Source organism: Phyllobacterium sp. A18/5-2, from assembly GCF_025452215.1.
In the GTDB taxonomy this organism is placed as follows: Bacteria; Pseudomonadota; Alphaproteobacteria; order Rhizobiales; family Rhizobiaceae; genus Phyllobacterium; species Phyllobacterium sophorae.
In genome coordinates, this window is sequence record NZ_CP104967.1 from 689584 (window position 1) to 1145891 (window position 456308).

Genomic DNA, 456308 nt, shown 5'->3' on the forward strand with positions numbered 1-456308 from the left:
AACGAGTTTGGCATTGGTCTTGCCCACATCGATGACGGCTATGCGGCGAACGTTGTTCATGGCATGTGAAACAGGCACACGAGGTCACGCTGGACCGGCGAATTGTCCGCATTGGTGACCATTATATCGGCCATATGCGCCCACCATTTCTTCATCACCGGATGGTCGGGGAGGCTCTGCATCGTGTGGTCAACCGGGCGGGTCAACACGCCGAAGAGCGTGTTGGTGGTGCGGTCAAGATGGATCGAATAGTCGCTCACTCCCGCCGCGTGCAAAAGCTCGACGAGCTCGGGCCAGATCGCATCATGGCGCTTCAGATATTCCGGTTCCATGCCGGGATTGAGTGTCATGGTGAACGCCTGTTTTTCTGTCGTGCTCATGCGGATTTCCTGTGTCCGAACTGCCGTATGATGATTGGCAGCGTGATGGTGGTGATCAAGAGCAGGCCGATGAAAATTGACATGACGATACCCGGCACGTTGAGTAGGCCAAGCCCGAAGGTTACAAGCCCCATGACGAATGCTGCGATGACGACGCCGCCAATCGTGCCAGAACCGCCAAGGATGGATATGCCGCCCAGAACGACCATGGTGACGATCTCAAGTTCCCAACCCTGCGCGATCGATGGGCGCGTTGAGCCAAGACGCGAGGTTAGGCATACGGCGGCGATGCCCGCCATCAGGCCAGTCAACAGGAACAAAGTAAATTTGATACGCTCAACATGAATGCCGGAGAATCGTGCGGCGAACTCATTGTTCCCGATGGCATAAACCCGGCGGCCGAAATTCGTCGCATGCAGCAAAACCGCGAAGAGGACGGCAAGGGCCGCAAACAGCACGAACTCGAAGGAAAAGACCCACAACACATAACCCTGACCAAAATAGGCAAAGGAAGCTGGATAGCCGCCATAGGCCTTGTCACCCAGAACGATATAGGCGATGCCGCGGAACAAGCTCATCGTACCAATGGTAACAACGATGGATGGCAGGCGCAGGCCGGCGACAAGGATACCATTGATCATGCCGCACCCCGCACCAACGCCGATTCCGATGACAACGAGGCCCGGCGTGCCGACACCCGCCTGTGCTGCGGCGCCCATGGCGGTTGAGGCGAGTGCAATGATCGCGGCAACCGAAAGATCGATCTCTCCGGCGATGATCAGCAGCGCCATGGCGAAAGCAACCATGGCTTTTTCGGTAAAGTTGAACGTGGCGTCGGAAAGATTCCAGGCGTTGAGGAAGTAGGGCGAGGCCAATGCGTTGGCGATGAAGATAACCGCGGCCACTGCTACGAGCAGGGCTTCCCAGCTGGCGAACAGCCGGGTGACCGATGTGCCGAGTCGATCCGGAATATGGCGTTTTTCAGGAACTGCGCTCATGGCATCACCTCGATCTGTTCGGATGCACCCCGATCACGCAGGATGATCCGGCCCCGGCGCCGTTCCTGGCGCGCGTTGAAAATGACAGCAGCAATGATCACTGAGCCGGAGATTGCCATTTGTGAGAACGGCGAAATATTGATGACGGGAAGCGCGTTCTTGATGACACCGAGGAACAGTGAGCCGAGCACTGCGCCAGCGACGGAACCGATGCCTCCCAGCGTTGATATGCCACCAATGACACAGGCGGCGACGGTATCCAGTTCAAAGCCCGCCGCGATATCGACATAGGCAACCGCATAGCGCGACACCCAAAGATAACCGCACAACCCAGCCAGCGTTCCGGATATGACGAAGGCATAAAAGCGGGTGCGTCCAACATCAATACCGGCATAAACAGCGGCCGTCGGATTGCCCCCAGAGGCATAGATGGCGCGGCCAAGGAAGGTGCGCGACATGACCACATACATGATGGCGACGATGATGATGGCTGTCCAGCCGAGGAGGGGCAGACCGGAAAAGAGCTGGCGTGGTGTCTGGAGGAACGGCGCCGTCATTTGATGCGCATTCACCCAGGCACCACCGGAAAGCACAAACGCCATGCCGCGGTAGATCGTGAGCGTTCCAAGTGTGACGACGATGGAAGGAATGTTGAGCTTCCATACGAACAGGCCATTGATCGCCCCAAGAACAGCGCCAGTCCCCAGCGCAATGAGGATGATCAGTGCAAGAGGCATTGCCGGATAGGCAGCATTCAGCATGCCGATTGCCATGCCTGTAAAGGCGACATTGGCCGCGACCGAAAGGTCGATGGATTTGGTCAGGATCACCGTCATCTGGCCAAGCGCAAGAATGATCAGGATCGATGTGTCATTGAAAATGTTGGCAAGGTTGCCGGGCCTGGCAAAGCCGGGCGAACGCGCCGAAAAAGACGGCAAGCAGCATGGCGATAATGACCACCAGCAGCATTTCGCGGAATTTGAACAATTGCTTGATCATTTCTGGTCCTCAGGCATTGCCTGTTGCGGCGCGGACTAACGTCTCTGCGCTCAGGTGATCGCGCTCATAGACACCGGCGGACAGGCCCTCGCGCATGACAAGAACCCGGTCAGACATGCCGAGGATTTCCGGCAGTTCCGAGGAGACCATGATGATGCTGAGACCTTCGCCGGCAAGCTCGCTGATGAAAGCATGGACCGCAGCTTTCGAGCCGATGTCGATGCCCTTGGTCGGTTCATCGAGAATGAGAATTTTCGGGTGCGTGGCCAGCCATTTGCCGATGACCACTTTCTGTTGATTGCCGCCGGACAGATTTCCCACCGGAATCGAGAGGGCGGCGGCACGCAGATCAAAACGCTCGGCATATTTGCGCGCCAGGGCGAATTCCTCGGCTGCGCGCAGGAAACCGGAGCGGGAAGTGCGGGTCAATGACGGCAGCGAGATGTTCTGGTAGATTGGCAATTGCAACACTGCGCCATGGCGGCCGCGTTCTTCCGGCACGTAGACGATACCGGCTTTGATCGCATCGGCAGGCGAGTGGAACGCGAGCTCCTTGCCGTCTAGTTTGAGCGAGCCGCTAGAGGGTCTTGTGACGCCGAACAGCGACTGGCAAATCTCCGAGCGGCCCGCACCGACCAGACCATAAATCCCGAAAATTTCGCCCTTTTTCAAGGCAAAGGAAATATCGCGGAACTCGGTCGGGTGGCTGTAATTGTCGACCGAAAGCACGGTCTCGCCGAGCGGTATCTCGACTTTGGGAAAAGCGTGTTCGATCGACCGGCCAACCATGAGCTTGACGATCTCGTCCTGACCAACACCGGCAAGTACGCCACTGCCGACGGCCTTGCCGTCACGGAAGACGGCATAATGGTCGGCGATCTCGTAGACTTCATCGAACTTGTGACTGATGAACAGTACAGCCTTGCCCTGCGCTTTGAGCCGCTTGACGATCTGGAACAGGTCATCGACTTCCTTGCGCGAAAGCGCAGCGGTCGGCTCATCCATGATGACAATGCGCGCATCAACAGACAGCGCCCGGGCAATGGCCACGAGGTGGCGCTGGGCGATGGAAAGATCCTTCAGCCGCGTGCGCGGATCGATATTGCTTTCCAGCGAATGCAGCAGTGCAAGTGCCCGTGCGTTCACGGCCTTCCAGTTGACAAAACCAAGCCGGGTTTTCGGCGCATGGCCGAGAAAGATATTTTCGGCGACCGACAACTCGTCGAAAAGCACGGTCTCCTGGTGGATTGCGGTTACGCCGAAATCGATCGCGTCCTGCGCATTGGCAAAGGCCACCGGCTTGCCGTCAACGTGGATTTCTCCTTCGTCCGACTGGTAGATCCCGGTGAGAATTTTGACGAGCGTCGACTTCCCCGCACCGTTTTCGCCAATGAGCGCCGTAACCATGCCGGGAAACAGGGCGATATTGACATCATTGAGCGCTTTGACGCCGGGAAACGATTTGGAGATGCCGCGCATCTCAAGCAGCGGCGTTTCGGACAATGGCTCGGAAAGGGCAATCTTGTTCATCGATCATACCGAAAGAGAAAAAAGTGCCCGGCAGAAAACCTGCCGGGCCTGACGGGGTTGTGCAGGATCAGAAGATCTTGGAAAACTCGTCGATGTTCTTGGCGTCGTAGACGAAAGGATCGGCCATGGCAGCCTCGCCATTGTCGCCAATCTTGATCTTGCCCATACGTCCGGCGGCAATTTCGCTGCCCGCAGCACCATCCGTTTCCCCCTTGACCAGGCGATAGGCAATCTGCGTTGCCGAATAGCCAAGGTCGATCGGATTCCAGATGGCAAATTCCTTCGTTGCACCCGACTTGATAGCGCCAGCCATTTCCGAGGGAAGACCAAGTCCGGTCACATAGACGTCGCCGATCTTCTTGGCATCGGCCACAGCCTGTGATGCGGCAAGCACGCCAACGGTTGTCGGAGCGACAATGACCTTGACATTCGGCTGTGAGGTCAAAAGGCCCTGCGCTTCGCGATAGCTTTTGTCAGACAGGTCATCTCCGTAGACGGTGGTCACCAGATTGAGGCCAGGAAAATTCGGCAGCTGCTTCTTCATCTCCTCGATCCAGGTGTTCTGGTTGGTCGAGGTCGTCGTCGCCGAAAGAATGGCAAAGTCACCCTTGCCATCCTTCAAATGATTGGCGGCCAACTGCAGGCACATCTTGCCGATCAGCTCGTTTGACGAGGGATTGAGATGCATGATGCGGCCATCCTTGGCGACAGCGGAATCCCAGGAAATAACCTTGATGCCGCGGGCTGCAGCTTTTTTCAGCGCGGGCACAACCGCGTCGGGATCATTGGCGGAAATCGCGATGGCGTTGACGTTTTGCGCAATCAGCGCGTTGATGACCTCGATCTGTCCTTCGGCCGTCGTCGATGTCGGGCCAGTATAGATGACCTCCACATCGCCAAGTTCCTTGGCGGCTTCCTGTGCCCCCTTATTGGCCGCTTCGAAAAAGCCGTTGCCAAGGGATTTGACGACCAGGCCGATCTTGACGGTTTCGGCCTGAGCGTGCGATGCCAACATGGCAAGGGCGAGCGCCGATCCCAGTGCGAGTTTCTTTAAAAGTTTCATTGTCTGTCCTCCCAGAGATTAAACGAATGGTTCGTCAACACCGTTCCGGCCTCAAGCGACCGATACGGAATTTCTTGATTGATTGACCTGTGCGATGATGAGTTGAACGCCGGCGTCCTCGACCATTTTGCGGTCCGCATCTGAAATGCCGTCATCGGTGATAATGGTCGCAACGCGCTGCAACGGGCAGAGGATCAAGCTCGACCGGCGGGCGAACTTGGTCGAGTCAACCAGCAGCACCAACTCTTCGGCCTGGTTGATCAGTTTCTGCTCGCCCTGAATGATCAGCGCATCGGATTCCATGACGCCGAATGGTCCAACCCCTTGCGAGCCCATGAACATGCGTTTGCCATAGAAATTGCGCGTCACGTCATTGTCGAACGGCGACAAAATAATGCTTTGCTCGCGGTAAATCGCACCACCGGGCACCGTGACCGAGCTTTTGGAATTCTTGACAAGATGCTCGGCAATGGCAAAGGAATTGGTCATCACCTGCAGGCGCCGTGCGGATAGAAAGTGTACCATCTGAAAGGTGGTCGTGCCGCCATTGATAATGATCGCATCACCCTCTTCGCATAAGGCGACTGCCTCGCGGGCGATGGCGCGCTTCTTGTCGGCGTTTTCGGATTCGGAAACATGAAAGTGACGGCCAGCAAGCGGGGTCAACTGCGGCGGATGAACCGCTTCAGCACCGCCGCGCACACGGCGCAGCTTTCCCTTGACGTGGAGCGAGGCAATGTCACGACGGATGGTTGCCTCCGACGCTTCCGTCAGTTCGGCTATGTCCTGAATGGTGATGACCGGCTTTTCCTGAACAGCGCTCAGAATGATGCGGTGACGCTCACGCTCGTGCATTGCACTTCCTCCTCTTGTGACAATCTATTGCGCAAATCCATGATCAGTGTCAATCAACTTCAATCAAAAAGTTTCATATTGCACTGCACAATGGAAGTTTATGATCGAAATTGATCGTTTGTGATTGACATGAAAACGTAAACTGCTCCATAGCTAACGCAAATGACGGCGGCTTGGCGACACGTGCCTTGCCGGCAATTGACCTATCGGGAGGCAAATATGGCAGACAAGGTCCAACTTCTGGATAATCGTTGGGACGATCAAAAAGCGGCAGGCCTGGATGAGCCGGGCAAGCTGCTTTATCGTTCCAATCTGCTGGGCGCCGATAAGCGCATCACCAATTATGGCGGCGGCAATACCTCTGCAAAAGTAAGTCAGAGCGATCCGCTGACCGGTCAGCCGGTCGAGGTGCTGTGGGTCAAGGGATCGGGCGGCGATGTCGGCACGATCAAGCTGGATGGTTTTGCCACGCTCTATATGGAAAAGCTTCAATCGCTAAAGTCCATTTACAAGGGTGTCGACGACGAGGACCGCATGGTCGGCTTTCTGCCGCACTGCACCTTCAATCTTAACAGCCGCGCCGCCTCCATTGATACACCATTACATGGTTTCGTCCCGTTCAAACACGTCGACCACATGCATCCCGACGCTATCATCGCCATCGCTGCGTCGAAGAATTCCCGCGAACTGACCAGGGAAATATTTGGCGAGGACATTGGCTGGCTGCCGTGGCGCCGTCCCGGTTTCCAGCTTGGGTTGGATCTCGGCGCTTACGTGGCTGCCCATCCAAACGCCAAGGGCGTCGTCCTCGAAAGCCACGGTCTTTTTCACCTGGGCCAACGAGGCCAAGGCATGTTACGAACTGACGCTGGAAATCATCAATAAGGCGATTGTCTGGTTCGACCAAAAGTTAGCGGGTAAATCGGCTTTCGGTGGGCAGGCCACCCAGTCGCTTGAACCTTCGGAACGCCGTGCGATTGCTGCAAGGCTGATGCCGGAAATTCGCGGCAAGATCGGTTTATCGGAGCGCAAGCTTGGGCATTTCGACGATCAGCCTGCTGTGCTTGAGTTCGTCAACTCGAACGAGTTGCACCCGCTGGCAGCACTCGGCACCAGTTGCCCGGATCATTTCCTGCGCACGAAAATCCGGCCATTGGTACTCGACTTCAATCCCGCACAGCCCGATGCCGAGGCTGTCGTCGCTTCGCTTGAGGGCGCGCTGGAGGCCTACCGCGCCGACTATGCCCGCTATTATAACGACTGCAAACATGCCAACTCGCCTGCCATGCGCGACCCCAATCCGGTGATTTTCCTGATCCCCGGCGTTGGCATGTTGTCGTTCGCCAAGGACAAGGCAACGGCGCGCATCGCCGCCGAGTTCTACGTCAACGCCATCAACGTCATGCGCGGCGCTTCGTCAGTTTCCCAATATCAGGGGCTCCTGGAACAAGAGGCTTTCGATATCGAATATTGGCTGCTTGAAGAAGCCAAATTACAGCGCATGCCCAAGCCAAAATCATTGGCTGGGCGCGTTGCCTTCGTGACGGGCGGTGCCGGCGGCATCGGTCGTGCCACAGCCGAGCGGCTGCTGGGCGAGGGCGCCTGTGTCGTACTCGCCGATATTGATGCTGAAGCACTAAAGGTGGCACACGAGGATTTTGCCAAGCGCTATACGGCCGATACCGTGCGCAGCATCCCGTTGAACGTGACAAACGAGGCTGGCGTCATCGCCAGCTTTACCGAGGCCGCGGTCGAATTTGGCGGTGTCGACATTCTCGTTTCCAATGCGGGTATCGCCTCCTCCGCACCGATTGAGACCACAGAACTTTCGATGTGGACGCGCAATATCGACATTCTGGCAACCGGCTATTTCCTCGTTTCGCGCGAAGCTTTCCGCCTGTTCCGGCGGCAGAAGATCGGCGGCAATGTGGTGTTTGTCGCCTCCAAGAATGGCCTTGCAGCATCGCCCAATGCCAGCGCCTATTGCGCCGCCAAGGCGGCGGAAATCCACCTTGCCCGCTGCCTTGCGTTGGAAGGCGCGGAAGGTGGTATAAGGGTCAATACGGTCAATCCCGACGCCGTCCTGCGTGGCTCGAAGATCTGGAACGGCGAATGGCGTGAACAGCGCGCCGCCTCCTCCAATTTGCAGGTCGATGAGCTCGAGGAACACTATCGCAAGCGCTCGCTTTTGAAGCTCAATGTGTTACCCGAAGACATTGCCGAAGCGGTATACTTCCTCGCCTCGGATGCTTCTGCAAAATCAACCGGTAACATTATCAATGTCGATGCGGGTAACGCGCAGAGCTTTACGCGGTAATATGGGTCTCGGGAGGACATTATGGCTGAACTGCACATTTCCGGCGAGCTGATTGCGTCGCAGAACGACACACTGCTTGGCGCGCACAAAAGCGATTACGAGGCGCTTGGGGCCCAGCTTGCGCGGCGCAACATCGATATCGATGCCATCACGGAGAAAGTCGCCGGCTTTTTCGTCGCCTTACCCTCGTGGGGTGTCGGCACGGGCGGAACCCGCTTTGCGCGTTTCCCCGGCCTGGGTGAACCGCGTGGCATCTTCGACAAGCTCGACGATTGCGCGGTGATCCAGCAGCTGACGCGCACGACGCCAACTGTCTCGCTGCACATTCCCTGGGACAAGGCTGACCCAAAGCGTCTGAAAACCCATGCGCAAGCCCTCGGCCTTGGCTTTGATGCGATGAATTCGAATACATTTTCCGACGCGCCGGATCAGGCACATTCCTACAAATTTGGCTCGCTCAGTCATGTGGACGCGGCAACGCGGGCGCAGGCCATCGAGCACAATCTTGAGTGTATTGAAATCGGCCGGACGATCGGTTCAAAAGCCCTGACCGTGTGGATCGGCGACGGCTCGAATTTTCCGGGGCAGAGCAATTTCGCCAAATCCTTCGAGCGCTACCTTGCTTCCATGGCCGAAATCTACAAGGCATTGCCGGACGATTGGCGCATATTCTCCGAGCACAAGATGTACGAGCCGGCATTCTATTCGACGGTCGTGCAGGACTGGGGGACCAATTACCTGATTGCGCAGACACTGGGGCCAAAGGCCTTGTGTCTCGTCGATCTTGGCCACCATGCCCCCAATACCAATATCGAAATGATCGTTTCGCGGCTGATACAGTTCAAGAAACTGGGCGGCTTTCACTTCAACGATTCCAAATATGGCGATGACGATCTGGACGCGGGCTCGATCAATCCCTACCGGCTGTTCCTGGTGTTCAACGAACTGGTCGATGCGCAAGATCGCGGCGTGGAAGATTTTAATCCCGCCCACATGATCGATCAGTCGCACAACGTCACCGATCCGATTGAAAGCCTGATCTCCAGTGCCAATGAAATTCGCCGTGCCTATGCCCAGGCCCTGCTTGTCGAGCGCAGCGCACTGAGCGCCTATCAGGACGAAAACGATGCGCTGATGGCTTCAGATGCGTTGAAACGGGCTTACCGCACCGATGTCGAACCCATCCTGGCCGAAGCCCGCCGCCGTTCAGGCGGTGCGATCGATCCCATCGCCACCTATCGCAACAGTGGCTACCGCCGGTTGATCGGCAAGGAGCGTCCGCTCGCCATGGCCGGAGGTGGCGGCATCATTTAAGACATTCAACATTCTTAGGATCCTGGGCAGCGCTTAACCGTGCTGCCCTTTTTCTTTGTGCATTGACAGCAGCGCCAGCATTTGATCTATTCTACTATAAAGCATTATAATCCATAATAGTGGAATAACAAAGGGAACCGTCCGTCATGAAATCACTGAAGCTCGCACTCCTTCTTGGTTCAGCGCTGATTGCTGTTAGCCCCGCTGCTTTCGCCCAGTCAAAAGGCGGCGTCATCAATGTCGCCACGATCGGCGAGCCGCCCACGCTCGACGCGATGGCTTCGACCGCCGATCTTGTCGGCATCGTCTCGCAGCACATTTTCGAGACACTCTATACATTTGACAAGAGCTGGAACGTTACGCCGCTGCTTGCCGCCAGCCTTCCGGATGTATCGGCTGATGGCAGAGTCTACACCATAAAGCTGCGTACCGGCGTCAAGTTCCATGATGGCACGGATATGGATGCGGCAGACGTCGTCGCCTCGCTCAAGCGCTGGACCGAGATTGCCTCGCGCGGCAAGCAGACGGCTCCAATGGTCAGCTCAATCGAGGCCGCCGATCCCGCAACGGTCAAAATCACCCTCACCGCACCTTACGCACCACTGGTGTCGCTGCTGGCATTCAACAATGCCGCTGCGATCATCCTCCCAAGCGAAAAACAGCAAAACCCCATGACCGATCCCATCGGGACCGGGCCCTATATGCTGAAGGAGCGCAAGGCCGACCAGTATATCCAGCTCACGCGCTTCGCCGATTACAAATCTCCCGAAGGCGCCGAAAATGGTTATGGCGGTGCGCGCCATCAATATCTGGACGAAATCCGCTTCGTTCCGGTGCCGGACCCCAATACCCGTGTCGAAGGCGCCCTTTCCGGCCAGTTCGATTATGTCGACAGCCTGCCGGTCGAGGCCTTTGATCGGCTGAAGGATCAAAAGGCGACCGAAGCCGTTCTGCTCAAGCCATTCGGCTGGCCGGTCTTCGTCATGAACACCAGTCAGGGTATCACCAAGAGCCAGGATCTGCGCCTGGCTGTCCGCGATGCCTTAAGCATGGAAGACATGTTGGCGGCGGCCTTCGGCAGCACGGATTTCTATTCGCTCAATCCGTCCATGTATCCCGACGGCTACAGCTGGAAGACAGATGCAGGTACACAAGGCGCCTATAATGTGGCGGACCCTGAAAAGGCCGCAGAGGAGCTGAAGAAAGCCGGCTATAATGGCGAGCCGCTGCGCATCCTGACCAGCCGCCAGTATGAGTTCCATTATAAGATGGCGCAGGTTGCAGCCGAATATTTGAAGGCTGCGGGCTTTACCGTCGACATGCAGGTCGTCGACTGGGCAACGCTGACGCAGCGCCGTGCCGACCCGAAGCTGTGGGACATTTATATCAGCCACAGCCCGTTCCTGCCAGAACCCGCCTTGATCGGTGCCATGTCGACCAGCGCTCCGGGCAATTGGGATACGCCGGCGCGCAAGGTGGCTGTCGATGCCTTCAATGCGGAAGTTGACCCGCAAAAGCGTGTGGCTTTGTGGGCCGAAGTTCAGAAGGTGATCTATGCCGAAGTGCCGATCATCAAGATCGGCGATTTCAATGCGCTGTCGGCCAAGTCACCCAAAGTCGAAGGCTTCACGCCGGCACCGTGGCCCTACTTTTGGAACGTGTCGCTCAAGCAGTGACGCAATTGCAATTGGCGCGGATGAGGCCCGTCCGTCCGCGCCCATGCCTGACTGAATTGCAAACAGGATCAATCCGCCCAGATGCTCCGTTACATACTTCAACGCTTTATCGGCATGATCATCGTGATGTTCCTGGTGGTGACGATTGTTTTCATCATCGTTCGCGTCACGCCCGGTGATCCGGCTGCCGTCATGCTTGGACCGGAAGCGACCGCTACAGACATCGCCGCCTTGCGTCAGCAGCTTGGGCTCGATCAGTCGATCCCGGTGCAATATGTGTATTTCATCGGCAACCTTGTGCAAGGTGATCTTGGACAGTCGATCTTCCTCGACCAGCCTGTACTGCAGGCACTGGCGCAGCGCGCCGAGCCGACCTTTTTTCTCACCATATTTTCGCTGCTGATCGCCAGCGTCATTGCCATTCCGATCGGCATCTACGCCGCCTATCGCCGCGGATCGTTCTTCGATCAGGCGGCGACCGCGCTGGCAATGCTCGCCGCAAGCATTCCAAGTTTCTGGCTCGGTCTCATTTTGATGCAGATATTTGCTGTGCGGTTCGGCCTTTTCCCCGTATCGGGCTATGGCGGCCCCGGCACATCGCTGACGGAGCGGCTCGGTTACCTGGTTCTCCCCGCATTCGCGCTTGGCATTGTCTCTTCCGCCCTCATCATGCGTTTCACCCGGGCTTCGATGCTCGATGTGCTAGGCGATGACTATATCCGCACGGCCCGTGCCAAGGGTGTGGATGAGCGGCGCGTGGTGCTGAAACACGCTTTCAAGAATGCCCTGATCCCCATCCTCACCGTCGTTGGCCTGACTGCCGCAGTGTTGATTTCCGGTGCGGTGGTCACTGAGACCGTCTTTGGTCTGCCCGGGGTCGGCAGCCTCGTTGTGTCCGCGGTGCTGCGCCGCGATTATCCCGTCATCCAGGGCGCGCTCCTCATCATCGCGGCGCTCTATGTTCTCATCAATTTCGCCATCGACATGCTCTACCTCGTCGTTGATCCAAGGGTGCGCTACTGATGACTGAAATCATAACAAACGTACCCATGAGCGAGCGCTCCAAATTCTTTCGCGTCCTCATCCGGCGCAAAACTGTGCTCTTCGGATTGATCGTGCTGGCCATCTTCGTGGTTCTTGCCGTGTTTGCGCCGTTGATCACGCCCTACGCGCCAAACAAATTGTCCATCGTCAACAGACTAAAGCCGCCCGACATGCGATGGTTTTTCGGCACCGATGAATTTGGCCGCGACGTGTTCTCGCGCACGATCTTCTCGGCCCGCCTGTCGCTGATGGTCGGCTTTGCGGTCGTCGTGCTGGCATCGCTGATTGGTGTCACGCTCGGCATTCTTGCCGGCTTCTTCCAAAAGCTCGATGCGCCGATTACCCGGCTGATCGATGCGATGATGGCTTTTCCCGACATTCTGCTGGCCATTGCACTTGTCGCTGCGCTCGGGCCATCGCTGACCACAGTCATCGTCGCGCTCAGCATCGTCTACGCGCCGCGGCTCGCCCGTATCGTGCGCGCTTCGACGCTGGTCATCCGCGAGCTGCCCTATGTGGAGGCGGCAACATCGCTCGGCATCTCGACGCGCCATATCATGACGCGGCACATCCTGCGCAACCTGCTCTCGCCCATTCTCGTCCAGGGAACCTTCCTCTTTGCCAATGCGATGCTGGCGGAAGCGGGGTTGTCCTTTCTTGGGCTCGGTGTCAGCCCCGAAGTGCCGACCTGGGGCACGATGATCGCTTCAGGGCGACAATATATCGGCAAGGCCGACTGGATGACGCTGTTTCCCGGCATCGCCATCGTGCTTGCCGTTCTTTCCCTGCAGATGGTCGGCGACGGGTTCCGCGACCTTCTCGACCCCCGCCTCAGAAAGGATCTCTGATCATGCCTGCCTCTTTTGCAACCGATGGTCGTTTGTTGCTGACCAACGTCAAACCGGTTGCCTTCGGACCTGACACACCATCTTCGACGATCGACATTCTGATCGATGCCGACGGAAAGATCGCCGAATTCGGCCGGTCGCTGAACGTTCAGGCCGACATTCGCCGTGTCGATGCCAACGGCGCGTGGATTTCACCGGGCTGGGTTGATCTGCATACCCATATCTGGCACGGCGGCACCGACATTTCCGTTCGTCCGCAAGTGTGCGGCGCGCAGCGGGGTGTAACGACCATCGTCGATGCGGGTTCAGCCGGCGAAGCCAACTTTCACGGATTTCGCGAATACATCATCGAGCCGGCGCGCGAGCGCATCAAGGCGTTTTTGAACCTCGGCTCGATAGGGCTGGTCGCCTGCAACCGCGTAAGCGAACTCAGCGACATCCGCTCGATCGATATTGACCGTACGGTGGCCTGCGTCAACGAAAACCGCGATCATATTGTCGGTCTGAAAGTGCGCGCCAGCCACGTCATAACCGGGTCATGGGGCGTGACACCGGTCAAAGTGGGCAAAAAGCTCGCCAAGATTCTCAAAATCCCGATGATGGTGCACGTCGGCGAGCCGCCGGCTCTCTATGACGAAGTCCTGGAGATTCTCGGGCCCGGCGATATCATCACCCATTGCTTCAATGGCAAGGTGGGCAGCAGCATTATCGAGGACGACGACCTGTTCGAACTGGCGGCGCGCTGTGCAGGCGAGGGTATCCGCCTCGACATCGGCCACGGCGGTGCCTCGTTCTCCTTCCGCGTGGCGGAAGTCGCGATTAAGCGTGGTCTCCTGCCCTTCTCAATCTCGACCGACATCCACCTGCGCAGTTTGAATTTTGCCGTATGGGATCTTGGCACCACCATGTCGAAACTCCTGAGTGTCGGCATGCCGTTCGACAAGGTGGTGGAAGCAGTGACGATCTCACCGGCATCCGCCATCAATCTGCCGACGGACAATCTGCTTTCCGCCGGGGCACGCGCAGATTTCACCATCTTCGAGCTGGCCGCTTCCGATCTTACGGTTATCGATTCGATGGGCTACGAAGCACGGCTCGACAAACTGTTCGAGCCACGCTGGGCGGTGCTGGGCAACGAGCTCATCACTGCCAGCCGCTATCAGCCGGCAGAGCCTGAAACATCCGGCGCCATCGCGCCCTATTCATACCGCTAAGGAATAAGCCTTGAGCCATATATCAAGTCCGGCAATCGATGCTGACATTTCTCCCTACGACCGCCTGAAGGCGCTTGGCGTCACGCTGCCGCCAGCGCCGAGCCCGATTGCCAACTTTGTTACCCATATCCAGGAAGGCAATATGCTCTACCTCTCGGGGCAGGGGCCGCGCGAAGCAGACGGCTTCATGCATACCGGTAAGGTCGGTGGCAATGTGACTGTCGAAGAAGCCTACAAGCACGCGCGTCTGACCGGCATCAACCTGCTTGCGGTCATGCAGTCGGCCCTGGGGGATTTGGGCCGCGTCAAGCGCGTTGTAAAACTTCTCGGCATGGTCAATGCCGTGCCCGATTTTGCCGATCATCCCTCGGTCATCAATGGCTGTTCGGATCTTCTCATCGACGTGTTCGGCGAAGCCGGGAACCATGCGCGTTCGGCGGTTGGCTTCGGCTCACTGCCGGGAAATATCACCGTGGAGATCGAGGCGATCATCGCCTTGAAAGACTAAGGGCTTAAGAGTGGCTGCGCCAACCCATCACCGTTTCAATCCGTTCCGCCGAAGCCTTGACCTCGGTCGTATAACGCTCGGGATGATCGGTGATCTTTTGTTCGGGAAGAACGATGGATATGGTCGCAATGCATGTTCCCTTGTCGTCGCAAATGGGCGAGGCAACGCAGGCAACGGCATAGTCGGATTCGCCCGCCTGGATGGAAATGCGGGCCTGCAAGGCCTGCCTGGCCGATTCCGACAGCACGGCCGGATCGATCACCGCCCGTCCGGTCGGCGAGGATTTGGCGCAATGTTCGAACAGGTCCAGCCGCTCTTGTTCCGGCAGATGGCCAACCAGCAGTCGCCCGGACGCGGTCCAGTTGAGTGGCACCCGGGTGCCGACACGAGACGTTACCTGGAAATGTCCCGGACCATCAGCCATGGCCAGCACCATCATATGGTCGCCGTCGCGGCCACAAACCTGAACCGTCTCGCCCGAAACGCGGCTGAGATTGTGCATTTCGTGATTGGCGACGTTGAGGAAATCCAGCGAACGCGCATAGGCAAGGCCGTAATGGTAAAGCCGCGCACCCAGCCAGACCGAGCTGTCACTGTTTCGCGAAAGCAGGTTCTTTTCGACCAGATCGTCGATAATCACATAGACGGTGGAAAGCGGCGCACCGATCGCCTTTGCGATGGCATAGACACCGGCCGGGCTTCCTGTCTCGTACAAATGGTCGAGAACCTGCAGCGCGCGGTCAATGCCGCTGACACGCGATCGCTTGACCTTCGCGTCGGCCTTTTCGGTTTTGTCAAAACCGCCGGTGGCGTCCATGTCTGATGTCTTTGCGTCCACGTTCAGGCTCCTGGCAGGATCATTCAGTCTTGCGACTCTTTATTACATTATAACGGCATATATGCCAAGCAAATGGAATATTTTGCTCGGCAGCATCACTTCAAGGAGAATAGCATGACCGACTCTCACACGCCGCCCGATTTGCGCCAGTCCCTCGGCCTTCGACCCGTCATCAATGTGTCGGGGACCATGACATCGCTCGGCGCGTCGATCGTCGTGCCGGAAGCTGTCGCAGCCATGAGTGCCATACTCCCGCAATTCGTGGAAATCAATGATCTGCACAAAATGGCAAGCCCCGTGATCGCACGCCTGACCGGCGGCGAGGCAGGCTTTGTCACGGCGTCCTGTTCGGCGGGCATAAGCCTCGCCGTTGCCGCAACGATGACCGGAAACGATCTCGCTGCCATCGAGCGTCTGCCCGACACGACAGGGTTAAAGGACGAGGTCATTATTCAGACAGGGCATGTTGTCAGCTATGGCGCACCGGTCGATCAGGGCATCCGCCTTTCTGGCGCCAGGGCCGTGCTCATCGGCCAGGCGACGTCATGCTATCCCTATCACCTCGAAGGCGCTATCAATGAGCGCACGGCAGCAGCGGTCTTCGTCGTTTCGCATCACACCGTTCAGTATGGGCTCATCGCCCTGAAGAAATTTGCCGAGGTCTGCCATGCGCGCGGCGTGCCGGTCATCGTCGATGCCGCGTCGGAATATGATCTGAAGATCTTCCTCGCACAGGGCGCCGATATCGCCCTCTATTCCTCGCACAAATTTCTCGGCGGACCGACCGGCGGCATTGTTGCCGGGCGCAAGGCGCTGGTGCGCAGTGCCTTCCTGCAAAACATGGGGATCGGCCGCGGCATGAAGCTTGGCAAGGAAAGCATCCTTGGCACCATTGCCGCACTGGAAGCCTGGGAAAAGCGTGACCATGCCGGCATTCGTGAGAAGGAAACCGGCTACCTCAATTTGTGGAAGCAGACACTGACTGGCAAACCAGGTGTCACCGCCGAGATCGAGCCGGATCCGACCCACAATCCACTTGATCGTTTGCGCGTGAGCGTCAATGCGCAAGAGTCGCATATAACGGCCTGGGATCTCGCCGATGCGCTGGCGCGCGGTGCCCATCCTGTCATCGTGCGCGATCACGAAGCCGAACACGGGTACTTCTATATGGACCCATGCAACCTGCATCCGGGCGAAGAGAAAATTGTGGCAAGGCGCCTCGATGAGGAACTTGGCAAGGCCAGGGCCTCGAACGAAATCATCTCGACGCCATTTGAAGAACGCTATGCGCGTCGTATCGCCGGCCTGATGCGCTGGCCCGATTGAGCGGAACGGTAAAAGGATAGCCCATGGAAAAGCCCATCGCCCCGGTTTTGTCGGTTTCCAACCTGACCACGTCCTTCCTCGCGGACGGTCAGTGGCGGCCGGTCGTGCGCAATGTATCTTTTGATGTTGCGCCCGGTGAAACGGTGGCAATCGTTGGCGAGTCCGGTTCGGGCAAGAGCGTTACGTCACTTTCGATCATGCGGCTTTTGCAGCAGGACAAGAGCCGCATCGAAGGCAAGATCATGCTGGGAGGGGAAGGATATTCTGGCATTGCCGGAAAACCAGATGCGTGCCGTGCGTGGCAATGATGTGGCCATGATCTTTCAGGAACCGATGACCAGCCTCAACCCGCTGTTCACGGTCGGCCAGCAGATCAGCGAGGCGCTGCTTTGCCATCACCCTATCTCGCGGGCAGAGGCGAAGGCCGAGACCGTTCGCCTTTTGGAAAAAGTCCGCATACCGGCAGCCAAATCGCGATTTGACGAATATCCGCACCGGTTTTCCGGAGGCATGCGCCAGCGCGTGATGATTGCCATGGCGCTTGCCAGCAAACCCAAACTGCTTATCGCTGATGAGCCGACAACCGCTCTGGATGTGACCATCCAGGGTCAGATCCTCGATCTCATCAAATTGTTGCAGGATGAGGAGGGGGCTTCGGTTCTGTTCATTACCCACGATATGGGCGTGGTGGCGGAAATTGCCGACCGGACCGTGGTCATGTATGGCGGCGAGGCCGTCGAAACAGGCAAGACCGAAGACATTTTCGCCCGGCCACAGCATCCCTATACCCGGTCGCTGTTGTCGGCCGTTCCTATCCTTGGCTCGATGAAGGGACATAGTCGGCCCTTGCGGTTTCCCGTCGTGGATCGCGCCACAGGGAGCTCCGATACCCCCGTCGAAGCTGCCGATACGGTCCAACGGGAAGCCGAACCGCTTCTCGACGTGCGCAATTTGACGACACGGTTCAATATCCATTCCGGGATGTTCGGCCAACTTGAGGGGCGGGTGCACGCGGTCGAGAACCTGTCCTTCACCCTACAGTCCGGCGAAACGCTGTCACTGGTCGGTGAATCGGGCTGCGGCAAGTCGACGACCGGACGCTCGATCATGCGCCTTGTCCAGGCTCAAGGCGGCGAAGTCCTGCTCAACGGCCAGGATGTGCTGACCATGGATCAAAAGCAGCTGCGTGACATGCGCCGGACCATGCAAATGATCTTCCAGGATCCGTTTGCCAGCCTCAACCCGCGCATGACTGTGGGTGCTGCAATTGCCGAACCGTATCTGGAACATAAGCTTGGAACCCGCGTGCAGGCACGCGAGCGGGTGGCGGATCTTCTTGAACGCGTCGGCCTCAGCACGGACATGGCAGCGCGCTACCCGCACGAATTCTCCGGCGGCCAGCGCCAGCGCGTCTGCATTGCCCGCGCGCTTGCTCTTGATCCCAAGATCATCGTCGCCGACGAGATCCGTCTCGGCGCTCGATGTGTCGATCAAGGCGCAGGTCATCAATCTTCTGCTTGATCTGCAGGCCAGTCTGAACCTGGCCTATCTTTTCATTTCGCACGATATCGCAGTGGTCGAACGCGTCAGTCATCGCATCGCCGTCATGTATCTGGGCGAAATCGTCGAAATCGGACCGCGCGCCGCGATTTTTGAAAATCCGCAACACCCCTATACCAAAAAGCTGATCTCGGCAGTGCCTGTCCCCGATCCGGCGCGGCGCGGTATGAAACGACCGGTCTCAAATGAGGTCAAGAGCCCGGTGCGTACACCGGACTTTGTCGTTCCCGTGCGCCAATATGCGGAAATCTCGACAGGACACCTGGTCCAGCTGCAGTGATCTTCGTTATCGAATGCAGCTGCTGACACACGGGGTCGATGGTGCGCGCTGAAAAATTTCTCTATCATTCGCCTTGGCGCCGTGGCATTCCTGCGCCATCGGAAACGCACGACAGAGCGGCACCATGACCAAGCAATTCATCGACCATTTGTCCCGCGAACTGGCGGGACTGAAGGAGACCGGACTATACAAGTCCGAACGTGTCATCACCTCGAAACAGGCCGGGCAGATCGAGATTTCGACAGGCGCAAAGGTGCTGAATTTCTGCGCCAACAACTATCTCGGCCTGGCCAACAATGAAGAGCTGGCGGCAGCCGGCAAGGCCGCGCTCGACCGTTACGGTTACGGCATGGCCTCGGTGCGTTTCATCTGTGGCACACAGGAAGAGCATAAGCAGCTTGAAGCGCGTATCTCCAGTTTTCTTGGACTTGAAGATACGATCCTGTACTCCAGCTGTTTCGACGCCAATGGCGGCCTGTTCGAAACGCTCCTTGGTGATGAAGATGCCATCATCTCGGATGCGCTCAACCATGCATCGATCATCGATGGTGTGCGCCTTTCCAAGGCCAAGCGCTTCCGCTATGCCAACAACGACATGGCCGCTTTGGAAGAAGAACTGAAGAAGGCCGAAGGCAGCCGCTTCAAGATGATCGCTACAGACGGCGTGTTTTCAATGGATGGCATTATCGCCAATCTTCAAGGCGTGTGCGATCTTGCGGAGAAATATGATGCGATGGTCATGGTCGATGACAGCCATGCCGTCGGTTTCGTGGGCAGCCATGGCCGCGGCTCCGCCGAACATTGCGGTGTCGAAGGGCGCATCGATATCATCACCGGTACCCTTGGCAAGGCCCTGGGCGGCGCATCGGGCGGCTATACATCCGCCAAGGGCCAAGTGATCGACTGGCTGCGCCAGCGCTCGCGACCCTACCTGTTTTCCAATACGCTGGCCCCGGTCATTGCCGCAGCTTCATTGAAGGTTTTTGACCTGATCGACCAGGGCGCGGACCTGCGGGCGCGTCTCAATGCCAATGCTGGGCATTTCCGCCGCGACATGACAAAGCTTGGTTTCACCCTGGCTGGCGCCGACCACCCGATCATACCGGTGATGCTCGGCGAAGCGACGTTGGCCCAGGAAATGGCATCGCGCATGCTGGAGAAGGGCGTGTACGTCATCGGCTTCGCATTTCCGGTGGTACCGAAGGGCCAGGCCCGCATTCGCACACAGATGTCTGCCGCCCACACCACGCAAGATGTCGCCCGGGCGATTGATGTCTTTGCGGAAGTAGGGCGTGATCTCGGTATCATCAAATAGGATAGATCCATGTCGAACATGATGAAGGCACTGGTCAAGGCCAAGGCGCAACCGGGGATCTGGATGGAACGGGTTCCGGTTCCCGAACCTGGCCCCAACGACGTTCTGATCCGCGTCAAGAAATCCGCCATCTGCGGAACCGATGTGCATATCTACAATTGGGACCAGTGGGCAAAGGCGACGATCCCGGTGCCGATGGTGGTGGGCCATGAATTCTGCGGCGAGATCGCCGAGATCGGTTCGGCCGTAGCCAAATACAAGGTCGGCCAGCGCGTTTCGGGCGAGGGCCATATCGTGTGCGGAACCTGCCGCAATTGCCGGGCGGGCAGGGGGCATCTGTGCCGCAACACGCTGGGCGTCGGCGTGCACCGGCCCGGGTCCTTCGGCGAATATGTCTGCATCCCGGAAGCCAATGTCGTGCCTATCCCCGATGATATCGAAGATGAAATTGCCGCGATCTTCGATCCGTTCGGCAATGCCGTGCACACGGCGCTAAGCTTCGATCTGGTTGGCGAGGATGTGCTGGTCACCGGCGCTGGCCCCATCGGTATCATGGGGGCGCTGGTCGCAAAGCGCTCCGGCGCCCGTAAGGTCGTGATTACGGATATCAATCCGGCACGTCTTTCACTCGCCCGCAAGCTCGGAATTGACCATGTCGTCGATGCATCGTCGCAAAACCTCGCCGATGTCATGCGGGAAATTGGCATGACCGAAGGTTTTGATGTCGGTCTGGAAATGTCGGGCGCGGCTCCGGCCTTCCGCGACATGATCGACAAGATGAACAATGGCGGTAAGATCGCCATCCTCGGTATTGCACCGACCGGCTTCGAAATCGATTGGAACAAGGTCATTTTCAAGATGCTTAACCTGAAAGGCATCTATGGCCGCGAGATGTTCGAGACCTGGTACAAGATGATTGCCTTTGTCCAGGGCGGACTTGATCTGTCGCCGATCATCACGCACCGTTTGCCGATTGATGATTTCCAGGCGGGATTTGACGCAATGCGCTCCGGCAGCTCCGGCAAGGTGGTCCTGAGCTGGGACTAGGAAACTTCGATCTTGAAGCCTTAATCCTTGTATCGCCACAATTAAACGCCCACCTGCGTTGATGACATCGGCACACCGGCGAAACTCAGGTAGGTATATGGCAGCAAAGTCGCTAAGGCGCGCGCTATTCATCGTTAATCCCAATGCGCGCAACGGCAGAAAGTCCGTCGCTACAGTCCGTCAGCTCCTTGAAGCTGGCGGCCTGACGCTTGTCGATGCAGCACCTGCGCAAGGCGAAAGCTTATCCGACGTCATCCGCCGCATGAGCAAAGCCTGCGATCTCGTGATTGTTGGCGGCGGCGACGGGACGCTGAATTCGGCAGCGGCCGGTCTCGTCGAGACAGGGCTGCCGCTGGGGGTCCTTCCGCTGGGCACGGCCAATGATTTCGCACGGACGATCGGCATTCCGCCGGACGCGCACGAAGCCGCCAAGTTAATACTTTCCGCCACGCCCCGGCCGATCGATCTGGGCGAGGTCAATGGTCACCTGTTTTTCAATGTGGCCAGCATCGGGTTCAGCGCGGAACTTGCAAGCGAACTGAGCGAAAAAGCCAAGAAGCGATGGGGCAAGCTCGGCTATGCCATTGTTGCTGCGCGGCTCTTGGCCCGTTCACGTCTGTTCACCGCATACGTCGAACATGACGGGTCAGTGGAAGAAATCCGGACGATGCAGGTATCGGTTGGCAATGGCCGGCACTATGGTGGAGGAATGACGGTCGAAGAAACCGCTACCGCCGATGATGGGCGCCTGGATTTCTACAGTCTTGAGGTTGATCACTGGTGGCGATTGCTGACCCTGTTGCCAAGCCTGCGCAAGGGCACGCAGGGCAAATGGGATGATGTGCGAGCCTTCCAGACCACCGAAGTCATAATCAAGACGAGCAAGCCGCGTGCGGTAAATACGGATGGAGATCTGACAACGTGGACACCGGCCTATTTCCGCATCCGGGAAAAGGCGATCCATGTCTTTGCTCCTTTTGACCAGCAACAAGGATTACTTACTCCGATTGAAACGGAGGTGTCGAACGATCGCTGATTGCAGCCGATCCTCACCATGCTGCAGTCAGATTGTTTGACTTGAGGACAATTGGTGCGACACTCAGTGGTCTCTGCGAACCTAAAGGAGGCAAACATGACGATGAACTTGTTCTGCCGATTGCTGAGCGGCGCTATGCTGACAATACTGATCATCTCGGGAGCCGCAGCGCATCACGGCTGGTCCTGGGCCGAGGCAGATCAGTTGGAGCTTAAAGGGGTAGTTCGGGATATTTATATGGGACCACCACATCCAACGCTGGATGTTGAGACAGCCAATGACGGTCTGTGGCGTATCGAACTTGCAAACCCGCGTCAAACCGAAAGGTCGGGCTTTGTCCAAGGTGTTGCAAAGGTTGGCGATGAGATCACCGCCCTTGGAAATCGCTCCAGTGATCCAAAGGAAAAGCGCATGAAGGCGGTAAGGATTACTGTAGGTGGGAAAACCTTTGATCTTTACCCTGAGCGCATTAAGACGAATTGATTGACGCGCTGGTGGAGCTTCTGCAGGCGTTCTCTGAATGGCCAGGCGCAGTCGTATTGCGGCGGGTTCAGCTTGCCTACCTGCTTGTCAACGCGGCGCATATAGTCTCGATCGCACTTGTGGTCGGCGCGATCGTGACGCTGGATCTTCGAATACTCGGAGCGTTCAAAGGGTATCCGATCAGTGTCCTTGGCCCGCCGCTATCGCGTATCGCGGCGACCGGTGTTGTGTTTGCTATTGTGACAGGATTGATGCTCTTCTCGGTGCGGCCGATTGCCTACGCCCAAAATACCGCGTTCCTCGCCAAGATCGGGCTCGTCGGTTTAGGCATCGTCAATGCCGTTCTTCTCCATCGCAGTCGCCATTGGCCGATTGCATTGTCGGGCGGTAAAATACACCGAGGAGTAAGGATATCGGCGCTGATGTCGATAACGGTCTGGATCAGTGCCATCGTCGCCGGTCGCTGGATTGGGTTTCTTTAATTGGGTTGTGATGTATCAGCAGCCATGCGCTGATCGTCAGGGGCACGTTGTTCCATCGGTAATCGATGAGGGAATTTTGTCAGAGGTGTTTCCCGGACAACAGCTTATGGGACCACGGCACTGACGCGTAACGGAAATCGGATTCCAAACGTTAGCTATTCTTGTGCGGACAGGTTTTGCGCCATGGCGATAAGCATGAACGCTGTTGTGATCTATGATGGTCAAGGACAACTGACTTCATATTAAATATTCCGCAATGTGCCTTGATGGAACCGCCTGATGGCATGAGACGTTGTCGTCGTACCGACCGGCTTGGCCCGATAATTGTGGCGAGAAGGATTTTAGTCCATCAATTGGGAGAACAAACTTGGCGTCGCAGGATGAATCGGGAAATAGCGCTGCCGATTGGTGGACGGTGCATTGCGGTTTGTCCCCGATCTTGGCCACGGCCATTCACAACGGCCACGCGGTCCGTCCAGCCATCGCGACGTTGATGGCAATCTCAGAAGCCGAGCGATTGCGCGAAGAAGATCCGTTCACCGCTTTCGCCGCTTGCGACGTTCCCAATCGTATCATCTTCCATCGCTCGCGCTTCGAGGTCGACCTTAACCGAGCGCGAGATGGGGCAATCTACCTTTCACCCGAGCAGGCCTGGGGGATCGACATATGGAATGCGAAACCCGACCCGAAGTCGATAAGGGATACGCTCAGCGTCTATGATGCCTATTACTCGATGCTGAGGCATGTCTTGCGTCAGCTCGAGAAACACCATGGGCGTTTCGTCGTACTCGACATTCATAGTTATAATCACCGCCGCGGCGGCCCGGACGCAGCACCATCTGATCCGAAAACCGCGCCCGATATCAATATTGGTACCTACTCCATGGATCGAGATCGATGGGCGCATGTTCTCGACCCCTTCATGGAAAAACTGCGCGGGTTCACGTTTCGCGGGCACCGCATGGACGTGCGCGAGAATGTGGCGTTTGAAGGTAAAGGCGAGCAGACGCGATTCATTCATGAAACTTTCCCCAGGACCGGCTGCGCCATGGCCATCGAATTTAAAAAATTCTTCATGGATGAATGGACAGGCTTACCGGACAAGTCAGCGCTGGTGGCGATGCGTGCTATGGTCCGGTCAACCCTACCCGTCCTGGAGGAAAGCCTGGGGCGATGAAATGAGCAAGGCGCAAACCAAAAAGAGTTCGGCGACGGCCGTCGACATAACAGCGGTCGAGGAGGCACTTGCATCAATCAATGCCGGAAAGTCAGTGCGATGCGACCTCGACAATGGGGGGCGGATTCATATCGATCGTGCTCTCCCTTTTCTTTGCGTCTATGTGAGCGATGGGCGCGACGGTGACGCAGCGCTGGATATCACGTCGGCCAATGCGTCCTATCTGATTGCCCCTGATCTGGATTTCGCCGTGGCGGCTGTCCAGGCAATTGCCGGCGCTATGACGAAGCGCTTTACCGCCTTCGTGGTGCTTGACGTCGGCGAACTCGCGCAGGATAGGCTTCTCAGCGATGACGCACCCTATCTCCTGCCTTTCGAAATCACCCTTTCCGGCACCGATCAACCGGAAACCCATGCTGCGTTAGACGGTTTTGCCTCAGCAGTTGGGAGCATCGAGGCGAAATTCCGTTCTCCCCGTCTCGATAGACGTCGTGCAGCAGACGATCCGCACGCCCGTCTTGCTGCGCGCTTGGACGGGTTTGCCTGCGTGACCGTACGTTTCGCACCAATCTACCGCGTGCCTGGGTCCGAGAACACCTATCCCGACCTGCGCGAAAGGGTGGTGGCCAACATTTTCGATGCCGGGTTGCAGGCGATCGCCGCATTCCTGAAGGCGGCCGGCATTTTCAACCTGCCAACGCATCGCGCGCTCGGGCGGCGAGCCTTCGTCGACGCCGTCGAACGTGCCGATCGCTGTATCGACGAAATTGCCGCGACATTCGACTTTTTGCTGGCGGTCACGCCCATCAACGCCGATGCGGCCTGGCAAGATTTTAAGGCGAACGGATTTCAGCGCCCGCCCAAATTCCTCTACCGGCCGCTAACCGTCCAGGTAAATGTCGAGAAGAAAAAGCTCTTCTCTATTGCCTTCGACCGCTTTGAAGATCCCGTTCTTTTCAATCTCTACCGCGAAAAGCAACAGGAACTCGATTTGCAATTGTCGATGCTTTTCGCCCGGGAAACCCCTCGCTTTATGGAGTTCAGCCGCGCCCTTTACGGGCGCGTCGAACCTAGCCTGCTTAATGCGGCAAAAGACATCCTGGCCAAAACGGTGGGTCCAGGGGGCGAAATTGCAGGCGGCGGTCGGGCCGGAAGCGTCGATTGCTACGTCATCGAGCAGGCGGCGCGTACGATGATCGAAATGTATCGCAGGCAATATTCCGGTTTTGAGGCGACGGTCGAGCTGCGCGACGACCTGCCAGCGGGTCTGCTGGTTTCGGGGGGCCGCCTTTTGATTTCTCGCAGCACAATCATGACGCGGCGCAGACTGACCGCTCTCCTCAGTCATGAGATCGGTGTTCACCTATTGACCTATTTCAATGGGTCGGCGCAAGGGCTGCGGTTGTTCCGGACGGGCCTTGCGGGGTATGAGGGCGTGCAAGAAGGGCTTGCAGTCTTGGCTGAATATCTCGTTGGCGGCATGACCACTGAACGCCTGCGCCTCATTGCAGCCCGCGTTGTCGCATGCGCGGCGATGCTGGAAGGCGCATCGTTCCAAGAGATATTCCATGCCTTGGTTCGCGACTATGGCTTCAGCGAAATCAGCGCCTTCAATGTGACGCTTAGATTATATCGCGGAGGAGGTCTGGCCAAGGACGCGATCTATCTGCGGGGCCTCCAGGAGGTGCTCAAGCATCTGGCCAACGGCGGCGCACTCGATCCGTTCTGGATGGGGAAAATCGCTGCGTCGCATTTCGGTGTCATGCAGGAATTGAATTCCCGCGGTCTGCTGAAAGCACCGGAAATAAGGCCCGTTTTTCTTTTGCATCCGCAGGCTCAGAAGCGACTGGAGAAGGCTCGTTCTGGCCTCCTGCCCGTCGACATGATCGCAAGTTCGTAACCTAGTGTAGGATCACTCCATGCGCATAGCATTCTTTGTCAACTCCATCGAAGGCGAAACGCCGCGTTACACGACCACTCTGCTGGCGCTCGCCGCGCTCAGCCGTGGACATGAGATCTATTATCTAACGCCTGGCGATTTCGTGCTGCGTGCCGATAATAGTCTCATGGTGCGCGCTACCGTACTGCCCGGTACCACCTATAAAAAATTGGAAACCTTTCATAAAGACTTGCAGAGCGACAAGACCAAGATCGAAACGATCGACGTGCGCGAAATCGACGTGATCTTCCTGCGCAATGACCCAGCCCAGGACGCCGCCGAGCGGCCATGGGCTACACATGTCGGCGCGATGTTTGGTCGACTCGCATCCGAACGTGGTGTGCTGGTCGTTAACGATCCCACTGGGCTCGCGCTCGCTCAAAACAAACTTTATTTTCAGGACTTTCCTGAATCCGTGCGACCGATCACGTTGATTTCTAAAAGTATCGAAGAAATCCGCGCTTTCATCGAAAAACAGCCGATGGGCGCCATCGTCAAACCTTTGCAAGGGTCCGGTGGCAAGAACGTTTTTAAAATCGATTCGCCAAAGGATGCCAACCTCAACCAGATATTCGAAGCGGTCAGCGGCGAAGGCTACCTCATCGCTCAAGGCTATCTGCCTGAGGCCAAGGCGGGTGATATTCGCCTCTTCGTGATGAACGGAAAGCCGCTGAAACGAGACGGAAAATATGCCGCCTTTCGCCGGGTGCCGGCGAAAGGTGAAGTGCGCTCCAATATCCATGTCGCAGGCACCGCCGAGATCGTGGAGATTAACGATAAGATTTTAGCAGTCGCCGAAATGGTGCGACCAAAACTGGTACAGGACGGGATGTTCCTTGTTGGCCTTGATATCGTCGCAGATAAGATCCTTGAGATCAACGTCTTCACCCCGGGCGGGCTTTCGAGTATGTCGGAGATGTACCAAACCGATTTTGCCGAGAGCGTGATCTTGGCGCTCGAAAACAAGCTGATAATCCGTGAGGCGTATCCGGCCTCGGTGTCCAATCGACAATTGGCGGCGCTGTAATTAATTATCGGCGTCGGCACGCGCCATTTGTGACTTGACTGGGATCATCCGCCTGGGCAAGTGACGCCGATTTCAACCGGGATCGTCAATGCTCTTCGCCACTGCGGCCGAATGCAACAACACCGAAAGCAATGCCAATGCCACGGTCACGATCGCCCGTTCCACGACGAAGGACTTGCCTGCATTGTGCCGTACCGCAGATATTCTTGTCGTCGCGGTGGGCGAGCCGGAAATGACGAAGGCAACACTCGAGCGGTCGGGAAAGGCTCGGCTCGTCGGGGATGTCGCATTTAAAGAATGCCTGGAGGTAGCAGATGTCATAACGCCCGCGCCTCGCTTATGGCCAACACGGCTACCGCAGCTTCGTGCTCATGAGGATCCTCACTCTGCCCAGTGTCTCGCGCCAGACAGTTCTGTGACTGCCCATGTACCTCGTTCTGGGTTTTCCAGCTTCCGTTCGACTCGTTTCGACGCGATCTGGCGTGGCGCCACGATCTAAAAAGGTTGGCTGAACAGTTCATTCTGTGCAGTGGCTCGTGGTTGTTTCTCCGGTCTATGTCAGACTTTGCGGCGCCAACCCGCCCCTGGTCCAAAACCTCTTTCAGCCGGTTCAGATCATGGACGAATTTGATTTGCTCCGCATTCGCTGTGTGCCGATCACGCATTCTGAGAATATATGACGGATGAATAGTGACAAGCACAGGCGGCAGGTTTTGCGGACGAAAGATTGTGCCACGATCCTTTGTAATGCGAACCGCTTTGCCGACTAAATAACCTGCGGCCGTGGCTCCAAGTGCGACGATGATTTTCGGCTCGATCAGTTTGAGTTCGCTGCGCAACCACCAGGCACACTGTCGTATTTCGCCAGCATTGGGCTTCGAATGCAGCCGCCGTTTGCCGCGCTGCGTGAATTTGAAGTGTTTGACTGTGTTGGTGATGTAGCAGCGCTCCCGGTCAATGCCGGCCCTTGACAGGGATTCATTCAAAACAGCACCCGCAGGCCCGACAAAGGGCCTACCCGCCAAGTCCTCCTTGTCACCCGGTTGCTCACCGATCAGAATGATCTCTGCCTGCATCGGCCCCTCGCCAAAGACAGTCTGTGTAGCATGTTTGTAGAGATCACAGCGCTTGCAATGTTCGGCCTGCGCTTTGAGTTCGCGCAACGAGCCGACATTGGCCGTTTCGCCTTCCCGAAGATCAAACGTATCCATGACGACACATTGCGGCTGGTGGGATAGCCGCCTCGATCATTCTGTTTTTGTCCTGCCGCTCTAACGCGGCAGCAATGCGCAGGTTCCCGAGCTGGGTGCGCAAGCTCTCGGATTTGAGGGTGGACGCGTCGGCCGCATTGCATGCGCCGTCCAGCCAGGGGTGTGCAGGTCGTTCCGTTCTCTGAATACTCGGAACTGGGATGGCACCACATTACTTGCACGAGGAATATGGTGGCTGTCATGTCGCTCTTTGATGAACAATTTTTGTGCAGGCATAATAAATGGGCAGAAATTTCTCGCAGCAGCACAAATTTCGCGCTTGGGTCGGGAAACTTCGGTATTCCATGTGAGTGGCCAGCGCAAATGTTTATCGTTTTCAACCAATTCCCTGATCTACCGGAAAGTGGCATGGGGTTTGCTTGTATAGGTTGTTCCGTCAATGACGACAGGAACCCGTAGGGGCGCCGCAGGGGCCTCAAAGACATCGACGTCGCTCGGGCGAGTACATTTCACCGGTCCATCCGGGGGATGCACCCATCCAGCGGCGTTTTTTTATGACGCGAACCGGCTCAATAAGGCCGAAGCATTTAAAGGGAACAACGATGAAACAGAAACTGTCAACTGGCATACAAAGACGAATACTGCTGAAAGCAGGCGGAATGCTTGCTCTGCTTGCCGCTGCCAAATCTGCCTTTCCTGCTGGCGCCTATGCAGCAGCTGCAGGTCCCGAGACCACGAAGGCAACCCTCGGCTTCATTGCACTGACCGATTCCGCGCCATTGATCGTCGCCAAGGAGAAGGGCCTGTTTGCCAAATATGGCATGCCGGATGTCGAAGTCGTCAAGCAGGCCTCGTGGGGCACAACACGCGACAACTTGGTGCTGGGTTCAATTGGCAATGGTATCGACGGCGCACATATTCTCACCCCGATGCCCTACCTCATCAGCGCCGGTAAGGTGACCCAGAACAACCAGCCTCTGCCCATGGTCATCCTCGCGCGCCTCAATCTCGACGCCCAGGCGATTTCCATCGGGTCGGCCTATGCCGATTTGAAGGTTGGAGCCAATTCCGGGGTCTTGAAAGAGGCGTTTGCCAAGAAGAAGGCAGAAGGTAGCCCTGCCAAAGCTGCGATGACATTTCCTGGCGGCACCCACGATATGTGGATCCGCTATTGGCTCGCCGCCGGTGGCATAGACCCCGACAAGGACCTCGAAACCATCGTCGTTCCACCACCACAGATGGTTGCCAACATGAAAGTCGGCACGATGGATTGCTTCTGTGTAGGTGAGCCGTGGAACGCACAGCTCGTCAATCAGGGCATCGGCTATACGGCAGTCAATACGGCGGAAATCTGGGCCAAGCATCCGGAAAAATCGTTTGCCATGCGCGCCGATTGGGTTGAGAAAAATCCCAACGCCACCAAGGCGCTGCTGATGGCAGTCATGGAGGCCCAGCAATGGGCTGACGACTTGGCGAACAAGGACGAACTGGCAGCAATTGTTGGCAAACGCGCCTGGTTCAATGTCCCTGCCACCGATATCGTCGGACGGCTGAAAGGCGATTACGACTATGGCTCGGGACGTGTCGAAACGGCCAGCCCGCATTTAATGAAATTCTGGCGTGATCATGCCTCCTATCCGTTTCAAAGCCATGAAAAGTGGTTTCTGACCGAGAATATCCGTTGGGGCAAATTTGCGCCGGACACGGACATCAAGGCATTGGTCGGCAAGGTCAACCGCGAGGATCTGTGGCGCGAGGCAGCAAAGGAACTCGGCGTTGCCGCTTCCGACATCCCCGCCTCGACTTCGAGAGGTTCGGAAACTTTCTTCGATGGCAAGATTTTCGATCCGGACAATCCCCAGACCTATCTTGCCAGCCTCGACATCAAACGTTTTGCTTGAAGGAAACCGGTATGGCCGTCAGCCCCATTCCTGTGAACAAGAAGCCATATGCGGTCAAGATCATGACCCTTGCGGTTTCCCCAAAAACTGTTGCTCGGCGGTCGCTTGCCCAGTGGCTCTCTTCTTTGGCAGGACATATTCTGCCACCGCTCATTACCTTGGCATTCTTGATGGTGTTTTGGGAAATCATCTGTTCGTCACCAACCGCAAGCGTTCCACCACCCTCGCGTGTTGTCTCCGAAACCTGGGAACTGATTATTCATCCGTTCTATGTGGGGCAGGGCGTTGACCAGGGTCTGTTCTGGCATATCTTGGCCAGCCTCAAGCGTGTGGCTTTTGGTTATTGCCTTGCTGCGATCGCCGGGATTGCCCTTGGTACGCTGGTTGGGCAGAGCGATTGGGCCATGCGGGGTCTCGATCCGATCTTTCAGGTTTTGCGCACCGTGCCGCCGCTTGCCTGGCTGCCACTTTCACTCGCCGCGTTCAAAGACGGCAATCCCTCTGCAATCTTCGTGATCTTCATTACAGCCATATGGCCGATCATCATCAATACCGCCGTCGGCATCCGCAATATTCCGCAGGACTACCAGAACGTCGCCAAAGTACTTCGCCTTAACCAGTTCGAATATTTCACCAAGATCATGATCCCGGCAGCAGCCCCTTATATTTTCACGGGCCTGCGCATCGGCATCGGCCTGTCGTGGCTCGCCATCGTTGCTGCTGAAATGCTGATTGGCGGTGTCGGCATCGGGTTTTTCATCTGGGATGCCTGGAACTCCTCACGCATCAGCGACATCATTCTGGCTCTCATCTATGTCGGCATTGTCGGTTATCTGCTTGATCGCGCCATCGCCTTCCTCGCCAAAACGGTAACCCGCAACACGGCAAGCGCCTAAGGAGGAGACAAACATGTCAAAGCCCTATCTCTCGCTTGAACAGATCGACATGGTGTTCAGCCGCGGCGGCACCACCACACCGGTCCTGAACCAGGTTTCCCTGACAGTCGAAAAGGGTGATTTCATTTCGATAATCGGCCATTCTGGTTGTGGAAAATCGACGCTGCTCAACATTGTGGCAGGCCTGACCACGGCCACACGCGGCGTGGTGTTTCTGGAAGGCGCAGTTGTCGATGCACCGGGACCAGACCGGGCAGTCGTATTTCAGAACCATTCCCTGCTACCCTGGCTGACAGTCTACGAAAACGTCAAGCTGGCTGTCGACAAGGTATTTTCGGCGACAAAAAGCCGGGCAGAGCGTCACGAATGGACCATGCGCAATCTCGAATTGGTACAGATGGTCCACGCCAAGGACAAGCACCCAGCGGAAGTCTCCGGCGGCATGAAGCAGCGCGTCGGCATTGCGCGGGCACTGGCGATGGAGCCAAAAGTTCTGTTGCTCGATGAACCGTTCGGGGCACTTGACGCGCTGACGCGGGCGCATCTTCAGGATCAGGTCATGCAGATTCACGCTGAACTCGCCAATACGGTGTTGATGATCACCCATGATGTGGATGAGGCCGTGCTCCTTTCTGATCGCATCGTCATGATGACCAACGGGCCCTCGGCCAGGATCGGAGAGATTTTGCATGTTCCGCTCCTTCGTCCGCGCCGGCGCATCGAGCTGGCATCTGATGCGACCTACATCCGCTGCCGATCGGCGGTGCTGAAGTTCCTCTATGAGCGTCACCGGCTCGTGGAGGCCGCGTAGGCCAGAAGGAACCGATGCAAGTTCTGTCTAAGGGGCCCTTCTTTGATGCCGGCGGGGCCCTGCCGGCGGAACAATCGCCTCGGCGCAGCGGCGGCACCGAAATAGTCTGGGTTCCACAGGCAAAAGTGGCAGACGTATGCACCCCATTCGGCAGCGTTTCTGTGATGGGATCATTGCGGCGAAAAATGCGCGGGTCCCTTCATCGATCAAGGGACGTATCAACCGTTGCCACTGCCACTGCTCAAGCCGCCCCACTCGCGCACGCGTCTCATGGCTGGAATTGGTCGCTGGCGTAGCGCCAGTTGACAAGATTGTCGAAAACAGCGCTCACATGTTCGGTGCGACGGTTTTCGTAGTCGAGGTAATAGGCGTGTTCCCATACATCAATTCCGACAATAGCAACCTTGCCCACGGCGATGGGCGTGCCTGCATCCGGCAATCCAAGAACGGCCAGTTTTCCATTGTCGTTCACGAGCCACACCCAACCGGTGCCGAACACCGTGTCCGCTGTCTCAACGACCTTCTGCTTCAGGCCATCCATTCCACCAAATTCACGCCCGACGGCTTCCTTGAAACTGCCGGTTGGCGCCTCCGGCCCGCCCCTGAATTGCGCCCAGTAGAAATCGTGATTCCAGGCCTGTGCTGCCTGATTGAAAATGGCTTGGTCGTTCTTCGCGGTCGACGCTGAAACAACTTCGTCGAGCGATAGATCGGCATAGGCGGTATTCTGGACCAGCTGGTTCAGTTTCTTGAAATAGCCCGCATGGTGCTTGCCATAGTGCAGTCCTACCGTTCTTGCGGAAATCGTCGGCGAAAGTGCATTTTCATCGTAGGGAAGTTGCTTCTGGGCGAAAACTGTGGCAGCGGATGTTGAGATTGCCGGAGAAAGAATGGTGCCGGCAAGCGCTACACCGGATGCTGCGATCAATTGACGGCGATTGACGATCATCTTTCAACTCCTCGACGATAGATAACTGACTTGTTATTCGAAGGGGGCTCGGCCGACTGAACCAATGTGGCTCGCAGTGGAGCGTGGCAGGTCTTTGTCAGCCGCCCTTTTACGAAAGCACATAAGTTGTGTATTTGCCGATCCCTCTGATTTGCATAACTTCCTGTTGAGCATCCGCGAAACGCGCTCCGAGCGCTTCGAACGTGCTTTGCGATACCTTTATTCGTCCTGGAATACCGTAGGATTCCATCCGGCTCGCAACGTTAACCGTATGGCCCCACACATCATAGACAAATCGCTTTCGACCGATCAGGCCCGCAATCACCGGCCCGGTGTTTATCCCGATGCGCAGGCTAAGGGGAGGCTCGGGACCGATGTCTTTGGCCATTTCCGCCAACAACGCCTTGCTAAAGGCAACTGCCGCCAAAGCATGATCAGGGCGAGGGTCGGGCAATCCCGCTGCCGCCATATACGCATCTCCAATGGTCTTGATCTTTTCAACACCATATTGATCGGCAAGTTCGTCAAAACGCGAAAACAGATCCCCCAGCCTTTGTACCACCGCAGCTGCCGGCGTGCGCGCCGCAAACCCGGTAAAATTGACGATATCAGCGAACACGATCGTGGCCATGTCAATTCGGTCAGCGATGACTTCCTCGCCATTCGCCAGCCGGTTTACAACCTGCCTTGGAAGAATGGCATGAAGCAGTGCATCGGCCCTGTCTTTTTCGAACTCGATTTGGGCGAGATATCGCTTTTCCCGGTCGCGCCAACGGCTGCGCTCAAGACAGGCGGTAATACGCGCTCGCAACAGGATCGGATCGATCGGTTTTTGTAGATAGTCTTCAGCCCCTGCTTCGATGCAGCGGATAACTGCCTCATCATCTTTCAGGCCCGAAATCATGATGACGCGAATTTCTCGCAAATGCGCGTCCGACTTGAGCCGGCCAAGAAGCTCAATGCCATTCATGTCGGGCATCAGGACATCAGCCAATGCAAGATCGAATTCTTGCGTTCTTAAAATTCTGAGCGCCTCCTTGCCCGAGCTTGCCACAACAACGGCGTGGCCTTCACGACCAAGGCGCCTTGCCAGGAGATCGCGGTTTGATGCGGAGTCGTCAACGACAAGGATGCGTGCTGTCTCTTCAATCAGCCCCGACGGCCGAGCGGCTATCGTTCGGGCAAGGTTGGCAGCGATCGTTGCATCGAGGCCATTTTCAGACTTTTCACCAAGATCGAAAGGCGAAATATCAGTCCCTGCATCCATCTGCTGAAGGAGATTTCGGCTTTCGTGAATGATCCTCGAGATATCCCCAGTGGTGCGCGGTGATAAGGTGTCTGCAAAGTCCTCAATGATCATCTCGGAGTAGCCAAGAATCGCATTCATTGGGGTTCGCAGGTCGTGCCGCAACAGGGCATGGCCGGTAAAGCCGTTGGCGCCAGGCACTTCCTCGTCGAGGAACCGCCTGATCAATGCATTCAAATCGCGGGCCGCGCACAGCACCCTTTCCAGGTCTGGCAGCGCGTCGGTGGGTCCAGCCTCGCGCACCTCCTCAATGACCAGTTCCTGATAGCTCAGGATTGCCTGTGCTGGATCGACGATTTTCTGCACGATTCTGGCGACATACGCGCGATGCCCGATGTCAAGAGATTGGGCCACCAGCTCATCCTCCGGTCAAACGGGCAATTTTGTCGAGAAGTGCCGGCAATTCGATCGGCTTGGTATCGTAGTCGTCACAACCGGCTTCCATCGCCTTTTTCGCGATCACCAGCCATGGCATGGGCAGTAAGGGCGATAACCGGAATGCCGGCGGTAGCGGGATTGTCCTTGATCCGCCTTGTCGCTTCCCAGCCATCGATCACCGGCAGGCTCATGTCCATCAACACCAGATCGGGCATTGCAGTCACCGCCGCTTCCACCCCGGCAAGGCCGTTGGTTGCGATGATCACCTCGTATCCCCGCCGTTCCAGCCGGCGGGAGAGCATGTCCCGGTTCATCTCATTGTCTTCGACAAGAAGAATCTTGGTCATCCTATTCGGGCTCCTCACGCATCTTCGCTCACCGGCACATGCCGCTTTAAGGCTGCGATCAGATCGGCGCGGCCTCTGGTACCTTTTTTCACAACTTCGCTCGCACGCAGCTTCAGCCAATCCAGTTCGTCGCGGGTCAGATCCTTGGATGTGACGACAACGACCGGAATATCGGCCAGGTCCTGCCTTTCCTGTATGGCGCGAAGCAATGCAAAGCCGTCCATATTCGGCATCATCAAATCCAGCACCATAACGGTAGGACGTCCCGCATCAAGCTCTGCGAGGCCCCGCTGACCGTCCGCGGCCTCACGAACGCGCCAGCCTTCGCGAACAAGCACTCTGCGAAAGAGTTCACGTGTCGCCGGATCGTCGTCGACGATGAGCACGTCGTGCCGCCCGGGGCCGGCCACGGCGTTTAACGTCTCAATGAGTTGGCGCGGATCGATCGGCTTAATCAAATGGTCTGCAGCGCCGAAGGCCAGGCCCATCTCGCGGTCCCCCACAACGGTTGCGAGGATGACGGGGATATCGCTGAGCCCCTTGTCGGACTTGATTTCGCGTAACACCGACCAGCCGTCCTGACCTGGCATGATCACGTCCAGGATAATGGCATCGGGACGCAATTTGCGCATTTTTGCCATGCCTTCTTCACCGCCTGCCGCTTCGATAACCTTATAGCCGGCGCCGCGGATCGTGTCCGACATGAATTTGCGCGCCCGGGCCTCGTCGTCGATTACCAGAACCGTTCCACGGGTTCGCTCTGCCTCGGGCCTATCAGGTCGTGGTGAAATGTCCTGTGCAACGTTGGTTTTGCAGCTTGCAGGAATCCTGAAGCGAAAGGTCGAACCCTTGCCGAACTCGCTCTCCACATCAATGGTTCCGCCCATCATCTTGATGAAATGTCGGGTAATGGCGAGACCAAGCCCGGTTCCGCCGTAATTTCGCGTGGTTGAAGAATCGACCTGAACGAACGCCTGGAAGAGCTTTGCCTGCTGCTCGTGCGTCATGCCGATCCCGTTGTCGCTGACAGAAAACTCCAGCCAGTCACCTCCGCTCTCAAGCGAGCGGTTGACCGAAAGGCGGATTTCATCGTTTTCGGTAAATTTGGCAGCGTTGGAGAGAAGGTTAAAAAGGTTCTGTCGCAGCTTGGTCTTGTCGGTCTCAATTTCGTCCGGCTCGACAGAGGCGGTTACTGTCAGCCTGTTGCCCTTCTTCGCGATCAGCGGCGCAACGGTGCTTTCAACGTCCACGAGCAGCTGTTTCACACTGACAGGCTCGATATAAAGCTCCATCTTGCCCGCCTCGATCTTCGAAAGATCCAGAACATCATTGATCAATGCCAACAGGTGACGCCCCGACCCCATGATCTTGCCGAGGTCGGCGACAAAACCGGGTCTGTCCAGATCATTGGCATCTTCAATGAGCATCTCGCTATAGCCAATAATCGCATTCAAGGGCGTGCGTAACTCATGGCTCATTGAAGCGAGGAAGCGACTCTTTTCTTGACTGGCAACTTCCGCGCCGCGCCGCGCCTCCTCCAGTTCCGTATGGCGATGCTTTAAATCGGTAATGTCGGTGTAAACCGCAACAGTGCCGCCTTCGGGGGTCTTGCGCTTGGCGATACGAAGCCACATGCCGTTGGCGAATTGCCGTTCGATCGTGCCGTGTGGTTCCTGGTGACGCCGTAGAGCCTCACTCACCCAATTTTCTATGCCCATGCTGCCGATTTCAGCGGTGCCGCGTTCCGCCTGGGCGCGAATGATATCCTCGAAGGTTGTTCCTGGTATCATGAGATCTGCAATCTCAGGGAATATTTCCAGATACCGCTGATTGACCAGGACAAGCCGATCCTGCGCATCAAAGAACGCAAAGCCGTCTGGGATCGTCTCGATTGCGGTCATGACGGTGTTTCTCTGGCGTTCGGCCGCCATTTCGAGCATTCGCCGCTCCGCTTGGCCGTCGCGCAACAGGCGCAAGGTCGTCGAAAGCCTGCCAAATTCATCTTGACCCTCCGGCGGCAGATCGACGTCCTCTTGTCCCTGTGTCAGTTGGAGCATGGCTTTGTCGACGCGCCCGAGTGGGATCAATATCGATCGAAGCACCAGCCAGGTCATAATCGCGCCGGCTATCGTAATAAGACCCACCGCGATCACGGAGCGAATATACGTATTGCGCGCTGACACAGCAGCCATGTCACGCGCATGATCCGCTTCGGCCTCAAGACGTTTTTCAAGGGTCGTGAGTACGCCGTCGACCTCGTCGCTAAAACTCCTGGCAGCGGCTAGCTGGGTGTTTCCGATGACACGGTTGTCCGCCGTATAGGCATCAACCGCCTGCATCATCTTGTCGTAGTAGGACTTGTAACCTTTCTCGATCGTATTGGCAGCATCCGGTGCAAAAACCTTCAGCTGTGCCAGATCTTCCTCCAATGCCGTGCGCGCTGCCTCAGCCCGTCTTTCGGACAGTGTAAGCAGGCTGACAGAAAGATCGGTAAGCCAATAGCGCACCTCACCAAAATGCCGGTGCGCCTTTGCGGCTTCGCTGAACATGTGAAAGCGGGCATTTGCTTCCTCCACGCGCCGCTGGTTTTCAAGCAAATCGTGCGCCATAAAGGCGACGCTCACCAATAAAGCGCCAAGCAACGCAGCGGAAAGACAAACAAGGCGGAGGGGGATCTTTCGGGCGGCCAAACGACCGATCTGTGTCCAGATGGCGTCGACGAAGGCGCTCATTTGAACAGTGTGATGCTGATCGCACCCCCCAGTTCGCCCTCGCTTCCCCCCTCTTTTGGATAGCCGGAAATGTCAATCTCACCTTTGGGCTGGCCATGACAGGTCAGGCAGGATGCGGAATAATATTCGGGAATGAGCATGCGGAACGACTTGCGGCCGTCCGTTTCGACCTCCTCGACGAAAGACTGGCCCTTTGGCCAATCGGCAGACAGGAATTTGCCTTCAATGACCTGCTGTTCCCATTTGTCGGGAAGCGCCTTGCGGTTTCGCACCAGATCCGTTGGAGCCGTGACTTTCATCTTTGCATGATCGCCGATTTTTTCCTCAAAGCGCTCGTTGACCAGGCGGGCAAAGGTGGCCGGGATAAACCCTTTAAACCCGACCCCCTTGGCATCGATCATTTTCTGATTCTCATCGACAACCTCTCGCAATGCCGCGAGCTGAGCGTCGAACAGCTGCTTATCCTGTTGGCTGAATTGATCGTCCGGTACCGGTTTTCCTTTTGAGAAAATTTCAAGCGCTTCGTCCGCGACGCGTTGGCCGGTAAGGTTCTTCTTTCCTATCGATGCGTCGTTGATGAGGGATTGATGACTTGAAATGACACTGCGACCAGCACGCAAAAAAGCGGCAAGTCGTTCCCCAGTCGCAACGTCGCCATTGTCATCTGCCGCAACAAGGCCCGCAAGAACGCACAAAGCAAATCCTGCCAACAAGGCTCCGCATCTCAGACCGCGATGCATCAATAGTCCTCGTAGTGTTGCGATTTTCAAGCCATTGTATCAGACGAACCCACAATGCAAAATGTACTATATTGGGCTAAGTTTACCATCATTGGCTTGGGTTCGAAGCGTCGGACTGACCACATTCTGCGCAGCGCATTGAGTTGCACAAATCGAACCGCGTCTCCGTTTCACAATGGCCGCTGCCTGGTGCACCTGGCGACAAAACGCATGGCCGGACGTACCGCCGCCTCACAGAGTGTTTCACCGTCGGCAGCATCGTTCTTACGCACCAATGACTTCACTTAAGTATGGCGCTCAATCGAAGCCCATGGCCGAGATCAACGTCTCCATCCTTTAAACATCGCTACCTTGGGGGCGTCACCCTCAAGCAGAACCTGATGAACTCCAGTGTGCAAGGTCGCCACAACGCTCATTTGATGCTAGGATAAAATCGCTAAGAAAGTCGACGAGGTTCCGAGTGCCATCGCTGCAAAGACATCGGAATTGAGGGGGGAAGGACCCGAGTCGCTGGGGGACAACAATCCCGACACCAAGTGCCTTTCCGGCCACCCGCTCGTCGAAGAACGAGGGAGGCGATTTCCGTGACCGAAATTCAGTTCAAAGGGCTCAAGGGCGCAAGTACCGCCCTATCACATGAAATTTTGACGACGTTGCAATTACAGCTTCGCGGCAGTCTATGTCTGGCCGACGAAGCCGGATATGACGAAGCGCGGACGGTCTGGAACGCGATGATCGACCGGCGGCCAGCCGCTGTGGTGCGCTGCCACGGTGCCAGTGACGTGATGCGCGCCGTGCGCCTGGCCCGCGACAATGGACTGCTCCTGGCGGTGCGCGGCGGTGGCCACAACATCTCCGGAAACGCAGTTTGCGAGGGTGGGCTCTTGATCGACCTGTCGCCGATGCGCTCGGTTCGTGTCGATCCGAAGACGCGTAGCGCGCGGGTAGAACCCGGCGTAACGCTCGGCGAGTTTGACAAGGAGGCGCAAGCGTTCGCTCTTGCCACGCCGCTCGGCATCAATTCAACCACAGGGGTCGCCGGGCTCACGCTTGGCGGCGGCTTCGGGTGGCTCAGCCGCAAGTTCGGATTCACGGTTGACAATCTCACCTCGGCTGATGTCGTGACCGCCGACGGCACGCTCCTTCAGGCAAACGCAACGGACAACCCCGATCTTTTCTGGGGTATCCGCGGTGGTGGCGGCAATTTCGGCGTGGTGACGTCGTTCGAGTTCAAATTGCACCCGATCGGTCGCGAAGTGGTATCGGGGTTGATCGTCCACCCGTTTGCGCGCGCCCGCGAGCTCCTCGCCGGCTATCGCCAGGTCGCGGCCAACGCGCCTGATGAGCTGACCATCTGGGTGGTGCTGCGCAAGGCGCCCCCTTGCCGTTCCTGCCGGCCGAGACGCACGGCAAGGAAATTGTGGTGTTCGCGGTGTGCTATACCGGCGAACCGGCGAAGGCGCAGGAGGCACTGGCGCCGCTTCGCGCACTTGGCGAGCCGATCGCCGACGTCATCGGCCCACAGCCCTACGCGGCCTGGCAGACCGCGTTCGATCCACTGCTGACGCCGGGGGCGTATAACTACTGGAAATCACACAATTTCACTGCGCTCAGCGACGGACTGGTCGACACGCTGGTCGATTCTATTGGCACGCTGCCAACAGCGGAGTGCGAGGTGTTCATCGCGCAACTCGGCGGTGCCAGTGGCCGCATAGCCGCCGACGCAACCGCCTTTCCGCATCGCGATGCCAATTTCGTGATGAATGTGCACACAAGGTGGCGCGAACGCGAAGACCAGGAGGCCTCGATCAAATGGGCGCGTGGGCTTTTTGCGGCGACCGCGGTGCACGCGACCGGCGGTGTCTACGTCAATTTCATGCCAGAAGATGAGACGGATCGAGTGGCGGGGGCTTATGGCAGTAACTATGCACGGCTGACGGCGCTCAAGGCCAAATATGACCCGGAAAACCTGTTCCGGCTGAACCAGAACATTCAGCCGACGACGTAGCGCGCCAGGACAGCGGGAAGGCGTTCAAGTAACAACGAGAGCCCGCGCGGAGGTAACTTGGACATTGGGCAATGGCTGCGCGGCCTCGGCCTGCAGTCCTACGAGCAGGCGTTTCGCGACAACGGGGTCGACCTTGACGTCTTGCCCCTCTTGACGACAGACGACCTAAAGGAGATCGGCGTTTCAGCGGTCGGCCACCGGCGGAAGATACTTGATGCGGTCGGAGAACTGATGACGGCGCGCCCGCAGGCGGCAGGTCACAAGGCTCCCGATCGAGCCGAGCGGCGACAGCTCACGGTCATGTTCTGTGACCTTGTCGGCTCGACGGCGTTATCGGCCAGCCTCGACCCGGAAGATATGCAAGAACTGCTGCAGGTCTATCATACACGCGTCGGCGATCTTGCCAGCAAACATGGCGGCTTTGTTGCCAAATATATGGGCGATGGTGCCCTTATCTACTTCGGGTACCCCCATGCGCATGAGGACGACGCTGAACGGGCGGTGCGGGCGGGGCTCGCCCTCGTCGATGGCGTTTCCGAATTGACGGCGCACGGCGATCACCTCAAGGCCCGCGTTGGCATTGCCACCGGGCTTGTGGTGGTCGGCGAGCTGCTTGGGGTTGGCGAGGCGCAAGAGCGCGCGATAGCAGGCGAGACGCCAAACCTTGCGGCCCGGCTGCAGGAACTGGCCGAGGCCGGTGCGGTGGTCATCGCCAGCAATACACGGCGCCTTGTCGGCGACCTCTTCGAGCTTTCCCCATTGGCGCCGTCCGCGCTTAAAGGTTTCGCCGAACCAGTGCAGGCCTGGCGCGTGATCGGCGAGGGAAAGGCCGAAAGCCGATTTGAAGCGCTCCACGGCACGCGGGTCACTCCCATTGTCGGTCGTGAGGAGGAACTCACCCTCGTCTTGTCGCGCTGGCACCAGATAAAGGCGGGGCGCGGGCACGTTGTGCTCATCTCAGGGGAACCCGGCATTGGCAAGTCGAGGTTGGTGCTGGCCCTGCGCGAACGGCTGCAGGAAGAGTCAAAGGCATCGCTCAGCTACGCCTGCTCTCCGCACCACACCAACAGCGCGCTCTTCCCCTTCGTCACGCAGCTGGAGCGGGCGGCAGGATTTGCCTCAGGTGACGACTGGGACGAGCGCCTCGACAAGCTGGAAGCCTTGCTGCACGACACATCGGCGAGGCCCGACAACGCGGTGGCGCTCTTTGCCGACCTGCTCGGCGTCCCGATTGGCCCGCGCTACCAGCTGGCCTCGATGTCATCGCTGCAAAAGAAGGGGCTCCTCTTCCGGGCCTTTCTTGCGCAGCTTGAAGCGCTCGCTATGCGCGGCCCGGTGCTGGTGGTGCTCGAGGACGTGCACTGGCTCGATCCGACGTCACGTGAACTCTTCGATCAGATGGTCGAGCAGCTTCAACATCTGCCGGTACTGCTCATCGCAACGTTTCGACCTGAGCTGTCGCCGCCTTGGATCGGCTTTGCGCATGTCACGCTGATCACGTTGAACCGCCTGGCGCAGGCCCAGATCCGGTCCCTGGTCGAGCGGGTGACGGGCGGCAAGGCGCTGCCCCCGCAAGTCCTGGAGCAAATCCTGGCGCGAACGGAGGGCGTACCCCTCTTTACCGAGGAACTGACCAAGGCTGTGCTCGAGATCCGGATTGCTCGGTCAAGACGGCGACCGTTACGTGCTCGATGCGCCACTCCCGCCGCTGGCAATACCTGCGACCCTGCATGACTCGCTCATGGCCCGCCTCGATCGGCTCTCCCCGGTAAAGGAGGTCGCACAGATCGGCGCATGCATCGGCCGCGAATTCGACCACGCGCTGCTTGCGGCCGTCGTTCCGTTGCCCGACAGCGATCTTGCGGCGGCGCTGGAACGACTGGTCGCCGCGGAGCTTGTCTTTCGTCGTGGCACGCCGCCGGCAGCCACGTACATGTTCAAGCATGCATTGGTGCGTGATGCGGCCTATCAGAGCCTGCTGCGGAAGCGTCGTCAGCAGTTGCATGCGAAGATCGCCACAGCCCTTGAGACAGACTTTCCCCAAACGCTCGAAGCGCAGCCTGAACTGGTTGCCTCGCATTTCGACGAGGCCGGGCACTTCGACAAAGCGGCTGGATATTGGCTACAGGCCGGCCTGTTGGCCGCCGGCCGCTCGGCCAATGTAGAAGCAATTGCGCATCTTCAATCGGGGCTCGCCAGCCTCGCAGCGTGTTCCCCCGGCGAAGCTCGTTCGCGGTTGGAGTTGTCCCTGCTGCTGGCGCTTGGCGCTCCGCTCCTGTTCACCAAGGGATACGCGTCCCGCGAGGCGGAAGCGGTTTACAAACGCGCCCGGGAGCTGTGCCGGGAGCTCGGCAACGATGCGGATCTTTTCACAGCGATAAGAGGACTTGGATATGTTTATCATGTGCGTGCCAACCTTCGTGAAGCGAGCGCCGCTCACTGACGAAACGGTCGAGCTCGCGCATCGGATTGGCGCCCCGGCGTTTCTCGCCGAGGCCTACCATTTTGCCGGGGCACTGACGTTCCATCTCGGCAAATTCCAGGCTGCCCGCGATTGGCATCAGCAAAGCCTGGAGGCCGGCGCCAATCACCGCCATTTCCATTCAGAGGTCTACGGTATCAATATGGGCGCATTCTCCCGCGTCTATATCGCCCACTGCGATTGGCATCTTGGTCAACCCGACCGCGCTCTGCAGACCGCCGAGGACGGGCTTGCGCTCGCGCGGGAAAGCGCGCGCCCCTTTAGTATTGCGCTCGCGCTCGATTACCTCGCGATGCTGCATCAGTTTCGACGTGATCCCGAGGCAGCACTCACTATCGCTGAGGAAGCCCGGAGCCTTTGCCGGGAATATCGGTTCGATTATTACGGAGCATGGAGCGCGCTGGTGCGGGCCTGGGCCATTGCAGAACAAGGCCCGCTCCAGCAGGGGCTCGCAGCCTATGATGCAGCGCTGAAGGAATTCGCAGAAACTGGCGCCGGGCTGCGGATGCCCCACTACCTTTGCCTGCTCGCCGCCATCCAGCGCAAGGCAGGACGACGTGCCGCCGGGCTCAAAATCGTCGCTGAAGCGACTGAGATCGCTGAGACAACGTTGGAGACCTGGTGCAATGCCGAACTCGAACGCGAGCGCGGCGAACTGCTGCTGCTCGACCCTTCCAACGACGCCAGCAAGGCGGCCGAAGCCGCCTTCAAGCGAGCAATCGATATTGCCGCCGATCAGGGCGCGAAAATGCTTCAACTGCGGGCCAGCGCTGCGCTGGCCCAGCTCTGGGCCGAGCACAATCGCATGAAGGAGGCTCTTGATATTCTCGCGCCGATCCATGACTGGTTCAGGCAGGGGTTTGATACGCCCGACCTTTTGCGGGCCCGTAGTCTTCTTGCCAAACTACGATAGTCGCGTTCTGAACACCCGCCCCGCATTCAGCTGGAACTTGCGCGCATTGGCTGCAAATGTGATTGGCTGAGGACGAGACCGGTATCCGGTTGTTGCTTGGTTACCAATCCTGCTGACGATCAGTCGCCGATTAATGGCATCAGGCGCGGCGACTGTAACCACCCTGAAAGGCAAACCACGTCACGGTACAATCGGGTAGAACACGCCGGTAATTCGACAGTGCTCTCGCATTCCGATCAGGCGTTCTGCATCTCTGGCTATCTGAAGGTTTATCGGCGACCATGCGCTGCCGATTATATGCGGATGGATATTGTCAGATCCAGGAGGGAGGCATTCGCGGTTGGCTCCTTGGCACGCAGGCCAGACTCGCGATCAAAGCCGGCAACGGCAGCCGCGCCTTGCTGCATGCGATCCTTCCCGCTTTGCCTGCCCGACGGATCAGTTTCCGCTCATTTCGGCGATCTTGTCGAGACCGGCTTTATAAATGCTGCTGATCACGCCCTTGGCCTCGTCATCGGATTTGCCCTTGGCATCAAAGCTGCTTTTCCAGTCCACCCGGGTCCCATCTCCTTGTGCCGAGACGCTGATGGTGGCGCGATAATTCGCAACGGGAAGCGGAGAGTCGATGATGGCATAGGTGTAGCTGGTATCCGTTTGCTCGACGAGTTTCTCCTTGATTGTGCCGCCGTCTGTGGTCGTGAGTGTGCGATAGGTTGCACCGCCTTCGTCACTCTGCACGCACTTCGATACAGCAGGATGCCAGGTCCCAATGGCGCAGAAGTCGCCGATCTTCTTCCAGACCGCATCCGGATTGCCCGCGACGGTTGCAGAACTGGCCACCTCCAGCGCTGCGGCCGATCCGACCAGAAGACCCATTGCAGCAACAGCGGACGCCAGGGTCTTTAGAATTCTTGTTGTCATCTGCGCGTTCCTCCCAACAAATGACCCATCCTATTTATTTTCTCATGAATCTCAGCTTCCGGATAGGGACTTATGCCCGAAGGCCAGTGCGCCGAGCCCACTGGACGCGCGTGATGGCAATCGCGCACCACCCAAGCGGCGATGACATTCCGTCGCCGGAGGCGGAGAATTGCACGTCCATGAAGGCGTGACGAGACGGTTCCGGCGGGGCCTATCGAGCAAGATGCTGACGACGGTTGTGCGAGGAGCGCGCTATTTTCCCTGCACTTCGTAAATATAGATGGTCGATTGATCGTCTTCAGGTGCGAAATAGGCCATGAGACCGTTATCCGTCGTTTCAATCCAGAACGGGTTTTGCGTCATTGCAAGCCCGGACTGCGTCCAGAGCTGAACCGGGATTTGGTAGACAGGCAGACCCGAAGCGAGATTGACGATCTCGAGACCGCCAAGGGCGAATTTCGGGCCATCCTTTTTGATCTGGTAGTTGGTCAGGCCACCGCAGAGCATTTCGCTGTGGCCAAGATATTTGCAATCCTGATAATCGATGTAGTGGGATGGATTGAGCTTGGCCAATTGGCCAGGGTCAACACCGGCGTTGGTCACTTGCCCATTGTCGCCAAGTGTAAATGCGTAGAAGCGCCGCGATCCCCAACTGACTGCATTCAACGTCCTTTTCTCGCGGTCATGGATGACGCCGCCAAGATGATCGTGGTAGCGAAAAACTTCCCGCGGCCTCATTGTCTGAGGATCGACTTTATAGATGATGGATGCGCTGTTCGGCCTGTATTCGGCAACCGGCACGAAAATCGCATCGCCGTCGAAGTCAATACCGCCCGGATGATAGATCGAGCCTTCGCCGAGGATGACGTCCTCAACGAGATTGCCCTTTGAATCGACCTTGAAAAGATGCCCCACGCCTTTCCCCGTATCACGATCGTAACCGTCCTGCGGCTTGTCGTATTTCTTGGTGGGCGTGGTGATCTCCACCGACGTGATGTAGAAAAAATCGCCAATCTTCACCATTCCCTGCGGATGAAACGTTGGAAACGATAATGGGATTTGCCCGACCCGTTTCCAGACCGTTCCCCTGTCCAAGGTCTTGATCGTTTCACTGATCGTGCGACCGGTATCAGCGGTTTGCGCGAGGGCGGGGGAGATAACAACCATCATCAAGGTCGTCATGATGGTTGGCAATTTGCTGAGGCTTTCGAACATCCGGGGCTCCGTAACTGTCAAATTTTTTCACAAGGTGTACAACCGGCCCGTGACAGAAACGTGAATTTGAACCTCGCAAGCGGCTTCGGTTATGCCTGCGTAAAAGCTGACACAGACCGGTTACAGTGATGAAAGGTCCCCCGACGGTCGCATTGACCTTTCGTGCGCGGGGCATTGATGGGCCATTCTCTCTGGCGGTTCCTGAAAAGATAAACTCGGCCAGTCAGCGAGCGTCCCGCTCATCAATGCCATGAATGGCAGTTACTGCTGATTCAGTCGAAGCGCTGCGGCTCGGCGATGGCCCTCCATGCCCTCCGTTCGACTTTGCCGTACCGACGGGGGAGCGACTGCGGCAACACCGCGCTCGTCGAGCCATTGGTGGGTGCACACCTTGACGTAGGATCCCACCCACAGACCTCCGGTGTAGCGTCCTGCAGCCATGGTCGGAAGCGTGTGGTTCGTCCCGCAACACTTGTCGGAGTACACGACGCTTGCAAGTTTCCCGATGAACAGAGAGCCATAATTGCGCAATTTTCCTGCAGTGGAATGGGAATCGCGCGTGTGAACCTCAAGGTGTTCCGCCGCGATATGGTCCGAATACGCGATCATCGCGGTTTCATCAGCACAAACCGTGATTTCACCATAGTCACGCCACGCGACGCCGGCGACATCGGCTGTGGGCAACGTTTCAAGTTGCCGCTCGACCTCCTCCAGTGTTTCCTCGGCCAGTTTTTGGTCGGTGGTGATGAGGCCGACACGGGTCCTGACATCGTGCTCGGCTTGCGCCAGAAGATCGGTGGCGATCATCTTCGCGTCGCCGGTTTCGTCGGCAACGATGTAAATTTCGCTTGGGCCGGCCAATTGGTCGATGCCCACCTGGCCGAACACCTGCCGCTTGGCTTCATTGACGTAGGCGTTGCCCGGCCCGACGATCTTGTCGACGGCGGGAATGGTTTTGGTGCCGAACGCCATCGCGGCAATGGCCTGCGCGCCGCCCACCTTGAAAATCCTGTCAGCACCGGACAAATGGCAACCGGCAATCATGGCCGGATGGGCATTGGGTGGCAGGCAGGCGATCACCTGATCGCAGCCGGCGACCTTTGCAGGCACGATGGTCATAACGGGGGCAGACAGGATCGGATATCGGCCCCCGGGCACGTAGGCTCCAACAAACTCGACCGGAATGATCCGGTGTCCCAGGTGCAATCCGGGTAGGGCATCGAATTCGAGGGGAAGTATGGTTCGAAGCTGCGCCTCGGCGAACGCCTTGACCCGCTCAATGGCAAACTCCGTGTCTTTGCGGGTCTGCGGATCGAGGTTGGCAACCGCTTCCAGGCGGTCATCGAGGCTCACTTCGAAAGCGTCAATATCCACGCTGTCGTACGTGCGGGAGTATTGCCGTAGGGCAGCGTCCCCTTGTGTGCGCACATTTGCAATGATGTGCTTGACGGTGGCCTCGATTGCGGCCGTATCCGATCCCGAAGAACGGTTCGGCGTCTTGAGATGTTTGATTTTGTCGTCGAGTGGGTTGAAGCGGTTTGGCATTTTGAATCTCTAATTGCTTGCGGCGCGAGGTCTGTCGTCACAATCGTGCACCTGCGGGTTGACTGCAATTGCTCCCGGGGCAGCTGTTCAGTATATTCACCAACGATGAGAGGTCTAACCTGCACCTTTGGGCAGCCTGATCTCGACACGGCACTCCACGGGGAAGGACGTCATGCCAAAGATCGGCATCAAATTGCGGGAAATGCGGCGCAGGCGCGATTTGGGCCTGCGTGAACTGGCGGCACGGTCCGGCATCTCCCATTCCACCATTTCCTTGATAGAACGCGACAAGATGAGTCCGTCGATCGACACGTTGAGTGCGGTCCTTGATGCTCTTGGAACGACGCTGCCGGGGTTCTTCAGCGATCTTCAGTCGAGCCTGCCATACACGCCGTTTTATGGATCAGACGAATTGGTGGAGATCGGCAAGGTCGAAACGATATCCTACCGTGTCATTGGCCTCAATCACCCCAACAGGCAACTTCTCATGCTGCACGAAACCTATGCGGTTGGTGCTGATACGGGGGAGGCGTTCGCCCATGCTGCGCAGGAGGCGGGAATGGTCATTGGCGGCGCAGTGGAAGTGACGGTCGGGGGACAGAAAAAAATCCTCAAAAAGGGCGATGGGTATTATTTCGACAGCCGGCTTCCCCATCGCTTTCGCAATGTCAGCGAGGAGAAAAGCGAGATCTTGAGCGCAATAACCCCACCGACATATTGACGAGAGGGGTTGCAATCGGTGAATTTAATCACCGCTTTGCTTAATCGGGCTTTCAATCAAGTGAAACTGTGATTTGTTAGCCTTTGTCATAGAAAAACAAGGGGAATGACGATGAAAATTCTGAACGCAGCGTTGATGGCATGCGCGCTGGCCACCATTGGAACAATGACCGCTGAAGCCCGTGATCTGACGGTCGTGTCCTGGGGAGGCAACTACCAGGACGCGCAGCGCAAAATCTACTTCGAACCCTTTGCAAAGCAGAGCGGAAAGCCGGTGCTGGATGAGAGTTGGGACGGCGGCTACGGCGTCCTCCAGGCCAAGGTGAAAGCGGGCATTCCAAACTGGGACGCGGTCCAGGTCGAGGCGGAGGAACTTGCGCTTGGCTGCGCGGATGGCATTTACGAAAAGGTTGACTGGGACAAGCTCGGCGGCAAGTCCGCGTTCTTGCCCGCTGCCGTCAGCGATTGCGGTGTCGGCGCGATCGTTTGGTCAACCGGAATTTCCTACGACGGCGACAAGCTCCAGCAAGCGCCGGCCTCTTGGGCCGACTTTTGGGACACGACGAAGATTCCCGGCAAGCGTGGCCTGCGTAAAGGAGCCAAATACGCGCTTGAATTCGCCTTGATGGCGGACGGCGTGGCTGCCGATGAAGTTTATTCGGTTCTTGCCACGCCGGAAGGCGTCGACAGGGCCTTCAAAAAACTCGATGAGCTGAAGCCGAACATTGTCTGGTGGGAGGCCGGAGCCCAGCCGCTGCAATTGCTCTCTTCAGGAGAAGTGGTCATGACGACTGCCTATAACGGACGCATCAGCGGTTTGAACAGGTCCGAAGGCAAGCACTTCGGCTTTGTGTTTCCCGGCAGCATCTATGCGATCGACAGTTGGGTGATCCTGAAGGACAGTCCGAACAAGGACGCGGCGATGGATTTCCTCGCTTATGCCAGCAAAGCGGACAACCAGTCCAAATTGCCTGAATATATCGCTTACGGACTGACCAACACCGAGGCGGGCAAGTTCGTGCCTGCGAAATTCCAGGCCGAGCTTCCGACCTCGCCGGAAAACCTCAAGGGAGCGATTGCCCTGGATGTCGATTTCTGGACCGACAATTCCGAGGCTCTGACGCAGCGTTTCAATGCCTGGCTCGCGCAGTGACGTTGGTCTGCACGGGCGCTGAGACATCAGCGCCCTTGCATTCGCCGTCGTGACGGACAGGTTCGTGGCTTGTCGGACCCATCACCGTTGCGCATTGTTTCATGAGAGCCGAGGTGATCGACATTGAGCAATCCATTCATTCGCTTGGAGAAGGTCAGCAAATCCTTCGGTCTCCTTACCGTTGTTGAGGGATTGAATCTCGAGATCGGCAAGGGGGAGTTCATCAGCCTGCTCGGCCCGTCCGGCTCGGGCAAGACCACGATACTCATGATGCTTGCAGGATTCGAGAATCCGACAAGCGGCGCAATCTGGGCAGGCGGCAAACGCATTGACAGTTTGCCGCCGCACAGACGCAACATGGGTGTCGTCTTCCAGAATTATGCCCTCTTTCCGCACATGACGGTGTCGGAGAACGTTGCCTTCCCCTTGAAAATGCGCGGCCTCCCGCGTGCGCTCATAAAGGAGCGTGTCGAAAAGGCGCTCGATATGGTGCAGCTTGGTTCCCTCGCCGAGCGGCGTCCCTCGCAGCTCTCGGGTGGTCAACAGCAACGGGTTGCCTTGGCGCGTGCCCTGATCTTCGAGCCAGAAGTGGTCCTGATGGATGAACCGCTCGGCGCGCTGGATAAGCAGCTGCGCGAACAGATGCAATTGGACATCCGCGATCTGCATCGACGGCTCGAGCTGACAATCGTCTTTGTGACCCACGACCAGTCGGAGGCGCTGACGATGTCGGATCGCATCGCGATCTTCAATCGCGGAAAAATTGAACAGATCGGCAAACCCTCCGACATCTACGACCATCCAAACACGCAATTCGTGGCGGAGTTTATCGGCGAGACAAATCTGGTACGAGGCTGCGTACAAACGATCGAAGGCGGTACCGCCCGTGTCCAATTGCCCGGCGGGCAGGTGGTTTTCGTTGAAACAGCAACGGACCTTCGTCCAAACGGCAGTATTTGCCTGTCGATAAGGCCCGAGCGAATAAAGGTGGGACGACGGGAGACTGCGGGCAACAACCTTACCGCGGCCATCTCCGATGTCGTCTATCACGGGGATCATTTGCGCCTGCTTGCCCGGAGCGACGGCCAGGGGCTTGTCGTCAAAACCGACCGCAGCCAGCCGACGCTTTCGATTGGCGAGGAAGTGCAACTTTCCTTCCTGCCGTCCGATTGCTGGGTGGTGCGCCCATGAATGCGCCAAGACTGAGCAAACAGGTGATTTCCCTGGTGCTCGTCGCGCCGCTGTTGCTGTTTCTTGTTGTCTTTTTCGCCTTTCCCCTCGTCACGATGATGAAGTCCGCGGTATCCGATCCGGTGGCGGCACGCGCGCTTCCTGCCACCGCCCGTGCGGTTGCAGGATGGGATCGCGCCAGCCCTCCAACCGAAGACATGAAGGCTGCCTTTGTTACCGACATACGCCAGATTAATGACGACCAATTGTTCGGGGATCTTGTACGGCGATTGAACAGCGCAAAATCCGGCTTTCGCACGTTGATGACGAAAACACGTGCGGCCGCTTCAAGCGCCGCTGGAACCATTGATCTCATCGCTCTGGACAAGCGATGGGCCGATCCCTCCTATTGGCAGGCCGTTAGCGTCGCAGCGTCTTCAAGCATTACAGACCGCAACCTTCTGGCAGCAGTTGACCTGCAACGGGACGCGTCCGGTGCAATAACCTCTCTTGCGGCCGATGCTTCGGCGAACAAGACCATCATGCTTCGCACGTTTGTGATGGCTTTGACGGTGACAGTGGCGTGCGTCCTCATCGGACTTCCCTTTGCCATGATCGCTGCTTCGCTCGACGGCTGGAAGCGGCAGTTGTTGCTGGGTGCAGTGCTATTGCCGCTGTGGACGTCGCTCCTGGTGCGGACCGCCGCCTGGTTCATCCTGTTGCAGGACAGGGGCCTGATCAATTCGGCCCTGATGCAATTGGGCTTAACGTCCGGCCCCGTGCCGCTGATCTTCAACCGGGCCGGCGTCATCATTGCCATGACTCACGTCCTGCTTCCCTTCATGGTGCTTCCCATCTTCAGTGTGCTGATCGGCATCCCCAAGAATCTGATGCCGGCCGCGGCCTCCTTGGGAGCCCATCCCGTCCGGGCATTCTGGACTGTCTTGCTGCCTCTCTCACTGCGCGGCGTCGTGTCCGGTTCGCTTTTGGTATTCATGAGCGCCCTCGGGTACTACATAACGCCCGCGCTGATCGGTGGTGCCAAGGACCAGATGATCAGTTCGGTGATTGCCTACTACGCGACGGGGGCCGCCAACTGGGGCATGGCCGGGGCGCTTGGACTGGTTCTCCTTTCGGCCACGTTGATCCTCTACGCGGTCTATCTCCGCCTCTCGTCAGAACGGGAGGCGCGTGCGTGAACGTGTTGCGTTTTTCCAAACTCGTCTTCGGTTCTGCGACCGTGTTCTTTCTCATTGCACCGCTGATTGCGATCCTGCCGCTCGCCTTCACCGACAGCGTCTTTCTCAATTACCCCATTCCGGGTTATTCGACCCGCTGGTTCGAAGAACTGTTCACCGCTGGCGTGTGGCAGCGCTCGATCATCAACAGCCTCATCATCGGTTGCGGTACCACCGTGCTCGCCACGGTTCTGGGGACCGTTGGTGCCCTCGGACTTCGCGACAGGCAGCTTTCGCTGGCGCTCGCGACCATCAAGACGATTTTTCTGCTGCCAATGGTGGTGCCGGCGGTGGTGCTCGGCGTCGGCATGCAGCTCATGTTTGCGCGCTACGGTCTGACCAACACCTATCTTGGGGTGATCATCGCCCACACCGTGGTGGCCGTGCCCTTTGTCGTCGTCAACGTCCTGGCCGTCTTGCAAGGGATCGATCGCCGACTGGAGCAGGCCGCAGCCAGCCTCGGCGCAGCACCCGTTACGGTGCTCAAACAAGTCACCTTGCCGCTGGCGCTCCCCGGCATCGTCTCGGGAGCTGTTTTCGCCTTTGCAACGTCGTTGGACGAAGTCGTGCTCACACTGTTTGTGGCCGGCCCAAACCAGCGCACGCTCGCACGGCAAATGTTCTCGACGATTCGGGAAAACATCAGCCCTGCAATCGCGGCCGCAGCCTTCGTTTTCATTGTCGGCACGGTCTTGATTGCGGTCGTTCTGAATTTTTCGCGAGGCACCAAACAGGCGAATTGATAGCCATCATTGAACCTTTCGCGCCCAGGCGGTGAAGTCCTGGCCGCTTTTATCGAAACGCCGTATATCTGAGCCGTTCCAGTTTTCAGGCGTCAAGCCCGACGTACTCGGAAAACGCATCGAGTTGCGGCTGACGAGGTTCTTGACATTTGACTGACCTGCGGGTGGATAGGTTGTCGTGAGCACTACAAAACTCCTGCTGAGCTTGCCGCTGATGGTGGCTTTTGCCTACGTGTTGCTTGTCGGCCTGGTGTATCTTTCACAGCGCAGCCTCCTTTATCCCGGCGCCAGCCCGACCCCTGCTCCACTGCACGCAAGCTGGGGTGAAAACGTTTCCATCAGGACGCCCGACGGAGAGACGCTTCATGCACTCTACGCTCAGGGCGAAGCTGGCAGGCCTTCAGTGCTGTTCTTTCTCGGCAATGCTGACCGGGTCAGCAACTACGGCTTCCTCGCAAAGGCGCTGGCCGCGCGCGGCATTGGCCTGCTGGCGATTTCCTATCGCGGCTATCCGGGATCGACCGGCTCGCCGAGCGAAATCGGGCTACTGACTGACGGCATTGCTGCGTTCGACTGGCTTTCGGTTCGCTCCCAAGGCGAGATCGTCGTGCTCGGCCAGTCGCTGGGCAGCGGCGTCGCCGTCAACACGGCCGGACAAAGGCCGGCTGTCGCCGTCATCCTTGTGTCGGCCTATCTGTCGGTTCTGTCGCTCGCCCAGACGCATTACCCGTTCTTTCCGGTTGCGCTGCTGATCAAGGACCCTTTTCACTCAGATCTCAAAATTGCGAAGGTGAGGCAACCGAAACTGTTCATCCACGGCCGGCGTGACGACATCATCCCGCTGTCCTCGGGCGAGGCATTATATCAGACCGCTTCGCAGCCAAAGCAGATGCTGATCTACGACGATTCTGGTCACAATGATATTTGGGACGAGCGCATGGTTGCCGATGTCATCGCCTTTGTGGAGGCGCTAAAAACCGGTACATATTGAGTTCGCTAGCGCAAATCCACGGCAGCGGGGTCTTCAGATGCCTTGGATTGCGGCAGAACCGGCCTGCCTGGTGCTGTATCGGTAGCGGCATCATCAAACATTGCACCCTCCTTGACAGGCCAGGCGAACAATTGGTCACGCTATTGAACGCTTATGTGACAGCGTCTGTGCATTCGTGATCGGTTCTTGCCGAAGCGATGGCATTCCTCGTTTTCACATTGCCCACGCTGTTATATGACAATTTGATGACGATTATGTAACGACCATCGTCGCCAACAGCGGGAGACAGCTATTGGCCGAGAGAGTACGGCAGATCAAACTGGAAACGGAGGGCATTGAGCGACCGGAAAAAAACTCCGCCTTGTTGCGCGCGCTCACGCGATCATTGCGTGTTGCCGACTATCTTATCGCAACATGCGTGCTGTCAACGATCCTGGTCTTTCTGATTGAAATCATCGCGCGCGCTTCTCTTGTGGACACAATGGCGTTCTTTGAACAGACAAATCGCCCGGCATGGACGACTGTCGGCATCTATGCGTGCATCGTCATTGCTCTTGATGCGGTTTTGGGACGCTCGCACCACGGGCTGCTGTGGATCGCGCCCCTTGCCTTGCTGTTTGCATGGATCGGGCGGCAGAAAGTGCTCTATCTTGGCGACCCGATTTATCCGTCTGATTTTCTCTATTCGCGCCAGCTCGTTGACCTGTTTCCCCTTCTTGCGCGCGAGCGGCCTTGGACGGCAGTTGGTATTGTCATGGCGGCTGTCATCGCCCCGCTTCTACTTGTCTTCCTCTGGCGCAGCTTACGCTGCCGCGCACTGCCTTTGAACGTCAAGGCAAGGCTCTGGCGACTTGGGATCACCATGCCCTTGCTGGCGGTTTTTGTTTCTGCGATGGATCATTCCATGTTTTCCTGGACGCGGGACCGTCTGCGGGTCCTGCCCATCATGTGGGACCAAAAAGAAAACTATGCATATAACGGCTTTACGATGGCCTTCGCGCTCAACGTTCCAATGGCCAATGTCACAGCACCAGAAGGTTATTCGCAGCAGGCAATCGAGGCGATTGGAGCGCCGTCGCCTGCGCATTTTACCGCCTCGGATCAGCCCGACATCATCATGGTCATGAGCGAATCGTTCTGGGATCCAACCCGGTTGCCCAAAGTGAATTTCAATCGCGACCCCATTCCTGCTGTGCGCGCCAATCAGACTGGTGCAATCTTTTCGCCTGAATTTGGCGGAATGACCGCCAATGTGGAATTCGAGGCGCTTACGGGCTTCTCCAATGCGTTCCTGCCCTATGGCAGCATCCCATACCAGCAATATGTGCGACAGCCATTGCCCTCGCTGGCGACATTCTTGAAAAGCGCTGGCTATGTGACCAAGGCAATCCATCCTTTTCGCCAATGGTTCTGGAATCGGCGCAACGTTTATGCGGCCTTGGGTTTCGACACCTTCATGTCTGAGGAAGATCTGCCAAAGCTTGCCGAACGCGGCCCGCTTGTGTCCGATCAGGCCCTGACTGAAGAGATCATCAGGCAAGCAGACGAGATGCAACAGCCGTTTTTCGTCTTCGCCGTCACGTTGCAAGGCCATGGTCCATACGAACCGAACCGGTACAAGGATCCGTCGATCGATGTGTCGACACCGGCCGGCGAAGCCGCACGCGCGACAATTGGCACCTTCGCCGAAGGTGTATCGGATGCCGATAGCAGCCTCAGGTATTTGATGAATTGGGCCAATAGACGCAGCCGTCCCACGATCCTCGTTTTCTTTGGCGATCATCTGCCTCCGCTCGGAGAGGCTTACGTCGCAACTGGCTATATGAGAATGCGGGTCGCCGATCGGCGGGCGCCACTTTCAGACATGCTCAAACAGCATGAGACGCCTCTGGTCATCTGGTCGAACCGCACCGGGACAGATTTTGGTGTCGGCACGGTCAGCCCCGTATTCCTTCCCTTGCATGTGCTCGAACTTGCCGGCATTGTTCACCCCTATTACACGGGTTTTCTCGGTTCGGTCCGCGACCATTACAAAGTCATCGACCGGCACATTCTGTGGTCTTCCAACGGCGAGGCCAAGGAAAATTGGGCGGCAAACCCGCATATAAATCCCTGGATTGGAAATTTTCGCCTGCTGCAATACGACATGATGTTCGGCGCACAGCACGGTATGAATAGGTTCTTCCCCGAAATGAATGCACAGCCCCCAGCGATGTGAGACGAGGCACGTCGGCTCCTCTTGATGCCGCCATGGAATCGCAACGAAAAAGAGGAGATGCCACGACCAACAATTCCGGAGGGCAGAACCGAACGTCCATGGCACATACCGCGCGATCATTTGGCATTTTCAAACGGGTATCCTCACCTGTCGGTTTTGAACAATCGTCGAATTGGCGTGTCTATTGAGGGGCCGGTTAGGCGGCCCTGGCCTGTTCATCTCGACGAGGACGATTGGTTTGGGCGGTGAAGAGCCGACTTTGAGCGACCCTTAGTGGTATCGTGAGGCTCGTAGACTGGATCGCATGCAGGCCATTTTTTGATGCGCCGCCCAGTCCCAGCAGCATAAAAGCGACTTATTCAGCAGCCTGTGTCAGCCCCAATGCGACATCGGTCGTATAGTTCTCCCGCATGAAGTCGATGAAATTGTCGCGGAACTGCCGCGTATGGGCATGAGCCAACTCATCTGCGCGCTCAACGTCCTTCGCCTTGATGGCTTCAAACATCAACTGGTGCTCATCGGTCAATAGGTACCCATCGTGGGTTCGTTCAAGATACTCAAAATGCAGATGCAGCATCCTTTGGCCCTGATTGAGCAGGCGCTCGTAGAAGCTTGCAAAATAGGGATTTCTGCCCGCCGCGGCGATGGCCATGTGAAACTGCTTGTTGGCCTCGGACATGACAAGGTGATTGGCGGATTTCACCGCTGCCTCGAACTCCTTCAGGCGGCGGGCGATGATTTTAAGATCAGCATCGGTGCGCAGTTCTGCCGCCAACCGCGTATTCATGCGTTGGGCTATATCGAGTGCTTCAACATATTTCGGGAAGATGGCGACCTCTATTGGCGCAACGATCGTGCTTCTATTGGCAAGTGTCACAACCAGGTCGTCTCCCGATAGTCGTATCAAAGCCTCGCGCACAGGCGATCGTGACAGGTCAAATCTTTCTGCCAGCGTGGTCTCATCCAACAGTTGGCCCGGTTGCAGCACGAGAGACAGTATTTCATTGCGTAGCGTTTCATAAACGCTCCTCCAGCTCGCACCCTTCGTGCGCTTCACTTCATGCTCTTTGACCACCAGCGGTTCTCCAAATCTACGGAACCCAGTCATACGCTTTGGGCCCTATGTTGTCGACACATGATTTTTTTTGCTTGACATTGTCGACACAAAGACGACATTAGACCAGTCGACACTGGGTCGACATAGATCAGAAAGATCGGCCAAAGCCGACAGGTGGAACCGCGCGCTTGGCGCTAAACAAAGGGATTTTCGATGTTCTCGAGATTGTTTTCTTCCGCATTGCGGGCTGCACCCGTATTGGCTGTCATTGCAGGCCTTTCGACCTCGGCTGCCCAGGGACAGGCACAAGAAGGTTATTGGCAAGGCGTGCAAAAAGCAGGTGTATTGCGTTGCGGGGCAGCCGTCGCTCCTCCTTACGTCATGCGCGATCCGGCGACTGGCGAATATACCGGCTTCTTTGCTGATCTTTGTCGCGGTTTCGCCGAGGCGCTCAAGGTAAAGCCGGAATTCGTGGATACGACTTGGGACAATATTGTTGCGGGACTTCAAGCAGGTAAGTGGGACGTTTCGCTCGCGCTGAACCGGACACCGGCACGCGCCATGGCGGTGAACTTCTCCATTCCGGCAATGGAGTACCAGATTTCCCTGGCCTACAACAAGGAAAACCCCAAGATTCCAGCGGGTGCAACCTCCGTGGCGGATATCGACAAAGAGGGGGTTACGCTTGCCGTCATGTCGGGTACGGCTCAAGACAAGGCGATATCGGCGGCCGTTAAGACCGCACAAATCCTGCGGTTACCAGGCAATGACGAGACCCGCCTTGCGGTAACGTCAAGGCGTGCGGACATCCTCGTCGACGCCTCCGATACCAACCAGCTGTTCACGCAGTCCAATCCGCAATGGGCCGTCGCCCTCAATCCGACGCCGGCGCTTGCCAAGCAGGGCGTTGCCTTCGGGTTGCCTCACCAGCTTTCGTTTTCCGACGTCGAGGTTGTGAACATTTTCCTCGAAGAGAAGGTTGCTACCGGTGAAGTGGACAACATGATCAAGAAGGCCGTCGACGAAGTCCTTAAGGGTTCGAAGTAAGGTCGCTTGGCGGGCTGCTGCAGATTGTTGCCGCCCGCATTTGTTTACCGACGTTGCAAGGAACCTTGCCATGACGCTTCCGATGATGACACCGCTGGTAAAAGTCGACAGTCTGCACAAAAGCTACGGACCGCTCATTCCAGTGCTGAAAGGTCTCGATATTGAAATGAAACCCGGGGAGCGGCTGGTCGTGATCGGTCCCAGTGGCGGCGGCAAAAGTACATTGCTGCGCGTCATGATGGGGCTTGAAAAAATCGACAGTGGCTCGATCACCTTTGGCGGAAAACCCTATATTTCGTCTGACGGCTACAATCGCAAGACGCTGATCGACAACAATGTGCGCCGATCCATCGGCATGGTTTTCCAGCACTACACGCTTTTTCCGCATCTCAACGTGGTGCATAACCTGATCCTCGCGCCCTGCAAAGTGCGGGGCGACAAGAAGGCCGATGCCATTGCGCGGGCACAAGCCCTTCTCAAAAGGTTTGGTCTGGATGCGAAGGCCAATGCCTATCCTGCTCAGCTTTCTGGCGGGCAAAAGCAACGCGTTGCAATCGCCAGAGCATTGATGCTGGATCCCAAACTTATGCTTTTCGACGAAGTGACGTCCGCGCTCGATCCAGAACTCGTCGGCGAAGTTGAACAGGTCATTCTTCAGCTCGCCAAACAGGACATGCCGATGATGATCGTGACCCACGATATGTGGTTTGCAAAAAATATCGCTTCACGGGTGATCTTTTGTGCGGGCGGCGTTGTTGTCGAGGATGGTCCGCCCGAGCAGGTTCTGGGCTCCCCCAAGGAAGAGCGAACGAAGGACTTCATCGACCGCGTGTTCCACATACGCCAGTGAGGTGGTCGGCATGAACTACTCTTTCGACTTTGCGTCCGTTACCAGCAATCTTGGCCCGCTTTTCAAGGGCCTCGTTGTTACACTCCAGCTGACGGCAGCAGCAAATCTGATGGGGCTGACACTTGGGTTTGTCTTGGCGCTGTTGATCATGAGCCGACGGTCAGTGATACGGCTTCCGGCAATGCTGTTTGTGGAGTTCTTCCGCTGCACACCGGCGATTGTTCAAATTGTCTGGTTCTTCTACTGCGTGCCGATGCTCTTCAACGTGTTCCTCGACTCAATGACCATGGGCATTCTCGCACTCGGGTTCAACCTGACAGCCTTCAACGCCGAAGCCTACCGGGCGGCCATCCAGAACGTTCCCCGCGAGCAGCTGGATGCGGGCATCGCTCTTGGCCTCAATCCGTTCCAGCGGGTCCTTTACATCATCTTGCCGACCGCCTTTCGGGCATCAATCCCGGTTCTGCTTACCAACGGCATTGTCATCTTTCAGCAAAGCGCGCTCGTTGCAATCGTTGCCCTCCAGGATCTGATGTATCAGGGCAAGACCCTCGCAACCGAAACCTACCGGCCGATTGAGACATTCACGATCATCGCGCTGATCTATTTCGCGGTTTCATTTCCTGTCACACAAATTGTCGGCTACCTCGAACGCCGCCGCCAGCTTTTGACGAGCTGAAGGAGAACAGCAATGGAACTCGACTTCAGCATTCTTTTTCGCTTCAAGGACGCACTCCTGCTCGGTCTTTGGATGACGGTCAAATTGACGCTCATGTGCATCTTGCTTGGGTGCACCCTGGGGTTTTTGGTCGGCCTTGCCCGAACGTCAAAGAGCATATTCTTAAGGGGTATCTCCGGGGTTTATGTAGAATTTTTTAGGGGCACTCCCGTTCTCATCCAGCTGTTCTGGATCTTCTTTTGCCTCCCGCTTTTGCTGGGGTTTGAACTGTCAAATCTCGCGTCCGGCATTATAGCGCTGACACTTTACATGGGTGCAATTACCAGTGAGACGTTTCGGGCATCGTTGAAATCCGTCGGACCCGAGCAGCTCGACGCGTGTGTTGCACTGGGCCTTCCGCGCTGGACGCAGGTGACCAGTGTTGTGCTGCCTCAGGCGATCTTAAGGGCCGTGCCGACCCTGCTTTCCAACTGCGTAAGCCTCTTCAAGGAAAGCGCGCTGGTTTCTGCTGTCGGCATGGCCGACCTGATGTTCGTTGGGCAAAACATCTCAAACAACACGGCGCGGCCGGTCGAAGTGCTGACAGTCGTCGCCTTGATGTATTTCGCCATAGCTTTTCCTCTTACGCGCGCGGTCACGCTCATCGAGCGACGCATCCTCACCAAACTCGCGGTCTGACACGACCTATCCGATAACCAAGGAGATACCCCATGAAACTCACAGGCGTTATGCCGGCCCTCGTCACGCCGTTTGATAGCAACGGAAAGATCGATTTCAACGCATTTGAGACGTTGCTTACCAAATTGCGGGACGACGGCGTCAAAGGCTGGGTTCCGTGCGGTTCGACCGGCGAATACAACGCCATGACCTCGGATGAGCGTGTTTCCGTCCTGAAGTTCGTTGCACAGTTTGCCAATAGCGATGAGCTGCTCATCGCCGGTACAAATGCTGGATCGACGTGGGAGGTCGTCGAGCACACCAAGCGGGCGCGGGACGTCGGTTACGATACGGTTCTGCTTTCAGCGCCTTTTTACGCCACGCCCGCGCCAAATGAACTCATTGCGCATTATCAGTCTGTTCTGGACGCAGTGGATGTTGATATCATCCTTTACAACTATCCCCCCAAAGTCGGCGTTGAAGTGGGCCTCGACGTACTTGACGCGTTTGTGGAAAATTCACGCGTGATCGGCATCAAGGAATCGAGCGGCAACCTGTTGCGCGCGATCGATATCCGTTCTCGCTACGGTGACCGTTACCAGGTCACAAACGGCTCTGACGACCAGACACTCGACTTCTACCTTTGGGGCGCGACGTCGTGGATATGCGGTCCGGCGAACTGCATGGCCAAGGCCTGCGTTGATCTTGTCAATACGATCGAGGCAGGCGACTGGCTGGCGGCGCGTGACAAGATGCAGGTCATCTACGGTGCCATGTCGAGCCTGGAAAGTGGAAAGTTTGTGCAGAAGATCAAGTATGGCTGTGAGCTTGCTGGCACACCCGTCGGCCTCGGACGTCAGCCGCTGCTCGATTTAACTGACGATGAAAAAACAGCCTTCAGACAAGCAATGGAGCCGGTTCTCGGTTAACCAGATCATGTCGGGCATGGGGCGTTTGAACAAGGTTACAGTGGTGGGCGCGGGGATTATCGGCGTCGCCATTGCATTTGAACTACAGCGGCGAGGCAAACAGGTCGTCCTCGTCGATTGCAATGAGCCGGGGCGCGGAGCGTCTTTCGGCAACATGGCAAGTATTGCCGTAACCGAGTTCATGCCCGCATCGCGGCCTTCCGTGTGGGCGCAAATGCCGAAATGGTTGCTCGATCCGCAAGGGCCCGTGCGGGTCAGGCCATCTTATCTGCCAAAACTTACGCCCTGGTTTCTGCGCTTCCTTGAAGCCAGTCGCCCTTCGCGCGTCAAGGAACTTGAGGCAGCAGGGGCTGTGCTTTGCGGTCGTGTTTATGAAGATTTGCTGGCATTGCTCGATGCGGCTGGCCTTTCAGGTGAGCTGAGCCAGGAAGGCTGCCTCAGTCTCTACGCTGACGAGCAAGAGTTCAACGCGGACCGCGAACACATCGAGGTGCTGGAGCGCTTCGGATTTGCTCATGAGGTGGTGGGGGGTAATGCAATTCGAGAGCTTGAACCAGCGATCACGACAGGGATCCGTCGGGCGGTTCTGCTCCCGCAGAACCGTTCGGTGCGGGACCCGTTTCGTCTCGTCACGGCATTGTTCGATCGATACTGCGCGCTTGGTGGCCAGTTCGAGAGCGGGGAGATCGTTGGATTCTGAAAGGATTGACGGAGCCTTGTCGGCGCTGACGTTCAAAGACGGACGAAACTTTCCTGTCGCGCAGGCAGTATTGTGTGCAGGCGCTTATACCGGGCGGCTTTCGAAACAGTTAGGAGAGCAGATACCGCTCGAAACAGAGCGGGGCTATCATACCCAGATCATGGCCCCTGGGATTTCCATGCGCCACTCGATCATTTGGCCGGCCCGCGCTTTTATGGTGACGCCGACGGCAGGTGGAATAAGGGTCGGTGGCACGGTTGAGATGGCTGGACTGGATGCACTGCCTGATTACAGGCGTGCCCAGGTGCTGGTTCGTCACGCCAAGGAAGCCCTTCCCGATCTCCAGGTAAAAGAGACCAGTGAATGGATGGGGCACCGCCCGGCGCTGCCGGACACCGTTCCGATCATAAGCCCATCGGCAAAGACGCGCGGCGTCTTCTATGCCACCGGGCACGGTCATCTTGGCTTGACTTATGCTGCCACAACCTCGCGGCTGATTGCAGACATGGTAACCGGATGTACCCCACCGATCGATCTTAGGCCTTACCGGGTCAATCGGTTTTAACGCCAAAGGCAATGATTGTTTCATTGCCGGTCGTAGCCCCACCGCTCAATATGGAGACAGGAAAAATGCAAAGTGAGCTGTATATCGATGGCCAATGGGTAAAGCCTATACAAGGCGGCAGCTTCAAGGTCATCAATCCCGCGACCGAGGAGGTCATTCACCACGCCCCAGCCGGAACAGCCGAAGACGTAGACATCGCCGTCAAGGCAGCTCGCAGGGCCTTCGATATCGATGGTTGGCCCCAGAAAACCGGCAGCCAGCGTGCCGTCTATCTTCGTGCTATTGCTGAAGGCATTCGAACGCGCCAACAGGAACTTGCACGTCTCGAGGTGCTCGACAACGGCAAGCCGTTTCCGGAAGCTGACTGGGACGTTGCGGACGCAGCTGGTTGTTTCGACTTCTATGCGGGCCTTGCAGAGCAGCTCGACAACAATCCGCAAGAGCCGATCGCCCTGTCCGATTCCCGGTTCACCTCCAAAGCGGTCAAGGAACCGATCGGCGTCGCCGGTGCAATCATACCTTGGAATTATCCACTGCTGATGGCAGCCTGGAAGGTGGCCCCGGCACTGGCTGCAGGCTGCACCATCGTCCTCAAGCCAGCGGAACTTACCTCACTGACAGCGCTCGAACTCGGTGCGATCGCCAATGGTGCAAAGTTGCCGCCGGGCGTACTCAATATCGTTACCGGCTCCGGGTCTGTTGCCGGTCAGGCGATCATCGATCATAAGGGCGTCGACAAGCTCGCATTCACCGGGTCGGGGCCGGTCGGTTCCAAGATCATGGAGGCCGCTTCCCGAGACATAAAGCGCATCAGCCTTGAGCTTGGCGGCAAGTCCCCTTTCGTGGTCTTCGAAGATGCAGACATCGAGCAGGCGGTTGAATGGATCATGTTCGGTATTTTCTGGAACCAGGGTCAGGTCTGCTCTGCGACGTCGAGGGTTCTGGTCCAGGAGGGGATTTACGATCGCCTTCTTCATCGCTTGATCGAAGAGACGAAACGCATCACCATTGGCAACGGTCTTGACGAGGGAATCCTTCTTGGCCCGCTGGTCTCCAAGCGCCAGTATGAGCAGGTCATAGCTGCGATCGAAGCGGCGAAAGCGAAAGGTGCGAGCGTTGCCTGCGGAGGGCGACGACCTGAGCGTTTCAACAAGGGCTACTATCTCGAGCCGACCATATTGACCGGCGCACCCCTCGACAGCGGCGCCTGGCGCGAGGAGATCTTTGGCCCGGTTGTCTGCGTCAGACCCTTCTGCGACGAGAACGAGGCTATCGAGCTTGCCAATGATTCTCGCTTCGGTCTTGCTGCTGCGGTTATGTCGAGGGACGAGGCCAGAGCCGAACGCGTCGCTAAAGCTTTCCGCGCCGGGATTGTTTGGATTAACTGCTCGCAGCCCACCTTCACCGAGGCACCGTGGGGCGGTTACAAGCAATCGGGCATTGGTCGCGAGCTCGGACGGTGGGGCCTTGATAACTATCTTGAGACCAAACAGATCACCCGGTTCACAAGCGACGAGCCGTGGGGTTGGTACATCAAATAAGTGGAGGATTGGATGAACTGGAACAGGTCGATCAAACTCCTGCAGGTCCATTGCCAAGGCGAGATCGGCAAGGTGATCGTGGATGGTGCTCCGCAGATCCCAGGCGCTACGATCCTGGAAAAGATGAACCATATCAACGAAGTCGATGATCGTCTTCGGCGCTTTGTCACATTCGAACCACGTGCCAACGTTGCGATGTCGGTCAATCTTTTGCTTGCGCCCACAAGGCCGGACGCTGATGCGGGGTTTATCGTTCTGCAAGCTGACAGGGCGCATCCCATGTCCGGCAGCAATTGCATCTGCGTTGTCACTGCGCTTGTGGAAAGCGGCCGCGTGGCGATCAACGAGCCTGAAACGCTGGTTCGTCTGGATACCCCCGCGGGGTTGATCGTTGCACGAGCGCGTTGCTCGAATGGCAGGTGCCTGTCTGTAAGTCTCGATAACGTGCCATGCTTCGTCGAAGGGCTCGACCAAACCATCGAGACGCCGCGCTGGGGTACGATAAAGGCCGATATTGCTTTTGGCGGCGTCTATTATGCGATTGTCGATGTCGAGCCGTTCCACCTCGATATCGTACCACACAATGCACGCGGACTGGCCGAGGCGGGAATGGAGTTGAAAGCCCTTCTGGCACAACAGGTCTCGGTGCAGCATCCCGAGATCAGCACGATCAATGAAATTGCCTACGTGATGTTCCGTGGGCGCGAAGCGGATGGCGCCGTGCGCACATGCACGACACTAAAGCCTGGCCGGGTCGATCGATCCCCTTGCGGTACGGGCAGCTCGGCAAATCTCGCGGTGCTCCATGCCCGCGGCGAAGTCGCGGTCGGGGACAGCCGCATATCCCGATCGATTATCGGCGGAGAGTTTGTGGCTGAAGTGATCGGTCAAACCACGGTTGGCGGTCGCCCGGCAGTTCTGCCACGCATTACTGGACAAGCCTGGATCTATGGTTCCGAAGAGCTGCGTGTCGATGACAGCGATCCCTTCCCATCAGGTTTCGCCCTTTCCGATACTTGGGGTCCTCAGGTTGACGAGCGCAAGTGAGAGAGAATGGCGATGAAGGAACTTGTGGGGCAAACGATACTTGTAACCGGTGCATCCGGCGAAATAGGCGCGGCCATCGTTGAGCGCTTGGCCATCGAAGGCGCGAAAGTGGTTATCCAGTATGGGCGCGACAAAGGCGGTGCTTGCGCCCTTCACGAGCGGATCAATGCAAAAGGTTGGATACTCCAGGCGGACCTGAGCGATCCGTCCGAACCCACAAATTTATGGGAGCGCGCAACTGCGGTGGCAGGGCGCATTCATGGTCTCGTCAACAATGCCGGGATACGCACGGAAATTTCCATAGATGCCGATCTGGATCAATGGCAGGCCGCATGGAGGCGCGAGTTTCAGGTGGATTTCTTTGCGGCAGTCGACCTGTGCCGCGCCGCAATCCGGCATTACAAGAACAATGGTGGCGGGCGGATCGTCAATATGGCGAGCCGGGCTGGGCAGAGGGGCTACGCCGCCGGCGCAATGCCCTACGCAGCCGCCAAAGCGGCACTCATCAACTTGACAAAATCCATAGCCCGCAGCTTTGGGCCCGACGGTGTCGTCGCCACGGCAATCGCGCCAGGTTGGGTTCGAACTGAGATGGCCGAGGAATTCGTCGCTCGATTTGGTCAGGCAGCAGCCGTGGCTGATATTCCAATCGGGGCCATGGCCAACCCGTCGGAGATTGCCGAACTCGTGGCCTTCGTCCTTCGACCGTCGCAGCGTTCATTGAACGGCGCAACCCTTGATGCAAACGGCGGAAGCTACATCCGCTAGCAGCCTCAGCGAACAGTTCAAAGGAGATATCAATGAAACGTTTTTTCGGGAGAGTGGCGATCGTAACGGGTGGAGGCGGCGGCATCGGGTCAGCAATTTGTCAGCGCCTTGCAGAAGAAGGAGCCGATGTAGTCGTCACCGACATGAATGCGCTCGCGGCCCAGGAAGTTGCACATAAGATCGTCACCAATGATGGTGCGGCCTATATGATTGAAGCGGATCTATCCGACAGCCGATCATGCGCCGACCTTATATCGACCGTAATCAGTCGAAGCGGCCGCGTGGACATCCTGGCCAACAATGCCGGCATCAATCGTCGTGGTAACTTGCTCGCGCTCAGTGAGGATGATTGGCATGCTAGTTTTGCCGTCAATCTGAATTCGATGTTTTACCTGTGCAGGGCGGTCATTCCGCACATGATCGCGGCGGGAGGAGGAGCAATTGTCAATACTGCTTCGCAATGGGGTCTTTACCCGGCTCCCAATCATATCGCCTATAATGTGACCAAAGCGGCAGTCGCATCCTTCACCCAGAACCTCGCGCGCGATTACGCCTCGCATAAAATACGCGTCAACGCGGTCTGTCCCGGCGAGATTCATACGCCCATGCTCGAAGCTGGAGTCATAGGCGCCGGTAAGACGATTGCTGATCTCGCCGGGCTTGTACCGTTCGGACGCCTCGGCAAGCCGGAAGAAGTGGCGGCTCTGGTAGCATTTCTCGCCTCGGATGAAGCGCGGTTCATGTGCGGTTCGCTTGTGGAAATTACCGGCGCTCAAGCCGTCGCTTGAGGTTCCGGCCGCTACAGGGTCATTGAATACTTTTCAAAAATTGATGAGAATCCGCCCTAATCGGCGGTTTCAAACCAAGGTTTCTCGGCAGGTAGCAGTGTCGAACAAGGACCGAGACAGCATGTCGTTTGAAGGGCTTCTTATAATGAGGTCACATGCACTGCTGATTGATCATCATTTGAATGCAAGCGGGTGATGATCACTTGAAAGGATCTGTCACGGACATGACCGGAGAACTCCAACGCGGTCGCGCACACTACGAGCGCCAGGAATGGACGGGCGCATTCCGAGCGCTGTCGCGCGCCGATCGGGCCGCCCCGTTGGCGGCTGGAGATCTTGAGTGGCTGGCGATGTCGGCGTACCTGATCGGCCGGGACGATGACTATCTGCGAATACTCGAACGCGCCCATCAGGCCCACCTGGACTCTGGCGAACGCCGCTGCGCCGTCCGCTGTGCATTCTGGCTGGGGTTCCGCCTGTTCCTTCGCGGCGAGGTGGGCCGCGCGACCGGCTGGTTCGCCCGTGCGCAACGGTTGCTGGAGGGTGAGAGCCGGGAATGTGCCGAGCAGGGCTACCTGCTCACCCCCTCGTGGAACAGCAGATCGCCGCCGGGGAGTGGGAGGCCGCCTACGCATGTGCGGCGCGAGCTGCGGATATCGGCGAGCGCTGCGGCGACGCGGACCTGATTGCCTGCGCCCGTCACCAGCAGGGCCGGATACGGGTTGAGCAGGGGCGGGTCGAGGAAGGGCTGGCGCTACTGGACGAGGTCATGGTCGCGGTCGGCGCTGGGGAGCTGTCGTTACTCGTCACGGGTCTGATGTACTGCAGTGTCATCCAGGCCTGCCAGGCGGTGTACGCGCTCGGCCGCGCCCGCGAGTGGACCGCTGCACTGACGCGTTGGTGCGAGCCCGAAATGGCCGCCTTCACCGGTGTGTGCCGGGTCCATCGCGCCGAGATCCTGCAGTTGCACGGCGATTGGCAGGGCGCGTCGACGCCGCAGCCGCCGCGATCGGCCGGGCCCTGGGCGCAACGACCGACCGCCTCGCTCGCGCAAGGCTGCTTCCTGCTTGCGTCGAGATCATGCTGGCGGCCGGCGATGTGCAGGGAGCGGACGGTCCCTGCAGCGAATTGGAATCGACGGCGCAAAGCTTCAACACGGACGCGCTCGGCGCCATGGCGGCGCAGGCGCGTGGGGCGGTGCAGCTCGCCCACGGCGCGGTCGAGGCGGCGCTGTGCTCGCTGCGCCGCGCGTTCGATCTCTGGCAGAAAGCCGAGGCTCCGTACTACGCGGCGCGGGCGCGCGAACTTACCGGGCTGGGGTGCCAAAGCCTCGGCGACCAAGAGGGCGCGGCGCTGGAGCTGGAGGCTGCTGGCGCCGTATATCGAAAGCTCGGCGCCATGCCCGACCTTGCCCGGCTCGCATCCGCGCAGGGTGCCGCGCCGGGCCTGCGCCACGGGTTGACCAAGCGCGAGCTCCAGGTCCTGCGATTGGTTGCCGCCGGGGACACCAATAAGGCCATCGCCGTCGAGCTCTTCGTGAGCGAGCGGACGATCGAGCGGCACCTCAGCAACATCTTCACCAAGCTTGATCTGTCGACGCGGGCAGCCGCCACCGCCTGGGCCTACGAGCACGGCCTGATCTGACGCTTAAAACCGCGTATGGGTGGAATCACCCATGCCGGCGCTCCCTCGAAATTGGGTGGTTCCTCCGAAGCGCTCGCGTGGCTGCCGGCGTAGTGTCAGCACGCATCAAATGATCAACCCTGCAAAGGAATAAGCCCATGTCAGAACAAAACAAGGCACAAGTTCGCCGCGTGATCGAGGAGATCTACAATCGGGGTGATCTTGGCGTCGTCGATGAGGTTGCGGCCAGCAACCTCGTCATCCATGCCTCGTCCCAGGAGATCCGCGGACGCGAGGGGGCAAAGCAATATGTCAGGGTGTTACGGGCGGGTTTCCCGGACCTTCACCTGACCGTCGAGGATCAGATCGCCGAGGGCGACATGGTGGTGACGCGCTGGATTGCCCGCGGCACGCATACGGGCGAATTCCAGGGCATCGCGCCCACGGGCAGAAAAGTACGGGTAGCAGGTACCGACATCGACCGCATCATCGAGGGCAAGACGGTGGAGTGCTGGGTCCATATGGACCAGCTCGGCCTGATGCAGCAGCTTGGCGCAGTCGCGGCGGCCTGAACGCCCTCTGGCTGTCCAGTAAGAAAGAACGCTGCGATGACCAAGGCATTCGACGCAATTGTCGTGGGCGCGCGCTGTGCGGGTTCGCCGACGGCGATGTTACTGGCTCGGGCAGGACATCGGGTCCTGGTGGTCGTCCACGCAACCTTCCCGAGCGACACGCTGTCCACCCACATCTTGCACCCCCTTGGGGCCGCCACCCTGTCAAAATGGGGCCTCCTCGATCGCCTGGCCGCCACAGCCTGCCCGCCGATCCACACCTATGCCTTCGACTTTGGTTCGTTCACGATTGCCGGCGCGCCAGGCACAAATGAAGGACCGGTCGCATACTGCCCACGGCGCACAATACTCGACAAGCTGCTCGTCGACGCCGCAGCTCAATCCGGCGCGGAGATCCGCGAAGGTTTCGCGGTCAAGGAAGTCTTGCTTCAGGACGGACATGTGGTCGGCATAAGGGGCAGCTCGAAGGATGGTGAGTTCATCGAGCGCGCTCGCGTTGTCGTCGGCGCCGATGGCAGACGCTCGTCTGTGGCCCGAGCAGTTCAGCCCGCACATTATGACGAGAAACCTCCCTTGCTCGCCGCCTACTACACCTACTGGAGCGGGCTGCCCATGGACGGCAGATTCGAAAACTATATCCGCGATAAACGCGGATCTGTCGTTGCTCCTACCCATGAAGGGCTGACCATGGTCCTTGTTGGATGGCCATACGCGGAATTCGCGCAATGCAAGAAAGACATTGAAGGAAACTACCTGAAGACGATCGAACTGGCGCCGGTTTTCGCCGAGCGCCTGCGCGGCGCAAAGCGCGAGGCGCGGTTTGCCGGCGTCGCGGTGCCGAACTATTTCCGCAAGCCTTACGGGCCTGGCTGGGCGCTCGTAGGTGATGCGGGTTACAACAGGGACTTTATCACCGGACAAGGCATTATGGACGCCTTACATGACGCCGAACTGTGCGCTGCCGCCCTAGACAGGGCCTTTTGCGGAACGCAACCGTTCGCTGCTGCCATGCGTGAGTACCAGCGCACGCGCGACGCGCGGGTAAAGGCAATGTACGAATATACCTGTCAGCTCGCCACCCTGGAACCGCCGCCGCCAGCAATGCAGCAGCTTTTTGGCGCGGGTCACCAAAACCAGGTGGCCATGGACGCGTTTGCGCGGATGAACGCCGGGACAATATCACCTGCAGAGTTCTTTGCGCCGCAGAACGTCAATGCGATTATGGCCGCCGCCTAGGACAAGAGTCCGTTGTCACCCGGCGTCCCGATTGCAAGAATGGCTCTTGTTGATCAATGCTCGCGAGCGATCATCCATGGTGTTCTGCGGTTCAGCGACATTCACGTCGAGCCAGATCGACATCCCTATGGCAACGCGTTGGCCATAGCGACACCTTCATGGAAATCCATGGCCGGACGACCTGCGTTTCACGCCTAGTAGGCCAGCTTCGGGAAGAAGTCGCCGCGCCCTTCCGGACTCATATCCAAGAGGCCCCAGACCGGGTCGACCAGGTCTCCGGCGCGGAGGTTCTGGTCGGGCTCCTCAGGCACGTAGAGCAACTCGCTCCCCCAAAAATGGCGAACGGTGCCGTCAGCGTCTTTACGGAACACATTGTACATCGGCTCATCCCAGTTCTTGCCGGGCTCGTAGCCGCGCTCGACACGCATCGCCGGCCCGAACCTCGACGTATCACCGAAATAATGGTGCGAGTAATTATTGCCCGCAGTCGACAACAGCTTCAGGTTGCGCCAGCCGCGTTTGCGCGCCAGCGCCTGCAGTCGCGCGATTGGCGATTTGGCGACGACATAGGTCGGGAAGCGCTGGTCAGCGTGAAAGACGCTGCCGTCCCAGCCGTCGATCGTGTGGGTGCAGCCGGTGCAGGGCTCGTCGCGCTCCGGCCCGTACATGAAGCTAGAAAGCAAGATGCTCGGATGATCGCCGAACAGCTCGGACAGCCGCACCGGTTCGGGGCGTTCATTAGCGCCGATGCGTTCGAACACGTAGTCCTCAGGCACCTCGCCGCCGGGCGGAAGCGAGCGGCGTTGGGCAGCGACAGCCTCAAGCTGACGGCGAAGCGCGATCTCGGCATCGAGCAACGCATTGCGCGCGCTCCGGTACTCGGCGCTTTCGTTCGGGAAAGAAAGATGTTCCATGGCCGACCCTTCGCCAACATTTAATAGGATGCGGTTTTGCATATCGAACGTTTGGGCCAACGCCCGATCGCGGGGACAAGTGCCAGACAAGCATATCGATTGCGCACAGCGAAACGATCCCGGCGCGATAAGGTTACCGCTTGAACGAGCGATGGGCGGTTCCGCAACGCGGTGTCGAGCGTCTGGAGCTTGTTTGTCACGTCGTTCTTTAGGAAGATAACGATCCGTTGAAGCCTGGCCTGGCGATCGTGGCGAAGCGATCCTTCTCCCCCCGTTTGTCACGGGGGGAGGGCCCGGAGCCAATTGGGACCCAGCGGATCAAACGCGCACGGCAGTCCTTACCGGAACAACGGCGTTGAACGCCACTGCAACGGCGATATTTGCCGCGAGCGCAATCAACCCGATATAGACGGTAAACGGTTCTCCCCCGAGGCTGATCAGGTGTAGCGGCTTCCAGCCGGCATCCCAGACCAGAAAAGTGCCACCGAAAAAGCCGATGAACCAACCGGCGAGAAGGGCCGGCGCACGGAACCAGGTGGTGTAGAGGCCAAAGACCACAGCCGGAAGGGTCTGTAGAATCCAAATCCCTCCGAGCAATTGCAGGTCGAGCGCGAACTGTGTCGGCAGGAAGATGATGACGAGCAGGGCGCCGACCTTCACCACCAGCGACGTGACCTTCGCAACCTTGGCTTCACCGGCGTTGCTTACATCGGGATTGACGTAGGCTTTCCAGAAATTGCGCGTGAAAAGATTGGCGGCGCCGATACTCATCACAGCGGCCGGAACCAGAGCGCCGATGGCAATCGCCGCGAAAGCGAAGCCCGAGAACCAGCCCGAAAATAGCGCTTTAAACAGGGCCGGTACGACATCGTTCGCGTTGTCGAGCTTCAAATTCGCGGCATGCCCCATATAGCCGAGCAGCGCCAGCAGACCGAGGAGCAGTGTGTAGGCCGGCAGCAGGATCGCATTCTTGCGTATCGTTTTGCCGCTGTTTGAGGCGAAAATTCCCGTTAGCGTATGCGGGTACATGAAAGCTGCAAGCGCCGATCCGAGCGCGAGCGTTGCATAGGCGACATACTGGCTGCTGTTCAGAAGCAGGCTGCCGGATCCTTTTGCCTGAAACGCGGCATCGGCGGAGGCGAAGACATTGGCGTAACCTCCGAGTTTGGAGGGAATGAGTGCGACGGCGGCGATGACCACGATATAGATCATGATGTCCTTGACGAAGGCGATCAATGCCGGAGCACGCAGGCCCGCTGAGTAGGTGTAGAGCGCCAGAACGATGAAGGCGATTGCAAGCGGCAGTTCGCCGTGTAACCCCAGTGCCTTCAGCACCGCGGTCATGCCGACGAGCTGAAGGGCGATATATGGCATTGTCGCAAGGACGCCGGTTGCCGCAACGGCGAGTTCGAGACCGCGCGATCCGTACTGGCCGTGGACGACGTCGCCAGCCGTCACATAGCCGAAATCCTTGGCGCGCTGCCAAAGAAGCGGCATGACCATGAAGACGAAGGGATACACGACGATGGTGTAGGGCAGCGCGAAGAAGCCATAGGCCCCGACCGTGTAAACGAGCGCGGGGACGGCGATGACGGTATAGGCGGTGTAGAAGTCACCTCCAACCAGGAACCAGGTGATCCAGGTACCGAAGTTGCGCCCGCCAAGCCCCCATTCATCGATGTGGGCAAGGGTCTGTGGCTTGCGCCAGCGGGCAGCTACAAAGCCCAGGACCGTGACGAGCATGAAGAAAAAGATGAAGACGGCGAGCGCCGTGCTGTTGATGTCAGTCGTCATAGCGCGCGCTCCGATAGGCAATAAAGGTCAGCATCGCAGTGATCGGTACCCAAAGAAGCTGATACCAGTAAAAGAAGGGAAAGCCGAACATGGCCGGCTCGCGGACATTGTAGAGGGGAGGCCAGAGAAGGCCGATATAAGGAATGACGAGCAGCCAGCAAGCTGCCTTGCGCAATTTATCCATGTCGAATTACCTTTCAGGGGCCCGTATGCGAGCCCGTGTTCCAGTTGTCGGCGTGGAAGTTAGAGCACTGTCGCCGGGCTCGGGGGCATGCGCCGGGCGCAACCCGCAATTGCCGCCAGCCGCGAACCATCAGCGGCTATTCCCGCATGTGACCACAGTGAATTCCTCCCAACGGCTTGGCCTGATTGGGGCCAGCCGTGAGGAATTCCTATGTGACCGGTTTGGTCGCTACAAGATGGCCGCGGTTCGGAAATAAACGGACCTACCCAGAAGTGGGTAGGTCAGATCCGCCGCTTTTTGCGGCGATACCATGATCGAGAGCATAGCGCACAAGTCCGGCCGTGGTCGTGATGCCGAGCTTCTTCTTCAGGTTCTTGCGATGCGTTTCCGCGGTGGCGGGTGTGATCCCGAGCGCTTCGGCGATGATCCGGTTGCTTTGACCAGCAACGATCAGGCTCAAAATGTCCCGCTCACGCGGCGTCAGCGGATTTGACTGGTCCTGCGTCCCGCGCTCCATCAGCACATCGAAGACGCCCGACGAGAAGTAATTCCCGCCGGCGGCCACCGTCTCAATGGCGGTGACGATCTCGTCGGTCGACACATCCTTGAGGATATAGCCGGACGCGCCATGCATGACCGAGGACGATATGTATTCGCGGCTGTCATGCATGGAGAGCATGACAACGCGCGCCTCTGGAACTTCCTTCTTGAAAAGTTCGATCGCATCGATGCCGCTTAGCTTCGGCATATTGATATCGATTAGCACGACCTGGGGCCGGGTCTGTCGGCCGATAGCCAAGCCGGCATCGGCGAGCCCGGCCGTACCGACGACATCGATGTGGTCGAACGTCTCCAGCACAGCCTTCAGGCCATCCAGAACCAGCGGATGATTGTCAATCAGCAATACCCTGATGACGCCGCGTTCGCTCATGCGGCAACGGCCCGCTGGCGATCCGGCATATTAGCCGACGCTGGCAGCATCGCAGTCAGCGTCGTGCCGGTTGATAGACTGTTGATCAGAAGCAGACCGCGGAAATGCGCCATCCGCTCCTGCATATTGCGAAGTCCAAGTCCGGTTTTGTCTGCAGCACCATTCTTGCTGCCCTCGAGATCCGCTGCCGTTGTCGCAAATCATCAGCCGCGCGCGGGCGCCCTCGCTCCAGAGCCTGACGGCAAGGCGACTGGCGCCGGAATGCCGCTCTACATTGTTGAATGCTTCCTGGGCAACGCGGTAAAGGGCCGTGCTGGCTTCGGGCTTTAACATATCGGTGAAGCCGGAAGCCTCGATTTGCGTCTCGATCCCCGTTCGCTCCGAAAAACTGTAGCACAGGGCTTCGAGTGCCGCTGTCAGGCCAAGGTCGTCCAGCACCCGAGGTCGAAGATCGTGTGACAGCCGCCGGATTTCCTTGATCGCCGCATTCAGCGCCTCGACGCCCCGATCAATGCTAAGGGCCGCGTCATCGATATGGGTCCTGACCTTGCGGCTGGCGAGATCCATGGCATAGCGCACGCCCACAAGGTTCTGCGAAATGCCGTCGTGCAGTTCTCGGGCCAGGCGCGCGCGCTCCTCTTCCTGGGTATCGATGACCCGCTGGGTCAATGCCTTGAGCCTGCTGTCGGCCATGCGCCGTTCGTGGAAGGTCAGGGCCATGCAGGTTGTGAAAACGACGAGCACCGAGGGAACCGCGATGAGCGCGACGATCACGAAGGTTCTTTTTATATTGGCGCCCATGCTGGCGTTCGCGGCGGCAGTCTGCGTCAAGACATCGTCAAGATAGACGCCGGTCCCCACCACCCACTTCCACTTGTCCAGGCTGACGACGAAGGACAATTTGTCGGCCATCTGGCCGGTCGACGGTTTTTGCCATTTATATTGGTGCAAACCGCCCCCTGCCTTCGCCGTTGCGATCAATTCAGCGATCACCTTGTCGCCATCAGAATCGGTCAGGCCGAGCCAATTGCGCCCGGGACGAAAGTTTTGGCGCGGATGAACGATGTTGTTGCCGTCGTAGTCGTAGACGAAGAAATACCCGTCCTTGCCATAGTCGAGTGAGGTCAAGATTGCCGCCACTTTGTCCTTTGCGGCTTGATCATCGGGCCCGGCATTGCGGTAAGCTGCGTCGATAGCGGACAAAGCGAGATGGGTTAGGTTAAGGATTTCCCCTTCTTTGGCGTTCAGCATGTTCTGCTCGGATGTTGCGATGTTGGTTCTCGCAAGATTTGCAGATTGCCAGGTGATAAAGGTGGTAATGGCCAAAATCGCAATGACGAGCGGGAGGATCGCAAGCGCGATGATCTGGTATCGTAGCGTCAAATGAAAGCCCCTCCCATGGTCTGTTCTAGCCCTTTTCCACCTGTGTCCCTGTCCTATTCTCAACAGAGACCTGAGGCTCACTTTCAGCGTATATGCCGCTAGCGTGGCACGTCGAGACCCGGGCACAGATCCCTCGTTCGGCTGTCAGGACCGCCTCCAGTCGGCGCGCCAAGTGTTGCTCAATATTCCATCGGAACAATTTTGCAAAGGGCGATCACTTGTCAGCACAAAAACGGATTTGTCGTGGTAGATTCAAGGGCTCTGTTGAAAATCCATCCCAGGTGTACTCATTCTTCAACGGCCTTCCAGGTTTTGTCCGGATTGAAAACGTTGATATCCTTCACCAGCTTGGAGGTTCCTGGACCCAGATCTTTTTCATAAACCGCGCCATGATGACTGACAACGAAGGTCATGACGCCGGTCTCGCCGTATATCGCTGGCCAAGCAATCAGCCCGTGTCCTGCAATCATGTTGTCATTGATGACGAAGCTGTATTTGCCGCCGGCAATGTTGCCGCCCTGGGACTTGAGGATGCGGTAGCGATAGCCAAAATAGCCATGGTCTGAGGCCGCGGCACCTTCAATCTTGGCAGGATCGGCAAAATTGGCGGCCGGACTTTCCTCGCCACCTTCAGATTTCCAATAGAGGCCGTCCTGCTTGCCTTCGTCACTGATAACCTTCTGTGCAAATTCGAGCACGCCGTCATCATCATGATCTTCCTGGGCATAGGCGCTCTGGGCGAGGACTTCGTCGCGGCAAGTTTGGATCGCCTGAAGCTCATTCTCTCCTATACGGCGCGCGAGGATTTCCTCTAGACCTGCAACAGTGTCGAACCGCCAGCCGTCATCATGCTTGACGAGTGGAAACGGGAACGGCCAAACGCGACTACCCAAGATCACTTCCTTGGCACCGTCATCGCGATCCTTCAGTTCAGTACGTTCCCTGGATGCCTGCTGCAGTTCGGAGAGTCGCTCGGCCAGGTCTTCAGACTTTTTGGCCTGTTCGGCATTCAGTCCGAGCAATTTCGCCAGAGCATCGACGTCCTTGGTCTCCAGCCCTTTCTTCAGCGCGTCCACCGCCTCGGTAGGATCCTTGAACGGTTGAGGCTCGGACCCAACAAAACGTTGGAGAGACGGTTCCGCTGCCAATGACGCCGTCATTGGCAAAAGTGCAAGGACAGTTGCTATCCCGATCACTTTGAGAATTGTGCTATACATTTTGAAATCCCCTTCAAAACGAAAGTCCATTGGCCCTGTTCACGTCAACGCCGTCCGCCTCTGCCGCCGCCACCGCCCTGCCGCCTTCCTCCTCCACCGTGTGACATCCGCGGACCGCCCCCGCCGTGCCCGATTCGTGGGCCGCCGCCGACGTTGCGGCTGATATTACCCCGTTGGGATGCGATGCGCGTGTCACGGCCAGGACCGTAATTGCCAAGCGCGCTCGGCTGCCGCGGACGGTTGTCAATGCGGCCTGCCGCCTTCTTGCTGGGACGATCAATATTTTTGAGCTGGCCACCCGTCTTGCCTGGGCGGTTGAGATTGGCAGCCTGGCCCTTGTTAAGGTTCGGACGGTTGGCTGCTGCCTTTTGTCCGATATTGCGGTTTGCAGCTTGCCCCTGGGCTTTGCTGGCGATCTGGCCTCCAGCTTTTTGTTTGAGGCCTTGCTGCACGTCGCGCCGGATATCGCCGCTCTGGATTTTCGATCCGGCGCCAGCAAGCCCCCCGGACACCCTGCCGGACTGCCGATTGTTTTTCAGATCAAGGCGGTTTGCGTTGTTCTGGCGAAGGTTATTGGCGATGGAATCACGATCGAATTTGAACTGGTCCCTGTCGAAGTTAAGATTTTTAAGATTGTCCCTGTCAAAATTGAAGTCGCCGCGGTTGATGTTGTTGATGTTGATGTTGATGTCGTCGCCGCCCCAGGAATGCCAGTTATCCCAGTCCACTGCTGCGCCCCAAACTGCTCCGGTCACGAAACCGGTCCAATAGGGTGCATAAGGGTAGTAATAGGAAGGATATGGATCGCCGTAGACGATCGGTTCGGTAGCTATGTAAGTTGGGCTGGTCAAGATCACCGGGTCATATGTCGGAACATAGGTCACTTCCTTTTGCGCCGGGCGGATAATGACATTGTCGTTCTTTGTTTCGACGATCACTTTGCTGTCCGACTTGATTGTCCCGTCGGCCACCGCCTTGTCGCGCAGCTGCTGGATGGCGACGAGAACGTCCTTCTGCTGGTCGACAACCGCTTCACCAAGTTGTTGCGTCCATGCAAGATCATCATTCATCATCGTCAGCACAGTCGGATAATTGAGTAGCGAAATTATGCTTCCATCCCAGGCCGGATCGGGCTTCAAGTCCGGTTTATTTTTGGCTTGATCTATAAACCGTGCAGCTTGCACGATCTGCAGCGGGTTGACGGTCGCAGATAACACCAGCGCGACCAGATCGTCAGGATAAAGCGCGATGCGGGCAACAAGCGTTTCCAATTCGTCTGCGGTCAGCAAGGTTGGTGCGTCAGCTGTGGCCGCAGTTGCCGGCGCGGGTTGGCTTTGAGCTGAGGCGCCGTGCAGCCATGGTTGTGAAAGCAGCATCAGTGCTGCCGATATAATGAGAGCGATCGTATTCCTGTGAAACGACATCACGGTTCTCCCCAGTATTCTCACGGCTAGTTACGAGCTTGCGTTCGTGCCTTGCGCGTACCCGCGCAGTGTTGAGATGACCCAAAAGCAGTTATCAAGGCTAAGCAGTTATTTGAGTTTTACTTCGTGCTGAAACGATTATTTGTGTAAAATAGTATGTTCGGCATGATGGACGCTGTCAATTCTAATAGGGTCGTGGCTAGATCAACAGTATGACAAGCACCATTGCCCAAATAGGCAGAAACGTGTTCCACACTGCGTGGGTGACCGTATAGCCGAGTCCGGGGGGATCTGGCTCTTCGCCAGATCGTTGCCAGGCGATTTGTTGTGCGCGCGCCTGACAAGCTGGCAAACACCGCCATTCACTTTGGAGAGCACTCACATAATGTGTCACAGTCGCGGCGCCACTGTTGCCCGGCAATCCAAGCTAGCCCCCCATTGTCGGGCGCTTTGGGCAGGGCGCCTGGCCGCCGGCGGCATCCCCACGGTGACGCTGGTATTCGCAATTTAAAGAGAAAGACCCATTGTGAGGCTCGGCCTTCCCCGTGCAGGGCACATTGTACAGGGGGAAGCCGAGCCTCTGCTGATCCGGAGGGGAGATCAGCACCTGTTCGTCGCCATTCAATGCAGGTATCGCGGCGGGTCACATCCGAGGCGCACCCTTAATAATTGAATGATTGCCGCCGAACCGCTGTTGGTTTTCAGCAAGCTTTGTTCGCGCCTTACAGCCATGCTGGCGAGTGTCACGGCAGCATCATGGACTACGCCAGGCATAATAAGGGCGTTTTGCTCATTTTGTCACCTATAGATGACGCAAGTTCTCCTTGTGTCATTTATAAGTGACATAAAACGATCGCTTGGCTGTCAACGACTATCCATTTAAAAGTAACTTTATGTAAACGGCGGCGGTCAACACAAGCATTCAGGCCAAAGTCATCGGCGTCGATCAAAACGGGATCGAGACCCAGCCCCAGATGGTGGTGAAGATCGGGGCCATGGCGACAGCGACAGTTTCCCCAGATGCTCCGATCTCGCGCGCCACAAAGCGTCGGGCCTGGCGTTTGTCGTTGATGGGCGAGGCGTTTCATGATCGCATCCATCGCACCCACATTTTCCGTTCCATCCATGTGGGCAAGATACACATGGTAGAAACAATTGCTCTGATGTAAGCTAGACCATGGAACTGATGAGGAAAATCATCGGGAAATGGTTCGGATACAGTCATGCTGCAGTTTCCGTTTCCATAGCATTGGTCGGCATCCTGTTGTCTGCCCTGCCGAACAATGCACAGGAACCTAAGGCCATCAAAAGCGCGCTTGTATTACAGCTCGAGGGGATCGTTGGTCCGGCCCTGTCTGATTATATATTGCGCGGCTTGCGAACGGCGGCTGAGCGCAATGCATCTCTTGTTATTGTGCAAATGGACACCCCGGGCGGTCTCGATACGTCGATGCGCGATATCATTCGCGGCATTCTCGCCTCGCCGGTGCCCGTGGCCACGTATGTCAGTCCGAGCGGCGCGCGTGCAGCAAGCGCCGGCACCTATATTCTCTACGCCAGCCACATAGCGGCGATGGCACCGGGGACAAATCTTGGCGCCGCGACACCCATCCAGATCAGCGATTTGCCTTTTCCAGGTGGTGACGAGGCAAAGAAGGACAACGAAGAGGACACCAAGGCAAAGAAACAAGGCGACAACGCCACTGCTCCGCCGACGCCGCACACGCCGATGGAGGCGAAGGCGATCAACGACGCTACGGCCTATATCCGCTCGCTCGCCGAATTGCGCGGACGCAATGTGGACTGGGCTGAAAAAGCCGTGCGCGAGGCGGCAAGCCTTTCCGCCAGCGCAGCGCTGAAGGAAAATGTGATCGATATCCTGGCTACAAGTGTTGATAACCTTCTCGTGCAGATCAATGGCCGCAGCGTCAAAGCGGGAGGAAACAATATCACGCTTGATACTGGCGCTATCACGCTTGAGCAGATCCAGCAGGACTGGCGCACGCAACTGCTGATGGTGATCACAAACCCGAATGTGGCGCTAGTCCTGATGATGATCGGCATCTATGGCCTTATCTTCGAGTTCATGGCGCCGGGGTCGTATTTTCCAGCAACCATCGGCGCGATCTGCCTGCTGATCGGGTTGTACGCACTGGCTGTGCTTCCCGTCAATTTTGCCGGCCTCGGACTTATCGTTCTTGGCCTTGCCTTGATGGCGTCGGAAGCCTTCATAACATCCTTCGGCGTTCTGGGCATTGGCGGTGTTATAGCTTTCATATCGGGCGCCACGATATTGATTGACACCGACATTCCGGCCTTGCGCATTTCCTGGCCGGTAACCGGCGCGGTTGCCCTTGCCAGTCTGGCGCTTTCTTTGATCGTGATGCGCCTGATCCTTTCTTCGCACAAGCGTCCGGTCGTGACGGGCAGCGAGGAGATGGTGAGGGCCCATGGCGAGGTCTTGGACTGGTGTGGAGGCCGCGGGCACGTCCTTGCCCATGGCGAACGATGGGCAGCAATATCTGAGACACCGCTGACAAAGGGACAGCAGGTCCGTATAGCCGATATCAATGGTGTTATCCTCAAGGTTGAACTCGATCAGCCTGGGAGCGGCTAGAAGCCGCTTTCGACCCGGTCCCGCGCCTTGGCATTTCCGGCCGGCGAACGCCCAATTGTCAGGCGGCTGGTTCGGTGGAGCACATCAGCCCCACGCGTTTGTGCATGGAATGTCTCTCTTGGCGCGTGACAGAACAGGGCCAATACGGACTGAAAGGGCTCTAAATGGAGGATGTTTCAATGCTTATCACCATTATTGTCCCGATCATCATCCTACTGATGCTCTCGGCCGCCGCCATCAAAATATTGCGAGAATATCAGCGCGGCGTCGTGTTCACACTCGGCCGTTTTACCGGCGTTAAGGGGCCGGGGTTGATCATCCTCATCCCCTTCGTCCAGCAAATGATGCGTGTGGATCTGCGAACTGTGGTGCACGATGTGCCGAGCCAGGACGTGATCTCGAGGGACAATGTCTCGGTACGTGTCAACGCGGTACTCTATTTTCGTGTCATCGACCCCGAGCGGGCGATGATCCAGGTCGAGGACTTCTTGATGGCAACGAGCCAACTCGCCCAGACGACGTTACGCTCCGTCCTTGGCAAACACGATCTCGACGAGATGCTGGCCGAGCGCGACAGGCTTAACATTGATATTCAGGAAATTCTTGACGCACAGACTGACGCCTGGGGCATCAAGGTCGCGAATGTCGAGATAAAGCATGTCGATCTCAACGAAACCATGATACGCGCCATCGCCCGTCAAGCCGAGGCCGAACGCGAACGACGAGCCAAGGTCATCAATGCCGAGGGCGAGCAGCAGGCTGCGCAGAAGCTGCTGGAGGCTGCTCATATTCTGGGGCAACGGCCAGAAGCTATGCAGCTGCGTTACCTCAGTACGCTGAATGTTATTGCCAATGAGAAAACCTCGACGATCGTATTTCCCTTTCCGATGGAAATTGGCGATTTCTTCAAGGCAGCAGCGGCAACCCAAGCGAAATAACAGTGCAATTAAAGCGTATTTGCGCATGCCCTGTCGATCCGCCACGATTTATAGATTTACGATGACCTTTTGTTGCAGGCTGCATGGATTTTTAAGATGGCTGCAACGCATCCTCGCACGTCGAGGAGAACAGACCCAAGTTCTGCCTGGCCAGCCAGATCGTGCTGCAATCCACAGCTGGTGGATCAGGATCTCGACCCCTCCTTTCGAAGGCATGCAACGACAATCAAAGGAACGGAAAGCAACACCACCACCAGGGCGTTGCTTGTAGGGATTTGGCGCCGATTGCCACCGTGTTGATGTGCGTCAATGCAAAGAGGTGTATCATTGAAAGCTCACCCGTACTTTCCAAACGATGGAGGTTTCCATGAAAGTCTCTGAAGCAATGCATAAGGGGGTGAATTGGGTCTCGCCTGATGCCACGCTGGCACACGTTGCGAAAATAATGAAAAACGATGACGTCGGCGCCGTACCGGTCGGAGAGAATGACCGCCTCATTGGCATGGTCACGGATCGTGACACCGCGCTCCGGGCACTTGCCAATGGCAGGAATCCGGCTTCATTGACGGCGCGAGATGTCATGACCAAAGGGATAATCTACTGCCGGACTGAAGAGATTATTGAAGATGCTATTCGGTTGATGGAATCAAGGAAGATCAGGCGCTTGCCGGTTATCGACGATAAGAAACGCATGGTCGGCATGCTGTCTGTAGGCGACATCTCGCACCACAACGGACGCGAATTTATGGGAGAATTAATGATGGCTGTCACCGCGTCTCATCCATAAGTTGGCGCTTGTCCGCCCCTCAGCGATTGCGGGCGGCGCATCGGTCAAGTCCGCATAACGACGGGAAAACACCCAAAGGGCGAGGTTGGTTCGATTACACGGGAGAGTCCGGGATCAACAGCTGATCATTCGAATGCCCCTGAACTCTCTCGCCTGATCTGGCCTTCCATCGCAAAGGGCCCAGCCTGAAGTCGGGCGCGAAACAGGAATGACAAGTGGTTGTGACAGATCAACGCTGTTCTGGATTTCCGCCCCGCATTATCGGCAGAAGCCCAGCCTGTCGCCAGGCGTAGTCTACATCATGGTAACCGGTGAAGTCTTGAAATTGGGCGAGCGACACGGGCTAGGAGACGTGAGCCATGCGACACAAGATCCTTCTCATTGCCTTGCTCTTTGCGGCGCCGGCGTTTGCGCATGACGCTCCCTTTGGCTGGGCCTACGGTGCCGAGTGTTGCAGCATGAGGGACTGCTGGCAGGAGAAAGATGGCGCCATCGAAGAAACGCGCAACGGCTACCGTGTTGTCCTCACCGGTGAATTGATCGCCTACGGTGACAAGCGCATCAAGCGATCAAAGGATCAATTCTTTCATCGCTGCACAGCTGCCGCTGTTCCCACGGCAAGACAATCGATTTGCCTATACGTTCCACCGAAATCATTGTGAGTGCCATCAACGCTGTTGGTCTCTCAATTTCCTTGCTTACGATCAAAAATCCCAAATTTAAGGCACGTTCTCAACAGCGAACGCATTAAAATTGGATCTCGGCCATTCACATCAGACTGCAACGCGAGCGCGATTTGTTGCGAGCAGCGGGTCGTGCCGAAATTGTCATAGCCCTTACTGCCTCGTGTCTATCGGCGGCGCGTCAATTCCCGCAGGCAAGCGGCAAAATTGATTCAGAGACGGGGCGGCGCTGCGCGATCCTGCATCGCGCCATTTCGATCAGTTTGCTGCGAAGCAGTAGAAAAGACCATCCCCACCGGTGCCCTTGAAAGCCTCCTGCGTGCAGCCGCCGCGCGTGGGATGTGAGGAATTCCAGGATTTGGCCTCGGCAGAGTCATTGAGGCCCGTGCGGTCACTGTGGCCGACAATCGCCGCCCCCTCCGCGCCTCCCATTGTCCAGTTGCCGCATGTTTCGGGTGCTGCGGTGCCGTCGGCCTTTGACCCGGTCAGAATGTCGTGGCGGTTCGGTGTGTCACCGCGGCCGTTGATGACTTCGCCTTTTTCGTTGAGGGCCGTCTGCTTGGTGAGGTTGTTTTTGTCGCCGTGGAGCGAGGCGACATCGTCGGCGATCTTTTCGCCCTTGGCGTTGTACCAAGGTCCCTGGCCGATGCGGTCTTTGGCGTTCTCTGCGTCAGTGGAAAGGTAGGCCTTCCACGTCTTGCCCGTCGAGCCGCTGGCCGCGGCGAGCGTGCTGCAATAGGCGTCTGCGCCCGCAAGGCCGCCAAGTTCTCCGCCCTTTCCAGGATTTGCGCTGGTGACGAAGAAGCTCATGGTGGTGTCCTGGGCGTTGGCCACCACGACCCAACAGGCCAAAGCGGCTGCGACAAGTGCAGGCCAGCGTTTCATAGCGTCTCTCCCTCGTGCAGATCTAACCACCAGATGAGCGTATGGCGGACAAGGATCGGAGTAAAATCGAAATCTTGTGATGAGATTCTCAGCCAGGGTTTCGGCTACCAACCGTGATCGCGCTCATACTGTCGCAATGCCAATTTGTCCTTTCCGTCCGCCGTCACCGCAGGGGACCATGCAACTGGGGCGCAAAGTTACCTGGCGCGGGCGGACGCAGGCGTATTCGTGAATGCGAGCCTGTTGATGGTGCGAACCTTTGTGGCTGCGCGAGCCACCCAAACGCTCCGAGTTTCATCTGATAGGGCTCTGTTCGCCTGACTGGCAATGCAACAGATCGGACATCTGGGGCTGCCATCGGTCCGCAACCTGCTGTGCTGTGTAGTGTCGGTTTTCTGATGGCGGAGAGACGGCGTCTGATCGAGGCACTTGCTCCGGGCTGCGCGAGCGCTAACGCCTCGTTCGATGAGGCGCAGCGACCAATTCGCCTAAAACGGTCACCGAGTCGCAGCAGAACTGCATCGTGCGGGTGATTGCACCTTTTGGGCATCACGAACGTTGCAGCGTCACCGTTACGGGCGGGCCACTGCGAATGGTCTGGTAGACGACGCAGTAGCGCTCGGTAAGCTTGAGGAGCTGATCAAGCTTGTCTTGTGGTGCGTCCGTTTCCACAGCGAAGAATAAGCGGATCTGCGCGAAGCCGACAGGCGCATCCTTGGCGACACCGAGGGTGCCTCGGAAATCGAGGTCACCCTCGGCCGATACGGCAGCGGACTTAACCGGGATCTCCAGTGCCGTCGCCACCGCCTTCAAGGTAACGCCAGCGCAGGCGACAAGCGCGTCGAGCAGCATGTCACCGGAACAAAGTTCGATGCCGGTTCCCCCCGTCGCTGGATGCAGGCCTGCGATGGCGAGAAGGCGTCCAGTCTCCACTTTGCAAGCGATGGCTTGATCGTCGAGCGTTCCGCGCGCCTTCAGCGTGATATAAGCATCCGCCGGGTTGGCCTTGTAACGCTCCTTGAGCGGCGCTTGAATGGCACGCAATTCGGCAGCATCCATGGTGGTTCGCCTCCATTGTCTGGCGCTATTTTTACGACTGAAGAAGCGCCGCGCCTGGATCGAAAGCGAGGCAACTTGTTCCTCTCAAGGGTTGCTCGGTGTCAGCCAATTATCAAGTGAAATCCTTTTCGCTCCAAGGCAATCTTGTGCGCCATTGCCCCCCATGTGAGATGAAGCGCCTAGCCGCCAAGTACAGTGAGTTGAGCGATAACTGCACGGGCAGCAAGTCAAGGGCGGCAAATCGCGTCGCGCGTTTAATGACGAGGGAAGCGGCAAAAGAATATCCGCCAAAGCCGCCGGGACGTCGAAAACGTCTGCGGAATCCAATGGACCGGGGCGGCCCGGCAAATGCAATTTGAACTCCAGCGGCCTTCGCTTCGTATAATTTAGCACCAACACGCCGGGATCCTGGCCGCTCCTACCGAACAACGAATGCCTTCGCGACCGAGTGCTCCCCTCAAAAATTGCGGTATTGGTTAGCGAAGAACACCAGACGATGGATCATCGTCTAAATTTGGCAAGAGATGGCGCTATGTCGGTGCGGTCGGCCGCTAACGACTGCGCTAAGTCAGGAACCAGCGCCACTGGACGGCTCATCGCTATTAGGGGTCACCGCCAAATAAGGTCTCAGCGGTCGATGACGAGATCACTCAACGGTTTGGAACAACACGGCAGGAAGAAACCTGCCTCAATTTCGCGCTGGCGAATTCCTCCGTTGGGCTTCATATCGACGAAGCCGCTGGTAAGCTTCGACTTGCAAGTACCGCAGAGCCCGTTTGAACAGGACGAAGGAATTCTAACGCCCGATTTTTTCGCGACGGAAAGCACGGTCTGCTGCGTCGAAACCTGGATCGACTTGCCCTGTTTTGAGAACGCGACCTCGAAAACCTTGTCTTCTACAGTGTCCGGCAAAGTGGCCGGGACGTCCTCGACCACCGCGTCGAAACTCTCTTCAATGTACCGTTCTGGTGGCACGCCGAGTTCGGCGGTAATTTTTCGTGCAGCTGCCATGAATGGCGCTGGACCGCAGCACATAACGGTGCGCGCCGCGATGTCCGGGACGGTCAGCTGGAAAAGCTCTTTGGAGATGCGACCACTAAGTCCTGGCCACGACTGTTCTCCAGCCAGATCCTCCGGCAAAAGGTATAGTCGCAACCCCTTCAGACGATTGGCAATGATAGTAAGCTCGGATCGAAAAACGAAATCGGCCGGCGTACGTGCGGCGTGTAGGAAAACAACATCTACCGGCGTTGTTGCATCCGCGAGTTCTCGCACCATCGACATGACCGGCGTTATACCAGAGCCGCCGCTAAGGAATAGGAACTTTCTGTCTTTGCCGGCCGGACGGATAAACTGACCGAGTGGGCCGTTTGTCCGGACAATGGTCCCCGGGATCAGGTTGTCATGAAGCCAGTTTGAGATCCTTCCGCCCGCTACGCGCTTGACCGTGATGGAGAACGCGTTTGTCCGCAAGGGTGAGGAGGAGACGCTGTAGCATCGCGTCTCTGTTTCACCTTCCAAGTCGGTTTCGAAAGCAAAGTACTGGCCGGCCGAAAAACGAACATGCTTTCCTTCGCACGCGGCCAAAGTAAATGTTTTTACATCGTGCGTTTCCGCGTGCACATCAACGCATACAAGCTCATTGTCCACCTGCGGATCCCAGTATTCAACTGTTCGGGCGTCGTGCGCCGGGTGGGTGATATTAATACCCATGGGCGCGCATCCTTTCGACATACCAGGTGGCGAAGTTGTCGAGCTGACCCTCTGTGAAAGGTGAGTACGGGCCGGGCTCGTAGGCGGGATCTTCCACGCCCAGGTGGGACCGGCCAACGAGTTCGCCATCCTGGTCGGTTGTCGCGATCCACACGCTCGTCAGCTTGGCCAACTCATAGTCGACCCCTTCAATGGCGTCTTTGTGCACAAGCCATTTTGTACGAACCAGGGTGCGATTTGCCGACAGAGGGATAACCATGGACGTTACCGCATGGTCTCCCATGAAGTGGTTCCAGCTATTGTGACCCCACAGATGCGTGTCCCCAAGATCTTTCCGGTTCATTTTGCCGAGCAGCTTTGTTGAGGCTGTCGTAGTGTCCGCAGTCTGTGACTCGCCCTTACCCGAAATGATCAAGCGCTGGGTGCGGAAGTTCGTCGCATGACCAGCAAGCTGCTCGACGGGCGCCGAAGGATATCCGTCCGCTTCCCAAGCCTTGATCTCGTTGTTCGTAAAGCCGTTGATGTTCCTCTGCCTCAGCGCGATCCTCCTGGCTGAGCGTGTCAGGATCATATCCAAAATCTTGCTCAACGAAGGATACGCAAAGTTCAGGATGGTTTGCAGCGCAATGATAGCATTCACGATTGTTTTCGATCGTGAGCTTCCAATTGCCCTTTTCAATGACATCCGTTTGATAGGCGACCTTGGCATTGCGAATATCGTACGGAGCAAGGCGCTCTTCCATCACCGCCTCAAGATTGGCGATATCCTGCGGTGGCGTGTCCGAAAGACAGACATAAATGAGCCCGCCAATCGACTTGAAATTGACGGCCTTTAGGGTGCGGCACGATTTGTCAAAGTTCGTGCCCATGTGAGGCGCATAGACGAGTTCTCCCGACAACTCATACGTCCATTGGTGATAGGGACAAACGAGCTTGGAGATCACCGTTGGCCCAGCATCGAGCAAACGCGATCCGCGGTGACGACAGACGTTGTGCACCACTTGGATGTTGCCCTCATCGTCACGCAGCACAATAAGACTTGTTAATCCAATGTCGACGACTGTTGCGTCACCCGGTTCAGGGACATCACACTCAAGTCCGATATAGATCCAGTGATTGCGGTAGAAGACGTCGAGATCTGCCTCAAAGACGTCCTCGCGCGTATAGAGGCCTGCCGGGAGGGTGTAGCCCTCGGCACGCGCGTCGAGGAGTGCGGAGATGGAAGACGAAAACGTGTTCAGCATGACATCCTCTTATGATTGTATATTGCCAGAATGAGGCGAAAAGCTTTAGTTTTCAACGGCACAAATAGTTTTGGAATGCATAATAAAATATTATGTGTGAGGACGAGGCGACATGCATTTACGAAAGAGATTGCCCTCGCTGACGGCACTGGTGGCGCTTGAGGCGTCTATCCGCCATCGAAGCTTTACAGCTGCAGCAAGGGAACTCGGTGTCACTCAGGCAGCCGTGAGCCGTCAGATCGCTTCGCTCGAAGAGAATATCGGCAGACCCCTGTTTGATCGCCGGCATCGCTCGATAGAGCCAACGCCAGCTTGTCTCATTCTTGGCAGTACACTGGCGGAAAGCTTCGCGAATATTGCCGACAGCGTGGAAGCAGTTCGGGCCAGCTCGACGGACGTTGTTACCATCGGGGCAACGATCGCCTTCTCGTCCTTCTGGCTTTTGCCAAAAATAGCGGAACTGCGCGAGCTTAATCCGAGCATCCAAATTCGTGTGGTTTCTCAGGACGCCAAGCTCGACCTTGAAAGCGGCGGCATGGACATTGGCGTGCGATACGGCATCCCGCCATTCAATGACGGGACGGTCATCGCGTCATGTGGCGACAGGATCTTTCCAGTGTGCTCCCCCGAATACGCAAGCACCCACGATCTCATGACCTTTCCTGACGGCGAGTACGAGCTCATTGAGACGGACGTCCCCAACAGAAGCTGGTACAGGTGGGCCGATTGGTTTGCGCGCGTGGGAAGGAAGGCAGGTGCTGCGCGATCCACGCTTCGACTTAGTCATTATACAGAAACAATCTCCGCAGCTCGATCCGGCCAGGGAGTCGCATTGGGGTGGGATACCCTGATTGCGACATTCCTTTCAGACGGAAGCCTGGTCAAAGTTGGCGACATCGAACTGGAAGCAGAAGGCCGACACAATATTCTGGTCCCTCTCAATGCCAAACGCTCGGCGAACTCAGATTTGACGGCCGCCTGGCTGACGCAGGCCTTGCAGCGGTAGCCGCCGGGCTCGACGTGTCCCCTAAACATATTGGACGTGCGGTACGCACCGATTGCCGGAGCCACGGATCAACGCTTGACGGATGTGTTAATACCGTCATACAATACGACAGACTTTGTGCAGCCGTACTGCGGTACCACGTATTGATCAGGGAAGGGATGCCATGAGTGAATTGAAATCCACTCAAATAGGCTTTGCGCAGACCCGGGAAATTGGATCGCAGACAATTCTTGTTCGTCGTATTAATGTATGACAGTATGTCGGAATAAGGCAATCGAAAAGATGCGGTAGGGCATCTTTGGGAGATGGGACCACGATGACGAGCCACAAACGCAATGCCCCCTTGGACCTGCAAGACCATCTGGCGCGGCCCTATATGGTGCGGTCACGCGAGATCTGGGAAAACCTGCAATTGCCGCCACTTTCGCCGCAGCCGCCATGGCACGGCTATTTGCTCGGCGACTGGAGCGAAGTGTGGAGTAATTTCGCCGACAAGGCCGTTGCCGGTGACTGGCGTTCAAATGGCGAAAACACCTTTGCACGCCGCAAGGGCGGTATGAAGCCGGAAACCCCGGCGCGAGATATTGAAAAGAAAGCATAATCAGGCGACTATCGCCCGATTCTGGATATGGAGGCATCCTGGAAATCCGGTACCCCGCCCATGTCAACAACGCAGGCGGAAGCATTGCGAGGAGCAAAATGAACGATCCAGTGACTGAACCATTCGGTCCGCTTACACATGAATCTGCGCCGCTGAGAAACAAGATCATGAAGTCGCTGCGGCGGGCAATTGAGACCGGTGTGCTGGAGCCAGGAACCCGGCTGGTGGAAAAGGACCTGTGCCAACAGCTCAATGTCAGCCGCACCTCGCTGCGCGAAGCATTGCGCCAACTGCAGTCGGAAGGCATTCTTACCGATTTCAACAATCGCGGCCTGGCGGTGGTCACCGTCACAACCGAGGACGCAGAGAATATCTATCGTATCCGCGGTGTGCTGGAGCCGCTGATTGTTGAGCAGTTTATCGAGAATGCGTCCGAAGCGGAGGTTCAGGCGCTCAAAGACCATTTTGCCCAATTGCGGGAAGCCTATCTGCATGGAAATGCCGAAGAAATCGTCGCCAACAAACGCGATTTCTACGACCGCATTTGCACCGGCGCCCGCAATCCCATCGCGTTCGGCGTTCTCAGCAAGCTGACTGTGCTGACGTCGCCGTTGCGCCGCCGGTCAGTGGTCCGCACGCAACGGCGAAGTCAAAGCATTGCCGAGATCGAGAAGATTGTCAGCGCCATCGACAAACGTGACAAGGCCGCTGCCAAAGCGGCTGCCGAGGAGCATGTCGCTCATTCCGCCCGCTCGGCACTTCATGCTGACGAACCGGCCAACTAGCCATGCGTCGCATCATTATCGCGATAACGGGGGCCTCCGGGATCATCTATGGCGTGCGCGCATTGCAACTTCTACGTGACGTTGCCGATGTCGAGACCCACGCGATAATTTCGCCAGCAGCGCTGCGCACTGCAACTGACGAAATCGATATGAGCGCCGAGGAGATCCGCAGCCTCGGCGACAAACTTTATAATTACCGGGACATTGGTGCTGCCATTTCTTCCGGTTCCTTCCGCACGGCCGGCATGCTGATTGCGCCTTGTTCGGTAAAAACGCTCAGCGGGATCGCCAACTCATACAATGACGAGCTGATCGTCCGCGCCGCGGACGTCTGCCTTAAGGAACGCCGCCGTGTGGTGTTGCTGTTTCGGGAAACGCCGCTGCACGCCGGTCATATCGCCTTGATGGATCAGGCCACGCGAAACGGCGCGATCGTCATGCCGCCAGTTCCAACTTTTACAGCAAACCGCAAACGATCGATGACATGGTCAACCAAACAGTTGGCCGCGCGCTCGATCTGTTCGACATCGATCTGCCGGTTGTCAAACGCTGGAAGGAAGATGAACCGGGTCAACCAGCCTCATAGGCCGGCCAATGCCTGCTCAATGACGGCAATGTCACGACGCGCGGCTTCGTCCAGATCTAAGCCATGATAGTGTCGCACGACGAGTGCCAGGTTCTGGCCGTTACCATGGTTGCCGTCATCTGAAATCATCGCCAGCAAGAGCCCTTCGGTTTCCAGCACGGCAAAGTTCAATCCGCTCGGCCGACGGTTCTGCGGCCTTAACAGCGTCACGCAGGACCTCGGATTGTTTGTCAGGCGCCGGTCTGGGTCCGCTTTTCAGCCGCTTGCGAACGGTGCGCTTCATCGCGCCATTCACTCACGAGCTCAATGATATGCTGTGTCTTTGCTGGTGAAAGAGCAATCGATCCTTGGATGAGCCAGGCGGCGAAAAGCAGAACCGGCACATCCACACCGTTCCGTTCCTGCAAATCAAGACATGCATCGGCGACGCCCGGAGCCTTGTAGAGGCGCAGCGCAAAATCCCACAACCCAATGTTTACATCCTGCATGCTGGCCTCGTGATATTCGCGGAGCCGATAAGGCTTCTTCCCGCTCTACCAGCTTCAGGCCGACGAGGAAAGCCGAGGTCCAAAGCCTTTGGCCGGAAATACGCTGCGTTTGCCTATCGTTGGTAACAGGCTGGATTTGAACGAGGTTGGCGCTTGTCACAATCGGGATATCCCGTTTCTACCTCCCGTTCTATCGAGAGCGCATCCTTGTGTCTTCTTGCGATGGTTTTGCTCACTTCACGCAGGCCAAACGCCGCCCTTGTTCACCGATCAGCGATTAGCGCGTCGGTGAATGACGGCAAAGGAAAGGTAGTGCAGCACGGCCTGAAGGCAGGTTCACCCGTTCCATCCCGGTCGTCTCGACCACAACGACAGCGGTTGGGCTAAGCGGGCCGGTGCTCGGCCATCTCAGCAAAGTAACGACACGAGACGCCTGGAACCAACGCCAATCACGCCGGTGACGCTGGCAAAGCAATGATTAGAGGGCGATGGGCGTGCTGGCCATCATCTGTGCAGGTTGCTGGAACTATGGCATAACAGAATAATGGCGATACATGTCTTGGCAGTTGACAGTGGCGCGGTCAGGACGGAACAGGCGGCGGGCAGTTCGGTTGCAGTCGGCTATTCCGTGGCGGTGCTCTGCTGGCTGCTGTCGGCCGGCGTCTATATCGCCGCAAAATGGGTCTCTTCCGAGATGCCGCCGTGGGCACTCTGCTTCTGGCGCGTGCTGATCGCCTGGGCAATCCTGCTGCCGCTCGTGCGCGGCCATTTCGGTTCTATTGCCGCGCTGGTGCGGGCACGGCCCCTCGAACTGTTCCTCGTCGGCGGCATCGGGCTCGCGATCTGTCAGGGCATGGTGTTCATCGGGCTTGAATATGCCGACGCCACCACGGCCGGCATCATCGTGGCCCTGATCCCGATCATCACCATGATCCTCGCCCGTTTCATCCTGGGCGAGCCGATGGGAACCTGGCAGGTGATTGGATCGGTCATTGCCTTCCTCGGGATCGTCGTCATCCTTATCAAGGGCAGCCCGACGGCGTTGATGCGTCTCGACGTGAATTCCGGTGAACTGTGGGTCGTCGCCGGCGCCGTCTGCTTCGGTCTCTATGCTGTTTTGCTCCGCCGCGCGAAATTCGAGCTGGAGCGTCTTCCGCTCCTGGTAGTGCTGCTCGGCGCTGCAGCGCTGACTGCACTGCCCTTCTATCTCTGGGAGCTTGCTTTAGACGAACGCTCGGCGCTCGATGGCAGCGGGCTCATCGCGCTGGCCTATGTAGCGATCCCCGGCGGAGCGCTGATGTACTATCTTTTCAATTGGAGCGTCGAAGCGCTCGGTGCAGCGCGGGCGGGCATGCTCCTCTATCTCCAGACAATCTTTGTCGCCATACTCGCCTATTTTTTCCTTGGCGAGCACCTGCAATCCTATCATTTCAAAGGCGCGGCGCTCATCGTTGTTGGCCTGCTTTTTGTCACCCTGCTTAAGCCGCACACCACGTCTGTGGCGACAAAACCATAGGCTCAGAGCGACAGCCCTAATTAGCATCTCGAAACGAATGCTTGGCCTCGCCGGGTCATCGCGTAAACAGCCCCCGATGTTCTCGATGGATGGTTCGAAAGAGAGCCTGGTCTCCATGTTGCGCATCACGGGTGTCCTTGATCATGTTGCTCAAGCCATGCAGTAGAATACCGAATTTGCGCATGTTCTCGCCATCACAGATGCTGAATTATAGCGCAACAATAGCGCACTTCCCTTCCTGGACATCATGACCGCAAACGCCAGCGGGAACGCCTGGTGGTGGCGTTATCAAGCCAAAGCTGTAAACTATTTGCCATGGCATACAGTGATTCCCGTAACCATTCCCAAGGCGATCCTGAGACGAACAGCAACGCATTGGCAGCCATGTGTCAGAACCGCTTGATCGAACTTATTCAGGAGCATGGACAAGTCACGATTGCCGAACTCGTGGCGCTGTTCGATGTATCGCGCGATACAATCCGCCGGGATTTGGACTTGCTCGAGCAGCGTGGCCTTCTTGTCCGCACACACGGTGGCGTTGTTCATAACGCCAAGCTTGTCTGCGTGGGTACAACGTTCGGCCTGCGAATGGACGAACATGTAAGGAAAGGCTATCCAGGCTCGTTGCTAGGAATCACCGAGCCGCGGGATAATCGAGGACCATGTCGCCAATCCCGCGCGTTTTGGAATGCGCTTCGCAATTCTGCGGAGGACAGAAGGGTCGTCGAATCTCATATCGGTCGATATAGCATCACGCTGAGGCAAACCGATCGGCCGAGTATAAACAGTTATCTTTCGCAAGGACCGCATCCACCTGCATCAAGTCTTGTGGATGACGGGTGCGTTCGCCGGCGTCGCTCTGGCGACCGGCCTGATGATGGTAAGGGGAGATTGGGACATTGACGATTTCTCTCAGGCAATGGTGTTGACGAGGCCGCCTTCGCCACGCAGGGCTGCGCCATTGGCGGCCGATGAACGCGGACTGGCGAGGTAGGCCACGAGGATGGCGATTTCTTCAAATTCCACCATGCGCGGATCGCGCGAGCGACGAGTTCATGAAGCACGCGGTCATGTATCGGCACACCGGACATGAACACGGGCAGTGATTGCCGAGTTGACGGCAAGGTGTCCATCGAAAGATCTCGCTTTGTTGCCAGTGCTTGTTATTCTCGCGAGCTTACAACCGCATTGGAGGTCTTCATGTTCATCAAAACGATCGAACCCGACGAGGCAACGGGCGAAATCGCATCGCTTTACGATGCCGAGAAAAAATCAATGGGCCGTGTGATGCAGGCGACGCAATGTTGGTCCGCGCGCCCCGATGTCATCGTTCCAATTGAGAACCTGCTGCATCAGATACGAGACGGCTTTTCACTCGGGGGGCTGAACTTTAGACTGATTACCTTCGTTGCGGCCCAGCATGTCCCTTCAAGCTACTGCTCTCACGTATACTTCCGCAGCCTTTCTGGGATGCTCGGCAGGGAGCAGGCGCTAGCGGTTCGAAGGGACTACCGAAAGGCCGGGCTTAGCGATCAGCAGGTCGAGATGCTTGCCTATGCGGAACAGATCAGCCGCGACGCATCGCAGATAACAGAAGCTGATATTCAGCGGCTGCGGGACGTAGGCTTCACCGACGTCAACATAGCCGACATTGCTTTGGCCGCTTCGTTCCGCAGCTTCATGAGCCGCTATTTCGATGCGGTGGGTGCCACGGTCGAACCGGAGTTTCTCGATCGCGACCCCACGGTGAGAGCAGAAATGGCAGTCGGTCGAAAGTAGCACGCAAACGGGTCAACGCTCGAGATTTGAAGCTGGGGCTGCTTCTGGCCCGAAACCGCCTCTTTGTCCTTCCGCGCTCAACGCTAAACGTAATCTCCACGGTGCAACTTCGTCGCGCTGTAGACAAACGCGCAGCCGCGGTGGTCCCTGCATCGCTCGCAATGTCAGCGGCGCCCTTTTTACGCGGTGGGTCACTCTTCGCAGAGTTTCGTGAGGGCTGTCGCCGAAAGCTTGTCGAGTGCCAGATCCGGCAACAGGTCGTTGTCGGCGACAAGATTGCGGCCCACCGCCGCCGAAAGCAGGCTGGCGCCGGCCTCGTGCAGCAGCGCAGGCCGGCCGACAATGCGGCCAAGAAGGCTGGTCGGTACGAGTCCGAAGGGCACGTCCTCGTAGATATATCTGCTGTCAGCGGTCGCGGGGCCGAAGCCGCCGCGGCCCTCGCGGTGCATCTGCTGATTCATTTCCGAAACAGTGCCCATCGGCACGTGGAAAGAGAGCGAAAAATGTTCCTGCACGGTACGGACGGAAAGTCCGAAGCCCTCGGCTATCCGGAGCCGTTCAAGGTCAAGCGCCTCAATCAAGTTGCCCACGGCGGGGGTGACGTGTTCGCCCTGTTCCCATGTTTCACCCTTCTCCATTCGGGTCAAGTTGAGAAGCGCGATACCAAGATGGTTCTGCGGGTTGAGGTTCGATAGTGCGATGGCGAGAATCCCATCGCGTTCGACGAAACGGTCGCCGAAGAGTTCGGTGCAAATGGCCGTGCCCTCGGCCCCCGTGGATTTTGGCAGGGTCGCGACGTCGATCTTTTGACGGATTGTATTGACCGAAACGCTAACGCCATCCAATTGCTGGCGGCCGGTCAAAAGGGTCGTGCCCCAGACAATGATGGGCAGGCGTACGCCGCGCTCTGCCAGCCGCTTCGACAAATAGAGCGCACCGAAGGAGCTGTGGGAACTAATGATCACGGGCTGGCCGGATTTGAGGTGGGGCAGAGCGGAATCAAAGACCAGGCGATGACCGTTAGCGGGCAGGGCAATGATGATCACATCGGTCCCGGAGACTGCTTCGGCGCAATTGTGGGCGACTTGAACCCGGTCGGAAAACTCGACCGCGCCCGTTGCGGTAAGCAAAGCGCCCGCGGCGAGCTTTCGGACACGTGCGCCGGACGGCGACCACAGAACCGGCTTGTGACCGGCTTTGGCAAGGAATGCCGCCATACCGAAGGCGATTGCGCCCGCACCGAGAATACCAATCCGCATCGATCTGCTTTCCTTTCCTCGCCTCGTTTGCCTTGCGCTATACAATTCCCAGCATTTTATACCCAAGTATCGGCCGCCATACCGGCACAATTTTTCCCACTGACGCACCCCCGCCTGAATACTTTTCTACGAGAACGACAAAGAAAACTTATGTTTTGTCACTAGCGCACAGAATGCGTTTTATGCACTATATGGCTGTCATAATGCAAGGAATGCATGGTACCGTATGGAAGTTCGCGACCTGGAAACGTTTCTGGCAGTCATGTCGACCGGTAGTATAACCGGCGCCGCCCGTCTGCTTGATCGTTCCCAGTCCCAGGTCACGCGTCTTATACAGGATCTGGAAACCTCGCTCGGCTTTCCGCTGTTCGAGCGGAATGGCCCCAGGATCGCCCCAACCGACCAAGGTATCGCATTTCATGACGATGCCGAGCGTTTCGTCACCGGGATTGGCCATTTGCGGGATCGGGCGAAAGCGATTGCCGCGAGGGAGCCTGTACCGATCGAGCTTGCTGCAACGCCGGCATTCGCCAGCGGTATCATTCCGCTCGCGCTCGCGGAATTGCCGGAAGACCGTCTGCCGCACGTAATCCATCTTCGCAGCATGCCGGCGGGGGCGGCCGTGCAGTCGGTCCTTGCCCGAACTGCGGATTTCTGCGTGACATCGCTGCCTGCCGATCAACCGGGTCTTGAGGTGCAGGGCTTCTTTGAGGGGCGGTGCGTAGCCGCAGTCGCTCCGCACGATCCACTCGCCGCTCAAGCGGTCATTTCAATCGCCGATATCGCCGATCGTACGCTGGTGACCATGGCCAATCCGTTTCGTCTGCGCCATCGCGTCGACCTGGCACTGGAAGCCGCAAAAGTGCGGCCCAAGCGCGTGATAGCAACCAATGCGGCCATGAATGCCGTGCGGATAGCGTCGACCGGTCTGGGTGTAGCGATCATCGAGCCGGCGACGGCCTTTGGCCTGCAATCGGCGCCGGTCGCGATCCGCCCGCTGGATGTCAATATTCCCTTCCTCTGGGCGATCTTTTCTGCCGCCGCCCGTCCACTATCGGCCTGCGCGCATGAGCTGATCGAGCGCATCGTGCGCATTGCCTGCGAGCGGATGCCGGATTTCGTCAGTCACGATCCGCGTCAAATGGCGCGCATCGCAGACAGGATCGCCGGGAAAACTGCTCGCAGCGCTGGGCAGCCGGATATTTCCGCGGGCGGCCGCGTGACGAAAGCGCCCGAGAACGAAATATGAGCCTGCCAAAATAAAAGAGGAGAATGACATGAAAGACATTACCGTAAATCGTCGCTCGACGTTAAAGCTGCTGGCCGCCGGTACAAGCGTCCTTGTTGCTGCGCCTGCAATCATCCGTCCTGCTCTGGCCCAAAGCAAGGTTGTTAATATCACCACCTACGACAAGTTCGTGCCGCAGTCATTTATTGACCAGTTTCAGAAGGACAGCGGTATCGAGATCCGCGTCCGGCTGACCGACGATCAGGGCAAGCAGTACAATCTGCTCACAGCCGAAGGCGCGGCGCCCACTACCGACATCGTGACCGTAACCGGTCACCGCCTGTCGCAGTTCATGGGGTCTAACCTGCTCGCGCCGCTCGACACCGCCCGACTGAAAAACTGGGGCAAGCTCGCGCCCGCATACAAGGGAGCCCCGCAGCTTACGATCGACGGCAAAACCTATGGCCTGCCGCTGCTCGCCGGCTTCGAGGGACTTGCCCGCAACACGGAATATACCAAGGCCTCCGACAGTTGGGAGATCATGTTTGATGACGAATACAAGAACCTGACCTCCTACATTGTCTCTGACTTCCTCTCCATCGTCATGCGATATCAGGGCAGTGATGGCGACTACGTGACCTACGAAAATAAGGCGGACGTTGCCCAGGTTGCCACCGACAAAGCCCGCGATTTTATGATCAGGCATAAAGACAAGGTGCGCAAATACTACGACGCGGCGTCCGAAGTGCAGCAGATGTTCGTCAATGAGGATATTTACCTCGCACAGACGTGGTCGGGCCCCGCTGCCAAGCTTATCATGGATGGCCATCCCATCGAGATCTCGGTTCCGAAGGAAGGCACTTACGGATTTCTCTACTCGTTCAACGTCGTCAACAACGCCCCGAATGCCGATGCTGCCTATGCCTTCCTCGACGCCATCCTCTCCTCGCCGGAGATCGGCGCGGCGATGACGCGTCAGTCCGGCTTCGCGTCGGCATTCGATGGTGTCGACAAGGTACTCGACGACAAGGAGCGCGCCGCCATGGCGCTGCCGCCGGAACAGGTCGAGCGCGTCCAGTTCTTCAGCTCGGTTAACCGCGCCATGAAAAACGAGATGATCGACAAGGCCACTGCCGAAATCAAGACGGCCTGAAGACCCGGACGCAAAGCGGCCGGCTGTTCGGCCGGTCGCTCACCAAGAATGATTGACTGGGAACTACCACAATGGTGGACACAACGACGCAATCCCGAGCCGTCGCCTCGCTGGCGTCGCCCCGCTATGCCGGATGGATCGGCAGGGCAGTGGGCTCGGGCCTCTACCGCAATACGATTGGACGCCTGGCGGACAGCCGCTGGATCAGGCTCGCCGCGCTTGCAGGTGTGCCGCTTATTTGGCTGGCCATGCTGCATATCGGGCCAATCGTCCAGATGACCAACATCAGTTTCATCGCCAATTATCCGCCGCAGCCGGGAAAAAGCAGCGACTATACCCTTGCCAATTATGCGCTGTTCTTTTCCGACAGGCTTTATTTCGTGCCATTCATCCGCAGCCTGATCTTCGCCGGCGTAGTCACCCTCTCGACGCTGGTGATTGTCTATCCGGTCGCCTACTATGTCGCCAAGGTAGTCCGGCCGAAGAACCGCATGCGCGCCCTGCTACTGTTGCTCATCCCGTTCTGGGCTGGGGAACTCATCCGCACCTTCTCGATCATCATGCTGCTCGCCAATCGTGGCGCTGTGAACGTGCTGCTTCGGGAGTTGGGCTTTATCGAGCGACCGATACCCATGCTTTACACTTCCTTCTCCCTGAGTTTCGGCGTTGTTTATCTCCTGGCGCTCTACATGCTGCTGCCGCTCTATTCGGCCATCGAGAAGATTCCGACGCCGCTGATCCATGCCGCGGCCGATCTCGGCGCCGGCCCTTTTCAACGCTTCCGTCGGGTCATCCTGCCGCTTTCCAAGGACGGCATCGTTTCGGGTTGCAGCCTTGTCTATCTGACCGCCGTCGGTGTCTTTGCTGCACCCTTGCTGCTCGGTGGCCCGAATGCAGTCATCTTTCCGGAAGTTATCGCCATGCTGTTCCATGGCTCGAACGACAAGTGGCCTGAGGGGGCCGCCTTCTCAATGATCATGCTCGTCGTGTCGCTCACCACCGTTGGCCTGTTCATGCGCGTCGTCGGCGGTCGTTCCATTCGGCTGATGTGAGGAAGGTCCGATGAGAACCTATTTTAATGACTTGCCCAGAACAGCGCTCGGCGCATCCTACTGGCTCTTTTCAATCTATCTCGTGCTCCCCCTGGCGCTCATGATGGCGATGAGCTTCAAGGAAGCCAATTTCATCGCCTTCCCGATCGGCAACTGGACGCTCGACTGGTATGGCAAGGTGCTGCATGACAAGCAGTTCCTGGCAGCGTCGCTCTATTCCATCGGCATTGCCCTTGCGACCACCATCTGCGCCACGATCATCGGGGTCTGGATCGCACTCCTCGTCTCGGCGGAAAACATCTGGGGCAAGGCCGCTATCTTCGCACTCGCTTGCCTGCCCGCTGTCGTGCCGGGGCTGATCAATGCAATTTCAATGCGCATCTTCATCCGCACGGTGGACATTCCGACAGGCACTTTCGCAATCATCTTGTCGCATACGGTCCATGCGGTGCCCTTCGTGGTAATCATGGTACTGACACGTCTTCGCTCCATGCCTGCGAATTTGGTGGATGCGGCCCGCGATCTCGGCGCCGATCCGTTTGTTGCCTTCCTGCGCGTTACAATCCCCTATCTGATGCCGGCTCTCCTGGGCGGAATGATTTTCTGCGTACTGACCAGTATCGACGACTTCGTGCGCACTTTCTTCCTCGGCGGCTACCAACCCACGCTGCCCATGTTGATCTTTGCAAAGGTGCAGGGCGGCATGTCGCCGGAAATCAACGCCATGGCGACGATCGTGCTCGTCGTTACTACCGTCGTCGGCCTCTACGCCGAATATTTCACCCGTCGTTCCAGGAGCTGACGCGAATGCAGCCTGTTGTCCACTTCAAGAATGTCAACAAGTTCTACGGGGAGCTACCCGCCGTGGAAAATCTCGATCTCGCCATTGAGCCCGGCCAGTTCGTGACTTTGCTTGGACCCTCCGGCTGCGGAAAGTCGACAACATTGCGCATGCTCGGTGGATCTCGAGGATCTCACTTCCGGGGAAATCTACCTCGATGGCAAGCCGATCTCGCATCTGCCGCCGCACAAGCGCAACGTCAACATCGTCTTTCAGGACTATGCCCTTTTTCCGCACCTGACGGTCGGACGCAACATCGCCTTCGGGCTGGAGTTGAAGGGCATGGAGTCGGGCGCGATCCACGAGCGGGTCACCGAGCTGCTCTCGCTTGTGGCGCTTCAGGACTATGCGGAGCGGATGCCCGCGCAACTTTCGGGCGGCCAGCGCCAGCGTGTGGCTCTGATGAGGGCACTGGCACTCGATCCGAACGTTCTGTTGCTGGACGAGCCGCTCTCGGCGCTCGACGCAAAGCTGCGCCAGCAGATGCAGATTGAGCTCAAATCCATTCAGCAGAAGACCGGAAAGACCTTCATCTTTGTTACCCACGACCAAGAAGAGGCACTGACAATGTCCGACGTCATCGTGGTTATGAACAAGGGCAGGATCGAGCAGATCGGTAAGCCCTCCGACCTCTATGCCCGACCGCATAGCCGCTTCGTAGCCGATTTCATCGGCCAGAGTAATTTGCTCGACGGCACAATCGTTTCCGTCGTAGGCACAGTGGCAACCTTTGACTGGCGGGGGAATGTCGTGCACGCCGACCTGAATGGTGCGACGCCGACGCCGGGCGCGCAGGCCACCCTGGCTCTCCGGCCAGAGACACTCTACTGTCTGACGGCAAAACCCGATGGCCGGCTGGCACTTAAGGGACGCATTGTCCATCGCGTCTTCAAGGGCGCCCATACCTCGCTCACCGTAACCCTCGAAAATGGAACGAGCCTCGTCGCCCAACTCGACCCGGTCGCGCTTTCGCATATTGGGGGCGACGAGGTCTGGGTGGGCTGGCGTGAACGGGACGCAGTACTGCTGACGAGCTGAACTGGAGACGGATCATGATCAATAACCAACAGCAGCGTCGGCTTGCTGACTTGAATGCACGGGTGAAGCAAGATCTCAGCTACCTGAACTACCCGCCGGCCAACTGGTCAATGCCCGTAACGACAGCGGAAGGGCAGCCTGTCAGCGATGTCGTTATTATCGGCAGCGGCATGTGCGGTCTTGTGGCCTGGCAAGCGCTGACGCGCGCTGGCATCACCAAACTGCGCATCGTCGACCGCGCGCCGAAAGGTTTCGAGGGGCCATGGGTCAACTACGCGCGTATGGAAACGCTGCGCTCGCCGAAAAACCTGCTCGGCCCGGCGCTTGGCATTGCCTCACTGAGCTTTCGCGCCTGGTTCACGGCGCTCTACGGCGAGGCCGAATGGGAGGAACTGTTTCGCATACCGCGTCTGATGTGGATGGAATATCTGAAATGGTATCGCGAAATCCTGGCGATACCCGTCGAAAACCAGACCCACGTAACCCGGATCCTGCCGCGCGCGGACGGTCTGCTGGAGCTCGAAATCGGAAACGGCGCGGAACCGCCGATTTTCACCCGCAAGCTCGTGCTGGCTACCGGCCGCGACGGGCTCGGCAAGCCCACTATCCCGGATTTCGTCGATGGTATGAGGCGGCTGAAATCCTGGGCGCATTCGGCTGACGACATCGATTTCGAACGGCTGAAGGGCAAGCGCGTCGTCGTCATCGGCGTCGGTGCTTCGGCGGTTGACAATGCGGCGGAAGCCTTGGAGCAGGGCGCGGGCGAGGTCCGTCTTCTCGCCCGACGCAAGGAGATGCCGACGGTCAACAAGCTGATGGGTATCGGCTCCTATGGCGTAACAGCCGGCTTCGCACAAATTTCGCCGGAATGGCGTTGGCGGCTGATGGATTATGCCGCCAAGCAGCAGACGCCTGCTCCGCACAATTCGACGCTCCGCGTCAGCCGTCATCCGAACGCCTATTTCCATTTCGACTGCGGCATCCGTTCAATGCAGGAGGAGGGCGGCGAGGTAGTCATCACCACAGTCAACGACCGCATTTTCCGCACCGATTTCGTCATCCTCGGCACCGGCTTTTGCATTGATCCCACGAGTCGGGACGAACTTGCCCCCTATCAGGACAAGATTGCCTGCTGGGGAGACCGCTACACGCCGCCGCCGGGCGAACGAAACCCCGAACTCGGGCGATTCCCGTGGCTTAATGACGACTTTTGCTTCACCGAAAAGGTCGGCGGCACGGCACCTTGGTTAAAGGACATCCATTGCTTCAACTACGCCGCATCGGTGAGCGTCGGCAAGGTCAGCGGCGACATCCCAGCGATCAGCGAGGGCGCGCTGTGGCTGGCGCGGGGCGCCGCCGCCTCACTCTTCATCCGCGACATCGACTACCATTGGAAGGCGTTGCTCGCCTATGAGAAACCGGAACTCGATGGAACCGAATGGACGGATGCCGACGAACCGGAGTTTGTGCAGAAGACGGCCTGAGCTTCGACAGAACACTTTTTCAGTAGATTGAGGATAAACATGAGCGCTCCTTCCAACTTCGACGTGATCGACACTGTTCTCGGCTTCGACCGCTTCGCGGACCTCAAGGCCCTGCGGGAGCAACGAACGAAGCTGAAGCACCTGACGCAGACGAGCTATCAGGCCGCACTTTGCCCTGCCGAGCCGCGCAACTTCTCCTACCCGCTGAGAGCCGCATTGGCCGCGCGCATGGTTGCACTGTGGAAGTCACAGGAGCTTGTCGCCCACTACCACGCACTTCTAGACAGCGCAGAGGGCGGATCGGAATTCCGCGCGATCGCCGATCCGGCATCAGGGGTCGCGGGGATTAATTCGCGCCTTGCCGCAATTCTCGCCCATGTCGACTTGGTGACGCTTTCTCCGAAGGATGCGACCCGCACCAACATCGACAATCTTGCGGCTGCTGGCCTCGACGATCGGGATATCGTTGCGCTCGCCGGCTTAATCGCCTTCGTCAACTATCAGGTGCTGGTCGTGGCCGGCCTCAAGATGCTGAGGGACAACTGACATGTCGCACGCCGTACACGAATTCACCGTCGAGGCGCTCGATTGGAAGCCCTATGTGAAGCCAGTCGACATGGACGCGGCAACGCCAGAGCAGCTGATGGCGCTGAACACTACGCCGTCCAACAGGAAAATTTCAGACTACGTGCTGGTACTTGCCAACGAGCCGGAAACGCTGAACGAACGCACGCCGCTCTTCAACGACATCATGTATAGCGAAGGCGGTCTTTCGCGCGGCGGTCGCGAGATCGGAGCACTTGCAGCCTCTTTCGTAAACCGCTGCATATATTGCGCGTCGGTGCACGCGGCCCGCTACATCCAACTCGAAAAGCGACCGGACGTTGTGGCAGAGGTCTTCAAGAACGGCCTCGACGCGGACCTGCCGGAGTTCGAACAGGCACTATTCAATTTTGGCGTCGATCTGACGGCGCATCCCGACAAGGTCGGCACCTATCAATTCTACCATCTGCGCGAGATCGGCATGGACAATCTCCAGATCCTCGATCTCATCCATGCGGTGGCAATCTTCGGCTGGGCTAACCGGCTAATGCACACGCTTGGCGAGCCGCATCGACAGGAGTGAATCGAAGCGAAGTGCACTCGGTGGTCGCGAGCGGGATGAGCTTGAGAGGTGCTGTCATGTCTGGATGACTCCCATTTGGCAAGGTCGGCTCGAAATCTGTCAGGTCGTATCGGCCCATCGCGCAGCTCCTGCTTTCTGGCTTGAGTCACAACGCGACCTTTATGACAGAGTGTTCAGTGGCGCGGCCAATATCGCGGATTTTGAGTCAACTGGCGTTCGTCTTCTTAATCCATGGAATAACAGCCCATGACGACAGCCACATTAACACTTTTCCAACTTTCTGGTTTTTACCGTGGAAGCGAAGATCGAAGAGATTTATGAAACTCTCATTCCGCCGGAACGTATCGACCAGGAGCAGCAAGGGCGCGTATTGAAGCAATTTTTCGGTTTTGTGGTCCTGCTTTTTGTTACATGCATCGGTGTGGTGATGGTTTCCGATCATTTAACCACTTACATTTTTCGGTACCGATTGACCGTTGACGTGGACACTCCCGATGGGATCAAGTCTGGATCATCGGTGGTGGAAGCGACGTACTTCCGAGAGATGTTGATGTTCAGCTCGGGCGGCGGGAGACACAAACGCAATGCACGCAAAGTACCGATGACGGTGCTGGCCGTGATCTGACTAACGACAGACTGGTCCTCGCATCAAAAATAGTTGGTAGGAAGTATTGACAGGAATGGTAGGGGAAGGCTCGTTTCGAACGATCCCCCCAAGGGCGCATGTTCGAAACCGCGATCCGCAGGAAATCATAAGCATCGGAAAATTCCGGGCCTGATCGATTGTCAGGCGGTCGTGGAAAGTTGGACTACCGGCGCTAATGGCCCGTAGCGGTCTTTCGCTACTCCATTTAGAAGCAAATTCCCACACGGCGCGTCGTCATCGGAACCGAATTTTTCCGTTTGTTGCCCGTGCTCAGTCGTGCCATATCGGGTCTATACGAATGGCTCGGATGGCGCGCCGATCCTTGCTTTCAAGTGTTCAATCGGTGATCTTTCGTACCGTGCGGAGACTTCAACCATGCAGGACAGACCAAGATCACTTAGCTTGACCCCGGCCCACGTCGCACGGGTCCAACGCGCGATCGTCGATAGCGGCATAGAACCTGGTGTGGAGCTTCACAACGATGCGGACTATGACGCTTGGGTGAAGCGGATCATCAAGACCCATCCCGCTCCGGGTTCACCAACTCTTCTCTTCGCGTATGGTTCATTGATATGGAAACCCGAGATCGAACATGTCGGCGAACAAATGGGCGTTGCTCGAGGTTGGCATCGTTCTTTTTGCTTTCGAATGACCCGCTTCCGGGGGACGCCCGAACAGCCTGGCCTTATGATGGCTCTCGACCGCGGAGGGCAGTGCCGGGGTATCCTGTACGAGCTACCGAAGAATGACCTGGAAGGACAGTTCGGGAAACTGTTTCGGCGCGAGTTCAAGTACAAACCTGTTAACAGCACGCCGCGCTGGATCACGGTCGAGACGACCTCTGGCTCAACCCCAGCCTTGGGCTTTGTCATGAACCGCGCTTCACCGCTCTACGCAGGAAATCTCTCTCTCGAAGTTGTTGCGGATGTGTTGGCTCAAGCATGTGGTCACATGGGTTCTGGGGCAGAATATCTACTCAACACTGTGACGCACCTCGAGGCAAAAGGCATTCGGGACCGCAATCTGTGGCGGCTTCAAGCGCTCGTAGCGCAGCAGATCGATCGCGAGAGCAGGATAGCTAGCCGATTAGATCGTGAAATCGCGAACGAAGGCTTATGATGGTCTGAGTGGCCACTGGAGCGGACGCCGCTAGGTTGCTCAGGTACTAAGCAGGGTGACCGAACTTTGCAGCATAATTCCTACACTGCTACCCTGAACCGCCACTGCAATACGAGATTGATCAATGAGATTTCCACAAAGCTTGTCACAAACGGGAGTGTTTGCAGCGCTAGGCGCGGCAGCACTATTTGGTGCTGGAACTCCGCTAGCAAAACTACTGCTTACATCTGTTAGTCCGTGGATGCTTGCCGCCCTTTTATATTTAGGTTCGGGCGTCGGCCTTACGATCTATCGTTTTGTCAATCAATCGCCCGCCGCCGCGCTCTCTCGCGCCGAATTGCCATGGTTTGTCGGCGCTGTGATATCCGGGGGAGTGATTGGCCCGGTTCTTCTGATGTTTGGGTTAACCGGCATGCCTGCTTCGGGCGCTTCGCTAATGTTGAATGCCGAAGGCGTATTTACCGCACTTCTCGCGTGGTTCGTTTTCAAAGAAAATTTTGACCGTCGGATCGCTTTCGGGATGGTAGCAATTGTTGCGGGAGCAATGATCCTCAGTTGGCCCGGCGAAGCGAAGTTCGCCGGATTGTGGCCTGCTTTGGCGGTCCTCGGTGCGTGCCTAGCTTGGGGCATTGATAACAATCTTACGCGTAAAGTCTCGTTGTCAGATGCTACGTGGATCGCATCCGTTAAAGGGCTTGTGGCAGGTTGCGTTAATCTCGCACTCGCAATGCTTGTTGATGCAGTATTCCCCCCGGTATTGAACACGGCCGGAGCAATGGTAGTTGGGTTTTTCGCCTATGGCGTAAGTCTTGCGCTGTTCGTGATCGGACTGAGGCACCTTGGGACTGCTCGCACGGGCGCGTATTTTTCGATTGCCCCGTTCATCGGTGCAATTCTTGCTGTTGCCATGGGGGAGCCGGTGACCTTGCCCCTGCTATGCGCAGGCGTTTTGATGGCGGTCGGGATATGGCTGCATCTTACCGAGCAGCACGACCATTCGCACACGCACATGCCGATTGAGCATGACCATGAACACGTCCACGACGTACACCATCAGCACAGCCATTATTTCCCTGTGATGCCGGGTGTGAAGCATCGCCATAAACACAAACATGAGCCAATTACTCATTCGCACGCCCACTTTCCCGACGCACATCACCAGCATGATCATTGAACGCACAAGGAAAAGCGCACAAGCTGACCGGCTTGTGCGCTTTGATCGGTAGCGAAGGCTCGTTTCGAACGTTCCCCCCCCAAGAAATCGCGATCCGCAAAAAATCATAAGCATCGGAAAATTCCAAGCCTAATCAAGTCGATAGTCGTTCATGTGCTGCTTATGGCAGATTGATCAACTCAATCGATCCGATCCAGACTTTCGGCAAAGACACCCAAACTGGTGCCACGACCAATGACAACGACGCGTTTTCCGGGTGTGAGGCTTTGCCTGAAATCGTTTGGGACACCGCAAACTCTGTCGAAAAGGAACGGTAGTCCTTGGAATATAAGTGGGAAGTGGCACTGTCTGGTTCCGTAGCGATCGGCGTGTACCACGGTAAATGTGTGCCCGACCTGATGACCTGCGATCATTGCAAGCATCATAGGATAGGCAATGACTACAACGTGCTTTCCCAGGACATACCCCATAAACGGAGCGGCCAAGACGCTGCAAACCTTCTTTAGTTCGCCGTAAGGCACCGCATGTATGCCTTTTAGAACAAGCCAGAGCAGGAATGCCCCAGAAACAAGCCCGGCGGCAACACCAGCAAGGTTTGTCTTAGACGTCCATTCGATCGATGGCAGGAAGTCAAAACCGAACATTTTAATGAGTACAGGCAATAAGCCAAACACCCACAAGACGCCCATTATGACTATGACCGGTTTGCGGAACGGCCGAGCAATTATTTCTTCTTTTGGAGCACTCATCAAACGATACACCGCACTTTCAATCGCGATCCCCATCGAAAGCTCTGTGACACACTACGGGTGGCCGTTTCAAGAAGACTATTTGTGCAACGAAGGCGGGGCGCTCTCGAATGATGGAGTTAGTAGAGCGCAGGAAGCGCACCGGCCCAACGGCCAGTGCGCTTGATCGGTAGCGAAGGCCCGTTTCGAACGTTCCCCCCCCAAGCGCGCATGTTCGAAATCGTGATCAGCAAGAAATCATAAGCGTTGGAAAATTTATTGCATGACCGCAGACAAATCATTCTTCAGAAGAAGCACAAGTTTCAAGGAAACGTCGAATACGTCTGCCGATAACAGCCTCGATGAACTTGATCATTAAATCCAATCTTTCTTGGCCCCCATACGCTAAGGATGTGAAATCGTCGGCTCGGAACATAAGTTCTCGCGCGGGCCGGGAGGGGCTGTCGGGTTCTTCAGTTCGCAAGCGGCGGACAACAATGCGGGAAAGTTCTCGATGGGCCCCAACGCGTCGATGACGAATGCTGTGATGCCTTTTCCTTCACGTTCAGCCTGGCGGGCATGTGTCTCCCCGGAGCTATCCCAAACCGTCCACACGGCAGCCAGGTGCTGATTGATTGATATGGCTGCAGTGCAGAACGTTGTGTCTGAGGAGCTTTTAGCATCACAGACCACCGATGCTTCCCCGACCTTTAGGCGCATTTGATGAAGTTGATCCGAGACGCGTTCGCCGCCGACAGTCCAATGGTTTTTGAACACTTCCAATTTCCTGTCGTCGACGAGAAAGAAACGATTATTCTGGATCGGCAAGGCTTGCTGAAGCGGAGCCCATGGATCATCACAAACGGACTTCGACCATTGGCGGCTCAAGAGGGCACAAATTCCTTCCCTCGACGAGGTCGACCCCCGTCGATCCGAATGTACTCATCGTAATTTCCAGTTGATCAACTGACGGTGCAGTTTCCTGACTGCTTGCCGCTTTGCGAAATGCTTCCAAGCGTTCTTTCGCCGCTTGATGATCTTTCCGCTTATTGAATGAAAAGGATGGCTTATCAGTTATCAGACCCGTCAAAGCGACAAATGGCACGATCAGCGGCACATCTCCGACGACCACATGAGCATCGGACGCGAGGAATTCGATTGAGTGATGCTTTGGCGATGGCGAGCACGCTGCAAGAACGGCACCGAGCATGAGGCAAACAGGTAAAATCAGTGGGACCGCGCAACGAGATATCATTGCGTTGAAATACAGCATTCCGATTGCGAGAGCGTTATTACAAAGCTGCTAATTTTAGCGGCTTTGGGTGTGCGTTCGCCTGATCGCCAGTCCGTTTGGCGAAAGGTGCAACGTTCGCAATTGGCGCACCGGCCCAATACGGGCTTGTGCGCTTGATCGGTAGCGAAGGCTCGTTTCGAACGTTCCCCCCAACGAGGAATATGCGAATTCGCGATCAGCAGGAAATCATAAGCATCGGAAAATTCCGGGCCTAATCGATTGCCAGACGGAAAACGGGAGCGGCCCGCTGACGGCCCAAAACGGCCTTCCAATCTGTGCAATTGTACCCTTTCCATTTACCTGTCAGAAGTCGATGGGCGCTACGATCCAGTGACTTGGAGAGATTGGCAGGTCTTTACACTGCGCATGGGTGTCCAAATCAACAAGAGCAGCAGGCCTGTATGATGGATAAGTTTCGGACTTGGGCTGCGATTATCGGCATGACCTTGATCGGCCCGATAATCTTGGGCTTCTTTGTCGTGTGTCTGATCCGAGGAGAATTTCCCGGCAGACTTTCCGCATTGAACGCCGCTGATCATCCGATCCTCTTTTATCCGATCATCCTCGCGCTTCTCTACGGTGCCTTGAAGTGCGCCCAGATCAGCGTGATGTTTGCGATTGGGTACCTTCGCGGACGATCGAGACACTAGTTCTTATATGACCGCAACTCGCGCAAATCGGTCCCCATCACGCTAATCGATTGCGGCAAGCGAAAGGAACTCAGCTAGAAGCGCACCGGCCCATAAGTGGGCCAGTGCGCTTGATCGGTAGCGAAGGTGCGTTTCGAACATTCCCCCCCAATGCGAAATCGTGCCGAAATCGGCGTCTTCAGCATCGGAAAATTCGGGGCCTAATCGATTGCCAGGCGGTCGCGAAAAGCACGAGCACCTGCCCCTGATGGCCCGATGCGGACCCTCGCTATGCGGAGATTAAGCTCCAGACAGCCACGCCATTCGACCGTTCGGACTGATGCGGAGACGGAAGTGGCCAAGCCGGCTGTTGGCCCAATGCAAGTATTTAAGGGTATCCACAGCCAATAGAAATTCTCAAGATTTCACCGTGTGTTAAGTGAGTGTACTTACGATGCACACATGATGCTTCGCGCCCTCGTCAGCTTCGCCTTCATAACGTATGCCGTACCAGCAGTCGCTGTCGACCGAGCTGAGCTTCAGAGCATTCAAGAAACACCCCGGCACTTCGTCTGCAGGCTTGATCAAACTTTCCGGGGCAATGTCCACACCCCCGGAAGTGGGTTTGCCGTTAGTGTCGGTATCATTGAGCAATCGAAGCGAGCAGGGCGACCTGTGCCCACAATCGATCTTCAAATTACTCCTGAGAATAAAGGCGGAACTGGCTCGGCTTCCGGCAGCTTTTTGCCGGGAAGGACACTACCTAAGCCGATAACTCTGGAGCTTCAGCATGTTTTTATCGTTGTCTCTTATGACGGACGCCAGACAGTTCAGTTTGTCGCAAGGGGAGCGCGCGTGGCGGTTCCGTTAACAATCGTCCAGACTTTCGAACGACAATGGTGGCTATCCATATCGTCTGGCGAATATCCCACTACACGTACCCACGACTATCTTTGCGAAGACGTTCCGCCCGAGAAGAACTGATTTAGGTGCTCCCTTTTAGTGTATATGTAAGGCGTCATGTCCACACATGGCGCAAACCGGACGCTATCACGCTAATCATGCAACAAGCGCAACTCGGCGCGCTAGAAGCGCACCGGCCCGGATTGGGCCAGTGCGTTTGATCGGTAGCGAAGGAGGGATTCAGAATCCCCCGGCACGAGGCGTTGTGAAGACGCAAGGTGGGACATGCTGACCACCCCTGTTGTCACGCACAGCAGGCTCTCTGGAATTTAGAATGTCGTCAAGTACTGCTCACCATCGATGCTGTGATTGTAGAAATTTCAGGCGACATGACCTGCCACCGAACCTTCGTCCGGCAACGATTAGACCGTATGTTCTCGGGGTGAAGGTGGCCCGCCCCCGCAGTAAGCTGAATTCGGGGGTTGCTCTGGATAGGCCGAAGCCGAGCCCCACGCTTAGCGAGGGCGAACCATGAAAGAGAATAGCGTAATTTTCATCGGCTTGGATACGTCGAAGCTGAAGATTTCAGTTGCGGTTGCGGACGGGGTGCGCAACGGCGAGGTGCGGTTTTTCGGCGACATCTCTTCGGAGCCGGCGTCGGTGGCGTCGATGGTCGACAAGCTTTCCCGACGCGGGGCCAAGCTTCACTTTTGCTACGAGGCCGGCCCGACCGGTTACGGTCTTTACCGGCAGATTGTTGAATTGGGGCACGATTGTGTGGTCGTGGCGCCGTCCCTGGTGCCCAAGCGTGCGGGCGACCGGGTGAAGACAAACCGCCGGGATGCCGTAAGTCTGGCGCGCCTGCACCGGGCGGGCGAACTGACCTCTGTCTGGGTTCCGGACGAAGGCCATGAGGCGATCCGCGACCTGGTGCGGGCTCGCGAGGCTGCCAACGATGCGCTGAAGCAGGCACGCCAACAACTCCAATCTTTTCTCCTGCGCCACGGCCGGATCTATACTGGCCGCACGCCTTGGACGCGCGCCCATACAAGATGGCTGGCATGCCAGGCCTTCGATCATCCCGCCCACCAAATTCTGTTGGCAGAATATTGCCAGGCCATCGAGGATGCCGGCGTGCGTCTGGATCGGCTGACCAAGCTGGTGGTGGAGACCGCAGCATCCTGGTCGATGGCACCGGTTGTGGCAGCCTATCAAGCGATGCGCGGCGTCGCGTTCATGACTGCGGTCACCTTTGTGGTCGAGATCGGCGATGTCAGGCGTTTCGATAATCCCCGTCAGTTGATGGCCTATCTTGGTCTTGTGCCGTCGGAACGCTCAACGGGCGAAAGGGTCAAGCGCGCTGGGATCACCAAGGCCGGCAACACAAGGGCTCGAAGGGTACTCGTTGAAGCGGCCTGGACATATCGCTTCCCGGCTCGCGTGAGCCCGAAGATCCAGGCGCGGCTGGATGACCTGCCAAGAACGGTTCGCGAGATTGCCTGGAAAGCCCAGGTGCGGCTTTGCGCGCGCTATCGAAAACTGATGGCGGCAGGCAAGCCGAAGGTCGTCGCTGTCACCGCCATTGCCCGAGAAATGGCAGCATTCCTATGGGCGATTGGACAGGAGGTCGCTCCCACAGCTAAAGGCTAAATGCCGATGGTCAGCTTGAAGAGAGACGCTTAACCCAAAATTTAAAATCATCTGCTGTTGGACAAAGATGGAGGCAGGGCTCCGGTGGGGAACCCTCGCAGGCTCTATGTGGCGGATAAATTCCAAGTCCGAGATTAGACAGAGGCAGCCCCAGACGAACACACGGAAATGCGGTACCCAACCCGCGCATAAGAGTATGCCAGCCGTCGTCTAAACGCCCTGCCTCCTCCTTTGTTCAACAGCTTCGCGCATGTGCTTTCGTCGTCAAAGCCGGAAAGGAAAGAGTCGTGACTAAAGAGCTTGCAAACGAACATAAGAGAGCCTCGCCGGTTTTGAACCGCCCCCCATACTCTGGACCAGCGGAAGCTAGAGTTTTCCGGCTTCATTCAGGGAGGCGGGCTGGTTGCACTTCCCGAATTCATTAGGGAGATCGGCACCTTGTTCCCGATTGGATGCAGGTCGCACGAACAGAACAGCTGGTACAGTACGTCACAGCCACGAACGGGCTTATCTCAACCGATTTTGGTATGTTTGCCAAAGATTGGGATGCTCGGCTTATTGTTGGGATTCTCAGCCGATCACTGGGGCGGCGCAGTGGCGCTATAGTATGTTGGTAACGCTTCAGTGGCTTCTGCACCCCAGAAATGACTGGGCTGACGCTGCGGGCAATCCTTAGGCGAGAAGTGCGAGCTATCAAGCTGGTGATCCTCGCAATCTATCGTCGACCTGAGCATCAAATGCGGGGGCGACGGAACCCGGCCTGTTTTGAATTACAGAATTTGAAGAGGGAGCTATGGCATGAGGGCTTTTAACATCGCAGTTGCCATCACTGTCGTGACGATGTCAATTTCCGGTTGCGCAACGAACGAACAGGACCGGCGGGCCGGAACAGGCGCTTTGATAGGTGGCGGAGTGGGTGCTGTGGCTGGGCAGGCGATCGGCCGCAGCACGCGAGCTACCGTAGGCGGCGCGGCCGCCGGCGCGCTGTTGGGGGCCGTTGTCGGAACCGCGTCGACGCCAAGCCAGGACAGAAATCACTGCCGCTATCGGCGCAGTGATGGCACGATCTACATCGCGCCATGTTGACCGTCGACCCAATGCAAGCACAAAACTTGGCAAAAGGAGGAACTATGTATGACCTGATTGCAATCGTATATCCCACCGAAGAAAAGGCGGAGGAGGTGCGCCAGCGCCTTTTTGAACTGTAGAAAGAATACTTGGTGACTCTCGGCGATGTCGTCATCGCCACAAAAACGGATACGGGCAAGATCAAGCTCAACCAGATGGTCAACACGACCGCGGCAGGCGCAGCTTCTGGGGCTTGCTAATCGGCATTCTCTTTCTCAATCCGCTGATCGGGGCGGCAGTGGGTGCCGCTTCGGGTGCGTCGGGCCGGGCATTGACCGATGTCGGAATCACGGATGCCTTCATGAAAGATCTCACCGCCAACATTGAGCCCGGCAAGACTGCTCAGCTGTTCTTGTATTTTCTCCGGGCCCCCGCAGGGCGAGGAAATCGAGACCGCCTTTGCAGATGCAGCCAAGTCGGGTCGCAAGGCCGTACTCCTCCAGGTGCAGTCCAAGGACCAATCAAGGTTCGTCGCGTTGCCAATCGATCAGGGTTGATCCAACGGCAATCGGACCTGAGGCGGCATATCGATGTTGTCGCCTCGGGCCTCCTCTCGAGAGTTGGATCGAAAACTCGGCTTCTACGAAGCAAAGCACTCGGGACGAGATTTAACTGACTCCCACGCTTTGACACCGTCGGCAGAATCCCGTTCATCCGCTGCCAAGGCTCTCCAATCAGTCCGGCAAAGGACGAATGGCCGCCGCCTTGAGCTGATATACCCCTCCTTGGCACCGTTCTTAATAGACATGTGCATTGCTATTTCGCACGCATGGTCAAATTGCGAAATCCATATCTCGATTGGCATCGAGCTTTTCATGCCCCCTGGTTGAAGGGCAGGGGGCGAAAGCGCTTGCCGAAGGCCTCTATTTCCAGAAGGCCGAGCATGACGAAGACGAAGACCAGCAACCCAAATCCCGCGAAGCTATGAGCTGGCAGGCTAGCGCGTGGGTAAGCCGACGCCTTCATGAGGAAGTCATTGATGCCGACGTCCGTCAACACCCTTCCAGATTGTATGTGCACGCAATTGCATATTGAATCTCTAGAAGTTGCGCTGCAGTCGCAGTCTGCCCTCTATGGGATCGCCACGGTCATCGTCATAGCTGGTATAGGTGATCTCCGGAGTAATATCGAAACCGGGAATGGCCTTGTATCTCACATTTAATGAGGCGGAGATATTGCCGTATTCCTCATAAGCGACCTGGCCATTCAATGTGGCCTTGTCCGACACCTTTGCCGACAGACCGGCCCAAAGTGCATAGTCGCCCTCCCAATTGGCATAGTAGCTGTTCACGCCAATCGCGCTGTCCCAATCGGATTGATAGCCACCCATCAGAAATCCGGAAATTTTTTCGGTGAATTCGACGTCAACGCGAACCTTGCCGGCCCAGGTCTCGTCCAACGCGTCATACCCGGCCACCGCGGAAATCGAACCCCACCCCTGTTCCAGCTTCAGGCCGCCAACAATATCGGGTATGTAGTCATCGATAACGTAATTCTTCTCGAGCTCTTCATCGGAATAGCCGAAGTCGCCGTCGCTGCCCTGCTCCAGACCGATCATTCCGGAAAAGCCATTGCCACCGTTGAATGTGTAGTTGACCTGGTTGGTGGGGGCATCAGAATACGGACCATACCCAATGACATCGTCATTGATCAAATCGCCGGCAAAGTTTGTCCACGAGGAGAATTGGGAATCCGTAGCACCTATGCGAAAACCCCCGAGTTCAATGTATGCATGGGGGAGGTACGAGACCGTGTCACCATTGGTATACTGGATTTGCGTTTCGATGTAGGAACGGAGCGTCCCCAACTCTGTGTCAGAGCGTGCATCAAAGCGAAGCGTTGCGCGTGAGCGTTTGGACCAAGTATCGCGTTCGGCACCCGTATAGGAATTGTCGCCGGCTCTGATATCGTAGCGTACATACCCCATGATCTTCAGGCATGTTTCGGTTCCGGGGATGTAAAAGAACCCTGCGCCATAGGCGTCACAGACGCGAACATATTCGACTGGTTCTGGTTCGGCGACAACAATGGCATCAGCTGCGGCTGCGGCAGAGGCCGAAATGATGGCCGCACACGAGCCAAAAAGTACACTTCCGAGATTCATTTTCCCTCTCTCCAATCGTCCCACGCGTGCGCCATCTAGACACGACAACCTTGCGTGAGCAAGCTACACACGAGAATTGAATTCATGGAAGCCCTGTGACGAGCGCGATCGGATCAACCCTCAGTCTCTGATGGAATTATTTGTACGAAAATGTATTCGGAGCGTCGAATGCTACGTCAATATGCAAATTCGATGGGTTGGGACACATGGGGGATACATGAGGAATGTCGTTTCGCTTGTGCCATATCCAATGGGCAATCGGAAGGAATCTCGTTATGCAGTTTGCCATCAAATGCCTGATCGGCATCGCACTGCTGGTATCGCCTTGTGCCTATGACAGTGACATCGCGATCACGCATACGGCCCATATAAGAGTCGATAATTCACGCGCCAGCCTTCATCAAATAGCAGGAGCGTGGTTCGATTCCTGATCCATAAAACTGCGCTGTCATAAGGATTGTATACCTTTAGGCTACAATAGAAACTGAGGGAAAATGGGCTCTTATCGAGTAGGGTGAGATGTGCGGCATACTCACGCGTGTCATCGGTCAAGACGGCCGCAGGCGCGCCAGAATCCATGGTCTTACGTTCTAACCCGCCAATCTTATGAACTGCAATGTGCCACCAGCCAGCATTCGCCATAGGGGCCCAAGACGTCTCGCACAAAAATGCCAGGGCCCCGCTGGCTCGTAGTTAACAAGCCGCCGGCCGAGTCCGATCAGCGCTCGAAAAGCAAGGTGTCGCGCCGCGGTGGTGGGCGAGACAAAGGTTCGCGCTTGAGCCGCGGAAAGACGCGCGGTGATCGCTTCGGGCATCGAAATCAGCCTGACCTTGGAGCCGATGGCGCCAAAAGTGGAAATTCGCGGACTCAATCAGGAAAGCGGCCACAACAAGCGACGCGCTGATGACTGAGGTCCTTATCCAGGGTGCATTTCCGAACCAAAGCGCATGGCGCAACGGAGTCAATGGAACCTCCAGCGTCCTTCTCTGTTCACTTGTAAGGTGGAATTTTCGGGCAATTGCTGAAAATTTTCACTAACAGAAGGAGGAAACACAATGATCAGGAACCTTATCACGCTCACCGCCTGTGTGGTTCTGATGTCCGGCCCCGCGCTGAGCCAAACGACGGCGCCCGCACCGGCGGAAACTCCTGCACCGCTCACGGTAACCAACAAAGAATTGTTCAAGCCTGCGCCAGGCGCGGCGCCGGCCACACCCGAGGCCAGCGCCATGACAAAAGCCTCGGAGGGCCAGATTCTGGCTGCCGGTTTTCTCGGCAAATCCGTGTACAACGGAGACAGTGATACTGCCGAATCCATAGGCAGGCTCAATGATCTCGTCATCGGGCCCGACGGGATGGTTCAGGCCGCGGTGATCGGGGTCGGGGGCTTCCTTGGCGTCGGTCAAAAGGATGTCGCTGTTGCGGCCAGCCAGCTCAAGCTTTCCGTCCGCAGCGATGGCAATAGCTGGCTCGTCTTAAACACCACCAAGGATCAGCTGAGCGCCGCGCCTGCCTTTGACAGATCGGCGAATTTCACCGACGGTGTGGCCGATCCAATGAAAGCAAGCAAAGCGGAGGCAGAAAAGACAGCCCCGGCAGCGCCGGAAACCCCGGCGAAATAATGCCGCGGACAGAGGAGCCGCTTTCGCAGCGGCTTCTTTGCAAGCCTCAGTTTGAGATTCATGCGAAACGCAAGTTAAAATCGGCGATCCGAGGCGATCGTGCAGGCGGCGGCTGAAGCGCTTCAGGGCGCCGGCGTCATCGTGGAGCCTGTGCGCATTCCGGCGCTCGAGCGGGACAATGCCCTCGATATCTTCAATGCCTTGCACATGATGGAAATGAAGCCGGCGTTCGCAGAGACGACATGGGGTCATGAAAACGAAATGTACAAGATTTCCAAGGGTATGCTTGCGACGCCCGATACGTCCATGGACGACTTTATCCATGCGGAGCAGGCCGCAGAGCGGCTGAGGGACGGCCTTGCCGAATATTTCCAGCGCTACGATGCCTTGCTCTGCCCCGTGCTGCCTATCCCGCACACGCGCATGGGCTGTCGGAAATCGTCAACGGCAGATCAGTACCCGCCGTGCAGATCCAAGGCGCCACCGTGCCGCTCAACGTGACGGGCCTTCCAGACTGTCGATCAGGTTCGGCACCGGCCGGACGGACTGCCGATCGGAGTGCAATTGGTGTCAAGTGGTTGGCGACGGTCCTGCATCTCGCTGCGCTGCTGGAAACGGTAAGCCTTGTTCGCGACCTCCATCCGGACATCTAAGGGCGTAGCCCGCGAGACCGCTGCACCCAACGTGGCCCGATGGCTTTGGGGCTGGCCTAACCGCTTTCTGGATCGAGTGAATTCAGTTGGCAGCATCGTGTTTGTTGTTGGACCCTATCATGGCGGGGATTTCTCGACCGGGATGGACAATATTGAAGAACTCTCCCGCCTGCCGGAGGGTTATGACGGTGGTGTGCTTACCAATCGCGAAAGTGAAACGGCGTGCTGCACGGTCCGCTTTGGGCGGCGCAAAGTTCGTACTTGCTCCTAATATCGCGACACCCTCAAGTTTGCCTCCCGGTCTTTGCGCGACCGACGTGACGAAACGGAGTGCCCCTAAAACCTCCCAGAATTTATACTATTAGTATGGTTGCTTATAATTATGCGTCAATGTGGAGAAGGAGACATGCTTGCCTTCTCTGTGTTGCGATTGGAACTGGCGACCGCCGTGCGCATTACGGTGGCAGCAGTTCGAATTCGAGAAAAGCCATGGCCAGCGACAAGCTCTCAACTTACAAGCAGAAACGCGACTTCAAAAAAACAAAAGAGCCCAGCGGCGCTGGGGAAATCAAGCCATCCAATCGCCGCCGTTTCGTCATTCAGAAACATGATGCCACTCGTCTTCACTACGACCTGCGGCTTGAGCTCGGCGGTGTCTTTAAATCCTGGGCCGTGACGAAAGGTCCTTCTCTCGATCCCCGCGACAAGCGGCTGGCCGTGGAGGTGGAAGATCACCCGCTTGATTACGGGGATTTCGAAGGCACCATCCCGAAAGGCCAGTATGGCGGTGGCACTGTGATGCTGTGGGATCGCGGATATTGGAAGCCGGAAGGAAAGAAAACTCCTACTGAAGCTCTCGCCAAAGGCGATTTCAAGTTCACGTTGGAAGGCGAGCGGTTGCATGGCAGCTTCGTCCTGGTGCGTATGCGAAATGACCGCGACGGCAGCAAACGCACGAACTGGCTGTTAATCAAGCATACTGACGACTTCTCGGTCGAGGAGAATGGCGCAGCTATCCTGGAGGCGAACGACACGTCCGTCGCATCCCGCCGAACGATGGACGCTATTGCATCCGGCAAAGGAAAAAAGCCGAAACCGTTCATGGTCCAAGGCGGCACGGTTGAAGCAGACGCCATATGGGACAGCAACCATGGCCCCGCCGCCGAGGAGCGCCAAGCGGGAACGAGGACCAGGGAGAAATCGGTGCCGGCCAAGCGAACAGAGTCCACCATGCCGGATTTCATCCCACCGCAGCTTTGCGCGACTTTGGCGCGCCCGCCATCGGCCAACGGCTGGATCCACGAGATCAAGTTCGACGGCTATCGCATTCAGATGAGGGTCGAGAATGGCGATGTCACTCTAAAGACCCGTAAGGGGCTGGACTGGACCGCCAAATACCCGGCCATCGCAAAGACAGCGTCCACTTTGCCCAATGCCATCATCGATGGTGAAATCTGCGCTCTTGACGAAAACGGCGCCCCCGATTTTGCTGCGCTTCAGGCGGCGCTCTCCGAAGGCAAGACCGCGGACCTCGTTTATTTCGCCTTCGACGTGCTCTTCGCAGGGGCTGAAGATTTGCGCGAACTCCCGCTCACAGAACGCAAGGAACGGTTGTCCGCCCTCCTGTCGGATGCCGGCGAAGATCCGCGTTTGCGTTTCGTCGAGCATTTCGAGACGGGTGGCGATGCAGTCCTGAGGTCCGCGTGTCGTCTTTCATTGGAGGGTATTGTTTCCAAGCAAGGCAATGCGCGGTATCAATCCGGACGCACCGAGACCTGGGCCAAGTCGAAATGCCGCGCTGGCCATGAAGTGGTGATCGGCGCCTATGCCAAAACCAACGGCACATTCCGCTCCCTTTTGGTCGGCGTCAATCGCGGCAATCACTTCGTCTGTGTCGGCCGCGTCGGCACGGGATATGGCGCCAAGACCGTCGAGAAACTTCTGCCAAAGCTGCAGGAGATGGAAACATCCAAATCGCCGTTCACGGGGGTTGGCGCACCGAAGAAAAGTCCAGATATCGTCTGGCTCAAGCCAGAACTCGTCGCCGAGATTGAGTTCGCCGGCTGGACGGCCGATGGCCAGCTGCGTCAGGCGGCATTCAAGGGCTTGCGAGAAGATAAGCCAGCTGCCGAGGTGCGGGCCGAGAAGCCGGCGTCACCTTCCAAAACCGTTGTGCCCGATCCCGAAACATCGACCCCAGCACAAAAACGGTTTCGCAAGGGCGGGAAGGCGGAGGTTATGGGCGTGATGATCTCCAGTCCCGATAAGCCGCTGTGGCCTGATGCCGGTGATGGAGAGCCGGTGACGAAGGTTGATCTTGCGCGCTACTATGAGGCGGTCGGACCCTGGCTGATTGACCATATTAAGGGACGGCCTTGTTCGATCATTCGGACACCGGACGGCATTGGCGGCGAGCAATTCTTCCAACGCCATGCCATGCCAGGGACATCGAACCTGTTGGAGCTCGTCACGGTCTCCGGCGACAAGAAGCCATATCTGCAGATCGACCGCGTTGAAGGATTGGCTGCCATCGCCCAGATCGGCGGTGTCGAACTGCATCCATGGAATTGCGAGCCCAATCTGCCGGAAGTGCCAGGCCGCCTGGTGTTCGACCTCGATCCCGGTACGGATGTCGAGTTTACCGCAGTCGTCGAAGCCGCCGGTGAGATCCGGGGCCGGTTGGAAGACCTCGGGCTTGTCAGCTTCTGCAAGACGACGGGGGGCAAGGGACTGCATGTTGTCACGCCTCTTGCCGTCCCGAAGGGCAGGAAACTCAGCTGGGACATAGCCAAGGGCTTCGCCCATGATGTCTGTCAGGAGATGGCCCGTGACAATCCGGATCTCTATTTGATCAAGATGGCCAAGAATCTGCGAAAGGGCCGTATCTTCCTCGACTACTTGCGCAATAACACAATGGCGACGGCGGTAGCTCCTTTGTCTCCAAGGGCCCGACCGGGTGCGACGGTATCGATGCCTTTGAATTGGACCCAAGTCAAAGCCGGCATTGATCCGAAACGCTTTACGATCCGCAGCGTGCCCGGTCTTCTGAACAAAACCACGGCGTGGCAGGATTACTGTGACGGCCAGCGCTCGCTGGAGCAGGCGATCAAAAGGCATGGTAAAACAAGGAAAGCGGGTTAACGCTCCCGATGTCGCATTGCACTAATCGTAAGAAGGCGGTCGTTCACGCTTGATTGCTGCCTTTAGTTTGAGAATGACGTCGCTTGGGCTCTCGAATAACTGCAGTGGGCGAGCCGCTAAGGCCAGTGCCGCACCGAATAGCCGGCAACGTCCTGCAGTAGGGGCGCAGGTAGGTAAACAGCCAGAATTGCCCCATAAACAGCAGCAGGATCGCCGTCATACTCAGTAAGATTTGCCGGCGCCCCAGTAGCCGAAACACGTTCCCTGGCCGAGACGGCGCTGCGGGGGAAGCGACGGCATGCTCGTCCACTGCCAGACCAGGGCGAGATGGGGGCACGACAAAGAAGAAGGCGCCACGCCAGCCGATATGGTCGCCCAGCAGGCTGCCCAGCGGCGCCGAAACCGTAGCCGCTATCGCATTGCCGGCGTTCAGCATGGCTAGGCCACGCGGCACGGCCCTTTCCGGCAGCAATCGCATAATGACAGCGGTGGACCAGAATCCACCAATCGCGATGCCTAGCAAAGCCCGGCCGGCCATCAGCACCGGATAGGTGGGCGCGAACGCCACGATGATACCGGACAGGATGAGGAGGGCCGAAAGGGCCAAAATCACCACCTTGCGGTCGATCCCCCGCGTCGGGCCTGCGATAAGGAGGCTGGTGATACGGCGAACAGGCCCGATATCGAGATCGCCTGGCCGGCCTGGCCATCCGTCAGATGGAGATCGCCGGCGATCGGTGTCAGCAGGCTAACCGGCATGAATTCCGACACGATGAGCACCACAACGCACAGCGTCATCGAAAACACAGCGCCCCAGGCGGAGATCAGGGTGGAGGAGAGCTTACTGTCGGGCGTCGTCATGCGGACCTCATCTGAGAATATGGCTTTTGTCATGCGCGGTAGATAGCATCCCCTTACCTCGAGGATTAGATGCGGTAATTCGCTTGCATTTATCGATGCGAGGCATAAATCTGCTGGCGAGAACAGGAGGCGTCATCATGGATAGGAGAGATCTGAACGACCTCTTGTGGTTCCTGGCAGTTGCTGAAGAGTGCAGTTTCACCAAGGCCGCGGCCAAGCTCGGCATTGCGCAGTCGACGCTCAGTCACACCGTCAAAGGATTGGAAACGCGGCTTGGGCTGAGGTTGCTTACTCGCACAACGCGGAACGTCGGGCTCACGGAAGCCGGTGAACGCCTGCGGCACAGCTTGGCCCCACGGATGGCGGATATTGAGGCAGACATCGCGGCCCTGATGTCCTTTTCGTGACAAGCCCTCCGGCACCATAAAGATCACGCTGTCCGATCATGCTCTCGAAAGCGTGGTGTGGCCGAAATTGCAGCCGATCCTTCGTGACTATCCCGATATTAAGGTGGAGTTGAGCCGGGACAATGGCATGCGCAATATTGTGGAAGAGGGTTTCGACGCCGGAATACGGCTGGGGGAGAGCCTCGAGAAGGATATGATTGCCGTGAGGGTGGGGCCGGATTGGCGGCTTGTGGCGGTCGGCTCACCAAGTTATTTTGAGGAACATCCTGCACCCGAACATCCGCAGGAGCTGGTCCGGCACAACTGCATCAAAATCCGCCAGGCTACAGCCGGGGGACTCTATGCCTGGGAATTTGAAAAGGATGGGCAGGAATTACGGGTCCGGGTCGACGGGCAGCTGACCTTCAACACCTCCTATCCGATGGTGAATGCTTCTCTCAAGGGCTATGGCATTGCGTACGTCCCGGAAGACCTTGTGATGGAGCACGTAACCGCGGGCCGTTTGATCCCCATTCTTGAAGATTGGTCTCCGCCATTTCCCGGCTATTACATCTATTATCCAAGTCGACATCAGAACTCGCTCGCGTTCAAAGTCGTGGTGGATACGCTGCGGTTCAGGAAAAGCGATGTTTTCTGATCCAGGACCTACCTGAGGGTTGGTAGCTATAACTGAAAAGGAAGTTTACCGCTATCCATTTGAAATCGCGTTTGTACTTTGTCGAAGCTCTGGTTCGCTTCCGCTCAGGAGCATTGCGCGTATAGATCGCATTCAGCCCTGAACGAGCGGTTTATCAGCATCGAAAGCTTTGGCTGCTTTGCGCCCTCATTTCAGTCCTAGAGAACGCTTTGGCTCTTTCTGGAAAGCCGCCATGTGAGGTGCTTGGGAAGGCGAGCTACCTTGCAGCATTCGCACCGGTGCGCCCGACCGCCTGACCGCCATCAACGGAGGCGCGCCTGGATAGCGGGGACGCTAGTAAGCCATCTGCGCGCGTAGGCGGGGCCGGATCCAGTCGAGGAAGCACCGCACCTTCAGCGGCAGGGGATCGGCTGGTCCATGGATAACGTTCACCGGCAGCGGTTCTGGTGCGAACTCCGTCAGCAATTCCTGCAGCGCGCCGGAGCGCAACTGATCGGAGATCTGGTAAGACAGCACGCGGATAATGCCGATACCGGCCAGTGCAGCCTGAATGGCAGCCTCCGTCGTGTTGACCGCGAGTTTGGAGCGGGGCTCGACGGCAAAGGCCGCACCGTCCCGGCGGTAGCGCCATTCCGGCGCGGTCGCGAAGCCCTGGAAACTTATGCCGTTGTGCTGGGCGAGGTCATCCGGCTGACGCGGCACTCCTCGGCGGGCGAGATAGTCGGGGCTCGCGCAGATCACCCGGCGGACGGCGCCTAGCCGCGTTGCGATAAGCGCGCTGTCCGCCAAGTGCCCGATCCGTAGGGCCACATCGACGTGCTCATCCGCCAGACTTAGCTGCCGATCGACCAGGGTCAGGCGCAGGTTGATATCGGGATGCTCCTTCAGGAATTCCAGCGCAATTGGCAGCAGATGGCGCTCGCCGAAGGCGATCGGTGCGGTCACGTGCAGCCCGCCACGCAGCGCGCCATAATCGCCGCTGGCCTGCCGCTCCGCCGCGTCCAGTTCATCAAGAATACGACGTGACGCGGCGACGAAGGCGCGCCCCTCCTCCGTCAAGGCGAGGCCGCGGCGGGTGCGCAGGACCAAGCGCACACCAAGGTGCTTTTCAAGATCGGCGACCTTGCGGCTGACCGTGGCGAGCGGTGCATGCAGTCGCCGCGCCCCGGCCGAGAGGCTGCCGGCGTCGATCACCGCTAGCAGCACCGACATCGCTTCAAATCGATCCATCAGATCCTTCCGGAAATTGAGAGGAAAGTTCCCGAAATGGCAGGATACCCTATTGGTTGTGGATATCATAGCTTTCATGTCGTCCAGGGGACGCCGGCGGGCTCCCCGCATTTCCCATGATCCGGAGGAAGTCATGCCTCAACTGTCACGTCGCGCCTTTGTCAGCGCCCTTCCTCTAGCCCTCAGCGGAGGAAGCCTCCTCGGTGGAGGCCTGATCGGTGGCGCTTCCGCGCCCGCCCTTGCCGCGACGCAGGATACCGCTAAGACGCCGGTCAGCGTTACTCCGCTAGCGCAGATCCGCATTGGCCGCTTCACGGTGACGGCCCTGACGGACGGGTATGCCGACATGCCCTACGACTATTTTCCGGGACGCGCCGCGGCCGAGGTCGAACAGGCGGCAATCGCGCAGTTCACCGCCCGGCCGAGCGGCGTGCGATTCCTCTTCAACCAGTATCTCGTCGAGGATGGCGAGCGCCGCATCCTGATCGATACCGGTCCAGCGGGCTCGATCGGGCAGACCGGCGCACTGCCGCAGGCGCTGGGCGCGCTCGGCCTGCAGCGCGACCAGATCGACGCGGTGATCGTGACGCATATGCATCAAGACCACATGGGCGGTCTGATCGTCGGGGGCAAGAACCACTACCCCAAGGCGGAACTCTACATCGATCGTCGAGACGTCACCTATTGGACCGACCCGGCCAAGCGCAGCGGCGCGCCCGATTATCTGCAGACCAGCTTCCATATGGCGGGGGAGGTCGTGCGCCTCTACCCGAAACTCCAGGCGATTGACGGCGAGCGTGAGATTGTGCGGGGGGTCTCCATTGTCGACCTTACCGGGCATACACCCGGCCATATCGGCGTGCGGGTCGAAGATAGCGGGCAGAGCCTCATCATGGTTTCGGATATGATCTTTCCGGTCGTGCATCCCGGGGCGACCGATGTGTTCTTCCTGTTCGAGCAGGATCCTGCAGCGGCCAAAGCGATGCGCGACCGCTTTTTTCCTCGCGCCGCTTCGGAAGGCGCGCTCATCGCCGCCACGCACATGCCCTTCCCAGGGCTCGGCCGTGTCGTCGCCGACCGTGGGCAGATGCGCTGGCAGATGGCGGACTGGGCCTTGCAGAACTGAGGTCCGCTCCGGCGGTCGCGAGGGAAGAAACGGCATGAGCACCAGATATCTCAGTATCGCCACGACGGCCTCCGTCGCGGCCGCACAGGAGCACTATGGCAGCGCGGCGTAGTGGGCGCGGGTAGGCGGGCGGCCACGCCGACGATACTGCGCAGAGCCAGCGCCTCGGTCCGTCAGAAACGGCCTTCATTGCGCCAACTTGAGTGTCGCAGGTCCATTTGATCCTGTAGGATAACCAGAACGGCAGGCAAATGCGAAAGGCATGCATTTTTAATTGATGAGCATCGGCAAACGAAACAGCGAAACGCATGTGACCATCCTCATGTTATGCGGGTGCACTTTCCTGTTCACCGCACACACGGCATTCGCCGAAACCTTGGTGGATCCTAACGTAGAATCGGTTGTTGAAGGCGGACGCTGGCGCGAGGACCGTGTCGGCGAAGGCACCTATCGGGTTATCGTTTTGAAGCAGGGATTTGAACACATTTCCTCGCGCGTGGTGGCGGAGTGGAAATCCGAGGCAGACGAAAATGGCGACGCTCGGATCATCCATTCTGCGGATTTGGTTAAGGGTGGGTTCTACAGCATAGGCGTGCCAAAGGTCGGCTTTTCCAAGGAAGGGGCGCGCATCCAGTTGGAAGGCACAGCGACGTATGCGCCAAACGCAACAGTAGTCTGTCGTTTTGATCTGTCACCGGGCGGCAAAGTCACTGTAATCAGGGCGTGCGGCGATTAGCGGATGCGTTCTTTTTGGGCGCGCCCCAGCTTGGAGGTCCAAAAGATGCGCACTGCCGAGCCCCTTGGAAAGTGTGCGGGTGTTCTTAGGGGAAGTTGGTAGTATGCAATCGGACTTGGCTCGATTGCAGCCGAAGCCAGGGTTGTGCATGTTCGCTGAGGCTCACCCTGCTTTCCATGGCGCTTGCGCTGGTCGGTATGGGATTGGCCGGAGCCGTGCTGGTATTTTGCATTGCCCAGGTCGTTGCTGCCGTTGCTCTCGCGATCTATGAGCCGATTTCACGCGCGCTAATGAGTGACGTCTGCCCCGAGCCGCTGCGCCTCAAGTATTTCTCCTGGCGTTATACGGCGGCGAATGTCGGCTGGGCTGTCGGACCGTTGATGGGTATTGCTGCTGGCGCGGCGTTCACCATTCTTTTCGTCATTGCAGGTATTGTCTACGCGGTCTTCGCCCTGGCCTTGAACATGTTGCACGTGCCCGTTCACCAAAGTGAGGATGTTCTAAAGCACCCGCTTCGGCGCCTTTGCTTGCGAGCCTGAGGGCGGCGATCCGCGATCCACGGTTGGCCTTCTTTGTCGGTGGCGGCACATTGCTGATCGCGGTTTGTGGCCAATGGTCAGCGACGCTTGCCCCGTACCTTACGGGAAATGTCGCCGGGGGCATGGAAATCTACGCTTATCTCGTTTCGATCAACGGTGCTGTCGTGCTGATCGGAAACCCGTTCGCCCGCAGGTTCATCGAACGCGCAGGCGCGCTTAACGGCCTTTGTCATCGGCTGCATGCTTGTTTGCCTTCGGTGAAATCGGCTTTCTCAGTGCCGCCGGCTTTTGGGGGCTTGCCGTTTCGATGTTTGTTTTCACGATCGGAGAGATTCTCGTCGTACCTTGCGAATACATGCTGGTCGACGGTATCTCGAACGATCGGAACAGAGGCAGCTATTTTGGCGCTCACTCGTTCTCAACCATCGGCAATTTCATTGGGCCGACTCTAGGCGGTGCGATGCTTGGCGCTTTTGGCAGGGTCGCCGGAAGCTGCAACCGGACATATTTGCGCGCCCATCTTGTTGCATGAATCGTGAAATGCGCGGCGAAGGTCTGCGCTCGTTCACGGAAATCGGCGTCCTACGAACTTTTGACCGGAGGGTTGCAGAAGTGTCTGCCCTATCTCTGTTCGCGCTCCCTCTGGCCGTTGCGCAAAGCGATTGCGGTAGATCAGCGGGCTTAACCCCATAATGTCGACCAAACTGAAGCCGCAGGTTTTCGGCGCTTCCAAGTCCGGTCACGCTTGCGATGTCATCGGGTGCGGTAGAACTAGTCTCCAGCAGGATGCGGGCTTGCTCCAGCCGTTCCCCCAGGATCCATTTGAGCGGCGGCAAGCCGGTCAGCGAGCGAAAGCGGCGCTGAAAGGTGCGTTCGCTCATGCCGGTATGGCGCGCGAGAGAACTGACTGTATGCGGGTGATGAAGGTTGGCCAGAATGTGGTCCAGGATCGACGACAGCCGATCTGCCTCCCGCCTGAGCGGCACGGGGCGCTCGATCAACTGGGATTGCCCTCCCTGGCGATGGCTGTACATTACGAGGCGCCGCGCGACGGTGTTGGCGACTTCCGCCCCGAAAACCGAGCGGACGACATGCAGGCACAGATCGATGCCAGCTGAGCTGCCGGCCGAGGTCAGAACATCGCCATCGTCAACATAGAGGCAGTTCGCGTCGATCTCCACGGCCGGATAACGCCGGGCCAGATCCTCGGCAAAACGCCAATGTGTCGTAGCGCCGCGGCCATTGAGCAGGCCGGCGGCTGCGAGCACGAAGGCGCCGCCACAGATGGAAATGATCCGGGCGCCATTGCGATGAGCGCGAACCAATGCGTCGCATATCCGATCGGGTACAGGCGCATCGGGGCCGCGCCAGCCGGGACGATGATCGTTCCGGCTTGGTGTAGATCGACCTCGGTGCCCGTTGTTGCGACATTCAGACCACCGCAGGCATGAAGAACCTGATCCTCCAACGAGACCGACTTGAACTGATACCAGTCGGGTCCCGCTTCGGGTCGAGCCAAGCCGAAGACCTCCGCCGTGATCCCGAACTCGAAAGTACAGAGGCCGTCATAAACGAGGCTGACGACACGTCGGTTTGCGGGAAGGCATGGGTTCTCGATTTTTGGCATGAATGCCGTCCTATCTGGCAATCCTGCCGCTGGCAACTCGCGCTGTCGGCATGCGACACGGTCATTCGCCAACAAACTACGGAAAAATACGATGAGCCGCGATACCGACCTGTTACACGCCATACAAACCTATTTCGATGCCCTGTACGCCTGCGATCTCTCGCTTTTTGACCAGATATTCATCCAGCCTGCAGCCTGTTCGACGCTGACGAAGGCGCAATCACGGTGGACCCGATCGCGGACTATCGCCAAGTGATCGCCAAGCGCGAGATCTCCTAAAAGCCGCGGGCAGGAACGCGAAGACGAAATCATTTTGATTGATTGGCTCTCACCGGGCGCTGCCACCGTGAAGGTCAGGTTGCGGATTCATGCAAACGTCTTCGTCGATCATCTTTGCTTCGTGAGAGGCATTGATGGCTGGCGGATCGTCGCCAAGGTCTGGCACCTCGAAAGTGTGCGGGCATTGTCCCCCGCTTTATAGGACGGGGTCTTGCCGTGAACCGGGGCCTAGAAAATTATCCGCCGGATTGTGTGCGGCTGAAATTGCTCGGCGCTACATTTTAAGCGGTGCTTCTCAGCCTTAATGGGCGGGATCTCGCTGCCGGCGAGTTGCCTGCCCGAGGGTGCCAGCTTGCGACACCAACTGGGCGGTACCTTCTTTGAGCCGACCGTAATTGCCGACGCGAACAGTCAGATGAAGTTCATGAAGGAGGAGATCTTCGGTCCCATCGCTCCGATATTTCGGTTCGAAACGGAGGACGAGGCGATTTCGCTCGCCAACGACACCGAGTTTGGGCTGGCCTGCTATTTTTACACTTCCGATTTGGGAAGAGCCTTCCGAGTTTCCGAGGGACTGCGTTACGGTATGGTTGGCGTGAACGAACGCCTGATCACGACTGTCGAGGCACCCTTCGGCGGGGTTAAGGAGTCTGGTCTTGGTCGTGAAGGAGGGCACCAGGGTTTGGAGGAGTACTTCGAAACAAAATACACTTGTGTTGGAGGTCTCAACCAGTAAGGGTTTGATATTTCGCCCTCTAAGCCCGCTTCACAAGCGGGCTCGCGCAAAGAGCTGCGTTGGTCTACGTGGTATCCTTCTCCTGAGCCACTGAAGCGACGTTTGCGCCAGGGGTGCCGCAGGCATTTTCGGATGCACCCCAATTCGTCCCCACGCCGCTTAGGGTGCGCATGCGGGCTGAGCTTGGACTGTTTACTCACGGCATGGTACCCGGTCTCACTTTTACCAGGTGATCAAGGGCGATTTGTGCAGCCACGTTTCCCCCGTGAGTTGATCGAGGATGAATGTCGCTACATCTTCGCGAGAGATGCTTCCGCCATGGAACCCACTCAGGTCCGTCAGTGTCCGGATCGTGTTGTGCGCAGGCTTATTGTTGAGGATTGATGGACGGACGATGGTCCAGTCGAGATCGCTGTCCTTGATGATGGCTTCCTGGCGGTTCTTGTCGGCGTAAACCTTGCGCAGGAGCAGCGGAAAGATCAACTTGTCAAACAGAAAGCCGCCGTGTCCTTCGCTGTCACCGGCGCCGATACCGGTGATGGTGACAAGGCGCGACACCTGCTCAGCCTTCATGGCACTGATCAAGGCTCTCGTTGCCGTCGAAAGAAGCGTGACTTCACGAAATGGGCTTACAGGGGTACCGAGCGCGCTGATCACGGCGTCGCGACCCTTGATGGCGTGGCGAAGCGCCATCTCGTCTCTAGCATCCCCGACAACAATCTTTGCACCTTTTAGATCGCCGGCTTTTTCCGGCGAACGCACCAGGACAGTGACATCATAGCGGCGGCTGACAGCCTGGCTAACGATGTGGCGGCCGGTTGGACCGGTGGCGCCAAGGACCAGGATCTTCGGCGCAGCGGCGAGAAGTGTTTTAGTAAGGGAGGTGGTCATGGTTTGGTCCTCTTGAAGGCAAGCTCCCCTCAGGAGGCCGCCTGCTGTTTGTTGCGATCGGCAATCAAGGCCGGCCCTCTGACGCAGCTCGCGGGTCCGCTTCAGTGTCGACAGGAGGTCGGACTTGTACCCATTATCGCTGTCGAACTGCGTCTGTTCGGCTTGCTCCTCGGGTCCGTTCGGCTCCTTGCCGCGGAGGCCGATGTAGCAGTAGAACCGAAGCTGCAATGTGCCAGCTTCATCCTCGAACAGCTCGTTGACGACGACGCCTTCACGCGGACCGGTGGCCTGGAAGAAGGTCACCTTGCTTTGCGGCTCAAGGGTTATGATCTCCTGATGGCAGAGCCGACGATGATGGCTTCGCGCACGAAGTGGGTCGCGCTTTCCTCGACGACATCGCAGCGGGTGCAGAGACCAACCGGGAGAAACAGGCGCGCATCGCGCGCCTTCAGCTCCAGGCCCTTCCAGGCCTGCTCCCGAGTGAGCCTGGCTTCGCCCTCCTGGTTCACCGGAACGGTAGCGGTTGAATAGATCATGGTGATGGTCCTGTGTTATGAATTCCCCGGGGATTCCTCTGCCGTCAGGCAGAGGCAGCAGTTTCCGACGCGAAGTTGCGATAGGTGCGCATCGGCCGGCCAAGAAGCGCGGTCAGGCGCTCCACGTCGCCGCCTTCGGGCAGCATGCCGTCGGTCAGGAACCGCTCGCCCATCATGCGCATGTCGTAGGCCATCCAGGGCGGCATGAACTGCTTGAGGTTCTGCTCGAAGGCCTGTGTATCGCCGCCGCCATAGATGATCTGGCGAGCGAGAATGTCCGTCCAGATGGCGGCGATATCCGCTCCGGTAAGGGTGTCGGGACCGACCAAGTTGATGCGAGTGATGGGAAGCGGCTGTGCGGCCTGTTCGCGACGCAGCAGCTCAAGGGCTGCGATCTCCGAGATATCGCGCACATCGATCATGGCGAGCCCCTTGTCGCCGACGGGCATCGGGTAGACGCCGTAGCCAGTGATGGCATCCTTGATCATCAGATCGTTCTGGATGAAATAGGCCGGGCGCAGGATGGTCGCGTTGAACCCCATCTGCTCGATCATCCGCTCGACGCCGAATTTGCCGGCGAAGTGCGGCACGTTCACGTAGACGTCCGGGTGAATGACCGACAGGTAGACGATGCGTTCGATGCCAGCCGAACGGGCAACGTTGAGCGCGATCAAAGCCTGGGTGAACTCGTCGGGCACGACGGCATTCAGCAGGAACAGTGTGGACACACCGTCGAAGGCAGTGCGCAGGGAGTCGACGTCCAGAAAGTCACCTTTCACCACGGCAACACCGGCCGGGAAATTGGCCTTGGAGGGATCGCGGACGAGAGCGCGGACATCAGCGCCGCGGCTGACGAGGTGTTGGATGACTTGGCCGCCGATATTGCCGGTGGCGCCTGTAACGAGAATGGTCATGGGAGTGTCTCCGGGTTTGTTTGCTTGACACCCCGAATATGGATGGATCATTATCGATCCAATAGGCTATCAATTTAGACAGACCGTCTCGCGGCTGGAACACTCATGGATCTCCTCGCTCTTGCCGATTTCAATCTCGTCGCTCGTCACGGGGGCTTCGGCAAAGCCGCAAGGGCCGCGGGCCGTTCCAAGGCAACCCTGTCCCGGCGCGTGACAGAGCTGGAGGCTGCCCTTGAGCTTCGATTGTTCGAGCGTGGTGCGCGCAACCTGAAGCTCACCGAGGAAGGACGCGCTCTTCATGAGCGGACAGCCGCACTGCTGACCGAGCTTGACGAGACAGCGGCGACCATTGCCTCGGGCGCGGAGAAGCCGCGTGGCCGATTGCGGATCAGTGCGCCGCTTCTTTTATCACAGACCGCCATGGGCAAGATCGCGGCAGGCTTCGCGCTGAAATATCCGGAGGTACGGCTGGAGATCACGACGGAGGACCGAGCCGTAGACATGATCGAGGAAGGCTATGATCTGGTCATCCGGGTCAATCCCGATCCTGATGAAACTCTTGTCGGTCGAGCTTTTCTCCATGACCGCCTGGTCGTCGTGGCAAGTCCCGATCTCCTCCGCCCTGCTGCAGACATTCCCGCGCCGGGCGTCGTGCGCGGGGCGAGTAACCGGCAGACGTGGAACGTCACGGCATCAGGGGGACCTGCAACGATCAGGATCGAGCCGGTCCTAGCCCTGTCGTCGCTCATCATGGTTCGGGATGCCGTGCGAGCCGGCGTTGGCGTTGCACGTTTGCCCATCTCCTTGGTGAGCCACGATCTGGCGGACGGCACTCTGCTGCATTGGGGCGATATCGAGGGATCCGAGATCGCTTTATGGGCACTTTACCCATCACGACGGCTGCTAAGCGCGCGCGTGCGCGCATTCCTGGATTTTCTGAAACAGGTCTTTCCCAACGGGACGCCCGATGAACTGGCCGGTTATATCGGCAGGTAAGGGCTCACCGCCCGAAGTTCGCCGTCCTTAAGGCAGTTAAACCAGTGCGGCTACCGTAAAACGGACTATCTGCTGTCGGCCCCGAAGCAGCCGTCTTAACTGCCAAACGTGACGGATCGAGACCTGGCCAAGAATGGCAATGCAGGTAATTTCTTGCTTCAGACATGAGACGCTCGCGAAAGTGAATCGGCAACGAGCCGGACGCGGTGGCTGATGGCCGCCATGGTCGACGTCACGAGCTGGTCGGGAAAACCATTGGGCAGCGCCGCGATAGCGGCCCCTGCCTGCTGTTCGGCCTTCGCGGCGATGTCTTCAAAGATCGCTTTCATCGCCGGGGTGCCGACACCGGAAAGGTCCGCCGACTGCATGAAGTGACGGGGTACGATGTCATGGATAGCATAGTGGCGGTTTCTGCCAACCGACATCGCAAGTTTGAATTTCTTGCGGGAGATCTGGCCTTCATCGAGGCTCGGCTGTGCGGTCAGCACATCGTAGAGAGGTGTCATTCGGAAGCGTCCGCCGGGGCCAACGAAAATACTGAAGTTTTTAGCGTGACCGTCGGTCGCGCCGAGCAGCCAGAACAGGATGCTGGCGCGCATGAATGTCGCGATATCGGCATCGGGTGTGTCGCTGCCTTTCAGCAGGTTGATGATTTCCCGCATTCCAGGGCCGCCGTCGGACTGATATTTTCTGGTGGGCGGGATCGACAGCGCCTGGCAAGTGTCCTCTTGCGGCAGACGGAGCAATCTTCCGTCCTTCGTCCAAAGGCGGTCGAAACGTTCTACGATTAGTGTACGGCGTTCCCCGAAATCCGCTATCTCGACGTTGGCGGTGGGGACGCCCATTGCTTCCAGTAGCTTCAGACAGAAATACTCATTCTCCACGCTGTTGGAGAGGTCGATGCCATTGGGAAGTTCGCCGATCTGCGGTTTGAGAATATGGGTGGTGGCGGTGGTGCCTGTGGGTTTGAACCACTGGCCGTCCTTGCGCAGCAGGGCGGTTTTTTCCTGTGCCCCTGCAATCGAGATCTCGAAAATCTTCGTCTTCGCCCATACCGAGCGGCGCGGCGGCGAGATTCTTGATGATGTATGCGACCTCGTCGTCGCTGACCGGCTTGCCGTCGGTATCGCCGACAGTGCCGGGATCAGTGCCGTCGGTCAGGAATTGCAGGGCGCCCACGCAGTCCTGGCCCAGAGCGGTTAGCAGGCTGAAGGCGTCAGTTCCTTCCGCGCCGACGCGCTCGGCGATGCGGTTGCGGATTGCGTCGTTATCAGGCAGCAGGTTGTCGAACACGTTGATGACTGGGGTGCCGATATAACGGTCCTCGCGCAGGGGGAGTGATAGTGACACCGGGAATGTGCCGCGCCAATCTAGCCATCCGTGTCCGTACTGGAAGTCGATTGCACCTGTGGCCTCGCGACGCAGCACGCCGACATGACGGCTGTTCAGGAAAACGTTGAGGGGTACGTGCGCCCGCCTTCTTGCCATCAGAACAAGTCCTCGATGTCGGCGGCGCTGCCCTGGCTGCGTGGTCGAATGACCAGTTCCAGATTGAGGGCTGAAAGGGCTTCCATCAGGGTGCGCAACTGGACGGCCGGCTCCCCGGCTTCAAGGCGTGAAACCGTGCCCTGCCGCATATGGATTTGTTCGCCGAGTGCACCTTGGCTCAAGTCCGCCTGTTTGCGGGCGCGGCGCAGGATGGCGCCGAGTTGTTTTTCTGTGCGGGCGATCTGTTCGTTCATGGTGGCCTCCTATCACGAATATACGCAGTAACGTATAACGTGTCAATATACGCGAGTGCGATTAAAACACGGATATACGCGCAAGCGTTTAAAAATCTATTATACGGTAACCCGCATAAGGACGCAGATACACTCAGCCAGACGCACGCTAATCGTCGCCTGCCTCCAGGTGTTTGAACCTAGGCTTTGATGAGTGAGTCTTCTCGTGGGGATGGAGGGACGCATTATGGGCTGTCTGCGAACCCGGGAGCGCCACGACAGAGGCGATCCTCTGAGCCCAATGGCAGAAAACTGATCTCCTGCGCCCGAAACCAGACAGTCTGGTTGCGGCCCCAAACCGGTCATTCATCTAAGTTTATGGCTGCTTCGAACGCTATTGAAACAAATAGATTGGTATCAACAGGGTCGCTGGTTCGTATCTGTTCAAACCGCTCATTGGAAATCATTCATCACGATATGCTCTAAGGAGTGGTTTTACTACGAACCAATCGGATTCGGGGAATATCCGCTATTGTAGGCATTTTCACAAACGAACGTTTGCTAAACGGCCGCGCTCACTTGTTGTCACACGCCCCTTTCGTGCGCCAGTCCCGTCAACCCGACAGCTTCAGCGTTTCGTCTCAATCCATGATTCTGTCGCCACTCTGTTCCCCTTTCCCACTATCGCATTTTATCTTCTGATCATCGCGACCTGCGAAATGCCGCAATGCGCACCTGGACACCACTCTTCATTTATAAGCCAGATCGATAACCGTTTGCGAAGTAGGCTATCTAATCATCCGCCCACTCGAGCTTTAAATTGATCTGTGGTGTGCTGCCCACGAGGCTTAGCGCCTCCTATGCCACCTGATAAATAGAACTGGAGCTGGACATGCAAAGCCCCTTTCACCTTGAAATTTCCCGGCGCGATCTGCTTATCTCGTCCGCAGCAAGCGTTGCGGTCATCGGAGCCGCATCAAATGCTTCTATGGCTCAGTCTGCAGGAAATGAAATGACCTTAACCTCCAAAGTATCATTGACCGTCAATGGGGAGGGCCGCAGTCTCGAAGTCGACAACCGCACCACGCTGCTCGACGCTCTGCGCGAGCACCTGCATCTGACTGGCACGAAAAAGGGGTGCGATCACGGCCAGTGCGGCGCGTGCACTGTGATGGTCGACGGCAGACGCATCAATTCGTGCCTGACACTCGCCGTGATGCATGAGGACGACGAGATCACCACGATCGAGGGCCTCGGCCAACCCGGAAATCTACATCCCATGCAGGCTGCCTTCGTTAAACACGATGGTTTCCAATGTGGCTATTGCACGCCTGGACAAATCTGCTCCGCGGTTGCGGTGCTCGAAGAAATCAAGTCGAACATCCCAAGTCACGTCACCGCTGACCTGACGGCGCGGGCTCAGGCTAACCCCGAGGAATTAAGAGAACGAATGAGCGGCAACATCTGCCGCTGTGGAGCCTATTCAAACATAATCGATGCCATTGCGGAAGTTTCAGGGAGAAAAGCATGAGAGCCTTCACCTACGAGCGGGCAGCTTCGATTGAGGCGGCCACAAAGGCGGCGGCGGCCAATCCCGATGCAAAGTTCATCGCGGGCGGCACAAATATTCTCGATCTGATGAAGCTCGAAATCGAAACGCCAGCCCACCTAATCGATGTCAATGGTCTCGGCCTGGATAAGATCGAAAGCACCCCAGAGGGGGCGTGCGCATCGGCGCCCTGGTGCGTAACACCGAGCTTGCTGCAGACGAGCGGATCCGCCGCGACTATGGCCTCCTGTCGCGCGCGCTCGTGGCGGGGGCTTCGGGCCAGCTGCGCAACAAAGCGACAACCGCAGGCAACCTCCTGCAACGCACCCGCTGTCCGTACTTCTACGACACCAATCAGCCGTGCAACAAGCGCCAGCCAGGCAGCGGTTGTTCCGCAATCGGCGGGATCTCACGACAGCACGCCGTCGTCGGCACGAGCGAGTCCTGTATTGCAACCCATGCGAGCGACATGGCCATCGCCATGCGGGCGCTCGACGCGGTGGTTGAGACAGTGAAGGCTGACGGCGCCCGGCGCTCTATCCCGATCGCCGACTTTCACCGCTTGCCAGGCGACACGCCTGAGCTCGATACCATCCTTGACAGGGGCGAGTTCATCATGGCCGTCGTGCTGCCGCCGCCGATCGGCGGCAAGCATATCTATCGGAAGGTCCGCGACCGCGCGTCCTACGCCTTCGCGCTCGTATCCGTAGGAGCGGTGATCCAGCCGGACGGGAGCGGCCGGGTCGCCGTCGGCGGCGTCGCGCATAAGCCGTGGCGCGTCGAAGCGGCGGACGCCGAACTGCCCAAGGGCGCCAGAGCAGCGTTCAGCGTGCTTCTGTCGGACGCGCGTCCCTCCGATCAGAATCGATTCAAGATCGCTCTCGTCGAGCGCACACTTAGCGCCGTCATCGCTGAAGCCAAGGGGTGAGCCAATGCAGTTCGATACACCAGCCACCACCAATCCAATTGATCGCCTCAAGGTCGTCGGCCAACCAGTCCCCCGCATCGATGGTGCGCTTAAGGTGACGGGCAGGGCAATGTACGCATATGAATGGCATGATCCCAGCATACCGTGTGCCTACGGATATCCGGTCGGCGCTGCCATCGCGAAGGGCCGCATCAAGTCAATGGACGTATCCGGCGCTAAAAGGGCCGCAGGCGTGATCGCCGTCGTGACTGCGCCGGAAGTCGGCGATCGGAAGAAAGGGAAGTTCAACACCGCGAAACTGTTCGGCGGTGAGGAAGTGCAGCACTATCATCAGGCCATCGCAGTTGTCGTGGCCGAGACTTTCGAACAGGCCCGCGCCGCCGCCGGACTTGTAAAGGTTGACTACATTGAGGAGCGAGGCGCGTTCGATCTGGCGCAGGCGATGGAAACTGCGGTGAAGCCGGAGTCCGGCGATCCGGATTCCGCCGTCGGGGACTTCGAGGTCGCCTTCAAGTCAGCGGCAGTCACGCTTGAGCAAACCTACACCACGCCCGATCAGTCGCACGCTATGATGGAACCACATGCCTCCATCGCCGCCTGGAACGGAGACGAGCTGACGGTCTGGACATCGAGCCAGATGATCGACTGGTGGCGGACCGACCTTGCCACGACCCTCGCCATTGATAAAGAGAAGATCCACTTGATGTCGCCCTTCATCGGCGGCGGTTTCGGCAGCAAGCTGTTCCTGCGTTCCGATGCCGTGCTGGCTGCATTTGCAGCTCGTGCCGCCGGACGCCCGGTCAAAGTGGCGCTGCCTCGCCCGTTCCTGATGAACAACACGACGCACCGACCGGCGACCGTTCAGCGCCTTCGTATCGGCGCCGAGCGGGACGGCAAGATCACCGCGATCGCGCACGAGAGCTGGTCGGGTGACCTGCCCGGCGGACAGCCGGAGACTGCCGTCATGCAGACGCGGCTGCTCTACGCCGGGGCAAACCGCATGACCGCAATGCGGCTGGCGACGCTCGATCTTCCCGAAGGCAATGCCATGCGCGCTCCGGGCGAGGCGCCCGGCCTGATGGCGCTTGAAATTGCCATGGACGAGGTGGCGGAGAAGCTCGGCATCGATCCGGTCGAATTCCGGATCATCAACGACACCCAGGTCGATCCAGAAAAGCCGGAGCGGCCGTTCTCTCACCGCGACTTTGTCGGATGTCTCAAGCTCGGCGCGGAACGCTTCCAATGGAGTGGTCGCGGCAGACCGGGCTCGCGGCGCGAGGGCAACTGGCTGATCGGCACCGGCGCCGCCTCAGCCTTCAGAAATAACCTGCTCCTTCCCTCGGGGGCACGCGTCCGCCTCGATCGAGAGGGTGTGGTCAGCGTCGAGACCGACATGACCGACATCGGAACTGGGAGCTACACCATCATCGCGCAGACCGCGGCGGAAATGCTCGGCGTGACCATCGACAAGGTAAGCGTCCAACTTGGCGACTCACGTTTCCCCGTGTCTTCAGGTTCTGGAGGGCAGTTCGGCGCAAACTGTTCCACCGCGGGTGTCTATGCGGCCTGTGTTAAGTTGCGCGAGGCGGTTGCGCAGAAGCTTGGCTTCAATTCGGAGGACATCGTGTTCGAGAACGGACAAGTCCGTTCCGGCAACAGATCGGTGCCGCTATCCGAGGCGGCCGGTCCCGAAGGGCTCGCCGGCGAAGACAAGATCGAGTGGGGAAAGCTGGCGGAGACCCATCAGCAGTCCACCTTCGGCGCGCATTTCGTCGAGGTCGGCGTGGATGTCGCCACAGGCGAGACCCGGATCCGCCGCATGCTGGCAGTCTGTGCCGCAGGACGCATCCTTAATCCGATCACAGCCCGCAGCCAAGTGATCGGCGCAATGACCATGGGTGCCGGCGGGGCCTTGTCCGAAGAGCTTGCCGTCGACACCCGCCGCGGCTTCTTCGTCAACCACGATCTCGCCGGCTACGAGGTGCCGGTGCATGCCGACATCCCGCACCAGGAGGTAATCTTCATGGACGAGACCGATGCGATGTCGTCGCCCATGAAGGCCAAGGGAATCGGCGAACTTGGCCTGTGCGGCGTTTCCGCCGCCATCGCCAACGCCATCTATAACGCGACGGGTGTCAGGGTCCGGCACTACCCGATCACGCTTGACAAGGTTATTGGCGAACTTCCTGACCTCGCTTGAGGCCCCGACCATTGTCGCCTTCATCGGTCTGTTTGCAGTCAGCTGCCCGACAACGTCCGCTAAGACGGAAGTCGGGGCAGAGGCTCTCCACACGCGATCGGCGCGCGTTTGTCACCGGGACCAAACGGGCAGGGCAGAACGAGATAGACACCGAGATCACGACCATGCCGACCGTGGTCTCCAATGTGAAGTTCATGAACTTCTATCCTTCGAAGATATCGAGACAATCTGCCTTCGGCGGCTGCTTCTTCATCGCAGGCGACCAGGCGCATTCCAAGAAATACAGCGAGGACGCCGCCGAGGAGAAGGAATTGCATCGGGCGAAGGGTGCGGGGCCACGTCGAACTTCACCCCCGGTGACCCTCGGGCCATTCGACAAGCTGAAGTCATTCTTCGATCAGAATCTCACCGCGTAAGCCGACAGCTACTGTACAGGTGGAGACGCGTATAGTCTCCCGAACCGGGGCTCCGATTCGGGTCTTATTCGTTCGAAGTCTCCTTGAGCATTGCTGATCAGCGCGCGCTGTCGATGATCGAGCCGCCATCCGGGGTGAGGCTGTACCCCGTCAAGAACTGTGCATCTTTGGTCGCGAGGAACAGGATGACCGGCGCGATGTCTTCATCCGGAATTCCGAAGCGGCCGAGCGCGTTAATCGGCGGGGGCACGTCAGCCTCTTCGCCCCATGTCTCCGCCAGCGGCAGAAGATTGTTCACGGTGATCTTGTCGGCGCCCCATTCGCGTGCTGCGGTGCGGGTCAGGGCGCGAACTGCCTCCTTAGCCATGTTATAGGGGCCATAGCCCACCATGCCGATGACACCGGCCATTGAGCCGAAGTTGATGACGCGGCCCTCTCCGCTCGTCTTGAGGTAGGGATAGCAGGCCTGCATTGTTCGCAGATAGGCGATCGGGCCCATCTCGAAATTGCGCTGCAATTGCTCGGCCGACAGATCGATGATGGAGGAGAACGGCGCTGATGGATCGAACGCGTTGTTCACGAGGATGTCGATCCGGCCATAGGCAGCGACCACCTTATCCACCGCCGCCCTGATCTGATTGGCATCGCTGATGTCACAAGACAGGCCAAGGGCGGTCCCACCCGCGGCTTCGATGTCCGCGACAACGGCGTCCACATTTGCAGGTGTCAGCGAGAGCGCAGCGACCTTCGCGCCTTCGGCGGCAAATAACTTTGCTGTGGCACGGCCTATGCCGCGACCGGCGCCAGTAACGATGGCAACCTTTCCGTTGAGTCGACCCATATTCATATCCATTCGATAAGGGGTTGGTGTTTTTTGCCCTACCAGAGCATTGACGCCTGCAGATAGGACGAAGCATTTTCGCGAGCCGCGTTTTGCGTGACGAAAGAGGCGACGAGCAATGCGAGCCCTGCTGCAGCCGGCACTGCTCCTTTGGGCTTGCGGACACCGAGGTGCGCCAAACTGGACAACAGTAGGTGATAGAAGATGCCGGCATAGGCGAGATCACTGAGCGCAACGTTGAAGCGCGATAAGATGGCCGCCACGCCCAAAACCTTCACGGCGATCATGACGGGCACCAGGTAGGCCGGATAGCCGAGCTCCGAGAGGATCTGACGAACCCAGGCGCCCTTAGTCACGTACATGATAGCGGAAGTCAGATACAGCAGACTGAGAAGTGCCGTGCTGATCCAATAGGTATAAATAGCAGTCATGTGATCTTCCTATCGCCGCCTAGCGGCAACATCTCTTTCGCTAACTTTCGGGTTTGCCAGGCGCACATCTTTTTACCTGCGTACCTGCAACATAGATTGAAAATGTCGTCTAAGATTGATAAGTGCAAGTAGGATGAATTACTTGCTGTTAGTATGGAAAACCAGACTATGGTCGACGAAGCGATCAACATGCACGAGGAGATGCGGCGCGCGTTCGCGCTGCTCTCTGGCAAGTGGAAGCTGGAGATCATGTGGTTGCTCAATCAGCGGGTCTACCGCTTCGGGGAGCTGCGAAAGGCGATCCCCGGCATCACCCAGCACATGCTGACGGCACAACTGCGCGAGCTCGAAGCAGATGGGCTGGTTTCGCGCACCGTGTTCGCGGAGGTGCCGCCTCGCGTCGAGTATGAGATCACGCCAAAGGCGCGTGGGCTTGGTCCCACGATGGAAGCGCTCACCGCCTGGTGGAACGAGTATGGGAAGAGCGTTCCGGCGAAGCCAAGCACGCGTGGTCGTAAAGCGCGAGGCGCTTAGATTTCTTGGCTTCCTAGATATTTGCGCGCCTGAACGGGGCCATTCGCCTCTTCGATTGCCGACGCCAGTTCCATCCCTCGCTGCTGCGATAGCGCCGAAGTTTTAGCGCCGATCAGTATTGAACATCACAGGCGAGAGCCGGAGCTCCCGATCAGCGCGGACCTAATTCCAAGAGCGCACCGCAGGCAACTGCGCCGACCTGCCCATAGCGCTGTTGATCTACACGGCCGCGGCGACGGCGGCTATGACACTGCCGATGCGGGTGCGGTCCGGCGTGAGGGTTTGGGCCAATCTCCATATGGCCTGTGCCACGACTGCCCGCGACATGTTTCAGTCCGTAAATGATGCCTTGCCCGACGAGGCCAGCAGAGTTTACCGAATATAGGCGAACGCCAGCACACAATAGCAGATGGAAGCGTGAACGCCGTCCATGCAACGCCGCCGAGCTAACTCCTGCCCCTAAAATTTCCGAGAACAAATCCATCTGGCTAGGACGCGTGACTGCTGGGCGCCTCCAAGTCCTCCTCTCGTCTGCAAGACGGGCAGGCATCAGTGTCGTTGGCATCGATTTTGTTCGCAGCCTTGTCGCTCGCCGCATTTGCATGTCGCGCGTCGACGCAGATCGCCGGAACCCGCGCAGCGTTCAGCCATGATTTGCAATCAAGCCGAGTAGAAATTGCGGTCTCTTTCAACGACAGATCAAGGCCGATATATTCCATGGTTGTTCGCAGTGAGATTTGGCCGGTGATGGCGGACAAGTTTTGATTTAACTGAAATTGTACGCGAACTGGCGAAAGCAATGTTTCCAAGAAAAAAGGCACAATGCAAACCGAACTTTTTGGCAATTCAGCTCCCCAGCTTCCGGATGGCTTTACCTACCTTGCTGATGCCTTGCCACAACCACTTCAAAAGTCGCTGCTGATGGATATCTCCGCACTTCCATTCAAAAACTTCGCGTTTCATGGCTTCGAGGGCAAGCGCCGTGTGGTGTCATTCGGATGGAAATATGATTTCGATACGGAGCGGGTTAGGGAGATTGGCGATCTTCCACGTATGCTCCTTCCTGCACGTGACATCGCAGCACGGGTTGCAGGACTCGCTCCCACGGAATTGAAGCAAGCACTCGTGACTGAATACAGCCCCGGCGCACCCATCGGCTGGCACCGAGACAAGATGGTATTCGGCGTCGTTGTCGGGGTCTCGCTTTTGTCGCCTTGCACTCTCCGGCTTCGCCGGAAGGTCGGTGGCAAGTGGGAACGAGCTTCGGTTGTTGTAGACCTGGATCTATATACGTGCTTTCTGGCCAAGCGCGGGCCGAGTGGGAGCACTCCATACCACCAGTCGCGAAATTGCGTTATTCGATTACCTTTCGCCAAGTACGCTAGCAATTCAGGCTGCAATCTGGTGGCCTACTTCAGTTGTCCGGCGATCCCGGGCCAGTTGTATTCGCCACGGCCCGGAAATCAAACCATCGGTCGCGTGTGGGCGGCGATGTGTCCGCCCGCCCCATGGTTGCAGTGGCGTTTAGCTACGATGGATTGAGAAGCTTTCCAACAGTTCGTCCGACGACAAGCACAGAACACCTTCGCCGACAGCGCCGACAGCTTTCAAATCAACGATGTGCGTGCTGGGCATTTCGCTTGCGCGTTGCCGCGGCCTTTTTTGCTGAGGCGGAGCGTTCGGCAGCGCTACGCTTGGCAGACATTGCGCCGCCTATTCGCCCACCTTTTTCGGACGATCCGTGCGTCTCCTTTTTTCCGCGTCCAGAACCGGATTTGTTGCCCCCGCCACTTTCCTTATTGACTGTCGCCCAAGCTCGACGTTCGGCCTCCTTTTCAGAGACCCCGCGCTCCTCGTAGCTCTCTGCAATGTGATCGGCCTTGCGCTCCTGTTTGTCTGTATATTTGGATTTATCGCCGCGCGGCATTTTAGCTCTCCTTGCTAGTCGAGTGTACCGTTGAAAATCATCTTCTGCGCCGGATCGACAACCACTTGGACCTCGACAGCGTCCGCACGCAGTTGCAGTGTTTGCAACGGCACCGACATAGGTCAGAAGGCAACCTGCAATTTATTGCGTTTTGCGTTTCGGCAAAAAACTGCCCCCTAAACGCACCATACGGCGTAACAATGCGGCGTCGTCTCTTTGGGACCTTTCAAGGCGCTTCATAAGCACCTCCAGTTTGTGGATTTCCCACATTTCATCTTCAATTAGTGAATTGTTGAACGCAATCTCATCCCCGGCTCCCGCCCCTAAGGCGGTTCGTAATTCAAACAGTCTTCTTTGTGATTTCTTGATATTACGAAAGTGCAAATCAATCAGCGTCTTATAAGATGTGATAGTCTCCTCACGACTAGGCACGTTCTATCCCTCCGTTCCTCCGCCTGGAACCATAGCACAAAACGGCCTACATGGGCACGAAGAAGCACCCCCGCGCTTGTCGTCCTGGCAGGTGCTTGTCGACGGGCCAACTTGCAGGAGGAGCAGAAAGTCTTGACCCATGCCGGCTCGGGCGGCGTGGGGACGATCGCAATCCAGCTTGCCAAGCACAGTAGTCCTGCAGAAACGGCAATGCCGCCAGGTTGTCATTTGCGAGTGCAGATAGATGCGCGGCCCGGCGCGATCACAAGCGGTCAGTAGGACTCCTCATTCATTGGTGATCGAACAATAGAGAACGAATTTGTATTAGTTGGCCACCGTGGCTTGAAGCAATGAACCCCGGTCACGACAGCGTACAAGTCGTTTACTTTACGCTAATTGACCGGAATCCAAATCAAAATACCGCGGTCGAAGCGCCTTTCCAACCCGAAGAACAGAGACTTGGCCCACCTTAAGCGGACCAAGTCCCCTAAAGCTTCGCCGCCTTCTTTTCGGCCAAGCTTCTGATACCGAATATTAGCTGGGATTCATCGTTGGTGGTAGCCAAAAGTGCTGAGCCCGACCCGCCGAACACTCAATACAGCGGCAGATCGGGCCTTTTCGCTGATCTTAGGCACCAGCCCGTTAACGGTACGCCCTCTTGCGTAAACAAGGAATTAACCATGAACTTGAGCGCAGTCGTTCTCCCGCGGTGTTTGCGCTCAAGGTCGAATATGAGGCCTTGATTTCGCCGCTTCGTGGCCAATCGGCCAGCATCGAGCTTTTTCTTTGAACAAGGTTGGCTCCGGCATAGTGGGACATTACACCCGCTCACGACATGGATAAGCCGAGGGAACACAGTAGCTGCATAAGCGTTGCCCATTTTTCAGCGGGTGTTAACAATGTATCTCGTCCAGATTCTGCTTCCCCGTGCCGACAACAATGGTCGGCTTTTCGAACGTGCAGCGTACGATCGCGTAAAGGAAGATTTGGCCAGCAGCTTTGAAGGAGTCACCGCCTATCTGCGAGCACCGGCAGAAGGGCTTTGGAGAGAGGGTGCCGAGGCGAGCCACGACGAGATTGTGATATTTGAGGTGATGACGGAAGAAATTGATTTGACGGACTGGTGCAGGCGACGTGTTGCACTCGAACGCCGTTTTCACCAGGACAAGGTTATAATCCGCTATATGCCAATCAGCGTCATATAGCCGAACAGATGCCGTCCACCTCCATCAGCAATATGAACTATGACCCAGAGACGAAGACCCATTCCGTCTGGCTGGTGGCGAAGTTCCTCGGACGCCAAATTCCGAAGCGTGTTTGCAAAGGGCCGCTGCCTCAGTGACTATATTCGTGATCGCTTTCGATCTCGCTTGGCGAAGGATGAGTATGATGTCCGGAAAGGCCTTCTCTTACGCGATAACAAGCCTTCCTAACAGGAGTAAGCCGAAGCGCATTACAGGTGAGGCTTCACGATTTGATAGGGTTGGCTGGCTCCTCGTCACGCCTCAGTTGGGATGGGCTTCAACTCTCCATAACCGACCGCCGAAAGGTCCTGACCGGCTTTACACCAATTGATAGACCTCCGCATGGTCTGCACTTCGCGAATGCCTTTGAAGGCTGGATGTCTCAAATTTCCGTCATGCGTCCAGGCACTGAAATTGACTTCGGCGATGAGCGTGGGGCGAACGAACACCAGCCCCTTGCCCTTGATCGGCACCGGCGGTTTATCGACCCGCATGGTATCAAGCTGTCTGCGCAAATCTCGCGCCAGCTTTGCCGAAAAACCTGTACCAACGTTGCCCACATAGACCAGCTGGTCATCTTTTTTCGCCGCCAGCAGCAGGCTGGCGATTGAGCCTTGGACCTTTTGCGATGGCTCATAGCCTATGACCGCGAAACTCTCGCTGCTACTGCATTTGATCTTGAGCCAATCGCCTCGCCGCCCGGAGCGGTAGGGACTGTTTATATCCTTCGCGATGATGCCTTCTAGACCGTGCGCACACGCGTTGCGCAACAGCGATTCCCCATCGGCGTCGATTGTCTCGGAAAGCCGGATCGCGTTGCTTGACCTATCGTTGAGCAGCGTTGTCAGCATATGCCGCCGCGACGACAATTCCAGGCCAGTCAGATTATGACCGGATAGAGATCGAGCGCGTACACGTTTCCGCCGACGAGTTTCGCGAGGGGAGCGGTGAAATAGCCGTCGCCACAGCATAGATCGAGGACGCTGATCTTGGGGGTCACGCCAAGGTTTTGCACCACGTCAAGTGGGTCGGGCCACAACATCGTCCACCAGTCGCGGTCCGGCATTGAGCTCGCGGGAAATGACTTAGGCAAGGACTCGTCCAGTCGAAACAGGCTGGGTTCGCACTTCACGAGCCCAGCCGAAAAAACGCTAACTCGCTCAAGCAGGGATCAGAATGCCTATCGTATGTATCCCAACCCCGTTGCTTGTGTTTGTGGCCCCGTCCGTTTTGCCTTTGGTGCAAGCGTACATCTCGCCTTCTTTCACCTTGAATTCCCGATCTGGCTTCTTGACCGTGAACTCGCCCGCAGTGATGTAACACAGCATGTCATTGTCCATCATGCTTTCCGGGAACACCGCGCCGGGCTGAAACACGATATCGACCATGTTGATGCTTTTGTAGGCGGGGATATCTGACTTAAACGTGCCCAGCTCCACCAGTCTGACACCCGGGGCAATCTCCTTGCCATCGTTTTTGCCGTATTCTTTGGTCTTGGCCAACGCTGGACTTGCGAATGTGAGCAGAGGCGTTGCGGCGGTCGCCGCCAGACCGAGTGCCAATGCCGACCGACGATTCATGTCTATCATGGCTTCCTCCCATTTTTCGCATGCACGATGCATGGAGAAGAAGAGTCCACACCCAGCGAAGCGACCTGTCAAAACAATTTAGCAGGCCCGCAAGCATGATAGCCGGTCTGCGTCGGAGCGACGGAGATTCCGAGGGGTAAGGCTTGGCCGCATTGCGTTTTGGAAGAAAACCTTCAGCCCGATGAAAGGCAAAAGCAAAAGGAACCAGGCTTTGTTCAAAACAAGCAAACCGGCGGCAAATAGTCCTGCCGTCGCCGCCTTCCCATATTTGACACCGAGCATTCCGGCGAACACGCCCAACGCTCCGTATGAAGCTACCTTGTCGCTAGGAGCCATTCCGAATAGGAATTGCCGAGCGTGGGCATGTAAGAAGACATCACCTGATCGCCAACGCGCCTAATTCCGGCCTCGTCGATGTTTGGATCGGGTGTGACGATATTGAAGGGTACGTAACCGTGACGATCAAATGCTGGCTGCCGGTACATTTGCGTCGGGGCAGCTGCCTTTTCGGTCTCGCCTTGGCCGCTTTGGCCGGGTCGGCAACGCCCTCGGTGAAATTAGCCGAACAGTCGACCTCAGGTGCCGCCTGAAGCTGCTCCTTCGTGGCACTAACGACCAGCCAGTTCTCACCATTGTCCTTCTTGGCGAGGCTCAGCTTGCCGAACCCAATTGGAACGTCCTTTCCACCTAAGCCGAGGAAACCGTCGACGCCGATCACGGCAGCTTCGATCCTGCCGCTGGCGTCGATGACGATATCGTTCAATTTACCGATGGACCAACACCGGGCACTGTGCAAACGCAACAGGCTCCGCCTTTACGGCTCAAGCCTGTTGCGTCGATTGTTGGCTTTGAATGCAAGGATCAGGCGATCCGCTTATTTGTCGCGGCCGTGTCCTTTGCCTCCATGATTGCCGCTTCCCTTATTGGCGCCGTCGGCATCGCTGCTATCCCCATTGTTGCTTCTACCGGGATTGGAACTGTCGTTTCGGTCAGGGTCATTGCCGTGACCGTTGTTTCCATGGCGGTCTCCGTTGTGGTTGCCCTTGCCATGATTGTCGCCATGGTGCCCCCCACCTTTATGACCTCCGTCACCAGGTGCGCAGTTTCCTGGATCACCGCCACCGCCAGTGTCTCCACCACCGCCAGTGTCACCGCCACCGCCCGGGTTACCGCCAGTGCCACCGCCGCCGGGGGTGCCCCCAGTGCCACTACCGCCGGCGGGGTTACCGCCACCGGAATTCTCGGCGCTCGAAGTGCCTCCGGCGGTGCCACCAGCGGTGCTGCTACCCGGATTTCCGTCGCTGGAACGGCCACTGCTGCGACCAGAGCGAGCGCTGCCGCCTTCATGATCGATATTGGACGCCGCACTGATTGCGGCCGTTGTTCGCGGTGGGCACATTTGAAGCTGTTTCGGCGTGAGCACGAACCTTCTGTTCAACGCATAGCAGCATAGTGCCGTGTTATCTTCGGTCAGCTGCCGGCATTGCGCCGCACTGGCAAACAATGCACGTTTGGTCTGAGCGTGTGCTGGCTCGATTTGGATGGCCGTTGAAACCAGGCCCAAGGTAGAAATCGTCAATATGGCGAATAAACCATTGCGCCTTCCCCAATTCATTGTGCTGGTTATTTTACCCATGTCACATTTCCTCACGAGTTTGCTTCGTTGCGCAACTCACCATACTCGGAAAATGTTTTGTGTTTTCACTTAGCCATTGATGGCTTTATTGCTTGTAACTTACATACCAACAATTCTATGATTTTAATACATAACAATTCTGCTTAGACTTGAACTAAAAAAATCGATTAACCATTCAAGCTATACCGAATGAACTATGACATGCTGGGTAAAACCTGATTGTGACAACGCTGGCTGCCTTCCGACTCCCGTCGAAAATTACCGCATCTCAACAGCATCAGCGTCCTTAGTCTTAGGGCAGGCGTGCAAATTCGGGGAGGAAGCGCTAGCGTGACAAAGACACTTGGGCTCCTACATTGTGAGCCTTGAATCTGCCGAGTCACCACTGGAACCTGTCAAACGGAATTCCGGCTGGACAGGCAGGTGGATACCGGACTTCCCCAACGAGACCATCACCACGCCCGAGCGGCGGCCCTGACCGTTGGACCAGTCTTCTTCTGCGCGATCGCAATCCCAATCTGGCGGCGCAATATCCTCGGAGGCCACTTTTTATTGAGGCTCAAACTGTTCCAAATTTGATAACATGCGGAGGCGCGGTAACCTTTATCGCAGTAGTCAACGCGCAAACTAAAGTCAGAGATTCAGCCGCCTATCTCGGGAACGGACGCGGCCATCTGCGGGTTCTGGTGCATGAAAAATATTCACTTTTCGCCGGTCGTCATAGCCCAGGCCGGACAACGCCGAAATGTCACCTCGGTCATGGAGGCTGCGGTCCTGCTTTTTCAGGTTTGGCCGAAGGACCGCGGCAAAGCGTATTTTGCCGCGCGGCGAGCTTGCATCGAGGCGTTGGAAGGTAAGGCGACTGCTGATGACGCACGCGCTGCCTTCATTGCTGCGGCGCGAGAAGTCCACATGCTAATTGAGGCTCAGGCACGATAAAACTGCTGATCGGAGCTCGTCAGGGTTTTTACCTTATGTCCAGTCTCGCTCTTCCAAACTATTCCGATGCTTGGTTGATGCGGGCTGCTGGATCGATGTATTAAGGTGCCCGGCGTCGGCCCGCCGCTCGGGTCAACGCATTGCCGCGCCGGGTTCTCAAATTTCCCCTTAACGTGGAACCGGTGCGGCCGACATGCCGTGTGTTTGCGACTTCACATCCCGGTGCAACGAATAGTGTGCAGTCACGTTTCCAAAGAACGGGATCATCCGGTCGAAGGACTATTGCATGCCTCTCTTTAGATTTGAGTTTCATGAGAACGTCAAAACCGACAACATTGCGGTTGAACTTGTCGATCACGAAGCAGCCCTGGCGGAAGCCAAACGCGCGGCGGGTGAAATGCTCGTCGACAGCGCTATTGACCGTAGCGATCATGCGGGGTGGCTCATTAAAGTTTACAACGACTCCGATGAGTTGATCGGGACCATTTTTCGTGGCGATCTTTTCAAGATGGAAGAGTAGGTCAGATATACAACAGTCTTGGGATTGACTTCCGCCTTGGGCTAATCCTTGCATCTCAAGACAAACAAAACGGACACCATGAACAGTATTATAAATGCGAGAAATAGCAGCAACGTGAGCTGAAGATCGTTCATGGTTATTGGTCTCGCAATCACATGGCCTTGGCTGCAAACAGACATTGGTAAGGCGGCATCGCTCTAATGCCTGAAACTCTGGTGCGAAAAGCCGCCTTTGCAGCGTTTCAGGATTGCGGCGAGGCCGTTTGTCCTTTTGTCGTTGTGTGAACAGCCACTTCTTCCATCGGCGTTCCTCCCGCAGCAACTCTTCCAGTCTAAGCCGTAAGATTATCTATTGGTCTACTAGAATTAAATGCCCATTGGCTATTGTTGGCAATGCATTTGCACACGCAATGATTTGGCTGAGCTCATTGACTGGCGGGTGCAAGAAACAAAATGCCAATCGGCGGCATAGCGTCTTGATGGATGTTTTTGTTAGGGATGTAGTTCCCGACCTACGGCGTGTTATCCGTCTCGCATCGCCAACTGCTTTCACCCGCTGCAGTTAACTCAATCCGCTTGAATCATGCTCACTGGAATAGCTCATGAACGAGAATACACTTGAGACTCTTCCCTCGATTAGCTACGAGACTCGGTCGCGATGGCTGTTACAAAGGGTAGAGATTTTACGGAGCAGGGCGGATTTTTTCCCTATAGCTCTGCAGTTCGCTGAGGAAATGGTCAAGATTTTTGAGGGACGCTATATGGCCAATAAGGTAGTGGCCAGGTGCGTCACTTATGCGCGATATCCATCGTGTCCGGGCCAATTTGGACGGCATCCTGACCGCGGGCATCTCGCCCGCGTATTAAAGGCGACGGTTAAAGGTCTGCGCCGAATGAAACAGAATGTAACCAGCCGACTGGCGTAAGAACTTCTGCTCGTCATGGCTTAAAATGCCATGACGGCTGGCTTGCGTGATATTAGCGGGCCTCAATTCAAGCCGATCATCTTGCCCGTGTGGCCGCCGTTGTGGCGACGACTTGCATGATCCGTGCCTTGAGTCAGACTAGGTCGCGCGTTCCTCGGAAGCTTTTGGCCGCCATTTGATCAGCCGACCCTCCACCACATCGAGCACTCGGTCAATTAAGAGGACGAACACCGCGAGGATGATAATGCCAGCGAAGACACCAACCGCATCGAAATTTCCCTCTACCTGGCCGCTTGCACGGTTCCTCTTGCGCGGGGCAGGACGTAGTGCGGGGCGGGACAACAGCGCGGCAAAATGCATCGAAGTGTCTCTCAGGCAGGGAGAATTCCCGAATGTTAGTCGGGGAGCCTCCAATCCTGCGGGACCGTCCACTCCAAATCATGCCAAGGACGCGGTAAACATCTCACGACCGTTCCGGAAGGTGCATACCTACAATTTTACGGAGTTCGTCAGCCCACGCCTGCAACGCTTCACGTTTCGCCTCTGTCAGCCACGCCACGTCGATGGACAGAAAGTCGTGCCGTTCTCTGCCTAGAACAGCTTCGGCGATATATGGATCAATGCGCAGCTTCGAAAGCTGCAATCGTACTGTGTGTCTTACATCGTGGATGACCCAACCCTTCCCCGAGAGGCCGTCCATGTTTGCAGCGGGGTTCTGCATATACTTGGGCATCAAACGGTCGAGGTAACGTTTCCCTTTCGAAATCGAACTCATAGGCGTTGTTCCGCCGTTGAAAGAGAAAATGAAGTCATTGCCTTTGTCACTGGTGTTGAAAGGCAGATTGACAATGATTTCCATCATCAGATCGGAGAGAGGCACTATTTTGGCGGAACGGAACTTGGGCCCCGGAATCACGAAGACCTTTCTCGTGAGATCAAGCTGGTCCGATCGGGCTCCGGCCCATTCCGAAGCCCGCTGCCCACCAGCGCATAGCAATCTGAAAAGCGGCCCATAGGGGTAACCCAAGAAGTCCGGCGGCAATCCAGAGCGCGCGAATTTGATCTTCATTCAGAACAATATTGCGCCGGGTCGGCCGGACGCAGAATGAACTTGGGTGAAGATGGGCCGTCGGATTAAAGCTGATCCCGGCTTGCGAGCGGTATCGGGGCCTAAGGGCAAAGTCGAAAATCCGCTTGAGGTGACCGAGCACGTCCATGGCCTGATGAGGCGCGGGCCGGTCACAGATTTCAAGGACAAGCTGTTCAACGTCGGTCGCGCAAACGGCTGCAATCGGTTTACATACCCAGGGGTTACGTCGCGGGTCGAGCAACTCCCTTTGAATGAGGCGCGTGATCGGCCGGCTATGAACGTAATTGTGGGCCACATAGTCTTCCACAACGGAAGAAAATGTCGAGTCTGATGTATTTTTCATTTTACATACTCCCTTGATGTGATTCACCGTGATTGCAGCCGCCGGGTCGTGTCGAAGCCCGCACCTTCACGCCCGTCGGGACGACCGGCTTGTTCTCGCCATGGAACAGGGGCGACAATCTTTTATGATCTGGGCCGATCTCTTCGCCCAAGCTTGAACAGCATGCAGCTTTTCGTCGTAGTATTCGTAGAGGTTGTAGGTGCCGTCGAAAGTACCTTTGGTATGTCCGATCACCGCTTCCGCCACTGCGGTTTTCACACCGAGTGCTTCGAGATGTGTCCGGATCACGCGCCGCAAGTCGTGGTTTACGAAGGGTGTAAGTACGACCGTATTTGGGTCGGTCCCTTTTAAAGCTGCCCTTTTCTTGAGTTCCGCTAAGATTGCATCGTCAAGCAACCTCTTGCCCTCTGAGGCGCAATTCATTGGTGTGATGCCGTTCGTAAATGAAAACAAATAATCTGCGCTTTCCGGACCGACAAAGCGAGGCAACTGGTTGAGTATCTCGAGCATTTTGTCGGAAAGCCTGACGATGTGGGGCACCTTCGATTTGAAAAAATTCCCCCGGTATTGTAAGCTCGCGTTTCGCGAGGTTGATCCAAGTCCAATGGGCTTTTTGCCAATTCGAAATTCTTTGTCCGCCCAGGCAGAGCAACTGGTACATCGGGCCAAAGGGATATCCCAAGGCCATTGTGGCGGCCCAGAAGGCGCTGAGCAGTTCATCGTCCAATAGGACTTGCCTCCTCACCTTCTTCAAACCAAAGCTGTCTCTATCTAGATGTTCTGCTGGGTTAACCTCCAGGCCGAGCCTTCGCCGATTCACAGGTCTCATCGCAAACTTGAATATCAAACGGATGTGTCCCATTATATGCCATGCTTGACTGGGTGCCGGTCGGTCTCTTATTGCCTCGACTAGGCTCGCAATGTCGCCGTCGTCGATTTCCGAAACCCCTTTCTTGACCCAGGGATTGCGTTTCTCATCCGTCAGCTCACGCTCAATTTCGCGTTTGTATTTGTTGGCTTGGCGCTGTATCAAGAATTCTGGGCGCTTCAGATACTCTTGGACAAGTGCGGCGAATGTTCTCCGTTGCTCGACTGCGTCCGCTTGTTTGGGATCAATCCCGACTTTTCGTTTCCTGTCCCACTCGCGAGCCTTCTCACGCGCCTGCCGCAAGGTGAAATAGCCGTCCTTTGATTTGAGCTCGTCCGTTGGTTCAAGCTCGTCAATTGATTCAAGCTTGTACGGGCCAATAGCGCGCAATGTCGCGCTGCTCTTTCGCTTGCCCCAGCGGCCGGACATATAAAACCGTTTCGATGTCGAACTCACCCTTAAACGAAGTCGCTTCGTTTCGCCCGCGTCTCCGACATCATACACCGTACCTCGCGGAGCCAATTTGAGACTCTTGATGAGGGCGTCAGTAAGTCCGTTTTGGGGTCTTCGCATTTCGCGATCCTCCGAACCGCTTTATGCACCGTTGTGATCTGCCTACTCGGCGTTCGTTTTAGCGCACTATTGAACAAATAAGGAGCGTATAAAACAAAAAAAGTTATATATATCAATAACTTAATGTCAAGATATGTTAGCAAATGTCCGCAAATGTCCCTATGAGGCATGTAGCGTCACGATACAAATTTGCGTGATTTTTGGGGAACAGGTGGTGGGGGCGAGCTTGATTGGGCTTTGAACCGTGTCAACATCCATTCGTTGGTGGTGTCCGGCGGCGAGACCGATGTGTGTCCTTTGTACCGTTCTGGGCGGCGCCGATCTCGGCTATCGAATAATCGTGGCAACTGACGCGGTATGCGGCTCGTCAGAGGAAGCCGACGGCGCATTGCAGTTGTTCTATGAGCCGGCGGTTGTCGCAGCAGCTAGAGACGGCTGAGACAGCAGAGATCATGGATGCGTGGCGATGAACGTTACATCGAAAGAGAACAGATTCCCGCAGGACGCGAACTCAGATTGGAAATGGGATTGGAGAAATTGACAGTGCGACATGCTAGAAAGCCCGCCAACTAGGAATGACGGGCTTTCTTTCAGGTATTGTCATTTATTTTTGTGGCTCTGCTGTCCAGCTTTTGAATGCTGGTCCGAGGAACCGCCGCGTGTGGATCCCGACCCCTGTTGGGATCCCTTGGTGCCGCCCTCTTGTTTCTGCTGCCCCGAGCTGCTTTTGCTGCCTTGCTGCCCGGACTTTGAACGCTGATCGTCTTTCTCTGGCATCGGATTTCTCCTGGTTGTGCTTACCTCTCCGCGCCTTCAAACCACCAGGACACGCAATTGTTCCACCCCTGAAAAATTATCCCAACGAAGAACAAAAAAACGTTCACGAAAGCCTCGCGGCGCGATCGGGAACTTCGAAAGCAGGTGTGCGTTCGCCATGTAGTACAAACTTGAGGTGACGCCATGTCCGACTACCCAATTCCTCCCTTTCCCCCACAGCAGCAGCCCATGCGTGGCCAAACCGGTGAAATGAATCCACGCCCTGACCATGGAGAGCAATCCTATCGAGGCTCGGGTCGGCTTGAAGGAAAAGTGGCGATCATTACCGGCGGTGACAGCGGCATCGGCAGAGCTGTAGCCATCGCCTACGCTCGAGAGGGGGCAGATATTCTGGTAGCCTATCTTAATGAAGAGGCTGATGCCCTTGAGACCCAACGGCTCGTTGAGGCGGCCGGACGGAAGGCTGTGCTGGTTGCCGGGGACATCGCGTCTTCTGCTCACTGTCGTTCCATTGTCGACATGGCGGTAAGCGAATTTGGCAAGATTGACATACTTGTGAACAATGCAGCTCATCAGGCAAGCTTCGATGGGATCGAAGAAATTTCAGATGACGAATGGGAGCTGACGTTCAAAGTCAACATCCACGCCATGTTTTACCTGACCAAGGCCGCGGTGGCGCATATGCCTTCTGGCAGTGCCATCATCAATACGGCATCGATAAATGCCGACAGCCCCAATCCTTCCTTGCTGGCATATGCAACCACAAAAGGCGCGATTCAAAACTTCACCGCAGGCCTGGCGCAGCTTCTTGCAGAAAAAAGGAATTCGGGCCAATGCTGTGGCGCCGGGACCGATCTGGACGCCGCTCATACCTTCCACAATGCCGGCAGAGACCGTGCAAAACTTTGGCAAACAAGTCCCCATGAAGCGGCCCGGCCAACCGGCTGAGCTTGCAACCGCATACGTGATGCTGGCTGACCCGCTTTCCAGCTATGTGTCAGGCGCGACGGTAGCAGTGACGGGCGGAAGGCCATTCCTATAAGGAGCCAACCTGGCGTCAATGCTGTTCGGCACGGTGCTTTCCACCCGCATAGACGAAGCGCCTGCGTGGTTATCGCTTGGCGGTATCCGAGTCCGAGATTTCGCGCTGAAGGAACGTCCGGGTCACGTCTTCAGCATGCTCGGCCAGCCAATCGGCCATCGCTTGCTCCTCGGCTAAAATGGTTTCACACACATTCTCCGTTTCGGCATCGCCGACATAGCGGGCGGCTTCTGCCAGCATCTTGTAGCTGGCAATTTCCATATGCTCGAACGTATAGCCGGCGAGCGAACCTTTCATCACCTCATCACTGACGAAGATGCCGCTGAGCGATTGGCCCAATGCCACCAACTTGGCGCCGGCGTCCTTCAGACTGGATGTGTCGGTGTTGCGGCGTTCCAGACAGCCGCGAACGAGTTCGGCGTGCCGTTCGGTCTCGCGGATGTGCTGGGAAATGCGTTGTCGTAAATCCGGATAGTTTTCGAGTCTTCCCTCTTGGCCCTTCAGCATTGTCAGGGCCTGTTCTTCCATGGCATGGGCATTGCGCAACCAATCGTTTAAGACATCATCGGCGACGGTCATGGTAAATCTCCTCGCTGGAATTGAGCTTGCATCCCAACACTGATGTTCAAGAATTGTTCCTGAGAATATTAACGGCGATAACCTGTTTGTTCGCTGGTGTGGAGAGAGCACGAAGAATCATGATTTCTTAACGTGAATAGTGTGTTGTTCATAACAACCTAGCTTATGCAGATCTTCCTTTGTTCGAAGATGGCAATCCTTAAAAGCTCGGGCCGTTTCGGCCAAACCGAGCGCTTTAGCCCATGTCATGACGGCGCTATAGCTTGCCAGCAAATGATGCAAGGCCAGCTCTAGCCAGGCTGTCTGTTCCGTAGACGATGAGGCCCTTTCAAACCCTGCCTGCATCGCCGCAAATGTCTGCGATCGTTTTGCACGGGCGAGCTTAGCGCTTCTCTTGAAGGCTGATCGCAAGTGTTCCAGCCTTTGATGAGAATGCTCGAAGCAATGAGTGATTCGGGCCCGCAATAAGGCATCGTCGACAAGCCCTGCGGCTTGTAGCATTGTCTGAAGCTGACGCTCGCAAAACAGCGTTCGCCTGAGCGCGCCAACAAATAATTGATCCAAAGTTCGTTGGAGCAACGTCTCTCTCGCGATTTGATTTCGATTGATAGCGAACCCGCGGACGGTTCAGATGTTCCCCACGTCGCTGCGGCATGACGGCCGATGGCAGCACCAGCCGGTTGTCCGCCAGTCAAAAGCGCCTCCAGCTTTGCTATAACGAGACACGTTGAAGACAACCCCAGATGAATGGTCAAGCGGATCAAATTGATGCGGCGCGTCGTTTAGGAGGCGCAAAAAAAAGCGGAAACAGCATCCCCGAATCGTGGCGGCATATATGCACTCATGATCCTGGCACATGGTTTGGACCAGGCAAAAACCGACAGGTATTGTTATGTTAACATGTAGAATCGGAATAGTTGTTAAGACAGTTCAATTGGAGCCACAATGATTGACGTGGGAATGTTTAGCTGCAGACTATCCCAATAGCCCACACGAGGTCGCAAATATTTTATAGCTTAAGTTCAGCAATATATCGTGGATTTTTACTTAAAAAATTGAAATAATTGCGATTAAATTGTTGACTTAATTGGAAATTTTTTTATCGTGATATGTTCTCAAGTTGAACGTGTAGTATAATCCCAAATCAGCTCCCAATTTCTTGCTAGTTTACTTTCCAGGGTATCCTGAAATGAGTAGTGCCAGCTGCATTCGTGGCAAAGGGGGCGACATATTTTGTCATTGGTGGAAACTCAGATCGTGGCTTCCCGTAAACGTTTTTTGCCAGGAGTCCAAGCTCAGATTGCGCGCTACCTGCGAATGGCAAACAGGCTGCAGAGCGTGTGGAATCGGACCGTCACGCCCGCTTTATCCCAGTCTGTTGTCGATAATTTTGATCGCAGGGTAACGTTTGTCGCCGCCTCGCTGGAAAAACGACAACAGACGGAGTTGCCTGACCCCCGGTGTGACCTTCTGCTTGCAACCTATGTGTTTGGCCTTACAGCTCCTTTTTATGAAGACGGACCGCCCGACCGGCATCTCGAGGCAATCCGCAACTGTCTTGTGCGTGTGATGGCGCCCGAACGGGTGACGCAGGCGCTTTTCGCGACGCCGGCTGACGGGGACGACTGGTATGCGAATGCATTCGAACCCATCGAGGCGATCGGCCGCAAGGACGGGCGCGCACTGTTCATCCGATACGTCGGTGATGACGGCTCCACTTCAATTCAGAACGAACACCCCTATCAATCTGCACCCGAAATCAATGGCGGATTCAAGGAAGAACCGGCCGTGACCAATTTGAGAGGAACTGCCAAATGATGCATTTGCCGCGTGGGACTGCTTTCCGTCAGATTGTCCGCTTCACGGGAAATTGGGTACCCGGGGCACTTGAAGACAACCGCTCCTTGCGGCGCCGAGTGATGGCGGCGCTGCGCAGGGCGCATCGTGTGCTCGGCATGCGCCGCAAAGGTCTGGGGATTGGGATGCTGGGCCTGGGCCTCGCCGCGTTCGGCCTCTCTTCGCCGGCCCAGGCGCAATATCAGGCTGGCGGCGGCACGGCGTCAGGTGCCAACTCCGTCGCCGTCGGTAACGGTGCCCAAGCGAATGGCCAGAACAGCATGGCGTTGGGCACCTCTAACAGTGCAACGGGCAACGCTTCGATCGCCATCGGCTATTCGATGGGTGTCAATGGCCTCAACGCCATAGGCATAGGTGTCTTCGCGGGCGCGACCGGCGTCAACGCACTGGCCATCGGCGGGAACGCCCAAGCCACTGCGGACGGAGCAAGCTCCATTGGCGTCAACTCGGTTGCAGGCGCGGGCGCGGCCGCCTTTGGCCTGAACGCGCGCGCCGACGGAGTGAACTCGACGGCGATAGGCTATGTTACCCGGGCGACCGGGCTGCGCGCCACCGCGCTCGGGTTTGGTGCAACAGCGTCCGGGCTGGATCCGCTTGCCCAAGGTAATAGCGCCGTCGCAAGCAACCAGAATGCCATCGCCATCGGATTCCAGGCGACCGCGACCGCGATCAACTCCGTCAATCTTGGCAACAGAACTGCTGCGGGAATGGGCGCCCTTCAAGAGAGCGCCATCGCCCTCGGCACGGACGTACTGGCGTCTCAGGTCGACGCCATTGCGATCGGGCGCCAAAGTCAGTCGACCGGCACGAGCGCCACGGCGATGGGTAGGAACTCCCGCGCCTGGGGCAACCAGTCGATCGCACTCGGCCTCGGCGCGGTTGCAGGCGTTCAGGCCAACACGGCCATACCCAATAGTATCGCGATCGGCACCAATGCGGTCGCCTCCGGCGGTTTCGGCGTTGCGATCGGCAGCGCCTCGAATGCGACCGCCGATGCCGGCACAGCAGTTGGCAACACGGCCATTGCCAGCGGCCAGAACGCCTCCGCATTCGGATCTGGCGCGAATGCGACGGGAGCCAATTCACTCGCTGCCGGCGTCAGCGCCAATGCCAGCGGAATCGCCAGCACCGCGCTCGGCATCGGCGCCGTAACCAGCGGCACGAATGCCGTCGCTGTCGGCGTTTCGGCGAGCGCGTCCGCGTTAAATTCCATCTATCTCGGCTCGCGTACCTTTGGAGCAGGCGCCAGCGCACAGAGTGCCATCGGCATCGGCACGGACGTGTCAGCGTCCGCAGCCAACGCTATCGCGGTCGGTCTCCAGTCCACTGCGAGCTCCGCCGATGCCGTCGCCATCGGCACCAGAGCGAATGCCAGCGGAGGCAAGGCCGTTGCCATCGGCGCCGACAACGTCGCCTATGGCAACGGCGCGGTGGCGATCGGCGATCCGAGCTTCGCCAGCGGCACCGGCGCCTTCACCGGCGGCGCCAACAACATCGCCAATGCCGACGGCACGGCGAGCGCCACGGCGGCCAACCAGGCCAATGGCGCGGTCGCCATCGGCAACAACAACGTCGCGATCGGCCAGGGCTCCGTGGCGCTCGGCAACTTCAGCCGTGCGGGCGCTGCGGGCGCGGTCGCCCTTGGTGATACCGCCGTTGCGAACAATGCCGACGACGTTGCTCTGGGTTCAGGCTCGGTCACCTCGGTCGCGATCGGCACGCCCAGCGCAATAATCAACGGCACGACCTACGCCTTTGAAGGAACCACTCCGACCTCCACGGTCAGTATTGGTGCGGCTGGCGCTGAACGCACCATCACCAATCTGGCGGCGGGCCGGATCAGTGCGACGTCAACCGATGCGGTCAACGGCTCGCAGCTCTTTGCTACCAACAGCGCAGTCGACAGTCTTGGTACGACGATCAACAACATCAACGATGGCGCCGGCATCAAATATTTCCACGCCAACTCAACGCTCGCCGATTCCACCGCGACGGGGACGGATTCCGTAGCAATCGGACCGGTCTCCACCGCAACGGGCGCTGGCTCGGTCTCGGTCGGCAACGGCGCCACCGCGACCAATGCGAATGATGTGGCACTTGGTTCTGGTAGCCAGACCGCAGTTGCGGTCGCCACCCCCGGAACCACGATCAATGGCGTCAACTATTTGTTCGCCGGTACAACCCCGACTTCGACCGTCAGTGTTGGTGCGGTCGGCGCTGAACGTACCATTACCAACGTGGCCGCGGGCCAGATCAACGGAGGGTCGACCGACGCGATCAACGGATCACAGCTCTTTGCGACAATCCAGTCGATCGACGCTGTGTCGGGTCAGCTTACGCACTATTACAGCTACAACGACGGGGGCACCCAGCAGGCAAACTATGCCAACAATGGCGCGACCGGAATCAACTCATTGGCGGCAGGCGTTGCCGCATCCTCGACCGCCGCAGAGTCTCTTGCTTTGGGCTACAATACCCAAGCGATAGTACTTGGCGGCGTCGCGATTGGCGCAGGCTCGGTATCTGACCGTACGCTCGCGCCGGCGACCGGCACGATTGGTACCTTTATCCCCTATAACACCACCGACCTTACCTTGCTCGGTGCTGTCTCGGTCGGGAACTCCACCGGTTATCGCCAGATCACCAATGTGGCTGATGGCACCGAGGCGAGCGATGCGGTCACGCTCCGCCAACTTAGTGGTGCGCTCGGCTCGTTCGCGACCACGACGACCAGGTACTTCCACGCCAACTCCATCCTGGCGGATCTCGCTCGCAGTTGGAACCGATTCCGTGGCAGTGGGCCCGTCGACAGTCGTCAATGGTGATAATGGCATCGGCATCGGCAACGGTGCGCTCGTCCAACAAACCGCTCCGGGCGGTATTGCCATCGGCCAGAACGCAACTGTCAATTTCGCCGACTCGGTGGCTCTCGGTACTAACGCTCAGGCGAACGGCATTCAATCCATGGCGCTTGGCGCCGGGGCCTCGACAACCTTCGCAACCAACGTTGCGCTTGGAGCGGGTGCGCAGGCAACCGCGCAGGCCGGGGATGTGGCGCTGGGTGCCGGTTCGACCACCTCGAATGTGGTCGCAACGACAAGCACCACCATCAATGGGACCACCTACAACTTTGCCGGTACCAGTCCCACGTCGACAGTGAGTGTCGGCAGTGCCGGCGCGGAGCGCACAATCACCAATGTGGCTGCGGGCCAGATCAGTGCGACGTCGACCGACGCCATTAATGGCAGCCAACTCTACGCAACGAACCAGTCGATTGAAGCGCTAACCACCGGCATTGGTGATCTTGGAGACTCTGCGGTCCAGTATGACGACAAAGCCGATGGCACGAAGTCGAACACGATCACGCTCCAGGGCGGTGATCCCAACGCGCCCGTACTGATCAGCAATGTTGCTGCCGGTGTTGCCAATACGGATGCAGTCAATGTCAAGCAGCTACAGGATGGGATGAGCACGACGCTGACAGATTCCAAATCCTACACCGACCAGGTTGGTGCGACGACATTGAATAGCGCCAACGCCTATACCGACTCTCAATTCGGGCAGCTCAGTAATGATATGGGTGAGATCCGCAGTGAAGCCAGAGGAGCTGCGGCGATCGGCCTGGCTGCGGCATCGCTGCGCTATGACGATCGTCCCGGCAAACTCAGCGTATCGATGGGCGGTGGTTACTGGCGCAATGAGGGGGCTTTGGCCTTTGGTGCCGGCTACACCAGCGAAAATGGACGCGTGCGCGCCAATCTTTCTGGTGCCACAACAGGCGGCAATGTTGGTGTTGGCGCTGGCATCAGCGTAACACTGAACTGAGACGCCTGACAAAATGCTACGGGAAAAGACTTCGGCAATGGTGAAGTTCCTGGTTTGCCTGCTCATGACGGGCAGCCAGGCCGCCGCCGGAGGCTACAAAATCAAATCGTCAGACGTGTTGGTGCCGCAGGGGGTGCCGATGGGCAAGTATCGCCGGATCATCCAGCCTTTTGAGAATTGGACTCTCATTTGTGACGAGAATCTGAAGTCCAGACGCAAGGTGTGCAACATCAGCCAGACCTTCACCGATGACACGGGAGCGCAAGTGTTCAGCTGGTCGCTCGCAGCAAATGTGGACGGTAAGCCCTTCATGATCTTGCGGGCACCAGCGGTGATTGGCGCCGGCAGCAAGTTTTCGCTGAAGCTTGCGGGAATAGACCGCGACGTGGATGTCGAGGTGAAGGCTTGCGACGCGTCGGTCTGTATTGGCTATCAGCCTGTCGGTCCGATCCTGCGCCAGCAGATTGGTAACGAGACAACGGCCAGGGTGTCATACATGAGCTCGGGTGAGAACGTCAGCATCGATGCCCCCTTCAAAGGACTTGCGGCCGCCCTGTCCGCAATCAAATAGTGAAAGAATATAAAATTGACCAAGCAATCAATCAATGATCGGATCCTATCCCGTTCGCAGAACAAGTCAGACGCGGAAGTGCAAGCTGCCTCAGGTTCACAGCTTATGCGGCGGATCACATTATTCTGCAGCATCGGCGCTTTTCTGGCGGCAGGGGGGGCACTTGCTTTTCAAATCGGTCCCCACGCTGGTGCGTTTTTATTTACTGAAGCGACGGCGCAGTCCCAAGCTCCCGAAAGCGCCAAAGGTGATACACCATTCGAGAAACATATCAGCCAGGCCGGCATCCGCACCTGTGCCAATCTTTTCCCGGTGCTCGGACAGGCGCTGACCTTTGGCTCGACCTATGCCGTTAACACCCAGTGGAACAAAACTTCTCCCGATGCACATACCGTGCAAGCCGTTGCTGGGATGAGCTACGACACACCGGAGTATAAGGAACAAGCAGGGGGTGTCGTCGTTGCATCACCAACCGCTGCAGGTTGCGAGGGGACTTTTGTCCGAGTGGCACCGTTTCAAAAGCCCTGCCAGGAGGTCATCGCAACCTTGCCGCAAGGAAGCACGCTTGCTGAAACGCTTTCCGGAATGCCATTTTACAATCTCGCAAATAATTCCGGTCAGGCCCTGCTGGTCCCCTCAGGAAATTCCTGTGTCGTCGTATCCGTGGGGAGTTTGGCTGGATGAAAACGCCATATCGTTCTCGCATGACAACTCTCAGGCTATGGAGCGTTCGTATGTCTGTTAACCGCATCCTTTCAATTGGACTGCTCTCAATGGTCATTGGCCTTGCTCCCAGCAGCCGGGCGGCCGATATGGCTGATCCGGGGTCGATCCCGGAGCCCATCCTTGCAGAAAAAGGGATCTGGGGTGCGATCGCCTATTCCACAACGGACAATCGACACGGTTTCTTTTGGGGAGCCGATAAACGCGATGAAGCGGAGAATATCGCCCTCAAATATTGCAAGAACGCAGAGGGAAAAAACTGCAAGATCGTTACGGTTTTTCGCAATCATCGTCACTGGAATGATGATGACGGTACCGGCTTTCCCTATGAGCATTGCGCCGCCTTGTCCGTAGGCAAGCCTGTTGCCGGCGGAACATCGTCCTGGGGAGCCGCCTCGGAAGAAACCCGGCAGAAGGCAGAGGAAAGGGCGACAAATCTGTGCGGAGGCGAGGGGCAGGAGTGTAAGATCCGCGAGTGGGTCTGTACCTGAAGTCTAGTGAAAACGAAGCTTTCACTCAGTGTCCCGGAACGCAGCAATCTGTAACTGTCCGACGCTGCCTAGGAGAGGGGCAAAACGGCAAGCGATTCAAGGTCTGGCTTAGGATTAAAAATCTCTCCCTGGCCCGAGAGCATAACGAACTGCCGGGCAGCGGTTCGGACAGGCAGCTTATCCTGCGACGCGGTATCGACCCCGCGCGATGAAGGACCTGGTATGGCCAGAACGGCTTCTACCTTGACGCGCAGGCGCAGGCGACATGGTATGAAAGTGACCTGTCTTCCGGCGTTCTCGGTAGTCTCTCGGCGGCAGCTTTAACTGGAATGATGACAAATATTCGATCTACAGCGAGGTTTCCATCAACACCAGCATGTCCAATTTCGCCGACAGCGACAGCCTCAACGGGACTGCGGGGTTCAGGGTGAAGTTCTGAGGCACAACCTGAGTGAAAACACCTAGTGTAGCTCAGGAATTTTCCTGAGCTACACTAGGGAACCCTGATTCACGTGATCCCCGCACCGTCCCAGGTCTTTCTGGTGTTGTCGAGGATCCAGTCAGGGCAGAAGTCGAGCAAGAGCTACCTTGTCAGCGTATGGCGTTCGGGCCACCCCTGCGTTGCATCTCCAAAGCATTCAGCTCATCTCTGATACGCCTGGCCTCGGCGGCCTCCAGCAGAATGGCGTCGAAGCCCTCAACCGAGGCCGGTTTCTCGGTGAACACGTCATAGACTGTCCACCTATCCTTCGTCTCACGTCTAATGTCGAACCTGAGGGTCATGCTGAAGCCGTTTATGCAATAAAGACGCGGTGGCCTAGGTCCACCGCCAATCCGCGCATCACAAACGTGTAGGATCACGCGCCGCCGGTCTGGAACCCCGGTGTTCAGGAACAATTAAAATCGGACTTGGTTCCGCCTCTGCCCGGCGCAGGGCAGCAAGCACTTCCGATGTTTGTGCGAAGTTTCGATGCTTTTTCACCGAAACAAACTTCCCCTCACTCGCCATACACTTTTTATTTTTTGGTGAATTTCGTCCACAGTAGAATGGGAAAATCCCTCCGGAGGGCCGCGGCCAGTGTCGATGCGTTCGTTACCTTAGGGCGGACTCATAAGCGATTCTGGGATCAGATGTGGCAGAGCCCCGTGCAAGTCATTGACATCTAGTGCGGCCATTTCATGTTACCTGGGTTGGAGGCGAAAACGTTGAGGCACCAATCAAAATCAATCAAAAAACACCCTTATCGGTATTTTCAAACGAAGAGTTATCAACGAGTTAATTTTGTACAAGGCCATTCGATCCCGACATAGGCGCGATCTCTAGCGAGTGGTTGTCGCGTTTTGCAACTGTCCAGCTGGTCGTTGCAAATCGACTCAACGCGTTCGTGCAGGATGGTGGTTCGCCCGCCAAGCCAATGAAGGGCTTCCTCGCGGATCTCGTCGCGCTCTTCAGCTAGTGTACGAAGAAAGCCTCAGGTGCGAATGTGGATCGTAGTTGGTGAGCGTTAGCAGCAAAGCCGAATTGCTCCATTCTTTCTCCGCGGGCTCGCTAGGATGGTCGGACGGCACGGCTTCTATGGTTGGCGGCTGGGCCGTTCATCGTAGCCTCATCGATCGAGCCCAGCGCTACCGCACGGTGTGATCGGCTTTTATATCGATCATGTTCTTGAGAAGCCAAGCTATGTGCAACGGGCTTCGCCACCATTTCCACCAAGAATTTTGCCGACGCCCCGCTGTTGCGGGCCAATTGTGGTTGAAAATCGATAGCCATGCCATCCCTCCTCGTGAAGCGATGCGGCACCAGATGGGAGCGAAGGCCATGATACATCCAGAATTTAGACCGAACATTACTTAAATTGCGGACTTGGCGCCAATACCGCCGTTGTCCGCTCAGGGTCGGTCAGGCTGCACTCTGGGCCCGATGATATGCAACTAGAGCATTGGCGTGCCCATGACCCATCTTGTGCTCTAACTTGAGTGTGGAAACCATCTCCATGTGCTTCTTTTCCTTCATTTCATCCAGCACCTTCAGCCAGTGGCTTATCGGCTTGCCGTATGTATTCTCAATAAGATCGAGCTGAACAGTGACAATGCGTTTCGCAATATCGTTGAGGATCGGTTCGATGCGGGTGTGAGACTGGGCGAAAGCGTCGATAAAGACATGATTGCAGTCAGGATTAGCCCCGACTGGCGCTTGGTCGCAGTCGGCGCACCAGACTACTTTTCCACACACTCCATGCCCAAATCGCCGCAGGAGCTTGTCGGGCACAACTGCATTAACCATCGGCAGTCCCGATCTGGCGGGCTTTACGTATGGGAGTTCGCAAAAGATGGCAGAGAGCTTCGAGTTCGTGTCGATGGACAGTTCACCTTCAGCACGTCCTTTGCCATGGTCGACGCGGCTGTCAACGGCTATGGCATCGCCTATGTGCCGGAAAACCTCGTCGACAAGGAAATAGCCTCAGGGCGACTTATTCACGTCCTTGACGACTGGTCGCCGATGTTCACGGGCTATTATCTCTACGACCCAAACAGGCGTCAGAATTCGCCTGCCTTTAAAATTGTCGTGGATGCGCTTCGTTTATAAGGCCGGCGGGCAAATCGGTTCGAAAAAACGGACCCTGAAACGACGCGAAAGCCTTGCGAAGCGGTCGGACGGCCCTCAATGCGCTTTATGACACCAAAATCAGTGGATCAACTGGCGGTGCAAGCCATTCATCGCATTCGCCACGTCTGGTTGCAGACAGAGGCAAGCGATTGTAGAGGCAGCGCGCTACCACTGATCATGCGGTTCGTGATGCCGAAGAACGAAGCTCAGCAAGCGCGCTGTGGTGTGCCTCTCCCGCGAGCGATTCTTGAACAAGCGCACAGAGTTGGTGGATGCGTTGCGATCCCCTCTGTGCGAATTTGGCTATCAATTATCCGCTTAGCCTCGACTAGATCACCGCTGATGAAGATACCGAGCTGCTCGTATGTTGACGACGTTTAGGATGACGCTGAGAGAGTTCATGGCGTAGCGTTTGAGCCGCATTTGGCAAAGACGCCATTGCCGAATAAAAAGGACCGCTGCGGGGAGGAGGAAAGCAGCGGTCCTGATTGTAAATGCGCCGCGGGAGGAGGTGCAGCGCACTTGATGTTGGGGCTTCTGGGAGGAAAGAACCCCTCTCTAAGAATAGCGTCGCTCAAATTAGAGGCAATAAACAACTTTGCATATTAGTGTGCAAATTGTCGCATTGCTTCAATCCTATTCCATACCGCAGTCCATTCAGGCTGGAGGCTCTGCCCGAGCGAAGCACCGGCGGACAGCTCTCACGCTGTCTGTTTCGGCACCGGCGTAAATCTGGCGTCAAACGGTGGGAACCGGCAACCTCTTGCTTTCCTATCTATCCGGCTCAGTCGGCTTGCCACCGGCATATCAGCGGTCGCCGCCGGCACGGGCAACGTTGGCATCCTGGTATCGCTTTTCAGCGCGGCATCTGCGCCGGGATCGACGAGTATGAGCATATAGTCTGACACTCTGTTCTGGCCCAAGCCGAAACGGTGCGCGACATCTGTGAAAGGAAGGTGTATCTTTGGCATCGGCTGCCTCAATCGCGGCGTGACCAAGATTGGATCAACTTCCTGCCATGATCGACCTGCAAAACATTGAAGATGCGCAAAAGCTTGCGCAGGCAATCGTGAACACGATTCCCGAGCCGTTTATCGTGCTTGACGGTGAAATTCGTGTGCTGGCCGCCAGTCGCTCCTTTTACGAGGCGTTCAGGGTCGATCCGGAGCAGACGCGGGGCCATTTGCTCTACTCGCTCGGGACGGCCAATGGAATATCCCTGCCCTTCGTGTCCTGTTGGAGACAATCATTCCCGAACGTGCCGCAATGGCTTCGAGGTCGAGCATGATTTTCCCAATCTCGGACGCAGAACCATGCTGTTAAACGCTCGGACCGTGCTCTATGACGACAATGCCATTTCCACGATCCTGCTTGCTTTTTCCGATGTCATTGACCGCCGGACGATCGAACGGGAGAAGGATGCCCTTCTTAAGCAAACTGAAGAGCTGCTCCGCCAGAAGGATGTGCTGCTTCAGGAAATGCAGCACCGCGTCGCCAACAGCCTGCAGATCATTGCCGGCATCTTGCTATTGAACGCGCGGGCCGTCACGTCGGAAGAAACACGGCTGCACCTGCAGGACGCCCATCAGCGCGTTATGTCGGTGGCCGAGGTGCAAAGGCACCTGCATACTTCCAACAGTATCGACCAGATTGAAGTCGGCTCTTACCTGACGAAGTTGTGCGGCAGCCTGGCCGCCTCGATGACCGGTGAAAGCAATCCCATCACGCTCGATGTAACCGCAGACGCAGGATGGATAGGATCGGACAAGGCCGTCAGCCTGGGCTTGATCGTCACCGAACTTGTCATCAACGCGATCAAGCACGCTTACCCGTCGGCCAAATCCGGCGACCGCATCACCGTCACCTACGAGATTGACAAGGCAGACTGGAGGCTTATCGTTTTCATCGGGAAAACCACCATTGTCGCCGGTGAAACCACCGGCGGCTTGGGAACTGCGATTGTCGAAGCCCTTGTGAAGCAGCTAGATGCACGCATGGACGTTGCCAGTAGCTCCGATGGTACAAGCGTTTCCATCACCCGGGGAACCTTCACATCGCGCATACCGCAGGCGGCAAGATGACATTTTATCGTTTCGAATTCGATGAAATTACCAGCAAAGAATCCGTCTGCGGCATTGAGCTCCGCGACAATCGAGCCGCTATGCATCAGGCGAGACTAGCGGTTCAGGATCTCGCTGGTTGACGCCAGTATCGAGGGCGTTGATCAGGCGGACTGGGTCCTACGAGTGTATCGTGGTGTTGGAATACTGATTGGAACCGTTCGCTTCGCCGACTTGCTGAATGTCCCGAAATAACAAAACTGATGATCCGAGCATCGATGCGAGATCCGCGTCAACACAACCCTATGATAGCTTCCGTTTGCTATTTCGTTTGACGAAGTGGCGCATTCAGCCCCCACTGTTGTAGCGCTTCGATAGTCACCTGGATTTCGGAGGCGCAGCTGCTTGCCGTATGCGAGCTTATAGACCAATTGCGTAATCTCCGGATCCTTGGGTCGATAGATATCCCAGTCCAAAAGGCCATTTTATTCGTCGAGATGTTTCATCGACGAAGACTTGTTGCACTTTCGCCTGAAAGAAACATTGGCCGCAGCGGCCTGCAGGTAACAACCGTTAGTTCAACCTTAAATAGTCAGAAGATTCGCGCCATCCGATGAACGTCACATTACAACAATAGTACGTGTCGCAATAATCAGAGGATTTTGCCAAAGGCGTCGATAGCTTAACAATAGAAGAACCAGCTCATTGCCATCGCAACCGGAACAACGGTGAGCAGCGCGCGTTCTGGGGTATGACCAATTTTACTTTTCCACACGTGACAATCAAAGCGAAGCATTCGGGCCAAATGTTGAATGTGTCTTCCATCCACGAAGCCTCTGAGCTGCTTGCGCACCATTGGCCGAAGAATGGGGGCCGCAAGCTCACTGCTGCTCGGAAAGCCTGTCTGGATGGTTTCGACGGCACCATGTCCGCAGACGATGTGCGAAGAGCCTTCATAGGTGCCGCAAAGGAAATCGGCGTTTATGTCTGGGAGGAGACTGGGGAGGCGCGCTAGCCGCAGGTCCGCACGATCGATCGGACAAATTGGTTCGCCAGTGCGAGCAACAATGCTTCCCACTGGTCGGGTTGGATGGAACCGCTTTGGTAACGGCGCGTTTCTGGAAGCTTAGATCGGGCACTACTGGCATTCCGCCCGCACTCCCGAACCGGAAAGAAAATCATGAGAACGATGCTAATCGCAATCGGCGTGCTGGCCGCCGCAATGGTGGCGGCTTTGGCTGCCGAGCCCGTCAAAATGATGGACACGAAGATGGGTAAGGTCATGGCCACTGAGAAAGGTATGACGCTCTATACATTCGACAAGGATGCAAAGGGCAAATCGAACTGCGACGCTGATTGCCTGAAGAAGTGGCCAGCGTTTCATGCCGATGCCAAAGCCAAGGCGGAAGGCGAATGGTCGCTGGTCAAGGCAGCGGACGGCAAGGAAATGTGGGCCTATGAGGGCAAGCCGCTTTACACCTATGCCGAAGATAAAAAAGCCGGTGAAATGAGCGGCGATGGTGTTGGCGGCGTTTGGCATATAGCCAAATAAAACCGCGCTGCATAAAGCTGGGGCGGTCTTGGATCGCCCCTCTCCCAAAGAGGCAGTTAAGCGGGCACATGACGCTTAATGCTATCTCCGGCAATCTGCTTTCTCCCTATACAAATAGTCAAATTCTAACTGGGACGCCTCGCTAGTGGAAAACGTATATTTCAAATCGGTGACCGTTGAGTCGGCATATCCCGGCAAACGACAGAACATCAGTTCGGTCGGTACGGCGGTCGAATTTCTCTTGAATGAATGGCCAGGGAAACGGGGAAAGCTTCACGGTTTGGCGCGACAAGCGTGTCTGGAGGCGCTGGATGGCACTGTGTCCGGCGACATGGCAAGGTCGGCTTTTCTCGAGGCTGCCACGGAAGCAAATATCTATGTCGAGAACACCAGTTGGGTGCATTATTAGCCGAACGAGGACAAGGTGATACGAGTCAGCGCTGCTTCTCGGTACAGCCCTCGCGCCATCGGATCCAGTGCTCGTCAGCGATGTTCAGGTCGGCCGCCGCATCTGCCCCTTTTTGTGGTTTGTCATCGCCGCCTCGCGCCGTGCTTATCTGCTTCGTTTGGGTCTTCCCGGCGTGGCTCCGGCGCGTTAGATTGGCGACTTGTGCGCCACGCAATGCGCCAAGCTTCCTTGCTCGATAGTCTCGGCTTGCGGTCGATAAATGCAACGACGATGCCGGCTAACGTGCAGAAAACTGGTACCGCAACGGACATGCAAAGAAGCAAGACAATTTCGTCCATGATCCCATCCCCGACGACACAAACGATGTTATGCGGACAAGAATAGGCATTCCTCGGTCTCAGGCCCTCCGTTGCGAAATGTACAGGCGTGCCATCGCCAAGACCATGGCGAAGGCGATCAGCGCGGTCGCTTGCAAATCTGTCATGTTGGCCTCCCATCATGCTCAAGAGAGACGCCGAAACGAGCTCTTTCGCTTACATCCCCTTGCGAGGCACCCTCATCGTGCCCGGGCGCCAAAAGGTCGTGCTTATGGGCAAAGGCGACGAACAAGCCCCGTGCCGTCTGCGCTTCGATCTCTCCAGACAGCGCTGCCCTGCACGCGTTAATCGCCAACGTGCGCGCAGGGTCGGTTTTCGATGAATGCCATTCGCCGAGCAGCGCATAGGCTTCCGCTACGGTCCTGACCTGAGTTGGGAAACCGAGCCCGACAATCAGGGTGACGGGCTCTTCGAAGACGTGGTATTCCATGAGCTCCTCCAATGTTGCAGCTTGGCGTTTGACCGGGCGAGCCAAATCAAATCCGTTTCGAACACGCGCAGCGCCGGTCTGAGACGTGGCGTCGTAAGCCGAAACTCGTTCAACGCCGCGCCCTGGCCAGCTCGTGCCTAAGCGGCGGCGGCGCCAAGTCAATTGGCGCCCGGCATGTCTCCATCGAACAGATCTCCTCATTTTCTTCTCCCAAATGATGAACAGTATTCACCAAGCCCGGTAAGCAAGCCTCCTAGCGAATAATCAGGAACAGCTTCGTCCCACCGCGCACAAGATCGAACGCGAGCGTGCCTTTTGCGTCACGCAATGCCTCTGTCAGATCTGCGACCGAGGAGATTGGCCGGCGGTTGACGGCGACAATCACGTCGCCAGATTTCAAGCCTGACTGAGCCGCGGCGCTGCCTTCCTCAATGTGTTTGACGACAACGGTTCCTCCCGCGTCCCGAAACTCAGCGCCCTCAAGGCGATTGGGAAGGACTTCGGCCTCCTCAACTGCGCCGCCCGCTTCGATGCGCAGGGTCACGGATTTATGCACGCCATCGCGCATATAGTCGATTTCGATGTCCGAGCCGACCGGGGCGAGTCCGACGCGGTTGCGCAGGTCGGCCGAACTGGAAATGCGATGCTTATCGACGCTCATGATGACATCACCCGCCTGAAGGCCAGCGCTCGCGGCGGGGGAGCCTTGTTCAACGCGGCTGACCACCACGCCGGAACTCTCGGTAAGACCGAGCGCCTGCGCCAAATCCGGGGTGACGTCTTGAATGGCAACGCCGATGCGGCCGCGACGTACCTCGCCGTGGTCGACGAGCTGCTGCATTACGGTGGAGGCCATGGCGATCGGCACCGCGAACCCGATGCCGACATTGCCCCCGGCCGGGGCGATAATCGCCGTATTGATGCCGATCAATTTACCGTCGGCCGTGACCAGGGCGCCGCCGGAATTGCCGGGATTGATCGAAGCATCGGTTTGGATGAAGTCTTCATAACCTTCGATATTGATGCCGCTGCGGCCTAGCGCGCTGACGATGCCGGAGGTCACTGTCTGGCCGAGACCAAAGGGATTGCCGATCGCCACCACAGTGTCACCGACCCGAAGCGTGTCGGAATTGCCAAATGGAAGAGCCTTCAATTGTGGAGCTTTGATCTTGATCAGCGCGATGTCAGTTGCCTTGTCGCTGCCGACGAGCGTGGCGACAAAGCGACGCCTATCCTTCAGGGTTACCGAGATTTCGCCAGCGGCAGCCACGACATGATGATTGGTAAGGATATAGCCCTTTTCGGCATCAACGATCACGCCGGATCCGGCGCTCAAACGCTGTTGCATTTCAGGCAGGTTGAAATAACGGCGGAAAAACGGATCGTTGTAGAGAGGATCTCGCCTCAGCGGATGAGCCGGACTTCACCGCGATGTTGACAACGGCGGGCGTCACCCCCTCCAGCACATCGGCAAGCGGGCGCTGCGCACTCGCACCGATGGCAGCTTGTGACTGCGCCGCTGCCACCGGAAGGGGTGCCGGTGAGAGGAGGGGAACAAGTGCGGCGAACACGTGAAGATATCCGGACGAACGCATGACCATTTTAGCCCTCCGAGTTCTTTGATCCTCCTTTCGACGTCAATCGGCGGTCGGGTCTGCCCTGAGGTTCAGGTTTCTTCTCCGTCAATGTGTGCCAGGCGAAACGGCACGCTGCCAATCCGTCAATCCCGAATCATCCATTTTGACGTCCTGTTGCAAAAACTTCTGTGCGGCGAGAACCATGATTGCATAGGCGGCCTTGCGACGATCCCAGCCTGCCGCTTTGGTCTGATCGAGCAGATCGAATCGGGTCGAGCACAGCCTTGAGGTCCGTCTCGTAGCAAAGATCCGAGGCCTGACGCTGCGGCGGCGAGAACTCGGCGATGTTCAGCATATTCATGGCACCACCCATCTCTTCATGGCATCACACACCTCGCGCTTGGCGGCTGCGCCCGCCTGGCGGGCGCAGCCTTCCGTCAGAAGTCCATGCCACCTGCCGGCACGGCAGGGGCTGGCGCTTCCTTCTTCGGCTTCTCGGCAACCATCGCCTCGGTGGTCACCAGCAGGCCGGCGACCGAGGCCGCATCCTGCAGGGCGGTGCGTACCACCTTGGCCGGGTCGATCACACCCTGGCTGTAGAGATCACCGAACTCATCGGTCTGGGCATTCCAGCCAAAGCCGAACTCCGCGGCCTCGCGCAGCTTGCCGACGATAATTGAGCCTTCGGCACCGGCATTCTCGGCGATCTGGCGAACCGGAGCTTCGATCGCGCGGCGCACGATCTCGATGCCGGTTTTCTGGTCAGCATTGTCGAACCGGACGTCGTCGAGCGCTTTGGCGGCACGAAGCAATGCTACACCGCCCCCGGGCAGCACACCTTCCTCGACTGCCGCTCGAGTTGCGTGCATGGCATCGTCAACACGGTCCTTGCGCTCCTTGACCTCGACCTCCGTCGAGCCGCCGACACGGATGACGGCCACGCCGCCGGCGAGCTTTGCCAGACGCTCCTGCAGCTTTTCACGGTCGTAGTCCGAGGTGGTTTCCCCGATCTGTGCCCTGATCTGAACTATGCGGCCCTGGATCTCGTTCTTCGAGCCGGCGCCATCGACAATCGTGGTGTTTTCCTTCTCGATCACCACCTTCTTGGCCCTGCCCAGCATGTCCAGGGTGACGGTTTCAAGCTTGATGCCAAGATCCTCCGAGACAGCAGTGCCGCCAGTGAGGATAGCGATGTCTTCCAGCATCGCCTTGCGCCGGTCACCAAACCCCGGCGCCTTGACGGCTGCGACCTTCAGACCGCCACGCAGCTTGTTGACGACGAGCGTGGCAAGGGCCTCGCCCTCGACGTCCTCGGCGATGATCAGCACCGGCTTGCCTGACTGGACCACGGCCTCCAGCACGGGAAGGAGTGCCTGCAGGTTGGAGAGTTTTTTCTCGTGAATGAGGATATAGGGTTCGTCGAACTCGACACGCATTTTCTCCTGGTTGGTTACAAAATAGGGAGAAAGATAGCCGCGATCGAACTGCATGCCTTCGACGACCTCGAGCTCGGTCTCGGCGGTCTTGGCCTCTTCAACGGTGATGACGCCTTCGTTGCCGACTTTTTGCATGGCTTCGGCAAGGAAGCGCCCGATCTCGGCATCACCATTGGCGGAGATGGTGCCAACCTGGGCGATCTCGCCATTCTGGGTCACCTTGCGGGCATTCTTCTTTAGGTCCTCGACCACGGCATCGACGGCCTTGTCGATGCCGCGCTTCAGGTCCATGGGGTTCATACCCGATGCCACCGCCTTCGCACCCTCCTTGACAATCGCCTGGGCAAGGACGGTCGCCGTCGTCGTACCGTCGCCAGCGATGTCGCTGGTCTTGGACGCCACCTCGCGCACCATCTGTGCGCCCATGTTCTCGAACTTGTCCTCAAGCTCGATCTCTTTGGCCACGGTTACGCCGTCCTTGGTGATGCGTGGAGCGCCGTACGACTTGTCGATAACGACATTGCGTCCCTTGGGTCCGAGCGTGACCTTCACGGCGTTGGCCAGAATATCAACGCCACGCAACATTTTTTTCGCGGGCCTCGGAATGGAATTTCACTTCTTTGGCAGCCATTGTTCTACTCCTTTCTAGGCAGCACGTTTGCCCGAATTCTCAGGCACATCAGGCCGCCTCTTTAGCCGCGGTTTCGACTTCAATCACACCCATGACGTCGGACTCCTTCATGATCAGGAGATCCTCGCCCTTGAGCCTGATCTCGGTGCCGGACCATTTGCCGAACAGGATGCGGTCGCCGACCTTGACGTCGAGCGGCTGCAATTGGCCGCTTTCGTCGCGGGCGCCGGGACCCGTAGCAATAACCTCGCCTTCCTGCGGCTTTTCCTTGGCAGTGTCGGGAATGATGATGCCGCCGGCGGTCTTTTCTTCGGCCTCGATGCGGCGGACCAGAATACGGTCATGCAATGGACGGAACGTCATGTCGTTCTCCTCTTTAGACAAACAGATTTTGAGGTTCCTCCGCGCCGCAACCGAAGCGGGTCCGGCGCGGGTCGCGCAATCCTTTCCGGCATCGCGCGCCTTACGAATTGGTCTTACCTATGGAGCATTTCAAGAGGGCGACGAAAAAATTTTAGCACTCGCCATGCAGGAGTGCTAATGACATGGATTCACACAACGAATCCTTCCTGAACCGATCGCCTGGCCGTTGAAGTTTTGCCAGATTTCAAAGAACTTTCATCCGCGTAGGAGCAGCTGGAATAATCCCCTCGCTTGACGTCAGGTCATGCTCGAAGCGGTCAATGCTTTTCAGATCTCCTGGCCGGTCTTTGCGTACGGGACCCCGCGTCGTTCAGCTTCCTGGACCATCATCGCAACAATGTCGTTGAAGGGAATGCGGACAAACCGCCCGGCGTAAAACCTTGCGACAGCCTCGATATCGATCCGTCCAAAGCCTTCCGGCAACGCCTCCATATCTGTGGCGATCTGTTGCTCTAGTTTGACCCTGTCATTCATGGCCGGACTTCCATAAGACATGGTGCCACGCCGCCTCGCCAGCAACCTGCAGCGTCCAACCTCCACATCGATTGAGTGACTGCTGTCTTCGGTTGGCTTCGATGCGGTTGTGCAATGCACCGAACGTCATTGCGTCCTCCTTACAAAATATATAGATTCCTTCCCGCGCCCGAGGTGCATCCGTTTCAGCACACGAGCCCTTTGGCATCGCGCTTTCGATCTGGTTTTGCAAGAATGCGGTTTCAAGAAGACTTGGGAAAATTTCCCTCAATCAGCACGCTCAAGCACGAGCGCCATGAAATTCACGAAGCTGTTTCGTATGCCCGTCAGCGGGGCGATTGAAATTTCTCGGGAAAATTCCAAAATATTTCGCTATGAAAAGAGGCCTGATTTCGGGCCGCTTCTAGGACACCAACACAAGGAGATTTTACGAACGGAGGAGCGCCATGGAACCTACCCTTTCGATGATTATCCCCTCGATCGCCCCCGAATGCCCTAATCCGTCCATCGGCCGCCTGCTTCATCCGGCACGGCATTTCAGCCATCCTGAAGACGTGCTCCGGGATGATACGCTCGATGTCCAGGAAAAACGCGCCATCCTCGCCTCGTGGGCTTCAGACGCCTGCGCGGTCGAGATCGATGCCGGCGTTGCGCAAGCTGCCGAACGCTGAGGAACCGGTTGCCTTCGACGCCGTCATGGATGCGCTGCGCCAGCTCGACGACATCCGGAGCGAAGTTGACGGCAATTGCGATCGCGCACCACACCGTCAACGCCCGAAGAAACTTGATGCGTGACGGACATTGACAAGAAATGATAACATGTCAGCAGGGCTTTTCTTGATGCGGGTGGGGGCGATGGACGACTGCGGAAGTACATCGTCGTCGTCCGACGATGCGAACGCGTTCTGGCCCTGCATCGGGCAGCAGACGTTTGAGTGCGCGAACCATCACTATTCATTGAGGCGGGAGTGTCGTAACAGGGTCGTCCCATAGTGCCTCAGCCTCAAGAAGGTCAATCAGGGCTGCGACGCGACTTGCGGGCAGACGGCCTCTCTCTCCCATCAACACTTCGTCGTTGTTCAGCCAAATCAAGGCCTCCCTCAGTTCTTCAAGCGATGCCCCTGTCGAAGCAATTTCTGCAATTGTCATCTCGTCTACCGGACCAAGCACCGAAGTCACGTCCTTACGCGTCAAAACCATCTTTCGTTCCTCCCGGGCTATCTGCCAATCGCGGTTTGGCGGCAATCACGTTTCCACGCAAAAGAACGCTGAGGAGCCGCGCTCGTTGCATCAAACGTTGGAGGCCAACAAAAAAATCGCAGCCCCGGCCATCAGCCTCTTGACGCAGCAGAACGCGATATCCACCTCTTTGTCGCCTGCTGCCGCAAGGGGCGGGCACCGGTCAGGGAGCGCCAGCTTCTTGGCGTTCCTCGTACCTATATTGCTCTTAAGAGGAGGATGTGGCTATGAGAAACAACACCGACTTTTCCCCCTTCTACAGGTCGAGCATTGGCTTCGATCGCATTTTCAATCTGCTTGAAAACGCCAGTCCGCCCCCAACCGCCGGCGACTGGCCGCCCTACGATATCTTGAAGTTCGGCGAGGACAGCTATCGCATCATGCTCGCGGTGGCCGGCTTTACCGACGACGAGCTGACGATCACGCATGAGCCCAATCTCCTCGTGATCAATGGCGCGAAGTCGCAAGGCGAGGAAATGCAATACCTTCATCACGGCCTGGCTCTGCGCCAGTTTGTGCGCCGCTTCGAACTTGCCGACTATGTCAGTGTTACAAGTGCGAAGCTGGAAAACGGCCTGCTTGTCATCGATCTGAAGAAGGAAATCCCTGAGGAGATGAAACCACGCCGCATCGCCATCAACGCGCACGGTGGCAAGAAGTCGGCATCAAAGCGGATCGAAGGCGACGTCGCCGCCTGATGAAAAACTGACCAGCGAGCGGCCACCGTCCCCAATGGAGCCGGTGCGCTCGCATTGCAGAAAGATGAAAGGAGACAAGACCATGAGCGTACGTGATCTTATTCCATGGAACCGCGGCAACAACCAGGTTCCGAGCCTCTATCGCGAAGGCGGCATTGATCCATTCCTGTCACTACACCGCGACGTCAACAAACTGTTCGATGAGGTTTTTCGCGGCTTTGGTGCCCCCTCGCTATTCAACGAAATGGCGCCGCGCAACGGGACTTGGCCGCGCGTCGAATTCTCGGAGAATGACAGGGAAATCAGGGTCATGGCCGAGGTGCCTGGCCTCGAGGAAAAAGACGTCGAGGTTCTTCTGGAAGACGGCGTACTGACGCTTCGCGGCGAGAAGAAATCGGAAGTCGAGGACAAGGACCGGCAGTTCAGTGAGCGTTACCATGGACGCTTCGAACGGCGCATCGGCCTTGGCCGGGAGATCGACGAGGACAAGGTCGCCGCGACCTTCAAGAACGGCCTCCTGACCATAACTTTGCCGAAGACAGAAAAAGCGCAGGCCAACGCCAAGCGTATCGCCATCAGCAGCGAAAAGTGATCCTTGAGCCAAAAGCATGATCGCCGGGTGCATCCATGCGGATGCACCCAGGGTCAGTATCCCTGATTAAAAGGGTGATGAGAGCTAGGCCTTGGCTGCCTGACCTTCGAGGGCCGCACACCGCCATTCATCGAAGCTTTGATGGGCTACCGGCGGCTGACGCAACTTGAGCTGCGCTTTCCCACAAGAGAAGCGGCGGCCGCTTTGCTGTGAGACACAATATCTATTACGTGGTGCAGAACGACCGAGCCCACACTCGCCGAACCTGAAACCGAACCGCAGACTGTGGTCGGTCAATTACCCGCCGCGGGAATGAGGTCGAAATTCTAGGGAACATCAAGATCACCAGTTGAGCCCGCCGCAGCCGCGGCGGGCTCGCTTTCAGACAACTGCGTCATGCATGCGCCTGTGGACCTTGTCGATAGGCCCAAAGCGCCCACGCCGACAGGACCGCGACAAGGATGCCGATCACGACATGCGTCCGCATCGCATTCACATTCGCGGTAAAGGCCAGCACCCACGGCGAGATCACCAGCCAGAAGCCGAGTGCCATGTTGGCCCATTCCTCCCACGCCGCAAACTCCGAGAGCGTCGCGGCGGCCAGAACAGCAAGAGCGGCACCAACAACCCAGGCGTTCCATGCGGGCGCCGTTTCCATTGCGAAACCAATCACCCATGGTGAGACCATCAGACACACGGCAAGGACCAGATTGGCCATATCCTGGCCGCGTTTTCCTTCCATTAGATTGTAAGCCATGACAACCTCCATCCTTGAAGCTTGACCACAGTTCACGTGCAAACACGCTTTGCCCAAAGAGGTAGTTTTCTCATAGACAAGTTTCAAGTAACTGAAGGAATGGCATATTCTGGCATTCACTGCGACTTGGCCACCGCGTTGCTTGCCGGCTAAGCGGCCGACGGACGTGTTGCTTTCATAGCAACCGGATAAAGTCTCGGGGTGCCCATTTAGGAATGCTGATCAGATAATTTTATCTCCCGCACGAGGCCCTTACCACGCGCCCACGGACTTTTGGCGGCTGTCTCGGCTCCCTTTCGCCCCCCGGTTTCCTTTTTGTTGGTGCTCATAGCGACTAAGGCGGTGGGGCGCCAATGCCATGGGCTGATCCTCCAAGTCGTCACGCCAGCCTGATCTGGAGCCAGGGATGTCGCCCTCCGTAACGCCAGCTCCATGTCCATGCCGGCGCTCCAGGGGCTACATTTCTTTCGTGGGTCCTGATGATCCATGGCGATCTATCCTACTTTACGTGTTCGTTGCCTCCTATTTCGGCCCGATATAGCGATCTTGGTTCATGGCAGCTCAGACAGACTGCCCGTGGTATTCTGGGTTGCAGGCCCCGTGAAACTCCGGACAGGAAGGCGCGCATCGCATAAGACTCGTGATACGGCGGCGCAGATCTGAACAACGACCCTCCGGTGTATTCGGCTGCTCGCTCAGTTAATGATACGCTTTTGATGACCGGTAACGATGGAGCATGCATCCGCCTTTGACGCGCCGTAAAATCTCGGACAGCGACTGGGTTCAGAACTCCTTGTGGGCACTTGTGCCTTTATGTGCCGCAACAGTTCCGGCGAAGCGGCTTTCTTGTTCTGGGTCTGCAGCGTCGGTTCTCCCATGATCGTCACTCCCTTAAAGAACAACAGATCTGCCCCGACGAAAGTCGTGGGCTGGCAGTCAAGATTGTCTGGATGGCGAAAATTTAGGACAAATGACTCGAATTTTCAATATCTGCGACCGTCGCTTCGCTCTTAAAGGCGATATGAGGAAAATGAGCCTACACTGCTGCTGGGGACCACGACAATATTCCACGGAATGAACGGATTTTACCAACGGATGCAGCGATTGTAGCCATTTCGGCGCCAATCGGATTCGACGGAAATTCGTCTATTATCGGCCTTTTCAAAGGAACGTTTATCAACAGCCATCGGTTTTGAACAAAGTCCTGAGCACATCACGACAAGCAACTATCGGCGCTTTGCGGTCGTAGAAGCGGCAAGCACATTTGCTTAGAGGACGAGGCGGGGAGAGGGTGCCGATCCCCATCGTATTCCTCAAAAGCCCTCTTAATTACATTTCGCGAATGAGCCACTCAGCAAAAACTCGTGCCAATCGCCTCTGACTGCCTGACTTCGACCTATCGCTACTCAAGCAATAGTCCCGTGACGAGAGCCATCGGGTGCAGCGTATGCTCTCAACCCTAGTGCGATCTTCCCCGTGAGGCACAGGTAGATCGCCCTGAGGCCATGTTCGCCTTTTGATCCTGCTACCGTATATATAGGTGCCCTTTAATGTTCAGGGCCCTCCGCGAACGGTGTGATTGGAACAAATCCCGACTTACTTTTCATCCAATTGGACTGTTGCTGCGTCGTGAAGGATGGTCGGGGCGATAGTTTAAATTGGACGGATGCAGACTTTAAATTAGACGAGATTTGATTTAAGAATAGGGCCTTTCGCTGTGTGAAAATTGGCGAACAAGGGTTGTTTTGCCAGCCTGCCGTGTCGGTGACGAAAAGTGTGTCACCTTTCATCACCAATCCCTTGGGCGCATCGAAGCTGGTCACCCACTCGGCCGTCTGCAACTTTCCGTCCGGCGAGACCTTTGAAAGGTATCCGACACCGTCCTTGCCCGTGGGCTCGCCAGCAATATTGGTGACGTAGAAGATGCTCCGCTTGGCATCGAAAAGCACGCTCTCAGGAGCCTTGAACCCATCGAGTGACCAAACGTCCTCTGCTGTCGCAGGTGAGATTGCCAAGCCTAGCAGCAGCATGGAAAACAGACCTGACCGGAGCCTGATCATGATAACCTCCCTATATCGTTTATCTGGCGTTTTCCGGAAGAGGGTAACCACGCATTGCGCAGGCCGTTATCCCAAGACCCGAAATTTGCCTTTGACTGCTCCCGCGAGCGATCGTCCACTTGCCAGGTAATGTCGGCTATACAACTTTCGAGATGAGCCCTTGTTCAAACGGCATGCCTCAACCAATCAAAAAAGCGGCTATCGGCGTTTTCAAATGAACGTTTATCCCCATCCATCGTCGCCACTTTTGAGCACTAAACCGCCCTTGAAGTTCTCGGTATGTGCTTCGAAAATCGCATAATGGCTTGACTGGAACCGCACTCAGAAAACCGCGTTGAGAGAGTCTCCGGTTCGCCTCCCTTCAAGGCGAGGGATGAAACAACCTCCAATGCAACAGCTGCCGCTTAGGCCGCAGCGTGAATACGCCAACCGACAGATATCTGCCCACCGTCTCCCACCAGGAGACAAAGGCAACCACCAAAAGCGCGATTTCAAACTCGGTACATGCCGTCGCTGGGGACAAAAAGTCCGATGCATCGTGGCTTTATTGACTGGCCAACACGCTGGATACAAGAGCCTGCGGCTCTCGGGTTCCATCAAGGCGCAGCACGGGGGCAGTTTGCCTCTCTACCCAAGCGAACAGCATTTCGGGCTGTCGCTCGGTCAGAATGGTGCGCCGTGGCATGCATGATTGTCCCTAATGAGTATTGCCTGGGTCACGCCCAACACTAGCACCATGAGCCGAACATCCTTGATCGCCAGTACGCACGAAGCCGCGTGCATGGGCAAAAAGACGTTGCCACCTGCTGGTAGGAGGCATTGTAGATCTCCGGGCACCAATCAAAATTGGCCAAAATCCCCTATTATCGGCATTTTCAAAGGAACGTTTGTCCACCGTTGGCGATTTTGAAAAACGCCGAAATCAGGATGCAATTTGCAGGGCTTCATTTGAAATTGCTGGTCGCGAGTTCGGTCTAGTCGTCTCGACCGGTTGACGAGAATGTGGAAGCGCCTTCATCTACGTTGTCGCGGCGCCACATTCACTACATTCGTGAAGATGACCGTTCTTCGTCGAACGCATTTTTAATCGCGTCGACCACTGCCCGTATGACGGGAACGTCTTTGACATCCGTGTGGACCACGAGCCAGACTTCCCGTTCCAGCGCATGGTCGTCGCCGAGGCGCACGATGTCGCCGATGGTCGGAGTGCAAAGTCCGGCAGCATCGCGAGGCCCCCTCCTTGTCTCGCAGCGGCCACCTGAAATTCAAGCACCGATGACCTGATTGCGATCCGTCGTCCCGCCGCCAGCTCGACGAGACGCATCTGCTGTGGCGCTCCGGTCATGGATCTCGTCGTAGCCGATGAAGGTCCAGTCCTCGGGTGCGGTGGCTGCGACGTAGGACGGCGTCGCGTATGGCCTTACTGGGGATGTCACGGTGACCAAAAAACTACGCACGCTCGATCGCACCGCGACCTTTCGATAAGCACGACCCGACAACTGGGTGTTTCTAGCCTGGAGAATTCATACTGTGCAAAACCCCGGCTGCCACCCAATTTGCCACGGGTTCTTAGAGACTTAGGTCCTAATCCCACCCGTGACCTAGGTACTCGCACGTGATGTGACCTTCCGAACTATCTAACGTTGCGCCCTGCCGACAATATCCAACCATCGAAACTCGTGCCGAAGTTATTTTGAACCTTTGCCCCTTTGTTCTGGGGCCGGTCAAGAGAAGCCAGGTTCAGGGTCAAAGGAAACGCGTCGGCATGAGCAGACGTAAAGCGGAAAAATCGCCCGGCGTGGCGATTTCTTGTGGGTTTAATGGGAGAGTAACATGGTCAGCTACATTCGTTCGGATCTCGACTTCATCCTGGCGCAAATCAAGATTGCGGAGTCTCATGCTGCAGGGCAACCTCTTTATGGGCCGGGTGGTCTGATTCCCACCTATAATCTGGCTTGGGGCCTACGCACCGTCGATGGCAGCTACAACAACCTGCTGCATCCCACATGGGGATCGTCGGACCAACCATTCCCGGAAGGACTGGGCACGGATTTCAGGCCTGCCGACGGCACGCCTCTCGACATGGACGGCCCTGGCCCGGCTCCAGCGATCCCAACCGCGTTGAACTACAATCCATCGAACGATCCCAACTCGGTTGTCGTTGATCCGGCACTGCGCACCATTTCCAACCTTATCGTCGACCAGACGCTCGGCAATCCGTCGGCAATCCTGACGGCCCTGCAGCGTGCCGGCATCGTGGCCCCCGAGAATCAGATGACGGTGACGGCGCAGATATCGGCTGCGTACGCGCCGGTTAAACCGCTGTTCGAAGATCTCGGTGATGCCCAGCGCGCTTTCGCTAACGCCTCGGCTGCGGCGGCGGCCAGCCCCAATAATGCGGCTCTTCAAGCTGCCGCAGCGGCTGCGCAAGCAGACGTCACGGCAGCGCAGTCAGCCCTTGATGCTGCAGACGATGCTCTCGTGGCATTGCTCGATGCCAACGGAATCGTTCTTGAGGGCTCCAACGTCTCGATTCCGAATGTCGCGCCCGATGAAGGTCTGTCGGCGCCATTCAACTCATGGTTCACGTTGTTCGGCCAGTTCTTCGATCACGGCCTTGACCTCGTCAATAAGGGTGGTAGCGGCACGGTATTCATTCCGCTGATGCCGGATGATCCGTTGTACGATCCCACCAGCCCGACCAACTTTATGGTGCTGACGCGCGCCACCGTTTCTGCTGGCGCAGACAATATCATGGGCACCGCTGACGACGTTCGTCCTGTCAATACCACGACCCCGTTCGTCGACCAGAACCAGACCTACACATCACACTCCTCGCACCAGGTGTTTCTGCGTGGGTACACGTTGAATGCTGCGGGCGATCCAGTATCAACCGGCAAGCTCATCGAAGGAGCTAATGGCGGCATGGCCACCTGGGCCGACGTTAAAGTTCAAGCGAGAAATCTGCTTGGCATCCAGCTGATCGATTCCGACGTCGGCAATATCCCACTGCTCGCGGCTGACGAATATGGCAATTTCATTCCTGGCCCAAATGGGTATCCACAAATGGTGTTCCCCGGGGCGACGCCAGGTACATTCACCCTCGTCGAGGGTGATCCAACCGCCAATGGCGGGCTCGGCGTTCTCACGGCTGGCGCCGTTCGTACCGGACACGCCTTCCTTGCCGACATCGCCCACAGCGCCGTGCCGACAGGACTGGCTGATGGCGACATCGAAATTGGTCTGGGCAATCCCGACAACTCCCCGACTAACGGGCAATACGACAACGAGCTTCTCGATGCCCACTTCATCGCCGGTGACGGCCGCGCCAACGAAAATATCGGCTTGACCGCCGTCCACCACGTGTTCCACTCCGAACACAACCGGCTGGTCGAGCACACAAAGGCCGTCACCCTTGCCGATGCCGCAACGATGCTCGCCAACGGAGCGTCACAGGCAGAAGCAACCGCCTTTCTCAATGAATGGCTGATCAACGACGTGTCGTCGGTTCCCGAAACTCCGGCTGAAGCAGCGGCGCTTGCATGGGATGGCGAACGCCTTTTCCAAGCAGCCAAGTTCGGTACTGAAATGCAGTATCAGCATCTGGTGTTCGAGGAATTCGCCCGTAAGATTCAGCCCAATATCAACGTCTTCCTTGTCCCCGACGGGTACGATGTCACCATCAATCCCGACATCGTGGCCGAGTTCGCTCATGTGGTCTATCGCTTCGGCCACTCGATGCTGACTGAAACCATCGATCGTTTCGATCCAACGTTTACAGATAACGATATCGGTCTGATCGAGGGTTTCCTTAACCCGCTTCAGTTCGAGACCAACGGCACTGGTGCTGTCGTCGATGCCAACATCGCGGCCGGCGCCATCATCCGGGGCATGACGCGGCAAGTGGGCAACCAGATCGACGAGTTCGTCACCAGTGCCCTTCGCAACAATCTTCTTGGTCTGCCACTCGACCTGGCAACCATCAACCTTGCCCGCGGCCGAGATACCGGCGTGCCATCCTTGAACGCAACGAGACGTGAGTTCTACGAGGCGACCAATGAAGAATCCCTGCTCAAGCCCTATGAGAGCTGGGTCGATTTCGCCGGTCACCTCAAGAATGAAGCTTCGATCATCAACTTTATTGCTGCCTATGGCACGCACTCGCTGATCACAGGCGAAACCACGATTGAAGGTAAACGCGACGCAGCACTGACGCTGATTACCGGCATCGCTGTCGGCAAGTTCGCCCTCGTTCCCGGGTTCGTCGTTCCGGCGGACGCAGTGGATTTCCTCAATGCCACCGGCGCCTATGCTGGAGGCGCACTTGGTGGCCTCGAGAACGTCGATCTCTGGATTGGCGGCCTTGCCGAAGAAAACATGCCTTTTGGCGGCATGCTGGGCTCGACCTTCAACTTCGTCTTTGAGACGCAGATGGAAAAACTCCAGAACGGCGATCGCTTCTATTATCTTCAGCGACTCGACGGTCTGCATCTGTTCAGCGAAATGGAAGGCAATTCCTTCGCGTCGCTGATCATGCGCAATACCGACGCGACGCATCTGCCCTCCGACGTTTTCTCGACACCCGGCCTCATTCTCGAGGTCGACCGGACAAGGCAATACAATGAAGGCTTGGGCGAAACCGCTGGTGCCGATGGCATCCTCCTCGACGACCCTCTCACCACCGGCGTCAACGAAGCCGCGGACAATCTCGGCGCCGATCCAACAGGCGGCGGCATCCTCACTCCGCTCGTCATCCGCAACAATCCAGCAACGGTAGGCCTGGACAACAATTATCTGCGCTATACCGGCGACGAGCACGTCGTGCTCGGCGGCACCGAAGGAAATGACATTATCATCGCCAGCATTGGTGACGACACGTTGTTCGGTGATGGTGGCAACGACCTGCTAGAAGGAGGGTTTGGCAACGATATTATCAATGCCGGCGCAGGTGACGATATCATCCGCGATGCCGGCGGCGACGACAACATCAAGGCTGGCGACGGCAACGATGTGGTCAATGCCGGCAATGGACTTGATCTCGTGCTCGCTGGTGCCGGACAGGACTTTATTGTCTTGGGCACCGATATGGGCTCGGAGGTCTTTGGCGGCGAAGGTAACGACTTCATCCTCGGCAATAAGAACGCCGAGCGCCTGCTCGGCAATGAAGGCGATGATTGGCTCGAAACAGGCACATTCGACGGTGCACCCGGCGATAATTTCGACGAAATCTTCGCACGTGACGGCATTCGTGGAAATGACGTGTTCCTCGGTGATGGCGGCTTCGACGAGTTCATCGGCGAAGGTGGTGACGACATCTTTGTCGGCAGCCCTGGCCGAGGCAAGATGGCGGGCATGTCCGGCTTCGACTGGACGACTTACAAGGATAATGTCTCGGCGGTCAACGCTGATCTCTCCATCCCGATCATCTTCGACGAAGCCCCAACTTTGCCGGGGAATGCGGCGCTGGACGAGTTTGAGTCGGTGAATGGACTGTCAGGTACACGGTTTAATGACATTCTTGCCGGTTCCAATGAGGACGCGATATCACTTGCGCCGCTGGCTGATGGCGGATCGACAGGCTTCTACGGAAGCGCGCTGGACGCACAGGGCATCGCTCTGATCAACGGTCTCCAGGAAATCTTGGGAGCAGGCGTCAACTCGTTCGCCGTCGGCGACATCATCCTTGGCGGCGACGGCAGCGACCGGATCACGGGCAATGCCGGCGACGACATCATTGATGGCGACAAGTGGCTCGACGTGCAGATCGGCGTATTCGCAGCCAATGATCCCGAACACACCGGAACGCCAATCGCCTTGCACAAAAGCATGACGACGCTCGCGACCAGCATGTTCAACGGTACCATCAATCCGGCCCAGCTCGGTATCGTACGCACCATTCGGAACAGCAACGATCAAACCGACAGCGACGGGATCGCCGATGTCGATCGGGCGGTTTTCTCCGGCGCACGGGCTGAGTACGATATCGACTTCAACACTGATGGAACCATCACCGTGGCGCATACCGGCGGTCTTGCGACCGACGGCACGGACATTCTGCGCAACATCGAGATCCTGGATTTTACCGATCAGGACATTTCGCTACAGGCACCGACGCTGGATCTCCACGGCGATGTCACGAGCACGACGACGGTATCCATCCCTCAGGCTTATCGTGATACCTTCGATACGGCGGCGCTTAATAACAGCAATGGCACCGTCAACTGGGCAGCCACGCCATGGGTGGAGGCCAATGACAGCGGCGGCGTGACCACCGGCCAGATCCAGATCGATGCAGGTAACTCCAACGAACTTCGCTTCGTCGGCGGCGCCACCTCTGACGGGGCGTCGATAGTACGCACGGTCGATCTCAGCGGCCTGACCACGGCGACTCTGTCTTTTGACTATGATCGGTTGAACAACTTTAACAGTATCGACGCCGGCGAGACGGTACAGGTGCAATACTCAGCATCGGGGTCATTCACCCCTGGAAATTTCGTCGTATTGCAAACGATCGATAACAACTCCGGAGGCTTCATTGGTGCAGGGTCGAGTACGTTCAACCTGAACCTCACGGGAGCAGGGCCGAATTCGGCTATCCGATTTGTTTCCTCTGCGATCAGCACAGTGGGAGAAGAGGTTCGGATCAACAACTTCAATATCGCAACGACGACAAGCACGACCACGACCGTTCCCGGCACGCCGGGCAACAACTACCAAACCACCTATACTGAAAATAATCTTGGCGTTGCAATTGCCTCCGGCGTATCGATCACCGATGACGGTACGACCCTGGCTTCGGCCCAAGTCGTTCTGACCAATGCCAGCGCCGGTGATGTCCTGTCGGTATTTGGCGGGCTCCCAGGCGGGATTGCAGCATCGGTCGACTCTTCCGTCGCCGGGCAGCTCACTCTGAACCTCACCGGCACGACCTCGATCGCCAACTACCGGACGGCGATCCAGCAAGTGCGATATTCGAACACATCGGACAACCCGAATGCCGCCGCCCGGATTCTCCAGGTGACTGTCAACGACGGCCTGTTGAACAGCAACATCGCCACGGCGACGGTCAACGTTGTCCCCGCGAACGATGCGCCGGTCGGGAATACGGACACCGTAATCACCAATGTCGCTTCAGGCGTGAACTTCGCCATCGCCCGGTCGGCGCTTCTGGCGAACGACACGGACCCTGAAGGATCGGTGGTGACCATCACATCAGTTGGCGGCCAGAACGGCCTGAACGCTCCTACGCTTGGAGCCACTGCGGTGACGGTTTCTGACACTGGCTTAGCGGGGGGCAGCTTCAATTACGTCGCCAGTGATGGCACGCTGACCGATCCGACAACGACGGTGAACGTCACTCGGGTGACCGGCACCATCAACGGCGGTGGCGCGAGTGAAATCATTGTTGGTGACACCGCCGGCACTATCATCAACGGCGGCGGGGGAAACGATTACATCGACGCCGGTGACGGCGGCGATACGATTACAGCAGGCACCGGCAACGACATCGTGCTAGGCGGGACTGGCAACGATACGGTCAACTGGAATGCCGCTGGCGACACGGATGGCTTCGACGTCATAGACGGTGGAGCTGGAGCAACCGATACCTTCGTGTTGAATGGACGGGCCGATGCGACCGAAACATTCCGCATTTATGCGAGGGCAGCAGCCATTGCCGCGGGGATTGTGGTGGCTGGAGCCAATACCGAGATCGTCATCACGCGGACGGTCGGAGGGACCACCACGGTGATCGCCGAACTCGACAACATCGAGGAGATCACTGTCAACACGCTCAACACGACCGCCAACAATGGCAACAATCCTAACACACCGGACGGCGGCACGAGCAATGGTGACACCATTCAGGTCATCGGCAACTTTAACGCGCCCTTCACCAGCCTCAACTTCAACACCATCACCATCGATGGGAATGCCGGCGACGATACGGTCGATATCTCGGCCCTGTCTTCGGCACATCGCATTGTGTTCAGATCAAACGGCGGTAACGACACCATCGTCGGGACACTCCGTCCCCAGGACGTGATCGAACTGCCAAACGGGGCAACCGTCGCAGACTATGAAGCAACGATCGAAAATGGGGTCACAACCCTGACCAGCAGCGAGCATACCATCACATTCACTGCCCCCGATGGCATGCCGCAGATCGGTGGGAACCCGGGTGAGGACGATGACGAGGAGGAGGGCGACGATCATCACAATGGCGGCGGTTCTTGCCATGACAATGATGATGACGACGATGCTCCGGCACCGGGATCAAACTCGAACGCACCTGGCGCTCCGGTTGTGGGCACTGCCAACGCAGATGTCCTGCTCGGGACTGCCAATAGCGAGAATATCATCGCGCTTGGCGGCAATGATACGGTTCTAGGCGCCGGTGGTGCCGATATCGTCCGCGGCGATGAAGGCGACGATTTCATCAGTGCCGAAGGCGGCGATGATGTGGTTTTCGGTGGAGCAGGAAACGACGACGCCCTTGGTGGGAACGGCAACGACATGCTCTATGGTGATGCTGGATCAGACCGCATCTTCGGCGATGCCGGAAATGATCTGATCGACGCCGGTACCGGCAACGACACTGCCCATGGCGGCGACGGCAACGATATGTTCGTTGCCTCGTCAGGCGATGGCGACGACACCTACTACGGTGACGCCGGCATCGACACCCTCGACATGGCTGCAATCACTGCAAGCCTCACCGTCGACCTCGGAACGGGCTTTGCGGGCCGGGGTAGTGCATCGAGCAGTCAATCGGGCAGTGACACGCTGTGGAATGTCGAGAATGTTGTGACCGGATCCGGCAACGATACGATCACTGCAAGCAGTGCCGTCAATATCATCGATGGCGGTGCCGGCAATGATACGTTCCGCTTTCTGTCTGCCGGGGATGCGGATGGCGATACGATTGCCGGCTTCCAGCCCGGAGACAAGATCGACGTCAGCGGTATCGACGCCAATAATGGTTCGGGAGGAAACCAGTCCTTCACGCTGGTTGCAGCGTCGACCTTAAGTGGTGCCGCGCAACTGGTTGTCACGCATGAAACGCGTGAGGACGGCGACTATACGATCGTTCAAGGCAGTGTCGATGGGGATAGTGGGGCAGAGCTGCGCTTGAGCATCAAGGGCAACCACAACCTCACCAGCACGGATTTCAATCTGTAATCCGGGGAACTGCGGCGAGCCGGCATCACCGGCTCGCCGCCCCTTCTTAAAAGAACGGTGACGATCATGTGTTCCAAAATCCTCTTGGCGAATACGACAGGGAAAGATACCGGACCTTCGACTGAAGTAACCTCCAGAGTGTCTGGTGTTCACCCGTTGCAGGCTTTTTTTCGCGACAATGTGCTGGCCCCTTTAGGTGACAGGCTCAATGGCAGGATCGCGCCAAAAGTATTTCAATCCGCGATCGATATGCCGTGGTTCGGTTTCGCTTGTGCCAAGGCGCTTGTTCGAAGGAGCGAAGTCGAAGCAGTGCTTATCGTTCCGGGCGCTGCAGGACTGGGAAAATTGTTCGACCTGCCATGGCTGCCCTTCTATCTCATCGCTGTGTATATGTTCCATCCGGGTCTCGGCGGCATCGCCTTTGCCGGTGCGCTTGTCATGACGACTGTAACGATCGCAGCGGAGTTGATGGCGCAGCGTCTGACATTGGCAACCAATCGTGCTTTCGTCGCCCGCAATCGGACCGTCGTTTCCAACGCGCGCAATGCAGAGCTTCTGATGGCAATGGGTTTTGCCAGCGGTGCGGCCCGTTGGCTCGTTACTTACGAAAATCGTCCTGACGGCAACTACACGACTATCCATGGCAGTGTCGACGGGGAGCTTAAAGCTGAGATCCGTCTCAGCTTTAAGGGCACACACGACCTCAGGGACCTGAATCTGAATTTGTAATCGCGAAGCATTTCGGGGTGCGGCAGCTTGCCGGTGCGCCAGGTAGCTCAACAACAAGAATGGTAAAGAAAATGCGGCCTAAACAACCTTTGACGGGCACCAAACGGAAAAACGCAGAGAAGCTGACTCAGGGCTTTCGCGGAATGTTCGTTTTTCTCTTCACCACCTCCGGCGTTATCAACATTTTGGCGCTGACCGGTTCGTTTTATATGTTGCAGATCTACGATCGCGCCTTAACCAGCGGCAGCGTTCCAACGCTTCTGGCCTTGTCGGCGCTGGCTATTGGCCTTTATCTGTTCCAGGGGTTTTTTGACATTATTCGTTCGCAGGTGCTGGTGCGCATCGGAGCGCGTCTCGACGCCAAGATCGCGCCGATGGCCCATCAGGTCGCAATCGACATGCCCCGCTTTGGCTTTTCCACCGCTGAGGCGCTGGAGCGGGGTCGCGATGTCGATACGGTGCGCGGCTTTCTAGGTAGCCAGGGGCCAGTGGCCCTGTTCGATCTGCCCTGGATGCCGCTCTATCTCATCTTCGTCTATATGCTTCATCCCTATCTCGGCGCATTGACCTTTGGCGGCGCATTCATCCTGTCCATGCTGACGATTGCGACAGAACTGATGACCCGCCGCCTGGCCAGTGCGACCCACCAGGCGGCGATCGCCCGCAATGCTATCGCCGATTCGAACGCCCGCAATGCCGATATCCTGAAGGCGATGGGCTTTGCCGGACGTGCGGTCGACCGCTTCAACAGCGCCAATCAGGAACACCTCGAACTTCAGACCCGCACAAACGACATCAGCGGAACATTTGGGGCGATCTCTCGCGTGCTTCGCATGATCCTGCAATCGGCCGTTCTTGGTCTTGGCGCATGGCTTACGATCCAGGGTGAGTTGTCGGCCGGCGCTATTATTGCGGCGTCGGTCGCTTCGGCCCGGGCGCTTGCTCCCGTCGATCTTGCAATCGGCAACTGGAAGAGCGTCGTGGCGGCGCGCACGGCGTTCAACAGGCTCAAGGAAACTGTCGTAGCGTTGTCTTCTATTGAGGCACCGATGGACCTGCCGGCGCCGGTGGGCTCACTGAAAGTCGAGAAAATTACAGTTGCCGCACCAGGGTCCGGCCGCGTGCTTCTGAGCGATGTCAGCTTCGAGATCAAGGCGGGTCAAGCACTTGGAATCATTGGGCCGAGCGGTGGCGGCAAGACGACACTTGCGCGTGCCCTGACCGGGATTTGGCCGACATTGCGCGGCAGCGTGCGACTGGATGATGCGGAGCTCACTCAGTGGTCCGACAGCAAACTTGGCCAGCACATGGGCTATCTCCCACAGGATGTGGCGTTGTTGGACGCAACGGTCGAAGAAAACATCTCGCGTCTCGAACCCAAGGTCGATGCTCGCGCCATCGTCGAGGCCGCGCAGATCACCGGTATCCACGAAATGATCGTGCGCATGTCGGAGGGTTACCGCACGGCGCTGGGTCCTCAGGGTGCGTCTTTGTCGGCCGGGCAGCGCCAGCGCATTGGGCTTGCACGCGCCCTTTATCGGAATCCTTTCATTGTCATCATGGATGAACCCAATTCCAACCTCGACGGCGAGGGGGAGATGGCGCTGACACAGACAATCAAGGCGATCCGTGAACGCGGCGGCATTGCTATCGTCATCGCCCATCGGCCAAGCGCTCTTGCTGCAGTCGATATGGTGGCCGTCATCCAGAACGGTAAGATGGTGGCTTTCGGACCGAAGGACGAGATTCTCAAGTCGTCCGCACCCGCAGAAACAGTCAACAGACCCGCGCCTGCCGCCCAAAATGCGCCGCGTGTCACATCGAGGGTTTCAGCATGATGATCGATGTCAAAGGTACCAAATCGGCCAAGCCTGAAACGGATGAGTCGCACGAGCATTATGTTCTGAAGAGCCAGGACAAGCGCTCCAATGCGCCGCTGTTCTTTACGGTGTTTCTCACCGGGCTAGCGCTTTATCTGAAAAGCGCATTCCCGCGGCTCGGCAGTGACGAGCCGGAAGAAGAAGCCAAGTCTCAAGCGCCAGAGCAGTCCGGATCGCCTGAGGTCGCGGCCGCAAGCGCCCCCGAGGTGATGGCGGAGATCGAAGAACAAGCAAGAGAGAATCCGGGTTCCGGTGGCCGATTGGTCGCGAGCGGAGACTGGCGATACGAACTTTCCGATTCACCCATGATCGAGTTTCAAAAGCTCAACCTGCCTCATTCGGCCCTCCTGAAGACCTTCGGCGGCATGTCGTTCTCCTTTCATGCGGCAAACGACAATGCCTGGCGCGGTGGCAACGTAACCAAGATGGCCCAGGGCGGTGGCGGTGGTTCAAACCCCCAGGCTGCACCTGTGTATGACCTCGATGCGCGCGACGATCCCGATTTAGAGGTGGATGACGATGATGATACGGATGAAGAGAAAGCCGTCAATCGTGCTCCGCGGGTGAATGGACCGGTCTATCTCGCCGATGTCTTTGGCTGCGCAGTCGCACTGATCGGCCTTTCCGATCTGCTGCGTGGTGCATCGGACCCAGACGGCGATGCGCTTAGCATCCAGAATATCAGCGTATCGTCCGGAACGCTGATACAGACCGAAAGCGGCTGGTATTTCGACGCGGCGATGCTCGGTCCGGTGACCGTCACCTATCAAATCAGCGATGGCAAGGTGTCGATACTGCAGACCGCTCAGTTTTCGGTGCTCAAGACACCGCCGATCATCGGCACCCAAGGCGACGATATCCTCGTTGGAACCAACTGCGCCGATGACATCGACGGGCGTGACGGCAATGACAATATCGACAGCCGCAGCGGCAACGACACGGTCAATGGCGGTAATGGTAATGATCATATCGTTGCCGGCAGCGGCAATGACATCATTCTCGCAGGCGCTGGCGACGACATTGTTCTTGCCGGCCTTGGCGATGATCAGGTCTGGGGCGGCAGCGGCAATGACCGGCTGTTCGGCGACGAAGGCCGTGACACGATCTTCGGCGAAAGCGGCGACGATATCATCAGCGGCGGCAATGATGACGATTTGTTGTTCGGTGGCGAAGGCAATGACACCGTGGCAGGCGATCTCGGGCGAGATACGATCCATGGCGATGCCGGCAATGACCGGCTGGAAGGCGGCGGCGGCAACGATATAATCCTCGGCCAGGCCGGTGCCGATGTTCTTGATGGCGGCGGAGACGACGATTTCCTCAGCGGCGGTGCCGGGGGAGATGTTGTGAAGGGCGGCGAGGGAACGGACATTGTTGCGGGCGACGCGGATCAGGCGGCTGACCGTTATGATGGCGGCAGCCAAACCGACACGCTCGATTATTCGGCGGTATTGCACGGCACGACCATAGATCTCGAGGCCGGTACCGCGAACGGCACGGAAATCGGACACGATACGATTTCGAGCTTTGAAATTCTTAAGGCCGGGGCGGGCAATGACGACGTTCAGGGCAGTGCCGAGGCTGAGGAGATCCACGGCAACAGCGGCGATGATCTGATCGCGGGTGCTGGCGGCGATGACAGCCTGTTCGGTGGCGAGGGCAGTGATCATCTGTCGGGCGGCGATGATGCAGACACGGTTGAGGGCGGCGCCGGAAGCGACACCGTCGTCGGGGACCTTGATCAGGCCACCGACAATTATGATGGCGGCGCAGGCATCGATACACTTGACTATTCAGCAGCCCTCATGGCGGTCGTCATCGACCTTGTGGCCGCCAATGCCAGCGGCGCGGAAATCGGCACTGACAGCGTTTCGAATTTCGAGGTGATCAAGACGGGTGAGGGCGCCGACGAAATCAGCGGCAGCACGGCCAGCGAAAGCATCTTCGGGAATGGGGGCAATGATACCATTTCCGGCGGCAGTGGTAGCGACACATTATCGGGCGGGGCGGGCAATGACGTAATTGCCGATGGCGAAGGATCCGATTGCGTTGAGGGCGGAAGCGGCGACGATATCGTTCAAGCTGCTGCTGATGGCAGCGATGACATATATGCGGGTCAGGCTGGATCCGATACGCTCGATTATTCGCAATCGGCGCTCGGGGTGCTTGTCGACCTCGATACCGGCGCAGCAACTGGCTTCGACATTGGTCAGGACCTTGTCAGCGGATTTGAAAAAGTCGTGACCGGGAGCGGCGACGACCATGTCGTCGTTGGAACCAATGCTGTGATTCTCGAGGGGGGCGGGGGCGCGGACACGTTCGAGTTCCACATTCCAGAGGGAAGCTCCAGCGCCAAGGTCATTCACCAGATCCTTGACTTCATGGTCGGCGATCGCATCGAGATGTCGCAGTACGAGATCTTCGAAGACGTTATCGACACTTTGGAGCAAAGGTTCGAGGACGTCTATGGCGACCAGGCTGCTGCAGAGCCTCTGCCGATCCGGATCTGTCACGAGGGAACGGCCGAACTGGAGCAGACCTTGGTTGAGGTCGATATGGATCGCGATGAGCACTATGAAATGACGATCAATCTGAACGGTCATCATATGCTGATGATCGTCGAGAATCCTTGAGTAAAATATCATTGTGACGTGAATGGGAGTGAATGATGTTCGGCCGACAGAAAGAGAAAAAACAATGCCAACGGCTCGCCAATGCAGACGGAGGCCGACAGCTGCTTTCCAGTGGGAGCGCGGGTCATCGCGGGGGTTACGCTTGGGTTACTGCTTTTCGCCGGTGCTGGCGGCTGGGCCGCCACCGCACAACTGACCGGAGCCGTCATGGCTCCGGGGATGGTCAAGGTTGACCAGAACCTGAAATCCATCCAACATCGCGACGGCGGCATTATCAGCGAGATTGCCGTTCGAGAGGGGGACTTCGTTACCAAAGGCCAGGTCATGCTGCGGCTCGACGACGCGGAGACCCGTGCTGAACTTTCGATCGTTCGCACCCAGCTCGTAGAATTGATGGCGAAACAAGCCCGGCTGATGGCAGAGCGCGACAATCTTGACGCAATTATCCTGTCACCTGAGCTCTCCGCCAGAATTGAAGACTTCCAGCATGTGTTCTTCGGCGAAAATCGCATGTTCGACGGCAATCGCCAGAACCGCAAAAGCCAGAAAGAACAGCTGGCATTGGGTATCGACCAGCTTGGCGAGGAAATAAGGGGGCTTGAAGCCCAGCGCGCCGCCAAGATCGACGAAATTGCGCTGGTCAAAACCGAACATGTCAAGATCAAGGGGCTGACCGACAAGCGATTGATCGAGACCTCGCGCAAGTACATCATCGATCGCGAAATGGCGAAGCTCGTTGGCGAACGGGGCGAGGTCGAAGCCAATATTGCGCGCGCCAAGGCCCGCATGAGCGAAATTCAGCTGCAGATCATCGCCATCGATGAAACGGCACGCACGGAGGCACAGCGTGAACTGAGCTCGATAGAGCCAAAACTCTCCGAACTCAGGGAGCGGCGTGTGGCCATCGAGGACCGTCTTGCGCGCGCTGACATTCGTGCACCGCTATCCGGCACTATCAACGAGCTGTCCGTGCATACGATCGGCGGCGTTATCACCCCTGCTGAAAAGCTGGTGACGCTCGTGCCAGCGGATGCGGCGTTAAAGATAGAAGCGAAACTAGCGCCGACCGACATCGACCAGGTGTTTGTAGGTCAACCGGCAAAGCTGCGCTTCTCGGCATTTAACCAGCGCACCACGCCTGAGCTGCATGGCCGTATCGCCTACGTCTCTGCGGCGACAAGCAGCGATCCCGCCACCGGTCAGGTCTATTATCTGGCTGACGTGATTGTTCCGGCCGACGAGCTCGAAAAGCTTGCCGACAACAAACTCCTCCCGGGCATGCCCGTCGAGGTTTTCGTTTCCACCGAGCAACGGACGGCCATGTCCTTTCTCTCCAAGCCGCTAGTCGACCAGTTCAGCCGCGCGTTCCGGGAGCAATGACCGAAGCTGATTACAAAGCGTCCAGACCGCATCAAGCGATATGTGTGCGCATGGCCCGGACCATGCGCACACAGTTTTAGGGACGAAAGTCCTCGAATATCCACGACCAAAGACCCTTTTTGCAGATATTTCAAAATGTTAGCGTAGGGAAATGGCTGCTGCGGTTGCCGCCATGATGCGCGGTATTTCCAACCGGGAGCCTTGCTGTGTATGACCAAATAGAAGTCATCGTGGTGGATGTCCATTCATTGTTCAGGGTGGGAACCATCCATACGCTCGAATCGGACCAGGCAATCAAAGTTGTTGGACAAGCATCTTCGGGGGCGGACGCGATACAACTCTCTGCGGTCCAGTCCCCGGATATCGTGCTTCTTGACATTTCAATTCCGGGGGACGGGATAGAAACCGCAAAAGCCATTCGAGCAGCGTCCGCTCAGACGAAGATAGTCATACTGACAATGTCAGAGGCTGAAACTGATGTTGTTCGCGCCGTTGAGGCAGGTGTTGTGGGCTACGTTCTCAAAACTGTCGACGCGGCCGAGCTGGTGCCAATAATCAAGAGCATTGCCGCCGGTGCATCATTCTTCGCTCCCGGACTGACAATGCGACTTGTTTCCTATCTTAAACAGCCCTCATTAGCCGAAGTGCTTACCTCCCTGACAGATCAGGAGGAGCGCACGCTCCGTCTCGTTTCTAACGGCCTGAGCAATCGGGAGGTCGGAGCGATGCTTGGCATTCTCGAAAAGACCGTCAAATACCATATGACAAAAACAATGGCGAAGCTTGGTGTCCGAAACCGCGTCGAAGCTACACTCATCGCTCGGCAGGGGTGGGGAATTGCGACAAGTCCTTCTGCTGAAAGGGCGCAACGCCATGCAAGCAGGCCAGTCATCCAATTCGCGCCGACGGGGGTTAAACGAGTCATTTAGAATGATCGATCTTAAGAAATATCGGGACCTACTGGTCTGTCGTCAAAGTCAGTTGAGAGCAGACTTGGCAGATCTCGAACAGGGTGATCTCCAGATCGCCTTGCGTCAAACATCCACTGACGAATGGATGGACGCGACACAAGTCATGGGTCAGCACTACAAACATCAAATTGAACTTTGTGACCGGATGATTGCAATACTTGATGAAACGTTAAGCGAGTTTGGTTGGGGTTAGGCAGCCTTATCACAGCTCCGGCAAGACCGGGTCCCCGGTTCCAGGCTGCGCGTTCGTTGAGTTCGGCTTGGAAGCGGCCGAAGACCACGCGGCCGTGCGCCAACGTTCCGCCTTGCGGCAGCCGTGAGAAGAAATGGACGTCGACAAGCCCGACTCCGGCTCTGGCAGGCGAGCGATCAGCGCGTAGGGCTTGAGCGGTTCGGCGAGTTCGATCCATCCGCTCGAGGCGAGCACGCCAACGTCCTGCTCCGCGTCATCCGGGCCATGGCCGGAGCGGGTAACCACGAGTTGCACCAGGAGCTGCGTCTTACAAAGACCGTCATCGAGCTTCGCTTCGCAAGACACCGCGCCGGCAAGAGGGGCGTGTGGTGACGCCGCACTTCTCAAGCATTCGCCTCCTTGTCCTTTGGAATGGGGAGGCGCAATTTTGCGTCTTAAGCGCTCCAATTCACCTTGCGCTCCGGGCGTCACCATGAATTGAGCGTATTTGGTTACCCTATGCGGTCTGGCGTGTGAAAAAGAAGCGCACGAGCTTCTGCCAGACCTCACCCGCCTGCGCGGCCTCCATGGGAGAGGGATAAAAGGGCCGTTTCCCCGCAAAAGGGCGTAATGAAAATCAGGTCAACGACCACCGGCAAGATCGCCGGCGCGGCCACCATAACAACTGCCCGCTGGGCATAATAATTTGGGGTATGTGGACAAACGATGGTTGCCACTCATGTGGTTGATCGTTCGGTAATGCCTGTTCCGTTTCACGGTGACCCGTACGATTATGGATTAAAGCCGCATGGGGTGCCCGGCGCCGTTCATTCTTTGTTGTCCGTGGGGCGCAATTATCTTGACTCCATGGGAATATGTTCCCCTTTTGTTCGATGACAATGAAAACTCTAGGGCAGGCAGCGCCCCAGGGCATGTTGGTGCGGGTGATGTGCCGCCAACGCGAGAAGGCTGGCTTCTTCGTTGCCAGCGATCTGGCCAATGTAAATGGCCATGGCCGATCGTTTGAGAGTCTAAAATTTCGCTGCAAGGAATGCGAGGTCGTGGATTGCGGGGCCGTGCCCTTCGAAGACGACCGCGACAGGGTCAACAAGAAGCGGATTGTCTGGCGTCCGGTGTCGATGTGAGGGGATCAGACAACGGAACGATCGGCGCGCTAATTTGATCACGGGGTACACGCTGTGGGTGCACTGCCAAGCGCGCAGTTGTCATCACTCCCGTAAAATGGATTTGGTCGATTTGGCCAAGCGGCTGGGGCGAAATCACGGTGCCTTGCATTGCGATCTGGTGCCAAAGCTGCGGTGCTCGAAATGGGGGTTCAAGCACGTAGGGATTTCTACGACGCCTTATTGAGTGGTGGGCCAGGCGGAACATTCCTCGGCGCTTATTAGTTAAGACCCGATCATAAGGAAAAACTGATATGGGTGATCCGATGCCTGCTCCGGAACCGGAACCGAAGCCAATACCGTTGCCTCATGAACCGCCCAACCCGGTTCCGGGCCCGGACCAAATACCTCCCGTAAAGGAGCCACCGCCGGATCAATTCCCGGATGAGACACCTCTACCAAACCCTGACGAGGTGCCGGAACCGAAACATATTTGATCGATGTGGGTGGAACAATTAAAATTTGGAAGAGACCCGCGTGATGACAAAAGCCGATGATACGATTAAGGCTGAGCGTAATGCCAAGGCGGCTGAAAGGATGCGTAAGTGGCGGGCCGCTAATCCGCAAAGCCCCGACCAGAGGGCCAAGGCAGCAGAGAAATCTCGGAAGTGGCGGCAAGTGAATAAGCAGCGCCACCAGGCTTACATGCGGGCTTGGCGTGATGCTAATCGCGAAAAAGTCAGCTTCTACCAAAGGGCCCGCCGACAAAAGGCCCGAGCCGCGAAAAACGAAGCACGAACCGATTGACAGAGTTCGTCTGGTCATGTTGTTCAGGTTCCGCGACAGCAATGTGGACAGGTGGCAGAGCGGCGATTACGTGGCGGAGTTAGCGGCAGGATCAGTTACAACAGAAACCCGCCATGGGAATTCGGTCTCGTCAGCCACACGATCACGATCTGTGCCGTTCCCGAGCCCTAATTGCGTCAATCCATTTAGCGTTCTGGACAAGCGTGCGGCAAACGGTAGCACCATGCAGGGACGCGCTAAAACGTCGCTAAATCCAATATGGCCGGACTTCGTAGTAGTCGTAAACGCGCCGACCGTTCTCGGCATCCCAATTGAACTCCTGGTCGCGAGCAAAGTGCGGAGCGCCTTCAAGTTGTTCCTTAGTGGTGTCGATTCGGAAGCCTGCTAGACTCTCGTCATAGTCAAGCTTCTCCCATGGCAGCGGATAGTGATCGTCACCCACACCGAGAAACCCACCAAAACTGAGTACGGCATAAGAAATTCGTCCGCCTCTTTTTTCGAGGATTAGTTTTTCAACCTGTCCGATGTGATTTCCTTGGCTGTCATAGACGCTGGTACCGATAACGAGGTCGCTGGCGATAAGATCGTGCGTCTCACGAACGTTGGGGTCTTTGTTTATCATGACTTGCTCCCTTCGCTTTTGGTTATGGAACAAAACGTGTCTGTGCCCTCTACGTTCCAAGCAACTTGTTGCACGATTGTGAATTGGCGCCAAAGCCTGATCCCATGGCACGGCGAGCCGGGCCGGGAAAGAGCGCTTGCGGCAGACTGGTTTCTATCAAGAGCCGCAGCTGTGCAGCTCGCTGAATTGGCGAGGAACGCTATAAGACGCGCACGTTGCACGCGGTCCCGTTGCCCGCGATTGCGCATACGCTAATGATTCCGTGTGGCGCGGATGAGTTCGTCTTTGTAATGTCAAGGATCGCCCATTGTCCGAGCATTGCTTCGGCGACCTCCTGCCAACGGGACGTTTCACAGCTTCCGCGCAACGTTCGCAACATGGGCCGTTGAGAACGGGTTCACTGATGATCTGGCACAACGAGCTTTAGGCCATGTCGTCGGCAGACACTACGACCGGATCATACCAAATCTTACTTCTTTGAGCAGCCCAAAGCCATCCATGACGCGTGGGCAGGGTATTTGACAAAGTGAGGAAGAAACCGCGTGGCGCGCGTTTGACGTTCGATGCGTCACAAGGGTAGGGGCGACCCTGAAATCGATTTTACGGGTGATCTTTTTTGACCCTGACCTATTCGCGGGGTGACTTACCCGACCCACCCCATGGTCTACCCTTCTTGTCATCAATGCTTATGCCTCTCGCTTTCGCCTCGGCAGCGATCTCTTCCAGCTGACGCAATGTGCTATCGAATGCAGCCCTCAATTCATCGTCATCCAGTTCCTTTAGATTCATCGCAAACTCCATCGTATGATCGACGGTGTTATAGCATATGAGCGATTTGTTAGTGCTAACAAACCGACACCACCAAATGTCAATGTGCCGCATTATTTGCGCGTAAAATAAAGGGGTCGGCGCAATTAGGTTCTGTTGCAGCGGCTGAGTTGGGTTAACGAAGGCTGATACCATAACACCTATGCGGCGAGGATCGCGAACTGCTCAGCCAAGGATGGATCTGGATTGAAGGCGTATCTTGTCGCTTGCGCATCATGTGGACCATTTCGATGCCAGACAAGATGATGCGGGCGGTTTCCGTCGATTTGAATCCGAGCATTGTTCGCACGCGGCGCTTGATGCGCCGCGCCGGTGATCCTGTTCGATGCGATTGTTCGATTTCCGGGAGCAATCCCGCAAGCGATTTGTCGCGTCGCAGGAAACGATCGCCTCACGGTTGGTCTGGCTGCCATCGATGATGACGCGATCCGGTCGGCCATGGCGCTTCAGCCCTTGTTGAAGAAGCGCTTTGCCGCAGCGAGATCCCGATGCTGGCTAAAGAGGAATTCGACCGTATCGCAACGCTGTCGTGCTCCAAAGATCAGACAATGGGTCGTCTGGAACAGCACTTCAGAAAACAGTATTGGCGGGTCTGCAGTTCGGTTGCCCTCAAGGCGAGAGAGCCAAATAACGCATACGCACCCTCCAATCATTATTGGGGTCCCATTAATGACCGAGATGGGGCCGTAGTCGGCGGGACTGCTTTCGGGGAGTAGGCGCTGAAAGCTGACATTCGTTCATCAGCGGCTCGAAGGTCCGCTTGACCCGCAGCAGACGATTTGCTGCCCGCCGCGGTGCATGACCTCGAATGACCGGTCTACGGCAGGGAAAGTTCGGGACGCTTGCACTTCCTGCGCGAGCAGGTTACATACTGAACTATATGGTTCAGTATGTAAGTCCCCCTCTCGATCTCTCGTTCGCGGCGCTGTCCGATGCGACCCGCCGCGGGATCATCGATCAGCTTGGGCGAGGGGACGCGTCGATCACCAGTCTCGCGGATAAGTTCCAGATGACGCTGACCGGCATGAAGAAGCACGTCCAGGTTCTCGAGCGGGCGGGGCTCGTCGTCACGCAGAAGGTCGGACGGGTGAGAACCTGCAAGCTTGGGAAACGCGGCCTCCAGGCGGAGGCCGAGTGGATCGAGGCGCATCGCAAGCTCTTCGAGGCCCGCTTCGAAGCATTGGACGAAATCATCAGCGAAATGAAACAGGAGGGAAGCGATGAATCAGGAAGTTAACAGTGCAGGTGGCGCGCAGAACCGCACGTCGGTCGAGCGCAAAGGGGATCGCGAACTCGTCGTAACGCGGACATTCAATGCGCCGCCGAGCACGGTTTACAGGGCGTGGAGCCAGCCCGAGCTGTTCCAGCGCTGGTGGGTGCCAAAATCGGCATCCGGCGTTTCGCTCGTATCGTGCGATATGGACGTCCGTACCGGCGGCAAATATCGGCTGGAATTCGGCACCGGCGGTTCGGGCACCATGGCCTTTTACGGCAAGTATCTCGAGGTGGTGCCGAACGAGCGCATCGTCTGGACCAACGACGAGGGCGAAGAGGGCGCGGTCACGACCGTGACCTTCGAGGACCAGGGCGGGAAAACGCTGCTGAATCTCCACGAAATCTATCCGTCCAAGGAGGCGCTTGAGGAAGCACTACAGGGCGGGGCGGCCGCATTGCCGGAGCAGCTGGAACAGCTCGACGAATTGCTTTCCAACATAGGCGAGTAGCGCGGGTCGGGAAACTCGCCTCGGGGGAACGTCTGTTCCTGGGAAGTGACTCCACCAGCCTTTTTCGGCCGGAGCGAGGGCGCGTAGCCGCTCGATCGCAATCTTTGGAATTGAGAAAGTTGCGTTGACACGTGCAGCCCCACTATGCGCGGGGCTGCACGCGCTCAGATCTCAGTGTGCTCAGCTAGTTCCAGTGCATCCTCGATGTCCACGCCAAGGTACTTGACGGTATTTTCGATCTTGGTGTGCCCCAACAGGATTTGAATCGCGCGAAGATTGCCTGTCGCCTTGTAGATCATTGCGGCCTTGGTGCGCCGAAGCGAATGCGGGCCGTAGTCTTCGCGCCGCAGCCCAATTGCGGTCACCCATTCATCCACCAATCGAGCGTACTGGCGAGTGCTGAGATGATCGGCGTGGTCGACCCGGCTGGGAAAGGCGTAGTCGTCAACTGTTCTACCACGACGTTCAAGCCATGCAAGCAAACTTGCCCTTACATCTGCCGTTATCTCGAACTGAACCGGAGGGCCGGTCTTTTGCTGAACGACCATCGCCCGGTTTCGGATTTCCGTTCCTGTGACAGGACTTCCGATTTTCATTTTTACGAGATCACAGCCGCGCAGCTTGCTGTCGATCGCGAGATCAAACAACGCGCGATCTCTCATGCGTCCTTCCCTATCAAGGAAGAAGCGGATCGCCCAAATCTGGCGCTGTTTCAGAGGCTTCTTGACACCGGCCTTCCGGCCGGCGTCCCAGGCCGGGCGCCCCAGTGCGGCAGGATCATATTGTGCAATACCCATTTCCGTTCTCCTTTGGCCAACATTGGCCATTTGAAGAACGCCTGAGAGCAGTGATTGAGGGGCCGCAAGCCGTCGGACTGCTTGCGAGCATGATCGCGCGAAGCTGCCATTTACGTGCGTTCCTTGCGGCGCCATACTGCTCGATGGCTGGCTGGACAGGCACTAAACGCTCCATTGTGAGTGGATAGCCAGAGGTCAGTGCCCGAATAGCGCACGGACCTCTGGCCCGGTCCGCAAGAACGCTGGGAGGCACACATATGAGGGCGAACGACACCTATCTCGGGTTTTCACCAGCAACAAGACCAGCCCTCGCTGGCAGGCATGGTATGAGATGTCAGACGAGGAACGGCGCGCCAAGGACGAGGAAGGGCTCGCCGCCCTGAAAACCTGGGACGAGGCGCACAAGGACGCAATCGTCTACGAGGGCGGGCCGCTCGGCCCGACCAAGCGCACATCGCCGGATGGCGTGGCGGACGTGGTCAATGAACTAACCGTTTTCGTTGCGGTGCGCGCGCCGTCGCATGAGGCCGCGGCAAAGCTGTTCGAAGGCCATCCGCATTTCACGGTCTTTCCGTGCGACTCTGTCGACGTGATGCCGCTTCTCGCCCCCGATCCCGACGCGTAAGGACGCTTCATGACGAAGCATCGAGATCTATTCCATGAGCTTTGCCAGCGTCTATCCGCACTATGTCGCCAAGGCGGAAAAGAAAGGACGCACCAAAACCGAGGTCGATGAGATCATCCGCTGGCTGACGGGTTACACCCAAAAAGGGCTCGACGCCGAGCTGGGGAATACGACCAGCTTCGAGGATTTCTTTGGTCAGGCACCTCAACTGAATCCTTTGCGAAACTTGATCACGGGTGTGATCTGCGGCGTCCGGGTGGAAGACATCGAAGACCCGCTGATGAAGGAAATCCGCTACCTCGATAAGCTGATCGACGAGCTTGGGAAGGGGAAGACAATGGAGAAGATTCTCCGGAAATGAGTAGAGAGGTTCGAGCATGCGATATCACCGGCCGAGCGCATGAACGCGCCCTGATCGCGCTGAGCTCGTTGCCAGCAAAGATGCTGTGGTCAACCGCCATCCCAAATGAAGAAGGAATGTCAGGTTTCAGGACTGCGCTGAGAACCGGTGAGTGACCGACATGAGGGCGCTAAACAGAATCTGAGGCGCTAGGAATGCGCAGCTTGTGTGCAATTCGCACTCCCTAGAGGAACCCCCTCCAAGGAGTGCGCGTGGACGCCGATCCGTCAGGAAGATACGGCGGGTTCAAGTGCCCCACTAAGATCCGAATTCTCGCCGCGTCCTCACGGGAGAACGCGGATAACCGTCTTTCCCGCGCGCCGCTCCGTCGAATTGAAGGTGGCGACCGCATCCTCCAGACTTGAAACCTTGCCGATGTTCGTCCGTAGTCTTCCGTCCCGGACCCGCTGAACGATCTCGGATAGCTGGGCACGATCAGCCTCGACGACGAAGTCAACCGCCAAACCATCCGCAGGTCGAATATCTGTCGGTCCGACGGCTGTCACGAGCGTTCCTCCCGCCCGGATCAGCGCTGCGGACCGCTTCTGAACATCGCCGCCGATAACGTCGAATACCAGATCAACGCCGCCGACGTCTTCCAGGGTATCGTTTCCAAGATCGATGAATTCATTTGCACCGAAGTCCAGAGCTTTCTGGCGGTCAGCGGCGCGTCCGGTACCGATGACATAGGCGCCGGCTTCCCGCGCAAGCTGCGTCACGATCGAGCCGACGGCCCCAGCCGCGCCGTGCGCGAGCACGCTCTGCCCCGCCTGAAGGCGGCCATGCTGAAACAATCCCTGCCATGCGGTCAGGCCAGATATCGGCAGGCTTGCGCCCACCGTGAAGTCGACGTTGCCGGGCAACGGCGCGAGGTTGCGGGACTCCACAGCGACGTACTCAGCGAGTGTGCCGTCGCGATACCAGTCAGACAGACCGAACACCCGCTGACCGATCGACAGCCCCGTGGTGCCATAGCCCAGCGCGGTGATCACACCGGCCAGCTCATGGCCGAGGATCGATGGCGTCCGGTCATGAAACGCCCGATCGGTCCAGGTCGAGGGCCAATCCAGTTCGGTGTTGACGAACCCCGCTGCATGGACCTGTACGACGACGTCGTTTATCGCGGCCTGCGGCTCAGGCCACTCCACCAGCTTCATTCCGGCTGTTCCTGCAGCCTGGTCGGTCGCTACGATCGCTTTCATGGGAATTGTCTCCTCAGTCATTAGTGGTTCGGGTAAAGTGCATGCGAGGAAGGTCTTTTCGATCTTTCGCGCAGTTAACTATCGGTTCTACGCCTTCCGCGACGGCCTTGATGTTGAATTTCTGTGTGATGCCGACGAGACATCTAGCGGGCGCTTCATCGTCAAAAGCTCCGTCACATCATGCAGATCATCTGCCGCTGAGATGGCAAGTGTCAGCATTTTCCGTCGACATATGTTTTCGCTTCATCGTAAAGCTTGACCAGTTGCGGGCGCCAGACGTAACGCCGCTCCTCGAACTTCTCACGTTCTGGTCCACCCATAACCACAACAGCCGAAAACCGCCGGTATTCCGGCACCATGGTGGTGAACGCCTTCGTTTTCATATAGCGCAAGGACCAACCACGGTTCTTGCCGCCGTAGAGCCAGTCCGGCGCGAAAACTCCCGGATAGAATTCGTTAATCCAGGTCCGCAGTTCGGTCCAATGGCCGAATGCCTCTGGTCCGAGCCAATCCCGAACGGCGCTGTCATCAGGCGGTGCTGATCTGCCGGTCATCCTGTCGCCGATTTGGGAGGGGGTACTATTTGATAAAATCATCTGAAGCCTCATATTCAATGGTCCGGCGGAAGCCGGAGGGTTAGGATGCGGGCGCCAAAAGCTTGTGCGCGCCCTCAGAATGCTCCCGGTGACGCTTGCCGGAGCGAGGGACATCGCGATACGGTCTGCCAGTGCTCGAGAGCACCGCAGGACGATCGTGTAATTCTCGAAAATGCTCCGCGGCGGTCAGGTCGAGAGCGGCGAGCGCTTTGTCCCTCGCTAACCCTGACTCCGATCCAGGAAGGCAGTGCCTTGAAGCGGGAGAAATTGCTGAGTCCTCAGCCCAATGGAGCTGAGTGCCAGCGACAGATAGGGCGTGAGAAAATCCGGCTGATTGGCTCGCTCACCGGTGAAGAAGCCACCAGAAGCCACGCCGATAAACACCGGACGGTCCCGCAGCATTCCCACCTTGCCAGCCGGCGTTGACTTCATTGTGCGGCCGACGCGCAGGATCTGGTCGATCCACGCCTTGAGGACCGAGGGAATCGTCAAATTGTGCATCGGCGTTCCGATGACAATCACATCGGCCGCTTCGACTTCCCGAATAAGCGCTTCGGAAAGATCTAGAGAACCCATCGGCGGGGTGGCCAACGTTGCCGGCAGACGCCAACGCGGCGGCGTAGAGGGCCTCGGTTTGGGGCAGGGGTTCAGCCCCCAAGTCACGCCGAGTAATGCTCGCGCCGGGCGCAACCTCAAGAAGCTTTTCGATGATCGCCGCCGAAAGCTGACGGCTGTGCGATTCCTGACGCGGACTGCTATCGATATGGAGAATATTCATGTGATTGATCCCAACAGCTTCAAAAGGTTGCGGAAGGCGAAAGCTCAGATCGAGCCGGCTGGTGTCACGGCTGGAAAATCCTTCTCGTGATCGAACACGTTGTTGAAGAAGTTTGTCAGGGAATACATGGCCACAAGCGCGACGATCTCGATGATGTTCGCATCGGTATAGCCAGCATCGCGGACGGCTTTGAGATCGGCGTCGCTGACGTGCCCGCGCGTCTCGATGACTTTTCGCGCAAACTGAACAGCGGCATCCCGCTTCGGGTCGCTGGCGTGGCCCTTTCGGGCGAGGATGATGTCATCGGCCGGCAGCCTGGCCATATGTTCGGCGGTGAAGCTGTGAACCCTCAGGCAATAGTTGCAACCGTTCACCTCGGAGACGGCAAGGCCGATGCTGTCGCGTGTCTTTACGTCGAGTGCCTTGCTCAGGGAGCCGAGCAGTGTGGCCCACGCGTTGAACGCGATAGGACTCTGCGCGAAGGCCACCATCATGTTTGGGGTGAACCCGATGTTCTTCGTGAACGCATCGAGGGTCTGTTTCGATTCAGCCGGCACCTGTTCCGGCGTCAGAGCAGCAATTCTTGCCATTATAGTCTCCATAAGTGATTGAGTTAATTGGAATTATGCGAAATCCAGGACATCGGCCACCGGCATGCGCGGCTTCTGCGGCCAGTTGCCGGCCCGCTCCGGCCCGACGGTCAGCAGCATCACCGGGATTTCGTCTTCGGCCAGGCCGAACTCGCGATGCACGGCCTCTGCGTCGAAACCAATCATCGGTGTCGAACCCAGGCCGAGCGAGCGGGCGGCATAGATGATTGCGGCGGTGCCGAAGGTAGCGGAGCGCACCGCCTCGTCGCGCTGGCGCTGCGGCTGATCGTCATACAGACCGCGAGCGGGGGTTTCCCATTCCGGCACCATATGTGCCGGCATGATGCCGGCTTCCACGACCGGCGCCAGGCGCGCGGGGACGGTGCTAGCATTGGCCAACTGGCCGACGATGATGAAGGTAACGGCGGCGTCGGTGATCGCGGGCTGGTTCCAGGCGATCGGGCGCAACCGAGCCTTGGCCTCAGGCGTACGGACGGCGATAAACCGCCAGTTCTGCAGGTGGAAGGATGTCGGCGCGGACGTGCCGATCCGCACCAGGTCGCGAGATCTGATCGTCGCTCAGTGTGGCGGCGGTGTCGTAGTACTTGGCAGCACTACGGCTCAGGATGATTTCGATGACGGCGTTCGTCGGCGTCAGTTCGTTGGCTGCGTTACTGATGTAGTTCATTGGGTGGCTCCCTCATCAAGTGATTACGGAGCCCAATTTACGGCCGTCTGTGAGAATATCGAGACTGAATGTCCTCAATATAATGCGCGAAAGGATCAATTCTATGAGTCGATCCTAGTCCGCGCGCGCCCAGGTATGCGCTTGTTTGCGCCATTCCCCGGGCGTCATCCCCATTCTCTCAGTAAACACACGGCGGAATGCCGAAACAGATTGATAGCCGACCATTTCGGACACAGCCTCGGTGCTGATCGTCGGCTTTTTCAACTCGTTGGCTGCCAGGCTCATGCGGAGATCAGTCAGCAGATTGAGGGCCGAACAACCCAGCCTGTCCTGAAAGCGGCGCATGAATGTGGCGCGCGACATGCCGCACAGGTCCGCCAGATCAGGCAATTTCCAACGCTTGCCCGGATCGGCGAGCATAGCCGTAATTGCCGGCGCCAGTCGTGGGTGGCCGGCGAGGGCCAACAAGCCTTCAGGGGCTTTCTCGGATTCACTTGCAGCTCGCAGCACTAATGTGAAGAGGGCCGAAGAAAGCGCGTTGAGAACGGCGCGTCCTCCCGCACGATCGCCGGCGGACTCCATTCGCATCAGCCCCACCAAACTGGCCAGTTGATCGGTAGCAGATCCGATACCGTCTATTCCGGGGCCGTCTATCGTCCGTGCCACCAGATTTGTGGGCAGATAATTACGGATCAGTCGATCATGGGGCGGAGCGATGAAAAATCGGCCACACAACAAATCGAGTTGCTCGCCCTGACCGTCGTTCTCGCTCAACATCCATCCGGCAGACCCTTGGCGCTGCTGGGTGGGGATCGGCGTTTGCCCACTACCGTCGTGAAGCACGTGCGACGCGCCGTGAGGCAGCAACACGATATCTCCGCTCACCAGCTCCCTGGCTGTTCTCGTCTCCGGATCCTCGAAAATGGCCCGGCCCTTGACGATGACGTGGTAGGGAATTTCGTTCGCCGCCGCCCGGCCCCAGGCCACGCGCCACGGCGCACCATAGGCACAGCGGACCTCGAGCTGACCGGTTACGGTGACGATTTGCAGGAGATGGCTTAACCAATCGACTTCAGACATTGGACCTCAAGAACCGGAAATGATGAAACATCTTATCGCAATTGTGCGTTGGTTCTACTTATCGGCCACGTTTCCAAACCTCGTTTCGTACCGGGCCTAGATCATGAGCCAGCCACCGAGCGCTTCCGGATCTGAGAGGGTACTGTATCAGACGCCGCCATAAACGTCCTTTCAGGCAATGGCAGAGGTCATGTTACGACCGAAATGAGGGCGCAAAGCAGCCGTTAAATCCTTTGATCACTAATGTCCGGTTTTGGGCCAATACCGGACTTTGATACACTAGGAAACGTCCGCTAATGCTGCGAATATGGCACCGCCGCACTTATTGAGATCTTCGGACGCATGCGCCAGTTGAATTCGAGGCGAGACAGCTCGACTCTGCGGCATAGAACTAACTTCCACTTCGCGCCGCCATTTCCGGATCTTGCTCCGCGCCGCCGGATCCCCACTATAGAATTCCTACATACAGGCTGCGACTGATGTAGCGTTCCCAGGATTAAGAGGCTCGAGGTTTAAGCTTTATCCTTCAATATCGTCGGGCTGATCTTTCAAGATGACCGGCTGCGGGAACGTCTTGTTCTGATGTACAGAGCAATGGCCCAGTCTAGGAGGGCTTCTCCTGCCTCGGTCCAGCGTCCAAATGTACGGCCAACGACGACCTTTTCCATATAGCCGAACTCTGCTAGCGCACCAATTGCACGCTCGCCAGCCGCCATTGCATCGCTATCGAGCAGATTGTCGGGACGTTTTTCAAGATGCTGCCTCACCATAGATGCTCATGCACCCAGCGCCCGCTTTTGACGATCATCCATCTTCCATGACTTTCCAATCGAGTTGGGTGCGGCACAATAGCGCCCGGTTGAAGCGGGGCATAGCTACCGCGCTTCTGGCATACCAGTGGCCGCTTCCTCCTGGCCCACCATTTTCTGATAAACAAATATAAGTCTCTTCCCGCAACAGCGAGCAGCGAAGGGTGGGGCACCCGTCGGACTCTATAAACTAGTGTCGGCGTGAACTTAGTTTCGAAATCGCGCTTTTGGTGGCTTCCTTGATCCCCTTTTCCGCCCGGATGATCCTGTCACTCGAATACACTGCAATGAAGTAGAAAACATAAGCGGCCAGGGCACCTATTAGGTAAATGTTGAAGGGGATTCGAGACCCCAAAGAACAACAAGGAACCAACCGTCCCTGTGATCGCGCCCAACGTTGCGTAAGGGCCGGGAGGATTGTTAGGAAGCCTAGAACCGATAACTGTAATGATTATGGCCGGCACGAGCGCAATCATTCCGATGAGCTCGGACACAAAATAATGAACCGAATGTGGCGGTTGTCCGGGCTGTCGACAATGAACTGCAGGCTGTTGATAAAGAAGAACCCAAGACCGGCGACCAGTGAAGCTAACGCAAAACCGACCAGGAAAAAGGCAAGACGTCCGACCAATCTGGCGATGAGAAGCATGAAATGTTTCCCTATGGATGGCATTGATAACGGTACCGAGGTCGTTGTTGACCGGCTTGAAGGCTAGCACCAAGGCTGGCGCCTACCAGTCCACCGCCGGGCTAGATTGCGCTCGATAAGTGTCTCTCCAACGTCCTTGCCATTGACTGAGACAAGGGCAAGCGTCCGACCATACCGGTCGATCATGCGTCTGGTTTTGGGATAGCCGCGCGTAATCCGTAGTTCCTTGCCATCGAGCAATCGGTTCAGCGCGGTATTGGCTTCGAGGCCGCGGGCAAGTTCGCTTTCACATTTGGCACCGCTGATTTCGGGAGTGTCGATGTTTGCGAGGCGGATTTTCTCTCGGTTGAGCCAGATCGTATCGCCGTCGATCACACAGAGCTGGTGCCGGCCGAGTGATCGGGTATATTGATATTTACGGCCGCATGACGCTAGCTGAATTCGAGTCGAAACAGATCACCGCTGGCGGCATAATAGCGGTCGTTAGACGTGGTCTCGTAGAGCGGTCCAATTCGGAAATATAGACGATTGATCCTGAACGGGCAGGGCTTCCTTGAGCCGCAATTCGACGACCTAGGGATCAAGAATGAGTAATTGAGACTTTCGTTCCTGGATTGCCTGGGACGGACGTAAACGTAGCATCGAGCTGTTTTGCCATCGCATCAACAATGCCCGTGCCCAAGCCGGGCTTGGAAAACTTGGGATCGGCAGCGATCCCGACACCGTCGTCACTTACCGACATCGACCATTTCGAGTTTTCGGAACGATAGTCGACGACGATCTTACCATTGCGATCGCGGGGAAACGCATGTTTGAGAGCATTGATCACCAGTTCGGTGACAATGAGACCGAGACTGACCGACACATTCGCCTTGGCGGTACTGTCATCGACCGTCACCTCAATCGAGAGCTTTTCGGGATCGTGGATCATTGATGCCCCGAGGCTTTGGCAAAGCTGTGTGAAGTACGGCCGGAGAAGAACATCACCAAGTCTGGAGACCGCTAGCTGCTGTTGGACGGAGGCGATAGACAGCACCCGGCCGTGTGCTGATTGTAGGTGCGCACGGGTCTCCTCGGACTGAACTGCTCGTGCGCTTTGCATGAGGATGCTGGCAATGATTTGCAGGCTGTTGGCCACCCGATGCTGGATTTCCTGGAGGAGAATGGCTTTTTCCCGTAAGAGGTCATCCTTGAGTTTTTCGGCGAGACGGGCGTCGGTGACATCTGACACCGATAGAAGAAGTCGAACGCCGTCGGTGTCCCCGTATTGGAGTTTCTGCGCGTTCAATACCAGGCGTCGCGGTTCTTGACCTTCACGGGTCAAGTCCATCTCGTAGGCGCGGATATCGGCGCTGCCTGTCGCAGTAGCCTGCAACAGTGACGACAACCGCCGCAAATTCCATTCTCCGCTCCCGAGATCCGTCAGTTTCCCGTTCGAAACCTGGGCCGGATCAATCTGAAACTCGCGGCAAAAGGATTCACTCGCTGCAATCACCACGAGGTCACCGTCAAGGAGAAGAAGCGGCGCATTGGATGATGCAACGACCGCCAAGGCAAGGTTCATACCACCTTCCGGCTGATCAATTGGGATAGTCATTAGAATTTGTCCTTGTGGGGACCGGAGGCTCGCGGTGCGAAAGCCTTCCCCGGGCATGGACGTTGCTCGCTCCATAGTCCGAGTGTACGCAATGACACAATAGCACAGATAAAACCTGCGTGTTGATCTCAATTGATCCGGCGAGGGGGCGAGCACGATGCTTCTACCGTAGAATCGGGAAGCGATTTCGGAACCATATCGACAAATCGGAGTGATCTGGAGTACGCCACCCGATGCTGAGCTGCAATGCTCCGGGCAATTGACCGTCGCTGTGGACGAACTTAATCGTCCTTAGCTGGTCGACTCATATTGTTATTGGAGTTTTGACGATCCATTAGAAATGCCAGTATGTCGCCATTACAAGCTCGCCTAAGCTCTTCCAATGTGAATCCTTCGGCTAACGCGTGGGTCTTCAAGTCATCGGCTTCTTGGACCATCTGAACCTTATCTTCTTCATGCCCTTGCGATGTGATGTTTACATCGACCCACGCTTGAATACACTTGCTAATTTCTGGCATTTTTTCTCCTTGGAGACCGAGTGCTACATCGCGGATCTGTGGATGTCGTCCATACCTTGAGCGAACACGATCTGATTGCCATCCGGGTCTTTGATGATCGCAGTTTTGACGGCATCCTCATTTGAACCGCTGCTGGAGACTATTTCGATGCCTTTGGCTCTCAAGTCTTCGATGCGGCCATCAATACTGTTCTCCACCAGCGTGACAAACGACGCTCCGGCTCCGCTCTTGACCTCAAAGACCTGAAGCCATCCGCCCTTTTCGAATTCCCATTCGAGCAAGCCGTCCATGGGTCGCGTATCGGGTGGGCGCCCAAACAACTTCTCATACCATGGACCGGCCTTGTCTAGATCTTTGACGGCAACGCCAGCCAAGACATTGACTTCCATAACCAGTTCTCCGGAGCACCGCGATCAAATAAGGGTAGGTGGCAATCACACAACTCTAGGCCACCGTCATTGTTCCCTGTGACCAAGCCAGCGCACCATTGAAGATGTGCTCTTACAGGCACCAATGGAACCTAAATCGGTTTAGTCCGTTGTTCAGTACCGTCAGAAATGTTTTGGGCGGCTGAAAGATCACAAGAGGATGAAATGGATATCACCACAATTCTCATAGTCGTTTTGATCGTACTTTTATTGGGTGGAGGCGGCTTCTACGGTCGCGGCCGTTGGTACTAAGAGAAACCGGGAGTTTTAGAAAAGCTAAGTATCCAATCCAGTGACGACACTCGCCCTCGAAATCGTCCGGCAACTCCGTGAGTACGGTTCCCAAGGGCGAAGCAATCTGGGTGACCGACAGTAGGAACCCGTTTCCGATGTTCGGTGGAACTGTTCAGCAAGTGACGAAGGGACAGAGAGCTTATCGATATCTCCGGACGCTTGACGCCAGTTGAATTCGAGCTGAAACAGCTCACTCCCGCGGGCCTCCATAAATGTCTGCTTCTCTAATCGGGCATTTGGGTCAAGCTCTTTTTTAATTTTCCGGCAGCCTGGTCGTTCACGCGGTCACGCTTCTCTTCGCAGTCTGTTGGCTCCTTCACGCTTGGAGTCGCTGCATGCATGCATGGGATCAGGGTCTGGAAAGCCTCGCTTTGCGACGCGCTCGAAGCGCAGCAGACATTCACGGCTTCATCCATCCCGTCGTCCGCGTGGGACGATCCGGCCAGGATCGAGTTCGAAGGCTCTGTCAAATCATGCAGATGCCTCCGATCCGAACCGGAACTCTGTGCCGTCGATCCACATCCGATGAAGCACGACGGCAATCTTGCGGGCGACAGCGACAATGGCTCGCCGCCGTCCCTTGATCTTCATCAGCCGCACGCCCCATGCCTTCAGGCTGCTCCAGGCAATCGACCGCATCAGCATCGCGTTGGCGGCTGCATAGAGCGTCGCTCGCACGTCGGCGTCGCCGGCATGGGATCCGGCCGGGATTGTCCTTCTCGCCGGACTGGAAGCGTCGCGGCGTCAGCCCGAAGTGAGCGCCGACAGTGCGCGAGCTTTTGAAGCGGGTGGGATCGTCAACTGCGGCCTTGAAGCTCAAAGCCGTCACGTATCCGACACCTGGAACACTCATGAACCGCGTAGTGACGGCGTCTTGGTGCGCCGCTCTTCGGACACGTCGATCGAGTTCAAGAAAGGTTTCCAGGAGCATCTGCCTGGCCTGCAACATCGGTAGGAGCGCATGGCTAAGTGCGGGATCGCTTTCGGATCGTGTCTCGGACGGCCGCATCGAACGCACCACCCCGCAGACGCATCGGCAGTTTGACGCCGACGACCTTCAGAAGCCCGCGGATTTCGTTTTCAAGGTCGATGCATTTCCGCTGCATGACCTTGCGGCTGGTGAGCAGTGCACGGATGTAATGGCTTTCGACGCTCTTTACATGCACCCGACTATACCAACCCGATCGCAGCAGTTGGGCGATGCCGCGAGCGTCGCTTTTGTCGGTCTTGTTGCGCATGGCCGAAAGAGCGGCATTGACCTGCCGAGCCTCCATGCACACGACGTCGAACCCCGCTTCTTTCAGTCCGTAGGTCAGATGTTGAGTGAGCGTGCCAGCTTCCAGCCCTGTCTGATGGATCGGTTCGCCAAACTCGCGCAGGCAGCGAACCAAGTCCGGCACGTCGGATGGGACGGATCGCTCGAGCCGAACCTTCCCATCCTGGTCAATAATGCAGATCGCCACTGAGCGCAGTGACACGTCCAAAGCAGCATAAAACATCGTCATCTCCCTTCATCTCGGCCAAGCCGGGATAGTAGTGGGAGCTCGTCCCTGGTGGGACCGCCCGATTACACATGCTTTGCGCCCTCATTCCAGTCGTTGGCAGCACGTGCAACAAATGGCCGGATTCGGCCCCAAATCGGTCATTCCAATCACGCCGGGCCGATGCCTGCTACTGGGGCGTTTGGAATAAGGGTTTTGGTTTGGCAATTTTAGTTGGGACGATTTACGGGTAGGTGCAGTGAAGCGCCTGCCTTTTCGGCCGCTGCTCTTAGGCGCTTGTCTCTGGTCCATAAGGTCGCTCGCTGGTCAAGAAGGACGGATGCCAGCAAGTGAGCATCGGTGTAGCCAATGCCGATGCTGAAAAGACTGTGGCGATTGATCATTGTCATGACTTCGTCGTGCGTGGCGGCGACCGCCGCGCGCTGCGCCGCCAGAAAAGCCATCACGCTGCCGCGAGCCCCAAGGCTGCCAAGCGCCAGCTCACCGAACACGGCTGGGTGGCAAAGTAGGAGGTCGTCTTCAATAATCCTGCGCAGCTCCGCATCAACACGACGAAAATGATCAATCCAGATCGAGGTGTCCGCGAGTATCACTTGGCCGCTGCGCTCCGGCGGCGCGGAGCTGCCTCGGCATCGGGCATAGTTCCTCCGAGCGCGATGAGGCGCTTTCCAGACTCCACACGGACAAGCGTTTCCAACGCCTGGCGCACTAGGGCCGCAGTTTCATTTGTACCGGTCAACAACCTAGCCTTCTCCATAAGCGTGTCGTCGAGGTTAATAGTCGATCGCATGATGTAGCTCCCTAATTGAAGCGCGGAAAATAGCACCATTTGGTGATAAAATCGATGCCGGTTGCAGCATTTCTATGCAGTGCGTTCACTGACGTGGCATGGCAAATTTCTTACCCGGAGCGTCGAAGCTCAAGTCCTATTAATCTACCATCATAAATGGTGGGCTCACGGTTCGTATCCTTTCAAGGCGAGGGACCGTCCACTTGAGAAGGTGTGTCTTGTTGGCCGACTCTTTCAACGCGCCACGATTTTAAGAGCGTCTAGAGTTTGTGGCGTGATCGTTCCCGTTACCTTCAAGCCGTAGTCTTCTTGCAATTTGCGTAAGCTTGCGCGCGAGTCATTACCGAGGACGCCATCAATGGGGTCCCTGGTAATATCCAAACGCGGTCATGGCGAATTGGACTTCCTGGACGATCTCCTTGAACTTGTCGGTGTTACCGCGAAGGGGCCGCGGAACGACTGGTTGTTGTGCGGGTGCCATTCGAAGAAACCGCTGCATTCCGCCTTCATGCTGCGAGGTTCGCACATATCGGGATAGGCACGTTTCCAATCGGAAATCGTCGATGGCGCCAGTTCTCTGTATTCTGGAGACACCGTGCAGAGCGGAAAATTATAGAGCTTGGCCTCCAATCCGCGACTGCGGATGAGGTTCAACGCGGATCCAATTGACGCAAAGTCGGTGGAATTGTCGAAGAACAATTTGTCCCCGTTCTGTCGCCCATAACCGATGTTTTCCGGACCGGATCCCAAAGATTGATGGCGCAGATCTGAAAGTCCAGCAAATCCCCGCCACGGGTGTTCGGACAGTCTAGCCGCTCTTAGCCTTCCGCCCGCGCGAGCTCGGCTTTGCCGGCACGCTCTTTCCGTATTCGTTTCACCAAGCCGTCAAAGCCTCCAACGTGGGGCCGAGGTCCGCGTGCTTTTTCAGTTATTTCGTACTCGACCCGAGGCGGCACTTCCGGGAACACGGTCCAATCTGTCTTCTCGTTTAAAATTACGCACGACCCGACTTTCTGGCCGGCGATGCGGCCAGTGCTTGTTCTCGACATAAGCAGGTTTGTTCAGGCGTACGGAGAGCACTATCCGCCCGCACATTCGGGCGGGTGTCATTTGTCGAGCTCATGGCCTGGCCAGATAAACCAACCTTGCGGTGGCCATTGGCCGACAGCGGTCGCTTCAGGGGACACCTTCACCACTTGCAATACGCCTGACTTGGACAGCGGCTGCGCCGAGGATGCTTTGCGACAAATTCTCGTCTTCCAGAATCCGCGAGAGCGTGACGGCACCCACCATAAGGGAGAGTATCGCCATTGCCTTGCCGCTGGGACTGGAGCTCGAGCTCTTGGCGTCGTCCATCAGCTCATCCAGGATCTCAAAGTGAGCTCGGATCCCATCCTCAAATGGCCGCCTCACCTCTTCACTTTGCCGCGCAGCGTCCGATCCCAACGCCGCCAAAGGGCAACCGTCGGCCTTTTCTCCAAGATGTCCCGGTGAGAGGTAGAACTCCATGACTGCTTCGAGGGGATTGCAGCTGGTCGCGGCTGCTGTCAACCATCTGCGTGTGGCGCTTTCCATCGCGCGCCTTGATGCTTGTGCGGCAAGATCAGCTTTGGATTCGAACTGCTTATAGAACGCGCCCTGAGTAAAGCCGGCACCCTTCATCAGATCCTTGAGGCCAATACCATCGAAGCCGTGCTCTCGAAACAGACGGCTCGCGACGTTGATCACCGTTTCCCGATTTTCCTCAGCTTGTACGCGGCTCACTCTCATTTCGACCTCCTGTTAGATTTCATTTGACATCTATAGCGTAGTTAGATTTAGATCACAATCTAATTTGTGCAGATCGCTCGTCAAGTAGAGAATGTAAAATGAAACGCAAATACGTCCTGACTGTTGTGGGTCTCCTGGGAGTGGCGATGGCCGCCGGCATTTTCCTCGTTTCCGAAACCACTGAACGGAAAGCCGAAGCCGCAGATCCGAGGACGGTTGCACCGCTCGTAAGAGTGGCCGAGGCGAAAAAGACCGGAACGGCGGAGCGGTCGTTTACCGGGAATGTCGCTTCGCGAGTACAGAGCAATCTCGGGTTTCGGGTTCCGGGTAAGATCGTCCAGCGGATGGTCGATGTGGGTCAGCAGGTGAGACAAGGCCAGGCCCTGATGCGCATCGATGAAACCGATCTCCAACTCGCGCTTACAGCAAAGCGCAATGCGGTCATCGCAGCGCGGGCTGTCCTGATCCAGGTGCAAGCAGATGAGAAACGCTATGCGGCGCTGGTGAAGAATGGCTTGGCTGCGACCCCACAGCGATATGAACAGGCGAAAGCCGCCCTCGACACGGCCTCGGCCCAGCTTGCCGCGGCTGAAGCTGACGCCAAGGTGGCAGAAAACGCAGCCACCTATACGGTTCTTCTTGCAGATTCGGATGGAACAGTCGTCGAGACGCTTGGAGACCCCGGGCAGGTCGTGGCAGCGGGCCAGACGGTCGTTCAACTCGCGCAGGCTGGTCCGCGTGAAGCCGTTGTTTGGCTACCTGAGACTTTGCGGCCCGATATAGGATCCGAAGCGCTGGCAAGTGTCTACGGAGGCGACGGTCTCAGCGGAAAGGCCCGTTTGCGACAGATCTCCGATGCCGCCGATCCGCAAACCCGTACTTACGAGGCGCGCTACGTTCTCGATGGCGCCGCCGCCTCTGCCCCGCTCGGTTCGACGGTGACGATTAAAATCCTGGACGCGCACAGGCAGTCGGAGGTCGCTGTTCCGGTGGGCGCCATCCTGGACAACGGTAGTCAAACAGGTGTTTGGGTTGTCAACGGTGCCACGTCCACCGTGAAGTTCACGCCAGTCGAAGTTAAACAGATCAGCGAGGAGACGGCATTTATTACCGGTATTGGCATTGGTGAGAAGATTGTCGCTCTGGGGTCACATCTTCTGGAAAATGGCGCAGCCGTCAGAATTGCCTCGCAGCAAGAGGTGACAGAATAATGAGCTTCAATCTCTCAGCTCTCGCCGTTCGCGAACGCGCCGTTACCTTATTCTTTATCGTTCTGTTGGCGGCTGCAGGCGTCTACGCCTTCGTCAAACTGGGACGCGCCGAGGATCCTTCTTTCACCATCAAGACCCTGACGGTCACTTCAGTCTGGCCGGGTGCCACTGCGCGTGAAATGCAGGATCTTGTCGCTGAGCCACTTGAGAAGCGCATCCAGGAACTCACCTGGTATGATCGTGTCGAAACGATAACGCGGCCTGGCTACGCCTTCCTCACCGTGACTTTGAAGGATAGCATGCCGCCGGCCGCCGTCGACGAAGAGTTCTATCAGGCGCGCAAGAAGCTTAGCGACGAAGCCCGCAATCTCCCTCCAGGCGTCATGGGTCCCTTCGTCAACGATGAGTATTCCGATGTGAGCTTCGGCCTCTATGCCCTGAAGGCGAAGGGGATGCCGATGCGCGACCTCGTGCGACAGGCGGAGGTCATCCGTCAGGATCTCCTGCATGTTCCGGGTGTCAAGAAAATCAACATTATCGGGGAGCGCCCCGAACAGATATTCGTCGAATTTTCCTATGCCAAGCTCGCAACACTTGGAATATCGGCCACCGATATCGCCGCGGCTTTGCAAAGACAGAATACGGTCACGCCAGCTGGCTCCATCGATACGCGTGGGCCACAGATCTTCATCCGTTTCGACGGAGCCTATAACAGCGTGCAGGCGATTGCCGATACGCCGATCGTAGCGGCTGGACGGACGCTAAAGCTCTCCGATTTAGCGGATGTGCGGCGCGGTTATGAGGATCCCGCGACCTACATCATCCGCCATGAGGGCGAGCCCACAATCATGCTGGGTGCCGTAATGCAACAGGGCTGGAATGGTCTTGATCTCGGCAAGGCGCTTGAAGCGCGATCCGCCGCGATCGAGCAGACACTGCCGCTGGGCATGACGCTTACCAAAGTCAGCGATCAGGCCGTCAATATCGAAGAGGCGGTTGGCGAATTCATGCTCAAGTTCGCAATGGCGCTTGGCGTCGTGCTGTTTGTGAGCCTGGTAGCCCTCGGCTGGCGCGTCGGCATTGTTGTCGCGCTTGCCGTGCCGTTGACGCTTGCCGTTGTCTTTCTCATTATGCTGGAAACCGGCCGGTTCTTTGATCGCATCACGCTCGGCGCGTTGATCCTTGCGCTGGGCCTTCTCGTGGACGACGCCATCATCGCCATTGAGGTGATGGTGGTGAAGATGGAGGAGGGCATGGACCGCATCATGGCGGCCGCTTATGCGTGGAGCCATACGGCGGCGCCAATGCTGTCCGGCACTCTCGTCACAATCATCGGGCTGATGCCCGTGGGCTTTGCAAGATCAACTGCAGGTGAATACGCCGGCAACATTTTCTGGGTTGTGGGCTTCGCGCTGATCGTTTCATGGTTTGTTGCCGTGATCTTCACGCCGTACCTCGGGGTAAAAATGTTGCCCGACATTAAACCAGTCGAGGGCGGACATCACGCCATCTATGATACGCCGAATTATCGTCGCCTGCGCTCCCTCATCGAGTTCGCGGTTCGTCATAAATTCATGACCTGCGCCGTGGTTGGCATCGCGATGGCCGCCTCGGTCGTCGGGATGGGAGGTGTAAAGCAGCAGTTCTTCCCGACATCGGATCGGCCCGAGGTGCTGGTCGAAGTTCGCATGCCCGAAGGCACAAGCATCGAAACCACGACAGCCGCAGTGGAGAAAGTCGAAGGTTGGCTGCAAGCGCAGCCGGAAACAAAAATCGTCACCAGCTATGTAGGGCAGGGCGCGCCCCGCTTCTTCTTTGCCATGGCACCTGAATTGCCCGACCCTGCCTTCGCCAAGGTCGTTGTGCTTACCCCCGATGCGCACGCACGCGAGGCTTTGAAGCATCGTCTGCGAGCCGCCGTCTCGGAGGGGCTTGTTCCTGAGGCATCTGTGCGCGTAACGCAGCTTGTCTTCGGGCCCTACACGCCGTTCCCTGTCGAGTTCCGGATCATGGGACCGGATCCGGATGAACTTTACAAAATCTCCGAGCAAGCTTTGGCAATTATGAAAGGTGTGCCCGATGTTCGGCAGGCCAACCGGGATTGGGGCAACCGAACTCCGGTGCTACGGTTCGTCCCCGACCAGGATCGGCTCAATCTGATCGGTCTCTCACCCTCTGAGGCAGCCCAGCAGATGCAGTTGCTGCTCAGCGGCATCCCGGTTACCCAAGTACGCGACAACATCCGCAATGTTCCCGTTGTCGCACGTAGCGCCGGCGAGAACCGCCTCGATCCATCACGGCTTGCCGACTTTTCACTGATGAGCAGGAATGGCCGCCAGGTTCCACTCGATCAGATCGGCCATTCCGAGATCCGGTTTGAGGAGCCGATCCTGAAACGCCGCGACCGCACGCCGGTGATCACGATAAGATCCGATATCAACGAGGCGAGCGCAACCCCCGGAGGTCTCACAGCAGGTCATGAAGGCACTACAGCCACTGATCGCATCGCTTCCCGTCGGCTACCGCATCGAAATGGGCGGCAACATCGAGGAATCCCTCAAGGCCAATGTCGCACTCGTCAAGATATTTCCGGCCATGATTGCAGCCATGTTGATCGTCATCATCCTCCAGGTTCGCAGCCTGTCAACGATGACGATGGTCATGTTGACTGCGCCACTCGGACTTGCGGGGGTGGTCCCGACGTTGCTTCTCTTCAATCAGCCTTTCGGCTTCAACGCCATTCTCGGATTGATCGGATTGGCAGGTATCCTCATGCGCAACACGTTGATCCTGACAGAACAAATCAAGGAAAATCAAGCTGCCGGTCTCGATGACTATCACGCCGTGATTGAAGCGACGGTGCAGCGGACGCGCCCTGTCATCCTGACTGCACTGGCTGCCATTCTCGCCTTCATACCCTTAACTCATTCGGTGTTCTGGGGATCGATGGCCTATACGTTGATTGGCGGTACGGCTGCGGGCACCGTGATGATCCTGCTCTTCCTTCCAGCTCTGTACGCGGTGTGGTTCCGGATCAAGCCAACGAAAGAAGACAGCCACGGGGAAACGATTGAAGGACTGGCACCACGGAGGGCAATGGCCGCGGAGTAGGGCACTTTGTATGCAAGAGATTCTCCGGTGGCTTTCTCATGCCTACTGATGTTTGCGGAGCTTTCACCGGCCATCGTGTCCGCTGCACCTGATTGCGTTGTGACGAGGCTTCATCTCGGGATCTGCTGTGTTAGCTCGACGATCGGTAAGCCATTTCTCACTTGCCTAAACCGGGATAGGCGAAGGCGCCAGGGCCGACGTGCCTCCCACATTTTGCACCAAGAAAGAATGGATCTGCGCGATGACGGCCGCGCCCTCACCGACCGCGGCCGCAACCCGCTTGGTGGAGCCGGCCCGTGCGTCTCCGACGGCAAAGATGCCAGGGCAACTCGTTTCCAGCGGCAGTCGCTCGCCATGACCGATGCGGTCCCCCGTGAGAACGAAACCCTTTTCATCGAGCGCGACACAGCCGTCAAGCCAGTTGGTATTGGGGTCAGCGCCAATGAACAGGAAGAGATGGCGCGACGCACACTCCTCCGTTTCGCCGGTTCGGGCGTTACGGAAGGTGGCCCCGGTCAAACCTCGATCTCGGTCGCCATGCAAGCCCACAATCTCGCTGCCCACGTGGAGTTCGACATTGGGCAATGCCGCGATCCGGTCGATCAGATACTGTGACATGGTCTGCTCGAGCGGTCGTCGGACCACGTGGTGCAGGTGCCTGACCTGCGGTGCGAGGTAGGCGACGGCTTGGCCGGCCGAGTTTCCACCGCCCACGAGAGTGATTTCCTCTCCGGTGCACAGGCGGGCCTCGATCGGCGATGCCCAGTAGGAGACGCCAGCCCCTTCCAGCTCTTCGACATTGATGATATCAGGCCGACGGTAGCGCGCTCCCGACGCGATCACGATGGAACGCGCTCGTGCGGTATATCCATTGCTGAGCTCGAGTGAGAATGGAGCTTCCGACTCAGGTCCATGACAGCACAGCTTTCCGACGGTCAGCGGGATCGCGAGCTCGGCACCGAATTTGGTGGCCTGATTGAAGGCACGGCCCGCAAGAGCCTGCCCGGAGATACCAGTGGGGAAGCCGAGATAATTTTCGATCCGGGCGGATGCTCCCGCCTGTCCGCCGAAAGCCCGCAAATCGAGAACCAGCACAGACAGTCCCTCGGATGCCCCATAGACAGCGGTGGCCAGTCCGGCCGGTCCCGCGCCGACGACTGCCACGTCATAGACATTCTTTGGATCGAGATCCGGCATGATGCCTAGACATGACGCAGCATCCGCGTCGCTCGGATTTCTGAGCAATGTGCCGTTTGGACAAATCATCAACGGCAAATCTTCAGGTGCGATGCCGAGGCGTTCGACCAGCTCGCGCCCCTCTAGCTCGCATGCGGCGATGAGGGCGTGGGGATAGCCGTTGCGGGTGAGAAATCCAGACAACCTCACGATGTCGGGAGCATCCCGGCGTCCAACCAGAATCGACCCTGCGCCGCCGGCCAGACCTTCTTCGATCAGCGAGACGCGACGGAGGATGTAGGCGCGCATGATCGCTTCACCAACATCCGCCGACCCGATGACTAGCGCGCGGAGATGTGGCGCATCGAAGGGTAGCGCAATTACGCCCTTCTCGCCGGCGACCACCGATGCCAGGGTTGCATGACCGGACAACTGATTGGTCTCGCCGGTGAACTGGCCGGGACCATAGGTGGCGATCAGGGAGGACTTGCCAGCGGCGCCGCGCTGAATTGCATCGGCCGAGCCCTCTAGAATAAGCCAGGCAGGGACGTTGCGGGTACCGATTTCATAGAGGATGTCGCCTGGGCCAAAGCGGCTCGGCTCACCGCTCGTGAAGCGTCGAGCCATCCCAATTTGGAAAGCCGAGAGTGTTGGATATGCTTGCTCCCGCCGAGCATCGCTGATCGCCATCGTGTGAACTCCATATCGGCCTATGCTCGTGGGTGACGGCATCCCGATGATCTGGTCAGTTTATCCCGTGCGCTACAAAAGCCAACACTTTCCGCGGGGCTCTCTACCTGATGACATTTTCTACGCATCCCATGGCCGAGCGCCAAGGCGAAGACCACGCTTTCATCAGTCTGCTTCGTTCGTGCAACGCACCACGGCAGCGCATTGACTGCGATAGGTATTCTCCAACATTCCTCCCTCCATTCGTAATGTCTGTGCGGATGGCGCCGATCCGGCCAACGTCCTACCGCACCTTCGTTGTTCAGGCAGATAGTCAAGTTCGGCGACCAGTCCCGAAACCCCGGGTCCCGCGGGGTAGCGGCAACCTTGCCCCTGAATACTCCGCCCGGCGTGCCTCGCTGACAGATTGCTTCAGAGCGGCGAAATGCACGCGGTTGGGCTTGAACTCTCCATCCCGGTCTTGGAATTCAGAAGGTTGAGTCCAGCGGCGTGGATCTCGATCAGAACATCGTCATCCCGCAACGTCGGCTCCGGCATGTCGCCGAAACGCAGGGCGCCGTTCTTTTGTATTATCGAGGATGAATGCTTTCAGATGATCTGTTCTCCAGTTTCCAGGCAACACCCGCCTCCGGTTGGAGAGCCGCTATCGCAGAATGTGTCGATGAGGGGCGGGGCCGCGCCTAAGCGCGGCACCCGGCGGGATCAGCGGCGACTTGCGGCTGCGATGGCAGGATAGTCGGTATAGCCCGCGGCGCCACCGCCATAGATCGTGGCAGGATTGGTCTGTGCCAGCGGCGCGCCGGTTTGCAGTCGATCCACCAGGTCGGGATTGGCGATAAAGGGCCGGCCGAAGGCGAACAGGTCCGCCTGACCGCCAATGAGGTGCGACGTGGCAAGCTCGAGATTGTAGCCGTTATTGGCAATATAGGTGTTGCTGAAGCGGCGGCGGAGCGAGCCGAAGTCGAACGGCGTGACATCGCGCGGTCCACCCGTGGCGCCCTCGACGACATGAATGTAGACGATGCCCAAGGCGTCGAGTTGATCGACGATGTAGTCAAACTGCGCCTGGGGGTCACTGCTCGAAACGCCATTGGCGGGCGAGACGGGCGAAATCCGGATTCCGGTGCGCTCGGCGCCGATCTCCTCGACCACTGCAGCCGTAACCTCCAGCATCAGCCGGGCCCGGTTCTCGATCGATCCGCCATACGCGTCCGTCCGGACGTTGGCGCCATCCTTGGCAAACTGGTCTAGAAGGTAGCCGTTGGCGCCGTGGACTTCCACGCCATCGAAGCCCGCCGCAACGGCGTTTGCAGCTGCTTTGCGGAACCCGTCCACGATGCCCGGCAGCTCATGCAGTTTGAGTGCGCGCGGCTCCGAGACATCAGCGAAGCCATCGTTGACGAACGTCTTGGTTTCAGCCCGCATCGCCGAAGGCGCAACCGGCGCAGCGCCGTTTTCCTGAAGGTCGATGTGGCTGACACGGCCGACATGCCAGAGCTGCAGGAAAATCCGCCCGCCCTTAGCGTGCACGGCGGTCGTGACCTTGCGCCAGCCTTCGATCTGGGCCTGGGAATAGATGCCGGGCGTGTCCTGGTATCCCTGTCCCTGCTGCGAGATTTGCGTCGCCTCCGAAATCAGCAGGCCGGCCGACGCGCGCTGGCCGTAATACTCTGCGGTGAGATCGCCTGGAACGAAGCCCGGGCCAGCGCGATTGCGCGTCAGGGGCGCCATGACGATACGATTTGAGAGAGTTAGCGAGCCGAGAGTATAGGGCTCAAACAGCGTTTTGTTTGTCATAACTTACCTTTGCTTGTCCCCGCCGCAGCGGGTCGTTGATCGAAATGATCTCGTTGGTACTCAGGCGACGGTGCGGTACCGCTCGGCGGGATGCTGATTCCCATAGTTTGGAAGCATGGCCTGGCGCGCGGCCTCCAGCGCATCCCACTGACCGGCATCGGGAAGCGGGGGAATGGTTACCGGTTCGCGGCGGTCGAACCCAACCAGCGCCGCATCCACCAGATCGTCCACCTCCATCACGTTGGAAAGCGTGTTGACGTCGGCGCCGACGTGCTCCCATATCTCGGTTCGCGTCGTGGCGGGAAGCACGGCCTGTACGTAAACTCCTTTCGGCGCGAGCTCGAGGCTGAGACCCTGCGACAGAAACAGAACGAAGGCCTTGGTTGCGCCGTAGACCGTCATGCCGAACTCCGGAGCCAGGCCGACAACGGAGCCGATGTTGACGATTGCTCCTTCGCCGGCCTTTGCAAGTCGCGGAGCGATGGCGCTGGCAAGCCGCAGAAGCGCTGTCGTGTTGAGCGCAACGAGCCGCGCGACGACATCGGTGCTCTGCTCGATGAAGCTTCCGGCAATGGCCGTTCCGGCATTGTTGACAAGGATCCCGATGCGGGCGTCATCGCGCAGTCTCGTCTCTACCGTCGCAAGGTCGGCAGGCTGTGTAAGATCAGCCTGGATGATGTCGATCGCCACGCCATGTTCCTGACGCAGACGGGAGGCCAAAGCCTCCATTCGTGCCACGTCACGGGCAACCAGCACGAGGCCGTGCCCGCGGCGCGCGAAGCGCTGGGCATAGGAGGCGCCGATGCCGGTGGAGGCGCCGGTGATGAGAACTGACGGAATGGTGGTCATGGCATTGCTCTTTTCTCTGATGGAACCTATAATCATGACGGGTATCATAATTGCATCTAAATATGATAGTCATCATGTAAATGTCAATGGAACTAGCGGAGAATTTTGAAATGAAGGTCAGTCGAGAGCAGATGGCAGAGAACCGCCGCCGGATTCTGGATGTTGCCAGCCGGCTGTTTCGCGACAAGGGGTTCGATGCGGTCAGCGTGGCGGAGGTGATGAATGCCGCCGGGCTCACCCACGGCGGCTTCTATGGCCATTTCAGTTCGAAGGACGATTTGATCGCGCACACCCTTGCCCACGTCCTCGCTGCGGACGAGGGCGGAGGGAAAGATTTGCACGCGTATGTGGATGCCTATCTTTCGCCCCGGCATCGCGACAACGCCGCCGGTGGTTGCCCAACGGCGGGTCTTGCTGCGGCCATCCGCCATCAGACCCCGGCTGCACGCTCAGCCATGACCGAAGGCCTTCGCTCGCAGATCGACCGTATCGGCAAGGCGCTCCCGGAGTTGGATGCAGCAGACAGACGACGGGTGGCGATCGGAAGCTTTGCGGCAATGGTAGGGGCAGTGATCCTCGCACGGGCGATTGACGATCCGGCGCTTTCGGATGAAGTGCTGGAACGGACGCGTTCCTGGATCGATACCGGCATCAGCCAAGTGTCTGCCAACTAGGCGCCTGCGGCAGGAATGCACTTGTCAAGAGCGTGTCGCTCGGCACTTCAATGTAAGAATGCGGTGGTTTCAGTCGAGTTTGGCATTAAAAAGTGAGACTCCAGTGAACTCAGAATCTCACGTGTGAAGCGGCCGTTTGGTGCAGAATTCTCAAAAAACTGCACGCTCTCAAATTAAGTGCAAAGCTAACTCGTTGAAACTCCTCACCGATATCGTAGCTCAAGTTCTGTCCTTCACTCAGCGAGCTGCCGCCCTCCAAAGCAGACACGTGTACGAACACGTCAGCTCCTCCATTTTGGGGTGTGATGAAGCCAAAACCTTTGTCTCCATTGAAAAACTTAACCGTGCCAGTGGGCATAAACAGATCCTCGACGCTTTCACGGCTGATCGCCGCATCCAAAACCTTTAAGGCGGCGAAGTGTCATCCCCAATCTAATCATTTGGTTTGGATCTGAGCTCAGCCGATGACGGCAAAATCGAACACCTGCTGCGGAATTGTCCGTGCGGGATTGGGCTTGTGAACTATATCACGCGCTTCTCATTAAGGCATCGGCCGCGGAGCGCGTCAGACTGTCAGTCCCGCCTTGCGGAGTCCTTCAACGCGGTGCTCAAAGTCCACAGGATTCCGGAAGGGAAGGACGCGGCGGCGGCGCTCGATAGAGAAGGCGGGATTCAGCTGGAGCGCTTGCTCCCACGCCCGCCGGCTCTCCTCCGGTCGTCCGAGGTGGCCATAACAGGACGCGAGCAGAGCCTGGGCGGTCTCTGACTGAGGATTTCGTGCGAGCCGCTGCTCGAGCGCGATCATCGCTTGCTCATAATCGCCGAGGGAAAAGCGCGCATCGGCGAGAAATTGGAGCAGGACTTCCGGGTAGTGCGGGTCCAACAGCATCGAAGCATCAAGTGTCTCGAGCGCACCTGCTGGATCACCCGAGAATATCTGGATATGGGCCATCAACATGAGGAGGTCGATTGAGTTGGGCGAAAGCGCAAGGCCACGTTGCACCTCCGCCCGCGCACGGTCCAGGTCGCGGCTCCACATGCAAGCCATGCCCAACGCGAAGTGACCGTCGGGCTGTTCTTCGTCCATCGCTACGGCTTGCTGTGCGAGCTCCAGTCCCGTCCGTAGTGAGTGCTCAGGATCGGTGCTCCAGGCGTTGATGTAGTCGAGTACATGGGTGAAGGCGATAAGTGCGTGGGCCGCCTCAAATCCTGGATCGACGGCGATGGCCGCTCCTGCCAAATTGCGCGCCGCGATGTTTCCGGTTCGGGTGCAAGTCAAACTCTGTTCCCGACTGCGCAAGAAGAACTCGTACGCCTCGACGTTCACCGCGCGATCACGGGCTAGCTGAGCCTGTTCGCTAACCGTCAGCTTGAGCCTGAGCGCAGCCACGATCTCTTGCGTAATTTCGTCCTGAACCGCGAAAATATCGGTGAGGTCGCGATCGAATCGGTTGGCCCAGACATGTCCGCCGCTGCTTGAATCGATCAATTGGGCTGTGACACGCACCCGGTTGCCCGCCTTGCGCACGCTGCCCTCGAGCACGTAGCGGACGCCAAGCGCCTTGGCCACGTCCGGGACGGAGACTGCTGCCTTCTTGTATACGAAAGACGAGTTGCGGGCGATCACGTGCAACTCGGACAGCCTCGAGAGGTCCGTAATAATGTCTTCGCTTATGCCGTCGGAGAAATACTCCTGTTCGGCATCGCCGCTCATGTTGTTGAACGCAAGTACGGCGATGGAGGGATTATCAGGAACGGGCGGCAACGCCGAAGGTCCTGCCGCCGCGTGCGTCTTCGCTGGTGCCGCGGATTTCGCCTGAGCGGCGATGCCTACTTGCAGCGAATAAACCCGGACCGGATCAGCGATGTTCTTGAGCTGCACCGCGCCGCGATCATCGATCGCGAGATCGAGCCGCTGCCGAGATCAGTCTTCCGCGGCGCACTTTTCTGAGACAGCAGGATAGAGCACGCCGCCGTCTCGGATAAACGCGCCGGGCGTCAGTCTTGCCGGCTCGATTCTGTCTTCGCTCATGAGATGGAAGACCGTTTCGCCCGAAGCAAGAAGATAATCCGATACGATTCTGCGATGGCAGCGCCACCAGACGACCTCGGCGCACATTACCGCGCATCGTCTTTCTCGCCCAAGAGCGACAAGTTTGCTTAGCCCGTTCCGAAACCCGTCCGACAAGGCATAGTCCGCGTAATTATGGAAACTATCGTTTATCCAATAGGCATTTGTTTCGGGAGGCACCTCATGCGATTTGGGACGAAGTCCGCCAAGTTCGGCTATATACTCATAACCGATTTGAAACGGGACGAGGCTCTCCGGCAACGTATCCCCATTGTATTGAGGATTGGTTCGCGAACGCGGAACGGTCCTGATATCTGCGATGAGATCAACGTGCGCCAACCTAAGCAAACGCACGAATTGCGCAATTGTTCGCGTCGAGTGGCCGATCGTGTAAAACGGGACGTTCATTTTAAGGTTCCTTGCTACGGCTTTGACCTCCTCGCCCAGGCTTTGTGCTGAAACCATCAAGATCCAGCCGACATCTTCTATGTTGATGCGATTCAACTTGACATGAATCGACTGAAACCATCTTCGTTGAGCAATGAGCGGGTGACACCACCAAAAATTAGTTCCTTCAATCTGCTGTGGCCGTATGCGCCAGATACAACGAGTTCCGCATTAACTTGTCTGGCGAAACTGATCAGGCTTTCGCTTTCATGCTTATCCTTGATGATTTCGCTGCGCGCCTTTATGCCATGCCGCAACAAGAATGCTGTAACGTCATCAATGCTCTCTTGCGTGAGCATGTCGGCATCACGATTAATTGTCACGACACTGACCTGGCTCGCCTGAAGCAATAACGGAAGTGCGTCAGCGACAGCCCGGCGGGCCTCACGTGTGTCCTTCCATGCAACCAGTGCTGGGCTTGCGAAGATGCGTTTGGCACTTTGTGTCGCCACTAGAATTGGTCGCCCTGCCTGCAGGACAAGATCGCCAAGATTGATGGAACGATTGGGTCTGATTAATTCCGAACTGTTGTTATTGCCCGTTACGATCAGATCAGCCACGCGTGCGCTTTCGATCAGAAGCCGGGTCGGGTTAACAACCGCTTCGCGCCATTCGTGCGAGGTTGTTGTTCCAGCAAACGCGTCGAACTCATGATGCAATTTTGTCAGGCGCGTCTCGACGTCCTCCCGCTCGCGCCGCATCGTTTCACCGTCAATCATGATGCCGTCTGGTGTCCCCACGGGAGTTGTGATGTCGGCGGCGCAAAATCCAACGAGGTGCGCATTGAAATGTCCGGCCAGATTGACGGAAAAATCCATAAGCGCCGCAGCTGAACCGTTGAAATCAAAATTGAAATTGGCAAGTATCGTTTTATAGGACACAGCTGTTCCTCCGTATTGGGACTGAGTCGTTCGGCTCGTCCCCGGGCCAGGCCAATAGTCACGGCTTCTCAACGAGGGTAATTCGGTAGGTGTGCATCGTTTCTTTGCTGCGGATCGAGATGTATTCGCCCCAAATGAAATGTTCGCCGCTCCAGCGGAAAGCAAATTCGTCATCAGCGTCACCATCTCTATATTCAATGTACCACTGGCCACCGGGCTTGCGGCGCAACAGGCCGTGCAGATCCTCACGGTTTGGCCGAAAGCGGCGGACGCGGCACAAAAGCTTATGGTTTCTCCATTCTGCCGGATCGAGGCGTCCGGTCTCGTCGAGCGGGAGCAAGAGGTCATAACCTTCGTTCGGATCGCCTGCCGGAAACCCTTTTTCTCTGGCCAGCACCATGCGTACGCGGCGGAATTTGGAGGTCAGTTCTTTGGTCTCGCTCATGGCAAATCTCCTTGTTCGGGGATCGAACCCATTTTCGAACCGCTGGCAGCTGCCGCCTGCAAACCGGGCGGCGGCTGTCAAACGATCACCCTGTCCCAGCCGCCATAGTGTTCCTGGCTGCGCTTGCCACGCGGCAGGCTTAACCCGATCAACAACACACCAACTGCCACACCGCCCGCGGTTCCGGCATCCGTTGCACCATCAAGGACGAACGGAGAGGCCGCTATCCAGACGCCGAACGCCACGTTCAGGAAGCGAACCGGGCGCGCGACTTCCGCCATCGCGGTGACAGAAACCATGATTATGAGACAGCCGAGAATATGGTCGCTGAAATAGAGCGGGGGCTCGGTCCCGAGCAGCGGCGTGGTCATCAGAAATGCGCCCAGTGCCGTACAGGTGACGAGGGTCCAGGGAAAATTGACGCCGCCGGTCACGAAGTCGCGCAGCACCGCAGTGGCGGAGCGGACAAGGTCGGGTTCGGGGGTCTGGTTCTCTGACAGTGCCGGGCCGCCTTGCCAGAAGGTCCGCCAGAACGGCTCGCCCGCCCGGTTGGCGCGGTAGAGGTACTGGCATGTTGCCAGCACCTCGTCGATCGAATAGGGCACGAGCACAACTGTAACCGCGGCCTGAATGATACACAGTGTGCACAGCGCTCCAATGAGCGGCGGCTGGATGATAATAAAACTGACGCTGACGATGCCGAGCGGGATGATCAGAAGGCCGAACAGCACTACCATCCAGGGCATGGTGCGCCAGCGGCGGCGGTCGCCTATCGCACCTGCCACGATATCGAGCGCATAGGCGAAAGCGCCGAGCCCGGCATCCGCGACGGGGAAACCTTTCGAGAGCCAGGACGTCACCACCGCCTCGCTACCGTTATTAGCCGATGTTCGGCCCGACCCAAAAAACGGTTCCCACAGACTGTCGATGTGGCCGAGCTGAAATGCGCCGAGATAACGTGAAACGAAAAGGCCGACAAAGGCCAGCGCGATGATCGGGATGCGCTGCGTGAACGAAGAAGGTGAATAGCTCCACCCGAGCGGCTGGTCGTCGTCGGCTGCCAGCGCGCGGCGGCTCACTCCTGGCGTCGGCGGGATCATGACGGCAAACGCCACCACCAGCATGCCGATCAGCGTATCCACCGCATATGCGGCCGCGCTGGTCGTCCAGAATGCCAGCGGCGCGAAAAGCACCCATATCCCGACCATGGCCGTGATCCACTGCAGCCACATCCGGCGCCGGGGCATTCCGGCGAGGGCGAAGACAAGGATCAGCAGCCCGGAAAGGATTTCGCTGACGCCCAGCCACGCATTGCGGATTTCCGGCGGCGGAATCTCAAGTCCAAGCGCCGGAGGGATGGGTGCGAAAGCCGGATCAAACAGGCCGTAGGCGAAGGGCGAGACGATCAGCCAAAGCCCGAGAGCGGCGTTAGTAAGTGGGGCCCACAGGGTCAGCGCACGATGTCGGTCGATCGCGGCATCGACCTCCTCCATAGTGCGCTCCAGCGGACCGCGTAACCGCTCCTCCGCCTGGTCGAGTTCGGGTCCGGAAGCGGCAACCCCTGACGGATCGAGCCTGTTCCTGGCGTACCAGTCGGTCGGGTCAGCCTTCAGGCGCGCGATCATTTCCGGCAACGTGTCCATCAGGTTGCGCCGCGGAGTCCACCCAAGCAGGGTCCGGGCGCGCGAGATGTCGAGTTCGTAGTGGTCGTCCGAGTTTTCCACCATCCAGGGCCGGATATCCGTGTCTTGATCCAGCACCTCGGTCTGGACCCATGAGCCGAGCTTCATGATGCCTTTAGGGAGGGAAAGGGTGAGCCAACGTTCGTCATGAACAAGATCGCCGATGCGCTCCTGCAACTCTTGATAAGACGGCGTCTTCTCCTCGCCAATCAGCAGGATTGTCTCATCCGGAAGCTCGGCACGGCGGTCGACGGTCCGCACCACGGCGTCCACAAGGTCGTCGCGGTGTACATAAGGCTGCCCGTGGGTGATATCGCCTGTGAAGAGGTAGGCTGTCGGCAGGCGTTCGAATATGCGGGCGATCTGCTGGGCGATGAAGGCTGCCCGGCAGTCTTCATCATAAACGCCCGCGAAACGGAGAATGACCGATTTGATCGCCCCGCGCCGTTCCTGGATCACCATCTCGGTTTCAGCTTTGGATCTTGGGTAAGCCCACGGCGGCTCAAGCGGTGAACCCTCATTAATCTTCACGCCTTTGCCGGGACTGGGGGCATGCACTAGAAGCGTGCTCGAAAACACGAACTGTTCGACTTCGAATTTCTTGAGCGCATCGAGCAGCCGCCGCGTTCCCTGCACGGTCACTGCGTCATATTTCGGGTGTTCTTCACCGGTCGTATCGTAGTAGGCGGCGAGGTGGATGACAGAGGCGATACGACTTCCTGCTCGCTCGCGAACCTGCGTCATTGTCTCAACGATGCTCGCTTCGGATGTCAGGTCGATATCCAGCGTATCCATGCCCTCGGTCGGTTGTCGAGGCCGTCTCGCGTCAAGACCTATGACACGATAGCGCTGGAGCAGGCTTCGCGCTATCGCCTGTCCAAGGAAACCGCTGCTGCCGGTGATAAGGACGATCGGAAGGCTCTTCTTTTGCATGTCGGCGGCCCCTTGGAGCGGTTCTCTTCGCAAACGTCCCCTGTCCGACAGGGTTCCTGAATCGCGGACATCGCCGAAGGTGCTTTCGGTTTTCGCCGAGACAATCTTGGTTGTCATCGCAGCCTTTGCCTTAACGATTTTATTTCTCCCTTCTATCGGCGACAGTGGTCATAGGTTGCCGTTTTACTGGCAGCTCGTTTCTTCGCGGCCGCGCGCATATGGTAGCCAGTAGTAAGAAATCGCCCGCTGAAGCTCTGTCGTATGGAAGGCATAGGCCTCAACGCCTTCACAGTGACCGACGAATTTCCCGAGATCCCTGGCTTTCCGGAAGAACCATGACGCTGGCAGTCCACGTCCGAAGGAACTGACTGCGAGAGCCGCGACGAGAGGACGGTCGTGGTAGACGTCTTCCTGCATCAGATGTTCCAAGGACTTACCGATTATCCTGATCTCGCCGAGAGAGGAGACAGTAACCATTTTGGCCAGACGGCCGTACGTCGTCGGGAGCCGTCTTTGGGCCTGTTTCACAAGCTCATGGCGGAGGTGCTGTTTCAAAACCTCTTCAATCTCCGCGTGGCATACCGGATCAGATCCGCTGATGATTGTGTATTTCGCAATGGCTTGAGCAGGCATTGCGTTGATGTCGAGTCGGGAAAGCACCGGCATGATCGCCTCCGTTAAATGGTGGCGGGACCAGGATACGCGACGTGCACGGCGATGGAGGAACTCCTCTCCCCATCGCACTAATCGGCAAGCCGCGCTCGTGCACCTGGCCACGCCGAACAACAGTCTCGGCCAAGCTTCACAACAAATCCAACGAAATTAATCCTTGTCTCAGTGCAATTTTATTGCATCAAAGGAATTGACCATATCCGCACCACGGTCGTCGTTAGATACGGCCTCTATTTCATTGCGAACGAGCTCGACAATAGCGTCGACTGATTGGCCAGCATCGATATGCCGCCAGCGGATTGCTCCGAGATCCTTCGTCTCCTGGACGTCCAGCACTTCAATGGTCGCGTCCGACACGCTGTTCTTTCTACCTGCAATGCGTGACTTCAACATCGAATGCTCGCCCTCCAACCAGATTCCGACAAAAGGTAACCCAAGGGTGTTTGCGACGCGTTTGATCGAGGTTCGGTTTCCTGGCTTGTCGAACACAGCATCAACAATGACAGTCCCTTGCGAAGCCAGAACGGCCCCCGCTTTGTCGCAAAGACGTTCGTAAACATTGTCGGAAACCTCCGGGCGATAGGCTTCGTCTGAAAGTTTTTCGGTTGGTCGTATACCAAACATCGCCTTGCGGACGCGGTCACTTTCAAAAATTCGCGCACCGGGTGCGCATCCGGCATGTGCGGCCAGCGCCTCTGCAATTGTTGACTTGCCCGATCCGCTCAATCCTCCAATCGCGATCAGGTGCGGTGAGGGTGGTTCCAGCAGATCGATCGCAAGACTGAAGTATGAACGCGCCAAATGCCGGAGGCTGTCGGACTTGTTCTCATTCAACTTCGTCTGACTCGCGGTGACATGGGCACGAACAGCAGCACGCAATGCCATGAAGAAGGGGAGTAGGGCGGTGCCGTCGTCGTCATTTGTTGTGTCTAAGTATCGGTTCATCACAAGATTGGCATGGCCGCGCAGATTGCGATGCCAAAGGTCCATCAAAAGGAACGCCAGATCATAGAGCACATCGACTGTCGCAATCTGATCGTTGAACTCTATGCAATCGAAGAGCCTGGGTCCATCGTCGGTAAGACAGATATTGCGCAGATGAAGGTCTCCATGGCAGCGTCTGATCATGCCGGCGGTTTCGCGGCTGTCCAGATGTCTTCGATGCACTTCCAGAGCCGTCCGGAACATTTGGTGGAACGTTTGAACTTCGCTTTCAGAAAACACGTGACTGGTCGCAAAACCACGCTGGTTGATATCGAGTACAGATTCGATGTTGGTTGAACCGCTGTTGGCGTGGACCGGAGCGACCTTTTGATGGAATTGCGCGATCACTCGAGCGGTGGTGTCCATCAGAGACGCCTCGAGCTGGCCTGCTTCAGCCATTTTGTCGAAGAGACGGTCTTGAGGAAACCGCTTCATCTCGACGACAGCATCAATCGTTTCATTCGTTCCATCAAAACACAGCTTTCCACCAGGTTCGCGGGTAATGCGGCGAACACCTAAATAAAGTTCGGGCGCTGTTTTGCGGTTGAGCTCGATCTCTTTCAAACAATAGGAAATCCGCAATGCGGACGTTGAAAAATCGGCGTAGGGAAACTTGACAGCACGCTTCAGTTTGAACGCTCTGTCCGCGATGAGAAAGATGAGGGATATGTGGGTTTCCAGCATCTCGACAGCGCCTTCCAAGCCGTAGCTTTCGGCACGGTTCAAAAACTCAATTGTCTCGCTTTGATCGTGGCACATTTTGTCGGCTTCCAGTGACCTGCACGCTCGTGTAGAGCTACCGTTCGATGCCCCGAAATTGTTGGCAATCCCATCATGCAGACATTTGTCTGAGACAAACTGGATCAAGGCATCAGGATGAAAACTGCACATTGTCGGCGCTCAAGATATTCCGGCGCTTCGCTCGGGCGTCGAAACTGAACGCGAATGCGACGTCGGGGTCAAGCTGGGGGATACCGCCCCCTCTCAATGTCACTCAATGTCTCCCTCCGTATTTACCGCAGCTTGACTTATAACAACGTTCACATAGCCTGTAGCGGATATGTCTTATATCCAGATCCAACTCCTTCGAGAGCCGCAGCGCCTCAAAGCGGGACTTTAGCCCGGACGCGGACCTCAGCCCTGGCTTAGCGTCCGGGACATCCAGGAATCCCCACTTAGTTCTGTGTGAATGCAGTCTTGTCGGAGACTGCAAGAGCTGAGCCATACTTATCGGTTCGGCAGGGAGGCGGTCATGGTCATTGGCAGCTTTATGTCTGTAGAAAACATCGCGCTTGATTTGATCGCGAGAGGCAAACGTTCAGTCGTTTCCAAGATTGCAATGCGAATTGCGAGTCAGTCGGGAATCAGCGAGCAAATCATTCGCGAGAGTCTTTTTGACCGTGAGCGGCTTGGCACGACCGGAGCCGGTCATGGTGTTGCGATCCCCCACGCGCTGCTTGACGCTATAACTTGCCCCATCGTTTTCTTCGCCCGATTGAAACGCCCGGTCGAATTCGACGCGCCGGACGATGTCGCAGTCGACCTTGTTTTTACCCTGATCTGGCCAAAAAGTGATGATGTCAATTTCCTGCCTTTCCTCGCACAGGTAAGCCGGTTGTGCCGCTCCAGGAGGCGAGCGCTGACTGGCTTCGGCAAGCACAGTCCCCCGATGAAGTCTTGAAAATTATCCAAGACGATCCTCAGGAGATGCTTCCAGACTTTACAATCCCTCCGACTTTCGTTGCTGACAGCGGCAGGTATGGACATGTCTGAACAGCTGTCACTGACCACCACCATAGTCGTCAGTATCGGCCTTGCTTTCGTGCTGGGGTATGTCGCCCACAGGATGAGGATCCCACTGCTGGTCGGATATCTGGCCGCTGGAATTGTGCTGTCGCCCGCCACGCCATGGTTCATCGGAAATGTCGATGCTGCGCAGCAATTGGCTGAGATTGGTGTGATCTTTCTGATGTTCGGTGTGGGTCTGCATTTCTCATTGAAGGACCTTCTGTCGGTCAAGGGGATCGCGGTGCCAGGTGCAATAGTCCAGATCACCCTAGCAACACTTCTAGGTATCGGGCTTGGCTGGTTGTTGGGTTGGTCGTGGAGTTCTGGCTTCGTGTTCGGTATCGCGTTGTCAACGGCAAGCACAGTTGTCCTTCTACGTGCCGTTCAGGAGCGCGGCCTGTTTGAAACTACGCAAGGTCGCATCGCCGTTGGATGGCTGATCGTCGAAGACCTCGCCATGGTTCTGACAATGGTCCTTTTTCCGGTACTCGCAGGGTTTCTATCCGGCGCAGACGGTGGTGACGAGCAACTGCCAAACGTCTGGCTGACCATGGCACTCACGCTCGGTAAACTCGCGACCTTTGTCGCGTTGATGATGATCGTCGGACGGCGTCTTATTCCCTGGATATTGCATGTTCTCGCACATGAAGGCGCACGGGACGTATTCCGGCTGGCCGTAATTGCGATCGCGCTGGGTGTGGCTTACGCCGCCGCTACACTGTTCGATGTTTCCTTCGCACTCGGCGCATTCTTCGCGGGAATGATCCTCAGTGAATCCTCGCTCAGTCATCGAGCTGCAAAAGATGTACTGCCGCTCCGGGATGCGTTTGCAGTGTTATTCTTTGTCTCGGTTGGCATGTTGTTCGATCCCGCCGTCCTCGCGGAAAATCCGATTCCCGTCATGGCGACGGTTGGGATCATCGTGTTTGGCAAATCAATTGCCGCCTATATGATCGTGATCGCTTTTGGTTATCCCCGCAGAACCGCGCTGACTGTTTCGGCAAGTCTCGCCCAGATTGGAGAATTTTCCTTCATTGTCGCTGCCCTCGGTGTCGGCCTTGGTCTGTTACCCAAAGAAGGGCAGGATTTTATCCTGGTCGGTGCCATAATTTCAATTCTGATCAATCCGCTATGCTTCTTACTTCTGGATAAATTTAGTCATGCCACGGCGACGGTCGTTTCCAATGCGGCAGATCCGCAGCCTGCGATGGAGGAACGTGGCACGGCGCACACATCACTGCGCGATCACACAGTCATCATCGGATGCGGTCGTGTGGGTTCCTTGCTGGCTGAAGTGCTGTACGCGCGAAACGTGCCCATATTCGTTATCGACGAAAGGCATGATCTGATAGAAGCGCTCCGAGACAGGAGAATCGAGGGAAGTGTTGGCAATGCCGCAAACAGTCTTGTCCTCAATGCCGCCAATCTTCCGGCGGCGCGGCGTCTGATAGTCGCAATTCCCGGCGCGTTCGAAGCCGGGAGCATCGCGCAGCAAGCACGCACGACAAACCCTAACCTCACAATCATCGCCCGCTCACATTCCGATGCGAGTACTGCACATCTGACGTGGTGCGGAGCCGATTATATTATCATGGGAGAGCAACAAATCGCTGAAGCGATGATCAATCATCTGAACGGATCAACATCAAAAGAGCAGAATACAACGACGTAGGCTCATTTCGGCAGGAAAACATGGACGCTGTTTTGAATCCAGTACGCCTGGAAAATTGGTATCGTGGATGTCTCAACGACACTGAACTAGGACACGCATTAAACGTCGATGAGAAAATTGTTCGCGATATCCTTCACACCCCAACATTTCGATCGGCCGTCCAAACGGTGAAACACCAAGGCCAGACGATCCGACTGCTACCCAACAAAGTCCGCGTCGGCCTTAGTGCTGTCCATGCGCTCTATCAGAAAGCCGGGATACCGTTAGAAATAGCGTCTGATATCATCGGCTGCACATGGATGATTAGCGAGATCCATCGGCAAAACCTTGGACTTCATTCCGCCATCGGTTGAAACCATGGTCCTGGCAAACGGTGACACTGTGGCAGTCGCCGCTCTCAACGGAAACGAACTCGATCCGTTGATGATGTTCGATCCCTATTCAAGCGAGGAGATACCGATTTCAATCCTGGATGAATATCTCGAACTGATTAATGGCAAGTATGTATGCTGGAGCAAGCCAAAGGAAAATGGCTATCAATTTCTCTGCGATCTTCACGACATTTCCAACTATCAAATCCACCCGGCTTGGGATCGTCAGCGACCGGATATGCAGTTCCTGACAGTAGCGATGCGGCTTAGAGGCCATCATGAGCGTTTCGATACGTGGATCGGGCGCGTGGACGAAAATATCTTTCACCCGCAGATTGATCGTCGAACAAGCAAGCGAACGGACATGGCCACTATTCTCCAACCAACTGATGGAGCATCTTCCCTGGCGCTCGTCTATCAAACGAAAATCTCGGTCAACATCTCCCTCGCAGCGCGTTCCATGAAGCGAAGGGCTTTGGGGTTGTGTGTAGCCGATGTTTGAAGGACGCCTTCCACGCTCGTATTTCGCAAGAGTCTTTAAAGCAGGTTTTATTGAAAATCGATCGACGGATCGATGTTCGTGATAAAAACGATGCGTACACGACATCGAAGTGGCTTTTTCTACGCAGTTCATCAAGGCGACTGTCTCAGTGAGGCCGGATTGCCCGGTGGAAAATTTCAGCTGCGACCAACTAATAGCCCTGCATGCCACTATCCCTTACATTGCGACACAATCGCAGCACCGACATCCCGCCCACAATGTCGGTGCGATGTGAATCCATGACGTTCACCAGCCCAAGGGAAGCCGGGCTGGTGCGATCACGGGCTGTTCACGGTGAGGCGTGCATCAACAAGCGTTCTCATGAATACGTCTTGTTACCGAAGCACATCGAGGTCACCTTGCATCCTTCTTAAGACCTGTCCGAGTTCACCATCGGAGACGGTTTCCGCAGCCTCTGCGATTGTAAACCATCGCCGCGTGCGTTGAGTGGACTCCGGCCAATTGATCAGCATGTTGTGAACATGGAGACCAAACAGGATAACGGAGCAATCGGCTGACGACCCATCGCGCAGCATTTTGACGTAAGTATATTCGCCGATTGCCTCTGGACCCGGATCCCCTATGACGCCGGCCTCTTCAAACGCCTCTTGAGCCGCGGCCTGTGCCGGCGTTTTACCTTTCATGGGCCAGCCTTTGGGCAGTATCCATCTTCCTCTCTCGCGAGAGGTGATCAATAGGATCTTGAGCTTGCCGCGCTTTGATCGCCGCCAGGGAAGGGCGCCATACTGCTGGAGAAAACCGAGGCTTTCCGAACGAGTTGCAGATTGCGCCACACACTCCGTATCATCGCGCATCTTCATAATTGCCCACCGGAGTATTTGACGCGTGGTCGGATCGGCAATGTGGGAAATAGGATCGCTGATTGCCAAGGACTCGGTACAGGGCGATGGATCCGGCGAACGCAATACAGGCAACGAATAGCCGCACTTGGCAATTTGCAATAAAAGACTTGGTATATTGAGAATTTCGTGAACGTGAACACAACAAGCTCCAAGTGTGCGAGCATTATAACTCAACTCACACCATAAATGGCACCGCTAAGATGTTTTTGAAGGTAATCCCGGAGCGAAATAACTGTGGGCGGTATTCAGTTCATCAAGAAGTCACTCCGGGAAAAGCCATGCGCTTCCCCGGCGCGCCTCGTCATCATGATGAAGGTTCTCATAAACATAATCTGTCACTATACTGTGATTTGGACAAAACTACGGCGTCGTATTACTTATGGCAGCCGAACGTAAATGCATTTGTAGTTGACTTTCGCCGCTGACTGGGCATGATGGAGACCATGCGTAGTCATTCGCCTGCCATCGTTCCGTTTTACCGGACAAGTCTCCTCATAGGGCATTAGCCCTGGTCCCGATTGTCGCAGAGCGATAGCGGGGCCAGGAGTCTCACCATACAATTGTTAACACGCGTGTTTTCATCGGTTCTGGATTGATCCGTCTGATGGAAATTCATCCGTTCGTCTGCACATAAGGACGCTTGTCGAAGGTCGTACCCGGTGCGCGGCTGTCACTGCATGACGGCAACTATGAGAACAGGAAAAATTCAATGGCAAAGAAAAAAAGGCAACCGCGAAATTCGCAAACCCAAACAGATCAAGGAAAAACCATCTGCCGAGATCTTGCTCTCCCGACTTCGCGCAGAAAAAAAGAAGTAACGTCTGATAGCCTATAATTAGAGGCGCGCAGGATTAGCTACGAAGCCCGCGCGCCTCTTCTGACCACGTATTGAGGTGACAGATCGCGTTGCGCAGATTGTGAACCTGGCAGAGCGCGAGGTCTATGGCACGCGGTCAGGTGCAACTATACCGCCTTCATTCTCAAGGATGGCGATACGTTTGGCCTCAGATTTTGTGAATTTCAAACGCACACCGATGCCACCGCCGTTGTCAGAAATAAAAACTGCGCCGGCATTCTCCAATGCTGATTGCAAGGCAAACACTTCATCATGAGTTGGCTCGTCAAGCTTACGCTCAAAATTCATGATGGTTTCGACTTTAATACCGGAAGAAATTGCGAGTCGATCGCGCGAGAAGTCGATAAGTGCCCGCGCTGCACGACATTGAGAGCCAGTAATCATAGTTCACCCTCCATAGCAAACAGGATCGCCCAACCAGTGGACAGGGTCAATCGTTCAATGGCCCTAGTGCGCTGGAATTAGCGCGCCATCTGATTTCAAAGGCGAACCAGCGGTTGCCACCGATTGTTTCCTCTTGGTGCTGTCTCAAAGTCGATCTACGACAGAGTCATTCTAGGACATACTTAACATCATCATTGCCTTTCAACGATGCGCGGGAGCCTTTCGAACTGATGGAAAGGTGGCGGGGAGGGAAGTGTCCATTCCAGCGTCGTGGCACCGGCGCCCCAAGGATTCGCACCGGCTGGCCGTTTGGACCAGAAAGCTTGCGCGACCGTGACAATGAAAACCAATAGGCCCGCTGCAGAAATATAAGCCCCGATTGAAGAGACGAAGTTCCATCCCGCAAACGCATCCGGATAGTCGGCATAACGGCGCGGCATGCCTGCGAGGCCGAGGAAATGCTGCGGAAAGAAAACCAGATTGACCCCGATGAACGTCACCCAGAAATGCAGCTTGCCGAGTGTTTCGCTGTACATGTAGCCGGTCATCTTCGGAAACCAATAGTACCACCCAGCAAAAATGGCGAAAACAGAACCTAAAGACATCACATAATGGAAGTGGGCTATGACGTAATAAGTGTCGTGCAACATACGGTCGACACCCGGATTGGCCAGCACAACGCCCGTAACGCCGCCCATTGTGAACAGGAAGACAAAACCGATGGCCCAAAGCATCGGTGTTCTGAACTCAATCGACCCACCCCACATTGTTGCGATCCAGGAAAAAACCTTCACACCCGTCGGGACGGCGATGACCATCGATGCAATTGCGAAATAACGCAACGTGGCGATGGACAACCCTGTGGTGTACATGTGGTGTGCCCACACCATGAAACCGATCATGCCAATGGCAACCATGGCGTAGGCCATGCCGAGATAGCCAAAGATTGGCTTTTTTGAAAAAGTAGAGACGACATGGCTGATAATCCCGAACCCCGGGACGATCATGATGTAGACTTCGGGATGACCGAAGAACCAGAAAAGGTGCTGGTAAAGGATCGGGTCGCCACCTCCCGACGGGTCAAAAAAAGTCGTGCCGAAATTGCGATCGGTCAAGAGCATCGTGACGGCTCCGGCGAGCACGGGCAAGGCGAAGAGCAGCATGAAGGCGGTGACCAGCATCGACCAGGCAAACAGTGGCATCTTGTGCAGGGTCATGCCCGGCGCGCGCATATTGAAGATCGTGGTGATGAAGTTGATCGCGCCGAGAATCGAAGAGGCACCTGCAAGGTGGATTGTCAGGATGACGAAGTCCATCGCCGGTCCAGGTTGTCCCATCGTCGAATACGGGGGATAAAGTGTCCATCCCCCACCATGGCCCCGCGAGCCGGGCGCTCCTTCAACGAACAAAGAGATGATGAAAAGGATAAAAGCCGCGACGAGTAACCAAAACGACAAGTTATTCAACCGTGGGAATGCCATATCCGGCGCGCCGATCATGATCGGCACGAACCAATTGCCGAAACCTCCAATCAGTGCTGGCATGATCACGAAGAAGATCATTATCAACCCGTGGGCGCTGACCAGAACGTTATAGACATTCGGATCCGCGAAGAACTGCAGCCCTGGCTCCTGAAGCTCCATCCTCATGGCTACCGAAAGCCCGGTGCCGACTATGCCGGCCAATAAGGAAAAGATGAGATAGAGAGTGCCGATATCCTTATGATTGGTCGAGGAGAACCACCGGTTGAAAAATCGGGGTTTGTGATCTGCATATAACGCTTTGCTAAACATTGCGCGTAACGCTTCCATCGTTTTGGCGGAAGAGAGGAACTGATAGAAACTTCACTGCCGCATCAGTTGATTGATCGGCATCGCTCGAATTTATAACGGACGCCGCGGTTCGCGGGATTGCTCCTCACTGATTGCCGTCAGCATCAGCGAGGAATGCGCATACGAGCCACCAGCCCGCATCTCGGCGGCGACCCAGACCGCTTCCATCAGTTCCTGCGGCGTTGCTCCAGCCTTTAGGGCTGCCTTGGTATGACCCCTGATGCAATAAGGGCACTGGGTCACGTGAGCGACGGCGACGGCGATGATCTGCTTTGTCTTGGAGGGCAACGCGCCATCTGCGAACACCTTGCCGCTGAACGCTTTGAACGCGTCGTTGATTTCCGGAGAGAGCAGCCCGCGCATTTCCGATAGCTCTCTGGAGGGCTGCGGGTAAATTGGCTCTGGAGTGGTCATATTAAGTACCTCTTCAAGCGGTTATAGGCGCACGGTCCACTCCGGCATTATGATATCGGGTGGCGCTCGCGACTTTGGACGCTGGCCACGATTGCAACGTCATGCAGCAAGTTCGGTGGCCAATTTCACCAAATGGCGTCACGCGGATGTGGGTGTGCAAAATGCGGACAATCAGCCTATCGTAATATTATCTTGGACATGCCTGACGCCAGGGGCCCTCCAAGCCGCAGTTTCGGCCAATTCGCGTTCATGCCAGGTGCGAACGCTTCCACTTAGATGGACGTTCCCGTCCTCTCCGCTCACAATGATTGTCGCGGGGTCGTACGAGGAACGATGCAGAGCTGTCATGATCTTTTCATGAATTTCCGATGGTCGCGTGTGAGGCTTGATTTCAATCAGGTTGGACACGCCGGTGACACCGAAAAGCCTACGGCAATCGTGCTCGGCGGCGTCTTTCTGGAAATGCCAGTCCACATTACCGCTGAGGGTTACGTATCCCTTTTCGACCTTTACCTTTACCACGTCTTTTGGAACGGAAACGTCCCACGCGAGACTGCTCAGTACAGCTTGAGCAATCTGATCGTCGGTTCGCTTCATGTCGGTTGGAAGCCGGACCTCGATTTCCTCGGCTACGGCCTTGAGCCTTTCACCCGGCTCGTCGCAGCTTCGGCGGCTCGCTTCTGGGCGTAGCTTTCGACGTGGCCGGTCAACGTCACTACACCATTGTTAGCGGTTACTCCGATATGAGCGGATGTTACGCTCGGCTCCCAGTTCAATTCTGCGAGAACGGCCTGTTGAAGCATACTGTCATTGGACATGGATTTTCTCCGAAGTTAAAACATGCATATTTCTACGCATCAGTTGTCTGACGACGGCCGCAAGAACTGCCGCCAAGAACCCTAAAAGACGCGATTGTCTCGTTGGATATCGTTGATTGTAGGCAGTTGCCGATGCGCCCTGCCAGCCTCGGAAACTACTGAGGGCGCGGGTGCCACGTGGCTTTGTGTTTCCGATGCCGAGATCGAATGCAGTTGCGGTCTGCCGGTCCGGATATTGTTATCGAGCCAAGGCAAAGTTTGAGGAATGCGCGTTTGCGTGTGCCCCGGAAGATGCTCGCGACCGTGTCGCTCTTGCGAGGACCAAGAATCGACCGATGCCGATAGCGTGGGCAGATGTCATAGCGCACACGATTCTTTCGGGCCGGAGTACTCAGCTTCCCATCGATCTCAGGTTTGCTTTTCCCATCATAGCGGTTGGCACCGGCACGTTCGGGCATATCCCCATGGAACGCGAGAGTGACATCTCGCGCGCGACTGCCGTTGGAATGACCGTGTGGGCATTCACTGGTCGATCGCGATCAAATTGCGCCAGCGACTTGCGGAGCGACGGCTCGCATCGCCAGTAGCTGGTGCCTCGTGTCATTGCGCTTCTTTGTGAATCCTGCCCAAACGCATGATATTAGGTACGGATGGAAACGCGTCCATCAACCCCTCTGCGGCCACGGGTAAAACTGCCTCCGAATGGGGGGCGACGACAATACGCCCGACCATGCCCGCCATTTCGTGAGGGATGCAAAAATAGTCGTAGACGCCTGCGACGGTAAACATCATCGAAAAAGTCTCATCCGGCAGGAGATAACCCGAGTTCCACGGTCTAGCACCTGCCGGAATGCGAAGCGGATGCCCGCTGTTTCGCGGATGAAACGCTGTTGCGGTGTGGGAATTACCCGGATCATTGTTTCGCCACCGGATCACCGTTCCAGGCACGACCCGAATGCCGATCGGATCGAACCAGACTTTGGAGCCATTCGCGGTGCCTTTCATGAGGATTTCGACAGGTTCGCCTGCCGTGGCAGCGAATGGCATCCCAGCGAATATAATCCCACCCATCCGCAATAACGCGCGACGCGAGAACGTCATTTGGCCACGCTTCCCTCGTCCGCGACAGGAACATTCCAGAGGACAATATGGGCATGCGGAACTTCAACACCGGGGTGCCCGGCGTTGTAGTAGACATCCACGTGGTCGACCGTCCCGCCGGGAGCCAATAGGTTGTCAAACGACTTCTTGGCTTCAAGGTCGGCAATCAGGAATCATATAGATGGTCGAGACGAACTTGCCGTTATGATCATAGGCAAGAAAAGGACCCGCCGGGAGAGTCGCGGGATCGACATAGAGATCACCGAGACCCGGCAGGAAGTCCGGCAACTTGACGAGCTTGCTGACCTTCTGGTACGGGGCCGGTGGTGGCGCCTTCTCGACGGACTCAGCGGCGAGGGCAGGACCGGCCATTGCAAGGCAAAGTGCTGCGGCTAACAGATGGATTTTCATGTTTTGTCTCCTTTGGATTCATGGTGGTCGTTGGATGCTGGCCCTGGAGCATCAGGGTTTTGCCGTTGATTGACCGTCGGCGTTAAACTGCTTGAGATAGGCGATGACGTCGGCAATATCCTGGTCCTTCGGAAGACCGGGGAAGCTCATCTTTGTGTGCGGCACCAGCGCTCGTGGCGCGTGAAGATAGGTCGTCAGAGTGGGTTCATCCCAGACCAGACCGGAATTCTTCATCGCACTGGAATAGCCGTACCCTGGATTTGCACCGGCCGCTCGACCAACAATGCCGTTCAACATCGGACCGACGCCGTTTTTGGCGTCAGGACCCACCTTGTGACAGGCTCTGCACTTCTTAAACACGTTCGTGCCGGCTTCGACATTTCCGGTAGGCGCTGTCACCTGCGCATGAGCCATTCCACTTGTGGCAAGGATTGCGGTCGTGAATCCAAACATGATTAACTTCATTTTTAAGTTCTTCCAACACACGCGCTAAACCACTTGGTTCGAGGCGCTCAATTATCAATCCGCGAACAGCAAGCGTGCTGGATTCTGAACGGATCATCTGGTTCCGACAGACATTGGATCAGACGGGAACGAGGGGACCGGGACTCTTCAGATACCGATTCTTGATCGCGTCGGCCGCCCAATAAGCGAGCGCTCCGACCGGACCAGTCGGGTTCTTTCCGGCATTTTGCGGATATACGCAGGCGCCAGTCACGAACACGTTCGAAACATCCCATACCTGAAGGTATTTATTCAGAACGCTTGTGTTCGGATCGCTGCCAAATACCGCCCCGCCTGTATTGTGGGTGCTTTGATAAGGGACGATAGAATAGGGTACGGGTGGAAGGCTTCGGTCGACCTTCTTTGCTCCCATCTCTTTTGCCAGGGTAACGCAAATATCGGCCTGGCCGTTCATCTGCTTCACCTCGTTCGCCTGGAAATCGAAGGTCATCCGCATCAGCGGGCGTCCGAAGACATCAGTGTAAGTTGGGTCGAGGTCGAGATGGTTCTGGCGGTATGCCATTACGGCACCCTGGTTGCCGATGTAGGCCGCATGGTCGTAACCATCGACCACGGCCTTCTTCCATTCAGATCCCCACCGCGGAGTGCCGCGCGGTGTGGGATGCGACTGAATGGGACGTGCGCCCGAATTGCTGCAGCTGATGCCGCCACCGCCTATGTATCCGGCTTGCTCAAAATCGTAGTTGTCGCCATTAAAATCATCGATGCAGGTGCCTAAGGCGCCGGCTCCCATGAAGCGGTTTAGAATCGTCTCTTGATTGAAGAAGGCCCAAGCGCCGCCCCCACACTGATAGGCATAATTGCGGCCGACGACACCCTTGCCCGTAGAGGGGTCATAAGGCTTGCCGATTGCTGAATGCAACAGGAGGTGGACGTTTCCGAGCGCATATGCCGACAGGATTATCAGATCGGCCGGTTGCTCGAATTCCAGTCCGCGAGCATCGAGATAGGTGACGCTGACGGCCTTCTTGCGGGTCGAGTCAAGATTGACCTTCAGTACGACTGCGTTGGTGCGCAGCTCGAAATTCGGATTTTGCACAGCCAGTGGAATGACGGTGAAGTGCGGACTGGCCTTGGCGTTTGCTTCGCAGCCGAAGCGCTCGCAGAAGCCGCAGTAGTGGCATTCGCCGAACGCTACACCGTCTGGATTGATGTAATCTCGGGAGGCGTTTGACGCCGGGTTCGGGAACGGATGGTAGCCGAGATTGCGAGCCGCTTTCTCGAACATCACCATATTCTGCGCGGCAATCAGCGGAGGGTTGGGATACTCGCTCTTGCGCGATCCTTCGAAAACGTTGCCGCCGTCGATCTTCTGACCGTTGAGGTTGCCCGCCTTGCCTGACGTGCCGCAGGTTTTTTCAAACTTGTCATAGTAGGGTTCGAGATCGTCGTAGGTAATCGGCCAATCTTGCAGGTTCATATCGGCGGGGATAATCTTCTCACCGTACCGTTCGACAGTTTTCGTGCGGGCCTGATGATCCCATTCGAGCCATCTCCAGGTCACACCGTTCCAATGCACGCCGGCGCCACCGACTCCTTGACCCGGCAGGAAGGAACCCAATTGCCGCATTGGAAGGGCGGTTTGCGAGGCGTTGTTGCGAAAGGTGATGGTTTCCCGCCGCACATTCTGCATGAGATCAAACCGGGCAGCGTAGCGCAACTCGTCATGTATCTGCGGATCAAGAAAATCGGGATTGGTGTCGCGCGGCCCTCCGCGCTCCAGCGCCACGATTTTCAGCTTGGTTGATGCAAGCTCCTTGGCGATGATGCCGCCTGTCCAGCCCAGACCTACGATCAAGACATCGACGGGGTTGAGTTTGGTTGACATTGAACCATCTCCTATTGTGTTAACTAGCCGAGTTCTTGAATGGCCATGGGTTCGGCCGAATACGGCTTGCCTCTGAACGGCTCAATCTTGTCCATGTACATTGCATCGGCGCCCGGAAAACCGATCATCTTCCAGGCCGCCTTGCCCTTGTTGCCGCCATACATCGGGTCAGAGAAGTAGCCTTCGATCGTCAGCTGCAGCAGCAGCGCGAAGAACGTCGCGGTGGGGACTGTCAACAGATCGACCTTCGAGGTGTCGAGATCTGTTAGAACGGCAACCCGTTCTTTGACCGATAACGCATCGAAGCTCTTTTTGTATTTGTCCCGCACGTGGACGTTGACATCAGCGATACCCGCGCGGATCAATTCCGACGGTGTCATTCTCAGTTGGTAACCTTGCTGAGGCGTACCAGTGCCAAACGGCCCTTCCAGATACAGGCGGTCGCCTTTTCCGTATCCACTGGCCATCTGCCGATCAATGTACGTCGCGACATCGAGTTCCTTGGCGCCTGGACCTATCGAGTCTTTGGGAATGAGCGTATCCACGGCACTCTCAATGAAGGACGATTCTTCTGTATTAAAGAACTCATAACCGGTTGCGTGCCCGGAACTGGAAGTGTGGGCGTGATGGTGCGCGCTATTATCAGCAGTCACGGGCATCTCGTCCGCAGATGTATTTCCAACGACAAGCGGTACAGTGCTCGCGGCACCAGCCACACCAACCATTTTCAGGAATTCACGGCGAGCAACCTTGTTCTCGATCTCAAGTTCCTTCGACATAGAGCCTCCTAACAGCCGACACTCAATGCCAGCCACGCCAATTTAACGGGAGGAGAAATCGATGGTAGGCTCGGAAAATACGGAGATGAGCCGAAGTCATAACTCGACACTGTACAGGTGGCCGTCATACGACCACTTATCAACAAATGTATAAGACCGCGTCTGATCTAATCGAATAAAGATAGATCCTGAACACGATAATCGCCTCAACTTACTTTTGTTTAGGAATGACCATCGACCATCGCGCTTTGGTGCCTACGTAGTTTCCGAGTCTATTGCCGACGCGCCACTCAGATACGTTACAGGTTTCAGACGCGCAGACAGATCTGCGTGGGCATGATGGCCAAGTTTACTGCGGCTATCGACTCGACAGTGAAGGACATATCACATGCCAACAACTGGTCCGGATTTGACTCTCGGCGTTGTGTTTGCTGATCTGGTGGACGGAAATATGCTTGCCGGTCACGTCGGCGGGCACCCGGTTTTGTTAGCTCGCCGAGGCGATGAGGTTTTCGCCGTTGATGCGGCTTGCACGCACTATGGAGCCCCCCTTGCAGACGGTTTGCTCGTAGGTGATACAATTCGCTGCCCTTGGCATCATGCATGTTTCAGCCTGCGCACCGGTGAAGCGCTGCGCGCGCCTGCCTTGAACCCGCTCGCGTGCTGGCGGATTGAGCGGCGGAAGGGAGTGATCTACGTTCGTGAAAAACTTGAACCGGTTCCCCACCCGTCGACATACGCAGCATCAGGAGCACTAGGATCGGTCGTGATCGTCGGCGGGGGTGCAGCAGGAAATGCCGCGGCGGAGATGCTGCGGCAACAGGGTTATATCGGCAAGTTGACGATGCTGAGCGCCGATGATTTTTTCCCCTGCGATCGCCCCAATCTGTCGAAGGGCTTCCTTGCTGGCACTGCCCCGGAAAATTCAAATCCCTTGCGCCCGCGTAGCTTCTATCGAGATCACGAGATCGACCTGAAGCTGAACGCCCGCGTCGCAACGATCGACACGACGACCCGAAATGTGCAACTTGCGGACGGAAGCCGATATTCTTTCGGCGCGCTCGTTCTTGCTACCGGTGCAGAACCGGTACGTCTCGCCATCCCGGGTTCGGAACTTCCACACGTTCACTATCTGCGGACACAGGCGGACAGCCACGCTCTGGTGGCGAAAGCTTTGACGTCACGACGAGCCGTCGTGATTGGCTCCAGCTTCATTGGCCTCGAGGTTGCAGCGTCACTTCGTGCGAGAGGCATCGATGTGGCTGTGGTTTCGAGGGACAAGATTCCGATGGCGAAGATCCTTGGCGCAGATGTCGGAAGGCTTATCCTTAAGCTTCATGAAAGCCACGGCGTCACCTTCCATCTCGAGATGACGGCCACGGCGATAGACGAGCACGGTGTTACTCTGGCGAACGGCCAGAATCTTGACGCTGACCTTGTCGTTGTTGGAATAGGCGTCCGTCCCGCGACCATGCTGGCCGAAGAAGCAGGCCTTGTCATCGATCGAGGTGTCAAGGTGAACACCTATCTCGAAACGAGCGTATCGGGCATCTTCGCAGCCGGCGACATTGCGCGCTGGCCCGACAGGCTGACTGGCGAAGATATCCGCGTCGAGCATTGGGTGGTGGCCGAACGCCAGGGTCAAACGGTGGCTCGAAACATTCTTGGCCAGCGCGAGCGTTTTGATTGTGTGCCGTTCTTCTGGACCGAGCAGTATGATTTCGGTCTTAGCTATACCGGCCATGCCGGGAAATGGGATGATGCCGAGATCAACGGCGACATTGAAGCGAGGAATTGCACGATTGCCTATAGCCGCAACGGCGAGAAATTGGCCGTTGCCGCCATCCATCGCGACCTTGATGGATTACGTGCGGAGGTCGAATTTGAAAAGACCATTGCCATGAGAATTTAGAGCCAGGTATGGCGTTGTTTCCCATTCATGCGAGGAGTTGGAGAATGACCACTAATTTCAAGATTGGCGACCATGTCAGGTGGAATTCAGAGGCCGGACATGTCACCGGGACCATTATTGGAATCCATACCCATGATTTCAACTTCAAAGGCTATGTTCGGCATGCCAGTGAAGACGCTCCGCAATATGAAATCAAAAGCGACAAGACTGATCACATCGCGATGCACAAAGGAACGGCCTTAGCAAAGATAGATAATTGAAAATGTGGCTCACTTATATGCATCTTTTGCCATTGTGTTCCAATTCAAGACTTTAACGGATGACGTGGCCATTGCAATACGGCGTATGCACCCTTATTCCAAGTCAGGTCCGGCGATAGGTCAGCCAAAGTTTTTGGAACCTCGATCACGAGTTGATCCATATTAACTAATCGATCACGGACCTCCATCGGAAACATGCCATCGTGCGCCGCGCCCTTCAGTCCGCTCGGCGATTAGATTGAATTAGCTCACAATTGGACAGCTCCTCAATAAAGCATTCGATAGAGCGATTGAACCTGACCCGCATGCGCTCAGATTTAGAAGCTGCGCGGTCATATGATATTGCCGATGAGGAGACCCATAGCGGCTTCATCCGGCACCAACTTTCTCTGGCAATAGAAGCAGCGGTTTGAATATGGTACCATCAAGGCGATGCCAGATGGGAAAGTAATGTGTCTGCGCGCCCGAACCAAGGATCTGCACGATCACGCCAGGCTGTTGTCGCCGAACGTTGCCGGTGCCTGGTAATAGGACGGGCAGTAGCAGCCGCTATTTTGAAAAGCCTCAACAGCGAGGGCTCGTGTAAACCGGAGGCGACTGACAACTATTCAACGTCCCTCCGACGATGCCACGCACAACCTGGTCGCCGTGGCCATCGAGGAAACGCATGCGACGCTCCGCTCGGTCGTCCAGAACGTCATTCGCAGAGCCGTGCATTGTGGGCGGGAACTGGATTGCCGTTGGCGATACAGAAACTTGATATTCCGAATAGAAAGCCGAAAGCGGTCGATGGAGCGGCATGGTCTTTCGGTGGGAGCACCAATTGACCAACGTCACGTCGCTTACAACAAAAGAAAAATTACAGATCGAGAACGAGGAACTCATTGCACTCAACGGCCAACTCCAGGAAATGTTGGAGCATCAGCGGTCATCCTCCAATGAACTGCAGAGTATTCTCTACAGCACAAATGTTGCGACACTCGTTCTCGATGCTGACTTAAGAATTCTGTTCTTCACGCCAGCCACGAAGCCGCTGTTCAACCTTATTCCTAGTGATGTGGGTCGTCCGCTCACAGACCTCAGTTTACTGGCTGCCGATCGTACGCTTCAAGCCGACGTCCGAACGGTGCTCACCACGCTCGAACCAGTTGAACAAGAGATCGAAACACAAAACGGTGCTTGGTACATTCGTCGCGTCTTGCCTTATCGCGCCCTGGACAACCGCGTCGAGGGTGTTGTCCTTCTGTTTGTCGACATTACTGAGCGCAGGCGCGCGGCACAGATGTTAGAAGCGGCCAGACAGGCGGCAGAACTCGCCACACACGCCAAATCCCGCTTCCTCGCCGCAGCGAGCCATGATCTCCGTCAGCCGCTGCAAACGCTTAGTCTGATGCGAGGCGTGTTGGCGCAGAACATCAGAGACAAAAAGAACGATGAGGCTTTGAAACTGATCGCACGGCTCGACCAGACGACGGCTGTCATGACGGGCATGCTCAATACTCTGCTTGACATAAACCGGCTCGACTCGGGTGGCATCCGGGTTGAGAAAATTCGGTTTCCCATCAACGATCTGCTTGACCGTTTGAGAGATGAATTCACGTATCACGCTCAAACACAGATGCTTACCTTGAGAGTGGTCTCATCCAGCGTTTCGATCGACAGCGATCCGCGTCTCCTTGAGCTGATGATTCGCAACCTGCTTTCGAACGCTTTGAAATACACGGCGCAAGGTAAGGTGCTGCTTGGCTGTCGCCGGCACAACGGAATCTTGAGCATCGAAATCAGGGACACCGGAGTCGGAATCCCCGAAGACGAGCTTCCTGCGATTTTCGACGAATATCATCGGATCGACAATTCTATCAGCGGGCGAGGCCGTGGCCTTGGCCTCGGTCTCCCCATTGTGCGACGATTGGGAGATTTACTGGGCCATCGGGTTCGGGTTAGTTCGAAGCTGGGGAAGGGCTCGGTCTTCGTCATCGAGGTCCTGCTGCCAGCGAGTGGAACGGCGCTGCAGCTTGAACGCCATCGATCTGCGGTAAATGAGGATGCCGTCAAAAATGCTCACCAGACCAGCACGATTTTAATCGTTGAGGACGATCCCGAACAGCGCGAGCTTCTCGCCACTTTTTTGAAAGACGAGGGGCATCGCACCGCCACCGTACCAGACGGCATCGCGGCGCTGAAATTGGTCACCGATAGTGCATTCCAACCGGACCTCATTCTTGCAGACTTCAATCTGGAGCATGGGATGAGCGGGATCGAGGTCGCTGCGAAGCTGAGAAAGAAACTCAACCGCGCGATCCCTGTCATCATTCTGACCGGGGATATATCGACGGGAACTCGTCACGAAATTGCGTTGCATGACTGCGTCACCCTCAACAAGCCGGTGAGATTGAAGGATTTGACGCAAACCATCCAACGCCTTCTGTCAATATCGCAGTCCACCGTGCGGCCGCCACGTCGCCTCGACATTGACGATGCGGATGACAATTCGACATCGAGAGTTATCTATGTTGTCGATGACGACGGCAATGTGCGTCAAGCGCTCAGGAGCCTGCTCGAGGACAGTAACCAAACAGTCGAGATTTACGGCTCGTGTGAAGCGTTCCTTGAAGCGTATCGTCCTGGTCGTGAAGCATGCCTGTTGCTTGACGCTTACCTGCCAGGGATGAGCGGCCTCGATTTGCTTCAGCAACTCCACAATGCTGGAGATCTGTTGCCGGTGATCATGATCACCGGCAACAGCGACGTTACGATGGCCGTTCAGTGCATGAAATCCGGAGCGGTCGACTTCATGGAAAAGCCAATCGACCGCCACGAACTTGTGGAAAGGGTACAAAGCGCATTCGAACATTCGCAGGATTCTGAACAAACGGATCATCCAGCGTGATACCGCCGCTGGTCAGCTCGCGGAACTTACGCCACGGCAGTGCCAGATCTTGAAGCTGATGCTCGCAGGCCATCCCAATAAGAACATCGCTGCGGATCTTGGCATCAGCCAACGTACCGTGGAGACTCATCGTGCTTCCATTATGAAAAAGACAGGCACGAAGTCGCTTCCCGCGTTGACCCGCTTGACGCTCATGGCTGATTGGGATGTCGCCGGCTAAGCTGTCGCAGCTTCACCGATGCCTACGCGGCCCCTGGGAGCGGTGTATAAGATGTTCATTAAATCTGCTCCAAGGGCTCATTTTCAAAAGCCGACCCCGGCGTGATAACTGTGAATTCCGTTTAAAGAGGGAAGCTTGGTTGAATGGCGACGCTGTTCCGATCAACTTTGTCTAGCCATCCTGTTTGGACATCGTTTTCCTGGGCCTAGTCTTTCTCTCAAGGGATGGAATCGATAGGAGCATTTGCAACCGCGTCCGCGGCTGAACCAGATCCTGCAGCGTGTACCCATCGAGCGCCCCCAGGAATGCCACCCGCGCTTGATCAAGTGCGCCGCGCAGAACGCAGCTTGGCAGGATTGCGCAAGCGGCATGGATCGGTTCGAAGCAGGGCACCAATGCCATATCGGGTTCGGTGTGACGCACGATCTCACCCAGTCGGATCGTCTCGATGGGTTTTGCAAGACGCAATCCACCGCGCCTGCCGCGTACGGTTTTCACATAGCCTGCAACACCGAGCTGGTGCGCAACCTTCATGAGATGGTTCCGGGAAATCGCATAGCTGCTGGCAACCTCCGAAATTGTAGCAAGCCCGTCTTCCTTGAGCGCGAGATACATCAACAGGCGCAACGAATAATCAGTGTAAACGGTCAGGCGCACAGAATTCTCCCAAATGACGACAAAACATGTACAGAAAATATTGCTTTATCGCAATCACAATGTAAGATGCAGTTTAGATACATGTTTAAACAGATGAGCTCGTAATGGATATGATCGCATCAATCGCCAGCACGCTGGCCAGGTTGATTCTCCTGCCTGGAAATATGGTGTGTCAGGCCATAGGAATCGGAAATGCCGACAATCGTGATCTGGTCCGTATGTTGGTCAACTCGCTGGTCTGGATTGTAATCGGCATTTTCGCGCTAACACTGGCGGTGTAACCGGATGGCTGCGAGAACCAACCAGATTTCCGAGGATACAATCCGGCGCCTTGTTGACCGGTTTTACGCCAGGATCCGTGCTGATCCGGTGCTCGGCCCGATCTTCATGCGCGCTATTCCGGGGGAGTGGTCGGCGCATCTCGCGGTTATGTGCGATTTCTGGTCGTCTGTAATGCTGACCAGCGGACGCTATAAGGGCAGCCCGGCTACCGTGCATCTTCGGATAGAGGGCATTGAGCCGCAGATGTTTGACCGTTGGCTCGAAATCTTTGATGAGACCTGTGACGCGTTGTTTGAGGCTAATGAAAGCGAAGCGTTCCGAGCGAAGGCCGCGCGGATTGCCGAAAGTCTGAAACTATCGCTGTTCTACCGACCGGATGAGGTTTGGCCAAGAAGGGCGACGTGACACCCGTCGTTACCGACAACTTCAGGCCTAAATTCGCCGATTTCGCAACTTGCATAGCTACGCGAGGCAGGATGGCAATTTATCGACCCGGAGGAGGAAATGACACGAGATACCCATGCCAGGCACACCCACCAGTCCAATCACGAGATCTGGTGGTGGGCTTACACAGCCGATCAACACGGATACGCAAGGCCGTTCCGCAGGTGAGCAGCGCGCTCGCGCTATACAAAATATTATCGCGCTCGGTGAAATGAGCCAAAGAATTGCTCATGATTTCAGAAACATTCTGGCAATCATTGAAGCAGGACTAAGACTGGCGGAACGAGATTCAGACGATCCGGAAAAAGTCCGCACCTATCTCTCCGGAACCCGGGAAGGAGTCGGTCGAGGGCTAGAATTGACTTCCCAGCTCCTGGGCTTCACGAAACGACAAGAAACAGAAGTGCATCCGGAAAATGTGAATGACCTGCTGCAGAATCTCCATTCGTTCTTGAAATATGGCGTCGGGCCGGAAATCAATATTGTCTTCGACCTTGCACCAAAAATGCCCAAGTGCCTCATTGATCCGGCACAATTCAATGCCGCGGTTCTCAATCTTGTTGTCAATGCGCGGGATGCTCTGACTGACGGGGGCACAATTCAGGTCAGCACCGAAACGATCGATATGAAAAAGGAAGTCGCTGTCCCAGGCCGCTATGTCTGTGTCCGGGTCAAGGACACCGGTCAGGGTATGTCGGAAGAAGTATCTCATAGGGTTTTCGATCCCTTTTTTACCACCAAGGGCGACACCGGCACTGGTCTGGGACTGCCGCAGGTGCATGCCGCAATGTGTACAATCGGTGGTGATCTTCGCGTCAAGAGCGTTTTGGGAGCAGGAACAACCTTCGAACTCCTGTTTCCCATACAAGGCGACTGTCCCAGATCCGTGACAGTCTCGGGGGCAAACCGGCCGTCGGTGGACGAGGGTGATGCAGTCAAAATTCGAAAGGATGAACCAGATGAATCCGCTTAAAAAACTCAACGAGCACGGTCAGTCATTCTGGCTTGATTTTCTATCGCGTGGATTTCTCGAGAGCGGCGGGTTGCAAAAGCTCATCGATGAAGACGGATTGAAGGGCGTCACCTCCAATCCATCCATTTTTGAAAAAGCCATTGTCGATTCCAAGGCCTATCAGGCGCAGATCACGGCGGCTCCCACCGATCTACCAATCATGACCCTCTACGAGCAACTCGCTATTTCAGACATCCAGCAGGCCGCCGACACGCTGCGTCCGGTCTATGACGCACTGGATGGCCGCGACGGATTTGTCAGTCTCGAAGTATCACCGTCTGTCGCCGCGAGCACTGATGCGACAATTGCTGAAGGTCGCTTTCTCTGGAAGTCGGTTGATCGCGAAAATTTAATGGTCAAGGTGCCAGCAACAACGGCAGGGCTGTCTGCTATCCGCCAACTCACCAGTGAAGGTATCAACGTCAACGTTACGCTGTTGTTTTCACAACATGTCTATGAACAAGTCGTCGAGGCCTATCTCGCTGGCCTTGAGTCTCTCGCACGAGAAACCCGGGATTTGAGTCGAATTGCCAGTGTTGCGAGTTTCTTCGTAAGTCGCATCGATTCCGAAATTGACAAGCTCCTCATGATCGAAATCGAGCGGACCGGCAACCCTGACAGACGTAAAACGCTCGAAAGCCTCAAGGGCAAAGTTGCGATCGCCAACGCAAAGCTCGCGTATAGGCGTTACAAGGATTTGTTCGCGAGCGCGCGTTGGCAAGCACTTTCAGAAAAGGGAGCCCGTACACAACGTCTACTTTGGGCAAGCACAAGCACCAAAAATGCGAACTATCCCGATGTCCTCTACGTCGATGAACTGATTGGCGCGGACACAGTCAATACCATGCCGCTGAAGACGATTGATGCCTATCGCGACCATGGCGCTCCGCGTAACAGTCTCGAGGAGAATGTCACCGATGCTGAGGCGACGTTGAAAACTCTTGATGAAGTCGGCATCTCGCTCGAAAGTGTTGCGGCGAAGCTGTTGAGTGATGGAGTTCGGTCGTTTGCTGGTTCATTCGCCACCCTCCTGGGAACGATCGACTCGGAGCGCAAAGCACAACGATAGGTTCCCAGTCAGATGCGGCTATCTGCAGGGTATTGTCACATAAGTGGCGTCAGTGAGATCCGCGATCACAGACGGCTAGCAATGGCCGGATGGACTGCTGTCCGTGGCCGGCTCGTCTGAAACTGTCAGCGCCGGTCAAACAAAGCGACAGCGCCATTTAGTGTGAAAGCAGGATTGGCAGGCGAACATCGTTGAAAACGTCTGCAGTCGCGCCCCCGAGGACGAAATCTCTTATACGGGAATTACCAAACCCGCCCATCACCAGAAGTTGCCCTCCAGATTCCAGGCATGCGCCTGAAGGGCCTCGCCTATCCGGCGGCCTCCGACGTTGAGAGTGAGAGACTCGGCAGCGAGACCCACGCCTTTTTAGCGTAAGCGCTAGTCTTTCGCCGATGTTCTTGTCGTGGATGGGTTTTTCGTCCAGCACTGTCACAACCGAGATTCGCTTTGCCCGCTGCAGGAACGGCGCTGCATCGGCGAGGGCACGCGCCGCGACCCGGCTCCCATCCCAAGCGATCATTACATGTTCGATGGCGTCGAGAGTCATCGAAGAAGGAAGGAGAACGACAGGACGGCCTGAGCCGAATAGGACTTCCTCAGCTATTGCCCGTGTTGAAGAGTCAGCTGAATCCCATTCCATGAACGAAAGATCTCCGTAGCGTGCTTGTGAGGCAGCAACTTGGCCAATCCGGGCAGGCGATGCGTTGGTTTCATCTACCGTTAAGGATACATTTGCATCGGCAGCCGCCTTTTTCACAGCCTCCAACAGCCTCTTTCCCGCGGTTCGACTCAACAAAATTCCGACGAGCGCTTTGGAAACGTCAGGTATGTCCACGTAAATACATTGTGCGCTCACATCCAAATTGAGGTGTTTTGCAACCGCGATGGCGTTGGTGACGAACTTCTCTGAACTCGCATCGGGGTAAGTCAGTAACGGCAAAATCCCAGTGCGCGCATCTTTTTTGTCCTATTCGCTCAAGTGGCTGACAACCGCAACGCTGTTGCGGACGGTATGCTTCGTTCGCTTTGGTTTAAGCCTGTGTCGTGGCGATCAACTTCCAATCGCGTTGCGACGACGCGATGGGCCTTGCGAAGGTCCATACGTCAGATACGCGGATCACTCTCGTTGGGTGGCCATCAATAATTTCGTTATCGACACCGCGTGTAACGGTCACCAATTCACATATGAAGCGAAGTGTCACCTGCATTGCATCTTCCGATACAGTTGCATCGACGATCTTTGGCATCTCCAGTCTGACCAGGCTAGATTCGATATGCTCTTTCCTGACTTCACGTTCCGTCAACGTGGCTTCGAGCGTGCTGTAGACATCTGAAGATGACAACCGCTGTAAAACCAGCCTATCACCGCTTGTGTAGGCTGAGAGGATTGTCTCGTAGGCGACGAGGGCATGGTCGAGGAAACGGTGTACATCAAACTTGTGATCGATGGCCGTGATCTCGGATAATCCCCGTGCGGCATCGGATCCGGGTCTAGTCACGTCTTTCCAGCGTATATCATCGGCGGCGCTAATACGGCTCGAGACGAGCGCCGTTGCGGACGATGCGACCATCGTTTCGTGCATACCTTGGTCCGGTTGCTCAGGAGGCTGTTGTTGCTTGAAAAGCGCATTATAGAACTGCCAATAAACAACGCCCAGAAGGATGAGTTGTATCAGTCCATAACCACCGGTACCTTGTTCCATCACGTTGATCCTCTACGTTTCAGACCTGTCTTTGCCCCTCATTGCTTGAACCGATTGTTGCTTTGTTCAGTTGTTCTTGGCCCGTGTCGCGTGTGCCGCAACATTGCCCATTTTGCTCCAGAAGCGGCAATTCAATCGGGGGTAAACGTGAGCATTGAAATCCCGCGTTTGGCTAACAACGACCTCCGTACATCCTGTATTCGTTCTGCCTGCTGCTTCGAGGAGTAAGGGCCCAGCGCTTGCGTCCTCTCAGCCCCGCGGCGAACGTGGCAAAACCATTCCGCGCCCTCTCTATATACTTCAACGGAGACCGGCGTACCGGAGGCCGCCTCAGGAAGCCCTTCGTCGAATTGTATAGGCGTAGCGTGGTGCTCGACAGGCACTTTGGGGTGTCGGCGGGGGATGTTTTCAGTTTCGTCTGGCATGGTGAACATTGTCGACTCCTTTCCGTCGTGACGGACATCGGTTGGGTCGACTGTACGAGGCGTCAAACACGGAAAGTTTTCACTAGGCTCAGTCCATCCGCGCAATTGCCGTCATTTCAAATATGGACCTTAAATAAGTATTGTCAATACATCTTTAATTTTGCAAGTCGCAATAAATTGCGCGTTAGGGGAAGTATGTCCATTTTCGTCGAAATCGTGTGTCGACTAACTTTTGTCCGCATCGTGACAACAGCTCCGAGGCGGTGACCACTCATTGATTGCTGGATCGTGAGGTTCCGATTTGGTGTCTGATGACATATTTCGTGTAAGCATAATTCTTTGATTTTGGGCAAAGCATCACGCGCTTAATGACCTAGAATTAGGTTCTTCAATTCGACCGCATCGTTATGCACTTCGTCATGGGCGGAATACACCAATGTGATTGGTCCGTCCTGTGCCAGAGAGCGCAACTGATCGAGCCGGGCAGTATTTTGTTCGACTTCGCGGGCGTAGCGCCGGCGGAATTCGTTCCAGCGGGCGGGATCGTGTGAGAACCATTTGCGAAGTTCGGTGCTCGGCGCAATATCTTTCATCCAGAGATCCAGCAACGCCTCTTTCTTTGAAACGCCACGGGGCCACAGACGATCGACGAGAATTCGGGTGCCGTCCCCCTCGGCCGGAGCTTCATATGCCCGCTTCAGCTTGACGTTCTCGACAGGGATAGGTGCACTCATGGCTTTTGTCTCCTGGCTTCAACCAGCAGTGTGTGTTGCCAGCTGAAATCGATTTCTTACCTAAGCATGTTCGACCTTGACGAGATATTTAGCGTGTCGATTTTTACGAATGTTCATTCGAAGATAGAATTGTCGCTCGTAAAGCTAGAATTCGCGGCGATTCACGCTGCAAATTTTAAATTCGGAAGCGCCCACGGATTTCCGACACAGGTCGTCATGCACCGCCGGTTTCGACAGTTTTGTGTCCCGTAGTTTCAAGAATAATGACACGAAAAAATACGGGTATAAGCGGCCGCGCCACATGCCGAATAATGGTCTCGACATAGGCCGGCTGCCACCATTCGGCTTTCTTGCTGAGAAGTTCATGGGCCTTGTTTCTGGCGTCTATGTGATCCGGTGCATTGGTCAGTTCTTCGAAAAGACCATTCACGATGACGCTTTGCCACCGATTGGACCCGGCGATCTCGTCAAACTGAACGCAGATTTTCGGGTTTGCCCTCATCCACTCTACCTTTTTGCCAACGGTGGTGAATGCGTACAAATAGACCGCGTGATAGGCGAATGAGAGGGGCATGATATAGGGTTGGGCATCGTTCACGCATGCCAATCTTCCAAGCGTCGCTCTTTCAAGCAGCGCCTTCGTTTCTTCCTGGCTCATTTCCTTTATTATCATGAGACTTGCTCCGACCGTTGAAATCTCAATTTGTGCTGGTTAATCCCGAACTTAAACAATGCGGCACGACGCGCCGCCCGTTGTTAGGGCATTCTGGTACAAAGAATAGTCCTCTAGACCATGCTATAGGCACTCTCCAGCAGCATGCGTCGATCATCGATTTCCCGCACTCCGGGGACGTTTTCCACCAGTACAAACAATGCGATCCGATCGGCTTCAGAATGGTATATTCCATTGATCGTAACTATCCCGTGGAATACACTCACCGCGCAGCTTCCCACCGCCCAATCTTCTTGATTCATGGCTTGCAGAATTTTTGCACGAACCGTTGCGTCATCGATAAATACGGAATCACTAAGAGGCTTGCTGGCGTTCGCCAGAGCTTCAACGAGATTGGTACGGCTGACGATTCCAATCATGTGATCATTGCGCAGGACTGGAACACGTTTAATGTTGTGCCGTTTAAACAGGTTGGCTATTTCGTTTATTGAAGTGTTCTCGGTCACCGTAATCACGTTTTTGGACATGACGTCGCCGATGTGCACCGAGTGAGTTTTTATGTACTCATTCGCTAGTGTAGCGTTTTCGGTGACGAGGCGAGATCCACCAGGAACGAGGTTGATCTGTTATACCAATCTCGTGACGTCGTAAGAGGTCGCCGTCGCTGACGATTCCAACCAGTTTGCCCTTATGTACTACAGGCACGGCACTGATTCCGTGTCTGATCAGCAGTTCGGCTGCTTCTCCGACCGTGCTGTCAAGCTCGATAGAAATCACTTCAGAATTCATGACATCCTTTGCGGTAAGCATGATGCCTCCTTTCCCGAACATCCCGAAGTAAAACAACTCAAGACGTCGGCACTATTTCTATAACTATGCTTCGAAACGTCGCTTTGACGTCGCATTTACACTTTTGATTTTGGTCTCTCTTGTACGATAAGCAAATGAATTAAATCGTTGAGTTGGACCAAAATTATTGCATCGATCGATAATACAAAGGATCGCCTCGTCTTTTCCACCGGCGAGGAATGTCATGCTGAAGCGACATTTCAGCTGGACGTATCGGCGGGGGTTCCAATACCTTCATCTGTTACGCGGCTGGCGGACCGCGATCATCGTTGTCGTTGCCGACGTCCGCTGCTCCCTTGACGCTGAGGGCGCGATCCTCGAGCCGGAACACGTTTGACTCCCCCCGTTCCGTCTCTTCAATCCTTTGCCTGCGCTCTCTCACGCGCCGCGCTTCGGCCTCAGGTTGATAAAAGACTTTTTCCACCTTAACCGTTTCCCGTGCATCAGACGTTCTCCCGACAACCGCGCTTTGTCCTTCGGCAAGCCCGAGCAAAGTCAATCCACGAGGATGGGAAATCGATATGACGGTCAATCCGACGATCCCACGCATATCATTGTTGCCGATAACGCGGTTTTCCAGGAGGCCGCCATCAACGCGATAGCTGATGCGGCTGTTGAGCGTTACTACCGTGGATGGAATGTCTTCAGGAAAGGTCACGATGGCATTGGAAAGCTTGTCCCTGAGAATGGACCGCATCAATTCATCCTTGAGGAACATGCTGTCCTGCATGGATTGCAATGTGTAATAATCTTTGGTGGTAAGCTGACAGACGTTTGATTTGAACATGACGATCTCCTGCCCGAAACCGCGGGGTTCAGGCCTACTTTTCCAGATGCATAATGGGAAAGCACCCCTGACATGACACCATCCGAAAAGACGGATCACATCAGGGGATGATGTCCTGCCAGGAAAAATATCACTCGATCCAATCGACGGATTAGCGTCCGAACGTCAGCCATGATCGTCCTCTGCTCTATGCGAAAAGGTTTGATGTTGCGGCAGAACGGGAAACCTGCGTTTCCGCCGCCGGATGTTCGGTAACCGCTAAAACCGTCAGCTTGTGCTGCCGATCATCCCGTGCGGTCCAGTCCATCGTCTGACCGGCGGCCAGTCCGAGAAGGGCAGTTCCGATGGGGGTGAGGACGGATATCTTTCCTTCAGAAATATCGGCGTCTCCCGGGAACACCAGCGTCACTGTTCGCGTATCTCCGGTGTCAGTATCATACTCTACCGTCGATCCCATGCGCACGACATTTGCGGGCACCGAGACGTCGGCTACCAAACGTGCGCGTTCGAGTTCGAGCAAAAGACCATCGGACATCTCGGGAAAGCGATCAGCCGCGGCGAGCGCAACGTTGTTCAATCGCTCGTGATCCGTCTTACCGATCACGATCGACGGCTTTCGTGGGTTCTTGATGTGTTTCTTCATTTTTTGCCTTCACCCCGGCCACGACGCACACGTGCATTATCGCCCAAGCGTTTTCCCGGGTTCGCTATCGGAGAAATATGGATGTGCTCAACGCACTGCTACGGCTTGTGCTACCCCGCGACCCGGAGCGCATTTGCGGCCGAGTCGGGGGTCAATCTCCCGCGATGGGACAAACCCTGAAAATCATTCTTTCGTAATGGTTGAAAACCATAAACATTTTGCAAACGATATCCACTTCGGTCGACAACACTTAACTTTGTACTTCTCTCTATACTTGGTGGTTACGACACGAAAGTCAAGGCATCGCATAGGCTCGGCACCTTTTCCTCAGGGTGTTGGTGGTTTTACGATGTTGGACAGAAGGTCGCATACGCTTGTTTTATTTATCGAAAATGGCATATTGGAGTCATGACTGTTCCGCTAAAAATCGCTGAAAGGTGTTCCCCCCGTGCGCATGATTGTGCCCGGGGGTGAAGGTGATACCTGACTGATCACCGAAAAACACAATCCCCCGGGTTCGAATTCAAAATAAAAAGCACTCGAAACGGCCTTCGAATACTTCAAAGGTTAAGGGAAATTGTGATGTACATACGAAAACCACCAAAAATTTGCAGTAATTGCAGAAACACTATTCCGAAAGCTGCGCGCCGCTGTGTCTGGTGCGCCGCTGGCGCATCAAGCCCCAAGCCGCGAGCTTTTGACCAGGCGAAAATGTTTGGGACGTCTTCAAACGTCTCACCCGCTTCGTGGGGGCCGGAATCATGAGTATCTCAGGTGGCACCAAACGGGTGACGTGGCCTTTAATCGCGACGGCCCTGAGCATCACGACATACATCAATTATCCGGAACTTCTCGACACTAACAATCTTGGTTGGGACCGCGAACTTGTCCGTCTCATTCTGGGCGGCGCGAGTTATTTTGCGGCGGCATGGTTGTGTGGTCGTCTGATAGGGGTCGCCCTTCAGCGAACCACGCCGGGCAAGCGGAAGGCTCCAAGACTCGTGCAGGAAATGATCGTGGTCGGGCTGTTTCTCGTGGCCTTGGTGGCAACCATCATGCTCGTGATGGGCCAGTCGATGAGCGGGGCCATGGCAAGTTCCGGCATATTGCTTGCCGTCATCGGCATCGCCTTGCGCAACGTAATCGGGGATGTTTTCTCTGGCATCGCCGTAGGTCTCGAAGCCCCATACAGAATTGGGGACTGGATCGAGCTCAACGGCGTCGTTCGGGGGAAGGTTGTGGAAATAGGATGGCGCACCACGAGGCTTCTTGCCAGGGATGAAACCTATATGATCCTGCCCAACAGCAAGATTGCCCGTCAACAGGTGACAAACTACAGCGCACCGCGCCGGAAATATCGGGCGCAAGTGGAAATATGTCTTGGTCATAACATTCCAGTCACGGAGGCCAAAGTGCTTCTTTCCAACGCGGTCGCCGCTTCTCCGATCGTGTTGCAGGATCCGGCACCAGACGTGCGTGTCGTATCGCATGACAGGTCGGCAATCTGTTACGCAGTGCGGTTTTGGGTCCCCTCTTTTGCAGAGGAGGCCGATTGTCGAGACGCAGTTTTCTGCTCAATCGATGACGCGTTAAGGACGTCGGATTACCCCATGCCGACTGGAAACGATGAATGCTTGGCTCAGTACAAAGTCTCCAACAAAAGCAGCCTCGGTCGATCGCTTCGGTCGGTCGGAATTTGAAGACGGGATTGCATTCAGGAACAGCGGCCAGCGCGGCGAGTTGATCCGATCCCCAAGCGATAGACCAAATCCGATATAGTCGACGTTCGATAGTGACGGACTACGGAGATTTGGGTCGCCTCCAACAAATATCCAGCACTGTCTGCGGGGGCATTTAAGCCTCCCTCCAGGCGGACTTGTTTTGCTCACCTGAGTGCGCCGAAGATGCATTGGTTACGCATTTCCCTTTGAAAAACCATAGCACTTGCAGCAATATGCCGGAGGAGGACTTTGTCGTGCCGCAATGGGAAGATTTGACCGCTGAGGAGAAAACTGCGCTCAAAAGATTGAACCGCGGACCCCATCCGGATCTGTCCGAGACGCTCGGCATGCGCCTGATTTCACTCGGTCTGGCGGAAGAAAGAAATGATGCGATCGGTATAAACAGGGCCGGCAGGGAGTTGGTCATAAGCGCGCTGCTCGACGGTCGAAAGACCTGACGGCTCAAATCAGGGAGGCCGCAATTCACTCAGCCACGTGTCTCAAAGCCGTGAGCGCTTCCTTTATATCCTGCCGATTTTCGCTTTCGTCCATGTAGACGGCATAGGCGGGATAGACGAATTCCGGCGCGGAATTAATGATCTCCAACTCACCGGTTTTCAAAAATGGAGCAACCGAACCTTTGCGGAAATATCCCATCCCGCCGGTACGCACGATATAGTTGAGTCCCAGGGGGCCCAATCCGACGAACAAACCCGGAGAGCCAAAGGGTGCGGAGATCGCTCCGTGCTGGGCCGCAAAAACCGGTCCCCAGTCGACGTGAACATACTCGGGTTCCACCTCTGGATCCTGTGGCGTGGCCTTCACCAGGACCAGCTTTTCTTCGATTAGCAATTCCACCTTGATACCCGGCAGCAACCTCGGCGCGTATAAGATGGCGATGTCCAGCGCGCCCGTCCGCAGTTGCTCCAGCAATTGGTCGGCAAGGCCGACATGAGCCTGAATGGCCGTCATGGGATAGGCCGTGCGCATCTGGACCAGCCAGTCGAGAAACAGCGGGTTCCAAAGACTGAGCTCACATCCGGCCGCTACCACGCTGGTCTTCCCATGAGGGACTGCCAGTTGCTGCCGTGCCCGCTCCCAAATCTGGACCAGGGATTGGGCGTAACGCTCAAATTCTTTTCCCGCCGGGGTCAACTGGGTCCCGTTGCGGTTGCGGATGAAGAGCTGGCGTCCGATCTCCTCTTCCAAGTTGCGGATGCGCGCGCTGACGGTGGTCTGCGTCACGTGGAGGCGTTCCGAGGCCTTCAAGAAACTTCCCGAATGAATGATCTCCAGGAACGTGCGTGCGCGGTCGATGTCCATGACCAAAGGTTATAGTGCAATATTTTTGTATTAACAGTGCATTTAATTCCGTTTGCGTTGCCGTTGAACCGGTTTGATACTCTTTCGAGGCCGGAACGGGCAATTGTATGAGCGCCCGTCGAAGAGCGACACTGCAGGAACGCGCGATGATAGAAGACGAACAACAGCCTCACGAATTTTCATCTCCACCGTGCCTCATGCACGAACTGATGCCCGAATACCAACCCGATGATCCCAAACCATGGCACGAAGTCGTAGCGTTTCGTAAATCTGAACGCGAGAGGTTGATCAAGGAGCGCTTTCGGCTCACGCCAGATGTCCGGTTAGTCAAATCGAGACGCATAGCACGCAAGCTGGGCGATGTGATTGGCCGGCTGCCAAGTCAACTGATCGGCGTTTACTGGCCGTTTCGCGGGGAGCCTGATCTGCGAGACTGGATGACAGATGTTGTCCAGTCCGGAGCGAGCATCGCGCTGCCTGTCGTTGTAAGGCGGAGTTGGCCATTGGAGTATCGCACATGGGCGCCGGGCGTCGCTCTCGAACGCGGTATCTGGAACATCCTGGTTCCCGCGAACGGTCCTTCAGTCCAACCATCGACCATCATCGCTCCGCTGGTGGGGTTCGATTCTTCGCGATATCGATTGGGCTATGGTGGCGGCTTTTTTGACAGAACCCTCGCTGCTATGCCTGTAAACCAAAAGTGATTGGCGTTGGCTTTGCCACAAGCCGAATTCCTTCGATCTATCCGCAGGCCCACGACGTTCCGATGGATCTGATTGTCACAGACGAATGAAATGCGGGATGCCTCAGAAGGGCGCGTACTGCTTGATGTCAAATGGGAAAGAGACCGCAAGATGACGTTCGTGGTCACCGACAATTGTATCAAGTGCAAATACATGGACTGCGTAGAGGTCTGTCCGGTGGATTGCTTCCACGAAGGTGTGAACATGTTGGTCATCAATCCTGATGATTGCATCGATTGCGGTATGTGCGTGCCCGAATGTCCGGCCGAAGCCATAATGGCGGACACCGAACCAGACCTCACCGATTGGCTGGCGTTGAACGCTCGCTACACAGCTCTTTGGCCCAACGTGACCCTTAAGCGCACAAGACTGAAATTGGTGCCCCGCACTCAATGCAGAACCTGCTGCCCGCCGGAACAGTGGCCTTACAGCTTGAGCATTCCGTACGACACCTGCTTTCAGAGATCGTAGTTCGTCAGCTCCTATGGAAGACAAAGGCAGGACGACCTCACAAAGCTGCTCAGTTTACCCGCGCAGCCTTAGTCAGCTAATGATCGCGACTCAGTTGAATGTGTGCAGCTTGATCTTCAGGCTGCCATCACCCTGCCGCTCGAATATATGCGTGGCGAGGCCGCCCCATGGCTGATCCTTCTCACTAGCGTCCTTGCCGTTGATTGGTTGAGGGTCCCGCTTCCTCAACTTGTGCCCGACTATCAGATGGAATTAACGCCAACAGGAGAGCAAGCGTCGGCAAGGCCAACGACGGAGAAACGGATGAGTTTGATTGGCTAATTTTCTTCACGGAGTAATGGCTCTTCCTCGGCCTGCGACGCATCCCTCATACCAACGATGCATCAATGTGGAATATTCCTGGCGGCCCGCTTTTCCTTTTTTCTGAATTGCGGACAACATTTTGTCTGCCCATGATCCGTAGATTCGATGCAGTATGAAGAGACATAGACCGAATACAAACACCATCGCAGAACCGTAAATAGTCCAAGCTTTGGGGTTAGTAAGAGAAGCTGATATTTGGGACCCCTGCCAAAGGAGTGATATCACCGACCAGTAGACCTCTGGAGCGGCATACCCAAGAGCACAAACGATTACTATCAAGAAGCCGGCCCCGGTTGTGATGAGAGGCGTGATTGTCGCTATAACGAGACTTCCGACGACAAGGTACCATCGCTCTTTTGCGGAAGGAACTCTACCAAGCTGCCGGACAAACCGGTCTGCAACTATACCGGCGGGGACAGCCAGTGCTCCAATGTTCAATCCGTTAGAGACTGCACGCGAAAGCGTGCCCCCATACTTCTCGTAGGCCACAGCCCCAATCAAAAGGACGAAATTTGTCAGAAGGCTGATCAAGGCAAATCGCTTCAAAAAGTTTCCGAGCCTAGAAAATCCCTTCATAGATTCCCTCACCAATATCGTAAACTTAAACAACCGGACGACCCTGGCTCTCACCTCGTGCCAAAAAGCAGTGGCCGACGCGTGGGATTGCTGCGACCCGACTGTCAGCAGGTCCCGAGCGGACTCCGCGGAATTGGCTTTGGAGATGCGTTCATTGTTGGTAGTAGCTGTATGAGCCATCTGCTGCCCTCGCCCATTTGTACATGACATAGCCCGGGAGAGTGGAGTCGCCCTTCTTATCGTAGGAGATATTACCGAGAACCGTTTTGAACGGTCCCTTCTCCTTCATTGCCTTGGCCACCATTTTCGGGTCGGTTGATTTTGCAGCGGTGGCCGCAGCGGCGATACTCTGGACGGCCGCATAGGCATTGAATGCGTACTCAGCCGGTTCAATACCCGCCGCGCGGAACTTCTCGACAAGGTACTTATGCGCCGGATTGTTGGCCGGTTGAGGCGCGAACGTGTTCAAGGTCCCGGCAGCAGCGCCGCCGGCAATCGAGGCAAGTCTGTTTGTCATTATCCCGTCGCCGGCGACAAACTGGACTTTGAGGTCATTCTCGGCAAGCTGGCGCATTATCTGCCCCGCCTGTTTGTCGAGCCCACCCCAGTATAGCAACGTAACACCGGTCTTTCGCACCCTCGCAACCAACGGCGAAAACTCCTCGCTGCGATAATCAATGCTTTGGCGGAATGCTACTTTGACGCCTTTGGACTTGAGAGTTTTCGCAGTTGCATTAGCGAGGCCGCGGCCATATGGCGTCTTGTCATCAACGATCGCAATTTTCGCATCCTTGAATTTTTCGGCAATGTAGGCTGCTGCGACATTCCCCTGCCGGTCATCCCGCCCACAGGTTCGGAACGTGTTCCAAAGGGGTTTGGGTCTATCGGTGAAAGTTGGATTTGTCGAAGCAGGGGACACCATTAGGATGCCGTTTCGAGCATAGACGTCCGACGTGTAGATTGACACCTCAGAGTTGACGTGGCCGATGACGAACTTCACGCCGCTCGAGACAAACTTGTTGGCAACAGCCATGCCCTGCGCCGGATCATACGCATCGTCACCAACCGAAAATAAGATCTTCTCGCCGTTGATGCCACCGGACGCGTTGATTTCAGCGGCGGCGGCCTCGGCGCCCTTCTGAATCTGAACCCCGTAGGCAGCATAATCGCCGGTGAAAGGCGCTCCTATTCCGATCAATATGTCTGCGTTGGCAAAACTGCAGAAGTTGAGCATTGCGGCAAATGTTACGCCGAAAAAGAGTATCACTCTCATTGCTATTATGTCCCCCGGTGCGAACCAGCACTGGAGCAGACAATCATGCGAACCGGGACAACTGCAAGTGTCGGCGATTGTTTTCAATGGATATTTCTAGGCGCCCAGTTCAGCGGGTGCGTTTTTCCGCAATGCCGTTTGAGTGCTGAACCGGATCGTTCTCGATCTGTGCTTCGAAAATCGCATAATGCCTCGACTGGAACTGCACACTCGAAACCCTTCAACGTGGTTCGTTATGACAGCTTTTGGCCCATTGCGGACGTTCGAGTCTCCTGCACTCACGATGGCGACCATTAGCAAATTGCCTAAGAGTGGCGGTCTGACGAGCCTAAGTTGGGTCGACTGGTAACAGCACTGGCAACCTGGAATGCATTGTCGCCGAATTCACCGCCAACGCCCTGAGCTTGCTCCGGCCGCCTCCTCGTTAATACTCACTCGCAGCTGCCGTCCAATAAGCGCAAACGACGCGGCGGCCAAACACCCGACGGCGACGCAAATCAGCAGGGACGGTCCGATGCCGAGCCAATGCATGATGAAGGCAAATACAAACGGTGCTCCCGAAGATGCAACCAGACGGACAGCCGTGGACTGGCCAACCCGTTCGCCGTAACCCACGCTCCCGAACAACGCCAGCGGAAGTGTCCCCTGGGCAATGCTGGAAAGCCCGCTTCCAAGGCCGAAGATGACGGCAAACGCCAATGCCCCCGTTTGCCAGCTACCGCTCCAGAGCAGGATGGCTATCGCCGATGACATCAGGCCCGTCGAAATGATTGCCAGACTCAGCGGTTGCAGCCTGTTTCCGCTCATGAGGCTGAACAATCGACTGGCGACCTGTGCTGGACCGAACAAGGTCCCCACGAGAACACTGGCGCTGCCCAGCCCCAGAGCCGCGAGGATTGGCAGCATATGGATCAGGATGGCAGCGTTGATGAATCCGAGAAGCGCAAAACCTGAGACCATCAAGACGAACCCCATACGGAGCCGCTCTATAGGAAGCATGTCCTCGACGACCGGTGTTGCAGCTTTCATCGAAAACTGATGACCATTGCTGGAAAGCCTTGCCAACCAGATGTGGATCGGTAGGCAAAGGAGCAAATGTGCGGCCCCAAATACATAGTAAACCTCGCGCCATGTCAGATGCTCATGAAGAGCTGTCGTGACTGGCCAGAATATGGTCGAAGCGAATCCGGCAATCAGAGTGAGATGGGTGATGCTGGTCTTTGCCGTAGTCGGTTTGATCTGCACCAGCAGGGCAAATGCGGCGTTGTAGAGCACGAACGTCGATGCGAGCTCGATGGCGACAAGGCCGATGACGAAGGCAATTGCATTGGTTGCAAGGGCACAGGCCAAAAGTGCGATGGCTGCGCCGATCGATCCGAGTGCCATGACTTGACCTGCGCCAAATCTGTCAATCCAGCGCCCCACCCAGGGGGATGCCAAACCGCCCGCAAGTAGCGATGCGGAAAAGGCTCCGAACACCCAGTCTGATGGCCAACCGAACTCCTGGCCCATCGAAGCCGCCAAAGGACTGAAGCTGTAATAGAGCGTGCCATAGCCGATGATCTGGGTCACGCCCAACGCGGCCACGATGAGGTGGCTTTGGGTGAACAGCGGTGCGTTTCGAGACGTCCCCAATTTGTCCCTACGCCTCGCAGGTTTCGGCACAGGCGTCGACAGCGGGGTCGCAGCGCCCCTGACAGCAGTCCTTCATGAGGAACTCGATCAAGCCGGAAAGGGCGGGATATACCGCGCTGTAGATGATCGAGCGTGCCTCGCGGCGTGACTGGATCAAGCCGGCCCGCTCGAGATGGCTTAGGTGGAAGGATATTTTCGACGAAGACGCTCCCATAGCCTCACCGACCGCGCCAGCTGGCATGCCGTCGGGTCCGGCGATCACGAGCAGGCGGACGATTCTGAGCCGGGTTTCCTGGGAAAGGGACGCAAAAGCGCTGAGGGCTTGCATTTCATTCATGATTATCTCAATATCTCAAAAGAAGTTGAAATGAGGATAACCGATCATGGACACGATGACCAGCCCATCTCTTGTAGATTTTCACAATGACGGCTCGCTTGCAGGCATCCTTGCCGCCTTGGAGCCGCACTCTGACAAATCGCTCGTGCTTCAATACCGCGGGCGAACCATCCAACCCGGTTATCACGTCACCGAGGTGAAAGCGGGATCGTTCGTCACACTCGATTGCGGGGGCAATCCTGATCAATGGCACGAAACCATCCTCCAGGTGGAAGACCTGCCTTCTGTAGGCGGCCGCGATTTCATGCAAGTTAGCAAATTCCGCGGTATCCTCGCCCAGGTCGCGACCCGGGTCGTACTTGACGCCGACGCTCGTCTTACCTTTGAGGTGGGAACTCCCGACGCTCCCATGCAGGTCTTCGACGTAAACACGCTGGCGATCGAGGCCGATCGCATTGTGCTGGCACTTGCGGCACGTCCTGCAATCTGCAAGCCGAGGCATCGGGCTGCAAAGGAGGCGGCGCCCGCAGCATGTTGTGGCACAGCAGCGAAGGGTTCGGGGTGTTGCTCTTGAGCGTGCCTGCTTGACGGGAGAAGGCGACAATCTCGTTCGTGATGCGTACGGTGCGGAAACTTATGCACGGCTTCAGAAAATCAAGCGCATTTATGATCCGGGCAATCTCTTCCGCATGAACCAGAATATTGTGCCGTAACGATACCTATCGGGCGAACGGCCAGTATGATCCTGGTCTTAGTCGGCCCCAGGTCCTACCCATGATCAACGAGATTTGACGCCTGACATTATCGGGTCGAATGGCCGCTTCTGGCGCAAAGCAGCCATTGACCGATTCATTCTACGATCGCCTGTCTTAAGGTAGGAAGCTATTAGTGACGTCTTCCTTTGGACATTGAATATTAGGTTGAAGCTTTGTCAGGATTGTCGAAAGACTTGGCCGAAAGCGATACGGCCCCACGGTGCCTTTTCGCAGTAGGCAATGAACGCGATGAGGATGGGAACTCCAATGAACGCGCCCGGCACGCCCCATATAAAGCTCCAGAAGAACACCGAAAAAATGACGACGAAACGCAAGATCGCCAACGATGTGCCGATCAACAAGGGTTCAAGATAGCTCCCAATCAGGAACTGGATCAGGTTCAGTCCGACGAAGATTGCCACGGCCAGGCGAGTCTCGTGCAGTGAAGGCGAAAGACGGCTTCGCAATCGCGGATTCAGGGACATCAGGCGCATCGATTTGCCGCGGCCCCTTCTTCGTTCAGCGCGCGTGGCGGCAGCAACCGCTTCGAAATCGCGATCAGGCAAAGGGATGGCCGCATTGTCGACATGCGCCGCATTAGCAGCAGCCAAGGCGACACCGCTCAATTGACGAGAAAACCGATCGCGAAGGCATTCGCGATGTCGATGAAAAAAGCTGATACTAAAGGCAGGATGATGAAGGCCATCGGTGCCGCGCCGTGGAGTTTGGTGATGGCCGTCATGTTGGCAATGGCTGTCGGGGTCGCCCCCAGGCTTATGCCGCTGAAGCCCCCGGCAATCACCGCTGCGTCGTAGTTGCGGCCCATCAGCGGGAATACAACGAAGAGTACGTAGGCGATCGCAGCGACGGTCTGAATAGCCAAAACGAGCAGGAGAGAGGATCCAAGCCCACCGAGTGTCCAGAGTTGCATGCTCATCAGTGACATTGCAAGAAAGATGCTCAGCGAAAGGTCGGAGACAAGTGCCAGCGCGCGGGTGCGCGTTGGCCAAAACAGCGCTGGCACAATTCGCGGAATAACATTGGTCAGAACGATCGCCGACAGCAGGCAGGCAACGAAGAGGGGCAGACGAAATCCCAAGTCGGCCAACAGCTCATCGACCGTATAGCCGATGAGAACGGCAACGTTGAGGACGAGAATGGTGCGGAGCAGCGTGATGTGGTTGAGGTCGTCTTCGATTGCTTCGTCATCCGGCAATCCGATCGACGGAGCCGCGTCAGGTCCTTTGAGCCGATAGCGGGAAATCAAAAGGCCCGCGACAGGTCCACCGACAAGGCTCGCAATGACAAGACCGAGTGTTGCCGCCGCCACGCCAATTTCCATCGCATTGGTGAGGCTGAACCGTTCGACGAGAATGGGTGCCCAGGCTATGGTCGTGCCGTGTCCGCCGATCAGGGAAGCTGAACCGAGGAGCACGGCAATGCCTTCAGGCAAATCAAGGGCCGCGGCGCTGCCGGCGGCAATGAAATTCTGGATGACGAGATAGACGAGCGTCAGTCCAAGAAGGATCATCAACGGCTTGCCACCTGCGATCAGATCGGCAACGCGCGCATTCAGGCCAATGCCAGTGAAAAAGTAGAGAAGCAGCAAGTCCCGCGCCGCGAGATCAAACGAGATCGCAATTCCCAAAACGCGATAGGCGAGGAGCGTTGCAAGGGCCGCGAGCAGACCGCCTGTCACTGCTTCGGGAATGTTCCACTTCCGCAATGCCGCGATCTGGCCGTTCAGTCCGGCGCCAATGAAGTATACGACAATCGCTATCGTCAGACTGACAAAACCTGGAAACTCGATGTTTGTCACTGGCAATCAAACCTCGTTCTTTGCTGAGCTTGTGCAGGGTCCTGTTAAACAGGCTGCATGGCAACGCTGCTCGTCTTCAGGTCCTTGACGCGGAATGAGGCCACATAGCGGGCCGGCAGGAAGATCAGGGTGAGAACTGTTGCCACTAGGATATGGCCGGCAAGTCTGACGCTCTCGCCAAGCTTGCGATGTTCGACCGTAACGGTTCTTACGGGGCGAATGACCGGGGCGGTTTCCTTGGTCTCCTCCCGGCGCCCAGCATGCAAGGGAACCGCGATCACAAGGCCACACGGCGCCTAGCGCCCGTACCCTTCGCATTAACCAATTCACTGAAACCAGCATTCTCATGCACTCCAGGAACTCTCATAGCATGGGACAAAACGTGTGTCTGAGGGGCAATTCGACTATAACGTCTGTCTATGGTTTGTGATTGTTCGAAAATCCCAATTGGCTGCTTGGAATCCCAATTTCCGGCGGGCGGGGCGTGGCTAAAAAATGCCGGGATCAAATGGACCTGCTACACTCAAGTTGACGCAAAGTTGAATTCTATCAGAAAAAACCGGCTTCCAACGGCAAAGACAGACATGTGCAGTCGGCCTCAGACACTAACGATGCTGGTCTGAAGCTCGACCAACCTTTGATCAGCTTGACCTTGAGGCCGACGGAACCATCTTGATCGGCATAGTTTCCTGCTCGGTATAAGTTCCGGATCTGCACATCGATACTCTGAAGGTGAAAAGCCGGAATTTATCGGGAAGGCAGTCCCAATGAAGGTTGCTTGAGGTTCGAACCCCGTCAAGGCGCACATTGGAAATCACTCATCCAGACATGCTTTAAAGTGGCCTGCTGCCGGTTTCATAGACACTGAGTTAAGGTGTTCTGCGTGAAACCGGAGAGTATGAATGCAAAGACGAAAGTTCAGCCGCGAATACAAGCTTGAAGCGGTGAAGCTGGTGAAGGAGCGTGGTGTCGCTGTTGCACAGGCTGCCCGCGACCTCGATGTCCACGAGAATGTACTGCGCAAATGGATCAGGGAGCATGGCTCCGATCCGGTCCAGTCCTTTCCAGGGCATGGACAGATGAAGCCGGAACAGCTTGAGATCGAACGGCTGCGGCGCGAGGTCGCGAAGCTGAAGGCGGAGCGCGATATTCTAAAAAAGGCCGCAGCCTACTTTGCAAGGGACGCGATATGAAGTTTGCGTTTATTGCAAAGCACCGTTCGATCTGGCCGGCGGCATGGCTCTGCGAAGCGCTGGGGGTTTCTCGTTCCGGCTTCCATGCCTGGCTCAATCGCTCGCCGAGCGACCATGCCCGCTACGATGAGGTTCTGCTGGACAAGATTGGGCAGAGTTTCAAGTACAGCGACAGAACCTATGGTGCCCGGCGTGTCTGGCATGATGTGCTGGCTGAAGGCTTGTCGTGCGGTCTTCATCGCATTGAGCGGCTGATGCGTCAGAACGCGCTCCGAGCGAGACCACGGCGGCGCGGTCTGCCGAAAGATGCCGGCGACCGATCTGTCATCATGCCCAACGTCCTGGATCGCCAGTTCGCAGCCGACCGACCGAACCAGAAATGGGTGGCCGACTTCACCTATATCTGGACGGCCGAAGGCTGGCTTTATGTTGCCGCCGTCATCGACCTGTTCTCACGCCGTGTCGTCGGCTGGTCGATGAATGCGAATATGACGGCGCAGCTCGTCACCGACGCCCTCATCATGGCGATATGGCGCAGAGGAAAGCCGGATGCGCTGTTGCATCATTCCGATCAGGGCAGCCAATACACCAGCGAACAGTTCCAGCGCCTGATGGGCGATCACGGCATCACCTGCTCCATGAGCAGATCGGGGAACGTCTGGGATAACGCAGCGATGGAAAGCTTCTTCTCATCACTGAAAACGGAGAGAACGGCACGAAAGGTTTATCGGACAAGAAATGATGCAAGGGCGGACGTATTCGATTACATCGAGCGCTTCTACAACCCAAGGCGTCGCCACTCAACACTGGGCTATCTCAGCCCGAACGATTTTGAAACCAAGGTGGGATTAGCTTAACCTCGTGTCCGAAAAACCGGCAGCAGGCCACTCCTCTAAAATCTGAGTCATGTTGGTGCTCAAAGTTCAAATTTGATTCAGCGCCAAGCTGACTTGTACGATCGGTAAGCCTGGTTGTTCAGTACCGCTACTGCCGGTGGCAGATTTAACATCCTAGCTTGATAGGGAATAATGGGGTCGATGGTTCCGCTCTTTTCAAGGCGGGAGAAGCCAAACTTAACTTTTTCAAGAGTCCACGCATGTCGGAGTTTATCTCTGGTACTTGTTAGTTCAGCCAGGTTCGCATTATGCCCCAGTCTTGCAGCTCCTGAGCAATCACCGAGCTAGCGCCCTTAGAGGACTGAGATGGGGCGGTTGCGGACTGGTAGCTTCCGGCATCGTCAATCCACTTAGATTACCGCGCGCCGGCGATATTCTCCGGGGGCAACACCAAGACAACGGCGGAACACGGTCGTCAAATGGGACTGGCTGGAAAAGCCGCAAGCGAGTGCGACATCCACCAGTGACACACCCCCCTGCCGTAACAAGGCTCGAGCCCGTTCTATCCGCCGTACCAGCACATAGGAATGGGGCGACATGCCAATGGTTTCTTGGAAGCGGTGGGCAAAATGATAGGTGCTCATTCCTGCGATCGCGGAGAGCGATGACAGCCGCAGATCGTGTTCTATCTCACTTTCGATGTAATCGATGATACGTGCAATATTTCGGGCCGCAAGCTTGCCGAATGGTCCGTGTCTGTTTCGCTCGCCGTGGCTCGATAATCGCAGAAGAAATTTTTCGGCAAGGATCAATGCCCAACTGTCGAGGAGGAGATTGGTAGGCTCAATCAGGGAGACCGTATACCGTATGCGCTCCAGGCTATGGTGCAGCTGGACATCTACCACATCTGCGGGCATCCAGATATGATCGTGGGTGAGCTCCTTTTCGAACAGCGAAATGCAAACCATGCCCATCAGGTCGAATGGAATGTGGAATTGCATGAAGCTCACCGGCTGTTCGAAGCGCCATTGTGCGCCTTCGAACGGCAACATGGAGACCAAGCCCGAGGGCGCTGCATCGCGCCAGGCAGTCGCGGGGCTTGTTCGGAGCGAGGCACTAACGAAGTTCGGATCACCCACTTGCGGGGAATCCTCGATGGTCGAGAACCAATAGCTCATCTTGAGCGAGGTAGCCGCTTCGGAACCGATCGTGCGCACCGGTGCGATAAGATGATCTGACCAATATCGTGGCACACCAGAAGTAATAACCGTCCTGCGGGAAGTAAGGCCAGCGCGCTCGCCGTCCCGTGCTCCACTGTGGCCGAACCCCTTCCAGGCGTCGTCGATTTTCAAAGTGCGCCCTCCAGGCCGCCTCAATGCATTTGTTGGTGCAAAATTATGCGAACCATCGGAACTCCTAGCGTGGCAAATTAGCAAGATTTTGAAATACGCGCCAGCCGTGGCCCGATATCTGAGACATGCGTTCGCCTTCGTGTGGCGCGTGGGGAAAACGAAACCAGCGATGTGCACGGCAATTTTGTGGCGAGATGCAACGAGGTCTCGCCACCGAGCGCTAACGCAAGTTCAGAGGGACAAAGATGGTAGAAAATCATGAGCAGATTTCAAGCGGTCTTAGCCGCCGGGATGCATTGAAAAGCACGGGCGCGGTGCTAGCTGCATCGATGGCCGGAATGGCGACGCCAACCGCGGCGCAGGGTCAGAAGACCGTTTCCCTGGCCAAACCCGATTTACCGATTGGATCGCGATTGCAAGGCGTCCAACATTTCGGCCTAACGGTGCAGAACATGGAGCGGGCCTTCACCTTCTACACCGAGGTTCTCGGTGGTACCGAGGTAATGCGGGACGGCGATTTTCAGGGTGAGCGTATTCACAATACGCTGCTCACAGGTCAGGAAATTGAAGCGCGTGCACGCGGTATCAACCCGCGCACGATGGGAATTCCCGACCTCCGTGGCGGCGCACAACGGCTGGATGTACGCTTCATCCAGTTCGACAATGTGGTGATTGAGCTTCTGCAATATCGCGACGCCGATCAGCCAATGGGCGGTCCAAGATCCTTCGCCGAGCCGCTCGATCATATGAGTCCTGCCTTTCCGCGGATGATGCATATCTGCTTTCACATTCGCGACGATGTTGATTTCAACCAGTTCATCGCCGATCTCGAAGCGGATTCTGGCGCGGCGCGGTATGATGCATGTTCGTGCTAACCGCGTCGTGACTGTGATGAGTGAGGCGGAACGAAGCTCCGCTCCTCTCGACGCCAATTCCAACCCGATCACAGAAGGCAAGTCGGATGGGTGGAGACTGATTTACTGTATCGGCTCGGAAGGCGAGCAGCTCGAGTTCGTGCAGGCGCTGGGTCCAGTCAAGCAAACCTTCGATGAAGCGCTTGAAGCGCGGCGTAAAATGGTAGCCGCATCGCGCTGAACGGAAGGCAGGCTATGAACAAGGTTGCCGCCAACCTCTTCCTCAGCGGCGTGTAAACACTGATGACGGCCAAACTCACGATCGAGGAAATGGCGGCGAGATTTGTTCGGCGCTCGAGGGCGCTATCTGCGAAAATCCTACGAGGGAAAGAGATAAGAAATGCCACAGAAATTCCTGTCCTACATCACGCCGGTAGCGCTGATTGCGGCCGCTTTTGCAGCTCCCTCGGCGATTGCCGATAACGCCGGCGGTCTACGCTACGCCGATATGCCCGCCGACGCCTATGCCGTCGTCGCGCAGGTTCGCGCCAAGCCTGGCAAGGAGGATGCGCTGCGCGCCATCACTTTATCGCTCGTGCCGCAGGTCCGCGCCGAACCGAATAACTTACTCTACTTCCTTCAGGAGAGCCGCGAGACGCCCGGACATTTCATCTTTTATGAGATATTTGCCAGCCAAGCTGATTTCGAAGCGCACAACCAGACGCCGCATGTGCAGTCTTGGTTCGCGCGCCTGCCCGAGCTAGCCAATGGCGGGGTTACTGTGATCCGCATGAGTATCCTCAACAACGTGACTACCGACCGGTGATGTGATCATGGAAAGCAGCGGAGCGCTGCCGCTTCGTCGACAATACAAACGCACGCGCGGCTTCTCATCCGATTGGCAGTCATGATAAACAATGACCATGGGCATCAGGAACTATCTGATCGAAGGCGGTTCCGGCACTGGAAAGACATCTGTCGCTACAGAACTGGAGCGGCGGGGCTACCATGTCATCCATGGTGATCGGGTCTTGGCTTATGTCGGCGACCCGGAGACAGGCCAAGAACTTGCAGGACCACCCGAAGGTGCAGACCGCATCGTTTGGGGATATGCGCACTGGATCTGGCCCGTTGACAAGGTCCGGACCATTGCTGCCGACACTACTCACCCTGCCACATTCTTCTGTGGCGGCTCGCGCAATTTCCAAAAATTTCTGCAGCTATTCGACAAGGTATTCGTGCTCGACATCGACGTTGAGACGTTGAACCGAAGATTAGATGGACGGCCGAATGAGCCTGGCTTCGAACCGGCCGAGCGGGCACTGGTACTCCACTACCATCGTACTCGGGAATATCTTCCTGCCGGCATCACCATCGACACGTCAAATACCGTCGCACGTGTCGTCGACGATATCCTCGCTAACCTCACCTGAAGCCTTGCAGCGATTGTGATCGGAAAGGAAGCCCCCGATTATTGCGGGAAAACCGAACCCGCTTGAACCGGTCACTGTGCGTCGTCACCGGCAACTGTCGGAACGACAAACCGGGTTGCCAAACGGCCGGAATGCGGGCGCGAAGCAGTCGTCGTTCGTTTGGCAGCTTTCTTCCTGTTGTTGCCAAATCAAATCTTCAACAAGAGGGATGACTAGCGGGTCTGCAGTCCACACTCTGTTCGAGATAGACTATTGAAAAGGCGAGACAAACAGTCATTTAATGGGATTGTGGACATCAGCGCTACAATCGAAATCTGTGAAAATTAGTCTATTATCGGCATTTTCAAAGGAAGGGTTTCTGGCAGGTTCTGCACTTGAACAGGGCGAATCTTGAGTTGGGATCGAAAAGAATTCAGTAGGGTCGTGGGTTAGATACTCCTCAATGCGAGGCAAATGCGGTGTCCCTCGCTGCCATATCGGTGTAGTTTTTTGTGAAACGATTCTCCGGTTTGATCTGTATACATGGAAACCTCGCTCTATCTGCCGGTAAAAAGCTTTCTCGAAAAGGCAGGTTACGTCGTCAAGGGCGAGGTTGGCGGCTGCGATCTTGTCGGCCTCAGCAATGACGATCCGCCTGTTGTCGTGGTCGCCGAGCTAAAATTGAGTTTCAATCTGGAGCTCATTTTGCAGGCGGTCGACCGGTCGACCATTTCAAACGAGGTCTGGATCGCTGCCCGGATATCGTCCAGCGGCAGAGGTCGTGAAGCCGACAAACGCTACCGCAACCTCTGCCGCAGGCTTGGCGTTGGCATGCTGGGCATTTCCGATGCCGGCGAGGTCAGCATCATCGTTGGTTGCGTATCACCAATGCCGCGGACCGATCCAAAGCGGCGTTCGAGGCTTATGCGCGAACACGAGAAACGACGCGGAGATCCGGTGCTTGGTGGTAGTACCCGCACGCCAATCATGACGGCATATCGGCAGCAGGCGCTTGCCTGTGCGGCAACTCTGACGGCAGGACCGCTGCGAGTGCGTGATATTAGAACCAACGTACCGGACGCGGGCAAGATATTGCTTTCGAATGTTTATGGCTGGTTTGAGCGCCTCGACAGGGGCGTCTATGCATTGACGGAAGCTGGCCGCATCGCGCTGCAGCGATGGCCGCAGCCGGATGTACAGGGAGCCAGTAGCCACGGCACTTGAGTGTTGGTTATTCATTCGGAATGTGCGTTAGAGAGGATCGCGCCCTATGCATCGTTTGTGCCGGTCTGCCGCCGTTCCGTGCTTCGAAAAGCGCATAATGTCTCGTCTGGAACGGCGGCGGAGAGGCTGCTATCGACGAATATGCGTGGGCACAGATTGATCGGGAGTAGTGCGTTGACTCGGGCAGCGGATGTCTGCATCTATCCTTTGAGTTAGGCAATTCTCAGATTTCGAATAGTGGCTCGATAAGCCAGCGCATTGTGGCTGAAAAGCCCGGCTCATAAGCTTAGCGGAACTCGCGCCATCCGCCTGAGGCACGCAACGGCAAACCGCACTTGGACAAGCTATTTTAGTCCGATCACCATCGAATCCGGACCCACAAGTGGTTTCAACCACGTTTTTGAGAATCCGGCTTCACGCATCCAGGCCTGACAGTCTTCTCCCGTATAGTCGAACCCGCCGGGCGTCTCGATCAGCATATTCAAGCTCATCAATAGACCGAAAGCGTTTTTGCGGCGATCATCATCGATGACGGCATCATAAACAACGACTGCGCCGCCTTTCGGAAGAGCATCAAATACCTTGCTTAGAAGCATCTTTTCTGGGTAAGGTCCCAATCGTGGAGGATGTGGCCCATGACGATGACGTCAACTTTCGGCAGGGGATCCTCGAAGAAATTTCCACCATGAAACCGCACTCGGTCCTTCACTCCCCGACGGGCAATAAATTCCTCGAAGACTGGTTGAACCGCGGGCAGGTCGAAACCGATACCGGTCAGGTGGGAATGGGCGCTGGCAAGAGTGGCAGGAACCATGCCCTGAGCTGAACCGAGATCCATGAAGGTCTTGTAGTCTTGCCATGGGAAATTGGCGGCGATAGCGTTGGCTGCCCCCGCGCTTATTCCACTCATCGCGCTTAGAAATCCCCGCAATCGTTCCGGATCGGCATAAATTGCCGCAAAGAAGTTTTCTCCTCCACCCTTGCCCTACAATTCGCCGGTGCGCAGGGCATCCGTTAGCGATCCCCAGAAGCCATAGAGCCGGGCATTTGCCATCTCCAGGATACCGCCGATATAGGATGGCTTGGCTCGGTCGAGAAAGAGGTCCGTATCGACAGTGTTGCTGTAGACGCCGTTCTCGCGCTCCAGCAACTTGAGCGCCACCAGCGCATCGAGAAAGTCTCGGGCTGATCGCCGATGCAGCGCAAGCTTCCTTTGAAGCGTCGGCAGGTCGGCCGGCGCATTTGCCAATGTACTAAACACCCCTAGTTCGACAGCACTCAAGAGCGTTTTGGATGCCCAAAAGCCCATCCCAACTTGCATGATATGTTCCGGTGTTGCTGTGCTCACGACTTGATCCTCCAATTGGCTGTTACCTTGGCAGGCGGGGTCTCGCTGCGGCGGTATTGTCCGTGCGGGATTGGGCTTGTGAACTATATCACGCGCTTCTCATTAAGGCATCGGCCGCGGAGCGCGTCAGACTGTCAGTCCCGCCTTGCGGAGTCCTTCAACGCGGTGCTCAAAGTCCACAGGATTCCGGAAGGGAAGGACGCGGCGGCGGCGCTCGATAGAGAAGGCGGGATTCAGCTGGAGCGCTTGCTCCCACGCCCGCCGGCTCTCCTCCGGTCGTCCGAGGTGGCCATAACAGGACGCGAGCAGAGCCTGGGCGGTCTCTGACTGAGGATTTCGTGCGAGCCGCTGCTCGAGCGCGATCATCGCTTGCTCATAATCGCCGAGGGAAAAGCGCGCATCGGCGAGAAATTGGAGCAGGACTTCCGGGTAGTGCGGGTCCAACAGCATCGAAGCATCAAGTGTCTCGAGCGCACCTGCTGGATCACCCGAGAATATCTGGATATGGGCCATCAACATGAGGAGGTCGATTGAGTTGGGCGAAAGCGCAAGGCCACGTTGCACCTCCGCCCGCGCACGGTCCAGGTCGCGGCTCCACATGCAAGCCATGCCCAACGCGAAGTGACCGTCGGGCTGTTCTTCGTCCATCGCTACGGCTTGCTGTGCGAGCTCCAGTCCCGTCCGTAGTGAGTGCTCAGGATCGGTGCTCCAGGCGTTGATGTAGTCGAGTACATGGGTGAAGGCGATAAGTGCGTGGGCCGCCTCAAATCCTGGATCGACGGCGATGGCCGCTCCTGCCAAATTGCGCGCCGCGATGTTTCCGGTTCGGGTGCAAGTCAAACTCTGTTCCCGACTGCGCAAGAAGAACTCGTACGCCTCGACGTTCACCGCGCGATCACGGGCTAGCTGAGCCTGTTCGCTAACCGTCAGCTTGAGCCTGAGCGCAGCCACGATCTCTTGCGTAATTTCGTCCTGAACCGCGAAAATATCGGTGAGGTCGCGATCGAATCGGTTGGCCCAGACATGTCCGCCGCTGCTTGAATCGATCAATTGGGCTGTGACACGCACCCGGTTGCCCGCCTTGCGCACGCTGCCCTCGAGCACGTAGCGGACGCCAAGCGCCTTGGCCACGTCCGGGACGGAGACTGCTGCCTTCTTGTATACGAAAGACGAGTTGCGGGCGATCACGTGCAACTCGGACAGCCTCGAGAGGTCCGTAATAATGTCTTCGCTTATGCCGTCGGAGAAATACTCCTGTTCGGCATCGCCGCTCATGTTGTTGAACGCAAGTACGGCGATGGAGGGATTATCAGGAACGGGCGGCAACGCCGAAGGTCCTGCCGCCGCGTGCGTCTTCGCTGGTGCCGCGGATTTCGCCTGAGCGGCGATGCCTACTTGCAGCGAATAAACGCGGACCGGATCAGCGATGTTCTTGAGCTGCACCGCGCCGCGATCGTCGATCGCGAGATCGAGCCTTGCCTTGACCTGCCAGTACGCTTGCTCGGACAGGCAGATACAGCCAGGCTCGCAAATGCCTTCGAGGCGCGCGGCGATATTGACGCCGTCTCCCATGAGATCCCCATCGCTCTCCTCGACCACATCGCCCAGATGGATGCCGACGCGAAACTCGATCCGGCGATCGGGCGGCAGGCCGGCATTGCGCTCAACCATGCTGTTCTGCACTTCAATGGCGCAGCGCACGGCATCGACGACGCTGCGGAACTCGATGAGGCTTCCGTCTCCTGTGCGCTTGACTATGCGGCCATTGTGCACGGCGATCGTGGGATCGATCAGATCGCTGCGCAGGGCGCGCAGCCGCGCTAGTATGCGATCCTCGTCCGCGCCAGCGAGACGGCTGTAGCCGACCACATCCGCGACCAGGATCGCCGCGATTTTCCGCATCTCGCTCATAGCGCCAGTCTCCTTTGGTCCAGACTAGCACAAAGTCCCCGCTAAGGCTCCCACGCTCGACCTCACGAAACGATTGTAGTTACTGACGCACCAATCCTAAATCGGCAGAAATCGGCTATTATCGGCATTTTCAAAGGAACGGCTATTTATCGGTGTGGAGTTTTAACAGGCCAGATTCAGTCCGGCCCCAGTAGGACCGATTCACACATGCTTTACCCACGCCATAGTGGGGGGTGACTGCAATCGCCACATCATTGGCTTGGATCTGGCACATGTTTAACCGATCTTGCCATCCTCCTGAGGCGTGGTATCAAGATTTAAATGGGTATCGACTACATGATGGATTGCTGTTCGCAATGCGTCCGCATTTTCGCCGGAAAGGGTCGGGCCATGATCGATCCCGGCGATACCTCCAACAAATAGGCCACTTTCTGCGTCTTTCGCTAAGGTGCAGACGTAATCGCGATACATCCAGGCCACGGTTCCACTCCGACGGGCCGATTGGCGATCAAACTTTCGGATCAACCGTCGCTGCCGGAGGAAATTCGAAAGTCGTGCGCGCTTCATGCCAGGCCCGCCTGGTAGTCACCTATTGGAAATCTGCCACCGATTGCAACTCTTAGCCATTAACTTTTGTCAGGGGATCGCGCGAAAGAGCGGTTTTGTGTCCCGCTGTTCTCGATATGTACTGTCAAAGCATTTTATAGATGAGACATCAGCAGCAATATAGAAAAGCAATAAGGACGCCTTGATTATTGAGATTTTGCCTGGGGATATTCTACTCGTAGAGGAGCAACGCCAGCCACCGACCGGGCGCAGCGGGTTCGTGTTGCGCGGCCCGAGCGGTGGCGGATAAGCTGCGAAAAATACTTCAGCTTTGACAGCCTGAACCCGCCTTCATGCGCGCTTTGGCTTGCTCGCGCCGGGCTATGACAGCGGGATTGTTCATGTAATCCGCCCGCCGTTTGCGCCCGCGCTTCTGATAGCCGTTACTCTGGCTGCCGTCAGGAAGGGAGAACATGTGGTTCGTCTGGCCCGTCCGGCGCGGCCCGCTCAGGCTGCGCTGCAGCTCACGGCCGGATTGCAACTCGGAAACGAAAGCCAGCACCTCATCGAGGCGCTTGTTCTCGACAATTTCCGACCGCTGCACCGAGCGCACCTTGCCGAAGGCCCTGTAGGGCAGGGTGATTCCCGTCATGCATAACCTCCAGGCGGCCGTCCGGGTAGTCGCACACGATGACTTTCTCACCCGCCAGCCGCTTGGCAACATCCGTCGGCTGTCACTTTGCTCTTAAAGGCGAGATGAGGAATTGAACAAAATCAAAGGCGTTCCTTTGTCTCTAAATCTGATATTTTGCCTTAAATTCGAGATTTTTGCCCCTAAACTTGAGACAGGGTTCACAAGGGCATGCGGCTGGCCGCTATGGATAGGGAAGGGGACCACGCCGGGGCGATCGGTGCTGAAGCCGCGCGGAGAGCGGCGGTCTTGCGGCCACTTGTTCAGGATATCTTTCTGGCACGGGCAGTTTGGAAAGCGGCATTCATGATGCGGTTGGGAGCTGGGCGTAAGCAGGGCGACAGTCTGGCGCTGGATACGGCGCCTTGCCAAAGACGGCGGGCGGACCAGTGCGTTGGTGCCGCAGAAGCGCGGCCGCCGTGCGGGCGCAACGGTCATATCCAGCGAGGTTGAGGCGCTCATCGAAGAGTATCTTCGCCGCTACTATTTGCGGCGGAAACGAGCGAGCCTGTCGCGGGTGGTGTTGGAGGTCCGGATCGCCTGTGGTGAACTCGGGCTACAAGCGCCGACACGGCGAACCATTCAGCGACGTCTTGATACGATGGATGAGCGTGAAGTCATGAAGGCGAGAGAAGGCGCAAAGGCAGCACGCCAAAGGTTTGCGCCCGTAACAGGTAAAACAGGGCCGAACTACTTCTGGATGTCGTTCAGATCGACCATACGGCTGCAGACATCATCCTTGTCGACAGTTTTGAACGCAAACCCATCTGACCCCTAGGTGGATCGGTCGCCAGATTGAGAACCGACGTCACGCCTCGACATCAAATACCATCGAACGAGCCTGGTCGTCATCTTGCATTTAAGGGCAAAGAATGGCGTTTGTCGACGCCAAACGCGACAAATCTCGGAATTAAAGGCAAAGCGACAGCCGCGGATGTCTGGCAACCGTTTTCGACAATTCGATCTCGGGAACGCGCGTTAGCCGGGAGCTGGACAGGATCGTCAAACCCGTGGAATTCCCTTATCAGGACTTCGAATGCCATCCTGAAATGGCAACGGCGCAGTCCGTCGGGCGAGACACGCGATTAGGCAGGAACGTATGTCAATCTAATCACATTCTCGCCAACGTGATCGGCGAAAACAAGGCGGAGCGGCGGTCGCGGTCCGGTGAAGAATGGCTTGCCGCGACCAAGCACGACGGGATGGAAGTAGAGTCGATACTCATCAATAAGACCAAGGTCGGTCAGGCTTCGCGCCAGGTCTGGTCCGGAAACGGCAATCTCCCCAACGAGCCGAGCCTTCAGCCCCCGTATCACCGTCTCGATGTCATCCGAAACAAGTGTGGCGTTGGGGCCGACCGACTTCAACGAGCGCGATACGACCCACTTTGGTTGGCGTCGCCACGCCGCCGCGAACTCGTGTTGTTCCGCACTCCACTCAGGACGGTCTTCGTTCCAATACCGCATCACCTCGTACATGCGGCGACCGTACACACTGCCGGCCAGGTCGCGCACGTGCTCTATCCAATGACGAAAGAGCAAGGGATCGGGCGCAAATTCCTGGTGGTCCACATAGCCGTCTAGGGACTGGTTCATTCCGAAGACGAGCTTCGCCATGCTACAAAATCTCCATCCCAGGTTCTTCAGAATAGCTTGAGGCGACAATACGCGAAAGTGAGGTTGCGCACAAACTGCGCGCGGCATTGTCGGTGTGACGAATAACCGGAGGACCGTAACCACCGTTCCGGTCAGCTAGACTGTGAGGCGAACGACTGCTTCTAACGCCAATAGCTGCCCTTGGCGCCGCCCGACAGATCTGCGCCAACGCGCGCCCCCCGGAAAGGCCTTCCAGTCATCACCTTGACCCGAGGCCTATGACCTTGCGGCCACCGCGCCGATCGGCTCATTCAGCCCAGCATTCGTCCGCAAGATCGCGGCGCTGATCAGGGAAGCGGCCGTAAAGCGCCGCTTGCGCGTCGTCGCGCGCAAATGACGGACGTTAACCATTTGTTAGCCGGTCATTTTATCCGCGGTAGCGAGTCCAGGTCCGGGTTCGATTCCATGATAAAGACCGTTTGAGGACGATCCCTTTCTCGGTGGACACCCGTTCCATATGCATTATATTCGGGACATGCCGAATATGTCAAACAAGCGTATGACGACCACCCAGCAACGCTTCATCGCGGATGCAGCACGGTTGCTGATCCCTTGGGGCGTGCCTCAGACAGCGGCGCGCCTTTACGGCTATCTGCTGCTCTGCGCCGAGCCGGTCAGCCTCGACCGCATCACGGCTGACCTCGAGATCAGCAAGAGCAGCGCGAGCGTCGCCGCACGATTGCTGGAAGCATATATGCTCGCCCGGCGCCACGGCGAGCGCGCAAGCAAACGCGCCTTGTACACGGTGTCCGACAATTATGAGGGCATGCTGACTGAGCAGAAGCGCCTGCTCGATGCGCTCGCCGATCTTCTCAAGAACGGCGCAGGCTCCGTCGCATCGGGAGCAACGCGGGACCGCCTCGACGAAATGGCGGAGTTCTATCTGGCGATACGCCAGGCGATGGAGACAGCGCTCGGACAATGGCGCGCGAAGAAGCCACGATCCTGACGCGATCGATCGGCGCCTTTGCCAAAGCCAGTCTGGAAACAATCTCGACGAAGGAGTGAGCAACATGGAACAGACCGGAACTCCCCGGGAGCCGAGCCCGATGTCGCGCAGCTCGGCCATTGCCTATGCGATTGGCCTTCCGCTTTCGCTGCTTGGATTGATCTTTCTGCCGGCCGGAACGATCGCCTGGCGGCCCGGATGGATATTCCTTATGGTTCTGATGTTGGGCTTTGGCACTTCGGCCCTCGTGCTCGCCCGGGTCAATCCTATGATCTACCGCGCACGCAGCCGGTTTCAGGCGGGCACGAAAAGCTGGGACAAGGCATTGCTTGCGGTCATCCTGCCGGCGATGGCGGCAGTCCTACCGGTCGCGGCGCTCGATGCCGGTCGGTTCCACTGGTCGGGTGTTCCGGCCTGGGCGGTGCTATCGGGCTATGTCAGTGTGCTGGCGGGTATCGCCGTGAGCGGATGGGCACAAGCGGTGAATCCGTTCTTCGAGCCGGGCGCTCAGAATCCAATGCGAGCGGCATCAGCGCGTGATCGATATCGGCCCCTATCGTTTTGTGCGTCACCCCGGATATATCGCCGCTTTGTTCCTGTTCTTCGGCATGGCGCTTGCGCTGGGCTCGTTCTGGGCTCTCATTCCCGCAGCGCTGGCGGCGGCGTTGCTCGTCTTGCGCACGTCATGGGAAGACCAGCTGTTGCGGGCCGAGCTTCCGGGATATGACGAATATTCCCGTCGGGTGCGGTGGAGATTACTCCCCGGCGTCTGGTGAAGGCGGGGATTCTGATGTCGGCTGCCGAGCATGAGGCGCGTGTTAAGGCCGTCCGACCATTCACGGCGCTTCATCTTCCCTCTCGGCCTTATCCTTCTCATCCATCGAGCGGACGATCTTCGCTACTGGGTCGCGAATGGTGGGTCTTTTCTCCATGCGCTACCAGGTTTACAAGCCGTGAATTCTCCGAGCCGTCCCTTGCGATCCCAGGAGACAGTTAGCGCCGCGCCCATCCACCAGTGCAGTGACGGGCTGACGCTTCGCTATCCGTCGTTCATAGTGCCGCCCGAATAGGTCAACCCGCCGAGCACCGCCGCCACGAGTAGCAAGGCCGGCACGTCGCCCAGCATATGACCCATATGCGCACCGGGGCTAAAGGACTGGATCGCCATGATCAGCGCGTGCACGACACTCGACCAGATCGTGAAGTCGATTAGCGACCGATGTGATATAGGGTCACGCGACGCACGGATCAGAAATATCCCAAGCGTTGCGTATATGCCCACCATCATCATGAAATAGTGCGAAGCGGTGGGCGGGCCATCATGCCAAGCCCAACCCGACGGCCAGATAATTGCAAGCGGATAGACCAAACAAAATGCGACACCGCATGCAATCAGAGCGATCTGCAACAGTTTCAGGCGGGACATGGGCGCGCTCTTTTCTTCGGGAGCGAACGGCACTCTTTCGTCACTAGCGTATTTGAAACCAGCCTACCATGAAATGCATTTTGTCTCCAACGTCCGCGACCGACCAGCAGGATAATTAGCAAGTTACGGAAGAGCTCCCAAAATCGGCATCCTGATGCTTGTCTGATTTCCGCGCTTATGCTTACGCCCTGCTTTCCATCGCCCCAATGCAGTTGTATCTAATTGATTTTGTTGAGATTTGGCGCAACCCGGCAGGATTCGAACCTGTGCCCTCTGCCTTCGGAGGGGGCATGGGCTTGAGGTGCAGAGCCGAAAGAAACCCGACTGACTGCAACGCAACGAAGATTCAGTGAACTGCGGTTCTTCAAATTTGCTCAGAGGTCACATTCTCGGTATGTGTTGCGAAAGTCGCATGAATGCTCCTCTGGAACTGCATGTCAGAAATCCGCATTGAGTGGTCTGCGGTTCAATTCCTTTTAAGGCGGTTTATAACCTCTACTTCTTACCCGTCGCTGACATGGTCACACGCTCAAGTTTGGCGAAATGGAGCTCGACCCCATTTCTGCCACCTGTCGACGGCAAGCAGATTTCAGGTTGGTTTGAACCCGAATCGTGGAGGGAGTGGCAATTTGCGGAAAATCTGGCGCTATCTGGCTTTGCCCCTGATCGGGTTCGCCACGTTCGTCTTCCTCAACAACACCAGCCTGCTTGCGCCTCAACTGTCCGGTAAGCCGGTTCTTCTCGCCCATCGTGGAATCGCGCAGCGCTTTGATCCGGTCGGCGTCACCAATGACACATGCACGGCGTCCCGCATGCAGCCGCCGACGCATGGCTATTTAGAAAATACGATCGCCTCCATGCTCGCGAGCTTCGAGGCCGGTGCCGACATCGTGGAGCTCGACGTTCACCCCACGAAAGATGGACACTTTGCCGTCTTCCATGACTGGACGTTGGATTGCCGCACCGATGGCCATGGTGTCACTCGCGAGCAGTCCATGTCCCTCCTCAAGACGCTCGACATTGGCTATGGCTACACCGCTGATGGTGGCAAAACATATCCGTTCCGAGGCAGAGGCGTCGGGCTGATGCCATCTCTTGCCGAAGTACTGGAGATCTTTCCTGATCGGCTCTTCCTGATCAATGTGAAGAGCAATGTTCCTGATGAAGGACTGAAACTGGGGGCGTTCCTGAATGACCTTTTACCGGCGCGGCGCGCGACCCTTATGGTCTATGGTGGCGACCGGCCGATAGCTGCTTTGCGCTCATTGGTGCCCGGCCTCAAAACGATGTCGCGCACGTCGTTGAAGGGATGCCTGCTCCGCTACATCGCTTATGGATGGACCGGCGCAATGCCGGACGAATGCTATTCGATGCCGGTGTTCGTTCCGATCAACGTGGCCCCATGGCTTTGGGGCTGGCCCAACCGCTTTCTGGATCGAGTGAATTCAGTTGGCAGCATCGTGTTTGTTGTTGGACCCTATCATGGCGGGGATTTCTCGACCGGGATGGACAATATTGAAGAACTCTCCCGCCTGCCGGAGGGTTATGACGGTGGTGTGCTTACCAACGAGATTGAAATGGTGGCCTCCTGGCTTCGATCGCGAAAGTGAAACGGCGTGCTGCGCGGTTCGCTTTGGGCGGCGCAACGTCGCCTTTCAATCGCATGATAGCCGCAATCAATCTTGGCGAGCGACTGCTCTCTCCACGCACCCTGCGACACCGCCGGATTGTTGGGATGTGGGGCGACTTTGGAAAGACGACGTCGTGCGGGCACCTTTCTGCATAGTTTATTGCACTGTGCTTGCGTGGGAGTTTGTTTGACAGCGAGATTTGATACGTTTCTTTAGGGTCCCCGGGCGACATAGGAGCTACGGCAACGCTTTATCCCTGGATCGCCGTCCCGGTTGGAATCGTCATGTCGGGAAGCAAATTTGCGGAGTAGTCCCCATCCCCGATCTGTGCTCCGAATGTCGCATAAAGCCTCCTCTGGACCCGCACCTGAGAAATCCGCATTGAGCAAGGCGAGGAAATTTAACCGCGGACTTTGTGAGACCTCATTGCATTTCTGTGTCGATGTTCGAGAACTTGTTCTGAAAAATCGCAATATGTCTCAAGAATGGGTACCGCACTGAAGTCATCCGGATTTGCATCCACTCAGTGCTCTGCTAATTGCAGCAGATCATTTGAACGGGAGGATACTCGAATGTACAAAATCTTGATCGCAGTTGCTTTCGCACTCATGGCGTTCCCCGCAGGAGCGTTGGACAGCACAGTCACGGTCACCCCGGTTTTCAAAGCTACACGGACGATAGCTGATCAAACTATTCAACTCCCGCAAAAAAACGTCGAGGTCATTGTGTCGATGTACGATATCCCACCTGGCGCAGTGTTGCCCGTACATCAGCACCATTATCAACGTTATGCGTACGTGCTCTCCGGAACGCTTAGCGTCAACAATCTCGAGTCTGGAAAGAACACTACGTTTAAGCAAGGCGATTTCGTGGTCGAGATCGCTGTCTCAATGGCACAAGGGAGCAAACAATGGCACTGAGCCAGTTAAACTCCTTGTCATAGATCAGATCGAGCAAGGCGCCGAAAGTGTCACCTTAAGAAAATAACGACGAGCCTACCGTGACCTGCAACATCGACAGATTTGGGACGCTGTATTGGCCATACATTCTGATACGCGCTGCGGCTTGGGAAACCGCTTCAGGAGGGAACTCGCGAGAAAGCTTCTCTTGTCAAAAGCTCTCCTCGCAGCGGCTCGGGGTGGAGACCAGAGAGCCTCTATTCCGCAACGCCCATGGCTCTGTTGAATCTCGAAGTGCGTATTGACCCTAATGCTTGCCTTTACACTCCCGAGGCTGGAAGCGTCCGACTCGTGCCGGGGCTGAATATCGTCCGCCGAAATGTAAAAATCATACTGCCCGCGAATTCCGACTTCGATCTTGAGCTCGACAACGATGAAGCAGCGCTACCGGAAATCATCAGAAGATCCGGAAAATAGGTCCTGGCCACCAACTTCAATGTGATGCTGGCTACCCACGAATGCAAAGCCCTTACAGACCTCAAGAATCAAGAGCGCAAAAATGCTCAAGTAGGCCTTCTCGACCTCGCGCTCAGACATTGCTGGGCCGAGGGCGAGAAAATCGAAGCTATAGGGATCTGTGATTACTTCTTGGGCCAAGTCAGACTGTGGCGCAGTCAGTGTCCGCGCGAAGTTGGTCAGTGCTTTGTCTTGTCGTCGATCAAGACCACTTTCGATCCGATGCGCGAGGACGTTGCGGCTCCCCCATGTTCTACTGCTTTGCGGGCATACCAAAGCCGCTCTCCAGGACCTTCAAAGCCTCAATGGCGCGATATCCCGGTCCATATCGATGCGCTATCGACGGCGCATGTGCTGATCAAAAACGTGAAGCTGTCCGGCGCCGGCGTTGAGGCCGTGTCCATAAGCGGTGTCGGGTGGTGTAGCCATTGGCGCCGATCCGTCGATCCCGCCGAATTGTCTCAGGATATTGCCGGAAATCTCCTGACAATGTCGCGAAGACCGTGACGTTTGGCAGGTCAATAATCGGCTTGTGCAGGCGGGCATCGGTGGGCTGACCCAGGTAACCGCCCGTTTCTTTGTGACTGCACTGCCCAGTTTTTTCGCTGTGCAGTGCAGCAACGATTCACACTTGAAATGTTGAGTTAAATAGATATTACTTAACACAATTACTCAACATGATGGAGAGAGATCATGGGGAGTATCGAGGGAAGAAGCGAATTTTTTGAGAGCGGCGCGGTGTCGCTTATGTGTCTGGGAGGAATGCATGCAAACGATAAAGCAAGCCCTGCTCGGGGCGACATCGGCGCTTGTGCTGTTCACGGCTGCGCCGAGTTTGGCAAAAGCCGACGAACTCACTTTATGCTGGGCGGCGTGGGATCCGGCCAATGCTCTCGTTGAGCTTTCAAAAGATTTCACGACCCAGAGCGGTACGGCGATGAAGTTCGAGTTCGTGCCGTGGCCAAATTTCGCAGATCGCATCCTCAACGAACTCAACTCCGGGGGAAAGCTCTGCGACCTTCTCATTGGCGACAGCCAATGGCTCGGTGGGTCAGCCGAAAACGGCTATTATGTAAAGCTCAATGATTTCTTCGACAAGGAAGGGATCAAGATGAGCGATTTTGCGGACGCCGCGGTCAACGCCTATGCGACGTGGCCGAAGGGCACGCCCAACTATTGGGCGCTTCCGGCAATGGGCGATGCCAACGCGTGGTTCTATCGCAAGGACTGGTTTGCCAAGCCCGAAATACAAAGCGAATTCAAGCAGAAGTACGCACGCGAACTGGCAGCACCCGCGACCTGGGATGAACTGAAACAGGTCGCGGAATTCTTCAATGGGCGCGAAATAGACGGCAAGAAGGTCTATGGTGCCGCGATCTTTACCGAACGTGCTTCGGAAGGCATTACCATGGGCGCAACAGGGGCGCTCTACCCCTATGGCTTCAAGTATGAAAATACGCCGGGTAAATACGACATGGAAGGCGCGGTCAACTCACCTGACGCGGTCGCCGGCCTGGAGGCGTACAAAGCCCTTTACAAGTGCTGCACACCGCCCGGATATACGGATGCCTATATGGGCGAAAGCCTCGATGCATTCAAATCGGGACAAGTGGCGATGGCGATGAACTGGTTTGCGTTCTTCCCGGGCCTTTACAAGGACGAGAAGGTCGGCGGCGACAAGATCGGGTTCTTCGTCAATCCCAAGGAAAAGGTCGCAGCGTCGACACTGGGCGGACAGGGAATTTCCGTCGTTGCCAATACGGACAACATGCAAGGCGCGCTTGCCTATATCAAATGGTTCGCCCAGCCGGATGTTCAGAAAAAGTGGTGGTCGCTTGGCGGTTATGCCGTACACAAGGCCGTTTTGACCGATCCGACCTTCACGGAGAGCCAGCCTTTTGCAGCCGACTTCCTGGTGGCCATGAATCAGGTTCAGGATTTCTGGCAAGAACCGTCTTATGCTATTCTTCTGCAGGCTATGCAAAAGCGCCTCCACGATTACGTCGTTGCAGACAAGGGCACGGCCAAAGAGGCGCTTGACGGGCTGGTCAAGGACTGGACAGAGGTCTTCAAGGACGATGGGAAGCTCTAGAGCTTCGGTGCTTTAGGTGACCCGTGCTGAAATGACTGCCCGGATCCGAAAAACGTACCGGGCAGTTCTTTCGAATGCTACGCTCTAAAACCCAGGTGACGTCTGTGACCGATACAAGTTCCTCCATTTTGGGTGAGGGGGTTGCCCGTGCTACGCCGGCACCCATCGCTTCCAGAATTCGCGGCATATCTGATCGAGCCATGGCGTGGCTGTTTATTGCGCCGACGATTGTCTTGCTGTTGGCCGTCAATATCTTCCCGCTGATTTGGGCCGTCTATCTCTCATTCACGAACTTCAGGGCAAATCGGCCCAACGCACCTATCGAAGGCGTTGGCCTGAGCAACTACAGCAGGGTGCTGAATGATCCGAATATCTGGCAGGCCATGCAGACAACGGCTCATTTCGTCTTCTGGACAATCCTGCTGCAGACGCTGATCGGGTTTTCTCTTGCCTACCTGATCGACCGGAAATTCCGGGGCCACGCCTTCTGGACCACCATCATCCTGGTGCCGATGATGTTGTCGCCGGCCGTGGTCGGCAATTTCTGGCGGTTCTTGTATCAGCCGCAGATTGGCCTCTTCAACTACATCGTGTCTTTTCTCACGGGTATCCCGCCGTCTTCTTTCGAAATGCTCGGTTCGGTGCCCTTGTCGCCCTGGGCCATCATCATCGTCGATACATGGATGTGGACGCCCTATGTCATGCTGATCTGCCTTGCAGGTCTGCGGTCCATCCCCGATTACATCTACGAGGCTGCCGAAGTAGACCGAGCATCGCTCTGGCGCCAGTTCTGGTCTATCACTCTGCCAATGGCGCTTCCTTTCATCATGCTGGCGGTGCTCTTCCGCGGCATTGAAAACTTCAAGATGTTCGACATGGTCACCCTCCTGACCGGGGGCGGTCCGGGTTCGACAACAGAAGTCGCTTCCATCACGTTGAAGCGGGAGGCGTTCGAAAGCTGGCGCACCGGCAGAGCATCCGCCTTTGCCATCATTCTGTTTGTCGCGGTGTTTGGTCTCGCCAACATCTATGTGAAAGCCCTCAACAAGGTGAAACAGCGATGAGTTCTGTCAATTCTGCCCATTCGGTCGTTGCGCCGGGCGCTACGTCAAAGCGTATCGCCGCTACAATCGTCATCGCCTATGCCCTCATCACCATGGTTCCTCTTGTCTGGATTGTGATGACGAGCTTTAAATCACCGCCTGATTCAATCAGCTACCCGCCGAAAGTTGTTTTTCAGCCAACACTTGAAGGCTATTGCAACCTTTTCACAACCCGCACGCGTCAGACTTCCGATTACATCGCTTCGCTTGGCGCACCAACAAGCACGTGTGATGAGATCACGCGAAGCCGCAACATGGTCATCGCAGGGCCTTCGAACTACTGGCCGCGCTTTCAGAACTCACTGCTGATTGCTTTCGGCTCGACATTTCTTGCCGTTTCTCTCGGTACCCTCGCCGCTTACGGATTTTCGCGTTTCAAGGTTCCGCTGGCCGAGGATCTGCTGTTCTTCATTCTATCGACACGCATGATGCCGCCTATAGCCGTCGCGATCCCGATCTATCTCATGTATCGCGAGCTCGGTTTATCAGACACCGCGCTGGGCATGGTACTTCTCTATACGGCCGTCAATGTTTCACTCGCCGTTTGGCTTCTGAAAGGCTTCATCGACGAAATTCCGCGGGAGTATGAAGAGGCGGCCATGATCGATGGCTATACGCGCATGCAGGCCTTTTTCAAGGTTGTCCTGCCGCAGGCCACCACCGGCATTGCCGCTACGGCCATCTTCTGTCTGATCTTTGCCTGGAATGAATATGCCTTCGCGGTGCTTTTGACCTCGGGTGCGGCCCAGACTGCTCCACCGTTTATCCCAACAATCATTGGGGAGGGGGGGGGCCCGGCGGTTGCCGCTGGAACCACGATCTTCGTCGTACCCATCCTGGTGTTCACGGTTCTTCTGCGCAAGCAGCTGTTGCGCGGTATCACCTTTGGAGCTGTACGCAAATGACGCCACAATCACCTCTCCACTTGAAGCCGAAACGGGCGTTCTTTCTCAGACGCGGTCCGATGGAAAATGTTGCAACCGGTCTCATCGGCCTCGGATTCGTGATGTTGTTCCAGCCTTTCTTGCTGATCTTTTACACCTGGTCGCTGGTCACGCTCCTGATTGGTACCGTTCTTTTCATCATTGTGTCGAAGTTCCCGGAGTAGACGATGGCAGAGATCAAAATAGAAAATCTGCGCAAGGAATTTGGTAGTTTCAGCGCGGTTGAGGATTCGAGTTTCGTCGTTCGCGACGGAGAATTCCTGGCCCTTCTTGGCCCGTCCGGTTGCGGCAAGACAACAACGTTGCGCATGATTGCGGGTCTCGAGTTGCCGACTAGCGGCAAGATCTTCCTTGCGGGCGAAGACGTCACATTCAACCGTGCCAGAGAGCGGGACATCGCCTTTGTCTTTCAGCTCTTCGCGCTCTATCCGCACATGAGCGTGCGCAGGAATATCGGCTTTCCGCTCCTTGCCCAAGGCGTGGCGAAAACCGAGATTCGCTCCCGCGTCGAAGAGACGGCAAGGCTGCTGCAGATCGATCATATTCTTGACAGGTCTGTATCCGGTCTGGCTGGCGGAGACCGCCAGCGTGTGGCGCTGGGAAGGGCGATCGTGCGCCGGCCGAAGTGCTTTTTGATGGACGAACCTCTTGGCACGCTGGATGCGGAGTTTCGCGATCTGATGGTGCGGGAACTGCGCGAACTGCATAACCGGATCCATGCTACCACCGTCTACGTCACCCATGACCAGCTGGAGGCGATGGCCATGGCGGACAAGATCGCGGTGATGAATCATGGCGTTATCGAACAATTCGGCACGCCTCAGGAAATCTACAATCGGCCCGCGAGCATGTATGTCGCCGATTTTATCGGTTCGCCGCCGATGAACTTTCTACGGTTTACGTCTGGTTTGCGAAAGGGCACGCGCTCGGTTTCCGTCGACGGCGTGGATATCCCTGTACCGGAAATCCAGCAGGATCTGGCGCAGGGCGAGCTTGCGCTTGGCGTGCGTCCCGAGGATATCCGCTTCAGCGACGCCTCCTCCTTGCGTGGTGCCGTCTATGCCAGCGAATATCACGGGACAAACCAGATTGTTGCCGTGGAGATGGCAAAAGGACTGGTCAAGGCGCGGGTTCCAGCCGATCAGAACTTCCGCATCGGCGAAACCGTCGGACTTGAACTCAATTACGACAAACTATCCCTCTTTGACTGCGAGTCGGGCAGGGCCGTTGCGTCATCCCGCTATGCGGAGCATCATCATGGCTGAAGTCATCCTGAAAGGCATCAACAAGAATTTTGGTGAATCGCGTGCCGTTTGCGATCTGGACCTGGCCATCGCCGATGGTGAATGCGTCGTCCTGCTTGGTCCCACCGGTGCCGGCAAAACCACTACGCTGCGCCTGATTGCCGGGCTGGAACGGCCCGATAGCGGGCGCATCATAATTGGCGGATACGATGTGGCGAGAGAAGCGCCGGCCGGGCGCGACGTGGCCTTTGTTTTCCAGCAATATTCACTCTATCCGCATTTGTCCGTGTATGAAAACCTCGCCTTTCCGCTCCGCTCGCCGGCACGCCGTCTCGGCAAGGATGAGATCGACCGGCGCGTCCGGGAGGTGGCGCGTATGGTGCGCATCGAGCACAAGCTTGATAATCGTTCGACCCGTCTTTCGGGTGGCGAGATGCAGCGCGTGGCCATCGGCAGGGCGCTGGTGCGGCGGCCGGCGATCTATCTCATGGACGAGCCGCTTTCCTCGCTCGATGCCAAGCTCCGTGCCGAACTGCGGCTGGAACTAAAACGCATTCAAAAGGAGCTCGGGTCAACGATCCTCTACGTGACGCACGATCAGATCGAAGCCATGACCATGGCTGATCGCATCGGCATTCTTGCCGATGGACGGCTGGTACAGATTGGAACGCCGCGCGAGATCTATAGCAACCCGGCCAATGTTCACGTTGCTTCCCGCCTTGGACAGCCGCACATCAATCTTTTTCCGGCCAATTTGCTGCCCGACAGCAGGACGCCGGCTGGTACCCGGACGGTTGGAGCGCGCACTGAACACCTGGAAATCTCCATAGGTGGTGATGCAAACGCGCAAGTCGATTGGGTCGAACATTTGGGAGACCAGAATCATCTGCACATCCGCGTTGGTGACTGCAAACTCGTCACCCTCGCCAATCCCTACCTTCCCGTAAGGCAGGGAGACAGGATTGGCCTGGCACTCAGAAATCCTCTTTATTTTGGAACTGATGGAAACCGGGTGTACTGACGGGGTCGTCCCGATCGATCGCATTTGTTGAACCACGCAAAACAAGGCAAAGACTGGAAGATGCAGATGAAACACTTCTTCAATCGCAGGCAAAATATCGTCACCGAGGCGCTTGATGGTCTCTTGCTGACAAGCCGTCCAGGAATGCTTGCGCGGCTCGACAGCTATCCCGACATCAAGGTCATCCTGCGTGCCGATTGGGACAAGTCCAGCGTTGCCCTCATATCGGGCGGCGGAGCGGGGCATGAACCTTCCCATGCCGGCTTTGTCGGAAGGGGTATGCTCACGGCCGCTGTGTCGGGTGAGATTTTTGCCTCACCGAGTGTTGATGCTGTCCTGACGGCAATCCGTGCGGTCACAGGGCCAAAAGGGTGCCTGCTGATCGTCAAGAACTACACCGGGGATCGGCTGAATTTCGGGCTGGCCGCCGAACGTGCGCGCGCCGAAGGCTTCAAGGTGGAAATGGTCATCGTCGCGGACGACATCGCCCTTCCAGACCTTGCCCAGCCGCGCGGCGTCGCGGGTACATTGTTCATTCACAAAATCGCAGGTTTTCGCGCCGAACGGGGCGATAGTCTTGCAGATGTTGCAGCCTTTGCGGCGTCGGCGGCTGCTGACATTGTGTCACTGGGGGTTTCGCTGTCCACCTGCTCGATACCAGGACAGGAGCATGAGCAACGTCTCGGCGTCGATGAGGGGGAACTTGGGCTTGGTATTCACGGCGAACCGGGTGTGGAACGTATCCAGCTACAGGAGGCCGGCAAGATTGTCGCGATCATGGCCGAACGGCTTGCGGCGTCGCTGCCGGTTACTGGCGAATTCGCGCTGTTAATCAACAATCTGGGGGCCGTACCGCCGCTGGAAATGAGCCTCATTGCCCGGGATGTTCTTTCCTCTTCACTTGCCGGTCGGGTGAAGCTCATCATCGGCCCTTCGCCGATGATGACAGCGCTCAACATGAATGGCTTTTCGCTGTCGCTTATTCGTCTCGATATGGAACGTGAGGCAGCGCTTGCCTCCTCCGTCGAACCCCACGCCTGGGTTTCCCCGGTGATGCGCCATGGCATAAACATTCTTCCGCTACCAGGGGCGCCGGTGGGCGAGGCCGTTGCCGCGGCCAGTCACGATCCGCTCACTGAAAAGATGGTGGCCGCCATTTGCGAGCATCTGGTTTCGCTGGAAGTGGAACTCAATCGTCTCGACGCGCGTGCTGGTGATGGCGATACAGGATCGACCGTTGCTGCAGGGGCACGTGGTGTTCTCGCGCAGATCCGATCATTGCCTCTGGCTGACACACCGGCGACAGCTTGCGGTGGTCGGCAGAATTCTTGCAACCAGTATGGGCGGTTCAAGCGGTGTTCTGCTCTCCATATTTTTCACGGCCGCAGCAAAATCGATGGCTGGGACGGGAATTCTATCAAGCGCGCTGCTAGCAGGTCTTGAGCGTTTGACGTTTTACGGCGGGGCAAAGCCGGGTGACAGAACCATGGTGGACGCCCTTGATGCAGCATTGCGATCGCTGGCAGCAAGCGGGCTTTCGCAAGCAGCCCGAGCTGCCCGCGCTGGTGCCGACGCCACGAGCGCAATGACCACAGCAAAAGCAGGTCGCGCGTCCTATGTCGGTGCAAGGGACCTCGTTGGGGTTCCTGATCCGGGTGCTGTGGCCGTGGCAGCAGCTTTCGAGATTGCGGCAAACGTGATTTCAAGCCAGGTTGCACGCGGGGAGGCGACAGTCGTTGCAGATTAATCGTGCGCTCATCCTGGGGTTGATCGAGACATGCCGCGAGGTGATTGCGTCTCATGCCGATGATCTTTGTGAACTCGATCGTGCGATCGGCGACGGTGATCACGGAACCAATATGCGGCGCGGTTGCGAGGCAGTCTATCTTGATAGGGAAAGATTGGGCGCACTGCCGTTGCCGCAGGCGATCGAGACGATTGGCACGATGCTCGTCATGAGCGTTGGCGGTGCGTCCGGGCCGCTTTATGGAACACTGCTGATCGAGATCGGACGGGGGCTCGGCGCCCGGCAAAACGGCGCAGATTTCGCCAATATTGTTGGAGAGGCAATCGATGCAGTGGCAAAGCGCGGCCGCGCTCAAGCAGGGGACAAGACATTGCTCGACGTGCTTTACCCTGTCCACAGCGAAATGGTAAGGCAGTCTGCTCTCGTCCATATCGCTGAAAGGGCGCAGCAGTCCGCGCAACTGACCGCTGGTATGAAGGCGATGCGCGGGCGTGCTTCCTTTCTGGGGGATCGTTCCATTGGCCATATCGATCCGGGGGCTTCGAGCTGCGCCCTGCTGACCACGGCCATTTGCCGCTACCTGAAGGAGTACCGTCCGGCATGAAAGGCAAGATTGCAAATGTGGGAATTGTGATTGTCTCGCATTCACCGCTTGTCGCCAAAGGCACTGCCGATATGGTGCGCCAGATGGTCGGTGACGGCGTGCCGCTTTCATGGTGCGGAGGCAATGCTGAAGGCGGTCTCGGCACCAATGCCGCGGGCATTCTTGAGGCCATCGAGGCGGCGTGGTCCGATCATGGTGTTGCAGTGTTCGTAGATCTCGGCGGTGCAGAGACAAATAGCGAAATGGCAATCGAAATGCTGGGCGAACCGCGCTCCAGTCTCGTTGCCATTTGCAATGCGCCTCTCGTGGAGGGAGCGGTCATTGCTGCTGCCGAAGCCTCCGGCGGGGCTCCACTTGCAAAGGTGGTCGCTACGGCAGAGGAACTCTCGCCCTTATGAGCAACAGACAGGACGCGAGGCCGCAGGAGAAGGATCACGTGACGAAGCAGTGGCAGACGGAAATCGAAGTCATCCATGGGATCGGGCTGCATGCCCGGCCTTCCGTAATTTTCACCCGTCTTGCCAAGACCTTTCCCTGCACGATTGAAATCGAGGTGAACGGAAGTAGCGTCTGGTTGAATGGCAAAAGCATCGTAAAGGTCATGGGTGCCAAAATTCGAAAAAGGTTCCGTCCTGAAAATACGCGCTGACGGAATCGGTGCAGCAGAAGCAATTGCGGCATTGAAAGAACTGGTCGAGCACAATTTCGACGAGGGCAAACTCCATGGCCGAAATGTTTAGACTGCAAGGGCAGGGAACTTCGCCGGGTACGGCTTTTGGGCAGATTCACCTGGCGGTTGAGACCGAAGCAATATTCTCGTCTCAAACCAATCCTTCCGCTGAACGTGCCATCCTTTTGGACGCGGTCCAGGTTTCCATCGCCGCGTTGCGTGCGCTTGCTGCACGATCCCCGGCGGAAAGTGCTGCCTTCCTCGAATTCCAGATCGAAATGCTCCTTGATCCCGAGATCACCGAAATGGCTGCCGGGCGTATCGGTAGCGGAGATGGCGCAGCTCTTGCCTGGGTGACGGCTCTTAATGATTACATCGCCGGCTTTGAACAATCGGACAACGATGACGTCCGCGCACGGGCAGCCGACGTCATCGACATCAAGAACCGTGTGCTCGCGGCCATGACAGGAAAATCGGTCGCGGATTTCCCGGCAGGGACGGTGTTCGTGGGCAAAGACATCTCGCCGAGCCTTTTCCTTGCTCATGACTGGTCGAGCGGCGGTGGAATCGTCCTGTTCCAGGGCAGCGTCGCAAGCCACGTCGCCATGCTTGCCCGTGCGAAATCGGTTCCCATGGTGATTGGGACCGGCACCTTCAACATCGCCGGGGAAGCGCAGCTTTTGCTCGATGGAGGCTCGGGTAGCGTCGTTTTGCATCCTTCCGATGAAGAGCTCCGGCAGGCGCTGTTGACGCCGTTGTCCATGCGCCAAAGCGCAGACGAGGCTGAGCGACCTTGCCCGACCGAAGTGCGAACCGCCGATGGTGCAAAGATCAGTCTCTCGATCAACGTCAATGATCTTTCTGATCTGATCGGTGTTGATCATGCGGAAATTGCAGGTATCGGATTGCTGCGCACCGAGTTCTTCATGTCATCAGCTGCCGATATCGCTAACGAAGACAGGCAATACGGCATCTACCGCCAAGTACTGGAGTGGGCCGGGCAAAAGCCTGTCACCATTCGCATGCTCGATCTAGGTGGTGACAAGCCGGTTCCCAGCGCTGACAAAGGCGATTGGACATCGTTTCTCGGCTTGCGTGGTATCCGTCTTTTGCTTGCCCGGCCAGAGATCCTGCGCATCCAGGCGCGTGCGTTGCTGCGGTCCGCCATTCACGGTAAGCTGAAGGTAATGCTGCCGATGGTGACGTTGCCTTCGGAACTCGAAAGAACGGTCACGATATTCAGGGAGGAATCCACCCTCTTGGAACGGTGCCGGGTTGACCATCGCATCCCGCCGATAGGGATCATGGTCGAGGTTCCCGCGACCGCCCTCATGCTGGATACATTCGGTGCGGCGGATTTCTTCTGCTTCGGAACCAATGATCTCGCGCAGTATCTGACCGCTACCGCGCGCGACAATGCCGCCGTCGCCGATATTTACACCCATGCCGCTCCGGCAATCTTCAGACTGCTCGAACACAGCTTGCAGATCGCGGCAAACTTAGAAACGCCCGTCAGCGTCTGCGGTGATATGGCGGGCGAACCGGAGTCCATTCCTGGCTTATTGGGCTGCGGATTGCGGCATTTCTCGCTGGCACCGGTGCAACTGGGCGCAGTGAGATCACAGATTGCGCAATTCAACGCGGATGGAACGACGGCAGTGGACAAATAGGATGGCACGGGAACCCATGGAAGACGCCATTATTTCCTACAAGGCTATCCTGGCTCAGATCATTGACAATCGTCCTTCCGGGACACGCCAACGCCTGGCGGCGGCACTCGGCAAGCACCGGAGTTTTGTTACCCAGATTACAAGCCCGGCCTATGCCACGCCGCTACCGGCGCGGCATCTCGCGACGATTTTCAGGGTTTGCCACTTCAGTCCGGTTGAACAGGATCGTTTTGTAGAGGCCTACCATGCTGCGCATCCGGGAAAATTGCCGGAATTTGGCAGTTCCGAAGGATTGAGGTCACTATCACTGATGGTTCCGGATCTCGGAGACGACAAGAAAAATCGCCTGTTAGACGAGGCAATTACAGATTTCGTCCAGAAAATCGCAACGCTGTTGGGAAATACTGATTAGCACATGATCCTCGCGATGGTGGTAAGATCATGCACCAGACAGAGGGGTAAGGAACTCGACCAGATGGAAAGGCACTCATCTTGCCTCGTCTCGCGCCGCAGCAAGACGTTGCGTTTGGATAAGGACGCTGGCGCAGGAGGGGCGGGATGAAAAGGTTCATGAACGTGGCCGCGTCAATGGTTGCCGAAAGTCTCGAAGGTTTCGTTTCGGCCCATGACACGATGGTCATGTTCGGTGCAGGCCGGAAATTTGTTCGGCGCCGTCATCTTGCTCCCGGAAAGGTTGCAATCATATCGGGCGGAGGGGCGGGGCATGAGCCAATGCATGTCGGCTTCGTCGGACACGGCATGCTTGACGCTGCCTGCACCGGTCACATCTTTACCTCTCCAAATCCTGATCAGGTCATTGCCGCCATAGCAGAAACCGACACCGGAGCAGGGTGTCTGTTGATCGTCAAGAACTATGACGGTGATGTCATGAATTTCGAGATGGCCGCTGAAACGGTGTTGGGGCGCCACCGGATTGAGACGGTCATCGTGAGCGACGATGTTGCTGCGCAGGGCGCGGCGCGTAGAACCGGTCGTCGAGGCGTTGCTGGAACGCTCATCGTCGAGAAGATTCTTGGAGCAGCCGCCGAGGCCGGATCGGATCTCGCCGGGCTGAAGGCGCTGGGTGACCGGCTGAGTACGCAAATTCGCACCATGGGCGTAGCTCTCAGTGGCGTTACCGTTCCCGACACGGCGCGTGCCACCTTTACCCTGGAACCGGATGAGATGGAGGTCGGGGTGGGGATTCATGGCGAACCTGGACTTTACCGCCAGAAGATCGCTGATGCGGACACAATCGCCAGCATGATCTGCAGCACCATACTTGCAGATATGGGGCAACACAACAGCGACCAGGCATTGCTTTTGGTGAATGGCTTTGGGGGAACCCCGACTCCAGAGCTCTACCTCATCTACAATGTCGCCCGTCGCTTGTTTGAAGCCAGCGGCATCCGGATCGTAAGATCTCTCGTTGGGACCTACGTGACCTCGCTGGATATGGCCGGTCTCTCTGTCACCTTGTCGCTCCTTGATGAGGAGACATTGCACCTTTGGGATGCACCTGTTTTGACGGCTGCACTGCGGTGGCTCCGTCTTGACCCAAAGTTCACTTTGGAACAGAGGACGTTCATTTGAGCTAAGATGGATGGATTTGGGCCGAATAACTTTTTAGGGGCCCTCGTGCGAAGGATTCACGCTTCGGATGCAAGAGGGAAACCGAGGGTGTCCGCACGAGCAGCAGACATCGGCTGAAAAGGACCGTCGCCTATTGTAAATAAGATGGCTGATAAAGACTGCCAAGCATACAAATCAGAACCGGACAGAAAACCCGGCAGGCGAAAAGTGCCTGCCGGGGCAAGATCATAACTATTTGGTGGCGTGAATGATTATCGTCCCAAAAGATACCTTTGGCGCATCCACACCAATGTGTGCTGCATTTTTTGAAATCCACTCCTTGGCAATTCGGATACTCTCTTCAGTACCGGCCTTGTCCTGACATACGGTCATCGACAGGCCACCATCGCTCTCAGTACTGCGTGCCAGGGTGTAACTCACAAAGCCCTTGACCGAGCGTATGGCCTTTTCAACGTCTGACTTTTTCTCTTCCAGCAGTGAAAACAGCTCTTTCGAGCCCTTACCTGAATAAGTTCTTACAACGACATCCATGATGGATTCTCCTCTGCATAGCCGTTCATTGTGTGAACGTGCATTCTGGAGAGCATCGATCCGAACCAACGGTTCCGGTCCTGCTGACCGACTTTGCAGTATAGTCCTGCCATCCACTGAAGACGATGCAATAATGAGCTTGGACGTCTTCCGCGTTATGCCTCCTACTCTCATACAGCGGGCCACCGCTCCAAGGAGATGTTTCAGGATAGATGGATCGAAAGCCGCGCAAGTGTCACTGCCGGGACCTTGCCCGAGGATCGACGTTCGGACACTGTGAAAACCTAACCTGCAGGCCCGGTGTAGCCGATCGCATTTGGCCCGCCATTCATCTCTCGAAGCTTGGTTACATACTGTTGCGGACGGAGCCAGATGCCGGGAGTCTTATACCCCATGGAGCGCGCAATGTTCCCAACGAAGGCATTGCAGTTGTTGACTGTCGCTTGCCAAAAATGGGAACGGGCCTTTAGGTCGCGGATGTAGGCAACGACTTTGTTGTATTCGGTTTCGCTCAGCATAACGCGCCAGCTCGCCGACCTGAACCTGTCATCCAGATCACCGTCGCTCTCCCCAGTTTCCGCCGGCACGGGTATGTAGTGGCCCAGAACATAAGGAACGGCACTATTCGAAGCCGGGGCAAGGCCGGCCACTTCGCGATCGATCATCTGGCCTGCCTGGTCCAGGCGCCCAAAAATCACGTAGGTGTGGCCGTAGGTGAGGGCATAGCGCGAGCGGAACTCAATGAAGTAACGGCCTTTCGTCTGTTGCGGTGTTGCCGTGGTCGAGGGAGCGCCGACCGCCATGGAGCCTTGATTGTTGTAGGACACGACGTTCGGCTTGATTGCCGCATCCGGCGCACATCCCGCTACCGCGAGGGTAAGCAAGGCTGCAAACAATAAACGACCACTTGTAATCATCATCACGCTCCTGAACTCCAAAAAGGCGCGGCAACCCGCCCATACCCACGCCCGAGGATCAGACAGCCGCGCCGTGGGTTTGAGCCGGCCAAGTCCAGATCACATATTCATGGGGGAGGGTAGAGCCAGCGTCTCCATACTGAGCGAATGTCTTGTTTTTGAATCCTGCTCATCTGACGATACTTCCCCAAGACGAGTCGGCTATCGACCGTAACGTAGCACAAATAGGAGTGAAAGCCAGGGTTTGGCTTAGGGAAGGCACAGGCTCATTTCAGCGGTCTCCAAAAACTCGGACAGCGGTAAACCCCTCTTTTATGGCTGCGTCCTCGGCAAGGGAGCTGACGCCGCGGATGTCAGTCTCACTTGTCGCCTGTGCGGCATGAACCACAATGAGATTATTGATCATTCACCCTCGTGGGTGAGCAATTTGCGCGCCTGGCGTGGTATCGCCTTCGAGGGTCATTTTCATGACTTGGGGGCAGCGAAGATGCGTTGCTTTGCATGGCCTTAGTATTGATGACGGCCGCGCCCACTAATGAAATGCCAACTTCAACGCATCGTGTCGAATTTGGCTGCTTTTGCAGCAGTGTTCACATTGGCCGCTTTGCCGCCTTTGCGGAACGCAGCTTATCGGTGATCATCAGGCGCGTTTCGGCGGCTTTGCACAGAACGTCGAGGACGAACCCGCCCTGATCTCGGCATCCAACTTCAATCGCTGACTAACCTCACATCTCATTGATTATAATGAATATTAGTGAATCGCGACTTATTGCTGACCTGCCTGGCATTGATGCACACTTGCTGATCGATAGTCGTGGGTTGGGTACCTAAGCTTCCGGATGAGCCGAAATTTATCCTGAGTTGGACCGGATTTTGGATTCGAAATCTTTGGAGTTCGCAAAATCTTGATCTTGCCTGTGGCGGCATTGACGCTGGATGTTTGGGGAGCGGTTCAGCGGTACAACCTTGATTGCATGCAGGTTTCGCGCTCGCCGCGGCAGGTCTCGATCGCTGACACGTATTGGGTCAGCCTGGTTCCGGGCCACTGCCCTCAGGAACGGAGAAATACATGTCAAAATATAAAAGACTGACCGACTACCTGGCGGCTCAAACGCAGCGCGAGCTTGTCCTTGAATTCGAAGAAATAGCACATATAATCAATGGCTACCTTCCGAAGTCGGCAGAACGACCACAATATTGGGAGAAACATGCCGGCAACAGAGCATCTCGGCAAGGTGGTTACAAGACGTACCTCCTGCAAGGTCAGGACAAGGTGCGCTTTGTTCGAACGAATTAGATGTTTGCTCCCCGCATGTGTGGATGGGGTTTAACCTGGCCCGCGTAGTAGCTGGTCGGTTCAGACTTTGCAGATGGACGCGTCGGAAGACCACCGAGACTCCTCAAATCATTTGGCGAAATTACAGGCATCGAAGGACGTTGGCGAACTTGCAGCCGGTCATGCTTTCCTAGTGGCAGGAAAGCATATCCGACAACGAATTGTCTGCCTGCCAACAGATCTAACAAATCACAGTGGGATAAGGGCAGTGGGGCCCGACGTAAGCACCAAAGCAGTGAAACGCGCAACGCCGAGCCCCGTGCCAACACCGGCGTTGGCATTTTGGTGCATTGGCTAACGGGTATCAATCAATCGCAGCTTCGCTAGAATTCATTACTGTCGAGTAAGTTGCCGCGGTCTCTGATTCCCCGATGCTGTGAAACGAGTGCGCGTTTGGCGCGCTTTGCCACAGAGAGGAAAAAGAAAATGGAACCTGAAATCCTATGTCCTCAAGGATGGCCCCGATTAGGACCAACTGCTGATCTCGCAGACAACGACACAAACTGTTACGGCGTTGTGACGTCCTTCGCTGGCGGATAACCGTCGTCCCCTCCTGCTTTGACAAGCCCCGCGCGCAGGTGATCCACGTCGGATTGCTGCGCGTAGTGCAACGTGGCGAGGAAGGATTCGACGGCGAATTCGGGCTGGAGCGTTTTAACCCTCTTCATATGCGCCGCAGCAGCGGTCTCATCGCCAAGCCAGCCGTAACATGCTGCGACGAATGCGTGCTGGATCTCATCCATGACGGACAGGTGCATGAATGCTTCGATCGCTTCGCCATACTGATGGGCAGCAAAGTGTGCTTTGCCAAGATGACTCCAAAATCTTTCAGGGTGATGTGGATTCAGCCGCATTGCCTTGCGGATCCATTCGATTCCCTCTTCGGGCCGCCCCAGCCAGGTCAACAGTTCCCCTTGCTGTACCACCACAAGGTCGTAGTTGGGATTGAGGGAAAGGGCGCGCTCCTGGTGATAACGGGCGGTGGTCAGGGCGTTATTGTTCACACTCACCGCGGCCAGAATGCGGTGCACGTCGGCATCGTTGTCATCCAGCGCCAAAGCCCGATCCAGCGCCGCAACAATTTCGCCCCACACGGCATCCTTGTCTTCGCACCAGCCGTGGACCCAGGCCTGGCCAAGAATGCACGCCCGCCAAGCATGGGCATGGGCATAACCCGGGTCGAGCGCGACGGCTCGGTCAATCAGGGACTGCGCCTCCCGATTGTCTGCAACTGTGCCTCTGTGATGCAGCACCTTGGCGGCTAGCGCGCATTCATATGCGATCATGTTTGCAGGTTTTGTCCGCGCAAGCTGGTCGCGCTGGGCGGCTTCGACGCGTCCGGGTAAGGTTGCGGCTATCGCCGCTGTTATTTCATCCTGGATCGCAAATATGTCGTCCAACTTGCGGTCGAATTTATCCGCCCAGATATGAGCTGCATTGGCTGCGTCGATGAGCTGGACCGTTACGCGCACCCTATCGTCGATCTTGCGAACGCTTCCTTCAACCAGGTATTGAGCCCCGAGTTTCTCGGCGACTTCGCGCACATTTACGGCCCGGTTCTTATATACGAAACTGGAGTTGCGTGAGATAACGAACAGCTCGTGGCGGCGAGACAATTCCGTGAGGATGTCTTCGGTAAGGCCATCGGCGAAAAACTCCTGATCAGGGTCGCCGCTCATGTTGTTGAAGGGCAGAACCACGATCGATGGTTTGGAGAAAGAACGCCTTGCATCGAAATCCGCCGGCTGAGCGGGCAAAGCAGAGTGCTCAAGTCCGATACGAAACAGACGAACAGGACGGCTTATATTTTTTAGCGTCTTCTCACCCAAGTCCTCGAGGGAAACTTCGAGACGATCGGCGATTTGTGTTGCGACCGCGGCGGTGACGCAGATACCGCCCACGTCGGCAAGTTGTTCAATACGAGAAGCAATATTCACACCGTCGCCGAAAATGTCCTCGTCTTCGAAAATAATGTCGCCAAGATTGATGCCGATCCTGAATTCGATCCGCCGATCCTGAGGCACATCCGAATTTCGCCGCTGCATGCGCTGCTGGATCTCCACGGCGCACTTTACTGCGTCAGTCACGCTCTGGAATTCCACGAGCATGCCATCGCCCGTCGTCTTAATGATCCGGCCCTTGTTCTTTGCGACGGCGGGATCGATCAATTCTATCCGGTGCGTTTTTAGGCGGGCGATCGTGCCTACTTCATCGGCCTCCATGAGCCGGCTATAGCCTGCCATATCGGCTGCTAGGATTGCGGCTAGTCTCTGCTCCATTGATTTGCCAACATAACGATAAACCGATGCGCTTTCGGTTCGGGCGATCACAGCGCGTCTGGCGCGATTTTATAGCACCCCAATGAAATCGCCTATCTATTTTAGCGTTGCCTTTTAAAAGTAGCGCGGTGCCGCACGGCCGAGTGCAGCGGGCGCGGCTCGCAAGACGAGAGCATCTTCGATGAACGCGGCGTCAGTTTGAGCCGTTGTGCAACAGGTAGTCCGCTTTGCGGCCTCAGCTTTCAACGTCAATCGCCGATGACATATCCATCGCATCGGGGGGCGCCCTGCTGCCGGGCGGGGCGCGCGGGCGGCGCACAACGGTCCGGTTGATCCTCCCTCCGGCGCGGCATCACGTTCGGTGGGCCGGGCTATTGCGTGTCAACGGAATAACCACCCGATACCAAAAGCGATAGCCACGCCTGTAAAAAACACAACGCCGTAGACCAGCAAAGACCAGTCTTTTGTTGGCCGGTCACTATTGTCGTTTGAGTTGTCTCGCATTGATGCTTATCCCCCATTCCGAGCCAATGACGTATGATTAGACTTGGGAAACCCAAATACAATGTGACGTTTCCATACATGCGCATGAAGCCAGGTAGCGCCCCGGGCGCGAGGCCAGTGACGCTCAAATGTATAACTTTATCCCTCGGACATGTCGGAGACCGATTATATAGACATGGCCTATACCACGCATGAGGGTAAAGCTCGCGCTCGGCGCTCGCGGCAGTCCGGGGTCGATTGAAGGACCCAGCATTCGGCCGTATGTCCCCGCCATAATATCGCTCGCGGCACACCTATGACGTGGTGCTCGACACTGATTTCGACCTCCTTACAAGTCGCTGAACCCAACGCGGTTCGATCCTGAGGAAAGGATGCCGATCGCATCCCAGCACGCTTCCCTCGGGGGGCTCGGTCCCGCCAAATCTCCCTAGACGGCAGCACCTGAGCAAAAAAATAATTTCGGCGGGGAACTTGAGGGGATTGCCGTGGTTCGCCACCCAATAGACCTCGTCCTTCAACGCAGAGCGTTGGCGAGAAATTGGGAGACCACACATGCAGGACCATTCGAAAAATCCGTCTAAATCCAGCCCCACGGCAGATCACCCCACCGCGCTGTCCGGGACCATTGAAACAAAGACGAGCTTTGAGGAGCTCAAGCGCAAAGCGGCTGACGACGTTGGAACGGTAAAAGAAAAGGCGAAGGCACAGGTGCGTGATGCAGCTGACAAGGCTGAAAAAATTGCATCGAAGCAAAAGAATATCGCCGCCCGTTATGCGGGCTCGATAGGCTCTGTCTTGGAAAAGGTGGGTTCCGAAATGCAGGGAGCCGATGATGCGGCCATAGGGAAGTACGCGAAGGAGCTGGGTTCCACAATCCAATCGTTCGCCAAAGATGTCGAGGACCGTAAGCTCAGCGATGTTGCGGGTATGGCCGAAGACTTTGGCCGCAAGCAGCCGCTGGCATTTCTTGGCCTCGCTGCATTGGCCGGATTGGTGGCCAGTCGGGTCCTTACAGCATCCGCTCATAGGCGCGCTCCTGCCGCTTCGAGTCCGGGCTCGACGCAAGGCGGCTCCAACACGCAAAGGGAAGGACAACGCTGATGTCCGATTTTAATCAAAACAAACCACTCCCCGAGTTGATCGGGGGTCTGCTTACCGATGTGACGGGATTGGTTCGCAAGGAGCTTGAACTTGCCAAGACCGAAGCTTCAGAAAGTTTATCGCGGGCTCTTGGTGGTATTGAGTTGTTAGCCATCGGCCTGGTTTTCGCGATAGGTGCGCTCGGCGTGCTGTTGAGTGCCCTGGTAGCCGGGCTGGCTGCGTTCTTGATATCGCAGGGATTCACTCAATCTGCAGGAAATGGCCTATCGGCCCTTATAGTCGCTCTCTTGGTGGGTATTATCGCCTGGGTCATGATTTCCAAGGGGATAACTGCGCTTCGGGCAAACAATTGGACATTCGAGCGCACTACAGCCTCCATTGGCCGCGACGCCGAAGTGGTGAAGGAGAAAACGTCATGACATCCTCTTCTGAAAGACAAAGCGCAGCCGAAATTCAACGCGATATTGAGGATGACCGTCGACGGATTGGAGAGAGTATAGACGTCATTCAGGAACGGATGTCCCCAGGCCAGTTAATCGACGAAGTGCTCGGGTACCTGAAGAGCAGTGGGGGAGGCGCGTACGTCGCCAACCTTGGTAACGCGGTTAAGAACGATCCAATACCTGTCGCACTGATGGGAGTAAGTTTGGCTTGGCTCATGGCGGGGACGAGTACTGGCCGAGTTGACGAAAGCAAATCGATCAGTTCATTCGACAAACTGCCTGAGCATCCTCTGGCGACAGTCGAGGGAGACATCCGGTGGATGGGTCCCGCACTGGATGAGGGGGACGCACAATACATGCACTTTGCCGACAGTGCCGGCAACCGTTTCAGAGCCTTGACCAATCATGCGGGCAAACGTGCAGGCCCGTTCCTGGACGACAGCGGCAAATCCTATCGGGGATTTGCCGATGCCGCTGGCAACCGCATTGAAGCCATCAAAGACCAAGCGGGTGCGATATGGGATGATGCATCGGACTGGCTATCTGACACGTTTCAGCAGGTCAGCGATGCGGCGGCTGGAGTGGCGGACCGTGTAAGCAGCCAGGCCCGGTCTGTTGGAGACACCTCCGCTTCTGCGGGAGCCGCGATACGGGACCAGACAAAAAGGCTTAACGAAACGATCCTCACGCACTTTCGCGACCAACCCCTGGTTGGGGGTGCGCTTGCCTTTGCAGTCGGTGCTGCAATTGGGGCGGCCCTGCCTCACACAGCGGCAGAGGATGCCGCCGTCGGAGAAGCAGCGCAAAACCTGAGAGACAGTGCTTCCGAAAAGGCGGAAGAAATTATCGACAAGGGCAAAGCCGCAGCGTCTGACCTTTATGAACAGACCGTCGATGTTGTAGATGATGTTTACGATGCCGCCATCGATCGGATCAAGGATTCCGGCAAAGCTGGTCAATCGTAGAGATCGGGTCGGATAGCCGCGCTTTGAAATGTGAGGGAGAATTTCGACTCCGAACGAGCGCCGAATGTATACATTGGTGTAGGCCATCGTGAGGCAACTGCAATGTTCGCGCAGACGACGTAGAAAGCCCGGCTAGACGCTCACAGCTTCGGCCTCCCGGTGATCTGACCGCGCGACCCCAGGTGCCTTAATTGTCCAACACCAACATTGGGCGCCAAGGTACCCGGCGGAATGACGATCGGCCGGGACAAGCGGAATTTTTCAGGCCAGTCGCTCTGCCACCTGTTCGGCGGCCCGTAGCCCGCTTTCCCAGGCCCCATGCGCGGTGGAAAAGTCTGAATTGTGTGTCGCCTCTCCCGCGAAGAACAGTCGATCGCGAATCGGCCGTGCTAAAATCTGGCGGGCGCCCGCTTGTCCTGGCAGCGCATGGCTGTAGGAGCCGCCTATCCAGTCGGTGCGACACCAGGAAGAGGCCGCGAGCGGGCGCAGATGGCGACGGATATTACCGCCCAACAGCGCGGCCAACTCATCCAAGGCAAAGGCGAACGCATCCAGCAATCCGGCGCGCTCAATCACCTCGGCGCCGGTCCCGCCGAAGAATCCCTCAACCACCGGTCGGCCGAGCGGGCGAATATAATAGCTGCCGGTATCGCTCTTGCGGGGATTGCCGAGAAGGTGGGTTTCGGCCTCCAGCCCGTGGTTGCCATGCAGTTCGAAGAAGAGCTTGTCAGCAAGGCCAAGCGGCAACTGGCTCGATGCATGGATGTGATCGTCGGCATCCGTGTCGAACGCGATCGCGCCGGCAGCAAGCACATTTGTCGATGCTGTGATGACTGCTGTGCGGGCGGCGACCGGGCCGCGGTCGGTGTCCAAGCGGACGCCGCGATTGGTCAGCGCGATGCGGCGCACAGGACAAGACAGCCTCAGCGTCACATCGGGAACGCTCGCCGCGATAAGCTTGCCATAGCCTTCGCGCACCCGCCAGTTGCCGTCGCTTGCCGCATCGTCGTAAGCAAGGAAATCGGTGATCGATAGCCGATCAAGTGGGGCGCCGTTCATGTATCCGCTTAGCGACTGGCAATAGGCGTTCCATTCGCCGTTCGGCGGCAATGCGTCGGCTGCCCGGTCACTCGCGGGGGGATTATTTCTCATCCGACTTGCAAGCGCATTCCACGCCGCCGCTGCTGCGGTCTGATCTTCGGATGCGAAGCCGAGATCATGCCATTGCATTTGCCATGCCGTCGGTCCGCGCGCGATCGTAAACCCACTCGCGCGGCCCACGGCTATGAGGGGATTGCGCTCTGCCGAATGTAGCCAGCCACAACCCATATCGAGGGGGATTCCGCCCAGTTCGATGGTGCAAGCGCGGCCGCCTACGCGGTCGCTGGCTTCAAGCACAATAACGGCCCGGCCGGCGGCAGCCAGTGCGCGTGCCGCAGCAATTCCAGCAGCCCCTGCGCCGACAATCGCAATCTCGTAATTCATCGTCGCCCCTGCGCCGTGAAGCGCTTCATTACCCGTCACGCGATAATTTTTATAGGGGAATCGCTCCCGCTTCAACGCGCGCGAAAGGCTGCTACTATGTGATGATGACTTTCTTCGAAACACTCGTTGCGTTGCTTGCGGTCGCCATCTTGCTCTTGCAGGTGACGCGTCGCATGCACCTGCCTTACCCCGGCATCCTTGCCGCCGCAGGCGTGGCGGTGGCGATGCTGCCCGGCGCGCCCAGCATCCCGATCGATCCGCCCACCGCACTGGCGCTGTTCATCGCGCCCGTCCTCGTCGACTCGGCCTACGATTTCCCGTTAGCCGCGGCGCGGCGCATGCTCCTGCCGCTGTTCTTTTACGCTGTGATGGCTGTGCTGGTCACGACCGGCGTGGTCGTCTCGATCAGCACGCTGACCGTCGGGCTACCAATCGCGGCGGCGATCACGTTGGGCGCAATCGTTGCGCCGCCCGATGCCGCCGCGGCCACGGCGGTCCTGTCCAATTTGCCGGTCGCCCGTCGTGTGGATGCCTTGCTCAAGGGTGAAAGCCTGTTTAACGACGCGACTGCGCTGCTGCTGTTTAGTGCCGCGCTGACCGTTCAGGCGCGGGGCGGGTTCGATACCGGGACGGTGCTTCAACTGGCGTCCGCGGCACCCGGAGGGATTGTGTTCGGTATCGCCTTCGGATTTCTGGTCTCGCGGCTGCGGCCGGTAACCGAAAACACAGTCGGCGGCACCCTGCTTCAGTTCGTCTACGCGTTTGCGACATGGCTGATTGCGGAGCGATTGCATCTTTCGGCCGTACTGGCGACGGTGGCGAGTGCGATGACGATCGCCACGCTTGCCTCGGTCGGTGATTCACCGCGCATGCGGGTGCATTCGTTTGCGGTATGGACGACGGTCGTGTTTTTGTTGAACGTCGTGGCGTTCCTGTTAATGGGATTGCAGGCTCGCCGCATCGTCGAGGCGATGTCGGCCGCCGAACTGCAGCGAGCGGTTGGCTTTGCCGCGATTGTCGTTGCCGGCGTTATTGCGGCCCGTCTGATGATTGCGTTCCTGTTTCACGCTATCGTGGTCCATCGCCATCGACGCGGCCATGACCTGGCACCCTTCGCACCGGGCGAAACCTTGCTTGTCGGATGGGCCGGAATGCGCGGGCTTGTCACGCTGGCCACAGCGTTCGCTTTACCGGCAAACTTTCCCGAACGGGACCTGGTTGTCTTGACGGCCTTCGCCGTTGTGCTGGCGACATTGGTTATCCAGGGTGCCACTCTGGCGCCCATGATCCGATACTTCAAGCTCGGTCGAGGGGCCGAGGCGCGCCAAGAGCTTGAGGCGGCGCGAAGGTCGCTGGCCGAGGCCGCGCTTTGTCGGCTTGATAAGGAGGAGGGCGCCGAGGCTGAAGCCATCCGCCAGGCTTACCGGGCGCTTCGCGACGGGAGTGATCCTATGCAGCCATCGCCGCTTGATCGCCGCCGCAGCCTGTCAGTCGCCGCAGTGCTGGCGCAACGCCAACGCCTTGAAGAGCTGCGTGATGCCGACCAGATCGGTCCTGGCCAATATCTCGAACTCCAGGAGGACCTGGACTGGAAGCAACTTGCGGCCGCTTCCGACGAAGATCGGCGGATTACTGAAAGTTAGGGCGCGGCGTGATGCGGTCGGGACGGACCTGTCCGGCCACAACGTCGAGGTGGTTCTGGTCGGCAACCGCCTCGATAAAACCAGGTCCACACTGCTTTGCGAAGTAAAAGCGGAACGTTCGCGAGGTCCTGGTTGCGCGCCCTCGAACGACAGATGCGCGGTCGCTGCGGCCACATTTTCCGGGCTTGGCAGCGACCAGTGGGCCTCATCGAAACGCTATGCTCGTGGTTCAAGCCACATCGCGATACCAGCGAAGCAGATGTCCACAGCATCAACCGCGATCCTCCTGTTTCCCATCAAGGATGGAAGCCGACTGAGCAAAATGCTTTATCGAGAGTCCACGATCTGCGAAGTAACATCGGAGCGCCTCCGGATCCTGCTGGTTGGCCGCCAGCGCGACATAGGTGTCGGGCCGCAGCAAATACATGGCGCTGCGGGCGAGTCCCGTTCCCAGATATGCCTTCTGCCAAGGGAAAGTATGGAGCGGAAGTCCATGACGGTTGCACCAGTCGCGCAGCCCCTGGCTGGATTGACCATAAACATGCACTTGCCAGCCGATCGAGTGCAATGTCGCGAAATTGTCGGCGCTCGGTGCCCATGGAAGGCGATCGCCGCCGCTGACATCTCCAGCCTTGCCTTGGCTGAGGGCGCTGTCGTGGTAGGCGATGACGAGCTGCGACACAGCACTGAACATATAGTGGCGCGCTGCCGCGAATTTGAAGAGCGTGGGAACGACCAGGGGGACAATGCGCGTGCGAATGAAGTCGGCCGCCCGTCCTTGCGCAGTCGCGAGTGTGAAACCTTTGTCGGTGGTCGCCACAAGCTTTTGGGCAAAGGCCCGGCGCTCCGTTTCGTAAGTATCCAAAAGGGCAGTTGACGCTTGCCCCGCCAAAACGGCCTTCAACTTCCACGCCAGGTTGATGGCGTCGCCAATGCCCGTGTTCATGCCTTGGCCGCCGGCTGGACTGTGAATGTGCGCGGCGTCGCCGAGGAGGAAGATGCGGCCCTTGCGGAAATGCGCGGTGACACGGTGGTGGACGTGATAGGTCGAGAACCAGTTGACCTTGCGGATCTGCACTTTCATGTGCTCGATAGCGCGGTCACGGACGTCTTCGAACTTGAGGTTTTCGGCGTGCGCCGCCCGCTCGTCGCGGACAGTCCCGATCAGCCGCGCGCGGCCTTGGCCCTTCAACGGGAAGACCGCGAGAAAATCTGCCTCATCGAGGTCAACATGCAATTCGCCGTCCAAAGCGGGACCCGTGGCATCGACGTCGGCGACGTAAAACACCTGTTGGTAGGTGCCGCCAGGAAAGCCAGTCCCCAGTGTCTGCCTGACGATAGAGCGGGCGCCGTCACAGCCGGCGAGATAACCCGTTTCGCACGCCTCGTTACCATCCGGTCGACATAGCGTTGCCATGACGTGATCCCCCGCGTCGGTGAAGCGTTTAAGCTCAGTCCGTCGCTCGACCCGCACCTCGAGCGCCTCCAGACGGGTGATGAGCAGGCGCTCGTGCTGATCCTGCGGGTAGATGAAGGGACCATAAGGGGTCAGTCCTTCGGCGAGGGTTTCGAGAGGAACGCGCGTTGCCTTTTTGCCTTGGACCCACAGATTAATGCCAGCCACCTTGTGGCCTCTTTCCAAAATCTCCTCGGTCAGGCCGACTTGGCGATAAAGCTCGAGCGTTCGCGCCTGGACGGCGAGCGCACGTGACGTCGTTCGCGGTTCATCGGTCTTGTCTATGATGCGAACCTTCACGCCTTGTTTGGTTAGCCACAGGGCAAGCACCAGGCCCGTCGGACCAGCGCCGACAATCAGGACATCGCTGCGCTCCATCTCATCCTCCATCAAAACGGCGATGGTGATCCAAGCTTTCGATTGAATGACAAAGGGCTTGGGGCATGCAATTTGGTTAATACCTGTGCTTCTTTGGTGTTGGGAAGGGCCGCGGTGGCTAAGGCCACCGCGCCTTTGACGTGTGCTACGGTGCCAGATTTCAGGCAGACGGCAAGATCAAACTGATTCGCTTCGGCCCGTCGGTTTTTTCGCCCGGCTTCCGCTCTTGTCTGGCCCGTTTGCGCTGGAGCCAATTAATTTCACCGACCGCACAAAAATGCGCCAAAAGGATCGTTTGAGTCACGCCGACGTAACGGTACCGGTACTAGTCTATCCATGTAGCCGCAAGTTAACGCGTTCAAAAACAAGAACAAAAGCTGAAAAAAATGCGTTGGTGAGCGAAAGGGCAGAAGGGGAACTAAGCTCGTAATTCGATGTAAGATGAGTTCGAATGGGCTTAGGACTGCACACAGGGAGGCCGATAAAAAGAATACAGAAGACGACTGGCCGAAGCCTATCTCGAACGCGCTCTCAAAAGGGCGCGTTTTGTTTTTGTGCGCAGACGATCACGGGCGGCGGCTGCTGCAACCCCTGTGCAGGGTTATAAAAGAGCATTTGACATCAATGCGATAGCGCCAAGAGTTAAATGATACGATCACTTTATGAGGTCGCGTCCACTTTCGCTGATGGCTCAAAAATCCCGGAAATTCACTGTTTATTAACCACGCATTGTTGCAATGCGTTATATTGTGTTACTAAATAGGTGATGACTATGATCGGGGGCTTACCAGTCAAGCAGAGACGTCAGCGGGGAAAAAACCGCCCGCGGGGCATATCGGGCGCCATCTCCATCGCTTCGATGAAGACCTTCTGGGGACTCATGCGGGCTTACTGGTTCTCGGACCGATGGGCTGAAGCATGGGCTCTTACAGCTGCAATCGCCTTGCTCACCGCGGCCTCAAGCAAAGCCAGTGTCTGGATGGCGGAAGCTTCCGGCGAATTGCTTAACTCTCTCGTCACTGTCCACGATCCCTTCAACCAAAACCCTCTTGGCATTATTCTGACCAATGCCGGAATCCTGGTCCTGTTAATGGTGGTGAAGGAAGCCGGGTTCGTCGGATTCCGCCATCTGCTTTCAACCACGCTTCATCGTAAGTGGAGGGGGTGGTTAAACGCCAGGTTCAACGATGCGCTCCTCGACGCAAACCATGCGCACTACCATTTGCAGCAGGGTGATCGCGCGGCAATGCCCGACAATATCGATCAGCGCGTACAGGAATCGATCAAGGGCATGACCGGCGGTGCCATCGGTCTCGCCATGGGGGTACTCGGGGTGGTGATGTCCGTCATCTTCGTCGGGCAGAAACTGATCGAGATGTCTACGCAGGTCGCCGGCCTTGAGTTTTTGGGGGCATACGCCAGCGCGGTGTTGGCTTTCGTCGCCATCGCGTTTTATGTGCCGCTGAGCACCTGGGCCGCCATGCGTATTGGCAGAGTGCTGGAGAAACTGACACTCCAGATGCAGCAGACCGAGGGAACATACCGCAGTGAACTGACCACATTTCTTCGCCGCAGCTTTCAGGTTGCCGCCTCAGAAGGCGAAGGTGTGCAGAAAAAGGGTCAATGCCCGTCTTTACTCGGGTGTCGACGGAACGTGGGCAAGGCTGAACCTCTTTGACGCCGCCTACATGTCGTTCACGGCAGTGTACAACTTTTTTGCCGCACGGATCGTGGCCTATCTTCCGGGCCTCCTGCCTTACATGGGCAACACCATCAGCCTCAAAAGTTACATTACCGGGGCTGAACTTGTCGGTTCGATGATCAACGAATGCTCATGGTTCATTCAGGTGATGCCTGCCATCGCCAACCTGAAGGCCAACGCGCGGCGCGTCACTGAGCTTGCTGCAGCCGTGGACGCGGTCTCTGTTCCTGCTGATTACTACGCAACGAGCGGCATCAGCGCGTTCACATTCAGCACCCAGCATGAACTTTTCGGGCTCACGCTGAAGAAATTTGAACTTATGCACAGGTCGGACGATGCGCAGAGCTTTCTCTTGGCCGACCATCTGCATTTTCATAAAGGGGACTGGATCTATCTCAGAGGAGAATCCGGTTGCGGCAAGACAAGTCTGCTCAAGGCAATGAACGGTCTTTGGCCTTACGGCAGGGGCGAGATCATTTTTCCGCAGAACGCCCGCACGATGTATGCGGCCCAGGAGGTGAAGCTTCCGGGTGTCACGCTCAAGCAGCTCATTTGCCTGCCCTTGAACGATTGCGCCTTCAGCGATGCAGCGGCTGCGGCCGCACTGCACCGTGCCGGCATGGGCGAGTTTATTGAACACCTCACGCATGAGGAACGCGACGGAACATCATGGGACCTACTCCTGTCAGGCGGCCAGAAACAGAAACTCGTGCTTGCCAGAATCCTACTTCACAAGCCCAGCATCCTCTTTTTGGACGAGGCAACCGGTGCGCTGGATCCCGAATCCAAGATCGCTTTCCATCAAGCGATCAAAGACCACTGCCGTGGCGTGACAGTGATCAGTGTCATGCATGAGTTGGAGCCGCCGAAGTCAGCCGATGGACAGGATTATTATTCCCGTGTTCTCGATATCAAAGGCGGCCGGACAGAGTTGAACAGGCTGCGGCGCGCCACCGTTCACAGGGCTCATCCGCAGGTGATCCATCCGCTTGTCGCAGCTGAATAATTCGATGTCCGGTCCGTCGGCCTGACCCTCGCCGAGGGCGGCACAAGAGAAGGGTCCTTGGAATTGGCAAGCCAATTTGGATTGCTGAGAAAAAATGTGTGATGCCCACGTCACTTGGTTCGACGATCTCTGGCATCGGATCGGATGAGAATGTCGTTGATGAAATTCGTTTTCAGTAACGGCTTTATTTCTCTCCCGCGCAGCCCCCTTACGCTTTTTACGCACCAGAATAATCCAGCAAATCCCTGTCGATCCTCTCGTCTTGCAGGCCTGCGGGCAAGATTGCGTTCTCAACCAGAGCCAAACCGTATAATACTGAAAAATAACGTGTTATACCACAAATAACTTGTGAAGTATAACTCGACCGGTGCGAGGTGAGGTGGTATCGCGATGAAGCAAATCGATTTCGTTTTCCGCACCATATTGGCCGAACTTGCTCAACGGGTCGCTGCGGCACCCACGAGCGCGTTTGACGTGGAAGGAAGGTTTGTACCAGTCGCAGTGAAGGGCAGGCGATACTGGTATTTTGACCACCGGGGCGCCGGCGGCGGCAAAGTTCGGAAATATGTCGGGCCTGATGATGATGAGACGACCCAGACCGTCGCCCAATTCAGGGCGCTGAAGGACGACGCGAGCGCGCGGCGCAAGATGGTAAGGATGCTGACGCGGGAGGCCGATCTGCCAGCCCCCGACCCGCTTGCGGGCAAAATTATCCGATGCCTGGCGCAGGCTGGTCTTTTCAGGAGGGATTGCCTCCTGATTGAACGGCACGCTTACGCGTGTTTTCCTGCCTGTCTTGGCATGCAACTGCCCCAGGTCCCGTGGGAGAGAACGCAAACCGGCATCTGCCTATGCGTTCATGCGGCCGCGGACATCGCCACGATCCGTGACGTCTTGAGATCGACCGACCGCAGCTTTGCCCCCGCGTCCTTTTCTGCCGCGCGGCAAGGCGACGTTCGTTTTGCAAATGACGATGGATTTTGGATTGAACTGGCAGCACCGACGCTGCTGGGAGCATACCTTGTCGAAGACCCGGCGAAAGCTGTGATGCTGTACAATTCCGGCATAGAGGTAAGGGTTCCCAGACCAGAGCGCTACGCCATTCATGAACTGATGATGTCAGCGCGAGCGGACGCGGACGATGGAATTCTTGTCCGGGAATATTTCCGGAAGCGCGCCCTTGTCATGATGCAGGCACTGTTAGGCGTAGGACGGCAGGCAGATCTAGCGGAAGCGTTTGAAGCTGCCTGGAGCCGAAATGATACATGGAAAGAGCTCATCGAGCGCGGGATGACTTTGATCGATGATATCGATCTGCGAACCCGAATACTTGAAGGTCTGACACAAGGTATGCAAGATATTGGTCACGACCCGGCTCACGTTCACTAGATTGCTCGGCAGGATTTCGTGGATAGGATCAAGTTACTATGATCCCGGCAGTTTGGGCCGATGCACAAAACAAGGTTTCAGGACGAAAGGGCGGGACCGTAGCCGTTAATGCTTCGCAGCGCCAACGAGTGCATCGTGCGCCTTAAAGGCTTCACACGAAGGTTATCGCAGGTTGCGACAGAGCGGGGTTTGCGCAAATGGGTGGCGGGAAAGTTTCTTGCCGATGCGCTACGGTCGATCAGAGGCTGTGGCCCACGTGGGAAGTGCCTTGCCACGGACCGTGGTACCAGCGCTGAAAACGCATTTTGGCAAACGGGACATGGAGCTGCAGGAGTCAAAGACACCGCCGACCCGCTTATCCCAAGCCGTCAGCCGGGAGGCTCGCGGGGTTCCAGACAATTTCCCACAGATATCCGTTTGGGTCACGGAAGTATCCCGCATACCCGCCATAGAACGTATCCTGGGCAGGTTTGATGATCTCGGCTCCAGCGCGAGCGGCCTCATCCAGCACCTCATCAACGACGAACGACGTTGTGTCCGATGGTGAACGCGGTCGAGCTGACGGGCGTCTTGGGCAGGCCGGTATCATGGGCGATATCGTTCTGAGCCCATATCGCGAGCTTCAACCCACCCGATAGTGTGAAGAACGCGACGGCGCCATGCTCGAACTCGCGGCCGATAATCCCTTCGGTCGGCAACCCGAGGCCGTCGCGATAAAATGCGAGAGAATGCTCAAGGTTGGCGACACCAATTGTCAAGACGGAAATGCGTGGCTTCATGACAGTCTCCTCGGTTTGTCCAACAGCCACAATACTGTCCTCAGCCGTAAAGTCTTGAACGAAACGGCCAATCCAGAGATAATGTCGTGACAGGATGGACATAGCTGTCCGTGGAAGTTCTTGAAGCGCGCGCACGACCAGCGTCTTCCATTGTCAACCAGGTTTCTGAAGGTTCCTTTTCGCGTCTGAAGCGCATGACCGGCGCATGTGGTCATCGCCATCAATTTGTCCAAACGCCACGCCAGCCGCATCGCCCACGATGATCAAGGTTCTCGGGCCTTGAGCTATTCCTTACGCATATTTTGCCGCAACTGTTGTGTCGCTCGGCTGTTTGAATTCGACTTAATGTGACAATTGCAGAACCTTGGCTCTCCCAGCATCAAAGCGAGTAATATTTGCCGGCAAGCGTGTTTAAAACAGTATCGCTCAATGGGACGACGCCGGAATCTTGTACGAAGCGTACTCCGAATTCCGCATCCTTGCGCCAGATGATTTCGGTGATCAGTGCACCGGCATATTGATCGTCAAACAGCCAGAAGCGATTGGGAATGGCACAGTGGCCGACAATCCTGATCCGAGCACCACCTCCGGCAAGATCTTGAAAATGGCATTCGGTTAAAAACTGACCGCCCAGCGTTACCAGCTTACCTGAGCGCAGCCTTGTTCTCTTGCGCTCCTCGAGACGTTTTTCGGTTTTGTTATCCGTTCCGGATGATGACATGGACAGCTGGGACCAACAATGGTGGGTGACTGGTCAGAGGCGAGTGGGCATCTGTTGAGGTCAAATTGATCTGATGTCTGTAACAGCAAAAAATTGCAAATTTGTTATCGCAAAGGAGGGCGGCGGAAGTTACTCCATCACATCAACCCGGCGGGCGCGGAACTGCAACAGTTTTCAACATCGATGGACGATCTTGGTCTTCCTCGAAAGTCGGCTTGCTGCAGACTTCGAATTGTGGCGTTGCCGCGCGCCATCGCGAGACGTCCTGAGGAGATGCGCGCCCCGAGAAGTTTGATGCCAATACGTGCAAGGCTGTTTGCACCTTGGTTCACCGGATACCGACCAGTCGGCACTGCTGTGGCTGCGAACATGATGGCGCTGTGGATCATCGATCTCTGGTCAAAGCCACAAGCCGGTGGGGCTTTGCGTTGACGTCAGCGGCTTGTCGTCCAACCCATGGCTTACCATGTGCGGGAGGCAGCCGAGGCTGACGTGGCCGAAATTCTTCACCGGCTTTCGGTGCACGTCAACGCGCTTGCAACGGTACCATCAACGACTCCCACCGGTTCCATGCGGATGTTTACTTCGACGGTGCATGCAGTGCATTGAGCTGTTTCAGGCAACTGAATCTGTCTGCAAGGTGGTTGCCTGACGGTGGTACCAACTGTTTTTTGATCCGAACCGGTTTTGCCCGCCGAAACATTCATGCATGAAACGAGTTGATAGCTCAGCCAGGAACTGTATCATTGCGGCATTGAATTTTGGATCGTTGAATTTTGTTTTTCGCGTGCAGACGCTTCAACGAAGGTCTTGTTCAAAACTCGATAGAAGCCGTCATCGTGCGCACGCACGATGACGAATTGGTGTTGCTATAAGGAAGGTTCATGATGGCCACTGGTACAGTTAAATGGTTTAATTCCACAAAAGGGTTTGGTTTTATCCAGCCCGATGATGGGGGCACCGATGCGTTCGTTCATATCTCTGCTGTGGAGCGCGCAGGTATGCGCGAAATCGTTGAAGGTCAGAAAATCAACTACGAGCTGGTTCGCGACAAAAAGTCGGGCAAGTTGTCAGCGGATCAGTTGAGCGCTGCTTAACGGCGGCCTTGGGAATGGCCGCAGCGATGGCATCATTGCGATAAAATATGGAATAGAGGCTGGGCTCGTGCCTGGCCTTTTTATCGGCAAGCGGTCCAACGGCTGTTGGTGCTTGGTTCCAAGCCACGATCGAAACATTGGTTTGATGGGATCGGATCCGCTCACTTTTGCGAAGCTGCTTTATCTGCATCGTTTCAAACTGAAGCTGTCGCCGCTTTCGGGCGAATAAAAAGTCAGCGTGGTCCTCGTCACGTTGCGCAGCTGGAAGGCATAGCCGTCCCTCAGCTCGACCCGGTAATTATTGCCGTTGCGCTCGATATTCCTGATCGGTGTCCCATCATAGATTTTCGTGTTCAAATCCCAAAGCCTGCCAGTGCACTTGCCGTCGAGCTGATCCCATTTGCCGACAAAGGCCGGCCCCGCAGCAGGCTTGACCGCTGGTTTAACGGCAGGCTTTGCCATGTTCGCCGCGACGTCGGCCGCTCTTTTGGCATCAGCGGCAGCCCGCGCCGCTTTCGCCTCGGCAGCTTGCTTTTGCTTTGCCTCATCGGCGGCCTTTTGATCGGCGCGTAGCTTCGCGATCCGTGTATCGACCTTGGCTATGTTGTCAACGCCAAGCACGTCGGCGCAGCCAAGGAGCGGCAGCCGAGAGGAAAGCAAACCATCAAGGTCGGCGGCGTCGGCGCGCGATTGCAGATCGCGGCAGGTTGCGGACCTCCGTTCGGCGTTCGCAGCCTTTTCTTGTGCCGCCGTTGCTTGTGCGAGGTTCTGCTCGATAGCTGCCACGTGCTGCTTCGCAGCCTCGATCGTCGCTGCGATACTGCCGACGAAACTCACGGCTGGCACACAGGCCGATTGATCCACTTTCAAATGTTCTGCTGCGGATCGATTGGCATCCGCAATAATGTCCACAGCTTTCTCGCCTTGGCCGATTTCCTCCCGGAACGCGGCCTCTCGCGAAGCGGCATCGGCAAGGGGTTGACTGGCAAACGGATGGTCGGCAAAGCAATAGGCGTCGATGGCCTTTGCATAGGCGTTCGCCTTGACGAAGCTCAGCGCTTCAATAGCGGCGCGCATTTTGTCGTCAACGGCATAGGCCGCGCCGCAAAGAACCGCCCATGTTGCGGCGGCAATTATGAGCCTTTTCATTGGCGCAGATCCTCAGTTAACCAACACGAATTGAAACGCGCTCCACCGGGAAATGTTCATCTGTATTATAATGAATTCTTGCAGAAACAGGTGTTGTTGATTTTGTTCCTCGTCTCAATGTAGACAAATAGGTGCCAATCAAAATGTTCCGTTATCGGCCTTTTCAAAGGATGGGGAATCGAATTGTACAAACGTACGGTCCCTCAGTCTTCTTCAGCCAGCGGCGCCATCTTCCCAGCGGTTCTGAGTGTGCATGGCCGCGACCCCTGATCCAGCCGGCCCGCAGCGAACACGGATTGTGAGTTCTGGCCAATGTGTCACCCGATAAACGATTGAAATCATACGGCTATTTTACCAGTCTTGGACCTGCGTTAATAGGGATCTGCGTCTGCCGTTGGTACGTTGGACAAATGATGCGGCGTGCAATGAGTGGGTGATGACGGCCATTTTCTGAACGTTCAGCTGCGGCTGCGCCGTTTCCCGCCAGCAAAGTGTCTGTGATCCATTCACTGCTGGAAGTAGCTGTATGAGCCATCTGCAGCCTTTTCCCATTTGTACATTACATAGCCCGGGAGAGTGGAGTCGCCTTTTTTGTCGTAGGAGTTATCACCGACAACGTTTTCGGATGGTTCGATTTTGAAGCAAACGTCTTGGCCACGGCCTTCCCTTGCGCGGGGTCAAAGCCATCGTCACCCACCGTAAGCAAGATTTTTTCTCGCCGTTGATACCGCCGGCGGCGTTGTTTTCAGCGGCAGCCGCTTCGGCGCCCTTCTGAATCTGAAGCCCATATGCACCGTATTCGCCACTAAAGGGCGCTCCTATTCCGATCAGAACGTCAGCGTCGGCAAGACTGCAGAACGCAAGCATTGCCGCAAAGGCAACGCCGGAAAAAATGTCGGTTTCATTTCTATTGTTCCCTGGTGCGAACAAGCACTGGATCGACAATGATGTGAACAGCGATAACTGCAAGGGCCGCCGATTGTTTTTCAATAGCTATTTTAATGAATGCCCGGTTCAAGTTGCGTAAGGGCTTGAACGCGATCGGAACAGGCGGCCGATATCTTTAGTTGACGAAGCGGACGACAACGCCCGGCCTGACCATTCCAGCCAGCTCCTCGGCGTCCCAGTTCGTCAGACGAACGCAGCCATGCGACCCGACTTTGTTGATAAGCTCGGGATCAGGCGTTCCATGAATGCCGTAGGTTGGCTCGGTTAGATCGATCCAGACACTGCCGACCGGCCCATTGGGGCCCTTGGGGATGGTGAGGACCTTGTCGTTCTTTCCTTGCTTAAAGTTGACCTTTGGGTTGTACCTGAAGACGGGCATCCGCGCGGCGCCCTTCACCTTGTGCCTACCCCTTGGAGAAGGATTGTCCTGGCTGCCAACTGTCGCGGGATACGCCGCGAGAATGACATCGCGATTATCGTAAGCCGTGACCTGCCCGGCCGCCTTGTCGGCTTCGATGCGGGCCACCTTTCCTTGGCGCGCGGGACCCGGCATCGCTACCTGGACTGTCTCCCCAGGGACGAAATCCGAACCTGGATTAAGCGCCGTCAGCAGGTCGATATGCATGTGGAATCGCTCTGAAAGCTTTTCGGCGAGCGCTGGTGTAACCCAAGCTGGGCATCTTCGCCTTTTCGCCGTAGTCTGCGGGAATATCTTCCACGAGGCCTTTTGCGTCGTCAGCCGTGACCGTGTAGGTGCCGATAATCGGGCCACCCGTCTCCAGCCTGCTGATTACGTCGGAGTCGATGATGCCGTCCGGGGGCATCCCCGTCATCTTCTCGAAACTGGCCACCGCCTTGGTCACGTTCGATCCATAAATGCCGTCGATCACCCCCGGCGATGTTCCCGCGCGGTCGAGGAGGACCTGAAGGCGGACGATCGCAGGATCGGGATCCGCTGATGGTTTGGAAGCGCGCTCCGCCGGGATTGTGGACAGGGATGCAGAATTGATCGCGTCGGGTTTGACCTCTGCGGCTTCAGCGGCGATGACGGAAACGACAAGGAAGAACGTCGACAGTCCAACAAATGTTTTCATGTCCGCTCAATGGACTTGCGATGAAGATGTTCCGAAAATAATTGTTCTTCTGTTAGAATTCAGGAACCAATCAAAATCGGTAAAAATCGGCATTTCAAAGAAAGGGTTCATCCATCGCCTTCGAAATTGACAGGCACCGTTGTTTGAGTTTGACAGTCGAGGCAGTGTCAGCAGTTCGACATGGCGATGGTTCGTCTCGAGCATAGGAGGGTATTGGCCCCGAACAAACCTCGCCAATCATTGCGATGCAATGCTTTTCGATCTTCGACGGGGTGACGAGCGACACATTGCAGTCGCTGCATTATCGCGCCCATCGTTTTGGCTGCGGATAGAACGATAAATCTCGAGAGCCCGGCCCAGGAAGTGTGAAAGCGACGAATTCACCTGCAACCGCGGTGCCGCGGGTTCGGACATCGTCCATATCGTCACAACCCGTATTGACGATCTTTGCATATTGTCTTCTCCGTCCATCGTCATTTGGCAAATACCGGTAAACACAGCCACCGAAACTGCAGTCTCACAACGTGAAAGCAATGTCGTCGGCAGATAAGTCCGCAAGCGAAACATCTTCGATGAGGATACCTTCGATTTCACCATGAAAGGCGACATAGACGCCCTCCTGTGTGTCATGCGAGGCAGCGACAAAGGAAGCAAAATTATAGATGCTGGTGTCGCCCGGATAGAAGCCCCCCAACTCGATCACGTCGCCACTTTGGGTGTCAAAGTCGACGATATGGTCGATGCCTATGCTGCTGCCGTCTACCTCATATCCAGTCCAGCGGAATGTGTCAGCGCCCGCACCGCCGATCAGTCGATCCGCTCCCTCTTGGCCGGCGAGGGTGTCATTGCCGCCGCGACCCTCGAGAAGATCATCGCCACTTCCTCCCCGGATAATGTCGTTACCGTCAGCGCCGCGCAGGGTATCATCATGCTCACCATAAACGTTTATCTGAAAATCTTCGACATTGACAAAGGTCAGGCCCGTCGAGCTTGATCCGCTCGCGGCGTCAACATTGATCGCAACCGATGGATTGGAGACGGTGATCTGAAGCGTATCGTGGCCATCGCCGCCATCAATGTCGGTCAGCCGCGCGGCAAAGATCGAGTCGTCACCGGCGCCGGCCCTGACAGTGGTGATCTGCGTCGTATTGGCGTTAACGACCGCGAAATGGTCATCACCATTGCCGCCGTCGAGCATATCGGCGCCACCGTGGCGGTTATCGAGCCGATCATTGCCTTCGCCGCCCAATAACGTGTCATTGCCTTCATCGCCATCGAGGAAGTCAATACCGTCGCCACCAGAGAGGTGGTCATCGCCTGCACCTCCACTCAGTGAGTCGACTCCGTCACCGCCCTCAAGGCGGTCATCATCGCCTTCGCCATAGAGGTAGTCATTGTTTTCGCCGCCAAACAGGTAGTCGGTGCCATTGCCGCCGAAGAGGTTGTCGCGACTGCTGCCGCCGAGCAAAGTATCACTGCCGCTACCGGTCCGTGCGTAGACCCGCTCGAAATTGTGAAAGGTCGTATCGGTCGATGCAACGCCATTGACCACATCGAGCGTGATATCATCGGTCCGATCCGTATCTTCAAGCCGCAGCATGTCGTCACCGTCGCCGCCATCGAGTTCGGCAGACGAAAGTGTTGTCGTGATGCTGTCGTCGCCACTGCCGCCGGAAAGATGATTGGCCCCGAGCCGATCGATGATCGTGTCGTTGCCCGCACCGGCGTCGATAACATCAGCACCCAGGAAACTTATGTCATTATAGGTGTTCGGCAATGACTGGCCGCCGATGATGTCCGCGCCGTCTCCGGTCGAGATAACGTCGTCACCCGTGCCACCCTCAACGGTGTCGTTGCCGCCACCGGTCGTCAGCTCCAGCCGCTCAATGCCGCGGTAGAAGATGTGATTGGCGGTCTCTACCGGGTCAGCGAAGGTTGCGTGGCGGTTCATGCCGTTAAACGTGACTGGGTTGCCCGTCCCCGAAAGATTGATGACCAGCGTGTCGATGCCGTCACCTCCCCGCGCCGCGCCACCCGTTGCGTTGAGTTCCAGCCGGTCATCGCCATCGCCGCCATCGAGCTCGTCATAGCCGCTGAAACTCATCAGCACGTCGTTACCGGCCCCGCCATAGAGAAAATCGTTCCCAAGCCCGCCGTCCAGGGTGTCATTGGCGCCGAGGCCCCAGATATTGTCGTTTTCGTCTGTCCCGAACAGGGTGTCGTTAGCATCAGTGCCGACCATCTTTACCATCGCCTTCATCCTTTCCGAGATTTTGAAAGGAAGTTATAGGCAAACAACGGTTCCATACAAGTATTACATTGATTACACATTATTAATTTTATGTAGTTCAATTATACTTCAAATCTCAAATCAATATGCAGCACTATCTTTCAAATAAGTGAAAGGCAAATCTGCATGTTTTTGCGTTATTTACTCTGGCCGGCGAGCACTTCGCACCGCGTATGAACCGGAAGTTCCACACCTTCGAGAAGGCCGATCGCTATCCGACGCTGGCAAACCAAATCGCTATGCGCGCTGATCGATTCAGCTTGCGTCTGGAGTGCGAAGAATGCGGTAATTCGCGCGCGTCTCGACGAGGCAGCTTATCAAGGCTCCGGCAAGACCGGTTCCCGGTTCCAGGCCGCGCGTTCGTTGAGTTCGGCTTCGAAGCGGCCGAAGACCACGCGGCCGTGCGCCAACGTTCCGCCTTGCGGCAGCCGTGAGAAGAAATGGACGTCGACCAAGCCCGACTCCGGCTCTGGCAGGCGAGCGATCAGCGCGTAGGGCTTGAGCGGTTCGGCGAGTTCGATCCATCCGCTCGAGGCGAGCACGCCAACGTCCTGCTCCGCGTCATCCGGGCCATGGCCGGAGCGGGTAACCACGAGTTGCACCAGGAGCCGCGTCTTACAAAGACCGTCATCGATCTTCGCTTCGCAGGACACCGCAGCAAGTCCCGATACCGCCGGCAAGCTGATGCAGGCTGCCGACGCCGGCGTCACCCGCAAGGGGCGCAGCAACACCCGGCCACGATCGATGTAGCCGAAATAGGGATAGGCCCAGGTGAGCTCCCTTGTCGATCGCACTGCGGCGGTTACATGCTCGGGAATCGCTAGCACCGGATTGGCCGGCAAAGGCGCGGCGTCAGAACTGGCAACCGTTCCTACGCCAGGAATACCGCCCCAGAGCCTGAGTGCCAGCATCCTGCCGTTCGCAGTGTCGCTGTCGGGCCTTGAAAAGGCGTATTCCTTGAGAAGACCGGCCGGGGCGCACGAAAGCCGGGGCGCCGTCGCTCCGCCAGAGGCATGGATCCGAAGTTCGAGAGCGCGCCAGGTAAGGGTCGAAGCCGTCGGCAAACGCAAGGGCAGCCAACCTGCATTGATCTCGCGATAGGGTATCCGCCAACGTGCCAATTCCGCGTCTGCCTCCCGGGCGATCAGCTGCACTTCGACAACACCGTCTCCCGTGCCCGGAGCGGCCAAGTGGAGATCTATGCCCAGGAGCCCACGGGCCCCCATCGGTAGGCGCTGGCGCAGACCGGACGTCGAAATGCTGTCCGCTGGCCCTGTCACCGGAACAGCCGTATCGCCGTAGGCAGCGGGAGTCTCGAAGACGAGACGAGGCGGTGCGACACGAAGGTTCGCCAGCAGTTCTTCGAGTTCTGGGGGCAGCCGGACGTTGTGAGCCCAGCTTTCGCGCAGGCTTGCCAGGTCTTCGATCAGCAGTTGGTTCGCCCGCGTCAGGCGATCGACCTCGGCTAGCGAACGTTCAATTAGCACCGCGCTCAACGTCGCCTCATCGCCGTGAACGAAAATCGGCTCGGCCCCAACGTCGCCGACGGTTGACCACCAATTGGCCAGGCCGGCCAGCGGAACCGCGCCTTCAGGACTCCAGACGGCCCAGACATTGGTGGGCGGCAGCTCGATCGTGTGCCAATCGATTTCGGCTGCGCCGTCGTTGTTCACCAGGACGAAATCGGTGTCGTTTGACGTTTCCGCCACAAGCCAGCACAACGCATCGGTTGGCGGGACGAAGCTCCAGGACGGGGTCCGTGGTTTCAGCACCAGGATTTTGGGGCGCCCGCTATAAAGGACAGGCAGCAATTCAGCAGAGGCTCGCAGCATCAGGCAGAGAAACTCCGATTCTGTTCGACCGCGCAGGCCGTCGTGTCCGAGCCTTTTAGGGTCGCGATGGATGCCCGTTCGGCATCCGGCCAGAGCCTCAGCTTTCCAGGCGGAATTCCAAGGCCGCGGCAAAGTTGCAGCATTTGCCGTGTTTCCGGAAAGATCGCGTCGTAGGCCTGCTCAAAGGCGGCGCAGGCCGTAACCAGATCGCCGGCAGAGCGGGCTTGGTGTTCGGCAAGAAAGGCCCAGGTCCTGACCTTGAGCTGCCGCAGGGCGCCTGCGACCAGATGCACCACCGAACTCTCAACTGAAACGACGAGGGAATACGCGGCAAGTGTCGCCAAGGCGGCCTGTCTGTCGCGCCAGTCGAGGAGCGGGAGGCTCGCTCCGAGATAGTCCTGGCGTGCCGGCTCGACGCGACTGCAAAGGGAAGCTAGCGGCAGCGACACGAGCTCGGCAAAGGCGCCCAGATCCTTATACTGGCCTGAAAACCGTTCCCCGAACGTCACAAGATGCAGAACACTTCCCTCCTTTCGCAAGGCGTCGCCGAGCTGCGCGGCGCGGGCGACAGACGCGGATGAAGCCTCGTCGATAACGAGCGCTACGCATCGTCCGGTCGCGGTGGGAAAAACGGATGGGGTGTTGAACAGCTCACCATAGAAATCGCGCGGCACAGCGGCCTGCGCCCGATACCGGTCACGTTTTGCGGCACGCCAAAGCGCACGGCTCTCGCGCGTCGCCACCTCGTCCAGAGCGCGCCGCAAGGAACTAAGGCCTTCGGCCGCTGGCCGTGGCGTTTCGATCTCCTGCGCACAGCCGAGCGCCAGGTTGAAGAAGCGACCACTGAGCGGCTTGACGGTGTGCCAGTGATTGCCATGGGCGAACCCGCCGTCCGGAAAATGATGCGCGAGCAGCGCGCCGGCCTCGATGGCCACAATCTGAGCGGTTTCTGGCGGGGAAGGGATGTGCTGCGCCGTCAGGCGGCTGGCCGCAACCGAGGTCCAGCTCAGCGTCAAAGCGGTTGAGGAGCGGATCACGATCGAACAAGCAGCAATCGTTGCACTTGTTACCGCACATTCCAGCTTCCAGAGCAGGCCGGCGAGCAGGTGCGATCGTTCCAGAATATCGTAGAGTGTTTGATCCATGAGGAAAAGGTGGCCCGGGCAAAGACCGTAGCCGGGTCGCTCGACGGCCCGCAACAGGCGGACAAGATAGTGGTCGAGCGTCATGAGCTGGTCTTGTCCGACCGCAGTCATGCATCGGACAAGACCAGTATCGGGATGATAGATGGCGTACCGCGACCGCGCCTCGATTTCCATGCTCAGCACGGCCTTCACGTTGTAGAGCCGGGAATGCTTGCCGCGGATATAGGCGAGGATCGGCGCGAAATCTCGTTCCGCCTCGACCAGCATACTCTCGCCGCGACGACGATAGCGAAAGCCGGCGTCTGGTACATGGACGCCGCGAAATCCCTTGCCGAGCCCTTGCAGCCAGAAGTCCCAATCCTCCACGCCCTTGCGCATCGCCGCGTCAAAGCGGATGCCAGCGTCGAGCATGCGCCGCGAAACCGCGCTACCAGCCTCGCAGAAACTGCGGAACAGATGCTCCAAGGGCGAGTAGTCGCCGGACGTGTCGTGAAAACTTGCAAATCCGAACTTGTCGACATCGGCATAGGCCCAGCCAACTGTCGCATCCGACGCACGCAGCGCATCGACCATGCGCTGCAAGAGGAGAGGACCGATGTGATTGTCGCAATCCAGGAAATAGACCGCTTCCAGCGCGGGAAACGCACGAAGAGCGAACTTCGATGCCCGAATTTCGCGCCGCGCTGAGGCCCCCATTGGACTTTTTCAGGTAAAACACCTTGCCCGGGTAGGCGGCCGAGAAGTTGAGGCAGATGTCGTGTGTTTCCGGCGAGGGACAACCGTCGTTGACGACCACGACCGCGAAGGCGAACTCAGTCCGTTGCGTGACGGCGGTATGAAGCGCCTCGGCGGTCAGCGAAGGCTGGCCATAGGCCGGTACAAGAATGACAGCGCGCACTTCCGTTTCCACCCTAGTGCCCACGCCCCCTCCCGTTTCCTTCAAATCGCGCTGCGGTAAAGGAGCGACGCCCGCCGTCTCCCGGCCATCAATTAAGAGGTGCGTTGCAAGCCGTCAAGCCAGACGCGAGGTGGCTAAGCGGCCAGGCCCCCGCAAAGCGTTGCCAGCGATTGGTGAATAGGATCGATGTCCGTGAACGCGTTAGCGCCGACGTTCCGCAAGGAGTTCGTCTCGTTTGGCACGGCAGAATCTTAATTTCCTCAGATTGCGCCCGAATGGCGCCGGCTGCGATGACAAGGAGATGGTTGGCTCCGAGCAAAGCAGCAGCTGAAGGGCGAACAATTCAAGGTCATCCGCGAGAATTTGATTGTCCATGGTTATTTGGTGTCTCAATTGCAGTCTTGTATCAGCCTTGGCGGCCGATCATTACAAATGCTGGTGTCGTGCCGAGCGCTTCAGTCAAGCTTGATAGGCCAACGGCTGCCTTCTCCCATTTGAACATTTACGCGCGGCTCTTTCGCTGCCGACGTCATGGCAAAGGTCGATGTCCGCGCGTCGGGGCAGCGTTCCAGGCGGGCATCGTGTGGACCAATTGCTTGCCGCCGACATGCCATCTACCGGTCACACCGCGCTTGCGCTTGTTGCAGCGTTCGCGCAATGGAAGTGATCCGTAAAACCCAGATGCACAGGTCCTTTGTCGCGTCCAATGTGCGGACATACCGTTCAACGAACGAAGCAACGCTGGTGAATTGTTCTCTTGCTCCTCGGGACGTTTTTCGGTTTTGTTATCCTTCCCGGATGGTGACATGGACAGCTGGACGATGGGTGACCGGTCAAAGGCGAGTGGGCATCTGTTCAGATCAAGTTGATCGGAGGTGTGCAACATCAAAAATTGCACATCCCTCATCCCAAAGGAGCGCGGCGGACGTTCATCCGTCACGTCGGCCCGTCAGGCGCGAAGCGGCAACAGTTTTCTGGCAACATCGATGAAAGCGCGAAGCTTGGGCTGTGACTGGGCACGTTGCGGAAAATAAAGGAAAAGCCCCGGTGTGGTGGGTAAGAAGGGCTCCAGAACACGCTCGAGCAGTCCAGCACCCAGCTCCGGCTCGGCCGCGATGTCAGCGACATAGGAAAGGCCAAGTCCCGCCTTCGCAAAAGAGACCAGGAGCGCGCCATCGTTGACAATAATGGCTCCCGGCGGATCGACCGAGACAGAACGCCCGTTGCGTTCAAATTCCCATCGGTAGAGCGCCCCCGAGGCCGGGAAGCGGTATCGGATGCTCTCATGACGGGTCAGGTCTTCAGGTGTCAGGGGGCGGCCATGGGCAGCCAGGTAGGAGGGGGCGGCCACCAAAGACCAGACAATATCACGCGTCAGTCTTACTCCCACCATGTCGCGTTCGACATATTCGCCAATGCGGATGCCGGCATCGAAACCGCGTCCCAGCAAGTCGACGGTTGCATCTTCGACAGCAACTTCGACCGCAATCCTCGGGTGAGCGCGTCGAAGCGCCGGCACCACGGGGTCAATAACAAGGGGCACTGCCATGCGCGGCACCGTGAGGCGCAGGAGACCCGATGGCTCATCTCCCATCGCGCCGGCAGTTTCGATGGCCCGCGCAATGTCGGCTGCCGCGGGGCGCACGCGCGACAACAAGGCGGCCCCCGCTTCGGTCAGGCCAACCCGGCGTGTGGTGCGAACAAACAAAGGTGTACCGAGCCGCGCCTCCAGGGCCTTGACCGCCTGGCTCACGGCCGCTGGCGAAACGCCCAATCGCGCGGAGGCAGGTGTGAACCCGCCCTCATCCGCGACGGCTAGAAACGCAGCTAGACCGGAAAATGGGTCCCGTATGATGCTCATGATTATAAAGCTACACTAAAAAGTTTTCAAAGATACCTGCGATTTATCCAGTCAATAAATGAGGCTATTGTGCCGTGAGTGTCCTGTTGGAGGATAAGCAATGACGAACAGATCTGGAGACACCGTTGGGCGGCGTCAGGTTCTCGCGGGCATGCTGGCGACCGGCACGCTGGCAGGGCAGGATTTCATATCATCGGCAGCAGCCGAAACACCGGGTGCATTTGTGGACAAAGTGGTTCTCGTCACCGGCGCCACTTCCGGCATCGGGGCGGCAACCGTTGCAGCTTTTGCCAGCGCCGGCGCTAAAGTTGCCTTCAATGGAAGACGTGACGCCCTTGGTAAAAGGGTGGAGGCAGACCTTCGCGCTGCCGGTGGTGACGTCATGTATCTCAAATCGGACGTGCGTGACGCTGGCCAGATGGAGCAGTTTGTATCCGATGTGGTTGCGCGTTACGGAGGCATTGATGTCGCCTTCAACAATGCAGGCATTGACTTGCCGCCGGCGCCGATTGCCGATACAGATCTTGTGGGTTTCGATGACCAGATCGCAACGAACCTGCGCGGTGTATTTGTCTCAATGAAATATGAGATGCCGCATCTTGTGCGCTCCAAAGGCGCCATGATCAACATGGCATCCATTGGCGGTCGCCATGCCTTTCCCAATATCGTTGCTTATGGTGCCTCGAAGGCCGCGGTCATTCATATGACGCGCGCCGCGGCGCAGGAATATGGCCGCAACGTGCGCATCAATGCGATCGCGCCGGGCGCGATCGAGAGCCCGATGCTTGAGCGCGTGCGCCGGGACTGGAACGTTACCAACGAACAACTCGTTGCCCCTTATCCGATGCGCCGGGTCGGTACGCCCGACGAAGTCTTAGCTTTGGTGCTGTTTCTCGCTGGTGACCAAAGTTCATATCTCAGTGGACATGTTATCGGAATTGACGGAGGTGATCTTCCTTGAAACGGCGCATGATCCAGCTTTTGAATGGTTGTGTGTGCTGGCAGCGCCTCCATTTTGTTGGACAGATGCTGGCGCCGCACGCCAGCACCGCAAATCGTATTTCCGGCCTAGTTGACCTGCGAGATCCGCCAACGGCACTTTGTCTAATCGCAAAACGCCATCATCATCTTTATCAGCCAAATATCTCTGCTGCAGATTTCCCCATTGCCCGAAGACGTTCTGGCAGTTGGGGCAGCGAATTATGCTGTGATCCGTCAGCAGCCGCGGGGATACAACAATCACCCGGCAACAAACGCCGCATTCAAACTCGGGATACAGCTTCGCAGTCATCCTGATGCTCCAGCTAAAGGATGGGACAATCTATCGATTCTTGGCTGGATTGGGAGTCGCCAATTGTAAGTATGCCTAACCAATTCATGTTAGGCGCGACCGGCGCTCTACATCATGAATGGACGATAAGCCGATTGTGCATCTGAGACTTGGCTATTCGCGCGCAGCAACTGCGTGGTCTCGGCAGCTGAGCAGGGTTTTCCGAAATAGTATCCCTGGCCGAGATGGCAGCCAAGTTCGCACAGCTGTCTGACCTGTTCGGCCGTTTCTATTCCCTCGGCAACAACGCGAATATTCAAACGTGTGGCTATATCCATTATTGCCGCAACAATGATCGAACTTGGACTTTCCCGGGAAAGGCTTGCCACAAAAGATTGGTCTATCTTGATAATGTCTACCGGAAAGCACATCAGATGCGTAAGAGAGGCAAACCCGGTGCCAAAATCATCCAGCGCCACCAGGAGCCCTTTCTCCCGCAGGGCCCTGACCGCTTTTGCGACAAATTGATCCGTGCCACCCATAAAAACCGACCTCGTTCACCTCGAGCAGGATATGTTCAAGCGGCACATTCAGCTTGGCAAAGCACCCTTCAATCTTGTCTTGCAAACTGCCGTAACGAAAATCGCCGGTCGTTACATTGATACCGACATGCTGAACGGGAATTCCAAGATCAAGCCAGCCTCTGATATCTTCGGCCACCTGGTTCAGCATGGTTTCGGTGACCAGAGACGCGATCTTGGCATCTGTGAATGCCGTTGCGAACGAGCCGGCGGAGGCGATTTCGCCGTTTGAATCCTGCATTCTAACGAGCGCTTCCAACCCAACGATTTCTGCCGAATCCAGGCGCGCGATGGGTTGATAATATGCAACAATGCGCTGCTCAGCGAGGGCGGAATCGACGCTGCGCACGACGTTGATACGCTCAATGATGGTCGTTCTCAGTTCCGGCCGGAAATGCACGTAACCGCCCCGGTCCGTTTCTTTCGCATGATACAGGGCAAAATCGGCATTCTGCCGCAGCATATCGGCATCGGTCCCATCAGCGCCGAACAGCGCGCCTCCTATGGTTACACTCGAAACCAGCGTTTCGACGCCCAAGGCAATTTGTCTCTTTGTCCTGTGAAGAATTTCCAAGGCGGCCGCATCCAAGTCATGGGCCGTTTTGCAATTGTCGAGAATGACCGCGAACTCATCGCCGCCCAGCCTGTAAGCAAATGTCTGCGTTTCATCAGACCCGATCATGGTCGCCACACTCTTGATCAGGCGATCACCTGCAAGGTGCCCCATGGTATCATTCACTGCCTTCAGGTGATCAATATCGACGAGCAGCAGGCCAAAGGGGGTTTTTGCAGCAATGCGTTCGCGCAGCATCTCGTCAAATCGGCTGCGGTTGGACAAGCCGGTTAACGCATCGAAATATGCAAGCTTGTAGTCGCGGGCCTGTACTTCCTCATGCTCTATCGCGATTGCGCACAGATGAACACAGGTTTGTACAATGCGCTTTTCGAGCTCGTTCGGCCCTCTGGCGGATCGGTAATAGATGGCAAATGTACCCACCACACGCTCATCGCGAGACTTGATCGGCGTCGACCAACAGGCGCGCAGGCCAAGGGGCAGTGCAAGCGCCTTGAAATCCTTCCATAAGGGATCCGTTTCAATGTCCGACACAATGACGGCTTGGCCACGATCGGCAGCCGTCCCGCATGATCCCACAGACGGCCCAATTTCCAATCCGTCCAGCGCCCTTGAATAGGTGTCTGGCAAACTGGGACTGGCGAGGGGGTGAAGACGGTTTTTGTCGTCGACAGTGAGGATCGAGCAGATGATCCCCGGCACCAGGTTTTCTATCCGGCGGCATAGAATATTGGCGATCTCTTCCAGCTTGTCACTGTAAGCAACAGCTTCCAGTATTTCATTTTGAATATGGAGCAGGAGATCGCTGACGCCAGGCTTCATATGTGCTTTCCGTTTTTAACAAACTCCGTGACAGTATTGCCTTTTTTGCCAATGCGATAAGAACTAGCACTTTTCTATGAAAAAATCATGGATAAGAACCCATCGTCGCGTGGCGATTTCATTCTCGGCGACCCGGAATTGTTGCAAATAGGTCAACCGGGGCGTTCGCCATTGCTTGCCTGCCTGAGTTGCTCAAAATATTTGGCATGGAAACGGACATACCCGGCTTCCGTTTCCTTCAGGTGCGTATTTATCAGCGCATGAAATTCCGGCAGCCGGTAAAAGGGCACGCCCGGATAAGCATGATGCTCAGCGTGATAGGGCATGTTCCACGCCAGTTTGCGGATCAACCAGCTCGTGGTGGTGGTCCTGCTATTTTCCAGCATGTTGGCGACAAAGGGGCAGCGGCCATGCTCGGCCAGGAGATAAAGGCGCAGGAAAGGCTGTCCCAGTATTGCGGGCAAAATCCAAACATAGACGAGGACGGCGGTGTAAAGAAAAACGGAAATGCCGATTATGAGGGCATATAAGATAAGCATCACCTGAGCTTCGATGCGAACCTTTGCATGGCCCTTTGCCGGCACAAATGCATCGCGGCAACGGCCCGCAGCATTGACCGCAAGCGTCTTGATCTGCCCCCACCAGACCGTAAGCCCCGACAGATGCACAAAATATTCGCGCAGCGTTTCCGGCTTGGGAAAGGCCAGCTCCGGATCGTTCTGCGGATCCTGCGTAAAGCGGTGGTGAGCAAAATGGAAATAGCGAAACCAGTCGGATGGCAGCACAATCATGAAGCTGCACGCGCGCGCGACAATGTCGTTCAGCACCTGCGTTTCAAAGGGGGTGCGATGAATTGATTCATGCAAAAGGGTAAACAGGAACACGATCAAAATGCCTTGCGGCAGCATGAGCAGCGGCCAAAAGGGCACCTGCACAGTGATGAGCCAGCCGAGCAAAACCATAACGCCCCAGTGAACGGCGAGCTGAACAAGGCCCACACTGTCTGATTTGGCCGTCAGGCGGTCGCGTTCCGCCGATGTCAGGGAAGCGATAATCGTCCGATGGTCCATAGTGCCGAGCCTGCCTGTGTTGAGACTGCCGATCAAGCATACCCTATGCCAGTATTCGTCGTCCTTAAACGATGTTTGTCGGTAATGGGGGAAAGATGCGCCTTTAGCATGAGCGCGTCTTTCCTCCGGAGGTCTTCAAGGCTGCTCTTGCCTGCGGCACGGCGCAAGAACCAGCGTTGATCTCACGCCAGTGAGCGCACCTTTGGTTCGCGATCCCAATAGCGCCTGGCTGCCGCCTCAACGAAGTTGTCGTCAATCAAGACAACGCCCTGGTCCGGTTCTATTCCTGCTTTGTCGAGGAGTTCCTTGGCTTCCGGCCCGTATCCGATGGCTTTGAGATGGCCGAAGGCATCCATCACCCATTGGACGGCAGCGCCTTCATTGATCAGCGTCTTTGTGGCGCCTTGAGAAAGAAGGACGGCAATGGCATCGAACAATTGCGACGGTGAGCCCATCAGCTGGCCGTCAGCTTTTACCATTGTGCCGTCCGCCAATTTCGCACCGCCAATTTTTGGAGCGACCAGCAACGCCCTGGCACCGGCCGTTTGAATCGCTTTGGTCAGCTTGGCCAAAGCGGAAGCATCCGTGCCATCGGCAATCAGAATGCCAATGGTCCGTCCCTCGATCGTCGCTTTCATGTTGGTGTGAATACTCAGCGCAGGCGACGGTTCCATGTCGAAGGGTGCACGGGCAGCGGGCGCCTTTTGGGAAGCTCAATACCCAATCCAGCAGCAACACGTTTGGCCAGATCTTCGTCGACATTTCGCAGATTGCCGACCATTCGTGGCGGCACTTGCGCCAACCCTACCTTTGAAAGTTCGAACACGAATGATGACGCAATGTGGGCTTGCTCTGATGGCTGTTGCGAGCGCCAGAACAGCCTTGCCTGACTGTAGTGATCGGCAAATAGTTCGGCACGAACACGCAGCTTGTCGCCCTGTTCTTGCTGCTGTGAGCGTCCCTGGAATGTGATGAACCCGCTCACAGGGCATTCGCGTGGGCCCCCTTCTTCATCGTGCCCAGCGAGACTGTTCGGCTCGTAATTGGCGCGCCCCTTGGGCACGTTCATCTGCATTTGCCCATCCCGTTGAAAATTCATGACGGGACATTTGGGTGCGTTGATTGGCAATTGATGAAAGTTTGCAGTGCCAAGGCGGGATTTTTGCGTATCGAGATAACTGAACAAGCGACCCTGGAGCAGGGGATCGTTAGAAAAATCGATGCCAGGGACGATGTTTGCCGGGCAATAGGCGGCTTGCTCGGTTTCTGCAAAGAAATTGTCCGGGTTACGGTCAAGGACCATGCGACCGACAATGCGCACCGGAATGATCTCCTCGGGAATGATCTTGGTTGCGTCGAGAACATCATAGGGTTGTGCATCGGCGAAATCCTGGTCGAACAGCTGAAGACCGAGTTCCCACTCCGGGAAATTGCCGGATTGAATGGACTCCCAAAGATCACGCCTTTGATAGTCATTGTCGGCAGCCTGGAGTTTGAGCGCCTCGTCCCACACGGTCGATTGCAATCCGAGTTTTGGCTTCCAGTGGAATTTGACGAAGGTCGACTTTCCCTTCGCATTCACAAGTATGAATGTATGAACGCCAAATCCTTCCATCGTACGGAACGAACGGGGAATGGTGCGATCCGACATGGCCCACATGAGCATGTGAGTGGTCTCCGGCATTAAAGATGCCCAATCCCAGAACGTATCATGGGCGCTGCCAGCCTGCGGGAAGGCTCTGTCGGCCTCCATCTTCACCGCATGGACGAGATCTGGAAACTTGATGGCGTCCTGGATGAAGAAAACTGGAATGTTATTGCCGACCAGGTCCCAGTTGCCTTCCTTGGTGTAAAACTTGACGGCGAACCCACGCACATCTCTGGGGGTATCGACCGATCCCGCACCACCGGCGACCGTTGAAAATCGCGTGAATACCGGTGTTTTTTCTCCCGGGCGCTGGAAGAGGTCGGCTTTGGTAATGTCGGAAAGGGATTCGAAGAGTTCAAAAAAACCATGGGCCGCCGAGCCGCGCGCATGGACGATGCGTTCGGGAATGCGTTCATGGTCGAAATGAAAGATTTTCTCTCGAAGGACGAAGTCCTCAAGCAGTGTCGGGCCACGCTCGCCCGATCGTAGACTGTTCTGGTTGTCGCTGACGTGGATCCCCTGATTGGTTGTCAGGTGATTGGTCCCCGTGTGCGGTCCCTTTTCAGGGACATGCTGGTGCGTTTCGCCGCCGGTTCCCCGATCGGTGTCGAAAGTATTATCGGTAGCCATAATACCGCCCTCGCTGTTGGTGGAATCAGTTTAACGGGGCGCGTGGGAGAAGGTTCCGGTACTTTGCCAACACATGCCCGGCCAGGCAATTATTTTGACGTGGACAGGTTCAGTTCGCCTAGCCGTGTCTTCGAGCCCCCGTAAGGGAGAACGTTCACCAGCTCATTTTGACGTAGGCAGGTTCAGTTTACTTGGTTGGTAAGTCGAGGGCGGCTCAGTGAGAGAATGAAACGATTGTCAGCGTCCACCAACGCCTTGGTTCTTCAGGTTGCGCTGCCATGCCGGCACGGGTCGAGAATACTTGAGCGTACCGTATCTGGGATTGCGCATTTCGACGGTGCCGTTAGCAAGAACCCGATAGGTAATTCCCGACCTGGTTGTGGCAAAATCTCCCGGTTTGCCTTCTCCATTCAGGATTTTGGCGAGAATGCCAGATGTGGCATCTGGGGCGACGTATTGAGCTTGGGCAGATGCTGACATCGACATGGCCGCCAATGCGCCTCCTGTTGCAGATATCCAATTCCGTTTCATCGAAATGGCCTTCCAGCCTGATTGGTGGGTACACGGCATTGCTGGAACCTAATGTAGTCAGCGCGTTGAGCTTTTCTATATTTGCAGGCAAATAGATTGCATGCATTGACACGTCGCTTGTCAGCTCCGGCGCAACGGTGGCGATCGCCCCCGTTACACTTACATTGGCATCCAGGATCAGCTCTTACGTGCTCTGGGCTGCGGCGACACAAGCCTCTGGCTATTCCTGTTCCAGCGAGGCTCATCAGTCCTGTCCTTGCGATCGGGCGGCTTGTCTTAATCGGCATTTGACCGATGCAGCTGAGGCTTGCGCCGGGACATGGAAGCATCCGAGCGCCAAGCTGCGCTTGAGAACCGCGAGGCGGACCGCCGTATGGATGACATCATCTCCGAGGTGGCGACATCAAGACCGATATCGCCACGATCACCGGCCAGGTCAAGGACAGCAAAGCCGTCACGGATCAAGTGAAGCAGTGGAAACTGATGGGGATGGGCGCGCTGGCCGTCGTTGGCATAGGCGGCACCGCGCTAGGTGTCAGTATCGCCAACTCGTTCGAATGGTTTGCCAAGCTCTTCCACCGGTGAGGCTTGGCCTCATTGCGTCATGGAGGAATACCTTCAGCCAAGCCTCTGCTGTGGGCGTCAACCCAGTTCGACTTCCAGAGAGGATAAAAGTCGGGCCATTTCTGACCCCGTAAATGTCCTCGAGGTCTTGCCAACAGTCAATCACATTCCTATCCGCTCGCCCTTTTGCATTCCCAACGCACCAACTTGAGGCTGCTGATCAACGGCTCGCAATCACATCGTTGTCACAACCATCCTCGGGCTTTTGCGCTATAGTGTGGCTGCAACAGGATCAGACGGTCGGCTCGCCATTCCGTGCAGGCTAGGCTGGGTGCCGAAGTTGCTTGGTTGGAGGAAACCACGATGTCCAGTTCATTGAAATTCCTTGGGATATCGGCCGCGATTGTGGCGGGGCTTGCCCTCGCATCACCGATCGCTGCTGCCGATGACAATCAGTCCCCCGGATCAAACATGGGATCTGGCATGATGGAGCACGGCGGCATGATGAACATGATGCAGCAGATGAGCCAGATGATGGAGAGCTGCAACACGATGATGCAACGCACTCCCGACCCCGGAAAGTCGATTGAGCAGCCTCCCAAGAACATGCCGATGCATCCCGAGAAGAAGGGTGATGAAAATGATGAAAAGGCGTGAATTTATATGCACGGGCATGGCGGCGATCGCCGTGACGCTGATCGCCAAAAAGGCAGGCGCGGAGCAGCATTGGTCGATGACCGTTTATAAGGATCCAAACTGCGGATGCTGTAACCTCTGGTCCAAGGCCATGGAAAACGCTGGGTTCAGGGTCGAACGGGTTGATACTGACGATTTGCCAGCCATCAAAAAACGCTTTGGCGTGCCCGCTGCAGTCGAGGGCTGCCACACGGCGATAATAGGCGGCTATTTCCTTGATGGCCATGTGCCGCTCCAAATGGTTAAAAAGCTATTGTCCGAAAGACCTGACATTGCCGGACTGGCGGTGCCTGGCATGCCCGTAGGTTCGCTGGGAATGGATTACGATCCGAATGCCAGCTACGATGTCTATGCCGTCGCCAAAGGGGCAGAGCAAAAGACATCAGTTTATTTCAAGGTCAGACCCAAGAATTGATCGGCGGTGTCATTCAGAACGTCAATCTAATCGCCCGAAATTAGCTGCGTAGTGGTACGGCGGCAGTTCCTCTACTCGGATGGTTTGAAACCCGGTAGGCTCAACGACAGCTTGGAGCGCTTCTGGCGACATTCGCAGGTCCGATTTGGGTCCTCGCGGTTGGTTGAGCACCATTGTCAGTTCCCGCGGAACGGCGTGCCAATTGACAACCCCAAACAAGCCATTCGGTCGGATCATGGCCCGAATAGTTTCCATTAACCCGGATTGGTCCGGCACGCCGTGAAACGTGTTCGCCATAAGAACACAATCAACGGATTGGGTGATATGCTGTGGGGCATCTCGCGCATCGGCACAGATCCATTTTAGGGACGGAGGTGTTCAGTTGTGCCACTTCCGCCTTGGCCAGTTCGATCATTAACGGATCGAGATCGAGCGCGTACACGTTTCCGCCGACGAGTTTCGCGAGGGGCGCGGTGAAATAGCTGTCGCCACAGAATAGATCGAGGACGCTCATCTTGGGGATCACGCCAAGGCTTTGCACCACGTAAGTTTGTCGGGCCACAACGTCGTCCACCAGTCGTCAAAACAATTTAGCAGCCTGTAAGCATGAGCCGGTCCGCGTCGGAGCAACGAGATTCCGATGCGTGAGGCTTGGATTTCTATACAGGTCGTGGTTAGTAAAAAAAAGGCTTGGCAACTGTGTGAAGCAAAGTTGGATCCCCAGGCCTGTTGCTGAGCTCGCGCCTCGGTCCGCCTGTCGGTGCAGGCAACGGTTGCGATCGGAGACGATCGACCAATCCCTGGAGGAGGCCCAAAAAAGTCTGGCGCTTTTTCCTCTGGGAGGATCGGCGCCAGACTCACGGGACCAGCGCCGGGCGGGGCGGGAGAGAGTCAAGCACCGGGCGAGATCCGCGGTAGAATTCAGCCTTTGAATAGTATTCCTTGACTATGGATTCCAACAGCAATTAGTTTTTTAGCCCAGCGCTAGGTGGCCGGGCTTTTTGTGTTTACGGCTCTAAACGAGCAGTGATCGCCGGTTGCGGAGCGCTCCGCAACCGCATCGATCGTAGAGCCGATTGCTTATCTTTCGATGATATGCACGACCTTGCGGGTCTGGGGGTCGATCAGCACGGTGCGACCGTCCATTTCGACGTACTGATACCTGGTCGGCAATGTATTTTCGGCAAGTTCGCCCGGCTTAAATATATCCGGTATGATCGCCCCGAGCACCAGTTCAAAGTTGGACGGACGTTGGACCACCACGGGCTTGGTTTTCACATATTCGCGGATTACAGTTTCCTGCTCGGGCGTGACCACAACAGTCTGGGCAACCGCGACAGCGGTTCCAGCAAAAAGGATGGTAGCGGCAATCGTGCTTCGGAAAGTCATATCGGCCTCCTATTGTTTATCGTCATTGTACAACCGCTGTCGGGCGAAAGGGTTCCGAAATCGCAAGCAGTTCCGATGCATGTGGGTGTCATCACTTCGCTTAAGCCTTTGATATAAAATAGAAAATCATGGCTCTCGATAGAGAAAGGCGCTTGTCTTTATATACAGCCGTATCGTTGATGAGATTATTTCGCCCGGCGCCGTTGAAGCGGTGACCGGGCTTTCCCTGGCCAAGGGATAGCGCTTCCAGCCCCACTTTGCAGCTTTCCGGTCGGCGGCGGGCGTGGCGTCGTGTCGACATAGTATACCAGCCTCCCTCGCAGGCTCGACCAGGCAACGTGAGTAAACCGCAGTCCGCGACCGCGCAAAAAAACGGCGTGCTTGTGGCACACCGTCTAATTTTGGAGTCCTGAATTTACGGGGGCGGAAATCAGGACCTCAGCTGACCTGGAATTCAGCAGTAAGACAACCAACCAAAACCGACTTCGTTCCGTCTTTGTACGCTTCCGGACAAAAGTGGGGCCCCGGCTTCAGGGAGGAACGCAGCCAGGCTTCAATGTGAGGGGGTACCTTTCTGACTTGTTAGGTTTCGACCTGGGTCCGCCCGTAGTCAAATCACATTCCGGCCGTCTAAGATCGACATCTCGGCTTGTGCCAGCATCGGCTTGCACCGTCACCGTTTCGGTCCGCACGTCGGTGCAGGCAAGGGGGAATTGCGTCGTAGACGATCGACAATCGCCCAGCTGAGCAGAGCTGCCGGAGGCCAAAAAAAGTCTCGCGCTTTTTCCTTGCAGATGGGCGCCAGACTCCCAAAGGACCCGGCGCGGGCGGGAGCCAGATCCTGCTGAATCCCGGGCGAGGAGTTCAGTCCAGCTATCGTATTCCTTTCGGGGCGTTCAACCAATAACCAATTTGGTTCAGCTTCCATGTCTAACGCCTTATAAATACGCCTATTGCTGCTGCAAAGTTATCATGCTTACTGCGTTGAGATCGATTGTCGCCAAAGCTTCAAACCCCGCATCGCCAATGCCGCAACAAAAAGACGGTGAGATCACGTCCCACCGTCAAGTTTATGAGCGCAGATTGCAACGGGTTCGCAGTGTCTAGGACTCGCCGAACTGGAAATCGGCCCGCTAAAAACTAGTGACTTCAGGATTGGTTCCTGACCCTCATCGAAAAAATCAAGGAAATCACCATGCGTCTTATCGACGAGTGGAGGGTTGTTCTGCGCCGTGCGTGGAGCGGCCGCCTGATGCTGCTTGCCGTTATCGCGCCTAGCTCTCCCGTGGGATGGGGGAGCGTTCAAACCCTTGCTAACAATGCACTAAGTTGGTCCCCTGTGACTGCAATTTCGTCATCGCTATCGACGATGTACAATTGATATCCAATATGCTCTTTATCATTTCGAACGAATTCCACGGCTCGTTTAAGCCCGTCAATAATTTCGCGACCTATCGACGTCATGTCTGCGAGCGCGGCTTTAGGGATAAATAGGACCTTAATTTGTGACTCTTCGTAAGTAACAAAAGCAGTAGCGACGTCGAAATTTGGTATCGGCATTTTGACCCCTCTATCGTCTATGCCATCGGCCAGGCTTCGGCTGATCGGGCTTTTGCTCTTATGGCCCTTGCCGGCGGCAGAATAATACTTCCAATCCGGGAATACGAAATCAGACCAAAGGCCCAGCTTTAACAATCAAAAGTCCTATAGCAGCTGTGGTAATGGAGATGCAGGCCAGTTGCAATAAGGATCCTACCCCGTCCCGCACGGGCCGCTTGTCAGAGTTCAAAAACAAATCAAATCAAAGCCGAAACTCGGGTCGCTTTCGGCCATCATCCGCCGCGAACGCGCAATAGGCTACGATGTCAGTGGATCTTTGCGATACTTGTCGATCGCAGCATTGATTGCCGACTCTTCCATGAAAACCTCCTAGCCTTCAACTACTGCCGTGATTTTCTCTATCCTGTTCTGCGACTTTTTCGGACTGGCCGATAAGAGATCAAGAATCAGCGACCGACAAGCCCTATCTCGCAGGGCGGGCAGATTGGTGTCGCTGAGCTTCACGGGCAATGCTCCCATTGCTTTTCTCCATGAGTTGACGAAAAATGCCGCCATAAAGAACTACGTTAAAATTGGACGTGCTCACTTACTGTTAAGAAGGCCTGCTCTGCGGCAAGCGTGTTCAGTGGCGTATCCAACTTCGATTGCTGACATGTTGTCCAACTACGGTGAGGCGGTGGAGTTCAGAGATTGGATCAGCCGCACGCGCAACGCATCTTACTTAAACTTGCTGGATGAATACGAGCAAGTCTGCCGCGACCTCGAACAAGAGCTGGTCGTGAAGCTCGCAGCATAACCTATGGTCAAAAACGACGGCAGTAGCGCCACAAATGATAAGACCGGTCATTTTGCCGCTGTTTCCGTTTTTCAGCCATTAGTCAGGATGCGCTGCTGTTATTGTCGTTCGGGATGCCTGTCTCCGTCATTTCCTGCTCCGCGGCCTTGGAAGCGATGATCAGATCATTGCGTAGGCCCTGGTCGAAAAGCTTCATCACGGTCCGCGCGAGACGGTTCGCATGTTCATGGGTATGCGATGCAGCGTCCAAGCATCTCGGATGCCTTGACATGGGCGCGCTGCATCAGGTCCCATTGTTCGGTGGTATAAGTGTGCTGGCTGATCAGGTGAAGCATGATGTGCTCCCTAGCTATGTCGGGAGCACGTTCCATCTCTCAAGCGCCGGTTCGCCACTAAACAGGCCCAGCGACGGATCTATTAAGAACCTCATCTTGGGATTGGTCAATGGTTCTGTCCGCCAATGGACGTGCTGACCCGCAGATGGAACCAAGTGGATTGTGGAGGGTTCGAGGTGTCTAGGGACGCGCGATGATGGAGGAAGATAAGAGGCAAAAACACATCCCGCAGGTTGTTCAGAGGCAAATAAGCCAGGACGACATGAGAGAGGTATTTCGCAGCCAGTACAATGTCTGCGCGCCTGATGATCGATTCAAAAAATTGCTTCGGCAACTGGAACAGGCGGAGAAAACCCAGAGGGCCTAAAGCCGTTTGTATGTGATGTAGGTACCATCCTCTCTGGCAGCTGCAATAAACCTTTTTGTGTTGCTCGCCGCTTCGTGTTGGCCAATGCGCAACGAGCCACATGGCCGCTTCGCTCACGGACACACTATCTACCGTGTGACCGAATTGATCCATTACCGTCACAGAAGGGAACGGGAATTCGCGCATTTCAATTCCTTCGTGCTTTCGCACGGAACCTTCAAGACCTTCGAACCGACTTGGGTTTACCCCATCGGGGTCCCCAGCTTGCCAGTCGGCGGCGGTCGGGCTGTGGTGTCGACGTAGATACCAGCTTCCCTGGCGGCCTCAACAAACGCTACGCGGGCAATTGCCGTGGGGCAGCCGCCTTCGAGGTACTTCAGCAGGATCTCCCTACATATTATATACTTCGGGCCACGCTCATCGTCGGGCCACTCCTCCAGCAGGAGCGTCGTACACGGCATCAATGTTCTATGTCTTGGCGCCCTGCAAGTCAGAGACAATTTTGAAAGGTTTATAATCTTCCATGGCCTCATTGCAGCACAGCGGCGTCGTGGATTCCATTCCATCAAATTGCTAGTGGTCAAAAAAGCCAGACCGCAGGGCCTGGCCAATTCGTCTGCAATGATAATCCGGGAACGTGAGATTCCGAATCTGCTCGTTAAACTTTGAAGCGCGGAAATGGTTCCTAGCCCCGAAACTAGTCCCTTCGGTTGATCTGTCCGTCGGTGCATATCGACGATGTTTGGGGCGATGAAATCCTGCTCAAGTTCGGGCCCCAAGCTCCCAACTATTCATAGCAAATGCTGCAATGGATTGGGTGCCCGGCGGTTTATCGCATCCGGCTCAGTAATATAAAAAATAGCCAAACGGAAACGATGACGGCAATCGCCACTAGTGCATAAATAATCCAATCAGTTGAAAATAGCTCAGCCGAAATGGTCGTCATCACAATCTCTGTTAAATGATTGAGACGAAATCTATTCCGATGCAATCGCAAACAGCCGATACGATCTGAAAGGTTTGTACTCTCTAGGCAAAACGGCTGGCTGCAGATAAGCGCCGGCTTCCTTGCTAAACGCTAGTCCCTTCGAATGATCTGGCCGTCGTGCATTTCAAAGACGCCGCTCTCGCCGCCTTGGGCAATGAAATCCTGCTCAAGTTCGCCCCAGGTTCCCAAATATTCACCGCAGGAGCTGCAGTGGATTGGCGTATCGAAGCCTACATTCTTAGTGAGCGTAAGATAGATCGTGTGGCACTTGGGACAAGCAAGCTTGTTGTTCAAGCGTTGGGGGGCGGTGTAGCTCATGGTTGCCTCGCAGTGTCACGAAACAACCCAATTTGAGCAATCAATCTTTCCTGATGCGCAGCCGCCGACGCAAGCGTTTCTGCATCGCGTAATCCCTGATCGAAGAGCGTCATTACCCGGCGTGCAAGACGGTCAGCATATGGATAATTCGGGGGTTCAAACTGTTTGGAAGCCAAAAGCAATGCAGTCTGCATTACGCTCCAGTCCTGGCTTGAATAGATGAGGTTTTTGAGGCGATGACGACCCATAATGTCCTCCCGCAGTTATGGCGGGAGCCCTTACCATCTCTCAAGCGCCGGTTCGCCAATAACAGGGCCCAGCGCCGGATATATTAAGAACCTCCTCTTGGGTTTCGTCAAATAGATTGTCTGCCAAAGGACGTCGAACGGGAACAAAGCTGTTTCGGGATGGTTTCTAGCGTCTAGGGACGCTCGACGATGGACGAAGAAAAGAGACAAAAGCACATCCAGCAGGTTGTTCAGAGGCAATTAAGCCAGGACGACATGCGGGAGGCATTTCGCAGTCACTTGAAGGTCCGTACGCATGACGATCGATTCAACAAATTACTCGAGCGTCTAGAGCAGGCGGAGATCGAACAAACAAAGCGCTAAAGGTCAGCGTCGCGCTTGGGCTCGCTGCCCGTCCGCTCTTCAGCCAGGCTAGGGACGATCGCTTCAACAATGCTGAAAATGGTAACCAACAGAATGGTGGTCACAGCCATGAGGGCGATCATTGTAAACGAGATCAATCGCCCGAACCTGCCATGTACCGCCTCTAAAAAAAGATGCTCACTGCGAATATCCCGACGGGATAATATCTCGTCCAAGTAGTTGCCTAAATTGTCACCCCAATCGTTGCGTTTGTTGGCCATTGCCCTGGCCTTTCTATTGTTTGCCCCATGATACTGACGGTTGGGCCCGCCGTTTTGCCGGCGCGAGCCCTGCACTGGAAATATAGCTCGAGATCCGGGAAAAACGCCATCGGACCAAAGTCTTAGTGCTACTAATGAAAAAAGGGCTATAGCCGCTTATGGGTGACGTAAATGCCGGCCTCTTTGGCGGCTTCAATGAAGGCGTCCCGGCAGGCGGTGCAAGTGACTTTTTCATCCCAAGCCTCCAAGCATGCTTGCCGAGCGGCCTGGTATTTGTCTCCCGTTTGCACAGGCCAATGCGCAACAAGCCAAAGCGCTGCTACGCCAACGGACTCGATGTCTTTCGTCTTACCGAGGTCGGTCGTAATGGTCACACTGGGAAATGGAAGTTCGCGCATGCTGATAAACGCACGGCCCCAACTCTGCGTTCCTTTGTCCTCCGGCAGAAATAGCGTTGCGCTGGCGAAGCTTGAGCGTATTATTCCAGGTGTAAGGGACATTTGATGGGGACTAAGATGAATGCCTCAGCGTCTCAACCGCCGGTTGGAGTGCCCGCATTGCGGCACAGTGTACCTTAAATTTCCCCCCTTGTTGTCGGATCATAGTCTCATTGCCTGCAGCTCATGCGGCGCGCTGCTTGGCGAATGGCTTCAGCTCAAAAGAGATTTCTGCATCCAGGGCGGAAAGAGTGGCGTCTTTGCGCTTCACGACGGCCAAATCATCCGAATAGATGACCAGCGAACGAAGTTGGAAGGTGAGAAGAGGAAACGGATGGAGCATAGGTCATGACCGGGCTTCGAGTAGCAGTGATCGACGATCACCCCCTATTCAGAGAGGGCGTTAAACGCAGTCTGGGTGAAATCAGCGGCTTCGAAATCGTGGCAGAAGGAAGCACGAAGGAGGACGCAATTCGGATTGCACAGGAATACTGTCCAGATGTCATCTTGCTCGACATTTCAATGCCGGGTGGTGGTCTGGATGCGATCTCGCCGATACTGGCCCGCGTTCCCGATCAGAAGATCGTCATGCTGACCGTATCTGAGATGAGCGACGATGTGACCATTGCCATGAACAGCGGCGCGAAAGGATATGTCCTGAAAGGCGTCGGCTCGCGGGGGCTTGCGGACATAATCCGCGCCGTGGCATCCGGTGAGGGCTATGTTTCTCCGGCCCTATCGGCCCGGTTGCTCTCTGACGCTTCATCGAGGTCCGCTCCACCCGGCAAAAATGGCTCGATTGCCGGACTGACCGCCCGCGAGCATGAAGTATTGAATCTTGTTGCGGCAGGATTAAGCAACAAGCGCATTGCCTTGAAGCTAAACCTTCATGAGAAGACCGTGAAACATCACATGGGACGAATTTTTCAGAAACTCGACGTCACAAACCGGACAACAGCCGCCATGGCGCTGCGCGACGGTGGTCATGAAATACCTCGGCGGAACGGATCTGCTCTAGCGGACGAACGATCGCAATCTTGATTGATCAGCTGTTGTCGCGGTTCGATTTATAATTGTGCGGCCTTTCGCGTCTTTCATCACGTAGCGTCCATCTTTGATGCGTTCGCTCATTCCGTTCCAGTGCCGAACCTCCATTGTGGCACCGTCGATCGCAACGCTTCGGGCAGGGGTAGACTGATTGACGTTCCCACCCTGAGTATTGGCGGTGTTGCCAGCACGGTTACTTTTGTCGCCTTTATCTCCGCTATCACTGCCGGCCTTGCCGCCAGCATTATTGCCCCCACCATTGCCATCGTTCCCGCTGTTACCGCCGGCATTGCCTCCGCCCTTGCTGCCGTTATTGCCACCACCGTTGCCATTGTTGCCGCCACCGCCGCCGGCATTGGCTCCGCCGCCGTTGCCGCCGTTAGTGCCACCACCATTGCCATTGTTCCCACTGTTACCGCCAGCGCTGCCTCCGCCCTTGCCGCCATCTTTTCCCCACGCCGTCTGGACATTCAGCTCAAGGAAGTAATGATCGAACGTAACTCTATAAGGTGCCGCTACCAGAGCCAGCGCCAAGACCGCGCTTTCAAGAACGGGAACCACCTTGACCTGGGCAAGCATCGTGCCTCCTGTAAGTTTTAAGTCTGGCGCGGGCCAAGCCGCCGGTTGGTCGGCGAGAGCTCCGGACCCTCAGGACCTAACCGCTGAATACAGCGTAACTTGGGTCCGATCTGAACAAGCCATATTCTAGCGGTTTAGAGGACTGGAGGGCAATGATTGAACGAGATGTCGGCAAAGACCCGGGCTAAGGATCTCAGTCGTCATCATAGGGACTGATAATTGCCAGGTCAGCAATCGCCCTGGCCAACGCCCCAGCTGCCTCTCTTGTGCTCTGTTGGGTTTCGTATTCGATGCCTTTAATTACGACATTTACTTGGAAAATGTCGTAACGCGGATCGGTCGATCTCTTCAGCAAACGGAGATATACGCCGCCTAGTTCCTCAGAGCTGACAATGACAATTTGAGTTCGATTGTCCTTCACGACCGGCATTTCAAACGCGTGGAGGATTCTCAACTCATCCTTTTTCGACACGACGGTGCTCCGTTCCAGTTGATCGCCGCGCAATGACTAAATCGACACGCGGTAGGCAAGCTTCGTGACATGGCGCATAGGGATCGAAGAAGTTTGGCTTGGCCGCCCCCGTCTTAGCGGCCAAGCCGAGGCTGCAGCAAAGTTGTCAGCCTATTCCATTTGGTTGGTCGCGGTGATCGCACGAGGTCGTCACTTCGACATATAAACCACTTTGCGGTCCTTCATCGTTACGATGACCGGTTGCTTGTCGACATAGACATAGCCGTAATCCGGACTGTCAGGGATCGGCACCAGCTTGACGTCCGCGGGAACAGTCGTGCCCACAGCAACATCCCCCTCGATGACCACAGGATCGGTAGGGTGCGCGATCACGTAATCACGCGCCGGCTGCGGTACCTCAATCACAACCGTGTCTTGCGCGAAAGCGCTTCCTGAAGCCGCCATCATCATGGCCATGGCGAATAGAATACGTCTCATGGTTACTCTCCCTTGTAGAATCTTTCCCTTCGGCTACCAGAATTCGTGGCACACAGCGTTTGTTCCGCGGGATGAGTAGCCGCGTGAGCGTTTCAGACCTTTGCCGCGCGCCAATCAGACTTAAGGCCCATCTTGGGACGGGCTAAAGTCCAAGGTGCTCTTGGACTGAAGCCCAAAACCGGAACGCTGCAACCCCGATGACGTTTGCCTTTTCGGGTCTGCCGTCCGCGAATCATCGTGGCTAGCGGGCTATTTGCCGGAGAGCGTGAGGTAGTTCCGATCCCCAGGTCGCGCCACCGGTAAGTTGGAGAGTGTCGCCGCTCTTCGAGAGATTAAGAGCTCACAATCTGAGGAGATGATCCCCATGAAGAACATTGTTTTGAAAACTGCGCTCGTCTTTGCGCTGGGCGTTGCACCCGGAGCACTTGCTCAAAACGAAATGTTGAAAAAGAAACCAGCCCAGCAGACCGAAGATCAAACCCACATGCCCGAAAAGGGCACTCCGGAACAGGGCGCGGCAACCAAGTCCCTGACGGATGATCAGGGTGGTGCAGCAAAGTCACAGGCCGAAGGTCAGGCGGGCACTCAAATAAAGAAAAACCAGCAGGCGGACGGCCAGGCGCAAGCCCCGGCGGAGCAGGGCACGGGCCAACAGGATGGTGCAACCAAGCAGGAATCGCAGGAGCAAACTGGCACGACCACAACAGAGGATACAGCCAAGGCCGCGCCGAGTGATGATACGAGCAAGACTCAAGTCCAGCCTTCGACCGAAACGACAGGTAGCGTCAAGGTAACGACTGAGCAGCAGACAGAAATCAAGCAGATCATAACCGAAACGAAGGCCGCGCCGGTTGGCGAAGTGAATTTTGAGGTGAATGTGGGAACGAGAATTCCACAGACCGTCGAGTTGCAGCCGCTGTCGCCACGCATCGTCAAGATCGTTCCCAGATATGAAGGCTATCGCTATTTCTTGCTGGCCGACGGCAGAATTATCATTGTCGATCCTGACTCATTAGAAATCGTGCTCATCATCGTCTAGCAGCGTGGTCAGCCATCCGGCGGTAATGTCAAAAATGATCCCGAACGGGCCGCCGAAGCCGAGCAGGATGAATCGATCGGCAGCGCGGCAATCTCGCAGATGATCGCCGCGATGTGAGCGGCCTATTGAGTCTCACTACCATCGGCGGATTGATCGACAATGGATACGCACTACGGGCGTCCTGCAGCGCTTTGAAATGCCGCCATTGCGCGCGACTGGATCTTGAGGCGCTCGCCGCTAAGCTGGGCCGAGATCATGGCAGCATGCACAAAGACCTCGTTCCTTTGCTCTTCTGCTCGAAATGCGGATCGAAGAATATCGCTTTGATCCTGTCGAGCAAGGAGACCGAGGGGCGTGGGCACGTGTGATTGTGGTTGAACTAAAAGGCCGATTTATCGGCCTGTCTTGGAATCTGTTGCGCCGCATCGCGAGCTTTCAGGGCTGATGGCCGAAATTCGTACTTTTTCGGCTTCTTCGAGTGCCTCGGCGATCAGATGGACCAGCAGCCCCTTGCCTTCCCCGCTTGCCATTGTGCGAAGATCAGAGAGCCTATCGCAAATCACCTCAATCTGCTGTCGGTTCGTTTGATCCATTGCGCTACTCCAAACTGACGACCCGACCTTTTTACTCAACACAATTTCAGATCGGGCCGCCACTGAGCATTGGGCGTCAGCAATGTTACAATGCTCGCTCATGGTTAACGAATAGTGAGGTCGGCTCGCCAAACCTCCGGCACAGATCACTGAGCCGTGAGTGAAGATACTGCGCTGGCCTTCGAGACCGGTGGCGGATTCCACTTCCCTGTCAGAGCATCGGCCTTGGGTGCGTAGAGTCGCATTGTCAAGTTGTACGGCCCTTCGGGAGCCGGCAGCCAGTTCCATTCCTTATCCTTGCCAGGGCTCTCGTGCTGGAAGTAGAGATCGAGCGAACCGTCAGCGTTGTACACGAACGGCATCCAGCTGCTGACCGCAAATCGGTTGATTGAGTTGCCGACCTGGAATCCCTTGTCGTCATACAGCGTCACCGACCAGAAGGCGTGGGCGGGGGGAATTTCGGCCTTGTCGAAGTGAATTGTGTAATTGTTCTTGCCATCGAGCGGCTGGCCGGTTTCGTCGGCAAGATTGAGCGGATAGATGGCGTCTTCGGGCAGGTTGGCACCGAGACCCTGCTGCGCAATGATGGCGCGTTTCAGGTAGTAGTTTCCATACACTCCCATCGTGTCGGTGTTCATCGACCAACCGTTGGCGACCCGAGCAAGCGTTTTAAGCTTCCAGAGCATAAGCGCCTGTGCCTCCTGCGGTACGGTCGCGAGTGCCTTCTGGACAGCCGGATCCGCCTTGGACAGGTCAAAGCTCTTGCCCGGTTCGATGCCGATCCGCTTCATCCGTGCCAGGATCGGCTCGTCAGTGCTATGCGGCGGGATCACCTTCAACAGCTCAGCGGCATAGGTGAAGTAGCGGTCTGCGGGCATGGTATCGACCTGAACCTTCGGTGGCGTTTTCATGTCAATCGACGTGTCGATCTTCACTTCGGCCGGCTTAGAATCCTTGCCCCATTCCGAGAGCAGCGTGATCTTGTAGCCGTCCTGAACCTTGTGAACGGCTTCATAGTCCGGCGGTCCGTCCGTTTTTGTTCGCCCGATGATCCAGACATAGGGTGTCGGTGCGTCGATCCTCTGGGTCCCTTCCGGCAGCTTGAACTCATCAAACTTCACACGCAGATCAGGCCGCCAGTTCGGCGGTGCGATGAGGAAGTGACCGGTCCCGGTACCAGTGGTTCGCCAGCCCGGGGAGGCAAACACGTCCGTCCAATGTCGAGCATGGGCAGAAGATAATAGCGTGCGCCGGTGCCAGGAGCCGAAACTACCACCGGCTCCTTCGTCAGATCGAGCCAGCCGCTCGAGTACAGCGTGTCGAAATTCGGACGTACCACCGTCTTCATATCAGCCGGCGGGAACTCGCGGATGTTGTTGAACTGATTGGCCGGACCACCAATGGCCCCCGACTTGGCCTCGACATTTGTCAGTTGCCTTCGGGTGATGTCCATCGACAGCAAGGGATAGAAATACACGTAGGCGTCCACACCTATCGCATGCGCCTCCTCCTCGGTGATCGCGGGCGGTGAGCTCTGAGCTATCGCCCCTTGCGTTAATGTTGGGCCAAAAAGAAGACTCAAGAAGAGTGCAGTCGCCGTCCTGTTCATGTTGTTCTCCCGTTGCTGTTCTAAACTGGGCCTGTCCTCCAATTCGCAATCAGCTTGTTGCAATCACCTGCCTCGAATGCCACAATGCTAATGAAAAATTGCCAAGAACTAGGCGACTGCAAGATTACAGATTTGTGATAGGGCGAAAGAAGTACGTTACGGTTACAAGGGCGCTAAGAAACGCCATTCAGGCAAAGAAACGCATCGAAGGTGCTACCGGTGTTGGAACACTGTAATTGCAGACAACACTCGAGTAAGCGCCAAAGCCGGAATTAGAAAGCCGCTCGGTAACAACCCGAGCAACAGTCCTCCATTTCCCGACGATGGATGGGCCAAAAGCGCTATAACCGTGATGCAAACAGGAGCGGGACCCTCCAATCGCTATTTTGACGGAATTAACTCATGCTGTCTATTGACCAGCCAAGCGGGGCCGTTTGCACCGGTTCGGCGGAGTCATGATCCTCGCGTACTCGGTCTCGTCCATGCCGTAAAAACCTTTGGCCTCAGCGATCAATGAGACGGTGCTTATCCTCGAATGAAAAATCGGCTACGAGCCTTCACACGAGAATTGGGGGATTTGTCTTGCGGATTTTGTATCAAACAACGCAGAGGTTGGCCGCTGTCACGATCATTGCTTTAATCTTGAGTGGATGTATGACCACCCATCGTCCCATTAGCATTCTAGATGCGCTGAAGAGCAAGATTGAGTCCTGCTGGACCCGGCCAAAGGGGAGGCAGCAAGAGGGGCAGATTTCCCCTATCACAGTTACTTTGACGTTCAATCGAGATGGATCATTGGCGAGCGGGCCGGTGGTAAACAATCCAAATCATGGACTGATGGGAGCGAAGCTCGAACAGGTCATCACGCAAGACTTGAAACGATGCGCACCTTACCGGATCATCAAAGACAATCCCGATCTCTATAAGATCGTCAACCCTCTGGAGCTTACCTTCCACTTCGATCAGAGGCCCTGATCAGCGCATCTCGACCGCACCGAACTTTTCACCATTTTAATCGATCGCTTCCTCTACGATCGGCGCGATCTTGTTCAACCACTTCCAATTCGCGTACTTGTCGCCTGTCTGCCGGTAGGGCGGCGGGACCGTGCCTGGCTCTTGCTCGTGACACCCAGTCGGTTCGGGACCGCCTGCGCGTCCTTCATTGCCTATTGGCTGAGCGGGTAATTTCATGCCGAGCGTGCGATGGCAAAAAAACCGACGCCAGATGCGAAATGTAGTTTCCGACTGTCCGGGGAAGACGATCCTTCAAGAGCAGCCGTGCGAACTCGACAATGGCGGCGCTGTCGATCTGTTCGCACGGTAACTTTGCTATGTCGTAAGTTCTGACAGCGGCGAAAACCTGCTTTTTGGTCTTGCCGAAATCTTTAGTCGATTCCCTGATATAACGATCAATGACATCGTCGAGAAGCGCCAGATGTTTTTGCTCTTTCGACTGCGCCGGGCCGCAAGTTCAGTCAAAGAATGCTCAATTGTGAGGTGAATATTGTGCAGACAACCATGCACAATTGCCTTGTGGAAAATCCCTTAAGAAGAGGGTCGCGTCAAGATTGCCAAGGAAACGCCTATTGCCAGTCCTGTTAATGCAATCTCTTGGGGATCGACAGGCTCGTGACCCCCAGCCAATGGGACAGGGCTTAAATCGCGACGCGCCCAATGCGGTATCGGCTGAAAAAATTGGTTCGAGTCATGTCGGATTGTCGAAACGCCGTTCGTCTTTTAATCGGCGCCGGCATGGGCCGCGCAAGATTACGAGGAGGTGTATCGATGTTGCGAACCGTTCTGATTGCCGCGGCAATGCTTGTGGCCGGGCCTGCGGTCGCCGAACCCGAACCAGCGGGCAACCGGGTTGAGATCAATGGCATGCAGATGTATTACGAGGTTTCAGGCGAGGGCGATCCGCTCATCGTGCTGCACGGCGCCTACATGAACATTCCCTCCATGGGTGCGATTATCCCCAGGCTTGCCAGGAGCCACAAGGTCTATGCGCTTGAGCTGCAGGGCCACGGCCGCACCACCGACATAGACCGGCCGATCACCTACCCCAACCTTGCCGATGACGTTGCCGCTTTCATGAACGCCGTTGATCTGAAAAAAGCCGACGTCTTCGGTTACTCCATGGGGGCGGCGGCAGGCCTGCAACTGGCCATTCGCCACCCGGAAAAAGTAAACAGGTTGATTGCTGCCTCCGTCGCTTACGATGCTGATGGCTGGCAGCCGGAGTTCAAGGCCTTTATCCCGCAGATGTCGGTCGAGATGTTTGTCGGCATGCCCTTTGCACAGGAGTATCGCAAGCTCGCCGCCGACCCCAACGGGTTTCCCGCCCTCGTCAAGAAGCTGATCGCGCTCGAACATGAGCCCATGGCGTGGGAAGCGGATGTTAGGGCCCTCAAGGCCCCAGTGCTGATCATCAGCGGGGACGCGGATGTGGCGACACTGGAACATTCAGTGGCAATGTTCCGGTTGCTCGGCGGCGGCGTCATGGGTGATATGGGCAAGCCGCTACCGGCCTCACGCTTTGCCGTCTTGCCGGCGACGTCGCACACCGCAGTGATTACCCAACCCGATCTTCTGTATTCGTCCATCGAACCTTTTTTGAAAAACGAGACGCCGAAAGGGATGTTTGAATGAGGGCTTTTGCGGGGCGAAACGTGTTGTGAACGGTGTCGGCTCGCTCCGCCTTGTCAAGGCTTCTGCCTTGAGGGGGCCCCAACCGACCCGCGCTCGATGATTGACGTTGGAATAACAACTCTTTGCGAAGGTCGAACTTCTCCCTTCAGCCGCCGGATCAGGAGTTCAGTCACGGCCTTGCCTAACAGATAGGCCGGTTGGTCAACCACGGTGATCGGCGGGCTTGTTACACTTGTCCAGTCCGCATCGTGGAAAGTTATCAGCGATATATCTTCTGGGACGCGCAGTCCTCGTTGGCGAATGACCTTGAAGATCTCAATTGCTATCAAACTGTCGGATGCGAGAATTGCCGTTGGCCGGTCAGGTGCCGACAAGAGTGTGTCGGTGATAGCTCGCGTCGCCTCCGGTCTCGTGGCGCCGAAGCGGACAAGCCGTTCAGGCGTCACTATGCCCGCCTCCCGGCACACAGCGAGAAAGCCTTCGATACGCTCGCGCACGGATGACGTATAAATCTGTTCAAGGCCGCGATATGCGTGCCCGGCGAAATCCACCGCCGTAACGTAAGCAATACTGCGGTGCCCAATATCCGTCAAAATCTTCGTTGCCCGCATGGCGGCATTGCGATCATCGACCGTCACCGTATCGACATCGAGATCCGGCAACGCCCGGTCCAGCAGAGCCAGTGGTCTGCCCGAACGGTGAATATCACGCAGGTGCGAAACGTCGCGCGATTCCGATGGCGTAACGATCAACCCGTCCACGCGCTTGCCAATCAACACCCGCACAGCTGCTTTTTCCGCTTCGATCTGCTCACCGGAGTTGGTGAGAATGACATTGAAGCCGGCAGCACGCGCTGTGTCGCTGATGCCGCGCACGGCAAAGCTGAAAAATGAGTTCTCTATGTCACCGACAACCACGCCGATAATACCCGATTTGCCGGTGGTCATGCTTCTTGCAAGTTCGTTCGGACGGTAATCGAGCGCTTTGGCGGCTGCCAGAACATCTTCGCGCACCTTGTCACTGACCACGCCGTAGCCGCCGAGTACGCGTGCGGCCGTCGCCTTCGAGACCCTTGCCTCGCGGGCGACATCAGCCACGGTCACTGAGCGGATCATTGGTGTTGAATTGTTCATGTGTTGAACGACTACAAGAGTTGTTGACTGAACGTCAATGTGAATATACAAATTGCTATTGAGACCGGTCTCATTATAAAAGAGACCGGTCTCTTAAACAAGTATCAAGGCGAACACTTCTTTGACGGCATCATCCGCCCACCGCCCAGGAATAAGTTTGCCACAGCCTTCATGGAACAGATTTTCAGAGGAGACAGAGCAATGCGTGCGACTGGAATTTCCAAGTCATCAATGCCATCGATCCGGGCGGGGGCCATCGCGCTCCTGTTTGCTATTGCCGGATTTTATATGGTCTCTGGTGCTTCGGCTGCTGGAGACAATCCTTATGGCCTTATCGATCCCAAGGTGATCAGCGTTGGCACGATGGGTGATGCAAAGCCTTATACCTTCACGACGGCCGAAGGTGAATTTACCGGGTTTGATATCGAATTCTTCCTCAATGTTGCAAGCCGTCTCGGATTTAAGAAGGATCAGGTCATTTTCACGGGGCAAGAGTTCTCAGCCCTCATGCCGTCAGTTGCAAATCAGCGTTTCGACGCAGCGGTCGCTGCAATAGGTACAACGGAAGCGCGCAAAAAGACGGTCGACTTTTCCGATGGCTATCTTGCCGGCTATCTCTCGGTCCTGACAGCCGACAAGGCAATGACTTCGGCAGATGGTCTGAAAGGCAAGCGTCTGGGTGTTGTGCAAGGTACACTGCAGGAGATTTATGCCGACAAGAACTTCAAAGTGACAGATCTGGTCAGGTTCCCCGACAACAACTCTGCCGTTTCGGCGCTGAACAACGGAACTGTTGATGCACATTTCCTCGATTACGAGGCTGCCAAGCAATATGGCGAACGCTATCCGGATTTGAAGATTGCGGTCAACATACCCTCTTTCGACGCCCCGGCAGGGTTTGTCATCCGCAAGGGCAATGATGCCTTCCGTGAGGCGCTGAACACCGCTTTGCATGCAGCAATGGAAGACGGTACCTGGAAAACCTTGTACGAAAAATGGTTTCCCGGCTCGCCCATGCCGGATCAGTATCTTCCCAAGAAGTAGTCATTGCCTCGGCCGCCGGTCATCGGACGGGCGGCCAGGACGAGCGCTCATGACTGGCTGCGGCACTAAGCATCCCGTGCGCGTGAAACATCAAGGGGAATGCAATGAACTGGCTTGAAAACCTGCGTCGCAGCTTCCTGGACTGGGACGCGATGGCGGCGGTGCTGCCAAATATGATCACCGTCGGACTGAAGAATACCTTGATCCTTGCGGCCGCATCGACTGTCCTTGGGGTAGTCATCGGCATGATATTGGCGGTCATGGGCATTTCGCAATCGCGCTGGCTGCGAATTCCGGCCCGCGTCTACACCGATATTTTTCGAGGCCTCCCGGCCATTGTCACGATCCTTCTCATTGGTCAGGGTTTCGCCCGCATCGGCCGGGATTTCTTCGGCCCTTCACCTTTTCCGCTCGGCATTCTCGCCCTTAGCCTGATCGCGGGCGCCTATATCGGAGAGATTTTTCGCGCCGGCATACAAAGTGTCGAACGTGGGCAGATGGAGGCCTGCCGCGCGCTGAGTATGAGCTATGGGCAGGGCATGCGGCTGATCGTGATACCACAGGGCATACGGCGCGTGTTGCCAGCGCTCGTCAACCAGTTCATCGGCAACGTCAAGGACTCCAGCCTGGTCTATTTCCTCGGATTGCTCGCCTCAGAACGTGAGATCTTCCGCGTCGGGCAAGACCAGGCAGTTGTGACGGGCAATTTGTCACCACTGCTTCTGGCGGGGGTCTTCTATCTGATCATTACCGTCCCGCTGACACATCTGGTCAATTACATCGACAATAGTCTGAGAACCGGCAAGCACAAGGGCGCCACCGTCACCAGCGGCCTTGTCGAAGTGAGTGAACTGGAAAGTGCAGTCCATCGTGTCCCAGCCATCGACGCCAAACCGTCGTTGCAAAAGGGGATTGCCGCCGGCAGCTTGCGTTTCAAGGGCGGCAGTCTCGCTATCAGTGATCTCGACATGGCCTACGGCGACCTTGATGTGCTCAAGGGTGTCAGTCTGAATGTCAATGCCGGCACGGTTACATGTGTCATCGGGCCGTCTGGCTCGGGAAAGTCAACCTTGCTCAAGTGCCTCAATCGGCTTGTCGAGCCAAAAGCAGGTGATCTCCTGCTTGACGGCGAGAGCATTCTAACGATGAAGCCGGAAAAACTGCGCAGACGCGTCGGCATGGTGTTTCAGCATTTCAACTTGTTTCCAGACCATACAGCGCTTGAAAACGTCATGCTGGCTCTCACCAAGATCAAGGGAATGGCCAAACGCGAAGCAGAACGTGTCGCCGAGGATCGCCTTGCTGATGTCGGGCTGGCTGCCCGTACGCATCATCGACCCGCACGCCTCTCCGGTGGCCAGCAGCAACGCGTGGCAATAGCCCGCGCACTTGCGATGGATCCTGAGGTCATTTTGTTCGATGAGGTCACGAGCGCGCTCGATCCCGAACTCGTGAAGGGCGTTCTCGATCTCATGGCAGATCTTGGCCAGCGTGGTATGACCATGGTCATTGTCACCCATGAAATGGGTTTCGCCCGAAAAGTTGCCGATCAGGTCGTCTTCATGGATGAGGGACGCGTTGTTGAGGTCGGCACACCGACGGCGATCTTCGACGCGCCGCAGAGCCCACGGTTAAAACGCTTTCTCGCCGAGGTGCTTTGACAAACCTTGCGGGCGCTTTGTTGCGAACAGCGCCTGCCCCCGCAATCAACATCCCACCGCCAAAATGAGAGAAAAACACGCATGACATCATCTTCTGTGGCTAGCAAAGTCATCGTCGTGGGCGCCGGCATCTTCGGGGTATCCGCCGCTGTTCACCTTCAACGCCTCGGCGTTCCAACCATCCTCATTAACGATGGACCTGTTGGAAATGGCGCATCCGGACGCTCGCTTGCATGGCTTAATTCTTCACGCAAACGGTCAGCTGACTATCACCGCCTGCGCATGGTCGGCATAGATCGCTATCGCACGCTGGCGGCCAGGTACCCCAACGCTTCGTGGCTGCGCTTCGACGGCGGGCTCACATGGGATGCAAATGACGATAACAATGAGATTGCTGAGGTTTTCGCCTACGAACAGAGCATTGGCTACGATGCACAATTCCTGTCGGCCGCTGATGTCGCAGCCGTAACCCCGGGGGTCGACCCGCGATCAGTGACACCACAAGGGGCTATCTTTAACCCAGGCGAAGGCTGGGTTGATCTGCCGTCCTTGATCAACGTTTTGCTCGGTGAATTCCTGGAGCGCGGTGGGCAGCTTGTGACCGACGCCGGACGCGCTGCGGTCACGATCGTCGGCGCGCGCGCCACCGGTGTTGTCACGACGAGCGGCGGTAAGTTCGATGCTGACGCTGTCCTGGTGGCCACGGGAGCAGATGTCCCGGCAATGACTGGCGCAAAGGGACAGCACATTCCAGATGCCACACCCATCGCGCTGCTTGTTCGCACCCGCCCCGTCGACGTTACCCTGCGGGCCGTGCTCAATACCCCGCGTGTTGCGATCAGGCCAACGCCCACAGGGGCACTCGCACTCGATTCTGCCTGGTCAGAAGAGGAAGTGATCGCGCGTCCGGACGGCAGTTACGCGGTGAAGGACACAACGGTGCAAGGCCTTCTCGATGAAGCGTCGCGTGTGCTTGAGGGTCATCCCAAACTGGAGCTTGAAAGCTATGGCACCGGACCCAAGCCGATACCAGGAGATGGCGAGCCTGTCTTTGGCCAGCTCAGGAATATTGCAGGTTATTACATCGCATTCAGTCATAGCGGTGCGGCGCTGGGCCTGATCGCTGGTGAGCTGCTGGCAGGTGAAATTGCGACCAAGCGACCACATCCGCTCCTGGCGGCGTTTCGTCCCGAGCGTTTTGGCTAGGGCGCGGGATCATCAATCAGAAGGTGTTGGCGAACGTGTGCTCGGGGCGCATTCCCGGTTCAAGCGGGATATTGCGCGAGGGCTGAACGCGCTGTGCGCACACAGCTGTGTTCAGCGATCTAGCCTTTGCTGGCGGTTACGATGTACGCGTCAAGCGGCATGATAATTTCGCCTGACGGCACGACAAACTCTGCAAGTGCACGTTCGGAGTGTCTGGCAAGACTTTCCATATCATCGTCGCTGAGCATGTCAGCCAGAGGCGAGCCTTTTACCTCTATGCGAATGAATTCCTTTACCGACGCGAACCGCACGCAAGGCGCCCGCCTGGCGCAAGAGTGCGCCACATCTGGCTCAGCGATGCCACGCGGTCCGGAAAATACATGAGCGCGAATTGGCTGACCACGACGTCAAAACTCGCATCGTCAAAGGGAAGGGATGCCGCATCGCCCTGTCGCCATCGTATCTTGGGCTCAGCGCGCGCCGCGACCGCGAGCATTCCCTCATTGAGATCAAGGCCAACGACTTGACCTTTTTGTCCAACCCGCCTGAGAGCCTCGCGCGCGAGCACGCCTGTCCCGCAGCCAACATCGAGAACTTTGTTACCCGTGGTGATTGCGGCGGCGTCAGCAACCGGGCCTGCCCAAGCACCAAAGATCGCCGGTACGAAGCAGGACTCGTATACTTCGGCGGCGTCCGTTGAGACCTGCCAGCGTTCTGGTTCAGCCATCAGCATTCCTCCAACCATGGGTGAAAGCATTACACGCCAGGCGAAATCAGGACACGCCAGGGTGATTGCGATATTTACGGACACGATCATTTTGGTCGATTCCGGCAGATCCACCGCGTGGCCGGTTCGCGGCTGTCCTGGCCATGCTGGTTCGCAGTTGATAAATGCCAGCGACGGCCGTGGTCCAAGCTGCCAAAATGGGGCAGCAAAATCCTGCGGTAGGAAACCGCCGGCGACATCGAATGGGACGCAATCAAACCGATGCTCCCGAACGATGTTTGACGACCGGCCCGTCCTTAGTGGCAGAGGGACCTCGGGGAATTTTATTGCACAAGCGATCGGCATCGCTTGATCCAGTCTACTGTTTCATGCTGCGGCATCGGCCTCGCAAAATAATACCCCTGCATGCTCACACAGCCGAGTTGTCGCAACGTTTGCAGATCCGCTTTTGTCTCGACACCCTCTGCGACGACCTCTATTCCCAGGGACATGCCGAGGCTCAGGATTGATTGCACCACGTTGCGATCGTCCGCCGAACCGGCAATGCCATAAACGAAAGAGCGATCGATTTTGATCCGATCGACATGCAACTGCCGAAGCGACGACATGGATGAATAGCCAACACCAAAATCGTCAATTGCAATGCGCACCCCCTCATGGGTCAAGGCTGTCAGTTTGCTTTGCACCGATCGGATATCCTTGGCCGTTTCCTCGGTGATCTCAATCTCGAGCATGGCAGCCGGCAACTGGAGTCGACGCAGGTTTGCGATGATCAAATCATCCACGGCAATTTGCGCCATTTCGCGCGGAGACATGTTCATCGCCACTCTCAAATGACTGAGGTTCATTGCCTGCAACGTTTGCATCATGGCGCATACATCCTTCAGAATGTATCGAAATAGCGGCTCTGCAAGCCCGCATAACGATGAAACCGCCATCAAATCGGTTGAGGGGATCCAGCCGTGTCTGGGGTGGTTCCAGCGTACAAGCGCCTCCAAGTCGGTAAGCTTGCGTCCTGCGTCACCCAAAATAGGCTGAAACCAGACCTCCACGGAATTGTTGCGCAGCGCTTTTACGAGATCCCGCTCAATGTCGCGCCGCATCTCGAGGTGACTGCACAAGTCGGCGTCGAAGACGTAGAACTGATTGCGACCCTGTGATTTGGCCCGATAAAGAGCAGCGTCCGCACGCACCAATAACTCGTCGATGTCGCGTTCTTCGGACGCACAAACGCCGATGCTGACACCAATACGGCCGGCATCGAAGGTGGCAAACGGGATAGACATCACCGCGATCAACGCCGTTGCCGCAGTTGAAATTGCTTCCCCGCCAAGTGCGCAGTCGAACACAACAGCAAACTCATCTCCGCCCCAACGCGCCACGAGGACATCGCCTGGAAGGTTTTGACGCAGGCGTCTGCCGACTTCAACAAGGACCTTATCGCCGGCCTTGTGACCGAAAGCGTCATTGATCAATTTGAAACCGTCCAGATCAAGCAGCATGAGCGTCAGCCCCGTGCCAGGCGATGGCAAAGAAGCAACCGCGTGCATCAAGCCACCGCGATTGAAAAGTCCTGTCAGCGCGTCATGAGCAGCGCGATGCCCCATTTCGGCCGCCGCTTGTGTGGCCTGATCCTTGGCAGTCTTCAGGGATTCTGCCATAGCGGTGGCCTCATTCTTGAGCCTTCTGAATTGCCGGAATAGAATCTCACTTTCTCTTGCTCCCCGGATCAGGGCAACAAGGTAAAGCACGATCGTTGCGGCCAGGCAGTAGCGTTCAAACCCTCCCGCGTAGACAAGGCACCCTGCAACGGACGAAAGCACGGGGACAATATAAAAAATCGGCATGAGCGCATAAGCAAACCCCGCCGTGATTGCGCCGGCTGTAATCCCGCACAGGACCGTGAGGTAGAAAACCGTTTGCAGAGCAGTGTAGCCCTCGCACAAAACTGCGATGAAGGACCAAACGACACCCGATACTGCCGCCATCGCCGATTGCAAAAAGAGATGGTGTCTGACAGATGCCGGATCCAAATTCTTTGGTTCAACGCCGTCATCGGGATTGATCAGCCTTATGGGAGCCCGACAAAGAACCATTCGTGCTGCGTTGACGAGGCTTGATGTGAAAAACCACAACAGCCCCGCAAGTCCCAACCCGTAATGAATGGCGACAAGCAAACTGATGAGGCCAAGAATAATGCTCACGGGAATGGAAATGAACATGCTCCGACGCACGGCCATGAGCTGGTCGGCAAGGATCAGATGTTGCAGCGCCATCGTCGTCGTCGGTTTTTGATCGTGGCTCATCATTCATTGGACCGCATTATTTGCCGAAACGAGCTTAGCCTCCTTAAGGAAAATTATTGGTAACTTTTGTGGTCCTCTCAAAATGCACCTTGGTGTTTTGGACGGCAAGGTTAACGAGGACGGATGGACCGGTGGATGGTCGGCTCCTTTGCTGACGGACGGGAGCAGTCGGCAATGACACGGGGCCGTGCCGGCGAGAGCACGTGACGCATTGCCTTTATGCGCAAGCAAAAGGTCACAACCGGCAATAAACGACTTAATCGCGCCTCTTCATGAGCTTTTTCAAATATGGGGCGATCGAAGGCCCAACGACGTGATCGTGTGCCAATTGTGTGTTCTCGGCCACCGCAATCATCGCCGCGATAATCTCGGAATTTCGCCAGCCCGCATCGCTGGCTGTGCCGAGCAATTCCAACAAACCATCCTCGATCGCCTTCTGACACTCTTCAAATCGGCCCTGATCGTCGTCACTGAGTGTGGGCGCCGGGATGAATGTCATGGCGTTTCCAGTGGGGTTATGCGCACAGTAAACCGGCCAAGCTTTGGTGAGGTGCCCGTGATTTGCAATTCCTGATTGTCGAATGTCACCACATTGTTCCCGGGTCGAAATTCCGTGTGAACATGGACTGGATTGAGTTCGCCGTGCTCGGCAAAACGCAAAGGCGAAACGGCATTATGATCAAGGCTAATATAGACCCTCGTGCGTTGGTCCACGTCCCTTAAGCTGCGAAACGATATATCGGCATCAAAGTGGTATAGGCCGCGCTCATCCGGTCCAATGTGATAGTGGCGGACAAAATTGTTGAGTGCCTCCCAATACGCGGCGGGGTCTGGTGAATCGGACATGTGAACTCCAAGGGTGCCATTTAAGTGTCCTCTGTTTCCATGCTCCCGGCAAGACCCTTCTTGCCAAACGGGTCATCGCGTCAGCACCAGCCACAATTGATGACCTTCGGCGATGGGTGTTGGGTTACTTTTGCTCGCAAGCCAAATCCATTGCGGCAAGCGTCAATCAGCGCTTTGACAGATTGGTGTTTGCAGCAAGGACGCCTCGCAACGGTGTGCCACCACAGGGCATCGCATTGCGGACGCTTCAACACATGCTCTTGCGGCGGGATGCTGGCTGGCAAAAACCTGGCGACCTGCCAGCGTTGGATCAGGACATATCAAATCCTGCATCAGCGCGATCAGATCTTGCGCATACACCATGGTAGCGATGAAAAAATGTGCCCGGCACGATGGCCGGGCACACGGTCTTTTTGAATTAATGGACGGTAAAGTAATTGTCCGGGTGGGCCTGGACATCGTCTGAGCTTGTGTTCACAAGCGTCACGGAATCGCCGTGACCAAGGTCGACGACCGTATCATTGCCGACCTGGGTAACGCGGCCGGCAAGGTCGTCAGGCGACTGAATATCCTGCCCATTGATACCACTGGAGATTTGGAGGATGTCCTCACCAGGAGTAAAATCAAGCACGACATCGCTGCCGCCACCACCATTGAACACAAACACATCCTCACCCGCGCCGCCCGAGAGGGTATCGTTACCGGCGCCACCAAGAAGCGTGTCCTCACCGGCACCACCCGAAAGGGTGTCCTTGCCGGCACCACCAAGAAGCACATCATCGCCGGCGTCGCCGGCAAGTTGATCCGCCCCCCTGTTCACCATAGAGAATGTCGGCTCCATTGCCGCCGAAAAGCGCATCACTGCCTTTTTCGCCCGACAACAGGTCGTTGCCGTCATCTCCAAATATTGAGTCGGCTCCTTTGCCGCCAAACACGACATCGTCGCCACCCTGGGCGTGGATGAAATCGTCAAAACGCGAGCCAAACAAAACGTCGTCGTAGGCGCCGCCTTCTAGAGTAGCCATCTGCTGCTCCTTCTTGTGTGTGTGTGAGTTTACAAACTGCCGGAACATTCCGACGAGCGATGCTTTAACGTTTGCGCGTGCAGCAAATCGCAAGCACTATGAGTTAATAATATAAATGTGGCATCCTATAATAACAATATATTAAATCGTGTATTATGGTGGCTAACATTTAATATATAATTGTAATTCCAGAAAGTTTTATTTGGCAACTTAAAGCAATTGTTCAAACAATTTGTTTCATAATTTGAAGTAATATTTGTGCTGTTGCGGTCGTTGGCGATGACAGTGCCATAATATATCCACGATTACCGGAAAGTCAGCGATTTCAGAGGGATGGAAGGTTGCAATTCTGCACGCGAGTATATCCCGCCCTCGTGCAGGCGCAGAGGCCGTTGCGAACAAAGCCGCGGCATGCGACGGGGAAAAAGGAGTCATACAACGAAATCGAAGCGAGCGAATTTTTCATCAGCGGTGTCGCTCATGCGAAGCAGGAGATGCTTATCAAATATGCGATCGCGTTGGTTCATGGGCTCACCGGGAAAATACAGCTGCGTTGTCAAAACGTCTCCGCCAGGCTTTTGAACCTTGACGTGATAATGGCGCGTGCGTCCCGGATAGAGCGATGGAATGATCGTCGAAAACCACCAACGGCCGCGCGCGTCGGTGAATTGATGACCGCGCAACTTGTAGCCATCACGGTCGTACGAGCCATGCTCATCCGCGTGCCAAAGCTCGACAAGTGCCTTGTTGATGGGTGTGCAATTCGTCTCCAGGACAAACCCGGCCAGGATTATCCTCTGTGCGCCAGGTGCGTCGGCAGCAAAGTCCTGTTTGAGGGGGGAACTCGGCTTGTAGTATGGCCCTTCTGTTTGCGAGAGGGTCAGCTCATCCGCATCCTGGCATGCAGGCGTCAAAACGAGATCGGATTGCGCGCTAAGGGCATTGGCATCGAAGATACCTGCAGCTTTGATCGATGGCACGGCCAGAAATGCTGCAAGGACCGATCGACGTGTTGGTTTCATCTTCCTGATTCCGGACTTATCATCGTCATTGGCTCCTTTGGCGCGGCGGTGCGTCAAAACAGGTTTGACAATACACCAATGTGGCAAGTTCCACACGCCGCATTTGCCACACAAAGGCAATGAGGATGGCCTTCCGGAAGATCACACAGCGATACGAATGGCAAGCAAACCAACGCGCTCGCGAATGTTTGCCGTTATCGATGGTTGAAAACGCTCTGGGCCGACTTCCGACGGTGCGTATGCGGCGACCGTTTTTGCCAGTTCATCTGATACGATCAGGTCAGTTGAATACACTCTCGTCATCTGCTCGAGACGGCTCGCAACATTGACCGTGTCACCAAAAACGCTCATTGGGCTGTCGCGCGTTGCAGCAATACGGCCCAGCGCGACCGGGTGATAACTATCGCAACTATTCCCAGCATTCCTACGGCGCGCATTTCGTCGAGGTCGCGGTGGATACGAATACCGCAGAAACGCGAATACGCCGCATGTTGAGCGTTATAGGTGCAGGGCGAATTCTCAATCCCAAGACTGCACGCTCCCAAATCATCGGAGGCATGATTTGGGGCATAGATGCCGCGCTCATGGAAGAAAGTGTTCTCGATGCCCGGCACGGTCACTTCCTCAATCACGACCTTGCCGAGTATCATGTCCCCGTGAGCGCCGATGTGCCTGACTTGAACGTCATATTCCTGGGGGAAGCTGATCCCAACGCCAATGTGCTTGGCAGCAAGGGCATCGGAGAATTGGGTGTTTGCGGCGCCGGTGCAGCCATTGCCAACGCGATTTTCAACGCCACAGGCGCGCGTATCTGCGAGTTTCCGATCACATTGGACAAAATTTTGCCCGCTCTGCCGGTGCACGCGTCGTTAGCAGACGGGAGCTGATCCATGCGCCGCAACATTGACTACGAGCCAGAATACCTCCGCGATCGGATCGAAGAGACAAACAATCTTGGGAGACGGTATCTGGTCAGCATCGCGCTCCTTGCCGTTTTGATTGCGACGATCGAAGGAGGGTTTCGCGTGTCTGATCTATCGGCAGAACCCAAATCAGTTTTACCCCTTGCGGTAAGACAGGCCTCGTTGGAGCAGCCGGACCATGCGCTTTGCGCCATCCTATACCCCGCAATGCATGAACCCGAACGACGTCCACAGATATGAATCAATCCCAAGCCGAGATGACGTTGGTTTCGACATGAACTTGATGTGACTTCCTGTATAATAGGGGGCCTGTGCGAGCAGATGACCTCGATCCTCATCGGGGATTGCGGAGGTTATTGCCGTAAGGAGGAAGCATGCGAATTGGGCGGCGGATGTTTCTCGAAGGTGCGTTGATAGCGGGCGCAGGCGTTATATCCCCGTCGCTGACAACGGCACAGCCAAGTAAGCCGCTAACACGGCAAATTCCCTCGTCCCATGAGGCAATTGCGGCTGTCGGCCTCGGGAGCTGGATCACTTTCAATGTCGGCGATGATACCGCGCTGATGGACGACTGCGCGCAAGTGATGGCGGCTTTCTTTGCAGCAGGCGGACACATGATCGATTGCTCACCGATGTATGGCTCATCGCAACCGGTGATCGGATACGGCCTTGAAAAGCTGGGCCATCCCAAATCGCTGTTTTCGGCAGAGAAGGTGTGGACCTCGTCCGGCGCGAGCGGCCCCGAACAGATCGAACGGTCACGTCGCTACTGGGGTGTACCGCGATTTGACCTTGTCCAGGTTCACAATCTTCTTAGCTGGGAGGCGCATCTGAAAACCCTGATTGACATGAGGACGGCTGGGCAAGTGCGCTATTTCGGGGTCACGACGTCTGATGGGCGACGCCATGATCTTTTGGAACAAATCATGCGCACACAGCCGCTCGATTTTGTGCAGTTTAGCTACAATGTTGTTGACCGCGAGCCGGAGCAGCGGCTGCTTCCGCTCGCTGCAGAACGCGGCATAGCCGTGATCGTCAATCGGCCGTTCCAGCAGGGACGGCTCATCCGCCGATTGGCGCGTGACGACGTGCCCGAATGGGCAGCGGAAATTGGCGCTTCCACCTGGGCGCAGTTTATTTTGAAGTACATTGTCTCGCACCCGGCTGTCACTGTCGCCATTCCGGCAACAACCAGCGTCGATCATGTGCGCGAGAATGTTGATGCTGCCAGGGGCGTTATGCCGGACGCAGCCATGCGGGCAAGGATGGTGTCCTACGTGCAGGATCTTTGATGGCGCAATGGTGGAGTTACCGGCCAGCGGACCTGCTTCTCTTTTCGCCGCGTGTCTATTGGCGCATGTTCGAGCTGCAAAATGCTCAGATGTGGCCCTTGGCGCTTCTGACGTTAAGCGCCGGTTTCGCGATGGTCTTGCTGGTCATCTGGCGGCCAAAGGACCATGGTCGATGGATCGCAATCATCCTTGCTCTTCTGTGGGCCATTGTTGGATATTCGTTTGTCTGGAATCGCTATGCGACCATCAATTGGGCAATGGCTTACGTCGCTCCGATGTTTGCACTTCAGTCCATCTTGCTGCTGATCGTCGGCATTGCCTCCAATGGACTTGTCTTTACGCAACGCGGCTTTGCAAGCTGGACCGGTTTGGTGCTCATCGCCAGCGCGCTCCTGCTCTATCCCGTGCTTCCCTTTTTTTCAGGAACGCCGTGGAGGCAGATGCAGCTTTTCGGTATGGCCCCCGATCCAACGGTGATAGGAACGCTGGGATTGTTGGTTCTCGCACGCGGTCGGTATCTTGCGCTCCTTTTTCCCATTCCAGTCCTTTGGTGTTTCATAACCGCGTTGACACTATCGGCTATGGGATCAGCACAGGCATGGCTGGCTCTAGCCGCGGTTGCCGTCGTCCTGACCACCGGTGTTGGGCTTGCATTATCGCGACGCCAGTCCACCACCCAATGCAGGATGACTGCAAGGCGTCTGCACGGGATGTCAGCGCCGTCAGGATCGCGGTGAGCAATCACGCCGGGAAAAACCTGTTGACCTTTGCCGGCCATTTCTCGAAGTTTGCATCCCTGTTGTCCAACGGAGATCAATCCATGAAAGCTCTTGCCTCGCCGTTTGTCGCCGCGCTTGCCGCCGCCCTGACTGTGGCACTGTTGGCCGCTCCGGCGACGGCGCAGAACGCTGACGCCGAAAACCAGCTTGATGCGGTTGTCAAGAACGGCAAGCTGCGCGTGTGTACCACCGGCGACTACAAGCCCTTCACCTTTCACGACAAGTCTGCAAACAATTACCAGGGTATCGATATCGATCTGGCGCAATCTCTGGCAAGGTCACTCGGGGTAGAGGCGCAATTCGTGGAGACGACCTGGAAGACGCTGCTGCCAGATTTTACCGCCGGCAAATGTGACATTGCGATGGGCGGCATTTCGGTGACTTTGGAACGCCAGAAACAGGTGTTCTTTAGCGAGCCTTACCTGATTAACGGCAAGGCGCCGATCGCGCGCTGCGCGGACAAGGCGAAGTTCCAGACGATCGCTGACATCGACAAGCCGGATGTGACCGTGATCGTTAATCCCGGCGGGACCAACGAGAAATTCGTGCGTGAAAAACTCAGCGACGCGAAAATAGAAATCTACCCGGACAACGTCACGATCTTCCAGCAAATTCTCGATGGCAAGGCCGACATTATGATCGCAGAATCGGTAGAAACCGAACTCCAGCAGAAGCTTCATCCCGGCCTTTGCGCGATCAATCCCGACAAGCCGCTCCAATATGGCGAAATGGGTTATATGCTGCCTAAGGGTGCCGTGGTCTTCAAGGCATATGTCGATCAATGGGTGCATCTTGCCAAGGCGACGGGTGAGTTCGACCGCATCTACGACGCGCACGTCAAGTAGCGCCGTTTTATCAAACGATCCAATGGCAGCGCAGCAGACTCTGGTCGCCGATAGTCCCTCATATTGCAACGTGAAGGCCTGATGAAGGCAGCGATGAGAGGAAACCGCGGTGCGACAAGGGGGTGTGCCCGCATCTGCTCAACTGAGGGGGCAAAGACGTGCGCGCAGAGCTTTACAAAGAAACACCAGCCCGCAGGGAGAATGAGCTGGTGTTAGCTGGCCGACGTGCAAAAAGCAGGTCGGCTGGGAAGCAGGAGGATGACGAAGTATTTCAGAAAGCCAGCATCCCTGTAAACCCATGCGGAGTGATATACTTGGCTATTGCACAGATAATACCGCCAGGCGCGCTTCGACTGTGCCAAGTGACGGTGTTTTTTTCAATCCAGTTTAAAGTTGTCCCGTTGAACGATCATCGATTGACCACGCAGAGCATGTTTCGCTGACCCGATCGCATGCAGGGTGAAAGGTCACATATCATGCCGGAGCCGTGCATGCGCCGTCTGCTGACAGACCGTCGCGTTGCGGCCGAGCGCGGACGCCTCATGCGGCCGTGACGCCGGTTGGATCCAGCGGGGCCGGCATTATTCATGGCTTCGTGCTCGGGGATTGGTTCCGGAAGGCCGCCTCTCCGGCATCCGACACCTCGACCCACTTCTTGTCGGGCGCTGCGTCTGCGACGTAACTGTCGTGCCAGTTCCACCACTTGTAGGTAGGGGTCTGAGGATAGCCCTCGGGCGAGTCCTCCCAGACCTCCTGCCGGCCCAACGGCGTGATATCGAGATAGTTCCAGGTACTCCCCATCTGCTCATCGCCGCGGTTGTTGATGAAGTAGGTGCGGAACACGCGTTCCCCATCGCGGTAGAACACGTTTGTGCCGTGCCACTCGTCCACGCCGAAGTCGGCGTCGAAACGGTCCGTGAGGGTGAACCAGGGCATCTTCCAACCCATCCGCGCCTTCAGCCGCGCGATGTCCGCCTGGGGCGCACGCGAAACGAAGACGAGAGTGGTGTCGCGGGCGTTCAGGTGAGCGACATGGGCGACCTGATCAGCCACCATGGAGCAGCCCCGGCAAGCCTGGTCGGGCCAGCCGAACACTCCCGGTTCGAAGAAAGCGCGGTAGACGATCAACTGCCGCCGCCCATCGAACAAATCGCGCAGGCTGGCTTTGCCCGCGGGCCCCTCGAACGCATATGCCGTCTCCACGGCCATCCACGGCATTCGCCGCCGCTCGGCGGCCAGCGCGTCACGGGCGCGGGTCTGGGCCTTTTCCTTCACGAGCAGCTGCTCGCGCGCCGTCTCCCACACTTGCGATGAAACGACCGGTGGTGTGTGCATGGCAGGCTGTGCGCCTTTTTTTCCGTTCTCGGCTGATGTCGTCATGGCTTTTTACACCTCCTGATTTGAGCAGATTCTGCGCCTCGTGGCGATTCCGCCGCTACGCATCGCTGGCTGTTGATCGTGCGATAGTTTGGCACTGGAAATCGAATGGTGGGAGTAACAAGTGTGGCGGTATTTAAATGGCGTTGCTGACGAGGGCCGCCTCGGCGCACGCTCAAAGCAGGTGGTCCCTCGGCGCATTGACAGCTGGCGCTGCACGGCAGAACCCCGCGCTCGCGCTTTGAGGCGGCGGTCACGGAGAGTTGCCGCAACGCGATTTGATGCGGATAACGTCCAAGTTGGGCACAAACGAGTCCGGCTGAGGGCGAGCGAACTGCCGCTTAAGGTCGAGCAACGCACCCCATCTCAGGATGTCTCGCTGCCAGCAGGCCTTGTGTGCAGCTGTCTGCGTCGTCGATATCGTCTGCATCCGTGCGAAAACGCGGATCCGTCCGCGTGCCAGGGTGCATCATGACACGTCTGCAGCGGGCGATCCACGTATCGCGGCAGCTTGGCCTTTGACCGCGATCATGATCGCGCCAACAATCAGAAATGCCGCCACTGCAAACGTGATCCGCATTCCTTTGGCAACCGCCTCGGCATGCGCTGTTGTGATGTCGATCGTCGCCGACCCGAGCGCGAACACAGCGCCCATGACAGATGCACCGGTGATGAGCCCGAGATTGCGCGACAGGTTGAGCATACCGGAAATGACGCCCTTCTGGTCCGGATTGATATCCGTCATGATGGCGGTGTTGTTGGCTGTCTGGAACAGCGCATAACCACAGGTGATGACGACAATGGGCGCGATATAGCCGGCGACGCCGAGCATCGCCGGCAACAAGGATAGCGCCAAGGAACCGACGGCAATGGCGGCGAGCCCAACGATGGTCATCCGCTCGGTGCCAAAGCGGTCCGCAATGCGACCGGCCGGCGTGCCGGCCAGCGCGGCGACAAGCGGACCGACCGACAGCACGATGCCAACAAGGACCCCGCCGAGCCCGAGACCACGGGAGAGATAGAACGGGCCGACCACCAGCGTCGCCATCATGACCGTCGAGACGAGCGCGCTCATGGCAAGGCCCGCACTTAAGCGTGGATCGAAAAACATCGTCAATCGGAGCAAAGGCGATGCTGCTCTCATCTCGATGCGCACAAAAAGGCCAACGCCGAACACGGCGGCCAGCAACAGAGCTGTATTGAGGGGACCAAAACGACCGCGCCCGATTGTCATGGCAAGGGCGTAGGCGGCGATGGTCAAAGCAAGCAGGAGCGTGCCAGCAATGTCAAAACCGGTCCGACCGGTCTTTGGCGCTTGGGTGTCAACTGGCAAAGTGCGGTAAGCGAGAAGCAACGTAACGATACCCAGCGGCACATTAATGAGGAAGATTGCCCGCCAGCCGGCTCCGGCGATCAGAACGCCGCCGAGCGACGGACCGAGCGCCGTGCCAATCGCGGACATCGTTCCAAGCAGCCCCATGGCACTTCCGATTTTTGCCTTCGCAACCGTCTCACCAACCAAGGCCATGGCGAGCGCCATCATGATGGCCGCGCCGATGCCCTGCACCGCCCGGACGCCAATCAGCAGCCAGAGCGTCGGGGCAAGGCCGCCCAAGGCGGAAGCCAGAGTGAACAGGAAGATTCCCGCAAGGAGCAGCCGTCTACGGCCGGCAATGTCCCCGAGCCGCCCGACGCTAACAATCAGGGTGGTGATGGCGAGGAGATAAGCGAGGACGATCCACTGGACTTCCTGGAAGGACGCGTTGAAGGCCTGTGCCAACGTCGGCAAGCCAACATTGGCGATGCTGGTGCCGAGCGAGGACAGCAACATGGAGAGCGAAAGGCTGGCGAGGGCCCACCGGGCCGGGAGCCTGGCGCCTGAGGTAACGGCATCCTGCCTTGCGAAAATCATCATGCGATAACGACCAGGATGACTGGCAACGCGATGATCCATGGCGCTCGCCATGCACCGGCACCGATGCTGAAACAATCGTCAACAGACCGGGCATTGCGCAAAGTGGCGATTGCCGTGATGAGCAAGGACATGAAGCAGGAGGATACGAAACCGAAAACTGCAGGCGCAAAGCGGGCGGACATGGGCAGATGATTCCTTGGTTGCAACTCCCACCTACATAGTCCGTTGCCTCACATGGCGGAACACGCACCATTTGCACTTTATTCGTGCATTTGACGCCACATCGTGAAGCGACTGTGCTAAGGTCGATGCATGTCGACACCCGATCTCAATTTGCTTGTAACCCTTGATGTGCTGCTCGCAGAAGGGAGTGTGGCGCGCGCGGCCAAGCGGTTGCGGCTTAGCCCATCGGCGATGAGCCGATCATTGGCACGGCTGCGTGAGGCGACGGGCGATCCGCTATTGGTCAGGGCCGGTCGCGGTCTCGTTCCCACCCCACGAGCCCTCGAACTTTGCGAGCGGGTCAGTCAGCTCGTGCAGGACGCGCAAGCGGTTCTACGCCCTGCCGAGAACCTCAACCTTCGCCAACTCAATCGAACCTTCACGCTGCGGACCAGCGAAGGCTTTGTGGAGAATTTCGGACCGGACGTCATTGCTCGCGTTGGCAAGGAAGCTCCAGGCGTGCGGCTGCGCTTTGTCCAAAAGCCCGACAAAGACAGCGCGTCCCTTCGCGACGGGACGGTCGATCTGGAAACTGGTGTTGCGGGAAAGACGACGAGTCCCGAGATGCGTGCGCAGCCGTTGTTCCGAGACCGCTTCATCGGCGTCGTGCGCAAGGGGCACCCGCTGAGCCAGGGCGAAATCACACCTTCTCGTTATGCTGCCGGCAGGCACATCAGCGTCTCGCGGCGCGGGCTCGACAATGGACCAATTGATGAAGCCTTGATTCCTTTCGGACTGGAACGGGAGATCGTCACGATTGTCGGCGGCTTTTCCGCCGCGCTGGCTCTCGCTCGGGGCTGTGACCTGATCGCCAGTGTTCCCGAGCGTCATACTGGAAACCTGCGCTCCGGAATGCATAGTTTTCCCCTTCCGGTCTCAACGCCGCAGGTCATGGTTTCATTGCTCTGGCACCCGCGGCTGGATGCAGATCCTGCCCATCGCTGGCTGCGGGGATGTGTGCGGGAGGCTTGCGCGAACCAACCACCATTCATCCACGCGTAAGAGCTGCCGAAGGCCGCGGTGATTTCGCGAGGATGACCGCGCCATTCCAAGTCGGTCCCAGGCATCTGAAGACCTCGTTATGCTACGAGCTTATGTGGTCGACTTGAACCCTGAGTGGCCACAGGTGCATTCCCTTCTCGATGGTGCTCAGCCGGGCTTACCGGTGAACGATCGACTCGATCTCCAACTGCAAGTCAGGTTCAGCCAAAGCAGCACCCCCAACGTTTGCGGCCCCACAAAGGATCCAGCTGTCCTTACCGACAGGCTCGTCCGACGCGTCGGATTGTTCCTGGCCGTTGCACTCCCCGACACCCTTGAGGGCGCGTCGTCCTCGCAGGCTGGGCTGTCGGCTCCGCTGAAGCCGCGCCCAGCCAGTCTTCACGCTTCCCCTTCTCGCACGCGGCCCATCCTGCGCTAAGGCGGTTCGTGGCGTCCAAGAAATGCCGCTTGCGCCCTCAATGGCGCAAGGGAGGCTACGCCGCGGCCGGCTTGTCACGAGCGTCCCTCGTCCAATCGCGCCCTTGCCCATTTGGTCTTCGCGGCGCGGGATCGGATGGCTCCCGAATACGGGAGGCAAGGACAAAAAAGGAGACGAAATGGAAAAGCAAGAAATCGTATGTCCTCGACATGGCGGAGTGGCGCCAAAAGGCGGTGGACAAGACGTTAGGTCGCAAGCCATTGGCCGACATCAATCTGCTTGCCGAGCGCCAAAACGAGATCACGCCACCGTTCGCCGATGCGCACCATCAACCAACCCGCCGTGACCGCTAGGCTTTCAACACCATGTTCAAGGGGGTCATTGTCCGTGAAATTTATCCTTACATCGATGCTCTCCATCCCATTTGCGTTTTATTTTGCCTCGCCCTCGCAAGCGAGCGATTGGGGCTGTGAGGTACTCTTGTGTGCTGCGTCTTCCAACCCGTCCTGGCACGATGTCGCCAGCTGCCGCCCACCCATGGAGAAACTGATCACAGCGATGAAGAAGCCCGGGTTTTCGTGGCCGATCTGCCAGGGAGCTGGTGCCGGAAAGCCGGAATATGAACGATATATGGAGTGCCCGGCGGGATGGATGCCGACCGCGAGTGGCGGTGTCCGCGACCGTCAAGCCTCTGGGGAAAAGTCTAGGTGCATGCGCCGCGTAACGACTTGCCGCTCAAGAGTTCATTCGTCGCGAGATGCTTCCGGCGATGGTGTCACGCGGATGTTCTCAGATGGTCCTTCCTGCTCCTTCACAGAATTCATGCAGAGGCCTTTACGACCCGACCCGTATTATTTCGATATGAAGGAGGAGGTCTCTGGTCAACTCACCCGGTTCTGGTTCAACTTGCGCAAATGACCGATGATTGCGCTCGCTAGAGTTTTGGCGGCCTTGATCGATAGAGCCAATTTCCACGAAGTGCATGGCCTTTTGGCGCCGTCGTGATGTATGACATCAGCGCAACGTTTTGGACTTGGGAAATGAGTAAGGATTTGAAAAACCACATCGCGGAATTGGAACTGGTGGAAACCACTGATCCCGACAATGAAAAACCGGTCTACAGGAGACCTGGTTTCGACGGTATAGCAACGTTCGGAGAATTGGATAACAAACTTGGTGAAGCACTGCGGCGCTGTCGTCAAGAAGAAGGCCTCAGCAGGGCGGAGATAGCGAGACTTGTTGGTCTAAGCGAGCAGGTATACGGACGCTACGAACGAAACTCATCTAAAATGACGGTCAGCCGACTGATCCACCTGAGCGAAGTCCTCGGGGCATCCCCGCTTTCCATGCTGTTCAGCACTGCTCCTCACTTGTGGGGCAAGACAGAAGTGGAAGCCGAAAGCAGGTTCCGAATAATGAAATTGCTGGAGGATCTTCCTGCCGAGACTATGGCTTCCGTCACGACGCTGCTAGAGACCATCGCCGTTCTTCAGGCCAAGGCGAACAAGACTTAGGAGGCGACCCGCGGCGCTGCGCTAAAGAAACAGTTCTACCGATCTCATGACTCGCGTGATTGTTCCTTCATCCATGGAGGTGCGAGTCTTTGCCAGCATCAAACTCAGATATATCAATTTGGATTGGGCCCCCAGGTTTGTAGAGGGACGAACGTCAATCAGATGCTTGCGGAGGAATTGTTCTTCAAGAATTTTTATCGCAAGGGCCCGTCGAACCTCGCTCGTTGTGGGCATTTTCGTCTGAAGCGCTTCTATAGATGTCATCAGACGAGCATGCCGCTCCAAAAGTGTCCAAAGCTCCTGGTCCAAGCACTTTTCTAATATTCTTGCCGACGCGTTTCGCGATGTCGATTGCATGCCGGTGACCCCAAGCGTGTAACTGCAACTGATCAGATTGAGACGGGTTAAATACAACGGAGCGGATCATAGGCTTCCCACCCACCTCGCCAGGTCGGTGTAAGGCTCTGGCTCATAGACGTACTCGAACGGTATCGCAGGATGGACCATCAACGAGAGATAGCGCCAAAGATTTTCGCGACTGTTACTTGCCGCAAGACCATAGAAGTTTCCGCTGTTCCACGTGACGACGCAGTGTTTAAATTGTGCATAAACTGCGCGCGCCATCTCTGCCAAGGTCACTTGGCCGTCGTGCATTGTTGTGAGCACGAGTTTCGTTTTCCTCGCAATCTCCTCGGTACCGAAGTAATGCGTCTTGAAGCCGAAGTCCTTTTGAGACTCACGTCCTTGGTATTCTCCGGCATCAACGGCCCGGAACTTCTCCAAGAGCAAGAGGATGCCGTCAGCCTTGAGATGTTGAGCGACAAATTCGATTTGTTTTGGTCGATTGGGTGAGTACATCTGAAACGTGGTGTCTTCCAGGATGAAGTCGAACCCGTCAGAAAACGGCTCGAGCTTCTTGTCGGAACGGAGGTGTTCTTTGGTCAAGCGATGGAAGGGACCGAGGAAAAAGCTGGCGTGGGCCGGTTCACCGAACGCCATGAAGCACTTGTAATTCTCCGCGTTCGGACTGCAAGACAACGATCGAATACTCCCCCGGCTCAGTTCGGATAAACTACGCGCCATCGTGCCTTCCCCAGTGCCAAGACTATAGAGCAACACGTCATTCGTGTTCAATTGGCTATATCGCAGGAGCGCATGCGCCATGCGGCATTCCTCCTCCAGGCGATACGGAATACTGCTATGATAGTGTTGGTCGAAGAAGCCTTGGCGGCGTGAATGAAGTTCGACGAAACGATGAAGAAGTATGTCATAGGGCAAAAGCCGTGTATCGACGGCGGGTCTGCGAATGGGCATTCCAGCCTTGCCGGCCGCGGTCTCGGCAAAGAAGCCGGCCAGTTGGTTCAAACGCGGGCCGCGGTCGCACTCGGTGATAAAGTCCGTGAAAGCTTGCATCGTGGTACACCTACGTGATTGCATTCCAAGGTACGACGCCGCCGGGCTGTCAGATGGTATTCCGCAGTGATTATGCAGGCCGTGCCCATCTGCCGCCAGCGCACCGTCCCATAGGTGGTAGACCGCGGTTCGATAGCGCGCTTTCACCGGCATGCCCTTTTTTCACGAAAGTGCCATCATCGCCAACCGTGGGTTGATCGCGGATTGTTCGATAACCCAAGATGAATCTATAACCCGTTGTAATTAGTTAATTGGAGGGATCGCCTCTTTTGACGGATACATCTGAATTTCAACCCGACGAGGTCCGCCGCTCGGTTCATCAAACTCTGGTCCACAACTATATCGACTGGGGAATGGTGCGGGCGCACATCGTTAAAAGAACGGGATTAGCACGTCAGGAGACGCGCATTGCTCGTGACCAACATTCGTTTCTGATAAACCTGAAGGGTGGGGCACGGTCTGGTGAGGATTTCGTCGAAGGGCGTTCGGTTGGCTTCACCCCCGCCGTCCGGGCTCTGTCGTTTTTGTACCTGCTCACCGTGAATGGAGTGGATGGGACGAGGGAGACGCCATCGGTTCATATCTATTCGTATCCGTAAATACCACGTTCATTGAGCAATCCCTCGGTTCCAGGCACCTGGCGGGCTTGAAGCCGGCCATCGGGTTTCGAGACAACATCATCGAAGATTCGCTTCAAAGGATCGCGACCGAGCTCAATAACCCCGATCCAATCAGTGCTGCCATGGCTGAAAGCCAGGCCGTCCAGCTGTTCGTACAGTTACTCAGACTTAATGGTGTTGGTCTGGAGCCAGCCAAGGGTGGACTCTCACCGCTCAATCTCAAGCGTATAAACGCCATCATCGAGAGCCGACCGGCGAACCCGCCGAGCCTGGAGGAACTTGTCCGAGAGATTGGCGTAAGTCGACGTCACTTCTTTCGCGCGTTCAAGCAGTCCACGGGCAAGACACCTCATTCATATGTTGCAGAACATCGGTTGAAACGCGCAGTCGACCTCCTTCGTGCTACCGATCTTTCGGCGACCGACATTGCACTGGAATGTGGGTTTTCGAGTTCAAGTCACTTTACCGTTGCCTTCAAACAAGCCTTTCGCACCGGCCCGTCGGAGTTCCGCCGCAGGTGGCGAAGTTGATGCCCATGGCGGAGATATTTTGGCACGATTTCGAAAGTCCGGCACGAATCCGAAAGCGTAACGGTCAGAAATTTCCAATGATACTTGCAAAGCCATTTCCGAAAGCTGCCAATGCCTCGATCCTGTTCCGGCGCAGATTATGGATCGCATTCGTTCAACTGGTACCTCGCGAGCACGTTTGCTTCGGCCGTAGGGCGGAGCGCCTACCACTTTGCCTGCGCCTGGATCCTCGTTGTTTCGGGACACGGCGTATCAGCTGTAGCAGTGTTTTTCACATCCCTGAGCATGGCAGAACTGATCGCGAGCCCACTCGCAGGATGGATATCTGATCACTGCGATCGGCGTCTTCTTTGTTTGATAGCCGATTTCGTCCGCTTCTTAACCGCGTTGGCTCTGGGGGCCATCATGATTGGGTCGGATTTGCATTGGGCGATCTGGTTGTCGACAATTCCCTTTGCGGCGTGCGACCGGATTGCGCTTACGGCGTCTCAGTCCATGATACCATCCGTTGGTGCTGGTCTTCGGCTCTCGACAGCAAATTGCATCGTGTGCTTTTTGACGCAATCAGGAAGTCTGGTGGCGGCAGCGCTTACTGGTGTCTTGCTGCACGTCTCCACCCAGACGTTTGCGCTCGCAGCAATTGCCTCGGCTTTTGCGATATCCGTATGCTGTATGTGCCTCGTCCGGCGAGAACCACTGTCTACTCAGGATACAGGAGATACAACCGAATCGGAACTGCTTGTGGACAACCATTTGCTCCGACTCGGCGCCATTTACGCACTTCTGTACCTCGGGGGCATGTTGGTAAGCGTTATTGGCCCGAGCTTTGTGTTGGAAGAACTCGGAGGCAGCGCTATAGATTATGGACAGCTTGAAAGCGCCTGGTCCGCTGGGTCCATCCTGGGCGCCATCCTTCTTATGCCGCTGGTCCGGGCCATAGACATCCCGATCTTGCACCTGGTCGTACTCGCCCTTACCGCTTTCTCGTTTGCAGTGCTGAAAATGTTGGATTTGCCGTGGGCGCTACTCGCGTTCGCTACGTTGGGCGCACTTTATAATCTGGGCAGGGTTGCCGTTGAGGTCACGCTTCAATCGAGCATTCCACGAGCGACCTTGGGCCGGGCAAAAGGCGCTCTACATTGCACCGGAGTTTTTCTCGGATTGATCCTTTTTGCAATTGGTGCAGCGTTTTCCGACGAGGTAAGACCCTCTACAATTTTTCTGGTATTTGCTGGGATCCTCGCTCTGAGCCTAATCGTTCTGATCGTTTCTCGGATTGATTGGTACCAAAAAGGTTGAACGGCGATGGACCTTGCGCCAAGGTCGCAGAAAAGCGCCGGATTTTCGGCGATTGCCGATTGCCCCCGATTATTCCCTTGCGAGCAAGCTCGACACTACTATCGTAGAGCGCGGGAAGGTCGTAGCGACAGTATCTCAACTTCCTTGGTTGTCCGTTTCAGACGCAGATTTGCTAAGGCGAGGAAAAAACGCGTTGGGGTCGCGAGAAGATTCTTCCGGGGGCCTCCTCAGCCATATGATGACCGCAGTCGAGGCGTCGTCGTCCTGCAACATTGGTTGACCAGGACCGCTAGATAGCGAGAATATTTCCGTGCATTTCTTCTAAGTCCTCGCGAGCTGACCATACGATGGTGGTGTCAACTTTGCGCAAGTTTCGATGTGCGCGGTTGAACCGTTATGCGCAAAGCATCTTTTCGCCTTGTCGTCCGTTGAGAACTCTGCTTGCCAATTAGTTCATCTCGCGGCGCACTATGTCTCGGCGATCAGATTAGCCGGGGAGATTTCTAGGGCTTTTGCAAGATAGTATAAGTTATCAAGACTGACGTTGCGAACGCCGCGTTCGATCGCCGAGACGTTCGTGCGATGCATTTCAGTACGGAAGGCCAACTCATCCTGACTGATACCCAAAACCTTACGCTGCGCCCTTATATTGTGCGCTAACGTTTTTCGTAAAGGTGATGGACGGTCTCGTTTCACAATATCGAATTTGTCCATTTTAACTCTTTATGGCGACAGAGTTTATGGCTACATTGCGTTTTCTGAGGCCGCGGTGGCACTAGCGGCGGACCAACCAGCAGGTGCGTTTGGTGATCAAATTCAGTCGATTGTTGCTTGTTGTTTGGTGTCTCTCGCGGGGGCGTACCGCGAAATACTCACTCAACGGGGAGTGACGGATGCATCACCGAAAAGTCCCGCGGACCGAATGGCAACCCCGCCCGCTTCACCCGCAACCAGGCGCGGGCGAGTGGCCACATGCTGCTGACCTTTATGTCGGGCGTCAGGTTACCGCCGTCCGCCTTCAATCCGACGTAACGCAGGCCGAGCTGGCCCGCGCTGTCGGGGTAAGCCCCCAGCAATTACAAAAATATGAGAACGGCAAAAACCGCATCAGTGCATCCATGCTCTTTGAAATCGCGACATGCCTCGGTGTGCCCGTCGGCCGCTTGTTCGAAGGTCTGCCGGGAAATGCGACGCAGAAGGGCGAGGTGGCGTCTCTCCCCGTCGACGAGCGGATCACATTCCTGGCAAGCAGTGAGGGGCGCCGGCTGATTGAAGGGGTGATGCGGCTGCATCCTCGCACGCGCCGCCGCGTATCCGCCCTCATCGCGGCTTTGGGCGAAGAATTGTCGGCGCTGAAGGGCGACGAGGGATGCCAGCGGCCGAAGACAGAAAATGGCCACGGCGGCGCACCGGACCCGCAGCGGGCGTTTCAAACAGTTTTGGCATCGGATGATGCGGATCGGGGGCGGGCATGACGAAGCCCGCGCCGCCGCCTGCCTTCAAGGTCGGTGACTGCCGGACAACCTCCCATGACCGGAGGTCGTGGCACCGCGTCGAGGCCGATCTTGTCCGGCGGAGCGGGCTTGCGACAGAGGAGACAGCAATCACCTCCAGCCAGCACCTTGTTCTGCTCAATGTGCAGGGCAACTCCGAGCGTGGCCAATACTTCATCGATGGCAGGAACGCCGGGTTTGTCCCGCGAAAGCCCGGGGCAATCCTGTTTGTTCCCGCCGAATGCAGCTGGCGGGGCTGGGAGGCTGGCGCCTCGACAGCTGCCTACCTGTCAATCCTGGTGAAACCGGCGCACGTGGCAGAGCTTCTTGCCCGGGTGCCGCCCGGCGCGCTGCCGTCGCTCTCGCCCGATCTGGGATCTCGAGGATGCCATCATCATGAACGCGGCCCGCGGGATAGGCGCAGAGATTCGGGATCGCAATCCGCTCAGCACCATGCTTGTCGAGAGCTATACCGCCACAATCTTCACGCAGCTGATGCGCAAGCAAAAATATCCGGCCCCCGTGCGCAAAGGCGGGCTCGCCGCCACGAACCTTAACCGTGTGATTGCGAAAATTGACGATGACCTCACGGCTGACTTGTCGCTTTTACAACTGGCCGACCTTGCCGGTTTGAGCGTTCCCCACTTTTGCCGCGCATTCAGGCAAACGCTCGGTTGTCCGCCATACACCTTCATTATCCGGCGCAGGATCGAGCGGGCAAAGGACTTTTTGCGCCATTCCTCCAGGCCTGTCACCGACATCGCCTTGTCCTGTGGTTTCTCCAGTTCAAGCCATTTTTCCAATGCCTTCCGGCGAGAAACGGGAACGACCCCCTTAGCATATCGCGGCATCTGGCCCGGCAACGCATCGCAATGATTTACTGATCAGATCCCGCACTTGCATCAATTTACTGCAAGCGTGGTCGCGCTGGCTATCGCATCCTCGCGAAAACGAGCCGAGGTCCCCAGTGAATACTCTACCTGATGCCGGCAAAGTCCGGTCGGTCATTTCTGACATCAACGCCCCGCTACGCGTCAAGAATCTCAAGAAGCGCTTTGGTGCGATCGAGGTCCTCAAAGGGATTTCCATGACCGCACAGCGCGGCGATGTGATCTCCATCCTCGGAAGCAGCGGTTCCGGAAAAAGTACGTTTCTGCGATGCCTAAACTTTCTGGAAGAGGCTACGGAAGGTGAAATCTGGATTGCCGGAAAACGTGTCAGGATGAGCGGCGGTCTCGTGGGTCAGCGAGAGGTCAACGCTCTGCGCGCCAAGCTGGGGATGGTGTTCCAGCACTTCAACCTTTGGTCATGCAAGACCGTTCTCGAAAACATTGTCGAAGCACCGGTCCATGTTCTGGGCATTTCGAAACAAGAGGCCTGCCTACGGGCAGAAGAGTTGCTTCTAAAAGTGGGCCTGGCCGACAAACGCCACGATTACCCAGTTCATCTTTCCGGCGGGCAACAACAAAGGGTGGCGATCGCGCGTGCTCTGGCGATGGAACCAGAGATACTTCTCTTTGACGAACCGACCTCCGCGCTGGATCCGGAGTTGGTTGGGGAGGTTCTGAAAGTCATTCGATCGCTCGCGGATGAAGGGCGCACGATGCTCATCGTTACGCACGAACTCGGATTTGCCCGTGAGGTCTCCAACCACATCGTGTTTATGTATCAGGGACAGATCGAAGAGGACGGCAATCCGGGCGAACTCTTCAGCAAGCCCTCCTCACCGCGGTTTAAACAGTTTCTGTCAGCGCATCTCGGGGATCGTTGCCAATGATCGAGTTGCATGGCTTTGGCGATCAAATAGCCGTTGGCGCATTCACTACACTTCGCACAGCATTCACAAGTCTGGCGCTTGGTGTCTGCGTCGGTATTTGCGGTGCGGTGGCAAAGCGCAGCCGGCTTCGGATTATTCGGTGGCTCACTGGCTGCTATACCACGATTGTCCGTGGCGTTCCCGAGCTCCTTATCATTCTTATCCTGTACTTTGGCGGCACCGTTGCGTTGACAGCGCTGTTTGGTCACTACGTCGAGGTCGATGCGTTCGCCGCTGGCGTCTTTGCATTGACGATCGTTTTTGGAGCGTACGCGACCGAAGTCTTCAGGGCGGCAATTCAGGCGGTGCCTTCAGGGCAGATTGAGGCGGCTCAAGCCCTTGGTCTGTCGAGGTTTTGCATATGGCACCTCGTTATTGTCCCCCAGATGTGGCGCTATGCGTTACCTGGACTCGGCAACCTTTGGCTCACGTTGCTAAAGGACACGGCGCTGATTTCCGTGGTCGGTCTCGAAGATCTGATGCGTAAGACGAGTATCGCTGCAGGAACCACCCATGATCCACTGACGTTCTATTCGATCGCTGCCAGCCTTTATCTGTTGTTCACCTCCCTTTCGCTATTCGGCCTGACATGGCTTGAGCGCCGCGCCGATCGCGGCGTCCGGTTCGCGAAGTGAGACATTGGTCATGAACTTGCATCTAATTGTCGAAGTTCTGCCACTTCTTATCGAAGGTATGCTCCTCACGGCGCAACTGACGGTGATTTCCGTTGCTATTGGACTTCTCATTGCCGTTCCATTTGCGCTGTTGCGAACATCGCCGTGGCCCGTTTTCTCGCATGCCATTCTCCTCTACACGTTCGTGTTTCGCGGCACCCCCCTGCTGGTACAGCTATTCCTCATCTATTACGGGGCCGGCCAGGTTGAGTGGATACGGTCAAGTGTTGCCTGGAGCATATTGAGAGAGCCTTACTGGTGCGCACTCATCACGTTTTCCCTGAACAATGCAGCCTACACGACGGAGATTTTGCGTGGTGGAATACGTGCGGTTCCTTTGGGTGAAATCGAAGCTGCGAAAGCGCTCGGTATGTCCTACGCGTTGCGCATTCGACGGATCGTCCTTCCTGTCGGCTTTCGGCTCGCGCTTCCGGCCTACGCCAATGAGGTCGTCTTGATGCTGAAGGCGAGTTCTCTCGCCAGCACCATCACTCTCATGGAATTAACCGGCACGGGGCGCAAGATCGTGGCGCAGACCTTTTCTCCCTACGAGGTCTTCATATCGGCGGCACTGATTTATCTCGGCTTCACATTTGTGATCGTTCATTTCTTTGGCCAGTTGGAAAGGCATATGGCAAAGCATCAGAGACGCATCGACCCAAGCAACAACAGCCGCTCGCGTCCCAGCGCCGCCGAGAAAATGTCCGCATCGCAGGAATTGGCATCATGAGGACCGTTCTGGTGCCCCTTTCGGAAGTACGCGGGGCAGATCATGCCACCGCCGCAATCATGCGAGGTAGCTGGTACGAGATCGACCTTGATGCAATTCGACACAACTACCGGCAATTGCGCAGTCATCTGCCTCGGCACGTTAAGATCTATGCTTGCCTGAAACGCAACGCATACGGGTGCGGCGCTGGTCCAGTCGCTTCTGCTTTGGCCAAGGAGGGTGTCGATGGCTTCGCGGTGGCTTCGCTACTCGATGCGATCGCCATTCGCCGGGAGGGCGTGTCCCACCCGCTTCTGCTCTATCCGGGCGCCCTGCCTTCGGCAGCGCCGACGATTGAGTCTCTTGATCTGACCGTCAGCGTTTCCACCGTCGATGAGTTGGTGCAATGGCGAACTGCCATGACGAGACCGCGTGTGTTCATAAAGGTCGATCTTGGGTTCTTCCGTGCCGGGACCACACCGATGGAAGCGAACAAAATTCTCGCCACAGCCAGAGGTCTTGCGGATGTGGATGTCGAGGGCATCTACGCCCACATGAGTGAGTTGCCGACCGCGCAGCCATCAGATGCGCATGAGCAGCTTGATAGAATGCGTACAATATTGCGAGAAGCCGGCGTTCTGGGTTTGCGGCCAGCTGTGGTGATGATGTCCAGTACAGAGGGGGTGCTTAATCATCCGGACATGGACTTCGATGCCGTTGATCCAGGGGCGCTCTTTTTCGGGCTGTCAGAATCCGACAAGCCCACCCGCCCGGTAACGTTGCGCCCCGCACTGAAATCCATCTCCGCAAGCCTAGTCTCGGTCAAGCGCCTCGACGCTTCACTCGGCCCCGTACCCGCCATTTTCGGGATCAATCCGGGGATGACAATGGGGGTGATTGGCATGGGTTGGGGAGACGGGTTTCCCAGGCAGGTTCCAAGCGGTGCCGTGGGCCTCATACGGGGAAAGCGAGCTCGGTTGCTGCCTCCCGCCCATCTTGAACACATACGTATCGACTTAACCGATGTTCCAGAAGCTCGCTTTGGAGATCAGGTCGTGCTGCTCGGCCGTCAAGGTGATCAATCCATCACGCATGAAGAAGTCGCCACCTCCTGGGGGACAGATATCGTCGGCCTCTACGCGCAGCTCAGAGATCATGTCCCGAGGATTTACACCGCCAAGCAAACTCGAAAGGGTAATCCACAATGAATGGTTTCAAACGACTGTTATCCTTCCTTTTCGCTACCGCGATTGCCGCCCAGGCAAATGCCCAGGACGGCAAAACGATCAGGATTGCCACGGAAGGCGCATTTCCACCTTGGAATGCAGTCGACACGTCTGGAAAACCGGTCGGTTTTGACATCGATGTCGGAACGGCGCTTTGTGAACGTGCGAAATTGAAATGCCAATTCGTCACGCAAGCATGGGACGGTATCATTCCCGCTCTGAACGTCGGCAAATTCGATGCTATAATGGCCGGAATGTCGATCACCGAAAAAAGAAAGCAGGTTATCGCCTTTTCGGATCCCTATGCACTGACCTCCAATTACTTTGTTGTCAGGAAGTCGTTTGATCTCCCCGAGATGGCCAGCGATTTGAAAGTCAATCTGTCGTCCGAAGCGGAAGAGGAGAGGGGCGTTCTCCAAGCCCTGAAGGACAACCTTAAGGGAACAATCATTGGCGTGCAGGGATCGACGAACGCCGAAGCATTTGTACGGGAGTATTTTGGCGACACAGTCGAAGTCCGGACGTACGATAAGCAGGACAACCTGAATCTCGATCTGGTAGCAGGCCGGATCGACGGGGGACTAGCAGATTACTCCGTCTGGAAGGCATTTCTGGAGTCCAAAGAGGGTGCGATGGCAGCGCTCTACGGCCCCAGAATTTCGGGTGGACCTTTCGGGCCCGGCGTCGGTATAGGATTGCGGAAGCATGACGAGATGATTACTGGACAGTTCAATGGCGCGATTGAAGAAATTAAAGCGGATGGTACTCTGAGGGCACTAAGTTTGAAATGGTTCGGAGCAGACTTGGTGTCCAACTAAACTTGTGAGTTCTCGCTGAGGAGCGAGTTTGGAGCATCGGCAAGCTAGCGTATTGATCGCGTCCTCGCCATGATCGTTTGCCGAGACACTTCGGCGGGTCTCGTAGCCGAGGCATTTGCGCAGTGTCGTGTTGAGGTGATCGTAGACACGGCGCAGTTCGCTGTCACTATTGGTGCAACTGGCTGTCGGCCAGCTCGAGGAACCGAATGCTTCCCAGCTGACGCCATCCTCATGATTTTGAGCGCCAAGCGATTGTGGAACTTTTGATCGGAACACTGTCACCGTGTGGCGCGTTTCAAACCATCAAACAAGGAGGTTTGTCATGGATTGGGATCGTGTAGAAGGCAATTGGATGCAGCTGAAGGGCAAAATCAAAGAGCAATGGGGCAAGTTGACCGATGATGACCTCGACGTCATCGCCGGGAAGCGTGACCAACTTGAAGGTAAAATTCAGGAGCGGTACGGCAAAGCCAAAGACGCGGCCAAGCGGGAGGTCGACGATTGGTATAACAGTCAGACTTGGTAGAGTTCAACCGGCGATGAACGTGGCCCAGCACCGTGCGGTTGTTGGGCCACTTACGAAAGTTTTCAATTCTTCCGCTGTGATTTCGCACAGTGACAGGAGGACATCGGATGGATCAGATTTATTTTGTTGCGGTCTTTGAACAGGGTGAAGGCGGAGAGTTGTTTCGGCTTGGCGAACCGCAACGGTGTGGGTCGGAGGAACAGGCAAGGACGGTCGCAAGTGATCTGGCGTCAAAGCACGCAGGAGTTATTGCCTGGAGCCAAGAAACACGGCAGGGGACGGAGAAATATGGTCCTCCCATCGTTTTCTACACCGCTGGTGAAGTTATTGACATGAAATGACGGGCGTTGCTTAGTGTAGACATCGCGTTGTACATTACCAAAAATTAATCCACCCATCATCTCCCGTTCATTCTCGTACCGCTACGTTCTCCTCAACGGGCGGAGAAACCGCTCGCGATTTAGGAGACAACAAATGAAACGTATCCTCGCTCTTATTTTGTCGGGCACATTTCTTACGGCATTTGGAGTGGGTGGCGTCTTCGCGCAAACGCAAACGCCCGCACCGACGCAGGCACCAGCGCCCGCCGAAGCGCAAAACAAACCCGCGCCTGCCAGCAACAATGGGAAACAAATAAGAGGAAATATGGACGCGAACGACGATGGCGCTGTGGGCCTGTCTGAGTTCACCAACACGGATCGCTTGAAGCAGGCCGATACGAACGGCGACGGAACGCTATCACCGGAAGAAATTGAGGCGATAGTGATGAAGCGAATGGTCGAGCGTCAGGTCCGGCGAATGACCAATCGCCTTGATGTTAACCGCGATGGTGCCGTGACGATCGCAGAAGTCGAAAAGCAGAAAGAAAAGCGCTTTGCCTTGTTGGATCGCAATGATGATGGCAAATTGGAACAAAGCGAACTTCGCAATGGCAGGAAGAGCGATGAACGTGGCGGCCATAGGCATCATCAGCATCAAAAATCCGAAAAAGGCGATACCAACGACTAAGACAGGGCTTGGCTTGGGACTCCGAAATGGGCAACACTACAGCCACCAAGCGACGATCGCTATGGACCACACGTGAGGGCGGCTGTGCCTGAAAGTTCTGCCAGAGCCAGCGCTCGCTGCCAAACGGGCCCCAGTAGTCAGGGGAGGCATTTCGGGGACGATCGAGCAATACGCCGCCCACGCTGTGTGGCTCTCGACTGGTCCAATCGCGCCGATATTCTGAAGTTTATGCTACGCGATGCGCGCATGCTGGGTAGCACACGGCATTTCCATGATGCTGATGCCGCACGCGCCTTCGAACGAGACCTCGAACGGTCTCCATCATTTGCTAGCGCTACGAACCATTTCCTTATTCCAGACGACAACGGGACCAGAACGCTTGGCACTTTTGACATAAAGGTGTCGACGCTCGTTATCCATGGCACATCCGATCCAATGCACGGCGAGGCGATAGCGTTAGCGGTGCGACCCTTGTTCGAGTCGAAGGCGGAGGCCATGAATTACACAAGGCGGATTGGCCACAGATCACCAAAGCGATCATTGGGCATACCGAAAGGCGTTGAAGATCCTCAACGGTCGGACGGTGCCGTTCGGCGAATAGCCAGAGGCACAATTATTGCTCGTGGGTCAGTTGCTTGACGTTCATGAAGCTTGGAAAGAGCTTGCCGGCGCATATGATCTGAAACAATCGTGCGCATTGGTCGAAACCGTGCGAGCAATTTCAACGTGCTGATTGTGAAGCAGAACATATCGCGCTATTGATGCGATACGTATCATGTGAAAGGGGAGGGTTCATCTTGGCTAAAGGCACCGTTAAATGGTTTAATTCGACCAAGGGTTTTGGTTTTATCCAGCCTGACGATGGCGGCGCAGACGTGTTCGTACACATCTCTGCGGTTGAGCGCGCTGGATTGCGCGGTCTCAATGATGGTCAGAAGATCAGTTATGAGCTCGTGCAGGACAAGAGGTCGGGCAAGACATCAGCTGATCAATTAAGTACGCTTTGACGTAGGACTCAGCGAGAATTCCTACGCGTAACAGAATCTATCCCAAGCGACGGGCTATGTAATTAGATCGGCGACTTTTAGTAATGCCTATCTATTTCTCATGGTCCAGCTTGGCATCGATTTCAGGAGCTTTTGGCGTTTCGCCGACCGTATCCGTTGCTGATTTAAGTTGCTTGGCGTCCCACAATGGCACTTGTTCACGAACGAGCTGCCGACGGCCGTTGCGTTTGATTTCAACGACAAATGATTTCGAAGGCTTCATGAGATCTCTTTACGTTGGGAAGGAGCAAACCTGATCATGAGCCATCAACGGAGTCAAACATATCCTGTTTCGATCCTCCAAAGCGCCCTGATTGCGCATCACAAGCAAAACGCTGGTGCCTGTTTCGGGAAGCAATGCTTTTACTTCGCAAGCGCTTGAGCATGTTAGTTCGACGGAACGCTTGCCAAGAGTGAGTTTGAAATTTTTCCCCGAGGTTTCTGGCGATAAGGGTAGGACGGGTTGCAGCAAGATCATAAAATCCAACAGTTACATACATTTGTTTAATGCTCTTGAATCGAATTCTTCCAAAATTTCGTTTTGCTCTGATGACTAGACCTTAGCTTCGCGACATAGTCTTCATGGGAATCGATGAAGTTCCAGTCTCCAATCTCCGCCCCCAGCCGCTTGGCCTCCGCTAAATGACGGGCAGCGTGCTTATATCGGGCGGTCCGTGCGCGATCGAGCACGAAGTCGATCAATGCGCGCAGCATGATGACTGATGCAGATGGGTGTTTCTCCCGCAGCGCCTCGGCTGCGGATGTCAGGAATTCATAACGGTCGCCGTCGAACTCTGTTGCGCGCGAGATCACAAGCTTCGCTGCGTGATCCAGCGATGGCCACGACAATAAGAATGCCAAGGCGCGGTGGACGTCCGGATACTGATACCCATACGCGAGCGCCTTCTCCTCCGCCTCCATGTCGTCGAAATCCGGCAGACGTTTCAGAAATGCTCGCAGATGATCGGCATTAAGCGTTCGTTCAAAAGAATGCCACCGAAATTCCTGGGCCTCCTCTTTACGTCCCAGCGCTTCCAATACCTCCGTGTATGCGGCTTCCCATTCGAAAGTGTTTGGGTGGCCGACTGTGTGGTTCGCCTCGTTAATGGCATCCAGCGCTTCGTCCGGTCGCCCCGCGTCGACCAGCTTGCGGGCAATCTGTGCGGCGACCGCCGGCTCGGATTTCGCTTGCGCATCTTGCAGGGCGATGAATGCGTCGACATCTCCCTGAGCGTTAGCGATTTGCTCCAGGGCAGTTCGTATGGTTTGATCGCGTTTTCGCAGATTGAGGATATCCTCATAGGATGCTCTTGCATCGCTTAGGCCAGCGGTAGCTCGGTCAGCTCCTGGCAGATTGCTCTCGGCCAGTTTTGACCATTCCAAAAATAGAAATCTCAAGTGGTCGAGACCCTCCACGCCGAGTGAAGGCGCTAGCGCCCCTATCAGAGTGTCGTACTGGCCATATTCATTGTCCTGGAGCGCACTGAAGACGCGCTCCGCAAGCCGACGCGGGTTTCGTTCGGCCGCCTCTGCGATCACGCTCAGATCAGCACAAGCGAGACGGAAAATGGCCATGATCGTTCCATTGGCGTCGGCACAACGGCTAAAGACAGAACGAGCCACTCCCATAAAACGCCACATCACCTCCAGCGCTTCATCTGCGTTGCTGCCGGCGATTGTTTCAGCGATCACGCGACGCTGGGTGTCGAGATCGTTCTTGAGCGCTTTAACCCGCCGCCATCCTACCTTAGACTTTGACCGGTCAATGGATGTCAGACGCTTGGTCACTTCCCGGGCAACCTCTTCGCCGCTCTGCATTCCGGCGAGCTCGATCCGCAAGAGTCGCTTGTTGGCCGCACTTCCCGTACTGATATCGATCAGCAAGGCGGCCAGCCTTTCGACACCTAGTGTCTCAAGATTCTTTGCGTTTAATGTCGTCTTCGATGCCACTTGTTATTCCTGCGTTCGTTGCCGAAACGACCTTATAGACGGTGATAGGCTCGGCCAACCATCGTGGCAAATTGTTTAAAGCAGGGATCTGTTCCACGTACGCCGGCCAATCGCCCCTCCAGTGGAACTACCAAAAGAATGCCGCCGCCGAAGCGGTGCGGGGCCTGAGCGGCGTGATTGACGTTTACAACAAAATCGAGGTCAATCCGCGATCGACCGCTTGGGACATCAAAAAGCGCATCGAGGACGCGCTGAAACGAGCAGCCGAAGTCGAAGCCAAGAGCATGACAGTGGACGTCGACGGGTTCAGAAAAGTCAACTCGAGGGGCGTGTGAACGCCTGGTCGGAACGCAACGCCGTCTGGTCTGCCCCGGGGGTAACGCTGGTGGACGACCGCATCATCGTTGTATGATTGTCCGCAGGACCGCGGCGTTTACGCCGCATTCTCTTCTTGCTGTTGGGAAACGCCAATGAAAGCGGATATGCAAGCAATGGTTCTCCATAAAATCGGAGAGCCGTTGATATTGGTGAACCGCCGAATACCGGAGCCGAGCACCGGCGAAGTTCTGATTAGAATCGAAGCCTGCGCGGTTTGTCGAACGGATCTCCATGTCATCGACGGCGATCTCACCTCAGCGCGGTTGCCGCTTGTGCCGGGACATGAAATTGTCGGCACCGTGATCGATGTTGGACAAGGCGTCGATCCGATACGAATGGAGCACCGCGTTGGCGTTCCTTGGCTCGGCCACACGTGTGGTCGATGTACCTATTGCCAACGCGGAGACGAAAACCTGTGCGATGAACCAGTCTTCACTGGATACACCCGCGATGGCGGCTTTGCCACGCATGTGGTTGCCGACGCAAATTTCTCCATCGAACTCGATTCCCATGCGGATCCGGTCTCTTTGGCACCACTCTTGTGCGCGGGCTTGATTGGCTGGCGGTCACTGAAAAAGACTGGCAAAGCCGAGAAAATCGGACTTTATGGTTTCGGCGCTGCGGCCCATATCATCACGCAAATCTGCACATGGCAGCGCCGGGAAGTCTACGCATTCACTCGTCCGGGAGACACGCCGGCGCAGGTCTTTGCAAAGAGCCTTGGCGCCGCCTGGGCGGGTGGTTCTGATGAAAGACCACCCGTGGAACTGGATGCCGCCATCATCTTCGCTCCAATCGGCGACATTGTCCCAACGGCCTTAAGAGCCGTGCGGAAGGGTGGCCGCGTGGTTTGCGGCGGTATCCATATGAGCGAAATTCCAGCCATGCCATATGCCACAATTTGGGGAGAGCGCGAGCTGGTTTCCGTGGCGAACTTGACGCGTGAGGATGCCAGAGACTTCTTCACGATCACCGGAAAAGCCGGTGTAAAAACGACGACCTCTTGCTATTCTCTGCAAGCGGTGAACCTCGCGCTTGCAGATCTGCGCTTCGGACGTTTGACTGGGGCCGCGGTCATCCTTCCACATGGAAACCGGCAGAATTCGTAACACCAAAACTCGTGCTTAAAAGCGTGTATTGCGATATGCGGCCATCGGCCAATCTATTCCAATTGGATTGTGCATTCGTTTCGGAATCGTCAACGATCTAATTGTCGCTCATCGACGTCTTTGAAGACTGATCAAGGCTGACTTTTACCGCTGCTTGGCTTTGCGGGCGGCATAACGTCGATCACGTTCGGCTTTGCGCTCAGCTTCATCGGTCAGAACGCGAGCGATGCGATTTCTTGCGTCAGCTTCGCGTGCGTCGGCCTCGGCCGAGGCGGCACGAGCAATGGCTTCAGCCTCGGCAGTTTGGCGGGCGAGATTTTCCTGCACCGATCGTTCGCGATCTGCTCGTCTTGTTTCCCGTGCCGCGGCAACTTCCACTCGTTTGGCACGTCTAATAACCATATCGGGGTCGCTCGATTTCGGCGCGGCCCCGAATTTTTTGAGCAGCTGTTCTTTGGCCTGCGCCGCAGCTGCACGCCGTTCACTCAATTCTTTGAGATTTTTCAATTGATGGTCGTCCTATGGGCGCAATGGCTTCGCTTGCGAAGCGATTGCCGACAATAAAGACCAGGCAAGAGCCCAGACTCAAGTTTATATTTAATCCATTGATGCCATCACTATGTCGATTGCAAGGCGGACGCTGATTATACAGTGCTTAATTACACTGGCGATGCCAGACGGGTCGCAACACGACTAGAGGGAGACTTTATGGAGTTTGATGCTGTGCCTCCAAACGATGTGACGACGATGAACCTCCAAATCCGTGATCATGGCACGATGTTTCCTGACGGCATATCGTTCGCCCGCAGTGTCGCTGGTGCATCCGTTTTTCCGGGAGACCATCATGGCTAAAACCGCTGTTCACCTTGATTTCAAGACTGCCTTCAAGATGGAGCCCGATCCAAAGGAAGCTCTCGTGTTCAAGATCAGGCCACGAAAGGGGATCTCGGCATCTGATGCCGTGAGAACAATGCGGCGTACAACGCTTGCGGAGCAGTTGGTAACAACAATGGCGGCAGGAGGCAGGATAAAGATTCTGGCCGAGGGAGATTCTTGGATCAACCTCCTTTGGCCCGAGTCAAGCGCGTTGGGATACGAGATGACCTTTGTTAACGCCCTCGCCAAAGATACGGCAAAGTACGATACACTTAATATTGGTTTTCCGGGCGACACGTTCGGGGAAATTACAAAAAATCCGCCCCAATATAAGCAACCGATTTCGGGCGGACAAAGGCAATTTTTCATATTTTCCGGTGGCGGCAACGATTTCCTCGGAGGCGGCAGTTTGGTCAAGTACGTCAAGCGCTTTTCTCAAGGTGGAGGCTCGAGCAACCCCCGCGACTACATCAGAGACAATGAGTTCGAGGCAATCCTGAACAGGCTCAAAATCGGATACAGACAAATGGTAAGGAACGTGGACGTTTGGTCAAGCGGCTACACCCACGTCCTGCTGCAGGGATACGACTATGCGCATCCGCGTAACAACGGGCCGTGGTTGGGCAAACCGTTTAAGGCACTGGGATACGCCTGGGACAGCAATATCGCCAAAGAGATCGTGAAATACTCGGTCGACAGGTTTTATGAAATGCTGGGCGGAGTCGCGGATTCATCCACAAAGGTACATCTTGTTGATGCAAGGAATTGCTGCCGGGGCAATTGGCACGACGAACTTCACCCCAACGAAAAAGCGTCGAAGAAGATTGCAAAAAAATTCGATGCAGCAATTGACCAAATTCTGGCCGTGTCGTGACAATTCAACACGTCAACGGATACATGCAACTCCTTGAGTTATCCGCTCATGCCAATCACTTTTGTCATTGATCGACGCAGCGGCTTAAGCCGGCACTAGTGCATCCAGATCCGGCAGCAGCACGACACTTTCCTGCTCATTCGGGTCGGTGCGGGCGATGACAGCGGTGCACGGCGTGTTGCTGAGATTAGCTGGAAGGTGCGGGACGCCGGCCGGTATGTAGAAAAGCTCCCCGGTATGCACGACAACATGTTCCTCCAGCCGATCGCCGTACCAAGTATGGGCTTCGCCGGACAGAACATAGATCGCCGTTTCGTGTGCCTCGTGCAAATGTGCCTTGGCGCGCGCGCCTGGCGGGATAGTGAGAATATGCATGCAGATTCCCGTGGATCCGACCGTCTCCGCGGCGATACCCTCGAAATAGTTGAGACCCTGCTTGCCGCCATAGGTGTGATGCGGCTTGACAATGCGGCAGGTGGGCTTTGACTTTGCGTCCATCATTCTCTCCTCCATCAACATTAGGCTGAGCTCAAACACTAACATAGCCGCGTGCCAGTTACCTCAGTTTCGAAGCGTACCGCGGCGGGAGACTGGTGGCAAAAACTTGTTATCATCTAGGGCATGAAAAAGGCATTCCGTTTTGGCAATTAACAAATTCAAGTTCCTGCACGATGAAAAGATGGCCAGCAGCCAAGCAACTGGTCTGTCATGCGATGGTCGCGCGGCAGTGTTGCGCGCGACACTCTGCCGTCCCTTTTAATTCCTGTACCAAACGGCCAGCGTCGGACACGTCCCCAAAGGGTCAGTGAGGGTGCATTTGCACGCCCAAAAGAAACAATGACGCGGCAGAGAACCGCCGCGTCAGGTATAACAACCGCAAGAACGGCCTAGCCCGGGTTTAGGGAGAGAGTTCTTCGAGAACCTTCCCCTTTGTTTCAATCGCAAAAAGCATGGTTATCAGCGCGCCAACGATCAGTATGACCGAAAAAGTTGCGAAGACGTATTGGATACCCATCGTCGACATGATGAAGCCCACAACAATCGGGCCAGCCGAGGAGCCCAGACGCAGCCAGGCGCTACCAGTACCCGTGCCAATCGCACGCAGCCGTGTTGGATAGATCTCGGCCGAATACAGATAGAGCGAGAATGTGACAGTCTGCACGATTGCATAAGCAAGCGCCGCGAGGATAAGTACTTGCGTGGCCGATGTCGCGCCGAGCCACGCCAGGAGAAGCAGCGGAAGTGGCGCGATGAGCAATGCTCCAGTGTACCACCGTTTGCGACCGACTTTGTCAATCAAAAAAGCGCAGATGACTGCTGCGACGACACCGCCGACCGATGTGAAGAACCCGTATAGGATGCTTGTTTCCAGAGGCAGGTTGAAGGTCTGGCGGTAAAGCGTCGGCAGCCAGGTGATGGTGCCGTTGGCAACCATGTAGGCACAGAACCACATGGCCCAGATCGAAAGTGTGCGCTTAAGGTAGATTCCCTGGAACAACTCCCGCCAGTCTGACCGTCGTTGGAAAGGTGCGGCGACAATTTTGGGTTCCGGCAGTTGCTGACCAGCATCGCGGGCACTTTTTTCCAACCGCGATACAATGCGATCAGCCTCATCATAACGGCCATTCGCCACCAGCCAGCGCGGCGATTCATGCAAAAACCAGCGCAGCGGAATCATCAGGATCGCAGGAACAAGGCCGACAACAAACATGGCCTTCCAGCCATAGAGGGGAACCATGAAGTACCCGATTAAGCCGGCGCCAACCAGACCGAGCAGAAACATGACCTCATAGAGAAGGAAGAAGCGGCCGCGTCCCTTGGAGCTGATCATTTCGTTGATATAGGCGCTGGCGACAGGTACTTCGCCACCCGTACCGATCCCTTGGACGAAGCGGAATGCCATCATCATTGTCGCTCCGGCGGCAAAAAGGCAGGCTACATCCATGCTGACAAACAACAGGATCGTAAATAGCAGGACCTTGAGCCGACCGACCTTCTCGGCAAGCCAACCAAACAGGATCGCACCAATCAATTGGCCGAGATAACCCATCGACAGTATCATGCCTGTCTGGCCCGGTGTTAATCCCCACTCTCGAACAAGGACCGGCATGGCATAGGCGATTGCGATGACCGTATAACCGTCGAAGAAAGTAGCAGCCCCAACGATGTTACGAGCCCAGAAGACTTCGCGGGTTATTGGAAGACGCTCAAGACGTGCGCTGATTTCGGCCTGCGGTTCGGTAACCTGTGCCGATCCAACAGGTATTGGCTGAACTAAATTCATTTACTCCTCCTTCCCGCCCTGTGGCCTACCATTCTCCCGGCCAGGGGCGCTCCAATCGTAATGGTTGTACGGCACAATCCGGTGCCGATCGCATAAGACCTTGATGAAAGCTGCCTTGGAGATGGTTTGAAGAAAAAGCGGGCGGGTTCTAACCCCCAACGCCGACAGCCGGGCTGCAATCAGGTTCTGTCCTGAACCGCCGCCTGGCGGACCTGCAAATTTCTCCACCCATCAACAATAATGCCCCCGCGACCGCACGGGGGCACTGTTGTCTATTCCGCAGCCAAGCGCTGTTCGACCCGACCAATACCCGCAGCATCGAAGGCGGCAAAGATTTCGGCTTCGGCCTTTTTCACCAAGGTCTTTCAGCGGCTCACGGATCGTCGCGTGTTCCAGAATGCCTCGATGAACAAGGCCGAGCTTCAGTGCAACAGTGCCTTCCATGTGTGAGCCGCGATGATATACGGCGCGGGTAACTGGCAGGAGGCGTTCAAAGATCTTGCGAGCCTGGGGATAGTCCTGTGCCTTCCCGGCCTTGATCAGGTCGATAAGGAGTTCAGGAGCAATGTTGCCATAGCCGACGAGCAGCCCATCAACATCAAACATTGTCGGCAGCAGCCATTCGTCATGACAGCTCAGAATCTGCAGATTCGGATTGGCTTTCTTGAGTTCAGGAATCTCGACATACCAGCGTTTCATATTGCGCACACCGTTCTTCGTCGCAACGACGCCAGGCTGCGTGGCGATCGCAAGCTGGGTATCAAGATCATAGGAGGCTTTGGTCGCGTCCGGATATTGGAACAGGATGCACTGAAGTCCGGACTCTTCCCAGATGGCCTTGTACCGGTCCTGCGGTGCGCCCCTCTGGAAACCAAAGCGCAGCCAGCCGTGATTTGGGTAAACGAGCGCGCCAGTGGCACCGGCGGCCTTGCACTTCTTGGCCTCCGCGGCGGCAACCTTCGTGCCTTCACCAGTGATGCCGGCAATGATTGGAACAGCGCCGTCAACCGCTTCGACATAGGTGCGGATCAGAGCAAGGCGTTCTTCTTCAGTCAGGAAAGTGCCTTCACCAGCGTGGCCGAGGATGACAAGGCTCTTCACGCCCTCCATCGATACGAGCCATTTCGCGATACGCGCATTGGCTTTGTGGTCTACTTCGCCATCGCGGGTAAACGGGGTAACGGGAGCAGGACTAAGGCCGCGTAAATCCATCGGGTTCATATAAATCTCCTCCATAGGATCGTTAGTGGGAACGTTCCCATAATCGTTCTCAAAAACTCTGGTGTCAACGATTTTTTTAGGGCATCGTAGAATGCAGTGGTCGCTTAGGGCCTATCAAAGCGGAAAGTTGTAATGAATTCAAAGGTAGACGAAGTTTCGTGGCAGCAACGCGTCACCCTCTATGACGTTGCGGCAGCGGCTGGTGTGTCAAAATCCACTGTGTCGCGCATATTGGATGAAAGACTGCCGCGCTCGGACAGTGAGACTGCAAAGCGGGTCAGAAAGATAGCCGAAGAGCTTGGTTATGTCCGCGATGTCTCGGCATCGAGCCTCAGACGTGGCAATACGATGACTGTCGGCGTCATCGTGCCCCGGCTCACGGACACCGTAATGGCGATGCTGTACAGAATCTCTGGCAAAGGCCTGCAGTCGTTCAGGCCGCTTTGCGATCGTCGCAACGACCGATGATAAACCCAACGCTGACCGGCTGGCCGCAGAGTCTTTGCTGAGGCGAGGGGTCGATGGACTCATTTTATCAACGGCTCGTGAGGATGATGATTTTCCGGATGAACTCAGTCGAAGGGGAATACCCTATGTTCTGGCGTTGCGAACAGATGGCCACAGTCTGTCGTCGATCGGCGACGATAGGCTCGGCGGGTACCTGGCGACCCGCCATTTGCTCGATTTGGGACATCGAATGATTGGGGTCATCGCCGGACCTTCCTATGCCTCCAGTTCCCGTGGCCGTGTCGAAGGTTATAAGCAAGCTCTCGGTGAAGCAGGTATCACGCTAGATCAAGCCTACATCATACCATCAACGTTCGGTATCAATTCCGGAACGGAGGCCGTCGAAAGGCTCATGCAACTCGATCCCCGACCGACCGCAGTGTTCGCCGTTAACGACAATACCGCTATTGGCGCGCTATCGGGTCTCGCCAAACTGGGTTTGTCCGTCCCTGGCGATGTTTCATTGGTCGGCTACAATGACATTCCGATCCTAAGCCATTTGCCAACGCCGCTGACCACGCTGAGGGTACCCTTTGATCAGATTGCATCCGAAGCCCTCGACCTGTTGGGACGCGAGAATGTCGTTCAAGAGGAGCGAATTCGCGTTTCCGCTCCTACTCTTATCCCCCGGAAGTCCACCGCACCGCGTGATGGCTGATTTATTCGCACATCCACGGTGTCGGAAAGGGTCAGTCGATGAAAGTAGGGCGGACCTGACTATAAGTTCGGCAAGCGGGCAACATGTAAAATTTTTAACAAGAATACTTCGAGCCATCGTGAAGGAAGCAAATGACTTTCTTGCAAAGGGCACACTCCCTGCATCGCAATTCCGTGTTCATGCGGTGCGGAGCGATCTGATTGACACGGGGATCGTTGCCTCCGCTAGTGATCCAAAATCAGGGTTTTCAATGCCACGGCGTTGTTATGCGCTGCATCATGGGCGGCATAAACCAGTGTGATTTTCTCATTTTGCGCGAAGGAGCGCAATTGATCGAGAGAGCATGATTTTGTTTGACCTCTCGTGCATAGCGCTGACGAAATTCGTTCCAGCGGGCAGGATCGTGCGCGAACCACTTACGCAATTCTGTGCTGGGCGCAATTTCCTTCATCCACAGATCGAGCGCAGCATCTTTCTTTGAAACACCGCGCGGCCAAATGCGGTCCACAAGAATTCGCATGCCGTCGTTCGCTGCCGGAGGTTCGTATATCCGTTTCAACTTCACATTTTCGGCCGGGGTAAGTATCGTCATTTTTGCTTGGGGCCCGGGATTGAACCTTCAGTGATACACTTGGGTATATATTTCACGGCTCTGTTCGCAAGGATCGCGGTTTCTATATTCTTTCGCACTAAGGTCGAAAACGCATGCAGGTTAACAGTAGATAGTCACAATCTAGTTCAATCAGCTTCGTTAATGGCGATCGCCTTACTGCCCTGCAGCACAGCAACGATTTCAACAGATTTTGATCTTCTTTCATGCCAGCTAACGACTGCAGATAGCGCCGGGTCCTTAATCAACTCTAGTCCTTTCGAATGATTAGCCCGTCGTGCATTTCAAAGACACCATGCTGGCCGCCCTGCCTATTGAAGGACTGTTCCAACTCGCCCCAACTGCCAAGAAATTTACCGCAGGTGGTACAGGTAATCGGGGAATCGCTTGCGACTTGGTCAGGAATGTTGAGATAGATGGTGCCGCAGTCTGGGCAGCCTAGTCCGTGGTCCAACTTCTGTTCCATTTTTATCCTGTGAGTGACAAATAAGAGAAGAAGAACAGAAAAAATATATTTCACTTTTTTTTAACTTCAACGACATGTCCGGTAGCGGACAATTCTGCTTCAGCACGGAACCTAGGCCCTGAGACTGTTGTCGGAGAGAATCTGCGGAGATCCAGTGCCAAGGGACAACACAGACAATTTTGGGTGGCAGCACTGGCTGAGGCGGCAGATGTTAAGGCCTTGATTCGAGCAATCGGTTCGGTCCCGGCGCCCTCCAACTCCAATGGATGCGACATTCGAGAGCCTGCTGGCAAGACTGGATCGACCAACCAAAGCGCTAAGCCCTCATGCTCGCGGCGGTACCCGCTTTTGCATTCCGAGCGCACTTGCAACTGGGATGCGCGCCGTAATGCTCGAACAGCTCGGCCGGAACTTTTCTGTGTGCCCAGGGTAGCTTGACGGGGCGCTATGTCAGAAGTTTCTTTTCTTCATCAACTGCGCGACATGCAATTCAATTGATATTGCCACATCCTCACGCCTGGCTAGAGCCAGGGTGTCAGTTAGCTCCGCTGTTGCTGCCAGCACTTCATCCCGGTGCCAGCCAGCATCGCAAGCGCGGCCGACCAGCTCAATCAGTTCGTCCTCTATTGCCATCCGACAGGCATCAAAGCGCTCTGGATGTTTTCTTGGTTTGTCTGGTCTTGGTATTGCCATCTATAAGCCCCCTCCGGTTCATAGTAACATAGTCTCGCTTTTCGTGGTTCGCCAAGCCGTGATGGTGCAAATGACGTGGTGTATTTCTCGCTGACGCGATCGGCATTTAATTGGGCTTTCATCGTTAACTTGGAAAGAGCTATCTATCCGACATGTTTAGGTGATTTCTTGGGTGAACGAAGGTTGGCGCAGCGAAACCGGCCTGAAGGCGCCCCCAACAAAACTGTGATTTTGCCGAAGTGGGATTAACGGTTAGACTGGCCGCGCACCACAAAAGCTTGGAGTTGGACGATGAGAACGATCCTCGTACTTGCCGCTGCGTTCGGTTTTACCGTTTCGGCCGCCTCGGCTGACTGTGTCGGACATACCGCGTCCGTTGACAAAGAGATGACAACGGCAAGTGTTTCGAAAGACCAGACCCCCATTCCTTCTGATGCCCAGTCGGTCAAGAAGGAGCTGCCGCAACAGGAAGCCGAATAGCTCGAGCCTCCAAGAAATGAGGTTGGACGACTAACGTCGCCCAAGCAATTATGGGCGCCGCGAGGGACTGGCCGATTGGCATCCAACGTGAGTATGATTGTCGGCGAGATCGACCAATGTAGCGGTGCACTTTTTCTCGCCACCTGGCAGCCGGGGCCCACTACGCCATATTCTGACGCGATTTGCGTTGCATTTTAACAACGAAGTTCCAACGTCAAGTTCCGGTAAGAAGGCCGAAGCGTTGTGCCAGCCGTTTTGCCGGCGATGACGATCGTAATGATATCAACCTACGGCCCTTCCCATGAGTGAAGCCTGTGCACTTCCCTTTAGGACAGTATCGGAGGTCCTTAGTCAGCTCTATCATCCATCAAGCTGACCATTTTCTCAACACTGGCTGAAGTGAGGCACAAAGTTGGAACGCCCACCAGGCATCGTAGCTGTCGTGGAAGACGATCCGAGCATGCGCAGGAGCGTTCAGCGCCTGCTGAATGCCCATGGCTTCGTGACGGAGGAATATTCGTCGGCCGAAGACTTTCTTCGTCACTCTGCCGCGACCGAAATCAACTGCCTTGTCCTCGATATTGATCTCACCGGCATGTCCGGGATCGAGTTGCAGCGCCGATTGAGGGCATCGGGCTCCAAGCTTCCGGTGATTTTCATCACTGCTCTCGAAGACGGCGCACTGGAAGCGGAGGCGACACAAGCCGGTTGCGTTGCCTATCTGCGCAAGCCGTTTCCGGCCAACCTATTAATCAACGCCATCAACAGTGTGGGTAGGTGACGGCTCATGGCGCCGAAGCGAACCATCGAGCTACCCCCGACAGCTGATGGTCGGGGGGCCAGAGTTTCATCTGTTCAGCGATCTTCAAGGCTGATGCTACAGACCGCAACATCGATGAGATCGACGGCCGGCTGAAAACGGTTGAGAGACCGATTGCGGAGTTTGAGAAATGGCGGGAGAGGGCGATCAGCGCATTAATGCTGGTTTCTCTCGTTTCGGCCTATATCGGGGCTATCGCTAAATGGATATGGCGCAAGCTAGTAACATTTCTGTCGCACCTTAAAATACATTAGAAAACCGCGGGTGAGCTAATTACGTCAATCCCAACCACAGCCCGCTCAGCTTACAATATCCGGCCTGTCGATGCAGGTAAGTTGTCAGCAGTTTTTCGCTGCGTTCGTCGCTGCCAATCATCGCAGAGAGCCCACTTAAACATCGGTCGGCAGGCCTGCTCCCTATCAACAGCCGTTCCTTTGGATAATTACGCGTCTGCCGGTCTCTTAAAACTGTTGCGGTCGCCACTGCTCCAGATGTCGAGGGCTTCAAGATTATCTTCCGTTGTGATCCGTTCGTATTTCTCTTCAGCGTCGCGGATGCGGTACTGGAAGGAGCGGCCCAAAGGTGGAAGGGTAGCCAAAATCTGGAATATCGCGCTCGGTTTCATCATCGCCCCACCGCCGCTTCGCATTCGGACCTGCTGACCGACTACAAAACGGTGTGGAGGTGTTTCAGGGGCTTTGTAACGCCGGTGGATGTTCATGTGATTATCTCCTGATCTTTCTTAAGTGCCGCGGGGTAGGTGATCGCGACAAGCTGCGTTTTGCGCTGGTTGGCATTCCTGGCCGGATGTGGATGAAAGTCGCAACGGGCTGGTAGGCGAGCCGGGACAGACTTCGATTATATTCTCGTCCTCATCGATATCGTAGTCGCCCACAGGCTGAATCCCATCCAATCCGCGCAAGGCAAAGGGTGCCTCGAAATGAGCCATTGAACGTTTGGTACGCGTGGTCATGCCATTTCCTCTGCGGAACAATGCTCAGATGAGAGCAACCATCGCGTGGCAAACAATGACACGCAAAAGGATCGGCAGTTTGGGATGAGATTGGCGGGTCGGGGATTCTTGACGCCGCGAAGAGCCAAAGTTTGGCCAAAAGTCGATAGTGCAACGTTGCGCTTCAATTGCGCTTTAATTGCGGCTGGGTGGCATTCGATGTATAATAAAAACCAAAGAGATAACTTCAAAGCGCTAATAAATGCCCCACGATTTGCCGTTTTGTGCTAGTGTGTTTTTTGGGTCGGTTTATTTTAAACAAAGGAAGCCGCCATGAAAAAACTTGATCAGGTCCAAAATTATTTCGACGATCACAAGATCGTTGTGTTCAAAGCTTTATTTTCCATCGCCATTGTGTTGCTAGTCTATTCAATACTCTTTGGAATCACTTGGTAAATTCGGATCGCCAGGACGCGCCGCCTCTGGCCTTTACTTCACTGAGCCGCGATTGTTCACCTTCTGGCAATCGATCAACGAAAATTTGAGGCTCAACAGTCTATAAGGTGTTTATTTTGACTATCTATGAATTCGACAACGATCAGAACGCCATCGATATTGGCGTTTGGGAAAACGAAGGCGGAGCGCTTCATCGCTTCGGCATGCATCATCATTATGGCCGCCGAATAGAGCCCAAACGATCGTGGACGGTCTATCACGTCTATACCGGAGTTTCCGCCGATTTGGGCAAGCGTTCCACGACAGACTTAACGAAAGTACCGCAATTTCGATGATGAGATCACTCCATGCGAACAATGCAACGGCGTCGCGCTGCGAGGATCAAACGGGCATTGATCGACACCCCCACCATTTTGCCTGACTTGAGGATGATAAAATGGCGCTAACTTTTCCGAACCGAAGCCGCAGCTATGATACGGCATATCAGCGCGTACGCTTCCTTGGTTATGATGGATTGATTGAAGTTCCGTTTTTCATCGAGGCTGCCGCACTCTCGAATTCCGGATCAAATACAATTTCGGCGGAAGAGGATAACCTCGCCGCATTTGATGCAGCGCGCGGTAGAATTCTAGATGTGGCACGACAAGTTTATTCCTATGGTCGCAAGAACATGTACGTTCTGACGCCAGCCGATTTTGAACGGGGCAATTAGCCAAACCCGCTGACAAGCGTTGAAGCGCCTGTCACCAAAAACGATGATATATGTTGCAGCCAGCCGTGGTCGGACGAAATGCCGAGGTGGCGGCAATGGCGTCAACAGAACACAGTTCCATTTGTGCCTCAGACATCACCTTGCGTATGTCGTCGGATCTGACCCCATCGCTCGCCATTACGAGACGGATGATAGGTTCTGTCAGCAACTCATCCAACGTTGGTTCAAGTCTTTCCAACATGATCTCCTCCTATCTAAGTCAGTCTCTGGATAGGATGCCATCGCGGGATGTCTGGCGCATGTCGTCAATGTGACCGTTCTGTGAGATTGCTGCTGCCCAATTGGCAACAGCTAGGCAGCAATGGGTGGATTTCGAACATTAGGGCCGATATGTTGGTAGATGATCCGGCGACTTCGACGGCAACCCTTCAGGGTAATGGCGATGGGCGAGAGCTATGGCCAGTGCGATTGCTGTGCCAAGGAGAGCCGCTGCATCCGAGGCTTCGTCTACGACGGTGACGTCGCGCCGCACAGTGGGAAACCAAGAGCGAAAGGACCACGTAATGGCAAAGAACACGATCTGCCTTTGGTACGACAAAGACGCCGAAGATGCCGCCCGCTTCTACGCAGAGACTTTTCCCGACAGCGCTTTGGGCGCCGTCATACGTGCCCCTGGCGACTATCCAGAGGGTAAGCGGGGAGACGTCTTGGTTGTCGAATTCGCCGTTGCGGGTATTCCTTGTATCGGCCTCAACGGCGGTTCTGCCTTCAAACACAATGAAGCCTTCTCGTTTCAAATCGCAACTGACGATCAGGAAGAAACCGACCGGTACTGGAACGCCATTGTCGGCAATAGCGGCCGGGAAAGTGACTGTGGCTGGTGCGAAGACAAGTGGGGTGTGTCCTGGCAAATCACACCGCGCGTTCTGACCGAAGCGCTCGCGGCAGGCGGTGATCAAGCAAAACGTGCTTTCGATGCGATGATTACCATGAAGAAGATTGATGTTGGGGTGATCGAAGCGGCTCGGCGGGGCTGAGGCATCGTCGCGACGGGCGCTTGATCCGCTGGGCTTGCACAACGCAATCGACTGGGCGAGTCGCCCCTACCTTCGCCCGCGAGCCTGTCGCTGGGATCGGGACATCGCCGGGCGCGATCGGGAGGCGGTCGACCAGCAGAGCCTGCGCAGCGTGCTCACGCCGCAGAGGAATGCCCGGAACGCTTGTATCCAGCTTAGCCGGGCCTGATTACGGAAAGCGGTGAGGTACGGTCGAAGCTACCGAGGAATTTCATATATTCGAGCGGGTTCTTCAGGAGCTTCCCAAGAATGTCTTATACGAACTAATGCAGATCGATGGCGTGTTGTCGTCTACTCTACGGATCGCCATCCCTCCAATCGACGCGACCTATAAATGGACTGCCGCCAACGATGCAAGTGTAAGAGGAGCGCCTTCTCGTTCGTTGCATAGTCTCATTTCGAGTATGATTTTCTATGGGAGACTCATAGCGAGCGTCTAAATCGGATACGCTGTGGGTCGCGAGTCGGAGGATTCTGACGGGACATCAGAAATGTTTACCTGTGCTCAATGTCGTGCGGCGCGTGCATTTGTCGAAATATCCCGCGATGCTCTCGCCAAACTGGCCGAAACAGAGATTTCGGTCATCGAACAATTCAAGCGAAGACTGGCAAAGCCCGACGCGGAAACCATTTCCCATCCCAGATGGCGTTCGAAGCGGTTGCGCCGTTTTCATTCCCGGAAGCGAGAATGGCAGCGGCGTGGGAGTTCAGCTGAAGTTCAACAGTTCGTCGACAAGGCGACTCGCCATTCTTGAGGGGGGAAGGTGGTATCGTTCGACCGGACGACGTTCCATAACCGAGTTGTGGCTTTTTTGTTCGGTCGATCGGAGTCTTGTACTTCGTTTGTTCTCGGCCTCCTGATTAGGATCGCGACCTGCCTACGTGACGTTGATCTGCTGCATTGTCGCCCTACAGGTGTTGGGCGGTCGTCAACCAAATGCAGGTGCTGGCGCGTTAATGGCGAAGGTCCGGGAAGTGGTGCAGATGATAGGACGAGCAGATCTCTTTGGAACTAATCACTCAATCGTGTCAGACGATCAATGGTGATTGGAAGGTCCCGCATCCGTTGCCCTGTCGCATGGAATATTGCATTAGCAATGGCGGGCGCGACAGCGACCGAGCCGATTTCGCCCAAACCCTTCACACCGATCGGACTGACTTTGTCATCAGTTTCTTCGACGAACAAGACTTCAATGTCATAGACATCTGCATTTGATGGGATGTGATAATCTGCGAAATTGTGAGCCATGCATCGCCCTAAATTGTGGTCGGTGGCCGCGTCTTCATATAGAGCTTTGCCAATCCCCATGACCGAGGCACCGATGATCTGGCTTCGGGCTGTGGCAGGATTGAGGATGCGCCCAGCTGCGACCGTGCATACAAGCCGGGTGACCCGAACGACCGCAAGTTCTTCGTCGATGCGGACTTCGGCAAAAACCGCAGAATGAGTGGCGCTCGCGTATTTCTTGCCAAATTTAACGTTGATGATGGTTGCGGTGGCGCTCAGATTATCGCTGCCCGACAGTTTTAATAAATCAGCGAGAGCCGCCGGAGAAAGCAATTCAATTGCTTGCCCATTTCCCACGATCCCGGTTTGCTTCGCACGCAACAGGATCTTCTTCTTCAGTTTGTCGCAGGCCGCTTGGACAGCGGAACCTGACGTTGCGGCAGTCCACGAACCTCCTTGAATTGGATTGAAAGGCAGGGCGGAGTCACCGAGCTTGACAACCACTCGCTCCGTGGGCGCTCCAAGCGCATCGGCAGCAATTTGGGTGAGAATCGTGTAGGTGCCGGTGCCGATGTCCGTAATAGACGTCGTCACTTCGAACCTGCCGTCGGCAAGAAGGCTGACTTTGACGCGTGCAGGCGCGGGTGACATTGCCGCCTCCCAAACCCCCGTTGCCATGCCCCATCCGATCAGCTCTTTCCCCTTACGCATCGATCGCGGCGCGTGGTTACGCTTCGCCCAACCAAAGCGCTCGGCCCCTTGCAAATAGCATTCGCGGAGGGCTTTGCTGCTGAACGGGCGGTTTTCGCTTTGATCGCGCTCCGTGTAATTTGCGAGGCGCAGGGCGAGCGGATCAATATCGATGGCGTAAGCCAATTCATCCATCGCGCATTCCAGTGCGAACATGCCGGTGGCCGCACCCGGTGCGCGCATGTCGCACGGGGAAACGGTGTCAAGTTTTGCGAGTTGGTAGGTGAGCTTGACATTATCGCAGCGGTAAAGGCTCGCCGAGAAATTCAGCATCGGATCCTGGGCATCCTCGCTTTGCGACGTGGCGGCAACGGCTTGATGCTTGATCGCGAGCAGGCGGCCGTTCTCGTCGGCACCAAGAGAGACGGTTTGCATGGCATTGGCGCGGTACCCGAGCGCGAACATGTGGTCGCGCGGCAGCACCAGCCGAACGGATCGTTTGAGCGCCTTAGCCGCTAGAACTGCGAGGATTACAGATTGCTGAGGTCGAAGACCGAGACCGAACGCGCCGCCGACAAAGCTGCTTACAACACGAACTTTGCGTCGAAACAGGCGCAAGGCGACCTTAAGAAAAATCTCCACGCTCTTGGGGCTCTGTGTCTTATCATAGACTGTGACGGTTTTGTCGCTCCATTCTACCGTTGTTGCGAACAGTTCCATCGGATGATGATTTTCCGCAGCGGTCGTATAGGTAGCCTCAACCTTGACGGGTGACCCGAAAATGCGCGGTCAGCATCACCAGTGGGGTGGGGTGTTGGAGCAAGGCCGAGCCGATGTCTCGGGGGCTTATACGCTTTTGATACTTCAACAGCCAAATCAGTCGCGTGTTGCTCGCGGTCATAGGAGACGCGGACCAACGCCGCCCCGTCGCGCGCCGCTTCGTAACTGTCGGCGACAATGAGCGCTATCGGTTGACCGCTGAAATGCACCCGATCATCGTACAACGGCCGAAAGGGTTTGCCGGGCGGGCCAGCCAGATCCTTGTAGAGAAAGCTGAACGGCCAGAACCAGGGGCGGTTTTTATGGGTGAGAACCGCCACAACGCCTGGGAAATTTTTTGCGGCTGCAGTATCGATCGAAATCACCCGACCTTTTGCGATCGATGCAGATACGATTGCGGCATGCAGCAGATCCGCGACTTCATATTCCGCGGCGTATTTTGCCTGGCCCCGAACCTTTACTGGCCCGTCAATCCGAGGGATGCTCTTGCCTGTGATCGCAGATCCCCGTTCCATAATTGCCCCTTTCAATAGATGCGCTTGTCGGACTGGGACTGCGGCGTTCGGGACGCGGCCTGTTCGAGCGCCCGAACGACCGTCCTGCGGGCGAGTTCTATCTTGAAGCCATTCTGCGACAGCGCTTCGGACCGTGACAGCAGTATCGATGCAAACTGATGGAAATTTCCGCGGGACGCGGGACGCCCGACAAGCACGACTTCCGCAGCCGTGTCCCGCCAGGGTTTATGCGCGACGCCACCCAAGGCCACATGTGCCGTCGAGATCACACCATCATCGATTGTCAGCAAGGCTGCAGCCGATACGAGGGCAAAAGCATAGGACAAGCGGTCGCGGATCTTTAGATAGCTGTATCGCTGAAACTCGGGAGCAGGGGGCAACTCGATACCAAGGATGATCTCGTTGTTTCGCAGCGTTGTGTCCTGCTCGGGTGTATCGCCGGGCAGTCGGTGAAAATCTGCTAGCGAAATCGAGCGCGCTCCGTCAGGGCCCTGCACGATGATCATCGTTCCTATCGCGGCAAGAGCGACACACATGTCGGAAGGGTGGGTTGCTACGCAGTCTTGGCTCGCGCCAAGAATGGCGTGGTTCCGATTTAACCCATTCCGCGCAGGACAGCTGGTGCCGGGTGTTCGCTTGTTGCACGGTGTCATCACGTCATAAAAATAGGAACAACGCGTGCGCTGCAGCAGGTTGCCAGCGACTGTGGCAGCGTTGCGGAGCTGCGCAGACGCACCCGCAAGAATGGCGCTCGCTAACAAGGGATAACGGTTTTCGATGACTGGATGAAAAGCTACGTCCGAATTCGTCACGAGCGCGCCGATCCTAAGTCCCCCGTCCGAGGTTTCCTTAATCTCTCCGAGCGGCAAGTCGTTGATGTCAATGATCGTTGTCGGACACGCAACATCATACTTCATCAAATCGACGAGGTTGGTGCCGCCGGCGAGCAGTTTTGCGCCAGGATCGTCAGAAAGCCTCTCAATAGCCTGATCGATGCTCGCCGCGCGCAAATATTCAAAACGCCTCATCGCACTGTCTTTCGCCTGGGGGCTGCAATGACCTCTTCGATCGCGTCGACAATGCCAATGTATGCGCCACAGCGGCAAAGATTGCCGCTCATTGCCTCCCGGATTTCGTCGCGCGTTTTGGCTTTACCTTCCGAGATGAGGCCGATAGCCGAGCATATCTGGCCGGGTGTACAATAGCCGCATTGAAGCGCGTCATGCCGCACGAATGCATCCTGTAGGGGATGCAGTTCGTTGGCCGTACCAATTCCTTCAATCGTTGTGATTTCGGATCCATCGCGGCTCACAGCGAGAACGAGGCAACTATTAATACGCTTTCCATTAATGAGGACCGTGCATGCGCCGCATTGGGCGTGATCACAGCCCTTTTTTGTGCCTGTAAGGTCAAATTTTTCGCGCAGTAGATCAAGCAAAGTCACGCACGGTTCAATACTGGCTGTACGCTCAACACCGTTGATGGTCAGTGTTACGTGGAGTGCTGTGTTTGCCCTCACTTCCATCTTCGTCCCTTCGGACCCGAGCTCGTATCGATGCGGTAAAAACTCTAGGCGCGCATCAACACTCTGACAAGTTTGAAAGCAGACCGCCACCTTAGGCTTGAAGCGAGGGTCGCGCAAAACTATTGTCGTACGTTTTACCTCCTCGGCAAAACGGCGATCGCATGCGCAGAAAACCAGATCGGCGAGATAAGGTGGAAAGAAGCGGTTCGACCTATTGTGGCTGCGTCGTTGTCGGCCAAACCGCTTCCTTCTGGATAGTTGAGCCCGGTTTGGCATTGAGAAACTTTGCAAGGCTGGCGGGCGCCTCGGTCAACTTGCCAAGTCGCGCATAAGTTGCTGCTGGCCGCAACCAGATGATATGGCTCAGACCGCCTGTCGAATGATCGGGACCTATGGGAGCACATGCTCGAAAGTTTTGTTTACTCCGAGCTTATCAAGCAGGCGTGTTGGTCGGAGGAGAGGGTCTCCTTCTTTCACTATCGTGATAAGGATCAGGTCGAAGTAGACATCTTGCGGGAAAGCGACCGTGGCGGCATCGTCTGCATCGAAGTAAAGGCGTCGGCCCCATAGACTTCCGCGGGATTGAGCGTATCTCGCACGTCGCACAGCACGATTTCAAGATCGGCATGGTTCTTTATGACGGTAACAACGTCGTTCCATTTGGATCGAAAATGTTCGATGGCACGGGCCTGGCATGCATCTCGCCCCACACGTCCAAAAGTCCACCTTGTCAATCGCCTTGCGAACCACTTAACCATAAGACCTCAATCTGACTTGCTGCGAGTCACGCTGTGGGATTTCCAAAAGACGGACGCTGATGCAGATTGTCGTCATGAGCTGCGGCAATTGCAGCTGTTATTGAAGCTCGATCGTACCGTCGATGGTGTGGGAGAGCCCGACCTTTTCGAGGGTGAGCACCACCTTGGCTGACAGCGTCTCGCCGCCTTTAAGTCGGCCATCGGCTATCGCCTCGCGGATGGCTAATTCGATCTCGCGCTGGGAGGTGATTCCAACCACTTTGAGAAACCGGCGCAAAGAGGTGTTGAGGGCATCTTCGTTCATGGCAATCTCCTTATCAAAAACTGTCACTGGCCGGATCATAGGCTGCTGCGGGCAGATCATAAATCTACCTGATGCTGGGCAGTGGCGCCAATTCGAATAGCCTCGGCAATCATCGGGAATCTTTGCGGTGCGCCGACGGCACAAAGTTCGCCAGCATCCCCTTGATCGAAAATGACCACCTCCACCAAATCGCTTTCAATTATGGGGAACCGCCACCGCATGTTGCAAGCAGGCTTGTGGTAATTGCGACAGCGTCGGTCGGACGGGATATGCGCTCGCCTGCCATTTCGTTGGCCAAGACCGGAAACCAGAAAAACTGTCCTGTCCGCCCTGCCGTCACGTCTGGTTAACACGACCGACGCTGTCCATGAGCAAACGTATCCAACTTCAATCAGTTCCCGCGAACGGCCGAGCGGGCCAGCTGATTATATGGATCACGCCCTTTTCGAGCGGTGTCCTCCCATAACAAACGTTTAGGGCCGTGAAATATAACGTGGTGCAATACTAGCTGCCATCGTGGTTTCATAACGATTCTAGTTAATCGATCGCGAATCGTGGCGTTCATATAAGTCCGGCCAACCGAGGTCGTGTCGTATGTCTTCAGGCAGGCCCTCGAGCGCAGTCTCCGTTGCCCTCAGTTTGCGTGCTCGCAGAAATCTGTCACGTGCAACCTCGGCAGCCTTAATCACAAGGTTCGTTCCGTTGAAGACCACCCCGGCAAGACCGTTCAAATGGTGATCATGGTTTTTATGGTGCGTGGTCATGGAAAGTCTCCTAAATCTCGCGGTCCAATGGGCCGCACTAACTTAACCAGCAGTTTCCTCTCAATTCATCTTTCAATCAAACGAAATTGATGCACATATTGAATCAATAAAATTGAAGTTACACACATTTCGGTGTCCGTGAGTATAGAGGCAACTCGTTTACTGACGCGATCGTGGACAGCCAATCCGGTTTCCGGTTTACAATGTTTCCTGATTTCCACCATTGGAAGGACATCGACAGAAATGACGAACGAACAGCGCCAAATCATTCGTGCGCTCGGTGTGTCCCCGATTTTCGAACCTGAAGCCGAGATCAAGAAGCGCATAGAATTTTTATCGGAATATTTGATATCATCCGGATTGCAGGCGTTCGTTCTCGGCATCAGTGGCGGTGTTGATTCTCTGGTGGCTGGGATGCTGGCACAGCGGGCAGTCATGCAATTGCGGGAGGACGGGAGTGATACACAATTCATTGCGGTGCGCCTGCCGTATGGATTGCAGGCCGACGAGGACGAAGCACAAAAGGCCCTGTTGACCATTGCTCCAGACCGCACGTTGATGGTCAACATCAAGCCGGCTGTTGATGCCATGATGATGGCACTCAAGTCAGGTGACCTCGTGTTTCGCGATGATGCGCACGAGGATTTCGTGCTCGGCAACATAAAGGCCAGGCAACGCATGATTGCCCAATATGCCATTGCCGGGGCTCACCACGGGCTTGTCATCGGCACAGATCATGCGGCAGAGGCAGTGATGGGCTTCTTCACGAAGCACGGCGATGGAGCCGCGGACATCCTGCCGCTGTCCGGTTTGAATAAACGCCGCATCCGAGCGATCGGTGAACTCCTTGGCGCACCCAGGGATCTCGTCTTCAAAGTGCCCACGGCCGATCTTGAGTCGATCACTCCCCAACGCCCTGATGAAGATGCCTACGGTGTAACCTACGACGAGATCGATGATTTCCTGGAAGCGAAGCCAATTGCGGAAAATGCCAGGGACACCATCGTTCGTGCCTTTAAAGCCACGTGGCACAAGCGCGATCTGCCCGTCGTTCCAAAAAAATAGATCGTCTTGTAGCCATATCCTCGGTGCTAGCGGACATGCAGGCAAAGTCAGCCTTCCCGACCGCACGGTCAACAAGCCGATTTTGTCAATAAACCGGAGAATTCCGTGGACTGCCTTTGGACACGGGACAACAGTGAACTTGTGAAGAAGAGTGATGTCGTTATCCTTTCGGTGCGACCGGGTGACTGGAGCGCCATCGACATCGATGCAAGCGGGAAACTGGTTGTCTCGGTTATGGCCGGAGTGACGGTTGAGGACATAAAATGAAGAACCGGCAGCACGCGTGTGGGGCGGGCCCTCCCGAATGCAGCGGCGGAAATCGGATATTCCTATACGCCATTCTTTGCAGAATCGTCTGAACCCAAAGACGGCGATATCATCGAAACACTGTTCCGCAGTTGCGGCACAGTCGACGCCGTGAATCAGGAGGAGCACATTGACTATTTTACGGCGATGTCCGGCTCCGCCGCGGCGTTCCCGGCACTTTTGGCCGAAGCGCTGATGAATGACGCGATAGCCCGTGGCGTTCCCGCCGAGGTCGCCCAACGCGCGGCGCAGCAGGTTATCATCGGAGCTGGGCGGCTTCAGGAGTTTAACAATGTCTCTCCATCCCAAACGGTGAAGTCGTTCGTGGACTACAAGGGAACCACCGCAGCTGGCATCATTGCGATGCGGGAAATGGGATTTGACAGTGCAGTGGGTGCAGGCCTCGACGCCGCGTTCCGGAAGGCCAAGGCACTGTCGACCTAGCTTGAATAGGACTGGTGGGAGAAGGATACTTTCCTGCCTTGATCGGGAAGAATAACGTTTGTTCTGATGACAGGGTCGATCTTTCGCATTAGCGTCCAGGGCGGGAACTTCAATTGCCTGGAGGCGGCTGTTGTCGGCGAGGAATTCATCGGAGCGGCTGGGATTGTTCATCTTGAAGTGGAACATGGCCTTGAGTTGAGTGCACAAAAGAGCCATGCCGAGCTTGAGCATTTGAATTTGTCACCAGGGTCGAAAGTGTGGTTTTCATGGCCGGCTGGTGCTGCTCATGTTCTACCCATTATAACGGGTTTGCCATTGACCCGCGGATCAAGTTTATCGGAGAAAGCGCGTGGAGGGTCTCAAGAGCAAAGGCATTTCTGAGGGGACCAAACGTGTAAAATTCGGCATCGTTCTGCTGCCAAATTTTACCTTGTCTGCCCTTAGTCTTTTTTTGGATTGTCTGAGGCTTGCTGCCGACGAAAAAGATCAAAGCCGTCAGATTAGATGCAGATGGGAGATCACCACATTAACGGGAGACAGCGTGCGGTCCAGTTCGGGCATGGTTGTTGAGACCACGGCCGGGATAAGCAGCGTTCTCGATTGCGATTATGTAATCGTCGTCGGTGGTCTCATTATGCCCAAGCGCCAACCACCAGTGGCTTTGCTCGAACTTTTGGACGAAGCAAACAAGCGGGGCGTGTCGGTCATTGGTCTATGCACCGGAAGCTTCGTTCTCGTCGAAAGTGGCATCCTGCCTGAAAAGCAGTGCTGTGTAAGCTGGCTGCACAAGCAGGAATTCGACGACGAATATTTTGACTATCGATCCGACACAACCAGTCTCTATCGCGCGAACGGCAACCACTACACGTGTGCAGGGGGTGTTGGATCAGCATATCTGGCACTTGAAATTATCGGGTCGGAATTCGACGAGGAACTGGCACGCAAGTGCGCCTCGATATTGATGATACCTTACGAGAGAAGAAAGTCAGAGCAGCCGGCACCAGCGGTCTCGGACATCAGCAATAAAGTGATCCGGCAGACAATCCGTGTGTTCGAAACCACCATGGAAGATCCACCTTCGCTCAGCGAAGTTGCTCGAAGGGTCGGGATCACCAGCCGTCAATTGGAACGAATTTTTCGCGATGAACTGGGAACGTCTCCCTCCAGGATTCTGCGACAAGCTTCGGGTGCAGCGGGCGAAGCAATTGCTGGTGGAGACGGATCTGAATTTCACCGAGGTGGCCGTTGCGTGCGGGTTGTTTGGAACCCGCACACTAAACAGGACCTTTGAACGTGAGGGCGAGAAACTGCCACGAGAAATACGATCTCGAACGGCCTAAGTGACGTCGATCTTCTGCATCGTCGCCAACAATGAATTTCTACGCTGCGCGGCAAAGCAAACTGCAGTTTGTCGGGGTTATCCATAACAAGGAAAAGAGCGGTTGGACGCAAAAAGCTCCAACAACAAAACTGCTCGTGTATTCCAAATAGGTGCCGTTCGGCTCTGTTGCCGGGCAAATTCGACCGATCGGCCCCGGCCGCAATGTCAACAAGCCGATATTGTCGAGGACATCGCGAACGCTCTCCCGGATATTCTCCATCGTGCCTTGGAACAATCCGACGCATCCGGGGTTCTGCTTGTTGAATCAACGCAAGGGAAAATTGGAGAAGTTTTATGGAAACTGCGGCAATTGGTTGGATCGCAGCCATCATCATCGGCGGCATTGCAGGTTGGCTGGCCGAAATGTTCATGAAGAGCAACATGGGCGTCATCATGAATGTGGTTTTAGGCATCGTCGGAGCACTTGTTGCCAACGCTCTGTTGTCAATGTTCGGCGTGGTTCTTGGCGGCTGGCTCGGCTATTTAATAGCTGGCTTTGTTGGTGCCTGCATTCTGATTGTTATCGCCAGGATGTTTCGTCGACCTGCGGTATAGTGGGACGCTTTTCTCGTCCGCTTCCAGTAATTAGTTTTGCGACGGCAAGATGGACCCTGGACCCTGAAACTTCTTGGGTACACAGCTATGGGTTGAGAGCACCCTGCGGCCCATGGGAGTGACATAGAGCGTGTTTAAAGGCGGCTTGCCCGTCAGCACAACCGCTCCGGCAAGGGCAACACCGACGAAGAACAGGTGCAGGTCAGCAGGGTTCTTGCTCTCTCGCCGTTTGCCCCATGATTTGTGCATCGCTCCATTCAAAGCTGCCACTTTGGCTGGCACCGGTGATAAAGGAGGGCCACCGCCTCAGCCCAGATTTCGAGTGTGCTTGCGCATCTGCTACAGTGGATGACAGTGGAGTTCGTCTTGCCACAGGATATGGGGATTTATCTGCGATCGGGGATAAAAGTTTGAAATTTGGGGCGAGAGGCAAACAGAGCTAGAAGTCCAAATGGAAAGTTAGATCAGGTGGTCGCGATCTCTTCGCACTTGAATATATCGTTAAATGATATATTATGTCATCATTGCTGGTTGCGATGGGGGACAATAGTCCGATGAAGTCGATGCCATCACCTGAAGAAATTCTTAGGGCATTGACGCCAGAAAACTGTCGCCTTGTCGCGTTGATATGTCGCCATCGGCCGCAGAGCATTTCTGCACTGTCCGAACTCGCCGCTCGTCCCCAGCCAAACGTATCTCGATCATTAGCAACCCTTGAACACGCAGGCATCATATCGTTGGTGGGGACAAGGCCTAAGCGGCCAGAACTCGCAGTAACCGAACTAAAGATTGAGTTGCACAATTTGCAATGCAGGTAATGGGTATTCATCTGTTGGGATCATACCAATGGGAACGGGCGTACGGGTCTTTATTGCAATTGCACTATTTGCGGCCCTCGGTGTCGGATGGCGGGCACTTCAACATTCAAATTTCGAGCGGGACCGCACCCTATCGGAGTGGACCTCGCTGTCCGAGACGGAAAACCTCCTGAAGCAGAAGCCTGTTCCAGAAGCGTGGTCAGCGGGCGTGTTTGTTTCGGAACGGGGATTAAACACCGCGCTGGAAAGCCTGAAAGATGCAAAAATTGCCTATGACCCAGAGTTCAAGCCGGACGAGGACACCGTCGTAACCCTGCGGGCTGTTACAGTCTACCTTCAACCGGGTGTTGCCTTGGCAAACCTTCGCCTCGACGCCTATTCGAAGAATCGCGATCTAACTGTAAAGTTTGACGGACAAGCCTCCCTTGTTTTCAAAGGCATAGAAGAAGGGGAGAACGGGAACGCCCAAGCCGTCTTCGGAATTGTCCTGTTGAGACTTGATCCGGAATTCGAATGGGAATGGTTCAATTTAAAATTGCTGGGGTACGCCAACGACCTCATCGAAACGGGCCTCATCATAAAGTTGACCGAAGCTTTCAACATGACGCTCCCCTTCAAAAACACAATCACTTACGATTTGAAGCAAAATCTCACAAAGATGTTGCCGGTCCGCGATCCGAAGGATAAAAACTGGATTAAAGTTCGGATCACCGTCCCGCCATATGAGATATCGCAAAAAATTCACGCTGCTCACGCAATCGTCCTCGATGGCGGAATATGGCTACTGACCGATTTCAACGAAAAACCTATGACAACCCCTATTAATAAGCCTCCCCCCGAAATCCAGGCCGACATCGTCAGGAAGCGGAAAAATCTGGAGCAAATCCGGATGCCTAAGTTGAACGATGCCGATATTGCTGTTCGGATAAACGGGACGGTTGCTCACCTGGTTCAAGACAAATTCAACCAACTCCCGGCTGCAAACAGGACCACAACGGTCAAGTCGGTGCAATTCAAGGGTCGGCTTGCTGATCAAAAATGGAGAGACGAAGTTCTAGGCGAGGGTGGGGTTTTCGCTGACCTTGCTAGTCCAGGAGCGGTTGCGGCAACGGTAGTGGTGAATACGGTCGGCATGTCTTGGATCAAAGGCAAACGCTTGAAGGTTTCGCTCAATGCGCAGGTAGACGCCAAGGCATCCATACAATTGCATATCGACCCGTTGATAGGTGCAGGAGCTGGCACGACGGTTGGCCTGCTCGGCAACACAGGTATCGAGTCCGGGCTCGTTGCAGGCATCGAAATAAGGGAGGTGGGGGGCAACACAGTCGTGATGCTAAAGCCCAACGTCGGTTGCCGCGACATCAAACTGGCGCTTGAGTCGGATGGAAAAGCGAAGTTTGAGGAAACTTGGGTATCAGTACCGTCAGTCGAAGCCAACATCACGCTTCCAATTGGCCCGCAGACTGCCCCCGATGTCCTGCTCTTCAGTGATTTGCCTTTTCAAAGAAAGGGTCGTGGGCCGGATGGCGGTCCCCTCAAGGTCAAAAATGGGGACGACCATTTCCTGTTCACGCCAGCGTGGACCGAGGCACAGTACGCACTGGTCCCGGGGCGGATCGATGATGACGATGCGGGACTTTGGATAACAGCCAAACTGATCACCAAATTCCTTAACTCCGAGACGGCAGGCTACGATCGCGCTGCTGCCGAAAAGAAACTGGCTGCCTCAGCGAACCAAGGACCGCTGACCTGCCCGAGCGAACCGGTCGTTGGCTTGGCGATCGGCGCTCTCGCGTTCGGCAGCGCCAACGATTTCGTGAAATTCTTCCGGGAACGAGGGCTGCCTTTGCCGCAGATTCTAGATGGATTGCCAGGCACTCCCGGCGCACGCGTTGCTATACCATCCCCGCTAGCGCCAATTCCCGATCCCACGATTCCGAATATACCGTCCCCAATACCGCCTACTCCCGATCCCACGATACCGAACATACCGTCCCCGATACCACCTACCCCAAGTCCCGCGATTCAGAAAATACCGTCCCCTCTGCCGCTACTCCCGGTCCCACCAGCAATCCGATAGAAATACTGCGCGACCTCTTTTTGACTGGAGCGCTTTCGAAGCAGCGTCTTGTGCCGGGCGATAGAGGCTTGGAAATTTAATATCAGACCGATGAAGAACATTGCGAAGTGTTTGCCTTGGTCATGGGCACAAAGCGGATATTCAATCGCTTGAAACCGAGATCTTGAGAGGTTTTGGAACACCGACGCGACTTTTTTCCGTGTAGAATATATTGATTTTCAATTTAGCTATCGACGAAGCGGGATTCTGACGAAGGGAAGTGATCGATGGAATTGTTCGACCTTAACGGAGAAGTAGCGATGGTTACGGGTTCGGGAAGCGGCATCGGCCAGGCTATTGCGATTGGTTTGGCGGAAGCTGGGGCCGACGTAGCCTGCTTTGGCCATCTCTCAAATGGCGGCTTGTACGCAACGGCGGAGAAAATTCACGCTCTCGGCCGCCGAGTCTTAGCGCTCGAAGGCACCGTAACCTCTGCCGCAGATCTGAAGGGGGCGATCGATTTGATTGAAAACGAGCTCGGCTCGTTGACAGTCGCTGTCAACAACGCAGGTGTTGGTGCTGGCGGAGATGCCGAGACGCTTCCACTGGAGAATTGGCAACGTGTCTATGATACAAATGTGACGGGTGTTTTTTTGTCCTGCCAGGCGCAAGCACGTGTAATGCTTCCCAGAAAAAGGGGCTCCATCATTAACATTGCTTCCATGTCAGGCTCGATCGTCAATCGTGGTTTGAAACAGGCCGACTACAACTCATCCAAGGCTGCGGTTATCCACCTGTCAAAAAGCCTGGCGATGGAATGGATTGATCGCGGTATCCGCGTCAATTCGATTAGCCCGGGCTACACGCTGACACCCATGAACCGTCGAGCTGAAGTCGCTGATCAGGTGAAAACATTTGAACGGGACACGCCCATGGGCCGCCTGGCCGATCCTGAAGAAATGGTCGGTCCTGCTGTATTCCTTTCAAGCAGGGCTTCTTCATTCGTAAATGGTATCGATCTTGTCGTGGATGGCGGTTTTATGTGTTGGTAGCCGCGCACCAATGTGGCTGACTGGCGGACCTAGGGACAGGAACCGCTCGGCAAGCGCAGTCACCACTTCCCGTCATGGAATCCAGTTGCTAATTTTTTGGCACCCGGCGCCTGAAAGTGATCAATCCATCTGGACGTTGGCGTCATTGACGACTGGTGTCCACTTGGCGATTTCCGCCTTCACGTGAGCTGCCAGATCCTCCGGAGTAGAAGCGACGATCGTAGCACTGAACTCCTTCATTCGTTCGACCACAGCGGGATCTGCCATGGCTTTGTTGGCCGCATCGTTCAGCTTGGCGATTACTTCCGACGGCGTTCCCGCCGGTGCGAACAACGCATTCCATGTATAGGTTTCGTAGCCTGGAATCGTTTCTGCAATAGTGGGCACATCCGGAAAGGATGATGCCTTTTCCTTCGTCGTCACACCCAAAGCGCGCAGCGTACCGCCCTTGATGTGGGGCGACGATGAGGGGAGGTTGTCGAACATAATTGGTACCTGGTTGCCAATGACATCATTCAGCGCCGGTCCGGCTCCCTTATATGGGATGTGCTGCATGGTTACACCCGCCATCTTCTTGAACAACTCGCCAGACAGATGCAGCGGCGTGCCATTGCCGGAAGACGCATAACTGTACTTATCCGGGTTGGCCTTCAGCAGGTCGACCAGTTCCTGGACGGATTTCACTGGCAATTCCGGATTGACCACCAGAACGTTGGGAACCACTACGAGCAGTGAAATCGGAGCAAAGTCTTTTTCTGCGTCGTACGGCTTGGTCTTCAGGATAAGTGGATTGAGCGCATGCGTTGCGACAGTGCCCATGAGGATCGTGTACCCATCTGGATCGGCCCTCGCAACATTGCCGGCGCCGAGGCTGCCGCCCGCACCACCCACATTCTGGACAATCACCTGTTGGCCGAGCAGTTGCGACATTTTATCTGCGATCACGCGTGCCACAACGTCCGTCGAACCGCCCGCGGCAAAGGGCACCACCATCGTCACTACGCGATCCGGAAAAGATTGCGCCTTTGCCTGCCCCCCAAAAGCTACGGTCGACAGCATTGAAATACCGAGTGCGAGACTCGCGCGCCGGGTGATCGCATAAAGTGACATTCGCTTCCTCCTGATATCGAATTAGATTCGGTTGGGAGTTAAGCACGCGAGGACGACGGAAGGAAGCTGGTCGGTTTAATTGCGGCAATTGATGATACAATTGTCAGTTCAAATCCGACCTGTCGCAGCCAGCGCTCATTTGAGAAGGATTGCTTCCTCAGGAGCGACTTGACCTGGGGGTGGTGCCTCCTCCCTCGAACAGAGCGCTAGTGGCGGCAGCAATACGAACATGGCAACGAGCGCGGGAACAATTACTTATGACTGTTTCATCGCGGGCTCCGATGTCCTTACACAAATCCATCATTCCACCGTTTCGCATAGTGCAGGCGGGTGCGGTCACGGTTTCTGCGCAAATAAGATGGCGGTTGTAAAAATCGGCCCTGAGGTTCTTGTCAGTGAATGGCCCGGTAGAAACACATCCATCCACTTTAGCGGGTCAAAAAAATTGCCAAGATCAATGTCGTGCTTGCCCGTTGCGGAGCCGAGGCTTCGACCTAACAAGAATATTAGCTTCTTGCGCTGCCAGGATGAAGGCTTCTTGCTTGCCCATGGCTAATCGAGCCGGCCAACGCCTTCAGACAAGCAATTCTTGCCAATTTGCAGTTCTTTCCGGGTTCAACGGGCCAATTGTAAACCAAGAAGGTCGCAGCATCTTCCACGGACCGAATGCTATACCGCACCACTACCGCTGAAAATTCAATATTTTCCATAGGACCTGTCTCCTCCACGGTCCGCTCGTTTCAATTCATTTGTAGTGGACGGCAATGCGTTGGAACGGATAGCAAACCCTCGATTTCGGCGCTGACGATGCGCTGACCTCGTATTGTCCTCGTGGAACTGACCGTCATCGCACGGTAACAGAATCAAGAATTCGCTCTATTTGGGGCCGTGTGTACGCCTCAACCGGATCTTTATCTGGACTACCATCATGAAGATATTCGCCAGAATCGAACGCGAGATAGATTTCCGAGAAAAAATGCGGACGTTGTTCGTCGCAAAAAATTATTACCCAATGAATTTCATTGACGACAGCATCACAAAATTCAAACGATAGCTCCGAAGCGTTAAAGCCATGGGCGAGTTCAAGTGCCAATTGATCGTAGAGGTCTTGCCTGGACATGCCTGCAGACGCAGTCCACTTCAGAATGTCCATATTGGTGATACTAAGACGCTCACGCCAAGGGGGACCATTCGGATATCTGACGCGCAACTCGGCGAGTAGCTCGTCAATCGTCATATCGTACTCCTTTGCTTTTTCGGGCTTGCGCTATCCTCCCAACAAAGCCGCTCATTCCATCCACACGTACCATAGTAAGGCGGACGCGACCGTGACTCCTCCAGGTCCCGGCACACCACCTCGCCGGGGGTTTCGTGAAGCTGTGACGATTGGGACCTTGTTTTTTGACCGGCGTTTCGACGTTCGCTGGGGTTCGGGTGTATTCTGTCTCAATTATTCTGGGCCAATGGCCGTGCATACATCCCAGCCATCGAAGCTACTTGCGCGATCACCCGCCCCGGCCCGACGAACGCATTATTCGTTCGGCGACTGGCACGCGTGACGAGGCGACGCGGCTGGTGCAAATGTCAGAGAAGGAGCGCGCTGATATCTTCAAGACCAAGTCGTCAGGAAAGGAGATCATTACGCGCGAAGCCCTGTTTGACGTATTTGTAAACACCTTCACAGAAGATAGCAGCTTACCAGGGCTCGACGTCTTTATGGATGGGTAGGCAAGCTGTCCGAACCAAGAGCCTAGTGAAGCTGAGATCATCGCTTCTGCAAGCCCGGAAGCTGAGCCTCGATAGCCGCCTTATCGATAACCGACCACACTTGCGCAATCTTTCCGGTGCTAAATTTATAGAAGACGTTCTCGGCAAAGGAAATCATTTTGCCGTTTACAGGGAGACCAAGAAACATGCCTTTCGGGGTACAATTAAAGCCTAATCGGGTCGCCACATAGGGTGGGTCGAGCATCAGCATCTGGATGTTAAAATAGAGATCAGGAACTTCGGAAAAATCTTTCTCCAGCATTTCGCGATACCCTGATAACCCGACCTGCCTACCGTTGTGGATGGCATCATCGTGTACAAACCGACCCAGATGTGGCCAGTCCTGCTTATTCAGGCAGGCAATGTAGTCTCTGTAGATAGCGGACAGGTCTGTTCTAGACACGGCAATTGTTCCTTTTTTCGCTAGGCGGATACGCTCGTAAGATCGTGTAATCGAAAACGTTCCAAGTACCGTAAGGCTCCGGCATCAATCCAAGTGGGGACAGTAGCGCAACGATCGTGTTTCGCGACGGGCACAACGTCGACCCCGCCACAGATCGTGAATCATGTTTCTGCAATCCTCGGCATATGTCTGAAGTTTACGCGCATCAGGGGCCATGAAGACGCTTGATCCAATCCGATAGACTGTGCTGATCATACTAGATGGCCTCGAGATGAGCTCCGGAACCAGGTAGAGTGACTCCCCGGTGAGACCTGATGTGTTCCGAAAAAAATTGAGGCTTGGCCCGCTTTGGAACAACGCACCAAGCCTCGAAGCTTCGCCGTACCTACTCGCCAGTAATCACGGTGAGACTTCACTGATGACGGATACCAGCTTCTAGGCAACACGTGTAGGTGGATAAAGTTCCGGTGGTTAAAAAAACCCGAACTATCAACCTTGGACATCATGTGGCGGGCTGTCCTGCGCCGTGCATCACAAACAACTTTGAACCGAACGGCCGGAACGCACAATGGTCGCGCATCAATGCTGCAACAAAAAGACGGTGAGACCACTCCCACCGTCAATTGAATGAGCCCAGATTGCAACGGGAATGCTGTCTCTGGGACTCAGCCGAACTGGAAATCGGCCTCGCTAAAAACTACGAACCTCTGTATTTGTTCCTTTGCTGTCTTGCGCGTCGAAGTCAGCCTCCAGCTCGCTCCATCTGCCGAGAACCCGCGCGCATGATGTGCATTGTATGAGGGTGTGGTTCTGAACGTTATCAGGCCTACGCAGATAGAACGTTCCGCAGTCGGGGCATTCTAGCTTTCGGGTCAGATTGTCTGGCATTTTTAATGGCGCTTTGATAGGAGGCGAACCATGATGATTTCGCGATGCGCCGCGATTGTTGCAATTCTCTCGTGATCGCGTTCGCCATTGTAGAAAAGCTTCATGATCGTTCGGGCCAAACGGTCATTGTTCTCATAATAGGCTGGGTGTTGGCGGAGGATCTCGTACGCCCCGAGCTGAGCGTTCTCCATAATTTGCCAATCGTCTTCGCTGTAGGTGAGTTGGTCGAAAAGATGCAGTAACATAGATAGCTCCTCCTCCACCGATGGCGGGAGCCCGTAGCATCTCTCAAGCGCTAGCGTGCCGTTTGATAGGTCCAGCGACAGAGATACTAAGATACGAAGGGCATTTTTCGTCAATTATCAATTGGAGCTACGAGGCGGTGTGGGCGCTTGCAGTGGAGTAACCGCCTACCATTCAGCGGAACGATCGCATTCTTGATTGATCAGATGTTGTCGCGGTTCGATTGATGATTATACGGCCTTTCGCGTCCTTCATAACGTAGCGTCCATCCTTGATGCGTTCACTCATTCCGTTCCAGTGCCGAACCTCCATTGTCGAACCGTCGATCGTGACGCGTTGGGCAGGGGAAGATTGATTGACTTTCCCGCCGCCCCGAACATTGCCGCTGTTGCCAGCCCTGCCACCCCCATTGCCCTTGTTGTCTCCGGCATTGCCTCCCTTATCGCCATCTCTTGCCCACGCCTTGGTTGCATGCGGATCGACGACGTGATTATCGAACGTGACGAGGGCAACCATCAGAGCCGCGCTGCAAAGAACGGGAACCACCCTGACAAGGGTAAGCATCGTGCCTCCTTACATGAGCCTGAAGGGCAATGACGCAACCGACAGCCACATTGTCGGCAAGTACCAACGTCATGGCGCGAAAAAGCCCGATCAGCACGGAGGGGTTGGCTGACCGGGCTGTTGGGCGCCCCAATGCCCTTGCCGACAGGGCTCGCCGGCACAGGGATAATACCTCCAATTCGGGAAAGCGACATCGGACCAAAGGCCTAGCGGTAATGGTAAAAGGGCCTAAAGCCGCTTGTGCGCGATGTAGATGCCGGCCTCTCTGGCAGCTGCAATAAAAACATTCCGACAGTCCGTACAAGTGGCCTTTCCAGCGAGTGCATCAATACAGATTTGCTTTTCTTGCTGGTGTTGATCCCCGCGCACCCTCAATGAACTCCACGCGAGCCACAGCAGCGGAACAGCCCTCCAAACATTCAAGTATCTTCTTTTGAGCAAGGAGCCATTTTTCGCCGCGCTCTTCTTCTGGCCGTTTATCTAATAGGCACTTGGCTGCGTCATATACAGAATCGATGTTGAATGTCTTGGCACCCTGCAAGACTGAGACAATTTTGAACGGCTTGTAGTTTTCGACCCTGCCAGCAAAACGACTGCAGTTAGCGCCGGTTCCCGGTCTGACACTAGTCCTTTCGAATGATCTGCGAAAAATCAGTGCCGAGCACCATGGCTCTTTTTTGCGGATGTTTCAATTTCCCAGCCATAATTCAGGATGCACCGCTGTCATTGTCGTTCGCGATGCCGTCCGCCGTCATTTCCTGCTGCACGGCCTTGATGGCGATGATCAGATCATCGCGTAGGCCCTGGTCAAAAAGCTTCATTACGATTCGCGCGAGACGATTCGCATGTTCATGGGTGTGCGAGCAGCGTCCAAGCATCTCGGATGCCTTGACGTGGGCACGTTGCATCAGGTCCCATTCTTCAGTGGTATAAGTGTGATGGCTGATCAGGTGAAGCATGGTGATATCTCCCTGAATACTGTGGCGGGAGCACGTTCCATCTCTCAAGCGCCGGTTCGCCATTAATAACAGGCCCAGCGACGGAATATATTAAGAACCTCATCCTGGTTTTCGTCAAATGGTATTGTCTGCAAATGGACGGTCGGATCGCAACGGAACAAAGTTGTTTCGGGAGGGTTTGTAGCGTCTAGGGACGCGCGATGATGGACGAAGATAAGAGACAAAAACACATCCAGCAGGTTGTTCAGAGGCAAATAAGCCAGGACGACATGCAGGAGGCATTTCGCAGCCACTACAAGGTTTCCGCTTATGACGATCGATTCAAGAAATTGCTCGAGCGACTGGAGCAAGCGGAGATCGACCAAGCGGAGGGCTAAACTTCACCATCTCGCTTGTGCTCGCTGCAATACCATTCCTGGCCATACCGCTTTTCAAAGCCGAACGCTCCCCGTGCCGTGCAGCCGGGATGCATGCAGTAATGCTCAAACAGCCTTTTCCATTGTAGGACGCTTGGGACAGCAGCCGAATTTGGTTCGTCGCTCATTGGTTGTGGCGCTCTAGAATGGCTTCTATTTCGGCAATCCTATTTCTAATGGCATTGACCGCGTCAAGATTGCCAATCGCCTTTGTGGCGAAGATGGCACTACTTTCGATCACAGCAAGATCATCTCGCAAATTCGACAGCTCTACTTGAAGCTCCCCCCATTGTCGGCTCGTGTTCGACCATTTCGCCCTCCTACCCTGGAGGAGGTCCAACGCTTCATAGCAGCAGCGGTTCCTCCGCCTCGGCTTGCGGCAAAAGAATAAGTTTGCCGTCAGTTCAGTCGCTACCGGAAGATCAGCAATTTGACGCCGAAATGCATTTGTCGGGTGACACGCAGTTTGACCGGGATCACCCGCTTACCGAAACATTCGGTGCGGTCCGTGGCATGACACCCGAACAGATTGACCAATTGTGGCGGGACGCAGCAAACCTATAAAAGCGGTGGGCCATGGGTCCGTGAGTTTTGTGCTGATGAACGGGTGAACGGACCTTTTTCGTACCGTACGTGGTGGTACTGACAAAACCTAGAGCGCATCCAAGTTGCAAAGCCAGCGGCCATAACGGCCATAACGAAGAATGTCATGAATGCATTAAACGCGACTAGCCCGTCATCGTGGATGCCAAGATCAAGGCGATCACCAAGGCCATTGAGACGGCCCACTTAAAACTGACGTTGCGGCTGGCCAATATGAGGAGAGCGGCTACACCTAAGATAGACAGGGCCGAAAACACACTTACCGGTCCAAGTGTCAACTCATTCCAAATAAGGTCCAGCCTATCTATTGATCACCCTCGGTTTCGGCCCCGATCTCAACAATGCGGTTTTTGTTCCGGCAAAGTGAGGCTTGGCCGCGTTGTGAGCAACGGGCCAAGCCTCGAAGCTTCGCCGTACGTACTCGCCAGGAATCACGGTGAGAGACTTCACTCACGACGGATACCAGCTCTCGCGCAGTGCTTGTAGGTGGATAAAGTTGCGATAGTTAATAAGGCCCGAACACGCCAACCCTGGAACGCGATCTCGACACCCCGAGCAAATTGACAGATGTAGCGCAGCGGTCCCTGTAAAATAACGTGAGCCCGTTTGGTCCGTCGGATTGTTCGATGGAAAATCGGTGAGGCCTGATGCGTGTAACGAGGGTGGGCAACACACTCTGGCACCAGGCCTCTGTCGGCAAAGTTTGACTCTGCGACCTGCTATAAACACCTGCGCAAAACGAACGTTCCCGATGCGTTTCTTAGTGGACTAAAAAAGGCTTGGTCGCGACCAGCACGGACCATGCCAGGACCACAGAGGACGATGAGTGTCCCAGCATGTGCTCATTGTTTGAAGAACTCTCGCCCAAACCTTCGTGTGGATTTGGCGAGATAGGCCAAAAAAAGTCTGGCGCTTTTTCCTTGGAGATCGGCGCCAGACTCCCAAAAGGACCCGGCGCGGGCGGGAGCCAGATCCTGCTGAATCCGGGGTGGAATTCAGTACAGGAATTATATTCCTTTCGGGGCGTTCAACCAATAACCAATTTGGTTCAGCCACTGCGTCTAACGCCTTATAAATACAACCTTTACTGCTGCAAAGTAAGCAGATTTGCTGCGTCGAAATCGCTTGTCGCCAAAGCTCAAACCACTGCAACTCCAATGGCGCAACAAAAAGACGGTGAGATCACGTCCCACCGCCAAGTTGATGAGCCCAGATTGCAACGGGTTTGCAGTGTCAGGAACTCAGCCGAACTGGAAATCGGCCCGTAAAAAACTACCGACTTCAGGCTTTGTTCCTGACTTCAAATGGAAAAAATCAAGGAAACCATTATGCGTCTCATAGACGAGTGGCGGATTGTTGTGCGCAAAGCGTTGGGCATCCGCGTGATGCTGCTTGCCGCTCTGCTGTCCGGCCTTGAAGTCGTGTTGCCGTTGCTCGACGGCGTTCTTCCAATCCCTCCCGGCATATTTGCAGCCCTCTCATTCGTGAACGTGGCGGCCGCTTTCGTTGTCCGGGTCGTCGCACAGAAGGATCTAGACAATGGCTAAAACCAAAAGCCGCTGCCTTGGCGCGGCTGGCGCTGCGTTCTTGGCGTTCGCGGTCGGTTTCACATCGTCATGGGGGGACCGGCGCTATATCGCTTACCGGGACGTTGCGGTGTGTGAACGATCTGCGATGGGAATCAAGGGCATCAGGAAAGGCGATCGGGGCCCCGACGCGTAATAAGCGCGCGTCAGCGGCTGCGAAGAAGGCGGCAGGTTAGAATGCTGGTTTCCCTGGCTGCGAGCCTGGACTGACAATGAAGATCGGTGGGTGCAGACTAAGCGAGTCGTAGCTGCCGCTGAGATCGTGGGTGAGACGCGTCGGCGCATGGACAAAATTGTTGGCGAAGTCGGCGATCTCAAGACCCACATTGCGACCATTATCGAGCAGGTCAAAGACAGCAAGAAGGTCAATGATGAAGTGAAGAAATGGAAGCTGATGGGGATCGGCGCGTCCTTGGCGTTGTTGGACCAGCCGGAGCTGCACTTAGCGTTACGCCGGCAAACTCTGTCGAATGCAGCTTCATAGGTGAGGACCGGCGAGGTGCAATCGATAACAGTGGCAGACCGTCGGGCCTCTGTGCGCCCTTTTTGGGAAAGGAATAGCCACGATGATCCCTTAAGAGCAATTGGTCAATCACGCACCGACTTCAACGGCCGACGAAAAATCTCATGCTTTATGATTTCGGTTCATGAGTTGATCGGGGGGCGGTGAATTGCGTGTCGGCCGAACCGACACCCAAAGCGATAGCCACGCCCACAAAAACACAACGCCGTAGATCAGAAAGGACCAGTCTGTCGTTGGGCCCCACTATCGTCATTTAGGTTGTCTCGCATTTTCACTATCCCCAGTTCCTAAGCTTTTCTGGTAGCCACGTCATTACATTACGCGACGGACCGGCAAACCGAGTCAAATTGATATATTGGAAGCGACCGCGAAATTTCGGCAAGTGGTCGGGGGATCAGCTAATCGTTACCTGACCACGAGGGGCGGCGAAGTATGCTATTGCTATTATCAGGTGAGTTAGTCGATATGCAGCCGCTCAGAGCCACCAAAATCAAAACGAGAAATAGTCGCATTTTACCCTCCGCATGAGGTGTCACTCGGTGCTCAGCTCAGGGTAATCACGCTGCACCCAGACTGTTATTACCGTCAATTCACAATCATGAATAAGATCCGTGATCGCTGGCTTGCCCGCACCTGGCTAGGCCCTACGTCCCGGCTTCCGCTTGCCCCTCTCGGTCCCAGCTTCCCTGTCGGCGGTTGCCGTAGCGTGGTGTCGATGTATTCCGGCCTCCCTCGCAGCCTCGACAAATGCCAAGCGAGCAGCAGTAGCCGCTTAGGAGCCCCGTATATGAAAGCCCGCATCATTCAGACCTTACACAGCGAATTCATCACAACCACCATGGACGCCGACAATCTTATTGCTGCCATGGAAGTTCCCGACTTCGCCCTCCGCCTCTTCAACAGCGATGACCGGCAACGAGCGGATGCAGGATCAGCCCATCAATGGCCCGATGTGCGACGGCGATGCGATCCGGGAGGAATGCCCGGAAATCTACACTTCACTTAGTGTCTGGCGCTCAACCAGCCCGGGGGCGATTGCCGCGCATAAGAAAACCCGCCATGACGAAGCCTGCAAAAACCACCGGCGGTATGTGCTGATGTTTCCCGCCGTACCGCCGCGTCCAAGAGTTCTTGGAAGCAAATTACCGCTACCTTGAGCGCGCAAGTTCCGCCGAAGCCGAACTTTCTACCTTGAAGGCCGACATACCCGCCGGTTTCGACTGCACAATGCCATTGACGGAAGAGCCACCCGCCCACGCTTGGCCGCCCTACGCCTTCGTGGCAATCCTGAACGCGCAAATGCTCAACAGTGTGAACTACTGAAGGGCATACGCGACAACTTGAAGTCCGCCGGATATTAAGCAAATCCCATGATAAACATTTACCCCCAGTAATATACATGAAAATTTATTTATTGTTTTTTATCCAATTCAACGTTATTTGAATAGCCTCCTCCAATGAATATGTGTTGGCTCCGGTAACTTTATATAAATTATCCAATGGCAAAATATTATTTGTCGTCATATTCTTTAACCGGAAAGAAGTCATTGGAAAATTAATGCCTATAGTTTGCAGCATATCGCCTGAAAGTGCCGCCATCTTAAAAATATAATATGGTAACGAAGGCGGTTTTTTATATCCAAGCGCAGTTGCAATATCATTTGTCCAGCTAAATATGTTCAGCGGTGGTGCATCTCCTATATAATAAACTTTATCTTCCACCTGCTTTGCGAATAACAGCTTTTCTATTTGCACCACTCCATTTAAAACAAAGCCATAGGTTTTAGTACAGCTCCGATTCCTGATATTGAACATTTTTTTTGCAAGGACCCTGTCAAAAAAATCCTTATATGGAGTTTCAAACCAGGGTCCCCACATCGATGTAGGTCGTATGATCAACCAATCATACAACAAATTCTTTTTCCTGATCAGTAACTCCATCTCTTTTTTACTTTCCCCATAAATGGTGGTCGCAGCAAAATCCAGTTCCCCCGTTGGAATATACCCGGGTCTGCACACCAGCATCGAGGATGCAAATATAGCGCGTTGAACGGTTTGTATTTCATCCAGCGCTTCTATTAAATTATTTGTACCAAGCGTATTTACCTTATAATCACCTAACTGCTTGCCATTTAGGTCGGTCCTGGCCGCTAAATGCACCACGTGGGTTGGTGAAAATTCTTTTACGATCTGCGTTACGGCCTGGGCATTCAGCAAATCAACATTTCTCCAATATACTTGGTGTTCTTTCTTTTTAGGTGCATTGCCGTCGAGATTTATCACTGTATGGCCGAGCACTGCAAAATGATCTACCAGGTTGGTTCCTATAAATCCTGACCCGCCGGTTATTAATATTCTAATCACTTTGTCCTCCAAACACAGCGGCAAATTCCAGGAAGGCTTTGGTCCAATATGTATTTGGCCGCGTCGCGGACGCAATCAATGCCGATGGTCTAACTGCCCTGCGAGCACAGAGACGATTTTGAAAGGTTGGAATCTTCCATGCCCTCATTGCAGCACAGCGGCGCCGAGGTTACCACTCCATCAAATTCTGTATTGTTGAGGTGAGCCTTAATGGAAATGACACGAGTCCCGGCAAGGGAACCGAACTTCCTTCGCGGCGCCGGGACTCGGTGCCCTATGGACACGGGCATTAACCCAACGTGGTCGCCTCAATACAGGCTGTCAAATCACCACTTAGAGCGAAAGTAAAAAAGCTCAAGCCTCCTTTTTGAATGGCTTGAAGTACAGCGCCAGATCTCACCGTCGCGTCGCTTGTGCTCGCTGCCCGTACTCCAGGTACGATCGCTCCAACGATACCTAAAATGGTCACCAGCAGAATAATGGACACGGCTATGAGGATGATCATTGTAAACGAGAGCAATCGTCCAAACCTGCCATCGACCGCGTCTAAAAAGAACAGTGCTATTCGCTCAGTGAATTGATCCCGACGGGGCAGTATCGCGCCGAAGGAGTTGCCTGAATGTGTATCGTCACCCCTATAGTTGCGTTTGTTGGCCATTGTCCTGGCCCTTGTGTTGTTTGTCTTCTCGCTGTTGGCCCCGCGGCCCTTGCCGGGGCGGGCCGGGCAGTGGAAAGAATACCTTCAATCCAAACCGACCTACCAAAGGCTTAGCGTACTAAAGGGCCTATAGCCGCTTGTCTGCGATATAGATGCCCGCCTCTTTAGCAGCTTCAATGAAGGTGTCCCGGCAGGCCGTGCGCGTGACCTTTCCATCCAGAGCATCCAAGCAGGCTTGCCGAGCAACGGTGAATTTGTCGCCTGTCTGCACAGGCCAATGCGCAACGAGCCACTCCGCCGCTTGGACAACAGATCTGATGTTTTTCATCTTACCGAGGTCGGTCATAATGGTCACACTGGGGAATGAAAGCTCGCGCATGCCGATAAACGCGCAGCCAAGTTCGGGGTTCCTTTGTTACTCCGGCGGAGATTGGAACTTTACGATGGCGAGATCATTTGGATAAGCAGCGCCCGACTTTTCCACCATTTGAGGCAGATCAGGAGAGCCGGGCACTTCGGGAATCAGAACTCGAGAGTATGGACGGGATGGAGCATACATGATGGGGGAAATACGAATAGCAGTCATCGACGATCATCCCCTGTTCAGAGAGGGCGTTAAACGCAGTCTTGGTGAAATCAGCGGCTTCGAAATCGTGGCAGAAGGAAGCACGAAGGAGGACGCAATTTGGATTGCACACGAGTACCTTCCAGATGTCATCTTGCTCGACGTTTCAATGCCGGGTGGCGGTCTGGATGCGATCTCGCCGATACTGGCCCGCGTTCCCGATCAGAAGATCGTCATGCTGACCGTATCCGAGACGAGCGACGATGTGACCATTGCCATAAACAGCGGCGCGAAAGGATATGTCCTGAAAGGCGTCGGCTCCCGGGCACTCGCGGGTATAGTTCGCGCCGTGGCGTGCGGCGAGGGTTATGTTTCTCCGACCCTATCGGCCCGTTTGCTCTCTGACGCGTCATCGATGCCCCGCGCGCCTGGCAAAAATAACTCGATCGCCGGACTGACCGCCCGCGAGCATGAAGTATTGAACCTTGTTGCGGCAGGATTAAGCAACAAGCGCATTGCGCTGAAGCTTGACCTGCACGAAAAGACGGTCAAACACCATAAGGGACGCATCCTTGCCAAACTCAACCTCAAAAACCGGACCGAAACTGCTATGGCATTGCGTGACGCCGGTCACGAGATTCATTTTGCGTGAGGATCGAACATTGAGCTGCCGGAGCTCTACGGCAGGCGGCTCGCCAGGCATGCCGCCAATTTGAGAAAATCGGTTCCTTATTGCCAGCGATCTCACCAAAAATGCCACGGTCGATCGTTTGAGAGTTTAAAATTTCGCTGCAAAATGTAGTCGCGGACCCCAACGGGGACGACAAGAAGCGGATCGTGTGGCGTCTGGTACAGATGTAGGTCCATGCCCAACTTCCTACATACAGTCGGTGCATTGATCAACGACGCACACAATCAACAAGCATGCCATCATTGCGTGAAACTTGATTTGGAAGCGCTCGCCATCCAACTTGGCCGGGATCACGGTACCATCCATTACGAATTGATGACCAAGCTTAAATGCTCGATTTGCGGCTCAAGGTACGTCGGCCTAACCCTCTCGACCCAGGAGACTGAGGGGCTAGGGCACGTCCGATTTGTGCGGCGCATTAGGTAGGCGATCCCACAGTGTTTCATTTAATGTTTACAAGGGCAGAAGCGAGTTGCTGGTGCAAAAGCCCGATCAGCACGGAGGGTTACTTGAACTTTGGCTGACCGGGCTGTTTGGGTCCCCCACGACCCCTGCCGACCGGTGGACTTGCCGACACTGGTAGAATACCTCCAATTTGGCAAAACGACATCGGACCAAAGGCCTAACGGTAACAACCAAAAGGCCTATAGCCGCTTGTGTGTGATGTAAATGCCTGCCTCTTTGGCAGCTTCGATGAAGGCGTCCCGGCAAGCTGTGCAAGGGACCTTTTCATCCCAAGCCTCCAAGCACGCTTGCCGAGCGGCCTTGTATTTGTCTCCTGTCTGCGCAAGCCAATGCCCCAACGAGCCACAGCGCTACTGGGCCAGGTGTTCTCGTCCACCTTCGTAACCCACGATAGGCGCGAAAGGTGTCATAGCAAGACGCGAGTGGGCAGGATACAGGCGCTCTCAGCAAAGTTCGTGAGGAAGGACTCGGCAGGAGCACCTCTGCCCAAATCATCACTTCATGCGTTTCGAGCACGATCTGCAGATATTCTATCCCCTCACACTCTGCAGGGAGCGCAGGGGCAATCGAGATTTCGTTGACAAGCTCCTTTACCCGGATGCTGTCATCCCAAGATGGCCCGGCCTTCTTGTAGGCCCGGCGACCAATCCACTTGATGGCAGCGGCTTCGCCGCGCACGGTTTCAACAAGATCGCCGATTTTGAGATCCTCAATGCGCGCCTCGCCTTGCGGTGTCCTGATGGAGGTGCCACGGAGGAAACAATTGTGGCCGCGTCCCTTGTTACCGCCTCTGGGGCCGACGCCATCGTCTGCGGGGCTGTTCCCAGACGCTAATTGGAGCGCCACCGCAACATGCAAGGCGATGGCGGTCGTTTGCAGCATTGCACAGCGGGTCCCCATGCTCGTTGGCAAGACCCAGCGGTTTAAGAGCGGTGTCAAGTTTGAAGGACACGTTGCCCGAAAGGGCCAAGTCCTTCCTCCCTTTGAAGTACTATGATTGCATTGCAGAATGACTACTGTGCCTTGCTATCGGTGTCGAGCAGGTCTGAGGGCAATGCATAATATATCGCGGACCGCTCTGTCTTCCTTGACGGGGTGCGGAAAAAGTCAACTTCTACAATTTGAGGCGGCTGGCATAATCGGGAGAAAAACGGATTATGTTCTTGAAGACGCGGATAGGATTCTGCGTTGCACTTGCCTTGCATGAAGCGGGCATACCCTTGGACACATTAGCCAAAGCCATTCGAAACAAGGTATTCGCGCTGGACTTTGCTGCGCAGATTATGTTCGACCCGGTCTACCTGTCGACGACATCGATGGCGAGGGAGCTCGACGGTTCGGATGTCACTCCTATAGCACTGAACAATTTGAGGGCTGCGGCCGGTCTTCCTCGCTTGTCAACAGAGCAGGTTCTGCGCGAGGACGATGTCGAGTTGCTTAAGCTTATTGTTGAATGCCGCCGACTGGGCATTTCCGACCTGGCAATGACGCGAGTATTGCGGGCCTTTGGACAATCTACATACCGCGTTGTGGAAACAATGCGCGATTTGTTCCGCAGTGAAGTCGAGGAGAGAATGCTGAATGCTGGAATTCCACACGCTCAGATGCTTGGCGCTGCAGCTGCCAAGCGACTCGAGCTACAGCGGATAGGGTTTAGAGTGTTATTTATGCTCCAGCGTCGCCTGCTAGAAGAGTCGGTCTTCGATAACATTGTCTCACGTATTCAAGACGCTCTTTGCGAGAGCGGTTTGGAGACAGGGCCCGATGTCGATTTACCAACCGTTGCTTTCGCTGATCTCTGTGGTTTCACTGAATTGACACACGAACTTGGCGACAAGACAGCCGCCGAACAGTCAGCTCGCTTTGAGGCCTTTGCACAGCAGATTGTCTCTCATGTTGGGGGTAGATTGGTTAAGGTCCTCGGAGACGGCGTGATGGTACTTTTCCCAGAGCCAACAGCAGCGCTGACCGCCTGTCTTACATTGGTGGAATCGGCCGAAGAGCACGGTCTCCTGCCGGTGCGCGTTGGCTTGGTCACAGGCCAGGTTGTGCCGCGAGACGGTGACATTTTCGGCCAGACGGTGAATTTGGCCGCGCGGATTACCAGCGTCGCAAACCCCGCACAAGTGGTCGTTTCCGAAAGTGCTATGGCAGCGGTCGCTACCAGCAATCCGGAAATGTTTAGTTTCGCGGCCTTGGAACCCACCGTTCTAAAGGGTCTGCCAGGTCGCTTTTGCTTGTTCTCGGCCGACATCGCCTCGTCATACGAATCGTGAGCGGAGGAATGCTGGAGTAAATCGAAACGGGTGGCCCCGCGATAGCCATCGCTTCGGCCGGCCGTTTTCTTCAGTAGGTGCTCGGCGGCTTCATAGACGGATGTTGTGTGTGACTTGGCGCTCTGAAGGACTGATACGATTATGTCTTCCATGGGGCCTATAGCAGCACAGTGGCGGACTCCACTCCATTAAATTTGCTAGTGGTTAAAAAAGGCAGAGCGGTCTGGCCAAGTCGTTTGCAATGAAGCGCGGGAATGGTTCCTTGCTGGGCGCTAATCCCTTCTAATGATCTGCCCATCGTGCATTTCGCCGGTATCGCCGCCTTGGGCGATGAAATCCGTTTCAAGTTCGGCCCAGGTTCCCAAATATTCATCGCAGACACTGCAATGGATTCGCGTGCGGTAAGTCACATTTTGCGTGAGCGTAAGGTAGATGGTGTCGCACTTGCGACAGGCGAGCTTGCTGTCTAAGCGTTTGGGAGTGGTACTGCTCATGGTTGCCTCGCCGTGGCACGGAGCAACATCTTTCATGATGCACAGCCGTCGAGGCAATTGCTTGCTTGTGCATCGTGCAAACCCTGATCGAAGAGCGTCATTACCCTGCGGGCAAGACGGTCAGCGTATTGATACTTGGCGGGCCCCGAGCTGTTTGGATGCCAAAAGCTACGCATGTTGGATTAGGTTCCAGTCCTGGCTTGAATAATAAAGCTTTTGAGTAGGTGACGACCCATGGTGTCCTCCCGCAATATGGCGAAGCCCATAGGATGTCTCAAGCGCCGGTGTGCCGTTAACTAGGTCCAACGACAGAATTATTAAAAAACTCATCTTGACTGGATTCCATTTCAAGTGGCTCGCGTCCTCAAGCTCTAGCCTTAAGCGACGCTGGGATTATAGGACGCGATGACCGACAGAAGTGTTCTATCTGACGCACAGGATCATCGACCGGCCGCCACCCTGTAGCTTCGAGTTTGGCAGACGAGGCCACCAGGTCGCGGCCTAGCCTTTTCCTGCGCTCGCCTTGACCAGTTAGCGTTGCGGAGAAATCCAATAGCACCGCGGGGACGGCAAACAACAATTCGTGTCGGCCCATGCCACGCCGCATGGCCGCCACGATATCTCCGATGGTTACCGGACGCCGGTCCGCCACGATGAAAGTCTCGCCGTCCGTATTTGGCTTTTTGAGGCTGTGAAGGATCGCCGCACAAAGAGCGCCACGGTCGAGAAGTGATCTCTTGCCCGGCAGCGACTTCAGCGGGAGCAAGATGGGCAGCGCCGCAAGGCGCATCAGCTTCGCAAGATTACCTGTTGCGTTTGGGCCGTAAACAAGAACCGGCCGTAGGATGGTGTAGTTGCGGCGAGGCATGCTAGCGGCGATCTCTGCCTCCGCGGCGAGCTTTGTCTGCCCGTAAAACTCTGTCGGCTGTGGCGGATCACTTTCCCGTAGAACGCCGTCGAATACACTGCCGCACTGCGCCCGGATTGATGAGGTGAAGACGAACTTTCCGTTGATCTTTTTGTGCGCGGCCTTGGCCAGCTTTGCCGTCAAAACACAATTGGCAAGATAATACTCGTCGTCCGATACCGCTCGTTTGGCGTGATGAATAGCTGCCAGGTGGACGACATGATCAACGCCATCCAGGAGGGCTTCAAATGCGCTTTCGGGCGCATTCGCGTCCGGCAAGTATACGGATGGCGAACCGCTGCTTACAGATCTTCGCGACGCGCTGACGATATAGTAACCAGCAGCTTCGAGTTGTCTAACCAGTTCGCTGCCGATAAAGCCTGACGCCCCGGTTATGAGTACGACTTCCCGGTTTCGCGTGATGTTATTTCCGGGTAATCGGTCTTGAATTGTATCGTGCAAAAGTGAGGTGGCCATGTGTTTTGTCTTCTCTGTTACCCCCAAAGCGCCTCGATGCTGCCGTGACAAAGAAGGAACGCTGTTCCAAAGGGCTGGCTGTGGAGAACATTTAATAATTTGAGATGGATATGGACCAAAGGTCCATTAGTCTCCCAGCGAAAAAGCACTCAAGACGTCAGACGCTGCGATGAACTCGTATTAAATCCGCCAACAAAGTTTTTACCATGGCCGAAGCGAGGTGCTGGCCCAAAGCCCGATCAGCACGGAGTGATTTCTCGATGATGGCTGACCGGGCTTTTTGGGCTCTCCTTGCCGGCGGGACGAGCCGGCACCGGAAGAATACCTCCAATCCCGGAAAACGACATCGGACCAAAGGCCTAACGGTAACAACCAAAAGGCCTATAGCCGCTTGTGTGTGATGTAAATGCCTGCCTCTTTGGCTGCTTCGATGAGGGCGTCCCGGCGGGCCGTGCAAGTGATCTTTTCATCCCAGCCTCCAAGTATGCTTGCCGAGCGCCTTGTATTTCTCCTGTCTGCACAGGCCAATGCACAACGAGCCACAGCGCTGCTACGCCAATGGACTTGATGTCTTTCGTCTTACCAAGCTCAGTTGTGATGTTCACGCGGGGAATAGAAACACGCGCACGCCGATAAACGCCCAGCCCAGCGCTCCGTTCACTCGTGATCAGGCGGACATAGCGTTTGAGGATGACTGTATTGCAAAAGATGCCCAGTTGGGCGAGCGGCCCTCCATGAATCCGCAAAGAAAGAATTCAACTTAATACTGGCGCGCACAGGGCCCCGCCTGTGAGCCGTAAGCCAGACGGCTTGTCAGACTTTGGTCCGACAATAGTGCGCCAAAGGTCTTACCCTTGATTGGACTGAAGTCCGGGTACGGAACTAGGCATTCCGTTTTGGCGTTTTTCCCTTAGGTTTGCCGCTTAAGTGACTCGTGTGAAACAGTTTTTATCCATTTCGGCAGGGAGGAACCAGTGACCCTCAAGGTGTCGGCCGCCAATTCAAATCGTGCTCCGCCAATCACCAAGCCGGGGCTGCTCGGTTTATTGAGATCTGGTTGGAAAACGGGGATTGTTTCTGTTGGGTTTGAAAAACCATCACTATCGGTAAAGATGAAATTCTTGGTCGTTTTGCTTGTGGCCGGGACGATTGCCGTCGCTAGTGCGCTTGCAAAGGACGCGAAAATCACCAACCGACAGGAGTTTGCGGAATTGGCGACCGTTGCGAATATGTTCGAGGTCCAGTCGAGCCAACTCGCCCTGAAATACGCAGTCGACGCAACGACCAGAGAATTCGCGAAGCATATGATAGCGGATCATTCCAGGTCCGGCGAAGACATCAAAGCTGCCGGCGAAGCCGATAAAGTTGCAATACCGACACAGCTTGATGACCATCATCAGGCAATAGTGGATGCACTTGCAGTGGCGAAAGGGTCGGACTTCGATAAGGCGTACCTGTCGCAGCAACTGGAGGCGCATCAAACAAGCCTAGCTCTTTTTTCGGTATATTGCACGAGCGGGGAGGAGGGAGAGCTGAAAAAGTTCGCAGCAAGAGCGCTACCTACTCTGACCCAACACCTTGCCGACGTGAGAAATCTGAACTGAAGGCTCGCTTATCGCCTGACCCAGATGCAAAGGTACAAACTAGTGGTTGCGAGTGATCTGGGTCGTATGCCGTGCGCTACGCTATCGCTGGTTGTGTTTTTGCCGATGCCAAATTCCAGGCCGTGCATATTGCCGCGCAGGCGCTCGCAACATTGACAAAGTGCCGGCGCCAACTGCTGAGATCGTCTTCAAACGCCGGATCTATTATTCTCTGACTTTTTCACTTACCGAGGGGATTAAAGAGAGCTCGCATGGAAGAGAGGCCAACCGTAACGGACGGCACTGCCAGGACCGAAGGGCACGATGAACCAAGGTCTAACGAGAAGCGACATGCCGCGTCCGGTGGTGCGGCGTTCGCGCGGACGGGAACAGCGCTTGCCGAACTCGGCGAGGCACTGCGGCACGACTTGTCTACCACGTCGCGTCTGGCGGCCAAAAAGCTCCGAGCAGCCGGCAGCGGGGCTGTGTCTCGGCTACGGGACATCGATTTTCAAGCCGCGAAGATTAGAGCCGCCGAGACGGCGGCCTGCTCGGCGGCAGTTTGGTCGCGTGTGAAGCTTTGGCGTTTGCGCTCGACCGATGAGCGAGCTGTCGGAAAGAAGCAGTTTCGCTGGCGGGCGCTTGGCTTGCTGAGCGCAGTAACGGCTGGCGCATGTCTTGTGTTCGTCGTTATCCTCTTTTCCTGGGCATTAAGCGACGTGCCATGGGAAGAAATAGCGGAGGGCTCGCTGAAGCCGGTGGTATTGCTCGAAACGGTGGATGGCAAACCGCTGGTAAGACAGGGACCGATCCAGGGACCCTTTGCGGCGAGAGAAGAGTTTCCCCGTCATCTAATCGATGCGGTGCTCACCAGTGAGGATCGGCGTTTCTACGACCATTCGGGTATCGATCTGAAGGGCATTCTTCGCGCCTCGTTTAGGAACGTCCGCGCCGGCGAGGTCGTCCAGGGCGGCAGCACAATCACGCAGCAACTTATTAAGATTCTTTACCTCGAACAGGACCGGACCTGGAAGCGGAAAATCCAGGAGGCGGTGATCGCATTCTGGCTGGAAAAGAAGCTAGGCAAGGACGAAATCCTTACGCGGTATCTCAACAATATCTATCTCGGCGCAGGCGCAACCGGCGTTCCTGCGGCGTCCCGCATCTATTTCGACAAGGAGGTGCGAGACCTCAACCTCGGTGAATCAGCCATGCTTGCAGGCATCATCCGGGCGCCATCACAGCTCAATCCAATTAGCAATCCAGAGGGCGCTCGTCGACAGGCGAGCCTCGTGCTCGACGCGATGGTCAAGCGCGGCAAGTCCACCGCCGACCAAGCAAAGGTCGCGACTGCAGAATTTACTGAACTTCATCCGACCAAACCCGCGGCAAGGTCGGGAGGTTGGTTTTCGGACTGGGTGATGCAGGAGGCGCGCGAGCTTGCCGGCCCCTATCGAGGCACAATAAAAATCAGAACCACGATGGTGCGGCGGCTGCAGGTCATTGCCGAAAAGGTAGTGGCCGAAGCGCTCAAACAGGAAGGTGCGGCAGCGGGCGCATCGCAGGCTGCCTTGATTGCAATGACGCCCGAAGGCGCCGTGGTGGCCATGGTTGGCGGGGGAGACTACGCCAAGAGTCCGTTCAATCGCGCGACGACAGCCATGCGACAACCCGGCTCAGCCTTCAAGCTGTTCGTCTACTATGCCGCGCTGAAGGCAGGCCTGACGCCTGGCGACTGGGTCGAGGACGCCCCTATTGAGTTGAACGGATGGTCTCCCGAAAACTACGGCGGAGGCTATCGCGGACGCGTTACCATTGCGGAGGCATTCGCACGGTCATTGAACGCGGCGACGGTGGCGCTTGCTATGGAGATTGGGATCGACCGGGTCATTGCTGCTGCGCGCGAACTTGGAATCTACGCAAAGCTGGCACAGACACCAAGTTTGGCACTTGGGTCTTCGGAAGTGAACCTGCTCGACCTTACCAGCGCCTATGCTTCGATCAGAGCAGGCATCGCCCCGGTCGACCCGTGGGGGTCCTGTCCTTCCATGCCGACGGCCAGCGCGCCTTCCGCGTCGGGCCGCCAAAGCAGCCGACGGCAGATATTCGCCAGTACCAGCCGGACATGGTTGCTCTGCTGAGGCTCGTTGTCGAACGAGGGACGGGCCGCGAAGCTGATCTCGGAGCCCTTTCGGCAGGCAAGACCGGCACCAGCCAAAACCATCGTGACGCCTGGTTTGTCGGCTTCACCGAGCCGCTGGTGGTGGGCGTGTGGGTAGGCAATGACGACGAGACACCGATGAACGAGGTGACGGGTGGCAAGCTGCCGGCCAGGATCTGGCGAAATTTCATGCGCGCCGCTGCTGCCGGGCCTGCCGACAGTGCGCGAGACAGCGGAACTGATTTGACCGATAGTTCTTCCGCCGATGGCACGGAAGCACCCGCGACCTGCAATTTTCGAGCCTGTGCGGGTGCTTATCGCTCATTTCGCCCTGCCGACTGTACATTCCAGCCCTACCATGGGGCGCGTAGATTTTGTGAGAAATAGCTCGCTTGCTTGGGAAACCCCCGATTCGGGTGAGAGTCGAATATTTTCGGCGAGTGCTCAGTGAGTTTTGCAAAATCTGGCATTTGGAGACTGCCGGTGCCACTCGATTGCATCAGCTGGCTTCCGAAGCCGTCGTGATCGGAATTTTCAACCGCACGTATATTATAGCTTCCGACCGTATACAAAGGTCGCGACAGCTTGCGATCGTCAACAATGACAGCCGGGCTGTGAATTGGCGTCCGGATGCGCCCTTGCGGGCAACCGCTGCGAGCGACTGACCAAGCTGCACTCTGGAAAGCATGCCGATAAACCGCAGCCCTGCTCACCGTTCCTTTCATCCGGTCGACATAGCGTTGCGTGGGCATGAAACCACTGCGTGAGAAGGTTGCTGCCGTTTAGCGGTCAAACGATCGCAATCTTGATTGATCAGCTGTTGTCGCAGTTCGATTGATAATTGTGCGGCCTTTAGCGTCCTTCATAACGTAGCGTCCATCCTTGATGCGTTCACTCATTCCGTTCCGGTGCCGAACCTCCATTGTGGAACCGTCGATCGCGACAGCTTTCGGCAGGGTTAGACTGATCAACTACCCCGCCCCGAACATTGCCGCTGTTGCCAGCACTGTTGTTTTTGCCGCCCTTGTCTCCGCTTTTACCGCCGCCATTGCCACTGTTGCCGCTGCTGTCGCCATTGCCTCCTGCATTACCGCCATTATTGCCACCACCATTGCCATTGTTGCCGCCACCGCTGCCTCCGCCCTTGCCGGCATCTTTTCCCCACGCCGTCTGTGCATGCAGCTCAAGGAAGTGATTTCCGAACGTGACTTTAAAAGGCGCTGCACCGAGGGCCAGCGCCAGGACCGCGCTGCAAAGAACGGGAACCACCTTGACATGGGCAAGCATCGTGCCTCCTGTAAAAATTAGTCTGGTGCGCGCCAAGCCGCCGGTTGGGGTTATTGCGAGAGCTCCAGACCGCTGATGCAGCGCAATCAAACTTTGGTCTGGACTGAACAGCCATAAGTCTAGCGGCTTAGGGGACTGGAGCGCAATAATCCACGCGTTTACCGAAAGGCCTGTAACGACCTGGACATGAAGAAGTTTGGCTTGACCGCGCCAGTGCCATTGATAAAGCGGCCAAGCCGAGGCTGAAGCAAAGTTGTCAGCCTATTCCAATGCTATTGTCGATTGACCAGTCGTCGTCCTCACGCCGACCAACTACTTTCAAAGGGCCATCACTTCGACATATAAACCACCTTGCGGTCCTTCATCGTGACGATAACCGGCTGCTTATCCACATGGATATAGCCGTAGTCCGGACTGTCGGGAATCGGCACCAGCTTGACGTCCTCTGAAACAGCCGCGCCCACCGCAACATCACCCTTGATAACTACAGGATCGATGGGGTGCGCGATGACGTAATCGCGGGCCGGCTGGGGTACTTCAATCACAACCGCGTCCTGCGCGAAGGCGCTTCCTGAGGCTGCCAGCATAACGGCCATGGCGAGCAAAATCCGTCTCATTGTTACTCTCCCTTGGAGAGTCTTTCCCTTCGGCTACCAGAATTCGTGGCAAATAGGTTTGTTCCCCGAGTGAGCACTCGCAAGGACATTTTCAGACCTTTGTCGTGCCCCAATCAAACTTAAGGCCGATCTTCTAGACGGGCTAAAGTCTAGGCGTCCTCGGACTGAAGCCCAAAACCCAAACCTGCAACCTCCATGGCGTTTGCCATTCAGCTTCGCCGTTCGCGAAAAGGTCGTGGGTAGCGGGCCATTGCCGCAGATCGTGAGGTAGTTCGGGTCTCCGATCCCAATATGCCACAAGGCGATTGTTCCTGATGGTGATTCAGCGCGCATGGAGGATCATGTTCATGATGCCGATGATATAGGCGAGTCGCTTTTTTTTGCGAAAGCATCGGGCGCCTTCGCTGTCCTTCTGCCGATATATCGGGGCAGTGGGTTAGCGAGGCAATGATACTCTTCGCACGCCACCGTCTATGCCCCCGAGGTGCGACGAGCCGTTTGTCGCGTTGGCGATGTAATTCGTCCAACGTTTTAGTGATCGTCTAAATACCGACGCTTCATTCAGCCCTTTATTGCAAAAGAATAATCCCAGTGTCATTTTTCGATTATGGGATATGGGAGGAGCGATGTGCCTGGGTTTATTGATCATACGTCGAATTTGGTGCGTAGCCTCGGTTGGGTTAAAACGGCAGGAATTTTCTTTAGGCGAGCATTGAAAATCAACGCGGCAACTAAAGTTGGTCCACATAAACTTCAGCTGCGTTGCCGCGACTCTGATCTTTTCGTGTACGGACAGGTCTTCGGCGCCGAAGAATACTCTGTAGGAAAGCGGAATGAACGTGCGCTAAAAGATTTCATTGCAAGATCCGTTGGTGGCGGGAAAACCCCTATTATAATCGATGGCGGCGGAAACGTTGGCTATAGTGCGGTATACTTTGCCACAACATATCCCGAAGCACAGGTTATAACTATTGAACCTGATCCGGTAACTTTCGCCCTAATGAAAAGCAACTGCTCGGCCTTCAAGAATGTCGTGCCTATCCACGGCGCGATATGGACTCATCAAAACGGCGTCCATCTCGGTAATACTGCCCAAGCATCTTGGGCTAGAACAGTTGAAGACGAAGGAAAAACACCTTCTTTCACGATCGAAGCCCTAGTCTCCAAGATCCCAAATGCGGACCCTTTGATCCTCAAACTGGATATCGAAGGTGCCGAGGCGGAGGTTCTTCGAAGTTCTGCAGCGGTCGTCAGGAGATTCCCCTGTATTCTTATCGAGCCGCACGATTTTATGGTCCCTGGGAAGAACACAATTTCCGGCCTGTTCTCTACGCTTGCTGACAGACAAATTGACACCCTAATAAGGGGCGAAAACTTGATGTTTTTTGATACACAGGTTCTCAGGATTGGCTTGATTGCATAATATGAACTTGCGAGCACCAAGGCCCTTTGGGCGGCGATATAGCGCTGCTGTCGACATCGCCGACGAAGTCTCCGCCATCCTCGCCCGTCTGGAAACCTCAGGCGGCATGTCGCGCAACGAGATTGCCGAATGCGCGCGTCTGTCGAAGCCCACCGTCTGGCGTCTCGCGGCCGGCGACGTGCGCAAGCCGACCTAGGAGCGTCGTCAAGGTCGAGCGGCTTCACTGCCCAGGGTGGGCGGACCGTCGTCTCTGAAGACGGTCAATCGGTAACAGCCTCGAATTCGATAGCTGGACATCGGAGGAATTCCGCCGAGGTCTCCTTTGCCGGGCGGTCGTATTGCACTCATATTGAGACGGCCTGCCTCTTCGCCAGACAGAGGAATTCATAGGGTCGATACTTGATCTTTTGGGACTGCGCCGCAGTGTTTGCGACACACCCGCTCGAAGATGGCCGCAAGAAGCCGCTGGCGGTCGCGTTGGACATTGATCGTTCAGTCGTTGGCACGAGCCGGCTTTTGCTGGTAGACGTGAATGTAGTCGACGAGCAAAAAGGACGGGTTCGGCGTTTCATCGATCGGCCAGCCTGATCCGAGAGCAAGATTTACCAAGGGATAGAACGGCATGTGAAACTCCTTCGGCGTCTGGAAACTCCATATGGATTTGCGATCAAGGTAAATGGTCGTCCTCTCCGGAGTGATCTCCACACCGTAGGTATGGTATTCGTTGCTCAAGGTTCCGTCCTCAACCGTGGTCCATTTGCCGTCTGTGGAATTTTCGCCACCTTGGCTGGCGCGCCAGATATGATAGCCGCTACTGAATTCCCACGGCACCCGGCCGTAGTATTCCACTACATCGATCTCTGCGGTGTACTTCGAGCGGTCGACCCCGATCAGCCAAAAGGCTGGCCAGACTCCTTTACCGGGGGGCAACTTCATCCGTGCCTCGAAGTATCCGAATTCTTGCGAGAATCCCTGCCCTTTCGCGTTCGTCGACGCCAAGAGGCCCGAACGCCAGGTTCCATCGGGTCCCTTACGCGCCTCGATGCGCAAGATCCCTCCCTCGACGGTGAAGGGAAACCCCTCGGTCGGGTCGGTAAAACGTGCGTCACCAAAATCTCCGTTCCAGGGTGTGTGGGCAATCCACCGCGAGCCGTTCTCCCCCCAGGCCGAGACATCCAGCTTGTCGAAGTTCTCCTCGAACGTCATGTGGAACCCGTCAATATTGATCTGCCCTTGAGCCCAGCAGGGCTGGTGCAGCAATCCTGCCAAACCAAAGACAATGAGCATAATGAATCTCTTAGCAAATGGGGAGCAATGCATTCTGCTTCTCCGGAAATGTCATTGTTTTCAAAGGTCGCTTGCTGCGTGAAGAGTACGCCGGCGATCCGCGTTTTCAGGAGAAAGTTCTTTCCAGGTGCGTTGGCTCGTGATTCGGAGCATCGAGCTCGCCGATGAGCCCTGTTTTCGGAATGATTTCCACGATGAATTCCCTGCCGTCGGGCAACATCGTACTCGCGCTAACCAAGGCCCGCTGGACGCGAGCAAACATGTCAACGAGGCACCGCCCCAGGCGATAACCTCACCGCCATGGAAGCTTCGAACGCTCGAACGATAGAAAGGGAATTCCTCGACAACCGAAATCGCTACCTTAGCGGCTGTGTAATCTCCTGTGTGTATAGCTCCATCCATGCGCATTACTCCCAAAATAAACTGGTTGGCTATAGTAGATGCTGCAGTGCATCATTCATATTGCTCCAGTTTGAGAGGCAAATAATTGCATACCGAAAAAACATCGACAAATGAAATCGTTAAATAAAAATGATAAACAATATCGTTTTTGAGTCGTCTCCGTAAATCGATTTCCCCACGCGTCTTCGATGCGTAGCAACATTCCAATTGACGGCTTCTTCTACTTACCTATCTAATCAATTAGGTCGAACTCTGACGCCGCGATAGTCTAAGATTGATCTCTGGCGGCGTCTTATTAGCATAAAATTTTGTTAATTATTATGACCTCGGTCACAGACAACCTGGTTAAAGGGCACTACCAAACTTTAGTTGGGTCCTAACCGAAATGTTGGGAGACGACCGATGACGTGGAAAGCACAGGGTATTGAAGTTAACGAGATCCTGGTCGGGCGTCGAGAAGTCCGCGCAAAGCGGTGATCTGCGTGTGTGCCGACCTTATGTGATCGGCAGATCGTCGAAGCGCGCGGTAGACCTTTTGATAGCGGCCACCCGCTTTTTGCTGCTCTCCCCGCTTGTCCACGGCAATCGGCAAGCATTACTGCTGAGAAACCTATGATCAGCGCTTCCTACCATGCGATTGCTGGCCATCGAGCTCCGATCTGCGTCCCGCCTGTCGGACGGCTGATCGGCTGGCAAAAGCTCAGACCTTCATGCGTTCGCGAAATTGGTGCAAGTGGCTCCTTCGTCGGAGAGAGTGTTCAGGAAAAACTATGACCTACAGTGCTTCCGTCGCCAGCATTTCACATTACATCAAGGCTCGACTACGCCGGTCTCTAAAGGCCAAGCAGGTGAAGTATGACCTGTTGCGCCCAGAGCTCAAGTGCGCCCGCCACGTCGTCATATGCGTCATCCGGGACGAGGGGTATCGGTTGGCATTCTTTCTACAGTATTATCGCGATATTGGCTTTGAACACTTTATTTGCATCGATAACGGGTCGACCGACGGTACGGCCGAACAGTTGTCCCGCTTCGATGACGTGTCCCTCCTTTCAGCCAGCGGGTCCTACAAGGCAGCCAGGTTCGGAAACGACTGGATCAACGAAGTCATCGGCCGGTATTGCCAAGGGAAATGGGTCCTTTATGTCGATGCCGATGAATTTCTGGTTTACCCGCATTGCGATACCCAGCCGATCAGTCAATTGACCGCCTACATGGATTCTGTGGGCAGTCGTTCGCTGCGATCGGTAATGGTCGATATGTATAGCCATCACCCTATTGTTGAAAACGTATGCGAGCCCGGACAGAACCCGCTCGCGGTTTGCAACCTCTTCGACCGTTCGGGCTACGTGTCACATTTCGACAAACGCAATCGGACGATATGGATCAAGGGTGGAGTCCGCGGGCGTGTCTACTTCCAAGGCCATATCTGGGATGGTCCGGCGCTCAACAAGATACCCCTGGTCTACGTGGTGGGGGAATGCCTGTTCCTCAAGTCATCGCATCAGGTTTGGCCGCTGTCCCTGAATTTAGGTGATATGCGTGGGGCCCTCAGCGTATCGGGCGCCCTTTTGCATTTCAAGTTTCTATCCACCTTCGTTCATAAGGTCCGATCCCCATACACAGAAGAATACACTTTATATTCTTCCGGCAAGGACACACATAATTTCTTGTACGATGATACGGGTGTTTACAAAAACTGGAAAGATCTATCTGATCATGGCCTTATACAAGGTGAGGGTTGGAAATACTGGAAGAACGTTTCTGACTGTGAAATCTAGTGATTAATCGAGGCTAAAGATCTTGCCCGCCCGATGTGCTTTGATTCAGCGCCCATTGAAAATAGGGCGTCTTCCTAGCAAATCGCCAATAAATTTTTACTCCTTCGCCACGACTGTTGATCCAGTACGTGGTTTCGCCAGATTTCACTCAGAAATTCCTCTTCGTTCAGCGCAATAACCGCGGTCGATTCTCCAATATATCGGCGCCGACTTGCAGGCTAGGAACAATGAAAATTCTCGGGCGGGCGCCGCTCTACAGCATGTTGGTGCATGTCTATGGGCAAGCCTATCTTCTCGCCGATCAGCTAGCAGCAACTATTGATTCGGTGCTTTCGTGCACCCTGATGCAGGCGTGATTGAGCGGCGCCTCACTCCCTTCGAATAATCTGGCCGTCATGTATTTCGAATACACCGTTGTTGGGACGCGACTCACTGTGGCGAGATCCGATTTCGGATCGATTTGGCCAATGCCATTCGCTTTCTCAAATCTGATTATGGCCTCGTCAATTTCCTGCATGAACGCCATCTGCTTCTCTAAGAAACCGATGCGCTGAGAAAACCTTGTGAGCGCCTGCGTGAGATCATCCACCTGGGCTGACGCCTCTTCTGTTTCGCCCTCGTTCTGCATATTTTCGAACGAAAATGCAGCATTGACTGCAGCGTCTTCATACCGGCGGCGAAAGCCATCGCGCTCTCGCTCTGCCTCAACAACCGCATCCCTTATCGCCCGTTTGATGCTTTGGAGACGTGTGGCATCTGATTGCCGATCCCTTTCGGGATTTCTTGTCCGGAAGCTAAATAGCGCCATCTCTCCCCCAATTTCCTAGAACGCTGGAGCGCCCCAACGACCTGAATCAGCCATCCAGGAGAAGAGCAGCCATGGCGTTTCTGGATCGATTCAATGGTTGTTTCCAGTCGCAATCCTGTCAAGTCACATAACGGAACCCGCTTTTTGCCATCCGCAATTCGATTTACTGGATTCACCGTCAGAAACGTTCCTCCAGTATTTCCAACCTTCACCTTGTATAAGACCGCTGAGCCCGTTTGACACGTGGGTGGAGGAGGGGGCTGAAGGCAGGAAACGCCGATTATAGCACTTGAATCACATTACTGTCCGGGTGGAGCAACGATCGGTCATACGACGTAATCGCCGACCAGCAGGTTCTGGATTCGCGTGTTGGAACTGTCCTTTTGGAGCGCGTGTTTGAAGCGCTCCCGAATCGAGCGATACTTATATAGGACCATGCGGTCGAGCGTTATTCCGCGGTACAACACGTTGTATAACGGGTGCGATTTGCGCAAGTCGACATAAACCTGGCTTTCTGCATGGCCCCATGGAAAGAAGGTCCCGTGCCACGGCTTCGGATGTGCCATATAATGCACGATGGCTAAAGACGACATATTCACAAGATGAAGAAATTGCTTCGGAAAGTTCCAGCGGTTCGACATTAGAATAAGCGAGGAGCCGCCGACACAGTTCAGGGCCCCTTGATCATGTTTGCCCTCACAGGCCTCTGGATGTTTCATAAAAAGTTCCAATGCCTCCGGCCCAATCCAGCCGTCACGGTGAAACTTTAGGACACCCGCATTAAAATAGTGGCTGTCTACTCCGGTGTGGAGGAAGCCATCGATGGACGTAAAATCACGCGCCGCAAAAAACTTTCCCTCTGGGGCGACGGCGTGTTCGAGATCAAACAAATCGCCGACGATCTGTGTGTCCCCATCGAGGTATATAATTTGGGTATATTGGGAAGGCAGGACTTCGCAAAGGACCAGTTTCGCCATCGTGCTAACGCTGATCCGCCCCTGGAAAAACGAGCCATCGAGTTTGCCGAGTGAGTCCTGCAATGCCGCTTTCGCGTCGGCCAGTTCGACACCACTATTGGCGAGAAGGCCTTGCAGTTCTCCAAAATTATCGATCTGTTCTGACATGAGGATGCAAACGTCGGTCGCTGCACTGGTGAGTTTTCGAGCTTGAAGCGCCGAAAGAATAGTTGGAAATGAATACTCAACATCTGTAACATAAACGATACATTGATTATTCATGTCACCACCCGTTTGATCGTTTTTCGCTGGAAACGTACTTGATTGAACCCATTGCTATACCGTCGTATCGAGACGGGCCGTCATCGTTTTTCAATTGTGCAATCGCGTCTTGGTTGACGAGGACTTTTCGGCGTTTAATTATGGATTGCTCTGAAGGGCCCTTTACTATCGTCGGGCCGCAGTCCCGCATCGC

At 56.3% G+C, this 456308-nt stretch carries 425 protein-coding genes and 65 pseudogenes (1 of these 490 running past the window's edge); 252 read left to right on the forward strand and 238 right to left on the reverse strand.

Annotated elements, in window-relative coordinates; all coding sequences use genetic code 11:
* The 7 genes and pseudogenes from N8E89_RS21855 to N8E89_RS21885 form a co-directional block, all read right to left on the reverse strand.
* Positions 1-60: the 5' portion of an FGGY-family carbohydrate kinase gene (locus N8E89_RS21855; RefSeq protein WP_262263191.1), read on the reverse strand. 1308 nt of this gene lie to the left of the window's left edge; the window shows 60 of its 1368 coding nt (coding positions 1-60); it begins with the start codon at positions 58-60; its stop codon lies off the left edge, out of view.
* A complete protein-coding gene (rhaM, locus tag N8E89_RS21860) occupies positions 57-380 on the reverse strand; it encodes an L-rhamnose mutarotase (protein ID WP_262263192.1) in 324 nt (107 codons plus the stop codon). The genes N8E89_RS21855 and rhaM overlap by 4 nt, the downstream gene beginning before the upstream one ends.
* The gene (locus N8E89_RS21865) at positions 377-1378 is read right to left on the reverse strand and encodes an ABC transporter permease (RefSeq protein ID WP_262263193.1); all 1002 of its coding nucleotides are present in this window, start codon (positions 1376-1378) and stop codon (positions 377-379) included. Before N8E89_RS21865 ends, rhaM begins: the two co-directional genes overlap by 4 nt.
* Positions 1375-2374 (reverse strand): annotated as a pseudogene (locus N8E89_RS21870) (ABC transporter permease). Before N8E89_RS21870 ends, N8E89_RS21865 begins: the two are co-directional and overlap by 4 nt.
* A gap of 12 nt (positions 2375-2386) precedes the next feature.
* Positions 2387-3907: a sugar ABC transporter ATP-binding protein gene (locus N8E89_RS21875; RefSeq protein WP_262263194.1), complete on the reverse strand. Its 1521-nt coding sequence runs from the start codon at positions 3905-3907 to the stop codon at positions 2387-2389.
* A 67-nt stretch (positions 3908-3974) separates the two neighbouring features.
* A complete protein-coding gene (gene rhaS, locus N8E89_RS21880) occupies positions 3975-4970 on the reverse strand; it encodes a rhamnose ABC transporter substrate-binding protein (RefSeq protein WP_262263195.1) in 996 nt (331 codons plus the stop codon).
* A 51-nt stretch (positions 4971-5021) separates the two neighbouring features.
* Positions 5022-5825 (reverse strand): DeoR/GlpR family DNA-binding transcription regulator, encoded by an 804-nt coding sequence (locus N8E89_RS21885; RefSeq protein ID WP_262263196.1) that lies wholly within the window; start codon positions 5823-5825, stop codon positions 5022-5024.
* A gap of 219 nt (positions 5826-6044) precedes the next feature.
* Here N8E89_RS21885 and N8E89_RS21890 point away from each other — a divergent pair.
* The 7 genes and pseudogenes from N8E89_RS21890 (at position 6045) to N8E89_RS21920 (ending at position 14746) form a co-directional block, all read left to right on the forward strand.
* Positions 6045-8142: pseudogene (locus N8E89_RS21890) on the forward strand (bifunctional rhamnulose-1-phosphate aldolase/short-chain dehydrogenase).
* 21 nt (positions 8143-8163) lie between these two features.
* Positions 8164-9456 carry an L-rhamnose catabolism isomerase gene (gene rhaI, locus N8E89_RS21895; RefSeq protein WP_262263197.1) on the forward strand — a complete coding sequence of 431 codons (1293 nt, stop codon included), beginning with the start codon at positions 8164-8166 and terminating at the stop codon, positions 9454-9456.
* A gap of 146 nt (positions 9457-9602) precedes the next feature.
* On the forward strand, positions 9603-11132 hold the full coding sequence (locus tag N8E89_RS21900) for an ABC transporter substrate-binding protein (RefSeq protein ID WP_262263198.1): 1530 nt from the start codon (positions 9603-9605) through the stop codon (positions 11130-11132).
* A gap of 81 nt (positions 11133-11213) precedes the next feature.
* Entirely contained in the window at positions 11214-12155 is a 942-nt protein-coding gene (locus N8E89_RS21905; RefSeq protein ID WP_262263199.1) for an ABC transporter permease, read from the forward strand.
* On the forward strand, positions 12155-13024 hold the full coding sequence (locus N8E89_RS21910; protein WP_262263200.1) for an ABC transporter permease: 870 nt from the start codon (positions 12155-12157) through the stop codon (positions 13022-13024). Before N8E89_RS21905 ends, N8E89_RS21910 begins: the two co-directional genes overlap by 1 nt.
* A gap of 2 nt (positions 13025-13026) precedes the next feature.
* Positions 13027-14238, forward strand: a complete 1212-nt coding sequence (locus N8E89_RS21915) for an amidohydrolase/deacetylase family metallohydrolase (RefSeq protein WP_262263201.1) — start codon at positions 13027-13029, stop codon at positions 14236-14238.
* 10 nt (positions 14239-14248) lie between these two features.
* On the forward strand, positions 14249-14746 hold the full coding sequence (locus N8E89_RS21920; protein WP_410010449.1) for a RidA family protein: 498 nt from the start codon (positions 14249-14251) through the stop codon (positions 14744-14746).
* A 4-nt stretch (positions 14747-14750) separates the two neighbouring features.
* Here the strand turns inward: N8E89_RS21920 and N8E89_RS21925 are convergent, their stop codons facing one another.
* The gene (locus tag N8E89_RS21925) at positions 14751-15584 is read right to left on the reverse strand and encodes an IclR family transcriptional regulator (RefSeq protein WP_410010450.1); all 834 of its coding nucleotides are present in this window, start codon (positions 15582-15584) and stop codon (positions 14751-14753) included.
* 114 nt (positions 15585-15698) lie between these two features.
* Here N8E89_RS21925 and N8E89_RS21930 point away from each other — a divergent pair, with 114 nt between their 5' ends.
* The 11 genes and pseudogenes from N8E89_RS21930 to N8E89_RS21980 form a co-directional block, all read left to right on the forward strand.
* Positions 15699-16910, forward strand: a complete 1212-nt coding sequence (locus tag N8E89_RS21930) for an aminotransferase class V-fold PLP-dependent enzyme (RefSeq protein ID WP_262263202.1) — start codon at positions 15699-15701, stop codon at positions 16908-16910.
* 23 nt (positions 16911-16933) lie between these two features.
* Positions 16934-18750 (forward strand): annotated as a pseudogene (locus tag N8E89_RS21935) (ABC transporter ATP-binding protein).
* A gap of 124 nt (positions 18751-18874) precedes the next feature.
* On the forward strand, positions 18875-20065 hold the full coding sequence (locus N8E89_RS21940; RefSeq protein WP_262263203.1) for a glycine C-acetyltransferase: 1191 nt from the start codon (positions 18875-18877) through the stop codon (positions 20063-20065).
* A gap of 9 nt (positions 20066-20074) precedes the next feature.
* Positions 20075-21112 (forward strand): L-threonine 3-dehydrogenase, encoded by a 1038-nt coding sequence (tdh, locus tag N8E89_RS21945; protein ID WP_262263204.1) that lies wholly within the window; start codon positions 20075-20077, stop codon positions 21110-21112.
* A 97-nt stretch (positions 21113-21209) separates the two neighbouring features.
* Positions 21210-22148 carry a lipid kinase gene (locus N8E89_RS21950; protein WP_262263205.1) on the forward strand — a complete coding sequence of 313 codons (939 nt, stop codon included), beginning with the start codon at positions 21210-21212 and terminating at the stop codon, positions 22146-22148.
* Between the two features lie 96 nt (positions 22149-22244).
* Positions 22245-22631, forward strand: a complete 387-nt coding sequence (locus N8E89_RS21955; protein ID WP_262263206.1) for a DUF6152 family protein — start codon at positions 22245-22247, stop codon at positions 22629-22631.
* Positions 22631-23113 (forward strand): DUF6644 family protein, encoded by a 483-nt coding sequence (locus N8E89_RS21960; protein ID WP_410010456.1) that lies wholly within the window; start codon positions 22631-22633, stop codon positions 23111-23113. The genes N8E89_RS21955 and N8E89_RS21960 overlap by 1 nt, the downstream gene beginning before the upstream one ends.
* A 367-nt stretch (positions 23114-23480) precedes the next feature.
* Entirely contained in the window at positions 23481-24290 is an 810-nt protein-coding gene (locus N8E89_RS21965) for an N-formylglutamate amidohydrolase (RefSeq protein WP_262263208.1), read from the forward strand.
* A gap of 1 nt (position 24291) precedes the next feature.
* On the forward strand, positions 24292-26190 hold the full coding sequence (locus N8E89_RS21970) for a flavohemoglobin expression-modulating QEGLA motif protein (protein ID WP_262263209.1): 1899 nt from the start codon (positions 24292-24294) through the stop codon (positions 26188-26190).
* 19 nt (positions 26191-26209) lie between these two features.
* On the forward strand, positions 26210-27256 hold the full coding sequence (locus N8E89_RS21975; RefSeq protein ID WP_262263210.1) for a glutathione synthetase: 1047 nt from the start codon (positions 26210-26212) through the stop codon (positions 27254-27256).
* 130 nt (positions 27257-27386) lie between these two features.
* Positions 27387-27590, forward strand: a pseudogene (locus N8E89_RS21980) (bifunctional methylenetetrahydrofolate dehydrogenase/methenyltetrahydrofolate cyclohydrolase); the annotation flags it as partial.
* On the opposite strand, the gene N8E89_RS21985 reads toward N8E89_RS21980, so the two are convergent.
* A complete protein-coding gene (locus N8E89_RS21985; protein ID WP_410010451.1) occupies positions 27574-28467 on the reverse strand; it encodes a UdgX family uracil-DNA binding protein in 894 nt (297 codons plus the stop codon). The pseudogene N8E89_RS21980 and the gene N8E89_RS21985 overlap by 17 nt on opposite strands.
* 602 nt (positions 28468-29069) lie before the next feature.
* Here N8E89_RS21985 and N8E89_RS21990 point away from each other — a divergent pair.
* From N8E89_RS21990 to N8E89_RS22000, 3 genes are read left to right on the forward strand one after another with little or no spacing between them, the layout of a single operon-like run.
* Positions 29070-30368, forward strand: a complete 1299-nt coding sequence (locus N8E89_RS21990) for a CmpA/NrtA family ABC transporter substrate-binding protein (RefSeq protein WP_262263211.1) — start codon at positions 29070-29072, stop codon at positions 30366-30368.
* Positions 30369-30379: 11 nt separating this feature from the next.
* On the forward strand, positions 30380-31264 hold the full coding sequence (ntrB, locus tag N8E89_RS21995) for a nitrate ABC transporter permease (RefSeq protein WP_410010452.1): 885 nt from the start codon (positions 30380-30382) through the stop codon (positions 31262-31264).
* Between the two features lie 13 nt (positions 31265-31277).
* Positions 31278-32075: an ABC transporter ATP-binding protein gene (locus N8E89_RS22000; protein ID WP_262263212.1), complete on the forward strand. Its 798-nt coding sequence runs from the start codon at positions 31278-31280 to the stop codon at positions 32073-32075.
* A gap of 268 nt (positions 32076-32343) precedes the next feature.
* On the opposite strand, the gene N8E89_RS22005 is transcribed toward N8E89_RS22000, so the two are convergent.
* The 5 genes and pseudogenes from N8E89_RS22005 to N8E89_RS22025 form a co-directional block, all read right to left on the reverse strand.
* Positions 32344-33024: a superoxide dismutase gene (locus N8E89_RS22005; protein WP_262263213.1), complete on the reverse strand. Its 681-nt coding sequence runs from the start codon at positions 33022-33024 to the stop codon at positions 32344-32346.
* Positions 33025-33133: 109 nt separating this feature from the next.
* Positions 33134-34684 carry an adenylate/guanylate cyclase domain-containing protein gene (locus N8E89_RS22010; protein ID WP_262263214.1) on the reverse strand — a complete coding sequence of 517 codons (1551 nt, stop codon included), beginning with the start codon at positions 34682-34684 and terminating at the stop codon, positions 33134-33136.
* Between the two features lie 4 nt (positions 34685-34688).
* A pseudogene (locus N8E89_RS22015) lies at positions 34689-35055 on the reverse strand (response regulator).
* 14 nt (positions 35056-35069) lie between these two features.
* Entirely contained in the window at positions 35070-37679 is a 2610-nt protein-coding gene (locus N8E89_RS22020) for a response regulator (RefSeq protein ID WP_262263215.1), read from the reverse strand.
* Between the two features lie 104 nt (positions 37680-37783).
* A complete protein-coding gene (locus tag N8E89_RS22025) occupies positions 37784-38497 on the reverse strand; it encodes a Tll0287-like domain-containing protein (protein ID WP_262263216.1) in 714 nt (237 codons plus the stop codon).
* Positions 38498-39111: 614 nt separating this feature from the next.
* Between N8E89_RS22025 and N8E89_RS22030 the strand changes: the two are divergent.
* From N8E89_RS22030 to N8E89_RS22045, 4 genes and pseudogenes are all read left to right on the forward strand, one after another.
* Positions 39112-40535: pseudogene (locus tag N8E89_RS22030) on the forward strand (FAD-binding oxidoreductase).
* Positions 40536-40592: 57 nt separating this feature from the next.
* Positions 40593-42269: an adenylate/guanylate cyclase domain-containing protein gene (locus N8E89_RS22035; RefSeq protein WP_262263217.1), complete on the forward strand. Its 1677-nt coding sequence runs from the start codon at positions 40593-40595 to the stop codon at positions 42267-42269.
* The gene (locus N8E89_RS22040) at positions 42193-42978 is read left to right on the forward strand and encodes an ATP-binding protein (RefSeq protein WP_262263218.1); all 786 of its coding nucleotides are present in this window, start codon (positions 42193-42195) and stop codon (positions 42976-42978) included. Before N8E89_RS22035 ends, N8E89_RS22040 begins: the two co-directional genes overlap by 77 nt.
* Positions 42938-43930, forward strand: coding sequence for a tetratricopeptide repeat protein (locus N8E89_RS22045; protein WP_262263219.1), 993 nt, complete (start codon positions 42938-42940; stop codon positions 43928-43930). The genes N8E89_RS22040 and N8E89_RS22045 overlap by 41 nt, the downstream gene beginning before the upstream one ends.
* Before the next feature lie 438 nt (positions 43931-44368).
* Here N8E89_RS22045 and N8E89_RS22050 read toward each other — a convergent pair whose 3' ends face one another.
* The 3 genes from N8E89_RS22050 to hisD form a co-directional block, all read right to left on the reverse strand.
* Positions 44369-44851, reverse strand: coding sequence for an SRPBCC family protein (locus tag N8E89_RS22050; RefSeq protein WP_262263220.1), 483 nt, complete (start codon positions 44849-44851; stop codon positions 44369-44371).
* 252 nt (positions 44852-45103) lie between these two features.
* Positions 45104-46066, reverse strand: coding sequence for a DUF6454 family protein (locus N8E89_RS22055; RefSeq protein ID WP_262263221.1), 963 nt, complete (start codon positions 46064-46066; stop codon positions 45104-45106).
* 261 nt (positions 46067-46327) lie between these two features.
* Positions 46328-47611: a histidinol dehydrogenase gene (hisD, locus tag N8E89_RS22060; RefSeq protein WP_262263222.1), complete on the reverse strand. Its 1284-nt coding sequence runs from the start codon at positions 47609-47611 to the stop codon at positions 46328-46330.
* 172 nt (positions 47612-47783) lie between these two features.
* Here hisD and N8E89_RS22065 point away from each other — a divergent pair, with 172 nt between their 5' ends.
* From N8E89_RS22065 to N8E89_RS22095, 7 genes are all read left to right on the forward strand, one after another.
* Positions 47784-48332 (forward strand): type II toxin-antitoxin system RelB family anti-toxin, encoded by a 549-nt coding sequence (locus tag N8E89_RS22065; RefSeq protein WP_262263223.1) that lies wholly within the window; start codon positions 47784-47786, stop codon positions 48330-48332.
* 111 nt (positions 48333-48443) lie between these two features.
* Positions 48444-49484 (forward strand): ABC transporter substrate-binding protein, encoded by a 1041-nt coding sequence (locus N8E89_RS22070; protein WP_262263224.1) that lies wholly within the window; start codon positions 48444-48446, stop codon positions 49482-49484.
* Between the two features lie 123 nt (positions 49485-49607).
* Positions 49608-50675, forward strand: a complete 1068-nt coding sequence (locus N8E89_RS22075; RefSeq protein ID WP_262263225.1) for an ABC transporter ATP-binding protein — start codon at positions 49608-49610, stop codon at positions 50673-50675.
* Positions 50672-51853, forward strand: a complete 1182-nt coding sequence (locus N8E89_RS22080) for an ABC transporter permease (RefSeq protein WP_262263226.1) — start codon at positions 50672-50674, stop codon at positions 51851-51853. The genes N8E89_RS22075 and N8E89_RS22080 overlap by 4 nt, the downstream gene beginning before the upstream one ends.
* Positions 51850-52635 carry an ABC transporter permease gene (locus tag N8E89_RS22085; protein ID WP_262263227.1) on the forward strand — a complete coding sequence of 262 codons (786 nt, stop codon included), beginning with the start codon at positions 51850-51852 and terminating at the stop codon, positions 52633-52635. The genes N8E89_RS22080 and N8E89_RS22085 overlap by 4 nt, the downstream gene beginning before the upstream one ends.
* A gap of 178 nt (positions 52636-52813) precedes the next feature.
* A complete protein-coding gene (locus N8E89_RS22090; RefSeq protein ID WP_262263228.1) occupies positions 52814-53626 on the forward strand; it encodes an alpha/beta hydrolase in 813 nt (270 codons plus the stop codon).
* A gap of 292 nt (positions 53627-53918) precedes the next feature.
* Positions 53919-55844, forward strand: coding sequence for an LTA synthase family protein (locus N8E89_RS22095; RefSeq protein WP_262263229.1), 1926 nt, complete (start codon positions 53919-53921; stop codon positions 55842-55844).
* A gap of 355 nt (positions 55845-56199) precedes the next feature.
* Here the strand turns inward: N8E89_RS22095 and N8E89_RS22100 are convergent, their stop codons facing one another.
* Positions 56200-56919, reverse strand: a complete 720-nt coding sequence (locus tag N8E89_RS22100; protein WP_262263230.1) for a GntR family transcriptional regulator — start codon at positions 56917-56919, stop codon at positions 56200-56202.
* Between the two features lie 195 nt (positions 56920-57114).
* On the opposite strand from N8E89_RS22100, the gene N8E89_RS22105 reads away from it, so the two are divergent.
* The 14 genes and pseudogenes from N8E89_RS22105 (at position 57115) to N8E89_RS22165 (ending at position 69903) form a co-directional block, all read left to right on the forward strand.
* A complete protein-coding gene (locus N8E89_RS22105) occupies positions 57115-57948 on the forward strand; it encodes a substrate-binding periplasmic protein (RefSeq protein ID WP_262263231.1) in 834 nt (277 codons plus the stop codon).
* 70 nt (positions 57949-58018) lie between these two features.
* Positions 58019-58798 carry an amino acid ABC transporter ATP-binding protein gene (locus N8E89_RS22110; RefSeq protein ID WP_262263232.1) on the forward strand — a complete coding sequence of 260 codons (780 nt, stop codon included), beginning with the start codon at positions 58019-58021 and terminating at the stop codon, positions 58796-58798.
* A 10-nt stretch (positions 58799-58808) separates the two neighbouring features.
* The gene (locus tag N8E89_RS22115; protein ID WP_262263233.1) at positions 58809-59477 is read left to right on the forward strand and encodes an amino acid ABC transporter permease; all 669 of its coding nucleotides are present in this window, start codon (positions 58809-58811) and stop codon (positions 59475-59477) included.
* Positions 59478-59489: 12 nt separating this feature from the next.
* On the forward strand, positions 59490-60155 hold the full coding sequence (locus N8E89_RS22120) for an amino acid ABC transporter permease (RefSeq protein ID WP_262263234.1): 666 nt from the start codon (positions 59490-59492) through the stop codon (positions 60153-60155).
* 32 nt (positions 60156-60187) lie between these two features.
* Positions 60188-61063, forward strand: coding sequence for a dihydrodipicolinate synthase family protein (locus N8E89_RS22125; protein ID WP_262263235.1), 876 nt, complete (start codon positions 60188-60190; stop codon positions 61061-61063).
* A gap of 7 nt (positions 61064-61070) precedes the next feature.
* Positions 61071-62328, forward strand: a pseudogene (locus N8E89_RS22130) (NAD(P)/FAD-dependent oxidoreductase).
* A 65-nt stretch (positions 62329-62393) separates the two neighbouring features.
* Positions 62394-63869, forward strand: a complete 1476-nt coding sequence (locus tag N8E89_RS22135) for an aldehyde dehydrogenase family protein (protein ID WP_262263236.1) — start codon at positions 62394-62396, stop codon at positions 63867-63869.
* Between the two features lie 12 nt (positions 63870-63881).
* Positions 63882-64916: a proline racemase family protein gene (locus N8E89_RS22140; RefSeq protein WP_262263237.1), complete on the forward strand. Its 1035-nt coding sequence runs from the start codon at positions 63882-63884 to the stop codon at positions 64914-64916.
* Between the two features lie 6 nt (positions 64917-64922).
* Positions 64923-65684, forward strand: a complete 762-nt coding sequence (locus tag N8E89_RS22145) for an SDR family NAD(P)-dependent oxidoreductase (RefSeq protein WP_262263238.1) — start codon at positions 64923-64925, stop codon at positions 65682-65684.
* Between the two features lie 32 nt (positions 65685-65716).
* Positions 65717-66472: an SDR family NAD(P)-dependent oxidoreductase gene (locus N8E89_RS22150; RefSeq protein WP_262263239.1), complete on the forward strand. Its 756-nt coding sequence runs from the start codon at positions 65717-65719 to the stop codon at positions 66470-66472.
* 224 nt (positions 66473-66696) lie between these two features.
* Positions 66697-67158, forward strand: a complete 462-nt coding sequence (locus N8E89_RS29075) for a hypothetical protein (RefSeq protein WP_315975739.1) — start codon at positions 66697-66699, stop codon at positions 67156-67158.
* 289 nt (positions 67159-67447) lie between these two features.
* A complete protein-coding gene (locus tag N8E89_RS29080) occupies positions 67448-68116 on the forward strand; it encodes a helix-turn-helix transcriptional regulator (protein WP_315975740.1) in 669 nt (222 codons plus the stop codon).
* A 137-nt stretch (positions 68117-68253) separates the two neighbouring features.
* Positions 68254-68667 (forward strand): ester cyclase, encoded by a 414-nt coding sequence (locus tag N8E89_RS22160; RefSeq protein ID WP_262263240.1) that lies wholly within the window; start codon positions 68254-68256, stop codon positions 68665-68667.
* 36 nt (positions 68668-68703) lie between these two features.
* Entirely contained in the window at positions 68704-69903 is a 1200-nt protein-coding gene (locus tag N8E89_RS22165) for an NAD(P)/FAD-dependent oxidoreductase (RefSeq protein ID WP_262263241.1), read from the forward strand.
* 194 nt (positions 69904-70097) lie between these two features.
* On the opposite strand, the gene N8E89_RS22170 is transcribed toward N8E89_RS22165, so the two are convergent.
* The 7 genes and pseudogenes from N8E89_RS22170 to N8E89_RS22200 form a co-directional block, all read right to left on the reverse strand.
* Positions 70098-70817 carry a DUF899 family protein gene (locus N8E89_RS22170; protein WP_262263242.1) on the reverse strand — a complete coding sequence of 240 codons (720 nt, stop codon included), beginning with the start codon at positions 70815-70817 and terminating at the stop codon, positions 70098-70100.
* Positions 70818-71135: 318 nt separating this feature from the next.
* The gene (mctP, locus tag N8E89_RS22175; protein WP_262263243.1) at positions 71136-72611 is read right to left on the reverse strand and encodes a monocarboxylate uptake permease MctP; all 1476 of its coding nucleotides are present in this window, start codon (positions 72609-72611) and stop codon (positions 71136-71138) included.
* Positions 72601-72795, reverse strand: coding sequence for a DUF3311 domain-containing protein (locus N8E89_RS22180; RefSeq protein ID WP_262263244.1), 195 nt, complete (start codon positions 72793-72795; stop codon positions 72601-72603). Before N8E89_RS22180 ends, mctP begins: the two co-directional genes overlap by 11 nt.
* Positions 72796-73057: 262 nt before the next feature.
* Positions 73058-73726 carry a two-component system response regulator MctR gene (locus N8E89_RS22185; RefSeq protein WP_262263245.1) on the reverse strand — a complete coding sequence of 223 codons (669 nt, stop codon included), beginning with the start codon at positions 73724-73726 and terminating at the stop codon, positions 73058-73060.
* Positions 73723-75109, reverse strand: a pseudogene (locus N8E89_RS22190) (cache domain-containing protein). Before N8E89_RS22190 ends, N8E89_RS22185 begins: the two are co-directional and overlap by 4 nt.
* A gap of 287 nt (positions 75110-75396) precedes the next feature.
* Positions 75397-76326 (reverse strand): DUF2950 family protein, encoded by a 930-nt coding sequence (locus N8E89_RS22195; RefSeq protein ID WP_262263246.1) that lies wholly within the window; start codon positions 76324-76326, stop codon positions 75397-75399.
* A 44-nt stretch (positions 76327-76370) separates the two neighbouring features.
* Positions 76371-77750: a DUF3300 domain-containing protein gene (locus N8E89_RS22200; protein WP_262263247.1), complete on the reverse strand. Its 1380-nt coding sequence runs from the start codon at positions 77748-77750 to the stop codon at positions 76371-76373.
* A gap of 1186 nt (positions 77751-78936) precedes the next feature.
* On the opposite strand from N8E89_RS22200, the gene N8E89_RS22205 reads away from it, so the two are divergent.
* The 4 genes from N8E89_RS22205 to N8E89_RS22220 all read left to right on the forward strand — a co-directional run bounded on the left by N8E89_RS22205 (position 78937) and on the right by N8E89_RS22220 (position 82754).
* A complete protein-coding gene (locus N8E89_RS22205) occupies positions 78937-80367 on the forward strand; it encodes an NfeD family protein (RefSeq protein WP_262263248.1) in 1431 nt (476 codons plus the stop codon).
* A 179-nt stretch (positions 80368-80546) separates the two neighbouring features.
* Complete coding sequence (locus N8E89_RS22210) at positions 80547-81305, forward strand: slipin family protein (protein ID WP_262263249.1); 759 nt, start codon at positions 80547-80549, stop codon at positions 81303-81305.
* A 367-nt stretch (positions 81306-81672) separates the two neighbouring features.
* Positions 81673-82092, forward strand: coding sequence for a CBS domain-containing protein (locus tag N8E89_RS22215; RefSeq protein WP_262263250.1), 420 nt, complete (start codon positions 81673-81675; stop codon positions 82090-82092).
* 359 nt (positions 82093-82451) lie between these two features.
* On the forward strand, positions 82452-82754 hold the full coding sequence (locus N8E89_RS22220) for a hypothetical protein (protein WP_262263251.1): 303 nt from the start codon (positions 82452-82454) through the stop codon (positions 82752-82754).
* A gap of 279 nt (positions 82755-83033) precedes the next feature.
* On the opposite strand, the gene N8E89_RS22225 is transcribed toward N8E89_RS22220, so the two are convergent.
* The 4 genes and pseudogenes from N8E89_RS22225 to N8E89_RS22240 form a co-directional block, all read right to left on the reverse strand.
* Entirely contained in the window at positions 83034-83660 is a 627-nt protein-coding gene (locus N8E89_RS22225) for a hypothetical protein (RefSeq protein ID WP_262263252.1), read from the reverse strand.
* Between the two features lie 549 nt (positions 83661-84209).
* A complete protein-coding gene (locus tag N8E89_RS22230; protein WP_112760945.1) occupies positions 84210-84719 on the reverse strand; it encodes an OsmC family protein in 510 nt (169 codons plus the stop codon).
* A gap of 627 nt (positions 84720-85346) precedes the next feature.
* Entirely contained in the window at positions 85347-86432 is a 1086-nt protein-coding gene (locus N8E89_RS22235) for an FAD-binding oxidoreductase (protein ID WP_262263253.1), read from the reverse strand.
* Positions 86422-87676 (reverse strand): annotated as a pseudogene (locus N8E89_RS22240) (aromatic ring-hydroxylating oxygenase subunit alpha). The gene N8E89_RS22235 and the pseudogene N8E89_RS22240 overlap by 11 nt, the downstream one beginning before the upstream one ends.
* Positions 87677-87788: 112 nt before the next feature.
* Between N8E89_RS22240 and N8E89_RS22245 the strand changes: the two are divergent.
* The 4 genes and pseudogenes from N8E89_RS22245 (at position 87789) to N8E89_RS22260 (ending at position 90654) form a co-directional block, all read left to right on the forward strand.
* Positions 87789-88682, forward strand: a complete 894-nt coding sequence (locus N8E89_RS22245; protein WP_262263254.1) for a LysR substrate-binding domain-containing protein — start codon at positions 87789-87791, stop codon at positions 88680-88682.
* Between the two features lie 316 nt (positions 88683-88998).
* On the forward strand, positions 88999-89283 hold the full coding sequence (locus tag N8E89_RS22250; RefSeq protein ID WP_262263255.1) for a hypothetical protein: 285 nt from the start codon (positions 88999-89001) through the stop codon (positions 89281-89283).
* A 98-nt stretch (positions 89284-89381) separates the two neighbouring features.
* On the forward strand, positions 89382-90068 hold the full coding sequence (locus N8E89_RS22255) for a GntR family transcriptional regulator (protein WP_262263256.1): 687 nt from the start codon (positions 89382-89384) through the stop codon (positions 90066-90068).
* Positions 90069-90070: 2 nt separating this feature from the next.
* A pseudogene (locus tag N8E89_RS22260) lies at positions 90071-90654 on the forward strand (UbiX family flavin prenyltransferase).
* On the opposite strand, the gene N8E89_RS22265 reads toward N8E89_RS22260, so the two are convergent.
* Positions 90649-90864 carry a hypothetical protein gene (locus N8E89_RS22265; RefSeq protein WP_262263257.1) on the reverse strand — a complete coding sequence of 72 codons (216 nt, stop codon included), beginning with the start codon at positions 90862-90864 and terminating at the stop codon, positions 90649-90651. The pseudogene N8E89_RS22260 and the gene N8E89_RS22265 sit on opposite strands and share 6 nt — an antisense overlap.
* Before the next feature lie 20 nt (positions 90865-90884).
* Positions 90885-91142 (reverse strand): TIGR02444 family protein, encoded by a 258-nt coding sequence (locus N8E89_RS22270; RefSeq protein ID WP_262263258.1) that lies wholly within the window; start codon positions 91140-91142, stop codon positions 90885-90887.
* 544 nt (positions 91143-91686) lie between these two features.
* Here N8E89_RS22270 and N8E89_RS22275 point away from each other — a divergent pair.
* Together N8E89_RS22275 and N8E89_RS22280 are read left to right on the forward strand one after the other, a co-directional pair.
* Complete coding sequence (locus N8E89_RS22275; RefSeq protein WP_262263259.1) at positions 91687-92658, forward strand: DMT family transporter; 972 nt, start codon at positions 91687-91689, stop codon at positions 92656-92658.
* A gap of 384 nt (positions 92659-93042) precedes the next feature.
* Complete coding sequence (locus N8E89_RS22280) at positions 93043-93561, forward strand: DUF977 family protein (RefSeq protein WP_262263293.1); 519 nt, start codon at positions 93043-93045, stop codon at positions 93559-93561.
* 9 nt (positions 93562-93570) lie between these two features.
* Here the strand turns inward: N8E89_RS22280 and N8E89_RS22285 are convergent.
* Positions 93571-93690 (reverse strand): annotated as a pseudogene (locus N8E89_RS22285) (oxidoreductase); the annotation flags it as partial.
* A gap of 168 nt (positions 93691-93858) precedes the next feature.
* Between N8E89_RS22285 and N8E89_RS22290 the strand changes: the two are divergent.
* Positions 93859-94437, forward strand: a complete 579-nt coding sequence (locus tag N8E89_RS22290; protein WP_262263260.1) for a carboxymuconolactone decarboxylase family protein — start codon at positions 93859-93861, stop codon at positions 94435-94437.
* Between the two features lie 191 nt (positions 94438-94628).
* Here N8E89_RS22290 and N8E89_RS22295 read toward each other — a convergent pair whose 3' ends face one another.
* Entirely contained in the window at positions 94629-95696 is a 1068-nt protein-coding gene (locus tag N8E89_RS22295; protein ID WP_262263261.1) for an NAD/NADP-dependent octopine/nopaline dehydrogenase family protein, read from the reverse strand.
* A gap of 226 nt (positions 95697-95922) precedes the next feature.
* Between N8E89_RS22295 and N8E89_RS22300 the strand changes: the two genes are divergently transcribed.
* The 11 genes and pseudogenes from N8E89_RS22300 (at position 95923) to N8E89_RS22350 (ending at position 106557) form a co-directional block, all read left to right on the forward strand.
* On the forward strand, positions 95923-96945 hold the full coding sequence (locus tag N8E89_RS22300; RefSeq protein ID WP_262263262.1) for a LysR family transcriptional regulator: 1023 nt from the start codon (positions 95923-95925) through the stop codon (positions 96943-96945).
* A gap of 28 nt (positions 96946-96973) precedes the next feature.
* The gene (locus N8E89_RS22305) at positions 96974-98077 is read left to right on the forward strand and encodes an extracellular solute-binding protein (RefSeq protein WP_262263263.1); all 1104 of its coding nucleotides are present in this window, start codon (positions 96974-96976) and stop codon (positions 98075-98077) included.
* Positions 98078-98148: 71 nt separating this feature from the next.
* Positions 98149-99129 carry an ABC transporter permease gene (locus N8E89_RS22310; protein WP_262263264.1) on the forward strand — a complete coding sequence of 327 codons (981 nt, stop codon included), beginning with the start codon at positions 98149-98151 and terminating at the stop codon, positions 99127-99129.
* Positions 99130-99139: 10 nt separating this feature from the next.
* On the forward strand, positions 99140-99931 hold the full coding sequence (locus tag N8E89_RS22315; RefSeq protein ID WP_262263265.1) for an ABC transporter permease: 792 nt from the start codon (positions 99140-99142) through the stop codon (positions 99929-99931).
* A gap of 5 nt (positions 99932-99936) precedes the next feature.
* Positions 99937-101008, forward strand: a pseudogene (locus tag N8E89_RS22320) (ABC transporter ATP-binding protein).
* Between the two features lie 14 nt (positions 101009-101022).
* Complete coding sequence (locus tag N8E89_RS22325) at positions 101023-102492, forward strand: NAD(P)-binding domain-containing protein (RefSeq protein ID WP_410010453.1); 1470 nt, start codon at positions 101023-101025, stop codon at positions 102490-102492.
* A gap of 39 nt (positions 102493-102531) precedes the next feature.
* Positions 102532-103038: a CMD domain-containing protein gene (locus N8E89_RS22330; protein WP_262263266.1), complete on the forward strand. Its 507-nt coding sequence runs from the start codon at positions 102532-102534 to the stop codon at positions 103036-103038.
* Position 103039: 1 nt separating this feature from the next.
* Positions 103040-103618, forward strand: a complete 579-nt coding sequence (locus N8E89_RS22335) for a peroxidase-related enzyme (protein ID WP_262263267.1) — start codon at positions 103040-103042, stop codon at positions 103616-103618.
* 292 nt (positions 103619-103910) lie between these two features.
* Entirely contained in the window at positions 103911-104243 is a 333-nt protein-coding gene (locus tag N8E89_RS22340) for a hypothetical protein (protein WP_262263268.1), read from the forward strand.
* A gap of 396 nt (positions 104244-104639) precedes the next feature.
* Positions 104640-105383, forward strand: coding sequence for a gamma-glutamylcyclotransferase (locus N8E89_RS22345; protein WP_262263269.1), 744 nt, complete (start codon positions 104640-104642; stop codon positions 105381-105383).
* Positions 105384-105507: 124 nt separating this feature from the next.
* Positions 105508-106557: a DMT family transporter gene (locus N8E89_RS22350; RefSeq protein WP_262263270.1), complete on the forward strand. Its 1050-nt coding sequence runs from the start codon at positions 105508-105510 to the stop codon at positions 106555-106557.
* 179 nt (positions 106558-106736) lie between these two features.
* Here N8E89_RS22350 and N8E89_RS22355 read toward each other — a convergent pair whose 3' ends face one another.
* The 3 genes from N8E89_RS22355 to N8E89_RS22365 all read right to left on the reverse strand — a co-directional run bounded on the left by N8E89_RS22355 (position 106737) and on the right by N8E89_RS22365 (position 108558).
* Positions 106737-107342, reverse strand: a complete 606-nt coding sequence (locus N8E89_RS22355; RefSeq protein ID WP_262263271.1) for a hypothetical protein — start codon at positions 107340-107342, stop codon at positions 106737-106739.
* A 348-nt stretch (positions 107343-107690) separates the two neighbouring features.
* On the reverse strand, positions 107691-108173 hold the full coding sequence (locus N8E89_RS22360; protein ID WP_262262006.1) for a hypothetical protein: 483 nt from the start codon (positions 108171-108173) through the stop codon (positions 107691-107693).
* Positions 108142-108558, reverse strand: a complete 417-nt coding sequence (locus N8E89_RS22365; RefSeq protein ID WP_262262008.1) for a hypothetical protein — start codon at positions 108556-108558, stop codon at positions 108142-108144. Before N8E89_RS22365 ends, N8E89_RS22360 begins: the two co-directional genes overlap by 32 nt.
* Positions 108559-108980: 422 nt before the next feature.
* Here N8E89_RS22365 and N8E89_RS22370 point away from each other — a divergent pair, with 422 nt between their 5' ends.
* From N8E89_RS22370 to N8E89_RS22390, 5 genes and pseudogenes are all read left to right on the forward strand, one after another.
* Complete coding sequence (locus N8E89_RS22370) at positions 108981-109229, forward strand: hypothetical protein (RefSeq protein ID WP_262262010.1); 249 nt, start codon at positions 108981-108983, stop codon at positions 109227-109229.
* A gap of 441 nt (positions 109230-109670) precedes the next feature.
* Positions 109671-110192: a hypothetical protein gene (locus N8E89_RS22375; RefSeq protein WP_262262011.1), complete on the forward strand. Its 522-nt coding sequence runs from the start codon at positions 109671-109673 to the stop codon at positions 110190-110192.
* 450 nt (positions 110193-110642) lie between these two features.
* Entirely contained in the window at positions 110643-111761 is a 1119-nt protein-coding gene (locus N8E89_RS22380; RefSeq protein ID WP_262260933.1) for an IS110 family RNA-guided transposase, read from the forward strand.
* Positions 111762-112559: 798 nt separating this feature from the next.
* Entirely contained in the window at positions 112560-112847 is a 288-nt protein-coding gene (locus N8E89_RS22385) for a YMGG-like glycine zipper-containing protein (RefSeq protein ID WP_262262012.1), read from the forward strand.
* Positions 112848-112891: 44 nt separating this feature from the next.
* Positions 112892-113244, forward strand: a pseudogene (locus N8E89_RS22390) (DUF1269 domain-containing protein); the annotation flags it as partial.
* Positions 113245-113702: 458 nt separating this feature from the next.
* Here N8E89_RS22390 and N8E89_RS22395 read toward each other — a convergent pair.
* Both N8E89_RS22395 and N8E89_RS22400 read right to left on the reverse strand, forming a co-directional pair.
* Positions 113703-113885 carry a hypothetical protein gene (locus N8E89_RS22395; protein WP_262262013.1) on the reverse strand — a complete coding sequence of 61 codons (183 nt, stop codon included), beginning with the start codon at positions 113883-113885 and terminating at the stop codon, positions 113703-113705.
* 43 nt (positions 113886-113928) lie between these two features.
* Complete coding sequence (locus N8E89_RS22400) at positions 113929-114993, reverse strand: porin (RefSeq protein WP_262262016.1); 1065 nt, start codon at positions 114991-114993, stop codon at positions 113929-113931.
* A 275-nt stretch (positions 114994-115268) separates the two neighbouring features.
* On the opposite strand from N8E89_RS22400, the gene N8E89_RS22405 reads away from it, so the two are divergent.
* From N8E89_RS22405 to ligD, 5 genes and pseudogenes are all read left to right on the forward strand, one after another.
* A complete protein-coding gene (locus N8E89_RS22405; protein ID WP_262262017.1) occupies positions 115269-115424 on the forward strand; it encodes a hypothetical protein in 156 nt (51 codons plus the stop codon).
* A 625-nt stretch (positions 115425-116049) separates the two neighbouring features.
* Positions 116050-116616 (forward strand): PRC-barrel domain-containing protein, encoded by a 567-nt coding sequence (locus N8E89_RS22410; RefSeq protein ID WP_262262019.1) that lies wholly within the window; start codon positions 116050-116052, stop codon positions 116614-116616.
* Between the two features lie 93 nt (positions 116617-116709).
* A pseudogene (locus tag N8E89_RS22415) lies at positions 116710-117269 on the forward strand (amidase family protein); the annotation flags it as partial.
* On the forward strand, positions 117241-117540 hold the full coding sequence (locus N8E89_RS22420) for a hypothetical protein (RefSeq protein WP_262263372.1): 300 nt from the start codon (positions 117241-117243) through the stop codon (positions 117538-117540). The pseudogene N8E89_RS22415 and the gene N8E89_RS22420, both read left to right, overlap by 29 nt.
* Positions 117541-117758: 218 nt before the next feature.
* A complete protein-coding gene (ligD, locus tag N8E89_RS22425) occupies positions 117759-120410 on the forward strand; it encodes a DNA ligase D (protein WP_262262022.1) in 2652 nt (883 codons plus the stop codon).
* Positions 120411-120453: 43 nt separating this feature from the next.
* Here the strand turns inward: ligD and N8E89_RS29460 are convergent, their stop codons facing one another.
* Both N8E89_RS29460 and N8E89_RS29465 read right to left on the reverse strand, forming a co-directional pair.
* Complete coding sequence (locus N8E89_RS29460; RefSeq protein WP_410010394.1) at positions 120454-121017, reverse strand: MFS transporter; 564 nt, start codon at positions 121015-121017, stop codon at positions 120454-120456.
* A 2-nt stretch (positions 121018-121019) separates the two neighbouring features.
* Entirely contained in the window at positions 121020-121304 is a 285-nt protein-coding gene (locus N8E89_RS29465) for a hypothetical protein (protein WP_410010395.1), read from the reverse strand.
* A gap of 104 nt (positions 121305-121408) precedes the next feature.
* On the opposite strand from N8E89_RS29465, the pseudogene N8E89_RS22435 reads away from it, so the two are divergent.
* Positions 121409-122315: pseudogene (locus N8E89_RS22435) on the forward strand (LysR family transcriptional regulator).
* A 333-nt stretch (positions 122316-122648) separates the two neighbouring features.
* On the opposite strand, the gene N8E89_RS22440 reads toward N8E89_RS22435, so the two are convergent.
* On the reverse strand, positions 122649-123545 hold the full coding sequence (locus N8E89_RS22440; RefSeq protein WP_315975694.1) for a LysR family transcriptional regulator: 897 nt from the start codon (positions 123543-123545) through the stop codon (positions 122649-122651).
* A 133-nt stretch (positions 123546-123678) separates the two neighbouring features.
* Between N8E89_RS22440 and N8E89_RS22445 the strand changes: the two genes are divergently transcribed.
* From N8E89_RS22445 to N8E89_RS22455, 3 genes are all read left to right on the forward strand, one after another.
* Positions 123679-124671, forward strand: coding sequence for an MBL fold metallo-hydrolase (locus N8E89_RS22445; RefSeq protein WP_262263295.1), 993 nt, complete (start codon positions 123679-123681; stop codon positions 124669-124671).
* 277 nt (positions 124672-124948) lie between these two features.
* Positions 124949-125407, forward strand: coding sequence for a hypothetical protein (locus N8E89_RS22450; RefSeq protein WP_262262026.1), 459 nt, complete (start codon positions 124949-124951; stop codon positions 125405-125407).
* 176 nt (positions 125408-125583) lie between these two features.
* Positions 125584-125946: an MFS transporter gene (locus N8E89_RS22455; RefSeq protein WP_262262028.1), complete on the forward strand. Its 363-nt coding sequence runs from the start codon at positions 125584-125586 to the stop codon at positions 125944-125946.
* A gap of 77 nt (positions 125947-126023) precedes the next feature.
* Here the strand turns inward: N8E89_RS22455 and N8E89_RS22460 are convergent, their stop codons facing one another.
* Positions 126024-126188, reverse strand: coding sequence for a hypothetical protein (locus tag N8E89_RS22460; RefSeq protein ID WP_262262030.1), 165 nt, complete (start codon positions 126186-126188; stop codon positions 126024-126026).
* Positions 126189-126190: 2 nt separating this feature from the next.
* On the opposite strand from N8E89_RS22460, the gene N8E89_RS22465 reads away from it, so the two are divergent.
* Positions 126191-126478 (forward strand): MFS transporter, encoded by a 288-nt coding sequence (locus N8E89_RS22465; RefSeq protein WP_262263373.1) that lies wholly within the window; start codon positions 126191-126193, stop codon positions 126476-126478.
* Here the strand turns inward: N8E89_RS22465 and N8E89_RS22470 are convergent.
* Positions 126381-127271 carry a helix-turn-helix domain-containing protein gene (locus tag N8E89_RS22470; RefSeq protein ID WP_262262031.1) on the reverse strand — a complete coding sequence of 297 codons (891 nt, stop codon included), beginning with the start codon at positions 127269-127271 and terminating at the stop codon, positions 126381-126383. The two genes, N8E89_RS22465 and N8E89_RS22470, sit on opposite strands and share 98 nt — an antisense overlap.
* 393 nt (positions 127272-127664) lie before the next feature.
* Between N8E89_RS22470 and N8E89_RS22475 the strand changes: the two genes are divergently transcribed.
* The 3 genes and pseudogenes from N8E89_RS22475 to N8E89_RS22485 form a co-directional block, all read left to right on the forward strand.
* On the forward strand, positions 127665-127829 hold the full coding sequence (locus N8E89_RS22475; RefSeq protein WP_262262033.1) for a hypothetical protein: 165 nt from the start codon (positions 127665-127667) through the stop codon (positions 127827-127829).
* A 57-nt stretch (positions 127830-127886) separates the two neighbouring features.
* Complete coding sequence (locus N8E89_RS22480) at positions 127887-128054, forward strand: nuclear transport factor 2 family protein (protein WP_262262034.1); 168 nt, start codon at positions 127887-127889, stop codon at positions 128052-128054.
* Between the two features lie 123 nt (positions 128055-128177).
* A pseudogene (locus N8E89_RS22485) lies at positions 128178-128588 on the forward strand (aldehyde dehydrogenase family protein); the annotation flags it as partial.
* A gap of 222 nt (positions 128589-128810) precedes the next feature.
* Here the strand turns inward: N8E89_RS22485 and N8E89_RS22490 are convergent.
* The 3 genes and pseudogenes from N8E89_RS22490 to N8E89_RS22500 form a co-directional block, all read right to left on the reverse strand.
* A complete protein-coding gene (locus tag N8E89_RS22490; protein WP_262263297.1) occupies positions 128811-129479 on the reverse strand; it encodes an NAD(P)-dependent oxidoreductase in 669 nt (222 codons plus the stop codon).
* Between the two features lie 84 nt (positions 129480-129563).
* Positions 129564-130015, reverse strand: a pseudogene (locus N8E89_RS22495) (AtaL-like protein); the annotation flags it as partial.
* A 44-nt stretch (positions 130016-130059) separates the two neighbouring features.
* Entirely contained in the window at positions 130060-130929 is an 870-nt protein-coding gene (locus N8E89_RS22500; protein ID WP_262262036.1) for an SDR family oxidoreductase, read from the reverse strand.
* Positions 130930-131034: 105 nt separating this feature from the next.
* Here N8E89_RS22500 and N8E89_RS22505 point away from each other — a divergent pair, with 105 nt between their 5' ends.
* Positions 131035-131925: a LysR family transcriptional regulator gene (locus N8E89_RS22505; protein ID WP_262262037.1), complete on the forward strand. Its 891-nt coding sequence runs from the start codon at positions 131035-131037 to the stop codon at positions 131923-131925.
* 158 nt (positions 131926-132083) lie between these two features.
* On the opposite strand, the pseudogene N8E89_RS22510 reads toward N8E89_RS22505, so the two are convergent.
* Positions 132084-133413: pseudogene (locus tag N8E89_RS22510) on the reverse strand (type II toxin-antitoxin system HipA family toxin).
* Positions 133413-133667, reverse strand: coding sequence for a type II toxin-antitoxin system RelB family anti-toxin (locus N8E89_RS22515; RefSeq protein WP_262262038.1), 255 nt, complete (start codon positions 133665-133667; stop codon positions 133413-133415). The pseudogene N8E89_RS22510 and the gene N8E89_RS22515 overlap by 1 nt, the downstream one beginning before the upstream one ends.
* An 871-nt stretch (positions 133668-134538) precedes the next feature.
* Between N8E89_RS22515 and paoA the strand changes: the two genes are divergently transcribed.
* The 4 genes and pseudogenes from paoA (at position 134539) to N8E89_RS22535 (ending at position 138739) form a co-directional block, all read left to right on the forward strand.
* The gene (gene paoA / locus N8E89_RS22520) at positions 134539-135177 is read left to right on the forward strand and encodes an aldehyde dehydrogenase iron-sulfur subunit PaoA (RefSeq protein ID WP_262262039.1); all 639 of its coding nucleotides are present in this window, start codon (positions 134539-134541) and stop codon (positions 135175-135177) included.
* Positions 135174-136123 (forward strand): annotated as a pseudogene (locus N8E89_RS22525) (FAD binding domain-containing protein). Before paoA ends, N8E89_RS22525 begins: the two are co-directional and overlap by 4 nt.
* Before the next feature lie 4 nt (positions 136124-136127).
* Positions 136128-138323 carry an aldehyde oxidoreductase molybdenum-binding subunit PaoC gene (gene paoC, locus N8E89_RS22530; protein ID WP_262262040.1) on the forward strand — a complete coding sequence of 732 codons (2196 nt, stop codon included), beginning with the start codon at positions 136128-136130 and terminating at the stop codon, positions 138321-138323.
* A 164-nt stretch (positions 138324-138487) separates the two neighbouring features.
* Positions 138488-138739, forward strand: coding sequence for an alpha/beta hydrolase family protein (locus tag N8E89_RS22535; RefSeq protein ID WP_262262041.1), 252 nt, complete (start codon positions 138488-138490; stop codon positions 138737-138739).
* Between the two features lie 97 nt (positions 138740-138836).
* Here N8E89_RS22535 and N8E89_RS22540 read toward each other — a convergent pair whose 3' ends face one another.
* Both N8E89_RS22540 and N8E89_RS22545 read right to left on the reverse strand, forming a co-directional pair.
* Positions 138837-139580 (reverse strand): SDR family NAD(P)-dependent oxidoreductase, encoded by a 744-nt coding sequence (locus tag N8E89_RS22540; RefSeq protein ID WP_262262043.1) that lies wholly within the window; start codon positions 139578-139580, stop codon positions 138837-138839.
* A 38-nt stretch (positions 139581-139618) separates the two neighbouring features.
* Entirely contained in the window at positions 139619-140011 is a 393-nt protein-coding gene (locus tag N8E89_RS22545) for a DoxX family protein (protein WP_262262044.1), read from the reverse strand.
* A 153-nt stretch (positions 140012-140164) separates the two neighbouring features.
* Here N8E89_RS22545 and N8E89_RS22550 point away from each other — a divergent pair, with 153 nt between their 5' ends.
* The gene (locus tag N8E89_RS22550) at positions 140165-140545 is read left to right on the forward strand and encodes a winged helix-turn-helix transcriptional regulator (protein ID WP_262262045.1); all 381 of its coding nucleotides are present in this window, start codon (positions 140165-140167) and stop codon (positions 140543-140545) included.
* A 548-nt stretch (positions 140546-141093) separates the two neighbouring features.
* Here N8E89_RS22550 and N8E89_RS22555 read toward each other — a convergent pair.
* Positions 141094-141264: pseudogene (locus tag N8E89_RS22555) on the reverse strand (IS110 family transposase); the annotation flags it as partial.
* A gap of 103 nt (positions 141265-141367) precedes the next feature.
* Here N8E89_RS22555 and N8E89_RS22560 point away from each other — a divergent pair.
* A pseudogene (locus N8E89_RS22560) lies at positions 141368-141930 on the forward strand (alpha-ketoglutarate-dependent dioxygenase AlkB).
* 227 nt (positions 141931-142157) lie between these two features.
* Here N8E89_RS22560 and N8E89_RS22565 read toward each other — a convergent pair.
* Positions 142158-142472 carry a plasmid stabilization protein gene (locus N8E89_RS22565; RefSeq protein WP_262262046.1) on the reverse strand — a complete coding sequence of 105 codons (315 nt, stop codon included), beginning with the start codon at positions 142470-142472 and terminating at the stop codon, positions 142158-142160.
* 141 nt (positions 142473-142613) lie between these two features.
* Complete coding sequence (locus N8E89_RS22570) at positions 142614-142904, reverse strand: hypothetical protein (protein ID WP_262262048.1); 291 nt, start codon at positions 142902-142904, stop codon at positions 142614-142616.
* A gap of 76 nt (positions 142905-142980) precedes the next feature.
* Between N8E89_RS22570 and N8E89_RS22575 the strand changes: the two are divergent.
* Positions 142981-143093: pseudogene (locus N8E89_RS22575) on the forward strand (NADP-dependent oxidoreductase); the annotation flags it as partial.
* A 710-nt stretch (positions 143094-143803) separates the two neighbouring features.
* Positions 143804-144109 carry a hypothetical protein gene (locus N8E89_RS22580; RefSeq protein ID WP_262262049.1) on the forward strand — a complete coding sequence of 102 codons (306 nt, stop codon included), beginning with the start codon at positions 143804-143806 and terminating at the stop codon, positions 144107-144109.
* Positions 144110-144402: 293 nt separating this feature from the next.
* Here N8E89_RS22580 and N8E89_RS22585 read toward each other — a convergent pair whose 3' ends face one another.
* The 5 genes from N8E89_RS22585 to N8E89_RS22605 form a co-directional block, all read right to left on the reverse strand.
* Positions 144403-144999: an ATP dependent DNA ligase gene (locus tag N8E89_RS22585; protein WP_262262050.1), complete on the reverse strand. Its 597-nt coding sequence runs from the start codon at positions 144997-144999 to the stop codon at positions 144403-144405.
* 29 nt (positions 145000-145028) lie between these two features.
* On the reverse strand, positions 145029-145241 hold the full coding sequence (locus N8E89_RS22590) for a class I SAM-dependent methyltransferase (protein WP_315975695.1): 213 nt from the start codon (positions 145239-145241) through the stop codon (positions 145029-145031).
* A gap of 67 nt (positions 145242-145308) precedes the next feature.
* Positions 145309-145737, reverse strand: a complete 429-nt coding sequence (locus tag N8E89_RS22595) for a cupin domain-containing protein (RefSeq protein WP_262262051.1) — start codon at positions 145735-145737, stop codon at positions 145309-145311.
* 376 nt (positions 145738-146113) lie between these two features.
* Positions 146114-146539, reverse strand: coding sequence for a PRC-barrel domain-containing protein (locus N8E89_RS22600; protein ID WP_262262052.1), 426 nt, complete (start codon positions 146537-146539; stop codon positions 146114-146116).
* A gap of 59 nt (positions 146540-146598) precedes the next feature.
* On the reverse strand, positions 146599-147105 hold the full coding sequence (locus N8E89_RS22605) for a hypothetical protein (protein ID WP_262262053.1): 507 nt from the start codon (positions 147103-147105) through the stop codon (positions 146599-146601).
* A 958-nt stretch (positions 147106-148063) separates the two neighbouring features.
* On the opposite strand from N8E89_RS22605, the gene N8E89_RS22610 reads away from it, so the two are divergent.
* The gene (locus N8E89_RS22610) at positions 148064-148312 is read left to right on the forward strand and encodes a DUF982 domain-containing protein (protein ID WP_262262054.1); all 249 of its coding nucleotides are present in this window, start codon (positions 148064-148066) and stop codon (positions 148310-148312) included.
* Positions 148313-148598: 286 nt separating this feature from the next.
* On the forward strand, positions 148599-148832 hold the full coding sequence (locus N8E89_RS22615) for a DUF6894 family protein (RefSeq protein WP_262262055.1): 234 nt from the start codon (positions 148599-148601) through the stop codon (positions 148830-148832).
* A gap of 1063 nt (positions 148833-149895) precedes the next feature.
* Here N8E89_RS22615 and N8E89_RS29470 read toward each other — a convergent pair.
* From N8E89_RS29470 to N8E89_RS22645, 6 genes and pseudogenes are all read right to left on the reverse strand, one after another.
* Positions 149896-150039, reverse strand: a pseudogene (locus tag N8E89_RS29470) (ABC transporter permease); the annotation flags it as partial.
* Between the two features lie 181 nt (positions 150040-150220).
* Positions 150221-150799 (reverse strand): tyrosine-type recombinase/integrase, encoded by a 579-nt coding sequence (locus N8E89_RS22625; RefSeq protein WP_262263298.1) that lies wholly within the window; start codon positions 150797-150799, stop codon positions 150221-150223.
* Positions 150693-151190, reverse strand: a complete 498-nt coding sequence (locus N8E89_RS22630; RefSeq protein WP_262263374.1) for a hypothetical protein — start codon at positions 151188-151190, stop codon at positions 150693-150695. The genes N8E89_RS22625 and N8E89_RS22630 overlap by 107 nt, the downstream gene beginning before the upstream one ends.
* 66 nt (positions 151191-151256) lie before the next feature.
* On the reverse strand, positions 151257-151586 hold the full coding sequence (locus tag N8E89_RS22635; RefSeq protein WP_262262057.1) for a site-specific integrase: 330 nt from the start codon (positions 151584-151586) through the stop codon (positions 151257-151259).
* Entirely contained in the window at positions 151579-152631 is a 1053-nt protein-coding gene (locus N8E89_RS22640; protein ID WP_262262059.1) for a tyrosine-type recombinase/integrase, read from the reverse strand. The genes N8E89_RS22635 and N8E89_RS22640 overlap by 8 nt, the downstream gene beginning before the upstream one ends.
* A 600-nt stretch (positions 152632-153231) precedes the next feature.
* Complete coding sequence (locus tag N8E89_RS22645) at positions 153232-153408, reverse strand: hypothetical protein (RefSeq protein WP_262262060.1); 177 nt, start codon at positions 153406-153408, stop codon at positions 153232-153234.
* 249 nt (positions 153409-153657) lie between these two features.
* Here N8E89_RS22645 and N8E89_RS29475 point away from each other — a divergent pair.
* Together N8E89_RS29475 and N8E89_RS29480 are read left to right on the forward strand one after the other, a co-directional pair.
* Positions 153658-154167 (forward strand): annotated as a pseudogene (locus N8E89_RS29475) (SDR family NAD(P)-dependent oxidoreductase); the annotation flags it as partial.
* On the forward strand, positions 154163-154450 hold the full coding sequence (locus N8E89_RS29480; RefSeq protein ID WP_410010396.1) for an SDR family oxidoreductase: 288 nt from the start codon (positions 154163-154165) through the stop codon (positions 154448-154450). The pseudogene N8E89_RS29475 and the gene N8E89_RS29480, both read left to right, overlap by 5 nt.
* A 69-nt stretch (positions 154451-154519) precedes the next feature.
* Here N8E89_RS29480 and N8E89_RS22655 read toward each other — a convergent pair whose 3' ends face one another.
* Together N8E89_RS22655 and N8E89_RS22660 are read right to left on the reverse strand one after the other, a co-directional pair.
* Positions 154520-155029, reverse strand: coding sequence for a ferritin-like domain-containing protein (locus tag N8E89_RS22655; RefSeq protein WP_262262062.1), 510 nt, complete (start codon positions 155027-155029; stop codon positions 154520-154522).
* 117 nt (positions 155030-155146) lie between these two features.
* Positions 155147-155608 carry a DUF892 family protein gene (locus N8E89_RS22660; RefSeq protein ID WP_262262063.1) on the reverse strand — a complete coding sequence of 154 codons (462 nt, stop codon included), beginning with the start codon at positions 155606-155608 and terminating at the stop codon, positions 155147-155149.
* 759 nt (positions 155609-156367) lie between these two features.
* Between N8E89_RS22660 and N8E89_RS22665 the strand changes: the two genes are divergently transcribed.
* The 6 genes and pseudogenes from N8E89_RS22665 to N8E89_RS29485 form a co-directional block, all read left to right on the forward strand.
* Complete coding sequence (locus N8E89_RS22665; RefSeq protein WP_262262064.1) at positions 156368-156847, forward strand: hypothetical protein; 480 nt, start codon at positions 156368-156370, stop codon at positions 156845-156847.
* Positions 156848-156948: 101 nt separating this feature from the next.
* Positions 156949-160711: pseudogene (locus tag N8E89_RS22670) on the forward strand (YadA-like family protein).
* Between the two features lie 37 nt (positions 160712-160748).
* Positions 160749-161282: an invasion associated locus B family protein gene (locus tag N8E89_RS22675; RefSeq protein WP_262262066.1), complete on the forward strand. Its 534-nt coding sequence runs from the start codon at positions 160749-160751 to the stop codon at positions 161280-161282.
* A 105-nt stretch (positions 161283-161387) separates the two neighbouring features.
* Positions 161388-161966, forward strand: coding sequence for a hypothetical protein (locus N8E89_RS22680; protein ID WP_262262067.1), 579 nt, complete (start codon positions 161388-161390; stop codon positions 161964-161966).
* A 50-nt stretch (positions 161967-162016) separates the two neighbouring features.
* The gene (locus N8E89_RS22685) at positions 162017-162496 is read left to right on the forward strand and encodes a DUF4189 domain-containing protein (protein WP_262262068.1); all 480 of its coding nucleotides are present in this window, start codon (positions 162017-162019) and stop codon (positions 162494-162496) included.
* A 215-nt stretch (positions 162497-162711) separates the two neighbouring features.
* A pseudogene (locus N8E89_RS29485) lies at positions 162712-162807 on the forward strand (autotransporter outer membrane beta-barrel domain-containing protein); the annotation flags it as partial.
* A 1238-nt stretch (positions 162808-164045) separates the two neighbouring features.
* Here N8E89_RS29485 and N8E89_RS22695 read toward each other — a convergent pair.
* Positions 164046-164267: a hypothetical protein gene (locus tag N8E89_RS22695; RefSeq protein ID WP_262262069.1), complete on the reverse strand. Its 222-nt coding sequence runs from the start codon at positions 164265-164267 to the stop codon at positions 164046-164048.
* Positions 164268-164396: 129 nt separating this feature from the next.
* Positions 164397-164600, reverse strand: a complete 204-nt coding sequence (locus tag N8E89_RS22700) for a DUF4287 domain-containing protein (protein ID WP_262263299.1) — start codon at positions 164598-164600, stop codon at positions 164397-164399.
* Between N8E89_RS22700 and N8E89_RS22705 the strand changes: the two are divergent.
* From N8E89_RS22705 to N8E89_RS22725, 5 genes and pseudogenes are all read left to right on the forward strand, one after another.
* Positions 164565-165083: pseudogene (locus N8E89_RS22705) on the forward strand (LysR substrate-binding domain-containing protein); the annotation flags it as partial. The gene N8E89_RS22700 and the pseudogene N8E89_RS22705 sit on opposite strands and share 36 nt — an antisense overlap.
* A 1039-nt stretch (positions 165084-166122) precedes the next feature.
* Positions 166123-167185, forward strand: a pseudogene (locus N8E89_RS22710) (sensor histidine kinase).
* Between the two features lie 784 nt (positions 167186-167969).
* Positions 167970-168179: a DUF982 domain-containing protein gene (locus N8E89_RS22715; protein ID WP_262262071.1), complete on the forward strand. Its 210-nt coding sequence runs from the start codon at positions 167970-167972 to the stop codon at positions 168177-168179.
* A gap of 165 nt (positions 168180-168344) precedes the next feature.
* Positions 168345-168716 carry a COG4315 family predicted lipoprotein gene (locus tag N8E89_RS22720; RefSeq protein ID WP_262262073.1) on the forward strand — a complete coding sequence of 124 codons (372 nt, stop codon included), beginning with the start codon at positions 168345-168347 and terminating at the stop codon, positions 168714-168716.
* A gap of 145 nt (positions 168717-168861) precedes the next feature.
* Complete coding sequence (locus N8E89_RS22725; protein ID WP_262262074.1) at positions 168862-169125, forward strand: DUF982 domain-containing protein; 264 nt, start codon at positions 168862-168864, stop codon at positions 169123-169125.
* Between the two features lie 480 nt (positions 169126-169605).
* On the opposite strand, the gene N8E89_RS22730 is transcribed toward N8E89_RS22725, so the two are convergent.
* The 5 genes and pseudogenes from N8E89_RS22730 to N8E89_RS22750 form a co-directional block, all read right to left on the reverse strand.
* Positions 169606-169932 carry a DUF982 domain-containing protein gene (locus N8E89_RS22730; RefSeq protein WP_262262075.1) on the reverse strand — a complete coding sequence of 109 codons (327 nt, stop codon included), beginning with the start codon at positions 169930-169932 and terminating at the stop codon, positions 169606-169608.
* 253 nt (positions 169933-170185) lie between these two features.
* Positions 170186-171533: pseudogene (locus N8E89_RS22735) on the reverse strand (Do family serine endopeptidase).
* A 413-nt stretch (positions 171534-171946) separates the two neighbouring features.
* Positions 171947-173576, reverse strand: a pseudogene (gene groL / locus N8E89_RS22740) (chaperonin GroEL).
* A 48-nt stretch (positions 173577-173624) separates the two neighbouring features.
* A complete protein-coding gene (locus tag N8E89_RS22745) occupies positions 173625-173939 on the reverse strand; it encodes a co-chaperone GroES (RefSeq protein WP_262262076.1) in 315 nt (104 codons plus the stop codon).
* A gap of 327 nt (positions 173940-174266) precedes the next feature.
* Entirely contained in the window at positions 174267-174473 is a 207-nt protein-coding gene (locus tag N8E89_RS22750; protein WP_262262077.1) for a hypothetical protein, read from the reverse strand.
* Between the two features lie 446 nt (positions 174474-174919).
* Here N8E89_RS22750 and N8E89_RS29490 point away from each other — a divergent pair, with 446 nt between their 5' ends.
* Entirely contained in the window at positions 174920-175144 is a 225-nt protein-coding gene (locus N8E89_RS29490; protein WP_410010397.1) for a hypothetical protein, read from the forward strand.
* A 283-nt stretch (positions 175145-175427) separates the two neighbouring features.
* On the opposite strand, the gene N8E89_RS22760 is transcribed toward N8E89_RS29490, so the two are convergent.
* Positions 175428-175673, reverse strand: coding sequence for a hypothetical protein (locus N8E89_RS22760; RefSeq protein ID WP_262262078.1), 246 nt, complete (start codon positions 175671-175673; stop codon positions 175428-175430).
* Positions 175674-175939: 266 nt separating this feature from the next.
* On the opposite strand from N8E89_RS22760, the gene N8E89_RS22765 reads away from it, so the two are divergent.
* On the forward strand, positions 175940-176410 hold the full coding sequence (locus N8E89_RS22765; RefSeq protein ID WP_262262079.1) for an Hsp20 family protein: 471 nt from the start codon (positions 175940-175942) through the stop codon (positions 176408-176410).
* Positions 176411-176492: 82 nt separating this feature from the next.
* Entirely contained in the window at positions 176493-177002 is a 510-nt protein-coding gene (locus tag N8E89_RS22770; RefSeq protein WP_262262080.1) for an Hsp20/alpha crystallin family protein, read from the forward strand.
* 394 nt (positions 177003-177396) lie between these two features.
* Here the strand turns inward: N8E89_RS22770 and N8E89_RS22775 are convergent, their stop codons facing one another.
* From N8E89_RS22775 to N8E89_RS29495, 3 genes and pseudogenes are all read right to left on the reverse strand, one after another.
* Complete coding sequence (locus tag N8E89_RS22775; protein ID WP_262262081.1) at positions 177397-177759, reverse strand: SPW repeat protein; 363 nt, start codon at positions 177757-177759, stop codon at positions 177397-177399.
* A 1547-nt stretch (positions 177760-179306) separates the two neighbouring features.
* Positions 179307-179819: a hypothetical protein gene (locus N8E89_RS22780; protein ID WP_262262082.1), complete on the reverse strand. Its 513-nt coding sequence runs from the start codon at positions 179817-179819 to the stop codon at positions 179307-179309.
* A gap of 1043 nt (positions 179820-180862) precedes the next feature.
* Positions 180863-181234 (reverse strand): annotated as a pseudogene (locus N8E89_RS29495) (LysR substrate-binding domain-containing protein); the annotation flags it as partial.
* A gap of 418 nt (positions 181235-181652) precedes the next feature.
* Here N8E89_RS29495 and N8E89_RS22790 point away from each other — a divergent pair.
* From N8E89_RS22790 to N8E89_RS22820, 7 genes are all read left to right on the forward strand, one after another.
* A complete protein-coding gene (locus N8E89_RS22790; RefSeq protein ID WP_262262086.1) occupies positions 181653-188999 on the forward strand; it encodes a peroxidase family protein in 7347 nt (2448 codons plus the stop codon).
* 156 nt (positions 189000-189155) lie between these two features.
* Positions 189156-189728: a type I secretion system permease/ATPase gene (locus N8E89_RS22795; RefSeq protein WP_262262087.1), complete on the forward strand. Its 573-nt coding sequence runs from the start codon at positions 189156-189158 to the stop codon at positions 189726-189728.
* A 71-nt stretch (positions 189729-189799) separates the two neighbouring features.
* On the forward strand, positions 189800-191566 hold the full coding sequence (locus tag N8E89_RS22800) for a type I secretion system permease/ATPase (RefSeq protein ID WP_262262088.1): 1767 nt from the start codon (positions 189800-189802) through the stop codon (positions 191564-191566).
* Positions 191563-194241 carry a cadherin-like domain-containing protein gene (locus tag N8E89_RS22805; RefSeq protein WP_262262089.1) on the forward strand — a complete coding sequence of 893 codons (2679 nt, stop codon included), beginning with the start codon at positions 191563-191565 and terminating at the stop codon, positions 194239-194241. The genes N8E89_RS22800 and N8E89_RS22805 overlap by 4 nt, the downstream gene beginning before the upstream one ends.
* 81 nt (positions 194242-194322) lie before the next feature.
* Positions 194323-195621, forward strand: coding sequence for an HlyD family type I secretion periplasmic adaptor subunit (locus N8E89_RS22810; protein ID WP_262262091.1), 1299 nt, complete (start codon positions 194323-194325; stop codon positions 195619-195621).
* 206 nt (positions 195622-195827) lie between these two features.
* The gene (locus N8E89_RS22815; protein ID WP_262262092.1) at positions 195828-196550 is read left to right on the forward strand and encodes a response regulator; all 723 of its coding nucleotides are present in this window, start codon (positions 195828-195830) and stop codon (positions 196548-196550) included.
* A gap of 1 nt (position 196551) precedes the next feature.
* Positions 196552-196785, forward strand: a complete 234-nt coding sequence (locus N8E89_RS22820; RefSeq protein ID WP_262262094.1) for a hypothetical protein — start codon at positions 196552-196554, stop codon at positions 196783-196785.
* Positions 196786-196794: 9 nt separating this feature from the next.
* Here the strand turns inward: N8E89_RS22820 and N8E89_RS22825 are convergent, their stop codons facing one another.
* Complete coding sequence (locus N8E89_RS22825; RefSeq protein ID WP_262262095.1) at positions 196795-197172, reverse strand: DUF6212 domain-containing protein; 378 nt, start codon at positions 197170-197172, stop codon at positions 196795-196797.
* Positions 197173-197663: 491 nt separating this feature from the next.
* Here N8E89_RS22825 and N8E89_RS22830 point away from each other — a divergent pair, with 491 nt between their 5' ends.
* Positions 197664-197909, forward strand: a complete 246-nt coding sequence (locus N8E89_RS22830; RefSeq protein ID WP_262262096.1) for a hypothetical protein — start codon at positions 197664-197666, stop codon at positions 197907-197909.
* 519 nt (positions 197910-198428) lie between these two features.
* Positions 198429-198695: a hypothetical protein gene (locus N8E89_RS22835; RefSeq protein WP_262262097.1), complete on the forward strand. Its 267-nt coding sequence runs from the start codon at positions 198429-198431 to the stop codon at positions 198693-198695.
* 247 nt (positions 198696-198942) lie between these two features.
* On the opposite strand, the gene N8E89_RS22840 is transcribed toward N8E89_RS22835, so the two are convergent.
* The 3 genes and pseudogenes from N8E89_RS22840 to N8E89_RS22850 all read right to left on the reverse strand — a co-directional run.
* Positions 198943-199317, reverse strand: a complete 375-nt coding sequence (locus tag N8E89_RS22840; RefSeq protein WP_262262099.1) for a PRC-barrel domain-containing protein — start codon at positions 199315-199317, stop codon at positions 198943-198945.
* A 627-nt stretch (positions 199318-199944) separates the two neighbouring features.
* The gene (locus tag N8E89_RS22845; RefSeq protein ID WP_162707384.1) at positions 199945-200106 is read right to left on the reverse strand and encodes a hypothetical protein; all 162 of its coding nucleotides are present in this window, start codon (positions 200104-200106) and stop codon (positions 199945-199947) included.
* Between the two features lie 179 nt (positions 200107-200285).
* Positions 200286-200663 (reverse strand): annotated as a pseudogene (locus N8E89_RS22850) (DDE-type integrase/transposase/recombinase); the annotation flags it as partial.
* Positions 200664-201025: 362 nt separating this feature from the next.
* Between N8E89_RS22850 and N8E89_RS22855 the strand changes: the two are divergent.
* Together N8E89_RS22855 and N8E89_RS22860 are read left to right on the forward strand one after the other, a co-directional pair.
* Positions 201026-201382, forward strand: coding sequence for an ArsR/SmtB family transcription factor (locus N8E89_RS22855; protein WP_262263300.1), 357 nt, complete (start codon positions 201026-201028; stop codon positions 201380-201382).
* Positions 201366-201869 carry an SRPBCC family protein gene (locus N8E89_RS22860; RefSeq protein WP_262262100.1) on the forward strand — a complete coding sequence of 168 codons (504 nt, stop codon included), beginning with the start codon at positions 201366-201368 and terminating at the stop codon, positions 201867-201869. Before N8E89_RS22855 ends, N8E89_RS22860 begins: the two co-directional genes overlap by 17 nt.
* Positions 201870-202033: 164 nt before the next feature.
* Here N8E89_RS22860 and N8E89_RS22865 read toward each other — a convergent pair whose 3' ends face one another.
* The gene (locus tag N8E89_RS22865; protein ID WP_262262101.1) at positions 202034-202666 is read right to left on the reverse strand and encodes a tyrosine-type recombinase/integrase; all 633 of its coding nucleotides are present in this window, start codon (positions 202664-202666) and stop codon (positions 202034-202036) included.
* A 331-nt stretch (positions 202667-202997) separates the two neighbouring features.
* Here N8E89_RS22865 and N8E89_RS22870 point away from each other — a divergent pair, with 331 nt between their 5' ends.
* Positions 202998-203291 (forward strand): hypothetical protein, encoded by a 294-nt coding sequence (locus tag N8E89_RS22870; protein ID WP_262262102.1) that lies wholly within the window; start codon positions 202998-203000, stop codon positions 203289-203291.
* 9 nt (positions 203292-203300) lie between these two features.
* Positions 203301-203652: pseudogene (locus tag N8E89_RS22875) on the forward strand (DUF2200 domain-containing protein).
* A 323-nt stretch (positions 203653-203975) separates the two neighbouring features.
* On the opposite strand, the gene N8E89_RS22880 reads toward N8E89_RS22875, so the two are convergent.
* The 20 genes and pseudogenes from N8E89_RS22880 to N8E89_RS22960 form a co-directional block, all read right to left on the reverse strand.
* On the reverse strand, positions 203976-204893 hold the full coding sequence (locus tag N8E89_RS22880) for an NADP-dependent oxidoreductase (protein WP_262262104.1): 918 nt from the start codon (positions 204891-204893) through the stop codon (positions 203976-203978).
* 87 nt (positions 204894-204980) lie between these two features.
* Positions 204981-205489 (reverse strand): annotated as a pseudogene (locus N8E89_RS22885) (DUF3788 domain-containing protein).
* Positions 205490-205529: 40 nt separating this feature from the next.
* Positions 205530-206267, reverse strand: a pseudogene (locus N8E89_RS22890) (FMN-dependent NADH-azoreductase).
* Between the two features lie 44 nt (positions 206268-206311).
* Positions 206312-206857 (reverse strand): carboxymuconolactone decarboxylase family protein, encoded by a 546-nt coding sequence (locus tag N8E89_RS22895; protein ID WP_262262105.1) that lies wholly within the window; start codon positions 206855-206857, stop codon positions 206312-206314.
* 33 nt (positions 206858-206890) lie between these two features.
* Positions 206891-207545 (reverse strand): annotated as a pseudogene (locus tag N8E89_RS22900) (nitroreductase family protein).
* Positions 207546-207659: 114 nt separating this feature from the next.
* The gene (locus N8E89_RS22905) at positions 207660-208625 is read right to left on the reverse strand and encodes an AraC family transcriptional regulator (protein ID WP_262262106.1); all 966 of its coding nucleotides are present in this window, start codon (positions 208623-208625) and stop codon (positions 207660-207662) included.
* Between the two features lie 548 nt (positions 208626-209173).
* Positions 209174-209395 carry a hypothetical protein gene (locus tag N8E89_RS22910; protein ID WP_262262107.1) on the reverse strand — a complete coding sequence of 74 codons (222 nt, stop codon included), beginning with the start codon at positions 209393-209395 and terminating at the stop codon, positions 209174-209176.
* A gap of 511 nt (positions 209396-209906) precedes the next feature.
* Positions 209907-210083: a hypothetical protein gene (locus N8E89_RS22915; RefSeq protein ID WP_262262108.1), complete on the reverse strand. Its 177-nt coding sequence runs from the start codon at positions 210081-210083 to the stop codon at positions 209907-209909.
* Positions 210084-210146: 63 nt separating this feature from the next.
* Complete coding sequence (locus N8E89_RS22920; protein WP_262262110.1) at positions 210147-210458, reverse strand: thermonuclease family protein; 312 nt, start codon at positions 210456-210458, stop codon at positions 210147-210149.
* A gap of 205 nt (positions 210459-210663) precedes the next feature.
* Positions 210664-211680, reverse strand: coding sequence for a sensor histidine kinase (locus tag N8E89_RS22925; RefSeq protein ID WP_262262112.1), 1017 nt, complete (start codon positions 211678-211680; stop codon positions 210664-210666).
* A gap of 281 nt (positions 211681-211961) precedes the next feature.
* Positions 211962-212198, reverse strand: a complete 237-nt coding sequence (locus N8E89_RS22930; RefSeq protein WP_262262114.1) for a hypothetical protein — start codon at positions 212196-212198, stop codon at positions 211962-211964.
* A gap of 23 nt (positions 212199-212221) precedes the next feature.
* Positions 212222-212587 (reverse strand): VOC family protein, encoded by a 366-nt coding sequence (locus tag N8E89_RS22935; protein ID WP_262262115.1) that lies wholly within the window; start codon positions 212585-212587, stop codon positions 212222-212224.
* A gap of 804 nt (positions 212588-213391) precedes the next feature.
* The gene (locus N8E89_RS29085; protein ID WP_315975748.1) at positions 213392-213598 is read right to left on the reverse strand and encodes a hypothetical protein; all 207 of its coding nucleotides are present in this window, start codon (positions 213596-213598) and stop codon (positions 213392-213394) included.
* A 40-nt stretch (positions 213599-213638) separates the two neighbouring features.
* Positions 213639-213929: pseudogene (locus N8E89_RS29090) on the reverse strand (transposase); the annotation flags it as partial.
* Positions 213886-214419, reverse strand: coding sequence for an IS110 family transposase (locus tag N8E89_RS29095; protein WP_315975696.1), 534 nt, complete (start codon positions 214417-214419; stop codon positions 213886-213888). The gene N8E89_RS29095 and the pseudogene N8E89_RS29090, both read right to left, overlap by 44 nt.
* A 212-nt stretch (positions 214420-214631) precedes the next feature.
* Complete coding sequence (locus tag N8E89_RS22945) at positions 214632-215015, reverse strand: type II toxin-antitoxin system VapC family toxin (protein ID WP_262262116.1); 384 nt, start codon at positions 215013-215015, stop codon at positions 214632-214634.
* A complete protein-coding gene (locus N8E89_RS22950; RefSeq protein WP_262262117.1) occupies positions 215012-215212 on the reverse strand; it encodes a type II toxin-antitoxin system VapB family antitoxin in 201 nt (66 codons plus the stop codon). Before N8E89_RS22950 ends, N8E89_RS22945 begins: the two co-directional genes overlap by 4 nt.
* 234 nt (positions 215213-215446) lie before the next feature.
* The gene (locus N8E89_RS29500; protein WP_410010398.1) at positions 215447-215593 is read right to left on the reverse strand and encodes a peptidoglycan-binding domain-containing protein; all 147 of its coding nucleotides are present in this window, start codon (positions 215591-215593) and stop codon (positions 215447-215449) included.
* Between the two features lie 427 nt (positions 215594-216020).
* A pseudogene (locus tag N8E89_RS22955) lies at positions 216021-216183 on the reverse strand (winged helix-turn-helix transcriptional regulator); the annotation flags it as partial.
* Positions 216184-216388: 205 nt separating this feature from the next.
* Positions 216389-216982, reverse strand: a complete 594-nt coding sequence (locus N8E89_RS22960; RefSeq protein ID WP_262262118.1) for a TetR/AcrR family transcriptional regulator — start codon at positions 216980-216982, stop codon at positions 216389-216391.
* A gap of 98 nt (positions 216983-217080) precedes the next feature.
* Here N8E89_RS22960 and N8E89_RS22965 point away from each other — a divergent pair, with 98 nt between their 5' ends.
* On the forward strand, positions 217081-218193 hold the full coding sequence (locus tag N8E89_RS22965; RefSeq protein WP_262262119.1) for an efflux RND transporter periplasmic adaptor subunit: 1113 nt from the start codon (positions 217081-217083) through the stop codon (positions 218191-218193).
* Positions 218193-221304, forward strand: a pseudogene (locus N8E89_RS22970) (efflux RND transporter permease subunit). Before N8E89_RS22965 ends, N8E89_RS22970 begins: the two are co-directional and overlap by 1 nt.
* A 165-nt stretch (positions 221305-221469) precedes the next feature.
* On the opposite strand, the gene N8E89_RS22975 reads toward N8E89_RS22970, so the two are convergent.
* The 4 genes and pseudogenes from N8E89_RS22975 to N8E89_RS22990 form a co-directional block, all read right to left on the reverse strand.
* The gene (locus N8E89_RS22975; RefSeq protein ID WP_262262120.1) at positions 221470-223170 is read right to left on the reverse strand and encodes an FAD-dependent oxidoreductase; all 1701 of its coding nucleotides are present in this window, start codon (positions 223168-223170) and stop codon (positions 221470-221472) included.
* Between the two features lie 439 nt (positions 223171-223609).
* Positions 223610-223762: pseudogene (locus N8E89_RS22980) on the reverse strand (NADP-dependent oxidoreductase); the annotation flags it as partial.
* Positions 223763-223872: 110 nt separating this feature from the next.
* Positions 223873-224967: an alkene reductase gene (locus tag N8E89_RS22985; RefSeq protein WP_262262122.1), complete on the reverse strand. Its 1095-nt coding sequence runs from the start codon at positions 224965-224967 to the stop codon at positions 223873-223875.
* Positions 224968-225027: 60 nt separating this feature from the next.
* On the reverse strand, positions 225028-225816 hold the full coding sequence (locus N8E89_RS22990) for an SDR family NAD(P)-dependent oxidoreductase (protein ID WP_262262123.1): 789 nt from the start codon (positions 225814-225816) through the stop codon (positions 225028-225030).
* Positions 225817-225926: 110 nt separating this feature from the next.
* Here N8E89_RS22990 and N8E89_RS22995 point away from each other — a divergent pair, with 110 nt between their 5' ends.
* Complete coding sequence (locus N8E89_RS22995) at positions 225927-226490, forward strand: TetR/AcrR family transcriptional regulator (protein ID WP_262262125.1); 564 nt, start codon at positions 225927-225929, stop codon at positions 226488-226490.
* 109 nt (positions 226491-226599) lie between these two features.
* Here N8E89_RS22995 and N8E89_RS23000 read toward each other — a convergent pair whose 3' ends face one another.
* The 8 genes and pseudogenes from N8E89_RS23000 to N8E89_RS23035 form a co-directional block, all read right to left on the reverse strand.
* Positions 226600-226848 (reverse strand): cold-shock protein, encoded by a 249-nt coding sequence (locus N8E89_RS23000; RefSeq protein ID WP_262262126.1) that lies wholly within the window; start codon positions 226846-226848, stop codon positions 226600-226602.
* A gap of 207 nt (positions 226849-227055) precedes the next feature.
* Positions 227056-228411: pseudogene (locus N8E89_RS23005) on the reverse strand (tetratricopeptide repeat protein); the annotation flags it as partial.
* A gap of 3 nt (positions 228412-228414) precedes the next feature.
* Positions 228415-228969, reverse strand: coding sequence for a DUF488 domain-containing protein (locus N8E89_RS23010; protein WP_262262128.1), 555 nt, complete (start codon positions 228967-228969; stop codon positions 228415-228417).
* 92 nt (positions 228970-229061) lie between these two features.
* The gene (locus tag N8E89_RS23015; RefSeq protein ID WP_262263301.1) at positions 229062-230066 is read right to left on the reverse strand and encodes a universal stress protein; all 1005 of its coding nucleotides are present in this window, start codon (positions 230064-230066) and stop codon (positions 229062-229064) included.
* Positions 229948-230334 (reverse strand): hypothetical protein, encoded by a 387-nt coding sequence (locus N8E89_RS23020; RefSeq protein WP_262262129.1) that lies wholly within the window; start codon positions 230332-230334, stop codon positions 229948-229950. The genes N8E89_RS23015 and N8E89_RS23020 overlap by 119 nt, the downstream gene beginning before the upstream one ends.
* Positions 230335-230411: 77 nt before the next feature.
* Positions 230412-232949, reverse strand: a complete 2538-nt coding sequence (locus tag N8E89_RS23025) for an NAD-dependent epimerase/dehydratase family protein (RefSeq protein ID WP_262263302.1) — start codon at positions 232947-232949, stop codon at positions 230412-230414.
* 183 nt (positions 232950-233132) lie between these two features.
* Complete coding sequence (locus tag N8E89_RS23030; RefSeq protein ID WP_262262130.1) at positions 233133-233615, reverse strand: hypothetical protein; 483 nt, start codon at positions 233613-233615, stop codon at positions 233133-233135.
* Positions 233616-233783: 168 nt separating this feature from the next.
* Positions 233784-235364, reverse strand: a complete 1581-nt coding sequence (locus N8E89_RS23035) for a bifunctional aminoglycoside phosphotransferase/ATP-binding protein (protein ID WP_262262132.1) — start codon at positions 235362-235364, stop codon at positions 233784-233786.
* 511 nt (positions 235365-235875) lie between these two features.
* Here N8E89_RS23035 and N8E89_RS29505 point away from each other — a divergent pair.
* The 4 genes from N8E89_RS29505 to N8E89_RS23055 all read left to right on the forward strand — a co-directional run bounded on the left by N8E89_RS29505 (position 235876) and on the right by N8E89_RS23055 (position 238938).
* Complete coding sequence (locus N8E89_RS29505) at positions 235876-236286, forward strand: PTS sugar transporter subunit IIA (protein ID WP_410010457.1); 411 nt, start codon at positions 235876-235878, stop codon at positions 236284-236286.
* An 84-nt stretch (positions 236287-236370) separates the two neighbouring features.
* A complete protein-coding gene (gene ybaL / locus N8E89_RS23045; protein WP_262262134.1) occupies positions 236371-238065 on the forward strand; it encodes a cation:proton antiporter domain-containing protein in 1695 nt (564 codons plus the stop codon).
* A gap of 20 nt (positions 238066-238085) precedes the next feature.
* On the forward strand, positions 238086-238418 hold the full coding sequence (locus tag N8E89_RS23050) for a hypothetical protein (RefSeq protein ID WP_262262135.1): 333 nt from the start codon (positions 238086-238088) through the stop codon (positions 238416-238418).
* A 4-nt stretch (positions 238419-238422) separates the two neighbouring features.
* Entirely contained in the window at positions 238423-238938 is a 516-nt protein-coding gene (locus N8E89_RS23055; protein WP_262262136.1) for a hypothetical protein, read from the forward strand.
* Between the two features lie 374 nt (positions 238939-239312).
* On the opposite strand, the gene N8E89_RS23060 is transcribed toward N8E89_RS23055, so the two are convergent.
* The 11 genes and pseudogenes from N8E89_RS23060 to N8E89_RS23105 all read right to left on the reverse strand — a co-directional run bounded on the left by N8E89_RS23060 (position 239313) and on the right by N8E89_RS23105 (position 248788).
* Positions 239313-240014, reverse strand: coding sequence for an NUDIX hydrolase (locus tag N8E89_RS23060; RefSeq protein WP_262262138.1), 702 nt, complete (start codon positions 240012-240014; stop codon positions 239313-239315).
* Between the two features lie 766 nt (positions 240015-240780).
* A complete protein-coding gene (locus N8E89_RS23065) occupies positions 240781-241080 on the reverse strand; it encodes a helix-turn-helix domain-containing protein (protein WP_262262139.1) in 300 nt (99 codons plus the stop codon).
* 191 nt (positions 241081-241271) lie between these two features.
* Positions 241272-242873: a cytochrome c oxidase subunit I gene (gene ctaD, locus N8E89_RS23070; RefSeq protein WP_262262140.1), complete on the reverse strand. Its 1602-nt coding sequence runs from the start codon at positions 242871-242873 to the stop codon at positions 241272-241274.
* 90 nt (positions 242874-242963) lie between these two features.
* The gene (locus N8E89_RS23075; RefSeq protein WP_262262141.1) at positions 242964-243326 is read right to left on the reverse strand and encodes a carboxymuconolactone decarboxylase family protein; all 363 of its coding nucleotides are present in this window, start codon (positions 243324-243326) and stop codon (positions 242964-242966) included.
* Between the two features lie 171 nt (positions 243327-243497).
* On the reverse strand, positions 243498-243923 hold the full coding sequence (locus tag N8E89_RS23080) for a BON domain-containing protein (RefSeq protein WP_315975697.1): 426 nt from the start codon (positions 243921-243923) through the stop codon (positions 243498-243500).
* A 32-nt stretch (positions 243924-243955) separates the two neighbouring features.
* Positions 243956-244144 carry a BON domain-containing protein gene (locus tag N8E89_RS29100; protein WP_315975698.1) on the reverse strand — a complete coding sequence of 63 codons (189 nt, stop codon included), beginning with the start codon at positions 244142-244144 and terminating at the stop codon, positions 243956-243958.
* Positions 244145-244744: 600 nt separating this feature from the next.
* The gene (locus tag N8E89_RS23085; protein WP_262262143.1) at positions 244745-245191 is read right to left on the reverse strand and encodes a plastocyanin/azurin family copper-binding protein; all 447 of its coding nucleotides are present in this window, start codon (positions 245189-245191) and stop codon (positions 244745-244747) included.
* A gap of 50 nt (positions 245192-245241) precedes the next feature.
* A pseudogene (locus tag N8E89_RS23090) lies at positions 245242-245656 on the reverse strand (DUF5602 domain-containing protein).
* A gap of 51 nt (positions 245657-245707) precedes the next feature.
* Positions 245708-246109, reverse strand: coding sequence for a c-type cytochrome (locus N8E89_RS23095; protein WP_262262144.1), 402 nt, complete (start codon positions 246107-246109; stop codon positions 245708-245710).
* Between the two features lie 130 nt (positions 246110-246239).
* Positions 246240-248009 carry a GMC family oxidoreductase gene (locus N8E89_RS23100; RefSeq protein ID WP_262262146.1) on the reverse strand — a complete coding sequence of 590 codons (1770 nt, stop codon included), beginning with the start codon at positions 248007-248009 and terminating at the stop codon, positions 246240-246242.
* Positions 248010-248032: 23 nt separating this feature from the next.
* Positions 248033-248788 carry a gluconate 2-dehydrogenase subunit 3 family protein gene (locus tag N8E89_RS23105; RefSeq protein ID WP_262262148.1) on the reverse strand — a complete coding sequence of 252 codons (756 nt, stop codon included), beginning with the start codon at positions 248786-248788 and terminating at the stop codon, positions 248033-248035.
* Between the two features lie 388 nt (positions 248789-249176).
* On the opposite strand from N8E89_RS23105, the gene N8E89_RS23110 reads away from it, so the two are divergent.
* From N8E89_RS23110 to N8E89_RS23125, 4 genes are all read left to right on the forward strand, one after another.
* Positions 249177-250700 (forward strand): FAD-dependent oxidoreductase, encoded by a 1524-nt coding sequence (locus N8E89_RS23110; RefSeq protein WP_262262149.1) that lies wholly within the window; start codon positions 249177-249179, stop codon positions 250698-250700.
* 44 nt (positions 250701-250744) lie between these two features.
* A complete protein-coding gene (locus N8E89_RS23115) occupies positions 250745-250960 on the forward strand; it encodes a hypervirulence associated TUDOR domain-containing protein (RefSeq protein WP_262262151.1) in 216 nt (71 codons plus the stop codon).
* A gap of 823 nt (positions 250961-251783) precedes the next feature.
* Positions 251784-253850 (forward strand): response regulator, encoded by a 2067-nt coding sequence (locus tag N8E89_RS23120; RefSeq protein ID WP_262262152.1) that lies wholly within the window; start codon positions 251784-251786, stop codon positions 253848-253850.
* Complete coding sequence (locus N8E89_RS23125; protein ID WP_262262153.1) at positions 253783-254070, forward strand: response regulator transcription factor; 288 nt, start codon at positions 253783-253785, stop codon at positions 254068-254070. Before N8E89_RS23120 ends, N8E89_RS23125 begins: the two co-directional genes overlap by 68 nt.
* Positions 254071-254241: 171 nt before the next feature.
* Here N8E89_RS23125 and N8E89_RS23130 read toward each other — a convergent pair whose 3' ends face one another.
* Positions 254242-254727: an Rrf2 family transcriptional regulator gene (locus N8E89_RS23130; RefSeq protein WP_262262155.1), complete on the reverse strand. Its 486-nt coding sequence runs from the start codon at positions 254725-254727 to the stop codon at positions 254242-254244.
* A 104-nt stretch (positions 254728-254831) separates the two neighbouring features.
* Between N8E89_RS23130 and N8E89_RS23135 the strand changes: the two genes are divergently transcribed.
* The 4 genes from N8E89_RS23135 (at position 254832) to tal (ending at position 257534) form a co-directional block, all read left to right on the forward strand.
* Entirely contained in the window at positions 254832-255008 is a 177-nt protein-coding gene (locus N8E89_RS23135; protein ID WP_262262157.1) for a hypothetical protein, read from the forward strand.
* A 4-nt stretch (positions 255009-255012) separates the two neighbouring features.
* Positions 255013-255414 (forward strand): group III truncated hemoglobin, encoded by a 402-nt coding sequence (locus N8E89_RS23140; RefSeq protein ID WP_262262158.1) that lies wholly within the window; start codon positions 255013-255015, stop codon positions 255412-255414.
* A gap of 115 nt (positions 255415-255529) precedes the next feature.
* On the forward strand, positions 255530-256426 hold the full coding sequence (locus N8E89_RS23145) for a two-component system sensor histidine kinase NtrB (protein ID WP_262262159.1): 897 nt from the start codon (positions 255530-255532) through the stop codon (positions 256424-256426).
* Complete coding sequence (gene tal, locus N8E89_RS23150; protein ID WP_262262160.1) at positions 256413-257534, forward strand: transaldolase; 1122 nt, start codon at positions 256413-256415, stop codon at positions 257532-257534. The genes N8E89_RS23145 and tal overlap by 14 nt, the downstream gene beginning before the upstream one ends.
* Positions 257535-258565: 1031 nt before the next feature.
* Here the strand turns inward: tal and N8E89_RS23155 are convergent.
* The 7 genes from N8E89_RS23155 to rnk form a co-directional block, all read right to left on the reverse strand.
* Complete coding sequence (locus tag N8E89_RS23155; RefSeq protein ID WP_262262161.1) at positions 258566-259237, reverse strand: Tim44/TimA family putative adaptor protein; 672 nt, start codon at positions 259235-259237, stop codon at positions 258566-258568.
* Positions 259238-260027: 790 nt separating this feature from the next.
* Positions 260028-260396 (reverse strand): DUF488 domain-containing protein, encoded by a 369-nt coding sequence (locus N8E89_RS23160; RefSeq protein WP_262262162.1) that lies wholly within the window; start codon positions 260394-260396, stop codon positions 260028-260030.
* Between the two features lie 214 nt (positions 260397-260610).
* Entirely contained in the window at positions 260611-261069 is a 459-nt protein-coding gene (locus N8E89_RS23165; protein WP_262262163.1) for a pyridoxamine 5'-phosphate oxidase family protein, read from the reverse strand.
* Positions 261070-261182: 113 nt separating this feature from the next.
* The gene (locus tag N8E89_RS23170; protein WP_262262164.1) at positions 261183-261596 is read right to left on the reverse strand and encodes a CBS domain-containing protein; all 414 of its coding nucleotides are present in this window, start codon (positions 261594-261596) and stop codon (positions 261183-261185) included.
* A 37-nt stretch (positions 261597-261633) separates the two neighbouring features.
* Positions 261634-261879 (reverse strand): CBS domain-containing protein, encoded by a 246-nt coding sequence (locus tag N8E89_RS23175; RefSeq protein ID WP_262262165.1) that lies wholly within the window; start codon positions 261877-261879, stop codon positions 261634-261636.
* A 280-nt stretch (positions 261880-262159) separates the two neighbouring features.
* Positions 262160-262705 (reverse strand): GreA/GreB family elongation factor, encoded by a 546-nt coding sequence (locus tag N8E89_RS23180; RefSeq protein ID WP_262262167.1) that lies wholly within the window; start codon positions 262703-262705, stop codon positions 262160-262162.
* A 187-nt stretch (positions 262706-262892) separates the two neighbouring features.
* Positions 262893-263348: a nucleoside diphosphate kinase regulator gene (gene rnk, locus N8E89_RS23185; RefSeq protein ID WP_262262168.1), complete on the reverse strand. Its 456-nt coding sequence runs from the start codon at positions 263346-263348 to the stop codon at positions 262893-262895.
* A 761-nt stretch (positions 263349-264109) separates the two neighbouring features.
* Here rnk and N8E89_RS23190 point away from each other — a divergent pair.
* Together N8E89_RS23190 and N8E89_RS23195 are read left to right on the forward strand one after the other, a co-directional pair.
* A complete protein-coding gene (locus N8E89_RS23190) occupies positions 264110-265048 on the forward strand; it encodes a mechanosensitive ion channel family protein (RefSeq protein WP_262262169.1) in 939 nt (312 codons plus the stop codon).
* 275 nt (positions 265049-265323) lie between these two features.
* Positions 265324-265527 carry a hypothetical protein gene (locus tag N8E89_RS23195; RefSeq protein ID WP_262262170.1) on the forward strand — a complete coding sequence of 68 codons (204 nt, stop codon included), beginning with the start codon at positions 265324-265326 and terminating at the stop codon, positions 265525-265527.
* A gap of 25 nt (positions 265528-265552) precedes the next feature.
* On the opposite strand, the gene N8E89_RS23200 is transcribed toward N8E89_RS23195, so the two are convergent.
* Positions 265553-266392 carry a LysR family transcriptional regulator gene (locus N8E89_RS23200; RefSeq protein ID WP_262262172.1) on the reverse strand — a complete coding sequence of 280 codons (840 nt, stop codon included), beginning with the start codon at positions 266390-266392 and terminating at the stop codon, positions 265553-265555.
* 146 nt (positions 266393-266538) lie between these two features.
* Between N8E89_RS23200 and N8E89_RS23205 the strand changes: the two are divergent.
* Positions 266539-267185: pseudogene (locus N8E89_RS23205) on the forward strand (5-formyltetrahydrofolate cyclo-ligase).
* Between the two features lie 61 nt (positions 267186-267246).
* Positions 267247-267507 (forward strand): annotated as a pseudogene (fdxA, locus tag N8E89_RS23210) (ferredoxin FdxA); the annotation flags it as partial.
* Here fdxA and N8E89_RS29510 read toward each other — a convergent pair.
* The 5 genes from N8E89_RS29510 to N8E89_RS23225 all read right to left on the reverse strand — a co-directional run bounded on the left by N8E89_RS29510 (position 267491) and on the right by N8E89_RS23225 (position 271790).
* Positions 267491-267601: a zinc-ribbon domain-containing protein gene (locus N8E89_RS29510; protein WP_410010458.1), complete on the reverse strand. Its 111-nt coding sequence runs from the start codon at positions 267599-267601 to the stop codon at positions 267491-267493. The pseudogene fdxA and the gene N8E89_RS29510 overlap by 17 nt on opposite strands.
* Before the next feature lie 332 nt (positions 267602-267933).
* Positions 267934-268755 (reverse strand): ABZJ_00895 family protein, encoded by an 822-nt coding sequence (locus tag N8E89_RS29515; protein ID WP_410010399.1) that lies wholly within the window; start codon positions 268753-268755, stop codon positions 267934-267936.
* Complete coding sequence (locus N8E89_RS23215) at positions 268697-269818, reverse strand: branched-chain amino acid ABC transporter substrate-binding protein (protein WP_262262173.1); 1122 nt, start codon at positions 269816-269818, stop codon at positions 268697-268699. The genes N8E89_RS29515 and N8E89_RS23215 overlap by 59 nt, the downstream gene beginning before the upstream one ends.
* Positions 269819-270202: 384 nt before the next feature.
* The gene (gene arsK / locus N8E89_RS23220; RefSeq protein ID WP_262262174.1) at positions 270203-271453 is read right to left on the reverse strand and encodes an arsenite efflux MFS transporter ArsK; all 1251 of its coding nucleotides are present in this window, start codon (positions 271451-271453) and stop codon (positions 270203-270205) included.
* Positions 271454-271460: 7 nt separating this feature from the next.
* On the reverse strand, positions 271461-271790 hold the full coding sequence (locus N8E89_RS23225) for an ArsR/SmtB family transcription factor (protein WP_262262175.1): 330 nt from the start codon (positions 271788-271790) through the stop codon (positions 271461-271463).
* A 46-nt stretch (positions 271791-271836) separates the two neighbouring features.
* Between N8E89_RS23225 and N8E89_RS23230 the strand changes: the two genes are divergently transcribed.
* Together N8E89_RS23230 and N8E89_RS23235 are read left to right on the forward strand one after the other, a co-directional pair.
* A complete protein-coding gene (locus N8E89_RS23230) occupies positions 271837-272364 on the forward strand; it encodes a DUF6428 family protein (protein ID WP_262262176.1) in 528 nt (175 codons plus the stop codon).
* On the forward strand, positions 272327-272503 hold the full coding sequence (locus N8E89_RS23235) for a BBE domain-containing protein (protein ID WP_315975699.1): 177 nt from the start codon (positions 272327-272329) through the stop codon (positions 272501-272503). The genes N8E89_RS23230 and N8E89_RS23235 overlap by 38 nt, the downstream gene beginning before the upstream one ends.
* 218 nt (positions 272504-272721) lie before the next feature.
* Here N8E89_RS23235 and N8E89_RS23240 read toward each other — a convergent pair.
* The 3 genes and pseudogenes from N8E89_RS23240 to N8E89_RS23250 form a co-directional block, all read right to left on the reverse strand.
* Positions 272722-272970, reverse strand: a pseudogene (locus N8E89_RS23240) (AI-2E family transporter); the annotation flags it as partial.
* Between the two features lie 197 nt (positions 272971-273167).
* On the reverse strand, positions 273168-274364 hold the full coding sequence (gltS, locus tag N8E89_RS23245; protein WP_262263303.1) for a sodium/glutamate symporter: 1197 nt from the start codon (positions 274362-274364) through the stop codon (positions 273168-273170).
* Between the two features lie 44 nt (positions 274365-274408).
* A complete protein-coding gene (locus N8E89_RS23250; RefSeq protein ID WP_262262177.1) occupies positions 274409-274645 on the reverse strand; it encodes a hypothetical protein in 237 nt (78 codons plus the stop codon).
* Between the two features lie 621 nt (positions 274646-275266).
* On the opposite strand from N8E89_RS23250, the gene N8E89_RS23255 reads away from it, so the two are divergent.
* A protein-coding gene (locus N8E89_RS23255; RefSeq protein ID WP_262262178.1) for an IS3 family transposase occupies positions 275267-276414 on the forward strand; the annotation gives its coding sequence in 2 pieces (ribosomal slippage) (positions 275267-275516 and positions 275516-276414; 1149 coding nt in all).
* A gap of 389 nt (positions 276415-276803) precedes the next feature.
* Here the strand turns inward: N8E89_RS23255 and N8E89_RS23260 are convergent.
* Positions 276804-277745 carry a helix-turn-helix domain-containing protein gene (locus N8E89_RS23260; protein ID WP_262262179.1) on the reverse strand — a complete coding sequence of 314 codons (942 nt, stop codon included), beginning with the start codon at positions 277743-277745 and terminating at the stop codon, positions 276804-276806.
* A gap of 245 nt (positions 277746-277990) precedes the next feature.
* Between N8E89_RS23260 and N8E89_RS23265 the strand changes: the two are divergent.
* The 4 genes and pseudogenes from N8E89_RS23265 (at position 277991) to N8E89_RS23280 (ending at position 281235) form a co-directional block, all read left to right on the forward strand.
* Positions 277991-278840: pseudogene (locus N8E89_RS23265) on the forward strand (VOC family protein).
* A gap of 159 nt (positions 278841-278999) precedes the next feature.
* Complete coding sequence (locus N8E89_RS23270) at positions 279000-279425, forward strand: putative quinol monooxygenase (RefSeq protein WP_262262180.1); 426 nt, start codon at positions 279000-279002, stop codon at positions 279423-279425.
* 97 nt (positions 279426-279522) lie between these two features.
* A complete protein-coding gene (locus tag N8E89_RS23275) occupies positions 279523-280032 on the forward strand; it encodes an adenylate kinase family protein (RefSeq protein WP_262263304.1) in 510 nt (169 codons plus the stop codon).
* 522 nt (positions 280033-280554) lie between these two features.
* Positions 280555-281235 carry a DUF2161 domain-containing phosphodiesterase gene (locus N8E89_RS23280; protein ID WP_262262181.1) on the forward strand — a complete coding sequence of 227 codons (681 nt, stop codon included), beginning with the start codon at positions 280555-280557 and terminating at the stop codon, positions 281233-281235.
* Positions 281236-281579: 344 nt separating this feature from the next.
* Here the strand turns inward: N8E89_RS23280 and N8E89_RS23285 are convergent.
* From N8E89_RS23285 to N8E89_RS23300, 4 genes and pseudogenes are all read right to left on the reverse strand, one after another.
* A pseudogene (locus tag N8E89_RS23285) lies at positions 281580-282556 on the reverse strand (methyltransferase).
* Positions 282557-282709: 153 nt separating this feature from the next.
* On the reverse strand, positions 282710-284494 hold the full coding sequence (locus N8E89_RS23290) for an adenylate/guanylate cyclase domain-containing protein (protein ID WP_262262182.1): 1785 nt from the start codon (positions 284492-284494) through the stop codon (positions 282710-282712).
* 276 nt (positions 284495-284770) lie between these two features.
* On the reverse strand, positions 284771-284974 hold the full coding sequence (locus N8E89_RS23295) for a hypothetical protein (protein ID WP_262262183.1): 204 nt from the start codon (positions 284972-284974) through the stop codon (positions 284771-284773).
* A gap of 391 nt (positions 284975-285365) precedes the next feature.
* Positions 285366-285771: pseudogene (locus tag N8E89_RS23300) on the reverse strand (ISNCY family transposase); the annotation flags it as partial.
* A 357-nt stretch (positions 285772-286128) separates the two neighbouring features.
* Between N8E89_RS23300 and N8E89_RS23305 the strand changes: the two are divergent.
* Positions 286129-286509 carry a DNA-binding domain-containing protein gene (locus N8E89_RS23305; protein ID WP_262262184.1) on the forward strand — a complete coding sequence of 127 codons (381 nt, stop codon included), beginning with the start codon at positions 286129-286131 and terminating at the stop codon, positions 286507-286509.
* A gap of 307 nt (positions 286510-286816) precedes the next feature.
* Here the strand turns inward: N8E89_RS23305 and N8E89_RS23310 are convergent, their stop codons facing one another.
* Positions 286817-287347, reverse strand: coding sequence for a dihydrofolate reductase family protein (locus N8E89_RS23310; protein WP_262262185.1), 531 nt, complete (start codon positions 287345-287347; stop codon positions 286817-286819).
* Positions 287348-287602: 255 nt separating this feature from the next.
* Complete coding sequence (locus N8E89_RS23315) at positions 287603-287737, reverse strand: hypothetical protein (RefSeq protein ID WP_262262186.1); 135 nt, start codon at positions 287735-287737, stop codon at positions 287603-287605.
* 133 nt (positions 287738-287870) lie between these two features.
* Between N8E89_RS23315 and N8E89_RS23320 the strand changes: the two genes are divergently transcribed.
* Complete coding sequence (locus tag N8E89_RS23320) at positions 287871-288335, forward strand: GbsR/MarR family transcriptional regulator (RefSeq protein ID WP_262262187.1); 465 nt, start codon at positions 287871-287873, stop codon at positions 288333-288335.
* A gap of 100 nt (positions 288336-288435) precedes the next feature.
* A pseudogene (locus N8E89_RS23325) lies at positions 288436-289111 on the forward strand (methyltransferase family protein).
* Positions 289112-289374: 263 nt separating this feature from the next.
* Here the strand turns inward: N8E89_RS23325 and N8E89_RS23330 are convergent.
* Positions 289375-289761, reverse strand: coding sequence for a DUF6632 domain-containing protein (locus N8E89_RS23330; protein ID WP_262262188.1), 387 nt, complete (start codon positions 289759-289761; stop codon positions 289375-289377).
* A gap of 629 nt (positions 289762-290390) precedes the next feature.
* Here N8E89_RS23330 and N8E89_RS23335 point away from each other — a divergent pair.
* Positions 290391-291371, forward strand: coding sequence for a glycerophosphodiester phosphodiesterase family protein (locus N8E89_RS23335; protein WP_262262189.1), 981 nt, complete (start codon positions 290391-290393; stop codon positions 291369-291371).
* A 593-nt stretch (positions 291372-291964) separates the two neighbouring features.
* The gene (locus N8E89_RS23340) at positions 291965-292312 is read left to right on the forward strand and encodes a cupin domain-containing protein (RefSeq protein ID WP_262262190.1); all 348 of its coding nucleotides are present in this window, start codon (positions 291965-291967) and stop codon (positions 292310-292312) included.
* A gap of 423 nt (positions 292313-292735) precedes the next feature.
* On the opposite strand, the gene N8E89_RS23345 is transcribed toward N8E89_RS23340, so the two are convergent.
* On the reverse strand, positions 292736-292888 hold the full coding sequence (locus N8E89_RS23345; RefSeq protein ID WP_262263305.1) for a DUF1016 domain-containing protein: 153 nt from the start codon (positions 292886-292888) through the stop codon (positions 292736-292738).
* Positions 292889-292939: 51 nt separating this feature from the next.
* Here N8E89_RS23345 and N8E89_RS23350 point away from each other — a divergent pair, with 51 nt between their 5' ends.
* From N8E89_RS23350 to dhaK, 15 genes and pseudogenes are all read left to right on the forward strand, one after another.
* Positions 292940-293314, forward strand: a complete 375-nt coding sequence (locus N8E89_RS23350; protein ID WP_262262191.1) for a hypothetical protein — start codon at positions 292940-292942, stop codon at positions 293312-293314.
* 259 nt (positions 293315-293573) lie between these two features.
* Positions 293574-294899: an ABC transporter substrate-binding protein gene (locus N8E89_RS23355; RefSeq protein ID WP_262262192.1), complete on the forward strand. Its 1326-nt coding sequence runs from the start codon at positions 293574-293576 to the stop codon at positions 294897-294899.
* A gap of 104 nt (positions 294900-295003) precedes the next feature.
* Positions 295004-295963: a carbohydrate ABC transporter permease gene (locus N8E89_RS23360; RefSeq protein WP_262262193.1), complete on the forward strand. Its 960-nt coding sequence runs from the start codon at positions 295004-295006 to the stop codon at positions 295961-295963.
* Positions 295960-296907 carry a carbohydrate ABC transporter permease gene (locus N8E89_RS23365; RefSeq protein ID WP_262262194.1) on the forward strand — a complete coding sequence of 316 codons (948 nt, stop codon included), beginning with the start codon at positions 295960-295962 and terminating at the stop codon, positions 296905-296907. Before N8E89_RS23360 ends, N8E89_RS23365 begins: the two co-directional genes overlap by 4 nt.
* Positions 296904-297110, forward strand: coding sequence for a hypothetical protein (locus N8E89_RS23370; RefSeq protein WP_262262196.1), 207 nt, complete (start codon positions 296904-296906; stop codon positions 297108-297110). The genes N8E89_RS23365 and N8E89_RS23370 overlap by 4 nt, the downstream gene beginning before the upstream one ends.
* A gap of 3 nt (positions 297111-297113) precedes the next feature.
* Positions 297114-298211, forward strand: a complete 1098-nt coding sequence (locus tag N8E89_RS23375) for an ABC transporter ATP-binding protein (protein ID WP_262262197.1) — start codon at positions 297114-297116, stop codon at positions 298209-298211.
* Entirely contained in the window at positions 298204-299211 is a 1008-nt protein-coding gene (locus N8E89_RS23380; protein ID WP_262262198.1) for an ABC transporter ATP-binding protein, read from the forward strand. Before N8E89_RS23375 ends, N8E89_RS23380 begins: the two co-directional genes overlap by 8 nt.
* Positions 299212-299277: 66 nt before the next feature.
* Entirely contained in the window at positions 299278-300654 is a 1377-nt protein-coding gene (locus N8E89_RS23385) for a dihydroxyacetone kinase subunit DhaK (protein WP_410010400.1), read from the forward strand.
* Complete coding sequence (locus tag N8E89_RS29520; RefSeq protein WP_410010401.1) at positions 300551-300958, forward strand: DAK2 domain-containing protein; 408 nt, start codon at positions 300551-300553, stop codon at positions 300956-300958. The genes N8E89_RS23385 and N8E89_RS29520 overlap by 104 nt, the downstream gene beginning before the upstream one ends.
* Entirely contained in the window at positions 300948-301562 is a 615-nt protein-coding gene (gene dhaL / locus N8E89_RS23390) for a dihydroxyacetone kinase subunit DhaL (protein ID WP_262262199.1), read from the forward strand. The genes N8E89_RS29520 and dhaL overlap by 11 nt, the downstream gene beginning before the upstream one ends.
* On the forward strand, positions 301559-301960 hold the full coding sequence (gene dhaM, locus N8E89_RS23395; protein ID WP_100003555.1) for a dihydroxyacetone kinase phosphoryl donor subunit DhaM: 402 nt from the start codon (positions 301559-301561) through the stop codon (positions 301958-301960). The genes dhaL and dhaM overlap by 4 nt, the downstream gene beginning before the upstream one ends.
* Positions 301957-302302: pseudogene (locus N8E89_RS23400) on the forward strand (HPr family phosphocarrier protein). The gene dhaM and the pseudogene N8E89_RS23400 overlap by 4 nt, the downstream one beginning before the upstream one ends.
* The gene (locus tag N8E89_RS23405) at positions 302286-303902 is read left to right on the forward strand and encodes a putative PEP-binding protein (protein WP_262262200.1); all 1617 of its coding nucleotides are present in this window, start codon (positions 302286-302288) and stop codon (positions 303900-303902) included. Before N8E89_RS23400 ends, N8E89_RS23405 begins: the two are co-directional and overlap by 17 nt.
* Before the next feature lies 1 nt (position 303903).
* A complete protein-coding gene (locus tag N8E89_RS23410) occupies positions 303904-304314 on the forward strand; it encodes a hypothetical protein (protein WP_106666214.1) in 411 nt (136 codons plus the stop codon).
* A gap of 146 nt (positions 304315-304460) precedes the next feature.
* Positions 304461-305495, forward strand: a complete 1035-nt coding sequence (gene dhaK, locus N8E89_RS23415; protein WP_262262201.1) for a dihydroxyacetone kinase subunit DhaK — start codon at positions 304461-304463, stop codon at positions 305493-305495.
* Positions 305496-305726: 231 nt separating this feature from the next.
* Here dhaK and N8E89_RS23420 read toward each other — a convergent pair whose 3' ends face one another.
* Positions 305727-306026, reverse strand: a complete 300-nt coding sequence (locus N8E89_RS23420; protein ID WP_262262203.1) for a hypothetical protein — start codon at positions 306024-306026, stop codon at positions 305727-305729.
* 284 nt (positions 306027-306310) lie between these two features.
* The gene (locus N8E89_RS23425) at positions 306311-306946 is read right to left on the reverse strand and encodes a hypothetical protein (RefSeq protein ID WP_262262204.1); all 636 of its coding nucleotides are present in this window, start codon (positions 306944-306946) and stop codon (positions 306311-306313) included.
* Positions 306947-308012: 1066 nt separating this feature from the next.
* Between N8E89_RS23425 and N8E89_RS23430 the strand changes: the two genes are divergently transcribed.
* Complete coding sequence (locus N8E89_RS23430) at positions 308013-308240, forward strand: DUF7662 domain-containing protein (protein ID WP_262262205.1); 228 nt, start codon at positions 308013-308015, stop codon at positions 308238-308240.
* A gap of 545 nt (positions 308241-308785) precedes the next feature.
* On the opposite strand, the gene N8E89_RS23435 is transcribed toward N8E89_RS23430, so the two are convergent.
* Entirely contained in the window at positions 308786-310558 is a 1773-nt protein-coding gene (locus tag N8E89_RS23435) for an adenylate/guanylate cyclase domain-containing protein (RefSeq protein WP_262262206.1), read from the reverse strand.
* Positions 310559-311614: 1056 nt separating this feature from the next.
* On the opposite strand from N8E89_RS23435, the gene N8E89_RS23440 reads away from it, so the two are divergent.
* Genes N8E89_RS23440 through N8E89_RS23450 form a run of 3 tightly spaced genes read left to right on the forward strand, consistent with a single transcriptional unit; the run spans position 311615 to position 313571 of the window.
* Positions 311615-312163 carry a nutrient deprivation-induced protein gene (locus N8E89_RS23440; RefSeq protein ID WP_262262207.1) on the forward strand — a complete coding sequence of 183 codons (549 nt, stop codon included), beginning with the start codon at positions 311615-311617 and terminating at the stop codon, positions 312161-312163.
* Complete coding sequence (locus N8E89_RS23445) at positions 312163-312582, forward strand: phage holin family protein (RefSeq protein WP_262262208.1); 420 nt, start codon at positions 312163-312165, stop codon at positions 312580-312582. Before N8E89_RS23440 ends, N8E89_RS23445 begins: the two co-directional genes overlap by 1 nt.
* Positions 312579-313571, forward strand: a complete 993-nt coding sequence (locus tag N8E89_RS23450) for a DUF3618 domain-containing protein (protein WP_262262210.1) — start codon at positions 312579-312581, stop codon at positions 313569-313571. Before N8E89_RS23445 ends, N8E89_RS23450 begins: the two co-directional genes overlap by 4 nt.
* Positions 313572-313832: 261 nt before the next feature.
* Here N8E89_RS23450 and N8E89_RS23455 read toward each other — a convergent pair whose 3' ends face one another.
* Positions 313833-315056, reverse strand: a complete 1224-nt coding sequence (locus tag N8E89_RS23455; protein WP_262262212.1) for a flavin monoamine oxidase family protein — start codon at positions 315054-315056, stop codon at positions 313833-313835.
* A gap of 104 nt (positions 315057-315160) precedes the next feature.
* Here N8E89_RS23455 and N8E89_RS23460 point away from each other — a divergent pair, with 104 nt between their 5' ends.
* Positions 315161-316699, forward strand: coding sequence for a cation:proton antiporter (locus N8E89_RS23460; RefSeq protein WP_262263306.1), 1539 nt, complete (start codon positions 315161-315163; stop codon positions 316697-316699).
* A 271-nt stretch (positions 316700-316970) separates the two neighbouring features.
* On the opposite strand, the gene N8E89_RS23465 is transcribed toward N8E89_RS23460, so the two are convergent.
* Entirely contained in the window at positions 316971-318533 is a 1563-nt protein-coding gene (locus N8E89_RS23465) for an FAD-dependent monooxygenase (RefSeq protein ID WP_262262213.1), read from the reverse strand.
* An 859-nt stretch (positions 318534-319392) separates the two neighbouring features.
* Here N8E89_RS23465 and N8E89_RS23470 point away from each other — a divergent pair.
* Both N8E89_RS23470 and N8E89_RS23475 read left to right on the forward strand, forming a co-directional pair.
* Positions 319393-321241, forward strand: a pseudogene (locus N8E89_RS23470) (ABC transporter ATP-binding protein/permease).
* Between the two features lie 390 nt (positions 321242-321631).
* Positions 321632-322630: a GSU2403 family nucleotidyltransferase fold protein gene (locus tag N8E89_RS23475; protein WP_262262214.1), complete on the forward strand. Its 999-nt coding sequence runs from the start codon at positions 321632-321634 to the stop codon at positions 322628-322630.
* A 355-nt stretch (positions 322631-322985) separates the two neighbouring features.
* Here the strand turns inward: N8E89_RS23475 and N8E89_RS23480 are convergent.
* Together N8E89_RS23480 and N8E89_RS23485 are read right to left on the reverse strand one after the other, a co-directional pair.
* Positions 322986-323409 (reverse strand): annotated as a pseudogene (locus N8E89_RS23480) (VOC family protein).
* A gap of 379 nt (positions 323410-323788) precedes the next feature.
* Positions 323789-324130 carry a PilZ domain-containing protein gene (locus N8E89_RS23485; protein ID WP_262262216.1) on the reverse strand — a complete coding sequence of 114 codons (342 nt, stop codon included), beginning with the start codon at positions 324128-324130 and terminating at the stop codon, positions 323789-323791.
* 887 nt (positions 324131-325017) lie between these two features.
* Here N8E89_RS23485 and N8E89_RS23490 point away from each other — a divergent pair.
* The gene (locus tag N8E89_RS23490) at positions 325018-325227 is read left to right on the forward strand and encodes a cold-shock protein (protein ID WP_106666230.1); all 210 of its coding nucleotides are present in this window, start codon (positions 325018-325020) and stop codon (positions 325225-325227) included.
* A gap of 180 nt (positions 325228-325407) precedes the next feature.
* Here N8E89_RS23490 and N8E89_RS23495 read toward each other — a convergent pair whose 3' ends face one another.
* From N8E89_RS23495 to N8E89_RS29525, 6 genes and pseudogenes are all read right to left on the reverse strand, one after another.
* Entirely contained in the window at positions 325408-326376 is a 969-nt protein-coding gene (locus tag N8E89_RS23495) for a hypothetical protein (protein ID WP_262262218.1), read from the reverse strand.
* A 1063-nt stretch (positions 326377-327439) separates the two neighbouring features.
* Positions 327440-328418, reverse strand: a pseudogene (locus N8E89_RS23500) (L,D-transpeptidase family protein).
* A 517-nt stretch (positions 328419-328935) separates the two neighbouring features.
* Positions 328936-330669 (reverse strand): calcium-binding protein, encoded by a 1734-nt coding sequence (locus N8E89_RS23505; protein ID WP_262262220.1) that lies wholly within the window; start codon positions 330667-330669, stop codon positions 328936-328938.
* Between the two features lie 356 nt (positions 330670-331025).
* A complete protein-coding gene (locus tag N8E89_RS23510; RefSeq protein WP_262262221.1) occupies positions 331026-332540 on the reverse strand; it encodes a DUF6212 domain-containing protein in 1515 nt (504 codons plus the stop codon).
* Positions 332540-334381, reverse strand: a complete 1842-nt coding sequence (locus N8E89_RS23515; RefSeq protein ID WP_262262222.1) for a glycosyltransferase family protein — start codon at positions 334379-334381, stop codon at positions 332540-332542. The genes N8E89_RS23510 and N8E89_RS23515 overlap by 1 nt, the downstream gene beginning before the upstream one ends.
* Positions 334382-334403: 22 nt before the next feature.
* Positions 334404-334607, reverse strand: a pseudogene (locus N8E89_RS29525) (hypothetical protein); the annotation flags it as partial.
* A 520-nt stretch (positions 334608-335127) separates the two neighbouring features.
* Between N8E89_RS29525 and N8E89_RS23520 the strand changes: the two are divergent.
* Positions 335128-335250 (forward strand): hypothetical protein, encoded by a 123-nt coding sequence (locus N8E89_RS23520; RefSeq protein ID WP_262262223.1) that lies wholly within the window; start codon positions 335128-335130, stop codon positions 335248-335250.
* Positions 335251-335532: 282 nt separating this feature from the next.
* On the opposite strand, the gene N8E89_RS23525 is transcribed toward N8E89_RS23520, so the two are convergent.
* Positions 335533-336444 carry a LysR family transcriptional regulator gene (locus N8E89_RS23525; protein ID WP_410010402.1) on the reverse strand — a complete coding sequence of 304 codons (912 nt, stop codon included), beginning with the start codon at positions 336442-336444 and terminating at the stop codon, positions 335533-335535.
* Positions 336445-336544: 100 nt separating this feature from the next.
* Between N8E89_RS23525 and N8E89_RS23530 the strand changes: the two genes are divergently transcribed.
* Both N8E89_RS23530 and N8E89_RS23535 read left to right on the forward strand, forming a co-directional pair.
* Complete coding sequence (locus N8E89_RS23530) at positions 336545-337405, forward strand: SDR family NAD(P)-dependent oxidoreductase (RefSeq protein WP_262262225.1); 861 nt, start codon at positions 336545-336547, stop codon at positions 337403-337405.
* Positions 337402-337740: a hypothetical protein gene (locus N8E89_RS23535; RefSeq protein ID WP_262262227.1), complete on the forward strand. Its 339-nt coding sequence runs from the start codon at positions 337402-337404 to the stop codon at positions 337738-337740. The genes N8E89_RS23530 and N8E89_RS23535 overlap by 4 nt, the downstream gene beginning before the upstream one ends.
* Positions 337741-337842: 102 nt before the next feature.
* On the opposite strand, the gene N8E89_RS23540 is transcribed toward N8E89_RS23535, so the two are convergent.
* The 5 genes and pseudogenes from N8E89_RS23540 to N8E89_RS23560 form a co-directional block, all read right to left on the reverse strand.
* On the reverse strand, positions 337843-338193 hold the full coding sequence (locus N8E89_RS23540; RefSeq protein WP_262262229.1) for an EAL domain-containing protein: 351 nt from the start codon (positions 338191-338193) through the stop codon (positions 337843-337845).
* Positions 338180-339691, reverse strand: a complete 1512-nt coding sequence (locus tag N8E89_RS23545) for a diguanylate cyclase domain-containing protein (RefSeq protein ID WP_262262231.1) — start codon at positions 339689-339691, stop codon at positions 338180-338182. The genes N8E89_RS23540 and N8E89_RS23545 overlap by 14 nt, the downstream gene beginning before the upstream one ends.
* 152 nt (positions 339692-339843) lie before the next feature.
* Positions 339844-340761 carry a fatty acid desaturase family protein gene (locus tag N8E89_RS23550; RefSeq protein ID WP_262263308.1) on the reverse strand — a complete coding sequence of 306 codons (918 nt, stop codon included), beginning with the start codon at positions 340759-340761 and terminating at the stop codon, positions 339844-339846.
* A gap of 182 nt (positions 340762-340943) precedes the next feature.
* Positions 340944-343039: pseudogene (locus tag N8E89_RS23555) on the reverse strand (catalase).
* A gap of 237 nt (positions 343040-343276) precedes the next feature.
* A complete protein-coding gene (locus N8E89_RS23560) occupies positions 343277-343534 on the reverse strand; it encodes a hypothetical protein (RefSeq protein ID WP_262262232.1) in 258 nt (85 codons plus the stop codon).
* Between the two features lie 501 nt (positions 343535-344035).
* Here N8E89_RS23560 and N8E89_RS23565 point away from each other — a divergent pair.
* The 3 genes from N8E89_RS23565 (at position 344036) to N8E89_RS23575 (ending at position 345245) form a co-directional block, all read left to right on the forward strand.
* Positions 344036-344155 (forward strand): DUF1515 family protein, encoded by a 120-nt coding sequence (locus tag N8E89_RS23565; protein WP_262262233.1) that lies wholly within the window; start codon positions 344036-344038, stop codon positions 344153-344155.
* Positions 344156-344497: 342 nt separating this feature from the next.
* Positions 344498-344791 carry a hypothetical protein gene (locus tag N8E89_RS23570; RefSeq protein WP_262262234.1) on the forward strand — a complete coding sequence of 98 codons (294 nt, stop codon included), beginning with the start codon at positions 344498-344500 and terminating at the stop codon, positions 344789-344791.
* Positions 344778-345245 carry a DUF411 domain-containing protein gene (locus N8E89_RS23575; protein WP_262263309.1) on the forward strand — a complete coding sequence of 156 codons (468 nt, stop codon included), beginning with the start codon at positions 344778-344780 and terminating at the stop codon, positions 345243-345245. Before N8E89_RS23570 ends, N8E89_RS23575 begins: the two co-directional genes overlap by 14 nt.
* Before the next feature lie 21 nt (positions 345246-345266).
* On the opposite strand, the gene N8E89_RS29105 is transcribed toward N8E89_RS23575, so the two are convergent.
* From N8E89_RS29105 to N8E89_RS23590, 4 genes are all read right to left on the reverse strand, one after another.
* Positions 345267-345602 carry a class I SAM-dependent methyltransferase gene (locus tag N8E89_RS29105; protein ID WP_315975743.1) on the reverse strand — a complete coding sequence of 112 codons (336 nt, stop codon included), beginning with the start codon at positions 345600-345602 and terminating at the stop codon, positions 345267-345269.
* Positions 345553-345807 (reverse strand): methyltransferase domain-containing protein, encoded by a 255-nt coding sequence (locus tag N8E89_RS29110; RefSeq protein ID WP_315975700.1) that lies wholly within the window; start codon positions 345805-345807, stop codon positions 345553-345555. The genes N8E89_RS29105 and N8E89_RS29110 overlap by 50 nt, the downstream gene beginning before the upstream one ends.
* Positions 345808-346325: 518 nt before the next feature.
* Positions 346326-346634 carry a DUF1236 domain-containing protein gene (locus N8E89_RS23585; RefSeq protein WP_262262236.1) on the reverse strand — a complete coding sequence of 103 codons (309 nt, stop codon included), beginning with the start codon at positions 346632-346634 and terminating at the stop codon, positions 346326-346328.
* Between the two features lie 1302 nt (positions 346635-347936).
* Entirely contained in the window at positions 347937-348329 is a 393-nt protein-coding gene (locus tag N8E89_RS23590) for a hypothetical protein (RefSeq protein ID WP_262262237.1), read from the reverse strand.
* Positions 348330-348678: 349 nt separating this feature from the next.
* On the opposite strand from N8E89_RS23590, the gene N8E89_RS23595 reads away from it, so the two are divergent.
* A complete protein-coding gene (locus N8E89_RS23595; RefSeq protein WP_262262239.1) occupies positions 348679-348990 on the forward strand; it encodes a hypothetical protein in 312 nt (103 codons plus the stop codon).
* Positions 348991-349431: 441 nt separating this feature from the next.
* Here N8E89_RS23595 and N8E89_RS23600 read toward each other — a convergent pair whose 3' ends face one another.
* The 5 genes from N8E89_RS23600 to N8E89_RS29535 form a co-directional block, all read right to left on the reverse strand.
* Positions 349432-349878: a hypothetical protein gene (locus tag N8E89_RS23600; protein WP_262262241.1), complete on the reverse strand. Its 447-nt coding sequence runs from the start codon at positions 349876-349878 to the stop codon at positions 349432-349434.
* Between the two features lie 56 nt (positions 349879-349934).
* Positions 349935-350423 carry a DUF982 domain-containing protein gene (locus N8E89_RS29530; protein WP_410010459.1) on the reverse strand — a complete coding sequence of 163 codons (489 nt, stop codon included), beginning with the start codon at positions 350421-350423 and terminating at the stop codon, positions 349935-349937.
* A 347-nt stretch (positions 350424-350770) separates the two neighbouring features.
* Positions 350771-350998 (reverse strand): hypothetical protein, encoded by a 228-nt coding sequence (locus N8E89_RS23605; RefSeq protein WP_262262243.1) that lies wholly within the window; start codon positions 350996-350998, stop codon positions 350771-350773.
* A 607-nt stretch (positions 350999-351605) separates the two neighbouring features.
* Positions 351606-351869, reverse strand: coding sequence for a hypothetical protein (locus N8E89_RS23610; protein ID WP_262262245.1), 264 nt, complete (start codon positions 351867-351869; stop codon positions 351606-351608).
* Positions 351870-352015: 146 nt separating this feature from the next.
* Complete coding sequence (locus N8E89_RS29535) at positions 352016-352369, reverse strand: DUF982 domain-containing protein (RefSeq protein WP_410010403.1); 354 nt, start codon at positions 352367-352369, stop codon at positions 352016-352018.
* 285 nt (positions 352370-352654) lie between these two features.
* Here N8E89_RS29535 and N8E89_RS23615 point away from each other — a divergent pair, with 285 nt between their 5' ends.
* Positions 352655-353347 (forward strand): response regulator, encoded by a 693-nt coding sequence (locus N8E89_RS23615; RefSeq protein ID WP_262262246.1) that lies wholly within the window; start codon positions 352655-352657, stop codon positions 353345-353347.
* Here the strand turns inward: N8E89_RS23615 and N8E89_RS23620 are convergent.
* From N8E89_RS23620 to N8E89_RS23630, 3 genes are all read right to left on the reverse strand, one after another.
* A complete protein-coding gene (locus N8E89_RS23620; protein ID WP_262262247.1) occupies positions 353321-353932 on the reverse strand; it encodes a hypothetical protein in 612 nt (203 codons plus the stop codon). The two genes, N8E89_RS23615 and N8E89_RS23620, sit on opposite strands and share 27 nt — an antisense overlap.
* 193 nt (positions 353933-354125) lie before the next feature.
* Positions 354126-354404, reverse strand: coding sequence for a hypothetical protein (locus tag N8E89_RS23625; protein WP_262262249.1), 279 nt, complete (start codon positions 354402-354404; stop codon positions 354126-354128).
* A gap of 189 nt (positions 354405-354593) precedes the next feature.
* Positions 354594-354881, reverse strand: a complete 288-nt coding sequence (locus N8E89_RS23630) for a DUF1236 domain-containing protein (RefSeq protein WP_262262251.1) — start codon at positions 354879-354881, stop codon at positions 354594-354596.
* Positions 354882-355185: 304 nt separating this feature from the next.
* Between N8E89_RS23630 and N8E89_RS23635 the strand changes: the two genes are divergently transcribed.
* Positions 355186-355920, forward strand: a complete 735-nt coding sequence (locus tag N8E89_RS23635; RefSeq protein ID WP_262262253.1) for a DUF1236 domain-containing protein — start codon at positions 355186-355188, stop codon at positions 355918-355920.
* Between the two features lie 392 nt (positions 355921-356312).
* Here the strand turns inward: N8E89_RS23635 and N8E89_RS23640 are convergent, their stop codons facing one another.
* Positions 356313-356513 (reverse strand): hypothetical protein, encoded by a 201-nt coding sequence (locus N8E89_RS23640; protein WP_262262255.1) that lies wholly within the window; start codon positions 356511-356513, stop codon positions 356313-356315.
* Positions 356514-356659: 146 nt separating this feature from the next.
* Positions 356660-358122: pseudogene (locus N8E89_RS23645) on the reverse strand (DUF1254 domain-containing protein).
* Between the two features lie 810 nt (positions 358123-358932).
* Between N8E89_RS23645 and N8E89_RS23650 the strand changes: the two are divergent.
* Entirely contained in the window at positions 358933-359097 is a 165-nt protein-coding gene (locus tag N8E89_RS23650) for a hypothetical protein (protein ID WP_262262257.1), read from the forward strand.
* Positions 359098-359907: 810 nt separating this feature from the next.
* Entirely contained in the window at positions 359908-360771 is an 864-nt protein-coding gene (locus tag N8E89_RS23655; RefSeq protein ID WP_262262259.1) for an alpha/beta fold hydrolase, read from the forward strand.
* 53 nt (positions 360772-360824) lie between these two features.
* Here N8E89_RS23655 and N8E89_RS23660 read toward each other — a convergent pair whose 3' ends face one another.
* On the reverse strand, positions 360825-361904 hold the full coding sequence (locus N8E89_RS23660; RefSeq protein WP_262262261.1) for a LacI family DNA-binding transcriptional regulator: 1080 nt from the start codon (positions 361902-361904) through the stop codon (positions 360825-360827).
* Between the two features lie 201 nt (positions 361905-362105).
* Here N8E89_RS23660 and N8E89_RS23665 point away from each other — a divergent pair, with 201 nt between their 5' ends.
* The 3 genes from N8E89_RS23665 to N8E89_RS23680 all read left to right on the forward strand — a co-directional run bounded on the left by N8E89_RS23665 (position 362106) and on the right by N8E89_RS23680 (position 365815).
* Positions 362106-362948 (forward strand): ABC transporter substrate-binding protein, encoded by an 843-nt coding sequence (locus N8E89_RS23665; RefSeq protein ID WP_410010404.1) that lies wholly within the window; start codon positions 362106-362108, stop codon positions 362946-362948.
* 104 nt (positions 362949-363052) lie between these two features.
* Positions 363053-364609 carry an amino acid ABC transporter permease/ATP-binding protein gene (locus N8E89_RS29115; RefSeq protein ID WP_315975701.1) on the forward strand — a complete coding sequence of 519 codons (1557 nt, stop codon included), beginning with the start codon at positions 363053-363055 and terminating at the stop codon, positions 364607-364609.
* A gap of 81 nt (positions 364610-364690) precedes the next feature.
* A complete protein-coding gene (locus N8E89_RS23680; protein WP_262262262.1) occupies positions 364691-365815 on the forward strand; it encodes an NAD(P)/FAD-dependent oxidoreductase in 1125 nt (374 codons plus the stop codon).
* Positions 365816-365934: 119 nt separating this feature from the next.
* Here the strand turns inward: N8E89_RS23680 and N8E89_RS23685 are convergent, their stop codons facing one another.
* The 8 genes and pseudogenes from N8E89_RS23685 to N8E89_RS23720 all read right to left on the reverse strand — a co-directional run bounded on the left by N8E89_RS23685 (position 365935) and on the right by N8E89_RS23720 (position 372092).
* Complete coding sequence (locus tag N8E89_RS23685; protein WP_262262263.1) at positions 365935-366126, reverse strand: hypothetical protein; 192 nt, start codon at positions 366124-366126, stop codon at positions 365935-365937.
* Positions 366108-366542, reverse strand: coding sequence for a methyltransferase domain-containing protein (locus N8E89_RS23690; RefSeq protein WP_262262264.1), 435 nt, complete (start codon positions 366540-366542; stop codon positions 366108-366110). The genes N8E89_RS23685 and N8E89_RS23690 overlap by 19 nt, the downstream gene beginning before the upstream one ends.
* A gap of 323 nt (positions 366543-366865) precedes the next feature.
* On the reverse strand, positions 366866-368851 hold the full coding sequence (locus tag N8E89_RS23695; protein WP_262262265.1) for a putative bifunctional diguanylate cyclase/phosphodiesterase: 1986 nt from the start codon (positions 368849-368851) through the stop codon (positions 366866-366868).
* A gap of 253 nt (positions 368852-369104) precedes the next feature.
* Positions 369105-369347, reverse strand: a complete 243-nt coding sequence (locus N8E89_RS23700) for a hypothetical protein (protein WP_262262267.1) — start codon at positions 369345-369347, stop codon at positions 369105-369107.
* Positions 369344-369694, reverse strand: a complete 351-nt coding sequence (locus tag N8E89_RS23705) for a hypothetical protein (RefSeq protein ID WP_262262269.1) — start codon at positions 369692-369694, stop codon at positions 369344-369346. The genes N8E89_RS23700 and N8E89_RS23705 overlap by 4 nt, the downstream gene beginning before the upstream one ends.
* Positions 369695-370112: 418 nt before the next feature.
* Positions 370113-370719 (reverse strand): annotated as a pseudogene (locus N8E89_RS23710) (calcium-binding protein).
* Positions 370720-371150: 431 nt separating this feature from the next.
* Positions 371151-371741, reverse strand: coding sequence for a dioxygenase family protein (locus N8E89_RS23715; protein WP_262262270.1), 591 nt, complete (start codon positions 371739-371741; stop codon positions 371151-371153).
* A gap of 141 nt (positions 371742-371882) precedes the next feature.
* The gene (locus tag N8E89_RS23720) at positions 371883-372092 is read right to left on the reverse strand and encodes a hypothetical protein (RefSeq protein ID WP_262262272.1); all 210 of its coding nucleotides are present in this window, start codon (positions 372090-372092) and stop codon (positions 371883-371885) included.
* Between the two features lie 44 nt (positions 372093-372136).
* On the opposite strand from N8E89_RS23720, the pseudogene N8E89_RS23725 reads away from it, so the two are divergent.
* The 5 genes and pseudogenes from N8E89_RS23725 to N8E89_RS23745 form a co-directional block, all read left to right on the forward strand.
* Positions 372137-372628 (forward strand): annotated as a pseudogene (locus N8E89_RS23725) (molybdopterin cofactor-binding domain-containing protein); the annotation flags it as partial.
* A 3-nt stretch (positions 372629-372631) separates the two neighbouring features.
* Entirely contained in the window at positions 372632-372904 is a 273-nt protein-coding gene (locus N8E89_RS23730; protein WP_262262274.1) for a hypothetical protein, read from the forward strand.
* 134 nt (positions 372905-373038) lie between these two features.
* Positions 373039-373956 carry an aldo/keto reductase gene (locus N8E89_RS23735; RefSeq protein WP_262262275.1) on the forward strand — a complete coding sequence of 306 codons (918 nt, stop codon included), beginning with the start codon at positions 373039-373041 and terminating at the stop codon, positions 373954-373956.
* Positions 373956-374693: a DUF6064 family protein gene (locus tag N8E89_RS23740; protein ID WP_262262276.1), complete on the forward strand. Its 738-nt coding sequence runs from the start codon at positions 373956-373958 to the stop codon at positions 374691-374693. Before N8E89_RS23735 ends, N8E89_RS23740 begins: the two co-directional genes overlap by 1 nt.
* A gap of 83 nt (positions 374694-374776) precedes the next feature.
* Positions 374777-375580 carry a transporter substrate-binding domain-containing protein gene (locus N8E89_RS23745; protein WP_262262277.1) on the forward strand — a complete coding sequence of 268 codons (804 nt, stop codon included), beginning with the start codon at positions 374777-374779 and terminating at the stop codon, positions 375578-375580.
* Between the two features lie 585 nt (positions 375581-376165).
* On the opposite strand, the gene N8E89_RS23750 is transcribed toward N8E89_RS23745, so the two are convergent.
* The 3 genes from N8E89_RS23750 to N8E89_RS23760 all read right to left on the reverse strand — a co-directional run bounded on the left by N8E89_RS23750 (position 376166) and on the right by N8E89_RS23760 (position 379054).
* Complete coding sequence (locus tag N8E89_RS23750) at positions 376166-376960, reverse strand: DUF899 domain-containing protein (protein ID WP_262262278.1); 795 nt, start codon at positions 376958-376960, stop codon at positions 376166-376168.
* Positions 376961-377426: 466 nt separating this feature from the next.
* Positions 377427-378869, reverse strand: a complete 1443-nt coding sequence (locus N8E89_RS23755) for an MFS transporter (protein WP_410010460.1) — start codon at positions 378867-378869, stop codon at positions 377427-377429.
* A complete protein-coding gene (locus N8E89_RS23760; protein ID WP_262262279.1) occupies positions 378869-379054 on the reverse strand; it encodes a DUF2798 domain-containing protein in 186 nt (61 codons plus the stop codon). Before N8E89_RS23760 ends, N8E89_RS23755 begins: the two co-directional genes overlap by 1 nt.
* A gap of 130 nt (positions 379055-379184) precedes the next feature.
* On the opposite strand from N8E89_RS23760, the gene N8E89_RS23765 reads away from it, so the two are divergent.
* From N8E89_RS23765 to N8E89_RS23775, 3 genes and pseudogenes are all read left to right on the forward strand, one after another.
* On the forward strand, positions 379185-380096 hold the full coding sequence (locus N8E89_RS23765) for a LysR family transcriptional regulator (protein ID WP_262262280.1): 912 nt from the start codon (positions 379185-379187) through the stop codon (positions 380094-380096).
* A gap of 612 nt (positions 380097-380708) precedes the next feature.
* A pseudogene (locus N8E89_RS23770) lies at positions 380709-380867 on the forward strand (thermonuclease family protein); the annotation flags it as partial.
* A gap of 651 nt (positions 380868-381518) precedes the next feature.
* The gene (locus tag N8E89_RS23775; protein ID WP_262262281.1) at positions 381519-382028 is read left to right on the forward strand and encodes a helix-turn-helix domain-containing protein; all 510 of its coding nucleotides are present in this window, start codon (positions 381519-381521) and stop codon (positions 382026-382028) included.
* 423 nt (positions 382029-382451) lie between these two features.
* Here the strand turns inward: N8E89_RS23775 and N8E89_RS23780 are convergent, their stop codons facing one another.
* Positions 382452-383441, reverse strand: coding sequence for a class I SAM-dependent methyltransferase (locus tag N8E89_RS23780; RefSeq protein WP_410010461.1), 990 nt, complete (start codon positions 383439-383441; stop codon positions 382452-382454).
* Between the two features lie 269 nt (positions 383442-383710).
* Between N8E89_RS23780 and N8E89_RS23785 the strand changes: the two genes are divergently transcribed.
* The 3 genes from N8E89_RS23785 (at position 383711) to N8E89_RS23795 (ending at position 385890) form a co-directional block, all read left to right on the forward strand.
* Entirely contained in the window at positions 383711-384040 is a 330-nt protein-coding gene (locus tag N8E89_RS23785) for a hypothetical protein (protein ID WP_262262284.1), read from the forward strand.
* Positions 384041-384087: 47 nt separating this feature from the next.
* Entirely contained in the window at positions 384088-384591 is a 504-nt protein-coding gene (locus tag N8E89_RS23790; RefSeq protein WP_262262285.1) for a helix-turn-helix domain-containing protein, read from the forward strand.
* Between the two features lie 111 nt (positions 384592-384702).
* Entirely contained in the window at positions 384703-385890 is a 1188-nt protein-coding gene (locus tag N8E89_RS23795; protein ID WP_262262287.1) for an MFS transporter, read from the forward strand.
* A 468-nt stretch (positions 385891-386358) separates the two neighbouring features.
* Here the strand turns inward: N8E89_RS23795 and N8E89_RS23800 are convergent, their stop codons facing one another.
* Complete coding sequence (locus tag N8E89_RS23800; RefSeq protein ID WP_262262288.1) at positions 386359-386604, reverse strand: helix-turn-helix domain-containing protein; 246 nt, start codon at positions 386602-386604, stop codon at positions 386359-386361.
* A gap of 179 nt (positions 386605-386783) precedes the next feature.
* Between N8E89_RS23800 and N8E89_RS23805 the strand changes: the two genes are divergently transcribed.
* The 11 genes from N8E89_RS23805 to N8E89_RS23855 all read left to right on the forward strand — a co-directional run bounded on the left by N8E89_RS23805 (position 386784) and on the right by N8E89_RS23855 (position 395167).
* On the forward strand, positions 386784-387365 hold the full coding sequence (locus tag N8E89_RS23805) for a helix-turn-helix domain-containing protein (protein ID WP_262262290.1): 582 nt from the start codon (positions 386784-386786) through the stop codon (positions 387363-387365).
* 414 nt (positions 387366-387779) lie between these two features.
* Positions 387780-388259, forward strand: coding sequence for a helix-turn-helix domain-containing protein (locus tag N8E89_RS23810; protein ID WP_262262292.1), 480 nt, complete (start codon positions 387780-387782; stop codon positions 388257-388259).
* A 130-nt stretch (positions 388260-388389) separates the two neighbouring features.
* Positions 388390-389160, forward strand: coding sequence for an ABC transporter ATP-binding protein (locus N8E89_RS23815; protein ID WP_262263313.1), 771 nt, complete (start codon positions 388390-388392; stop codon positions 389158-389160).
* On the forward strand, positions 389157-389834 hold the full coding sequence (locus tag N8E89_RS23820) for an ABC transporter permease (protein WP_262262293.1): 678 nt from the start codon (positions 389157-389159) through the stop codon (positions 389832-389834). The genes N8E89_RS23815 and N8E89_RS23820 overlap by 4 nt, the downstream gene beginning before the upstream one ends.
* A 10-nt stretch (positions 389835-389844) precedes the next feature.
* Positions 389845-390603: an ABC transporter permease gene (locus tag N8E89_RS23825; protein WP_262262294.1), complete on the forward strand. Its 759-nt coding sequence runs from the start codon at positions 389845-389847 to the stop codon at positions 390601-390603.
* Entirely contained in the window at positions 390600-391790 is a 1191-nt protein-coding gene (alr, locus tag N8E89_RS23830; RefSeq protein WP_262262295.1) for an alanine racemase, read from the forward strand. The genes N8E89_RS23825 and alr overlap by 4 nt, the downstream gene beginning before the upstream one ends.
* Positions 391787-392626: a transporter substrate-binding domain-containing protein gene (locus N8E89_RS23835; RefSeq protein ID WP_262262297.1), complete on the forward strand. Its 840-nt coding sequence runs from the start codon at positions 391787-391789 to the stop codon at positions 392624-392626. The genes alr and N8E89_RS23835 overlap by 4 nt, the downstream gene beginning before the upstream one ends.
* 322 nt (positions 392627-392948) lie before the next feature.
* Positions 392949-393152 (forward strand): CsbD family protein, encoded by a 204-nt coding sequence (locus N8E89_RS23840; protein ID WP_262262299.1) that lies wholly within the window; start codon positions 392949-392951, stop codon positions 393150-393152.
* 107 nt (positions 393153-393259) lie between these two features.
* Complete coding sequence (locus N8E89_RS23845; protein ID WP_262262301.1) at positions 393260-393493, forward strand: hypothetical protein; 234 nt, start codon at positions 393260-393262, stop codon at positions 393491-393493.
* A gap of 133 nt (positions 393494-393626) precedes the next feature.
* On the forward strand, positions 393627-394160 hold the full coding sequence (locus N8E89_RS23850; RefSeq protein WP_262262302.1) for an EF-hand domain-containing protein: 534 nt from the start codon (positions 393627-393629) through the stop codon (positions 394158-394160).
* Between the two features lie 761 nt (positions 394161-394921).
* Positions 394922-395167, forward strand: coding sequence for a cold-shock protein (locus N8E89_RS23855; protein ID WP_410010405.1), 246 nt, complete (start codon positions 394922-394924; stop codon positions 395165-395167).
* A 91-nt stretch (positions 395168-395258) separates the two neighbouring features.
* Here N8E89_RS23855 and N8E89_RS23860 read toward each other — a convergent pair whose 3' ends face one another.
* A complete protein-coding gene (locus tag N8E89_RS23860; RefSeq protein WP_262262303.1) occupies positions 395259-395429 on the reverse strand; it encodes a hypothetical protein in 171 nt (56 codons plus the stop codon).
* A 281-nt stretch (positions 395430-395710) separates the two neighbouring features.
* Positions 395711-397156 (reverse strand): DUF6880 family protein, encoded by a 1446-nt coding sequence (locus N8E89_RS23865; protein ID WP_262262304.1) that lies wholly within the window; start codon positions 397154-397156, stop codon positions 395711-395713.
* A gap of 41 nt (positions 397157-397197) precedes the next feature.
* Here N8E89_RS23865 and N8E89_RS23870 point away from each other — a divergent pair, with 41 nt between their 5' ends.
* Positions 397198-397491, forward strand: a complete 294-nt coding sequence (locus tag N8E89_RS23870; RefSeq protein WP_262262306.1) for a BON domain-containing protein — start codon at positions 397198-397200, stop codon at positions 397489-397491.
* A gap of 147 nt (positions 397492-397638) precedes the next feature.
* Positions 397639-398643 (forward strand): zinc-dependent alcohol dehydrogenase family protein, encoded by a 1005-nt coding sequence (locus N8E89_RS23875; protein ID WP_262263314.1) that lies wholly within the window; start codon positions 397639-397641, stop codon positions 398641-398643.
* A 144-nt stretch (positions 398644-398787) separates the two neighbouring features.
* Here N8E89_RS23875 and N8E89_RS23880 read toward each other — a convergent pair whose 3' ends face one another.
* Entirely contained in the window at positions 398788-399150 is a 363-nt protein-coding gene (locus N8E89_RS23880; protein WP_262262308.1) for a DUF6481 family protein, read from the reverse strand.
* Between the two features lie 201 nt (positions 399151-399351).
* Here N8E89_RS23880 and N8E89_RS23885 point away from each other — a divergent pair, with 201 nt between their 5' ends.
* A complete protein-coding gene (locus N8E89_RS23885; RefSeq protein ID WP_262262309.1) occupies positions 399352-399495 on the forward strand; it encodes a hypothetical protein in 144 nt (47 codons plus the stop codon).
* Positions 399488-400393, forward strand: coding sequence for a hypothetical protein (locus N8E89_RS23890; protein ID WP_262262310.1), 906 nt, complete (start codon positions 399488-399490; stop codon positions 400391-400393). The genes N8E89_RS23885 and N8E89_RS23890 overlap by 8 nt, the downstream gene beginning before the upstream one ends.
* 84 nt (positions 400394-400477) lie before the next feature.
* Here N8E89_RS23890 and N8E89_RS23895 read toward each other — a convergent pair whose 3' ends face one another.
* The 3 genes and pseudogenes from N8E89_RS23895 to N8E89_RS23905 all read right to left on the reverse strand — a co-directional run bounded on the left by N8E89_RS23895 (position 400478) and on the right by N8E89_RS23905 (position 403898).
* Complete coding sequence (locus N8E89_RS23895; RefSeq protein ID WP_262263315.1) at positions 400478-400891, reverse strand: cupin domain-containing protein; 414 nt, start codon at positions 400889-400891, stop codon at positions 400478-400480.
* A 400-nt stretch (positions 400892-401291) separates the two neighbouring features.
* Complete coding sequence (locus N8E89_RS23900) at positions 401292-402677, reverse strand: MFS transporter (RefSeq protein ID WP_262262311.1); 1386 nt, start codon at positions 402675-402677, stop codon at positions 401292-401294.
* Between the two features lie 272 nt (positions 402678-402949).
* A pseudogene (locus tag N8E89_RS23905) lies at positions 402950-403898 on the reverse strand (dihydrodipicolinate synthase family protein).
* Between the two features lie 132 nt (positions 403899-404030).
* On the opposite strand from N8E89_RS23905, the pseudogene N8E89_RS23910 reads away from it, so the two are divergent.
* Positions 404031-405063 (forward strand): annotated as a pseudogene (locus N8E89_RS23910) (LacI family DNA-binding transcriptional regulator).
* Between the two features lie 247 nt (positions 405064-405310).
* Here N8E89_RS23910 and N8E89_RS23915 read toward each other — a convergent pair.
* Complete coding sequence (locus N8E89_RS23915) at positions 405311-405655, reverse strand: DUF488 domain-containing protein (RefSeq protein WP_315975702.1); 345 nt, start codon at positions 405653-405655, stop codon at positions 405311-405313.
* Between the two features lie 934 nt (positions 405656-406589).
* Positions 406590-406832: a hypothetical protein gene (locus N8E89_RS23920; protein WP_262262312.1), complete on the reverse strand. Its 243-nt coding sequence runs from the start codon at positions 406830-406832 to the stop codon at positions 406590-406592.
* Between the two features lie 291 nt (positions 406833-407123).
* On the opposite strand from N8E89_RS23920, the gene N8E89_RS23925 reads away from it, so the two are divergent.
* Together N8E89_RS23925 and N8E89_RS23930 are read left to right on the forward strand one after the other, a co-directional pair.
* Positions 407124-407312, forward strand: a complete 189-nt coding sequence (locus N8E89_RS23925) for a hypothetical protein (protein ID WP_262262314.1) — start codon at positions 407124-407126, stop codon at positions 407310-407312.
* 460 nt (positions 407313-407772) lie between these two features.
* Complete coding sequence (locus N8E89_RS23930; RefSeq protein WP_262263316.1) at positions 407773-408093, forward strand: response regulator transcription factor; 321 nt, start codon at positions 407773-407775, stop codon at positions 408091-408093.
* Between the two features lie 481 nt (positions 408094-408574).
* Here N8E89_RS23930 and N8E89_RS23935 read toward each other — a convergent pair whose 3' ends face one another.
* Positions 408575-408853: a hypothetical protein gene (locus tag N8E89_RS23935; protein ID WP_262262315.1), complete on the reverse strand. Its 279-nt coding sequence runs from the start codon at positions 408851-408853 to the stop codon at positions 408575-408577.
* A gap of 21 nt (positions 408854-408874) precedes the next feature.
* Positions 408875-409105, reverse strand: coding sequence for a hypothetical protein (locus N8E89_RS23940; RefSeq protein WP_262262316.1), 231 nt, complete (start codon positions 409103-409105; stop codon positions 408875-408877).
* Positions 409106-409656: 551 nt separating this feature from the next.
* Here N8E89_RS23940 and N8E89_RS23945 point away from each other — a divergent pair.
* Both N8E89_RS23945 and N8E89_RS23950 read left to right on the forward strand, forming a co-directional pair.
* The gene (locus tag N8E89_RS23945) at positions 409657-409875 is read left to right on the forward strand and encodes a hypothetical protein (RefSeq protein WP_262262317.1); all 219 of its coding nucleotides are present in this window, start codon (positions 409657-409659) and stop codon (positions 409873-409875) included.
* 101 nt (positions 409876-409976) lie between these two features.
* Complete coding sequence (locus tag N8E89_RS23950; protein ID WP_262262318.1) at positions 409977-410252, forward strand: DUF1488 family protein; 276 nt, start codon at positions 409977-409979, stop codon at positions 410250-410252.
* A 31-nt stretch (positions 410253-410283) separates the two neighbouring features.
* Here N8E89_RS23950 and N8E89_RS23955 read toward each other — a convergent pair whose 3' ends face one another.
* A complete protein-coding gene (locus N8E89_RS23955) occupies positions 410284-410493 on the reverse strand; it encodes a hypothetical protein (RefSeq protein ID WP_262262319.1) in 210 nt (69 codons plus the stop codon).
* Positions 410494-410815: 322 nt separating this feature from the next.
* Between N8E89_RS23955 and N8E89_RS23960 the strand changes: the two genes are divergently transcribed.
* Positions 410816-411289, forward strand: a complete 474-nt coding sequence (locus N8E89_RS23960; RefSeq protein WP_262262320.1) for a VOC family protein — start codon at positions 410816-410818, stop codon at positions 411287-411289.
* Positions 411290-411314: 25 nt separating this feature from the next.
* Positions 411315-411595, forward strand: a pseudogene (locus N8E89_RS29540) (ACP phosphodiesterase); the annotation flags it as partial.
* Between the two features lie 745 nt (positions 411596-412340).
* On the opposite strand, the gene N8E89_RS23970 reads toward N8E89_RS29540, so the two are convergent.
* Genes N8E89_RS23970 through N8E89_RS23980 form a run of 4 tightly spaced genes read right to left on the reverse strand, consistent with a single transcriptional unit; the run spans position 412341 to position 416066 of the window.
* The gene (locus N8E89_RS23970) at positions 412341-413966 is read right to left on the reverse strand and encodes a xanthine dehydrogenase family protein molybdopterin-binding subunit (RefSeq protein ID WP_315975703.1); all 1626 of its coding nucleotides are present in this window, start codon (positions 413964-413966) and stop codon (positions 412341-412343) included.
* On the reverse strand, positions 413942-414541 hold the full coding sequence (locus N8E89_RS29120; RefSeq protein ID WP_315975704.1) for a hypothetical protein: 600 nt from the start codon (positions 414539-414541) through the stop codon (positions 413942-413944). Before N8E89_RS29120 ends, N8E89_RS23970 begins: the two co-directional genes overlap by 25 nt.
* Before the next feature lie 11 nt (positions 414542-414552).
* The gene (locus N8E89_RS23975) at positions 414553-415569 is read right to left on the reverse strand and encodes an FAD binding domain-containing protein (RefSeq protein ID WP_262262321.1); all 1017 of its coding nucleotides are present in this window, start codon (positions 415567-415569) and stop codon (positions 414553-414555) included.
* Positions 415566-416066 (reverse strand): (2Fe-2S)-binding protein, encoded by a 501-nt coding sequence (locus tag N8E89_RS23980; protein ID WP_262263317.1) that lies wholly within the window; start codon positions 416064-416066, stop codon positions 415566-415568. Before N8E89_RS23980 ends, N8E89_RS23975 begins: the two co-directional genes overlap by 4 nt.
* Positions 416067-416468: 402 nt before the next feature.
* Here N8E89_RS23980 and N8E89_RS29545 point away from each other — a divergent pair, with 402 nt between their 5' ends.
* Positions 416469-416636, forward strand: coding sequence for a DUF4143 domain-containing protein (locus tag N8E89_RS29545; protein WP_410010406.1), 168 nt, complete (start codon positions 416469-416471; stop codon positions 416634-416636).
* Here the strand turns inward: N8E89_RS29545 and N8E89_RS23985 are convergent.
* The 3 genes from N8E89_RS23985 to N8E89_RS23995 form a co-directional block, all read right to left on the reverse strand.
* The gene (locus tag N8E89_RS23985; RefSeq protein ID WP_262262322.1) at positions 416558-416824 is read right to left on the reverse strand and encodes a hypothetical protein; all 267 of its coding nucleotides are present in this window, start codon (positions 416822-416824) and stop codon (positions 416558-416560) included. The genes N8E89_RS29545 and N8E89_RS23985 overlap by 79 nt on opposite strands.
* A 97-nt stretch (positions 416825-416921) precedes the next feature.
* Positions 416922-417128, reverse strand: coding sequence for a DUF6494 family protein (locus tag N8E89_RS23990; RefSeq protein ID WP_262262324.1), 207 nt, complete (start codon positions 417126-417128; stop codon positions 416922-416924).
* Positions 417129-417661: 533 nt separating this feature from the next.
* Entirely contained in the window at positions 417662-417892 is a 231-nt protein-coding gene (locus N8E89_RS23995) for a hypothetical protein (protein WP_106663387.1), read from the reverse strand.
* Between the two features lie 243 nt (positions 417893-418135).
* Here N8E89_RS23995 and nadE point away from each other — a divergent pair, with 243 nt between their 5' ends.
* The 7 genes and pseudogenes from nadE (at position 418136) to N8E89_RS24025 (ending at position 421643) form a co-directional block, all read left to right on the forward strand.
* Positions 418136-418957, forward strand: a complete 822-nt coding sequence (gene nadE, locus N8E89_RS24000) for an NAD(+) synthase (protein WP_262262326.1) — start codon at positions 418136-418138, stop codon at positions 418955-418957.
* A gap of 105 nt (positions 418958-419062) precedes the next feature.
* On the forward strand, positions 419063-419224 hold the full coding sequence (locus N8E89_RS24005) for a pyrroline-5-carboxylate reductase family protein (protein ID WP_262262327.1): 162 nt from the start codon (positions 419063-419065) through the stop codon (positions 419222-419224).
* Positions 419225-419242: 18 nt separating this feature from the next.
* Complete coding sequence (locus tag N8E89_RS24010; RefSeq protein WP_262262328.1) at positions 419243-419707, forward strand: pyrroline-5-carboxylate reductase family protein; 465 nt, start codon at positions 419243-419245, stop codon at positions 419705-419707.
* A 66-nt stretch (positions 419708-419773) separates the two neighbouring features.
* Entirely contained in the window at positions 419774-420088 is a 315-nt protein-coding gene (locus tag N8E89_RS29550) for a TOBE domain-containing protein (protein WP_410010407.1), read from the forward strand.
* Between the two features lie 178 nt (positions 420089-420266).
* Positions 420267-420524, forward strand: a pseudogene (locus tag N8E89_RS24015) (DJ-1/PfpI family protein); the annotation flags it as partial.
* 325 nt (positions 420525-420849) lie between these two features.
* The gene (locus N8E89_RS24020; RefSeq protein WP_262262329.1) at positions 420850-421047 is read left to right on the forward strand and encodes a helix-turn-helix domain-containing protein; all 198 of its coding nucleotides are present in this window, start codon (positions 420850-420852) and stop codon (positions 421045-421047) included.
* Between the two features lie 335 nt (positions 421048-421382).
* Positions 421383-421643, forward strand: coding sequence for a GlsB/YeaQ/YmgE family stress response membrane protein (locus N8E89_RS24025; RefSeq protein WP_262262331.1), 261 nt, complete (start codon positions 421383-421385; stop codon positions 421641-421643).
* A gap of 30 nt (positions 421644-421673) precedes the next feature.
* Here the strand turns inward: N8E89_RS24025 and N8E89_RS24030 are convergent, their stop codons facing one another.
* On the reverse strand, positions 421674-421892 hold the full coding sequence (locus N8E89_RS24030) for a hypothetical protein (protein WP_262262332.1): 219 nt from the start codon (positions 421890-421892) through the stop codon (positions 421674-421676).
* A 314-nt stretch (positions 421893-422206) separates the two neighbouring features.
* On the opposite strand from N8E89_RS24030, the gene N8E89_RS29555 reads away from it, so the two are divergent.
* The 3 genes from N8E89_RS29555 to N8E89_RS24040 all read left to right on the forward strand — a co-directional run bounded on the left by N8E89_RS29555 (position 422207) and on the right by N8E89_RS24040 (position 425572).
* Entirely contained in the window at positions 422207-422461 is a 255-nt protein-coding gene (locus N8E89_RS29555) for an HVO_A0114 family putative DNA-binding protein (RefSeq protein ID WP_410010462.1), read from the forward strand.
* Positions 422462-422669: 208 nt separating this feature from the next.
* Positions 422670-424541 carry a hypothetical protein gene (locus tag N8E89_RS24035; RefSeq protein ID WP_262262333.1) on the forward strand — a complete coding sequence of 624 codons (1872 nt, stop codon included), beginning with the start codon at positions 422670-422672 and terminating at the stop codon, positions 424539-424541.
* 266 nt (positions 424542-424807) lie between these two features.
* Positions 424808-425572, forward strand: a complete 765-nt coding sequence (locus N8E89_RS24040; RefSeq protein WP_262262335.1) for an SDR family oxidoreductase — start codon at positions 424808-424810, stop codon at positions 425570-425572.
* Between the two features lie 120 nt (positions 425573-425692).
* Here the strand turns inward: N8E89_RS24040 and N8E89_RS24045 are convergent, their stop codons facing one another.
* The 3 genes from N8E89_RS24045 to N8E89_RS24050 all read right to left on the reverse strand — a co-directional run bounded on the left by N8E89_RS24045 (position 425693) and on the right by N8E89_RS24050 (position 427919).
* Complete coding sequence (locus tag N8E89_RS24045) at positions 425693-426682, reverse strand: Bug family tripartite tricarboxylate transporter substrate binding protein (protein WP_262262336.1); 990 nt, start codon at positions 426680-426682, stop codon at positions 425693-425695.
* 506 nt (positions 426683-427188) lie between these two features.
* The gene (locus N8E89_RS29560; RefSeq protein WP_410010408.1) at positions 427189-427392 is read right to left on the reverse strand and encodes a DUF982 domain-containing protein; all 204 of its coding nucleotides are present in this window, start codon (positions 427390-427392) and stop codon (positions 427189-427191) included.
* Positions 427393-427526: 134 nt separating this feature from the next.
* Positions 427527-427919 carry a hypothetical protein gene (locus N8E89_RS24050; protein ID WP_262262337.1) on the reverse strand — a complete coding sequence of 131 codons (393 nt, stop codon included), beginning with the start codon at positions 427917-427919 and terminating at the stop codon, positions 427527-427529.
* A gap of 260 nt (positions 427920-428179) precedes the next feature.
* On the opposite strand from N8E89_RS24050, the gene N8E89_RS24055 reads away from it, so the two are divergent.
* A complete protein-coding gene (locus tag N8E89_RS24055) occupies positions 428180-428410 on the forward strand; it encodes a hypothetical protein (RefSeq protein ID WP_262262338.1) in 231 nt (76 codons plus the stop codon).
* A 37-nt stretch (positions 428411-428447) separates the two neighbouring features.
* Here N8E89_RS24055 and N8E89_RS24060 read toward each other — a convergent pair whose 3' ends face one another.
* The 5 genes from N8E89_RS24060 to N8E89_RS24075 all read right to left on the reverse strand — a co-directional run bounded on the left by N8E89_RS24060 (position 428448) and on the right by N8E89_RS24075 (position 431506).
* On the reverse strand, positions 428448-428852 hold the full coding sequence (locus N8E89_RS24060) for an ester cyclase (protein ID WP_262262339.1): 405 nt from the start codon (positions 428850-428852) through the stop codon (positions 428448-428450).
* Between the two features lie 890 nt (positions 428853-429742).
* The gene (locus tag N8E89_RS24065; protein ID WP_262262340.1) at positions 429743-429985 is read right to left on the reverse strand and encodes a hypothetical protein; all 243 of its coding nucleotides are present in this window, start codon (positions 429983-429985) and stop codon (positions 429743-429745) included.
* Positions 429986-430157: 172 nt separating this feature from the next.
* Positions 430158-430547, reverse strand: a complete 390-nt coding sequence (locus tag N8E89_RS24070; protein WP_262262342.1) for a hypothetical protein — start codon at positions 430545-430547, stop codon at positions 430158-430160.
* Between the two features lie 228 nt (positions 430548-430775).
* Entirely contained in the window at positions 430776-430916 is a 141-nt protein-coding gene (locus tag N8E89_RS29565) for a DUF982 domain-containing protein (RefSeq protein WP_410010409.1), read from the reverse strand.
* Between the two features lie 338 nt (positions 430917-431254).
* The gene (locus tag N8E89_RS24075; protein WP_262262344.1) at positions 431255-431506 is read right to left on the reverse strand and encodes a hypothetical protein; all 252 of its coding nucleotides are present in this window, start codon (positions 431504-431506) and stop codon (positions 431255-431257) included.
* A gap of 200 nt (positions 431507-431706) precedes the next feature.
* Here N8E89_RS24075 and N8E89_RS24080 point away from each other — a divergent pair, with 200 nt between their 5' ends.
* The 6 genes from N8E89_RS24080 to N8E89_RS24105 all read left to right on the forward strand — a co-directional run bounded on the left by N8E89_RS24080 (position 431707) and on the right by N8E89_RS24105 (position 435957).
* Positions 431707-431883, forward strand: coding sequence for a hypothetical protein (locus N8E89_RS24080; RefSeq protein ID WP_262262345.1), 177 nt, complete (start codon positions 431707-431709; stop codon positions 431881-431883).
* A gap of 1970 nt (positions 431884-433853) precedes the next feature.
* On the forward strand, positions 433854-434072 hold the full coding sequence (locus N8E89_RS24085; protein WP_262262346.1) for a DUF7940 domain-containing protein: 219 nt from the start codon (positions 433854-433856) through the stop codon (positions 434070-434072).
* On the forward strand, positions 434065-434247 hold the full coding sequence (locus tag N8E89_RS24090) for a hypothetical protein (RefSeq protein ID WP_262262347.1): 183 nt from the start codon (positions 434065-434067) through the stop codon (positions 434245-434247). Before N8E89_RS24085 ends, N8E89_RS24090 begins: the two co-directional genes overlap by 8 nt.
* 147 nt (positions 434248-434394) lie before the next feature.
* On the forward strand, positions 434395-434595 hold the full coding sequence (locus N8E89_RS24095; protein WP_262262348.1) for a DUF1515 family protein: 201 nt from the start codon (positions 434395-434397) through the stop codon (positions 434593-434595).
* An 826-nt stretch (positions 434596-435421) separates the two neighbouring features.
* Complete coding sequence (locus N8E89_RS24100) at positions 435422-435640, forward strand: hypothetical protein (protein WP_262262349.1); 219 nt, start codon at positions 435422-435424, stop codon at positions 435638-435640.
* A 125-nt stretch (positions 435641-435765) separates the two neighbouring features.
* Complete coding sequence (locus N8E89_RS24105; RefSeq protein WP_262262350.1) at positions 435766-435957, forward strand: hypothetical protein; 192 nt, start codon at positions 435766-435768, stop codon at positions 435955-435957.
* Positions 435958-436041: 84 nt separating this feature from the next.
* On the opposite strand, the gene N8E89_RS24110 is transcribed toward N8E89_RS24105, so the two are convergent.
* The 3 genes from N8E89_RS24110 to N8E89_RS24120 form a co-directional block, all read right to left on the reverse strand.
* Positions 436042-436998, reverse strand: a complete 957-nt coding sequence (locus tag N8E89_RS24110) for an NAD-dependent epimerase/dehydratase family protein (RefSeq protein WP_262262351.1) — start codon at positions 436996-436998, stop codon at positions 436042-436044.
* A 289-nt stretch (positions 436999-437287) separates the two neighbouring features.
* Positions 437288-437656 (reverse strand): hypothetical protein, encoded by a 369-nt coding sequence (locus tag N8E89_RS24115; protein ID WP_262262352.1) that lies wholly within the window; start codon positions 437654-437656, stop codon positions 437288-437290.
* 127 nt (positions 437657-437783) lie between these two features.
* Entirely contained in the window at positions 437784-438035 is a 252-nt protein-coding gene (locus N8E89_RS24120; protein ID WP_262262353.1) for a DUF982 domain-containing protein, read from the reverse strand.
* Positions 438036-438213: 178 nt separating this feature from the next.
* Here N8E89_RS24120 and N8E89_RS24125 point away from each other — a divergent pair, with 178 nt between their 5' ends.
* Entirely contained in the window at positions 438214-438873 is a 660-nt protein-coding gene (locus N8E89_RS24125) for a response regulator (protein ID WP_262262354.1), read from the forward strand.
* Positions 438874-439556: 683 nt separating this feature from the next.
* Here the strand turns inward: N8E89_RS24125 and N8E89_RS29570 are convergent.
* Positions 439557-439715 carry a DUF982 domain-containing protein gene (locus N8E89_RS29570; protein WP_410010410.1) on the reverse strand — a complete coding sequence of 53 codons (159 nt, stop codon included), beginning with the start codon at positions 439713-439715 and terminating at the stop codon, positions 439557-439559.
* Positions 439642-440277, reverse strand: a complete 636-nt coding sequence (locus N8E89_RS24130; RefSeq protein WP_315975705.1) for a Hint domain-containing protein — start codon at positions 440275-440277, stop codon at positions 439642-439644. Before N8E89_RS24130 ends, N8E89_RS29570 begins: the two co-directional genes overlap by 74 nt.
* 257 nt (positions 440278-440534) lie before the next feature.
* On the opposite strand from N8E89_RS24130, the gene N8E89_RS24135 reads away from it, so the two are divergent.
* Complete coding sequence (locus N8E89_RS24135) at positions 440535-441653, forward strand: adenylate/guanylate cyclase domain-containing protein (RefSeq protein ID WP_262262357.1); 1119 nt, start codon at positions 440535-440537, stop codon at positions 441651-441653.
* A gap of 272 nt (positions 441654-441925) precedes the next feature.
* On the opposite strand, the gene N8E89_RS24140 is transcribed toward N8E89_RS24135, so the two are convergent.
* Entirely contained in the window at positions 441926-442183 is a 258-nt protein-coding gene (locus N8E89_RS24140) for a hypothetical protein (RefSeq protein ID WP_262262358.1), read from the reverse strand.
* A gap of 328 nt (positions 442184-442511) precedes the next feature.
* A complete protein-coding gene (locus N8E89_RS24145) occupies positions 442512-443531 on the reverse strand; it encodes an NAD-dependent epimerase/dehydratase family protein (protein ID WP_262262359.1) in 1020 nt (339 codons plus the stop codon).
* A 974-nt stretch (positions 443532-444505) separates the two neighbouring features.
* Here N8E89_RS24145 and N8E89_RS24150 point away from each other — a divergent pair.
* Both N8E89_RS24150 and N8E89_RS24155 read left to right on the forward strand, forming a co-directional pair.
* Positions 444506-445135, forward strand: coding sequence for a DUF4142 domain-containing protein (locus N8E89_RS24150; RefSeq protein ID WP_262262360.1), 630 nt, complete (start codon positions 444506-444508; stop codon positions 445133-445135).
* 251 nt (positions 445136-445386) lie between these two features.
* Positions 445387-447662, forward strand: a pseudogene (locus tag N8E89_RS24155) (PBP1A family penicillin-binding protein).
* 504 nt (positions 447663-448166) lie between these two features.
* Here the strand turns inward: N8E89_RS24155 and N8E89_RS24160 are convergent.
* Together N8E89_RS24160 and N8E89_RS24165 are read right to left on the reverse strand one after the other, a co-directional pair.
* The gene (locus N8E89_RS24160; protein ID WP_262262361.1) at positions 448167-448562 is read right to left on the reverse strand and encodes a hypothetical protein; all 396 of its coding nucleotides are present in this window, start codon (positions 448560-448562) and stop codon (positions 448167-448169) included.
* Positions 448563-448891: 329 nt separating this feature from the next.
* The gene (locus N8E89_RS24165) at positions 448892-449179 is read right to left on the reverse strand and encodes a DUF1236 domain-containing protein (RefSeq protein WP_262262362.1); all 288 of its coding nucleotides are present in this window, start codon (positions 449177-449179) and stop codon (positions 448892-448894) included.
* 628 nt (positions 449180-449807) lie between these two features.
* Between N8E89_RS24165 and N8E89_RS24170 the strand changes: the two genes are divergently transcribed.
* Together N8E89_RS24170 and N8E89_RS24175 are read left to right on the forward strand one after the other, a co-directional pair.
* Positions 449808-450602 carry an FkbM family methyltransferase gene (locus N8E89_RS24170; RefSeq protein ID WP_262262363.1) on the forward strand — a complete coding sequence of 265 codons (795 nt, stop codon included), beginning with the start codon at positions 449808-449810 and terminating at the stop codon, positions 450600-450602.
* Entirely contained in the window at positions 450595-450798 is a 204-nt protein-coding gene (locus tag N8E89_RS24175; RefSeq protein WP_262262364.1) for a hypothetical protein, read from the forward strand. The genes N8E89_RS24170 and N8E89_RS24175 overlap by 8 nt, the downstream gene beginning before the upstream one ends.
* 296 nt (positions 450799-451094) lie before the next feature.
* Here N8E89_RS24175 and N8E89_RS24180 read toward each other — a convergent pair whose 3' ends face one another.
* A complete protein-coding gene (locus N8E89_RS24180) occupies positions 451095-451922 on the reverse strand; it encodes a glycoside hydrolase family 16 protein (RefSeq protein ID WP_410010411.1) in 828 nt (275 codons plus the stop codon).
* An 88-nt stretch (positions 451923-452010) separates the two neighbouring features.
* Positions 452011-452297: pseudogene (locus N8E89_RS24185) on the reverse strand (Crp/Fnr family transcriptional regulator); the annotation flags it as partial.
* Between the two features lie 764 nt (positions 452298-453061).
* On the opposite strand from N8E89_RS24185, the gene N8E89_RS24190 reads away from it, so the two are divergent.
* Entirely contained in the window at positions 453062-454069 is a 1008-nt protein-coding gene (locus N8E89_RS24190; RefSeq protein ID WP_262262366.1) for a glycosyltransferase family 2 protein, read from the forward strand.
* A gap of 301 nt (positions 454070-454370) precedes the next feature.
* Here the strand turns inward: N8E89_RS24190 and N8E89_RS24195 are convergent, their stop codons facing one another.
* Together N8E89_RS24195 and N8E89_RS24200 are read right to left on the reverse strand one after the other, a co-directional pair.
* Positions 454371-454877 carry a hypothetical protein gene (locus N8E89_RS24195; RefSeq protein WP_262262367.1) on the reverse strand — a complete coding sequence of 169 codons (507 nt, stop codon included), beginning with the start codon at positions 454875-454877 and terminating at the stop codon, positions 454371-454373.
* 326 nt (positions 454878-455203) lie between these two features.
* Entirely contained in the window at positions 455204-456115 is a 912-nt protein-coding gene (locus tag N8E89_RS24200; protein WP_262262368.1) for a glycosyltransferase family 8 protein, read from the reverse strand.
* Positions 456116-456308 lie beyond the last annotated feature (193 nt).

Bases quoted from the DNA above. Each gene is read 5' to 3' on its own strand.
- N8E89_RS23000 (WP_262262126.1), bottom strand. From the start codon at position 226,848: ATGCCCACTGGCACGGTTAAGTTTTTCAATGGAGACAAAGGTTTTGGC.
- N8E89_RS22860 (WP_262262100.1), top strand. From the start codon at position 201,366: ATGAATCAGGAAGTTAACAGTGCAGGTGGCGCGCAGAACCGCACGTCG.
- N8E89_RS29505 (WP_410010457.1), top strand. From the start codon at position 235,876: ATGTCTGTAGAAAACATCGCGCTTGATTTGATCGCGAGAGGCAAACGT.
- N8E89_RS22195 (WP_262263246.1), bottom strand. From the start codon at position 76,326: ATGTATAGCACAATTCTCAAAGTGATCGGGATAGCAACTGTCCTTGCA.
- N8E89_RS23745 (WP_262262277.1), top strand. From the start codon at position 374,777: ATGAAAGCTCTTGCCTCGCCGTTTGTCGCCGCGCTTGCCGCCGCCCTG.
- N8E89_RS23955 (WP_262262319.1), bottom strand. From the start codon at position 410,493: ATGTTGGAAAGACTTGAACCAACGTTGGATGAGTTGCTGACAGAACCT.
- N8E89_RS22805 (WP_262262089.1), top strand. From the start codon at position 191,563: ATGATGATCGATGTCAAAGGTACCAAATCGGCCAAGCCTGAAACGGAT.
- paoA (WP_262262039.1), top strand. From the start codon at position 134,539: ATGCAAAGCCCCTTTCACCTTGAAATTTCCCGGCGCGATCTGCTTATC.
- N8E89_RS23845 (WP_262262301.1), top strand. From the start codon at position 393,260: ATGGATCAGATTTATTTTGTTGCGGTCTTTGAACAGGGTGAAGGCGGA.
- N8E89_RS22610 (WP_262262054.1), top strand. From the start codon at position 148,064: ATGAAAAATATTCACTTTTCGCCGGTCGTCATAGCCCAGGCCGGACAA.
- N8E89_RS22120 (WP_262263234.1), top strand. From the start codon at position 59,490: ATGGAACTCGACTTCAGCATTCTTTTTCGCTTCAAGGACGCACTCCTG.
- N8E89_RS23435 (WP_262262206.1), bottom strand. From the start codon at position 310,558: ATGGAGCAGAGACTAGCCGCAATCCTAGCAGCCGATATGGCAGGCTAT.
- N8E89_RS23605 (WP_262262243.1), bottom strand. From the start codon at position 350,998: ATGAGCTACACCGCCCCCCAACGCTTGAACAACAAGCTTGCTTGTCCC.
- rhaM (WP_262263192.1), bottom strand. From the start codon at position 380: ATGAGCACGACAGAAAAACAGGCGTTCACCATGACACTCAATCCCGGC.
- N8E89_RS22170 (WP_262263242.1), bottom strand. From the start codon at position 70,817: ATGGAACATCTTTCTTTCCCGAACGAAAGCGCCGAGTACCGGAGCGCG.
- dhaK (WP_262262201.1), top strand. From the start codon at position 304,461: ATGAAAAGGTTCATGAACGTGGCCGCGTCAATGGTTGCCGAAAGTCTC.
- N8E89_RS21865 (WP_262263193.1), bottom strand. From the start codon at position 1,378: ATGAGCGCAGTTCCTGAAAAACGCCATATTCCGGATCGACTCGGCACA.
- N8E89_RS22150 (WP_262263239.1), top strand. From the start codon at position 65,717: ATGAAACGTTTTTTCGGGAGAGTGGCGATCGTAACGGGTGGAGGCGGC.
- N8E89_RS24030 (WP_262262332.1), bottom strand. From the start codon at position 421,892: ATGCACAAATCATGGGGCAAACGGCGAGAGAGCAAGAACCCTGCTGAC.
- N8E89_RS21905 (WP_262263199.1), top strand. From the start codon at position 11,214: ATGCTCCGTTACATACTTCAACGCTTTATCGGCATGATCATCGTGATG.
- N8E89_RS23190 (WP_262262169.1), top strand. From the start codon at position 264,110: ATGAGTATCTCAGGTGGCACCAAACGGGTGACGTGGCCTTTAATCGCG.
- N8E89_RS23655 (WP_262262259.1), top strand. From the start codon at position 359,908: ATGTTGCGAACCGTTCTGATTGCCGCGGCAATGCTTGTGGCCGGGCCT.
- N8E89_RS22855 (WP_262263300.1), top strand. From the start codon at position 201,026: ATGGTTCAGTATGTAAGTCCCCCTCTCGATCTCTCGTTCGCGGCGCTG.
- N8E89_RS22930 (WP_262262114.1), bottom strand. From the start codon at position 212,198: ATGCCAGAAATTAGCAAGTGTATTCAAGCGTGGGTCGATGTAAACATC.
- N8E89_RS22595 (WP_262262051.1), bottom strand. From the start codon at position 145,737: ATGATAGACATGAATCGTCGGTCGGCATTGGCACTCGGTCTGGCGGCG.
- N8E89_RS21915 (WP_262263201.1), top strand. From the start codon at position 13,027: ATGCCTGCCTCTTTTGCAACCGATGGTCGTTTGTTGCTGACCAACGTC.
- N8E89_RS23740 (WP_262262276.1), top strand. From the start codon at position 373,956: ATGGCGCAATGGTGGAGTTACCGGCCAGCGGACCTGCTTCTCTTTTCG.
- N8E89_RS23290 (WP_262262182.1), bottom strand. From the start codon at position 284,494: ATGAGCGAGATGCGGAAAATCGCGGCGATCCTGGTCGCGGATGTGGTC.
- N8E89_RS24145 (WP_262262359.1), bottom strand. From the start codon at position 443,531: ATGGCCACCTCACTTTTGCACGATACAATTCAAGACCGATTACCCGGA.
- N8E89_RS22355 (WP_262263271.1), bottom strand. From the start codon at position 107,342: ATGGGGATCGCGATTGAAAGTGCGGTGTATCGTTTGATGAGTGCTCCA.
- N8E89_RS24025 (WP_262262331.1), top strand. From the start codon at position 421,383: ATGGAAACTGCGGCAATTGGTTGGATCGCAGCCATCATCATCGGCGGC.
- N8E89_RS24080 (WP_262262345.1), top strand. From the start codon at position 431,707: ATGATGGACGAAGATAAGAGACAAAAACACATCCAGCAGGTTGTTCAG.
- N8E89_RS23100 (WP_262262146.1), bottom strand. From the start codon at position 248,009: ATGTCAACCAAACTCAACCCCGTCGATGTCTTGATCGTAGGTCTGGGC.
- N8E89_RS21910 (WP_262263200.1), top strand. From the start codon at position 12,155: ATGACTGAAATCATAACAAACGTACCCATGAGCGAGCGCTCCAAATTC.
- N8E89_RS23860 (WP_262262303.1), bottom strand. From the start codon at position 395,429: ATGAAGCCTTCGAAATCATTTGTCGTTGAAATCAAACGCAACGGCCGT.
- ybaL (WP_262262134.1), top strand. From the start codon at position 236,371: ATGTCTGAACAGCTGTCACTGACCACCACCATAGTCGTCAGTATCGGC.
- N8E89_RS22645 (WP_262262060.1), bottom strand. From the start codon at position 153,408: ATGCCAGAGAAAGACGATCAGCGTTCAAAGTCCGGGCAGCAAGGCAGC.
- N8E89_RS29075 (WP_315975739.1), top strand. From the start codon at position 66,697: ATGACCGGAGAACTCCAACGCGGTCGCGCACACTACGAGCGCCAGGAA.
- N8E89_RS23065 (WP_262262139.1), bottom strand. From the start codon at position 241,080: ATGATTACTGGCTCTCAATGTCGTGCAGCGCGGGCACTTATCGACTTC.
- N8E89_RS23115 (WP_262262151.1), top strand. From the start codon at position 250,745: ATGACCACTAATTTCAAGATTGGCGACCATGTCAGGTGGAATTCAGAG.
- N8E89_RS23450 (WP_262262210.1), top strand. From the start codon at position 312,579: ATGACATCCTCTTCTGAAAGACAAAGCGCAGCCGAAATTCAACGCGAT.
- N8E89_RS23925 (WP_262262314.1), top strand. From the start codon at position 407,124: ATGAGAACGATCCTCGTACTTGCCGCTGCGTTCGGTTTTACCGTTTCG.
- N8E89_RS22405 (WP_262262017.1), top strand. From the start codon at position 115,269: ATGCAGTTTGCCATCAAATGCCTGATCGGCATCGCACTGCTGGTATCG.
- N8E89_RS23835 (WP_262262297.1), top strand. From the start codon at position 391,787: ATGAATGGTTTCAAACGACTGTTATCCTTCCTTTTCGCTACCGCGATT.
- N8E89_RS23455 (WP_262262212.1), bottom strand. From the start codon at position 315,056: ATGAATTACGAGATTGCGATTGTCGGCGCAGGGGCTGCTGGAATTGCT.
- N8E89_RS23425 (WP_262262204.1), bottom strand. From the start codon at position 306,946: ATGATGATTACAAGTGGTCGTTTATTGTTTGCAGCCTTGCTTACCCTC.
- N8E89_RS23980 (WP_262263317.1), bottom strand. From the start codon at position 416,066: ATGGAAGTGAGGGCAAACACAGCACTCCACGTAACACTGACCATCAAC.
- N8E89_RS23700 (WP_262262267.1), bottom strand. From the start codon at position 369,347: ATGACATTCATCCCGGCGCCCACACTCAGTGACGACGATCAGGGCCGA.
- N8E89_RS22185 (WP_262263245.1), bottom strand. From the start codon at position 73,726: ATGAGCGAACGCGGCGTCATCAGGGTATTGCTGATTGACAATCATCCG.
- N8E89_RS23490 (WP_106666230.1), top strand. From the start codon at position 325,018: ATGGCCACTGGTACAGTTAAATGGTTTAATTCCACAAAAGGGTTTGGT.
- rhaI (WP_262263197.1), top strand. From the start codon at position 8,164: ATGGCTGAACTGCACATTTCCGGCGAGCTGATTGCGTCGCAGAACGAC.
- N8E89_RS23315 (WP_262262186.1), bottom strand. From the start codon at position 287,737: ATGGTTAACGTCCGTCATTTGCGCGCGACGACGCGCAAGCGGCGCTTT.
- N8E89_RS22790 (WP_262262086.1), top strand. From the start codon at position 181,653: ATGGTCAGCTACATTCGTTCGGATCTCGACTTCATCCTGGCGCAAATC.
- N8E89_RS23825 (WP_262262294.1), top strand. From the start codon at position 389,845: ATGAACTTGCATCTAATTGTCGAAGTTCTGCCACTTCTTATCGAAGGT.
- N8E89_RS23755 (WP_410010460.1), bottom strand. From the start codon at position 378,869: ATGATTTTCGCAAGGCAGGATGCCGTTACCTCAGGCGCCAGGCTCCCG.
- N8E89_RS22895 (WP_262262105.1), bottom strand. From the start codon at position 206,857: ATGGCAAGAATTGCTGCTCTGACGCCGGAACAGGTGCCGGCTGAATCG.
- N8E89_RS23805 (WP_262262290.1), top strand. From the start codon at position 386,784: ATGCATCACCGAAAAGTCCCGCGGACCGAATGGCAACCCCGCCCGCTT.
- N8E89_RS22585 (WP_262262050.1), bottom strand. From the start codon at position 144,999: ATGCTGACAACGCTGCTCAACGATAGGTCAAGCAACGCGATCCGGCTT.
- N8E89_RS22315 (WP_262263265.1), top strand. From the start codon at position 99,140: ATGAGAACCTATTTTAATGACTTGCCCAGAACAGCGCTCGGCGCATCC.
- N8E89_RS22455 (WP_262262028.1), top strand. From the start codon at position 125,584: ATGGCGCTTGCGCTGGTCGGTATGGGATTGGCCGGAGCCGTGCTGGTA.
- N8E89_RS23890 (WP_262262310.1), top strand. From the start codon at position 399,488: ATGGCTAAAACCGCTGTTCACCTTGATTTCAAGACTGCCTTCAAGATG.
- N8E89_RS29560 (WP_410010408.1), bottom strand. From the start codon at position 427,392: ATGGAAAATATTGAATTTTCAGCGGTAGTGGTGCGGTATAGCATTCGG.
- N8E89_RS23075 (WP_262262141.1), bottom strand. From the start codon at position 243,326: ATGACCACTCCAGAGCCAATTTACCCGCAGCCCTCCAGAGAGCTATCG.
- N8E89_RS24160 (WP_262262361.1), bottom strand. From the start codon at position 448,562: ATGCTTGCCCATGTCAAGGTGGTTCCCGTTCTTTGCAGCGCGGTCCTG.
- N8E89_RS23840 (WP_262262299.1), top strand. From the start codon at position 392,949: ATGGATTGGGATCGTGTAGAAGGCAATTGGATGCAGCTGAAGGGCAAA.
- N8E89_RS23930 (WP_262263316.1), top strand. From the start codon at position 407,773: ATGCGCAGGAGCGTTCAGCGCCTGCTGAATGCCCATGGCTTCGTGACG.
- N8E89_RS23610 (WP_262262245.1), bottom strand. From the start codon at position 351,869: ATGGCCAACAAACGCAACGATTGGGGTGACAATTTAGGCAACTACTTG.
- N8E89_RS22820 (WP_262262094.1), top strand. From the start codon at position 196,552: ATGATCGATCTTAAGAAATATCGGGACCTACTGGTCTGTCGTCAAAGT.
- N8E89_RS22380 (WP_262260933.1), top strand. From the start codon at position 110,643: ATGAAAGAGAATAGCGTAATTTTCATCGGCTTGGATACGTCGAAGCTG.
- N8E89_RS23410 (WP_106666214.1), top strand. From the start codon at position 303,904: ATGGCACGGGAACCCATGGAAGACGCCATTATTTCCTACAAGGCTATC.
- N8E89_RS22105 (WP_262263231.1), top strand. From the start codon at position 57,115: ATGTTCTCGAGATTGTTTTCTTCCGCATTGCGGGCTGCACCCGTATTG.
- N8E89_RS23310 (WP_262262185.1), bottom strand. From the start codon at position 287,347: ATGGCGAAGCTCGTCTTCGGAATGAACCAGTCCCTAGACGGCTATGTG.
- N8E89_RS22995 (WP_262262125.1), top strand. From the start codon at position 225,927: ATGAAGGTCAGTCGAGAGCAGATGGCAGAGAACCGCCGCCGGATTCTG.
- N8E89_RS23280 (WP_262262181.1), top strand. From the start codon at position 280,555: ATGGAAACCTCGCTCTATCTGCCGGTAAAAAGCTTTCTCGAAAAGGCA.
- N8E89_RS23520 (WP_262262223.1), top strand. From the start codon at position 335,128: ATGTCCGCGCGTCGGGGCAGCGTTCCAGGCGGGCATCGTGTGGACCAA.
- N8E89_RS22350 (WP_262263270.1), top strand. From the start codon at position 105,508: ATGAGATTTCCACAAAGCTTGTCACAAACGGGAGTGTTTGCAGCGCTA.
- N8E89_RS21950 (WP_262263205.1), top strand. From the start codon at position 21,210: ATGGCAGCAAAGTCGCTAAGGCGCGCGCTATTCATCGTTAATCCCAAT.
- N8E89_RS23760 (WP_262262279.1), bottom strand. From the start codon at position 379,054: ATGTCCGCCCGCTTTGCGCCTGCAGTTTTCGGTTTCGTATCCTCCTGC.
- N8E89_RS24045 (WP_262262336.1), bottom strand. From the start codon at position 426,682: ATGTCACTTTATGCGATCACCCGGCGCGCGAGTCTCGCACTCGGTATT.
- N8E89_RS23530 (WP_262262225.1), top strand. From the start codon at position 336,545: ATGACGAACAGATCTGGAGACACCGTTGGGCGGCGTCAGGTTCTCGCG.
- N8E89_RS23660 (WP_262262261.1), bottom strand. From the start codon at position 361,904: ATGAACAATTCAACACCAATGATCCGCTCAGTGACCGTGGCTGATGTC.
- N8E89_RS22865 (WP_262262101.1), bottom strand. From the start codon at position 202,666: ATGGGTATTGCACAATATGATCCTGCCGCACTGGGGCGCCCGGCCTGG.
- N8E89_RS23095 (WP_262262144.1), bottom strand. From the start codon at position 246,109: ATGTTTGGATTCACGACCGCAATCCTTGCCACAAGTGGAATGGCTCAT.
- N8E89_RS22780 (WP_262262082.1), bottom strand. From the start codon at position 179,819: ATGATCAGGCTCCGGTCAGGTCTGTTTTCCATGCTGCTGCTAGGCTTG.
- N8E89_RS23465 (WP_262262213.1), bottom strand. From the start codon at position 318,533: ATGGAGCGCAGCGATGTCCTGATTGTCGGCGCTGGTCCGACGGGCCTG.
- N8E89_RS22255 (WP_262263256.1), top strand. From the start codon at position 89,382: ATGAACGATCCAGTGACTGAACCATTCGGTCCGCTTACACATGAATCT.
- N8E89_RS23545 (WP_262262231.1), bottom strand. From the start codon at position 339,691: ATGAAGCCTGGCGTCAGCGATCTCCTGCTCCATATTCAAAATGAAATA.
- N8E89_RS22870 (WP_262262102.1), top strand. From the start codon at position 202,998: ATGTCAGACGAGGAACGGCGCGCCAAGGACGAGGAAGGGCTCGCCGCC.
- N8E89_RS29515 (WP_410010399.1), bottom strand. From the start codon at position 268,755: ATGTCATGTACAAATGGGCGAGGGCAGCAGATGGCTCATACAGCTACT.
- N8E89_RS23600 (WP_262262241.1), bottom strand. From the start codon at position 349,878: ATGCGCGAATTCCCGTTCCCTTCTGTGACGGTAATGGATCAATTCGGT.
- N8E89_RS22540 (WP_262262043.1), bottom strand. From the start codon at position 139,580: ATGGGTCGACTCAACGGAAAGGTTGCCATCGTTACTGGCGCCGGTCGC.
- N8E89_RS24135 (WP_262262357.1), top strand. From the start codon at position 440,535: ATGTTCTTGAAGACGCGGATAGGATTCTGCGTTGCACTTGCCTTGCAT.
- N8E89_RS23885 (WP_262262309.1), top strand. From the start codon at position 399,352: ATGGAGTTTGATGCTGTGCCTCCAAACGATGTGACGACGATGAACCTC.
- N8E89_RS22760 (WP_262262078.1), bottom strand. From the start codon at position 175,673: ATGGTTTTGACGCGTAAGGACGTGACTTCGGTGCTTGGTCCGGTAGAC.
- N8E89_RS22745 (WP_262262076.1), bottom strand. From the start codon at position 173,939: ATGACGTTCCGTCCATTGCATGACCGTATTCTGGTCCGCCGCATCGAG.
- rnk (WP_262262168.1), bottom strand. From the start codon at position 263,348: ATGAAGAAACACATCAAGAACCCACGAAAGCCGTCGATCGTGATCGGT.
- N8E89_RS29490 (WP_410010397.1), top strand. From the start codon at position 174,920: ATGGAACCTACCCTTTCGATGATTATCCCCTCGATCGCCCCCGAATGC.
- N8E89_RS22810 (WP_262262091.1), top strand. From the start codon at position 194,323: ATGCAGACGGAGGCCGACAGCTGCTTTCCAGTGGGAGCGCGGGTCATC.
- N8E89_RS22615 (WP_262262055.1), top strand. From the start codon at position 148,599: ATGCCTCTCTTTAGATTTGAGTTTCATGAGAACGTCAAAACCGACAAC.
- N8E89_RS23630 (WP_262262251.1), bottom strand. From the start codon at position 354,881: ATGAGACGTATTCTATTCGCCATGGCCATGATGATGGCGGCTTCAGGA.
- N8E89_RS23085 (WP_262262143.1), bottom strand. From the start codon at position 245,191: ATGCCATTCGCTGCCACGGCAGGCGAACCTGTCGAAATCCTCATGAAA.
- N8E89_RS29095 (WP_315975696.1), bottom strand. From the start codon at position 214,419: ATGTTTTATGCTGCTTTGGACGTGTCACTGCGCTCAGTGGCGATCTGC.
- N8E89_RS22990 (WP_262262123.1), bottom strand. From the start codon at position 225,816: ATGACCACCATTCCGTCAGTTCTCATCACCGGCGCCTCCACCGGCATC.
- N8E89_RS23405 (WP_262262200.1), top strand. From the start codon at position 302,286: ATGGCCGAAATGTTTAGACTGCAAGGGCAGGGAACTTCGCCGGGTACG.
- N8E89_RS22475 (WP_262262033.1), top strand. From the start codon at position 127,665: ATGAGCCGCGATACCGACCTGTTACACGCCATACAAACCTATTTCGAT.
- N8E89_RS21970 (WP_262263209.1), top strand. From the start codon at position 24,292: ATGAGCAAGGCGCAAACCAAAAAGAGTTCGGCGACGGCCGTCGACATA.
- N8E89_RS23485 (WP_262262216.1), bottom strand. From the start codon at position 324,130: ATGTCATCATCCGGAACGGATAACAAAACCGAAAAACGTCTCGAGGAG.
- N8E89_RS23950 (WP_262262318.1), top strand. From the start codon at position 409,977: ATGGCGCTAACTTTTCCGAACCGAAGCCGCAGCTATGATACGGCATAT.
- N8E89_RS23715 (WP_262262270.1), bottom strand. From the start codon at position 371,741: ATGAAACCAACACGTCGATCGGTCCTTGCAGCATTTCTGGCCGTGCCA.
- N8E89_RS23025 (WP_262263302.1), bottom strand. From the start codon at position 232,949: ATGCAAAAGAAGAGCCTTCCGATCGTCCTTATCACCGGCAGCAGCGGT.
- N8E89_RS23270 (WP_262262180.1), top strand. From the start codon at position 279,000: ATGCCACAGAAATTCCTGTCCTACATCACGCCGGTAGCGCTGATTGCG.
- hisD (WP_262263222.1), bottom strand. From the start codon at position 47,611: ATGCCAAACCGCTTCAACCCACTCGACGACAAAATCAAACATCTCAAG.
- ctaD (WP_262262140.1), bottom strand. From the start codon at position 242,873: ATGTTTAGCAAAGCGTTATATGCAGATCACAAACCCCGATTTTTCAAC.
- ntrB (WP_410010452.1), top strand. From the start codon at position 30,380: ATGGCCGTCAGCCCCATTCCTGTGAACAAGAAGCCATATGCGGTCAAG.
- N8E89_RS22055 (WP_262263221.1), bottom strand. From the start codon at position 46,066: ATGTTCGAAAGCCTCAGCAAATTGCCAACCATCATGACGACCTTGATG.
- N8E89_RS24100 (WP_262262349.1), top strand. From the start codon at position 435,422: ATGAAAGCCCGCATCATTCAGACCTTACACAGCGAATTCATCACAACC.
- N8E89_RS22180 (WP_262263244.1), bottom strand. From the start codon at position 72,795: ATGGATAAATTGCGCAAGGCAGCTTGCTGGCTGCTCGTCATTCCTTAT.
- N8E89_RS24040 (WP_262262335.1), top strand. From the start codon at position 424,808: ATGGAATTGTTCGACCTTAACGGAGAAGTAGCGATGGTTACGGGTTCG.
- N8E89_RS23795 (WP_262262287.1), top strand. From the start codon at position 384,703: ATGCCTCGATCCTGTTCCGGCGCAGATTATGGATCGCATTCGTTCAAC.
- N8E89_RS23170 (WP_262262164.1), bottom strand. From the start codon at position 261,596: ATGTCCAAAAACGTGATTACGGTGACCGAGAACACTTCAATAAACGAA.
- N8E89_RS29550 (WP_410010407.1), top strand. From the start codon at position 419,774: ATGACAGGGTCGATCTTTCGCATTAGCGTCCAGGGCGGGAACTTCAAT.
- N8E89_RS22915 (WP_262262108.1), bottom strand. From the start codon at position 210,083: ATGCTTCTCATCGCCAGATTGGTCGGACGTCTTGCCTTTTTCCTGGTC.
- N8E89_RS22330 (WP_262263266.1), top strand. From the start codon at position 102,532: ATGAGCGCTCCTTCCAACTTCGACGTGATCGACACTGTTCTCGGCTTC.
- N8E89_RS23875 (WP_262263314.1), top strand. From the start codon at position 397,639: ATGCAAGCAATGGTTCTCCATAAAATCGGAGAGCCGTTGATATTGGTG.
- N8E89_RS23165 (WP_262262163.1), bottom strand. From the start codon at position 261,069: ATGATAATAAAGGAAATGAGCCAGGAAGAAACGAAGGCGCTGCTTGAA.
- N8E89_RS24180 (WP_410010411.1), bottom strand. From the start codon at position 451,922: ATGCATTGCTCCCCATTTGCTAAGAGATTCATTATGCTCATTGTCTTT.
- paoC (WP_262262040.1), top strand. From the start codon at position 136,128: ATGCAGTTCGATACACCAGCCACCACCAATCCAATTGATCGCCTCAAG.
- N8E89_RS23380 (WP_262262198.1), top strand. From the start codon at position 298,204: ATGGCTGAAGTCATCCTGAAAGGCATCAACAAGAATTTTGGTGAATCG.
- N8E89_RS22280 (WP_262263293.1), top strand. From the start codon at position 93,043: ATGTGTCAGAACCGCTTGATCGAACTTATTCAGGAGCATGGACAAGTC.
- N8E89_RS23030 (WP_262262130.1), bottom strand. From the start codon at position 233,615: ATGCCGGTGCTTTCCCGACTCGACATCAACGCAATGCCTGCTCAAGCC.
- N8E89_RS29120 (WP_315975704.1), bottom strand. From the start codon at position 414,541: ATGGAACGGGGATCTGCGATCACAGGCAAGAGCATCCCTCGGATTGAC.
- N8E89_RS22630 (WP_262263374.1), bottom strand. From the start codon at position 151,190: ATGAAAAATACATCAGACTCGACATTTTCTTCCGTTGTGGAAGACTAT.
- N8E89_RS23055 (WP_262262136.1), top strand. From the start codon at position 238,423: ATGGTCCTGGCAAACGGTGACACTGTGGCAGTCGCCGCTCTCAACGGA.
- N8E89_RS23640 (WP_262262255.1), bottom strand. From the start codon at position 356,513: ATGGATCAAACGAACCGACAGCAGATTGAGGTGATTTGCGATAGGCTC.
- N8E89_RS23035 (WP_262262132.1), bottom strand. From the start codon at position 235,364: ATGTGCCACGATCAAAGCGAGACAATTGAGTTTTTGAACCGTGCCGAA.
- N8E89_RS23515 (WP_262262222.1), bottom strand. From the start codon at position 334,381: ATGGGGGCCTCAGCGCGGCGCGAAATTCGGGCATCGAAGTTCGCTCTT.
- N8E89_RS24050 (WP_262262337.1), bottom strand. From the start codon at position 427,919: ATGACGATTGACGAGCTACTCGCCGAGTTGCGCGTCAGATATCCGAAT.
- N8E89_RS23820 (WP_262262293.1), top strand. From the start codon at position 389,157: ATGATCGAGTTGCATGGCTTTGGCGATCAAATAGCCGTTGGCGCATTC.
- N8E89_RS23960 (WP_262262320.1), top strand. From the start codon at position 410,816: ATGGCAAAGAACACGATCTGCCTTTGGTACGACAAAGACGCCGAAGAT.
- N8E89_RS23975 (WP_262262321.1), bottom strand. From the start codon at position 415,569: ATGAGGCGTTTTGAATATTTGCGCGCGGCGAGCATCGATCAGGCTATT.
- N8E89_RS22985 (WP_262262122.1), bottom strand. From the start codon at position 224,967: ATGACAAACAAAACGCTGTTTGAGCCCTATACTCTCGGCTCGCTAACT.
- N8E89_RS22655 (WP_262262062.1), bottom strand. From the start codon at position 155,029: ATGACCGTCGCCGATGATGTCTTAAACGATTGGTTGCGCAATGCCCAT.
- N8E89_RS22050 (WP_262263220.1), bottom strand. From the start codon at position 44,851: ATGACAACAAGAATTCTAAAGACCCTGGCGTCCGCTGTTGCTGCAATG.
- N8E89_RS22345 (WP_262263269.1), top strand. From the start codon at position 104,640: ATGCAGGACAGACCAAGATCACTTAGCTTGACCCCGGCCCACGTCGCA.
- N8E89_RS22440 (WP_315975694.1), bottom strand. From the start codon at position 123,545: ATGGATCGATTTGAAGCGATGTCGGTGCTGCTAGCGGTGATCGACGCC.
- N8E89_RS22750 (WP_262262077.1), bottom strand. From the start codon at position 174,473: ATGAATGACAGGGTCAAACTAGAGCAACAGATCGCCACAGATATGGAG.
- N8E89_RS22765 (WP_262262079.1), top strand. From the start codon at position 175,940: ATGAGAAACAACACCGACTTTTCCCCCTTCTACAGGTCGAGCATTGGC.
- N8E89_RS23730 (WP_262262274.1), top strand. From the start codon at position 372,632: ATGCGCCGCAACATTGACTACGAGCCAGAATACCTCCGCGATCGGATC.
- N8E89_RS22310 (WP_262263264.1), top strand. From the start codon at position 98,149: ATGGTGGACACAACGACGCAATCCCGAGCCGTCGCCTCGCTGGCGTCG.
- N8E89_RS22365 (WP_262262008.1), bottom strand. From the start codon at position 108,558: ATGCTGTATTTCAACGCAATGATATCTCGTTGCGCGGTCCCACTGATT.
- N8E89_RS22115 (WP_262263233.1), top strand. From the start codon at position 58,809: ATGAACTACTCTTTCGACTTTGCGTCCGTTACCAGCAATCTTGGCCCG.
- N8E89_RS22500 (WP_262262036.1), bottom strand. From the start codon at position 130,929: ATGACCATTCTCGTTACAGGCGCCACCGGCAATATCGGCGGCCAAGTC.
- N8E89_RS29480 (WP_410010396.1), top strand. From the start codon at position 154,163: ATGCAACCACAAAAGGCGCGATTCAAAACTTCACCGCAGGCCTGGCGC.
- N8E89_RS29530 (WP_410010459.1), bottom strand. From the start codon at position 350,423: ATGCACCGACGGACAGATCAACCGAAGGGACTAGTTTCGGGGCTAGGA.
- N8E89_RS23990 (WP_262262324.1), bottom strand. From the start codon at position 417,128: ATGAACGAAGATGCCCTCAACACCTCTTTGCGCCGGTTTCTCAAAGTG.
- N8E89_RS21990 (WP_262263211.1), top strand. From the start codon at position 29,070: ATGAAACAGAAACTGTCAACTGGCATACAAAGACGAATACTGCTGAAA.
- N8E89_RS22335 (WP_262263267.1), top strand. From the start codon at position 103,040: ATGTCGCACGCCGTACACGAATTCACCGTCGAGGCGCTCGATTGGAAG.
- N8E89_RS22165 (WP_262263241.1), top strand. From the start codon at position 68,704: ATGACCAAGGCATTCGACGCAATTGTCGTGGGCGCGCGCTGTGCGGGT.
- N8E89_RS23495 (WP_262262218.1), bottom strand. From the start codon at position 326,376: ATGAAAAGGCTCATAATTGCCGCCGCAACATGGGCGGTTCTTTGCGGC.
- N8E89_RS21875 (WP_262263194.1), bottom strand. From the start codon at position 3,907: ATGAACAAGATTGCCCTTTCCGAGCCATTGTCCGAAACGCCGCTGCTT.
- N8E89_RS21955 (WP_262263206.1), top strand. From the start codon at position 22,245: ATGACGATGAACTTGTTCTGCCGATTGCTGAGCGGCGCTATGCTGACA.
- N8E89_RS23445 (WP_262262208.1), top strand. From the start codon at position 312,163: ATGTCCGATTTTAATCAAAACAAACCACTCCCCGAGTTGATCGGGGGT.
- N8E89_RS23680 (WP_262262262.1), top strand. From the start codon at position 364,691: ATGACATCATCTTCTGTGGCTAGCAAAGTCATCGTCGTGGGCGCCGGC.
- N8E89_RS23180 (WP_262262167.1), bottom strand. From the start codon at position 262,705: ATGTTCAAATCAAACGTCTGTCAGCTTACCACCAAAGATTATTACACA.
- N8E89_RS22080 (WP_262263226.1), top strand. From the start codon at position 50,672: ATGAATGCGCCAAGACTGAGCAAACAGGTGATTTCCCTGGTGCTCGTC.
- N8E89_RS22225 (WP_262263252.1), bottom strand. From the start codon at position 83,660: ATGAAACGCTGGCCTGCACTTGTCGCAGCCGCTTTGGCCTGTTGGGTC.
- N8E89_RS22295 (WP_262263261.1), bottom strand. From the start codon at position 95,696: ATGCGGATTGGTATTCTCGGTGCGGGCGCAATCGCCTTCGGTATGGCG.
- N8E89_RS23355 (WP_262262192.1), top strand. From the start codon at position 293,574: ATGCAAACGATAAAGCAAGCCCTGCTCGGGGCGACATCGGCGCTTGTG.
- N8E89_RS24090 (WP_262262347.1), top strand. From the start codon at position 434,065: ATGGCTAAAACCAAAAGCCGCTGCCTTGGCGCGGCTGGCGCTGCGTTC.
- N8E89_RS23720 (WP_262262272.1), bottom strand. From the start codon at position 372,092: ATGAGCGTTTTTGGTGACACGGTCAATGTTGCGAGCCGTCTCGAGCAG.
- N8E89_RS23780 (WP_410010461.1), bottom strand. From the start codon at position 383,441: ATGCAAGCTTTCACGGACTTTATCACCGAGTGCGACCGCGGCCCGCGT.
- N8E89_RS23440 (WP_262262207.1), top strand. From the start codon at position 311,615: ATGCAGGACCATTCGAAAAATCCGTCTAAATCCAGCCCCACGGCAGAT.
- N8E89_RS21940 (WP_262263203.1), top strand. From the start codon at position 18,875: ATGACCAAGCAATTCATCGACCATTTGTCCCGCGAACTGGCGGGACTG.
- N8E89_RS23275 (WP_262263304.1), top strand. From the start codon at position 279,523: ATGGGCATCAGGAACTATCTGATCGAAGGCGGTTCCGGCACTGGAAAG.
- N8E89_RS22400 (WP_262262016.1), bottom strand. From the start codon at position 114,993: ATGAATCTCGGAAGTGTACTTTTTGGCTCGTGTGCGGCCATCATTTCG.
- N8E89_RS24075 (WP_262262344.1), bottom strand. From the start codon at position 431,506: ATGCTTCACCTGATCAGCCATCACACTTATACCACTGAAGAATGGGAC.
- N8E89_RS23695 (WP_262262265.1), bottom strand. From the start codon at position 368,851: ATGATGAGCCACGATCAAAAACCGACGACGACGATGGCGCTGCAACAT.
- N8E89_RS22545 (WP_262262044.1), bottom strand. From the start codon at position 140,011: ATGACTGCTATTTATACCTATTGGATCAGCACGGCACTTCTCAGTCTG.
- N8E89_RS29100 (WP_315975698.1), bottom strand. From the start codon at position 244,144: ATGTCCAATGACAGTATGCTTCAACAGGCCGTTCTCGCAGAATTGAAC.
- N8E89_RS23895 (WP_262263315.1), bottom strand. From the start codon at position 400,891: ATGGACGCAAAGTCAAAGCCCACCTGCCGCATTGTCAAGCCGCATCAC.
- N8E89_RS23550 (WP_262263308.1), bottom strand. From the start codon at position 340,761: ATGGACCATCGGACGATTATCGCTTCCCTGACATCGGCGGAACGCGAC.
- N8E89_RS23340 (WP_262262190.1), top strand. From the start codon at position 291,965: ATGTACAAAATCTTGATCGCAGTTGCTTTCGCACTCATGGCGTTCCCC.
- N8E89_RS22675 (WP_262262066.1), top strand. From the start codon at position 160,749: ATGGTGAAGTTCCTGGTTTGCCTGCTCATGACGGGCAGCCAGGCCGCC.
- N8E89_RS22200 (WP_262263247.1), bottom strand. From the start codon at position 77,750: ATGTCGTTTCACAGGAATACGATCGCTCTCATTATATCGGCAGCACTG.
- N8E89_RS22515 (WP_262262038.1), bottom strand. From the start codon at position 133,667: ATGAACGAACAGATCGCCCGCACAGAAAAACAACTCGGCGCCATCCTG.
- N8E89_RS23915 (WP_315975702.1), bottom strand. From the start codon at position 405,655: ATGACGATACTTACCCCGGCCGAAAATGTGAAGTTGAAACGGATATAC.
- N8E89_RS22275 (WP_262263259.1), top strand. From the start codon at position 91,687: ATGGCGATACATGTCTTGGCAGTTGACAGTGGCGCGGTCAGGACGGAA.
- N8E89_RS22160 (WP_262263240.1), top strand. From the start codon at position 68,254: ATGTCAGAACAAAACAAGGCACAAGTTCGCCGCGTGATCGAGGAGATC.
- N8E89_RS22290 (WP_262263260.1), top strand. From the start codon at position 93,859: ATGTTCATCAAAACGATCGAACCCGACGAGGCAACGGGCGAAATCGCA.
- N8E89_RS21885 (WP_262263196.1), bottom strand. From the start codon at position 5,825: ATGCACGAGCGTGAGCGTCACCGCATCATTCTGAGCGCTGTTCAGGAA.
- N8E89_RS22385 (WP_262262012.1), top strand. From the start codon at position 112,560: ATGAGGGCTTTTAACATCGCAGTTGCCATCACTGTCGTGACGATGTCA.
- N8E89_RS23935 (WP_262262315.1), bottom strand. From the start codon at position 408,853: ATGAACATCCACCGGCGTTACAAAGCCCCTGAAACACCTCCACACCGT.
- N8E89_RS22835 (WP_262262097.1), top strand. From the start codon at position 198,429: ATGACAAAAGCCGATGATACGATTAAGGCTGAGCGTAATGCCAAGGCG.
- N8E89_RS24125 (WP_262262354.1), top strand. From the start codon at position 438,214: ATGATGGGGGAAATACGAATAGCAGTCATCGACGATCATCCCCTGTTC.
- N8E89_RS23615 (WP_262262246.1), top strand. From the start codon at position 352,655: ATGACCGGGCTTCGAGTAGCAGTGATCGACGATCACCCCCTATTCAGA.
- N8E89_RS23105 (WP_262262148.1), bottom strand. From the start codon at position 248,788: ATGTCGAAGGAACTTGAGATCGAGAACAAGGTTGCTCGCCGTGAATTC.
- N8E89_RS22065 (WP_262263223.1), top strand. From the start codon at position 47,784: ATGCCAAAGATCGGCATCAAATTGCGGGAAATGCGGCGCAGGCGCGAT.
- N8E89_RS22910 (WP_262262107.1), bottom strand. From the start codon at position 209,395: ATGGTGAGGCAGCATCTTGAAAAACGTCCCGACAATCTGCTCGATAGC.
- N8E89_RS29520 (WP_410010401.1), top strand. From the start codon at position 300,551: ATGGGCGGTTCAAGCGGTGTTCTGCTCTCCATATTTTTCACGGCCGCA.
- N8E89_RS22110 (WP_262263232.1), top strand. From the start codon at position 58,019: ATGACGCTTCCGATGATGACACCGCTGGTAAAAGTCGACAGTCTGCAC.
- N8E89_RS24200 (WP_262262368.1), bottom strand. From the start codon at position 456,115: ATGAATAATCAATGTATCGTTTATGTTACAGATGTTGAGTATTCATTT.
- N8E89_RS23215 (WP_262262173.1), bottom strand. From the start codon at position 269,818: ATGAGAGTGATACTCTTTTTCGGCGTAACATTTGCCGCAATGCTCAAC.
- N8E89_RS22715 (WP_262262071.1), top strand. From the start codon at position 167,970: ATGTTGAATGTGTCTTCCATCCACGAAGCCTCTGAGCTGCTTGCGCAC.
- N8E89_RS22220 (WP_262263251.1), top strand. From the start codon at position 82,452: ATGCGACACAAGATCCTTCTCATTGCCTTGCTCTTTGCGGCGCCGGCG.
- N8E89_RS23110 (WP_262262149.1), top strand. From the start codon at position 249,177: ATGCCAACAACTGGTCCGGATTTGACTCTCGGCGTTGTGTTTGCTGAT.
- N8E89_RS22445 (WP_262263295.1), top strand. From the start codon at position 123,679: ATGCCTCAACTGTCACGTCGCGCCTTTGTCAGCGCCCTTCCTCTAGCC.
- N8E89_RS22210 (WP_262263249.1), top strand. From the start codon at position 80,547: ATGCTTATCACCATTATTGTCCCGATCATCATCCTACTGATGCTCTCG.
- N8E89_RS22145 (WP_262263238.1), top strand. From the start codon at position 64,923: ATGGCGATGAAGGAACTTGTGGGGCAAACGATACTTGTAACCGGTGCA.
- N8E89_RS29465 (WP_410010395.1), bottom strand. From the start codon at position 121,304: ATGACAAAAGCCATATTCTCAGATGAGGTCCGCATGACGACGCCCGAC.
- N8E89_RS24130 (WP_315975705.1), bottom strand. From the start codon at position 440,277: ATGGGGACCCGCTGTGCAATGCTGCAAACGACCGCCATCGCCTTGCAT.
- N8E89_RS23420 (WP_262262203.1), bottom strand. From the start codon at position 306,026: ATGGATGTCGTTGTAAGAACTTATTCAGGTAAGGGCTCGAAAGAGCTG.
- N8E89_RS22550 (WP_262262045.1), top strand. From the start codon at position 140,165: ATGGAAAACCAGACTATGGTCGACGAAGCGATCAACATGCACGAGGAG.
- N8E89_RS22300 (WP_262263262.1), top strand. From the start codon at position 95,923: ATGGAAGTTCGCGACCTGGAAACGTTTCTGGCAGTCATGTCGACCGGT.
- N8E89_RS22775 (WP_262262081.1), bottom strand. From the start codon at position 177,759: ATGGCTTACAATCTAATGGAAGGAAAACGCGGCCAGGATATGGCCAAT.
- N8E89_RS24165 (WP_262262362.1), bottom strand. From the start codon at position 449,179: ATGAGACGGATTTTGCTCGCCATGGCCGTTATGCTGGCAGCCTCAGGA.
- N8E89_RS29555 (WP_410010462.1), top strand. From the start codon at position 422,207: ATGCCATCACCTGAAGAAATTCTTAGGGCATTGACGCCAGAAAACTGT.
- N8E89_RS22935 (WP_262262115.1), bottom strand. From the start codon at position 212,587: ATGGAAGTCAATGTCTTGGCTGGCGTTGCCGTCAAAGATCTAGACAAG.
- N8E89_RS23735 (WP_262262275.1), top strand. From the start codon at position 373,039: ATGCGAATTGGGCGGCGGATGTTTCTCGAAGGTGCGTTGATAGCGGGC.
- N8E89_RS22005 (WP_262263213.1), bottom strand. From the start codon at position 33,024: ATGATCGTCAATCGCCGTCAATTGATCGCAGCATCCGGTGTAGCGCTT.
- N8E89_RS24070 (WP_262262342.1), bottom strand. From the start codon at position 430,547: ATGCTTACCCTTGTCAGGGTGGTTCCCGTTCTTTGCAGCGCGGCTCTG.
- rhaS (WP_262263195.1), bottom strand. From the start codon at position 4,970: ATGAAACTTTTAAAGAAACTCGCACTGGGATCGGCGCTCGCCCTTGCC.
- mctP (WP_262263243.1), bottom strand. From the start codon at position 72,611: ATGACGACTGACATCAACAGCACGGCGCTCGCCGTCTTCATCTTTTTC.
- N8E89_RS23155 (WP_262262161.1), bottom strand. From the start codon at position 259,237: ATGGAACAAGGTACCGGTGGTTATGGACTGATACAACTCATCCTTCTG.
- N8E89_RS23705 (WP_262262269.1), bottom strand. From the start codon at position 369,694: ATGTCCGATTCACCAGACCCCGCCGCGTATTGGGAGGCACTCAACAAT.
- N8E89_RS21900 (WP_262263198.1), top strand. From the start codon at position 9,603: ATGAAATCACTGAAGCTCGCACTCCTTCTTGGTTCAGCGCTGATTGCT.
- N8E89_RS23145 (WP_262262159.1), top strand. From the start codon at position 255,530: ATGCCAGGCACACCCACCAGTCCAATCACGAGATCTGGTGGTGGGCTT.
- N8E89_RS22965 (WP_262262119.1), top strand. From the start codon at position 217,081: ATGAAACGCAAATACGTCCTGACTGTTGTGGGTCTCCTGGGAGTGGCG.
- N8E89_RS23175 (WP_262262165.1), bottom strand. From the start codon at position 261,879: ATGCTTACCGCAAAGGATGTCATGAATTCTGAAGTGATTTCTATCGAG.
- N8E89_RS22800 (WP_262262088.1), top strand. From the start codon at position 189,800: ATGCGGCCTAAACAACCTTTGACGGGCACCAAACGGAAAAACGCAGAG.
- N8E89_RS24140 (WP_262262358.1), bottom strand. From the start codon at position 442,183: ATGAAAGATGTTGCTCCGTGCCACGGCGAGGCAACCATGAGCAGTACC.
- N8E89_RS22205 (WP_262263248.1), top strand. From the start codon at position 78,937: ATGAGGAAAATCATCGGGAAATGGTTCGGATACAGTCATGCTGCAGTT.
- N8E89_RS22215 (WP_262263250.1), top strand. From the start codon at position 81,673: ATGAAAGTCTCTGAAGCAATGCATAAGGGGGTGAATTGGGTCTCGCCT.
- N8E89_RS23200 (WP_262262172.1), bottom strand. From the start codon at position 266,392: ATGGACATCGACCGCGCACGCACGTTCCTGGAGATCATTCATTCGGGA.
- N8E89_RS22695 (WP_262262069.1), bottom strand. From the start codon at position 164,267: ATGGCTATCGATTTTCAACCACAATTGGCCCGCAACAGCGGGGCGTCG.
- N8E89_RS22880 (WP_262262104.1), bottom strand. From the start codon at position 204,893: ATGAAAGCGATCGTAGCGACCGACCAGGCTGCAGGAACAGCCGGAATG.
- N8E89_RS22925 (WP_262262112.1), bottom strand. From the start codon at position 211,680: ATGACTATCCCAATTGATCAGCCGGAAGGTGGTATGAACCTTGCCTTG.
- N8E89_RS23765 (WP_262262280.1), top strand. From the start codon at position 379,185: ATGTCGACACCCGATCTCAATTTGCTTGTAACCCTTGATGTGCTGCTC.
- N8E89_RS23620 (WP_262262247.1), bottom strand. From the start codon at position 353,932: ATGCTTGCCCAGGTCAAGGTGGTTCCCGTTCTTGAAAGCGCGGTCTTG.
- N8E89_RS23230 (WP_262262176.1), top strand. From the start codon at position 271,837: ATGGACACGATGACCAGCCCATCTCTTGTAGATTTTCACAATGACGGC.
- N8E89_RS22135 (WP_262263236.1), top strand. From the start codon at position 62,394: ATGCAAAGTGAGCTGTATATCGATGGCCAATGGGTAAAGCCTATACAA.
- N8E89_RS24020 (WP_262262329.1), top strand. From the start codon at position 420,850: ATGAACTGGGAACGTCTCCCTCCAGGATTCTGCGACAAGCTTCGGGTG.
- N8E89_RS23810 (WP_262262292.1), top strand. From the start codon at position 387,780: ATGAACGCGGCCCGCGGGATAGGCGCAGAGATTCGGGATCGCAATCCG.
- N8E89_RS23750 (WP_262262278.1), bottom strand. From the start codon at position 376,960: ATGACGACATCAGCCGAGAACGGAAAAAAAGGCGCACAGCCTGCCATG.
- N8E89_RS23995 (WP_106663387.1), bottom strand. From the start codon at position 417,892: ATGACCACGCACCATAAAAACCATGATCACCATTTGAACGGTCTTGCC.
- N8E89_RS22770 (WP_262262080.1), top strand. From the start codon at position 176,493: ATGAGCGTACGTGATCTTATTCCATGGAACCGCGGCAACAACCAGGTT.
- N8E89_RS23225 (WP_262262175.1), bottom strand. From the start codon at position 271,790: ATGAATGAAATGCAAGCCCTCAGCGCTTTTGCGTCCCTTTCCCAGGAA.
- N8E89_RS22235 (WP_262263253.1), bottom strand. From the start codon at position 86,432: ATGGGTATTAATATCACCCACCCGGCGCACGACGCCCGAACAGTTGAA.
- N8E89_RS23320 (WP_262262187.1), top strand. From the start codon at position 287,871: ATGTCAAACAAGCGTATGACGACCACCCAGCAACGCTTCATCGCGGAT.
- N8E89_RS24190 (WP_262262366.1), top strand. From the start codon at position 453,062: ATGACCTACAGTGCTTCCGTCGCCAGCATTTCACATTACATCAAGGCT.
- N8E89_RS23505 (WP_262262220.1), bottom strand. From the start codon at position 330,669: ATGGTAAAGATGGTCGGCACTGATGCTAACGACACCCTGTTCGGGACA.
- N8E89_RS22250 (WP_262263255.1), top strand. From the start codon at position 88,999: ATGACGAGCCACAAACGCAATGCCCCCTTGGACCTGCAAGACCATCTG.
- N8E89_RS22460 (WP_262262030.1), bottom strand. From the start codon at position 126,188: ATGCAGCCGATGACAAAGGCCGTTAAGCGCGCCTGCGCGTTCGATGAA.
- N8E89_RS23330 (WP_262262188.1), bottom strand. From the start codon at position 289,761: ATGTCCCGCCTGAAACTGTTGCAGATCGCTCTGATTGCATGCGGTGTC.
- N8E89_RS23370 (WP_262262196.1), top strand. From the start codon at position 296,904: ATGACGCCACAATCACCTCTCCACTTGAAGCCGAAACGGGCGTTCTTT.
- N8E89_RS22045 (WP_262263219.1), top strand. From the start codon at position 42,938: ATGTGCGTGCCAACCTTCGTGAAGCGAGCGCCGCTCACTGACGAAACG.
- N8E89_RS23575 (WP_262263309.1), top strand. From the start codon at position 344,778: ATGAAAAGGCGTGAATTTATATGCACGGGCATGGCGGCGATCGCCGTG.
- N8E89_RS22730 (WP_262262075.1), bottom strand. From the start codon at position 169,932: ATGGAATACCACGTCTTCGAAGAGCCCGTCACCCTGATTGTCGGGCTC.
- N8E89_RS23375 (WP_262262197.1), top strand. From the start codon at position 297,114: ATGGCAGAGATCAAAATAGAAAATCTGCGCAAGGAATTTGGTAGTTTC.
- tdh (WP_262263204.1), top strand. From the start codon at position 20,075: ATGTCGAACATGATGAAGGCACTGGTCAAGGCCAAGGCGCAACCGGGG.
- N8E89_RS29545 (WP_410010406.1), top strand. From the start codon at position 416,469: ATGCTCGAAAGTTTTGTTTACTCCGAGCTTATCAAGCAGGCGTGTTGG.
- N8E89_RS23525 (WP_410010402.1), bottom strand. From the start codon at position 336,444: ATGAGCATCATACGGGACCCATTTTCCGGTCTAGCTGCGTTTCTAGCC.
- N8E89_RS22270 (WP_262263258.1), bottom strand. From the start codon at position 91,142: ATGCAGGATGTAAACATTGGGTTGTGGGATTTTGCGCTGCGCCTCTAC.
- N8E89_RS22680 (WP_262262067.1), top strand. From the start codon at position 161,388: ATGCGGCGGATCACATTATTCTGCAGCATCGGCGCTTTTCTGGCGGCA.
- N8E89_RS23690 (WP_262262264.1), bottom strand. From the start codon at position 366,542: ATGGCTGAACCAGAACGCTGGCAGGTCTCAACGGACGCCGCCGAAGTA.
- N8E89_RS23970 (WP_315975703.1), bottom strand. From the start codon at position 413,966: ATGGAACTGTTCGCAACAACGGTAGAATGGAGCGACAAAACCGTCACA.
- N8E89_RS22230 (WP_112760945.1), bottom strand. From the start codon at position 84,719: ATGGATGCTGCCGAATTGCGTGCCATTCAAGCGCCGCTCAAGGAGCGT.
- N8E89_RS23475 (WP_262262214.1), top strand. From the start codon at position 321,632: ATGAAGCAAATCGATTTCGTTTTCCGCACCATATTGGCCGAACTTGCT.
- N8E89_RS23140 (WP_262262158.1), top strand. From the start codon at position 255,013: ATGGCTGCGAGAACCAACCAGATTTCCGAGGATACAATCCGGCGCCTT.
- N8E89_RS23135 (WP_262262157.1), top strand. From the start codon at position 254,832: ATGGATATGATCGCATCAATCGCCAGCACGCTGGCCAGGTTGATTCTC.
- N8E89_RS22325 (WP_410010453.1), top strand. From the start codon at position 101,023: ATGATCAATAACCAACAGCAGCGTCGGCTTGCTGACTTGAATGCACGG.
- N8E89_RS22565 (WP_262262046.1), bottom strand. From the start codon at position 142,472: ATGCCGCGCGGCGATAAATCCAAATATACAGACAAACAGGAGCGCAAG.
- N8E89_RS24120 (WP_262262353.1), bottom strand. From the start codon at position 438,035: ATGCGCGAGCTTTCATTCCCCAGTGTGACCATTATGACCGACCTCGGT.
- N8E89_RS22505 (WP_262262037.1), top strand. From the start codon at position 131,035: ATGGATCTCCTCGCTCTTGCCGATTTCAATCTCGTCGCTCGTCACGGG.
- N8E89_RS29535 (WP_410010403.1), bottom strand. From the start codon at position 352,369: ATGTCCCTTACACCTGGAATAATACGCTCAAGCTTCGCCAGCGCAACG.
- N8E89_RS22960 (WP_262262118.1), bottom strand. From the start codon at position 216,982: ATGAGAGTGAGCCGCGTACAAGCTGAGGAAAATCGGGAAACGGTGATC.
- N8E89_RS23345 (WP_262263305.1), bottom strand. From the start codon at position 292,888: ATGTCTGAGCGCGAGGTCGAGAAGGCCTACTTGAGCATTTTTGCGCTC.
- N8E89_RS23775 (WP_262262281.1), top strand. From the start codon at position 381,519: ATGTATGACATCAGCGCAACGTTTTGGACTTGGGAAATGAGTAAGGAT.
- N8E89_RS22450 (WP_262262026.1), top strand. From the start codon at position 124,949: ATGAGCATCGGCAAACGAAACAGCGAAACGCATGTGACCATCCTCATG.
- N8E89_RS23365 (WP_262262194.1), top strand. From the start codon at position 295,960: ATGAGTTCTGTCAATTCTGCCCATTCGGTCGTTGCGCCGGGCGCTACG.
- N8E89_RS22535 (WP_262262041.1), top strand. From the start codon at position 138,488: ATGCCGACCGTGGTCTCCAATGTGAAGTTCATGAACTTCTATCCTTCG.
- N8E89_RS23010 (WP_262262128.1), bottom strand. From the start codon at position 228,969: ATGAACGTCCCGTTTTACACGATCGGCCACTCGACGCGAACAATTGCG.
- N8E89_RS23900 (WP_262262311.1), bottom strand. From the start codon at position 402,677: ATGAATTTAGTTCAGCCAATACCTGTTGGATCGGCACAGGTTACCGAA.
- N8E89_RS23430 (WP_262262205.1), top strand. From the start codon at position 308,013: ATGTCAAAATATAAAAGACTGACCGACTACCTGGCGGCTCAAACGCAG.
- N8E89_RS23080 (WP_315975697.1), bottom strand. From the start codon at position 243,923: ATGAAGCGAACCGACGATCAGATTGCTCAAGCTGTACTGAGCAGTCTC.
- N8E89_RS24115 (WP_262262352.1), bottom strand. From the start codon at position 437,656: ATGGCCAACAAACGCAACTATAGGGGTGACGATACACATTCAGGCAAC.
- N8E89_RS23460 (WP_262263306.1), top strand. From the start codon at position 315,161: ATGACTTTCTTCGAAACACTCGTTGCGTTGCTTGCGGTCGCCATCTTG.
- N8E89_RS23855 (WP_410010405.1), top strand. From the start codon at position 394,922: ATGCGATACGTATCATGTGAAAGGGGAGGGTTCATCTTGGCTAAAGGC.
- N8E89_RS23385 (WP_410010400.1), top strand. From the start codon at position 299,278: ATGAAACACTTCTTCAATCGCAGGCAAAATATCGTCACCGAGGCGCTT.
- N8E89_RS24085 (WP_262262346.1), top strand. From the start codon at position 433,854: ATGCGTCTCATAGACGAGTGGCGGATTGTTGTGCGCAAAGCGTTGGGC.
- N8E89_RS23570 (WP_262262234.1), top strand. From the start codon at position 344,498: ATGTCCAGTTCATTGAAATTCCTTGGGATATCGGCCGCGATTGTGGCG.
- N8E89_RS22370 (WP_262262010.1), top strand. From the start codon at position 108,981: ATGATGGATAAGTTTCGGACTTGGGCTGCGATTATCGGCATGACCTTG.
- N8E89_RS22070 (WP_262263224.1), top strand. From the start codon at position 48,444: ATGAAAATTCTGAACGCAGCGTTGATGGCATGCGCGCTGGCCACCATT.
- N8E89_RS23920 (WP_262262312.1), bottom strand. From the start codon at position 406,832: ATGGCAATACCAAGACCAGACAAACCAAGAAAACATCCAGAGCGCTTT.
- N8E89_RS23665 (WP_410010404.1), top strand. From the start codon at position 362,106: ATGCGTGCGACTGGAATTTCCAAGTCATCAATGCCATCGATCCGGGCG.
- N8E89_RS22410 (WP_262262019.1), top strand. From the start codon at position 116,050: ATGATCAGGAACCTTATCACGCTCACCGCCTGTGTGGTTCTGATGTCC.
- N8E89_RS24095 (WP_262262348.1), top strand. From the start codon at position 434,395: ATGGACAAAATTGTTGGCGAAGTCGGCGATCTCAAGACCCACATTGCG.
- N8E89_RS24195 (WP_262262367.1), bottom strand. From the start codon at position 454,877: ATGGCGCTATTTAGCTTCCGGACAAGAAATCCCGAAAGGGATCGGCAA.
- N8E89_RS22580 (WP_262262049.1), top strand. From the start codon at position 143,804: ATGTATCTCGTCCAGATTCTGCTTCCCCGTGCCGACAACAATGGTCGG.
- nadE (WP_262262326.1), top strand. From the start codon at position 418,136: ATGACGAACGAACAGCGCCAAATCATTCGTGCGCTCGGTGTGTCCCCG.
- N8E89_RS23050 (WP_262262135.1), top strand. From the start codon at position 238,086: ATGGACGCTGTTTTGAATCCAGTACGCCTGGAAAATTGGTATCGTGGA.
- N8E89_RS22490 (WP_262263297.1), bottom strand. From the start codon at position 129,479: ATGACCACCTCCCTTACTAAAACACTTCTCGCCGCTGCGCCGAAGATC.
- N8E89_RS22640 (WP_262262059.1), bottom strand. From the start codon at position 152,631: ATGCGAAGACCCCAAAACGGACTTACTGACGCCCTCATCAAGAGTCTC.
- N8E89_RS21930 (WP_262263202.1), top strand. From the start codon at position 15,699: ATGACCGACTCTCACACGCCGCCCGATTTGCGCCAGTCCCTCGGCCTT.
- N8E89_RS22720 (WP_262262073.1), top strand. From the start codon at position 168,345: ATGAGAACGATGCTAATCGCAATCGGCGTGCTGGCCGCCGCAATGGTG.
- N8E89_RS24065 (WP_262262340.1), bottom strand. From the start codon at position 429,985: ATGTTACTGCATCTTTTCGACCAACTCACCTACAGCGAAGACGATTGG.
- N8E89_RS22845 (WP_162707384.1), bottom strand. From the start codon at position 200,106: ATGAATCTAAAGGAACTGGATGACGATGAATTGAGGGCTGCATTCGAT.
- N8E89_RS23020 (WP_262262129.1), bottom strand. From the start codon at position 230,334: ATGAGCGAGACCAAAGAACTGACCTCCAAATTCCGCCGCGTACGCATG.
- N8E89_RS23585 (WP_262262236.1), bottom strand. From the start codon at position 346,634: ATGACTTTCCGAAGCACGATTGCCGCTACCATCCTTTTTGCTGGAACC.
- N8E89_RS23510 (WP_262262221.1), bottom strand. From the start codon at position 332,540: ATGCTGCGAGCCTCTGCTGAATTGCTGCCTGTCCTTTATAGCGGGCGC.
- ligD (WP_262262022.1), top strand. From the start codon at position 117,759: ATGGCCAGCGACAAGCTCTCAACTTACAAGCAGAAACGCGACTTCAAA.
- N8E89_RS23985 (WP_262262322.1), bottom strand. From the start codon at position 416,824: ATGGTTAAGTGGTTCGCAAGGCGATTGACAAGGTGGACTTTTGGACGT.
- N8E89_RS22840 (WP_262262099.1), bottom strand. From the start codon at position 199,317: ATGATAAACAAAGACCCCAACGTTCGTGAGACGCACGATCTTATCGCC.
- N8E89_RS23850 (WP_262262302.1), top strand. From the start codon at position 393,627: ATGAAACGTATCCTCGCTCTTATTTTGTCGGGCACATTTCTTACGGCA.
- N8E89_RS22125 (WP_262263235.1), top strand. From the start codon at position 60,188: ATGAAACTCACAGGCGTTATGCCGGCCCTCGTCACGCCGTTTGATAGC.
- N8E89_RS29115 (WP_315975701.1), top strand. From the start codon at position 363,053: ATGAACTGGCTTGAAAACCTGCGTCGCAGCTTCCTGGACTGGGACGCG.
- N8E89_RS21975 (WP_262263210.1), top strand. From the start codon at position 26,210: ATGCGCATAGCATTCTTTGTCAACTCCATCGAAGGCGAAACGCCGCGT.
- tal (WP_262262160.1), top strand. From the start codon at position 256,413: ATGAATCCGCTTAAAAAACTCAACGAGCACGGTCAGTCATTCTGGCTT.
- N8E89_RS21985 (WP_410010451.1), bottom strand. From the start codon at position 28,467: ATGGATACGTTTGATCTTCGGGAAGGCGAAACGGCCAATGTCGGCTCG.
- N8E89_RS22830 (WP_262262096.1), top strand. From the start codon at position 197,664: ATGAAAACTCTAGGGCAGGCAGCGCCCCAGGGCATGTTGGTGCGGGTG.
- alr (WP_262262295.1), top strand. From the start codon at position 390,600: ATGAGGACCGTTCTGGTGCCCCTTTCGGAAGTACGCGGGGCAGATCAT.
- N8E89_RS22685 (WP_262262068.1), top strand. From the start codon at position 162,017: ATGTCTGTTAACCGCATCCTTTCAATTGGACTGCTCTCAATGGTCATT.
- dhaM (WP_100003555.1), top strand. From the start codon at position 301,559: ATGAAAGGCAAGATTGCAAATGTGGGAATTGTGATTGTCTCGCATTCA.
- N8E89_RS22305 (WP_262263263.1), top strand. From the start codon at position 96,974: ATGAAAGACATTACCGTAAATCGTCGCTCGACGTTAAAGCTGCTGGCC.
- N8E89_RS22375 (WP_262262011.1), top strand. From the start codon at position 109,671: ATGATGCTTCGCGCCCTCGTCAGCTTCGCCTTCATAACGTATGCCGTA.
- N8E89_RS22140 (WP_262263237.1), top strand. From the start codon at position 63,882: ATGAACTGGAACAGGTCGATCAAACTCCTGCAGGTCCATTGCCAAGGC.
- N8E89_RS23940 (WP_262262316.1), bottom strand. From the start codon at position 409,105: ATGACCACGCGTACCAAACGTTCAATGGCTCATTTCGAGGCACCCTTT.
- N8E89_RS22000 (WP_262263212.1), top strand. From the start codon at position 31,278: ATGTCAAAGCCCTATCTCTCGCTTGAACAGATCGACATGGTGTTCAGC.
- N8E89_RS23800 (WP_262262288.1), bottom strand. From the start codon at position 386,604: ATGGACAAATTCGATATTGTGAAACGAGACCGTCCATCACCTTTACGA.
- N8E89_RS23160 (WP_262262162.1), bottom strand. From the start codon at position 260,396: ATGAGTGCACCTATCCCTGTCGAGAACGTCAAGCTGAAGCGGGCATAT.
- N8E89_RS22905 (WP_262262106.1), bottom strand. From the start codon at position 208,625: ATGTCTGAAGTCGATTGGTTAAGCCATCTCCTGCAAATCGTCACCGTA.
- N8E89_RS22245 (WP_262263254.1), top strand. From the start codon at position 87,789: ATGCATTTACGAAAGAGATTGCCCTCGCTGACGGCACTGGTGGCGCTT.
- N8E89_RS22950 (WP_262262117.1), bottom strand. From the start codon at position 215,212: ATGCGATCGACTATTAACCTCGACGACACGCTTATGGAGAAGGCTAGG.
- N8E89_RS22975 (WP_262262120.1), bottom strand. From the start codon at position 223,170: ATGGCGATCAGCGATGCTCGGCGGGAGCAAGCATATCCAACACTCTCG.